The 458073-nt window shown below is 58.9% G+C and carries 399 protein-coding genes, 3 tRNA genes, 26 pseudogenes and 1 riboswitch (2 of these 429 running past the window's edge); of the genes and pseudogenes, 268 read left to right on the forward strand and 160 right to left on the reverse strand.

Features of this window, described 5'->3' with window-relative positions:
- Positions 1-133, forward strand: the 3' end of a protein-coding gene (locus tag AC3IX4_RS09835; RefSeq protein WP_489260352.1) for a L,D-transpeptidase family protein. The gene continues 833 nt to the left of window position 1, outside the view; the window shows 133 of its 966 coding nt (coding positions 834-966); its start codon lies off the left edge, out of view; it ends in the stop codon at positions 131-133.
- Between the two features lie 122 nt (positions 134-255).
- Here the strand turns inward: AC3IX4_RS09835 and oprI are convergent, their stop codons facing one another.
- The gene (gene oprI / locus AC3IX4_RS09840; RefSeq protein WP_003448337.1) at positions 256-507 is read right to left on the reverse strand and encodes an outer membrane lipoprotei OprI; all 252 of its coding nucleotides are present in this window, start codon (positions 505-507) and stop codon (positions 256-258) included.
- 603 nt (positions 508-1110) lie between these two features.
- Here oprI and AC3IX4_RS09845 point away from each other — a divergent pair.
- Positions 1111-1392 (forward strand): GNAT family N-acetyltransferase, encoded by a 282-nt coding sequence (locus tag AC3IX4_RS09845; RefSeq protein ID WP_489260353.1) that lies wholly within the window; start codon positions 1111-1113, stop codon positions 1390-1392.
- Positions 1393-1538: 146 nt separating this feature from the next.
- Here AC3IX4_RS09845 and AC3IX4_RS09850 read toward each other — a convergent pair whose 3' ends face one another.
- Together AC3IX4_RS09850 and AC3IX4_RS09855 are read right to left on the reverse strand one after the other, a co-directional pair.
- On the reverse strand, positions 1539-2615 hold the full coding sequence (locus AC3IX4_RS09850) for a 3-deoxy-7-phosphoheptulonate synthase (protein WP_489260354.1): 1077 nt from the start codon (positions 2613-2615) through the stop codon (positions 1539-1541).
- Between the two features lie 159 nt (positions 2616-2774).
- Positions 2775-3242 (reverse strand): PilZ domain-containing protein, encoded by a 468-nt coding sequence (locus AC3IX4_RS09855; RefSeq protein WP_489260355.1) that lies wholly within the window; start codon positions 3240-3242, stop codon positions 2775-2777.
- Here AC3IX4_RS09855 and AC3IX4_RS09860 point away from each other — a divergent pair.
- The 6 genes from AC3IX4_RS09860 (at position 3241) to AC3IX4_RS09885 (ending at position 7996) form a co-directional block, all read left to right on the forward strand.
- Positions 3241-3627, forward strand: coding sequence for a YbbN family protein (locus AC3IX4_RS09860; protein ID WP_489260356.1), 387 nt, complete (start codon positions 3241-3243; stop codon positions 3625-3627). The two genes, AC3IX4_RS09855 and AC3IX4_RS09860, sit on opposite strands and share 2 nt — an antisense overlap.
- A gap of 41 nt (positions 3628-3668) precedes the next feature.
- Complete coding sequence (locus tag AC3IX4_RS09865; RefSeq protein WP_489260357.1) at positions 3669-4574, forward strand: 5'-nucleotidase; 906 nt, start codon at positions 3669-3671, stop codon at positions 4572-4574.
- Between the two features lie 97 nt (positions 4575-4671).
- Entirely contained in the window at positions 4672-5172 is a 501-nt protein-coding gene (locus AC3IX4_RS09870; protein WP_489260358.1) for a universal stress protein, read from the forward strand.
- 122 nt (positions 5173-5294) lie between these two features.
- Complete coding sequence (gene cysB, locus AC3IX4_RS09875; RefSeq protein WP_489260359.1) at positions 5295-6269, forward strand: HTH-type transcriptional regulator CysB; 975 nt, start codon at positions 5295-5297, stop codon at positions 6267-6269.
- 300 nt (positions 6270-6569) lie between these two features.
- Positions 6570-7196 (forward strand): response regulator, encoded by a 627-nt coding sequence (locus tag AC3IX4_RS09880; protein ID WP_489260360.1) that lies wholly within the window; start codon positions 6570-6572, stop codon positions 7194-7196.
- An 11-nt stretch (positions 7197-7207) separates the two neighbouring features.
- Positions 7208-7996: a response regulator gene (locus AC3IX4_RS09885; protein WP_489260361.1), complete on the forward strand. Its 789-nt coding sequence runs from the start codon at positions 7208-7210 to the stop codon at positions 7994-7996.
- 2 nt (positions 7997-7998) lie between these two features.
- On the opposite strand, the gene AC3IX4_RS09890 is transcribed toward AC3IX4_RS09885, so the two are convergent.
- Positions 7999-8733 carry a phosphoadenylyl-sulfate reductase gene (locus AC3IX4_RS09890; protein WP_489260362.1) on the reverse strand — a complete coding sequence of 245 codons (735 nt, stop codon included), beginning with the start codon at positions 8731-8733 and terminating at the stop codon, positions 7999-8001.
- 143 nt (positions 8734-8876) lie between these two features.
- Here AC3IX4_RS09890 and thrH point away from each other — a divergent pair, with 143 nt between their 5' ends.
- Positions 8877-9494, forward strand: a complete 618-nt coding sequence (thrH, locus tag AC3IX4_RS09895; RefSeq protein ID WP_489260363.1) for a bifunctional phosphoserine phosphatase/homoserine phosphotransferase ThrH — start codon at positions 8877-8879, stop codon at positions 9492-9494.
- 449 nt (positions 9495-9943) lie between these two features.
- Positions 9944-10507: a sensor domain-containing diguanylate cyclase gene (locus tag AC3IX4_RS09900; RefSeq protein WP_489260364.1), complete on the forward strand. Its 564-nt coding sequence runs from the start codon at positions 9944-9946 to the stop codon at positions 10505-10507.
- Here AC3IX4_RS09900 and pbpG read toward each other — a convergent pair whose 3' ends face one another.
- The gene (gene pbpG, locus AC3IX4_RS09905; RefSeq protein ID WP_489260365.1) at positions 10508-11440 is read right to left on the reverse strand and encodes a D-alanyl-D-alanine endopeptidase; all 933 of its coding nucleotides are present in this window, start codon (positions 11438-11440) and stop codon (positions 10508-10510) included.
- 25 nt (positions 11441-11465) lie between these two features.
- Between pbpG and AC3IX4_RS09910 the strand changes: the two genes are divergently transcribed.
- On the forward strand, positions 11466-11651 hold the full coding sequence (locus AC3IX4_RS09910; protein WP_489260366.1) for a hypothetical protein: 186 nt from the start codon (positions 11466-11468) through the stop codon (positions 11649-11651).
- Here AC3IX4_RS09910 and AC3IX4_RS09915 read toward each other — a convergent pair.
- On the reverse strand, positions 11641-11823 hold the full coding sequence (locus AC3IX4_RS09915) for a hypothetical protein (protein WP_489260367.1): 183 nt from the start codon (positions 11821-11823) through the stop codon (positions 11641-11643). The genes AC3IX4_RS09910 and AC3IX4_RS09915 overlap by 11 nt on opposite strands.
- Positions 11824-12082: 259 nt before the next feature.
- Here AC3IX4_RS09915 and AC3IX4_RS09920 point away from each other — a divergent pair, with 259 nt between their 5' ends.
- Positions 12083-12904, forward strand: coding sequence for a shikimate 5-dehydrogenase (locus AC3IX4_RS09920; protein ID WP_489260368.1), 822 nt, complete (start codon positions 12083-12085; stop codon positions 12902-12904).
- 110 nt (positions 12905-13014) lie between these two features.
- Here the strand turns inward: AC3IX4_RS09920 and AC3IX4_RS09925 are convergent, their stop codons facing one another.
- The gene (locus tag AC3IX4_RS09925) at positions 13015-13662 is read right to left on the reverse strand and encodes a YceH family protein (RefSeq protein ID WP_489260369.1); all 648 of its coding nucleotides are present in this window, start codon (positions 13660-13662) and stop codon (positions 13015-13017) included.
- Positions 13663-13760: 98 nt separating this feature from the next.
- Here AC3IX4_RS09925 and AC3IX4_RS09930 point away from each other — a divergent pair, with 98 nt between their 5' ends.
- Entirely contained in the window at positions 13761-14270 is a 510-nt protein-coding gene (locus tag AC3IX4_RS09930) for a DUF1993 domain-containing protein (RefSeq protein ID WP_489260370.1), read from the forward strand.
- Between the two features lie 43 nt (positions 14271-14313).
- On the opposite strand, the gene sstT is transcribed toward AC3IX4_RS09930, so the two are convergent.
- Both sstT and nhaR read right to left on the reverse strand, forming a co-directional pair.
- Complete coding sequence (gene sstT, locus AC3IX4_RS09935) at positions 14314-15543, reverse strand: serine/threonine transporter SstT (protein WP_489260371.1); 1230 nt, start codon at positions 15541-15543, stop codon at positions 14314-14316.
- 136 nt (positions 15544-15679) lie between these two features.
- A complete protein-coding gene (nhaR, locus tag AC3IX4_RS09940; RefSeq protein WP_489260372.1) occupies positions 15680-16585 on the reverse strand; it encodes a transcriptional activator NhaR in 906 nt (301 codons plus the stop codon).
- 133 nt (positions 16586-16718) lie between these two features.
- On the opposite strand from nhaR, the gene AC3IX4_RS09945 reads away from it, so the two are divergent.
- Both AC3IX4_RS09945 and AC3IX4_RS09950 read left to right on the forward strand, forming a co-directional pair.
- Positions 16719-16958 carry a hypothetical protein gene (locus AC3IX4_RS09945; protein WP_489260373.1) on the forward strand — a complete coding sequence of 80 codons (240 nt, stop codon included), beginning with the start codon at positions 16719-16721 and terminating at the stop codon, positions 16956-16958.
- Positions 16959-16977: 19 nt separating this feature from the next.
- Positions 16978-17730: a TerC family protein gene (locus tag AC3IX4_RS09950; protein WP_489260374.1), complete on the forward strand. Its 753-nt coding sequence runs from the start codon at positions 16978-16980 to the stop codon at positions 17728-17730.
- A 75-nt stretch (positions 17731-17805) separates the two neighbouring features.
- On the opposite strand, the gene AC3IX4_RS09955 is transcribed toward AC3IX4_RS09950, so the two are convergent.
- Positions 17806-17979, reverse strand: a complete 174-nt coding sequence (locus AC3IX4_RS09955) for a hypothetical protein (RefSeq protein WP_489260375.1) — start codon at positions 17977-17979, stop codon at positions 17806-17808.
- 211 nt (positions 17980-18190) lie between these two features.
- Between AC3IX4_RS09955 and AC3IX4_RS09960 the strand changes: the two genes are divergently transcribed.
- Entirely contained in the window at positions 18191-18868 is a 678-nt protein-coding gene (locus AC3IX4_RS09960; RefSeq protein ID WP_489260376.1) for a peptidase C39 family protein, read from the forward strand.
- Between the two features lie 5 nt (positions 18869-18873).
- Here the strand turns inward: AC3IX4_RS09960 and AC3IX4_RS09965 are convergent, their stop codons facing one another.
- Complete coding sequence (locus tag AC3IX4_RS09965; RefSeq protein ID WP_489260377.1) at positions 18874-20157, reverse strand: NAD(P)/FAD-dependent oxidoreductase; 1284 nt, start codon at positions 20155-20157, stop codon at positions 18874-18876.
- A 182-nt stretch (positions 20158-20339) separates the two neighbouring features.
- On the opposite strand from AC3IX4_RS09965, the gene AC3IX4_RS09970 reads away from it, so the two are divergent.
- From AC3IX4_RS09970 to AC3IX4_RS09990, 5 genes are all read left to right on the forward strand, one after another.
- Positions 20340-20416, forward strand: a tRNA-Val gene (locus AC3IX4_RS09970).
- Complete coding sequence (locus AC3IX4_RS09975) at positions 20407-20568, forward strand: hypothetical protein (protein ID WP_489260378.1); 162 nt, start codon at positions 20407-20409, stop codon at positions 20566-20568. The genes AC3IX4_RS09970 and AC3IX4_RS09975 overlap by 10 nt, the downstream gene beginning before the upstream one ends.
- Positions 20569-20596: 28 nt before the next feature.
- Positions 20597-20673: transfer RNA gene (locus tag AC3IX4_RS09980), tRNA-Val, on the forward strand.
- Positions 20674-20853: 180 nt separating this feature from the next.
- On the forward strand, positions 20854-21420 hold the full coding sequence (locus AC3IX4_RS09985; protein ID WP_489260379.1) for an SPOR domain-containing protein: 567 nt from the start codon (positions 20854-20856) through the stop codon (positions 21418-21420).
- Between the two features lie 107 nt (positions 21421-21527).
- Positions 21528-21953 carry a GTP pyrophosphokinase gene (locus AC3IX4_RS09990; RefSeq protein ID WP_489260380.1) on the forward strand — a complete coding sequence of 142 codons (426 nt, stop codon included), beginning with the start codon at positions 21528-21530 and terminating at the stop codon, positions 21951-21953.
- Here the strand turns inward: AC3IX4_RS09990 and AC3IX4_RS09995 are convergent.
- The 3 genes from AC3IX4_RS09995 to AC3IX4_RS10005 all read right to left on the reverse strand — a co-directional run bounded on the left by AC3IX4_RS09995 (position 21932) and on the right by AC3IX4_RS10005 (position 24207).
- Positions 21932-22651 (reverse strand): endonuclease, encoded by a 720-nt coding sequence (locus AC3IX4_RS09995; RefSeq protein WP_489260381.1) that lies wholly within the window; start codon positions 22649-22651, stop codon positions 21932-21934. The two genes, AC3IX4_RS09990 and AC3IX4_RS09995, sit on opposite strands and share 22 nt — an antisense overlap.
- Before the next feature lie 4 nt (positions 22652-22655).
- Positions 22656-22904: a DUF1654 domain-containing protein gene (locus AC3IX4_RS10000; RefSeq protein WP_489260382.1), complete on the reverse strand. Its 249-nt coding sequence runs from the start codon at positions 22902-22904 to the stop codon at positions 22656-22658.
- Between the two features lie 214 nt (positions 22905-23118).
- On the reverse strand, positions 23119-24207 hold the full coding sequence (locus AC3IX4_RS10005) for an asparaginase (protein ID WP_489260383.1): 1089 nt from the start codon (positions 24205-24207) through the stop codon (positions 23119-23121).
- A 373-nt stretch (positions 24208-24580) separates the two neighbouring features.
- On the opposite strand from AC3IX4_RS10005, the gene AC3IX4_RS10010 reads away from it, so the two are divergent.
- From AC3IX4_RS10010 to rbsD, 6 genes are read left to right on the forward strand one after another with little or no spacing between them, the layout of a single operon-like run.
- Positions 24581-25543: a sugar ABC transporter substrate-binding protein gene (locus tag AC3IX4_RS10010; RefSeq protein WP_489260384.1), complete on the forward strand. Its 963-nt coding sequence runs from the start codon at positions 24581-24583 to the stop codon at positions 25541-25543.
- Between the two features lie 46 nt (positions 25544-25589).
- Positions 25590-27134 (forward strand): sugar ABC transporter ATP-binding protein, encoded by a 1545-nt coding sequence (locus tag AC3IX4_RS10015; protein ID WP_489260385.1) that lies wholly within the window; start codon positions 25590-25592, stop codon positions 27132-27134.
- Entirely contained in the window at positions 27131-28126 is a 996-nt protein-coding gene (locus AC3IX4_RS10020; RefSeq protein ID WP_489260386.1) for an ABC transporter permease, read from the forward strand. The genes AC3IX4_RS10015 and AC3IX4_RS10020 overlap by 4 nt, the downstream gene beginning before the upstream one ends.
- A gap of 2 nt (positions 28127-28128) precedes the next feature.
- Positions 28129-29151: a LacI family DNA-binding transcriptional regulator gene (locus AC3IX4_RS10025; protein WP_489260387.1), complete on the forward strand. Its 1023-nt coding sequence runs from the start codon at positions 28129-28131 to the stop codon at positions 29149-29151.
- Positions 29152-29176: 25 nt separating this feature from the next.
- On the forward strand, positions 29177-30097 hold the full coding sequence (gene rbsK / locus AC3IX4_RS10030; RefSeq protein WP_489260388.1) for a ribokinase: 921 nt from the start codon (positions 29177-29179) through the stop codon (positions 30095-30097).
- Positions 30094-30498, forward strand: a complete 405-nt coding sequence (gene rbsD, locus AC3IX4_RS10035) for a D-ribose pyranase (RefSeq protein ID WP_489260389.1) — start codon at positions 30094-30096, stop codon at positions 30496-30498. Before rbsK ends, rbsD begins: the two co-directional genes overlap by 4 nt.
- A gap of 9 nt (positions 30499-30507) precedes the next feature.
- Here the strand turns inward: rbsD and AC3IX4_RS10040 are convergent, their stop codons facing one another.
- The gene (locus AC3IX4_RS10040; protein WP_489260390.1) at positions 30508-30705 is read right to left on the reverse strand and encodes a hypothetical protein; all 198 of its coding nucleotides are present in this window, start codon (positions 30703-30705) and stop codon (positions 30508-30510) included.
- A 151-nt stretch (positions 30706-30856) separates the two neighbouring features.
- Here AC3IX4_RS10040 and AC3IX4_RS10045 point away from each other — a divergent pair, with 151 nt between their 5' ends.
- On the forward strand, positions 30857-31159 hold the full coding sequence (locus AC3IX4_RS10045; protein ID WP_489260391.1) for a hypothetical protein: 303 nt from the start codon (positions 30857-30859) through the stop codon (positions 31157-31159).
- 125 nt (positions 31160-31284) lie between these two features.
- The gene (locus tag AC3IX4_RS10050) at positions 31285-31602 is read left to right on the forward strand and encodes an I78 family peptidase inhibitor (RefSeq protein ID WP_489260392.1); all 318 of its coding nucleotides are present in this window, start codon (positions 31285-31287) and stop codon (positions 31600-31602) included.
- Positions 31603-31659: 57 nt separating this feature from the next.
- On the opposite strand, the gene AC3IX4_RS10055 is transcribed toward AC3IX4_RS10050, so the two are convergent.
- Positions 31660-31872 carry a cold-shock protein gene (locus AC3IX4_RS10055; protein WP_003179963.1) on the reverse strand — a complete coding sequence of 71 codons (213 nt, stop codon included), beginning with the start codon at positions 31870-31872 and terminating at the stop codon, positions 31660-31662.
- A gap of 286 nt (positions 31873-32158) precedes the next feature.
- Entirely contained in the window at positions 32159-32398 is a 240-nt protein-coding gene (locus AC3IX4_RS10060; protein ID WP_489260393.1) for a hypothetical protein, read from the reverse strand.
- 412 nt (positions 32399-32810) lie between these two features.
- Here AC3IX4_RS10060 and thrS point away from each other — a divergent pair, with 412 nt between their 5' ends.
- From thrS to AC3IX4_RS10105, 9 genes are all read left to right on the forward strand, one after another.
- Positions 32811-34733 carry a threonine--tRNA ligase gene (thrS, locus tag AC3IX4_RS10065; RefSeq protein ID WP_489260394.1) on the forward strand — a complete coding sequence of 641 codons (1923 nt, stop codon included), beginning with the start codon at positions 32811-32813 and terminating at the stop codon, positions 34731-34733.
- Positions 34733-35284 carry a translation initiation factor IF-3 gene (infC, locus tag AC3IX4_RS10070; protein ID WP_489261263.1) on the forward strand — a complete coding sequence of 184 codons (552 nt, stop codon included), beginning with the start codon at positions 34733-34735 and terminating at the stop codon, positions 35282-35284. The genes thrS and infC overlap by 1 nt, the downstream gene beginning before the upstream one ends.
- Positions 35285-35344: 60 nt before the next feature.
- Positions 35345-35539: a 50S ribosomal protein L35 gene (gene rpmI / locus AC3IX4_RS10075; protein ID WP_130265274.1), complete on the forward strand. Its 195-nt coding sequence runs from the start codon at positions 35345-35347 to the stop codon at positions 35537-35539.
- A 29-nt stretch (positions 35540-35568) separates the two neighbouring features.
- Positions 35569-35925: a 50S ribosomal protein L20 gene (rplT, locus tag AC3IX4_RS10080; protein ID WP_010222414.1), complete on the forward strand. Its 357-nt coding sequence runs from the start codon at positions 35569-35571 to the stop codon at positions 35923-35925.
- Between the two features lie 103 nt (positions 35926-36028).
- Positions 36029-37045 (forward strand): phenylalanine--tRNA ligase subunit alpha, encoded by a 1017-nt coding sequence (gene pheS / locus AC3IX4_RS10085; RefSeq protein WP_489260395.1) that lies wholly within the window; start codon positions 36029-36031, stop codon positions 37043-37045.
- A 35-nt stretch (positions 37046-37080) separates the two neighbouring features.
- Positions 37081-39459: a phenylalanine--tRNA ligase subunit beta gene (pheT, locus tag AC3IX4_RS10090; RefSeq protein ID WP_489260396.1), complete on the forward strand. Its 2379-nt coding sequence runs from the start codon at positions 37081-37083 to the stop codon at positions 39457-39459.
- 3 nt (positions 39460-39462) lie between these two features.
- Entirely contained in the window at positions 39463-39765 is a 303-nt protein-coding gene (gene ihfA, locus AC3IX4_RS10095; protein WP_002553164.1) for an integration host factor subunit alpha, read from the forward strand.
- A complete protein-coding gene (locus tag AC3IX4_RS10100) occupies positions 39746-40102 on the forward strand; it encodes a MerR family transcriptional regulator (protein ID WP_403049376.1) in 357 nt (118 codons plus the stop codon). The genes ihfA and AC3IX4_RS10100 overlap by 20 nt, the downstream gene beginning before the upstream one ends.
- A 103-nt stretch (positions 40103-40205) precedes the next feature.
- Positions 40206-40282 (forward strand) — tRNA-Pro (locus AC3IX4_RS10105).
- Positions 40283-40364: 82 nt separating this feature from the next.
- Here AC3IX4_RS10105 and AC3IX4_RS10110 read toward each other — a convergent pair.
- Positions 40365-40757, reverse strand: a pseudogene (locus AC3IX4_RS10110) (tyrosine-type recombinase/integrase); the annotation flags it as partial.
- Positions 40758-40782: 25 nt separating this feature from the next.
- Positions 40783-41502, reverse strand: a complete 720-nt coding sequence (locus AC3IX4_RS10115) for an HNH endonuclease signature motif containing protein (RefSeq protein WP_489260397.1) — start codon at positions 41500-41502, stop codon at positions 40783-40785.
- Positions 41503-41587: 85 nt separating this feature from the next.
- Between AC3IX4_RS10115 and AC3IX4_RS10120 the strand changes: the two genes are divergently transcribed.
- Positions 41588-41905 carry a hypothetical protein gene (locus tag AC3IX4_RS10120; protein ID WP_489260398.1) on the forward strand — a complete coding sequence of 106 codons (318 nt, stop codon included), beginning with the start codon at positions 41588-41590 and terminating at the stop codon, positions 41903-41905.
- A 368-nt stretch (positions 41906-42273) separates the two neighbouring features.
- Here AC3IX4_RS10120 and yejK read toward each other — a convergent pair.
- A pseudogene (gene yejK, locus AC3IX4_RS10125) lies at positions 42274-43275 on the reverse strand (nucleoid-associated protein YejK); the annotation flags it as partial.
- Positions 43276-43388: 113 nt separating this feature from the next.
- On the opposite strand from yejK, the gene AC3IX4_RS10130 reads away from it, so the two are divergent.
- The gene (locus tag AC3IX4_RS10130) at positions 43389-43640 is read left to right on the forward strand and encodes a hypothetical protein (RefSeq protein WP_489260399.1); all 252 of its coding nucleotides are present in this window, start codon (positions 43389-43391) and stop codon (positions 43638-43640) included.
- Between the two features lie 10 nt (positions 43641-43650).
- Here the strand turns inward: AC3IX4_RS10130 and AC3IX4_RS10135 are convergent, their stop codons facing one another.
- From AC3IX4_RS10135 to AC3IX4_RS10155, 5 genes are read right to left on the reverse strand one after another with little or no spacing between them, the layout of a single operon-like run.
- On the reverse strand, positions 43651-44055 hold the full coding sequence (locus AC3IX4_RS10135) for a hypothetical protein (protein ID WP_489260400.1): 405 nt from the start codon (positions 44053-44055) through the stop codon (positions 43651-43653).
- Positions 44052-44225, reverse strand: a complete 174-nt coding sequence (locus tag AC3IX4_RS10140; RefSeq protein WP_489260401.1) for a hypothetical protein — start codon at positions 44223-44225, stop codon at positions 44052-44054. The genes AC3IX4_RS10135 and AC3IX4_RS10140 overlap by 4 nt, the downstream gene beginning before the upstream one ends.
- Positions 44222-44602: a hypothetical protein gene (locus AC3IX4_RS10145; protein ID WP_489260402.1), complete on the reverse strand. Its 381-nt coding sequence runs from the start codon at positions 44600-44602 to the stop codon at positions 44222-44224. The genes AC3IX4_RS10140 and AC3IX4_RS10145 overlap by 4 nt, the downstream gene beginning before the upstream one ends.
- Entirely contained in the window at positions 44599-45216 is a 618-nt protein-coding gene (locus AC3IX4_RS10150) for a lambda exonuclease family protein (RefSeq protein ID WP_489260403.1), read from the reverse strand. The genes AC3IX4_RS10145 and AC3IX4_RS10150 overlap by 4 nt, the downstream gene beginning before the upstream one ends.
- Before the next feature lie 3 nt (positions 45217-45219).
- Positions 45220-45792 carry an ERF family protein gene (locus tag AC3IX4_RS10155; RefSeq protein ID WP_489260404.1) on the reverse strand — a complete coding sequence of 191 codons (573 nt, stop codon included), beginning with the start codon at positions 45790-45792 and terminating at the stop codon, positions 45220-45222.
- Positions 45793-46471: 679 nt separating this feature from the next.
- Between AC3IX4_RS10155 and AC3IX4_RS10160 the strand changes: the two genes are divergently transcribed.
- The 3 genes and pseudogenes from AC3IX4_RS10160 to AC3IX4_RS10170 form a co-directional block, all read left to right on the forward strand.
- Positions 46472-47092 (forward strand): glycoside hydrolase family 19 protein, encoded by a 621-nt coding sequence (locus tag AC3IX4_RS10160; protein ID WP_489260405.1) that lies wholly within the window; start codon positions 46472-46474, stop codon positions 47090-47092.
- Positions 47089-47646, forward strand: a complete 558-nt coding sequence (locus tag AC3IX4_RS10165; protein WP_489260406.1) for a DUF2514 family protein — start codon at positions 47089-47091, stop codon at positions 47644-47646. Before AC3IX4_RS10160 ends, AC3IX4_RS10165 begins: the two co-directional genes overlap by 4 nt.
- Positions 47647-48190: 544 nt before the next feature.
- Positions 48191-48630 (forward strand): annotated as a pseudogene (locus tag AC3IX4_RS10170) (terminase large subunit domain-containing protein); the annotation flags it as partial.
- A 922-nt stretch (positions 48631-49552) separates the two neighbouring features.
- Here AC3IX4_RS10170 and fdhA read toward each other — a convergent pair.
- Together fdhA and AC3IX4_RS10180 are read right to left on the reverse strand one after the other, a co-directional pair.
- The gene (fdhA, locus tag AC3IX4_RS10175) at positions 49553-50752 is read right to left on the reverse strand and encodes a formaldehyde dehydrogenase, glutathione-independent (protein WP_489260407.1); all 1200 of its coding nucleotides are present in this window, start codon (positions 50750-50752) and stop codon (positions 49553-49555) included.
- 243 nt (positions 50753-50995) lie between these two features.
- Positions 50996-52036 carry a Rieske 2Fe-2S domain-containing protein gene (locus AC3IX4_RS10180; protein ID WP_489260408.1) on the reverse strand — a complete coding sequence of 347 codons (1041 nt, stop codon included), beginning with the start codon at positions 52034-52036 and terminating at the stop codon, positions 50996-50998.
- Between the two features lie 115 nt (positions 52037-52151).
- Here AC3IX4_RS10180 and AC3IX4_RS10185 point away from each other — a divergent pair, with 115 nt between their 5' ends.
- A complete protein-coding gene (locus AC3IX4_RS10185; protein ID WP_489260409.1) occupies positions 52152-53099 on the forward strand; it encodes a helix-turn-helix domain-containing protein in 948 nt (315 codons plus the stop codon).
- A 136-nt stretch (positions 53100-53235) separates the two neighbouring features.
- On the opposite strand, the gene AC3IX4_RS10190 is transcribed toward AC3IX4_RS10185, so the two are convergent.
- The gene (locus tag AC3IX4_RS10190; protein WP_489260410.1) at positions 53236-54057 is read right to left on the reverse strand and encodes an SDR family NAD(P)-dependent oxidoreductase; all 822 of its coding nucleotides are present in this window, start codon (positions 54055-54057) and stop codon (positions 53236-53238) included.
- A gap of 454 nt (positions 54058-54511) precedes the next feature.
- Here AC3IX4_RS10190 and AC3IX4_RS10195 point away from each other — a divergent pair, with 454 nt between their 5' ends.
- The 4 genes from AC3IX4_RS10195 to AC3IX4_RS10210 all read left to right on the forward strand — a co-directional run bounded on the left by AC3IX4_RS10195 (position 54512) and on the right by AC3IX4_RS10210 (position 61126).
- A complete protein-coding gene (locus tag AC3IX4_RS10195; RefSeq protein WP_489260411.1) occupies positions 54512-56125 on the forward strand; it encodes a DUF1302 domain-containing protein in 1614 nt (537 codons plus the stop codon).
- 20 nt (positions 56126-56145) lie between these two features.
- A complete protein-coding gene (locus tag AC3IX4_RS10200) occupies positions 56146-57495 on the forward strand; it encodes a DUF1329 domain-containing protein (protein ID WP_489260412.1) in 1350 nt (449 codons plus the stop codon).
- 71 nt (positions 57496-57566) lie between these two features.
- Positions 57567-58637 carry a WD40/YVTN/BNR-like repeat-containing protein gene (locus AC3IX4_RS10205; protein WP_489260413.1) on the forward strand — a complete coding sequence of 357 codons (1071 nt, stop codon included), beginning with the start codon at positions 57567-57569 and terminating at the stop codon, positions 58635-58637.
- Between the two features lie 11 nt (positions 58638-58648).
- Positions 58649-61126: an efflux RND transporter permease subunit gene (locus AC3IX4_RS10210; protein ID WP_489260414.1), complete on the forward strand. Its 2478-nt coding sequence runs from the start codon at positions 58649-58651 to the stop codon at positions 61124-61126.
- Positions 61127-61291: 165 nt separating this feature from the next.
- Here the strand turns inward: AC3IX4_RS10210 and AC3IX4_RS10215 are convergent, their stop codons facing one another.
- From AC3IX4_RS10215 to AC3IX4_RS10225, 3 genes are all read right to left on the reverse strand, one after another.
- The gene (locus AC3IX4_RS10215) at positions 61292-62101 is read right to left on the reverse strand and encodes an alpha/beta fold hydrolase (RefSeq protein ID WP_489260415.1); all 810 of its coding nucleotides are present in this window, start codon (positions 62099-62101) and stop codon (positions 61292-61294) included.
- Between the two features lie 101 nt (positions 62102-62202).
- Positions 62203-62385 (reverse strand): hypothetical protein, encoded by a 183-nt coding sequence (locus AC3IX4_RS10220; RefSeq protein WP_489260416.1) that lies wholly within the window; start codon positions 62383-62385, stop codon positions 62203-62205.
- A gap of 31 nt (positions 62386-62416) precedes the next feature.
- A complete protein-coding gene (locus AC3IX4_RS10225) occupies positions 62417-63484 on the reverse strand; it encodes an IS630 family transposase (RefSeq protein WP_489256978.1) in 1068 nt (355 codons plus the stop codon).
- A gap of 101 nt (positions 63485-63585) precedes the next feature.
- Between AC3IX4_RS10225 and AC3IX4_RS10230 the strand changes: the two genes are divergently transcribed.
- Positions 63586-63900, forward strand: a complete 315-nt coding sequence (locus AC3IX4_RS10230) for a hypothetical protein (protein WP_489260417.1) — start codon at positions 63586-63588, stop codon at positions 63898-63900.
- Between the two features lie 340 nt (positions 63901-64240).
- On the opposite strand, the gene AC3IX4_RS10235 is transcribed toward AC3IX4_RS10230, so the two are convergent.
- The 3 genes from AC3IX4_RS10235 to AC3IX4_RS10245 are packed head-to-tail and all read right to left on the reverse strand — an operon-like array spanning position 64241 to position 66871.
- Positions 64241-64591: a c-type cytochrome gene (locus AC3IX4_RS10235; RefSeq protein WP_489260418.1), complete on the reverse strand. Its 351-nt coding sequence runs from the start codon at positions 64589-64591 to the stop codon at positions 64241-64243.
- Positions 64588-66246 (reverse strand): FAD-binding oxidoreductase, encoded by a 1659-nt coding sequence (locus tag AC3IX4_RS10240; RefSeq protein ID WP_489260419.1) that lies wholly within the window; start codon positions 66244-66246, stop codon positions 64588-64590. The genes AC3IX4_RS10235 and AC3IX4_RS10240 overlap by 4 nt, the downstream gene beginning before the upstream one ends.
- 31 nt (positions 66247-66277) lie before the next feature.
- Positions 66278-66871 (reverse strand): hypothetical protein, encoded by a 594-nt coding sequence (locus tag AC3IX4_RS10245; protein WP_489260420.1) that lies wholly within the window; start codon positions 66869-66871, stop codon positions 66278-66280.
- Between the two features lie 324 nt (positions 66872-67195).
- On the opposite strand from AC3IX4_RS10245, the gene AC3IX4_RS10250 reads away from it, so the two are divergent.
- From AC3IX4_RS10250 to AC3IX4_RS10260, 3 genes are all read left to right on the forward strand, one after another.
- Complete coding sequence (locus AC3IX4_RS10250) at positions 67196-68566, forward strand: FAD-dependent oxidoreductase (protein ID WP_489260421.1); 1371 nt, start codon at positions 67196-67198, stop codon at positions 68564-68566.
- 205 nt (positions 68567-68771) lie between these two features.
- The gene (locus tag AC3IX4_RS10255; protein ID WP_489260422.1) at positions 68772-69788 is read left to right on the forward strand and encodes an NADP-dependent oxidoreductase; all 1017 of its coding nucleotides are present in this window, start codon (positions 68772-68774) and stop codon (positions 69786-69788) included.
- Positions 69789-69863: 75 nt separating this feature from the next.
- On the forward strand, positions 69864-70931 hold the full coding sequence (locus AC3IX4_RS10260; RefSeq protein WP_489256978.1) for an IS630 family transposase: 1068 nt from the start codon (positions 69864-69866) through the stop codon (positions 70929-70931).
- A gap of 317 nt (positions 70932-71248) precedes the next feature.
- Here the strand turns inward: AC3IX4_RS10260 and AC3IX4_RS10265 are convergent, their stop codons facing one another.
- Both AC3IX4_RS10265 and AC3IX4_RS10270 read right to left on the reverse strand, forming a co-directional pair.
- On the reverse strand, positions 71249-74014 hold the full coding sequence (locus AC3IX4_RS10265) for a winged helix-turn-helix domain-containing protein (protein ID WP_489260423.1): 2766 nt from the start codon (positions 74012-74014) through the stop codon (positions 71249-71251).
- A gap of 124 nt (positions 74015-74138) precedes the next feature.
- Positions 74139-74843: an N-acyl homoserine lactonase family protein gene (locus tag AC3IX4_RS10270; RefSeq protein ID WP_489260424.1), complete on the reverse strand. Its 705-nt coding sequence runs from the start codon at positions 74841-74843 to the stop codon at positions 74139-74141.
- An 83-nt stretch (positions 74844-74926) separates the two neighbouring features.
- Between AC3IX4_RS10270 and AC3IX4_RS10275 the strand changes: the two genes are divergently transcribed.
- Positions 74927-76479, forward strand: a protein-coding gene (locus AC3IX4_RS10275; RefSeq protein WP_489256773.1) for an IS3 family transposase whose coding sequence is annotated in 2 segments (ribosomal slippage) — positions 74927-75389 and positions 75389-76479 — 1554 coding nt in all. Because the reading frame shifts where the segments join, the coding sequence is not laid out codon by codon here.
- 300 nt (positions 76480-76779) lie between these two features.
- Here the strand turns inward: AC3IX4_RS10275 and AC3IX4_RS10280 are convergent.
- The 5 genes from AC3IX4_RS10280 to AC3IX4_RS10300 form a co-directional block, all read right to left on the reverse strand.
- Positions 76780-77166 carry a carboxymuconolactone decarboxylase family protein gene (locus AC3IX4_RS10280; protein WP_150743683.1) on the reverse strand — a complete coding sequence of 129 codons (387 nt, stop codon included), beginning with the start codon at positions 77164-77166 and terminating at the stop codon, positions 76780-76782.
- Positions 77167-77179: 13 nt separating this feature from the next.
- Entirely contained in the window at positions 77180-78079 is a 900-nt protein-coding gene (locus tag AC3IX4_RS10285) for an NAD(P)-dependent oxidoreductase (protein WP_489260425.1), read from the reverse strand.
- 108 nt (positions 78080-78187) lie between these two features.
- Positions 78188-78883 carry an alpha/beta hydrolase gene (locus AC3IX4_RS10290; RefSeq protein ID WP_489260426.1) on the reverse strand — a complete coding sequence of 232 codons (696 nt, stop codon included), beginning with the start codon at positions 78881-78883 and terminating at the stop codon, positions 78188-78190.
- Between the two features lie 14 nt (positions 78884-78897).
- A complete protein-coding gene (locus tag AC3IX4_RS10295) occupies positions 78898-79854 on the reverse strand; it encodes a VOC family protein (protein WP_489260427.1) in 957 nt (318 codons plus the stop codon).
- Positions 79855-79904: 50 nt separating this feature from the next.
- Complete coding sequence (locus tag AC3IX4_RS10300; RefSeq protein WP_489260428.1) at positions 79905-80960, reverse strand: maleylacetate reductase; 1056 nt, start codon at positions 80958-80960, stop codon at positions 79905-79907.
- A gap of 408 nt (positions 80961-81368) precedes the next feature.
- Between AC3IX4_RS10300 and AC3IX4_RS10305 the strand changes: the two genes are divergently transcribed.
- From AC3IX4_RS10305 to AC3IX4_RS10365, 13 genes and pseudogenes are all read left to right on the forward strand, one after another.
- Positions 81369-81986, forward strand: a complete 618-nt coding sequence (locus tag AC3IX4_RS10305) for a TetR/AcrR family transcriptional regulator (protein ID WP_489260429.1) — start codon at positions 81369-81371, stop codon at positions 81984-81986.
- 157 nt (positions 81987-82143) lie between these two features.
- Positions 82144-83181, forward strand: a complete 1038-nt coding sequence (locus AC3IX4_RS10310; protein ID WP_489260430.1) for a Rieske 2Fe-2S domain-containing protein — start codon at positions 82144-82146, stop codon at positions 83179-83181.
- Between the two features lie 75 nt (positions 83182-83256).
- Positions 83257-84204, forward strand: coding sequence for a PDR/VanB family oxidoreductase (locus AC3IX4_RS10315; RefSeq protein ID WP_489260431.1), 948 nt, complete (start codon positions 83257-83259; stop codon positions 84202-84204).
- A 132-nt stretch (positions 84205-84336) separates the two neighbouring features.
- Positions 84337-85143 (forward strand): SDR family NAD(P)-dependent oxidoreductase, encoded by an 807-nt coding sequence (locus AC3IX4_RS10320; protein ID WP_489260432.1) that lies wholly within the window; start codon positions 84337-84339, stop codon positions 85141-85143.
- Positions 85144-85169: 26 nt separating this feature from the next.
- The gene (locus AC3IX4_RS10325) at positions 85170-86336 is read left to right on the forward strand and encodes a serine hydrolase domain-containing protein (protein ID WP_489260433.1); all 1167 of its coding nucleotides are present in this window, start codon (positions 85170-85172) and stop codon (positions 86334-86336) included.
- Positions 86337-86376: 40 nt separating this feature from the next.
- A complete protein-coding gene (locus tag AC3IX4_RS10330) occupies positions 86377-87633 on the forward strand; it encodes a cytochrome P450 (protein ID WP_489260434.1) in 1257 nt (418 codons plus the stop codon).
- A gap of 130 nt (positions 87634-87763) precedes the next feature.
- Positions 87764-88723, forward strand: a complete 960-nt coding sequence (locus tag AC3IX4_RS10335) for a SphA family protein (RefSeq protein WP_489260435.1) — start codon at positions 87764-87766, stop codon at positions 88721-88723.
- Between the two features lie 201 nt (positions 88724-88924).
- Entirely contained in the window at positions 88925-89902 is a 978-nt protein-coding gene (locus AC3IX4_RS10340; RefSeq protein WP_489256167.1) for an IS5 family transposase, read from the forward strand.
- Positions 89903-90117: 215 nt separating this feature from the next.
- The gene (locus AC3IX4_RS10345; protein ID WP_489260436.1) at positions 90118-91005 is read left to right on the forward strand and encodes an ABC transporter permease; all 888 of its coding nucleotides are present in this window, start codon (positions 90118-90120) and stop codon (positions 91003-91005) included.
- A complete protein-coding gene (locus AC3IX4_RS10350) occupies positions 90995-91765 on the forward strand; it encodes an ABC transporter permease (RefSeq protein WP_489260437.1) in 771 nt (256 codons plus the stop codon). Before AC3IX4_RS10345 ends, AC3IX4_RS10350 begins: the two co-directional genes overlap by 11 nt.
- Positions 91766-91774: 9 nt before the next feature.
- A complete protein-coding gene (locus tag AC3IX4_RS10355; RefSeq protein WP_489260438.1) occupies positions 91775-92803 on the forward strand; it encodes an ABC transporter ATP-binding protein in 1029 nt (342 codons plus the stop codon).
- The gene (locus tag AC3IX4_RS10360) at positions 92800-93507 is read left to right on the forward strand and encodes an HAD family hydrolase (RefSeq protein ID WP_489260439.1); all 708 of its coding nucleotides are present in this window, start codon (positions 92800-92802) and stop codon (positions 93505-93507) included. Before AC3IX4_RS10355 ends, AC3IX4_RS10360 begins: the two co-directional genes overlap by 4 nt.
- 36 nt (positions 93508-93543) lie before the next feature.
- Positions 93544-94533: pseudogene (locus tag AC3IX4_RS10365) on the forward strand (sugar phosphate isomerase/epimerase family protein); the annotation flags it as partial.
- A gap of 7 nt (positions 94534-94540) precedes the next feature.
- On the opposite strand, the gene AC3IX4_RS10370 reads toward AC3IX4_RS10365, so the two are convergent.
- Positions 94541-94780 carry a hypothetical protein gene (locus AC3IX4_RS10370; protein WP_489260440.1) on the reverse strand — a complete coding sequence of 80 codons (240 nt, stop codon included), beginning with the start codon at positions 94778-94780 and terminating at the stop codon, positions 94541-94543.
- A 225-nt stretch (positions 94781-95005) separates the two neighbouring features.
- Here AC3IX4_RS10370 and AC3IX4_RS10375 point away from each other — a divergent pair, with 225 nt between their 5' ends.
- Positions 95006-95386, forward strand: a complete 381-nt coding sequence (locus tag AC3IX4_RS10375) for a termination factor Rho (protein ID WP_489260441.1) — start codon at positions 95006-95008, stop codon at positions 95384-95386.
- A 33-nt stretch (positions 95387-95419) separates the two neighbouring features.
- On the forward strand, positions 95420-95590 hold the full coding sequence (locus AC3IX4_RS10380; RefSeq protein WP_489260442.1) for a KGG domain-containing protein: 171 nt from the start codon (positions 95420-95422) through the stop codon (positions 95588-95590).
- A gap of 6 nt (positions 95591-95596) precedes the next feature.
- Here the strand turns inward: AC3IX4_RS10380 and AC3IX4_RS10385 are convergent.
- From AC3IX4_RS10385 to AC3IX4_RS10395, 3 genes and pseudogenes are all read right to left on the reverse strand, one after another.
- Positions 95597-95950 (reverse strand): annotated as a pseudogene (locus AC3IX4_RS10385) (phosphoribosyltransferase); the annotation flags it as partial.
- Positions 95951-96295: 345 nt separating this feature from the next.
- Positions 96296-97921: a GMC family oxidoreductase gene (locus AC3IX4_RS10390; protein WP_489260443.1), complete on the reverse strand. Its 1626-nt coding sequence runs from the start codon at positions 97919-97921 to the stop codon at positions 96296-96298.
- Positions 97922-97931: 10 nt separating this feature from the next.
- Positions 97932-98456, reverse strand: a complete 525-nt coding sequence (locus AC3IX4_RS10395; RefSeq protein WP_489260444.1) for a sugar dehydrogenase complex small subunit — start codon at positions 98454-98456, stop codon at positions 97932-97934.
- 370 nt (positions 98457-98826) lie between these two features.
- Between AC3IX4_RS10395 and AC3IX4_RS10400 the strand changes: the two are divergent.
- The 9 genes and pseudogenes from AC3IX4_RS10400 to AC3IX4_RS10440 form a co-directional block, all read left to right on the forward strand.
- Positions 98827-99065: pseudogene (locus tag AC3IX4_RS10400) on the forward strand (hypothetical protein); the annotation flags it as partial.
- 1 nt (position 99066) lies between these two features.
- A pseudogene (locus tag AC3IX4_RS10405) lies at positions 99067-99189 on the forward strand (IS5/IS1182 family transposase); the annotation flags it as partial.
- Between the two features lie 375 nt (positions 99190-99564).
- Positions 99565-99831: a hypothetical protein gene (locus AC3IX4_RS10410; RefSeq protein WP_489260445.1), complete on the forward strand. Its 267-nt coding sequence runs from the start codon at positions 99565-99567 to the stop codon at positions 99829-99831.
- Between the two features lie 373 nt (positions 99832-100204).
- Positions 100205-101644, forward strand: a complete 1440-nt coding sequence (locus tag AC3IX4_RS10415) for a cytochrome ubiquinol oxidase subunit I (RefSeq protein ID WP_489260446.1) — start codon at positions 100205-100207, stop codon at positions 101642-101644.
- Positions 101645-101647: 3 nt separating this feature from the next.
- The gene (cydB, locus tag AC3IX4_RS10420; protein ID WP_489260447.1) at positions 101648-102655 is read left to right on the forward strand and encodes a cytochrome d ubiquinol oxidase subunit II; all 1008 of its coding nucleotides are present in this window, start codon (positions 101648-101650) and stop codon (positions 102653-102655) included.
- Positions 102656-102769: 114 nt separating this feature from the next.
- On the forward strand, positions 102770-103354 hold the full coding sequence (locus AC3IX4_RS10425) for a sugar dehydrogenase complex small subunit (RefSeq protein WP_489260448.1): 585 nt from the start codon (positions 102770-102772) through the stop codon (positions 103352-103354).
- Positions 103347-104987: a GMC family oxidoreductase gene (locus AC3IX4_RS10430; protein ID WP_489260449.1), complete on the forward strand. Its 1641-nt coding sequence runs from the start codon at positions 103347-103349 to the stop codon at positions 104985-104987. Before AC3IX4_RS10425 ends, AC3IX4_RS10430 begins: the two co-directional genes overlap by 8 nt.
- Before the next feature lie 3 nt (positions 104988-104990).
- Positions 104991-106352, forward strand: a complete 1362-nt coding sequence (locus tag AC3IX4_RS10435) for a c-type cytochrome (RefSeq protein ID WP_489260450.1) — start codon at positions 104991-104993, stop codon at positions 106350-106352.
- A 107-nt stretch (positions 106353-106459) separates the two neighbouring features.
- Positions 106460-107737, forward strand: a complete 1278-nt coding sequence (locus AC3IX4_RS10440; RefSeq protein ID WP_489260451.1) for an OprD family porin — start codon at positions 106460-106462, stop codon at positions 107735-107737.
- Positions 107738-108361: 624 nt separating this feature from the next.
- Here the strand turns inward: AC3IX4_RS10440 and AC3IX4_RS10445 are convergent.
- The 6 genes from AC3IX4_RS10445 to AC3IX4_RS10470 form a co-directional block, all read right to left on the reverse strand.
- Positions 108362-109663, reverse strand: a complete 1302-nt coding sequence (locus AC3IX4_RS10445) for an OprD family porin (protein ID WP_489260452.1) — start codon at positions 109661-109663, stop codon at positions 108362-108364.
- A 119-nt stretch (positions 109664-109782) separates the two neighbouring features.
- Positions 109783-110262, reverse strand: coding sequence for a MarR family winged helix-turn-helix transcriptional regulator (locus AC3IX4_RS10450; protein ID WP_489260453.1), 480 nt, complete (start codon positions 110260-110262; stop codon positions 109783-109785).
- A gap of 73 nt (positions 110263-110335) precedes the next feature.
- On the reverse strand, positions 110336-111475 hold the full coding sequence (gene aliB / locus AC3IX4_RS10455) for a cyclohexanecarboxyl-CoA dehydrogenase (protein ID WP_489260454.1): 1140 nt from the start codon (positions 111473-111475) through the stop codon (positions 110336-110338).
- Between the two features lie 58 nt (positions 111476-111533).
- Entirely contained in the window at positions 111534-112316 is a 783-nt protein-coding gene (locus AC3IX4_RS10460; protein WP_489260455.1) for an enoyl-CoA hydratase-related protein, read from the reverse strand.
- A 31-nt stretch (positions 112317-112347) separates the two neighbouring features.
- Positions 112348-113115 (reverse strand): SDR family NAD(P)-dependent oxidoreductase, encoded by a 768-nt coding sequence (locus tag AC3IX4_RS10465; protein WP_489260456.1) that lies wholly within the window; start codon positions 113113-113115, stop codon positions 112348-112350.
- Positions 113116-113163: 48 nt separating this feature from the next.
- On the reverse strand, positions 113164-114828 hold the full coding sequence (locus tag AC3IX4_RS10470) for an AMP-binding protein (protein ID WP_489260457.1): 1665 nt from the start codon (positions 114826-114828) through the stop codon (positions 113164-113166).
- Positions 114829-114997: 169 nt separating this feature from the next.
- Here AC3IX4_RS10470 and AC3IX4_RS10475 point away from each other — a divergent pair, with 169 nt between their 5' ends.
- The 16 genes and pseudogenes from AC3IX4_RS10475 (at position 114998) to phaR (ending at position 132985) form a co-directional block, all read left to right on the forward strand.
- Positions 114998-115774, forward strand: coding sequence for an enoyl-CoA hydratase (locus AC3IX4_RS10475; protein WP_489260458.1), 777 nt, complete (start codon positions 114998-115000; stop codon positions 115772-115774).
- Between the two features lie 51 nt (positions 115775-115825).
- The gene (locus tag AC3IX4_RS10480; protein ID WP_489260459.1) at positions 115826-116686 is read left to right on the forward strand and encodes an enoyl-CoA hydratase/isomerase family protein; all 861 of its coding nucleotides are present in this window, start codon (positions 115826-115828) and stop codon (positions 116684-116686) included.
- 48 nt (positions 116687-116734) lie between these two features.
- Entirely contained in the window at positions 116735-117931 is a 1197-nt protein-coding gene (locus AC3IX4_RS10485; protein WP_489260460.1) for an acyl-CoA dehydrogenase family protein, read from the forward strand.
- Between the two features lie 11 nt (positions 117932-117942).
- Entirely contained in the window at positions 117943-119085 is a 1143-nt protein-coding gene (locus AC3IX4_RS10490) for an acyl-CoA dehydrogenase family protein (protein ID WP_489260461.1), read from the forward strand.
- 62 nt (positions 119086-119147) lie between these two features.
- On the forward strand, positions 119148-119897 hold the full coding sequence (locus tag AC3IX4_RS10495) for an electron transfer flavoprotein subunit beta/FixA family protein (protein WP_489260462.1): 750 nt from the start codon (positions 119148-119150) through the stop codon (positions 119895-119897).
- The gene (locus tag AC3IX4_RS10500; protein WP_489260463.1) at positions 119897-120841 is read left to right on the forward strand and encodes an electron transfer flavoprotein subunit alpha/FixB family protein; all 945 of its coding nucleotides are present in this window, start codon (positions 119897-119899) and stop codon (positions 120839-120841) included. Before AC3IX4_RS10495 ends, AC3IX4_RS10500 begins: the two co-directional genes overlap by 1 nt.
- Before the next feature lie 10 nt (positions 120842-120851).
- Positions 120852-122366: a 3-hydroxyacyl-CoA dehydrogenase gene (locus tag AC3IX4_RS10505; protein WP_489260464.1), complete on the forward strand. Its 1515-nt coding sequence runs from the start codon at positions 120852-120854 to the stop codon at positions 122364-122366.
- Positions 122367-122368: 2 nt separating this feature from the next.
- Complete coding sequence (locus AC3IX4_RS10510) at positions 122369-123571, forward strand: 3-oxoadipyl-CoA thiolase (protein WP_489260465.1); 1203 nt, start codon at positions 122369-122371, stop codon at positions 123569-123571.
- A 35-nt stretch (positions 123572-123606) separates the two neighbouring features.
- Positions 123607-124788, forward strand: a complete 1182-nt coding sequence (locus AC3IX4_RS10515; protein WP_489260466.1) for an acyl-CoA dehydrogenase — start codon at positions 123607-123609, stop codon at positions 124786-124788.
- Positions 124789-125310: 522 nt separating this feature from the next.
- A complete protein-coding gene (locus AC3IX4_RS10520; RefSeq protein ID WP_489260467.1) occupies positions 125311-126000 on the forward strand; it encodes a nitroreductase in 690 nt (229 codons plus the stop codon).
- A gap of 421 nt (positions 126001-126421) precedes the next feature.
- Positions 126422-127291 (forward strand): annotated as a pseudogene (sfnG, locus tag AC3IX4_RS10525) (dimethylsulfone monooxygenase SfnG).
- Between the two features lie 80 nt (positions 127292-127371).
- A pseudogene (locus AC3IX4_RS10530) lies at positions 127372-127972 on the forward strand (reverse transcriptase domain-containing protein); the annotation flags it as partial.
- Between the two features lie 563 nt (positions 127973-128535).
- Positions 128536-130236, forward strand: a complete 1701-nt coding sequence (gene phaC, locus AC3IX4_RS10535) for a class I poly(R)-hydroxyalkanoic acid synthase (RefSeq protein ID WP_489260468.1) — start codon at positions 128536-128538, stop codon at positions 130234-130236.
- Between the two features lie 268 nt (positions 130237-130504).
- Entirely contained in the window at positions 130505-131062 is a 558-nt protein-coding gene (gene phaP / locus AC3IX4_RS10540) for a TIGR01841 family phasin (protein ID WP_489260469.1), read from the forward strand.
- 154 nt (positions 131063-131216) lie between these two features.
- Positions 131217-131960, forward strand: a complete 744-nt coding sequence (locus tag AC3IX4_RS10545; RefSeq protein WP_489260470.1) for a beta-ketoacyl-ACP reductase — start codon at positions 131217-131219, stop codon at positions 131958-131960.
- A gap of 506 nt (positions 131961-132466) precedes the next feature.
- Positions 132467-132985 (forward strand): polyhydroxyalkanoate synthesis repressor PhaR, encoded by a 519-nt coding sequence (gene phaR / locus AC3IX4_RS10550; RefSeq protein WP_489260471.1) that lies wholly within the window; start codon positions 132467-132469, stop codon positions 132983-132985.
- A gap of 42 nt (positions 132986-133027) precedes the next feature.
- Here the strand turns inward: phaR and AC3IX4_RS10555 are convergent, their stop codons facing one another.
- Entirely contained in the window at positions 133028-133264 is a 237-nt protein-coding gene (locus tag AC3IX4_RS10555) for a TetR family transcriptional regulator C-terminal domain-containing protein (protein ID WP_489260472.1), read from the reverse strand.
- Positions 133265-133500: 236 nt separating this feature from the next.
- Here AC3IX4_RS10555 and AC3IX4_RS10560 point away from each other — a divergent pair, with 236 nt between their 5' ends.
- The 8 genes from AC3IX4_RS10560 (at position 133501) to AC3IX4_RS10595 (ending at position 142800) form a co-directional block, all read left to right on the forward strand.
- Positions 133501-134940, forward strand: a complete 1440-nt coding sequence (locus AC3IX4_RS10560) for an NAD-dependent succinate-semialdehyde dehydrogenase (RefSeq protein ID WP_489260473.1) — start codon at positions 133501-133503, stop codon at positions 134938-134940.
- Positions 134941-134992: 52 nt separating this feature from the next.
- Positions 134993-136396 (forward strand): Rieske 2Fe-2S domain-containing protein, encoded by a 1404-nt coding sequence (locus tag AC3IX4_RS10565; RefSeq protein ID WP_489260474.1) that lies wholly within the window; start codon positions 134993-134995, stop codon positions 136394-136396.
- Positions 136397-136478: 82 nt separating this feature from the next.
- On the forward strand, positions 136479-137429 hold the full coding sequence (locus AC3IX4_RS10570; protein WP_489260475.1) for a PDR/VanB family oxidoreductase: 951 nt from the start codon (positions 136479-136481) through the stop codon (positions 137427-137429).
- 50 nt (positions 137430-137479) lie between these two features.
- Complete coding sequence (locus AC3IX4_RS10575) at positions 137480-138940, forward strand: sulfatase family protein (protein WP_489260476.1); 1461 nt, start codon at positions 137480-137482, stop codon at positions 138938-138940.
- 80 nt (positions 138941-139020) lie between these two features.
- Positions 139021-140679, forward strand: coding sequence for a GMC family oxidoreductase (locus tag AC3IX4_RS10580; RefSeq protein ID WP_489260477.1), 1659 nt, complete (start codon positions 139021-139023; stop codon positions 140677-140679).
- 174 nt (positions 140680-140853) lie between these two features.
- Positions 140854-141267, forward strand: coding sequence for a YidH family protein (locus tag AC3IX4_RS10585; RefSeq protein ID WP_489260478.1), 414 nt, complete (start codon positions 140854-140856; stop codon positions 141265-141267).
- 3 nt (positions 141268-141270) lie between these two features.
- Positions 141271-141615, forward strand: coding sequence for a DUF202 domain-containing protein (locus AC3IX4_RS10590; protein WP_489260479.1), 345 nt, complete (start codon positions 141271-141273; stop codon positions 141613-141615).
- An 81-nt stretch (positions 141616-141696) separates the two neighbouring features.
- Complete coding sequence (locus AC3IX4_RS10595) at positions 141697-142800, forward strand: IS110 family RNA-guided transposase (RefSeq protein ID WP_489261185.1); 1104 nt, start codon at positions 141697-141699, stop codon at positions 142798-142800.
- Between the two features lie 372 nt (positions 142801-143172).
- Here the strand turns inward: AC3IX4_RS10595 and AC3IX4_RS10600 are convergent, their stop codons facing one another.
- Both AC3IX4_RS10600 and AC3IX4_RS10605 read right to left on the reverse strand, forming a co-directional pair.
- The gene (locus tag AC3IX4_RS10600; protein WP_489260480.1) at positions 143173-144417 is read right to left on the reverse strand and encodes an OprD family porin; all 1245 of its coding nucleotides are present in this window, start codon (positions 144415-144417) and stop codon (positions 143173-143175) included.
- 32 nt (positions 144418-144449) lie between these two features.
- Entirely contained in the window at positions 144450-145295 is an 846-nt protein-coding gene (locus tag AC3IX4_RS10605) for a TSUP family transporter (protein ID WP_489260481.1), read from the reverse strand.
- Positions 145296-145479: 184 nt separating this feature from the next.
- Between AC3IX4_RS10605 and AC3IX4_RS10610 the strand changes: the two genes are divergently transcribed.
- From AC3IX4_RS10610 to AC3IX4_RS10630, 5 genes and pseudogenes are all read left to right on the forward strand, one after another.
- Positions 145480-146253: a GntR family transcriptional regulator gene (locus AC3IX4_RS10610; protein ID WP_489260482.1), complete on the forward strand. Its 774-nt coding sequence runs from the start codon at positions 145480-145482 to the stop codon at positions 146251-146253.
- A gap of 454 nt (positions 146254-146707) precedes the next feature.
- Positions 146708-148021: an MFS transporter gene (locus AC3IX4_RS10615; RefSeq protein ID WP_489260483.1), complete on the forward strand. Its 1314-nt coding sequence runs from the start codon at positions 146708-146710 to the stop codon at positions 148019-148021.
- Between the two features lie 105 nt (positions 148022-148126).
- A pseudogene (locus tag AC3IX4_RS10620) lies at positions 148127-150928 on the forward strand (FAD-binding and (Fe-S)-binding domain-containing protein); the annotation flags it as partial.
- Between the two features lie 1301 nt (positions 150929-152229).
- A pseudogene (locus AC3IX4_RS10625) lies at positions 152230-152430 on the forward strand (HAMP domain-containing protein); the annotation flags it as partial.
- A gap of 15 nt (positions 152431-152445) precedes the next feature.
- Positions 152446-153288, forward strand: a complete 843-nt coding sequence (locus AC3IX4_RS10630) for a methyl-accepting chemotaxis protein (protein ID WP_489261264.1) — start codon at positions 152446-152448, stop codon at positions 153286-153288.
- A 505-nt stretch (positions 153289-153793) separates the two neighbouring features.
- On the opposite strand, the pseudogene AC3IX4_RS10635 reads toward AC3IX4_RS10630, so the two are convergent.
- A pseudogene (locus AC3IX4_RS10635) lies at positions 153794-154630 on the reverse strand (amino acid permease); the annotation flags it as partial.
- Between AC3IX4_RS10635 and AC3IX4_RS10640 the strand changes: the two are divergent.
- Positions 154619-154876 (forward strand): annotated as a pseudogene (locus tag AC3IX4_RS10640) (methyl-accepting chemotaxis protein); the annotation flags it as partial. The pseudogenes AC3IX4_RS10635 and AC3IX4_RS10640 overlap by 12 nt on opposite strands.
- 95 nt (positions 154877-154971) lie before the next feature.
- On the opposite strand, the gene AC3IX4_RS10645 reads toward AC3IX4_RS10640, so the two are convergent.
- The 6 genes from AC3IX4_RS10645 to AC3IX4_RS10670 form a co-directional block, all read right to left on the reverse strand.
- Positions 154972-155184 (reverse strand): hypothetical protein, encoded by a 213-nt coding sequence (locus AC3IX4_RS10645; RefSeq protein WP_489260484.1) that lies wholly within the window; start codon positions 155182-155184, stop codon positions 154972-154974.
- A gap of 150 nt (positions 155185-155334) precedes the next feature.
- Entirely contained in the window at positions 155335-155889 is a 555-nt protein-coding gene (locus tag AC3IX4_RS10650; protein WP_489261265.1) for a BCCT family transporter, read from the reverse strand.
- Positions 155890-156072: a hypothetical protein gene (locus tag AC3IX4_RS10655; protein WP_489260485.1), complete on the reverse strand. Its 183-nt coding sequence runs from the start codon at positions 156070-156072 to the stop codon at positions 155890-155892.
- Positions 156073-156490: 418 nt separating this feature from the next.
- Complete coding sequence (locus AC3IX4_RS10660; RefSeq protein WP_489260486.1) at positions 156491-157765, reverse strand: MFS transporter; 1275 nt, start codon at positions 157763-157765, stop codon at positions 156491-156493.
- 215 nt (positions 157766-157980) lie between these two features.
- Positions 157981-159135: an acyl-CoA dehydrogenase family protein gene (locus AC3IX4_RS10665; RefSeq protein ID WP_489260487.1), complete on the reverse strand. Its 1155-nt coding sequence runs from the start codon at positions 159133-159135 to the stop codon at positions 157981-157983.
- 59 nt (positions 159136-159194) lie between these two features.
- Positions 159195-159989, reverse strand: a complete 795-nt coding sequence (locus AC3IX4_RS10670) for an IclR family transcriptional regulator (protein ID WP_489261266.1) — start codon at positions 159987-159989, stop codon at positions 159195-159197.
- A 289-nt stretch (positions 159990-160278) separates the two neighbouring features.
- On the opposite strand from AC3IX4_RS10670, the gene AC3IX4_RS10675 reads away from it, so the two are divergent.
- The 8 genes from AC3IX4_RS10675 (at position 160279) to AC3IX4_RS10710 (ending at position 169578) form a co-directional block, all read left to right on the forward strand.
- Positions 160279-161064, forward strand: a complete 786-nt coding sequence (locus tag AC3IX4_RS10675; protein ID WP_489260488.1) for an enoyl-CoA hydratase — start codon at positions 160279-160281, stop codon at positions 161062-161064.
- A gap of 3 nt (positions 161065-161067) precedes the next feature.
- Positions 161068-162597: a 3-hydroxyacyl-CoA dehydrogenase gene (locus AC3IX4_RS10680; RefSeq protein ID WP_489260489.1), complete on the forward strand. Its 1530-nt coding sequence runs from the start codon at positions 161068-161070 to the stop codon at positions 162595-162597.
- An 18-nt stretch (positions 162598-162615) separates the two neighbouring features.
- Complete coding sequence (locus tag AC3IX4_RS10685) at positions 162616-163854, forward strand: CaiB/BaiF CoA transferase family protein (protein WP_489260490.1); 1239 nt, start codon at positions 162616-162618, stop codon at positions 163852-163854.
- A gap of 63 nt (positions 163855-163917) precedes the next feature.
- Complete coding sequence (locus AC3IX4_RS10690; protein WP_489260491.1) at positions 163918-164667, forward strand: electron transfer flavoprotein subunit beta/FixA family protein; 750 nt, start codon at positions 163918-163920, stop codon at positions 164665-164667.
- 2 nt (positions 164668-164669) lie between these two features.
- Positions 164670-165599 (forward strand): electron transfer flavoprotein subunit alpha/FixB family protein, encoded by a 930-nt coding sequence (locus AC3IX4_RS10695; protein WP_489260492.1) that lies wholly within the window; start codon positions 164670-164672, stop codon positions 165597-165599.
- A 113-nt stretch (positions 165600-165712) separates the two neighbouring features.
- Entirely contained in the window at positions 165713-167899 is a 2187-nt protein-coding gene (gene betT / locus AC3IX4_RS10700) for a choline BCCT transporter BetT (protein ID WP_489260493.1), read from the forward strand.
- A gap of 233 nt (positions 167900-168132) precedes the next feature.
- On the forward strand, positions 168133-168711 hold the full coding sequence (locus AC3IX4_RS10705) for a hypothetical protein (protein ID WP_489260494.1): 579 nt from the start codon (positions 168133-168135) through the stop codon (positions 168709-168711).
- A 318-nt stretch (positions 168712-169029) separates the two neighbouring features.
- On the forward strand, positions 169030-169578 hold the full coding sequence (locus AC3IX4_RS10710) for a hypothetical protein (protein WP_489260495.1): 549 nt from the start codon (positions 169030-169032) through the stop codon (positions 169576-169578).
- A 134-nt stretch (positions 169579-169712) separates the two neighbouring features.
- Here AC3IX4_RS10710 and AC3IX4_RS10715 read toward each other — a convergent pair whose 3' ends face one another.
- The 3 genes from AC3IX4_RS10715 to AC3IX4_RS10725 all read right to left on the reverse strand — a co-directional run bounded on the left by AC3IX4_RS10715 (position 169713) and on the right by AC3IX4_RS10725 (position 173999).
- A complete protein-coding gene (locus AC3IX4_RS10715) occupies positions 169713-171404 on the reverse strand; it encodes an amidohydrolase (protein ID WP_489260496.1) in 1692 nt (563 codons plus the stop codon).
- Positions 171405-171524: 120 nt separating this feature from the next.
- Positions 171525-172916, reverse strand: coding sequence for an MFS transporter (locus tag AC3IX4_RS10720; RefSeq protein ID WP_489260497.1), 1392 nt, complete (start codon positions 172914-172916; stop codon positions 171525-171527).
- A 174-nt stretch (positions 172917-173090) separates the two neighbouring features.
- On the reverse strand, positions 173091-173999 hold the full coding sequence (locus AC3IX4_RS10725; protein ID WP_489260498.1) for a LysR family transcriptional regulator: 909 nt from the start codon (positions 173997-173999) through the stop codon (positions 173091-173093).
- 113 nt (positions 174000-174112) lie between these two features.
- Between AC3IX4_RS10725 and AC3IX4_RS10730 the strand changes: the two genes are divergently transcribed.
- The 6 genes from AC3IX4_RS10730 to AC3IX4_RS10755 all read left to right on the forward strand — a co-directional run bounded on the left by AC3IX4_RS10730 (position 174113) and on the right by AC3IX4_RS10755 (position 182068).
- Positions 174113-175834, forward strand: coding sequence for an acyl-CoA dehydrogenase family protein (locus AC3IX4_RS10730; RefSeq protein ID WP_489260499.1), 1722 nt, complete (start codon positions 174113-174115; stop codon positions 175832-175834).
- Between the two features lie 26 nt (positions 175835-175860).
- Positions 175861-177048, forward strand: a complete 1188-nt coding sequence (locus AC3IX4_RS10735) for a CaiB/BaiF CoA transferase family protein (RefSeq protein ID WP_489260500.1) — start codon at positions 175861-175863, stop codon at positions 177046-177048.
- A gap of 77 nt (positions 177049-177125) precedes the next feature.
- The gene (locus AC3IX4_RS10740) at positions 177126-177905 is read left to right on the forward strand and encodes an enoyl-CoA hydratase (protein ID WP_489260501.1); all 780 of its coding nucleotides are present in this window, start codon (positions 177126-177128) and stop codon (positions 177903-177905) included.
- Complete coding sequence (locus AC3IX4_RS10745; protein WP_489260502.1) at positions 177902-179434, forward strand: 3-hydroxyacyl-CoA dehydrogenase; 1533 nt, start codon at positions 177902-177904, stop codon at positions 179432-179434. The genes AC3IX4_RS10740 and AC3IX4_RS10745 overlap by 4 nt, the downstream gene beginning before the upstream one ends.
- Before the next feature lie 34 nt (positions 179435-179468).
- Positions 179469-180671, forward strand: a complete 1203-nt coding sequence (locus AC3IX4_RS10750; protein WP_489260503.1) for a 3-oxoadipyl-CoA thiolase — start codon at positions 179469-179471, stop codon at positions 180669-180671.
- Positions 180672-180742: 71 nt separating this feature from the next.
- A complete protein-coding gene (locus tag AC3IX4_RS10755; protein WP_489260504.1) occupies positions 180743-182068 on the forward strand; it encodes an OprD family porin in 1326 nt (441 codons plus the stop codon).
- 536 nt (positions 182069-182604) lie between these two features.
- Here the strand turns inward: AC3IX4_RS10755 and AC3IX4_RS10760 are convergent.
- The 4 genes from AC3IX4_RS10760 to AC3IX4_RS10775 form a co-directional block, all read right to left on the reverse strand.
- Positions 182605-183357 carry an amino acid ABC transporter ATP-binding protein gene (locus tag AC3IX4_RS10760; RefSeq protein WP_489261267.1) on the reverse strand — a complete coding sequence of 251 codons (753 nt, stop codon included), beginning with the start codon at positions 183355-183357 and terminating at the stop codon, positions 182605-182607.
- 11 nt (positions 183358-183368) lie between these two features.
- Positions 183369-184091 (reverse strand): amino acid ABC transporter permease, encoded by a 723-nt coding sequence (locus AC3IX4_RS10765; RefSeq protein ID WP_489260505.1) that lies wholly within the window; start codon positions 184089-184091, stop codon positions 183369-183371.
- 27 nt (positions 184092-184118) lie between these two features.
- A complete protein-coding gene (locus AC3IX4_RS10770; protein ID WP_489260506.1) occupies positions 184119-184982 on the reverse strand; it encodes a substrate-binding periplasmic protein in 864 nt (287 codons plus the stop codon).
- 63 nt (positions 184983-185045) lie between these two features.
- Positions 185046-185855: a phytanoyl-CoA dioxygenase family protein gene (locus AC3IX4_RS10775; protein WP_489260507.1), complete on the reverse strand. Its 810-nt coding sequence runs from the start codon at positions 185853-185855 to the stop codon at positions 185046-185048.
- 97 nt (positions 185856-185952) lie between these two features.
- Between AC3IX4_RS10775 and AC3IX4_RS10780 the strand changes: the two genes are divergently transcribed.
- Positions 185953-186861, forward strand: coding sequence for a LysR substrate-binding domain-containing protein (locus AC3IX4_RS10780; protein WP_489260508.1), 909 nt, complete (start codon positions 185953-185955; stop codon positions 186859-186861).
- A 172-nt stretch (positions 186862-187033) separates the two neighbouring features.
- Here the strand turns inward: AC3IX4_RS10780 and AC3IX4_RS10785 are convergent, their stop codons facing one another.
- The 5 genes from AC3IX4_RS10785 to AC3IX4_RS10805 all read right to left on the reverse strand — a co-directional run bounded on the left by AC3IX4_RS10785 (position 187034) and on the right by AC3IX4_RS10805 (position 192953).
- On the reverse strand, positions 187034-188698 hold the full coding sequence (locus AC3IX4_RS10785) for an arylsulfatase (protein ID WP_489261268.1): 1665 nt from the start codon (positions 188696-188698) through the stop codon (positions 187034-187036).
- A 193-nt stretch (positions 188699-188891) separates the two neighbouring features.
- Positions 188892-189269, reverse strand: coding sequence for a helix-turn-helix transcriptional regulator (locus tag AC3IX4_RS10790; RefSeq protein ID WP_489260509.1), 378 nt, complete (start codon positions 189267-189269; stop codon positions 188892-188894).
- 93 nt (positions 189270-189362) lie between these two features.
- Positions 189363-191126 carry an FAD-dependent monooxygenase gene (locus AC3IX4_RS10795; protein ID WP_489260510.1) on the reverse strand — a complete coding sequence of 588 codons (1764 nt, stop codon included), beginning with the start codon at positions 191124-191126 and terminating at the stop codon, positions 189363-189365.
- Positions 191123-192049 carry a VOC family protein gene (locus tag AC3IX4_RS10800; protein ID WP_489260511.1) on the reverse strand — a complete coding sequence of 309 codons (927 nt, stop codon included), beginning with the start codon at positions 192047-192049 and terminating at the stop codon, positions 191123-191125. Before AC3IX4_RS10800 ends, AC3IX4_RS10795 begins: the two co-directional genes overlap by 4 nt.
- Positions 192050-192119: 70 nt before the next feature.
- Positions 192120-192953 (reverse strand): fumarylacetoacetate hydrolase family protein, encoded by an 834-nt coding sequence (locus tag AC3IX4_RS10805; RefSeq protein WP_489260512.1) that lies wholly within the window; start codon positions 192951-192953, stop codon positions 192120-192122.
- A 385-nt stretch (positions 192954-193338) separates the two neighbouring features.
- Here AC3IX4_RS10805 and AC3IX4_RS10810 point away from each other — a divergent pair, with 385 nt between their 5' ends.
- Positions 193339-194055, forward strand: coding sequence for a GntR family transcriptional regulator (locus tag AC3IX4_RS10810; RefSeq protein WP_489260513.1), 717 nt, complete (start codon positions 193339-193341; stop codon positions 194053-194055).
- 126 nt (positions 194056-194181) lie between these two features.
- On the opposite strand, the gene AC3IX4_RS10815 is transcribed toward AC3IX4_RS10810, so the two are convergent.
- From AC3IX4_RS10815 to AC3IX4_RS10825, 3 genes are read right to left on the reverse strand one after another with little or no spacing between them, the layout of a single operon-like run.
- Positions 194182-195696, reverse strand: a complete 1515-nt coding sequence (locus AC3IX4_RS10815) for a DHA2 family efflux MFS transporter permease subunit (protein WP_489260514.1) — start codon at positions 195694-195696, stop codon at positions 194182-194184.
- Entirely contained in the window at positions 195689-196882 is a 1194-nt protein-coding gene (locus tag AC3IX4_RS10820; protein WP_489260515.1) for an HlyD family secretion protein, read from the reverse strand. Before AC3IX4_RS10820 ends, AC3IX4_RS10815 begins: the two co-directional genes overlap by 8 nt.
- On the reverse strand, positions 196875-197336 hold the full coding sequence (locus AC3IX4_RS10825) for a MarR family winged helix-turn-helix transcriptional regulator (RefSeq protein ID WP_489260516.1): 462 nt from the start codon (positions 197334-197336) through the stop codon (positions 196875-196877). The genes AC3IX4_RS10820 and AC3IX4_RS10825 overlap by 8 nt, the downstream gene beginning before the upstream one ends.
- 690 nt (positions 197337-198026) lie before the next feature.
- On the opposite strand from AC3IX4_RS10825, the gene AC3IX4_RS10830 reads away from it, so the two are divergent.
- From AC3IX4_RS10830 to AC3IX4_RS10870, 9 genes are all read left to right on the forward strand, one after another.
- Positions 198027-199337 carry a nucleotide sugar dehydrogenase gene (locus AC3IX4_RS10830; RefSeq protein WP_489260517.1) on the forward strand — a complete coding sequence of 437 codons (1311 nt, stop codon included), beginning with the start codon at positions 198027-198029 and terminating at the stop codon, positions 199335-199337.
- Positions 199338-199402: 65 nt separating this feature from the next.
- A complete protein-coding gene (locus AC3IX4_RS10835) occupies positions 199403-200884 on the forward strand; it encodes a glycosyltransferase family 2 protein (protein ID WP_489260518.1) in 1482 nt (493 codons plus the stop codon).
- 75 nt (positions 200885-200959) lie between these two features.
- Positions 200960-202159 carry a PilZ domain-containing protein gene (locus tag AC3IX4_RS10840; protein ID WP_489260519.1) on the forward strand — a complete coding sequence of 400 codons (1200 nt, stop codon included), beginning with the start codon at positions 200960-200962 and terminating at the stop codon, positions 202157-202159.
- Complete coding sequence (locus AC3IX4_RS10845; protein WP_489260520.1) at positions 202156-203556, forward strand: alginate biosynthesis protein AlgK; 1401 nt, start codon at positions 202156-202158, stop codon at positions 203554-203556. Before AC3IX4_RS10840 ends, AC3IX4_RS10845 begins: the two co-directional genes overlap by 4 nt.
- Before the next feature lie 41 nt (positions 203557-203597).
- Positions 203598-204986: an alginate export family protein gene (locus tag AC3IX4_RS10850; protein ID WP_489261269.1), complete on the forward strand. Its 1389-nt coding sequence runs from the start codon at positions 203598-203600 to the stop codon at positions 204984-204986.
- A 171-nt stretch (positions 204987-205157) separates the two neighbouring features.
- Positions 205158-206675 carry a mannuronan 5-epimerase AlgG gene (algG, locus tag AC3IX4_RS10855; protein WP_489260521.1) on the forward strand — a complete coding sequence of 506 codons (1518 nt, stop codon included), beginning with the start codon at positions 205158-205160 and terminating at the stop codon, positions 206673-206675.
- Between the two features lie 11 nt (positions 206676-206686).
- Positions 206687-208084, forward strand: coding sequence for an alginate O-acetyltransferase AlgX-related protein (locus tag AC3IX4_RS10860; RefSeq protein WP_489260522.1), 1398 nt, complete (start codon positions 206687-206689; stop codon positions 208082-208084).
- Positions 208084-209172: a mannuronate-specific alginate lyase gene (locus AC3IX4_RS10865; protein WP_489260523.1), complete on the forward strand. Its 1089-nt coding sequence runs from the start codon at positions 208084-208086 to the stop codon at positions 209170-209172. The genes AC3IX4_RS10860 and AC3IX4_RS10865 overlap by 1 nt, the downstream gene beginning before the upstream one ends.
- Before the next feature lie 104 nt (positions 209173-209276).
- Complete coding sequence (locus AC3IX4_RS10870; protein WP_489260524.1) at positions 209277-210701, forward strand: mannose-1-phosphate guanylyltransferase/mannose-6-phosphate isomerase; 1425 nt, start codon at positions 209277-209279, stop codon at positions 210699-210701.
- A gap of 108 nt (positions 210702-210809) precedes the next feature.
- On the opposite strand, the gene AC3IX4_RS10875 is transcribed toward AC3IX4_RS10870, so the two are convergent.
- From AC3IX4_RS10875 to AC3IX4_RS10895, 5 genes are all read right to left on the reverse strand, one after another.
- Positions 210810-211097 (reverse strand): hypothetical protein, encoded by a 288-nt coding sequence (locus AC3IX4_RS10875; protein ID WP_489260525.1) that lies wholly within the window; start codon positions 211095-211097, stop codon positions 210810-210812.
- A gap of 43 nt (positions 211098-211140) precedes the next feature.
- Positions 211141-211914: an ABC transporter ATP-binding protein gene (locus AC3IX4_RS10880; RefSeq protein WP_489260526.1), complete on the reverse strand. Its 774-nt coding sequence runs from the start codon at positions 211912-211914 to the stop codon at positions 211141-211143.
- Between the two features lie 131 nt (positions 211915-212045).
- Positions 212046-214394, reverse strand: coding sequence for a tetratricopeptide repeat protein (locus AC3IX4_RS10885; RefSeq protein WP_489260527.1), 2349 nt, complete (start codon positions 214392-214394; stop codon positions 212046-212048).
- A 185-nt stretch (positions 214395-214579) separates the two neighbouring features.
- Positions 214580-214813 carry a DUF6868 family protein gene (locus AC3IX4_RS10890; RefSeq protein WP_489260528.1) on the reverse strand — a complete coding sequence of 78 codons (234 nt, stop codon included), beginning with the start codon at positions 214811-214813 and terminating at the stop codon, positions 214580-214582.
- 77 nt (positions 214814-214890) lie between these two features.
- Positions 214891-216282, reverse strand: coding sequence for a DUF1254 domain-containing protein (locus tag AC3IX4_RS10895; protein ID WP_489260529.1), 1392 nt, complete (start codon positions 216280-216282; stop codon positions 214891-214893).
- A gap of 205 nt (positions 216283-216487) precedes the next feature.
- On the opposite strand from AC3IX4_RS10895, the gene AC3IX4_RS10900 reads away from it, so the two are divergent.
- Positions 216488-216658, forward strand: coding sequence for a metallothionein (locus AC3IX4_RS10900; protein ID WP_489260530.1), 171 nt, complete (start codon positions 216488-216490; stop codon positions 216656-216658).
- 12 nt (positions 216659-216670) lie between these two features.
- On the opposite strand, the gene AC3IX4_RS10905 is transcribed toward AC3IX4_RS10900, so the two are convergent.
- Both AC3IX4_RS10905 and AC3IX4_RS10910 read right to left on the reverse strand, forming a co-directional pair.
- Positions 216671-217600 (reverse strand): DUF72 domain-containing protein, encoded by a 930-nt coding sequence (locus tag AC3IX4_RS10905; protein WP_489260531.1) that lies wholly within the window; start codon positions 217598-217600, stop codon positions 216671-216673.
- Positions 217601-218198: 598 nt separating this feature from the next.
- Positions 218199-219344, reverse strand: coding sequence for a hypothetical protein (locus AC3IX4_RS10910; protein WP_489260532.1), 1146 nt, complete (start codon positions 219342-219344; stop codon positions 218199-218201).
- A gap of 607 nt (positions 219345-219951) precedes the next feature.
- On the opposite strand from AC3IX4_RS10910, the gene AC3IX4_RS10915 reads away from it, so the two are divergent.
- The 33 genes from AC3IX4_RS10915 to AC3IX4_RS11075 all read left to right on the forward strand — a co-directional run bounded on the left by AC3IX4_RS10915 (position 219952) and on the right by AC3IX4_RS11075 (position 259309).
- Positions 219952-220548 carry a DUF3077 domain-containing protein gene (locus AC3IX4_RS10915; protein WP_489260533.1) on the forward strand — a complete coding sequence of 199 codons (597 nt, stop codon included), beginning with the start codon at positions 219952-219954 and terminating at the stop codon, positions 220546-220548.
- Positions 220549-220920: 372 nt separating this feature from the next.
- Entirely contained in the window at positions 220921-221421 is a 501-nt protein-coding gene (gene tssB / locus AC3IX4_RS10920; protein WP_489261270.1) for a type VI secretion system contractile sheath small subunit, read from the forward strand.
- A 32-nt stretch (positions 221422-221453) separates the two neighbouring features.
- Positions 221454-222992 carry a type VI secretion system contractile sheath large subunit gene (gene tssC, locus AC3IX4_RS10925; protein ID WP_489260534.1) on the forward strand — a complete coding sequence of 513 codons (1539 nt, stop codon included), beginning with the start codon at positions 221454-221456 and terminating at the stop codon, positions 222990-222992.
- Between the two features lie 22 nt (positions 222993-223014).
- Positions 223015-224370, forward strand: a complete 1356-nt coding sequence (gene tssK, locus AC3IX4_RS10930; protein ID WP_489260535.1) for a type VI secretion system baseplate subunit TssK — start codon at positions 223015-223017, stop codon at positions 224368-224370.
- Complete coding sequence (gene tssL / locus AC3IX4_RS10935; protein WP_489260536.1) at positions 224367-225044, forward strand: type VI secretion system protein TssL, short form; 678 nt, start codon at positions 224367-224369, stop codon at positions 225042-225044. Before tssK ends, tssL begins: the two co-directional genes overlap by 4 nt.
- Positions 225045-225058: 14 nt before the next feature.
- Positions 225059-226591, forward strand: a complete 1533-nt coding sequence (locus tag AC3IX4_RS10940; RefSeq protein ID WP_489260537.1) for an OmpA family protein — start codon at positions 225059-225061, stop codon at positions 226589-226591.
- A gap of 15 nt (positions 226592-226606) precedes the next feature.
- A complete protein-coding gene (locus AC3IX4_RS10945; protein ID WP_489260538.1) occupies positions 226607-227098 on the forward strand; it encodes an Hcp family type VI secretion system effector in 492 nt (163 codons plus the stop codon).
- Positions 227099-227280: 182 nt separating this feature from the next.
- Entirely contained in the window at positions 227281-229893 is a 2613-nt protein-coding gene (tssH, locus tag AC3IX4_RS10950; protein ID WP_489260539.1) for a type VI secretion system ATPase TssH, read from the forward strand.
- A 2-nt stretch (positions 229894-229895) separates the two neighbouring features.
- Positions 229896-232301, forward strand: a complete 2406-nt coding sequence (locus AC3IX4_RS10955) for a type VI secretion system Vgr family protein (RefSeq protein ID WP_489260540.1) — start codon at positions 229896-229898, stop codon at positions 232299-232301.
- On the forward strand, positions 232298-233068 hold the full coding sequence (gene tla1 / locus AC3IX4_RS10960) for a toxin Tle1 chaperone Tla1 (protein WP_489260541.1): 771 nt from the start codon (positions 232298-232300) through the stop codon (positions 233066-233068). Before AC3IX4_RS10955 ends, tla1 begins: the two co-directional genes overlap by 4 nt.
- Before the next feature lie 77 nt (positions 233069-233145).
- Positions 233146-233616, forward strand: coding sequence for a Tli1a family immunity protein (gene tli1a, locus AC3IX4_RS10965; RefSeq protein ID WP_489261271.1), 471 nt, complete (start codon positions 233146-233148; stop codon positions 233614-233616).
- Positions 233604-235958 (forward strand): T6SS phospholipase effector Tle1-like catalytic domain-containing protein, encoded by a 2355-nt coding sequence (locus tag AC3IX4_RS10970; RefSeq protein WP_489260542.1) that lies wholly within the window; start codon positions 233604-233606, stop codon positions 235956-235958. The genes tli1a (AC3IX4_RS10965) and AC3IX4_RS10970 overlap by 13 nt, the downstream gene beginning before the upstream one ends.
- Before the next feature lie 58 nt (positions 235959-236016).
- Positions 236017-236487, forward strand: coding sequence for a Tli1a family immunity protein (tli1a, locus tag AC3IX4_RS10975; protein WP_489260543.1), 471 nt, complete (start codon positions 236017-236019; stop codon positions 236485-236487).
- 28 nt (positions 236488-236515) lie between these two features.
- Positions 236516-236773: a PAAR domain-containing protein gene (locus AC3IX4_RS10980; protein ID WP_489260544.1), complete on the forward strand. Its 258-nt coding sequence runs from the start codon at positions 236516-236518 to the stop codon at positions 236771-236773.
- Positions 236770-237903 (forward strand): hypothetical protein, encoded by a 1134-nt coding sequence (locus AC3IX4_RS10985; protein ID WP_489260545.1) that lies wholly within the window; start codon positions 236770-236772, stop codon positions 237901-237903. Before AC3IX4_RS10980 ends, AC3IX4_RS10985 begins: the two co-directional genes overlap by 4 nt.
- Positions 237887-238486 (forward strand): hypothetical protein, encoded by a 600-nt coding sequence (locus AC3IX4_RS10990; protein ID WP_489260546.1) that lies wholly within the window; start codon positions 237887-237889, stop codon positions 238484-238486. The genes AC3IX4_RS10985 and AC3IX4_RS10990 overlap by 17 nt, the downstream gene beginning before the upstream one ends.
- A gap of 112 nt (positions 238487-238598) precedes the next feature.
- Positions 238599-242600 carry a type VI secretion system tip protein VgrG gene (gene vgrG / locus AC3IX4_RS10995; RefSeq protein ID WP_489260547.1) on the forward strand — a complete coding sequence of 1334 codons (4002 nt, stop codon included), beginning with the start codon at positions 238599-238601 and terminating at the stop codon, positions 242598-242600.
- On the forward strand, positions 242597-243226 hold the full coding sequence (locus AC3IX4_RS11000) for a DUF2931 family protein (RefSeq protein ID WP_489260548.1): 630 nt from the start codon (positions 242597-242599) through the stop codon (positions 243224-243226). The genes vgrG and AC3IX4_RS11000 overlap by 4 nt, the downstream gene beginning before the upstream one ends.
- Positions 243213-243401 carry a hypothetical protein gene (locus tag AC3IX4_RS11005; protein WP_489260549.1) on the forward strand — a complete coding sequence of 63 codons (189 nt, stop codon included), beginning with the start codon at positions 243213-243215 and terminating at the stop codon, positions 243399-243401. The genes AC3IX4_RS11000 and AC3IX4_RS11005 overlap by 14 nt, the downstream gene beginning before the upstream one ends.
- Positions 243398-244027 carry a DUF2931 family protein gene (locus AC3IX4_RS11010; RefSeq protein ID WP_489260550.1) on the forward strand — a complete coding sequence of 210 codons (630 nt, stop codon included), beginning with the start codon at positions 243398-243400 and terminating at the stop codon, positions 244025-244027. Before AC3IX4_RS11005 ends, AC3IX4_RS11010 begins: the two co-directional genes overlap by 4 nt.
- Before the next feature lie 43 nt (positions 244028-244070).
- The gene (locus tag AC3IX4_RS11015; protein WP_489260551.1) at positions 244071-245048 is read left to right on the forward strand and encodes a hypothetical protein; all 978 of its coding nucleotides are present in this window, start codon (positions 244071-244073) and stop codon (positions 245046-245048) included.
- On the forward strand, positions 245023-245610 hold the full coding sequence (locus tag AC3IX4_RS11020) for a hypothetical protein (RefSeq protein ID WP_489260552.1): 588 nt from the start codon (positions 245023-245025) through the stop codon (positions 245608-245610). The genes AC3IX4_RS11015 and AC3IX4_RS11020 overlap by 26 nt, the downstream gene beginning before the upstream one ends.
- Positions 245611-245643: 33 nt before the next feature.
- Entirely contained in the window at positions 245644-245907 is a 264-nt protein-coding gene (locus AC3IX4_RS11025) for a PAAR domain-containing protein (RefSeq protein WP_489260553.1), read from the forward strand.
- Between the two features lie 2 nt (positions 245908-245909).
- Entirely contained in the window at positions 245910-247115 is a 1206-nt protein-coding gene (locus tag AC3IX4_RS11030; RefSeq protein ID WP_489260554.1) for a hypothetical protein, read from the forward strand.
- Positions 247116-247433: 318 nt separating this feature from the next.
- A complete protein-coding gene (locus AC3IX4_RS11035) occupies positions 247434-250421 on the forward strand; it encodes an ImcF-related family protein (protein WP_489260555.1) in 2988 nt (995 codons plus the stop codon).
- Positions 250422-251996, forward strand: coding sequence for a type VI secretion system protein TssA (gene tssA / locus AC3IX4_RS11040; protein WP_489260556.1), 1575 nt, complete (start codon positions 250422-250424; stop codon positions 251994-251996).
- 24 nt (positions 251997-252020) lie between these two features.
- On the forward strand, positions 252021-253790 hold the full coding sequence (gene tssF / locus AC3IX4_RS11045) for a type VI secretion system baseplate subunit TssF (protein ID WP_489260557.1): 1770 nt from the start codon (positions 252021-252023) through the stop codon (positions 253788-253790).
- Entirely contained in the window at positions 253754-254839 is a 1086-nt protein-coding gene (tssG, locus tag AC3IX4_RS11050) for a type VI secretion system baseplate subunit TssG (RefSeq protein WP_489260558.1), read from the forward strand. The genes tssF and tssG overlap by 37 nt, the downstream gene beginning before the upstream one ends.
- Positions 254820-255356: a type VI secretion system lipoprotein TssJ gene (tssJ, locus tag AC3IX4_RS11055; RefSeq protein ID WP_489260559.1), complete on the forward strand. Its 537-nt coding sequence runs from the start codon at positions 254820-254822 to the stop codon at positions 255354-255356. Before tssG ends, tssJ begins: the two co-directional genes overlap by 20 nt.
- 3 nt (positions 255357-255359) lie before the next feature.
- On the forward strand, positions 255360-255791 hold the full coding sequence (gene tssE / locus AC3IX4_RS11060) for a type VI secretion system baseplate subunit TssE (RefSeq protein ID WP_489260560.1): 432 nt from the start codon (positions 255360-255362) through the stop codon (positions 255789-255791).
- Positions 255784-256860: an OmpA family protein gene (locus AC3IX4_RS11065; RefSeq protein ID WP_489260561.1), complete on the forward strand. Its 1077-nt coding sequence runs from the start codon at positions 255784-255786 to the stop codon at positions 256858-256860. The genes tssE and AC3IX4_RS11065 overlap by 8 nt, the downstream gene beginning before the upstream one ends.
- An 81-nt stretch (positions 256861-256941) precedes the next feature.
- The gene (locus AC3IX4_RS11070) at positions 256942-258045 is read left to right on the forward strand and encodes an IS110 family RNA-guided transposase (protein ID WP_489261185.1); all 1104 of its coding nucleotides are present in this window, start codon (positions 256942-256944) and stop codon (positions 258043-258045) included.
- A gap of 1060 nt (positions 258046-259105) precedes the next feature.
- Positions 259106-259309, forward strand: coding sequence for a hypothetical protein (locus AC3IX4_RS11075; RefSeq protein WP_489260562.1), 204 nt, complete (start codon positions 259106-259108; stop codon positions 259307-259309).
- Here AC3IX4_RS11075 and AC3IX4_RS11080 read toward each other — a convergent pair.
- Genes AC3IX4_RS11080 through AC3IX4_RS11100 form a run of 5 tightly spaced genes read right to left on the reverse strand, consistent with a single transcriptional unit; the run spans position 259299 to position 263789 of the window.
- Entirely contained in the window at positions 259299-259721 is a 423-nt protein-coding gene (locus AC3IX4_RS11080; protein ID WP_489260563.1) for an LIC_13387 family protein, read from the reverse strand. The genes AC3IX4_RS11075 and AC3IX4_RS11080 overlap by 11 nt on opposite strands.
- A 50-nt stretch (positions 259722-259771) precedes the next feature.
- On the reverse strand, positions 259772-260002 hold the full coding sequence (locus tag AC3IX4_RS11085) for a hypothetical protein (protein ID WP_489260564.1): 231 nt from the start codon (positions 260000-260002) through the stop codon (positions 259772-259774).
- 47 nt (positions 260003-260049) lie between these two features.
- The gene (gene dsdC / locus AC3IX4_RS11090) at positions 260050-261012 is read right to left on the reverse strand and encodes a DNA-binding transcriptional regulator DsdC (RefSeq protein ID WP_489260565.1); all 963 of its coding nucleotides are present in this window, start codon (positions 261010-261012) and stop codon (positions 260050-260052) included.
- A 37-nt stretch (positions 261013-261049) separates the two neighbouring features.
- On the reverse strand, positions 261050-262405 hold the full coding sequence (dsdA, locus tag AC3IX4_RS11095) for a D-serine ammonia-lyase (protein ID WP_489260566.1): 1356 nt from the start codon (positions 262403-262405) through the stop codon (positions 261050-261052).
- A 43-nt stretch (positions 262406-262448) separates the two neighbouring features.
- Positions 262449-263789 carry a GntT/GntP/DsdX family permease gene (locus tag AC3IX4_RS11100; RefSeq protein WP_489260567.1) on the reverse strand — a complete coding sequence of 447 codons (1341 nt, stop codon included), beginning with the start codon at positions 263787-263789 and terminating at the stop codon, positions 262449-262451.
- 139 nt (positions 263790-263928) lie between these two features.
- Here AC3IX4_RS11100 and AC3IX4_RS11105 point away from each other — a divergent pair, with 139 nt between their 5' ends.
- Both AC3IX4_RS11105 and AC3IX4_RS11110 read left to right on the forward strand, forming a co-directional pair.
- A complete protein-coding gene (locus AC3IX4_RS11105) occupies positions 263929-264066 on the forward strand; it encodes a hypothetical protein (RefSeq protein WP_489260568.1) in 138 nt (45 codons plus the stop codon).
- Positions 264067-264156: 90 nt separating this feature from the next.
- Complete coding sequence (locus AC3IX4_RS11110; protein WP_489260569.1) at positions 264157-264459, forward strand: DUF1883 domain-containing protein; 303 nt, start codon at positions 264157-264159, stop codon at positions 264457-264459.
- A 42-nt stretch (positions 264460-264501) separates the two neighbouring features.
- Here AC3IX4_RS11110 and AC3IX4_RS11115 read toward each other — a convergent pair whose 3' ends face one another.
- Together AC3IX4_RS11115 and AC3IX4_RS11120 are read right to left on the reverse strand one after the other, a co-directional pair.
- Complete coding sequence (locus AC3IX4_RS11115; RefSeq protein WP_489260570.1) at positions 264502-264807, reverse strand: XRE family transcriptional regulator; 306 nt, start codon at positions 264805-264807, stop codon at positions 264502-264504.
- A 1-nt stretch (position 264808) separates the two neighbouring features.
- Entirely contained in the window at positions 264809-265183 is a 375-nt protein-coding gene (locus tag AC3IX4_RS11120) for a type II toxin-antitoxin system RelE/ParE family toxin (protein WP_489260571.1), read from the reverse strand.
- 308 nt (positions 265184-265491) lie between these two features.
- Between AC3IX4_RS11120 and AC3IX4_RS11125 the strand changes: the two genes are divergently transcribed.
- Positions 265492-265788: a hypothetical protein gene (locus AC3IX4_RS11125; protein WP_489260572.1), complete on the forward strand. Its 297-nt coding sequence runs from the start codon at positions 265492-265494 to the stop codon at positions 265786-265788.
- A gap of 23 nt (positions 265789-265811) precedes the next feature.
- Here AC3IX4_RS11125 and AC3IX4_RS11130 read toward each other — a convergent pair whose 3' ends face one another.
- Positions 265812-266357 (reverse strand): hypothetical protein, encoded by a 546-nt coding sequence (locus AC3IX4_RS11130; protein WP_489260573.1) that lies wholly within the window; start codon positions 266355-266357, stop codon positions 265812-265814.
- A gap of 152 nt (positions 266358-266509) precedes the next feature.
- A pseudogene (locus AC3IX4_RS11135) lies at positions 266510-266632 on the reverse strand (DUF899 family protein); the annotation flags it as partial.
- Between the two features lie 92 nt (positions 266633-266724).
- On the opposite strand from AC3IX4_RS11135, the gene AC3IX4_RS11140 reads away from it, so the two are divergent.
- Positions 266725-267702, forward strand: coding sequence for an IS5 family transposase (locus AC3IX4_RS11140; RefSeq protein ID WP_489256974.1), 978 nt, complete (start codon positions 266725-266727; stop codon positions 267700-267702).
- A gap of 146 nt (positions 267703-267848) precedes the next feature.
- Here the strand turns inward: AC3IX4_RS11140 and AC3IX4_RS11145 are convergent.
- The 7 genes and pseudogenes from AC3IX4_RS11145 to AC3IX4_RS11175 all read right to left on the reverse strand — a co-directional run.
- Positions 267849-268457, reverse strand: a pseudogene (locus AC3IX4_RS11145) (DUF899 domain-containing protein); the annotation flags it as partial.
- Between the two features lie 127 nt (positions 268458-268584).
- Positions 268585-269673, reverse strand: coding sequence for a molybdenum ABC transporter ATP-binding protein (gene modC / locus AC3IX4_RS11150; RefSeq protein ID WP_489260574.1), 1089 nt, complete (start codon positions 269671-269673; stop codon positions 268585-268587).
- Positions 269674-269676: 3 nt separating this feature from the next.
- On the reverse strand, positions 269677-270357 hold the full coding sequence (gene modB, locus AC3IX4_RS11155) for a molybdate ABC transporter permease subunit (protein WP_489260575.1): 681 nt from the start codon (positions 270355-270357) through the stop codon (positions 269677-269679).
- Positions 270357-271124 (reverse strand): molybdate ABC transporter substrate-binding protein, encoded by a 768-nt coding sequence (modA, locus tag AC3IX4_RS11160; protein ID WP_489260576.1) that lies wholly within the window; start codon positions 271122-271124, stop codon positions 270357-270359. The genes modB and modA overlap by 1 nt, the downstream gene beginning before the upstream one ends.
- A 261-nt stretch (positions 271125-271385) precedes the next feature.
- Positions 271386-272042 carry a DNA oxidative demethylase AlkB gene (gene alkB, locus AC3IX4_RS11165; RefSeq protein WP_489260577.1) on the reverse strand — a complete coding sequence of 219 codons (657 nt, stop codon included), beginning with the start codon at positions 272040-272042 and terminating at the stop codon, positions 271386-271388.
- A 9-nt stretch (positions 272043-272051) separates the two neighbouring features.
- Positions 272052-272219: a hypothetical protein gene (locus tag AC3IX4_RS11170; RefSeq protein ID WP_489260578.1), complete on the reverse strand. Its 168-nt coding sequence runs from the start codon at positions 272217-272219 to the stop codon at positions 272052-272054.
- Between the two features lie 33 nt (positions 272220-272252).
- Positions 272253-272555, reverse strand: a complete 303-nt coding sequence (locus tag AC3IX4_RS11175; RefSeq protein ID WP_489260579.1) for a DUF1883 domain-containing protein — start codon at positions 272553-272555, stop codon at positions 272253-272255.
- Between the two features lie 159 nt (positions 272556-272714).
- Here AC3IX4_RS11175 and AC3IX4_RS11180 point away from each other — a divergent pair, with 159 nt between their 5' ends.
- Complete coding sequence (locus tag AC3IX4_RS11180) at positions 272715-273065, forward strand: hypothetical protein (RefSeq protein WP_489260580.1); 351 nt, start codon at positions 272715-272717, stop codon at positions 273063-273065.
- Positions 273066-273132: 67 nt separating this feature from the next.
- Here the strand turns inward: AC3IX4_RS11180 and AC3IX4_RS11185 are convergent, their stop codons facing one another.
- The 4 genes from AC3IX4_RS11185 to metH all read right to left on the reverse strand — a co-directional run bounded on the left by AC3IX4_RS11185 (position 273133) and on the right by metH (position 279835).
- Entirely contained in the window at positions 273133-273627 is a 495-nt protein-coding gene (locus tag AC3IX4_RS11185) for a DUF934 domain-containing protein (protein WP_489260581.1), read from the reverse strand.
- The gene (locus AC3IX4_RS11190) at positions 273611-275269 is read right to left on the reverse strand and encodes a nitrite/sulfite reductase (RefSeq protein WP_489260582.1); all 1659 of its coding nucleotides are present in this window, start codon (positions 275267-275269) and stop codon (positions 273611-273613) included. Before AC3IX4_RS11190 ends, AC3IX4_RS11185 begins: the two co-directional genes overlap by 17 nt.
- 444 nt (positions 275270-275713) lie before the next feature.
- Positions 275714-275932, reverse strand: a complete 219-nt coding sequence (locus tag AC3IX4_RS11195) for a DUF2970 domain-containing protein (RefSeq protein ID WP_489260583.1) — start codon at positions 275930-275932, stop codon at positions 275714-275716.
- Between the two features lie 195 nt (positions 275933-276127).
- On the reverse strand, positions 276128-279835 hold the full coding sequence (gene metH / locus AC3IX4_RS11200) for a methionine synthase (protein ID WP_489260584.1): 3708 nt from the start codon (positions 279833-279835) through the stop codon (positions 276128-276130).
- A gap of 156 nt (positions 279836-279991) precedes the next feature.
- On the opposite strand from metH, the gene AC3IX4_RS11205 reads away from it, so the two are divergent.
- From AC3IX4_RS11205 to nfuA, 3 genes are all read left to right on the forward strand, one after another.
- A complete protein-coding gene (locus AC3IX4_RS11205; protein ID WP_489260585.1) occupies positions 279992-282286 on the forward strand; it encodes a fatty acid cis/trans isomerase in 2295 nt (764 codons plus the stop codon).
- Between the two features lie 113 nt (positions 282287-282399).
- Positions 282400-283446: an acyltransferase family protein gene (locus tag AC3IX4_RS11210; protein ID WP_489260586.1), complete on the forward strand. Its 1047-nt coding sequence runs from the start codon at positions 282400-282402 to the stop codon at positions 283444-283446.
- A gap of 58 nt (positions 283447-283504) precedes the next feature.
- Complete coding sequence (nfuA, locus tag AC3IX4_RS11215) at positions 283505-284089, forward strand: Fe-S biogenesis protein NfuA (RefSeq protein WP_489260587.1); 585 nt, start codon at positions 283505-283507, stop codon at positions 284087-284089.
- A gap of 97 nt (positions 284090-284186) precedes the next feature.
- Here nfuA and cobM read toward each other — a convergent pair whose 3' ends face one another.
- From cobM to AC3IX4_RS11255, 8 genes are all read right to left on the reverse strand, one after another.
- Positions 284187-284933 carry a precorrin-4 C(11)-methyltransferase gene (cobM, locus tag AC3IX4_RS11220; protein ID WP_489260588.1) on the reverse strand — a complete coding sequence of 249 codons (747 nt, stop codon included), beginning with the start codon at positions 284931-284933 and terminating at the stop codon, positions 284187-284189.
- Between the two features lie 76 nt (positions 284934-285009).
- Complete coding sequence (locus tag AC3IX4_RS11225; protein WP_489260589.1) at positions 285010-285420, reverse strand: cobalamin biosynthesis protein; 411 nt, start codon at positions 285418-285420, stop codon at positions 285010-285012.
- A complete protein-coding gene (locus AC3IX4_RS11230; protein ID WP_489260590.1) occupies positions 285420-286112 on the reverse strand; it encodes a CbtA family protein in 693 nt (230 codons plus the stop codon). Before AC3IX4_RS11230 ends, AC3IX4_RS11225 begins: the two co-directional genes overlap by 1 nt.
- 11 nt (positions 286113-286123) lie before the next feature.
- Positions 286124-286309, reverse strand: coding sequence for a CbtB domain-containing protein (locus AC3IX4_RS11235; protein ID WP_489260591.1), 186 nt, complete (start codon positions 286307-286309; stop codon positions 286124-286126).
- Between the two features lie 98 nt (positions 286310-286407).
- Positions 286408-286633: riboswitch (cobalamin riboswitch) on the reverse strand.
- A gap of 669 nt (positions 286634-287302) precedes the next feature.
- Positions 287303-287956 (reverse strand): DUF4225 domain-containing protein, encoded by a 654-nt coding sequence (locus AC3IX4_RS11240; protein ID WP_489260592.1) that lies wholly within the window; start codon positions 287954-287956, stop codon positions 287303-287305.
- Entirely contained in the window at positions 287949-288437 is a 489-nt protein-coding gene (locus tag AC3IX4_RS11245) for an Hcp family type VI secretion system effector (RefSeq protein ID WP_489260593.1), read from the reverse strand. Before AC3IX4_RS11245 ends, AC3IX4_RS11240 begins: the two co-directional genes overlap by 8 nt.
- Positions 288438-289096: 659 nt before the next feature.
- The gene (locus tag AC3IX4_RS11250; protein WP_489260594.1) at positions 289097-290608 is read right to left on the reverse strand and encodes a Fic family protein; all 1512 of its coding nucleotides are present in this window, start codon (positions 290606-290608) and stop codon (positions 289097-289099) included.
- Between the two features lie 190 nt (positions 290609-290798).
- Positions 290799-291662 carry an IclR family transcriptional regulator gene (locus tag AC3IX4_RS11255; RefSeq protein WP_489260595.1) on the reverse strand — a complete coding sequence of 288 codons (864 nt, stop codon included), beginning with the start codon at positions 291660-291662 and terminating at the stop codon, positions 290799-290801.
- Between the two features lie 155 nt (positions 291663-291817).
- On the opposite strand from AC3IX4_RS11255, the gene AC3IX4_RS11260 reads away from it, so the two are divergent.
- The 5 genes from AC3IX4_RS11260 to AC3IX4_RS11280 all read left to right on the forward strand — a co-directional run bounded on the left by AC3IX4_RS11260 (position 291818) and on the right by AC3IX4_RS11280 (position 297282).
- Positions 291818-292972 (forward strand): acyl-CoA dehydrogenase family protein, encoded by a 1155-nt coding sequence (locus AC3IX4_RS11260; RefSeq protein WP_489260596.1) that lies wholly within the window; start codon positions 291818-291820, stop codon positions 292970-292972.
- A gap of 40 nt (positions 292973-293012) precedes the next feature.
- Positions 293013-295172, forward strand: coding sequence for an acetate--CoA ligase family protein (locus AC3IX4_RS11265; protein WP_489260597.1), 2160 nt, complete (start codon positions 293013-293015; stop codon positions 295170-295172).
- Positions 295173-295257: 85 nt separating this feature from the next.
- A complete protein-coding gene (locus tag AC3IX4_RS11270) occupies positions 295258-296601 on the forward strand; it encodes an MFS transporter (protein WP_489260598.1) in 1344 nt (447 codons plus the stop codon).
- A 10-nt stretch (positions 296602-296611) separates the two neighbouring features.
- Positions 296612-296971, forward strand: coding sequence for a YidH family protein (locus tag AC3IX4_RS11275; protein WP_489260599.1), 360 nt, complete (start codon positions 296612-296614; stop codon positions 296969-296971).
- Complete coding sequence (locus AC3IX4_RS11280) at positions 296950-297282, forward strand: DUF202 domain-containing protein (protein WP_489260600.1); 333 nt, start codon at positions 296950-296952, stop codon at positions 297280-297282. The genes AC3IX4_RS11275 and AC3IX4_RS11280 overlap by 22 nt, the downstream gene beginning before the upstream one ends.
- A 134-nt stretch (positions 297283-297416) precedes the next feature.
- On the opposite strand, the gene AC3IX4_RS11285 is transcribed toward AC3IX4_RS11280, so the two are convergent.
- Entirely contained in the window at positions 297417-298829 is a 1413-nt protein-coding gene (locus AC3IX4_RS11285; RefSeq protein WP_489260601.1) for an aminotransferase-like domain-containing protein, read from the reverse strand.
- 387 nt (positions 298830-299216) lie between these two features.
- Between AC3IX4_RS11285 and AC3IX4_RS11290 the strand changes: the two genes are divergently transcribed.
- The gene (locus AC3IX4_RS11290) at positions 299217-300635 is read left to right on the forward strand and encodes an amino acid permease (protein WP_489260602.1); all 1419 of its coding nucleotides are present in this window, start codon (positions 299217-299219) and stop codon (positions 300633-300635) included.
- Positions 300636-301008: 373 nt separating this feature from the next.
- Here the strand turns inward: AC3IX4_RS11290 and AC3IX4_RS11295 are convergent, their stop codons facing one another.
- The 8 genes from AC3IX4_RS11295 to AC3IX4_RS11330 all read right to left on the reverse strand — a co-directional run bounded on the left by AC3IX4_RS11295 (position 301009) and on the right by AC3IX4_RS11330 (position 308003).
- The gene (locus tag AC3IX4_RS11295) at positions 301009-301821 is read right to left on the reverse strand and encodes an HpcH/HpaI aldolase/citrate lyase family protein (RefSeq protein ID WP_489260603.1); all 813 of its coding nucleotides are present in this window, start codon (positions 301819-301821) and stop codon (positions 301009-301011) included.
- Positions 301818-302660 carry an HTD2 family dehydratase gene (locus AC3IX4_RS11300; protein ID WP_489260604.1) on the reverse strand — a complete coding sequence of 281 codons (843 nt, stop codon included), beginning with the start codon at positions 302658-302660 and terminating at the stop codon, positions 301818-301820. The genes AC3IX4_RS11295 and AC3IX4_RS11300 overlap by 4 nt, the downstream gene beginning before the upstream one ends.
- Before the next feature lie 12 nt (positions 302661-302672).
- Positions 302673-303602: an electron transfer flavoprotein subunit alpha/FixB family protein gene (locus AC3IX4_RS11305; RefSeq protein WP_489260605.1), complete on the reverse strand. Its 930-nt coding sequence runs from the start codon at positions 303600-303602 to the stop codon at positions 302673-302675.
- A gap of 2 nt (positions 303603-303604) precedes the next feature.
- Positions 303605-304354, reverse strand: coding sequence for an electron transfer flavoprotein subunit beta/FixA family protein (locus AC3IX4_RS11310; protein ID WP_489260606.1), 750 nt, complete (start codon positions 304352-304354; stop codon positions 303605-303607).
- A gap of 28 nt (positions 304355-304382) precedes the next feature.
- Positions 304383-305585: a CaiB/BaiF CoA transferase family protein gene (locus tag AC3IX4_RS11315; RefSeq protein ID WP_489260607.1), complete on the reverse strand. Its 1203-nt coding sequence runs from the start codon at positions 305583-305585 to the stop codon at positions 304383-304385.
- A gap of 31 nt (positions 305586-305616) precedes the next feature.
- Positions 305617-306768, reverse strand: a complete 1152-nt coding sequence (locus AC3IX4_RS11320; RefSeq protein ID WP_489260608.1) for an acyl-CoA dehydrogenase family protein — start codon at positions 306766-306768, stop codon at positions 305617-305619.
- Positions 306769-306876: 108 nt separating this feature from the next.
- The gene (locus AC3IX4_RS11325; RefSeq protein ID WP_489260609.1) at positions 306877-307473 is read right to left on the reverse strand and encodes a thiamine pyrophosphate-dependent enzyme; all 597 of its coding nucleotides are present in this window, start codon (positions 307471-307473) and stop codon (positions 306877-306879) included.
- Positions 307461-308003: a thiamine pyrophosphate-binding protein gene (locus tag AC3IX4_RS11330; RefSeq protein WP_489260610.1), complete on the reverse strand. Its 543-nt coding sequence runs from the start codon at positions 308001-308003 to the stop codon at positions 307461-307463. The genes AC3IX4_RS11325 and AC3IX4_RS11330 overlap by 13 nt, the downstream gene beginning before the upstream one ends.
- 204 nt (positions 308004-308207) lie before the next feature.
- On the opposite strand from AC3IX4_RS11330, the gene AC3IX4_RS11335 reads away from it, so the two are divergent.
- Positions 308208-309131 (forward strand): LysR family transcriptional regulator, encoded by a 924-nt coding sequence (locus AC3IX4_RS11335; protein ID WP_489260611.1) that lies wholly within the window; start codon positions 308208-308210, stop codon positions 309129-309131.
- 269 nt (positions 309132-309400) lie between these two features.
- Here the strand turns inward: AC3IX4_RS11335 and AC3IX4_RS11340 are convergent, their stop codons facing one another.
- The 5 genes from AC3IX4_RS11340 to AC3IX4_RS11360 form a co-directional block, all read right to left on the reverse strand.
- The gene (locus AC3IX4_RS11340; RefSeq protein WP_489260612.1) at positions 309401-310762 is read right to left on the reverse strand and encodes an MFS family transporter; all 1362 of its coding nucleotides are present in this window, start codon (positions 310760-310762) and stop codon (positions 309401-309403) included.
- A gap of 141 nt (positions 310763-310903) precedes the next feature.
- On the reverse strand, positions 310904-311227 hold the full coding sequence (locus AC3IX4_RS11345; protein WP_489260613.1) for a 2Fe-2S iron-sulfur cluster-binding protein: 324 nt from the start codon (positions 311225-311227) through the stop codon (positions 310904-310906).
- Between the two features lie 18 nt (positions 311228-311245).
- Positions 311246-312472, reverse strand: a complete 1227-nt coding sequence (locus tag AC3IX4_RS11350) for an NAD(P)/FAD-dependent oxidoreductase (RefSeq protein ID WP_489260614.1) — start codon at positions 312470-312472, stop codon at positions 311246-311248.
- A 182-nt stretch (positions 312473-312654) separates the two neighbouring features.
- A complete protein-coding gene (locus tag AC3IX4_RS11355; protein ID WP_489260615.1) occupies positions 312655-313689 on the reverse strand; it encodes a hypothetical protein in 1035 nt (344 codons plus the stop codon).
- Positions 313682-314713 (reverse strand): aromatic ring-hydroxylating dioxygenase subunit alpha, encoded by a 1032-nt coding sequence (locus AC3IX4_RS11360; protein WP_489260616.1) that lies wholly within the window; start codon positions 314711-314713, stop codon positions 313682-313684. Before AC3IX4_RS11360 ends, AC3IX4_RS11355 begins: the two co-directional genes overlap by 8 nt.
- Positions 314714-315222: 509 nt before the next feature.
- On the opposite strand from AC3IX4_RS11360, the gene AC3IX4_RS11365 reads away from it, so the two are divergent.
- Positions 315223-316275: a 2,5-dihydroxypyridine 5,6-dioxygenase gene (locus AC3IX4_RS11365; RefSeq protein ID WP_489260617.1), complete on the forward strand. Its 1053-nt coding sequence runs from the start codon at positions 315223-315225 to the stop codon at positions 316273-316275.
- Between the two features lie 44 nt (positions 316276-316319).
- Here AC3IX4_RS11365 and AC3IX4_RS11370 read toward each other — a convergent pair whose 3' ends face one another.
- Positions 316320-316739, reverse strand: a complete 420-nt coding sequence (locus AC3IX4_RS11370; protein ID WP_489260618.1) for a MarR family winged helix-turn-helix transcriptional regulator — start codon at positions 316737-316739, stop codon at positions 316320-316322.
- A gap of 220 nt (positions 316740-316959) precedes the next feature.
- On the opposite strand from AC3IX4_RS11370, the gene AC3IX4_RS11375 reads away from it, so the two are divergent.
- The 4 genes from AC3IX4_RS11375 to AC3IX4_RS11390 all read left to right on the forward strand — a co-directional run bounded on the left by AC3IX4_RS11375 (position 316960) and on the right by AC3IX4_RS11390 (position 321432).
- Complete coding sequence (locus AC3IX4_RS11375) at positions 316960-317418, forward strand: MarR family winged helix-turn-helix transcriptional regulator (RefSeq protein ID WP_489260619.1); 459 nt, start codon at positions 316960-316962, stop codon at positions 317416-317418.
- Between the two features lie 1028 nt (positions 317419-318446).
- On the forward strand, positions 318447-319265 hold the full coding sequence (locus AC3IX4_RS11380) for a hypothetical protein (RefSeq protein WP_489260620.1): 819 nt from the start codon (positions 318447-318449) through the stop codon (positions 319263-319265).
- A gap of 28 nt (positions 319266-319293) precedes the next feature.
- Complete coding sequence (locus AC3IX4_RS11385) at positions 319294-320727, forward strand: purine-cytosine permease family protein (RefSeq protein ID WP_489260621.1); 1434 nt, start codon at positions 319294-319296, stop codon at positions 320725-320727.
- A gap of 15 nt (positions 320728-320742) precedes the next feature.
- Positions 320743-321432, forward strand: a complete 690-nt coding sequence (locus AC3IX4_RS11390; RefSeq protein ID WP_489260622.1) for a cysteine hydrolase family protein — start codon at positions 320743-320745, stop codon at positions 321430-321432.
- 59 nt (positions 321433-321491) lie between these two features.
- Here the strand turns inward: AC3IX4_RS11390 and AC3IX4_RS11395 are convergent, their stop codons facing one another.
- Positions 321492-322811 carry an NAD(P)/FAD-dependent oxidoreductase gene (locus tag AC3IX4_RS11395; RefSeq protein ID WP_489260623.1) on the reverse strand — a complete coding sequence of 440 codons (1320 nt, stop codon included), beginning with the start codon at positions 322809-322811 and terminating at the stop codon, positions 321492-321494.
- 567 nt (positions 322812-323378) lie between these two features.
- Here AC3IX4_RS11395 and AC3IX4_RS11400 point away from each other — a divergent pair.
- The 15 genes from AC3IX4_RS11400 (at position 323379) to AC3IX4_RS11470 (ending at position 340068) form a co-directional block, all read left to right on the forward strand.
- Entirely contained in the window at positions 323379-324230 is an 852-nt protein-coding gene (locus AC3IX4_RS11400; protein ID WP_489260624.1) for a glycine betaine ABC transporter substrate-binding protein, read from the forward strand.
- Positions 324231-324302: 72 nt separating this feature from the next.
- Entirely contained in the window at positions 324303-325421 is a 1119-nt protein-coding gene (locus AC3IX4_RS11405) for a quaternary amine ABC transporter ATP-binding protein (RefSeq protein ID WP_489260625.1), read from the forward strand.
- Positions 325418-326266, forward strand: a complete 849-nt coding sequence (locus AC3IX4_RS11410; protein ID WP_489260626.1) for an ABC transporter permease — start codon at positions 325418-325420, stop codon at positions 326264-326266. Before AC3IX4_RS11405 ends, AC3IX4_RS11410 begins: the two co-directional genes overlap by 4 nt.
- Positions 326263-327114, forward strand: a complete 852-nt coding sequence (locus tag AC3IX4_RS11415) for an ABC transporter permease (RefSeq protein ID WP_489260627.1) — start codon at positions 326263-326265, stop codon at positions 327112-327114. Before AC3IX4_RS11410 ends, AC3IX4_RS11415 begins: the two co-directional genes overlap by 4 nt.
- A 9-nt stretch (positions 327115-327123) precedes the next feature.
- Positions 327124-328122 (forward strand): 4-hydroxyproline epimerase, encoded by a 999-nt coding sequence (locus tag AC3IX4_RS11420; RefSeq protein WP_489260628.1) that lies wholly within the window; start codon positions 327124-327126, stop codon positions 328120-328122.
- Positions 328123-328132: 10 nt separating this feature from the next.
- Complete coding sequence (locus tag AC3IX4_RS11425; protein WP_489260629.1) at positions 328133-329167, forward strand: GlxA family transcriptional regulator; 1035 nt, start codon at positions 328133-328135, stop codon at positions 329165-329167.
- 210 nt (positions 329168-329377) lie between these two features.
- The gene (locus tag AC3IX4_RS11430) at positions 329378-330103 is read left to right on the forward strand and encodes a GntR family transcriptional regulator (RefSeq protein WP_489261272.1); all 726 of its coding nucleotides are present in this window, start codon (positions 329378-329380) and stop codon (positions 330101-330103) included.
- Between the two features lie 132 nt (positions 330104-330235).
- Positions 330236-331555, forward strand: coding sequence for an NAD(P)/FAD-dependent oxidoreductase (locus tag AC3IX4_RS11435; protein ID WP_489260630.1), 1320 nt, complete (start codon positions 330236-330238; stop codon positions 331553-331555).
- 150 nt (positions 331556-331705) lie between these two features.
- A complete protein-coding gene (locus tag AC3IX4_RS11440; protein ID WP_489260631.1) occupies positions 331706-333037 on the forward strand; it encodes an MFS transporter in 1332 nt (443 codons plus the stop codon).
- A gap of 35 nt (positions 333038-333072) precedes the next feature.
- The gene (locus tag AC3IX4_RS11445; protein ID WP_489260632.1) at positions 333073-333972 is read left to right on the forward strand and encodes a dihydrodipicolinate synthase family protein; all 900 of its coding nucleotides are present in this window, start codon (positions 333073-333075) and stop codon (positions 333970-333972) included.
- Between the two features lie 4 nt (positions 333973-333976).
- Positions 333977-335473 carry an aldehyde dehydrogenase gene (locus AC3IX4_RS11450; protein WP_489260633.1) on the forward strand — a complete coding sequence of 499 codons (1497 nt, stop codon included), beginning with the start codon at positions 333977-333979 and terminating at the stop codon, positions 335471-335473.
- A 232-nt stretch (positions 335474-335705) separates the two neighbouring features.
- Positions 335706-336584: a DMT family transporter gene (locus AC3IX4_RS11455; protein ID WP_489260634.1), complete on the forward strand. Its 879-nt coding sequence runs from the start codon at positions 335706-335708 to the stop codon at positions 336582-336584.
- Positions 336585-336987: 403 nt separating this feature from the next.
- Positions 336988-337137 carry a hypothetical protein gene (locus AC3IX4_RS11460; RefSeq protein ID WP_489260635.1) on the forward strand — a complete coding sequence of 50 codons (150 nt, stop codon included), beginning with the start codon at positions 336988-336990 and terminating at the stop codon, positions 337135-337137.
- Between the two features lie 220 nt (positions 337138-337357).
- Complete coding sequence (gene gabP / locus AC3IX4_RS11465) at positions 337358-338755, forward strand: GABA permease (RefSeq protein ID WP_489260636.1); 1398 nt, start codon at positions 337358-337360, stop codon at positions 338753-338755.
- A 209-nt stretch (positions 338756-338964) separates the two neighbouring features.
- Complete coding sequence (locus AC3IX4_RS11470; RefSeq protein WP_489261215.1) at positions 338965-340068, forward strand: IS110 family RNA-guided transposase; 1104 nt, start codon at positions 338965-338967, stop codon at positions 340066-340068.
- 354 nt (positions 340069-340422) lie between these two features.
- Here the strand turns inward: AC3IX4_RS11470 and AC3IX4_RS11475 are convergent.
- The 8 genes and pseudogenes from AC3IX4_RS11475 to AC3IX4_RS11510 form a co-directional block, all read right to left on the reverse strand.
- Positions 340423-340659: pseudogene (locus AC3IX4_RS11475) on the reverse strand (aldehyde dehydrogenase (NADP(+))); the annotation flags it as partial.
- A gap of 131 nt (positions 340660-340790) precedes the next feature.
- Entirely contained in the window at positions 340791-341393 is a 603-nt protein-coding gene (locus tag AC3IX4_RS11480; RefSeq protein WP_489260637.1) for a hypothetical protein, read from the reverse strand.
- Positions 341394-341742: 349 nt separating this feature from the next.
- Positions 341743-342408 carry a DUF2931 family protein gene (locus AC3IX4_RS11485; protein ID WP_489260638.1) on the reverse strand — a complete coding sequence of 222 codons (666 nt, stop codon included), beginning with the start codon at positions 342406-342408 and terminating at the stop codon, positions 341743-341745.
- Entirely contained in the window at positions 342405-344264 is a 1860-nt protein-coding gene (locus AC3IX4_RS11490; RefSeq protein ID WP_489260639.1) for a PAAR domain-containing protein, read from the reverse strand. The genes AC3IX4_RS11485 and AC3IX4_RS11490 overlap by 4 nt, the downstream gene beginning before the upstream one ends.
- A 718-nt stretch (positions 344265-344982) precedes the next feature.
- Positions 344983-346062 (reverse strand): enolase C-terminal domain-like protein, encoded by a 1080-nt coding sequence (locus AC3IX4_RS11495; protein ID WP_489260640.1) that lies wholly within the window; start codon positions 346060-346062, stop codon positions 344983-344985.
- A gap of 2 nt (positions 346063-346064) precedes the next feature.
- Positions 346065-347258: an alpha-hydroxy-acid oxidizing protein gene (locus AC3IX4_RS11500; protein WP_489260641.1), complete on the reverse strand. Its 1194-nt coding sequence runs from the start codon at positions 347256-347258 to the stop codon at positions 346065-346067.
- A 14-nt stretch (positions 347259-347272) separates the two neighbouring features.
- Positions 347273-348859: a benzoylformate decarboxylase gene (gene mdlC / locus AC3IX4_RS11505; RefSeq protein ID WP_489260642.1), complete on the reverse strand. Its 1587-nt coding sequence runs from the start codon at positions 348857-348859 to the stop codon at positions 347273-347275.
- A gap of 311 nt (positions 348860-349170) precedes the next feature.
- Complete coding sequence (locus tag AC3IX4_RS11510; RefSeq protein ID WP_489260643.1) at positions 349171-350061, reverse strand: LysR family transcriptional regulator; 891 nt, start codon at positions 350059-350061, stop codon at positions 349171-349173.
- 175 nt (positions 350062-350236) lie between these two features.
- Here AC3IX4_RS11510 and AC3IX4_RS11515 point away from each other — a divergent pair, with 175 nt between their 5' ends.
- From AC3IX4_RS11515 to gltS, 7 genes and pseudogenes are all read left to right on the forward strand, one after another.
- Positions 350237-351586 (forward strand): MFS transporter, encoded by a 1350-nt coding sequence (locus AC3IX4_RS11515; protein WP_489260644.1) that lies wholly within the window; start codon positions 350237-350239, stop codon positions 351584-351586.
- A 1-nt stretch (position 351587) separates the two neighbouring features.
- Positions 351588-353084, forward strand: coding sequence for a benzaldehyde dehydrogenase (locus AC3IX4_RS11520; protein ID WP_489260645.1), 1497 nt, complete (start codon positions 351588-351590; stop codon positions 353082-353084).
- A 90-nt stretch (positions 353085-353174) separates the two neighbouring features.
- On the forward strand, positions 353175-354428 hold the full coding sequence (locus AC3IX4_RS11525; protein WP_489260646.1) for an OprD family porin: 1254 nt from the start codon (positions 353175-353177) through the stop codon (positions 354426-354428).
- Between the two features lie 129 nt (positions 354429-354557).
- A pseudogene (locus tag AC3IX4_RS11530) lies at positions 354558-354947 on the forward strand (nitrilase-related carbon-nitrogen hydrolase); the annotation flags it as partial.
- Positions 354948-354978: 31 nt separating this feature from the next.
- Entirely contained in the window at positions 354979-355164 is a 186-nt protein-coding gene (locus AC3IX4_RS11535) for a tetratricopeptide repeat protein (protein WP_489261273.1), read from the forward strand.
- 280 nt (positions 355165-355444) lie between these two features.
- Positions 355445-355639 (forward strand): annotated as a pseudogene (locus AC3IX4_RS11540) (TonB-dependent receptor plug domain-containing protein); the annotation flags it as partial.
- A gap of 676 nt (positions 355640-356315) precedes the next feature.
- Positions 356316-357527 carry a sodium/glutamate symporter gene (gltS, locus tag AC3IX4_RS11545; RefSeq protein WP_489260647.1) on the forward strand — a complete coding sequence of 404 codons (1212 nt, stop codon included), beginning with the start codon at positions 356316-356318 and terminating at the stop codon, positions 357525-357527.
- A gap of 110 nt (positions 357528-357637) precedes the next feature.
- Here gltS and AC3IX4_RS11550 read toward each other — a convergent pair whose 3' ends face one another.
- On the reverse strand, positions 357638-359182 hold the full coding sequence (locus tag AC3IX4_RS11550; protein WP_489260648.1) for a Fic family protein: 1545 nt from the start codon (positions 359180-359182) through the stop codon (positions 357638-357640).
- A gap of 291 nt (positions 359183-359473) precedes the next feature.
- On the opposite strand from AC3IX4_RS11550, the gene AC3IX4_RS11555 reads away from it, so the two are divergent.
- Positions 359474-359791: a helix-turn-helix domain-containing protein gene (locus AC3IX4_RS11555; protein WP_489260649.1), complete on the forward strand. Its 318-nt coding sequence runs from the start codon at positions 359474-359476 to the stop codon at positions 359789-359791.
- Positions 359784-361043 (forward strand): type II toxin-antitoxin system HipA family toxin, encoded by a 1260-nt coding sequence (locus tag AC3IX4_RS11560; RefSeq protein WP_489260650.1) that lies wholly within the window; start codon positions 359784-359786, stop codon positions 361041-361043. The genes AC3IX4_RS11555 and AC3IX4_RS11560 overlap by 8 nt, the downstream gene beginning before the upstream one ends.
- 53 nt (positions 361044-361096) lie before the next feature.
- Here AC3IX4_RS11560 and AC3IX4_RS11565 read toward each other — a convergent pair whose 3' ends face one another.
- Positions 361097-362122, reverse strand: coding sequence for a substrate-binding domain-containing protein (locus AC3IX4_RS11565; RefSeq protein WP_489260651.1), 1026 nt, complete (start codon positions 362120-362122; stop codon positions 361097-361099).
- Positions 362123-362375: 253 nt separating this feature from the next.
- On the opposite strand from AC3IX4_RS11565, the gene AC3IX4_RS11570 reads away from it, so the two are divergent.
- Genes AC3IX4_RS11570 through AC3IX4_RS11585 form a run of 4 tightly spaced genes read left to right on the forward strand, consistent with a single transcriptional unit; the run spans position 362376 to position 367181 of the window.
- Positions 362376-363725: a uracil-xanthine permease family protein gene (locus tag AC3IX4_RS11570; RefSeq protein WP_489260652.1), complete on the forward strand. Its 1350-nt coding sequence runs from the start codon at positions 362376-362378 to the stop codon at positions 363723-363725.
- Positions 363726-363746: 21 nt separating this feature from the next.
- Complete coding sequence (locus tag AC3IX4_RS11575; protein WP_489260653.1) at positions 363747-365144, forward strand: amidohydrolase family protein; 1398 nt, start codon at positions 363747-363749, stop codon at positions 365142-365144.
- 19 nt (positions 365145-365163) lie between these two features.
- Entirely contained in the window at positions 365164-365877 is a 714-nt protein-coding gene (locus AC3IX4_RS11580) for a sulfite exporter TauE/SafE family protein (protein ID WP_489260654.1), read from the forward strand.
- A gap of 47 nt (positions 365878-365924) precedes the next feature.
- Positions 365925-367181: an OprD family porin gene (locus AC3IX4_RS11585; protein ID WP_489260655.1), complete on the forward strand. Its 1257-nt coding sequence runs from the start codon at positions 365925-365927 to the stop codon at positions 367179-367181.
- A gap of 21 nt (positions 367182-367202) precedes the next feature.
- Here AC3IX4_RS11585 and pdxR read toward each other — a convergent pair whose 3' ends face one another.
- A complete protein-coding gene (gene pdxR / locus AC3IX4_RS11590; RefSeq protein WP_489260656.1) occupies positions 367203-368750 on the reverse strand; it encodes a MocR-like pyridoxine biosynthesis transcription factor PdxR in 1548 nt (515 codons plus the stop codon).
- A gap of 75 nt (positions 368751-368825) precedes the next feature.
- Between pdxR and AC3IX4_RS11595 the strand changes: the two genes are divergently transcribed.
- Positions 368826-369461: an FMN-binding negative transcriptional regulator gene (locus AC3IX4_RS11595; RefSeq protein WP_489260657.1), complete on the forward strand. Its 636-nt coding sequence runs from the start codon at positions 368826-368828 to the stop codon at positions 369459-369461.
- 30 nt (positions 369462-369491) lie between these two features.
- On the opposite strand, the gene AC3IX4_RS11600 is transcribed toward AC3IX4_RS11595, so the two are convergent.
- Positions 369492-370493, reverse strand: coding sequence for a LacI family DNA-binding transcriptional regulator (locus tag AC3IX4_RS11600; RefSeq protein WP_489261274.1), 1002 nt, complete (start codon positions 370491-370493; stop codon positions 369492-369494).
- A 450-nt stretch (positions 370494-370943) separates the two neighbouring features.
- On the opposite strand from AC3IX4_RS11600, the gene AC3IX4_RS11605 reads away from it, so the two are divergent.
- Complete coding sequence (locus AC3IX4_RS11605) at positions 370944-371915, forward strand: quinone oxidoreductase family protein (RefSeq protein WP_489260658.1); 972 nt, start codon at positions 370944-370946, stop codon at positions 371913-371915.
- A gap of 176 nt (positions 371916-372091) precedes the next feature.
- Here AC3IX4_RS11605 and AC3IX4_RS11610 read toward each other — a convergent pair whose 3' ends face one another.
- Positions 372092-373093: an AraC family transcriptional regulator gene (locus AC3IX4_RS11610; RefSeq protein WP_489260659.1), complete on the reverse strand. Its 1002-nt coding sequence runs from the start codon at positions 373091-373093 to the stop codon at positions 372092-372094.
- Between the two features lie 166 nt (positions 373094-373259).
- On the opposite strand from AC3IX4_RS11610, the gene AC3IX4_RS11615 reads away from it, so the two are divergent.
- The 5 genes from AC3IX4_RS11615 to AC3IX4_RS11635 all read left to right on the forward strand — a co-directional run bounded on the left by AC3IX4_RS11615 (position 373260) and on the right by AC3IX4_RS11635 (position 378596).
- On the forward strand, positions 373260-373664 hold the full coding sequence (locus tag AC3IX4_RS11615) for a carboxymuconolactone decarboxylase family protein (RefSeq protein WP_489260660.1): 405 nt from the start codon (positions 373260-373262) through the stop codon (positions 373662-373664).
- 137 nt (positions 373665-373801) lie between these two features.
- Positions 373802-374869 carry a beta-keto acid cleavage family enzyme gene (locus tag AC3IX4_RS11620; protein ID WP_489260661.1) on the forward strand — a complete coding sequence of 356 codons (1068 nt, stop codon included), beginning with the start codon at positions 373802-373804 and terminating at the stop codon, positions 374867-374869.
- A gap of 181 nt (positions 374870-375050) precedes the next feature.
- Positions 375051-376382 (forward strand): MFS transporter, encoded by a 1332-nt coding sequence (locus tag AC3IX4_RS11625; protein ID WP_489260662.1) that lies wholly within the window; start codon positions 375051-375053, stop codon positions 376380-376382.
- Positions 376383-376463: 81 nt separating this feature from the next.
- On the forward strand, positions 376464-377399 hold the full coding sequence (kce, locus tag AC3IX4_RS11630; protein WP_489260663.1) for a 3,5-dioxohexanoate:acetyl-CoA acetone transferase: 936 nt from the start codon (positions 376464-376466) through the stop codon (positions 377397-377399).
- Positions 377400-377558: 159 nt separating this feature from the next.
- Complete coding sequence (locus AC3IX4_RS11635; RefSeq protein ID WP_489260664.1) at positions 377559-378596, forward strand: AraC family transcriptional regulator; 1038 nt, start codon at positions 377559-377561, stop codon at positions 378594-378596.
- A 138-nt stretch (positions 378597-378734) separates the two neighbouring features.
- On the opposite strand, the gene AC3IX4_RS11640 is transcribed toward AC3IX4_RS11635, so the two are convergent.
- Together AC3IX4_RS11640 and AC3IX4_RS11645 are read right to left on the reverse strand one after the other, a co-directional pair.
- Positions 378735-379583, reverse strand: coding sequence for a TauD/TfdA dioxygenase family protein (locus tag AC3IX4_RS11640; protein ID WP_489260665.1), 849 nt, complete (start codon positions 379581-379583; stop codon positions 378735-378737).
- A 264-nt stretch (positions 379584-379847) separates the two neighbouring features.
- Positions 379848-380855: a zinc-dependent alcohol dehydrogenase family protein gene (locus AC3IX4_RS11645; protein ID WP_489260666.1), complete on the reverse strand. Its 1008-nt coding sequence runs from the start codon at positions 380853-380855 to the stop codon at positions 379848-379850.
- 410 nt (positions 380856-381265) lie between these two features.
- Between AC3IX4_RS11645 and AC3IX4_RS11650 the strand changes: the two genes are divergently transcribed.
- From AC3IX4_RS11650 to AC3IX4_RS11680, 7 genes and pseudogenes are all read left to right on the forward strand, one after another.
- Positions 381266-382024: an SDR family NAD(P)-dependent oxidoreductase gene (locus tag AC3IX4_RS11650; protein ID WP_489260667.1), complete on the forward strand. Its 759-nt coding sequence runs from the start codon at positions 381266-381268 to the stop codon at positions 382022-382024.
- Positions 382025-382379: 355 nt separating this feature from the next.
- On the forward strand, positions 382380-384251 hold the full coding sequence (locus AC3IX4_RS11655) for a DUF1302 domain-containing protein (RefSeq protein ID WP_489260668.1): 1872 nt from the start codon (positions 382380-382382) through the stop codon (positions 384249-384251).
- Positions 384252-384290: 39 nt separating this feature from the next.
- Complete coding sequence (locus AC3IX4_RS11660; RefSeq protein WP_489260669.1) at positions 384291-385649, forward strand: DUF1329 domain-containing protein; 1359 nt, start codon at positions 384291-384293, stop codon at positions 385647-385649.
- A 156-nt stretch (positions 385650-385805) separates the two neighbouring features.
- Positions 385806-386879, forward strand: a complete 1074-nt coding sequence (locus AC3IX4_RS11665) for a WD40/YVTN/BNR-like repeat-containing protein (protein WP_489260670.1) — start codon at positions 385806-385808, stop codon at positions 386877-386879.
- A gap of 25 nt (positions 386880-386904) precedes the next feature.
- Positions 386905-389481: an efflux RND transporter permease subunit gene (locus tag AC3IX4_RS11670; protein WP_489260671.1), complete on the forward strand. Its 2577-nt coding sequence runs from the start codon at positions 386905-386907 to the stop codon at positions 389479-389481.
- A gap of 170 nt (positions 389482-389651) precedes the next feature.
- Positions 389652-389936 (forward strand): acyl-CoA dehydrogenase C-terminal domain-containing protein, encoded by a 285-nt coding sequence (locus AC3IX4_RS11675; RefSeq protein ID WP_489260672.1) that lies wholly within the window; start codon positions 389652-389654, stop codon positions 389934-389936.
- Positions 389937-389959: 23 nt separating this feature from the next.
- Positions 389960-391157 (forward strand): annotated as a pseudogene (locus AC3IX4_RS11680) (AMP-binding protein).
- A gap of 59 nt (positions 391158-391216) precedes the next feature.
- Here AC3IX4_RS11680 and prpR read toward each other — a convergent pair.
- Entirely contained in the window at positions 391217-393178 is a 1962-nt protein-coding gene (prpR, locus tag AC3IX4_RS11685) for a propionate catabolism operon regulatory protein PrpR (RefSeq protein WP_489260673.1), read from the reverse strand.
- 244 nt (positions 393179-393422) lie between these two features.
- Between prpR and AC3IX4_RS11690 the strand changes: the two genes are divergently transcribed.
- Genes AC3IX4_RS11690 through AC3IX4_RS11715 form a run of 6 tightly spaced genes read left to right on the forward strand, consistent with a single transcriptional unit; the run spans position 393423 to position 398414 of the window.
- A complete protein-coding gene (locus AC3IX4_RS11690; protein WP_489260674.1) occupies positions 393423-394481 on the forward strand; it encodes a phosphotransferase family protein in 1059 nt (352 codons plus the stop codon).
- Entirely contained in the window at positions 394478-394843 is a 366-nt protein-coding gene (locus AC3IX4_RS11695) for a DUF6285 domain-containing protein (RefSeq protein ID WP_489260675.1), read from the forward strand. Before AC3IX4_RS11690 ends, AC3IX4_RS11695 begins: the two co-directional genes overlap by 4 nt.
- Positions 394840-395553 (forward strand): histidine phosphatase family protein, encoded by a 714-nt coding sequence (locus tag AC3IX4_RS11700; RefSeq protein ID WP_489260676.1) that lies wholly within the window; start codon positions 394840-394842, stop codon positions 395551-395553. The genes AC3IX4_RS11695 and AC3IX4_RS11700 overlap by 4 nt, the downstream gene beginning before the upstream one ends.
- Before the next feature lie 21 nt (positions 395554-395574).
- Positions 395575-396747: an acyl-CoA dehydrogenase family protein gene (locus AC3IX4_RS11705; protein WP_489260677.1), complete on the forward strand. Its 1173-nt coding sequence runs from the start codon at positions 395575-395577 to the stop codon at positions 396745-396747.
- A complete protein-coding gene (locus AC3IX4_RS11710) occupies positions 396747-397526 on the forward strand; it encodes an SDR family NAD(P)-dependent oxidoreductase (protein ID WP_489260678.1) in 780 nt (259 codons plus the stop codon). Before AC3IX4_RS11705 ends, AC3IX4_RS11710 begins: the two co-directional genes overlap by 1 nt.
- 57 nt (positions 397527-397583) lie before the next feature.
- Positions 397584-398414, forward strand: a complete 831-nt coding sequence (locus AC3IX4_RS11715; RefSeq protein ID WP_489260679.1) for an SDR family NAD(P)-dependent oxidoreductase — start codon at positions 397584-397586, stop codon at positions 398412-398414.
- A gap of 356 nt (positions 398415-398770) precedes the next feature.
- Here AC3IX4_RS11715 and AC3IX4_RS11720 read toward each other — a convergent pair whose 3' ends face one another.
- From AC3IX4_RS11720 to AC3IX4_RS11745, 6 genes are all read right to left on the reverse strand, one after another.
- Entirely contained in the window at positions 398771-399547 is a 777-nt protein-coding gene (locus AC3IX4_RS11720) for an SDR family NAD(P)-dependent oxidoreductase (protein WP_489260680.1), read from the reverse strand.
- The gene (locus AC3IX4_RS11725; RefSeq protein WP_489260681.1) at positions 399547-400731 is read right to left on the reverse strand and encodes an acetyl-CoA C-acyltransferase; all 1185 of its coding nucleotides are present in this window, start codon (positions 400729-400731) and stop codon (positions 399547-399549) included. Before AC3IX4_RS11725 ends, AC3IX4_RS11720 begins: the two co-directional genes overlap by 1 nt.
- Before the next feature lie 74 nt (positions 400732-400805).
- Positions 400806-402917 carry a 3-hydroxyacyl-CoA dehydrogenase NAD-binding domain-containing protein gene (locus AC3IX4_RS11730; protein ID WP_489260682.1) on the reverse strand — a complete coding sequence of 704 codons (2112 nt, stop codon included), beginning with the start codon at positions 402915-402917 and terminating at the stop codon, positions 400806-400808.
- A gap of 43 nt (positions 402918-402960) precedes the next feature.
- Positions 402961-404772: an acyl-CoA dehydrogenase gene (locus tag AC3IX4_RS11735; RefSeq protein WP_489260683.1), complete on the reverse strand. Its 1812-nt coding sequence runs from the start codon at positions 404770-404772 to the stop codon at positions 402961-402963.
- A gap of 156 nt (positions 404773-404928) precedes the next feature.
- Entirely contained in the window at positions 404929-407604 is a 2676-nt protein-coding gene (locus AC3IX4_RS11740; protein ID WP_489260684.1) for a winged helix-turn-helix domain-containing protein, read from the reverse strand.
- Between the two features lie 240 nt (positions 407605-407844).
- On the reverse strand, positions 407845-408732 hold the full coding sequence (locus AC3IX4_RS11745; RefSeq protein ID WP_489260685.1) for a LysR substrate-binding domain-containing protein: 888 nt from the start codon (positions 408730-408732) through the stop codon (positions 407845-407847).
- A gap of 132 nt (positions 408733-408864) precedes the next feature.
- On the opposite strand from AC3IX4_RS11745, the gene AC3IX4_RS11750 reads away from it, so the two are divergent.
- From AC3IX4_RS11750 to AC3IX4_RS11780, 7 genes and pseudogenes are all read left to right on the forward strand, one after another.
- Positions 408865-410643 (forward strand): acyl-CoA dehydrogenase family protein, encoded by a 1779-nt coding sequence (locus AC3IX4_RS11750; RefSeq protein WP_489260686.1) that lies wholly within the window; start codon positions 408865-408867, stop codon positions 410641-410643.
- Positions 410644-410708: 65 nt separating this feature from the next.
- Positions 410709-411878: a CaiB/BaiF CoA transferase family protein gene (locus AC3IX4_RS11755; RefSeq protein ID WP_489260687.1), complete on the forward strand. Its 1170-nt coding sequence runs from the start codon at positions 410709-410711 to the stop codon at positions 411876-411878.
- A 136-nt stretch (positions 411879-412014) separates the two neighbouring features.
- Entirely contained in the window at positions 412015-413463 is a 1449-nt protein-coding gene (locus AC3IX4_RS11760; RefSeq protein WP_489260688.1) for an MFS transporter, read from the forward strand.
- Between the two features lie 86 nt (positions 413464-413549).
- A pseudogene (locus tag AC3IX4_RS11765) lies at positions 413550-413858 on the forward strand (enoyl-CoA hydratase-related protein); the annotation flags it as partial.
- A gap of 14 nt (positions 413859-413872) precedes the next feature.
- Positions 413873-415405 carry a 3-hydroxyacyl-CoA dehydrogenase gene (locus AC3IX4_RS11770; RefSeq protein WP_489260689.1) on the forward strand — a complete coding sequence of 511 codons (1533 nt, stop codon included), beginning with the start codon at positions 413873-413875 and terminating at the stop codon, positions 415403-415405.
- 34 nt (positions 415406-415439) lie between these two features.
- Positions 415440-416645 (forward strand): 3-oxoadipyl-CoA thiolase, encoded by a 1206-nt coding sequence (locus AC3IX4_RS11775; RefSeq protein ID WP_489260690.1) that lies wholly within the window; start codon positions 415440-415442, stop codon positions 416643-416645.
- A gap of 228 nt (positions 416646-416873) precedes the next feature.
- On the forward strand, positions 416874-418199 hold the full coding sequence (locus AC3IX4_RS11780) for an OprD family porin (RefSeq protein ID WP_489260691.1): 1326 nt from the start codon (positions 416874-416876) through the stop codon (positions 418197-418199).
- A gap of 58 nt (positions 418200-418257) precedes the next feature.
- Here the strand turns inward: AC3IX4_RS11780 and AC3IX4_RS11785 are convergent.
- Positions 418258-418416 (reverse strand): annotated as a pseudogene (locus tag AC3IX4_RS11785) (MFS transporter); the annotation flags it as partial.
- A 325-nt stretch (positions 418417-418741) separates the two neighbouring features.
- Here AC3IX4_RS11785 and AC3IX4_RS11790 point away from each other — a divergent pair.
- From AC3IX4_RS11790 to AC3IX4_RS11805, 4 genes are read left to right on the forward strand one after another with little or no spacing between them, the layout of a single operon-like run.
- Entirely contained in the window at positions 418742-420454 is a 1713-nt protein-coding gene (locus tag AC3IX4_RS11790) for an FAD-dependent monooxygenase (RefSeq protein ID WP_489260692.1), read from the forward strand.
- Positions 420451-420633: a DUF2783 domain-containing protein gene (locus AC3IX4_RS11795; RefSeq protein ID WP_489260693.1), complete on the forward strand. Its 183-nt coding sequence runs from the start codon at positions 420451-420453 to the stop codon at positions 420631-420633. The genes AC3IX4_RS11790 and AC3IX4_RS11795 overlap by 4 nt, the downstream gene beginning before the upstream one ends.
- Positions 420634-420674: 41 nt before the next feature.
- Positions 420675-422000: an MFS transporter gene (locus tag AC3IX4_RS11800; protein ID WP_489260694.1), complete on the forward strand. Its 1326-nt coding sequence runs from the start codon at positions 420675-420677 to the stop codon at positions 421998-422000.
- Positions 421997-422815 (forward strand): helix-turn-helix transcriptional regulator, encoded by an 819-nt coding sequence (locus AC3IX4_RS11805; RefSeq protein WP_489260695.1) that lies wholly within the window; start codon positions 421997-421999, stop codon positions 422813-422815. Before AC3IX4_RS11800 ends, AC3IX4_RS11805 begins: the two co-directional genes overlap by 4 nt.
- 274 nt (positions 422816-423089) lie before the next feature.
- Here the strand turns inward: AC3IX4_RS11805 and AC3IX4_RS11810 are convergent, their stop codons facing one another.
- The 3 genes and pseudogenes from AC3IX4_RS11810 to AC3IX4_RS11820 form a co-directional block, all read right to left on the reverse strand.
- Positions 423090-423566, reverse strand: a complete 477-nt coding sequence (locus tag AC3IX4_RS11810) for an iron chelate uptake ABC transporter family permease subunit (RefSeq protein ID WP_489260696.1) — start codon at positions 423564-423566, stop codon at positions 423090-423092.
- A 75-nt stretch (positions 423567-423641) separates the two neighbouring features.
- Positions 423642-424187: pseudogene (locus AC3IX4_RS11815) on the reverse strand (integrase domain-containing protein); the annotation flags it as partial.
- Between the two features lie 84 nt (positions 424188-424271).
- Positions 424272-424385 (reverse strand): annotated as a pseudogene (locus AC3IX4_RS11820) (sigma 54-interacting transcriptional regulator); the annotation flags it as partial.
- A 159-nt stretch (positions 424386-424544) separates the two neighbouring features.
- Here AC3IX4_RS11820 and AC3IX4_RS11825 point away from each other — a divergent pair.
- Genes AC3IX4_RS11825 through AC3IX4_RS11840 form a run of 4 tightly spaced genes read left to right on the forward strand, consistent with a single transcriptional unit; the run spans position 424545 to position 428495 of the window.
- The gene (locus tag AC3IX4_RS11825; RefSeq protein WP_489260697.1) at positions 424545-425369 is read left to right on the forward strand and encodes an aspartate/glutamate racemase family protein; all 825 of its coding nucleotides are present in this window, start codon (positions 424545-424547) and stop codon (positions 425367-425369) included.
- Positions 425366-426751, forward strand: a complete 1386-nt coding sequence (locus tag AC3IX4_RS11830) for an FAD-dependent oxidoreductase (protein WP_489260698.1) — start codon at positions 425366-425368, stop codon at positions 426749-426751. Before AC3IX4_RS11825 ends, AC3IX4_RS11830 begins: the two co-directional genes overlap by 4 nt.
- Entirely contained in the window at positions 426748-427536 is a 789-nt protein-coding gene (locus AC3IX4_RS11835) for an electron transfer flavoprotein subunit beta/FixA family protein (RefSeq protein WP_489260699.1), read from the forward strand. The genes AC3IX4_RS11830 and AC3IX4_RS11835 overlap by 4 nt, the downstream gene beginning before the upstream one ends.
- On the forward strand, positions 427533-428495 hold the full coding sequence (locus AC3IX4_RS11840) for an electron transfer flavoprotein subunit alpha/FixB family protein (RefSeq protein ID WP_489260700.1): 963 nt from the start codon (positions 427533-427535) through the stop codon (positions 428493-428495). The genes AC3IX4_RS11835 and AC3IX4_RS11840 overlap by 4 nt, the downstream gene beginning before the upstream one ends.
- An 88-nt stretch (positions 428496-428583) precedes the next feature.
- Here the strand turns inward: AC3IX4_RS11840 and AC3IX4_RS11845 are convergent, their stop codons facing one another.
- Positions 428584-429534: a LysR family transcriptional regulator gene (locus tag AC3IX4_RS11845; RefSeq protein WP_489260701.1), complete on the reverse strand. Its 951-nt coding sequence runs from the start codon at positions 429532-429534 to the stop codon at positions 428584-428586.
- A 97-nt stretch (positions 429535-429631) separates the two neighbouring features.
- Here AC3IX4_RS11845 and AC3IX4_RS11850 point away from each other — a divergent pair, with 97 nt between their 5' ends.
- Genes AC3IX4_RS11850 through AC3IX4_RS11860 form a run of 3 tightly spaced genes read left to right on the forward strand, consistent with a single transcriptional unit; the run spans position 429632 to position 432412 of the window.
- Complete coding sequence (locus AC3IX4_RS11850) at positions 429632-431086, forward strand: FAD-dependent oxidoreductase (protein WP_489260702.1); 1455 nt, start codon at positions 429632-429634, stop codon at positions 431084-431086.
- Complete coding sequence (locus tag AC3IX4_RS11855; protein WP_489260703.1) at positions 431083-431814, forward strand: SDR family NAD(P)-dependent oxidoreductase; 732 nt, start codon at positions 431083-431085, stop codon at positions 431812-431814. The genes AC3IX4_RS11850 and AC3IX4_RS11855 overlap by 4 nt, the downstream gene beginning before the upstream one ends.
- Positions 431815-431836: 22 nt before the next feature.
- Positions 431837-432412 (forward strand): cysteine hydrolase family protein, encoded by a 576-nt coding sequence (locus AC3IX4_RS11860; RefSeq protein WP_489260704.1) that lies wholly within the window; start codon positions 431837-431839, stop codon positions 432410-432412.
- Positions 432413-432495: 83 nt separating this feature from the next.
- On the opposite strand, the gene AC3IX4_RS11865 is transcribed toward AC3IX4_RS11860, so the two are convergent.
- Entirely contained in the window at positions 432496-434349 is a 1854-nt protein-coding gene (locus AC3IX4_RS11865; protein ID WP_489260705.1) for a sigma 54-interacting transcriptional regulator, read from the reverse strand.
- 394 nt (positions 434350-434743) lie between these two features.
- Between AC3IX4_RS11865 and AC3IX4_RS11870 the strand changes: the two genes are divergently transcribed.
- The 15 genes from AC3IX4_RS11870 to tcuA all read left to right on the forward strand — a co-directional run bounded on the left by AC3IX4_RS11870 (position 434744) and on the right by tcuA (position 453267).
- Positions 434744-435634, forward strand: coding sequence for a VOC family protein (locus tag AC3IX4_RS11870; protein ID WP_489260706.1), 891 nt, complete (start codon positions 434744-434746; stop codon positions 435632-435634).
- Between the two features lie 82 nt (positions 435635-435716).
- Positions 435717-436253 (forward strand): flavin reductase family protein, encoded by a 537-nt coding sequence (locus AC3IX4_RS11875; protein WP_489260707.1) that lies wholly within the window; start codon positions 435717-435719, stop codon positions 436251-436253.
- A 55-nt stretch (positions 436254-436308) separates the two neighbouring features.
- Positions 436309-437529 (forward strand): acyl-CoA dehydrogenase family protein, encoded by a 1221-nt coding sequence (locus tag AC3IX4_RS11880; protein ID WP_489260708.1) that lies wholly within the window; start codon positions 436309-436311, stop codon positions 437527-437529.
- 108 nt (positions 437530-437637) lie between these two features.
- A complete protein-coding gene (locus AC3IX4_RS11885; protein WP_489260709.1) occupies positions 437638-439314 on the forward strand; it encodes a DUF1302 domain-containing protein in 1677 nt (558 codons plus the stop codon).
- 9 nt (positions 439315-439323) lie between these two features.
- Positions 439324-440694, forward strand: coding sequence for a DUF1329 domain-containing protein (locus AC3IX4_RS11890; protein WP_489260710.1), 1371 nt, complete (start codon positions 439324-439326; stop codon positions 440692-440694).
- Between the two features lie 58 nt (positions 440695-440752).
- Complete coding sequence (locus AC3IX4_RS11895; protein ID WP_489260711.1) at positions 440753-441841, forward strand: WD40/YVTN/BNR-like repeat-containing protein; 1089 nt, start codon at positions 440753-440755, stop codon at positions 441839-441841.
- A gap of 15 nt (positions 441842-441856) precedes the next feature.
- Complete coding sequence (locus tag AC3IX4_RS11900; protein ID WP_489260712.1) at positions 441857-444271, forward strand: efflux RND transporter permease subunit; 2415 nt, start codon at positions 441857-441859, stop codon at positions 444269-444271.
- Positions 444272-444341: 70 nt separating this feature from the next.
- Positions 444342-445130 (forward strand): 2-oxopent-4-enoate hydratase, encoded by a 789-nt coding sequence (gene dmpE, locus AC3IX4_RS11905; RefSeq protein ID WP_489260713.1) that lies wholly within the window; start codon positions 444342-444344, stop codon positions 445128-445130.
- A gap of 17 nt (positions 445131-445147) precedes the next feature.
- The gene (locus tag AC3IX4_RS11910; RefSeq protein WP_489260714.1) at positions 445148-446086 is read left to right on the forward strand and encodes an acetaldehyde dehydrogenase (acetylating); all 939 of its coding nucleotides are present in this window, start codon (positions 445148-445150) and stop codon (positions 446084-446086) included.
- 11 nt (positions 446087-446097) lie between these two features.
- A complete protein-coding gene (dmpG, locus tag AC3IX4_RS11915; protein WP_489260715.1) occupies positions 446098-447135 on the forward strand; it encodes a 4-hydroxy-2-oxovalerate aldolase in 1038 nt (345 codons plus the stop codon).
- Positions 447136-447213: 78 nt separating this feature from the next.
- Positions 447214-448851: an arylsulfatase gene (locus AC3IX4_RS11920; protein ID WP_489260716.1), complete on the forward strand. Its 1638-nt coding sequence runs from the start codon at positions 447214-447216 to the stop codon at positions 448849-448851.
- Positions 448852-448872: 21 nt separating this feature from the next.
- Entirely contained in the window at positions 448873-449328 is a 456-nt protein-coding gene (locus tag AC3IX4_RS11925) for a GlcG/HbpS family heme-binding protein (protein ID WP_489260717.1), read from the forward strand.
- Positions 449329-449612: 284 nt separating this feature from the next.
- The gene (locus AC3IX4_RS11930) at positions 449613-450458 is read left to right on the forward strand and encodes an alpha/beta fold hydrolase (RefSeq protein ID WP_489260718.1); all 846 of its coding nucleotides are present in this window, start codon (positions 449613-449615) and stop codon (positions 450456-450458) included.
- 124 nt (positions 450459-450582) lie between these two features.
- Positions 450583-451656, forward strand: coding sequence for an SMP-30/gluconolactonase/LRE family protein (locus tag AC3IX4_RS11935; protein WP_489260719.1), 1074 nt, complete (start codon positions 450583-450585; stop codon positions 451654-451656).
- Positions 451657-451800: 144 nt separating this feature from the next.
- Positions 451801-453267, forward strand: a complete 1467-nt coding sequence (gene tcuA / locus AC3IX4_RS11940) for an FAD-dependent tricarballylate dehydrogenase TcuA (protein WP_489260720.1) — start codon at positions 451801-451803, stop codon at positions 453265-453267.
- 218 nt (positions 453268-453485) lie between these two features.
- Here the strand turns inward: tcuA and AC3IX4_RS11945 are convergent.
- The 5 genes and pseudogenes from AC3IX4_RS11945 to AC3IX4_RS11965 all read right to left on the reverse strand — a co-directional run.
- A pseudogene (locus tag AC3IX4_RS11945) lies at positions 453486-453755 on the reverse strand (hypothetical protein); the annotation flags it as partial.
- Positions 453667-454815 (reverse strand): annotated as a pseudogene (locus AC3IX4_RS11950) (tyrosine-type recombinase/integrase). The pseudogenes AC3IX4_RS11950 and AC3IX4_RS11945, both read right to left, overlap by 89 nt.
- A gap of 32 nt (positions 454816-454847) precedes the next feature.
- A pseudogene (locus AC3IX4_RS11955) lies at positions 454848-455013 on the reverse strand (IS21 family transposase); the annotation flags it as partial.
- Between the two features lie 355 nt (positions 455014-455368).
- Positions 455369-456364 carry a winged helix-turn-helix transcriptional regulator gene (locus tag AC3IX4_RS11960; RefSeq protein WP_489260721.1) on the reverse strand — a complete coding sequence of 332 codons (996 nt, stop codon included), beginning with the start codon at positions 456362-456364 and terminating at the stop codon, positions 455369-455371.
- 228 nt (positions 456365-456592) lie between these two features.
- On the reverse strand, positions 456593-457492 hold the full coding sequence (locus AC3IX4_RS11965) for a LysR family transcriptional regulator (RefSeq protein WP_489260722.1): 900 nt from the start codon (positions 457490-457492) through the stop codon (positions 456593-456595).
- A 148-nt stretch (positions 457493-457640) separates the two neighbouring features.
- Here AC3IX4_RS11965 and AC3IX4_RS11970 point away from each other — a divergent pair, with 148 nt between their 5' ends.
- Positions 457641-458073, forward strand: the 5' portion of a protein-coding gene (locus AC3IX4_RS11970) for an SDR family NAD(P)-dependent oxidoreductase (protein WP_489260723.1). Its footprint extends 326 nt past the window's final position; 433 of the gene's 759 nt are visible here — the first part of the coding sequence; it begins with the start codon at positions 457641-457643; its stop codon lies beyond the right edge, outside the window.

Raw genomic sequence — 458073 nt, forward strand, 5'->3', positions numbered from 1 at the left:
CCTGGGGCAGAACCTGCAAATGGATTGGGATGTTGTACGTGAGGTGATCGCCGCCGAAGACGGCATGCCAGTCGAGATTGCAGTACCGGGCCAAGTACCGATGGTGTCCAGTGTACCGTTGGAGTTGCAGTAACAACCTTGATACGCTCTCGCCTGATGGGGTGAGAGCCTAAAGACTGAAACCCGCCAAGCGCCCAATAAAAAAGCCGACCCACAAGTGGATCGGCTTTTTTTTGCAATAACCCCGAAGGATTATTACTTGCGGCTAGCTTTTTCCAGCATACGCAGAGCGCGCTCGTTAGCTTCGTCAGCAGTCTGTTGAGCTTTTTGAGCTGCAGCCAGAGCTTCATCAGCTTTGCGATACGCTTCGTCAGCACGAGCTTGTGCACGAGCTGCTGCGTCTTCAGTAGCAGTCAGGCGAGCTTCGGTTTCTTTAGATACGCTGCTGCAACCGGTAGCCAGAACTGCGGCCAGAGCCAGAGCAGAGAATTTCAGAACGTTGTTCATCGTGTTCCCCTTCAAGGACTTTCTATTAATAGCCATCTCTCGTGAATGAGAAAATCGCCGGCGTACATAGTACCCATTACTTGTAGTAAGTAAACTGACCGAGCGCAAGAACTGCGAAAAAATCTGCGCTTTTTGCACTAGTGATTGAACACCCTGATTAAAAAACCAGCAACCGATACTTTCATTGGCACAGGGGCGAAGCCAGCGCTACCACCGTGTAGGCGAACACACCAGGATGGCAATAAGCAATCCGCTGCTATTGTTCGAACGGGCTACCGTGGGGGCTGTTTGTTGTTGTTTTTTGTGAACTTATCGTGACTTTAGTTGCCAGAGTTCGTCTGATTCCAACAACACCCGGCACTTTTGCTCAGGCTTGACGTTCGGGTATTCGGCATGCGCCATCCGGCGAGCCAATAGGCGATTTATGGGGCGATCTCTTGAGCGTTGACAGGATTGGCGCCTACTATTGGTACGTGCTCATTTTGAAGAGAACAACCTGGCGGTTCTCGGTGTCAAATCAGGCACGGGGTGGCGTAGAGGTTCCTTCGCCGGCAAAACATCGGTAAGGTAGGGGTCAGATTACAAGACCCGCGAGGAGCAGTGATGAGCGAGGCGTTGTCCATCCACCATGACCAGGCTGGTCATCAATTCGAGACCAATGTGGACGGTCACCGTGCCTACTTGACCTACATGGATCTGGGCAAGCAGACACTGGATATATACCGTACCTTCGTGCCCAACGCGTTGCGAGGCCGGGGTATTGCCGCGGCATTGACCAAGCAGGCATTGGAATATGCAGAGAGCATGGGCTACACCGTGATCCCGTCGTGCTCTTATGTAGAGCGCTACATGGAACGGCATCAGCGCCATTCAGCGAAAATCTGAATTCTGCACACAAAAACGCCGGGCATTGCCCGGCGTTTTTGTTTGTGCTGTAGCTGTAGGAGCCAGCCTTGGCTGCGATCAAGGCACCGCGGTGTGTCAGGCGCGACGCATCGCGGGTAAACCCGGCTCCTACAGGTACGGGGTGTTCAGCCGCGTTTGCGCTTGGGCAGCACGTCCTTGAGTTTGGCGTGCATGCTGCGCAGGGTATCTTCGGTGGCTTTCCAGTCGATGCAGGCATCGGTGACGGACACGCCGTATTGCAGTTGCTCCAGGTCCTTTGGAATCGATTGGGCGCCCCAGTTCAGGTGGCTTTCGACCATCAGGCCGATGATCGACTGGTTGCCTTCCAGGATCTGGTTGGCGACGTTCTCCATCACCAGCGGCTGCAGGGCCGGGTCCTTGTTGGAGTTGGCGTGGCTGCAGTCGACCATGATGTTCGGGCGGATACTGGCCTTGTTCAGGGCCTGCTCGCACAGGGCAACGCTGACCGAGTCGTAGTTGGGTTTGCCATTGCCGCCACGCAATACCACGTGACCGTAGGCATTACCCTTGGTGGTGACAATGGACACGCCACCTTCCTGGTTGATACCCAGGAAACGGTGCGGGCTGGATACCGATTGCAAGGCATTGATGGCAACGGTCAGGCCGCCGTCGGTGCCGTTCTTGAAGCCGACCGCCGAGGACAGGCCGGAGGCCATTTCCCGGTGGGTCTGGGATTCGGTGGTGCGGGCGCCAATGGCCGACCAGCTGATCAGGTCCTGCAGGTACTGCGGGGAAATCGGATCAAGGGCTTCGGTTGCCGTTGGCAGGCCTTTTTCAGCCAGGTCCAGCAGCAGCTGGCGGCCAATGTGCAAGCCATCCTGGATCTTGAACGAGTCGTCCAGGTACGGGTCGTTGATCAGGCCTTTCCAGCCCACGGTGGTACGTGGCTTCTCGAAATAGACACGCATGACCAGGTAGAGAGTGTCGGACACTTCTTCGGCCAGCGCCTTGAGGCGGTCGGCGTATTCGTGAGCGGCCTTGATGTCGTGAATCGAGCACGGGCCGACCACGACGAACAGGCGATGATCCTTGCCATCGAGAATATTGCGCACGACTTCGCGACCGCGGGTAACGGTCTGCAGCGCAGTGGCGCTCAGGGGAATTTCCTTCTTGAGCTGATCAGGGGTGATCAGAGTCTCGTTGGAGGCAACGTTAAGGTCGTCGATCGGTAAATCAGCCATCGTGTTACTCGTCAGGTCACGGGTGCCGGCCGCCAGCGATCCCCGTGCGGCGGAGCGCAGCAAGATTGAGCGCAGCGGGGACCGGAACCTTAGCGCGTTACACCGGAGCGGACAATGGGCTGAACCCGCTTTCCTGCTTCTATAGGCCAGTTCAGGGCACTAAAGTTGTAGGGGTATAGGGATTTGTACGGCCGTTGGCTCCTGAGTCTGGCTCAAACTGGCGTGGGAAAACTCGGCGGCATGTTGCTCGACCCATTGCTGGGCGAGGGCTGCCAGTGACGCTTCGCTGACATCCCGGGGGGCGTGGGCGTCGCAGTAATGCTTGATCTGGCAAACCTGCTCGCCCATGCGCGCACCGAACAATGTCTGCTCATCGGTAAAGGCGATACCGATCAGGTAGCCTTCATCGAGCTTGTAGCACCAGGCTACGTAGCCTGGATAGCGGGCGTCTTGGCCTAGGCTTGGGATGATCATGTCGATCGCGGTGCCGCGTCGATAGGCGCGGTAATGATTGCAGGCTACGCCTCCCAGGCTGATAGTGTGCAGCCGTTGCCGGGAGAGGGTTGGGCTTTTGCGTGGGCTCAACTCCACGGGTACATCGAATGGGTGGGGTAAAAAACGATTCATGAACACCGACTCCAAGCGTCGACTTTCTGACTGTCCTGACCTGAGTGTAGTAAAGGAAATGGAACTCACTGATTTGAATGTGGATCAGTCTCTGCTGACTTTGCCTGGCAGCTCTTTGCTGATTTTTACCAGCGTTGGCTGCGCCAGTTGCCGCTGGGCGCGCCTGAAGTTGCCATTGATGGAGCTACCGGTAGATCGACTGTGCTGGATCGACGCCGCAGACAATGCCGGGGCAGTGCAGCGCTACGAGGTGTTTCATTTGCCGGCGCTGTTTCTGGTTCGCGAGGGTCAATTTCAGGGTCCAGTGCATGCGCGGTTGGAGCTGGCTGCCCTGACCGATGCCTTGGCCCAGGCGGCCGGTCGTGCAGCGGACGAACTACCATAAGCAAACACGCATCGAGATGATGACCGTAGGAGAGTGGTGCTATGGGTAAGGGGTTGGGGGACAAGCTGGTGGTCGCGATTTCATCGCGAGCGTTGTTCGATTTGGGCGAAAGCCATCGGGTGTACCTGACTGAGGGCGTAGAAGCCTACCGCCAGTACCAGATTGAGCACGAAGATGAGGTGCTTGAACCGGGCGATGCCTACCTGCTGGTTGAAAAGCTGCTGAGTCTCAATGCAAGGCTGGGGCAGGCGCGCGTGGACGTCGTGCTGGTTTCGCGTAACAGTGCCGACACCGGGTTGCGGGTTTTCAACTCCATCCAGCATCACGGGCTGGGCATTTCCCGTGCGGCATTTGTCGGGGGGCGCAGCCCTTATCCGTACTTGTCAGCCTTTGGCAGCCACCTGTTCTTGTCGACCGATGCCGAGGATGTGCGCAGTGCCTTGGACAACGGCTATGCCGCGGCGACCATTCTCTCCGGTGGTGCCCGACGTGCTCACAGCGCCGAGCTGCGAATCGCCTTTGACGGTGATGCGGTGTTGTTTTCCGATGAGTCCGAACGGGTGTATCAGATGGGTGGGCTGGAGGCTTTCCAGGCCAATGAACGAGAGTCGGCGCGCCGGCCGCTGCCAGGCGGTCCTTTCAAACCCTTTCTGGCAGCCCTGAACCTGCTGCAGAAAGAATTCCCCGAGGGCACCTGCCCGATTCGAACGGCACTGGTCACGGCCCGTTCGGCCCCCGCCCATGAGCGAGTCATTCGAACCTTGCGTGAATGGGATATTCGCCTGGACGAATCGCTGTTTCTGGGTGGGCTGGAAAAGGCTGCGTTCCTTGAGGCTTTCGCCGCCGACGTGTTTTTCGACGACCAACCTGGGCACTGCGAACGTGCGTTGGGGGTGGTCGCGACAGGCCATGTGCCTCACGGCATCAGCAACGAGCGAAAAATCTGACGCTGAGTTTCTGACACGCTCCCAGCGGCGCATCCGAGTGGCAACGGCGCTGCTAAGCTGAAGCAAGCCGTGCTGTAACGGCAGTCGAGGAGGTCAAATGATCCGTTCCATGCTGTTTGCAACTGACCTCGGTCTGTACGCTCCTTATGTCATGCAACATGCCTTGGCGCTGGCACGCACCTTCAACGCCGAGCTCTATGTCATCCACGCTGTCGAGCCCATGGGGCTGTTTGCCGAGTCGGTGCTGCAAAGCTATCTGGACGAATCGACCTTGACCAATTTGCAAAATCAAGGCGTCAACACGGTCATGGCCAACATCGAGCAGAAAGTGCTCAGCAGTTTTCGCGAGGAGCTGGGCGAAGGGCAACAGGACCTGGCTTTGATTCGCGCCGTGCGGGTACGCCAAGGCGACCCGTCAGAGGTCATTCTCGACCAGGCCGAACGCCTGGCAGTGGACCTGGTGATCGTTGGCAGCCACAGCCAGGGTGCGGGTAGCGAAATTCCGTTGGGACGGACCGCGGCCAGGGTGCTGCAGTTGTCCAAGGTGCCGGTCTACATGGTGCCATTGTCACAGCATGTGGGGCGCAGGAAGGCGTAAGTTTGCCGACGAAAGAATGTAGGTATTTTGATAAAAAGTTCTAGATTTATTCTTCACGCCGTTAATATAGTTATAAACACGTCGCTGGAGCATGTGGCATCCGGCTGATTTGAGGGATACCTATGAAGCTTCAACAATTGCGCTACATCTGGGAGGTGGCGCACCACGACCTCAACGTTTCCGCTACAGCGCAGAGCCTGTATACCTCCCAGCCTGGGATCAGTAAGCAGATTCGCCTGTTGGAAGACGAGTTGGGGGTGGAGGTTTTCGCTCGCAGCGGCAAGCACCTGACCCGCGTTACACCGGCCGGTGAGCGGATCATCACCACCGCAGGTGAGATCCTGCGCAAGGTTGAAAGCATCAAGCAGATCGCCCAGGAATTCTCCAACGAGAAAAAGGGCACCCTGTCGATCGCCACGACTCACACCCAGGCGCGTTACGCCTTGCCGCCTGTGATCAGCAATTTCATCAAGCAATACCCGGAAGTGGCGCTGCACATGCATCAGGGTTCGCCCATGCAGATCGCTGAAATGGCCGCTGACGGTACGGTCGATTTCGCCATTGCCACCGAGGCGCTGGAACTGTTCGGTGACTTGGTGATGATGCCGTGCTACCGCTGGAACCGTTGCGTGGTCGTGCCTCAGGGGCACCCGCTGACCAAGTTGCCAAAGCTGTCGTTGGAAGTGTTGGCCGAATACCCGATCGTCACCTACGTGTTCGGCTTTACGGGTCGCTCCAAGCTGGATGAAGCCTTCAGCCACCGTGGCTTGACGCCCAAAGTGGTATTCACCGCTGCTGACGCCGACGTCATCAAGACTTACGTCCGCCTGGGCCTGGGCGTGGGTATCGTCGCCAAGATGGCGGTTGATCCCAAGCTTGACAGCGACCTGGTGGTACTGGATGCCAGCGAATTGTTTGAGTCGAGCATTACCAAGATCGGCTTTCGGCGTGGGACATTCCTACGCGGTTTCATGTGCGACTTTATCGAGAAGTTTGCTCCGCACCTGACGCGTGAGGTGATGGCTAAGGCGATTCAATGCCACAACAAGCAGGAACTTGAAGATTTGTTCGACGGTGTAGAGCTGCCCGTTCATTGATTTTCCAGCGCTTTTGAAAAAAAACGCCCCGTCAGGGGCGTTTTTTTTTGAGCTGTTATCGCTGACCGGCCAAGAAAAATGCAGATTCGGCATGGTTTTTGACAAAAGGCCATCGGAAATTTCCCAGAATATTTCGGAAACGTCTCGTAGGCCTAGGGCAAATAGCTCGGGATAATCCTCAGCGCCCTTGGAGGGCAATATCAAGTTGCCTCTACTTGTTGGCCTCATCAGGAGATAAGCGGATGAACGTGAAACGGATTGCACTTTCAAAGTTTGAGCGCAGAGCGAGGACCGTCAGCCATGCCTAAGGCACTGATTGTCGATGATCACCCCTTTATCCGCGCCAGCGTCAACCTGTTACTCCAGAACGAACGGTTCGACGTTGTTGGCCAGACGGATAACGGCATGGAAGCCGTACGCCTGGCGCGTGAGCTGGAGCCGGACTTGATGATTCTTGATATCAGCCTTCCGGGTATTGATGGCCTGGAGGTGATCAGCCGGATCAAGCAGATGGGGTTGTCGGTGAAAATCTTGATACTGACTTCCCAACTGCCTGACTTTTTTTCCATGCGATGCCTGAAGGCCGGGGCCGTTGGCTATGTCTCGAAATCCGATGAGCTGTGCGAGCTGAGCAAGGCTGTGCACGCGGTGATGTCGGGCTACATGTACTTTCCCGAAGTGGCGCTCAGTTCAGTGAGCCGGGCTGTTTTACGAACCTCCGAAGGCGAATGCATTGCCGCCCTGACGGACCGCGAACTGTTGGTGCTGCAGTATTTGTCGCGGGGGCTCAGCAACAAGGCCATCGGCGAAGAGATGCTGCTCAGCAATAAGACAATCAGTACCTACAAGACTCGCCTGATCGAGAAGTTCAGGGTCAACTCGGTGGTGGATCTGGCGGATATCGCCAGGCGTCATCTGCTGGTTTAGGTGGCCGATTCTTGTGCAATCTCGAGCAAGTCCTGTCATCGAATCGCCCGCTCAATGTGCTGGTCGTGGACGACCATCCGGCCAATCGAACGCTGCTGATGCAACAGCTGACTTATCTCGGTCATCGGGTTCGTATTTGTGAGCAGGGCCGGGAAGGGCTGCTGTGCTGGCTCAAGGACACCTTCGATGTGGTCATCACCGATTGCAACATGCCGGTGCTTGATGGCTATCAGCTGGCACGGGCCATCCGTGAGCATGAACGACGCACTGGCAAGGATTGTTGCTTGATCCTGGCGGTGACGGCCAATGTACAAGCGTTTGAGCGCGATCGCTGTCTGGCAGCCGGCATGGATGCCTGCCTGTTCAAGCCGCTCAGCATAAAAGCCTTGGAGGAGGTTTTAAGGGGTAGGGGGAGCGCACCTGCCGAGCTTGCGCCGAGCGAGCTGTCGGCGGCGCTGCCCGAAGTGGATATCAGCAGCTTGATGAAACTGACAGGGGGAGACCCAGCGGCAGTCAGGGCGTTGTTAGGGGATTTGCTGAGTAGCAACCGGCAGGATCTGAGGCAGCTGGACCGATTGCATCACGGCAAGGATCTGCGCGGCCTGGCCGACCTTGTGCACCGACTCAAGGGGGGCGCTCGGATTATTCGGGCGCATGGCCTATTGGGCGCCTGTGCGCAACTCGAACAGGCCTGTTCGAGCTGCGCTCCAGTCCATCGCATCAGGCCGTTGGTAGGCAGGCTGCGCCAGTCGATCCTGGCGCTTGAGCGGGTGCTGGAGCGCTACTGTCAGCGCGAGTAGCCTCAGGCCTTGCTGATCAAGTTGCCGGCGTGCAGGCCACATTCTTTCTGGGTGGCTTCTTCCCACCACCAACGGCCTTCGCGCTCGTGCTGGTTGGGCAGTACCGGGCGGGTGCAGGGCTCGCAGCCGATGCTGATGAAGCCACGCTCATGCAGGCTGTTGTACGGCAGCTCCAGCATGCGGATATAGCCCCAGACTTCTTCGCTGCTCATCTGTGCCAAGGGGTTGAACTTGTACAGTGGGCGCTCGGGCGTCGAGAAGGCGCCGTCGATCTCCAGCGATGCCACCTGGCTGCGGGTGCCAGGGCTCTGGTCCCGGCGTTGGCCGGTGGCCCAGGCCTTGACGGTGGACAGTTTACGGCGCAGAGGCTCGATTTTGCGGATGCCGCAGCATTCGCCGTGGCCGTCCTTATAGAAGCTGAACAGGCCCTTTTCCTTGACCAGGGCTTCAAGCTTGCTGTGCTCGGGCGAGACGACCTCGATGGCGATGTTGTAGTGATCGCGCACCTGTTCAATAAACCGATAGGTTTCCGGGTGCAGGCGACCAGTGTCCAGGCTGAACACTTTGACGTTCTTGTTCAGTTTCCAGGCCATGTCCACCAGCACCACGTCTTCCGCGCCGCTGAAGGAAATCCACAGATCATCACCAAAGTGCTCGAAGGCAAGCTTGAGGATGTCTTGTGGGGACTTGTTGGCGTAGGTCGCAGCCAGGGCGGCGACGTCGAAGGATGGGCTCATCAGGCGGCTTCCGGTCATTGAGTGGCGCTTGGCGCTCGTATGAGGTAGATCTTATCAAAAAATGACAGGGTGCCGGGTCGCTTTGATGGGGCGGCGTTGCTAGAGTGCGGCTTCCTTTTTTCGTGTTGCTCGAGGAGTGTGCTGTGGAAATTGCGTGTCTCGACCTGGAAGGCGTACTGGTCCCTGAAATCTGGATCGCCTTTGCAGAGAAAACCGGAATCGAATCGCTCAGGGCAACGACCCGCGATATTCCAGACTACGACGTATTGATGAAGCAGCGCCTGCGCATACTCGACGAGCATGGGCTCAAGCTTGCTGATATCCAGGAAGTGATTGCCACCCTCAAGCCGCTCGATGGCGCGGTGGAGTTCGTCAACTGGCTGCGTGAGCGGTTCCAGGTGGTGATCCTGTCCGATACCTTCTATGAGTTTTCACAGCCGCTGATGCGTCAGCTGGGCTTCCCCACGCTGCTGTGTCATCGCCTGATCACCGATGAAACCGGTCGGGTGACCGGTTACCAGTTGCGTCAAAAAGACCCCAAGCGCCAGTCGGTGCTGGCCTTCAAGAGCTTGTACTACCGGGTGATCGCGGCGGGCGACTCCTACAATGACACCACCATGCTGGGCGAAGCCGATGCTGGCATCCTGTTCCATGCTCCGGAAAACGTGATTCGTGAGTTCCCGCAATTCCCGGCGGTGCATGACTTCACAGCACTCAAGCAGGAATTCATCAAGGCCTCGAACCGGACCTTGAGCCTGTAAATCAAAACGACCGGCGAAAGGCCATGCCTGATGCTCCGGTCAGGCGGCCATTCTGTAGGAGCCGAGCTTGCTCGCGAGGGGCCATACCTGACACACCGCGTTGGCCCAATCGCCGCATAGGTATCTACACAATTCTGGGGCAGCGCGGCTCTTGTAGCCGCTGCCGAGGTACGAGGCTGCGATCGGCGGCGAAGCCGTCGTAAATTCAGGCCCTTCGGTGTGCCTGATGGATTACGGTCTCAGGTTTTACGGCCGCTTCGCTGCCGATCGCAGCCTCGTACCTCGTCAGCGGCTACATTCGTAGCAGTAGACGAGTTCAGCGAGGCCAGGTCCGGGGACGTAGTCCTCGCAAAGCCTGTACTCGCGGTGTATCTGAATACTGAAGTGCCAGGTTTTACGACTGCTGCGCAGCCGGACGTGGCCTCGTTCTACTCGTCCACTGCTACGAAATGCAGTACACCAAAAGATGTGTAGATACCTATCCAATCGCCGGCAAGCCGTGCTCCTATGCGATCCTCGGCGATCAGGTGCTGATGATCAGCGATGCGGCCAATGACTTGCGCTTTCATGACAACCCTTTGGTGACCGGCGCGCCTCATATCCGTTTTTATGCGGGCTGCCCTTTGCGGGTCAGTAATGGCAGTAAAGTCGGCACCTTATGCCTGATCGATACACGCCCGCGGGTTTTGGATGACGATGAAAAAGCCCTGCTCAAGGACTTGGCCAGCATGGCCGAACAGGAAATCGAGGCGCTGCGTGACATGGACATTATCGGTCGCGTGGGGGGTGATGAATTCGTGCTGCTGCTGATGGCGACCAGTGCAAGTGAAAGCAAGCTGATTTTGCAGCGGCTGCAGACTGCGCTCAAGACTCACGCGCAGCTGGCCGGGCGGGGATATGAAATTCGCTACAGTGTCGGCCAGATCGAATACGACCCGGCCCGGCACGATTCGGTCAAGCGCTTGCTGGCTGACGCGGATGCGCGGATGTATGCCAACAAGCGTCGCGGCTAATTAATCGGCAACCTGAATCAGGTTCTGATTGCCATGCTTGTCCGCCTTGTACCGCATGGCAACCGCCGGCGCTGGGCCGCTCTTGCCGGTTTCCATCCATTTGCGCAGGCGCGATGCATCGGCAAAGTGGGTGTATTTGCCAAAGGCATCCAGAATCACCATGGCCACCGGGCGGTCGGCCATGCTGGTCAATAGCACCAGGCAGTGCCCGGCCTCGTTGGTGAAGCCGGTCTTGGTCAGCTTGATGTCCCAGTTGCTTTTGTTGACCAGGTGGTCGGTGTTACGAAAGCCCAAGGTGTAGTTGGGCTTGGTGAACGCCACGGTTTTCTCGCGGGTGGTGCTCAGCTCACCCAGCAGCGGATAGCTGCGTGAGGCCAGCAGCAATTTGCTCAAGTCACGGGCCGTCGAGACGTTTTGGGTGGAAAGGCCGGTCGGTTCGACATAGCGCGTGCGGTTCATGCCCAGCGCTCGGGCCTTGGCGTTCATGGCCGCAATGAACGCCCCATAGCCGCCCGGATAGTGATGGGCGAGGGTAGTGGCCGCGCGGTTTTCCGAAGACATCAGCGTAATCAGCAGCATCTCGCGGCGGTTTAACTGGCTACCCAGGCGAACGCGCGAAAATACACCTTTCATGTCCGGGTTCTGGGTGATGGTGACCGTCAGAATTTCAGCCATGGATTGCTTGGCATCCAGCACCACCATGGCCGTCATCAGTTTGGTGACCGAGGCAATCGGCAAGACGCGATCAGGGTTGTTGGCATACAGCACTTGATGGGTTTGCAAGTCGATCAGCAACGCACTGCCAGAGGCCAGGTGAAGTTGCGAAGGGTCTCGTTGGACAGCGGGGGGAGGTTGGGCAATAGCGTTCGACGTGACGGCGGCAGTTCCTGTCAATAGCAGGATCAGGCTCAGAATCGAAAGGGAAGTTTTCACGTGTAGCGCTCACTAAAAGTTAGGTATGCCGTTGGTGTTGCGAGCTTTTTCTTCTGAAAAAAAACCGTTACATTTTATGAGTATGGCTGAGCGGCTGTCGATTGCCGAGGCCTACGAAAATATTTTGGCGCGCTCATTAAAAAGCCCCGCAACAGGGCGGGGCAAGGGGTGTGCGGAGCAAACGCACGATGAAGACGATATCAATAGCTGACAGCCGTCGGGGCCAGGCTCTGATGCAAGGCCTGCGCTGCTGGCAGTGAGGTTAGCGGGCCGCTGATAGGCTCGCCATCCTGGACCAGATACCAGCATGCCAACACACCCGTGGCGCGCAGGCGCTCGGGTACGGCACTGCCGATAACCGACATGATTTTTACTGTGGGCATGGGGCTCTCCTTCAGTTCATGCTGGCCAGAATACGGCCTGGCATGAGGCGGGAGAAATCATCGCTCTTGATAGTCAACATCGACGGCAGTGAGACAAACGGATGCATTTGCGGCGCAAGCCCCGATTCAAAAGGATAGAGAACAACAGCCGGTGCTATGACAGCGATTTTGTAAGATTTTGCGTATCCGATGGGTAAAGGTTGTGTAAGGTCCGACCAGCGGATGTCCAAGTCTCGTGCAAAACACAAAGGAGAAAACCATGCCCGTTATTCCCAACAAGGACACAGTCCTGTGCATGTCATTGGCCGGGCGGCCGGGCACCTTTGGTGTGCGCTTTCATAACCACCTGTATGAACAGCTGGGGCTCAATTACTACTACAAGGCCATGACCACCACTGATCTGCCCGCTGCAGTGGGTGGTATTCGCGCATTGGGTATTCGTGGCTGCGGCGTATCCATGCCATTCAAGGAGGCCTGTATTGCACTGGTGGACGAACTGGACCCTTCGGCGGCGGCCATCCAATCGATCAATACGCTGCTCAACACAGACGGACACCTCAAGGCCTATAACACCGATTACCTGGCGATACGCCAACTGATCGAACAGCATCGGCTGGACCCAGGCATGACGTTCGCCTTGCGTGGCAGTGGCGGGATGGCAAAGGCTGTGGCCTCGGCGTTTCGAGATGCCGGTTTCAAGCGGGGGACGATCGTGGCGCGTAATGCCGAGGCCGGCCGCACGCTGGCTTTGGCCTGTGGCTATGAGTGGCAACCGCAGGTCGGTAGCTTGCGCCCGCAGATGCTGGTGAACGTGACCCCGATCGGCATGAGTGGTGGCGCTGAAGCTGATCAACTGTCGTTTGACGTTGAAGTGATCGAAGCGGCGCAGACGATATTCGATGTGGTGGCGATGCCCGCGCAGACGCCATTGGTGCTCAAGGGGCAGGCGCTGGGCAAGCAGGTGATCACCGGCCTTGAGGTGATCGCCCTGCAGGCACTGGAGCAGTTTGTGCTGTATACCGGCGTTCGCCCCTCAACCGATCAAGTCAACAAGGCCGTCGAGTACGCCGTGGCCCGGTAGGAGCAGAGTTTACTCGCGATAGCATCACTGCGGTCTATCCGGCATTCGCGGTGATGCCATCGCGACCAAGGTCTGCTCCTACCGGGCAAAGTGTCAGTGAAGTCGTAATATCAAGAGGCGTCTTCAAGACGCGCCAGGCGCTCCTCCAGCGCTGCAATGCGCGCTTCCAGTTCTTCGATGCGATCCGAGGAGGCGCCAGAAGCGCGTTCCGGCCCTTGTTGGCGCGCCGCGAGGATGGCTTCAATGTCGGCAGGGTCACCCATGGCATGGGTGTAGCGGTCTTCACGCTGGCCGGCCTGGCGCGGCAGATGCAGGGCGAAGCCCCGGGCGATCAAACGTTCCAGCTGGTGTATCACCTGCTCGGTGTCTTCAAATTCATGCATTCTAGTGCTGCGGGTCAGCAGTTCGTTGACGGTTTGCGGCCCGCGTAAAAACATCAGCCCCATCAGGATGACCTGTGCCGGTACCAACTCCAGGGCCTTGTCCAGGCGATGTTCCCAGCGGTCGGCGCGGCTGCCCATCACCAGGCGCGTCATGCCTTGGCCTTCCAGCGCGCGCAGGCTCTGGCCAACCTGGCCGGGTGTCAGGTTAGTGACAGGTTCGCGGCTGGTTTTCTGGTTGCAGGCCAATACCAGTGCATTGAGCGTCAGGGGATAGGTTTCAGGGTTGGTAGCTTGCTTTTCGATCAGCGAACCAAGAACGCGAATTTCGGTGGGGTTGAGCCGTGCATCAGAAGGAGTATCGTGTTCGGCGGACATGGCTCTGTCTCTTTGTAAAGGAAAGCGCCTAGCCTAGGGTCTTTGCTTCACAAAAGACAAGCTGCCCCTTTTATTGCCACCCCCCACAAGGACATTCCATGAGTATTTCTCTGTACGCTGCCTCGGTTCCCGTCTTCAAGCAAATGCTGGGCAGCCTGAGTGATGTATTGGCCAAGGCCGAAGCTCACGCCACAGCGAAGAATATCGACCCTGATGTCTTTTTGCAGGCACGTCTGTACCCAGATATGTTTCCTTTGATTCGCCAGGTGCAGATCGCCGTCGATTTCGCCAAGGGTGTCTCGGCACGCCTGGCGGGTATTGAGTTGCCAGTGTATGAAGACACCGAGCGCACCTTTGCCGAGCTGCAAGCGCTGCTGAGCAAGGTTCAGGCGTTCATTGCCAGTATCGAACCGGCCCAGATCGATGGCCAGGAAGGCCGCGAAATCATCACCCGCCCAGGTACGCCAAAAGAAAAACGCTTCACCGGCCAGAACTACCTGCTGACCTACGGCCTGCCGCAATTCTTCTTCCACGTCACCACCACCTACGCAATTTTGCGTCATAACGGCGTGGAAATCGGCAAGCGCGACTTCATGGGCGCATTCTGATTCAAAGCCCGCCCGGCGTTTAGCGTCGGGCGGGCTTGCGTGGTCAGGCCGCCTGGTTGGCAGAATCCTGGTGGCGCAGGCAGGCGGCTGCGGTAAAGAGCACATCGGTAGAGGAGTTCAGCGCGGTCTCGGCCGAATCCTGCAAAATGCCGATGATGAAACCGACTGCGACCACCTGCATGGCGATTTCACTCGGAATGCCAAACAGGCTGCAGGCCAGCGGAATCAGCAACAGCGAGCCGCCGGCGACACCCGAAGCGCCGCAGGCGCAGATGGCCGCGACCATGCTCAGCAGCACGGCGGTCGGCAGGTCGACAGCAATCCCAAGGGTATTGACGGCCGCCAGGGTCAGCACGGTAATGGTGATCGCCGCACCGGCCATGTTGATGGTCGCGCCCAGCGGAATCGAGACCGAATAAGTCTCTTCATGCAGCCCCAGTTTTTCGCTCAAGGCCAGGTTCACTGGAATGTTGGCGGCGGAGCTGCGGGTGAAAAATGCCGTCACGCCACTTTCGCGCAAGCACATGAACACCAGCGGGTAGGGGTTGCGACGCAATTTGAAGAACACGATCAGCGGGTTCATCACCAGAGCCACGAACACCATGCAACCGATCAGCACCGCCAGCAGGTGCAGGTAACCGAGCAGTGCATCCAGGCCAGACTCGGCCAGCGTCGAGGCGACCAGGCCAAAAATCCCCAGCGGTGCAAAGCGGATCACCGCGCGAACGATCACGGTGATGCCGTTGGACAAGTCGCCCAGCACATTGCGTGTGGTTTCACTGGCGTGGCGGATGGCGATGCCCAGGCCGATGGCCCAGGCCAGCACGCCAATGAAATTGGCATTCATCAAGGCGTTGACCGGGTTGTCCACGGCGCTGAGCAGCAGGCTCTGCAGCACTTCGCTGATGCCGCCGGGGGCTGCGATCGGCACGTCTGCGGTAGACAGCACCAACGAGGAAGGGAACGCCATGCTCGCCACGACGGCAACCACCGCCGCACCAAAGGTGCCCAGTAGGTAAAGCGTCAGAATCGGCCGGATGTGGGTCTCTTGGCCGTGCTTGTGGTTGGCGATCGAAGCCATCACCAGAACGAACACCAGTATCGGCGCAACGGCCTTGAGGGCTGAAACGAACAATTTGCCGACAAGGGCCAGTTGCAGGGCCGCAGCGGGAAACAACACGGCCAGTGCAATACCAGCGATCAGGCCGATCATGATCTGGGTGACCAGGCTGGTGCGGTTGAGCAGGTTCAACATGGGAGAAACGGCAGTCATAACGTTTGCATCTCGGTCTTGTTCAATGTGTCAGGCCGCGGCCTGATTGAGGCATTCAGGTGCTTGGCTCCATCGGGTGGCCAGCAAAAGGGCGCGACTTTAGCACAGCCTCCAGTCGATTCGACGGCCTGCTTCTTTATAAGGGCTCGCCGATAAACAGTTCCCGACGAGCGCCTTCGGTAATGGCCACCACGCCCGGGTGCTTGACCTTGCGCTCCACTGAAATGGCATAGAACGACTCGGTGACGGCATCCGTCTGGCCGATCAAGCGCACGGCGTACTGTTTCTGCACTTCTTCGGCGATCACGCTGGGAGCGATGAATATGCCACTGCCCGATTGTCCGAAGGCTTGCATCAGGGCGCTGTCGTCGAACTCCCCAACGATCCGCGGTTGCAGCTGTTGCTCGGCGAACCAGCGCATCAGCCGGCTGCGCACAACGGTTTCCTGGCCCGGGATCAAAAGCGGCGCCTGATGCAGGCAGCGCGGAAAATCGTTGCCGTACTGTTCGACCAGGCCATCGGTTGCAAAAAAGCTGATGCCGCATTCGCCCAGGCGTTCGCTGTGGCCCTTGATATCCAGGTGGCTGGGCATGGGACTGTCGGAAATCACCACGTCCAGGCGCTGGATGGCCAGGTCTGCCAGCAAGCGCTCGAGCTTGTCTTCCCGGCAACTGATGCGAATCGGCTCGCTAAGCTCCATGGTCGGGGCGATCAGGCGGTAGACAATGGACTTGGGCACCACGTCGGCCACGCCAACTCTGAACAGGATCTGTTGCTCATTGGGTTGCGCGCGTAGCATCGCTTCAAGTTCGCCGCCGATCTGGAACATTTGTTCGGCGTAGGTCAGTGCCTGGCGGCCCGTCTCGGTCAGCTCCAGCTGGCGCCCGACTCGCTGGAACAGATCAATGCCATAGGTGTGTTCGAGCAGGCTAATCTGGCCGCTGATGGTTTGGGGTGTCAGGTTGAGTTGCTCGCAGGCGCGCACAATGCTGCCGGTTTTGGCCACGACCCAGAAGTAATGCAGCTGGCGGTAATTGAGCACGACGCCCCCAATATTCGTAAAAACCGAAGTATAGCTGCTGGAAATACGAATTTTCCTGATGTATTGCGGTCTTTAGAATGCGTCGCTATCAGCAAGCCAGCCTCTGAGTGCTGGCGGTGAACGAGAGGAAGACATGATCGAATTCAAATCCATCGGTACGCCGTTGGTTCTGGTGCTTGGCCTGTTGGCTTTGACTGGATGCGACCAGGCGGAAAAATCGGCTCAACAAATGCTTAACCAAGCGGCTGAGTCAGCAAAGCTTGCCATCGACAAAACCAACGAGGCCGCGCAACAGGCGCTGCACGATGCCACTCACGGTGAGGCCGCTGAAAAGCCAGCCATCAAACGTGACGAATCCGCCCAGGAAATTTAAGCCCGCTCAGGACTGAACCATGGAATACCTTCTGGAACTCGCTTCAAGCCCTACCGCCTGGGTGGCCCTGGCCACGCTGGTGGCGATGGAAATCGTGCTGGGTATCGACAACCTGATCTTTATCTCGATCCTGACCAACAAACTGCCCGTTGAACACCAGACCAAGGCTCGCCGCCTGGGTATCGGTTTGGCGCTGGTCATGCGACTGGGCCTGCTGAGCACCGTGGCGTGGATCGTGCAGTTGACGGAACCTGTGATTGATGTGTTCGGCCAGGTGTTTTCCTGGAAAGACATGATCCTGATCGCCGGTGGACTGTTCCTGTTGTGGAAGGCCACCAAGGAAATCCATCACAGCGTCGACCCGGTAGAGCAGCAAGAGCAGCAAATCTCGTCGCGGGTTGCCGTGGGCCTGGCCGCTGCGATTGGCCAGATCCTGGTACTGGACATTGTCTTCTCGGTTGACAGCATCATTACTGCCGTGGGCATGACCGAGCACTTGCCGATCATGATCATCGCTGTTGTCTGCGCGGTACTGGTGATGTTGTTCGCGGCGGACCCGCTGGCGCGTTTTATCGACAAAAACCCGACCGTGGTCATGCTGGCGCTGGGCTTCTTGATCATGATCGGCATGACGCTGATCGCCGAAGGTTTCGGTGCTCATGTGCCTAAAGGCTACGTGTATGCGGCGATGGCGTTCTCCGCTGTGATCGAAGGGCTGAACATGATGTCGCGCCGTGCCAAGCAGAAGCGGATGGCAACTGAAGCCGTCTAGCTGCAAGGGATAGGCAACGGCCGATCGGGGTAACCCGCTCGGCCGTTTTCATTTCTGCTCGTGAGAGTGGGCAGATCAATGCGCGTTGGCGTGATGAGCCTTTTTGCGCAGTGTTGGCTTGCATGCAGGCGCTTGTGGATACTGGCGAGGGTGATGGCGCCTGGCGATTCTCATGACCCCCCACAGCATGGCCGCAGCGACTGCGAGCCAAGCACCGATTAGCATGACGATGGTCATTGTCGGGCTCATGCTTGCCTCCTTTGGCTTGGCAGGTGCGTACACCTGCTTCAAAAGACAGTCTAGCCGTTACTAGGTTTCAAGCTATTGACCAAAGGTAGGGTGGTTGGGTCGGTTTGCTCTAAGGTCAATGCGCGCAAACGCTATACCTTGGCGGCTCACGGACCTATTATCGGGGGCCAGGCCGGGTGAGCGTATCCCTGGCGCCAGACACCAGTGAGTAATGATGTTGCCGTTATTTTCGCCCTTCTCCAAACGCCTGCTGCTTGCTGGCCTGTTAGTGCTGTCCTTGGGCGGCTGCGCAGGGCAGGTATCCCAGGACGTTCGCCGTTTGCCTGAGCGTGTCGAGCTCAGTGGCGTGCCGTTCTTCCGTGGCTATGCCTACCAAAGCGCGCCGATGGCGCTGGCCAGTATTCTCTCCCAGCAGGGCATTGGCATCACGCCGGGGTTGCTTGAAAAGCCCTTGGGGTTGCCCAATGGGGTGGACAAACTGCAGGGGGGCATTGAGGCTGTAGCGCGTGATTACGGCATGGTGGTGTATCCGCTGGAACCTACCCTTGCCGCCTTGCTGGAGCAGGTAGCGGCTGGAAACCCGGTGCTGGTGCGCTACAGCGACGGCGTCCTGTTCGGGGAGCCCCGTTATGCGTTATTGGTGGGCTATGACCGTTTCAAGCAGCGGGTGCTGTTACGTGCCGGGATGAATCGCCGCATGCCGATGGCTTTTGACAGCTTCGCTTCTGCCTGGAAAAGCGAGGGGAGTTGGGCGGTGCTGGTGCAGCGCCCCGACCAGTTGCCGGCCCGGGTGGATCGCAAACGTTGGTTGAAGGCGGCCAATGACTTGGCCCAGGCAGGTCAGGAGCATGCGGCGGCCCGTGCCACCCAGGCCATTGGCGCTCAATAAGTCGCTTAAAAGCCCAAGCGGTCCCGCAGGCTGTAGTACCAGGCGCCCAAGGCCGTCAATGGAGTACGCAGCAACTGGCCGCCCGGGAACGGGTAGTGCGGTAGCTGGGCGAAGGCGTCGTAGCGTTCGGCCTGGCCGCGCAGTGCCTCGGCCAGGACCTTGCCGGCCAAGTGGGTGTAGGTCACACCGTGACCGCTGCAGCCTTGAGAGTAATAAAGGTTGTCGCCAATCCTGCCGACCTGAGGCAGGCGCGACAATGTCAGCAGGAAATTGCCCGTCCAGGCGTAATCGATCTTCACATCCTTGAGTTGCGGGAAAGCCTTGAGCATTTTCGGCCGGATGATCGCTTCGATATTCGCCGGGTCTCGGGCGCCGTAGACCACGCCACCGCCGAAGATCAGGCGCTTGTCAGCACTAAGGCGGTAGTAGTCCAGCAAGTAGTTGCAGTCTTCGACACAGTAGTCTTGAGGCAGCAGGGTGCGCGCCAGTTCTTCGCCCAGAGGTTCGGTGGTGATGACCTGGGTGCCGCAGGGCATGGATTTGGCGGCCAGCTCCGGCACCAGATTACCGAGGTAGGCATTACCGGCGACAATCACGAACTTTGCCCGCACCTTGCCAGTAGGCGTGTGGATGGCCGGGCTCGCACCACGCTCGATACGGATTGCAGGGGACTGTTCGTAAATTTTACCGCCCAGCGATTCCACGGCCGCCGCTTCCCCCAATGCCAGGTTGAGCGGATGAATATGGCCGCCGCTCATGTCCAACATGCCTCCCAGGTACTGATCGCACGCCACCACTTCACGTATGCGGTGTTTATCCATCAGTTCAAGCTGGGTATTGCCATAGCGCTCCCAAAGGCGTTTTTGTGCCTCCAGGTGGCCCATCTGTTTGCTGGTGATCGCGGCGAATACACCACCCTCCTTCAAGTCGCATTGAATGCCGTAGGTGGCAACGCGCTCGCGGATGATTCGCCCTCCTTCAAAGGCCATCTCCCCCAGCAGTTGGGCCTGGCGTGGGCCCACGCTGCGCTCGATGACATCAATGTCCCGGCTGTAACTGTTGACGATCTGGCCACCATTGCGTCCGGACGCACCAAAGCCAACCCTGGCGGCTTCGAGCACGGTGACCTTGAAGCCATGTTCCAGCAGGAACAGTGCGCTGGACAGCCCCGTGTAGCCGGCGCCAATCACGCACACATCGGTCTGCACTTCATCTTGCAGTGCCGGCCGTTCTGGGGTCGGGTTGGCGGATGCGGCGTAATACGACTGGGGGTAGGGTGTGTTCGCCATCCGGCACCTCTGTTAAATATTCTTTACGGATTGCGTTGATCCTACCTGAGATCAAATCGAGCCACCAGCGAGCGTTAAGAGGGCAGGCTTGGTACTTCGAAAAAAATTCGACTATTCATAGGCTTAGGTGAAAAAAAGAGGTTGACACCCTCGCTGGATTCCGTAGAATGCCGCCACACAGCAGGCACATAGCTCAGTTGGTTAGAGCACCACCTTGACATGGTGGGGGTCGTTGGTTCGAGTCCAATTGTGCCTACCAAACAAAATCCGCTCCTGTTGGGCGGTACTGAAAAAGGCGATCCGAAAGGGTCGCCTTTTTCGTTTGTGCTGGAAAAAGTGGGTGGGGTGGCTCTTTACTGCGAGCGCGATAAATATTTGATTTTTTTACGTTCTAGCTCTTTTCATAGCTGAATTTATTTCGTAGAATGCGCCCCGTAGCAGGCACATAGCTCAGTTGGTTAGAGCACCACCTTGACATGGTGGGGGTCGTTGGTTCGAGTCCAATTGTGCCTACCAAACAAATCCGCTCATAGAGCGGTCACAAAAAGGGCGATCCGGAAGGGTCGCCCTTTTTGTTTGCGCCTGTTAAATGCTCAAGCATCCTGTAACAGTTCATGACGTCAGTAATCGAGGGGCGAGCGGCAGCGGCGGTCACAGGGTGATAAAATCCGCCCCTTATCATCTGGAGGTAAACGCGTGCGCAAATTGGCATGGGTAGTGGCGGCGCTGGCATTGGCTGGCTGCGGTAAGAGCGATGTGGAACTTGCTCACAAGGTTGTCGCCGAACAGCTGGAAAACCCGCTGACAGCCAAATTCACCAATGTGCGGGTGACCGATGACGGTACTGTCTGTGGCAAGATTCGTGGCAAGGATGCGGCAGGCGCCTACACGCCCTATCAACGCTATGTGGTGATGAAGAAAGACAATGGCTTTCTGGCAATCATCGAGCGTAACGGCAATGACCCTCAGGTGAGCGAGCTCTGTGGGGCTGCCGCTGTCGATGAAGAACTGCACGTCGATGCCACCTCGGTGGATGGTTTTGACGTTCAGATTGCTGCCGGCAGCAATATGGGGGCGTTGAGCGACATGACCGCGCGCCTGATCGAAAAGGGTTTCGTGCCCAATGTCGATCGGCGTGATGGCACCACGGTAGTGTTGCTAGGGCCTTTCGCCACCAAAGAGGAGGCCGATGAGAAAAAGGCCCGCCTGATGGCCGAGCAGGGCATCGAGTCGTTCGTGGTCAAGCATCGTCGAGCGCCATGATCGGGCCATCACCGGGCACTGCGATGTTGCGTGACGAGGCTATGCTGGTAATGTCGCTCCTGTAACTTCGATTGAAGTGCCGGGGGCGTTGCCAGGGGGGATTGAGCATGTCTACGCTAGAGCGCGCGATTGTGGTTGCAGTCAGGGCTCATGAGGGCCAGCGGGACAAGGCAGGCGCTGCTTATATTCTTCACCCGCTACGGGTAATGATGCGGGTAGACACCATTGAGGAGCGAATCGTCGCGGTGTTGCACGATGTGCTGGAAGATACGCCGTTGACCTTGGCTGACCTTGCGCGGGAGGGCTTTCCCTTGAAAGTCCTGGCTGCGGTGCAGGCAATGAGCAAGCGCCCTGGCGAAAGCTATGAAGCTTTTGTCGAGCGCTTGGCCGATGATCCGCTGGCGCGGGTGGTAAAGCTTGCAGACCTTGCCGACAACAGTGATCTGTCGAGAATCGCCGAGCCAAGCCCTGAAGACCTGGCGCGGCATGCGCGCTATCGCCAGGCAGCCGATTACCTCCTGGCGCTTTCGTAAGGCCTGCCTTGGCTGCAGGCCTTGAGATTGACCGGGCCAACGAATTCATTGCCGTGCCCCATCACGCAGGCGACGCTCTGATTGCGTTGTCGCTCCCAGGCCTGGACCGGATAGGTCTTGTTCCAGGCTTCATAAAGCTGTCGGTCCTGCTTGGATAGCTTCAGGTTGTACGTCTTGCTCATATAAAAGTATGTGCGCGCGATCATTCCTCGAATGGAGGGTCGCGGCATGACTTTTTTTGCCTTGAAGTCCACTTGGGTCAGGCACGAGCCGTACTGCCCTCGCTGCTCGGGCAGCCAGCCAAAGCTGTAATTGCTGCGGTCACCGTTGACCTCGCCGATGCTGGGCACCAGGTTGTGCAGGTCGGCTTCGGCGCGTTGGTAAACCGCATCGTTCTGGGAGCAGTTCTTGCGCCCGCCATTTTGCCAGCATTGGCGTTGGTGGCCGATGTGCCAGGCCGGGACGATATGCTCCCATTCAATGCGTGCTGCGCGGTTGGCATTTTTTCGGGGGACATACCCGCACGCCTTGAGGTCAATTCGATTGCCGTTATATTTGCAGCCGCAATAAAACTCAGTGGATTGCGGCGCATATAAGCTCCAGGCGACCTTCTTGGCTTCGCTGAACGTGCGGGGCGCATCGGCATGGGCGGCAACGGATAGCAGCAGGCAGGCGCCTGCAATAAAACGAACACTCATTGCCTCAATCTTCCTTCGGCACAACCCAGAACAATTGCACGCCGCCATCGTCTCGGTGGGCGAGGGTGACGTTGTCGTTTTCTGCGATTTCTTCGAGCAGGGTTTCCCAATCGGCGAGCGACTCATGCTCAAGCCGGAAGATCAGCGCCGAGCGGGATTTCTGTGCGGTGGGAGCGTTGATGATCTTTTGGATGCGCATCCCAAGTTGTTCGTAGCTGGGGATGGCTGCTGAGGAGGAAGAGCTGGTTGCCATGAAGCATTCCTTGTTTTCGCTGTATGAACATACAGTATTTCACTGTAGGCCATTTCGCAAGATGTCTCGACTGAAGAATGCGTCTGACAGCGGTTTAGAGCATTTGGTGTATGAGAAGGGAATTTTATTTGCCAGATGATGGCGAAGGGGGGCGGGAGTTCGAAAGCCTGCCCAACGAATCAGGAGCGACGGTCGTCGCTCCTGAAGGGGCTGATCAGTACTCCCAGAAAATCCGCTGCAATTCCTTGCTGTCCTGGGTTTTGGTCATGGCGACCATGGCCAGGATGCGGGCTTTCTGTGGGGTCAGGTCATGGGCGACAACCCAGTCGTTCTTATCGTCCGGCTGTTCAGCATTGCGCAACACGAAGCCGCCGGCGTTGACATGAGAGGAGCGGATGATCTGCACGCCATTTTTGCGAAGCTCCTCCAGGGCAGGGACGACGCGAGAGGATACCGAGCCATTGCCGGTGCCGGCGTGAATGATCGCCTTGGCGCCGCCTTGCGCCAGGGCCTTGTAGGCGGTGTCGCTGACATTACCGTAGCCATAGGCAATGTCCACGGCAGGCAGGCTGCTGATGTTCTTGATATCGAACTCTGAGGTTTGCGTGTGGCGCTTGGCAGGCAGGCGAAACCAGTACGACTTGCCCTCTACGACCATGCCGAGTGGGCCCCATGGGCTTTTGAAGGCTTCGGTCTTGATGTTGACCATTTTGCTGACATCGCGACCGGACTGTATTTCATCATTCATGGTCACCAGCACACCCTTGCCACGAGATTCCTTGTTGCTGGCGACGGCGACGGCGTTATACAGGTTCAGCATTCCATCCGCCGACATGGCGGTGCCCGGCCGCATGGAGCCGACCACCACGATGGGTTTTTCGGTTTTTTCGACCAGGTTCAAGAAATAGGCGGTTTCTTCAAGTGTGTCGGTGCCATGGGTAATGACGATGCCATCAACGTCATTGCTGTCCGCCAGTTCTGCGACGCGTTTGCCCAATTTCAGTAAATCTTCATTGGAGATACTTTCCGAGGCAATTTGCATGACTTGCTCGCCGCGCACATTGGCCAGGCTGGCAAGCTCCGGGACGCCCGCGATGAGGCGGTCAACGCCGACCTTGGCCGCTTGATAGGTTGCGCTGTTGGCGGCACTGGCGCCAGCACCGGCAATGGTGCCGCCGGTGGCAAGGATGACCACATTGGCGAGTTTCTGCTGGGTGTCGGCTTCCTTGGCGCTGACGCCTGTAGGCATCAGGAGAAGTAAAGCCAGGGCGGAGGGGGCGAAGGAGTGGAATGCAGCGTTCATGTTTTTTCTCTTATTAGTTGAATTGGCTGTGTTGCTCACAAGATGTGAGCAGAATTCGTACCAAGGCAGTATTTTTACGTAACTAATTGTTATTAAAGAACTTTTTATGAAATTTATTTCTTTTAAAGCGTAGTTCCTTTCGATAATCCGAACGGACTTTCGGAGCGCGTTCGGCTTTCCGATGATAGATGGATAATATTCCTACATCTTTTCGATGGTGCGGACACTAGAGTGGCGAATCCTTGATGTCGCAATTGACAAAGGAATCGCAGTCTTTTCATAGTCGCTGTTCGCAAACGGTTTTCACGTGCAGTTCTCGGTTCGCCAGCCGCACAGATGTTGCTGACAATAATGATAAAAATGGAGTACTCCAATGAAAGTGCCTGTCGCCGGACGCTTGCTGGCTGCCGCCCTATTGGCAGGCGCCAGCACTGCCATACCGTTCGCCTCTGCGCTCGCCGAGCCTGCAAGCAAGCCAACCGTTGCCTTGGTCATGAAATCTTTGGCCAATGAGTTTTTTCTCACCATGGAAGACGGCGCCAAGGCCTATCAAAAAGAACATTCCACAGACTTTGATCTGATTTCCAATGGCATCAAGGACGAGTCGGATACTGCAAGCCAGATCCGCATCGTCGAGCAAATGATCGTTGCCAAAGTCGACGCGCTGGTCATCGCGCCCGCCGACTCCAGGGCCTTGGTGCCAGTGATCAAGAAAGCCAGCGATGCGGGCATCACGGTTGTCAATATCGATAACCAGCTCGACCCTGCTGTACTCAAGAGCAAGCAGATGAGTGTGCCTTTTGTGGGGCCAGACAATCGCCTGGGCGCGAGCAAAGTCGGTGATTACCTGGCCAGCAAGCTCAAGGCGGGTGATGAGGTGGGAATCATCGAAGGTGTTCCGAGCACTACTAATGCGCAGCAACGCACCCTGGGGTTCAGGGATGCGATGGACAAGGCTCAAATCAAGATCGTTTCAGTGCAGTCGGGGCACTGGGAAATCGATAAGGGCAATGCGGTTGCCGCTGCGATGCTCAATGAGTATCCCGACATCAAGGCATTGTTGGCAGGCAACGACAGCATGGCGCTCGGTGCGGTATCGGCTGTGCGTGCGGCGGGCAAGACAGGCCAGGTACAGGTTGTCGGCTACGACAATATCAAGGCCATTGGGCCGATGCTCAAGGACGGTCGAGTGCTGGCCAGTGCTGATCAGTTTGCGGCGCGTCAGGCGGTGTTTGGTATCGAGACTGCTTTGAGCATCATCAAGGGAGGGCCCGCTACAGGGGATGCCAATTCGATGATCATGACCCCTGTCGAACTGGTCACCGGCGCCCAGTAACCGCGTATCGCGCCTGTCGCTGCGGCGAGTGCGAGGAGAGTCCCGAATGTCAGTGGCGGCAGTGTTCACGCTCAGGGGTATTGGCAAAACCTATACCCACCCCGTGTTGAGTGATATCGACCTTAGCCTCTATCCCGGTGAGGTTTTGGCGTTGATCGGTGAAAATGGTGCTGGTAAAAGCACGCTGTCCAAGATCATTTCAGGGCTCGAGCGCCCGACTGCCGGCCAGATGCAGTTAGAGTCGCGGCTGTACGCGCCGACGAGTCGCCGGGCCGCCGAAGGGCAGGGCGTGCGTATTATCCTGCAGGAATTGAACTTGCTGCCGAGCTTGAGCATCGCAGAGAACTTGTTCATTGATCAGTTGCCGGGCCGTATGGGTTGGATCAATCGCAAGCAGTTGCGTCTCCAGGCACTGGAGGCCATGGCGCGCGTAGGCCTGGAAGCCATAGACCCGGATACGCCAGTGGCCGAGTTGGGGGTGGGGCATCAGCAGATGGTAGAAATTGCCCGCAACCTGATCAGTGATTGTCGACTGCTGATACTGGATGAGCCTACCGCGATGTTGACAGCGCACGAAGTCGATAGGCTTTTCGAGCAAATAGCGCGGCTCAAGCGTCGTGGTGTTGCAATCATTTATATCTCGCATCGGCTCGAAGAATTGGCCAGGGTTGCTGAGCGCATCGCCGTTCTGCGTGATGGCAACCTGGTTTGCGTCGAGTCAATAACCCGATACAGCAGCGAGGATTTGGTCGGCCTGATGGTGGGGCGTGAGCGGGGCGAGCGCATTGATCTGGGCGAACGAAACATTGGCGAGCCCGTGTTGACTATCAGTGGTCTAGGTCGAGCGGGCAAAGTGAGCGATGTGTCGTTCGAGGTTCGCAGGGGTGAAATCTTTGGTATTTCTGGGCTGATCGGGGCGGGTCGAACCGAGCTGCTGCGCCTGATCTACGGTGCGGATCAGGCTGATAGTGGCAGTGTTGCGCTGGGCAATCCGCCCAAACCCATCACCCTGCGTTCGCCAGCTGATGCCGTCCGGCACGGCATCGCGCTGATCACCGAAGACCGTAAAAGTGAAGGTCTGCTCCTTTCCCAATCAATCAGCACCAATATCACGCTGGGTAATCTGGCCGTTGTTTCCCGTGCGGGTGTCGTTGATAGGCACGCTGAGCAAGCGCTCGCCCAGCGCCAGATCGATACGCTTAAAATTCGAAGCACCGGCTGCGCCCAAGTGGTTTCGCAGCTATCTGGCGGCAACCAGCAAAAAGTCGTGATCGGGCGTTGGCTGGTGCGCGACTGCCAGGTATTGCTGTTCGATGAGCCAACGCGCGGTATCGATATCGGCGCCAAATTCGACATTTATGGCCTGTTCGGCGACCTATTACGACAAGGTAAGGCATTGGTGATGGTTTCAAGTGATCTACGCGAATTAATGCTGATCTGTGACCGTATCGCGGTGCTATCGGCGGGGCGTTTGATTGAAACCGTCAGTCGGGACTCATGGAGCCAGGATCAGTTGTTGGCGGCTGCATTTGCCGGGCATCTCAAGCGTGATCCGGTGCTCGACGCGGCAAGAGGCGCAGCTCACTCATGACAATGACGTCACTGCCCACCCCATCACCTTCGCTCATCAAACGCGGCGCGACCTATCTTGGCCTGGGGGCCTACTTCGGGCTGGTGGGTGCCCTTGTGGCAATGATTGTGCTGTTTTCTCTGCTCAGCAATCATTTTCTTTCTTACGCGACTTTCAGCACCCTGGCCAATCAGATTCCCGACTTGATGGTGCTCGCTGTCGGCATGACGTTTGTGTTGATTATCGGCGGCATTGACCTCTCGGTGGGTTCTGTCCTGGCACTGGCGGCATCGGTTGTCAGTGTGGCGATGCTTGGCTGGGGCTGGGGTGTGCTACCGGCGGCAATGCTGGGCATGGCCTGTGCTGCCATCGCCGGTAGCATTACCGGCTCCATTACCGTGGCTTGGCGTATCCCCTCGTTTATCGTTTCGTTGGGCGTATTGGAAATGGCGCGAGGGGCGGCCTATCAATTGACCGACTCGCGCACGGCCTATATCGGCGATTCGTTCGCCTGGCTATCGGAGCCGTTGGCGTTCGGTATTTCGCCTTCCTTCTTGATTGCCTTGTTGGTCATCATCGTTGCCCAAGTGGTGTTGAGTCGCACGGTATTTGGCCGATACCTGATCGCAATTGGCACCAACGAAGAGGCGGTTCGTCTGGCCGGCATCGATCCGCGCCCTTACAAAGTCCTGGTGTTTTCGCTGATGGGCCTGCTCGCCGGGTTGGCAGCGCTGTTCCAGATATCGCGACTTGAAGCGGCCGATCCCAATGCCGGCTCCGGCCTGGAATTGCAAGTCATCGCGGCCGTGGTGATCGGCGGGACCAGCCTGATGGGTGGGCGTGGTTCGGTCATCAGCACGTTCTTCGGGGTATTGATCATCTCGGTGCTGGCTGCGGGTCTTGCACAGATAGGCGCCACTGAACCTACCAAACGCATTATCACGGGCGCGGTCATCGTGATCGCCGTGGTACTGGACACTTATCGCAGCCTGCGCACTCGCCGGCGGACCTGAATATGGCAACTATCAAAGACGTAGCAGCCTTAGCGGGCATTTCCTATACCACCGTTTCTCATGTGCTGAACAAGACTCGTCCTGTCAGCGAGCAAGTTCGTCTCAAGGTCGAGGCGGCCATTGTCGAACTTGATTATGTCCCCAGTGCCGTAGCCCGTTCACTCAAGGCCCGCAGCACTGCCACCATCGGCCTGTTGGTGCCCAACAGCATCAATCCGTACTTTGCGGAACTGGCCCGTGGGATCGAGGACTGCTGTGAACGCAATGGCTATTGCGTGATTTTGTGCAACTCCGACGACGATCCGCTCAAGCAGCGCAGCTATTTGCGGGTACTTTTGGAAAAGCGCATTGATGGGCTGATAGTCGCCTCGGTAGGAGAAGAGACCGACTTGATCAGCAGCCTGGCCTGTGTGCGCACGCCGATGGTGATAGTCGATCGCGACTTGCCGGGAGTGGGCGCTGACCTGGTGCGTATTGATCATGAATTGGGCGCATACCTGGCGACGCGGCACTTGATCGGCCTGGGGCATAGGGCTATTGCCTGCATCAGTGGCCCTGCTCAAACCGGTGTTGCGCAAATGCGCCTCGCGGGCTTTCGGCGGGCGTTGGAGGAAGAGGGGATCGCGGTGCATTCTCGCTGGATAGTCGCCAGTGACTTTACCAGCCCAGGCGGCTACCAGGCCGCTGCAGCGCTGCTTGAGGGTGAGCGCCCCAGTGCGATCTTTGCCGCTAATGACATGATCGGCATCGGTGTGCTGCGCGCCGCCGCCGAGCGCGGCATCACCGTGCCAGGCGATTTGTCGGTAGTGGGCTTTGATGACATTCAAATGAGCCGTTACGTCTACCCCGCATTGACCACTGTGGGCCAGTCGGTGCGTCAGCTGGGTGAAATGGCGGCCGGGTTGTTGCTTGGCCGGATCCGCGAGCCACATGAAGGGGTCGCCGAGCACAAGATCGTGGCACCCAGCCTGGTCGTGCGTGAGTCCACTGCCCGTTGTTCCGATTTGTTTACTGATTACCGCTGAAAGCGGCGTAGAGGGTGCACGACCCATGCAAGCGAGCGTACTGGTTATAGGTAGCCTGAATATGGATCTGGTCACTCGTGCCGAGCGCTTGCCGCGCCCGGGCGAGACGTTGAAAGGCGATAGGTTCGCTACCGTGCCAGGAGGCAAGGGCGCTAACCAGGCGCTGGCGGCAGTGCGCCTGGGGGCGTCGGTGGCGATGGTGGGGTGCATCGGCGACGATGGCTATGGAGAGCGGTTGCGCAATGCGCTGCAAGGCGCTGGCGTCGATTGTTCGGGGGTTACCGCTGCCGACGGAGTGTCAACCGGTGTCGCCCTGATCGTGGTTGATGCGAGCAGCCAGAACGCCATAGTGGTGGTGGCCGGTGCAAACGGTGAGCTCACCTCTCGCCGAGTGGAGTGTTTCGATCACTTGATCCAGCAGGCGCGAGTCGTGATTTGCCAGCTTGAGATCCCCTCGGGCACTGTTGAGTATGCCTTGCAGCGTGCGCGTGCGCTGGGTAAGACCGTCATTCTCAATCCTGCCCCGGCCAGTGGTCCACTGCCGGTGAGTTGGTACTCCAATATCGATTATCTGATTCCCAATGAAAGCGAGGCTGCTGCGCTGACGGGGGTAGCGGTGTGCTCGCTGGAAACGGCCAAGGTTGCTGCTGGCAGGTTGCTGGAGTTGGGGGTGCGTAAAGTGATTATCACGATGGGTGAGCAGGGGGCGTTGTTCGTTGGCTCCCAGTGCTCCGAGCATTTTGCGGCTCGGAAGGTACAGGCTGTGGATACCACGGCCGCGGGTGATACTTTTGTCGGGGCGTTTGCCGCTGCCTTGAGTGTGGGGAAGGGGGAGCGCGAGGCGATTGAATTTGGCCAGATAGCAGCCTCCTTATCGGTTACCCGGGCCGGCGCACAGCCCTCCATTCCTACCTTGGCTGAAGTAGTGGGAGTGAGTGGTCCATGAAGAAATCGCCGTTGCTCAACATCGCGTTGTCCCGATTGATCGCTTCTCTGGGGCACGGCGATAGCCTTGTCATCGGCGATGCCGGCCTGCCGGTGCCTAGGGGCGTCGAGCTGATTGATCTGGCCCTGACGGCTGGAGTCGCGTCATTTGCCGACACGCTTGAGGCAGTGCTCAGTGAGATGCATGTCGAGCGGCATTGGCTTGCGGAGGAAATGCTCCAAGTCGCCCCCTCGGGTCTGGCGAGGGTCAACTGCCTTGCGCAGGAGGGCTTGCTGGGAGTGCGCGAGCTTGTGACCCATGAAGTATTCAAGCAGCAAACTCACCGGGCGCGTGCTGTCGTGCGAACAGGCGAATGCCAGCCCTACAGCAATATTGTCCTGATTGCCGGAGTTACCTTTTGAGCCGATCTATCAGATCGGCGCGATGTGTTCATGGTTGTATTTTTCAAATACCTGTCTGATGAACTGGTGAGCAGCCTCATTGCCAAGTTCCCTCACCAAAAGGTCTACGGCAATCAGGGCTAGCTCTTCTGGATTACCTGGACTGTAGGAACTCTGCCCTTCGTCCCAGCGCACCTTGATGTTAGTCTCAATTTTCAAACTGGTCATGGATGTCTCGATGTCAGGCGGGTAGTTTGGGGTTGCGGTGTTGCGCTCGATACTCGCAGTAAACCATGTTGGCGCGACCGTGGCTCTGCTACTTAGGAATAAGTGGTCCAGCGTGGCAAACTCAAGCGTCATTAATCCTCAGGAAGCCGCTGTGCAAATCGATTTGAATGACTCCGCCCAATTTAACCGCGAGGCGGTTCGGCAGCTGATCTGTTCAGGGAATGCTGCAGAGCACAATCAATTGCGTGTCACGGATGCAGGTATCGCCTATCTTTCAACCGTGGTCGGCGGTCGTCAGCTCGATGGTCTATTGTTTCGCTTGGAAACCTGGGCTGCGGGTGGCGGGTATGTGGGGCCGCAGGCGGCGATGGATGAAGCGTGGGTAACGCAGATTTATGAGGTGTTGAAGCAGAACTGGCCGAAGCCTTCATCGGACTACATTGATATTTACTGAGCACATATTCAGTCACGATTGCAGTGCCTGCCCAGGCATCCACTGAGGCAAACTCGCGGTTTTGCAACGAAAAGCGACGGATGTTGTCGCAAGTACACTGAAAAATAGCATTTCAAGGAGAGTTCATGTTTCGTATGCGTGCATCATTTGCGGCCCTGTTGGCGGTCGCCGTCCTGGCGGGTTGTTCGTCAACCGGCTCTTCAAAGTCTGAATCGCAGCCAGCTAATTCAAACTCGGATGGGCGGTGTGAGGCCAGTGGCGCCAACTTTGCAGTCGGAAAGCAAGCTTCCGCTGACTTGCTCGAGCAGGCGCGCAATCGCTCCGGTGCACAAACGGCAAGGCTTCTGAGGCCGCACGACATGGTGACCCTTGAGTACCGATCCGAGCGTCTCAATCTCAACGCCGATGACAAGGGCGTGATCACCCGCGTCAACTGCGGCTGATTTTCAGGCATAAAAAAACCCGTCACCAGGACGGGTTTTTTTTAGTTCGGGGAGTGATTACTCCGGGCGAACCTGAGCAGCTTGCATGCCCTTCTGACCTTTCTCTGCAACGAAAGAAACGGTCTGGCCTTCTTTCAAGCTTTTGAAACCGTCGGATTCAATAGCTTTGAAGTGAACGAACAGGTCGTCACCGCCACCTTGAGGAGTGATGAAGCCGAAGCCTTTCTCATCGTTGAACCATTTGACGGTGCCGGTTTGGCGATTAGACATGGGTGTATCTCCAGGAAACATATTATTCAGTGGTGCTGTGCTGCTCAGGCCAGCTGGGCACACGCAGCTATCATAGTCGAAATGCCGAGATTAAAAGCCCCCCGATGCGACGAAAGCCACCCTGTGATTAAATTTTTTTTCATCAAAACGCTGTATGACCCCCGGTTTTGCTGGGTTTGAGGGTGTTTTGCGAGGTGGAAAAAAAAGCCGTAAATTTTGCGCTGAAACGCGTAAACGGCTGATTTGGCACCCCTGTTGGCCGGAAGATCGTATCTGGCGAGGTGTTTCACTTGTTGCAGGCCTTCACTTCCTTGAGCAGACGGTCACGCAATTCGACGGTTGGAGGAGGGGTTGTGCTGTTGAGCTCGGCGATCTCCTTCTGGTTGAATTTCTGGGCAACGACGTTGGCCGTGCAGTCGCAGTAGCTCTTGGCTTTGTTCGGATCAATGTTCTGTTTGGCCGAGGCTTCGCAATTTTCGATGAATTTGCCTCGCTCGCCCGCAGGCCATGCAGCATGGGCGCTCAAGGGCAGGGCAAAGGCACCAAGCCAAGGCCAGGCACAGGAAGGGCTGAAAACGCATAGCGGTGACTCCTTGTGTTCAGGTCATTGAAGCGTAGGTGTCGCTATTTATCTGAGCGACGAAAAACCGCGCAAGTTCACCTTGATCTGCTCTGTGCAAACATTTTATGCCTTGCCGGCAGCATGACCGCCTATCGCCCGGCTTATCTGTGCTAGCATGCCCGGCTCGGGTTTGGCCGCAGGCTTGTATTGGCCGCGCCGATTCGAATTCACCCTTTTTGTATTATCCAGTTCTGGTTCGGCCTGGTTGGCCTGACGGCTCCTGCCACTGTGAGGCAGGCATGCCACCGAATCGCGTACTGGCTCATCCCAACCCACGTGACCTTTGGTAGGGGTCACCACTAGGAGAGGAGGCGCCATGCCCACTATTACTCTTCCCGACGGCAGTCAGCGTTCCTTCGACGGTCCCGTATCCGTAGCCCAAGTTGCAGCCTCCATCGGTGCGGGCCTGGCCAAGGCCACCCTGGCCGGCAAGGTCAACGGCAAGCTGGTCGATGCCTGTGACTTGATCGACAGCGACGCCACCCTGCAAATCATTACGCCAAAGGATGAAGAGGGGCTGGAGATCATTCGCCACTCTTGCGCCCACCTTGTTGGCCACGCGGTCAAGCAGTTGTACCCGACGGCCAAAATGGTGATCGGTCCGGTCATCGACGAAGGCTTCTACTACGACATCGCCTTCGAGCGTCCTTTCACGCCAGAAGACATGGCCGCTATCGAGCAGCGCATGCAGCAGCTGATCGATACCGATTATGACGTGGTCAAGAAGGTCACTCCGCGCGCCGAAGTCATCGAGGTGTTCAAAGCCCGTGGCGAGGACTACAAGCTGCGCCTTGTCGAAGACATGCCGGGCGAGCAGGCCATGGGCCTGTATTACCACGAAGAATACGTCGACATGTGCCGTGGCCCGCATGTGCCGAACACCCGTTTCCTCAAGTCGTTCAAGTTGACCAAGCTGTCTGGCGCCTACTGGCGTGGCGATGCGAAGAACGAGCAGCTGCAGCGTGTCTATGGCACTGCCTGGGCTGACAAGAAGCAACTGGCTGCGTACATCCAGCGCATCGAAGAAGCCGAAAAGCGTGATCACCGCAAGTTAGGCAAGCGCCTTGGGCTGTTCCATACCCAGGAAGAAGCGCCAGGCATGGTGTTCTGGCACCCCAATGGCTGGACGTTGTACCAAGTGCTTGAGCAGTACATGCGCAAAGTGCAGAAGGACAACGGCTACCTTGAGATCAAGACCCCACAAGTGGTCGATCGCAGCCTGTGGGAAAAGTCCGGGCACTGGGCCAACTATGCCGAAAACATGTTCACCACCGAATCGGAAAGCCGCGACTACGCGATCAAGCCGATGAACTGCCCATGCCATGTGCAGGTGTTCAACCAAGGCTTGAAAAGCTACCGTGAGCTACCGCTGCGCCTGGCCGAGTTTGGTGCCTGCCACCGTAACGAGCCGTCGGGTGCCTTGCATGGCATCATGCGCGTACGTGCGTTCACTCAGGACGACGCCCATATCTTCTGCACTGAAGAGCAGATGCAATCCGAGGCGGCAGCTTTTATCAAGCTGACCCTGGATGTCTACGCAGACTTCGGTTTCAAAGATATCGAACTGAAACTGTCCACTCGTCCAGAAAAGCGTGTAGGTTCCGACGAGTTGTGGGATCGTGCCGAGTCCGCATTGGCCGCTGCGCTCGACAGCGCGGGTCTTGCTTATGATCTGCAGCCGGGTGAGGGCGCGTTCTACGGTCCCAAGATCGAGTTCTCGCTCAAGGATTGCCTTGGCCGGGTCTGGCAGTGCGGTACGCTTCAGCTGGACTTCAACTTGCCAATCCGCTTGGGCGCCGAATACGTTTCGGAAGACAACGGTCGCAAGCATCCAGTCATGTTGCACCGTGCGATCCTCGGATCGTTCGAACGTTTCGTGGGTATTCTGATCGAGCATTACGAGGGTGCATTCCCTGCGTGGCTCGCGCCGACTCAGGCGGTCATCATGAATATCACTGATAAACAAGCGGATTTTGCCCAGCAGGTTGAAAAAAATCTCGCTGAAAGCGGATTCCGTGCCAAGTCCGACTTGAGAAATGAAAAGATCGGCTTTAAAATCCGCGAGCATACTTTGCTCAAGGTTCCCTATCTTCTGGTTATCGGAGATCGGGAAGTTGAGACGCAAACCGTCGCTGTGCGCACACGTGAAGGCGCTGACCTGGGCTCTATGCCCGTCGCTCAATTCGCTGAATTCCTCGCTCAAGCGGTTTCCCGGCGTGGTCGCCATGAATCGGAGTAATTATTATTAAGCGTGATATGAGACAAGATAAACGAGCTGCACCGAAGGCCCCGATCAACGAGAATATCTCGGCACGCGAGGTTCGGTTAATTGGCGCTGACGGCGAGCAGATTGGCATCGTCTCGATTGATGAAGCGCTTCGTATCGCTGAAGAAGCGAAGCTGGATCTGGTAGAGATTTCTGCCGATGCGCTACCGCCTGTTTGCCGAGTCATGGACTACGGCAAACACATCTTCGAAAAGAAGAAGCAGGTTGCTGCAGCGAAGAAGAACCAGAAGCAGGTCCAGATTAAAGAAATCAAGTTTCGTCCAGGGACGGAGGAAGGGGATTACCAGGTAAAACTACGCAACCTGGTACGTTTCCTTAGTGATGGGGACAGGGCCAAGATTTCCTTGAGATTTCGCGGCCGTGAGATGGCTCACCAGGAGCTGGGTATGGAACTGTTGAAGCGGGTTGAAGCTGACCTGCTCGAATACGGTTCTGTCGAACAGCACCCGAAGATGGAAGGACGCCAACTGATTATGGTCATCGCCCCCAAGAAAAAGAAATAACCACCAGGGCACGGCAGGCCTTGCGGTTATGTTTATCAACTGAATGCGGAGTATCCGAACATGCCAAAAATGAAAACCAAAAGCGGTGCAGCGAAACGTTTCCTGAAAACAGCAAACGGCATCAAGCACAAGCACGCTTTCAAGAGCCACATCCTGACCAAAATGTCGACCAAGCGTAAGCGTCAACTTCGTGGTAGCAGCTTGCTGCACCCGTCGGACGTTGCAAAAGTCGAGCGCATGCTGCGCATTCGTTAATTTCGGTCAAAGATTAGAGGAAGTTACTCATGGCTCGTGTAAAGCGTGGCGTCATCGCTCGTAAGCGTCACAAGAAAATTCTGAAACTGGCTAAAGGTTACTACGGCGCGCGTTCACGCGTATTCCGTGTAGCCAAGCAAGCGGTAATCAAGGCAGGCCAATACGCCTACCGTGACCGTCGTCAGAAAAAACGTCAGTTCCGCGCTCTGTGGATCGCCCGTATCAACGCTGGTGCTCGTATCAACGGTCTGTCCTACAGCCGTTTGATCGCTGGCCTGAAAAAGGCATCGATCGAGATCGACCGTAAGGTACTGGCTGATCTGGCAGTGAACGAAAAAGCGGCGTTTGCTGCGATTGTCGAGAAAGCTAAAGCCTCGCTGGCTTAAGTACCCCCGACAATCACCACAGGTCTTTGGCCTGCGGTGTTAAACGTCATAAATAGGGGAAGAGCCTTCAGCTCTTCCCCTATTTTGTATCTGGAGTCTGTACATGGAAAACCTGGATGCGCTGGTCTCCCAAGCCCTTGAGGCGGTGGAAAGCGCGCAAGACATCAATGCCCTGGAGCAGATCCGGGTTCACTTCCTTGGCAAGAAGGGCGAGCTGACTCAGGTGATGAAGACCCTGGGCAACCTGCCGGCTGATGAGCGACCAAAAGTCGGTGCGCTGATCAACGATGCCAAAGAGCGTGTCACTGCGGTGCTCAATGCGCGCAAGGCGGCTTTTGAGGAGGCGGAACTGAGCGCCAAACTCGCCGCTGAATGCATTGACGTCACCCTGCCGGGCCGTGGCCAGACCTCTGGCGGCCTGCATCCGATCACGCGGACTCTGGAGCGGATCGAACAATTCTTCACTCATATTGGCTACGGCATCGCCGAAGGCCCTGAGGTCGAAGACGATTACCATAACTTCGAAGCGCTCAACATCCCTGGCCACCACCCGGCGCGGGCGATGCATGACACCTTCTATTTCAATGCCAACATGCTGTTGCGTACCCACACCTCGCCGGTGCAGGTGCGGACCATGGAGTCGCAGCAGCCGCCGATCCGCATCGTATGCCCGGGTCGTGTGTACCGTTGCGACTCGGACATCACCCACTCGCCGATGTTTCATCAGGTCGAGGGTTTGCTGATCGATCGCGATATCAACTTCGCCGATCTGAAAGGCACCATCGAAGAGTTCCTGCGGGTGTTCTTCGAAAAAGAACTGTCGGTGCGTTTCCGTCCTTCGTTCTTCCCCTTCACCGAGCCTTCGGCTGAAGTCGATATCCAGTGCGTGATGTGCAGTGGCAAAGGCTGCCGCGTCTGCAAGCAGACCGGTTGGCTGGAAGTCATGGGCTGCGGCATGGTGCACCCGAACGTGCTGCGCATGTCCGGTATCGATCCTGAAGAGTTCCAGGGCTTTGCCTTCGGCATGGGCGCCGAGCGCCTGGCCATGCTGCGTTACGGCGTCAATGACTTGCGCCTGTTCTTCGACAACGACTTGCGGTTCCTTGCGCAATTTCGCTAGGTCGCACGCCCGTAACGTATCTTTAGGAGAGCAGGATGAAATTCAGTGAAAAGTGGCTGCGCGGTTGGGTAAACCCGCAGGTATCCCGCGACGAGCTGGTGGCTCGTCTGTCGATGGCGGGTCTGGAAGTCGATAGCGTGACGCCAGCGGCCGGCCAATTCAGTGGCATCGTGGTGGGCGAAGTGCTGAGCACTGAGCCGCACCCGGACGCCGACAAGTTGCGCGTGTGCCAGGTCAGCAACGGTAGCGAGACTTTCCAGGTCGTTTGCGGAGCGCCGAACGTGCGCCCGGGCCTGAAGATCCCGTTCGCCATGATCGGTGCCGAACTTCCGGGCGACTTCAAGATCAAGAAGGCGAAGCTGCGCGGTGTAGAGTCCAACGGCATGCTGTGTTCTGCCGCTGAGCTTCAGATCAGCGAAGAAAACGACGGCTTGCTGGAACTGGCTGCCGACGCGCCGGTTGGCCAGGACATTCGTGAGTACCTGGACCTTGACGACGCCAGCATCGAAGTCGACCTGACCCCGAACCGTGGTGACTGCCTGTCCCTGGCCGGTCTGGCTCGTGAAGTCGGTGCGCTCTACGCCGCACCCGTCACCCGCCCAGTGGTGCCAGCTGTGCCGGCAGTCAACGACGAAGTCCGTCCGATTGAAGTGCTGGCCCCGGCGGCTTGCCCGCGTTATTTGGGCCGCGTCATCCGTAATGTCGACCTGTCCCGCCCGACCCCTCTTTGGATGGTTGAGCGCCTGCGTCGCGCCGACGTTCGCAGCATTGATGCTGCCGTCGACATCACCAACTACGTGATGATCGAGCTCGGTCAGCCTCTGCACGCGTTTGATCTTGCCGAAATCAACGGCGGGATTCGGGTGCGCATGGCCGAGGAGGGCGAAAAGCTCGTCCTGCTGGACGGCCAGGAAGTGACCCTGCGCAGCGACACGCTGGTGATCGCTGACCACGCTCGCGCCCTCGCCATTGCTGGCGTGATGGGTGGCGAGCACAGCGGTGTCACCAGCAATACTCGTGATATTTTCCTGGAAAGCGCCTTCTTCGAGCCTATTTCGGTCGCGGGTAAAGCGCGTTCCTATGGTCTGCACACCGATGCTTCGCACCGTTACGAGCGTGGTGTCGACTCGCAGCTGGCCCGCGAAGCCATGGAGCGCGCCACTGGCCTGCTGCTGGAAATCACCGGTGGTGAAGCTGGCCCGATCATCGAAACGGTCAACGAACAGCATCTGCCTGTCGTAGCGCCGATCACCTTGCGCGCAGAGCGCGTCAGCCAGATGTTGGGCATGGAAATGGACGGCGCTCAAATCGAGCGGCTGCTCAATGCCCTGGGTCTGCAGACCACCCTGCAGGGTGAAGGGCAGTGGCAGGTCAGCGTACCGAGCCATCGATTCGATATCAGCCTGGAAGTCGACTTGATCGAAGAGTTGGCCCGTTTGCACGGTTACAACCGCCTGCCGGTTCGTTACCCGCAAGCACGTCTGGCTCCGCAGGCCAAGGCCGAAGCGCGCGGTGACCTGCCGGCATTGCGCCGCCTGTTGGTTGCACGTGGGTTCCAGGAAGCGATCAGCTATAGCTTTATCGATCCGAAGATGTTCGAGCTGTTCAACCCGGGTGTCGAACCACTGCTGTTGGCCAACCCGATCTCCAATGACATGGCTGCCATGCGTTCGTCGCTGTGGCCGGGCCTGGTCAAGGCGCTGCAACACAACCTCAATCGCCAGCAGGATCGTGTTCGCCTGTTCGAAAGTGGCTTGCGCTTTGTGGGTCAACTTGAAGGCTTGAAGCAAGAGCCGATGCTGGCGGGCGTTGTCTGCGGTAGCCGCTTGCCTGAAGGCTGGGCGCACGGTCGCGACGTCGTGGACTTCTTCGACCTCAAGGCTGATGTTGAAGCGATCCTTGGTTTCGCAGGTTCGCTGGACGATTTTACCTTCGTCGCCGGCAAGCACCCCGCGTTGCATCCAGGCCAGACGGCTCGCATCGAGCGTGATGGCCGCGAAGTCGGTTACATCGGTGCGCTGCACCCGGAACTGGTGAAAACCCTGGGCCTGGATCGTCCGGTCTTCGTTTTCGAACTGGTACTGGGCGATGTGGTCGCCGGGCGCCTGCCGAAATTCCAGGAGCTGTCGCGCTTCCCAGAAGTGCGTCGTGACCTGGCGTTAGTGGCTGATCGTAATGTGGCTTCTAGCGACGTGTTGGCGGTAATCCGTGAAAATGCAGGCGAGTGGCTGACAGATCTCAGGCTGTTTGACGTCTATCAGGGTAAAGGCATTGATCCTGATAGAAAAAGCCTGGCCGTCGGCTTGACCTGGCAGCATCCATCGCGCACTCTTAACGACGATGAGGTGAATAGCACGACGCAATCTATCCTCACCTCGCTCGAACAAAGGTTGAACACCACGTTAAGGAAGTAGCGTATGGGGGCTCTGACGAAAGCTGAAATGGCGGAACGTCTTTATGAAGAGCTGGGCCTGAATAAACGGGAGGCCAAGGAGTTGGTCGAACTGTTTTTCGAAGAAATCAGGCACGCTCTCGAAGACAACGAACAGGTAAAACTGTCCGGCTTTGGTAATTTTGATCTGCGCGATAAGCGCCAGCGGCCTGGCCGCAACCCGAAAACGGGGGAAGAAATTCCAATCACGGCTCGCCGTGTCGTCACCTTTCGTCCAGGGCAGAAGTTGAAGGCCCGAGTTGAGGCTTATGCTGGAACCAAGTCATAACGACGAGCTTCCGCCGATCCCAGGCAAACGCTACTTCACCATTGGTGAAGTCAGCGAGCTTTGTGCGGTAAAACCGCACGTGCTACGTTACTGGGAACAAGAGTTTCCTCAGCTCAACCCGGTCAAGCGCCGCGGAAACCGCCGGTATTATCAGCGCCAGGATGTGCTGATGATCCGCCAGATCCGCGCCTTGCTCTATGACCAGGGCTTCACCATCGGCGGGGCGCGTTTGCGCTTGTCCGGTGACGAGGCCAAAGACGACACCACCCAGTACAAGCAACTGATCCGGCAGATGATTGTCGAGTTGGAGGATGTACTGGGGGTTCTGAAGAAATAGCCATCGCTGTAAAAATTCTGGAAAATAATTCTTCCAAAATTCAAAAGCTTAAGGTAAATTCTTCATCGTTCTCAGCAACTTGGGAACATGCTTCAAGCCCAGTCGGGGCGTAGCGCAGCCCGGTAGCGCACTTGCATGGGGTGCAAGGGGTCGAGTGTTCGAATCACTCCGTCCCGACCATTATATTCAATGACTTAGCCACCTTCGGGTGGCTTTGTTGTTTCTGGGCTCAGTGACTTTTCGAGTGACTTGGCCTTTTTCCTCATCCGATCCTCCTCTTCAAGATGGTCAGCACCGGCCCGCGTGAATCAGTGGCCGATACCTTGTTTGCTGCCTCAATCAACTGACCGAGTTCCGCCCCAGAGTAGTGACTGGTCACGCTTCCGTTTTTGTGTCCCAATAACGACTTGCGGTCCTCCTCTGATACGCCAGCTGCTTTTAATCGCCTGCCGAATGAATGCTTTAGATCGTGGATGCGTATGGACGCAAACCCCGGGTGTGCCGCCCGAAAATGCTGCTCCTGCCAGAGCTTTGCTGCGCGCCCCCGTGCTTTCTTCCAGGCCGAGTCGTTCATCCGATGCATTGCGGTGCCGTTGTAGGGGAATACCCATTCCCGACTTACCCCGCGCTGGCCATCAATGATTGACTTGGCCAGCGTTGCGAACAAGTGATTCCGCAGATCAGTCATCTTGTTTTTCATTGGTTACCTCCCTGATAGCCTTTTTCAGCTTCCCGAGCTGGCGAATGGTGTCTTTCAATTCCGGCGGGTAGCGGTGGATGGTGTTGCGCCGCATGTTCTCGGCCCGGGTGACGAGCTCGAGGTTGTCGATTTCAATGTGGGCAGTGTTTCGATCGCGGAAGACCACGATGTGGCCGGCGGGGACAGGGCCGTGGGCTTCTTCCCACAAGATCATGTGCACTGACTTCCACCGGCGATGCGCTGGCCCGTCGTCGTGCGTTTTGCGCTGCCTGATGCCATCGGCGGTGACGCGCTCACTGCCAACTGGCACATGGTTATGGGGCATCGCTCCAGGGCTGAACCTGGTCTCGGCCGATCTGCCACCGGATACGAAGTTGGTGCCTTTGTTCCAGGGCTCTTGGCCTTTCTGGAATCGAGAGCCGATCCCGGGATTGTTGTCGCGTCTGAGCCGGCACGCGTGTTCGCTGGCGAGATACTCCTCGCTTCGTTTCAGGCCGAGCGCGTAGGCCTTGTTGTAGATCGCCCAATACGGCCGCTCGAACACCTTGAGCAGCTCAGGCATCGGCGTGTCCGGGTAGAGCTTGTTCAGTCGCTGCTCTTCCTCTGGCGTCCAAAGTTTGCGGTCTTTGGTCTTTCGCGTCGGCACGCTACTGAGGCGCGCCCACACGCTGTCCAGCGCTTGTTGAGCTATTGGGGTCATAGTGGCCTCGCTGGGGTGGCGTGATTCGTCGAAGTGGGCTATTGGTTGATGACTCGGCATGAGTCCTGAAGACAGGGAGCTACTAATGAAAACGCTGATAGTTGATCACTCTTGGAACAAAATCATCGAGCGAGATGAGTTCGCCAAGGTCGCGCTGGCGGCAAAGATTGAGCAGATCGAAGAAATCGAAGCTGCCATTCGAGCGGTTGAAGGTGAAGCGGCAGCCCGCAATGCTCTAAATGATGGCTTGATAAAGCATGCATTAACGCGCTGCCTGGAGAACTTGCAGGGATCTACATCCGTAACAGAGCAGGACTACTGGGTCTGTTACGAGTTTGCGACAACCGCTGCGAAGAATGCAGAGCGAATCATTGACGAAGAGCTTTCGCACGTGGGGTCGTGATCGTATCTGCGGGAGTTCGGCGCAGTAGTCGATAGCGCAACTACAATTGCTCCTGTCCAACATCAATCCTGCGCAGCTCCATCACATCGATGGAGCTTTCGCCATCAGTGATCTTCCAGCAGGGCAGCTCAAGTCTGCGAAACGTGCATGGGTAGTTCCGGTACGCGCCGAGCGCAGCCTTTCGGAACGAGTCGGCAGCGAACTTGCCGATAGCCATCGGGCTACCCCCCAGAAGCTTCAGGTCGTAGGTGGTGAGGCCCGCAATGCGCTTGGCTGCTGCGCGAATTGCACTGGGAGTACATCCGTACTCCTCGGCCACTTCCCTCACATGCTTGAACATCAGGGCTTCGTGGATCTGCCGGTCGCGCGCCGGCGCGCTTGAGCTGGTCGACCAACTGGGTGGGCAGGCCGCGAATGGTCAGCAGGCTGCCGGCTTGGTCGAACTCGACTTTCGAGCCCAGCAGGTGCGACTCGAAGCTGATCGACAGGCCCTCGGCGCGGCCGGTGAAGCGCCGGAATTGGTTGATGGTGCGCTTGTCCGCGGGGATCTCCGGCGAGAGGCCGTAGTCTTTGTTGCGGATGTGCTCGTAGAAGGCGCGAGGGCGGTCTTCGTCGATCAGCTTGCTGAGTTCCTCCAGGCTCACCGGCGCTCCGATCTTGATCTGGCTGGCGGCGTAATCGACCAGGGTAAGCGTCTTCACGCGAGCACTTTCCTCCGGCAGATCCTCGCCCTCAACGAAGTCGCTGAAGGCCTTGAGCAGAGTTCGCGTTTCGCCCGGCCCGTCGATACCCTCCTGGCAGCTGATGAAGTCCCGGAAATACTCAGTCGCCTTGCGGCCATTCTTCGGATTGATGAGCGAGATGTATTGCCGCGACTTCGGGTTGTTCTGCCACTCGGTCAAGTTGATGCGCGCCGCGAAGGCCAGGCTGTCGAGGGCCAGCGCTTTGGTGCGGACGACCTCAAGGTCTGAAGTGACCGACACCGACTCTCGTTGCTGGAGCAGTGCGATCGTCAGGTACTCGGTCAGGCCCTGCTGGTAGTGGGCGAAGAGGGCGTGGCCGCCGACCGACAGGTTCGATTCTTCCAGCAGCATCCGCAGGTGCTCGACGGCCTCCCGGCTGAATGCCGTGAAGTCGGTCGAGCCGGCGAGGTACTTGCTGAGCCAACCGCTCAAGGGGTGGGCGCCGGACTCAGCATGGAAGAAGCCCCAGGCCTTGTTGGCCTTGGCGTTGTAGCTGTCGTTCAGCTCGGACAGCAGCTCTTCATTCGCCTCTGACGGATCCAGCTCTGCGGTGCGGGCAAACAGAACGGCCGGGCTGCCGTCGGGCTTCTTGTCGATCTGGTGCACGATGATGTGGCGGATTGGCATTTGTGAAACTCCATTGCAGGCGCCGCCCTCCATGACTGGATGCGGCATTGTGGCAATTTGGTTTTGAATGGGGTATTACGGGTGAACGGCATGGGGCCGATAGGAGAGTCGTTGTGAGCAATCGACAGCTTGAAGATCAAATGGAGCAACGCTCCAACGCCGACGTGGCGGAGGCCTTAGGGATCTCGATTGAAGATGTCGAGAATTACGTGACAATCGAAACGAACAAAAGTGATGACGGCCTACTGTACGGTTACATTGCCGTCTTTGAGGAATCCACCCCGCTCAACGTTCGGCAAGCGGCAGGGCTTGGTGATGGATTTAGCATTGATCTAGGTCCGAACATCTTCGACAAAGAAGAGTGAATGCTGAAACTCAGGCTGGCGCGATGATCTGATCGTCTTCGTCTTGATCAGGATTGCCCAGGATCGACCTAATGCTCTCGTCGTTGAATCGGCGCGCCACGTTTTCGCTTAGTTCGATTTCGTGGCGCTTTCTAAGCGCTTCCCGTGCGCCTTCACGGCCGAGCGAGTGGACATAGCCTAGGCAGTCGGCCATCACCGATGCCTGCTCGGTGTCCTCGACCCACTCCATCAGCTCCAGCAGCCAGGCCTTCTCGCCCGGGCGTACTCTGTGCCGAAGCTCTTCTTCGCCCCTGGCCTTTCGCTTTCTCGCAGCCTTCGCTGACCGTTCCTGTTGGCTCGCCGCCAAACCGCTAGGCGGCAAGTGAGTTTGTGCCCGGCGCTGGTGGCGCTGCAGGGCCATTCGTTTGAGTTTCATGGGTGGCAGACGTCGATGAGGCCGTACTGCTTGCCACGGTAGGGGTATGCCACCAGCCTGTTTCCAGGCTCGCTGTAGATTGCCCAAGCCTGCTTGCTGCATCGAACCATCATCTCGGCGTACTTGATGACGCCGATGGGGTCGGTTGAAGCCCGAGTGTGCATGCTCATGGTTCAGCCTTGGCGACACACTTTTTCCCAGTCTTCGCCTTCGGGAAGTCGATCTTATAGGCCTGGATCAGCCGCATCAGGCGGTCGCCGCTTATTTGAAGCTGGCGCGCTACCTGGTGGCGATTGAGGCCCAGGGCCTGAAGCGCCTTGATTTGCTCGCACATCTTGGCGTCGTGGCCAGGATCGCTATAGGGCCTCTTGCAGGCTGCGTCCCTGAACTTTTGCGGCGAAGGTACTGGCTCGTGGCGCGATGGCAGCGGCATGTAGGCGGCAGATGCCAGCACCATGATCTCCCTACCAGAATTGAAGAAGGCAGCTTTCGCTGCCTCCAGTTTTGCTTGCCGCTGTGGGTAGGTCTCGACCGGATATTCGCTCATGCTGCGATCCCCAGAACTTTATTCATGCGCTCATCGAGGATTTCGTAGAAGGTTTTGACCCGCTCGGCGAGCTTTCGGATCAAAACCTCGTCGCGGTAAACGCGCTTGATGAACAGCGGCATACCCGGCCAGTAACAAACAAAGTCGATCCAGTCGCGCTCCGACACCCACAAGCCTCCCTGGCACTGTGCGACGTGTTCTTTCGGTACCACGTCGCTGAGGATCACTTCGACCTGCAGCTTCGGCAGCTTGGTTTTGATTTCGGTCAAACCCTTGTCCCCGATAAGTGAGTCAGGCGAATAGCCGATCCCGTGGTTCAGGATGATCCCTACCTGGTTGGCTTGGACGTCTTCACGGTCCTGGTACAGACCGCGCGCTACGCCTTCCAATTCATGCCCGCGCTCGGTGTGGCGGTTACCGGTGAAGGTGTCGGCCAACTCGCCGGTGATGCGCTCGCCGATCAGCGTGTTCATGTAGGTGAATGCGCCAGCGCCGAAGCCGGCCTCGCCCTTGCCGTTGACTAGCAGGCACTCCAGCTCGGAGCAGGTGACGATGCCCAGACGCAAGGCCAGCCATTCCGGCGTGCCTTGCTCGATGTTGGTGATGATCTGCATAGCTTACTCCTGCGGCCTGCTGGCCGATTTCGTGAGGCGGGCGAGTACGGTGTCGAACTCGGACTTGTAGACGTTGGCTGCGCATCCGTACTTGGCGACGAAGTTGTCGATCAGCACCTGGCTGCACTTCTTCAGTAATGCTTCGAGCTGCGCTGTCTGGCCCGGCGTGATGACTGGCTCGACGGGTGCTTCAGGCACTTGGTTCGCTCCTTGGCCATCATCGTCCTCACCGGTGGTAGTGAAGTTGAGCAGGGCGCCAGCGGTATAGCGCTTGCCGTAGCTGACAGAACTGGCCACGGCCTGGACGGCGTTCTTGCTGCCAGTAGCGTCAGCGGGGAGCAGGATGGACGTTGTTTCGCGGTGGCCGTCGCGATGGCTCAGTACGCCTTCGATCTCGACACCGCGATCAGTTCGCGGGATGCGGAACGACAGGGCGAAGCCATGCTTGGCCAGCACCGGCTTCAATTCCTCGTTGATGTCCTCCCACAGCGCGTAGGTGGATTGGACGATCTTGTATTTGTCGCGGATGGCGCCGCGCTCGCGCACCACGGGTAGCTCTTCCTGCATGTTGGCCATGGCCGCATCGAAGGCTTGCTTCGCCTGTTTGGCTTGCCGCGGCAGCTGACCACCTTCATGGAGTTACTATTGTCGCTGCTTCCGATCACTCGCATACCGTTACTGTTTTAGCTGCCGGAGATGAATCGCGACCAAGGAATGTGGCTTTGTTGTACGTTATTAAATATTGATAGCGGATTTAATAGTTTGGCTTTGATTTGACTCACTGTGCCTCGCAGTATCGATCTTTCAGGCGAGGACGTATTTTTAAACCATCAGCGTTCGACCACTCAAATACTGATTCTAGGTCCTCCTTTATGATTTTCGCGCACATTCCCGAAGAAAGAAAAATCCATGTGCCTTTGGCTTTTTGATCATTGGCGAGCCTAGCAGTGGCGGGCCTTCCTGGCGTGGAGCGGGAAATTTCTACGTAGAAGCTCAAGGCTTCCTGAACCATTCTGAACGTGTGTTTTTGATGATTTTAGTTTTCTGGAAATGTCAATGAATAGTTCATTGGTTAGGCTCCGTGTGCTCTGCAGTGTTATTCGGTAAGTGTGTGAGGCGATGGTCATTAATTAAAGTTGATTTAGTCCGTTTGTCTGTAGTCTCGCGTCCTTCTTTTTGTGTAAGACGCTTCCCAGTTATTTGTGAAGTTATTAAACGTCGGCGCATTGACGGCTTGTTGGTGTCTGGAGATAAAATGGTAATTACAGAGCAGCAGTTGCTGCTGATCCTCCCAAACGCCCGCCCAGTTGCGGGCGTTTTTGTTCCTGCGCTCAACCGAGCGATGGCGCGTTTCAAGATCGTCAGTCGTGTTCGTCAGGCAGTCTTCATTGCCCAGGTCGGACACGAGTCAGGCCAGCTGCGCTATCTGGTGGAAAACCTGAACTACAGCGCTGATGCCCTGATGAAGACCTGGCCTGCACGGTTCGATGCCAGTTTGGCCGAGCAGTACGCACACAAGCCGGAACGGATCGCCGCCGTGGTGTATGGCTCGCGACTCGGAAACACCCAGGCCGGCGATGGCTGGCGGTACCGGGGCCGCGGCCTGATCCAGCTGACCGGGCGCAGCAATTACCGCACGGCCGGCGCGGCTTTGGGCCTGCCACTGGAAGAGGAACCGGAGTTGCTCGAGCAGCCGGAGCAGGCCGCGCTATCTGCAGCCTGGTATTGGTCGACCAATAAGCTGAACGACTTGGCCGACGCAGGACGCTTCCAGGACATCGGCAGCCTGGTCAACACCGGAAAATTAGGGCGAATGCCGCACGGTGCCACTGAGCGCAAGGCGCTGTATGACCTTGCGCTGAAGGTGCTGGCGTGAGCTGGGGGCGAACGGCAGGCATTGCTGTCGCCTTGGCTCTGGCATTCGCTGCTTTATATAGCAGCTACCGCCATGGTTTGAGCGTGGCCGATGCCAAATGGCAATCCCGCTGGAGTAAGCGTGATGCCGACGACCGCCAGGTCGAGCAACTGGCTGAGGCTGCTGAACGCAATAAAGAGCAGGCCTACCAGCAATCAATCAACAAGGCGATTCAGGATGGACAGAATCTTATTGATCAGGCGGTTGCTGATGCTGCTCTCGCTCGCTATCGCGCTGACAGCGTGCGCGACGAAGCCGACGCCCTTGCCGCCCGTCTCGCAGCCCAAGCCCGCGGCCATTCCTGCACTGCCACCGCAAGCCAGGCAGCTGCCCGCGCCGTCATGGTGCTTGCCGACGTGTTCAAGCGCGCTGATGAAAGAGCGGGAGACCTGGCGGCAGATGCTGATCAAAGCCGGGGCAGGGGAATGACCTGTGAGCAGGCCTATGACAGCCTCAAAAAATTAGGGGGTGTTCGTTCGGTAGGACGCCGGAAGTGGGCTGGCTATGGCCAGTGACTTTCGAAGTGACTTTGTTCAGGTATGTTGGGCTTCGTTGGGCATCGTTGCAGCGAGCGCCAAGGAGAAAAGCCTTTGTTATCATGCTGCTACGTTGGCTTCGCATGCATGGGGTGCAAGGGGTCGAGTGTTCGAATCACTCCGTCCCGACCATATTTTTCAATGACTTAGCCCAATCTTCACCGGTTGGGCTTTTTCTTTTCTGGCTCAGGGGTAAACAAGGGGGTAAACACATTGTCGCCTTGCTAGCCGCGGCACGCAGATATTGTGAACTCTGCTTTCAGCCCTTTCTAGCGCTGCCTTCGCCCCAATACTGTTCGATGTTTCTCTTCCTTTCGGAAGTTACCAAGCAAAATGTTGTCGAGGCGGTGCGCGTTCAAGATAGATTCGACGAGGCAGTAGGCTGTCCCGCCCAGTGACTTCTTCGCCCGAGGCGCAGCTTGCGACCCATCCGCGCAGCCCGTTCAAGCCGCAAGTTGACTTTCAAGATGCTTCGACCAATGGCTGTGTTGTATTCGATCATCAGAGCATGAGTCGTCGACAAACCGGCCGCTACCAGATTTTCCTTTCAGCCTCTAAAAATAGGACGTACATCTTCAAGGTCTACATTAGGGCTCTACCCCCGAGGTTTGCGGTGTCGAGTTAACCGGCGAACCGATCATCCGGGCTAAGGGCGCCGAGATGCACCTCCTCGGTACCAACTACCGCACGGTACAGGGACGCTCGGGCAATTTGTATTTCGATGAATTATTTTGGATCCACAAGTTTGAGGAGCTGAAAAAGGTCGCCTCGTGCATGGCGCTGCACAAGGACTGGCGCAAGACCTACATTTCGACGCCGTTGAGCATGGCCCATGAAGCCTACAAGCTGTAGACCGGCGAGCGGTTCAACAAGGGCAAACCGACGGCCCAGCATTTCAAACTGAACGTGAGCCACAGCGCGCTGCACCAGGGCCGTTTGGCGATCGACAGGTATGATCGTCGACGGACTGTGCGGTGATTTCTCGCAGGCGTGATCATGGATCAGCGCCTGGGCGTGCGCCAGTTCGTTGCGTTGCTTCGGTGTGAGCTTGATGGTCGTGGGTTTCCTTGCCATCGAAAATGAGCTTGTAGACGTCTGAGAGTAGAGCGGCTTTGCTGTCACCACATAGTCGCATACAGGCAGGGTATCCCTTGAGCCTCACTCACTGAGCAGCGTTTCCAAAGGTCGATCGGGGGCTGAGTCAAGCACCCGGATCGCACTAATTAGCTCGCGTGCTGCTTCACTACCAAATCGGATTTGAAGAGTGCGCCTCTGGTTACCCGAATGCGTGGGAGCGTATGCCACAAGCAGTTCTCGATCTGCGACTTCAAATCGCACCTCGGAAAGTGCTTGTATATGAGCGATAGTGAAAATCATCTATTAGTTTGATGCTCTCAAGCGTGACGTAGCGCAACTCACCTGAGGCATACCTCCCAGTACACTAAATTGTTATTTGAAGAGATTGCGGTCGCCTCCTAGGGGGTCGAGGGCCATCCTCGAAAGCCTGGCGGCAGATTGCACGGTGCATTCGCTATCTGACAGGCGCTGGGCGCTTGGGTGACATGATTGCGGGGGGTAGGTGAGATTAGTAAAACGGCCATTGCAGCGAATAGACAGGCCAACAACGCGATCGATTTTATTTTTGTTTTCATTTCTTCGTCTCTTGGGGGCACAAATTAGTGACAGGTTGCGATGCCTGAAGTCGAAATGGTCCTATCTTTCGGTAGTACGCAGAGTTCGTTGTCGAGCGGTGTTTGCAGGGCCGAGCCACGTAGGCGGAGTCAGCGAACACTAGAAAGGGATGGCGCAATGCAGGCGGGCAAGTTAACCCGTGATGACCAGACGCAGCGGCAATTAGCCGCCACGCTTGGGGGGCATTGGAAAATCAGGCTGCACTGAAGGTCTTATGCGGATCGATGACGAATTTCTTCGGCACACCCGCATCAAATTCACCGTAACCTTCCGGCGCCTGATCCAGGCTGATGACCTGCACACCCACCACTTCGGCGATATTGATGCGGTCCCACATGATCGCCTGCATCAGTTGGCGGTTGTACTTCATCACCGGAGTCTGGCCAGTGTGGAAGCTGTGGGATTTGGCCCAGCCCAGGCCGAAGCGAATGCTTAGGCTGCCTATTTTTGCCGCGGCATCCGCCGCGCCCGGGTCTTCGGTGACATAAAGGCCCGGGATGCCGATTTTGCCTGCCACGCGCACCACGCCCATCAGAGAGTTGAGCACAGTGGCCGGGGCTTCGTGTTTGACGCCGTCATGGCCGTGGCCGCGGGCTTCGAAGCCCACGCAGTCCACTGCGCAATCCACTTCCGGTTCGCCCAGCAATGCGGCGATCTGTTCGTGCAGTGGCGCGTCTTTGGACAGATCGACGATTTCAAAACCTTGGGCCTTTGCGTGGGCTAGGCGGATGGTGTTGACGTCACCGATGATCACGACGGCAGCGCCCAACAGGCGAGCGGACGCGGCAGCGGCCAGGCCGACGGGACCGGCGCCGGCGATGTAAACAGTGCTGCCTGGACCTACGCCGGCAGTCACTGCACCGTGGTAACCGGTGGGCAGGATGTCGGAGAGGCAAGTCAGGTCGAGGATTTTCTCCATGGCCTTGTCGCGGTCCGGAAGCTTCAGCAGGTTGAAGTCGGCGTAGGGCACCAGGACGTATTCAGCCTGGCCGCCGGTCCAGTCGCCCATGTCGACGTAACCGTAAGCGCCACCGGCACGTGCCGGGTTGACGGTCAGGCAGACACCGGTGTGTTGTTCCTTGCAAGAACGGCAGCGTCCGCAAGCCACGTTGAACGGTACGGACACCAGGTCGCCGATTTTCAGGTTCTCGACGTCGCTGCCCTTCTCGATCACTTCACCGGTGATCTCGTGGCCCAGTACCAGGCCGGTCTGAGCGGTGGTACGACCGCGCACCATGTGCTGGTCGGAGCCGCAAATGTTGGTCGATATCACTTTGAGAATGACGCCGTGCTCAATCTTTCGGCCCCGAGGGTCTTGCATCTTCGGATAGTCGATTTTTTGTACTTCAACCTTGCCCGCCCCTAGATAAACCACACCGCGATTACCAGACATATGTTGTTCTCCGTTGTTGTGAATGTACCGAGGTTTAATGCTGCTATCAGTTCGCGCTGAACACCCGCTAATGGTCCGCGCAGCTAAATATCCAACTCCAGGAGCAGCCAACAGCGCGAAGGGGCATTCCTCGATGCCGGTGCGAATACGCGTTAAGTTGCGCATGGCATGACAAATGGCGTTGACGGTGAGGAATGCTTAGTGGCTGCGCCAGGCTTACTATGAGTTTGCGACCAGTTGAACCTAGGCCTGCTCTTCTTTCTTCAACTTATCCAGAACCCACCGCATCAGTGACAGGGCATTGTCGAAAGCGATCGGTACCTGCGTTGGATTCGGTGTGTGTTGGAGGACCCGAGCTTGAGCCTCAATCATGATCCGATCCTCCTCGAAGGCCATTCGGGCAATGGCGATCATGTCATCGGCAAGTTTTTCGCTGCATCCAGCAAGAGCATGGCGATTAGGCGCCCAGGAGAAAAAGTATCTGGAGGTATCGTCATTAGTCGGCGTGATGGCCTGGCATGTCACGTCGTGAGTAATGGGGGCCACATCCTGCGGCTTTTCACCATCGAATTGCTCCAGGGTTCCGCGCGGGAAACTGTACGAGTTCATCACCATCACGCCCGGTGCCAAAAAATCGTAAGCGGTAAAAATATCCACCGTATCGGAATCTACGACCCCTTTGATGTGATTCGGCGTCGGTTGTGCAGGTAACCAACGCTCAACCCGCACTCCGCGGTTAATTCGACTGACTTTCGGTCGAACATGGGCCCAATCTATGCCCATGCCAAAGCTTTCCGGATGGAGAAAATAGAGGTGCGAAAAATCCAACAGGTTGTCGTTAACTAACTGGTAGTTGGCTTGATACTCGATGCTGCCTGATCTAAAAATCCAATCGGGGTGATCATGGCCCACAGCTGGAGGGATAAGCGCGGGATCTGCCTCCTGTGGGTCACCGAGCCATACCCATACCCAACTGTCTTGTTCAATGACGGGGAAGCTACGCACGCATGCCTGCGCAGGGACAATATCTTGGCCGGGTATCTCGGTGCACTTGCCTGAACTGTCAAATTTCAGACCGTGGTACATGCAGCGCACGTAATCTCCTTCTTTTCTCCCTATGGATAAGGGTGCGGAGCGATGGCAGCAGCGGTCTTGCAGTGCTGCGATGGCTCCATTCTCCAGGCGGTAGAGCACGATTGGCTCATTGATGATGGTTCGAGCAACCAGCCCGTCAGTGACCTCATAGTCCCACGCTGCCACATACCAGCAGTTGTGCAAATACATAAACTCCTCCGGCGGCTTGTTGTTGCATTTGTGTCGCAAGCATATGGATGCGAGGATTAGTCTTCCATGCTGTATTTTATCGAATTTCGGCTGAATTCATCACATTGGAGTGGGCGTGGATCTTCTAGGCGAAGTACTTTTATCCCTTAAGGTAGAAGCGAACTCGGGTGGCATCTATGCGCTGGGGGATCCCTGGGGGCTGAGGGTGCCTAGCTTTTCAGCTGCTAGTGCCTTCGCGTTGTGTTGCCTCGACGCCCCGCTCTGGTTGATGGTGTCCGGACAAGCTCCAGTTCTCCTTGAGTCGGGCGACTCGGTTTTGATATTGCAGGGTGCCGCCTATACGGTGGCTTCGAGCCCAGAAGCTGACTGCATCGATTTGATGGATTACTGGCACTCGAGAGGGTTACCGCTGCTGGTCGCTGGGGAACGGCAGGCGGCTCCTATTTCTGGACTGGAATTAGGGCAGGGTGAGAAGGTGGGACGCTTGATGATACTTGCCTTTTTGCTTCAGGCTGCGGACAGCAACCCGCTGCTACGGTCGCTGCCACCAATGATCCACCTTCATGGGAGTGCCAGCGGCATGTTCCCCTGGATGAATTCATTGCTGGAGTTTCTCGTGAGCGAAGATACGGCTAACCGCGCCGGTTATGTGGCGACTGCTGCGCATCTTTCAAACTTGATTTTTACCAGTTTTATCCGCGCTCATGCGCTGTCCGTTCCAGGGGACAGTAGCGGTTGGCTTCAGGGACTGGCGGACCGGCGCATCCGCCAGGCTTTGGTTTCAATGCATGCGCGCCCGGGCGAGCACTGGACCACCGAGTCGCTGGCGAAGGAAGCGGGGATGTCCCGTCATACCTTTGGTCGCCGTTTCACTCGACTGGTAGGTCAGTCGCCCATCGATTATTTGATTGATCTTCGGATGCAGGTGGCCGCGGAACGCCTTCGCGCCGGCGATCCGGTAGCTCGGGTGGCCGAAGCCGCAGGGTATCAATCGGAACGCGCCTTTCGTGAGGTTTTTCGTAGGCGATTTGGGGTACCACCCTTGCGTTACAGCAAGGCATAGTCATTGAGATCGAGCAGGAAGGTCTTGCCCGTACGGAGGCTGAAAGGGCGTGGGTTGAACCATGATTTCTGAATAGGCAGCGCCAACTTCAAGTTAGCGCTGCGAGCAGGCGGGGGAGCTTAGTTCCGTGAATTAGTTAATCTGCCTGGCCTAGTAGGGCGCCACCGTCGATGACGATTTCGCTGCCGGTGATGTAGGAAGACGCCGCAGAGGCGAGGAGTAGCGCAATCCCCTTGATCTCTGCCGGGTCAGCAACGCGATGCTGTGGGTTCCCTGCCTCCAACAACCGGCGCATCTCAGGATCTTTGACATGGCCGTCGGCGATGTTGGTGGCAAAGGCGCCCGGAGCAATAGCATTCACCTGAATGTTGTACTTGGCCAGTTCCAGTGCGGCCTGACGCATCAAATGGGATGCACCGGCCTTCGCTGGGAGATAAGGCGTGCCAACCCAGGCGACGCTGCGAAAACTTGCAATCGAGGTGGTCACCACGATCTTGCCAGAACCCTGTGGCTTCATATGTTTAGCGGATTCTTGCAGGCAGTGCAGCACGCCATTCAAGTTGATGGCTATGACTCGCTCCCAGTTACGGAGATCGAGGTTTTCTAGGGTGCCTTCCAACACCCGCTGCCCCTCACGTCCAAGAAAACCAGGACCCGCATCGATCCCTGCGTTCGCAAATACCACGTCCAGCCTGCCGTAATGATTGACCGTGTTTTGAAATGCAGTTGCGACGGACGCTCGGTTACTGACGTCTACGAATTCGCCACGTACTTCAAGGCCGCGGCTGGCGAGCGAAGAGACAGTGTCGTCGAGGCTCTGGGTGTTGATATCCATCAGAGTGACTTTGGCACCATTTTCTGCGAGCGCTTCTGCGCAGGCCAGTCCGATACCACTCGCTCCACCGGTGACTACACAAACCCGGCCAGATACGTCGAACAAATGTGCGGCTGTACTCATCTCAAATCTCGCTGTTGTTGTATTGGAAGGAGACTTGTTAATACCGAGCGGCTCGTCGTGCGGCACCTATCGGATGGCGGTTGATAGCCCAGACAAACAGCTTTGCTATGGTCCGGGTCTGTACTGCACTCAGCTCGCACTCACGCAACCACGTGCTCTACTGCGGCCAGGGAAGGGATAGCAGGAGAGCGCAAGCGCTCTAACTCGCTGCATTGTCCATATCAGTAAGGGGTCGGCGAAAGTTAAAGGCGATACGGGAGGCCTCGACACAGTTGATGTGAGAGCGGGCTGTTTTCGAGAAAGGCGGATCTATCTTTGGATAGGTGCCCCCGGTTGTGCCATCTCCGTACGTTCAGTTCACAGCAGCCACCTAGCCGCTGGATAGGACTCAAAAGTCAGGCTTCACCTGCCTGCTCAAAATGTGAGCCTTACCGATAATCGGAGAATAATAATAATGGCGATTGATACAAACCGTACCTGTTTCACTGCTGGAAAAAAGGCAGATTTGCCATCGGCGTGTCTGCCCGCTGCGGCGATTTTGAGCATGGCTTTAGCAACGATCAGCCTCAGTTCACCTGTTCGCGCGGCGCAATTTGACGTTGGTGAAGTCGACGTCAACTGGACGAACACCCTCAAGTACTCCTTGGGTTCTCGCCTCGGTGAACCCAATGATAAAAATCTGGCCAACGCAAACGTAGATGATCCTGATCGTAACTTTGATAAAGGGTCATTAATCATGAATCGATTTGACTGGTTGAGCGAATTCAATGCTCGCTGGAAGAACTTCGGGCTGAGTCTGAGTGGTGCTGCGTGGTACGACAATGTCTATAACCGCAGTAACGATAACAACTCGCCGGCGACGTTTAACCCGTATTCGGTAAGCAACGATCATTTTACCGACCAGACTGAAAAATGGGCTGGTAAGAAAATCGAGTTAATGAACGCTTTTGTGTCTGGTCAATTTACGCCAATGGATGTACCGGTCAGCATGCGACTGGGGCAACACACGCTGATATGGGGAGAAAGCCTGTTTTTTACCGACAACGGCGTCGCCGCCGGCATGGCACCTGTGGATGCCTACAAAGCACTGAGCGTTCCCAATATCAAAGCGCAGGAAGTTTTTCTGCCGACCAATCAGCTGTCGATGAGCGTGCTTCTTTCTGATAGTTGGGTGGTTGAGGGGTACTATCAGTTTGAATGGGAGAAAACACGTATTCCTCCTGCAGGTAGTTTTCTTTCGTCGGTCGACCTTTTGGATGAAGGTGGGGAACGAATCATTGCCGGGCCCGGTGCGTATTTTTATCGCGGCGCTGATAAAAATCCGGACGCTGGACAATATGGGGTTTCGGTGCGGTGGCGACCAGTTGACTTGAACCTCGATATGGGCGTGTATGCTCTTCGCTATAATGACAAAACTCCCCGTGTAAATACCATTCCATCTGGCGGATTTGACCCGGTAAATGGTTCGATCGGCGAATATTTCCTCGATTACAAGGAGAAGATAGAACTCTATGGATTAAGCGCCAACATGTCTTACGGTTCGCTGAATCTTGGAGGGGAGATCTCCTATCGCGATGGCGTTCCGCTTCGAGCAAATGGCGGTGTTCTAGTACCTGATGTACTGGGCAATACACTGCACGCACAAGTGTCTGCTATATGGGTTGGAAGTGCGGGTCCCGCGTGGGATGGCGTCAGTATCGCCGCAGAGCTGGCAGGACATAAACTTCTTGAAGTGACGCGAAACAAGGAACAACGCGATACCAGCTTGGATGATTCGGCATACGGGATTCGCGGGGTCACAACTTTACAGTACTTCCAGGTGATGCCAAGCCTGGATGTTGAGATACCGATAGGTCTTGGGTACAACTTTAAAGGTAAGTCTCCGATTTCGGCTGCCTTCAACAATTATGGTGGCAATGAAGGGGGCGATCTCACTGTCGGCGTAGTGGGTACTTACCAACAAGACTGGAAGTTGGGTCTTAGCGCTACGCACTTTTTTGGCAGTGAGACAACGAATTACTACTCAGGGCGTGATTTCCTGATGGCCTCTGTTAGTCGTTCCTTCTAATTACACTTAGGCATTCATTTATGAACAATTACAAGATAAAGTCGTTGCTGTCGGCTGCGTTCATTACAGCGTTATTTAATGCTCCTGCTTGGTCCGCTGTTTCTCCTGCTGAGGCGGCTAAACTGGGTAACGAACTGACGCCAATGGGTGCAGAGCGGGCGGGGAATGCGGCAGGCAGTATTCCTGCGTGGTCGGGTGGTTACAAAGGCATGCCAGCGGGGCACAAGCCCGGTAGTATGAACAGTGATCCGTTCCCGGACGAAAAGCCAACGTTGGTTGTTACCAGCCAGAACGCTGAGCAGTATAAGGATCGGATATCTCAAAGTGTGCAGTTGCTGTTGCAGCAAAACCCTGACTGGCGCCTTGATATTTACCCAACGCACCGCACCGCTTCGGCGCCGGATACTTTTTATAACTACACTAAACAAAATGCTACTACGGCGCAGCTCAGTGGCGACGGCATTGGCGTCACCAATGCGTACGGCGGCGTGCCGTTCCCGTTACCGAAGAATGGCTCAGAGGTTCTTTGGAACCACTTCCTCGCATGGAAAGGAGTCGGAGTGGAAATGGAGGGTGGCATGTATATGGTCGATGGCAAGGGGCGCTCGTCCTTGACTGCTGCGCTAAAAATGGACGGTTTTTATAGATATGCTTTGCCTGGTGGTGAAAAAGATTATGATGGGTTCTTTCAATGGCATCGATCACTAACCACCGCTCCGGGGCGTAGTGCTGGTGAGGCACTGGTGGGGATTTGGCCGCAAGACTTTAAAAGCCACCAACCAGGCTCATGGCAATATATGCCAGGTCAACGCCGCGTCAGAAAACTACCCAATGTACAGTTTGATACGCCAAATTTCCTGATGTCCGGCTTGACTCAATTCGATGAAGCATATGGGTTCTTCGGTTCGCCAGAGCAATATGAATGGAAGTTGGTCGGAAAGAAGGAAATGTACATTCCTTATAATACCAACAAACTATTTTCTATTGCTCCGGAAGAGCTGCTGACTCCAAAAGTTCTTAATCCAAATGTTATTCGCTGGGAGCTACATCGTGTTTGGGAGGTTGAGGGGACTCTAAAGGTTGGAGTTCGGAACGTTGTGCCTAAGCGTCGAGTTTACATGGATGAGGATACTTGGGGGATCGTGATGGCAGACCTTTGGGACGCTCAAGGCAAACTCTATCGTGGTGCGATCAATTACCCGGTCGTCAACTATGACCTGCCTGGCGTGGTCATGCGACCGTTCATGTCAATAGATTTTCAACAGCAGGCTTATACGTTGGGCGAGTTGGACACCAAATACCTGCCAGTCACTCCGAAGTCTCGTTCCTTTTATTCCGCTGAAGCTTTGGTACAAGACGCACTGCGTTAAAACCCTGGTCCGGGCGGCCCATGGTCGCTCGGACAGCACTGAGTGGAGCTCTTGCTCAAGGAGTTATAAAAATGGTTTCCACGTTCGCGCGCGCAGTTCATTGGCTGAGCGCACTGTATCTGGTTGCGGCTGCATATGGTGCGAGTGCCGAAGCAGAGCGTCCTGCGGTGTTGGACCGCCCAGCACGTGAAGTCTCCCAACCAGCCTCAACGTTTCTCCTTGGCGTGACAAAAGCGGGCGCACGCTTGGTAGCTGTTGGCGAGTCGGGCCGTATCGTTCTGTCAGATGACCAGGGTAAGAATTGGCGCCAAGCCAAGGTGCCGACCAGCGTGCTACTTACGGCTGTTGCATTTGCGGACACGAAAGTCGGTTGGGCAATCGGTCATTCAGGTGTCGTAATTCGAACGGAAGACGGCGGTGAGACCTGGAGTCGCCAATTGGATGGGGTTCAAGTCGCTCAGCTTATCTATGACGCCGTCTCCGGGTCAGCTATGCAGAAGTCTGGAATCGCCACGGGTATTAGTGCCAGTCAAGCTGAGCGGTTGATCGAAGACGGCCCGGATAAGCCTTTTCTTGCCCTCCGGGTTGAGGACACGCAAAAAGCGACAATTGTGGGTGCCTTTGGATATGCGTTACAAACCGTAGATGGTGGAAAACACTGGATGTCGTTGGACACCCAACTCAAGAACCCGATAGGCCTGCATTACTACGGGATAGAGAAAACAGTCGAGGGTTTGTTATTCGTTGGCGAGCAAGGCATCGTTCAGCGGCAGATCACGGCCGATGAGTTTATGGTCGAGACTCCTGCCGAAGGAACGCTGTTTGGCGTATTGTCGCTTGGAAACCAAGTCCTTATTGCTTACGGATTACGCGGAAAGGTAGTACGCAGTCAGGATGACGGAAAGACTTGGAATAAGGTGGATAGCGGTGTTGAAGCTTCCATCCAAGCGGGGGTGGTACTTCCAGATGGCGCCGTTCTGTTAGTGGCGGAAAATGGCCAAATGATCTCCAGTCATGACCGTGGAAGTACTTTTAATCTGCTGCCAACTCGGAGCCCGCCCACTGCGGACGTTCTTTCTGTTTCTGCAAATAGTTTGCTCGTGGTGGGTCCTCTCGGGGCCCAAACCATCACTGTGCCGTGAGATTCTAAAACATGAAAATTGATATCACCTCGGCGACCAAGGTTGATGATTTTGATCCTGCAGCCGGCACTATTCTTGAGCGAGCTCTATTTAATAATCGCCTGTTTGTAGTGCTGTTCTGCGCGTTAGTTACGGTCCTCCTCGGGTGGAGTGCTCGTAATCTTGATCTGAATGCAAGCTTCAAGGCGGTCATTCCAAATGATCATCCATATATTCAAAACTATCTTAACAATGAAGCCGACCTCCAAGGACTGGGAAATACACTCAGGGTGGTTGTTTCCACCCAAGGCGATAGCATCCTGGATGCTGATTACTTAGAGACCTTGCGGAAAATAAACGATGAAATCGTTACCATTCCCGGTGTAGAACGGCCCTTTCTGCAGTCCTTATGGACTCGCAGCACCCGGTGGTTGATGGTGACCGAAGTTGGTATCGATGGTGGTCCGGTTATGCCAGACACTTTCGATGGCAGTCCTGCCAGCCTAGAACAGTTGAGGCACAATATTCTTCGGTCGGGTGAGATTGGGAAATTGGTCGCTGCCGACTTTCGATCGAGCGCCATCGTCGTTCCATTGTTGGATTACGACGCTCAGGCCCAGAAGGCTCTTCACTATGGTGAGCTTTCCAAGCGACTGGAAAACATCAGGGCAAAGTACGAAGGTAAAGGCGTCAGTATCCATATCGTTGGATTTGCAAAAGTTGTCGGTGATTTAATTGATGGTTTGAACCAGATATTAATATTTTTTGGAATCGCCGTAGCCATTGCGGCCGCGATGGTTTTTTGGTTTACCCATTGTGTGCGTAGTACCTTGTTGGTTGTGACCTGCTCCCTTATCGCTGTAGTTTGGCAGTTAGGGATTTTGCCGCTTATTGGCTTTCGACTGGACCCATACTCGATTCTGGTTCCGTTCCTCATCTTTGCAATTGGGATGAGTCACGGTGCGCAAAAAATGAATGGTGTGATGCAGGACATTGGCCGAGGCATGCATCGGGTCCATGCTGCGCGAAATACATTTCGGCGCTTGTTCATGGCCGGCTTTACGGCGTTGGTCTGCGATGCGGTCGGCTTTGCTGTGCTGTTCATGGTGAACATTCAGGCAATCCGCGAGTTAGCGATCGCTGCAAGTATCGGCGTGGCCATTCTCATCTTCACCAATCTTATCTTGCTTCCCATCCTACTAACGTACACAGGCGTTAACGATCGTGCGGCTAAACGTGCTCTTGTCCAGGAGCAGAATTCCTTGGAAACGGCTCAAGGAAGTCGTTCCTTGTGGCGATTGTTGACCCTATTTACCCAGCGGCGATGGGCTATCAGCGCCATTGTCTGCGCAGTGATATTAGCGGTAGCAGGGCTAGTCGTTGCTTCGCGATTGCAGGTCGGTGATCTGGATGCCGGGGCCCCGGAGCTGCGCGCCGATTCTCGATACAATCTGGACAATGCCTATTTGACCGGCCATTACGCGACCAGCAGTGATGTCATGGCAATTATGGTCAAAACTCCCCCTGACCAATGTGTTAATTACGAAACGGTAGTCAAGGTTCGCGATCTGCAAATCCTTTTAGGGCAGTTACCCGGCGTTGAAGCAACCAACTCCTTCGCAAATTTGGCCAAGCAGATGACTTCAGCCTACAGCGAGGGCAGCTTTAAATGGGCGGAGATTCTACCCAACCAGGCCGCATTGAACTCGCTAATGGGTCAAGCTCCTCGCGGGTTGTTCAACACCAGCTGCGAGCTCCTCACGGTCTATGCCTACCTGAAGGACCACAAGGCTGAGACGCTCCAGCAAACTGTAGAGGTTGTGGAAGCCTTTGCCAGAGAGAACGATACCGAAAATGTGAAGTTCTTACTCGCCGCGGGGAACGCAGGCATTGAGGCGGCGACAAATCAAGTGGTTAAACACCACAATTACTTGATGCTTGCCGGTGTGTATTTCGTTGTTATTGTCCTGGCACTGGTCGCATTTCGCTCTTGGCAAGCGGTAGTGGTTGCAGTCGTACCGCTGGTATTGACCAGCATTCTTGCAGAAGCGCTGATGGTCTGGGTGGGAGTCGGTCTCAAGGTTGCCACACTTCCCGTTACGGCATTGGGAGTGGGAATTGGGATTGACTACGCGCTGTATATCCTATGTGTGATGCTAGCCTGGTTGCGCATGGGGGCGTCGCTCAGCGAAGCTTACTACCGTTCGCTGCTGTTCGTGGGGCGGGTGGTGATGCTTACCGGCGTGACCTTGGCGGCTGGCGTTGCTACTTGGGTGTTCTCCCCAATCAAGTTCCAAGCCGATATGGGTATGCTGTTGGCATTTATGTTCCTCGTAAACATGTTCGGAGCGCTGATTCTGCTGCCTGCGTTGGCCAGTTTCCTGCTCAAACCTCAGCTCCAGTCTCGCAACAGTCATAGCGCGGCCGTTGATCTAGGTGAGATCGACGAGCTCCAAGAGCCCTTGAGTCGTAAAGGCAACCGTGCGTCGTTGGAGGCGAAAGGCGTTTAAGCAAGCCTCGATTTATCAACGCCGCACTCAGTGCGGCGTTTGTTCTGAATGCTGCGGTTTGCTGGGAGCGTCGTTCCTGGCGTTGTGCTGCTCACTGGTCTGGCGAGCCCGAGAGCCAGTGCGAGAGTGGCTCTAGACATTGCGCCGGTGCTGAGCACCTATTGGTTAATCACGAAGCAGGAATTCACGAACAACATGGCGGGCAGTTTCGGATTCGTCCAGCACCAGATGCCCTGCGTGTTCCACTATGCTCACTTCGCAGTGGGGTAAAGCTTTATGCCAGTGTTCAGCTTGGCTTACCGGAAGAATTTTGTCTTCATTACCCCAGATGACTAGCGTTGGCGTTTGAATGTGCTGCAGGATTGAGGGCATAGCTGGATTTATCATTTTGCCGTTGAGCAGTAACCGGCTGGCTGAATTTCCTTCCTTATTGCGCATGGCATTGAATTCTTCATCAGGCCCTTCAGGAAGATAAGGTATTAGGTTGCTGACATTGTGCATGAGGTAATCTGGAATCTGTTCTGGCGAAACCTTACTCAGGTCCGTTTGCGGATGTTTTTTCACATCAAATCCAGCCGGACATGCGAGTACCAATCGTCTTACGCGCGCGCCATGCTGGGCTGCAAATTCGGCAGCTAAGTATCCCCCAAGCGATGTTCCTACCAGACGTACGCGATCCAGGCCCAGTAGATCAAAAAGCTTGGCGTAATGATCAACGTAACTTTGCATCGAGCCAATTCGAGGATTGACTGCTGACGCACCGAAGCCCGGGTGGTGGGGCAGAAACGTCGTGAAGTGCTCTTCCCATTTTTTGGCAAAACCTATCCCGTGCCAGGTTCCGGCGCCATGGAAGTACACCAAGGGTTCGCCCGTTCCGTTCTGATAGACGATGGTTCGAGTGCCATCGACTTGGAATACTTTTCGGATGTAAGTGCCATGGTCAACTCGGCGATCGCCGACGGGAAAGCTGCTCATGCATTGCGCTCCTGTTGCTAAGTCCGCTTCGCAGACGGGAAGGATGGAGAAAAGGAAGAGCTACTGTCCAAGTGAATCTTGCCCATGCTTTCAAGTTTCGCTCACGTCCAGTCGATGCCTAGGCATCTGATCCAGTATTGAGACGCGACTGCTTGCAGCTCACCTATCTTCTGGCAGGCGTTGTCGAATAATGCTTGAAGGATTCCAGGATTGAGCGGGTGACTGGCTCCTGAAAAATAAAAACAAACCGGATCAGCACGTATCTGCAACAGATAAATAATCATGCTAGTGTGCTGTCTTCGAAATAATTTATCCCTATGGTACGACCTCAAGTGCCTCGCGAGCTCGTTGGATTTTGCTCAAAATCTCCTCGCCTTTCGCGTTCCAAACGTACCGGGTCGGCTGAGCATTTCTTAGTGCCATGAACGTTGTTATCGAGGATTCCAACTCGCGCACCGAGGCAAAGCTACCGTCTCGTAGATACACCGTGATGTCTCGGAAAAATCGTTCGACCATGTTCATCCAAGAGCTGGACGTCGGTGTGAAGTGCATATGGAAACGCGGGTGCTTCGCCAGCCAGGTTTTCACGGCGGCGTGCTTGTGCGTCGCATAGTTATCGACGATCAGGTGAAGCTGGAGATTCTTGGGGGTCTGCTTGTTGATCTTCTTGAGGAAGGACAACCACTCTTGATGACGGTGTTGACGTTCGATGCTGCTGATCAATTTTCCCTGCAGATAATCCAGCGCAGCGAATAATGTAACCGTGCCGTGGCGGGTGTAATCATGTGATTTCGTCTGGATGTGGCCGATGCCCAGAGGCAACCCAGGCTGCGTGCGTTCCAAGGCCTGCACCTGGCTTTTTTCGTCGCAACACAGCACCAATGCCTTGTCCGGCGGGGCCAGGTAAAGGCCGATAACATCCCAGAATTTCTGTTCGAACTGCGGATCGTTTGAGAGCTTGAAGGTGCGAGTCAGATGAGGCTTCAAGTCATTGGCAGCCCATAACTTATGGACCGTACTCGAAGAAATCCCGACCGCTCTCGCCATACTCCTGCAGCTCCATCGCGACTCGCCAATGCGAGGTTTCGTGACCTGCTCCAAGACGCGGCGGACAGTATCGGCAGGCAGCGACGACTTGCGTCCACGACCTGGTTTATCAATCAATCCGTCGAGCCGGAGCAACTGAAAGCGTTGGCACCAGTTGGTGACTGTCGGGAGAGAAAACCCAGTCAGTCGTGCAATCTCTTCCCGCGTTTCGCCCTGTGCTGCAAGCAGCACAATGCGTGCTCTACGACCTTCACGCTGGGGAATGGTGGCGGAGCGAACGCGCCGGTTCAGTTCGGCCTTTTCTTCGGAGCTAAGCGTAATGTCCAGTGCGCTCACCTGAAGCTCTCCAAGGGGGAAATGACACCTGAAGTGTAGGTGAAAAATTAGAAAAGCTATTTCGCAGACAGCACACTAGCGGAACCCTGCAGAGCATCGCTATGGAGGCCGTCGCCCAGAGTCGGGAAAGCCTCACGCTCACCCAGCAAACCGTAGAGCCAGCAGGAAAGGCCAGCACTGCGCTTGGGGAAATCAGTACCGCGGTTTCGCTGATTGAACAAATGAATCAACAAATCGCCGCTGCTGCAGTACAGCAGCATGCGGTGGCAGCGGAAGTCGGACGTAGCGTAACGCGGGTGCGGGATTTGGCTGACAGCACCGCTTCCAATGTGAAAGGCAGCGCTCAATGCGGTGCCACCCTTAAGCAACTGAGTGGCGAACTACAAGATTGGGTCGGCAGCTTTCAATTGAGTTGAAAGGTAAACTTGACCAAGGCGCGGGAATACCGTTTTCGCAATCACGGTGACGGTCCTCCCGAGGGGCGTGCAGGACGCGCGCCATACGGTCTGCATTCTCCGCTGTAGGGTTTTCATGCAGAACCCTTGAACTTATCTGAGCACGGTGGACGTGGGTAAAGCTGTACCGCAATGGCGTGGCCTGATTTTAGCGGCCTCTGGACAGTGCCAGTGAAAAAAATGCTTTTGTGGAAAAAAAAGAGGAGTTTGGTAGGTTGTCAGCCTTGCATCGGTTGACTCTACCGCGCCCCTAAAGTCCTGAAGTGGACGGCTTGATGAACGTCTTTGGGCTCAAATGCCCTTAATTACTAACTTGCTTTTTGTTTGCAGGCTCAGACAGATAACGTGCCACGGCGTCCAGTTCAATATCGTTAATTTCTGTTTTGCGGAAAAACGGCATTACGGAAATGCCATTGCGTACAAAGTACTTAACCAGTTCCGGCGAAAGGTCTAAGCGATCCTCAAGACTTGCTGGAACAGCCCCTTTGTATCGGGCATCAAGGGCAGTAGTCCCGGGATACACTTCCCCTCTGGAGTGGCAAGTAGCGCACCACTTGTCGTAGACCTGCTTACCTTGGATTTCTCCAGCTGATGCAGCTATAGCCCAGCTGATAGACGCGCCTACCAGGAGGACTTGGAGTGAAAGATTCATGCTTTTTTCCCCGGCCGTAGATTCTTCGGCCAAATTCCATAGCGTCCGGGGGAGATAATGCCATTAGGGTCAACGGCATCCTTCAACGTTTCATGAAAGCGCAGCAGAATGTTGTTGTTAAAGGAATAGGTATCCATGACGTCGCCTTGAAAGGCCGTGGCAGTACGGTATTCGCCCCAGCCATTCTCCGCCGCAATTTTGATCAATGTGCGAAATGCTTCCCGAGTCTGTTTATTTTTTGCAGGATCTTTGGAGATCCAAAACGGGATGATGAAGACAAAGCAGCGCTCCCAGCAGGGGACGGGGACATTGAGGGCGAAAGCAAATGGCACCCCGAGCTTCCGTGCGGCTGTTCCGAGTACTTCATTGATCTTGAGAATGGCTTCTCCGTCCCGGGGAATTATGGGTGAGAACCACGCATGACCGTCCGAAGGTGGCGCTGGATTCCAGTGAGAGCGAGCACCGATCGAAAACGCGCGCATGTTGGGGATACCAAACTGGGCGGGATACTGGACCTGCTTTTGCTGCTCTGGCGACAGAGGCAGATCGTAATACTCACTTTCTTCGAACGTTACGTCAGGAATAGCTTTGCGAAAGCGTTCTTGAACATATTCCCATTGAGCGCGAATTATTTTTTCGGGACCATAAAAGGTAAATGCGCCGTTCCAAAATGGAATGCCATTTTTCTTCCCATAACCTTCGTACTCCTCCGGTTTCGCGCCGCGATCCGCTAGCGCTTTGTACTCGGCATCTCGGGCTACCGGTCCGTGAAGCAGGAAGTCGTGCAGGCCCGCCAAGCTCGGGGACCCGAGCAGCGGACTATTGATGTCAGGGAAGCCGGTGAAGATCTTTTGATTCTCCATTTCGGTCATGATGTCCACCAACGGAATGAGGTCCCGATAGCTTGAAAGGTGCACAGTACCTTTTAGAAACGCCTCCGGTTCGGGCATTAACCAAAAGCCCATCTTGGTCACGATGCCAAAGTTAGACTGACTGAAAATGCCGTCTACCCAAGGACCAAACCCGGTCTTATAGAGCTGCCAGGTCTCTGCGCCAGGCATCGCTCCCATGCCAGTCCTCATAACCTCGCCATTGGCCAGTACCACTTCCATCCCGCAATGGGCATCGAAATGGTTGCGAAACTGCGCAGCCGTATAGCCTGCTCCGCGATCAATGGCGTTCCCTAGCATGCTGCCCCAACCTGGATCGGGGACATCCATCCACAGCTTGATCTTTTTTTCCTGTAGATAACGGTACAGGTCAAAGTAGCTGACTCCTGGCTCTACAACGCAATAGGCCTGTTTCTCGTTGACCTCCAAGATCCGGTTCATTCGTTTCAAATCCAGCACCACCGAACCTGAGTAGGTGGGTGCTGAACCGCCATAGCCCAGATTTTTACCCGTGGAGATCGGATACATTGGAATCTTGAACTGGTTGGCGATTCGCATCAGTTGCTGAACTTCTTCAGTGCTTGCTGGAGCCACTGCCGCCGATGCGAGAACTTCTTCGGGCTCTCCCCAGTATGGCGAGTACGCGTCGCGATACAGATGGAGGTCTTCTTGGCTGGTAAAGACCCAATCCTCTCCTACGACTTGGCTGAATTTACGGAGTGCTTGGGCGAAGTCGTCGGCGCTGATGCCGGGCGGGGTTTGCATATCTATACCTCGTAAATCGAACTGTGATGTGTCAGCTGATAAGTGGGGCTATAACCCAGCTAACGAGAGGACTGCCAAGTAAACTGGCGTCGGCAGTCCCTGAAATAATTCGGTGCGAGCGGCACGGGCCAGGAGTACCACCCCACGAGCAGACGCCGGTCAACCTGGCCATACGCTCGCTCCAATCAGCTCCCTCGAGAAGCTGACTTAGCGGCTGAAGCAAATGCTCTGTGGCTTCAACATGATGGCTCACCAAATTGTTTGGCAAAGCTTCATGTGTGATGCGCAGCACAACTCTCATGCCGCGGTCATGAGCAAGGCGCTCCAGGCAAAAGAGGGGTTGGGGGGCTGTCATACCCGCAATAATCGTGGGATGCCTACGCCACTGAGGGTCCAGTGTTTCGAACCAGAGGTCGGTAATATCGCCATCGATCATGTGGGAAGGCAGGCCATGGCGTGCGGCCTCACCACCAAATCGACGGCTAGCCTCGAACCGGTTATCAGCGATCACCAAATCGGGTTGGCGCAGCGCCAGAGCTTCCAGGCTGGCTGCAATCGCTTTGGAGTTGAAACCGGCAACCACGCCGCTGGTGAGCCCAACCTTCAAAAAGTCGCGGCGGTTCATTCGGTTTGCCATTTAACGATAGCTACAGTGCGGATTCGCTTAGGCAGGAATACCTGAGGTCCGTCGCTGTCACTTGCATTGAGTGGGCAGCAAGAAGAATCGGAATTAGTCATGAGGTCCTGCGCTTCTGATTGTTGTTATCGCCCACTGCGTTTCTGCAGCTAGGCAGACGTATGCAGTAGTCCAGAAGCACTGATTTTGATGAAGCTCGCGTGAGCTACACCTATCGAAGGATAGCGAAGTGCGCTTGTCCCGAAACTCGCAATTGCTCTGTGTCCCAAATCTATCTTTGGGTAGGTCATCAAGTAAGCCGTTCGGTAGTAAATGCAGATTGCGTCGCGCGAACAGTCTCGGTTGCGCGGTCTCACTCACAGACTGCTCTGCGCTGCCTACAAGAACAACGAACTGGAGTTACAGATGGCTACGGGTAAACGAGTAATTGTCGTCGGCGCAGGACCGACAGGTTTAATCACGGCGCTGGGACTGGCGCGTCAGGGCGCGCAGGTCACCATTATTGACCGAGAGCAAGAAATCCTACGTTGGCCTCGGGCGATGGTGTATTTGTCATCTACGTTGAAGGTGCTGGATGAGCTTGGTTTGCTGGAGGCGGCACAGAAAGTCGCGGCGTGGGGATACGAATACAATCTGCACTTTGCGATGACGGGCAATGTTGGCCGCCTTAATTTTCGCGATGTCGAAGACCTCACGCCTTACGCCTATAATTTGCATTTTGGGCAGGATTTGCTGGCTGAGATCGTTTTGGAAGAGTTTCTGAAACTGCCTGGCACTGAGCTGTTATGGGATGTGGTCTTCGATACTGTGCAGGAAAATGACGAGCAGGTGTTGGTTTCTGTCCTGACCGCCGAAGGGCCTCGTACGCTTGAAGCAGACTGGTTGATTGGCGCGGATGGAGCCCGTTCGAGTGTCCGGAAAGATCTGGATATTGCGTTTGAGGGATTCACCTATGATGAAGTTTTCATGGCCACAAATGTCATCTATGACTTTGATAAGCATGGCTATGCACCTTCTACCATGCTTGCGAACGGAGATAATTGGGCGGTAATTGCCAAAATCGACAATAACCACCAGTGGCGAATTGCATACGGTGAGGCGGACGATCTGTCCGAGGAGGAGCGTCTTGCTCGGATCCCTGAGCGAATCAAGCAATTCCTCCCAGACCCGGAGCAACCGTACGAACTGTTGATGGCTAATTCGTACCGTGTGCATCAACGCTGCGCCAGTACTTATCGCCAAGGTCGCGTATTGCTTGCGGGTGATGCCGCCCACGCTACCAATCCTATTGGCGGCTTGGGGTTCACCAGTGGAATTCAAGACGCCAATATGCTGATCAAATGCCTTGGCGGGGTCATCAATGGAAAGTATGACGAAGATGCGCTGGATTGGTACGCCTACGAGCGCCGCCGCTGTTTCCTGGAGATCGCCAACCCCTCAGCCATTGAATTCAAGCGTCGGACACAGGAGAAAAATCCGGTCAAACGTCAAGAGGATGAAGACAATTTCTTCGCCTTGATGAATGACCGTGATATGCGCCGTAAAGCGATGACATCGATCTTCAATCTTTCGGGGCGTGACTATCGGATAGATTGGAAAGAGGTTTATCTGAAAGCTGACGAAGCTGGAACGACGCCTACGCTAGGTGCACATGGTGGTGTCGTCCTCCCCAGAGAAGGCTAATGTCCTGATATCAGACGGCTGCATTACGCCAGCATTAGGAAATGCCCTTCGAAACTAGCGAATCATGGCCCTCAGCCATATGACTATCGTTGGATAGGTGATCCCTAGCCAGTCGGTGTTGCTAATGCTTTCATTCACTGAGCAACGCAGTTGAGCAGTACTTTAGTCTTGTCTGAGTTTGAAGCACAAAACAAAAGGAAGAAATATGGAAAACGAAGCTTGGATCATCGATCGACCTTCATTAGGTGAGTACAGCCCAGATTGCTTACGCTTGGAGAGGCGAGCCCTAGCTAGGCCGAATGAAGGCGAAATCTTGGTCAAGACGCTGTTAATTTCCTTAGATCCCACAAGCCGCAATTGGCTAAAGCTAGAGAAAAGTTCCAGCTACCTTCCACTTGCGATAGGGAGTGTAATGATAGGTCAGGCTGTTGGGATCGTTGAGGAATCGCGCTCTCCGCATTTCGCACGGGGTGACATGGTGAAAGGTATGTGGGGCTGGGAGCGTTACTCCATCGCGCAACCGATGCTCATCGAACGATTCGAACAAGACCCGGATATTCCATTGGAGGCGCACCTATCAATTTTTTCGCATGTCGGCCGCGCGGCTGCAATTGGTCTGTTTGAGATCGGCCAGATTGGTCCGAATGATGTGGTAGTGGTATCAGGCGCTGCCGGTGCCACCGGATCACTCGCAGCGCAGTTGGCTAAAGCTCATGGCAATCGGGTCATTGGAATAGCCGGCGGCCCAGAAAAATGCCGACTTTTGATAAACGAGTTCGGTCTGGATGCGGCGATCGATTACAAATCAGAAGATGTAGCAGCCGCGTTAGCGCACCTTTGCCCCGACGGCATCAATGTGTACTTTGATAACGTCGGAGGGTCTATTTTAGACGCCGTGCTTTCGAATATGGCAGTAGGTTGTCGAATTGCAGTATGCGGGGCTATGTCGCAATATGACCTGGCTTCTTCAAATAAAGCGTATGGTTGCGTCAATTTTCCACAGGTATTATTCAGGCGAGCTACCATTCGTGGATTCGTCGTCCCAGATTTTTCATCACGACTGGCGGAGTTTGACGAAATCCTTGCACGCCATTATAAGCAACGGAAAATTCAGCATCGCGCGCACGTAGTGGATGGACTTGAAATGGCGCCAGAGGCTTTAAGACACGTTCTTCGAGGCAGTAATGACGGCAAACTGATGGTAAAGGTCGCATCACTCTAGTGTGCTGTCTGCGAAATAGCTTTTCTAATTTTTCACCTACACTTCAGGTGTCATTTCCCCCTTGGAGAGCTTCAGGTGAGCGCACTGGACATTACGCTTAGCTCCGAAGAAAAGGCCGAACTGAACCGGCGCGTTCGCTCCGCCACCATTCCCCAGCGTGAAGGTCGTAGAGCACGCATTGTGCTGCTTGCAGCACAGGGCGAAACGCGGGAAGAGATTGCACGACTGACTGGGTTTTCTCTCCCGACAGTCACCAACTGGTGCCAACGCTTTCAGTTGCTCCGGCTCGACGGATTGATTGATAAACCAGGTCGTGGACGCAAGTCGTCGCTGCCTGCCGATACTGTCCGCCGCGTCTTGGAGCAGGTCACGAAACCTCGCATTGGCGAGTCGCGATGGAGCTGCAGGAGTATGGCGAGAGCGGTCGGGATTTCTTCGAGTACGGTCCATAAGTTATGGGCTGCCAATGACTTGAAGCCTCATCTGACTCGCACCTTCAAGCTCTCAAACGATCCGCAGTTCGAACAGAAATTCTGGGATGTTATCGGCCTTTACCTGGCCCCGCCGGACAAGGCATTGGTGCTGTGTTGCGACGAAAAAAGCCAGGTGCAGGCCTTGGAACGCACGCAGCCTGGGTTGCCTCTGGGCATCGGCCACATCCAGACGAAATCACATGATTACACCCGCCACGGCACGGTTACATTATTCGCTGCGCTGGATTATCTGCAGGGAAAATTGATCAGCAGCATCGAACGTCAACACCGTCATCAAGAGTGGTTGTCCTTCCTCAAGAAGATCAACAAGCAGACCCCCAAGAATCTCCAGCTTCACCTGATCGTCGATAACTATGCGACGCACAAGCACGCCGCCGTGAAAACCTGGCTGGCGAAGCACCCGCGTTTCCATATGCACTTCACACCGACGTCCAGCTCTTGGATGAACATGGTCGAACGATTTTTCCGAGACATCACGGTGTATCTACGAGACGGTAGCTTTGCCTCGGTGCGCGAGTTGGAATCCTCGATAACAACGTTCATGGCACTAAGAAATGCTCAGCCGACCCGGTACGTTTGGAACGCGAAAGGCGAGGAGATTTTGAGCAAAATCCAACGAGCTCGCGAGGCACTTGAGGTCGTACCATAGGGATAAATTATTTCGAAGACAGCACACTAGAACAATGTAATTAGTCTTGCAGCAGCGCCAAGATATATTAAATCTTCTTAGGCAGAGAGTTAGGTCGCGACATAGGAAGTGTCGCGGACTCTCTGCTCACCCTTTCAGTTGGTTCATCAGTCTATCGCCGGCCGTATCCATCGCCTGGAAGCTCGGCGGCATGACTGTGCTTTACCCTGCGCTCCTGATAGAGGTTTCTCCGATCCGTCGTGGCCTAAAGTATTTATTTTGCATGACGAATGCCTCTATGACCTCGCTCTGTTCGTCGACATCTGTTTACATTGCACTCAACGCAAGATCCCGAGCTGGCGAGCCCGATCCGCTGCCTGCGTACGACGACGGACACCAATCTTGTCGAATATCTGCTGCAGGTACCATTTCACTGAGCCTTCGGTCATCCCCAATTTGACACCGATCTCCCTGTTGAGCAGGCCCATTGCGACCATTTCAAGGATATCGATTTCGCGGCTGTTCAAAGCACCTAGGATGGGAGACGGTTCACTGGTGTCCAGGCTCGGCTTGGCAGCTACACCCTCGGATCCTTGCATACGATTCAGCAAATCGGTCGCGAAAGCGTCGGCAAGCTCTTCACTGAGGACTGCGTTTTTCAATTGTTCCCGCAATAGGCTTTCTAGCCACGGTCCTTCATCAAGGAATACGCGGATGAAGCCGCAAGGGGCCGCTTGCAGCATTGTCCGGCGCAACATGCGCTGAGCTGCCCGATGGTCTCCGGAAAGCACCGATAAATGCGTGATTAACAGACCCCACCGAATCATGTTCCGTACGGCGTCAACATTTTCAAGATATCGGTGCCACAGCTTTGCCAGATTCAATGCCTCTGGCAACCGATCGTCAGCCTGTGCGACTCTGATCCATGCCATAGCGCGTGCTTCATCGCGAGTTTTAGCTCGGCTGGTGGGAGAGACATCATTGACAGGACACCGCAGGCCATTGCGCCGGCCGAGGCGGATCACTTCGTCGGTATTACCCCTGCGGAGTAACCACTTCAGGCGCTCGGCCAAGGCGAACAAACGAAGGCGTTCGAAGTTATGCTCGGTCGCGAAAACATCCGCCTCATCGAGCGTGGAAAATGCGGCTGCTTGATTGCCTTCGATCATTAGAAGGCGAGCTCGGGTCAGCCAGCCAGCGATGGCTTGATCCACAAAGCCGATAAAAGTCGCTTGAGGAAGGTAGCGGTCAAGCAGTTTAACCGACTGCTCCAATTCATCGCGTTCATAATGAACTTTGGCCAGGAGAACGGCCACCATCGCTGCCAGAGGTGAACTCTTGCCTGCGAGGTGTTCTGCCGACTTTAGAGCGCTACTGAGCGCTTGTACGGCGGCATGTGTCCGACCGACCATTAGTCGTGAAGGGCCGACAACCGCGTTGTGGAACACCTGGCCCAAGTCATTGGGCAAGCGCTTGAGATGCTCAGTAGCGAGAGCATTTAAACGCTCAACATCGCTAAGTTTGTAGTGTTCCCGCTGAGCGCTGATCAGCGCTGTGTAAAGGCTAGCCCGTACCACGGGATGTGCATCATTGTAAGTCTCAAGCAAGGCCTGAGCACGTACCTGCACCGTGGACAGGTCGTCACCCATTAGTGCCAGCATCAACTCACGGTGTTGAAGCAAATGCCTGAGAGAATGAAGCTTCTCTTCCGGCAGTAATTTATCGTGCTCTAACTGTTGTATACGCTGACGGGCCTTCTCCATCAGATCGGCGCATGTCTCAAATTGCCAGAGCATTTCAAGCTGCCAAACCTGCGCGAGAAGAATGTACGGAAAACGTCCAATGATCTCTTTTGGAAGTTTCTCCACCATTTGCCAGGCGTATTCTTGAGTCGCGAATATGTCCTGGCAATGTGTGTCCATGATTTCTGCTGCTCGGTGCATCTCTTTTGCCGCGAAGGCCTGATTAAATGCTTCCAGAGGATCACCTTGCTCTGAAAACCAATCGCTGGCACGTGCGTGTAGGGAAAGGAGCAACTCGCCGTCTTGTTCACGCAATTCTTTTCTCAAGAACTCAGCAAACAGCGGGTGATAGCGATACCAGAACTGTTGGTCGTCTATTGGAATCAGAAACAGGCCAAGTCCTTCGCATTCGCGTAGAAGGTCTTGGCAGTGCTCCATGCCTGTCAGCAGGTGGCAGAGTGGTGCGCATAGCCGGTCCACCACGGATGTCCGCAGGAGAAACGTTTGGATGACTTCTGGTTGTCGATTGAATACATCCTGAAGAAAAAAATCGGCAAATTGTCGCCTGTCACCAGAGAAGTGCGTGAGATTTTGAATCAACTCCGGATCGCGGCGGAGCTGGATTGCACTCAAGACGAGCCCGCCGGTCCACCCCTCAAGCCGTCTGCCCAACGTATGGAGTTGGCGCTGATCGATCCCTTGAACGCCATGCATCTCCAGCAGAGCGCTAGTTTCAGTATCTGTTAAGCAGAGATCCCGAACGCCAAGGTCAAATACCTTGCCGTGCATTCGAAGTCGGGCTACTGACAGGCAGGGTTCACCGCGGAAACTTAGAGCAAAATGGAGATTTGCGGGTGCCCTCTCAATCAACATAGAAAGGACCCGGACGGAATCACTGCCAGCCAGGTTATGAACATCATCGAAAATCAGATAGAGCGGTGTATCCAGATGCCCGTCTAGTAGGGCAAGGAGAGCGTTGAGAGAATCCGTCAGTCCCGTGTGGCCGACCCTGGTGAGCTGCCCTAATCGGGCTCGAGGTTGGCCTGCGAGCTCAATCATGGCTTTGAGATACGCGGTGAAAACCGAGAGGTCACTCTCGGAGCTATCGATGGCTAACCAGGCAACACGTTTACCCTGCTCGCGCAAGTTTTCGCAGTACTGCGCGAGTAAGCAAGTCTTGCCATAACCTGGCGGGGATTGCAGCAGGATGAGCGGGGTGTCGATAGCTTCTATCAAGCGGTTCTGGAGGCGCGGACGCGGAATAAGCTGAGCGAAACTGGGAGGATGCAGCTTCGAGCTGAGCAGCGCTACGTTAAAAGTATCCTGGGGTTCCCGAAGGAACTTATGGTTATCACTGCGCATTCGCAGCACGCCTCCAAAAAGTACGGGTCGATGTATTCGACCTCTTGTAAAAATGATCTGAATACGGTGTCCTTGAGACCATGCAGCGCCCCGATCCTAGCAAGCTCACACTGTCCTGCGGCCTTCAGCGCCGCTCGATTTGAGGTACTTCGTGTAATGCAACGATGTCGTTCATTGGGTCGCCCTCGAAGGGGAAGTACGTGCGGACCATCGGGTCGTGCCCCGGGATCACGTGATCCGGTGAGTCTGCCAAGGATAATATCTTTTGATAGCCATCCAGCATGTCGCCTACGTGGAAGACTACAGGGAACGGCGACTCTTCGATCAAATTATCGTAGTAGTGACTTGCGTCCGATGCCAAGACCACCCAACCGCGCGCTGTATGTACCCGCACGGCCTGCAGACCTTGTGTATGACCCCCAATGTGGATCAACTCAACACCGGGAGCCAGCACTGTACTCCCCTGATGGAAGACGACGCGCTGCTGGTAGACGCCGCGAACGATGTTAATCACATCATTCACATTAAAGGGGTGGCGCAGGGGGGTGTAGCGCATGTAGCGGCCGGTCGCATACTGCAGCTCTGATTCTTGGAGATGGAACCGGGCGTTCGGCAGCAGATCCACGTTGCCGGCATGATCGTAATGCATGTGGGTAAGAATGACTTCCCGTATGTCTTCGGGAGATAAACCGAGAACCTGCAACGCTTGGATCGGGCAGCGTAGTAACGTTCGCCCGCGAGCATCTGCAGCAGCTTGATTGAAGCCTGTGTCCACCAGGAAATGTTCGGATTTTCCTCGAATCAACCACACGAAATAATCCATCGGCATCGGACCATCCCCCGGTGTCAGGATAGTTGTCGCCTCTCCGATTTTTCCTAAAAAAGCATATCGGGGGCGGAAAGAGACTGGTCGTGCCGTATTATTCACCTGAACGCAGAGCCGCATTGCTCAAGATGCTGCTTCCCCCACTGAGCCTGTCGATGGCCGAGGTTTCTCGGCGCGAAGGGGTCAGCGAAATGTCTTTGTCCAACTGGCGCAAGCAGCTCAGTTCTGAAGGAAATGCAGTGTCCGAAAACAAGCCGTTGACCGAGAACTGGTCAGCCGAAACCAAGTTTGCTGTCGTCCTTGAAACCGCCAGCTTGTCCGAGATCGACCTGGGCGAGTATTGCCGGCGCAAAGGCCTTTACCCCGAGCAAATCAGCGCGTGGCGACAAGCCTTCATTACCGGCCAGAAGTCGGATAAAGCCCTGCAAAAAGAGGATCGAGAGCAGTCGCGCAAGGATAAGAAGCGTATCCAGGAGCTTGAGCGAGAACTGCGCCGCAAAGATAAGGCGCTCGCTGAAACAGCCGCGTTGTTGGTGCTGCGAAAAAAGCTCAACGACTACTGGGGGACCGACAACGAGGACAACTGACGTCTTTGCCGCAACGGCAGTTGTTCGTTGACTGGCTGAGTGAAGCGGTCATGGCGGGAGCCAGAAAAATCCGGGCCTGCCAGGAGGTCGGTTTATCGCCGCGAACCCTGCAACGCTGGACCGAAACTGAAGTCGTTCAGGCCGATGCTCGAACGACGGTCGTGCGGCCAACGCCCTGTAACGCACTGAGCGAGGGCGAGCGACAGGTGATTGTGACGCTGTGCAACAGCTCTGAGTACGCCCATCTACCGCCGAGTCAGATCGTGCCGCGCCTGGCCGATCAAGGGCGTTATCTGGCGTCGGAGGCGACGTTTTATCGCGTCTTGCGGGCGGCGGGTCAACAGCAACACCGAGGTCGTAGCCAACGCCCCAGGCGGCATGCCGCACCGACGACGCATGCGGCCAAAGGGCCCAATCAGGTGTGGTCGTGGGACATCACCTATTTACCGTCGCCGATACGTGGAAAGTATTACTACCTCTATTTGATCGAAGATATTTACAGCCGCAAAGCCGTGGGCTGGGAGGTCTACGACGCGGAAAGCGGCGAGAAAGCCGCTGCGCTGCTGCAACGCAGCGTGAGCGGCGAGCAGTGTTTGCGCGAGCCTCTGGTGCTGCACTCGGACAACGGAGCGCCGATGAAATCGGTGACGCTGTTGAGCAAGATGTATGACCTGGGCATCACGCCCTCGCGGGGCCGACCGCGGGTCAGCAACGACAATCCCTACTCGGAGTCGTTGTTTAGAACGCTGAAATACTGCCCGCAATGGCCGCCGGATGGCTTTGCCAGCTTGGACGCTGCACGCGCTTGGGTGAGGGATTTCATGCGCTGGTATAACCACGAGCACCGGCATAGCCGTATCCGGTTCGTCACGCCAGCCGAGCGGCATCGAGGAATGGACCATCAGGTCCTGGCCCGACGGCATGAGTTGTATGAGCGAGCCAAGGAGAAAAAGCCGGAGCGGTGGTCAGGCCGGACGCGTAACTGGCAGCCGATCGGTACCGTGTTGTTGAACCCGGATCGAGAGCAACAGGTCGAGAAAAGAGCGGCATAGTTAGACGGTTGAAGCGACAAGTACCTTGAAAAACGCCGCCATCATGAGGGTCGGGGACCATAAAGTTGTCGCGGCGCGAGCGCTCGAGCTGTGCGTAACGTACGGCAAAGACTTCGTATTCAGGCAGTGGAAGCATCATATCGACCTCGACTGCGAACTGGATGTTTTGCTCCGCGTTTCAGCGATGAATGGGTTGCGTTTCGCGGACGCCAGCTCGAGCCGGATAATGGTTATAGTTGTCATCGCGAGCACTGGGTGGAAGTGCTCGCTGAATTCTGCGCACCTTAGGAGCACCAGCTCTCAGGCGTTCTGCGCTTCCCAAGCTGCAATTGCTTCGCTGGCTACGCGGAAACCGGCCAGAGCCAGAGGGACGCCACAATAGATAGCGGTTTGCATCAGCACCGCACGTATTTCTTCCTTGGTTACGCCATTGGTCAAGGCGCCTTTGACGTGCACGGACAGTTCGTGATGCTGGCTCATCGCGGTTAACGCGGCGAGATTCACGATGCTACGGGTTTTGAACGACAACGTATCGTCGCCCCATACCTCACCCCAGCAGTATTTGGTCACCAATTCTTGCATTGGCTTGTTGAAGTCATCGGCGTTAGCCCATGATTTTTCAACGTGAGCTGCACCCAGTACCGCTTTTCGGTTGGCAAAACCTTTTTCAAACATTGCATTACTCATTGTCATATCCTGATTATTGATCTTCAGAAACCAAAGGCACTTCTATTCCAGCCCACTGCTCGAGCACGCAAACCATTCGGGTAAAGTCGGCACTGTCGCCGTATGCGGCCCGAGTCATATTGAGCATTTGGCGAACGGCACTGCCGACTGGCATTGGAATGCCCATCGCTTCGGCTTCGTCCAGGCACAACCGTGTATCTTTAAGCGAAAGGGCAGTACTGAAACCGAAATCGAACGTGCGCGGAAGCACAGCCCGAGGAAGCTTGTCGACGGTGGCGCTATTACGGCCACTGCCGGCATTGAAGACATCCAGCATCACTTTGGGGTCTAATCCCGCCTTCACACCCATCACCAACGCTTCGCAAGAAACGGCCAGTGCAGTGACCGAAACCAGGTTATTAACCAGTTTCATCGTTTGCCCCAACCCCGCACCTTCCCCGCAGTAAATCGCCTTGCCGAGCGTATTGAGCGTCGGTGCTACTTCATCGAATGCGGTGGCTGGGCCCGAAACCATTAATGCCAATGTCCCCTTGGCCGCGCCTGCGGCACCGCCGCTGACGGGACAATCAAGGGCCAATATCTGGTGTTCTGCAAGCTGACTTGCTACCCGCTTGGCTATCTGAGGTCCTGTGGTCGACAAGTCAATATAGACGCGCACTTTGCTGCCGTGGACAACACCATTCGCCCCCAAGGCGACTGCCTGAACGACGTCGGGGGTTGGCAGGCTCACAAACACGATTTCAGTCTTGCTTGCCACATCTGCTGCAGACGTAGCACGGTGTGCTCCGAGTGCGCTCAAACGATCTACAGCGTCGCTGTTCAAATCAAATACAGTCAGTGCAAACCCTGCTTGAACAAGGCGCGTCGCCATGGGCTCTCCCATGGTGCCGAGTCCGATAAATCCTATGTTCATTTTCAATGCTCTTATTACCGGTGTTAAAGCAATCAGCCAGGGAAAGAAGTGCCTACGTTTCTCCTCGCTCCGGATTGCAATAAAGGAATGAAATGCAGGCGCGTGGGGTCATGGCCACGCGATAGTGTCTGGCGCTTGGGTTGGACGGGGCTTTGCAGCTGCTATTTGCATCGCGCGCTGCAGTAATTCTCTACCGGTTGCAATTTCGTCGTCAGAGACTTCATGGTTACGTCCTGGGTACACCTTGAGTTCGGCATGAGCGCCCATGGCTTTGAAAACTTCCTGCGTCTGTCTGGTGCGATCGAGCGGGACCCAAGGGTCTTGATCTCCGTTACTGAGAAAAACCGGCATCCTGTCAAGGCAAAGAGGGGTTTCCCACTGAGTATCTTCAGGTCCGACCAGTCCGCCGGTGAACGCCACCAATGCGGCGAATGGCTGTTGTTTCCTGAAAATGTACTCGCAAGCAAGACATGCTCCTTGCGAGAAGCCCACGATGGCGACATGTTCATTCGAAATACCGCGTTGGTTGAGATTGCTCACTAAGTGGTCAAGTCGCTCAAGCGCGTAGTCTAGGCGCGGTTGGTTATTCTCCACGGGTTCCATGAATTGATTGGGATACCAGGAGTTATCCGCGGCATCTATTGCAATACACGGCATCCCCGCAAGATTCAGGCGGCTGGCGATGGCTTGCATATCGCTTGAGGACTGTGTCCGGCCGTGGATAAGTACCGCGACGAAACGTACATCTTCGATTGCCGGGCCCGAGCGTTTGGCTGGTATTGCCAAGTGTGGATTTGCGCTCATTTCGTCCACCTTGCTCAATACTTCAGGGGTTCGAGGTAAGCGACGATTTCTTGGGCTCTTGCGCCCAATTGCGGTGGAACCTGAATAGAACTGCCGAGCGACTCGTAGGGTTCGTCAACGGTGAATCCGGCAGGCTTCGACACCGTCGCTTCGAACAACGCGCCGCTTGGGGTGCGTACATAAACGGAGTCAAAGTAACCGCGGTCTTTGCGATCAGAGACGTCGGTATAACCGAGTCCTTCTAGATGCAGCTTGACGTTACGTTGCACGTCAAGGTCTGCCACTTCGAACGCGCAATGGTGAACGGTACCTTCGCCGTAGGCCCACGAACCTTGCGGCAGGTTCGACTCCACCTGGTAATCGATGATCGCGCCACTGCCGCCGTTGCCCACTTCGTATCGCGTGAATAGTCCATCGGTATGGGTCTTGGTCCCGTTCCACCCGTAGTGCATGAATTCGGAAGAGTTCTCGAGGTCGCGCACAGATACCGTGATGCCATGTGTTCCACGGATACCGAACCCTGAAGGCACAACACCATTTGAGTAGGGTTTGCGATCATCGTCAGCGATACCCACCAGCTCGTAACAGATTCCACATGGGTGTGCGAAGTGAAGCAGTTTCTCGCCAAAGCGTTCCTGGAACTCTGGTTTGAAACCATGGCTTTCCAAGTGCTTCGCCCAAAATGCTAGCGATGACACTGGAACGGAGAGCGCCAGGGTCTTGATTTGACCACTGCCCGGGCGTCCCATTCGACCCGATTGACGCATCGGAAAACAGGTTACGAGCGTGCTCTCCTCGCCAATATCGTTTCCGTAGTAGAGGTGGTAGATCGGATCGTTACCGTCGTACAGGCCCGTTTTTTTTACACTCTTCAATCCCAATACTTTGGTATGGAAGTCGTAGTCTTCCTGAGCACCACCCACGTTAAGGGTGATGTGGTGATGGCGCAGGATATGGGGATTCAGTTCCATGTCGTCTCCTTTGTCGTTCTTCTCGAGCGAGTTGAGTTAGCGAGTTCTGGTTAGGGCCGATTACCTGCCCAGGCGTTGGCGAGCAATTCAGCAATCGCTTTCGGCTCAATGGCGCGTGGATTCCAATAAGGTGACGCGCATGCAATGTCGGTCGCTTTTGCGAGGTCCGCTTTTTCCAGGCCAATCTCCGCAAGGCTGGTGGGTGCCCCAAGGGTTTTGGCCAGATCGAACAGTCCGCGAGGTGCGTAGTCGACACCAAGCGCTGCCGCAATTCGAACCATGGCCTCGGGTGCGGCATCAAAGTTGTAAGCGGCGGCATGAGGTAACACCGCGGTGTGTGTTTGAGCGTGCGGGAGGCTGAAGCTACCGCCCAGCGTATGGCACAACTTGTGATGGATCGACATACCTACCGCTCCAAGGCATACGCCGCACGCCCAGGCTCCGTACAGAGCATCGGAACGTGCTTCGCGGTCGTCCGGATTTTTGATGATTCGCGGCAGAGCACGCGCAATCGCCGCAATTCCCTGTTCAGCGAGCATTGAAATCAGCGGGTTGGCGTCTTTCGCATAAAGCGCTTCCACGGCGTGGGCGATCGCGTTGAGCCCGCTTGTGACGGACATTTGCGCCGGTAATCCCAAAGTTAAATCAACGTCATACACAATGACTTCTGGCAGGACTTTCAGCGTTTTCTGAGTGGTTTTAATGCCGTTTTCAGTTTGTCCAATAATCGGAGTGGCTTCGGACCCGGCGTAGGTCGTTGGAATGACGATCTGTGGCGCGTCCGTGTGCAGCGCAATGGCTTTGGCAAGACCAATTGTGGAACCGCCACCCAGAGCGACGACACAATCCGCCTTTGTTTGTCGAAAGCTTTGCAGAGCCTGAAGCGTCACATCCGTAGGCGTATGCATCGTGGCATTGGCATAAATGCCTACTGCAAGATCGCCCAATTGCTCGGCTAATTTCTCGACTTCCATTTTTTGCTCAGATGTACTGAGCAGCAATGCGCGACTACATCCCAAGCCCCGGATTTCATCACCAACCTGACTCAAAGTGCCTGATCCAAAAATCACTCGCCCGGGCAGGGCATTGAAAACAAAAGGTTGCATCCAACTCTCCGGAGAAAAGGCTTAGCCTTTTATATCGCGGCTAAGCGTCGATGCTGGTCGTAGCCGGAGGATGGAGATGACAGGGCAATACCCAGTCAAACTGTCTCGAGTTCGAGGCACTGCTCCACAAATGTGAAGCTTGGCCCCCGGTCCGTTTCCAGTATTGCTTTTAACGTGGCTGGAGATTCGTGCAGCAGGAAAATGCAATCACCTATCAAAAGATAGCGAAGCGAGCGTTGAGTCACAGCTGCATGGCAAACCCGGCACCAAGGGCCGATTGCAGGCTATCTGGGGGGAAAGCGTATTAACCTTGGTGTGAAGCCAGGTGATACGCTGGAGATCAATACCCATTTGCCAGAGCAGACGAGAGGCAGGATCTGCGCTGGCTACGACCCCAAGGAGCCCGAGTTGAAAGATCGTAAAGATGCCAAGATTGTTTCTCCTATCCGAGAAGCACAGGCAAAGATGACCAGGGATCGGATAGTGGAGGCAGCCTTCCAGGCGTTCTCAGTTAAAGGCTATCAGGCGACGTCAGCCACGGAGATTGCTTCCGCTGCAGGCGCTAGCAGAGCAACTTTCTACCTGCATTTCGCTACAAAGGCTGAGATCATTCTTGATGTCATCGACCGGAACCAGCCGGAGCTGTTCCAGCGCTACATCTTCCTGGCGGCGCAGTGCTGCGAGACGGAAGAAGACATTTGCAACTGGTTGATCGGAACCATTGAGCGTTGGAAGAGTGAAGAACTTCACTATCAGGCCATGGAGCAAGCCGTCGCTTCTGAGCCGAAAGTTGCCCAACGCTGGATGGATAGCATCACTGAAGCCGCAGCCTTGGTCACTCGTCAGCTGTGCCCCACCTCCAGCGCGGAGTGTTTGAAGGATAACCACCTGGCCGTCCTGGCGCTCATGATCCAATTCGAAAGGGTGATGTTTTTCACCGTTGTCGGCGGTCTGCTCGACGCCAAATCTTTTTGTCGCGTCCTTGCGACACAGTGGTGGGCAGTCCTCTCTCGCATCCGCGGCTGATTTTTCCTGATAAACCCATGAGATCTGCTACCGATTATCGACGAGGGGAAATTTTCCTTAAAATAGACACATGTCTAGTCACTAGTCTGTTGACAATCGAATTGCCTTGGCAGACCATGAATTCAATCCCTAAACAACTCCAACCAGAGGATTGATCATGTTCCAAAGGAACGCGTGGTACGTCGCCTGTACCCCTGATGAGCTGGCAAAAAAACCGCTAGGTAGGCAAATCTGCGGGAAAAAGATGGTGTTCTTCCGTGGCGCTGACAACCTCGTATGCGCTTTGGAAGACTTCTGCCCTCATCGGGGAGCCCCCCTCTCTCTCGGTTATGTCGAGAACGGCAATCTCGTATGCGGTTATCACGGCCTCGCCATGGGTTGCGACGGTCACACCGCTTCCATGCCAGGGCAGCGGGTCGGTGGTTTCCCTTGCATCCAGAAGTTCGCTGCGGTTGAACGATATGGCTTTATCTGGGTTTGGCCGGGCGATCAGTCATTGGCGAATCCCGACGAGATCCATCATCTTGAATGGGCGCAAAATCCTGAATGGGCCTACGGTGGTGGTCTCTATCATATTGCCTGCGACTATCGACTCATGATCGATAACCTCATGGATTTGACCCATGAGACTTACGTTCACGCCTCCAGCATCGGCCAGAAGGAAATCGATGAAGTACCTTGCAAGACGTCCGTGAATGGCGATGAGGTTGTGACCGAGCGCCACATGCAAGGCATCATCGCGCCGCCGTTCTGGAAGATGGCGTTACGGGGTAATGATCTGGATGAAAATTCCATGGTTGATCGTTGGCAGATCTGCCGATTCACTCCGCCAAGTCATGTTCTTATCGAAGTCGGCGTTGCGCTTGAGGGAAAAGGCGGTGTGCTCGCCTTACCTGAACACAAAGCCTCGTCCATCGTTGTTGATTTCATCACTCCGGAAACTGAGACTTCTATCTGGTACTTCTGGGGCATGGCACGTAACTTCAAGCCAGGTGATCAAGAGCTGACAGATATCATCCGTGATGGCCAAGGGAAAATTTTCGCGGAGGATCTCGATATGCTCGAGCAGCAGCAGAAAAATCTTTTGCTTTATCCTGACCGTGCTCTTTTGAAGCTAAATATTGACTCCGGTGGCGTTCAATCACGGCGGGTGATTGACCGGCTTCTCGTCAAAGAAATAGCTCCAAGTAACTAAAGTACTTCGTCAAATCGTATTCGTATTTGTCTACTGCTCTTAGACGAGTACCACAAAATCTTAGGAGATCTGGCCGTGATAAGTGTCAAGGTTGCCGATCGAAAGTGCGAAGCACAAAATATTTATAGTTTTGAACTGGTTTCAGCAACTGGCGATGCGTTGCCGCCTTTTAGCGCAGGCTCGCATATTGATGTTCATCTTCCGAATGGATTGATTCGGCAATATTCCTTATATAATAACGCCCAAGTGGACCATAGCTACAAAATTGCTGTTTTGTTGGCATCTGAGGGGCGCGGTGGTTCCGCAGCGATGCACCAATTGCAGATTGGTCAAGTACTGAATATCAGCCAGCCACGAAACTTGTTCCCTTTGAGTCATGAATCTGAAAAGACTCTGTTGTTCGCGGGTGGTATTGGTATTACCCCCATTCTATGCATGGCCGAGCGACTGGCTCAGACAGGTGCTGAATTCGAATTACACTATTATAGTCGCTCTTGGGAACATGCTGCATTTGCCGAAACACTCAAAGACTGCTCTTTCGCCAATCGTGTCAATATTTATTTCGACTCCGATCCTGGCACTAAGCCAGACCTTGCGTCTCTGTTGACCGACCACAGTTCTGCTGAACACCTTTTCGTTTGCGGGCCCACCGGCTTCATGAACTACGTCCTGGATACCGCACGCAAGGAAGGGTGGGCAGAAAACCAGCTGCATCGCGAATATTTTGCGAATGAGGCCGGTGATGCCGAACTCAATCAGCCTTTTGAAATCACGATTGCCAGCACGCAACAAGTTTTAAATGTACCTGCTGAGCGCAGTATCTTGCAGGTGTTGATGGCAAACGACATCGAGATTCCTTATTCCTGCGAGCAGGGCGTGTGCGGTACTTGTCTGGTGAGAGTGCTGGAAGGCACCCCTGATCATCGTGATCTTTACCTTTCGGCGAGCGAAAGAAGTGCCAATGATCAGATGTTGACTTGCTGTTCCAGAGCCCATGGGAAAAGTCTGGTACTGGATATTTGATCTGTTCAAAGACGCAAAGAACACCATGGGTCGCTTGAAGAGTTAAGGGTTTAAACTATTTGTCCGATGAGTGTCTGTCTGCAAAACAATTGTGGGCGGCTGTGCCTTAATACAATAGCTATAGAGGTTTATATGAAGCTTGAAGGAAAAATCGCCTTTGTTACGGGCGCTGCGTCTGGTATCGGCGCTGCTACCGTCGACCTGTTTGTTGCACAAGGGGCTACGGTCATAGCCGCTGATCTGTCCATCAAGAAATTAACTGACAGATTCCAAAGTCCGCAAATCGAATGTGTAGAGCTGGATGTCAGTGATAGTCAGCGAGTTAATGCTGTGTTTTCAGAAGTAAATGAAAAACATGGGGCATTAGACATTTTGATCAACGCTGCTGGAATTAATGCGCCGACAAAGGAGGCTAATGACAAATTGGTAAATGCCAATATTCGTGCGTTTGAAGCGGCAGGTCGAGGTGAGCGATTTCTTCCCGCGTTTCTTGAAGATACGACTGATGAAGAATTCGCTAAAGTCCTGGCTGTCAACCTTGCCGGTACTTTTTATTGCTTGAGAGCAGCAGCGCCACTCATGAAAAAAGCCGGTGGTGGGGCTGTGGTGAACATTTCGAGCGTGGCAGCCCTGGTCGGCGTTCCCATGCCACTTTATTACCCGGCGTCCAAGGCCGCCGTCCTTGGCATGACGCGCTCAGCTGCCGGCGAGTTGGCTCCCTACAACATTCGAGTCAATGCCGTAGCTCCAGGGGCCGTCGATACCCCTCTGCTAAGCGCACAACCTCCAGAAATCATGGAAAAGATTATCGCGATGCAGCCTATCCCAAGAGCAGCACAACCCTCCGAGATCGCTCAGACGCTGTTGTTTCTCGCCAGTGAAGATGGAGCGTATTACACGGGGCAAACACTCTGCCCGTCCGGCGGTATTTATATGTAATCCAACTTTTCGATAGGAATTTCCATATGTCAAATAATAATAAGTTTTTTGATTCTGCAGCGCTTAAACGTTTGGATGATGCCATCAAAAAAGACATCGACGCCAATCTGTATGACGGCGTTAATATCATCGTGGCACGCCACGGGCAGGTTGGTTATGAAGCCTCAATCGGTTGGGCTGACAAAGAAAACAAGCGACCGGCCTCACCAGATGATATTTATCGGGTTTTTTCGCTTACCAAAGCGTTTACCAATGTCATGGTGCTGCAGGCCATCGATAGAGGAATGTTGTCGCTAACCACTAAAGTCGTTGATCTGATTCCAGAATTTTATGGTCGAGATCGCTTCAGAAGCGGACGCAAAGATAAGATAAGCCTTGGGCATTTGCTGACTCATCGTGCTGGCCTGGTTCCAACACCTTGCCCGCTCCCCTATGACCAACTAGGCGATATGAATGCTGTGGTTGATGCGATTTGTCAACTGGATGTGACCGGTGAACCGGGAGTCACGCTCAATTATTCGCCCACGTTGAACCACGTATTAATGGCCGAAATGGTACGGCGCGCTTATGGCGTTGACAGATTCAAAGATCTTCTTCAGATACACCTCTTCGACGCTTTGGGAATGTCCAGCAGCGCTTTGGGCGCACCTGATGCGTGGAGTGAACGTTACGTTCCGATTAAAGCGAAGTTCCCTGATGGTGGATGGCTTTCAGTAGCAGATATCGAGGTAATGAACGAGATCATCAACAGCCAATCCGAGATGCCCTGGGTTGGAGCGGTATCAACCGCGAAAGATGTATTCCGGTTTGCTGAAATGCTGCGCTGCGCAGCGAAAGGAGTTGAAGGCTCCATCATCAGCTCCGCGATGATGGATGTCGCAACGACCAACCAGACTGGCGACCAGCCTAGCGACCTGTATAAAGCGCTAGCGGAAGGAAGAGGCTGGCAGGTGCCTCCTGCAAACTTCGGCCTTGGTTTTGCGCTCTCGGGGTCAGGTCTTTATCCGTCGTACTTCGGGCCTGCTACCAGTCCCCGCACCTTCGGGAATTATGGGGCTGGCTCGACACTTTTCTGGGTGGATCCTGCACGAGACGTCACGTTCGTCTGCCTTAGCGCAGGGGTTATGGAAGAAAGTGAGAACCTTCTGAGATTTCAGCGGCTTTCAACACTGGCGATCGCCGCAGCCATTTGATCCCTCACACCAGATTTCCTAGCAAGGCAGGAACACCACTATGAGTCGTTGCCCTTTTAATCACTCCGCCCCGGCAGAGTTCGACCTGTTCAGCAATTTCTATCTGAATGATCCTGCAGCAGTGTTCCAGAACACCAGGGAAAATACCCCGGTATTCTGGTATGAGCCCATTGGTGCATGGATCATTACCCGCCGCGCGGATGTTGATGCCGCCCTGATGGATTGGGAGCTGTGGTCATGCAAGTCCAACGGTGCATTCATTGAGATCCCAGCAGACTACTCCTCTATTGTCAGCCCCGAGCTGATGAGCGAGATCATGATCGGCATGGATCCACCTAAGCATACAGGTGCCCGAAAGGTAGCTCAGAAGGGCTTTCTCAAACCCAATATTGCCAAACTTGCGCCTGAAATCGAGGCGCGCGCCAACAGGATTCTCGACAAGCTGGCACCTGCAGGCGCCGCAGAGTTCATGGAAAGCTATTGCCTTGAGTTGACTACTCAAACGCTCATGGCCCTTCTGGCGCTCCCACCAGAAGATGAAGGTTTCATCCGTCAACTGCGGGACGATCATTTCCGCGTTCTGGCTAGTGGTCGCGAACCTATCCCGGAACCGGAATTCTCAACCCTCTGGCATCGGTATGCAGCGGCACAGATTTATCTGCGCAAGCTGGTAAAGGATCGTCGAGAGAGTAAGGAGAGCGACATCATTGCCATAATGGCTAGCGCACGAGAGCCGGATGGATCGTATTCGCTTTCTGAAGAGCGAATCGCGATGCACTTGACCGAGTTTGCTGCTGCGGGCACAGACACAACTGCCCAAGCGATGGCCAACGGCATTGTATTTCTGTCTCAGCATCCTGAACAACTGGAGGACGCATTGAATGATCCAGACCTGTGGCCGAAAGTGTTTGAAGAGACGGTTCGGCGGCGACCTTCAGCTCCGTTTTCTTCACGCGTCGCCACTAGGGACACCGAGGTGGCAGGGGTAGAAATCAAAAAAGGGGACTTCGTTTGGCTCGCGTTGGTCAGCGCCAACACTGACCCCTCCGGCGTGGCCGACCCAATGTCTTTCAATATCCATCGCGAAGTGCTCGATGAGCAGAGCCACTATGCATTCACCAAAGGACGCCATACTTGCCTAGGCGCTCCCCTAGGTCGTCTCCAGGGGACTATTGGCTTGCGTGTCGCCTTCGAGCGACTGAAGTCACTTCGTGTCACCCCAGACCAGGCTCTTGATTTCCTGCCTCTGGCCTTGCTACCCATTCGCCGTTCCATCCAAGTTCAATGGAAACCTTAGTGGTCAAGCTGTAACACTTGAATAGATTGGTCCAGTAGGCGCCGGATTCCAAAACTATGCACATGGAGTCTGACGCCCTGTACCGATTTAAGAATAAGTATACCGACAAAAATAATAGCTGGAGTAACGTATGAAGGGTATCGAGCGTGCATGTAATATTATTGTGGCAGCAGCGTTAATAACTCTTCCATTCAATGCAAATGCTGCGGAATCTATATCCCCTGCAGGACCAATTGGGGGGACTGATATCAGATCGGCATTACTGCCTCCGCCGGGAAACTACGTGGCAGCGGTCGCGGGTGGGATGAACATAGATAAGTGGTACACCTCCAACGGAGACTCAATGTCTGCCGATGGGCATGTGTATTTTGCCGGCACGGGTTTGTTACATGTATACGATCAGCCCTTTCTGTCAGGGACTATAGCCTCAACTCTCTATCTAGGGGCCCTGCGCACCTGTTTCGGTATCTCATCGGTATCTTGTGCATCAGGCATGCAGGACATTTACTCTGACGTCTTTGCCTGGAGCAAGTTTAATCCTTCGAAACAGTTTTCTCCCAATAGCCCTATACCCTTTGGAACAGCATATTGGGTCGGGCTTGGCTTAAATATTCCTACCGGCAATTACAAGAAGGATCGATCGCTAAACGTAGGGTCTAATTTTTACACCATTTCGCCAAACGTGGGCATTACACATACCATGTCTAGCATATTTCCCAAGGGGCTGGGGGAAGCTACTGAGCTGAGCGCAAGGCTGTTCTTCAACTATTATACTGAGAATCGTGATACTGATTACCATTCTGGTTATGTTGTGAGCTTGGACTTTGCAGGCACTCAACGAAGTGGCCCTTGGCAATATGGCATAACCGGCACCACATATAAGCAACTAAATGATGACGCGCTGAATGGCGCCCAAGTTGAAAATGGAGGCAGTCGTGCCGCATTATTCAATGTTGGCCCGTTGTTGGCTTATGACTTCACTGTCGACGGAAAGCCATACAACCTGATGGCCAAATTCCTCGCTTCAACATGGGGAGAAAGTACCACAGGTGTGAGTGGCCTAACTCTGCGTTTGGCAACCAAGTTTTAGGAAGCTATCAATGGGTAAGTCATGTCTAGATTCACACGGTAGATTACAGATCTTTCGACTCGGTTTTTAGTTATCAGTCAAGCAAGGGTGCTCATGGGTTAATGATTAAGGAGACGCTGCATAAATAACCAACCGCCCCCAACCCTTGGCACACTACACACCTTCAGCCAACCATCCTCTTCGTGAGCCTCGTTACCCGACATGCAGAAGACCTTCTCCGAACTCGAATACGCCGGCAAGAAAAAGCGAACGCGCCGTGATCGTTTCCTGACTGATATCGAGCAGTTGGTGCCCTGGGCGCAGTTGGAGGCGCAGGTGGCGCCGTTCTACGGCGACACCACAGGCAGGCGCGGGCGCCCCGCGATTGGGTTGTCGCGCATGCTGCGCATGTATGTCGTGCAGCAGTGTTTCGGTTTCTCCGATGAAGGTACCGAAGATGCTGTCTACGACAGCCAGGCCATTCGTGGCTTTATGGGCATCGATCTGGGCCGAGAGTCGGCACCGGACGCCACTACCTTGCTGCGTTTTCGCCGTTTGCTGGAAACCCATCAGCTGACACGGGTGCTGTTTGAAACGATCAACCAGCATCTGGCCAATCGTGGTCTGTTGCTCAAGGAAGGCACCATTGTCGATGCCACCCTGATCGCCGCACCGCCCTCGGTCAAGAACCGAGAAGGCAAGCGCGACCCTGAGATGCATCAGGCCAAAAAAGGCAATCAGTGGCACTTCGGGATGAAGGCCCACGTTGGCGTCGACGCCACGTCGGGGCTGGTGCACAGCCTGGTGGGGACGGCGGCCAACGTGGCCGATGTCACCCAGGTCGACAAGCTGCTACACGGTGCCGAAACCTATGTCTCGGGAGATGCTGGATACACCGGTGCGGACAAGCGAGCGGAGCATGCTGAACGGGACGTTATCTGGTCGATTGCAGCACGGCCAAGCAGCTACCAGCATCACGGCAAAGACAGCGTGCTGTACAGGGCCAAGCGCAAGATCGAATACGCCAAGGCGCAACTGCGTGCCAAGGTAGAGCATCCGTTCCAAGTGATCAAAGTGCGCTTCAATCATCGCAAGGTGCGTTACCGCGGGCTGGAAAAGAACACCGCGCAGTTGTTTAGTCTGTTCGGGTTGGCCAATCTGATGCTGGCCAAGCGGTATTTCCAGCGCATGGCGGGATAAATCCGTCTGAAAGGCGGGGTTGGCCCGCTAATTAGCAAAATGGGGCCTGAAATCGGCCCCAGAAACGTGGAATAAGACCGGTAGGGCGAAAAAACCGGTTTGAAAATGGGGCTCGGTATGAATCGGTGATTTGTTCAGCGTCTCCCTAAGGTTTTGCTGCGGCCGTGCCTCGCGCTCACTTATCAAAAATCATGTAACACGGAATGGCTAGTTGTATGACTTCTGCATCGAACCCACTGGCAATGTCAGTGACTATCGACACCCGGCGCTCCACACGCTTTCGCCACTGGCGGGCGGCGCTGGTCCTGCTGCCTTTGTTATGTGTATTGGCGCTGTTTTCACTGGCACCGACAGCCTGGCTGCTGATCAACAGCGTGCAGGTTGATGGCGCATGGTCGCTGGCGAATTTCAGTGAAATCCTGCATTCCCCGTTTTACCGACAGGCCTTTGGCAACAGCCTCTGGGTTTCCGTTTGCTCCAGCCTGATTGGATTAGCCATCGCGCTGGTGGCCGCCGCCTCGTTGAAACGGGTGGATTGCGTGCTCCGCGACATGACGGTGGCATTCACCAATATGGCCAGCAATCTAAGTGGGGTGTCATTGGCATTCGCCTTCATTATCGTGATGGGAACCAATGGCGCCGTGACCTTGCTCTTGCGGCGATGGGGTTTGCTGGCTGACTTCAATTTATACACGCAGACTGGACTGACGCTGATTTACAGCTATTTCCAGATACCGCTAGCGGTGCTGTTGCTCTACCCAGCCTTTGATGCACTGCAAGACGATTGGCAAGAGGCTGCCTCTTTGCTGGGTGCCAGTCGTGCCAGTTACTGGCGCCTGGTTGCATTGCCAGTACTGATGCCGGCTGTACTCGGCACGTTCATATTGTTGTTGGCTAATGCCATGGGGGCGTATGCCAGTGCGTATGCACTGATGACCTCCAACTACAACCTGGTCACCATCCGTATTTCCAGCCTGGTCGCTGGGGACATTTCTCTGGAACCGAATCTGGCGGCAGCACTGTCCGTGCTTCTGGTGGCGATGCTGGTGTTCGTGGCGATGGTCAACCAGTTCCTGATGAAGAGAAGCTACCATGCACACTAACCGTTATCACACGTTCGTGCTGTATGGCTTGATGGCCCTACTCAGTGTCCCTGTTCTGGCCACCCTGGTTTATTCATTTTCCCAGCACTGGGGTGCAACCATATTACCCGACGGACTGACGTTCGACTGGTACCTCAAGTTGTGGCAAGAGCCGCGTTTCTTGAGCGCATTTAGCCACTCACTGTTGATTGCACTGGGCACATTGGTCTTCAGCACAGTGGTCATCGTACCGGCTGCATTTGTCGTGTTTTATTATTTTCCGCACTTGGATCGTTGGATGAACATCCTGATCTTGATCCAGTTCGCGGTGCCGCCAGTGGTCTCGTCTGTGGGTTTGTTACAGATTTATGCAGACGGCCCGTTACCACTGATTGGTACGCCGTGGGTATTGATCGGGTGCTATTTCACTATTGTCTTGCCGTTCATGTACCGGGCACTCGCCAGTGGTCTGCAAGGGCTGAACGTGCGTGATCTGATGGATGCGGCGCATCTGCTAGGGGCAAGTACTCCCGCCGCTTTTTTGCGGGTGATCTTGCCGAACATCCGCAAGGGCCTGATGGCGGCGTTGTTTCTCTCGTTCTCTTTCCTGCTGGGCGAGTTTGTGTTCGCCAACATATTGGTGGGCAGCCGTTACGAAACCTTGAACGTCTATCTCTATTCTGTGCGCTCCACCAGTGGCCATTTCATGAGTGCCGTGGTGATGAGTTATTTCATATTTACGCTGGGCGTGACCTGGATGGCCACCCGCTTGAGTCGATAGGACGGTGCAATGAATTATCTTGAAGTCTCCAACGTGTCGAAGTACTTCGGAAAAGGCTCGGGCAAAACCCGCGTGTTTGACGACATTAATTTCAATATCAAAGAAGGTGAACTGGTGACCCTGCTCGGCCCCAGTGGCTGTGGCAAGTCGACCTTGTTGCGCTGCATCGCCGGTTTAACTGAAGTCGATAGTGGCCAGATCCAAGTGGCGGGAAATAACATTACCCACTGTGCTCCGCAAAAACGTGGCATCGGCATGGTATTCCAGAGTTATGCGCTGTTTCCGAATCTGACAGTCATGGGCAATATTGCCTTCGGCCTGAAAATGCAGGGCGTCTCTGTCGATGAAACCTTCCAACGGGTAACCGAAGCGGTGCGCCTGGTTGAATTGCAGGGGCACGAGAACAAATTCGTGAGTCAGCTCTCTGGCGGCCAGCGTCAGCGTGTCGCCCTGGCGCGGGCATTGGTGGTGCGGCCACGTATCCTGTTGCTGGATGAACCGCTGTCGGCACTGGATGCGCGCATCCGCAAGAACCTGCAGGAGGAGATCAGACGGATTCAGTCTCAGCTGAAACTGACGACTATCTTCGTGACCCACGATCAGGAGGAAGCGCTGATGTTGTCCGACCGCATCATTGTCATGGATGGCGGTCGCATCGTGCAGGAAGGGAGTGCCGAGACAATCTACACCCGTCCCGCCAATGGTTTTGTAGCGCGCTTCATGGGCAGTTACAACCTGCTGGATGCCCGTCAGGCGGAACAACTACTTGGCCTGCGCATACAAGGACAACTGGCAATCCGGCCGGAAGCGATCCATGTGGCGCAAGCCGGCCGCAGCTATGGTCCACATCTGGGGGCACCGTGCCGCGCCACGGTCCGTCACCATCAACTGCTCGGCAACGTCATTCGTTACCACGTCGATGCGCAAGGCTGCTCGTTGATGGTCGATATGCTCAATCGCAGTTCAGAATCCTTGCTACCGGCAGGCGCGCAGCTCGATCTGTTGTTCAATCGTGAAGAACTGCAGGAGGTCGCATGACGGTTTTGGCTATTTTTGACATGGATGAGACCCTGATCGATTGCGATAGCTCCAGTCTCTGGCTGCGCTATCTGGTGCAACGCGGTGTGGCAGCAGCCGACATGCTGGTCACCGAGCAGGCGATGATGCAAGCCTATCATCTGGGCGAACTGTCCATGGCGCAGTACATGGACTTTACGCTCCAACCGTTGTCTGGGGTGGCCGTCAGCGAAGTGGAGCGATGGGCTGATGAGTTTGTCTCCAGCATCATTGCCACCCGCCTATATCCAGCCGGGCGTAGGCAAATTGAGTGGCATCGCCAACAGGGCAACAAGCTATTGATCATCTCTGCGACGGCTGACTTTATCGTCCGCCGTGTCGCGGCCATGTTGGGCGTGGACGAGGTGATCGCCATCGAGCTTGAACAGGTAGCAGGCAGTTTTACCGGCGCGACTAAAGGGGTACTCAGTTTTCGGGAAGGCAAGGTAGAGCGTTTGCAGGCGTGGCTGCAGTGCAATGGCAACAACTTGCAAGGCAGCTATGGCTACAGTGACTCGGTGAATGATTTGCCGCTATTGCATGCGGTTCAGCATGCGTGTGTTGTCAACCCCGCGCCAGCGCTGAAACAGGTGTCCGACCAGTATCAATGGCGACAGTATGACTGGCAGTTAGAGCAACCTGAGTACAGCGTTACGGGGCAGACCCAGGGGGCGACATGCCGTTAATCCAGTCGCGCTTCGATGCATTATCGCGCCACAAGGCAGCGGCTCGATAGCCTGCGTTTGTTCGCCCATGCTTACCCCCAGATAATGAAGTTGACCCATGGCACATACCGGCCGATTGACTTGCTGGATTTCGCCTATCGCCATGCGCTCGATGGCATCAGTATTCATCTATTGGATGGCGAAGAGCGCAGTCTCCAGCAGATGAGCGACGATCAGCTGCGCATTGTCAGCAAAAGGGCCGAGGCGCTGGGGTTGGACATCCATCTGGAAATCAGTAGTACCCAAAAGGCGGATGTGGATCGGGTGGTTGAGGTGGCGCAGGTGATGGGGGTGCAGAACATCCGTGTCTACTCACGCTATGGAGGACGGCTTTCCGAGGTTTTGGACACCATCGAATCGGACTTGCACTACCTCGCCAAACAAGCCGAACGGTATGACCTCTACATTGACTTTGAACAGCATGAAGAGCTGAAAAGCAGCGAGATTGTCACGCTGCTCGAGCGCATCAATCATCCGCGTCTGCACGCGCTGTTCGATTTCGGCAATATGATCAATGCTGGCGAACAACCGTTGACGGCTCTGAAAACCTTGGCTGCGCATGTCCGGCAAGTGCACATGAAAGGTGTGCGTGTCGTTCCCGAGGAAAATGGAGTCGGTCACTATGGCGTGTTGCAGGGCAGTGTCGAGGATGACTTGCCCAGTGCCCGTATGCTGTTCGAGCTGTTGATGCTCGGAGAGCATGAACCCCAGGTCATCGCCTTTATCCTGGAGCAGGAAAACCACTATATCGCACCCGCATTCCGTCAAGTGGACGAGTACGAAGACCCCGTTATTCCTTACCGACAGATGAGTCAAACCTCACTGCCTGAAGGTTTGACCTTGGAGCAGATGATGGCCGAGGAGGAACGTTGGGCAATTAACCAGATCGGTTATGTCCGCGGTCTGCTGCAAGAGTTCAGATGGCTGGCAGAGCTTGCACTTCAGCGGGAGGGTCCACCCGGAACACCGGGCCTCCTTTCTTCCTAACACCGACTCACAATTGTCCGCCGCTCTTGCTGCGCGAGATTCTGTCCTCGATGTGATGGCTATAGGCAGAGTCGGCAATTTCACGAAGGTCCATGGCTTGGTCGGCACTGACGATTCCTTCAGCAAGCATTTGATCTGCCATAACCCGTAGCTGCGCATGCCAAGTGTCCAGGTCTTCTCGGATGTCATTGAGCAGGCATTCCCACGATGCCAGGTGTCGTGCTTTTACGTTCTCAGTGTCGGTCATGGCGTTGCGCCTCACATTGGAGCTCAACAGTTTTGACCCCTCCGATCAGCATTGGTTGACGCGGATCAAGGCAAATGTGGATAGGTGTATCTACGCGATCCTGTTGGAAACAAGATAGCGATGTTCTTCAGCGGCTTATCTGGCATGGCGATACCGTTCATCCATTGGAAGGCACTCTGCCCTGGGGTTTGCTTCCAAATTGAAACATTGTCGAGGAGTGCCGCCATGCCTAGAGGCAGCAAAGACAAATACACCGACAAGCAGAAACGCAAGGCCCAGCACATCGAGGAAAGCTACGAAAAAAAAGGTACCTCCAAGGATGAAGCCGAAGCTCGTGCCTGGGCCACCGTCAACAAACAATCGGGCGGTGGAGAAAAGTCTGGCGGCTCAGGCGAGCATACGTCGAAAACCGAAAAACAAACCGCACGATCTGACTCGGCCAAGCGCGCGGCAAAAACCCGTGAAGGCCATTCGCGCACCTCGACAGCCTCTTTGGAAAGCCAGAGCAAGGAAAGCCTGATGAAAGAGGCCCGCAGCAAAGACATTCGCGGGCGTTCGACCATGACCAAGGCGCAGTTGGTCGAAGCCCTGCGCAAGCATCACTGAGTCGCCGCCGGTTCTGTTCAATGAGGTGAAAACATGAGCAAACACACACCACCGCACCACGGCTTTTCGGACGACCCTCAAAAAGTCAGCGAGGCGGGCCGCAAAGGCGACACGAAGGCCAATGTGGCCACCGATAAAGCCGAAAAAGAACGCATCGGCGGACAACATAGCCATGGCAGTAATCGCCGGGATAAAAAAGGGTGAGGGGCTTCAGTTCTTGAATTGCTGACGAGCCCTGGCCAGCAATTCAATCACCTCTTCATCGCTGGTTTGCTCGAAATCCTCATAGTGAATCCCCACGGCGTAAAAAGGTTCAGGGCTATGCAGGCAGACGAGCTCGTCAACCAGGGGGCGTAGGCTGGCGAGTGAGTCTCGCGCTCCCACGGGTGTGGCCAAACACAGGTGGGCCAGGTCAAGTTTTGCCAGCGCCATCAAGGCAACCTTGGCGGTATTGCCGGTTGCGATGCCGTCATCTACCAAGATCACAGTACGCCCGATGAGTTCAGGTGGCGGCCTGTCAGCGCAATACATCGCGCGTCGGCGCTCGATCTCCTGCAACTGACGATCCTTTTGCGTCTCGAACGATACACTGCACCGAAGTACACCACTTGTAGCAGTGCACTTTCACACTGGGCCGCGAGCTCTTCAAGGAGTTCATGAACGGTTGCGACTTGGAGTAGGCAGGCCTTGACGAAAGCCGGCTACTGGCTGCTTCTGCCGGTGATTTCAGCCAATTGAGGAACAGTGTGCTTCCCCAGTACGCAGCCACCAGCTGTCTCACGGGCTGAAGTCGCTGCGGGATAAGGCCAGGATTAAGGTTCTAGTGGCGCTCTGAGCGCCTGCTCACGACCTAAATCGGGAACAGGCACCTGGGCGCCGTTGTGGCACGAATGGTTGCACAAACAGCCCTCACTGCGACGAGCTCGCGATTGTCTTGGGCCGTGGGAGTATGTGCTGGGCCGTGCGCAGAGCCACGGCAACCGCAGTCAGCGTCGAGTTACAGGTGGCTGAGGTCGGCAGGACGCCGGTACCCACCATGAACAGGTTTTCGTGGTCGTGGGAGCGCCCGAACTGATCAACCACCGAGGTTTTAGGATCGCTGCCCATGCTTACTGTGCCGCAGATGTGCTGGTTGTTGGAGAAGGTGTCGTTGAAGCGCAGGTTGGTGCCACCCATGAGTACCGCGATTCGCTCGAAATGTACCCGCGATTCCGCCACACCCGCTTTGGTGTAGTCATCGATCTTGAAATGCACTTCGGGTTGGGGGATGCCCAGGAAGTCTTTCTTGTTGCTCAAGGTGACGCGGTTATCCGGGTGTGGCAACACCTCCGGCACGTTCTTCAGGCTCATTTCGTGGGCAGCGCTTAAACGCAGCCGTTTGTCGAACTCGGCCCCGAAGACCCCCGCCGTGATCAGCGACTGGGTGCTGCCTATTACCCGCGAGATGTTGGTGAAGTCCAGGCGGTAGCCCGCGCGTCGGCTGCGTTCCGGCCCGTCGCGGAAGGTCTGGATCGAGCTGACGCTCTGTGGTCCACGGCCGAGCCAGACTTCCTCGTCGGCGTCGAAGTCCAGCGAGGTGCTGGGGTGATCCATCAGGTTGCGGCCCACCATGTCGGAGCTGTTGGCCAGACCGGTGGGGTACTTGGGGCTGGCCGACAGCAGCAACAGCTTCGGACTTTCGATGCCGTTGGCGGCGAGGATAAAGGTCTTGCCGGTGACCCGGAAAGTCTTCTTGTTCGGATCGAAGTAATGGGCCGCCACGATGCGGCCGGTGTCGTCGTGTTCCAGTTTGTAGACCACAGCGTTGGGGGTCAGCAGGGCACCGGCATCTTCGGCCGCATCGGCGGCCAGCCCGCCGTGGTACTGAGCGTCGATCGGACAGAGGGGCTGGCAATTGTTCCTGCCGCAACAGGCGGGGCGACCGTCGAAGGGGACGCTGTTGCGTGCCTGGGTGTTGCCGACCACCTTGTAGACCGGATCGAGCCGCTCGCGCAGGCGGCGCATGGCAAAGGGTTCGGCCACCGGTTCGAGGGGGAAGGGCTTACTGCGTGGCGATTCGGGGTGCTCTGCCTCGGACGCGGCTACCCCCATGATTTCTTCCGCTTCCTGGTAGAAGGGATCAAGGTCCTGGTAGGTGAACGGCCAGTCGACGCCAACACCATAATTGTGGTGAATTGCCAGATCATTTGGCACCATTCGCCAAGCCATCGCCGACCAGTGCCAGGTAGTGCCGCCGACCACGCGCAGGTATTCGGCCCGGTAGAGATCAGGACCGGCCTGGACCAGATAGCCATTATCCACGGGTTGGAAGTCCGGATGCGGCGCCCAGGGCGAAAAGGGATAGGGCGCCTGGAAGTCTCTCTTGCGCGGTGAGTCGATGAATGCTTTGAAGATATCGTCGCGCTTGATGCGCGGGCCCGCCTCAAGGATCAGCACGGAGGCGCCTTGTTGCGCCAGCCGGCGGGCCAGTAGCGAGCCACAGATACCGGAACCGATCACGACATAATCGGCTGACAACGGTGGTTGTTCGGACATGGATTTCACCTCAAGAGAGTGGTGGCTCGGCCCAGACGCCGGGGTTACCCAGGCAGAAGCCCTGCGGTTTCAAGACATCCTCGACGATTTCCGCATTCAGGGCGTGTTCGTAGGCCACGGTAAGCGCATTGAAGCCGCTGCCGACCACGCCGAGGAACCATCCGCTGGCGATTTGGCGAGGCAGCGGCGCCAGCGCCGTGAACTCGGCGTCCAGGACTGCCTGCAATAGGTCGATATGAAGCCGACGCTCCTCAATCAACGCCAGCAGCGCCACAATCTTTGCAGGAAAATTAGGGTCATCGGCGGTGAGTTTCTCGAAGATGTCACCCTCCAGTCCGCCTCTGAGGGAGCGGCGGCCGGTAATGAGTTCGGAAACCGTTCGGAAGGCACCGCGTGCATCATTTGAGGCCGCTTGCACCACGCCCCAGGGGATCAGGGAGAGAGAGTAGAGGGTCAGTAGGCCGAGCAGCAGATCGCGCCGTTCGGGGTTGTTCGGGCCATGGCCGGCCCTTGCTTCGGTTTCATCTTGAGTCATGTTGATCACCTGCCCAACTTGGTTCTGACCGAAATGAGTCTAGGTACGGCCTGCCTGCGGGCAAGGTCGAACACCACTCGAGCAGATATGTGGTCGTGGTATTTTTTCCTACATTTGGGGAATCCGGTTGGGGAAAAATGAACGACAGCGGCGTGACGGCCTTCGATAACCGTCAGTTTGTCGAGGCGATACTCTGGGGTGCTCGAACTGGCCCTCTCTGGCGGATCTTCCTGCAACCTATGCTCACTCGCATATGTCGCTGATCTGAAGCACCTGATAACGTCACACCGCGATCTGGCTGAGTTCGATTAGTTATATAGGGCTAGTGGTCAGAGTGCGCTAAACGTTAATCACAAGACAGGGATTCGTTATGAGCCTTGCATTCGGTTTGGGTGGGTTTTTCTCAGGAAAAGAAGTGACGGCAACCATTGAGCAGTTAAACCTGCTTCGTTGGTTCTCTCTGATGAGCGTGCTCATTATCACCCTCGTTGCGCTTGGTTAGGCTTCATTGCTACCCGGTTTGTGGTCAATGAAAGCATTCAGCGTGATGCCATGCTGACGGCTCAATTCATCCAGGGCTTCGCATCAACAGAGGTCAGCCGTCACAACCTGGTTAAAAGAGAACCGTCGGATTGTGACGCGCTTCGATAAGCTTGCGAAAAGCTATGCCGCTATGGTCTCGCTGGCTTGTTCCATGCGCTGTCTGCGACATCTTTTTTCGTACAGAGCCTAGGCTCTTAGTTTTGCGTAGGGAACGAGCGGTGCCCACGCGGCCACCGTGAGGCCGGCTATGAAGAAGGCCAGACGGGTGGACTGCTGATGCTGTCGCATCGTACTTGTGCTTAGCATAAAGGAGGCTTCAGGTTCTCCACTTGATGTTGTCGATGGATCACTTCGAACAAGACCTTCGCCTGACGCCACTTGCTTCGAAGTCATCGGGCCGGCGGTTCATCCTCATACCCTCCGATCCATCATGGTTTTCGTTAATAACGTTAGTCTAAACAAGCATTTGTAACTTTAGCTCAGGTCAAACAGCGCGCAATTTGTAGACTGTAGCTAAGCTGATAGCGGATATTGCCTCTTTCTCTACGCCCTACGGAGCAAATAAATGAAAAAGCTGATGCTTTTGATCGCTGCCCTGACGGTAATCGGTCCGGCGTATGCGGCCGACAAGATGGAATTATGCGAAGTCAATTTGCAAAAACTTCATGACCTGAGAGTGTCCACCAGCAACATTAGTGAGTCTTTTCGCAATGAGGTCAAAGGGTTGCGAATTGATGCCCAAGACGCCCGAGACGAAAAAGATGCGGACAAATGCGTCACGCTAACGATGAAAGCGCTGCAAACTCTTCGGACCGCAGGCATAACACAGTAATAGCCCTTAAGGATTGATTCGCCGAGGGGGGATGGCGCGAGAGTTCCGCCATTCGTCCCAATTAGCGATCGAGAATACACGGGGTGGGCACGGTAAATCTTCCCGTCGCCCAAATCATCGATTCGACAACTGGGTCAATTCGGCGTTGGCGTCAATACATAGGTGAACGTTTGCATGGCACTTCGGTGCGTGGGGAGATTGATAGTTCGCTGCAGTTTCGTCGGTCTTACTTTGTTTTTTCAGAGTCATCCGTTTGTGAAATTACCTTCATTTTCACTGTCAATCATGCGGCCGCCAGAATGTGGGCTATCGTCATTGCGGTGAGCGTCTTTGGCGTTGTTGCTACCCAGACAATACTTGCGAAGGAGTATATATGTTTGGTTTAGAGGCATTAGATCTCGCCCGAATCCAATTCGCGTTCACCGTGTCGTTCCACATCCTGTTCCCGGCCATCACCATTGGCCTGGCGAGTTATCTGGCCGTGCTCGAAGGGCTGTGGCTCAGAACCCATCAAGACGTTTACCGTGACCTGTATCACTTCTGGTCGAAGATCTTCGCCGTCAACTTCGGGATGGGCGTGGTCTCGGGCCTGGTGATGGCCTATCAGTTTGGCACCAACTGGAGTCGCTTCTCCGACTTCGCCGGCGCCGTGACCGGGCCGTTGTTGACCTACGAAGTGCTCACCGCCTTCTTCCTCGAGGCCGGCTTTCTCGGCGTCATGCTGTTTGGCTGGAACCGGGTGGGGCGCGGCCTGCACTTTTTTGCCACGGTGATGGTGGCGATCGGGACCTTGGTATCGACCTTCTGGATCCTGGCCTCCAACAGCTGGATGCAAACGCCTCAGGGCTATGAAATCGTCGATGGCCGGGTCATTCCGGTGGACTGGCTGGCGGTGATCTTCAATCCTTCCTTTCCCTATCGGCTGATGCACATGGCCACCGCCGCCTTTGTCGCCACGGCCTTTTTTGTAGGTGCTTCGGCGGCCTGGCACTTGCTGCGCGGCCGCGATAATCCGGCGATCCGCAAGATGCTCTCGATGGCCATGTGGATGGCGCTGATCGTGGCGCCGGTGCAAGCGGTGATCGGTGACTTCCATGGTCTCAATACGCTCAAGCACCAACCGGTGAAAATCGCCGCCATCGAAGGGCACTGGGAGAATGTCGGCGATGAACCGACACCTCTGATTCTGTTCGGCTGGCCGGACATGAAAGCGGAGAAAACCCGCTTTGCCGTCGAGATTCCCTACCTGGGCAGCCTCATCCTCACCCACAGCCTGGACAAGCAAGTGCCGGCGATGAAGGAGTTTCCCCCTGAAGACCGGCCGAACTCGACCATCGTGTTCTGGTCGTTCCGGGTCATGGTCGGCTTGGGCCTGCTGATGATCCTGACCGGCCTGTGGAGCCTGTGGTTGCGCCAGCGCGGCACCCTGTTCGAGAACCGGGCGTTCCTGCGCCTGGCGTTGTGGATGGGGCCGTCGGGGCTGATCGCGATATTGGCCGGCTGGTTCACCACCGAAATCGGGCGCCAGCCGTGGGTCGTCTACGGCCTGATGCGCACCGCCGATGCGTCTTCCAACCACAGTGTCGGGCAGATGAGCCTGACCCTGATCCTGTTCGTGGTGGTGTACTTCTCGCTGTTCGGCGTGGGCCTGGGCTACATGATGCGCCTGGTGCGCAAAGGGCCGAAGATCGATGAGGGCAAGCAGCAGAACCCTGGTGGGCCGGGCCAACCGCGCACACCGGCACGTCCGCTTTCGGCTGCCGATGAGGGCAGCGAAGACGGTTCCAGCGACAGCCTGAGCAAGGGGAACTGAGCCATGGGTATGGATCTTCCACTGATCTGGGCGGTGATCATCATCTTCGGCATCATGATGTACGTGGTCATGGACGGCTTCGATTTGGGGATCGGCATTCTCTTTCCCTTTATCCCGGGCGAGTCGGACCGCGATGTGATGATGAACACCGTGGCCCCGGTCTGGGACGGCAACGAAACCTGGCTGGTGTTGGGCGGCGCGGCGCTGTTCGGGGCCTTTCCCCTGGCCTATGCCGTGGTGCTGTCCGCGCTGTACCTGCCGTTGATTTTCATGCTGATCGGCTTGATCTTTCGCGGCGTGGCCTTCGAGTTCCGCTTCAAGGCCAGGGCCGATAAACGGCACATCTGGGACAAGGCCTTTATCGGCGGCTCGTTGGCCGCCACCTTCTTCCAGGGCGTGGCGCTGGGGGCCTTTATCGACGGCCTGCCGGTGGTCAACCGTGCCTATGCCGGTGGCTCGCTGGACTGGCTGACCCCCTTCAGCCTGTTCTGCGGCCTGGCATTGATCGTGGCGTATGCCTTGCTGGGCTGCACTTGGCTGATCATGAAAACCGAAGGCAAGCTGCAGGCGCAGATGCATCACCTGGCGCGGCCGCTGGCGTTCGTGTTGTTGGCCGTGACCGGCATCGTCAGCCTGTGGACGCCGCTTGCCCATGATGAAATCGCCGCCCGCTGGTTCAGCCTGCCGAACCTGTTCTGGTTCCTGCCGGTGCCGATCCTGGTGCTGGTCACGATGGTCGGCCTGTTGCGGGCCGTGGCGCGCAATGCCCACTACACGCCGTTTTTGCTGACCCTGGTGTTGATCTTTTTGGGCTACAGCGGCCTGGGGATCAGCCTGTGGCCGAACATCGTACCGCCGTCGATCTCGATCTGGGACGCCGCCGCACCGCCGCAGAGCCAGGGCTTCATGCTGGTGGGGACCTTGTTCATCATCCCGTTCATTCTGGGGTACACCTTCTGGAGCTATTACGTGTTCCGCGGCAAGGTGACGCACGAAGATGGTTATCACTAGCCGGGAGGATGAGCGAAATAAAGAGCTGGCACCACCAGATAGATAGCTTGCTATGCAATGGGTGGCGACTGTACTGGGCCTGACGGTCGGTACCGTGTTCAGACTGGCCCCGCGATGCGTGTCAAAGAGGCTTCTCTAAAACGACAACCTGTGACGACAGGACATACCATGAATAGCTTGAATGAAACGAAAAGTCTGATGCTACAACCGACGCGGCGCGCACTGCTAAAAGGTCTATTGATGACCTATTCCGCGTCCCTGGTGCCTTTTGCGCTGGCCGATACGGTTGATAGCCAAGCGCTGGGCACCTTTGTAACGCTCTCGACGATCATCGCCGGCCGACAGAACCTCGACCCACTGCTCGCAAAAATGTTGTATCAGGGCCTTGTCGATGAAGATGCCAACTTTCCCCAAGCGTCAAAAGAGCTGCTGGACCTGATCAACAAGCGTCAACTCAATCCCATGCAAGTGCAGAAAACCCTGGACGATGAAAAATCGGTCCTGGCCCCGATCCCCCGCAAGATCGCGACGGCCTGGTTTATGGGCATAGTGGGCATTGGTAGCAAGGCTCGCTGCCTCGCCTATGAGCATGCGCTCAACGCAGTGATCGTTGCCGATACCCTCAAACCACCGACTTACGCCTACGGTCCTTACGGAAGCTGGGCACGCCAACCCACCGCCGAGGTGAAAAATGTCTGATCAATTGTCTGCTGACATCGTCATCATCGGCTCCGGGGTCTGTGGAGCAATGGCCGCAACCCACCTGCTTAAACAAGGCGCGTCAGTCCTTATTCTGGAGGCGGGTGGGCCGCTGGAACTCGGCCGTATTGTCGGGGCATTTCGCAACTCGACGCGCAAGGGCGACTGGATGTCGCCCTATCCCTGCAGTGACTGGGCGCCTCATCCGATTTTCAAGCCGGTCGATAACGGCTATTTGGTCCAGGACGGCCCATACCCGTATCCGGCTGAATACATCCGCGGCGTGGGTGGTACCTCGTGGCACTGGGCCGCCCAGGCCTGGCGACTGGTACCCGGCGACCTGCGGATCAAGTCCCTGTATGACGTGGGTGTCGATTGGCCTTTGACCTACGATGAACTCGACCCTTTCTATCAGGAAGCGGAAGAAATCTGGGGCGTCTCAGGTGCTGATAACACGGGCTCACCCCGCAAAAAACCGTTCCCGATGGAGCCTGTGACCGAACCCTACGCCATGCGCCGCATTCGCGAGCGGCTGGCACCGACCTATGCCGTGGTCGGCAATACCACCGCACGTAACAGCCGCGCGTATGACGGGCGGCCGGCCTGTTGTGGCAACAACAGCTGTCAGCCGATCTGCCCGATCGACGCGCAGTACCACGGCGGCATTGCCATTCAGACAGCAATAGATGCCGGGGCCAAGCTGCAGATCAATGCCGTGGTCTATCGCATCGAGCATGATGACAAGGGCCATATCGTCGCCGTGCACTACTACGACCCGGACAAACAATCCCATCGCGTCACCGGCAAGACGTTCATCCTGGCCGCCAACGGCATTGAAAGCCCGAAACTCTTGCTGATGTCGGCCAGTGACAAATACCCCAACGGCTTGGCCAACAGCTCGGGCATGGTCGGTCGCAACCTGATGGACCACCCCAGCACCTCCATCACCTTCGATGCCGATGAAGCACTGTGGCTGGGCCGTGGCCCCCAAAGCCCCAGCTCTATCAACACCATGCGCGATGGCCCGTTCCGTTCGAAGCACTCGCCTTACCGCCTGGACTTCACCAACATCTCCCGAGTCAACAGCGCCTCGGAGGCCCTGATTGCAGCCGGTGTGTATGGCGCCGAATTCGAGAAACAGCTCCGTCATCGTGCAGCCTTTGAAATGAGCCTCAAAGACGTGCTGGAGGTGTTACCCAACCCGGACAATCGCATCAGCCTGAGCGATCAAAAAGACTGGCTGGGGCTGCCCAAACCCAAGGTCAACTACGCCATCGACGACTACACCCGCAAGGGGGCGGCGCAGTCGCACAAGGATTTCGCCCGCATTGCCGAACTCATGGGCGGCACAAACCTGCGCTACAGCCCAGAAGGCAACTTTGCCAACAACCAGCACATCACCGGCACGATGAGCATGGGCAACGACCCCAAGACGTCGGTTTGTGACAGTTACGGTCGCACCCATGATCACGACAATTTGTTCATCTGCGGCACCGGCATCATGCCCACGGCCGCCACCATGAATTCGACCCTGACCGCTGCGGCGCTGACCTTGCGCACAGCCCGCCACATCCTCCCGGACCGGGTCATTGCACGGGTTTCGCCATCCGACACTGAACAAGGGCGAGGTTGAGCCATGAACTGGAAAATCACTTCGCTGATTGCCTTGATGCTGGCCAACGCGAATGCCAGCGCAGCAGACGACGTACAGATCCAGCGCGGAAAGTACCTTTCGACAGCCGGTGACTGCGTTGCCTGCCACAGTGTCCCGGGAGGCAAGCCGTTTGCCGGTGGCTTGGCACTGCCTACACCGATTGGCGACATCATTGCGACCAACATCACCCCGTCGAAAACGGCCGGCATTGGCAACTACACCCTGGAGCAGTTCAGTGATGCCGTGCGCAAGGGCGTCCGCGCCGATGGCAAGCAGTTGTATCCGGCCATGCCTTACACCTCCTATGCCAAGGTCAACGATGAAGACGTCCAGGCCATGTATGCCTACTTCATGAATGGCGTCGAGGCTGTAGATACACCGGTTAAACCAACGGCGCTGCCTTTTCCGTTCAATGTTCGCTTTTCCATGGCGGCATGGAACCTGCTGTTTCTCGACGATAAGGTTTTCGTGCCCGATGCATCAAAGGATGCCGAGTGGAACCGAGGGGCTTACCTGGTTCAAGGCTTGACGCACTGCAGCGCCTGTCACTCGCCGCGTAACCTGATGATGGCGGAGGTGTCTTCAAAAGATCTGGCGGGCGGTGATGTAGGGGCTTGGTATGCACCGAATATCACCTCGGACCTTAACAGTGGTATCGGCGGTTGGGATAACGCCGAACTGGTCGCCTACCTGAAAACCGGCGGAGCGCCAGGCAAGGGCCAAGCCGCTGGGCCGATGGCCGAAGCCGTGGATCACAGCTTGCAGCATCTTGATGAAAGTGACCTCAAGGCCATTGCGGTCTACCTGAAGACAGTCCCTGCGCAACGCGACCCAAAGGACGGCAAGCCGGTGTATGCCCTTGGGCAAAAAACCGATGCGCTCGCCAGCATTCGCGGCGTAGCCCTGCCAGCGGATGGCGACAAGATGACCGGCGCTCAACTGTACGACGCTCATTGCTCAACCTGTCACCAGGCCCAGGGGGAGGGCAGTTTCGACGGTGGCTTGCCATCGTTGTCAAACAACACCGCGGTTGGACGCAGCAACACCCATAACCTGGTGATGGTCATCCTGGACGGCGTCAAGCGCGGCGCCGATGCCCAGGACGTCAGGATGCAAGGCTTTGCCAAAAACCTCAGCGACCAGCAAGTGGCGACACTGGCCACTTACCTGACTACCCAGTACGGCAATCCAGACATCCAAGTAAGCGCGGACCAAGTCAAGGAGCTCCGGGCCGGGGGGCCTCAGTCGCACCTGGCGGCGTTGGCCCAGGGGGGGATCGCGGTGGCAGTGCTGGTGTTTATCGGGCTGGTCATCGGGTGGCTGCGCCGTAAGCGTCGGTCATAGCATCGAAGCCTTCTGGGCCGCTTGATATTGCCTGCCGCTTGGACGGACCCGCCTCTTGGAGTTGGGCATTGATTCATCTATCCGCAGATTCACTGTAGGAGGTATCGATGTACAAGTATTTTCGCCAATGCGGGTATTACGCTTCACTCATAATGGCCGCTGGAGCAGCGGGAGTCGTTACGCACGCAAACGCTGAATTGATCGATGACAGCAAAGCCAACCTGCAACTGCGTAACTATTTTTTCAATCGTGATTACACGGGGGATCAAGGCCCGGTCATCAACGGTAAGCGTCAGAGTGAGGCCTCACACTGGAGCCAGAATTTCATACTCGCTGTTCAGTCTGGCTACACGGAGGGCGTCGTGGGTTTTGGCGTCGATATGCTTGGCATGCTTTCGATCAAACTGGACGGCGATCAGTGGTCGAAGAACACCCAGATGACCCCCGTTCATGATGATGGCTATCCACCCGATAGTTGGGGGCGCGTGGCGCTAGCAGGGAAAGCGCGTATATCGAAAGCCGACTTGAAGGTAGGGGAGTGGGCTCCAGCCTTGCCCATCCTGCGTGCCGATGATGGCCGCTCGTTACCGCAGACTTTCCAGGGCGCGCTTATCGACTCCAAGGAAATCGAAAACCTCGAACTCTATGTTGGCCAGTTCCGTCAGAATAGTCCGCGCGACGATGGCAGCCCGGAGGACTTCAGTTTCCTTGGCCGCGGAACCTCAGACCGTTTCAATCTGGCAGGCGCGGAATACACCTTTAACGAGAAGCAGACGATGGTAGGCGCCTGGTATGCCGAACTCGAGGATATCTATGACCAGCGCTACTACCAGTTTCTGCATACCCAGAGGTTAAGCGAAAACTGGGTGGCCAGCGCGAACCTCGGCTACTTCCAGGGCAGCGACAATGGTGACAAGCTCGATGGCGACTTGAGCAATGAAACCTACTCGGGATTGTTTTCATTGAAGCATGGGCCAAACACTTTCTATCTCGGCCTTGTGAAGGTGCGTGGCAACAGCAAATGGATGCGGGTCAATGGCGCCAGCGGAGGTACGCTGGCCAACGATGGTTACTCCTACACGGCCGATAATATCGATGAACGCTCGTGGCAGGTGCGACACGACTTTGACTTTGCAAATCTAGGTGTTCCTGGCCTGACTGTGATGAACCGTTATATCCAGGGACGCGATATCGATGTCTCGCCTGCTGACCTCAATGGCAAGGAATGGATACGCGAATCGGAAGTCGCGTATGCGATACAAACAGGTGCACTGAAAGATTTGGTATTCAAATGGCGCAGCGCCACTGTCCGGCGCGACTATCAAGGTGGACAGGATTTCGATGAGCATCGGCTGATTCTTGTCTACCCACTGACGCTACTTTGAGATCCAAGGAACTACGAACACGAGACAAAGCTTCAAATGTTGCCAATGGACCGCTGTGGGGTGAGTGAGCCAGCTTGGATAATGCACGGGGACAATCGTGGGTGGGGGGCGGTTCGAGGCATGGCTTCAAGGCGGAGCAGTTTAACATTCAATAACAAGAATACCAAAGCACCAGGCAACCCGTAGTGATAGCCGATAGGGCCGCACACTTCTTCAAGGCTGCATCGGACTGAGCACCGAGGGCCATGCGAGGCTCTGACGCTGCCGGTGAGGGTCACTGCGGCGATGCGTGGATCAGCAATGGCCGTGGAGACACCGTCTCCTACGCGGGTGCAGACACACCAGTGCGGGTTACGACCTCTGTCCCGCGCGTACTTATCCTAGCAAAGCCTTTGGCGGCTGCCCCTTCGGGTCAGCCGCCAAAGGCTTTTCGGAATTGAGATTCACCGCAGAACTTGAGCCATACGCCCCCAGTTTGCTGCGCGACAGCGCGGTGCCGGGGGCGGCGGGCGGACTCCTACTCGATTGCGCGCAAAACTGGCGCAAAACTATCCGGCAATTTGTAAGGAGGCGTCGGATTTGGCACCGTGAGTCTAGGTCACTGATCGAAAGCGAATGCCCGGATTACCAGAATTTAAAGGTGTAAGCGACGATCAGGCGATTTTCGTCGACGTCCGTCGTGTCGCTGCCGCGATAGCTGACATTGCGCCAGCGCAAGCTCAGGTTTCGTAAAGGCCCGCTTTGAATCACGTAGGCGATGTCGGTATTACGCTCCCACTCTTTGGCGGCAACGCCTCGAATATCGAAATCATCGCCCCGCATGTGGCGCGTCATCAGTGTCAGCCCGGGAATGCCCAATGCGGCAAAATCATAGTCGTAACGCAGTTGCCAGGAGTCTTCCCTGGCGCGGACGAAGGGTTGGTACGTACCGTTGTTCAAAGCCCAGGGGTCGGCGACCAGCAGAGAGGGCAGGCCTGTGTCTCCACTTTGGTTCTGATAGCCCAGGCCTAGTGAATGGCCGCGGCTGCTCAAGGTAAACATTGCGCCCAGGTAGCGGTTGTCGACGTTGGTCTGACCCTCGTCATCGCTGCCGAAGTAGCGGACGTCGGCCTTCAAACTGATGCTTTCGGTCAACGGCATCTTGTACAAGAGGCTGGCGGCATTCTGGTTGTAGTTGTCCTTAAGTTCCGCGCGGTAAAACGTGGCACTCAGATTGGGCTGGAAGGCGTAAGTCGCGCCGACGTAGTTGAAGCGGTCGGTGGGCGCGCCGCCGGTGGAGCCGTCGGCCGCCATACGCATGTCTTCGAAGTCGGACGAGTCGCGCTGGTGGGCCTGGCGAAACTGTCCGGCGGTGAGGCTCAGGTTCTGGATGTCGGTGGAGACGACCTGTCCACCCTGGTAGGTTTGTGGCAGCAGGCGCGTGTCATTGCGAAACAGCACTGGCATCACCGGTTCGTGGTTGCCGAGGGTGACCAGGGTCTTGGCGACTTTGAGCTTGGCGGTCGGTGCCAGGAAGCTGTACTCATCGACCGGCTCGCCGGTCCGTTGATTGCGCTGCAGGACACCCGTACCGCTGCTACCGCCGCCGGAGTCGAGCTTGACGCCGACCAGCCCCAGGACATCCAGGCCAACGCCAATCTTACCCTCGGTGAACCCCGAGTTACCGCGCAAAATGAAGCCTTGTGCCCAGTCTTCGGCCTTGCTCTGGGGCTTGCCATCGTGGCGCGGGCCGTCGGACAGACCCGCGTCCCGGTAATCGCGATTCATGTAGAAATTTCGCGTTTCCAGGCTCAAGTGACTGTCGGCGACCAGGTCTGCATGGGCCTGTGTAGCGAGCAATAACGCAGACACACAAGGGGCTTTCAGGGAATACCGGGCACAAGTCGACCCGGCCATATGCCCGGTGACGGGATTGGCTGTACGCATGATGAGATGTTCCTGCCTGCTGTGAGTTGTTTTTGTTGTTCAGCCAGCCCCTGGAGGGGGCTGTTTTAGGGTTTTATGAACAATGACTCTTCGGCGAGGGCAGGAAGGTTGGGATCAGCCTATTGCGCCTCGTCGTCTTGCTGCTCGTTGCCGAGCGATATGGCTGCCATGTCGCCTTGTAGCTTGTTGAGAAAATGCAGCAGGCTGATGCCGTCGTCGAAACTGAAGCTTTGCAGGCCCTGCTGGTAAAACGCCTGGATCCGATCCTGCAATGAATCCCAGAACGCCTTGCCGGTGTCAGTCAATTGCACCAGGCGCGCACGTCCGTCATCCGGGTGCGGTACGCGCAGCACATGGTTGTCGCGTTCCATGCGCTTGAGCACGCCGTCCAGGCTCTGGCGGCTGACGACCAGGTACTCGGTCAGTTCAAAGAACGAGATACCGCCTTCATAGCCTTCGCGTGAGAGGGCGCCGAGCACGGCCCACTGCACCGTGCTGATGCCCATCTCTTTCTGGACTTGCCTTTGCAGGACGTTGCCGGTCTGGAACAGCCGGAAAAACAGCCTGTTGGGTACGGATCGGGTGTCGCTATTATTCATTGATGTTCCTTGTCGGCTCCGTCAGGGCGAGCGCGGTTGTATGAGTGCCCGGCCTAGTGGAGCAGGCAGGGCATCAGTGGGGCACGAACTCGCGGGCAATGATGTTTTTCATGATCTGCGCGGTGCCGTCACCGATTTGCAGGCCAAGTACATCGCGCAAGCGCTGGGCGAATGGCAAGTCCTCGCCATAACCGGTGTGCCCATGGGCCAGCAAACACTGCTTGACCACATCGAACGCCAGTTTCGGGCCCCACCACTTGTTCATGGCCGCCTCGGCATTGTGAGGCAGCTTATTATCCTTGAGCCACAAGGCGTAATAGCACTGCAGGCGGGCAGCATGCACGTAGGTTTGCAATTCTGCCAGTGGGTGGGTCAAACCCTGGAAGGATGACAAGGCCTGGCCGAAGGCCTTGCGCTCGGTCAGCCACTGCCAGGTTTCATCCAGTGATTGCTGGGCCAGGGCAAGGCACTGCAGACCAATCAGGGCGCGGCTGTAGTCGAAGCCTTGCATGACCTGTTTAAATCCCTTGTTCTCATCACCCAGGCGATGGTTGACCGGCACCTCGACATTGTCGAAGAAGATCGAGCCGCGGCCAATGGCACGCTCGCCAGCGTCGTCGAAGCGGGTGGTGCTGATGCCCGGCAGGTTCATGGGGACCAGGAAAGCGCTGATGCCGCTGGCGCGTTGCTCCACGGTGCCGGTGCGGGCGAAAACGACGGCGACATCAGCCTGGTCGGCCATGGATATGGACGTTTTCTCGCCGTTGAGCACATAAACGTTGCCCTTGAGTTCAGCCTTCAGACGCAGGCTGGCGGCATCCGATCCACCGCTGGGTTCGGTCAGGGCGATGCAGGCAACCTTGCGCCCGGCAGTCATTTCGCTCAACCATTCCCGGGCCAGCGAGGATTCGGCGTATTGGGCAATGATCTGGCCGTTTAGCGAGGTCAGCAGCGGGATGTACGCCACATTGAAGTCGCCACGGGCCAGTTCTTCGATGATCAGGCCGGCGGTAACGCAGTCCAGGCCGCTGCCGCCGAATGCTTCTGGCAGTTCACCGCCGAGCAGGCCCATTTCGCCCATCTGCGCAATGACTTCGCGCTCGATGCGGCCCTCGCGATCCCGTTGGCGGTAACCGGGGGCGAGGACGTCGGCGCTGAATCGTGCAACGCTTTCGCGGATGGCATTTTGTTGTTCTGTGAAGGCGAAATTCATGATGCTCTCCAGGCCATTGGGGGCTGTGCCGGCAACAGGATGGTTGCCGGCGCAGGGATCATTTGTAGAATTTACGGAACTCAGGCTTACGCTTTTCCTTGAAAGCCGCGACGCCTTCCTTGGACTCTTCGGTGTCGTAGTAGAGGCTCAGGGCCTGCATGCCGAGGCCACCGATACCGCCAATGTTGGCGCTGTCAGCATTGAACGAGCGCTTGGCAATGGACAGTGCGGTCGGGCTTTTCTCGAGAATTTCCTCACACCACCTCTGTACTTCTTCATCGAGCTGTTCGTGAGGTACCACGGCGTTGACCAGACCCCAGTCCAGCGCCTGCTGGGCGCTGTACTTGCGGCACAGGTACCAGATCTCGCGGGCGCGTTTTTCGCCGATCAGGCGTGACAGATAAGCAGTGCCGTAACCCGGGTCGACCGAGCCGACCTTGGGGCCGACCTGGCCGAACACCGCTTTGTCGGAGGCGATGCTCAGGTCGCAGACCACGTGCAGCACATGCCCGCCACCGATGGCAAAGCCATTGACCCGGGCGATCACTGGTTTAGGCACTTCGCGGATCAGGTTCTGTAGCTCTTCGACTGGCAGGCCGATCAGGCCGCGACCGTCGTACTGGCCTTCATGGGCGCCTTGATCGCCACCGGTGCAGAAGGCCTTGTCGCCAGCGCCGGTGAAGACGATGACGCCGATTTCCTTGTTCCAGCCGGCACGGTTGAAAGCGTCAAGCAGCTCCATGCAGGTCTGGCCGCGGAACGCGTTGTAGCGCTCGGGGCGGTTGATGGTAATGGTCGCGACGCCGTTGAGTTCTTGGTACAGGATGTCTTCGTAGTTCATTGCATGCTCTCCCAAAAAATAGTTGTTTGGCTTAGCCAGCCATCGTCAGGCCGCCGGACACACTGATCACTTGACCGGTAATGAAGTTGGCATCGTCGCTGGCGAGCAGGGCGATGATTCCCGGGTAGTCTTCCGGTTGTCCCAGTCGACGCATCGGCACGGCATTCTTGAAAGCTTCCAGGAGCTTTTCCGGGTTGTTGGAGGTGTCGGCCACGCTTTTGAGCAGCGCGGTGTCGGTCGGGCCAGGGCAGACCACGTTGACATTGATGTTCTTGGTCGCCAGCTCCCGCGCCAGGGTTTTGCTCAGTCCCACCAAGCCAGCCTTACAGGCTGCGTAGACCGCCTCACCCGAAGAGCCGACACGGGCGGCATCGGAGGCAATGTTGATGACTTTGCCGCCACCGGCTTCGAGCATTTTGGGCAGCACCACGTGGTGCATGTTCAGGGCGCCGGTCAGGTTGATCGAAATCAACTGCTCCCACTGCTGTGGTTCGGTTTTGAGGAACGGCATGAACCGGTCGAAACCTGCGTTGTTCACCAGTACGGTCGGCACCCCCAAGTCTTTTTCAATAGCCGCGACGGTTTCGGTGATGGCGGCGTAGTCAGTGATGTCGGCGGCATAGGCACCTGCTTTGCCACCGGCTTCGCGGATCAAGTCGACGGTGGTTTGCGCTGCGGCACTGTCGCGATCAAGCACGGCAACCAGGCTACCCTCGGCAGCGAAGCGCTGGCAGACGGCGCGACCGATGCCGCCGCCACCGCCGGTGATGATCACGGTTTTTCCGCTAAGACCTTTCATAGGGGGAATTCTCCAAATCAGTTGAGTGGCGAGTTTCGAGTGGGTGGATCAGCGACGCTTGGCCGGGTCGATGCGAATGCTCGCGGCCCGCTCATGCAGCTTGAATTTCTGAATTTTTCCGGAGGGCGTGCGGGGCAGGGTAGGCAGCACTTCCAGGTACTCGGGCAAGTAGTTGCGCGACAGGTTGTGTTCGAGCAGGAAGATCACAGCGGCTTCGAGGCTCAGGTCCGTAAAACCGTCATGCAAGGTGACATAGGCGCAGACACGTTCACCCAGACGTTCGTCGGGGCAGCCGACCAGTGCAACCGCCGAAATGGCCGGGTGCTTGTAGAGCAGGTTTTCCACCTCCACCACCGGAATATTCTCGCCACCGCGGATGACCACATCCTTGGTTCGCCCGGTGATGCGGATATAGCCCAGGGCGTCCATGCGCGCCAGGTCGCCAGTGGCGAACCAGCCGTGCGCATCGACGCCATACAGCTCGGGGCGCTTGAGGTAGCCGACGAACAAGCTCGCGCCGCGCACCATAAGGTGGCCTTCGGTGCCGCTGGGCACGGGGTGGCCAGCATCGTCGATCACCTGAACCTCCATGTAGGGCAGGGCCAGGCCATCGGTGTGAATGGCCCGCTCGGGCTCGTCCTGCACGCGGGTCATGGTGACGGCGCCAGTCTCGGTCATGCCCCACGCCGAAACGATCTTCGCGTTGATGCGATCGCCAGCCTTTTCCACCAGGCTTTCTGGAATCGGTGCGCCGGCAGAGACAAAAATACGCAAGCTCGACAGTGCTTCGGGCTGATCAACGGCAACCTCGATCAAGTCGGCGAGGAAGGGCGTCGAGGCCATCGTAAAGGTGGGGCGCTCGGTGGCGGCGATCCTGAGTGCGGTGCGCGCATCCCAGACGTCCTGCAACACCGCCGCCGCGCCGAGGTAGATGGGCATCAGCATGCCGTAGAGAAAACCGGTCTGGTGAGCCATGGGCGAGGCCATGAAGATAATGTCTTCGTGGCCAAGCGCCAGGCGTTCAGCATAAGGAATGATGTTGCTCAACAGGGTGCTGGAGGTGTGGAGCACGCCCTTGGGTTCACCGGTGGTGCCGGAGGTGAACAACAGTTGAACGATGTCGTCGGCATGCGGACGGCGCTGGGCGAACAGCGCCTGGGTATCGCAGTTATTTTCCCATTCTTGGATGAGCAGTTGCTGTTCAAAACTGTTGTTGCCGTCGCTACCTATCACCAGTACATGGCGCAGTTCCGGCAGATCGGCTCGCAAGCCCTCGGCCATGCTGGCGTAATCGAAACCGCGAAAATGTTGTGGCACGACCAGTAGATGACTGCGGGCGTGGCCGAGCATGAAGCGCAGTTCGCGTTCCCGAAAAATCGGCATCAACGGGTTGAACACAGCACCGAGTCGGGCACAGGCCAGGAACAGGGCCGTCATCTGCCAGCAGTTGGGCAACTGACACGACACCACGCTGCCTTTTTCCACGTTCAGGGCAGCGAGGCCGGCAGCCATGCGAGTGACCACGGCATCCAGTTGGCCGTAGGTAAAGGAGGTGGGGCTGTCCTCTGCTGCGCAGTAACCGGTCAGCGCGCGGCGATCTGCGCCTTTGACAAGCTGTGAATCCCAGTAGTCTGTAATGATATTGTCATGAGGCGAATCGGTGCTGGGCGCATTTGAACGACGATCGGGTGATGTGCCTGTCCAAGTGTTCATGTGTAGATATCGACTCTTAAGGGTTGGTGTTGTTGTTATCTTACGGTCTGGTGTTGCCCTTTCGATGACCTAAAGATAAGGCTTTCAAAATTAATATGTCAACATGTTGTCTTTATATTTTTCTATGGATATATTCGAAGCCAGTCCAGAACAACAAGAGGTAGGTGACATGGCTTTCCTGAATATCCTTGTCGAGCAGCATGCGGCCGTTGGCCTGGTCCGTCTTAATCGCCCGACTGTCTATAACGCGCTCAATGACGCCTTGATGACTGAGTTAGGCCAGGCGCTGCTGGCCTTTGAAGCGGATGACCAGGTACGGGCGATCGTCATCACCGGCAACGACAAAGCCTTCGCGGCCGGTGCCGACCTCAGCGAATTGCAGTTCAAGGGCTTTTCCGATGTGTACTTGGAGGATTTCGTCACGGCCAATTGGGAAACCGTCACCCGCTGCCGCAAACCGGTGATTGCAGCGGTTGCAGGCCTGGCGCTGGGGGGTGGCTGCGAGCTGGCGATGATGTGCGACATGGTCATCGCCGCCGACAACGCCCGTTTCGGCCAACCGGAAGTCAAGGTCGGCACCTTGCCCGGCGCCGGCGGTACCCAACGCCTGACCCGCGCCATCGGCAAGGCCAAGGCCATGGACCTGTGCCTGACCGGACGCTTCATGGAGGTCGAGGAGGCCGAACGCTGCGGTTTGATCAGCCGCGTTGTGCCCCTGGCCGACCTGCTCGCTGAAGCGTTGGCCGTGGCTGCACAAATCGCCGGCCACCCGGCTCTGGCGGTGAAACTCAATAAGGAAGCGGTCAACCGTGCCTTTGAAACCACCCTGGCCGAGGGGGTGCAGTTCGAGAGGCGCTTGATGCACGCCAGTTTTGCAAGTCTAGACCAGAAGGAGGGCATGCAGGCCTTCGCCCAGAAGCGCACACCGGTGTGGACCCATCGCTGATACGCGCGATCGATTGGCAAGCCGCATAAAAACAAGAAGAGGAACTGTCCGATGACTTCAGTCGTACACATGACCCGCGAGGGAGGCGTGGCCTTGATTCGGGTCGACAACCCACCGGTCAATGCCCTGGGTCATGCCGTGCGTGCCGGGCTGCTGGAAGCTTTTAGCGCGGCGCAACGGGACGAGCAGGTCAAATTGATCATGCTCTATTGCGAGGGCAAGACCTTTATCGCCGGCGCCGATATTCGCGAGTTCGGCCAGCCTGCCCAGGCGCCGATCCTGCAAGAACTGACCCTGGCCATCGAGAACGGCAACAAGCCTTCGCTGGCGGTGTTGCACGGTTCAGTACTGGGCGGCGGACTGGAAATCGCGCTGGGCTGTCACTATCGAATTGCCCACAGTGCCACCCGGCTCGGCTTGCCGGAAACCCGTCTGGGCCTGTTGCCCGGCGGTGGCGGCACCCAGCGCCTGCCGCGTCTGGTGGGTGTGGAAACCGCGCTGGACATGATCATCACGGGCGAGCCGATCGAGGCGACCCAGGCGTTGGGTCTCGGTCTTGTAGGCGCTCTGTTCGACGATGAGCCTCTGGTCGCAGGCCTCCAGTCTGCGCGGCAACTGTTGGCCGAGCACGCCCCCGTGCGCCGCGTCGGCCAGATCGAGATGCCCACGACGTCTGACGAGGCCAGCGCATTGATTGCGGCCCGGCGCAGCGAAATTTCCCGAACCCAACCTGATTCGTTCTCGGCCCCGCGCTGCCTTGCCGCAGTCGAAGCGGCGATCCAGATGCCATTGATCGAAGGCCTGCAGCGCGAGCGCGAGCTGTTTCTTGAATGTATGGCATCGCCCCAGCGCGCGGCGCTGATCGAAGACTTCTTTGCCCGGCGTCAGGCGGCCAAGAACCGCCAAAGCTGAACCCGCGGCCAGCCTGGTGTTGGCCTGACCAACGATCGAGGACTTTGCATGGACATCCACTACACACCTGCCGAGCTTGAGTTCCGTACCGAGGTGCGTGCCTTTCTTCGTGACGCGCTGCCGGCAGACATCGCCACCAAGGTGCGCCTGGGCAAGCGTCTGAGCAAGGACGACCACCAATGCTGGCAGCGGATCCTCGCCCGGCGCGGCTGGTATGCGGCCAATTGGCCGGTGGCCTTTGGTGGCACCGGTTGGGGCGTGGTGCAAAAACACATTTTCGAGGAGGAGTGCGCCGCCTTTGGTGCGCCGCGCCTGATCTCTTTCGGGGTCAACATGGTTGCGCCGGTGATCATGAAATTCGGCAGCCCGGCGCAGCAGGCGCATTACATGCCGCGGATTCTGTCGGGCGAAGACTGGTGGTGCCAGGGCTATTCCGAACCCGGCGCCGGTTCGGACCTGGCCAGCCTCAAGACCCGCGCCGTGCGTGAGGGCGACCACTATGTGGTCAACGGTCAGAAGACCTGGACCACCCTCGGCCAGCACGCCAACATGATTTTCTGCCTGGTGCGAACTGACAGCGAAGCCCAGCAGCAGCGGGGTATTTCCTTCCTGCTGATCGACATGACCACGCCCGGCATCAGCGTTCGCCCGATCATCACGCTCGAAGGCGAGCATGAGGTCAACGAAGTGTTCTTCGACAACGTCCGCGTGCCGGTGAAAAACCTGGTGGGTGAAGAGAACCAGGGCTGGACCTGCGCCAAATACCTGCTGACCCACGAGCGCACCGGGCAGGCCGGCATCGGCCAGTCCAAGGCCGCACTGGCGCACCTCAAGCAGGTCGCCGGGCAGGAACTGCGCAACGGTCGGCCGTTGCTGGACGACCCGCAGTTTCGCTTACAGGTTGCCGAAGTGGAAATTCAGCTGCTGGCCATCGAGATGAGCACCCTGCGCATCCTCGCCGCTGCCCAGGCCGGCGGCGTGCCCGGCGCCGAAAGTTCGATCCTGAAGATCAAGGGTTCGGAAATTCGCCAGGCCATCAGCCACTTGCTGCGTAAAGCGCTGGGCGCCAAGGCGTTGCCTTTCGTCGAAGCGGAACTGCACGACGACTTCACAGGCACCCCGCTGCACAGCGACTACAGTGCCGCCCCCGCCAGCCAGTATTTCAACCTGCGCAAGCTGTCTATCTACGGCGGCTCCAATGAAATTCAAAAGAACATCATCGCCAAGCTGATTCTTGAGCTTTAAGGAGGTACGCAATGGACTTCACACTCAGCTCCGAGCAGCAGATGCTGCAAGACACCGTGGCCCGACTGGCCCGTGATCACTACAGCTTCGAAGCCCGCGAAGGCTACTACCACAGCGAATCCGGCATGAGCCCGGCGTTCTGGAACCAGATGGCCGAACTGGGTCTGTGTTCGGTACCGATTGCCCAGGAACATGGCGGCTTTGGCGGCACTGGTGTGGACAATATGCTGATCATGACCGAGATCGGTCGCAACCTGTGCCTGGAGCCGTTCTTGCAATCGCAGATTCACGCGGCCGGCCTGCTACAGCAGCTGGGCGATGCCAGCCAGCGGGCGGACCTGTTGGTGCAAGTGGCTGAAGGCTCGCTGCAACTGGCGGTGGCTTTGGAAGAACTGCAAAGCCACTACCAGTTGCACGATGTACAGACCCAGGCGCGCCCGGTCGAGGGTGGCTGGTGCCTGTCCGGGCGCAAGATTGCAGTGGTTGGCGCTGCCAGTGCGGGGTTGATCCTGGTATCGGCACGCACCGACGGTGATGCGCGCTGCGAACAAGGCATCAGCCTGTTCCTGGTCGAGGCGCAAGCCCACGGGCTGCAGCGCCGCGATTACCCCTGCATCGATGGCCCGCGTGCCAGCGACCTGATCCTGGACGATGTCTTTGTGGCCCAGGGCGCTTTGCTCGGCAACCTAGGCGAGGCCTTGCCGGCCTTGCGTTACCAGCAGGGCCGCGCCATCGCCGGGCAGTGCGCCGAAGCCATCGGTGGCATGCAGGAAGCCTTTCGCCTGACCCTCGACTATCTCAAGACGCGCAAGCAGTTCGGCGCGCCAATCGGCAAGTTCCAGGTGTTGCAGCACCGCATGGCCGACATGCGCGGCGAGTTGGAAATGGCCACCTCCATGGCGATCCTCGCCGCCTGCGTGGCCGATCAGGCCGACAGCAACGAACGCAGCCGGCAACTGGCGGCGGCCAAATTCGTGGTGGTCCGCGCGGCGCGCCTGATCGCCGAGCAGGCGATCCAGCTGCACGGCGGCATCGGCATGACCTGGGAATACAACCTGGCCCATCACGCCAAGCGCCTGGTGATGCTCAGCCACCAGTTGGGCGATGACGATCACCATTTGCAGGCCTACGCCGAGCTTCTGCACAGCGCCTGATCCATCACTGCATGCGGTGGCCGCCTCGGGTACAGGTCACCGCGCTAATACGGGAACGCACTATGAAAGTACTGGTTGCGGTAAAGCGTGTGGTTGATTTCAACGTCAAGGTTCGCGTCAAGGCGGACAACTCCGGCGTCGACCTCGCAAACGTCAAGATGGCGATGAACCCCTTCTGCGAAATTGCCGTGGAAGAAGCGGTGCGCCTGAAAGAACAAGGCATTGCCACTGAGGTTGTGGTCGTCAGCATCGGCAGCAGCGCCGCTCAGGAGCAATTGCGCACGGCGTTGGCACTGGGGGCCGATCGCGCCATTCTGATTGAAGCCGGCGAAGACCTCGGTTCTCTGGCCGTGGCCAAGCTGCTTAAGGCTGCGGTTGACAAGGAGCAGCCTCAACTGGTGATCCTCGGCAAACAGTCCATCGACAGCGATAACAACCAGACCGGGCAGATGCTCGCTGCGCTGAGCGGCTACGGTCAGGGCACCTTCGCGTCCAAAGTCGCCATCAGCGGCGACAGCGTTGCGGTGACCCGCGAAATCGACGGCGGCGCACAGACGGTTGCCCTGAAACTGCCGGCCATCGTCACCACCGACCTGCGTTTGAACGAGCCGCGCTACGCGTCGCTGCCCAACATCATGAAGGCCAAGAAGAAACCGCTCCAGGTGCTCACTCCGAGCGCCCTGGGCGTCAGCTGCGCTGGCACCGTGCACACCTTGAAAGTCGAGGCACCGGCCGCCCGTAGCGCCGGGATCAAGGTCAAGTCGGTGGCCGAACTGGTCGAGAAACTGAAAAACGAGGCGAAGGTAATCTAATGGCTATCCTGATTATCGCTGAACATACCCATGCAGCACTGGCAGTTGCCACCCTCAATACCGTGACCGCTGCGCAGCAGATCGGTGGCGACATTCATGTGTTGGTCGCAGGCGAGGGCGCTGGCGCCGCGGCTGAAGCGGCGGCAAACGTTGCTGGCGTGACGAAAGTGCTGCTGGCCGACAACGCCGTCTACGCTCACCAGCTACCGGAAAACGTCGCTCCTTTAGTCGTTGCTCTCGTCCAGGAAGCCGGGGCTGACCGGTACAGCCACATCCTGGCTGCCGCCACCAGTCATGGTAAGAACATCCTGCCACGGGTTGCCGCGCAACTGGATGTCGACCAGATCTCCGAGATCATCGCTGTCGAAAGCGCCGATACCTTCAAACGCCCAATCTATGCGGGTAATGCCATCGCGACGGTACAGTCATCTGCCGCCGTGAAAGTGATCACCGTGCGCGGTACCGGGTTCGACGCCGCTGCCGCCGAAGGTGGCAAAGCCGCCATCGAAGCGCTCGCCATGGTCACCGACAGCGGTCAATCGGCTTTCGTCAGTGAAGAGCTGGCCAAGTCCGATCGCCCGGAGCTGACCGCCGCGAAGATTGTCGTGTCGGGTGGCCGTGGCATGCAGAGCGGCGACAACTTCAAACACCTCTATGCGCTGGCCGACAAGCTTGGCGCGGGCGTGGGGGCGTCGCGCGCCGCCGTCGATGCCGGTTTTGTGCCGAACGACATGCAGGTCGGTCAGACCGGAAAAATCGTGGCGCCGCAGTTGTACATCGCCGTGGGCATCTCCGGCGCAATCCAGCATCTTGCTGGCATGAAGGACTCCAAGGTCATCGTGGCGATCAACAAGGACGAAGAGGCGCCGATCTTCCAGGTGGCCGACTACGGTCTGGTGGCGGATCTTTTCGACGCCGTGCCGGAACTGGAACGGGCGATTTGAGGAGGTGCTTGTGAATAGTTTCAAACAAATCGGTGTGATTGGAAGCGGTGCCATGGGCCGGGGGATTGCTCAGTTGTTCGCCACCGCAGGCGTTCCGGTGTTGCTGTATGACAGCCGCAGCGAAGCGACGGAGCAAGCGCTGCAAGCCAACCGGGCGCTGCTTGAGCGCTCGGCAGCCAAGGGCAAGTTGAGCAGTGAAGCACTGGCGAGCGCACTGGCTTGCATGCGAGCGGCCCTAAGCCTTGAGGCCTTGGCCGATTGTGATTTGTTGATCGAGGCGATCGTTGAGAACCTCGAGGCCAAGCAGGGGTTGTTCCGTGCGCTGGAGCAAGTGGTCAGGGCCGATGCGGTGCTGGCGACCAACACCTCATCCTTGTCGGTGAGCCTGATTGCCAGCGCGTGCCGGCATCCCGAGCGGGTGGCCGGGTTTCACTTTTTCAACCCGGTGCCACTGATGAAGATCGTCGAAGTGGTCCGCGGTGAGCTGACCGACCCGCAGGTGGTCGAGCGCCTGGCAGCGTTGGCCGGGCATTCTGGACATTTTGCCGCGACGACGCCTGATTCCCCGGGCTTTCTGGTCAATCATGCCGGGCGGGCCTTCGGTCCGGAGGCATTGCGTATCCTGGGCGAGGGGATTGCCACCCCGGCGCAAATCGATCGCATCCTCAAGGACAGCCTCGGCTTTCGCATGGGGCCCTTCGAGCTGTTCGACCTGGTCGGCCTCGACATCTCCCATGCGGTGATGGAGTCGATTCACACCCAGTTTTACCAGGACCCGCGCTACACCCCATCGGCGCTGGTGCCACCCCGTCTGGCCAGTGGTTTGCTGGGGCGAAAAACAGGGCAGGGCTTCCATCGCTACCAGGACGGTAGCGTGGTCGAGGAAGCGCAGCAGGCGCCGCCGCCGGTGGCCATCACCCAGCCGTTCTGGCTGGACTGCGGCGACTCGGCAATGCGCGAGCGGATAGCGGCGGTGCTGGACGTTGCCGGCGTGGTGCTGGAGCAGGGTGACCAGCCCAGTGCGAACGCCATCTGCCTGCTGACACCGCTGGGCGAGGATGCCAGCAGCGTGATCGCCCGCAAGGGACTGGCGCCGCGACGCAGCCTGGCGCTGGAAACCTTCGCAGGCTTCGACACGCGTCGTGTACTGATGCGCCAACCGGCGGTTGACGCGCAGGTGCTGGCACAAGCAAGCCAAGCCTTGGGCGCTGATGGCGTGCCGGTGGAAGTCATCAATGACTCGCCGGGCTTCATCGCCCAGCGTGTGCTCGCCGGGATCGTCAACCTGGGTTGCGAGATTGCCCAGCGACGTATTGCCGAGCCCGCCACCCTGGACCGTGCGGTGCAATTGGCCCTCGGTTACCCTCATGGTCCGCTGGGTTTTGGTGACCACTACGGTGCGTTGCAGATCCAGCAGATCCTCCACCAACTGTATGACCTGTATCAGGACCCGCGCTATCGGGTCAGCCCCTGGCTGCGTCGCCGAGTCCAGCTCGGCCTGCCCCTGACGACTCCCGAGGAATGAGCATGACTGCCTATATCTACGATGGCTTGCGCTCTCCCTTTGGCCGCCACGGCGGCGCCCTGGCCAGCGTGCGCCCGGATGACCTGCTTGCCAGCGTGGTCCGTGCCTTGGTGGCGCGTAACCCATTTGCCGCGCAGGACTATGAAGACCTGATTGTCGGCTGTACCAGCCAGGCCGGCGAAGATGCGCGCAATCTGGCGCGTCACGTTGTCCTGCTGGCAGGTCTGCCAACGGCCGTTGCTGGTTTGACTGTCAACCGCTTGTGCGGCTCCGGCCTGGCTGCGGTGCTGGATGCGGCCCGCGCGGTGCGGGCCGGTGAAGGCGAGCTGTTTATTGCGGGTGGCGTCGAGAGCATGAGCCGCGCGCCCTTCGTGGTCGCCAAGGCTCAAAGCGCCTATTCACGCGACTTTCGCGTGTACGACAGCAGCATCGGCGCACGTTTTCCCAATCCCAGGGTTGAGTCCGAGTTTGGCGCCGATTCGATGCCGGAGACGGCCGACAACGTTGCCTGTGAACTGGGTATCAGTCGCGAAGACGCCGACGCTTATGCCGCCCGCAGTCAGGCGCTGTTCGACGCGGCGGTGCGGGACGGTTTCCAGGCCGGTGAAATCCTGCCGATCGAGGTGCCTCAGGGGCGTAAGCAAGCGCCGAAGATTATCGAGAGCGACGAGCATCCGCGTCCAGAAAGCAGCTTCGAGGCACTGTCGTACCTGCGCCCACTGTTTGAAGGCGGCGTTGTCACTGCAGGCAATGCGTCGGGCATCAACGATGGCGCGGCCGCGCTGCTGATCGGCTCACGGGGCATGGGTGAGCGATACGGCCTGAAGCCTCGTGCACGAATTCTGGCCGGCGCCGTGGTCGGAGTCGAACCGCGCCTGATGGGTCTTGGGCCGGTGCCTGCCTGCCGCAAGGCCTTGCAACGCGCAGGCCTGAGCCTGGCCGACATGGACCTGATCGAAATCAACGAGGCGTTTGCCGCGCAGGTGCTGGGTTGTGCCAAACAGCTCGGCGTGGCCTTCGATGATCCGCGCCTGAACCCCAACGGTGGCGCCATTGCCGTCGGTCACCCGCTCGGTGCCTCCGGTGCCCGGCTGGCCTACAGCGCGGTGCGCCAACTGGAGCGAAGCAGTGGTCGCTACGCCTTGGTCAGTCTGTGTATTGGCCTGGGCCAGGGCATTGCCTGCGTGATCGAACGCCTCGACTAACAAAACATCACAAGAATGAACTCGGAGAAACACCCATGGCCAACAAGGCAAGCTTCAACTGGATCGATCCACTGCTACTGGATCAACAACTCACCGAAGAAGAGCGCATGGTTCGCGACAGCGCCCAGCAGTTCGCCGCTGACAAGCTGGCGCCCCGGGTACTGGAAGCTTTTCGTCATGAGCAGACCGACCCGGCGATCTTCCGCGAGATGGGCGAGACCGGCCTGCTCGGCGCGACCATTCCCGAAATCTACGGTGGCAGCGGCCTGAACTTTGTGTGCTATGGCCTGATCGCCCGGGAAGTCGAGCGCGTGGACTCTGGCTATCGTTCGATGATGAGCGTGCAGTCCTCCCTGGTGATGCTACCGATCCATGAATTCGGCAACGAAGCCACCAAGCAGAAGTACCTGCCCAAGCTTGCCAGCGGTCATTACATCGGCTGCTTCGGTCTGACCGAACCGAACCATGGCTCCGATCCGGGTTCGATGATTACCCGGGCGAGAAAAGTCGACGGCGGCTACCGCCTGACCGGTAGCAAGATGTGGATCACCAACAGTCCGATTGCTGATGTGTTTGTAGTCTGGGCCAAGGATGACGAAGGCCAGATTCGCGGCTTCGTCCTGGAGAAAGGCTGGCAGGGCCTGAGTGCACCGGTTATCCATGGCAAGGTCGGGCTGCGCGCGTCGATTACCGGCGAAATCGTCATGGATAATGTGTTCTGCCCTGAAGAGAACGCCTTCCCTGACGTGCGTGGCCTGCGCGGCCCGTTCACCTGCCTGAACTCGGCGCGCTACGGCATCGCCTGGGGTGCGCTCGGTGCGGCCGAAGACTGCTGGCACACCGCGCGTCAGTACGTGCTGGATCGCAACCAGTTTGGTCGCCCGTTGGCGGCCAGCCAGTTGATCCAGAAGAAGCTGGCAGATATGCAGACCGAGATCACTCTGGCCCTGCAAGGCTGCCTGCGTTTGGGACGGATGAAAGACGAAGGCACTGCGGCGGTCGAGATCACCTCGATCATGAAGCGCAACAGCTGCGGTAAGTCGCTGGATATCGCGCGTCTGGCGCGCGACATGCTGGGCGGCAATGGTATCAGCGATGAGTTTGGCGTGGCGCGGCATCTGGTCAACCTGGAGGTGGTCAACACCTACGAAGGGACCCACGACGTGCATGCGCTGATCCTGGGGCGTGCGCAGACAGGTATCCAGGCGTTTTTCTGATGTTAGCCTGAAAGGGTTTCCGCCAGGCTCGATGCCCACATGGGTGCATAGGTATCTACACAATTCTGGGGCAGCGCGGCTCTTGTAGCCGCTGCCGAGGTACGAGGCTGCGATCGGCGGCGAAGCCGTCGTAAATTCAGGCCCTTCGGTGTGCCTGATGGATTACGGTCTCAGGTTTTACGGCCGCTTCGCTGCCGATCGCAGCCTCGTACCTCGTCAGCGGCTACATTCGTAGCAGTAGACGAGTTCAGCGAGGCCAGGTCCGGGGACGTAGTCCTCGCAAAGCCTGTACTAGCGGTGTATCTGAATACTGAAGTGCCAGGTTTTACGACTGCTGCGCAGCCGGACGTGGCCTCGTTCTACTCGTCCACTGCTACGAAATGCAGTACACCAAAAGATGTGTAGATACCTATGCACATGGGTGTCAAGCCTGGGCGGAGCCATTGGCACTATTAGCCAATCACAGAAAATCGAAGCAGAACACTCACCCAGGGATACTTGTTCTAATTCCGGAGACAATCCATGCATGTAGATAACGCCATTCGTTCACGCAAGTCAGTCCGCCGCTTCCTGCCCCTGGACATCTCGAAACCGGTGATTGAACATATTCTGCAAGTAGCTTCACGAGCGCCTAGTGGCAACAATTTGCAGCCCTGGCATGTGCATGTGCTGACCGGCGATACCAAGCAGGCGCTGTGTGCCGACATCCTCGAATCCACGGCGGTTGGAGCCGAGGGACATGATCCTGAATATCAGTATTACCCGGACAACTGGTTCGAACCCTACCAGAGCCGTCGCCGCGCCTCCGGTTTTGGCCTGTATGAAGCGCTCGGCATCAACCGCAACGACGTGCAGGCACGCGAGCGCCAGAACCTGCGCAATTTTCACTTCTTCGACGCGCCGGTCGGCCTGCTGATCAGCCTTGATCGCCGACTCAATACCGGCAGCTACATAGACCTGGGCATGTTTATCCAGAACATCATGCTCGCCGCTCGCGGCCAGGGATTGCACACCTGCCCACAGGCGGCATTCGCTTGGTATCACCAGATCGTCCGCCGCCATGTCCCCCTCGCGGACGAGGACATCCTGGTGTGCGGCATTGCACTGGGGCATGAAGACCGTGACGCTCCGGAAAACTATCTGCAGACACATCGCGAACCGGTGGCCGCGTTTACCTCTTTTCATGGTTTCAAAGCGGGGGTGCAAGGGTAAATCGCACTAACCGGTTTGTGAAACCCGGCGCCCTGCACGGGGGCAATTAAGCCACTCGCCGAAATTGGCAGGTACGGTGAGCATTATCAAGACTGGCGAGCAGACGTTGGCGATCCATCCAAGCGGCCCGCTCGAGCACCGCAGGTGTGACTTGATCGTGGGGGGCAGATGCTTCGGCCTTGGCCATAGAATGGTCGCTCGCATCACCACCACGAGTTAGTGGCAAGTGGTGGTAGGCCGCAGCGTTGAGCAGGGCCGCCGGATGACTGTTTGCTGAGCAACAGTTATTCAACAGACTGACCGCCAACGCACAGAGTGAGCTGCGAGTTCTCTGGCTTATCTCATTGAAAATAAACAGAAAAACTATTTTTAACGGTTGCTGCTCTGTCCTTGTACAGGCCTTTTTTGGAGCACACAGAGCATGAGCCAGACCCCGATCAAATTCGCTTATTGGGTACCCAACGCCAGCGGTGGCCTTGTGGTCAGCAAGATCGAGCAACGCACCAGCTGGGACATCGATTACAACCGCAAATTGGCTCAGATCGCCGAGCAGGCAGGCTTTGAATATGCACTGTCACAGATTCGCTTCACCGCAGGTTACGGCGCCGACAACCAGCACGAGTCGGTGACCATCAGCCACGCGCTGTTGGCGGCCACCGAGAAACTCAAGGTGATCGCAATTGGCGACCATCGACCAGTTCACCCATGGCCGGGTGGCGGTCAACATCGTCTCCGGGTGGTTCAGGGGAGAGTTTCGGGCCATCGGTGAGCCGTGGTTGGATCATGATGAGCGCTATCGCCGTTTGGAAGAACTCATCCGTGCCCTCAAGGGCATCTGGACTCAGGGACAACTTCAGTTTCCACGGCGACTTCTACCGCTTCCACGACTACACCCTCAAGCCCAAGCCCGTGCAGCAACCGCACCCAGAAATCTTCCAGGGTGGCAGCTCGCGTGCTGCGCGTGACATGGCCTCACGATTTCACCAACGGCAATACGGTAGAAGGCATCAAGGCCCAGGTGGACGATATTCGTACCAAGGCTGCGCTCAACGGCCACTCGGTGAAAGTCGGGGTCAACGCTTTTATCATCGCTCGCGACACCGAGGCTGAGGCCCGCGCGGTGCTCACTGAAATCATCGCCAAGGCCGACCCTGAAGCCGTCAACGGCTTCGGCAACGAAGCGAAGAATGCGGGCGCTGCAAGCGCGGAATCCGACAGGCATAAGCAGGAAGGTCACGCGAATTACCCTGGGAGATCTGCACGTTTGCCAGTGTGCTACCGAGCGTCGTGAGGCGACGGGATGAACGAGCAGAAGTCAGCCGAGGCCGTAGTAAGTGGCAAATAACCCTGCCACCAAGGGCCGAACAGGTTATGCCGCCAGTAGGCGTCAGAGTCTCGTCGAATGTCGAAAAAGCAGAAATCTCTCAACACGAGGGCTGTAACCCCAAGTCCCGGACGGAATCCGGGGTTTGCGGCTGGCAGTGCGCAGACATCGGCGGCGTCCGTGACGTGGACGAACGCGGAGCCGGACACGTTGATGGCGCGGGTGCTTGCACCGGCCAACCTCAAACGTGCGTATCAGCGCGTAGTCAGCAACAAGGGCGCGCCGGGTGCCGATGGCATGACCGTCGACCAGTTAGCAGGCTACGTGAAACAGTATTGGCCGATCCTCAAGGCTCGGTTGCTAGCCGGTGAGTACCACCCGCAAGGTGTACGCGCCGTTGAAATCCCCAAACCCAAAGGCGGAACTCGCCAACTGGGTATCCCCAGCGTGATGGATCGCCTGATCCAACAGGCACTGCTGCAACAGCTCACACCGACCTTCGACCCACTGTTCTCGGACTACAGTTACGGTTTTCGTCCGGGCAGAAGCGCGCATCAAACCATCGAAACAGCTCGCGGCCATGTGTCTGCGGGTCACCGTTGGTGCGTGGAACTCGATCTTGAGAAGTTCTTGGAACAACCAAACAACTTGCGTTGGCACTCACAGAACAACGCAACGATTGGCCATCCGGTTTTTTCCCCGAATCGGAGCGTTACGATCTTTCAAACCCTTTGTCTCAAGCCTTCGGCAAGCCGATGTCAAGATTTTAAGGTGGTTAGGTATTCTCTCACTGAGCCTACAGACAAGTACTTCTTTACCTTTCCTACCTACCGTCTGGTGACGCCGACGCCTGAGCACGCCGGTCATGCAGACATGTATATGCATGTCTGTTACTGCGTCGACGATGATGAGCTGGATACAGTGCCAAGCAATATGGCAGACAAAGCGTCGACTACCTGTGATCAAAAAAGACAAGCGTCTGGTGGGACTCATTTCATTGGCCACCAGCACCCGATCAGCGGGGCAGTAAACCGGCATTCAGGCGTTTTTCTGACTAGAGTTTGAAACATTTTTCGGGCAGGCTGTGCGCCACAGGCTGGAAATCAAGCCTGAGCGGTAAAACGGGTTCGGTTGTTTCGAGAACAGGCTTTCTGCTGGAGCCTATAACAACAAGACGTTTGGATCGCTCACAATCCAAGGCATGGAGCTTTATGAATAACGCGCACGTGTTCAGTAACTATTGGTCAGGACAAGTCCCTTTTGTCGCCTCTGTCGTGGTGCAACAACTGCGTGTCTGGGTCAGCACAAACCCCTGGTTTTCCGAGTGTGAATACAAGGAATGGTTTGAATTACCGACCGAGGTTGTCGATGGCCTGCAAGCAGATTACAACCAGCAATGGTTTCAGCTCGGTCAACAGCTTTTGACCCAGCAACCCTTCAGTTTTAATGATCGACGTTTCGCCAGTGGCAACTGGAATTCGCCCTTCTTCGGTTCCATGGCCGCCTTCTATCTGCTCAACTCCCGCTTTCTCTTGCAACTGCTCGATGTGCTGCTCATCAAGGAAGAGAGGCCGCGCCAGCGCCTGCGTTATCTATTGGAGCAAGCCATTGCAGCCAGTGCGCCCAGCAACTTCCTGGCGAGTAATCCCGATGCTCTCCATCACCTGGTTGAGACTCAGGGGGCCAGCGTGCTCGCCGGCCTGCTGCACCTGGCCAGCGACCTGGGCGATGGAAAGCTGCGTCAGAGCGATAGTGGCGAGTTCACAGTGGGTGTCGATCTGGCGACCACGCCTGGCGAGGTCGTTTTCGAGAACGACATTTTCCAACTCATCCAGTACTACCCGCAGAGCGAAACCCAATACAAGCAGCCGTTGTTGATCGTGCCGCCCTCGATCAACAAGTATTACATCCTCGATCTGCGTCCTGAAAATTCGATGGTTCGCCACTTGCTGGAGCAGGGGCATCCGGTGTTCATGATGTCCTGGCGCAACTTTGACGAGAAGCATGCCGACAAGACCTGGGATGACCTGATCGAGGACGGTGTGATCACGGCATTGCAAACGACCCGGGCCATCAGCGGCGAACAGCGGCTCAATTGCATGGGCTTCTGCATTGGCGGCACGTTGCTCAGCACCGCGTTGGCAGTTCTCGCGGCGCGCGGCGACCGTGAAATCGGCAGCGTCAGCTTGTTGGCCACCTTTCTCGACTTCCTCGATACTGGGGCAATCGGGATCTTCGTTGACGAACAACTGGTCGCCTATCGCGAGCGCACCATTGGCCGCCGTGGCGATGAGGCGGGACTGTTCCGTGGCGAAGACATGGGCAATGCCTTTTCTCTGCTGCGCCCGAACGAGCTGTGGTGGAACTACAACGTCGACAAGTACCTCAAGGGGCAAAAGCCAGCGCCGCTTGATCTGTTGTTCTGGAATAACGACAGCACCAACATTCCGGGACCGATGTACTGTTTCTACCTGCGCCATACCTATTTGCAGAATGATCTGAAGTCCGGAACGGTTGAATGTTGCGGTGTGAAGGTCGATCTGAGAGCCATCGATGCGCCGGCGTATCTGCTTGCCACTCAGGATGACCATATCGTGCCCTGGAAGAGCGCCTACGCCAGCACCGCACTGCTTTCGGGTCCCAAGCGTTTTGTGCTGGGCGCTTCCGGCCACATTGCTGGCGTCATCAATCCACCGTCCAAGCAGAAACGCCATTACTGGACCAACAACCGGCTCGCAAAAAATCCCGACACCTGGTTCAAGGGTGCTGAGCAGCAAGCGGGGAGCTGGTGGAATGATTGGTCGGCCTGGCTGGTCAAGCATGCAGGCGAGCGTCGGCCCGCCACGGTGGAGCTTGGCAGCGCGCTCTATCCGCTGTTGGAGCCAGCACCGGGTAGTTATGTGAAGCAATAACAGCTGGCGCTTTCAGGTTTTTGCACAGCAAAATAATGATCGAAATCAGGCGGTAAATACCGCCTGATCTGGATTCGTTTGCTTCCATGTTTGCGTGTTTAGCCCGTCTTGCTCAGGTTGGTGGGTGGCGGCAATCTGATTGTGAATAGTTTTTTGCACTGCACAAAAAAGATTGCAAAATAGTTTTGTGCGGTGCAACATTTTGCTCAGTGCGATGCGGTGTCGTGCTAGGTCATTGCCAGCCCCAAACCACCAGGAGGATTCCACGATGAATTTTTTCGACTCGGAAAAACTGCAAAACGCGCAAAAAGCCAACCTCGACGTTCTGCAACAAATCAGCGGTAAAGTTTTCGAAACGTTCGGCAAGTTCAGCCAGCTGCAAATGAAGGCGCTGCAGGCTTCTACCGACGAAGCTTTCGAAGGCTTGCAAAAGCTGCTTTCGGTTCGCGACCCTCAAGGCTTTGCCAAGCTGCAGGTCCAGCCGACGGCACACGCTGAACGTCTGCAGGCGTTCAATCGCGAGGTTTACGAGCTGTTCTCCGGCACTCAGGCGGAGATCGCCAAACTGGCCGAACGTCAGCTTCAAGCGGGCAGCCAGCAGGCGCAGGAATGGGTTGATGTGATCAGCAAAAATGCGCCAGCCGGCAGCGAACCTGTTGTGGATGCATTCAAGTCGGCGATGGGCAATGCCAACAGCGCTTTTGAAAGCGCACAGAAAACCGCCAAACAGACTGCTGAAATCGTCGAGAGTAGTATTGCTGCGGCGACCAACATCGCAGGCCAGGCCACCCGTGAAGCGGGCAAGGCTGCAGGCGGTAACAAGTAAGACCGATTTGTAACGAAATTTTGATGGCGATGGGTCTTTTGTGCATCGCCATTTTTTTGCTTGCCACCAGCGACTGCCTGGCTAGTCGATTTACCGAAGTACCAATCTATCTGGCAGGGATGTCTCTCGTCTCAACTCATCACAGGAAATGATAATGACCAACAAGCGTGTTGCACTGGTTACGGGCGGTATGGGTGGGATCGGCACAGCAATCTGTCGCCGACTGGCTCGTGATGGCTTTATTGTGGTTGCTGGCTGCAGTGCGACGTCTACCCGCAAGGAAGCTTGGCTTGAGCAACAGATGCGTGATGGCTTCGAGTTTCATCATGCAACCGGAGACGTGTCGAACTGGAATGACACCATACAGGCCTTCAACCAGATTCGTGAGGAAGTGGGCCCAATCGACGTATTGGTCAATAACGCAGGTATCACGCGTGATTCAACGTTCAGGAGAATGACCCCCGAGGACTGGACCGCGGTGATCTCTACCAACCTCAACAGCCTGTTCAATACCACCAAGCAGGTCATCGACCCCATGCTCGAACGCGGCTGGGGACGCATCATCAACATCTCATCGGTCAATGGCCAGCGCGGTCAGTTCGGTCAGACCAACTATTCGGCCGCCAAGGCCGGCATCCATGGTTTCACCATGGCACTGGCGCGGGAAGTGGCCAACAAGGGCGTCACCGTCAATACCATCTCCCCTGGCTATATCCAGTCGGACATGACGGCCACCATCCGTGAAGATGTCATGGAAAAGATTGTCGCGGGCATCCCCGCCGCACGCCTTGGTCAGCCGGAAGAAATTGCCTCCATGGTCGCCTGGTTGGCGAAAGACGAAGCCGGCTACGCCACGGGCGCCGACTTCTCGGTCAATGGCGGCTTGAACATGAGCTGATTCGGCAATTGCCGTGAACGGTGCGCCCTCAGGGCATAGGTATCTACACATCTTTTGGTGTACTGCATTTCGTAGCAGTGGACGAGTAGAACGAGGCCACGTCCGGCTGCGCAGCAGTCGTAAAACCTGGCACTTCAGTATTCAGATACACCGCGAGTACAGGCTTTGCGAGGACTACGTCCCCGGACCTGGCCTCGCTGAACTCGTCTACTGCTACGAATGTAGCCGCTGACGAGGTACGAGGCTGCGATCGGCAGCGAAGCGGCCGTAAAACCTGAGACCGTAATCCATCAGGCACACCGAAGGGCCTGAATTTACGACGGCTTCGCCGCCGATCGCAGCCTCGTACCTCGGCAGCGGCTACAAGAGCCGCGCTGCCCCAGAATTGTGTAGATACCTATGCCCTCAGGGCGCACCGTTGCGCCTGCATCTAACGGCACTGTGAAGCTTGCTTGGAGAGTAGGATAAGATAACGCCGATTCCTGCACCTCCTCGAGAAACGCCCCATGCCGCCCGATCGTCAGAACAGTTCGCACCTGATCAAGAAATATCCCAACCGCCGCTTGTACGACACCCACACAAGCAGCCACGTGACCCTGGCCGATATTCGCCAATTGGTCATCGATAAGATTCCCTTCCAAGTGGTCGACGCCAAGAGCGGCGAGGACCTGACGCGCAGCATCTTGCTGCAAGTCATTCAAGACGCTGAAAGCGGCGGTGAGCCGATCTTCTCCAGCGATATGCTGATGGGCATCATCCGTTTCTATGGCCCTCTGCAGGGCGTGTTCGGCAACTATCTGGAAAAAAGCATCGAGACGGTCATGGACATCCAGACTCAGACGGGCGAGCAGTCCTCCCGGGCCTGGGGTGAGTTCATGCAGCAGCAGGCGCCGGTCATGCAGGATTTGATGAGCCAGTACGTCGAGCAATCCAAGGCGCTCTACTTGAACACGCAGAACCTCTTTGGTTTGTTTGGCGGCAAATCCGCAAGCCAGGATGATGCGGACGATAAGCAAAAAAAATGACCACGGATGCTTTACACAGGCAGATACGGTGGTTCATGACGCTTACAGGTTGCAGCTGACCAGGGCGATAAAGGCGTCCCGGGTTTCATCCAGTGCGGCTCGGGATTTTTCCAGCTTGGCGCAGAGCACCGCACCTTCCCGGGTATTCCAGAAAAATTTGGCCATCGCTGTGGTATTGGCATCGTTGGCAATTTCCCCTAGGGCCTTGGCTTCGTCCAGGCAGGCCTGATTCCGTAGTCGCCAGTTCTTCAGCACCTCCCGCAAGCCGAAAATTCTCATCCAGTGCCGCGAGCTCCTGACTCAGGTTGCCCCGGTCTCGCAATTCCCCCTTTTCTCCATCGCGGGCTCCCAAAAGGCGTTCATCGTTTGTCGTGGGCGCCGAAAAAATCCTGTGTGAAGTGTTTGACACCAATAAAGCTATAGCTATATAGTTTTCGAAAGGGTGAAAATAACAATGCGCACCACGCGCTATCCGCCCTGGTTCACCGCTCAGACAACCAGCAGGAGCAAGATCCATGTATGAAGTAGAGCTAGGTCTGTATATCGACGGTCAATGGCGCGCTGGCGAGGGTCGCCGCACCCTCCCGGTAGTCAATCCCGCTACTGAAGAAGTACTGGCCCATCTCCCGCTGGCGAGTGAGCAGGACATCGCGGACGCGCTGGCGTCGTCGCAGGAAGGTTTCGAAATCTGGCGAACTGTCTCGGCCTGGGACCGTCAGGTGGTGATGAACCGTGCCGCCGACTTGATCCAGGTGCGCCGCGAAAACCTGGCTCAGGTGCTCACCCTCGAAAACGGCAAACCCTTGGCTGATGCCCGCGGTGAGATTGACCGGGTAGTGGAGACCATCAAATGGTGTGCAGAGGAGGGCAAGCGTGCCTACGGCCGTCTGCTGCCGCCGCGTCAGCCTGAGCTGGTGCAGACTACCGTGAAGCGCCCGATCGGTCCGGTCGCGGCCTTTGCCCCCTGGAACTTCCCGGCCGTACTGGTGGCGCGCAAGGTGGCTGCAGCCCTGGCTGCCGGCTGCTCGGTGGTGGTCAAGCCCGCCGAAGAAACCCCCGGTGTCTGTGTCGGTGTCATCCGCGCTTTCATTGATGCCGGTTTGCCCAAGGGTGTGATCAACATGCTGTTCGGCGAACCGAGTCAGGTTTCCGAACTGCTGATTGCTTCGCCGATTACTCGCAAGGTTTCGTTCACAGGTTCCGTGCCTGTTGGACGTCTGCTCAGTACCCTGGCAGCGAAGCAGCTCAAGCCCGTCACCATGGAGCTGGGCGGACATTCGCCAGTGGTGGTGTTCGACGATGTGGATGTGCAGGCCGTGGCTCGCGCCTGTGCCAGCTTCAAGTTCCGCAATGCCGGCCAGGTCTGCGTATCGGCCAGCCGCTTCTTCGTGCATGAACGGGTTTATGAGGCGTTCACTCGTCACTTTGTCGAATTCGCCAATGCAGTGAAAGTCGGCAATGGCCTCCAAGCGGGCATCAGCATGGGCCCGCTGGCCAACGCTCGGCGCCTGGAGTCGACGATGGATCTGGTGGCCGATGCCAAATCGCGAGGCGCCACGGTTGCCGCGGGCGGCAATCGAATGTTCGATCGCGGGTATTTCTTCCAGCCAACCGTGCTGACCGATCTGGATCCGCAATCGCGCATTCTGCATGAGGAACCCTTCTGCCCGGTCGCTCCGATTATGCCGTTCAGCGACTTCGACGAAGTCATGCAGCGCGCCAACGGTGTGGATTTCGGTTTGGCAGCCTACGCCTTCACCCACTCAATCAAACGAGCAGCGGCTGTTAGCGAAGGCTTCGATGCCGGCTGGATCGGCATCAACAGCTTTACCCCCGCTTTGGCAGATGCGCCGATCAGTGGCACCAAGCAAAGCGGTATCGGTCACGAAGGTGGCCCTGAAGGACTGGATGCTTACTTGCAGACTCGCTTTGTCAGCCAGGCAAGTTCCGTTTAGTCCGCGAAGTGATGCTTACCCTAACAATAATAGTAATGATGAGGATCGAACCATGAGCCGTGCAGATGGTAAAGCGCAGAACATTCCTTTCGGTGGCTACCACTACAACATCATCCCGACCGAAGATGCCGAGCTGACCCGCGTTGGCCCAGGCACCGAAATGGGCGAGTACATGCGCCGTTTCTGGCACCCGGTTTGCCTGTCCGAGGAGCTGGGCGAGCTGCCAAAGGCCATCCGTATTCTCGGTGAAGACCTGGTGGCGTTCCGTGATCGTAGCGGTCAGATCGGTGTTCTGCATCGCCACTGTGCCCACCGTGGCGCTTCGCTGGAATTCGGCATCATCCAGGAAAATGGCATTCGTTGCTGCTACCACGGCTGGAAGTGGGGCGTAGACGGTACGCTGATGGAAACCCCTTGCGAGCCGGAAGGCAGCAAGCTCAAAGAGAGCATCTGCCAGCCCGCTTACCCGGCGTTCGAGCGCCACGGCCTGGTGTTCGCCTACATGGGCCCACCGGATCAGAAGCCGAAGTTCCCTGAGTACGAATCCTTCACCCAGCCGGCCGGTACGGAGCTTGTGGCCTTCTCCAACGTCTACCCCTGCAACTGGCTGCAGGTGTTCGAGAACATCATGGACCACATGCACACGGCGGTGCTGCATAACAACATGACCGTTGAAGGCGTGGACGCAGCGACCTCCGCCGGTGTCTCCCTGGAAGGCTTCGGTGACATGCCGGTCATGCACTGGGAACCGACCCGAGATGGCAACGGAGTTGCATTCGTCGCCGGGCGTCGCGTAGGCGAAGACAAGGTGTGGACTCGCATCACCGAAATGACGTTCCCGCACCTGTGCCAGATCGGCTCGCTGGTGCCGTCGGCGGCCGAAGAGCGTCACTCCACGGTTGCCATGAGCCGCTGGCACGTGCCGGTGGACGACACCAATACCATCCTGTTCGGCTGGCGCCATTTCAACGATGAAGTGGACCCTCGTCATCTGGGCTGCAAAGAAGATTGTGGCGTAGACAAGATCGACTTCCTCGAAGGACAGACCGGCAGCCGCACCTATGAAGAAGGTCAGCGTGCACCGGGCGACTGGGAAGCACTGGTCAGCCAGCGCCCCATCGCGATTCACGGCATGGAACACCCAGGTCGTTCGGACATCGGTGTCTACCTGTGCCGCAAGCTGTTGCGTGATGCTGCTCGCAAGCTGGCCGAAGGCAAGCCGGTGGGTCGTGCCGACCTGGACAGCGATGACCCGCTGGCCATGTACTCCCAGGATTCGGTGCTGAAAATCGCCCGTGCCCCGGCCCGTGACGATCGCGAACTGCTGATGGAAATCAACCGCAAAGTCATCGGTGTGATGAAGGACGCTGATCGTTTCCCGGCCAGTGAGCGCGACGCTTATGTACGCCAGCGTCTCGATGAGCTCGACGATCAGCAGCTCTTCCAGAAGCGCTGATTGGGTTGTCGGGCTTGGCCGGGCCAGGCCCGACAAACTGACGACTCATCGCCCAGACAACAAAAAAAGATCGAGGCGCAGCATGCAAACAGTCAAAGTACGGTGCATCGAGAACCAGGCGGCTGGTATCAACACCTTCGAGTTCGTCGATCCGGCAGGCAAACCGTTGCCTCCTTTCACCGCGGGTGCGCATATCGACGTGCACCTGCCCGGCGGTTTCATTCGTCAGTACTCCCTGTGCAACAGCCCGCAAGAGCGGGGCCGGTATGTGATCGGCGTATTGAACGTTGCCGATGGCCGCGGCGGTTCGCGCAGCCTGCACAGCAACGTGAAGGCTGGCGATCTCCTGCAAGTTTCCGAACCTCGCAATCATTTCCCCGTCGTCGACAAAGCACAGCGGCATCTGTTGATCGGTGGAGGCATCGGCGTGACGCCGATGATGGCGATGCTCGAGCATTTTGAAGCGAGCGGCGCTGAATACATTCTTTACTACTGTGGCGAGACGCCTGAACGCACCGCGTTCAAGGAGCGCCTGTCGTCGCTGCTCGGCAAACACGTCGTCATCCATTACGACGGGGGGGATCCGGCCCGTCGCCTGGACATCCGCGAACTGCTGATGCATCACGAGCCCGGTACTCATCTGTATTGCTGTGGCCCAGGCGGGCTGATGGCAGGTGTCAAGGCGGCGGCCGAGCATTGGCCAGAAGGCACGGTGCACTTTGAGCACTTTGCGGCACCTGTACAGCCGCAAAGCGCCAGCACCGCCAGTGAGGGTGAATTCCAGATCACCCTGGCTCGTAGTGGCCAAACCCTTGATGTTCCCAGCAGCAAGAGCATCGCAGAGGTCCTGCGTGAAGCCGGCCTCCCGTGCGAAACCTCTTGTGAGGCCGGCATCTGCGGCACCTGCAAGACCCGTTTTATCGACGGCGAGGTCGACCATCGCGATTTCATTCTCAGTGACGACGAAAAACAGGAGCACCTGCTGATCTGCTGCTCCCGTTCCAAGAGCTCGACGCTGGTGCTGGATCTGTAAAAAAATTTCCCTGTAGAAAGCTATGTAGCTGTCTAGCTTTGGAGAACAACATGACTAAAGCCAAAAACCTCATCGTGTTTATGTCCGATGAACATAACCCTAAAGCCCTCGGCTGCTACGGCAATGATTTCGTCAAGACGCCGAACCTGGACGCCATCGCCGCCAGCGGTACTCGGTTCACCTCCGCCTATTGCAACTCGCCGGTATGCATTCCGGCCCGTGCGACCTTTGCCACCGGCCGCTACATCCACCAGATGGGTTTCTGGGACAACGCCGACCCCTACGATGGTTCCGTGACCAGCTGGCACCACCGTGTTCGTGACGAAGGCCAGCACTGCGTATCGATCGGCAAGTTGCACTTTCGCTCCATCGATGACGACAACGGTTTCAGTCAGGAAATCGTGCCGATGCATGTCATCGAAGGCAAAGGCGACCTGATGGGCCTGGTGCGCGAAGACCTGCCGCGTCGCGGTGGCGCCTGGAAAATGGCCGGTCAGGCCGGTCCAGGTGAGTCGTCCTACACCATGTACGACCGCAACATCGCTGCGCTGGCGCAGACCTGGTTGCGTGAAGAAGCGCCGAAACACCAGGACAAGCCATGGGTACTGTTCGTCTCTTTCGTCGCCCCGCACTTCCCGCTGACTGCACCGCCCGAGCATTTCTATCGCTACTACCTGGATGACAACCTGCCTTGGCCAAAGCTGTACGACAAGGCCGAGCGCCCGAACCATCCGTTCATCAAGGATTACGCCTCAAGCTTTGCCTATGACGACTTCTTCGACACCGAAGACAAGGTACGTCGTGCCTTGGCCGGCTATTACGGCCTGGTCAGCTTCCTCGACGAAAACATTGGCAAGGTGATGAGTGCCCTCGAAGGCAGCGGCCTGCGCGATGACACGCGGATCATCTACACCAGCGACCACGGCGACAACCTGGGCAGTCGCGGCCTCTGGGGCAAGTCGACGATGTTTGAAGAAGCCGTGGGTGTGCCGCTGATTATCTCCGGTGACGGCATCCCGGCGGGCATCGAGAAAAAGACCCCAATTACCCATATCGACGTTTACCCGAGCATTCTCGAAGCGGTCGGCATTGCCCCCACCGAAGCCGAAAAAACCCTCTCGGGCGAATCCCTGTTCACGCTGGCCAACCAGCCCGATGGCGATCGTCTGGCCTTCGCCGAATACCACGGCATGGGCTCGGCGACCGGTGCCTTCATGATCCGCGACGACCGTTACAAGTACGTTCACTACGTCGATTACCCGCCGCATCTGTTCGATCTGCTGGAAGACCCGGAAGAACTGCTCAACCTGGCTGAGATTCCGGGCCACGAGGGGCTGGTCGCCGAGTACCGCGCCAAGATGGAAACCGTCTGTATTCCCAAGGATGTGGATGCCCGTGCCAGGAAGCGTCAGGCCGAGCTGTTGGAGCTCAACGGTGGCCGTGAAGCGGTGGTGGCCCGTGGTGACCTGGGGTACTCGCCACCTCCAGGGGTTGCGGTGGATTTCAACTGAGGCATTGCCTCGGCTCCTGAAAACAATAAGGCGGGCGGGCTGTGCAGGGCCCGGCCGGCCAACCAGCAAGGAGAACACCCATGAACGGACCTGAATACGATTACATCGTGGTGGGCGCAGGCTCAGCCGGATGCGCCTTGGCCAACCGTCTCAGTGAAGGCGGAAAAAACACTGTCCTGCTGCTCGAAGCGGGCCCGAACGATAGGCACTTCTGGATTCACCTGCCGATCGGCTATGGCAAGACCATGTTCAACCCGACCTATAACTGGTCCTTCCATACCGAGCCTGTGCCCGCGCTGGATAACCGCCCCATCTACTGGCCACGGGGCAAAACCCTGGGCGGCTGCAGCTCGATCAATGGCCTGGTCTACATCCGTGGCCAGTCGCAGGACTATGACCATTGGGAAGCGCAGGGAAACCAGGGTTGGGGCTGGCGCAACGTGCTGCCTTACTTCAAGAAAATGGAGTGCAACGAGCGAGGCGAAAGCGAGTACCACGGTGGCAGCGGTCCGTTGCATGTATCGGACCTGCGCGAGCCCAACGAATTGGTTGAAGCCTTTATCCGCGGAGCCAACCAGATCGGTGTGCCACGTAATCATGACTTCAATGGCGCGCAGCAGGAAGGCGTTGGCTATTTCCAGCTCACCACGCGCAATGGCTGGCGTTGCTCGGCAGCCAAGGCTTACCTGAAGCCAATCCGCGACCGCAAGAACCTGACCGTCGAAACCGACGCTCAGGCCAGCAAGGTCCTGATGAGTGGCAAGCGTGCGGTCGGGATCGCTTATGAGCGGGCAGGGCAACCGGTAACGGCCAAGGCACGCAAGGAAGTCCTGCTGTGCGCGGGTGCCCTGCAATCGCCGCAACTGTTGCAGCTGTCCGGCATCGGCCCACGGGAGGTGCTGGAAGAACACGGCATCGACCTGGTGCATGAATTGCCGGGTGTCGGTCGCAATCTGCAGGATCACCTGCAGATCCGCATTATGTTCAAGTGCACCAAGCCGATCACCACCAACGACCAACTGCGGACACTTTGGGGCCAGGCGCTGATCGGCATGAAGTGGGCTTTCTTGCGCAAGGGGCCGCTGTCGGTGGGTATCCAGCAGGGCTGCATGTTCGCCAAGAGCCGCCCGCAAGAGAAGACCCCCGATATTCAGTTCCACTTCGGCACGCTGAGTGCGGACATGACGGCTGGCAAACCCCATAAATGGCCCGGGTTCACCATGTCGGTCTGCCAGTTGCGCCCGACCAGTCGTGGTGAATTGCGGATTCGTTCGAAGAACCCAAAGGATACCCCCTGGATCGAACCCAACTACCTGGCCACCGAAGAAGATCGGCAAACCATGGTTCGTGGTTTCAAAATGGCCCGCAAACTTGCAGCGAGCCAGGCCATGGCAGGTTACATCGCCGATGAGTACAACCCAGGTGTGTCGGTGCAGACAGACGAAGACATGCTGAGTTTTGTTCGCCGCAACGGCTCGTCAATTTTTCACCCGGTAGGCACCTGCAAAATGGGTAGCGGCCCAGAAGCGGTGGTTGACGAGCGGCTGCGGGTTCATGGAATTGAAGGGCTGCGGGTGGTCGATGCGTCGATCATGCCGACGTTGATCTCTGGCAACACCAACGCCCCGGCGATGATGATCGCCGAAAAAGCGGCGGACATGATCAAGGAAGATGAGCTTTATCCAAAGGCCCGCACCGTGATCACGACGCCCATGGATAACGCCAGGGTGCAGGCTTAGCCCAACGCCGATGTAGGAGCTGGCTTTAGCCGCGATGAACGCACCACGGTACGTCAGGCAAACCGCGGTGCGTTCATCGCGGCTAAAGCCAGCTCCTACACGACAGTAAAGGCCCTCACGGCAGACTGCCGTCGAGGGCTTTTTTGGTTTTGGCATTCAACAGGCAGACAGATCATGACGGCACAACAGAAAGACTTGAGCACCGCCGGGCGCGGCGACCGCGGCCGGCTAGCCTCACGGCTGCTGGCGAGCGGCAGTGAACCCGATCCACGTTTCACCCTGGCCAACGAGCGAACTTTTTTGGCCTGGATCCGCACCGCCTTGGCACTGCTGGCCGGCGGCATCGCCGTGGAGGCCTTTACCCTGGATGTGTTTACCTCAGCGGTGCGCACGACACTCTCGGTTTCCCTGCTGCTGATGGCGATGCTCATCAGCGGCTCGGCTTGCATGCGCTGGCTGAATGTTGAACGGGCACTGCGCAACAAGGCCCCGCTGCCACTGCCGCTGCTGGTGCCCCTGCTGTCGATGGGGGGTGCGCTGGTGACGCTGGTGTTGATTGGTGTTTTCCTGTTGCGTCAGGTGCATTGAGCCATGGCACGTCGTCGCCCTGTCGTGCGCCCGCTTCAGGCACCGCACGATGACGCCGGGTTGCAGCCGGAACGAACCTCCCTGGCCTGGGGGCGTACCCTGTTGGTGTTGTTGGTTGTCGCCTGTATTTTTCTGCGCTGGATGCAAACCCAGGGGAGGGTGGGTGCAGTGCTGGCGCTACTGAGTGTGTTCGCCGCGATGTACATCTGGATGACCCAGCGACGTCGCTACCGGCGCAGCGCTCGCGCCATCCTAACCGGGCGTTTGCGGGCCGATGTCACGTCGGTGTTGTTGACGAGCGGGGTGGTGGCCTGTCTGGCCGGAGTGTCTCTTTGGGCCGTACTGTAATTACATGGACTCGCCCCAACCGAGGCGTCTATGCGCCACGGTGGCATCTATAAAGAAGCCAACGACAGCGAGGGCGAGCCCATGAAAAAGCATACGACCAACAATCACTCTTTGTCTTCAGCCGACCTAGCAACCTGTTCGACCGTCTCGGTAGATCTTGCCAAGAGGGTCTTCCAGGTGGCCGGGGAAAACGCCCTGGGCCAAGTGGTGTACGAGGACCGAATCAAATCGCGCGAAGCCTTCCAGGCGTTTCTTCGCCAACTGCCCATGAGCGTCATGGTGCTGATGGAAACAGGCCCAGGCGCTCAGGCATGGGCGCGGTTGCTGCAGGCCCAAGGCAACCCGGTGCGGATCCTGCCTGCGCAGCATGTGGCCGATCATCGCAGCGGGCCGAAGAATGATCGCAACGATGCACATGCGATCTTGCGGGCGGGTCGAGATAGTCGGATTGTCTCAGTGCCGGTCAAAAGTGCCGCGGCGCTGGCCATGCAGGCACTGCATCGCGCCCGCCAGGGCTATGTGCGGCGGCGCACGGCCATGGGTAATCAGATGCGTGGCTTGCTGCTCGAGCATGGCGTGGCCTTGGCGCAAGGTGAGGCGGCGATCAGCCGGGTGGTGCCGCGGATACTCGAGGATGCCACCCAGCCGCTGCCGGATCTGCTGCGCGAGCTGATTGCTGAGCTGCTCGGCGAATGGAGCCAGTTGGGCGAGCGCGTCAGCGTGTTGACCGGCCGACTGGAAACGGCCGCACAGCAGGATGAGACGGCGAAAAGGTTGATGACGGTGCGTGGCATCGGTCCGATCATCGCCACCGCGCTGCTGGCCAAGCAGGTCGAGCCTGAGCGCTTCGCCAACGCACGCCAGTTTGCCGCCTACTTTGGTTTGGTGCCCACTCAGCACAGCAGCGGACAGAAAATCCGGCTGGGCAAGATGAGCAAGCAGGGCGACGCCTACCTACGCAGCCTGGCGATCCAGGGCGCGCATGCGGTCTTGAGACAGGTGCGGCCTGATTCGGAACAACCCGATGACCGGCGCTTGCTGCGCTGGCTGTGTCGCTTGGGTCGCAAGGAAACGGCCGTCCGATTGGCCAACCGTACCCTACGCATCGTCTGGGTATTACTGAAAACCGAGCAGACCTATCGTCGCCACATGGGCAATGTCCAGGAGGCGACGATGAGTCACTGATCCACAGAGTTCTGCCACCGGGGCGTTAAAGCGCTCCAACCCTTGCTAAAGAACATTGACCCCAGGTCAGACCGTCGCGGATTGATGCCTGTGCTCCTACTGGCCCTTGAGGCCTTAACGTAATTGGCATACCGCGAGCTTATTGAATGTTGGCCAGAAGCCGATCAGGCTTCCTCGAGTAGGCCTTATACATAGATGCAGCCGGGTAGCAGTGTTCAAAAGCGGGTTGATAGTGGGGGCGAGTCCATACATAGGAGCAGGGTTTACCCGCGATGAACGGTGACGCGATGTTCCTGAAGTCCACGGCAATCAATCATCGGCAAACCATGCTCCTGCGAACCGACGCGGGATTGCCCCGCGCCGGCTTTGTGCTTACCAGACCGCCAATTTATAGCCGACCAGCACGCGGTTCTCGTCCACATCACGGTCCAGTCCGCTACCCGAGCGGAAATTGATATTACGCATCTGGACGTAGACGTTCTTCAGCGGACCGCTCTGCACCGTGTAGGTAAGATCGATGTCGCGCTCGCGCTCGGTACCCTGCTCGCGGCCCTGGACAAGCGCGTGGTCACCGCTGACGTAACGGGTCATGAAGGTCAGGCCGGGCATTCCGAGTGCCGTGAAATCGTAATCGTAGCGCACTTGCCAGGAATCCTCTTCTTCACGGGCAAAGGTGTTGTAGAAAGACAAGTTGACGATATAGGGATCGTTGCCAATGAACGGAAACTCACCCGTACCGGAGATGCGCTGGTAGGCGCCGCTGAACTTGTGGCCACCCAACGTCAGGCTGACCATGCCGTTGAGGTTGTTATTGGCGAAACGACCCATTTTTGCAGTGCCGTCATCGTTACTGCGAAAGTACCGAAGGTCGGTACGCAGGCTCGCACTTTTGCTCAGTGCCACGGTATGGACGAGGCCGACGAAATGCTGTCGATAGATGTCTTCGAGTTCGCCGTAGTAATAGCTGGTGGTCAACTCTGGGGTGAGTTTGTAGCTGCCGCCGGCAAAGTCGAAGTGATCGCTTTCCACGCCGCCGCGGTAATAAGTGATGCGGTCATTGCTGCTGGAGTTGCGCAGGTTTGCCTGGGTGATGCGACCGGCATTGACCGTCAGGCCGTCGATCTCATTCGAGGTCAGCATGCCACCGCTGTAGCTCGAAGGCAGCAGGCGCCCGAAGTTATAGTTCAGCACTGGCAGGGTCGGGTAAAGCGTACCCAGGCGCAGGACACTCTTGGATACCTTGAGTTTTGCGGTGAAGCCCAGTTCGCTGAATTCGCTCGCTGGCGTGCCGTCGGCACTTTGCGCAAGGATGCCATTGTCGCCGCTGCGACCGCGGGCCGAATCCAGTTTCAGGCCGAGCGCGGCATGGGCATCCAGCCCCACGCCAATGGCTGTGTCAGTAAAGCCGGACTCAGCATGCATGACGAATCCCTGCGTCCACTCATCCTGCGTCTCTGGGCTACCCGGTTGCCGATAATCGCGGTTCATGTAGAAGTTGCGAATGTCCAGGTTGGCAGTGCTGTCGGCTATGAAGTCCGCCGAGGCATTGCAGCACATGACGAGGCTGGACAGGCCGAGCAACGGGGTGGGCAGTGCGGTTAACCGTAGATATTTCATTGTTTTTATCTCTAGGGCAGGGATCTACAAGCTCAAGGCATAGGCTTTGAGTACTGCGGTGACACAACGGGAAAAGTTTTGCCTGGGGGCGCCGCCACAACCGATTTCACAGGGGCGGCAAGGGCGCTGGGCAGCACCGCGGTGAGCGAGATGAAACCGCCCATCGCGACAAAGAGGGCGAAGGCACCGCGACGCATACTCAGGTCCGAGAGTTGCGGCGGAAAACGCACATACAGCCAGCTGGCGAGCATCGCGACTGGGATCGACAGGATGCCAAGCGACATGACCTCTGCGTTCAGCTCGCCCTGCAGCCCCTGCATCACCAAACGGACCAGGGACATGGCGCCGGACAGCGCCAGCAGGCTGGTGCGAATGGCCTGAATGGAAACCGGCTGACGATAGTAGTGATAGATCAGCGGCGGCCCCGGTATGCTAAACAGGCCGCCCATCAAGCCGCCGAGCACGCCCATCATGACGAAGCTCATGGGGCTTGAACGGGATGGGTGAGGGCGTGGCTTGATGAACAAGGCAATACCGCCTGCCGCAATCAGCCCGCCCAGCAACAGTTGCAGCAGGGCGGTATGCTCTTCGCCCATTTGGCCCAGTAACCACAGGCCCAGCAGTGTGCCCGGTACCAGGCCAATGAGGGTCTGGAAGAACGAGGCTCGGTCAATATGCCGCCAGTGGCGAGCCAGGGCGATGGCGATGCCGGGCAGGGCGACGATAGTGATGGTAGTGGCAACGGTGGCGATGGGGGCGGCGTGGGTGAGTACGGCAATCGCCAGTACGACAATACCCAGTGCGAACCCGGTGAAAGCTTGCAGGTAACTGCCAACGGCCACAGCGACAAGAATGATGACGAGCGAGTGTTGTTCCATGGATCATCCTGCCAAGAGCACGGCTGCTATTTTTGCCTCACGCCAAGGGCGGTTAGTACCGATGTCGAATCAGGCAGGCACTGCGGCGCATTTTCGAGCGTTACAAGCTATAATATGAAGCTATATAGCTTTAGTCAACGGCTCTCTGGCAAGCATTGTCGGATGGGTCTGAAGGAGAACAAAAATGTCGGAAGTAGAGACGATTGATTTTTACGATCGTTATCAGTCACAGGAAGTGCTCGGCTTGCCCAAATACGCGCAGTTGCGGGAAACCCTGCTGGCGGCGATCAATGATGGCTACTGGGGGCCGGGCTCCCAGTTACCCAATGAATCCACACTGGCGGCCATTACCCCGTTTAGCCTCGGGACGGTGCAGAAAGCGCTGCGTGAACTGGTTCAGGCCAAAGTGATCGTGCGTCGTCATGGGCATGGCACTTTCGTGGCCGAGCGAACCCAGCCGATGATGTCGCCCATGCACTTGCGCTTCGAGGACGGCGACGGGCAGGTCCTGCCGATCTATGCCACGGTGGTCGGCCAGGAAACCGGGCTGGACGGTAAAGAATGGGCAGACAAGCTGGGCTCGAACGTGCGCACTGTGGTCAAGGTTGACCGAGTGTTCGCAGTGGCGGAGCTGTTCCAGTGTTTCAGCCACTTCTATATCGACAGCGACCGCTTCCCGGCGTTTGCCGAGACAGAACTGCTCGACTTTGCCGGGGCAAACTTCAAGGCGCTGTTGTTCAACCGGTACAACATCAGCATCGTCAGCCTCGACCAGAAGCTGCGTTGCGAACGTTTCCCGGACGAGGTGTGCCACCAGTTGGCGCTGGAAGAAGGGTCAGTCGGCGCGGTACTTGAATTTCTCGCCATGGGCAACAATGGACGGCCGCTGTATTTTCAGGAGGCGTTCATTCCGCTCAATAGCTATCGACTGCGCCTGGATGCCAACCTGGAGCCTTGACCGCGTCGGGTTCCCTATAACAGGGGCCATCCCCTGGCTCCAAGTCGGCCCGCTGCAGGTTTAACGCAAACTTGCAGCAAGGCTGCCGACGCTTGGCAAACCCCCTACTTGATATGAACCCCCAGCGGGCGCTATAGCGCTGTGCGTCTTCTGACGGGCGGAGACAAAACCCCTATACCTTCTTAGCTATAGTGCTATATAGTTATTGTGCGATCGCGATAAAAACAACAACAACAATTCGACTGGGGCCAAAGTACCTTCAGTCAGCCTGGAGAACGTCATGTCTGTGAACACATCGTTTCCTGCTATCTTGAGCCAAGTCCTTCGCATTTCAGGAGTCCCCCGTCCTCGAGGCCGGATCCCATCCGGTCCTTTGTTTTCAGAATGTTTTAGTTAAGCCCATTTCGGTTCGCTCACGACGCCCCGATGGTTCAACATAATTCTGAGGTGGGATATGGCTCGCTTTAAAAGTACCAAAACGCATGCTTGGGTCATCACGATCCTGCTTGCCGTGTTCATGGTGATCAACTTCATGGACAAGGCGATTCTCGGCATCGTCGCAGCGCCCCTGATGGCCGACCTGGGACTCTCTCCCGCTGAGTTCGGCATGATCGCCAGTAGCTTTTTCCTTCTATTCTCGTTGTCGGCCATCGGTTTTGGCTTCGTCGCCGAGCGGGTGTCATCCAAGAAACTATTGCTGGTGTGTGCTGGCATCTGGGGTGTGGCGCAGTTTCCGCTGGCCTTTGTTGCCTCGGTACCGCTGCTGTATTTTTCACGCATCCTGCTCGGTGCGGGGGAGGGGCCGGCTTATCCGTTGGCGCTGCATTCCTGCTACAAGTGGTTCCCCAACGACAAGCGCAACTTGCCGTCTGCCGTGATCTTTCAGGGCGTCACCGCGGGCCTTTTGATCTCCGGCCCGCTGCTGACCTTTGTCGTGGTGAAGTGGAGTTGGCATGCGGCGTTTATGGCGCTGGGTGTGGCTAGCCTGGTGTGGATGGCGCTGTGGGCTTACTTCGGTGCTGAAGGCAAGGTCACTGAGCAAGGCTCGGTGCAGGCCGATGCCGATGCTCCCCGCCTGCCATATTGGCAGCTGATTACCGACAGAACCTTCCTGGCCAACATGTTGATGTACTGGACCAGCTATTGGATCTTTTCGGTGATGTTCACGTGGGTACCCTCCTATATGGGCAAGGTGATGCACTACGACCCGACTGACGCTGGCTGGATGTTCATGGTGTTCACCGCGTTCAACATCCCGATCGTCCTCGGCGGTTCCTGGGTGTCCCAGCGGTTGCTCAAATCTGGGCTCGCCTCGAAGTATGCACGGGGTTGGTTGACCTCCTTGCTGGTGCTGATTGGCGGTGCACTGATTCTGTTCGCGGTCTTCTTTGTGCAAAATCCACTGCTCAAAGTCATCCTCTTGGCGATTGGCTGCAACTTGCCACAGATCACCTTCGTGCTGAGTTCGGCGATCGTCGCCGAGATCATGCCAGCCGGGCAGCGCTCCTCGATGATGTCCATCAATAGCGCCCTTGCCACCACCGGCGGCCTGGTCGCTCCCGCACTGATGGGCGCTTTCATCCAGGGCGCCACAACCCCTGCGCTGGGCTATGACAAGGGTTTCGTGGTCGCTGGCGTGCTGTGCGTTATCACCAGTGCCATCGGCTTGCTACTCATCAATCCCGAAGCGAGCAAACGCCGGTTTGCCCGGCTTATCGAGACTCGGGCTGGTTCGTCGACCCGTTCCCGGAGCATTTTGGCCAAGTGATCGGACCGTCAGCGGTCGTGCATAGCACCGCTGATTCGCCGTTTGACCCGCCGCTGTGGCTTGGCACATCCGCCAGGGTGCAGCGGTGATTGATGGAGACAAGCAATGTTACCGGTGACTTTTACCACCGCCGTCGAAAGGCTGATCCCCCGTGATCGGCGTTTCGATGATCCGCTCTCGACCCTCGCGTTTGGCACCGATGCCAGCTTTTACCGGCTGATTCCCAAGCTGGTGCTGCGGGTCGAATCCGAACACGAAGTGGTCGCGCTGCTCAAGCTGGCCGATGCCGAACGCGTGCCGGTGACCTTCCGCGCCGCCGGCACCAGCCTGTCAGGCCAGGCGATTTCCGACTCGGTACTGATCGTCCTGGGCGACCATTGGAACCGCCGGGATATCCGTGGCGAAGGCCTGCAGATTCGTCTGCAACCCGGCGTCATCGGAGCCCAGGCCAATGCTGCACTGGCGCCCTTCAAGCGCAAGATCGGTCCTGATCCCGCGTCGATCGGCGCCGCCAAGATCGGCGGCATCGTCGCCAACAATTCCAGCGGCATGTGCTGCGGCACGGCCCAGAATACCTATCACACCCTTGCGGGCTTGCGTCTGGTCCTGGCTGACGGCACCGTGCTGGACAGTGAAAGCCCGACCAGCGTCGCCGCCTTTCGCGCGAGCCATGGCGAGCTGCTGGAGCAACTCGCCGAACTGGGTCGGCAGACCCGGGCCAATACCCACTTGGCCAGCAAGATTCGCCACAAGTATCGATTGAAAAATACCACCGGCTTCTCGATCAACGCCCTGATCGATTTCGAGGACCCGCTGGATATTCTCAATCACCTGATGGTGGGTTCCGAAGGGACCCTGGGGTTCATCAGTGCGGTGACCTATGACACCGTGCCCGATCACCCACACAAGGCCAGCGCACTGATCGTCTTTCCCGACGTCGGAACCTGCTGCAATGCGGTACCGGTCCTCAAACAACAGCCTGTCGCGGCCGTGGAGCTGCTTGATCGACGCAGCCTGCGTTCAGTGGAGAACATGGCTGGCATGCCCGCGTGGGTACGTGAACTGTCTGCCGGCGCCTGTGCCCTGTTGATCGAGTCACGTGCCGCGAGCGCTGCGCTGCTGCAAGAGCAACTGGCGCAAGTCATGGCCTCCATCGTGCATTTCCCGGTGGAGAAACAAGTCGACTTCAGTGACGATCCGGTGGTCTACAACCAGCTCTGGCGGATCCGCAAGGACACCTTCCCGGCAGTTGGAGCAGTGCGCCAGACGGGAACCACGGTGATCATCGAGGACGTGACCTTTCCGGTCGAAAAACTGGCCGAAGGCGTTAACCGGCTGCTCGAACTATTCGACAAGCATGGTTACGACGAAGCGATCATTTTCGGCCACGCCCTTGAAGGAAACCTGCATTTCGTTTTCACCCAGGGTTTCGATGACCCGCGCCAGGTGGCCCGTTACGAAGCCTTCATGGGCGACGTGACCCAACTGGTCGCCGTGGAATACGGCGGTGCACTCAAGGCCGAGCACGGCACCGGGCGCAATATGGCGCCTTTCGTCGAGCTTGAATGGGGCACTGAAGCCTACCAGCTGATGTGGAAAATCAAGCGCCTGCTCGATCCTCGCGGCATTCTCAACCCCGATGTGGTGTTATCTGAAGATCCGCAAATCCACCTGAAAAACTTCAAGCCGATGCCGGCCGCCGACGACATCGTCGACAAGTGCATCGAGTGTGGTTTCTGCGAACCGGTTTGCCCGTCCAACGGCCTGACGCTGACCCCACGTCAGCGCATCGTCATCTGGCGCGACATCCAGGCGCGCAAGCGTGCCGGCATGGATACCACTGAGCTGGAGCGCGCCTATCAGCGCCACGGGCTTGATACCTGCGCTGCCACTGGGCTGTGCGCCCAGCGCTGTCCGGTGGGCATCAACACCGGGGATCTGATTAGAAAACTGCGCGGTACCCAGTCAGGCAACCCCCGAGCGGCCAACTGGCTGGTCGAGCATTTCGCCTCGGCCGTGCAGGGTGCCCGTTTCACGTTGTATCTGGCCAACACCGCACACCGGATGCTGGGCACGCAGCGGTTCATCAAGACCACGACGGCCCTGACCAAGGTCAGCCAAGGCAGGCTGCCCCAATGGACACCGGCGATGCCGCAGCCCGTACAGCGCCTGCAGCTCCCCACGCCCGCCACCCAGGACGAGCGCCCGCGGGTGGTGTACCTGGCCGCCTGCGTGTCCCGCGTCATGGGCCCGGCGGCCAAGGATCAAGAGCAGCAAACACTGTTCGATAAAACGTGCGGCCTGCTGGAAAAGGCAGGCTACCAGGTGGTGTTCCCGGACAACCTGAACGAGCTTTGCTGCGGCCAGCCTTTTGCCTCCAAAGGCTACGCCGAACAGGCAGAGCATAAACGCCAGGAAGCCCTAGGTGCCTTGCTCAAGGCCAGCCGCGGCGGGCTCGACCCGATTTACTGCGACACCAGCCCCTGTACCCTGCGGCTGATGCAAGATCTGGCGGATGAGCGACTTGAGATCCATGACCCGGTGCGCTTCATTCGCACCTATCTGCTCGACCGTCTGGAGTTCGAGCCTCAGGAGGCACCGATCGCCGTGCATGTCACCTGTAGCACCCAGCACCTCGGAGAAGCGCAAGCGTTGATCGACATCGCCCGGCGTTGTGCCAAGCAGGTGGTCATACCCGAGGGCATCCATTGCTGCGGCTTCGCCGGCGACAAGGGCTTCACCACCCCGCAACTGAACAGCCACGCGCTGCGCAATCTCAAGGACGCCGTGCGATTCTGCGACGAAGGCATCTCCACCAGCCGTACCTGCGAGATTGGCTTGACCCACCATAGTGGCATTGACTACCACGGGCTGGTTTACTTGGTGGATAGAGTCAGCCGCCGCAAACTGCCGTTTCAGACACAGTCATTATCTGTGACGCAAGTGGCTGATCCTGAGAGAGCCTTTGAGCACGTTCAGAATTGAGTGCGAGCACCACTTCCCCTTGTCGCCATGCGCAGCAAGATGGCTTTGAGAAACAGCGTATTATGGTATACCGTGATCCGCTGTTCGCGCGACCACAGGACAAGTGATCCCCCGAGCACTATCGATGGTGACATTTGGGGGGTTCTATGCAATTCAAGTCCATTCAGTTTTCCGTTGTCGCGCTGGCTGGCGCCAGCGTCCTTGCGGTGGTGTCTGCACTGGTGGTTTATGCGCTGTTCTCCGGGGCCCGTACCGAGGCGTTGGTCCAGAAGGTCACCCAGGGCATGCTTGAGCAAGTCATCGAAAAGCGCTTGGTCTCGATTGCACAGGAGCAAGTCAGCCAGATTCAGCGCGAACTGGAAGTACCCCTGATCATCGCCGCCGATCTGGCTCGCACTCATCACCTGCTTGGCGACCACCCGGCGACAGATACCGTGCTTGCCAGTAGTCGCGAGCAGTTATCGCGCTTGGCCCGCGACACGTTGCACACCCACCCCAAACTGCTGACGACCTATATCGGCTGGGAGAAAAACGCATTTGGCAGCATCGATGCAACCTATGCTGGCACCGATACCCAGACGCATGACGCCAGTGGCCGATTTGGCCCTTGGTGGTTTCGCAACGACGACGGCAGCCTGGCGGCGCAACCGCTATCCGACATGGAGAACCAGACGCTGCTACCCAGCGGCCTGCGTGCAGGCGAGTATTATTTGTGCCCGCAAGAGACACGACACAACTGCGTGACTGACCCGGCACCGTTCACGCTGGGGGGCAAGACGGTGATGCTGTCCTCCTTTGTCGTCCCTATTGTGGTCAAGGATAAATTCCAGGGCATCGTCGGCGCTGACTTGTCTGTCGACTTTATCCAGGATCTTCTGGTCAATGCGGGCAAAAATCTCTATGACGGGGCCGGTGAGATAGCGCTGATTGCCAATAATGGTCATTTGGTGGCCTACACCCAGGACGCGAGCAAACTGGGCGAGCCGGCCAATCTGGTATTGGCGCCCCAGGTACTGGCCAGCCTCGAGCGCCTGGGCAATGACGCTGCGCTCTATGAGGTCGACAAGGCTCAAGGGCAGATCAGGCTAGTGCTGTCATTTGCCATCGCTGATACCGGCTCACGCTGGACGCTGATGCTGCAGCTACCCATTGACGTCGTGATGGCCGAATCGCGCCAGCTGCAGCAAGACTTATCGGCGTTTCGGGATAAGGAAATCCTCGGCATGGTGCTGGTCGGTCTGTTGATTGGTGGCATTGGGCTGCTGGTGATCTGGCTGGTGGGCTACGGAATCGCCAACCCGCTCAAGCGAATGGTCGCCATGCTTGAAGATATCGCCCAGGGAGAGGGTGACTTGACCCGCCGGCTGCACAGCGATCGTCGTGATGAACTGGGCACGATCGCTAACGGCTTCAACCTGTTTCTGAACAAGCTGCAAGTCATGATCGGTCAAGTGGTGGGTTCGGTGCAGGAACTCAATGCGGCTTCAAAACACACCGCCAGCATCGCGATTCGCACGGATCAAAACATCCACAAGCAGCTTGCCGAAATCGAACAGGTGGCCACTGCCGTGCATGAGATGGCAGTGACGGCGCAAGAGGTCGCGAGCAATGCCAGCCATGCTGCCCAAGCGGCATGCAACGCCGATCAGGCTGCCCATCGGGGACGCGCTCTGGTCGTCAATACTGCCGACTCGATTACCCGCCTGGCCGGTGATATGGGCAGCGCCGTGGGCGCCGTGCAGAGCCTGGCCCGGGACGGTGAGAATATCAACGCCATCCTGGTGAGCATTCGCGGCATCGCCGAACAAACCAATTTGTTGGCGCTTAACGCAGCGATTGAGGCGGCCAGGGCCGGTGAACAGGGCCGAGGATTTTCCGTGGTCGCGGACGAAGTCCGCAACCTGGCGCAGAAGACTCAGCGAGCCACCGAGGAAGTTCACGGGATTATCCAGCAGCTTCAGCAAGGCACCCGGGAAGTGGTCAAGATCATGGAAAGCAGCCAGGCCAGGACTGAAGAGAGCGTGGTCCAGGCCAATGAAGCTGCCCACGCCCTTGAGTCAATTACGCGAGCAGTATCAGTGATCAATGATATGAATACCCAGATCGCCAGCGCCGCCGAGGAACAGAGCGCCGTCGCTGAAGACATCAACCGCAACGTGAGCACTATCGGGCAAGTGGCCCGAGAGGTCACCGAGGGGGCGCAACAGGCCCGCCAGGCCAGTTCCGAGCTTGCGACACTGGCCGGGCAGCAACGTGAATTGATCAATCAGTTCAAGGTCTGATGTAGGAGCCAGCCTTGGCTGCGATGAGCGCGCCGCGGTGCATCAGGCAAATCGCGGTGCGGCAATCGCAGCCAAGGCTGGCTCCTACAGGGTGATGGCCATAGGTATCTACACAATTCTGGGGCAGCGCGGCTCTTGTAGCCGCTGCCGAGGTACGAGGCTGCGATCGGCGGCGAAGCCGTCGTAAATTCAGGCCCTTCGGTGTGCCTGATGGATTACGGTCTCAGGTTTTACGGCCGCTTCGCTGCCGATCGCAGCCTCGTACCTCGTCAGCGGCTACATTCGTAGCAGTAGACGAGTTCAGCGAGGCCAGGTCCGGGGACGTAGTCCTCGCAAAGCCTGTACTCGCGGTGTATCTGAATACTGAAGTGCCAGGTTTTACGACTGCTGCGCAGCCGGACGTGGCCTCGTTCTACTCGTCCACTGCTACGAAATGCAGTACACCAAAAGATGTGTAGATACCTATGGGGTGATGGCCACACCGCGGTGCGTTTTCATTGCGGTATCAGTTCTGGACTGCGCAGGCTTCGTTGTTATTGGCCAGTCGCTTGCGAAGCAGGAAGTACGAGCCAACGATGACCAGCGTGGTCGCAACGGTGAACCAGAACTGGAACTGCGAACTCGGATTAAACGCTTGAGTCGCCAGCACCGCCACCAGGGCGAACAGTGCAATGAAGTTGGAAACGGGGTAGAACCAAGCCCTGAAAGCCTTTGGATCGACAGGTTCGTGCCGGGTTTTCCAGCGCATCGCCAGGTGGGAGAGGATGATGAAAATCCAGATGATCATGACAAAGGCCCCGCTGCTTTTGGCAAGCATGAGGAACAGATCCCCGCCGCTAACGAAGTGAATTCCCAGGATCGCGACGCAGATCGAAAAGCTTAGCGCCAGTGCATTGACCGGCACGCCCTTGGCGGTGGTGCGAGAGAACATCGCCGGGGCATGCCCACGTTGGCTCAGGGAGAACAGCATCCGAGAGTTCGAGAACATGAACGAGTTCATGACCGACATGAACGAGATGAACAGCACCAGCTTCATCGCGACCGCAGCACCGGTGAACCCGGCCATGCTGAACAGTGAGACGTAGGGCGACGCCAGGTTGGCCTTGTCGGTCCAGGGCATGCACAGGATCAGGATCGATACCGAACCTATGTAGAACAACATCACGCGCAGGATGACGCTCTTGATCGCCTTGATGACGTTCTTGCGTGGGTTTTCCGATTCACCGGCCGCGACAGCAGCAATTTCGCTTCCACCCAGCGAGAAGATCACAACGATGATGCCGGCCAGCACGGGTGAGATACCGTTGGGCATGAACCCGCCATGCTCGGTCAGGTGGCTCAGGCGGCTGGAGAGGCGTTGGAAGTGATCGCCCATTCGATCTCTTCGATCAATGATCGTAACCTGCTGATCGCGTCGGCATCCCAAGAGCAAGCCCAGGTTGCCCATGAAGTAGACCGTAACCTGGTCAATATACGGGACCTGTCCATGCAAACCGCGACAGGCGCCACCCAGACCCGAGCTGCCAGCCAGGATCTTTCGCGCCTGGCGGTAGAGCTCAATGGGATGCTGACCAAGTTCAGGACCTGACCTCAATTCCAGGTAGGAGCCAGCCTTGGCTGCGATGGCCGCGCCGCGGTACATCAGGTAAACCGCGGTGCGTTCATCGCGGGTAAACCCGGCTCCTACAACCTTGGCGTGAGGACTGAGGCGGTATCGGTCTGCGATGAGAAGGTGAGGAAGGCGAGGTGAGTCTCGTATCGTTCCAGCACGTCGTCGATGACCTGCTGTTTTGTCAGCCCCATCAGGTCATAGCCGCCGGACCCTGTCTGCGTAAACACCTCAAGCCGGTAGTACACATCGGTCTCACGTGACATCCGGCCACCGATCGGGGCCATGGATGGCCTGCGTAGCACCCGTCCCTATCGCGCCCGAGTTGGCGCTGGTGAGGTAGAACAGCAGCCCCGAGAGCGTCGCCAGCCCGATCAGGAACATCGACCCTGGGAACATCTCAAGCAGCGCGTACCAACCACAATCACCAACGCGATCTACAGCGTGAGGCCTTGCTCCAGCCCGAAGGTCAGCGAAAACCCGACGCTCAGCAGCACGACGCCGATGCCCATCGAGGTGGCGACACCGAACACGGTACCGACCAGTGCGATGATGCTGATGCCATCGCCCAAGGGGCCGCGTACGCGCTTGCCCAGCAGCGGGTAGAGCGCCGCACGGATCGACAGTGGCATGCCCCAGCGGTACGAGAAGTACCCCATCGCCATGCCCAGTAGCGCGTACATCGCCCAGCCAGCGATGCCATAGTGGAACATGGTCCAGACCACCGCATCTTGCATCGCCGCGGGTGTGCCGCCCTCGGCAGTAGGTGGATGCAGATACTGCACCACGGGGCCTGTGACTGAGTAAAACAGCATGTCGATCCCGACGCCTGCGGCGAATAGCATCGCCACCCAAGTCACCAGCTTGTACTGCGGCCGCGAATGGTCGGGGCCAATGCGCACATCGCCTTCTTTGGAAAACGCGACCCAAAGCACGAAGCCGACCACCAGCGTCATCGTCAGCACGTAGTACCAACCGAGGTTTGTCGCAATTCAGTCGACGACCGTCTTCATGGTCATGCGCGTCTCATCGGACGGAGGTTCATGCCGGCGCTGTGTACCGCCGAATCGGCTGCGGTCAAGCGGCGCGGGCGGTTTTGTTGACTGGGCATTCGTCGCTTGCGTACTCGGCTGAGCGCCTTCGTAGCGTTCGTCGTCGTATGGCTCGATCGCCATGGACTGACTCCTGTATCGGGACGCGCCAACCCCTTTGGGGTTGAAAGCGCGATGATGAAACTGGCGAGCACCTTCCTGCATCAACAGCAGGTTTTGGCAAGGCTCGGCCAGTTACAAGCGGAGGGAGAGAGACTCCATCCTGATAGAAATGCGCTGAAAAAATGCGGGCGGTACCGTCACCTATCGAGGGGGGACGGTTGGTCATGCGCTCGGCTGTAAAGCCTAGGGGGCGGCAAGCTTAACAAAAAATCAAAGCAAGGGCATTCTGGACTGCTGACCACCCTCCCCGGTAGGAGCCGGCTTTAGCCGCGATGGCCTGCACAGCAGGCCCAACGATTGGGGCCGCTACGCGACCCATCGTGGTGGTCCGGCATTCCGGTAAAGCCTGCTCCTACCGTTCATTCCAAGCGCAAATGCATCATTGCTTCTGCGGGTCGAACTGCTTGTCCTTGATAAACAGCGCCGGGATCACGCCGCAGATAAAGTAGGCCGCACCCATGACCAAAAAGCCCACGCCGATCGAGCCGTGGGAGGCAAGGAAACCGATCGCGGCGGGAGCAATCGCAGCCCCCAGGCGGCCGATGTTGTAGGCGCCACCGACGGCGGATCCGCGGAATTTGGCCACGAAGCTTTCCGTCATGTAGGTGGCGTTCACACCATAAGGAATGCCATACAAGAAGCCGAACACCACCAGCATCCAGAGGATGTTTTCCGGGCTATTAAACAGCACGATCACCGGCAGGAATACCGCGGTTCCCAAGGCGCCAAAGGCGAACACGGCACGGCGCCCGAGACGGTCAGCCGCAATGCCCGCGAGAATCTTGCCAAGGATCATGGCGGTATAGGTGCCCACCATGTAGCTGGTCATGGACTTGAGGTTCATGCCCAGTTCGCTTTCCAGGTACGTCGGCATCCAGTTGTTCACGCCGTAGTAGCCGAACTGCAGGAAGCCGGCCGTCAGGGCCCAGGCGATAAACATCCGGCGAGCCTGCGGATCACTGAAGATCAGCTTGTACATGCTCTCGCGCTTTTCGGGGGATGGCGTTTTCAGACCTGCGATTTTATTCCTGGCACGCTCGGCCTGAGCGTTGATCCAGGCTTGCGGCTCCGGCACGAAACGCTGCATCACCACGGCCAGGATCACCGGGATAATGGCAATGTAGAACAGCCAGCGCCAGCCATGGATCGGCAAGATCCAGCCGGCCAGCAGCGTCGCGACGATATAGCCCACCGACCAGCCCGCTTGCAGGGTGCCCAGTACCGTTGTGCGGTAGCGGGTAGGGACGTATTCGGCCATCAGCGTATTGCACGCCACGTACAGTGCGCCAATCCCCAGTGATGCCACGAACCGGGTGATCGCGAACTGCCAATAGCTGTGCGTCAGGCCTAGTACCGCGGTGCCGACGGAAAACAGCACGATGCTCCAGACCACGGTTTTCACCCGGCCGAAACGATCGCAGGCCCAGCCGCCGTAGATGCCACCAATCGCCATGCCGGCCAGGGTGAAACTGCCCAGGCTGCCGGCCTCCACGTTGCTCAGGCCAAACTCGGCCTTCAGGCTGCTGAGGCTGTAGGACAGCAGCATCAGGTCGGCACCGTCGATCAACAATCCAAGAAAGCAGAAGATGAAGACCAGCACCCAAGTGTTGGTCTTGGCGTGCGCAGTCGCACTCGCCTGAGTAGCAGTGTCCATAGCGTTACCTTATTGTATTTATGGGGGAGGGGGCTTAAGCCAATGTCAGTCAAGGTGAAACGCTAATGAATGTGGGAGCGGGCTTGCCCGCGAATCCAGCCGCTGCGGAGTGTCTGAGGCACTGCGTTGCCGTCATTCGCGGGCAAGCCCGCTCCCACATTCATTAGAGTCACCATAACTGACGGGTTTGAGCCCGGGATTGAAAGCCGGCGGCTTCAGCCTTGCGCTTCGCGGATCATGTTCCGGGCGATGACCACCTGCTGGATCTGCGTGGTGCCTTCATAAATGCGGAACAGGCGAACGTCCCGATAGAAGCGTTCGATGGCGTATTCACTCACATAACCGGCGCCACCGTGGATCTGTACGCAACGGTCGGCGACACGTCCGCACATCTCGGTGGAGAACATCTTGGCGCAGGAGGCTTCGGTACTGACGTTGCGGCCTTCGTCGCGCTTGCGAGCGGCATCCAGCACCATGCAGCGTGCGGCGTAGATTTCAGCCTTGCTGTCGGCGAGCATGGCCTGGATAAGCTGGAACTCGGCGATTGGCTTGCCGAATTGCTTGCGCTCCATTGCGTATTGCAGGGAATCGGCCAGCATGCGTTCGGCTGCACCGACACTCAGGGCAGCAATATGCAGGCGACCCTTGTCGAGCACCTTCATGGCGGTCTTGAAGCCCACGCCCTCGACGCCGCCGATCAATTGGCTGGCAGGTACGCGTGCATTGTCGAAAATCACGTCGCAGGTGTGGGCGCCTTTGTGGCCCATCTTGTGGTCACTCTTGCCCAAGGAAACCCCTGGGGTGCCACGTTCGACAATAAAGGCGCTGATGCCCCCGGCGTTTTTGATCTCGGGGTTAGTGCGCGCCATGACGGTGTAGATGCCGGCATGCGGGGCATTGGTGATGAAGCGCTTGGTACCGTTGAGGATATAGCTGTCGCCGTCACGAACGGCCGTGGTTTTCAGCGAGGCGGCGTCCGAGCCCGAGTCGGGTTCGGTCAGGCAAAACGCACTGAGTAGCTCGCCGCTGGCAAGCTTGGGCAGGTACTTGGCTTTTTGCTCCTGGCTGCCATCGATCAGAATGCCGATGGAGCCAATGCCGTTGTTGGTGCCGATGTATGAACGAAAGGCCGGGGAGGTGCGGCCCAGTTCAAAGGCGATGTTGACCTCTTCTTCCATGGTCACGCCCATGCCACCGAACTCTTCCGGGATGGTCAGGCCGAACAGCCCCATCTCTTGCAGTTGCGCAACAATATCGTCCGGGATGTTGTCGGTCTCGGCCACTTCGTTCTCGCGCGGAATCAGCGCTTCGTTGACGAACTGGCGAAGGGAATCCAGCAGAATCTGCAGGGTTTCGGTATCACGGATCATGTGCGCTCCTCAAGGCTCGCAAGCGAGCCGGTGGTGTAGGGCGCCGTCTCTGCGTAAGGTCAGCGAGCAGCGGCGCCAATGTTATTAACCATGTTGATCAGACGAGGTCCGATATCGTCCATGAGCTTTTCGCGTGGCAGCTGGAAGCTCGGCCCACCGCAGTTGAAGGTCAGTAACCCGTACTGCGGGTGCAGCAATGGCACGGCAACGGAATTGACGTCGCGATGCCACTCGCCAATCGACAGGCAGAACCCGTAATCGGCAAAATCCCTGAAAGCACGGTCCAGCCCCTTGCGGATGGCGGGCCACTGCTCCGTTTCGCGCTGGCGAATGTGGTCGAGCAGAAACTCTCGCTCGGTTTCCGGCATCGCCGCCAGGCACGCCCGGCCCACCGAACTCTGTGCCAGCGGCAAGTAGCTGCCTGTTTGCCGGCGCATCGTCATGTTGCCCTGACCCTGGACCACATCCAGGTACACCATCTGCAGGCGATCACGGGCGGCCATGGCGACGGCGGCCTGCGCGTAATTTGCCAACTCCTCCATCAAGGGATGGGCCACGGTGCGAATCGACAGGTTCGAGAGCATGGCGTAGCCGAATCCCAGTACGCCGACATCCAATTGGTATTTGCCCGAGTGCACTTCGCGCTTGAGGCAGCCAAGACGCATCAGCGTATTGGTCAGGCGCGTCACGGTCGGCTTGGGCAGCCCAGTCATCCGGGCCAGGTCCTGGTTACCGAGTACGTTGTCACGCGGTGTGAAACACCTCATTAGCTCGAGCCCACGCGCCAGTGCTGTCACGAACTGGCCACTGTTTTCCTCTTCGTTCATACCGCTTGCCGGATCAAGCATTCCCATTCTCAGCAAGCCAATGTCATCGGCTGAAGGGTCTGTGTTGTTGCGTTTCATGTTAGGGCCTCGATTCTGGAAAATGCAAGAAAATAAAATACAGTTTCGCTAGACGAAATTATATCTGCTATTCAAATAAAATCAAAAGCGCATTACAAATAATATTAACTAATTGATATATAAGGATTTAATAAGATTTTTTGGATTGCTTGTTTACAGGGCTTTGAGACCGTCTCTATGATAAATCATTATATCGGTATCAAGTTTCGTATAGCGAAACACGAATTGAGGAAAAATCATGAGCGTCCCACCCGAGCCAGTCGTGACCTTGGAGATTCGCGATGATGCTGTTGCCGTCGTGCGTATCTCGCGGCCTGAGGCCAAGAACGCACTCAACAGTGCCGTGCGCGAGCAAATGGCCGAGCACTTTCGTGCAGTGGCGACCGATGCTCGGGTGCGCGCTATCGTTCTGACCGGCGGCGAGCAATGTTTCGTGGCCGGTGCCGATATCCGCGAGTTTGCCGACGCCAGCTCAATCGAGATGCACCTTCGACACACCGAATACCTGTGGGAGGCCATCAGCCGATGCCCGAAGCCGGTGATCGCTGCGGTGAACGGCTTTGCCCTGGGGGGTGGCTGCGAGTTGGCGATGCATTGCGACATCATCGTTGCCGGCGAGTCGGCGCGCTTCGGTCAACCGGAGGTCAAGTTGGGCCTGATGCCGGGCGCAGGCGGGACGCAGCGCCTCATCCGTGCGGTCGGCAAGTTCCAGGCCATGCGAATCGCGCTGACGGGCTGTTTGGTCCCGGCCCCTCAAGCACTCGCCATAGGCATGGTCAGCGAAGTAGTGAGCGACGACCAGACGCTGTCGCGCGCGCTATCACTGGCAGGCGAAATCGCCGCCTTGCCGCCACTGGCGGTGGCGCAGATCAAGGAGGTCATGCTGGCGGGCGCCGACATGTCGTTGGACAGCGCTTTGGTGCTGGAGCGCAAGGCGTTCCAATTGTTGTTTGACTCCAAGGATCAGAAAGAGGGCGCTCGCGCCTTTCTGGAAAAACGTAAAGCCAACTTTGTAGGGGAGTGACCCATGACACGTGTGATCAACCAGATGGCCATCGTCGGTGCCGGCGTGATGGGCACCGGCATTGCCCAGATTGCCGCCCAGGCGGGTATCCGGGTCATGCTCTTCGACAATCGCGAAGGCGCTGCCCAAACCGCCCGGGATAACCTGCAACAGACCCTGGACAAACTGGTCAGCAAGGGCAAGATCGACAGCAGCGATGCCCAGCGCACACTGGAGCATCTGCAGGTAGCGACTTCGCTGGCGGAACTGAAAAACGTTGACCTGGTGGTGGAAGCCATCATCGAGCGTCTGGATGCCAAACAGGCATTGCTCGCTCAGCTTGAGGCCGTGGTCGCCGACGATTGCATTTTGGCCACCAATACCTCGTCACTGTCGGTGACCAGCATCGCCCGCGGCTGTCGGCACCCCGAGCGTGTGGCAGGGTTTCACTTCTTCAACCCTGTACCGCTGATGAAAGTGGTGGAAGTGATCGACGGCCTGGCCAGCGATCCGCAGGTCGGTGACTGCCTGCAGGCGTTGGCGGCGCGCATGGGCCACCGGGGTATCCGGGCCAAGGACACGCCGGGATTCATCATCAACCACGCCGGTCGCGCCTATGGCACTGAAGCGTTGCAGATTCTCAAGGAAAGCGTGGCCGAGCCCGCCGAGATCGACCGCATCCTGCGCGAGGGCATGGGCTTTCGCATGGGGCCGCTGGAGTTGTTTGACCTGACCGCGCTGGATGTCTCTCATCCGGTGATCGAATCGATCTATAACCAGTTCTATCAAGAGCCTCGTTATCGCCCGGCGGCGTTGACTCAGCAGATGCTGGAGGCTGGGTATGTCGGGCGTAAAGTCGGGCGCGGGTTCTACCAATACGCCAACGGGCAGATGATCAATCCACCCAAGCCGCAGCCGGTGCCGGTCGTCGAGACGCTGCCGCCCGTGTGGCTCGGTACCGAGAGCGATGAGGATCGGGCCACCCTCAGTGCCTTGCTTGAGGCACTGGGCGCAGAGGTGGAGCAGGGCAGTCAGCCCAGCCGCGAAGCGCTCTGCTTGCTCGCCCCCTACGGCCTGGACGCCACCACGGCCGCTGGCCGCTTCGCCACCGACCCGACGCGCACCGTGTGCATCGACCCGCTGCTGGACAGTCGTCGCTACCGCACGCTGATGCCGACCCCGGCGACGCGAGTCGATATGCGTGATGCCGCCCATGCGTTGCTGGCCCGCGACGGCGTCGGCGTCAGTGTCATTAATGACAGCGTGGGTTTCGTCGCCCAACGGGTGATGGCGATGATCGTCAACCTGGCGGGCGACATCGTCCAGCAACGTATCGCCAGTGTCGACGACCTGGAAGAGGGCGTGCGCCGTGGCCTGGGTTATCCGCAGGGGCCGCTGGCCTGGGGCGACAGTCTCGGCGCCAAACGGTTGCTGACTATTCTTGAGCGCATGACCGAGCTGACTGGCGATCCTCGTTACCGCCCAGGCCCTTGGTTGCGTCGTCGAGCCGCCCTGGGCCTGTCGCTGCTTCACGTCGCGCCGTCGATCAACTGACTTCTGAGGTGAAATGAAATGGGTGCTTTGACGGGATACCGCGTGCTCGACCTGAGCCGCGTGCTGGCCGGCCCTTGGTGTGGCCAGACGCTGGCCGACCTTGGGGCCGAAGTGATCAAGATCGAGCGGCCGGGCGCGGGCGATGATACCCGTGCCTGGGGGCCGCCGTGGATGAGTGATGAGAACGACGAGCCCACTCAGGAGACCTCCTACTACCAGTCCACCAATCGCGGCAAGCTCTCGGTGGCGCTTAATCTGGCGACGCCCGAAGGTCAGGAGATGGTGCGTGCATTGGCCGCCAGCTGTGACGTGCTGATCGAAAACTATAAGGCGGGCTCACTGGCCAAATACGGGCTGGACTACGCCAGCCTCGCGCAGATCAACCCGCGACTGGTCTACTGCTCGGTGACCGGTTTCGGGCAGACCGGCCCGCGTGCGGCGGAGCCGGGCTACGACTTCATCATCCAGGGTATCGGCGGGCTGATGAGTATTACCGGCGAACGTGATGATCTCCCTGGGGGCGGCCCGCAGAAAGTGGGGGTGGCGTTTTCCGACCTGATGACCGGGTTGTACTCCACGGTTGCCATTCAGGCAGCCTTGCTCAGCCGCGAAAAAACCGGCCTGGGCCAGCACGTCGACATGGCCCTGCTGGACGTGCAATTGGCCACTCTGTGTAACCAAAGCCAGAACTATCTGGCCTCCGGGAAGCCGCCGGGGCGTTACGGCAACGCTCACGCGAACATCGTTCCGTACCAGGTGTTCCGTGCCAAGGATCGCGATTTCATCATCGCCTGCGGCAATGACAGCCAGTTCATCTCCTTATGTTGTGCCATTGGCCTGCCTGAGCTGCCCCAGGACCCGCGCTTTGCCCGCAACGCAGATCGGGTGACCCACCGCGAGGCGATCGTCGCCATCCTGTCGCAACATTTTCTCGGCGACAGCGCCGATGCGTGGGTGCAGCGGATTCACCCGCAAGGCGTGCCCGTCGGGGCGATCAACAGCATCGCCCAGGCACTGGACGAGCCGCAGGCAAAAGCCCGAAACATGCTGGTGAACATTCCGCATCCGCTCAAGCCGGATTTCGTCACCGTCGGCAGCCCCATCAAGCTGTCCGGTACACCCGTGGAGTACCTGCGTCCCGCGCCGATGCTGGGTGAGCATACCGATGAGGTGCTCAAGCGCCAGTTGGGGCTCGATGAGGGGCGCCTGGCCCAATTGAAGGCCCAAGGTGTGATCGAGCAGCTTGGCGACCACTGAATATGCATCACCCCCGCGCACCCCCAGGTGCTGTCGGGTCAATCTTTCTCAATGGAGCCTGCCATGAAAGTCCTCGTAGCGATCAAGCGCGTGGTCGATTACAACGTCAAGGTTCGCGTCAAAGCGGACAACTCCGGCGTCGACCTGGCTAACGTCAAGATGTCCATGAACCCCTTCTGCGAAATTGCCGTCGAAGAAGCCGTGCGCCTGAAGGAAAAAGGCGTGGCGAGCGAGATCGTCGTCGTGACCGTCGGCCCGGCCACGGCGCAGGAACAACTGCGTACAGCCCTGGCGCTGGGCGCAGATCGCGCCGTGTTGGTGGAGTCCGCCGAAGAGCTGACTTCCCTGGCTGTGGCCAAGCTGCTCAAGGCTGTGGTCGACAAGGAGCAGCCTCAACTGGTGATCCTTGGCAAACAGGCCATCGACAGCGACAACAACCAGACTGGCCAGATGCTCGCAGCCTTGAGCGGCTACGGTCAGGGCACTTTCGCCTCCAAGGTCGAAGTATCCGGCGACAGCGTGGCGGTGACCCGCGAAATCGACGGCGGCGCACAAACGGTTGCTCTGAAACTGCCGGCTATCGTCACCACCGACCTGCGGTTGAACGAGCCTCGCTACGCGTCCTTGCCCAACATCATGAAGGCCAAGAAAAAGCCGCTGGAAACCGTCACCCCGGATGCACTGGGTGTTTCCACCGCTTCGACCAACACAACCTTGAAAGTTGAAGCGCCGGCGGCTCGCAGCGCAGGCATCAAGGTCAAGTCGGTGGCAGAACTGGTCGAGAAACTGAAGAACGAAGCGAAGGTGATCTAAGCATGACTATTTTGGTAATCGCGGACCACGACAGCAAAGCAGTGGCCCCGGCCACCCTGAATACCGTGGCGGCTGCCGCCAAGATCGGTGGTGACATTCATGTGCTGGTTGCCGGCGCCAACGTCGGTGGTGTGGCCGAAGCGGCTGCGAAAATCGCAGGCGTGGCCAAGGTGCTGGTGGCCGATAATGCCGCCTACGCCCACCAACTGCCGGAAAACGTTGCGCCGCTGATTGCAGAGCTGGGTGCTGGCTATAGCCACATCCTCGCGCCTGCCACTTCCAACGGTAAAAACATCCTGCCGCGCGTGGCCGCCCAGTTGGACGTCGACCAGATCTCCGAGATCATCTCGGTAGAATCGGCGGATACCTTCAAGCGTCCGATCTATGCCGGTAACGCCATTGCCACCGTGCAATCGACGGCGGCCATCAAGGTCATCACCGTGCGTGCGACCGGCTTCGACCCTGTTGCTGCAGAAGGCGGTTCGGCTTCGATTGAAACCGTTGCGGCGGCGCACAACGCCGGTATCTCGGCCTTTGTGGGTGAAGAGCTGGCCAAGTCCGATCGCCCTGAGCTGACCGCTGCCAAGATCGTCGTTTCCGGCGGTCGCGGCATGCAGAACGGCGACAACTTCAAGCACCTGTATGCGCTGGCCGACAAGCTGGGCGCTGGCGTTGGTGCTTCCCGCGCTGCGGTCGACGCAGGTTTTGTACCGAACGACATGCAGGTCGGGCAGACCGGCAAGATCGTTGCCCCACAGCTGTACATCGCCGTCGGTATCTCCGGCGCGATCCAGCACCTGGCGGGGATGAAAGACTCCAAAGTGATCGTTGCGATCAACAAGGACGAAGAAGCGCCGATCTTCCAGGTGGCCGATTACGGCCTGGTGGGCGACCTGTTTGAGATCGTGCCACAGCTCCAGCAAGCCGTCTGAAACATCACGGGGAAAACATCAGACGCTACACTCATTAGCGTCTGATGCAGTGCGCGAGGCCTATCGCGCTTTCAACCCCGAGGGGCAGCGCGTCCCACTGCAGGAGTCAGCCCATGTCGACCGACGACGAACGCTCAGAATCCGCGCAATCAGCGAGTTCCCTTCCTCCGCTTGAGCGCAAACGATTCGGCGGTACGCAGCGCCGGCACGAAAGTTGGGACGACGAAACACCGGTCTCGCGCAGTGACCTCAGCAAAGGGCCCGAGGAGCTTCTGGAGCATCGCGAGGCCTACATCAACTGGAGCGTGCTGATCGTCTCCTCGGTCGTGATCCTCGCCTTTTCCATCTGCGCCATCATCATGCCCGATGAAGCCCGTTCGACGATGAAGACCGTCGTCGACTGGATCGCGACAAACCTCGGTTGGTATTACGTACTCACCATGACGCTGGTGATCGGCTTCGTACTCTGGGTCGCGTTCTCAAAAGAAGGCGACGTGCGAATTGGCCCCGACCACTCGCGGCCGCAGTACAAGCTGCTGACCTGGGTGGCGATGCTGTTCGCCGCAGGGGTCGGGATCGACATGCTCTTCTACTCGGTCACAGGCCCGGTGGTGCAGTATCTGCATCCACCTTCTGGCGACGGCAGCACCGCCGCGGCGATGCAGGATGCGGTGGTCTGGACCATGTTCCACTACGGCATCGCAGGCTGGGCGATGTATGCACTGCTGGGCATGGCGATGGGGTACTTCTCGTATCGGTGGGGCATGCCTCTGTCGATCCGTGCAGCCCTCTACCCGTTGCTGGGCAAGCGCGTGCGCGGCCCGTTGGGCGACGGCATCAGCATTTTTGCGCTGGTGGGCACGGTGTTCGGCGTTGCCACCTCGATGGGCATCGGCGTCGTGCTGCTAAGCGTCGGGTTCTCGCTGCTTTTCGGCCTGGAGGAGGGGCTCACACTGCAAATCATGCTGGTCATCGGCGCGGTGGTCCTGACCATTGCGGCTACTACGTCTGGCGTTGACCGAGGCATCCGCTTGATCGCCGAGCTGAACCTCTGGAGCGCCGTGGCAATGATGCTGTACATCCTCTTCACTGGGCAAACGGCGTTTCTCTTGAACGCCCTGGTTTTAAACATCGGCCAGTTCCTGGTCACGTTCCCCGCACGCACGCTGCAAACCTTCGCCTATGAGCCCGGTGGCGCCGAGTGGATGGCCGGATGGACGCTGTTTTTCTGGGCGTTCTGGCTCGCGTGGGGACCTTTTGTCGGGGTCTTTCTCGCGCGTATTTCGCGCGGGCGCACGCTGCGCGAGTTCGTGATTGCAGCCATTACCGCACCGGTATTGTGCGACTTCATCATCGTCTCGCTGTTCGGCAACTCCGCGCTGTTTCAGGTAATGCAGGGCAACACCGCGTTTGCCGAACTTGCGGTCCAGAGCCCGGAGCGGGGTTGGTACGCACTGTTGCAGATGTTCCCAGGCTCGATGTTCCTGATTGGGCTGGCGACGCTCTCGGGGCTGCTGTTCTACCTCACCAGCGCCAACTCGGGCGCGATGGTGATGTCGAACTTCTCCTCTTCAATTCCGGACCCATCACACGACGGGCCGAGCTGGCTGCGCATCTTCTGGGCTGTGCTCACCGCCGTACTCACCGTGGCGATGCTGATCGCAGGCGGTGTAACGACCATGGAGTACGCGACGCTCATCTTCGCGCTGCCGGTCACGGTCATCGCTTATCTGGTGATGGCGTCTTTCTACAAAGTGCTGCGCATGGAGCGCGCCGAGCGTGAAGGGCGCGTGTTGCGCAGGCCGTCCATGGCCCCGATTGGTGGCCATGTTCCAGAACGGTCGTGGAAGCAGCGCCTTGAGCATATGCGTTCGTTTCCGTCGCTCAAGCAGGTCACCCAATTTCTTGACCGCACGGTGCAGCCAGCGCTCGACGAAGTGGTCGCTGAGTTTCGCAAGCAAGGGTATGACGTGTTGCGCGATACCGTGGTCAACACCCACGGCCTCAACGAGCCATTGCTGCGGGTGTCGATGGATTCGTTCCGCGATTTCCTCTACCACGTCGCCGTGGTGGAGGCGCCCGTACCGATGTTCAGTGGCCGGATGACGCGTGAGATCGACGTCTACTACCGGCTTGAGGTGTTTACACAGACGGGGTCCGGCGGGTATGACCTGATGGGGCTGACCAAGCAGCAAGTCATCGATGACGTGCTGGAGCGATACGAGACTCACCTCGCATTTCTCACGTTCTCGTCGGAGACTGACACCGCATCGGTACTCACGCCGAGGCAGCCGGAATAGCTCGCGATGAATTCGGCGTGGTCTACCAGAACACCGCGGTGCCCTTATCGCGACCAAGGTCGGCTCCTACCGTGTAGGAGCAGGGTTTACCCGCGAGGCGTCGTGCCTGATACACCGCGGCGCCCCTTATCGCGAGCAAGCTGCAAAGCATATCGCTGAGCAAAGACTATGCTTTGCGCGTTCTCTGGTGTTCGATGTTCCGCTCATTCAGCCATTACATGGAAAGCAGGCTTATGAAACCCATCCGCTCCCTTGCTCACGCAGTAGTCTTCGCCTCACTCATGACCACCGCCAGTGTCGCCGTCCAGGCCGCTGAATTGCCGTTGGGGGGTAGTGCGTTGGAGGATCACGTCAGTACGAAGGTGCTGGCTGTGGACCCGGCCAATTATCAGGTCACCATCGAAGGCCCCAATAACACCCAAGTGCCCATCCAGCTCACCGACAAGGCCAAGGCCTTGCCCCATTTGAAAGTCGGCGACAAGGTCGACATCTACGTGACGCGCTCGGTCGCCTATGTGCTCAATACGACGGTGGGTGGCGTGCCAAAAGTCAGCGACGAATCCGGGACAGTTCGCGCCACCAAGGACAATCCCAATCCTGGAGGTGAGGCATTCCGTCAGGTCAAAGTCACTTCGAAGGTCACGGCCATTGATTTGAAAAAACATGAAGTGACGTTGCTGCCACCCGAGGGAAAAGTGAAGGTCGTGAAGGTTGAGGACCCCGAGCTCCAAGCCCGTATGAAGAACCTCAAGGTGGGCCAGACGGTGGACGCCATCTACACCGAAGTACTGAGGGTCAAGACTTCACGCTAAGCACTGCTTGGTGCCTCCCTTCGTGATGGGGCAATCAACTTTTGCCTCATCCCTCATTCATGCTAACCTCTTGCCCGTCGCTGCATATTCAGCGATACGAGCTTGGCGGCTCGTTACGAAGGCGCAACAGCGCCCCCAATCCCATCGCAGGCGCTTTTTTTGTGCCCGCGATTGGGTGCTTTATGGCGGGTTGCGCATGGACTTCTTCGGAAGTGCCGGGTTTCCTTCGTACCGGTCCGCCAACCTTGCGTAGCCCGTCACCTTAATCTGCTTGGCGGCAGACGGTGACGGCTCCATCCACGAAGGAGTTTCACTGTCATGAAGATCGTCCCCGATCCACCACCGTTACGCCCCACCACCATCCTGCAAACGACTCAATACCCCTTCAGTTCCTGCAACAACGCTCACGAATCACTCTTCCACGTGCGCAGTGGTGTCATCGCCGAGGACGCGCTGATCCATATCTTGCGTCATCTTCAAACCGCGTTCGAAACCGCCACCCGTGTCTACAACATCACGCCCTTGCTCGACAACGGATTACCGTGGTCCACGGTGTGGTCGGTGGAGTGTGCGAGGACGTTGGTTGAGGCGCTGTTAAGCGGTGCCGATGACGTGGTGATACCGCCCAAGGATGCAGACGCAAACGGGTTGTTTGTGCCTGGAACGATTCGCAAGACAGCGCAGAAGGCATTCGGGCATTTCGGTGCCTGTGAATTGCCGATGTTCAGTGTGAACAGTGGAGTGTTGGCGGAGGATGCGCTGCTGCATGTTTCGCTGTATTTGCAAGCGGCGTATAGCACGGCGAATGAGGGGCGAGAGGGCTGCATTGGGCGACGTTGCATGCCATTGAAGCGGCTGCGGCGTTGACGGAGGCATTGCTGGACGCGTCGAGCTTGTAGGAGCCGACCTTGGTCGCGATGGCATCACCGCGGTACTGGATAAACCGCGGTGATGCCATCGCGAGCAAGCTTTGCTCCTACACAGGATCAAAAGCAGTTACATCAGTAGGCCGCTTGGTAAACGGTCTTACCCTCCACGATCGTCTCTAGCACTTTGATGTCCTTGATCGCCATCGGGTCTACCTTGGCGATGTTATCCGACAGCACCACCATGTCCGCGTACTTCCCGACCTCGATCGAGCCCCGTTCCTTTTCTTCAAAGTTCTGGTAGGCCGCGTTGATGGTCGTGGCGCGCAGTGCCTGGGCCACTGGAATGCGCTGGGCTTCACCCAGCACTTTACCGCTGGTGGTCACCCGGTTCACGGCAGCCCAGATCAGGCGCATCGGTTCCATCGGTACGATCGGGGTATCGGTGTGGATGGTGTAGATCAGGCCGCGATCTTCAGCCGAACGGGTCGGGCTGATACGTTCGGCGCGGTTCTTGCCGATGAACAGGTCGCGATGGCGGTCACCCCAATAGTAGGTGTGCAGCACAAAGAAGGACGGGATGGCGTTGAGGCGCTTGACCTCGTCAAGCTGGTCTTCGCGCATCATCTGCGAATGGATCACCACTTGCCGCGGGTCTTTGCGCGGGAATACCTCTTGTGCATGGCGATAGGCATACAGCACATCATCGATGGCCGCGTCGCCGTTAGCGTGAATCATGATCTGGCGGCCCGACTTGTGGACCTGCAAGACCCGATCGGCCAACTGTTCACGGGTAAAGCGTGGGAAGCCTCGGTAGTGCTCGTCACCGTGGAACGGCGTGTGGTAGTGCTCACCCAGGAATCCGGTATAGCCTTGGATCGACCCGTCCGAGAACTCCTTGACGCCACCGAGCTTGATCTTGCCGCTGGTGAGCGGGACCTTGTCGTTAGCGTCCATGGAATCGAAGTTGCTCCAGGCTTGTACGCGGATAGGCACATTCCCCGCTTGGGCCGAGTCTTCGAGCATCTTCAGCAGCGCTGGCGTGGTATTGGCGCCATGGTTGGCCGTGGTGACGCCATGCGACGAGTACCACTGGCCCGCCAAACGGATGCCTTCCTTTTGTTGGGCTTCGGTCAATGCAGGTCGCAGCTTGCCGACCAGTGGCAATGCGGTCTCTTCCAGTATGCCATTGGGTTCGCCATTGGCATCCCGGCGGATGGTGCCGCCCGCTGGGTTGGGTGTTTTGGCAGTAATGCCGGCCAATGCCAGTGCGGCGCTGTTGGCGACGGTGAGGTGGCCTGAAACGTGAGTAATGTAGACCGGCTGGGTGGACGATACTTTGTCCAGGTCCTCGCGGGTGGGGTGACGCTTTTCGGCGAGCAGGGTGTCGTCGTAACCCGCACCGCTGATCCACTCCTGAGGGCCAACCTTGGCTTTCTGGGCTTTGAGCAGCTCGACGATGTCGTTGATGTTCTTGACCGTGCCAATGGGCGGGCTGTTCAGGTCAGCGACAAAGGTACCGGTAATGCGCGCGATCGCGAAATGGCTGTGGGCGTCATAGATGCCGGGGATCAGGGTCTTGCCCTTGAGGTCCACTACCTTGGTATCGGCCCCGATGTACTGGGCGACGTTTTTGGACGCCCCCACGGCCAGGATTTTTCCATCGCGTACAGCGACGGCTTCAGCGGTGCTGTTGTCTTTGTCGACCGTCAGCACATTGGCGTTGGTATAGACCACCTGCGCTTGTGTATTGGGTGTGCCCTGAGTGGCATATGCGTTGACCGTAAGGGTCGCCGCCAGCAGGGTAAGCAAAAATTTCGGCTGCATGTAAATCTCCTGTGGCTCAGGGGCAGGGGCGTGCCCCTGAGCGGGAAGTCATTCAGTTTTTGTTATTAGTACAGCGGTGTTGTACTGCGGCTCTGAGCAAAGGCTGCCAGAGCCGAGCGGTCAGGCGGCGCGAGGCTGTTTGCTACCTGTGTTCTTTGCAGCGGATGGGCTGTTGTTAACGCCAGCCAGCTCATCGGCATCGGCTTGCTCGGCGCTGGACAGCTCTGACGCGTTGTGGCCGATGCGCTTGAGCAGCAGGAGCATGCACACCAGCGAAACCAGGGCGTAGGAGCCCGAAGCGATCGCGACACCCACGATGCTACCCGTGGAGTTCAGGATGCCTTGCGCAAGCACTGGCGTCGCACCGCCGACCAGCAAGGAGCACAGCTGGTAGGAAATCGACAAACCGCTGTATCGCACCTTGGTTGGGAAGGCCCGGGCCAGGATGCCGCCGACGGCGCCATAGAACATCGAGTGGGGAATGGTAGCCAGGCACATGCCGAGCGCCGCGATCCAGTAGATCTTGGTTTCTACGGCGAAGAACATCGCCGGCATCAGGATCAGTTCCGGGATCACCATCCAGGCGACCGCCTTGCGCATATCAATCTTCGAGACCAGCACGGCACCGAAAGGCTGGACGATAAACTGAACCACCAGCGACATGATGATCACGCTGAGGAAGGTGCTTTGTGCGTACCCCAGCTCCTTGGTCGCCCAGGACAGGGCGAAGGTGCTCTTGAAGTAGGTCACATGGATGATCGGCAAGACGCCGGCACCGAGCAGTACGATCTTCCAATGGTTGCGCAGCACTTCCAGGATCGGCAGCTTGACGGTCTTCTTCTCTTTCATCAGGCGCTTCATGTCGTCCGACTCTTCAAGCTTGAGGCGGATTACCATGCCGATGATCACCAGCGCAGCAGACAGCAGGAACGGAATGCGCCAGCCCCAGAGCATGAACTCCGAGGTCGGAATCGCGCTGAGTGCAAAGAACACGACGGTGGCCAACAGGTTACCGGCGGGGGAGCCCTGTTGAGCGAAGGCGGCATAGAGGATGCCCTTGCCCTTGGGGGCGTTTTCGCTGGCAATCAGAATCGCGCCACCCCATTCGCCACCCACGGCGATACCCTGGATAACACGCAGGACCACCAGAGAGATCGGCGCCCAGACACCTATTTGCGCGTAAGTAGGCAGCAGGCCGATGAAGGTGGTGGCCACCCCCATCATGACAAGCGTGATCACCAGGGTGGTCTTGCGGCCAATCTTGTCGCCCAAGTGGCCAAAGATGATGCCGCCGATGGGCCGTGCAACAAATCCGGCCCACAGTGTGAGGAAGGAGAGCAAGGTCGCGGTGCCTGGCGCGAGGTCGGAAGGGAAAAACACTTTGCCGAAAACCAGAGCAGCGGCTATGCCATAGGCATAAAAGTCATACCACTCGATGGTCGTTCCGATGAACGAGGCGATGCCCGCTTTGCGAGCTTTCTGATGCGCGGCAGCTTCCTGGGCGGCATTCATATTAAATTCCTGCTCATTATTATTTGAATATCCCTCTCGCCGTAGCGGAGGAAGGCTGGGACTCGGGTTCAACGCGCTATGCGTATGTGTAGGTCCGATAGTGCAGAGCCTATACGGGAAGGATAATAAAAAATAATGATTAAATTTTATTGTTTGATATGCGATTTCATATCGTCAAACCGATTGAAGGTGGGCGAAATTTGCTTTCTGTTGAGATTTAAAGAGTTCCAGAAAGCTCTGCGCCGCCGCTGAGGGTGCGACGGCCTGACGAATGGCATGGATCTCGGACAGCGGGCCTTCGCCGTTGATTTCGCAAAAATGCACGCCTTCTTTCCAGATAGTGGACAAGGTCTGCGGGACCAACGCGATACCCATCTCAAAGGCCACCATCGCCACCACCGTTTGCCATAGGCGGGTCTCATGGCGGATCCGCGGGCTGAAGCCTGCCGCCACGCAGCGCGCAATGATCAGGTCGTGATAGTGCGGGGACACGCTGCGTGGAAACAGGATGAAGTCTTCTTGCGCAAGGTCCGCAAGCTCAACCCGCGGTTCACCCGCCAGCCGATGGGAGGAGGGCAGGCAGCACAGAAAGGGCTCGCTGAGCAGCAACTCGCACACGATACTGTCGGGAAACTTGCTCCAGTGAACGAAGCCGATATCGATCTGGCCGCGCTGCAATGCCTGGGACTGCTCGGCACTGTTCATTTCCATCAGCACGATTTCGGTGTCGGGGTGGTTCGCCTCGAAGGTCTTGACTGCCTGCGGCAGGCCGCGGTTGAGGATCGAGTTGACGAAGCCAACACTCAAGCGCCCGGTAAACCCCTGGGCCGAGCGCAAGGTCAGGCGCCTTGCCTGCTCGGCGCGTAGCAGCAGATAACGCGCCTCTTCCAGCAATACTTGCCCGGCGTTAGTCAGGCTCACCGATTTGTTGTTTCGATTGAGCAACTGGATATCGAGCTGGCTCTCGAGCTTTTTGATGTCGAAGCTCAGCGCGGGTTGGGAGATGAACAGGCGCGCGGCGGCCCGTCCAAAATGAAGCTCTTCGGCCACGGCGACAAAATAACGAAGTTGCTTGAGATCCATGTTGACCTGCTCGGGGCTACGATAATTTTTTCTTATCGTAGATCATTTTATTTGTATTAGATACTTCTCGATGGCCTCCCTACTCTTGGTCCACAAGAACCAGGAGAGTCACCATGAATATCACCCAAGAACACGATCACGACCCCCTCAATATTCCCGACAGCCGGGGCCTGAACCTGTTTGAGTGCGATACCGGGCTGGCCGACTTGCTGAAGGTTTACCTGCCTTCCGAGCTCTACTCCAAGTGGTTGCCAACCTGGCAGCAACTCGGTGCGCGAGCCGGTGGTGAGCTGGATGTGCTGGCGCTTTCGGCCGACAAGAACCCGCCGAAACTGTTGCCGCGCACCCGTCGTGGTGAAGATATTCAAACCGTTCAAAAGCACCCGGATTTCGTCGACCTGGAAAAGGTAGCTTACGCCGAGCTGGGCCTTGCCGCGATGAGCCATCGCGATGACGGCACGCTGCCGCTGGAAAAGTACGCGCTGACCTACCTGTTCGTGCAGGCCGAGTTTGGCCTGTGCTGCCCGGTGAGCATGACCGACTCCCTGACCCGCACCCTGCGCAAGTTCGGCTCGCCTGAGCTGGTGGCGCGCTACTTGCCGTCGCTGGTCTCGCAGGATTTTGACACCTTGTTCCAGGGCGCCATGTTCATGACTGAACAGGCCGCAGGTTCCGATGTTTCCAGCACCCAGACCCGAGCCCGCCTGGTCGATGGCGAGTGGCAGCTGTTTGGTGAAAAGTGGTTCTGCTCCAACCCCGATGCGGACCTTGCGATGGTCCTGGCCCGCCCAGAAGATGCACCGGCGGGCATGAAGGGCGTTAGCCTGTTCCTGTTGCCCAAGCTGCGCCCGGACGGTTCGCGTAACGCCTACCGGATCCAGCGTCTGAAAGACAAACTGGGCACGCGTTCGATGGCCAGTGGCGAAATTACCCTGGAAGGCGCCACCGCTTACCTGATTGGCGAAGTCGGCCGCGGGTTCCAGCAAATGGCTGACATGGTCAACATGTCGCGCCTGTCCAACGGTGTGCGAGCGTCCGGCTTGATGCGTCGTGGCGTCAACGAGGCGATGTACATCGCTCGTCATCGTCGTGCCTTTGGCAAGCGCTTGATCGAAATGCCATTGATGCAGCGCCAGTTGCTGAAAATGATGTTGCCCGCCGAGCAGGCACGCTCGATGTTCATGCAGATTGCGTCCCTGCTGCCTAAGGCCGACAAGGGCGACGAAGCTGCGCGCAAGTGCGTGCGTATCCTTACGCCGCTGATCAAGTTCCGTGCTTGCCGCGATGCACGCAAGGTGACCGGCGACGCCATGGAAGTGCGTGGCGGCATCGGCTACATCGAAGAATGGAGCGATGCTCGCCTGGTGCGTGATGCTCACCTGGGTTCGATCTGGGAAGGCACCAGCAATATCGTCGCGCTGGACATCGGCCGCGCCGAGACCCGCGAACAAGCCCTTGAGCCGCTGCACCAGTATCTTGCCGGTGTCCTGGCTGATGCCAACTTGCCAGCGGCCAGCCACCAGTTGTTCGAAACACTGCTGCAGCGCACGGTAGCGAGATTCTCCGAAGTGGCCCATGAACGCCGCGATGAAGAAGTGCGTCAGGCCGGCAGTGCTCTTTACCACATCGCCACCGCGATTTTCATGGCCTGGGAATCCAGCCGCCAGCCTGATAATGCGCGCCGCCTGGCCTTGGCCCACCTGCTGCTGCAACACAAGTTGCTGCCTCGCGACCCACTGAACCCTGAGCCTTCGATCAACGCCGAGCTGCTGTCGCGCCTGGCCAATGAAAGCCCGTTGTCGCAAGACGAAGCCATGCAGCTGTTGCCGGCCTGAACGGCCCCTAGTTCGAGAGCATATTGATGAGCCAGTCCAAAGGGGCCCTCGAGGGCCTGAAAGTAATCGATCTGAGCCGCGTACTGGGTGGGCCTTACTGCTCCCAGGCGCTGGCCGACCATGGCGCCGACGTGATCAAGCTTGAACCCTTGACCGGCGATGAAACCCGCGGCTGGGGCCCTCCCTTCGAGGGCGCGGACGCCTCCTACTATCGCGGCGTCAACCGCAACAAGCAGGGTATCGCTGTAGACCTGTCGCGCCCTGAAGGCATTGAGCTGTTGATGAGCCTGCTTGAAGGCGCAGACGTGCTGATTGAAAACTTCAAGCCCGGCACATTGAAGCGCTGGGGCATTGATTACACCGAAGTCCTGAGCCAGCGTTTCCCTGGGCTGATCCACTGTGCGATCTCAGGTTTTGGTGGCGACGGTCCGTTGGGTGGCCTGCCAGGCTACGACGCGGTGATCCAGGCCATGGCCGGGCTGATGAGCGTCAACGGCGAGGCCGAGAGCGGCCCGCTGCGCATTGGCCTGCCGATCGTCGACATGGTGACCGGGCTTAACGCCTTGGCGGGCGTTCTGTTGGCACTCAACGAACGTCATCGCAGTGGCCTGGGGCAGTCGCTGGACATCACCCTGTACGACAGCGGTGTGTCGTTGCTGCACCCGCACATCCCGAACTACCTGGCGTCTGGCAAGGTCCCGCAGCTGACGGGCAATGCCCACCCCAACATCGCGCCGTACGACAGTTATCGCACGGGCACCGCGCCGATTTTCCTGGCCGTGGGCAATGATCGCCAGTTCGCCAAGTTGTGCGAGCATTTGGGCGCGAGCGAGCTCACCGAAGACCCTCGCTTCGTCAACAACGGCGCACGTTCGGGCAACCGCGAGGCGCTCAAGCAGGCGCTGGAAATGCACTTGGCCAGCCACGACGGGGCGTTCCTGTCCCAGCAACTGATCCGCGCTGGCGTGCCCTGCGGGTCCATCGCCAGTGTCGACGCTGTGGTCGCCCACCCGCATACCCAACATCGCGGCATGTTGGTGGATATCGGCGACTATCGCGGTATCGGCTCGCCGGTGAAGCTGTCTCGCACTCCGGCCACCTACCGCACTGCACCGCCAACCTTGGGTCAAGACACCCGCGCCGTGCTTGAAGGCCTGGGGCTGGAAGAGCAAGTGATCGAGAAGCTGTATGCCGCGGGCATCGTGCGCGGCTAACGCCACTTTTTGACAGTGCCAGCGGCGTATCGCCCTGGCACTGGATCTCCCCCTTAATACCCCTAGCAGGAGAGCACATGAGCCTTGAGCCCTTGGTTTTGCTGGAGCAACCCGCACCGGGTGTGGCATTGCTCAGGCTTAATCGCCCTAATGCGCGCAATGCCCTGAACATGGCACTGCGTGAGGAACTGGCCGGCCACTTTCGCCGCCTCGATGAGTGCCCCGAGACCCGCGTCATCATTCTGACCGGTAACGATAAGGTGTTCGCAGCCGGCGCGGACCTTGCCGAGATGGTCGATGCCACGGCAATGGAGCTGTATGCACGGCATGCCGAGCGTCATTGGCAGGCCATCTCCTCGTGCAGCAAGCCGGTCATCGCGGCGGTCAACGGCTTCGCCCTGGGCGGTGGCTGTGAATTGGCGATGCATTGCGACCTGATCATCGCCGGCACTTCAGCGCGATTCGCCCAACCGGAAGTCAAGGTTGGGGTGATGCCAGGGGCTGGTGGTACTCAGCGACTGGTGCGTGCCGTGGGCAAGTTCCAGGCGCTGCGCATGCTGTTTACCGGTTGCCTGGTGACGGCAGACGAGGCGCTGCGCATGGGCCTGGTCAGCGAGGTGGTGGAAGACGCCGAAACCGTGTCCCAGGCCTTGGTGCTGGCTGTCGCTATCGCCGATATGCCGTCGATTGCCGTGGCGCAGATCAAGGAAGTGGTGCTCGGGGGCATGGACTTGCCGCTGGAGCAAGCGCTGACCCTGGAACGCAAGGCCTTCCAGTTGCTGTTCGGCTCGCATGATCAGAAAGAAGGCATGCAGGCCTTTCTGCAAAAACGCAAACCGGAGTACATCGGCCAATGAACCTGCACTCACTGCAACGTATCGGTGTGGTCGGCGCTGGCGCCATGGGGCAGGGTATTGCCCAGGTCATGGCCCAGGCGGGGTTGCACGTCTCATTGTTTGATGTTCGCCAAGGGGCTGCGAGCGCTGCGCGCGAGCAACTGGCGGCCACCTTCGCCACGTTGCAAGAAAAGGGGCGGATCACACCGCAAGCCGCCAGCGAGGCGCTTGAGCACGTTCAGGTCGCCGACGACCTGCCTGCACTGGCCGGCTGCCAATTGGTGATCGAGGCCATCGTCGAAAACCTTGAGGCCAAACAGCAGTTGTTCCGCCAGCTGGATGAGCTGTGTGATGAATCGACCGTGCTGGCGAGCAACACCTCGTCGCTGTCGATCACTGCCATCGCTTCGGTGTGCAAGCATCCAGGGCGCGTGGCCGGGCTGCATTTCTTCAACCCGGTGCCGCTGATGCGCCTGGTCGAAGTCATCGGTGGTATTGCCACAGGCGCAGAAGTCATCGAGATGCTGCAGGATTTGGTGCGGCGCATCGGTCATTACCCGGCCCAGTCCACCGACTCGCCGGGCTTTATCGTCAACCACGCAGGCCGTGCCTTTGGCACCGAAGCCTTGCGCATTCTCAGTGAGCAAGTCGCTCCGGCTGCCCTGATTGATGCAGTGCTGCGCGACGGTGCCGGCTTTCGCATGGGGCCGTTCGAATTGCTGGACCTGATCGGGCTGGATGTCAGCCTACCAGTGATGGAATCGGTGTATCACCAGTTCTATGAAGAGCCCCGTTATCGGCCTCATCCGCTGCTGGGCTTGATGAAAGCCGGCGGGCACCTGGGGCGTAAAACGGGTCAAGGTTTCTATCAATACGCAGGCAAGGGCGCGGCACCGCGCGTGGTTCAAACCGTGCCGGCCTGCTCACAGCTGCCTCCTGTGTGGGTGGCCGCCGATGACGACATCGGCAGGGCGCGGTTACTGGCGATGCTTGAGCCGCTAGGCGCTGAGATCGAGACGGGCCTTAGGCCCTCCGCACAAGCCTTGTGCTTGCTGGCAACGCTGGGTGATGACGCCACCGAATCGGCCTTGCGACACGGTACAGACCCTGCGCGCACAGTGGCGGTCGATACCTTGTTCGAGCCTGGCAGCCTGCGCTGCCTGATGGTCAACCCGGCGACGCTTCCTGAGATGCAGAACGCTGCTCACGCGCTGTTCAGCGCCGACGGCGGTACGGTGGTGGTGATCCGCGACAGTTGCGGATTTATCTTGCAGCGCACCCTGGCATCGATCGTCAACCTGGCCTGTGACATCGCACAACAGGGCATCGCCTCGGTGGCTGATATCGACATGGCCGTGCGCTTGGGCCTGGGTTACCCGCAGGGTCCGCTGGCGTGGGGCGATCAATTGGGTGGCGCACGCCTGCTGCAGATTCTGGAGCGCATGCATGCCCAGACCGGCGATCCGCGTTACCGCCCAAGCAACTGGCTGCGCCGTCGGGTCCGGTTGGGGATTTCCCTGTGCCAACCCGAGAACCCGATGCCGGCCTGAGCCGACTCACCTTTAATTTTTCGAGAGCTTCGTCATGCTTGATGCCTACATTTACAGCGGTTTGCGTACTCCCTTCGGTCGCCATGCTGGCAGCTTGTCCGCCGTGCGCCCGGATGACCTGGTCGGGCCTCTTCTGGCCCGCCTGATGGAAACCTCGGGTTTGCCTACTGACGCGCTGGAGGATGTGATCCTGGGTTGCACCAACCAGGCCGGCGAAGACAGCCGCAACGTAGCCCGCAATGCCTTGCTCAGCGCCGGGCTGCCCTTTAGCGTGCCTGGGCAGACGGTCAACCGCTTGTGCGCCAGCGGCCTGTCGGCGGTGATCGATGCGGCGCGGGCCATCACCTGCGGCGAAGGCCAGCTGTACCTGGCCGGCGGTGTCGAGAGCATGTCACGGGCACCCTTTGTACTCGCCAAGGCCCAGAGCGCTTTCAGCCGGACCCAGGAAATGGCCGACAGCACCATCGGTGCCCGCTTCTCCAACCCGAAACTGGTGGAGCGCTACGGCAACGACAGCATGCCGGAAACCGGCGACAACGTGGCCGAGATGTTTTGCATCAGCCGAGAGGATGCCGACCGTTTTGCCGCCGCCTCCCAGGCACGCTACCAGGCTGCCCTTGAGGCCGGCGTGTTGGACGATGAAATCCTGCCTATCGATGTACCGTCCGGGCGCAAGGGCCAGACCGTGTCCGTCAGCCGCGACGAGCACCCACGGCCGCAGTCCGACCTTGAGGCCTTGTCGCGCTTGAAGCCGCTGTTCGAAGGTGGCATCGTCACCGCCGGCAACGCCTCGGGGATCAACGACGGCGCCGCGGCGTTGCTGTTGGGCAACCGCGAGATTGGCCAGAAGCATGGTCTGCAACCCATGGCGCGGATTCTGTCTGCGGCAGTCGTCGGCGTGGAGCCCCGGATCATGGGCATCGGCCCGCACCGAGCCATCGAAGTGGCCTTGCAGCGCGCCGGTATCAAGCTTGCGCAGGTCGATCTGATCGAGATCAACGAGGCGTTCGCGCCACAGGTGCTGTCCTGCCTCAAGGCCTTGGACATCCGCTTCGATGATCCACGGGTCAACCCTAACGGCGGCGCTATCGCCATGGGGCATCCACTGGGCGCATCCGGTGCACGACTGGTACTCAGTGCCTGTCGCACCCTGCAGCGCAATCAGCAACGTTACGCAGTGGTCAGCCTCTGCGTAGGTGTGGGACAGGGCGTGGCGATGGTGATCGAACGCACCTGAGCCAAAACGCAGTCGCAACCCTGTAAACAACAATAAAAAGGGCGCGAAAGCGCCCACGGGAAACCTTCGCCATGAACTCACCTTCACGCTTCACTTGCCTGGCCTTGGCCGTCTCCAGTTGCGCTTACGGCCAGTTCGCGCAGGCAGACTTTATCAAGGACAGCCACGCCACGCTGAGCCTGCGTAACCTATACGTCAACCATGACTACCGTGACCAGCCCGGCACGCTCGGGCAGAGTAAAACCGAAGAATGGGCCCAAGGGTTCGTGCTCAATTACGCATCGGGTTTTACAGCAGGGACACTGGGGCTGGGCGTTGATGCGATAGTGCTGCAGGGCCTGACGCTCGATAGCGGCGCGGGCGTGCATCGCGGCAGCACCATGATCCCCGACGACGGTGCTGGCGCTGCCGCCGCCTGGAGCCGATTTGGCGTGACCGGCAAGGCTCGCCTGGGCAAGAGCGAGGCTCGCTTGGGCACCTTGCAGCCCAAGTTGCCGATCGTGGTGACCAACGACGGTCGTCTGTTGCCACAGACCTATGAGGGCGCGCAATTCACCAGCAATGACTTCGACAACTTGACCCTGACCGCTGGCCGCCTGGACAAAGCGACCGCTCGAGCCTCCACGGACCGAACAGGGCTGGCGGTCGTGGGCGGGACCCGGGAAAGCGATCAGTTCGTGTTTGCCGGTGCCGATTACAAACTCACCAAAGACCTGGTCGTGCAGTATTACGCCGCTAACCTTGAGGACTACTACACACAGCAGTTCTTGGGTTTGCAGCCTAAGTTCATCTTGGGTGAAGGGCAGTCGATCAAGGCTGACCTGCGTTACTTCGACACCCGCTCCAGTGGCGCCAACAGCAGCGCCAGCGGCCGTGCCCAGGGCTATCGTGTGGGCGGATACAGCGATGGCGGGTCCGGTGAAATCGACAACAGCACCTGGAGCGCGATGTTCACCTATACCCTCGGTGGTCATGAGCTCATGGGCGGCTATCAGCAGGTTTCCGACGATAGCAACTTTGTCCAGCTCAACCAGGGAGGCCTACCTGGCAAAGGGGCCACGGGCGCGAGCGTCTACCTGCCCACCGACCGCTTGATCGCAAACTTCACCCGGGCCGGGGAAAGTACCTGGATCGGCCAGTACACCTATGACTTTGCCGCGCTGGGCGTTCCGGGATTGCGTGCGTCGATGATCTATCTCAAGGGTGATGGCATCAAGACCGCCTCCGGCGAGGATCAGAAGGAGTGGGAGCGCGACGTGTCGCTGGACTACGTCATCCAGAACGGGATGTTCAAAGGCGTCGGCCTGAATTGGCGTAATGCCGTGTTTCGCTCGGAGGCGGCTCCTGCTCAAGACCTGAACCGCTTGACCGTCAGCTATACGGTTGCCTTGTTCTGACAGGCACCGCGGTGTGGCCATCGCGGCATAGGTATCTACACAACTCTGGGGCAGCGCGGCTCTTGTAGCCGCTGCCGAGGTACGAGGCTGCGATCGGCGGCGAAGCCGTCGTAAATTCAGGCCCTTCGGTGTGCCTGATGGATTATGGTCTCAGGTTTTACGGCCGCTTCGCTGCCGATCGCAGCCTCGTACCTCGTCAGCGGCTACATTCGTAGCAGTACGCCAAAAGATGTGTAGATACCTATGGCCATCGCGGCATAGGTATCTACACAACTCTGGGGCAGCGCGGCTCTTGTAGCCGCTGCCGAGGTACGAGGCTGCGATCGGCGGCGAAGCCGTCGTAAATTCAGGCCCTTCGGTGTGCCTGATGGATTATGGTCTCAGGTTTTACGGCCGCTTCGCTGCCGATCGCAGCCTCGTACCTCGTCAGCGGCTACATTCGTAGCAGTACGCCAAAAGATGTGTAGATACCTATGGCCATCGCGGGTAAGGCTGGCTCCTACAGGGCTTGGCGTAGGAGCCGGCTTTAGCCGCGATCAGTTCTGTATGGACTGGATAAAACCGGCGATGCGGCTATTGCTGGGGTCGGCGAGGAGTTCTTGCGGGGTGCCGGACTCCAGGATGCCACCGTCGGCGACGAAGCAGATGCGGTCGGCCAGTTTGCGGGCGAAGTTCATTTCATGGGTGACAATGATCATCGTCATGCCCTCCTGGGCCAGTGCGCGGATGGTGTCGAGTACCCCTGAGACCAGCTCCGGGTCGAGCGCCGAGGTCGGTTCATCGAACAGGATCAATTCCGGCTTCATCGCCAAAGCCCGGGCAATCGCGACCCGTTGACGCTGGCCGCCAGACAGCTGATCGGGGTAGTAGTCCAGGCGCGCCGAGAGGCCGACCTTTTCGAGGATGGCCCTGGCATCGGCAATCGCTTCCTGCTTGGGGCGATGTAGCACATGCAGCGGCCCCTCGATGACGTTCTCCAGTACCGTGCGGTTATTGAACAGGTTGAACTGCTGGAACACCATGGGCATTTTGCTGCGAGCCTTGCGCAGTTTGGATTCGTCCAGCTGATGGTAGGTCTGGTTGTCCGAATGGCATAAACGCTCGCCAGTAAAGGTAATCTCGCCGGCACAGGGTGTTTCCAAAAAGTTGATGCAGCGCAGCAGGGTCGATTTGCCCCCTCCGCTTGGACCAATGAGGAAGACCACTTCTCCACGTTTTACCGTCAGGTCAACGCCGCGCAGGATCTTGCTGCTCCCGTAGGCCTTGTGCAGCCCTTTGATCTGCAGGATAGGTTCGGCATTCATGATTTGGCCTCGGTCAGCTTGTTGGATACCTGGCTGCGGGTGGCAAGGGTACCGGTACGCAGGTGAGCGGGGGTCAGGCGTTGTTCGATCCAGTGCACACCCCGTGCAGCAATGAAGCTCAGGACGAAGTAGATGAGGGCGACCATCAGGTAGACCTGCATGCTCAGGAAGGTGTTGGCGATGACGATACTGCCGTGGCGCAGCAATTCATTCACGGCAATGAACGACACTAGCGAGGAGTCCTTGAGCAAGGAGATAAAGTAGCCACCGACCGTTGGGATGGCGATTTTAAGGGCTTGGGGCAGGATCACCCGCAGATAGATTTGATTGCGCGACATGCCAATGGATAAACCCGCCTCCCGCTGGCCCTTGTCCAGCGAGAGGATGGCGGCCCGAAAGACCTCGGAGAGGTAAGCGCCGAGGTTGAGGCTCAGGCCCAATACCCCGGCCCAGAAGCCGGAAAGGGTCAGGCCGATCTGCGGCAAGGTGAAGTAGATCACCAACAACTGCACCACCAGCGGTACCCCGCGCCAGATTTCCACATAGCAACGCATCGGCCAGTCCAGCCACGGCCGGCGCGTCAGTCGGCCAAGCGCGACGGCAAGGCCAATGAGGATGCCAAGGGCCATGCTCAGCACGGACAGTTGCAATGTCACCACCGCGCCCTTGAGCAGGAACGGGAAATACTTGGGAATCAGGACAAACAGGAAATCGTACATAGCGGTATTCCTTTGTTTGTGCGCCGGTCAGTTCTTGGTCAGTTGGGTTTGCTCCAGATCCCATACGCCGTATTTTTCGAGAATTGCCTTGTGAGTGCCGTCGGCGATCATCGAGCTGATGGCGCCGTTGAGGGCTTCGCGCAGATCGTCACATTCGCCCCGCACGGCGATGGCTTGCGTTCCATAGATGTAGGGCGCCTTGGTTTCGGCGGCGGCCCATTCAGGTTTCGGTTGATAAAGGATCGGTTCACCCACGGTGCGCAGGTTTTGCATGGTTTCCTTCTGGCCGATCAAGGTGCCCTGATCGAGCAGCACGGCATCGGCCTGATTGTTCTGCAGGGCCTGGAAAGGTTCACCGAAGCCGTTGAAGTCCATGACTTCACCGACCACACCGGCGTCGGCCAGGCGATGTGCGTTGAGCGAGTCGTCGGTGCCCATCACGGAGGCGATCTTCTTGCCCTTGAGGTCGGCCATCGATTTGATCGGTGAGTCAGTCTTCACGATCACAAAGTTGTAGCTCAGGAAGTAGGGGGTGGTGAACTGGATCCCGGCGTTTTGTATCCGTTCCTGGGTGGCCGACATGGCGGACAGGATGATGTCCCAGCGCTTGGATTTCATGCCAGGAATCAGCGTGGACCACTCGGTCACCACATACTCGGTCTTGGGCACGCCAATGCGCTTGCCGATTTCTTTGAACAGCTCGGCTTCGAAGCCGCCGTAGCTGCCGTCTTCGTTTTGCCAAATGAACGGTTTGGTGCCCATCAGGCCATTGCCGGAGCGCAGTACGCCAGACGCCTTGACGTCCGCCAGGCAACTGCTGCTGGCCTGGGCGATGCCCGCGGTGCCGAGAAGCAGCGCAAGGGCGCTGATGGTGAGGAGTGAACGTTGCATGGGATGTGTCTCCGACTGGGGATTTTATTGTTATTTTTCGAGCGAAGTGCGCGGGGCGTGGTATCAGGCTTCTTTGCGCCAGACCACTGGAAACCAGTCTTCGCGCATGCGGTCGCCGGTATGCAGGTTGATTCCGGGGAAGGGTGGGGAGGTACGGCCCGGGCGGGCAATGTAGCGAACGTCGTCACCGATGAAACGGGTCGAGAACGCCCTTCGCCGGCCAGTGCCCTGGTTGCCTGCGGCACCGTGTACGGTGCGAAAGTCAAACACCACGGCATCGCCTGGTTGCAGCTCCGGGGAGAGGAGGGTGAAGTCGCCGTTTTCAACATCCGGCATGTCCATGAACAGACTTTCCCCGGTCACGGAGTGGGCTTCGCCATAGAAGTCGGCGTTGTTTGCCCAGCTTTTTGGCCGTACCGGTTTGGGCCATCGGTGGGAGCCAAGTACCACGCTCAGGGTGTTGAGCTGGGTCACAGGATCCAGGGGAATCCAGTAGCTGGCCGTCTGCAGGCCGTCCACGCAGTAATAGGGCAGGTCCTGATGCCAAGGCGTCGGTTTGGACGTGCCAGGCTCTTTGACCAGGATATGGTCGTGGAATACCTGCACTTGCCGCGACTGCATGATCTGCCCGGCAATGCCCGCCGCCGGCGAGTTGAGGACAAAGTCGCTAAAGGCCGGAATGCGTTGCCAGTTGCAGTAGTCTTCAAAAAACCGGCCGCTTTCCCCGCTGCCCACATTCTCGATCGCAAATGGGCTAGGGTTGGCCAGGTTCTGTTCGAAACCTTCACGCAGACGCTCGATCCAGTCGGTGAAAACGCCGCGTAAAACAACCGCACCGTCGCGCTGAAATACCTCGACATCGGACATCGTCATCGGACTTGCTCCTTTGTTGTTGTCGGTATGCGAGGAGTATTGCTTTTAGGCATAAATAGGAAAACTATATATTTCTTATTCTTGAGTATAGGTAAACATGATAGGTTTTTCGTTCCGTCAGTTGGAGTACTTCGTGGCGGCGGCCGAGCACGGCAGTATCAGCGCGGCGGCCAGGGCACGGCATGTGTCGCAACCCTCCGTATCGCTGGCGATCTCGCAGCTGGAAGGCACCTTGGGCGAGCGTCTGTTTCGGCGCCAGGTCAGTCGCGGGCTCGAACTGACTCCCGCGGGCCAGCGCCTGTTGGGGCGGGCTCGGGATATCCTCAACCTGGCGGTGGAGATGGCCCAGGTCCATGGGGGCGATCAGGCCCTGCGCGGTCAGCTGACGTTGGCCTGTTTCCAGGACCTGGGGCCGTACTATGCGCCGCGCTTGCTCGCGGGCTTTCGTGCGCAACACCCGGAAGTGACGGTGACCTTGTTCGAAACCGACCTTGCGGGTGTGCATCGGATTCTCAGCGCCGGCAAGGCGGAGCTGGCATTGACTTATGAGTTGGGGCTCGATCCGCTGGCCGAACGCACCGTGCTCGCCCAACTGGCGCCCTATGCCTTGTTGCCGGCCGATCACCCATTGGCGGCTCAGGCCGATGTCTCGCTGCTGGACCTGTCATACGAGTGCCTGATCCTGGAAGACATTCCACAGACGCGGGAGTATTTCCTCTCGTTGTTCTGGTCCCAGGACTTGCACCCCATGGCCCAGCAATACACCCAGACCTTCGAGATGCAGAGGGGGCTGGTGGCCCATGGTTATGGCGTGGCCTTGTCCTGCACCCGGCCTGTGGGTGACCAGAGTTACGACGGCAAGGCCATCGCTTGCCGCCCGGTTCGTGAAGCGCTCAATCCCCAGCGAGTGGTGCTCGCCCAATCCACGGCCATGCGCCCTTCACAAGTCGCGCAGGCGTTCATGAGTTGGGCGGCGAACAACGCTTTGGCTGATGTATTGCGGTGAAGCCATTTGTAGGAGCTGACCTTGGTCGCGATGGCATCGCCGCGGTTTTCAGGAAGACCGCAGCGACGCCATCGCGACCAAGGTCAGCTCCTACGGGGTGAACACCAATCGGGCTGAGTCTTCACGCTGCCAGGCGGTTTCTACAAAACTTTCCCCCTGCTCAAGCCGCGAGTTATTGCTGGCTCACCTCCGCTGTCCGGCTGGCGTTGCTGAAACATTTGCCATACAGGCAGGTCTGGAAGCCGTATTTGATGTTCACCGGGGCGTCCAGCACACCGTTGCGCTGCACGTAAGCGTCCCAGTCCCTGGACAACTCAGCCACTTTTTCAGGGTGTTGCTCGGCCAGGTCATGCTTCTCGACCGGGTCCTGGGCGATGTTGAACAGTTGCCACTGGCCGGTGCCGTAGGGCGACTTGATGACGGTCATTTTCCAATCGCCTTTGCGCACCGCACGACGTCCCAACAGTTCCCAGGCGATCACGCGTTCGCCCTGCACTTGCCCATTCAGAGCAGGCACCATGGACAGGCCTTGCATCGGGTAGACATCGCGGCCATGAAACTGCTTGCCCGGATGCTTCACGCCAGCGGCTTCAAGGAAGGTGGGCATGATGTCCATCACACTGAAGACGCCGTTGTTGATGCTGCCTTTATCCTTGGCCTTCAGGAACGGCGCGCGGATGATCGCAGGAGACTTGATGCCGCCCTCGGTGGTGAAGCCTTTGAAATACAGGTAAGGCGTGCTGCTGACTTGTGCCCACTGGGCGCCGTAGTCGATGAACGAGCCCTTGTGCCCCATGTTCGCCAGGCTGTTATCAAAGGTGCTCTCGATCCACTGGCGGCTGCCTGGCAAGTCGAGTGGGCTGTTGCCGTCGGCGCCGTTGTCGGACATGAACACCACCACCGTGTTATCGAGCTTGCCGGTGGTTTTCAGGAAGTCCAGCAGGCGCCCGATGTGATGGTCCATGTTGTCGACCATCGCGGCATACACTTCCATGCTGCGTGCCTGCTCAAGGCGTTGCTCAGGCGTCAGTTGCTCCCAGGTTGGCAAGGAACCTGTCATCGGCAGGTTCGGTGTGACGCCTTTGCTGACCAGGCCGATTTCCTGCATGCGCGCCAAACGCTGCTGGCGTACTTTCTCGTAGCCTTCGGCATAGCGGCCTTCGTATTTCTTGATCCAGGCTTCAGGTGCCTGCAAAGGCCAATGCGGCGCGGTATAAGCCAGGTAGGCGAAGAACGGTTTGCCGTCTTTTTTGTCCGCCTTGATGTAGTTGATCAACTGATCGGTGTAGAACTCGCTGGAGTAGAAACCCTTGGGGGTATCGACCAACTTGCCATCGTCCCGATACAGGGCCTTAGGGTCGACGTTGCGGTCGGGGATCTGGTCGTCGTAATGGCTGGCGGCGCCTTGCAGCAAAACATAGGAGCGCTCGAAGCCCGCGGCTTTGGGGCTCAGTTCTTCACTGCGGCCCAGGTGCCATTTACCGGCCATGTAGGTGTGATAACCGGCGTCCTGAAGCACCTCAGCCATGTTGGCCACGCGATTGTTCAGGTAGCCCTCGTAGCCAGGCTTGCCCTTTTGCTCAGGCTGCATGAGCTCGGCCATATTGCCAAGGCCCGCCAGGTGGTTGTCGGTGCCCGTCAGCAGCATGGAGCGTGCAGGGGAGCAGGTGGGGGCTGTGTGGAAGTTGCCCAGGCGCACGCCTTCCTGAGCGAGGTGGTCAAGGTTGGGTGTGTCGATTTCGCCACCGAAACTGCCCAGGTCGCTGTAACCCATATCGTCTGCAACAATAACCAACAAGTTGGGTTTCTCTTGCGCTTGCGCGGCAAAGGCAGTCAAGCACAGCGCATACAGCGCCGACTTTAGAAATAGTGATTTCACCGGTAGATCCTCTTTTATTGTTGTTCCGGCATTAAGCTGGCCGGTGGAGCATTGTGGCGTTTTGCACAGGGTGGCGTTACCGATCGGGCGTTGCGGGCTTAAGTTTTTGCGCAATTATTTGAAGTTAAAAGCCAACGCCGGCGGCGGTGTATTAGTGTTTGGCTAATGTGTGTGACGGCAGTTCGTTGAAGACTTGTTTATAAGCGGCGGAGAAATAGCTGGGGTGAGAGAACCCCCATTCAGAAGACAGCTTGCACAGTTGCAACTGACCGGGTTGATGCCTGCTGAGAATGTCCCGAATAGCCTTCAAGCGATGCACCTGGATGTAGCGCATGGGGCTGGTGTCCAGGTAGCGGCGAAACCCCTGTTCCAGGCTTCGACGGCTGGACCTGCCAACCTGCAGCAACTGGTCGATGCTCAAGGGTTGCTCCAGGTTGGCGTGGATGTAGTCCACCGCGCGTTTGATTGAGCCTGGCAGTAACGGGCGGGGGAGTGTGCCTTCGTGCAGCGGGTGCAATTGAGTCCTCATGGAACACCTGTGTATCAATCGGAGTGACCAAATCGTGGACGAAGCAGTCCCCACGCCAATATCTGGCGGGCGTGGGGACTGATGGCAGAGTGTCTAGCGACCCAACAGCTGTTTCAGGACTTCAAGCAGTTGCTGCTCTTGTGCGCTGTCTGAGCCTTGCGAACGCCAGGCGACATGGTTGTCTGGGCGCACCAGTATGCAACCCGACTCGCTGACCTCGCGCTGGCGCGCCCAATCACCATAAGCGTCGACATAGTCCAGCCCTAGGCCGATGCGCTGGACCTGGATGTCAAGTCCCAGCTCCTTGGCCGCCATGGCCGCGGCACGCTTCCAGATTGCGCCGCCGTGACCGGTGAGCAGGGTAAAGCGCCCCTTGCCACAAATATCCAGGGTCGACACCTGGCGCCCTTGCTTATCCAGCAACCAGGCGTGGGGCAGGCGTGCACCGGGCCAGGTGGTGGCCTGGTAGTAGAGTTCACGATCCCGTGGGTACTCGGGCTCCTGGCTGCCGTCGCTGACAATCGCCGAGCTCTGATAGCGTTGCCCCAACTCGACACCGTGACAGTTGAACTGGTAGTTCTGCAGTTCGATGGCCTGCTCCAACTGTTCACGACGTTGTGCGCCGGTTGGGTCATCAGCACAGAGTTCATGCAGGCTCGCCCAACCGTCTTCTTCGCTCTGCCCAGGCTTGAAGCCCAGCGCATTGGCGATCGGCAACATGCCTCGGACGCTTTTCATGGCCCGATCGACAATCTGCCGGCCCACCGGCTGGCGTTCTTGCGAGTAGCTTTCGAGCAGGCTCGGTGCCGCTTCGCCGCGCAGCACCATCGCCAGTTTCCAGGCCAGGTTGTAGGAGTCCTGAACCGAGGTATTGGTGCCCAGGCCGTTGGCCGGCGGGTGACGATGCACCGCATCGCCGACACAGAACACCCGGCCTTCGGAGTATTTCTGTGCGACCACCTGGTTGATCTGCCATTTGCTGGTGGCCAGCACTTCTACGTCGATGTCGGCATCGCCGATCACGTCCCGTGCGCGCTTGATGACCGCCTCAATGCTCAAGTCTGGCTCGCCTTGGGCGGGGTCGTACATGTAGAGCATGACCCACTCGTTCCACGGGCGAACACAAATGAAGGTGCCGCCGCCCACCCAGTAGTCGTTGCCGGGGCGGACCATCCAGTACAGAACGCCAGGACGGTCTTCACAGTAGCGGCGCAAGTCGGCGCGCAACCAGACGTTGACCGCGCAGCCCAGGCCCATCTCGCCGTCCAGCGGGATGCCAAGGGTTTCCATGACTTTGCTGCGCGCACCGTCGGCGCCGATCATGTATTGGGCGCGGACCTTGTATTCACGCTGGGCCACGCTGTCGAAAATACGTGCCGTGACGCCGTCAGCGTCCTGGGTGAAATCAAGCAGCTCATTGCTAAAACGCATGTCGCTACCGGCACGCAGCGCCTCGTTGGCAACGATCGGCTCCAGGATGTGCTGGGGGATGTTGCACATGGCCGTGGGGCTGGCTTTTTCATAGTCAGACTTGCGGTCAATGGCATTGCCCCAGCTGCCCAATCTCGCCAATTCAAGCCCGGAGAAGCTGGTGGCCCAGACGTTGTTGGCCATCAATTCGTGAGGTGAGGCCAGTTGGCGGACCTGTGGCTCGATCCCCGCATCACGGTAGACTTCGACCGTGCGCTGGTTGGTGATATGGGCGCGAGGGCTGTTGGCCGTCCAGCGATATTTATTGACCAGCAGGTTCTTGATGCCATAGCGCGACAGCAACAGCGATGCTGTCAGGCCGGCGGGGCCGCCACCGACGATCAGGACCGGGACTTCAATGGTTTCGCATGTTTGTTGATCGTTCATTTCATGGCTCCGCACGGCTGGGCTTCGGTGTTGAAGATGAAGTAGTCGGGCACGTCAGGCCCCCACAGGTACAGCGAGTTCTCGGGCAAAAAATCACCGGCAGGCCAGTTCACCCCTGCAGCGATGAAATCCATCTCGGCTGAGTACTCGCAGAACGACCCCCAAGGGTCGCGAACATAGTGGAAATAGTTGGAGCCCAGGCTGTGTCGGCCGGTCCCCCAGCCTTCCTTGTAGCCGGCAGTGGCCATCTGAAAGGCACCGATGCCGACCTGGTTGATGTCCTCGACCTCCCAGGCCGAGTGATGCCAGCCCTTGGCGCTGCTCTTGGCAAAGGCCACCAGGTGATGGTCGCAACCGTGGGGGGCGTGCATGAACGCGATGATGTCTTGGGACTTGTCCGAAAGCCTGAGCCCCAGGGCCTCCCGGTAGAAGTCGATCGAGGCAGGCACATCCGAGGAAAAGACCAGGACGTGGGACAGCCGTTGCGGTTTGATACGGGGCAGTTGATCCCGAGTACCCACGCCCCTGAGGCTGGCGCCGGTGTTTTTGGCCGGGGCGATGGCCTTGCTGTCGGGCATGGTTTTTTCGCCCACCTTGACCTGCAACAAGTTGCCATCCGGATCGCGAAACCAGAAGCCAACGCCGTCTCCGGTTTCAAATCGGGCACCTTGTTGCTCGACCTGCTGACGCAGGGCCAGGTAGTCGCGCTCAAAGCAGTTAAGGCTCAAGTAAGCCAATGACTTTTGTGTGCTTGCCAGAATGCGCGCCCAGCGATGGCCGTCGGCGGCACGCAAGTTCAGCTCGTCGTGTGCCACTTCCACATCAAGCCCGAAGCTTTCAAAGAAGTGCTGCGCTTGTGGCAAAGAGGGCACATTTAGCGCGTAGTGATCAATTGAGTGAACACCACAGAGATCGGAGCTCATGATCGCCTCCATTTTATTGTTATCAGGAGCAAGCACCTGGCACCCAGTGCCCGGTGCTTCGCAGGGCGCCTCAGACTTCGTCGATCACCGGATTGACCAGTGTGCCGATGCCTTCGATCGACACCTCGACCACATCACCGGCCTTCAGGTAGACCTTGGGGGCCATGCCGAAGCCAACACCCGCCGGGGTGCCGCTGACGATCACATCGCCCGCTTGCAGTGTTACCGCTTCACTGAGCGTGGAGATAATGGTGGCGACATCGAACAGCATGTCTTCGGTGTTGGCGCTTTGCACCACCTTGCCATTGACGCGCGTCTGCAGCAGCAACCCTTTGCCACCGGCCGGAAGCTCGTCGGCCGTGACCAGGTCAGGGCCAAAGGCACCGGTGTCGTCGAAGTTCTTGCCGACGGTCCACTGCGGTGACTTGAACTGGTAATCGCGCACCGAGCCTTCATTGAACAGCGCGTAACCCGCGACGTGTTGCAGCGCATCCGCTTTGGCGATATGCCGACCACCGCTTTTGAGCACCACGGCCATCTCGCCTTCGTAATCCAGTGTGTCGGAAACGCGAGGGCGCACAAGCGGTTTGTTGTGAGCGGTCAGGCTGGAGTTGAAGCGTGGGAACAGGGTGGGGTAGTCCGGCTGTGCGTAAGGGGATTCTTTGGTGTGGTCGGCATAGTTCAGGCCCACGCAGATGATCTTGCCTGGCTCGCGCATCAGCGGCAGGTAGTCGTGCTCGCCGATTTCCACCCATGGGCCCTGGGCGTTTTCGCCGTAGGTAGCCAGGTCGACGCCACGTTTTAGCAGCGACTCAAGCGGTTCATTGCCCAGTACACGTACCCCTTCGTTGGTGCGCACACCGAGAGTGGGTTGGCCCTGATACTGGAAATAGACATAGCGCATGAATAAAGCCTCTTGTTGTCGTGAGAGAGCTCGTGCTGCTGACGGCCCTGTGGAGCCAAAGGTAAGGCGGTAGATAATATATCGTCAATGGTTTTATATATTATTTTTGATTTGTATACACATCGACTGGAGCGGAAACTGATCAGGAGCAAGCCTCAATGCGCAATGCCACTGGCCTCTGGGGCCGCTACGCAGCCCATCGCGGCCGGGTCCGCTCCTACACAACAGCTCGTGGAGGTGCTGACAAACCCCGGGGCACCCCGCCATCCGCAAATCTGCATTGCAATGCGAAAATTATATAAAGCCAGAAAATTCTATTATTTTAATTTTCTGGCCTTCTGGCGTATCGTAGGCGCCCAGTAGGGATGAATGGACTGTGACCACCGTGACCCAATCACTCGCGCGAGCCCAAGACACCGGCACCGCAGACAAGCGAACCATGGCCTCGCACCTTGAGATGCGGGTGCGTGAAGACATCATCAGCGGCAAGCTGCGCCCTGGCAGTAAGTTGGGGCTCAAGGAGCTTGCCGAGTCCTACGAGGCAGGTGTCATTCCCCTGCGCGAAGCCTTGTCTCGCCTGGCCGCGACGGGCTTTGTGGTGCTGGAGGATCACAAGGGATTTCGCGTCGGGAAAATCTCCGCCAAAGAAATCCGCGACATCACCGATACCCGGCTGCATATCGAATTGAAAGCGCTGGCAGATTCCATCGAGCGCGGCGATGTGGAGTGGGAGAGCCGGATCATTGCCGCGCATCACAGGCTCGATCGGTTGCCGATCATCGAAGGGGCTGAACGCCTGATCACGCCCGAATGGGACAGCGCCCACGAAGCCTTTCACTTCGCACTTATTTCCGCTTGTGGGTCGCCCTGGTTGCTGCGGTTTGCGGCAACGCTGCGAGACCAGACCGCACGCTATCGGTCACTGTCCATGCACTACGCCGACAGCGCCAAGCGTGGCATCTCGCGCGAACATAAAGACATCCTCGAGGCCGCCCTGGCCAAAGACGTGAAGCTTGCTTGCGAGCTGTTGCGTGAGCATTACGAAACCACGATGCAGCGGGTACTCAATCACGAGCTGCTCACAGGTACCGCAGGCCAGTAAGGCGCAGCGGGCTGTAGGAGCAGAGTTTACTCGCGATGGGATCGCCGCGATTTTACCTCACAACAATCCGCGGCGATTTTGCCTCACAAAAATTTGCGGCGACGCCATCGCAGGCAAGCCTTGCTCCTACAGTTTGAGCCCCTGGGATATTCTGGGGGGGCGCAGCAGCAACAGCAGCGGCATCACCGCTATCGCCAGCCACATCAGCAAACTGAAGTCATTGAGGTAGGCCATGCTCGTGGCCTGATAGGTGATCGTCTGGTCCAGCAGCGCTCGCCCCGCGACGCTGTCGGGGCTCAGGTAGGTGCTGGCCGTCCAGCTTTCCAGTGCGCGGTTGAAGGGTGTGATCAGCCCGCCAAGCTCCTCATGCAACACTTGGGTATTGCGGGCCAGCAGCACGGTGACCAATGAGATGCCGACGCTGGAACCGACGTTGCGTGACAGGCTGAACAGCCCGGCGCCATCGGCACGCAGGTTCGGGTCCAGGGTTGAAAAGGCGATGGTGTTCAGCGGCACGAACAACATCCCCAGGCTCGAGCCCTGGACGAACCCCACCACAATCAGCGTCTGCATGGAGATATCCGGCGTCCAGGCCGACATCCAGTACATCGACACCGCCGACAGTAGCAACCCGGTGAATAACAACCAGCGGGTATCGACCTTGCCGACCAGCCGGCCGGCCACGAACATCGTCAGCATGGTACCCAGCCCCCTGGGGCCCAGTGCCAGACCTGCGTCGAGCACCGGGTAGCCCATCAGTTTCTGCAGGTAGGGCGTCATCAGCGCTAGCGAAGCCAGGTAGGTGATACCGATGACGAAGATAAACACCACCCCCAGCGCAAAGTTGCGGTCCTTGAACAGGCGCGGGCTGACAAAGGGTTTGTCGGCCGTGAAGGTGTGTACCAGGAAGATGTAGCTGGCCACCAAGGCCACCACGAATTCGAGCAAAATCTCCCCGGAACTGAACCAGTCCAACTGTTCGCCACGGTCCAGGAACAACTGGAACGCCAGGATCGCCACGCTCAACGAGCCAAACCCCACCCAGTCCAGGCGCGAGTCGCGGTCCACAGGTGTTTCACTGACAAATTTCATCAGGCCGACAAACGCCAGCAGGCCGATGGGCAGGTTGATGAAAAACACCCAGCGCCAGTTCAGGTGCTCGGTCAGCCAGCCCCCCAGCACCGGGCCGAGTACCGGCCCGACCATCACCGAAACGCCGAACAGCGCCATGGCCGAGCCGCGCTCCTTGAGGCTGTAGGTGTCGAGCATGATGCTCTGCGACAGAGGCACCAACGCAGCGCCGGCCATGCCTTGCAGCAGCCGGAACAGAATAATCTGCTCCAGCGATTGGGCCAGGCCGCACAGGATCGAGGTGATGACGAACCCGACAATCGCGGTGAGCAACACTCGCTTGCGGCCAAAACGCCGGGCCAAAAAGGCCGAGGGCTGGGTCATGATTGCCGCGGCAACGATATAGGAGGTCAGCACCCAGTTGATCTGATCGGCGCTGGCCGACACGCTGCCCTGCATATAGGGCAGGGCGACGTTGGCGATGGTGGTGTCCAGCGCCTGCATGATCACGGCCAGGACCACGCAACTGGTCAGCAGTGCGCGATGGCGAGGGGCGGCTCCCTCACTCATGAGCGGTGTCCTGATGTGCAAACAAGCCGCCAGGCAAGCCACGGGACCGGCCAGTATCGATGTCGGCCTCCACGCTCATGCCATGGCGCAACGGTGGCTTGCCGTCCTGGTCATCGATACGGATACGGACCGGAATACGTTGCACCACCTTGACCCAATTGCCCGTGGTGTTCTGTGCTGGCAGCAACGAGAAGCTTGAGCCCGAGGCCGGGCTGATGCTCTCTACCGAGCCATGCCAGACCACGCCGGGGTAGCTGTCGACGCGAATCTTGACCGGCTGGCCAGGGAGCATGTGAGTCAGTTCGGTTTCCTTGGGCTGGGCAGCGACCCATAGCGCGTGGCTGGCAACCAGGCTCATGCCCGATTGGGGCGGCTGCAGATACGCACCGACTTGCAAGGAATCCACATTCGTCACGATGCCGTCAAAAGGCGCGCGCACCACGGAGTTGTCGAGATGGCGGCGGGCTTCATCGACCTGGGCCCTGGCTTGCAACCAGGCGGGTTGTTGTTCAACCGGAACGTCGACGCGCCCGCCCAATTGGGCCAATACCGTCTTGGCCTGGGCCTTGGCGACGTTGATTTTTTTCACCGTGGTGTCCAGCTCATGGCGCGCCTGATCGTAGGTCGTACGAGACACGGCGCTGACAGCCAGCAGTTTTTCCTGGCGTTGGAACGCTGTCTGGAAATACGGCAATTCAGACTGGGCCTGATCGATCTCGGCCAGTGCCTGGCTGTAGCTTGCTTGTTGGTTGAGGATCTGGTTGCGAACCGCGCCCAGGCTGGCAGTGGCACTGGCCAGGGCTATCTCGAAGGGTTCGGCGCGCAGCTTGAACAGCACCTGGCCCTGGGTGACCCGCTGATTGTCTTTCACTTCGATACTGGCAACCAGGCCAGAAACGTCGGTGGAGATCGCCACCTTGTCGGCCTGGATGTAGGCGTTGTCGGTGCTCACGATACGGCCGCCCACGGCATACAGGTAAGCGCCCGCCAACAAAGCCAAAGGCAGCAACAGGAACATTCCCTTGCGGATCCGCTGTTTTTTTACGGAGGTAGCGGCCTGGGCGAATGTTGCCTCACCGGCATGGCGCTTGCCGAAATCTCCGGGCGAATGGCCGCCACTGTCCAGGCGTGGAGCGCTCTGTAGGGGAGGTTTGATGGGGGCGTCGGTGATGGGCGATTCAGACATGATCGGCCTCGGCATCCACGGGTTGATTGCAGGCATGGATCAAGTGCTCGCGCATACGCGTGAGCATCTCGAACAGTTGCTGTTGCTCCTGCGCGGTGAAGTCCACCATGGCCTCGCCGCGAGTCTGGTTGCCCAGGCCACGCATGACTTCGAGCAACGGCAGCGCACCGGGCATCAGGAACAACTGCGTGATGCGACGATCCGTCGGATGCGGGCGACGTTCCACCAGGCCACGCTCCTGCATCTTGTCCAGCAAGCGCACCAGAGTGATGGATTCGATCTCCAGCAAGTCCGCCAGGCCTTTCTGATGGATACCCTCGTGTTTCGAAAGGATCGCCAGCACATGCCATTGCGAGCGGGTGAGGTCCATGTGCCGGGAGCGTTGTTCAAAGCGCTTGCGCATCAGTCGCGCGACATCGTGAAGCACGAAACCGATGGAGAGGGGAGTCGTCATGGGGACACCGATTATTGTTAGCCTGCTTATCATAAGCATGGCTCTGACAAGCGTGCTAGTGGTTTTTTAAGTGCGCGATTGGGCAACCACCCTCAGGGTGTCATCTGGAAGGGGGTTAATACCGAGGAATACCAAAGACGCTAATAAGCGGCGTGTATCATGTTTAATACACGGGGGCTGAAATTTTATACATTTAATGACAGGGCGTCAGAAAAGTGAAGTTTAAAATTTGACGCTGTTTCATCCGCTTAACAGAAAATTTCAATTAAAAATAACGCGTCAAAGATTTGTAAAATTCCTGATGCACCGCTAACGTGCTGTACGTGAGATGAATAAACACAAGTGCCGCAAGAAGTTGCTTCTTTTTGGTGCTTGGAGGGAGCGCTGTTCCTTGGTTGGTTAGGCTTTGCCGGTTTATAACGATTTGATTTAAATCACTATTTTCTTAATATATCAATCGTCGTGAATGCTGGCATTTTTTGTGCTTTTAATAATGTGTCAAAGCCGTTTTTAAATAAGACAATCCCCTGTGAAGCAGGTTGTACAGCGCTCGAGGTGTTGTGAGTGTGGGGGAGAGGAGTCAGTCGTACCTCACTGTCCGTTAGCGTTCGCTAGAGGCGTGGAGTGTCCTGGAGATGCGTCGCAGAACCCAGGGTGCTCTGAATCAAGGTAGACGAGGAGATCTCACCAATGCGCATCAGCATTTTGGGTCTGGGTTATGTAGGGGCCGTGTGTGCAGGCTGTCTCAGCGCACGGGGTTATGACGTGGTTGGGGTGGATGTCTCGCAGGTCAAGGTCGACCTGATCAACCAGGGCAAATCACCGATTGTCGAGCCTGGTCTGGAAGCGCTGCTTGAGCTTGGGGTGAGTTTCAGTCGCTTGCGCGGCGGCTGCGATGTGAAATCCGCGGTGATGGACACAGAGATGTCGTTCATCTGCGTGGGTACCCCCAGCAAGAAAAACGGCGACCTGGACTTGGTCTACATCGAGTCGGTGTGCCGCGAGATCGGTACGGCCCTGCGTGAAAAGGACGCCTGGCACACCGTGGTGGTCCGCAGCACAGTGCTGCCCGGCACCGTGAAAAATGTCGTCATTCCCATCCTTGAAGACTGTTCCGGCAAGCGCGCCGGGATCGACTTCGGGGTGGCCATCAACCCTGAGTTTCTGCGCGAAAGCACGGCGATCAACGACTTCCATCATCCACCGATGACGGTCATCGGTGAACTCGACCAACGCAGCGGCGACATGCTGGTATCGCTCTACCGAGAGCTCGACGCGCCCATCGTGCGCAAGAGCATCGAAGTGGCGGAAATGATCAAGTACACCTGCAACGTCTGGCACGCCACCAAGGTCAGTTTTGCCAACGAAATCGGCAATATCGCCAAGGCGGCCGGCGTGGATGGGCGCGAGGTCATGGACGTGGTGTGCCAGGACACCAAGCTCAACCTGTCACGCTATTACATGCGCCCAGGCTTTGCGTTTGGCGGCTCCTGCCTGCCCAAGGACGTGCGTGCGCTGAACTATCGCGCAGGCCAACTGGATGTCGATCACCCGCTGCTCGGGTCCATCATGCGCAGCAACGCCGCCCAGGTGCAGCGCGCCCTGGACATCATCACCAGCTTTGGCAAGCGGCATATAGCGTTGCTGGGCCTGAGCTTCAAGGCGGGCACCGATGATTTGCGTGAAAGCCCGTTGGTGGAGCTCGCCGAGATGCTGATCGGCAAGGGCTACGATCTGCACATCTTCGACCGCAACGTGGAGTACGCGCGCATCAACGGCGCGAACAAGGAATACATCGAATCAAAAATCCCCCACCTGGCCTCATTGCTGCGCCCCGATCTTGCGCAGGTGATCTTCGATGCGGAGGTGATCATCCTGGGCAATGGCGATGAGTCTTTTCGCGCCATCGCCCAACAGGTGCCCGAAGGCAAACAGGTGGTCGACCTGGTGGGCTTCATGCAGGGCATCAGCAACGATCAACTCGAAGGCATCTGCTGGTAGGCACAACGCGCGCCAGGGCGAAGCCTTGGCGCGCACTCTGCTGAATCGAACCGGGGGCATGGGTGATGGAACAATCCAGGGATTACCTGCGCGAGAGTGCGGGGTGGTTGGTTTACGTCGCGGCATTGATGGGGATAGCCCTGTTGCTGCCACGCACGATTTTCGATCCTGATTCAAAGGACTTCTTGCTGCTGCTGGGGGCCGTGGGTATCTGGCGCTATTCAATGGGGGCGATCCATTACGTGCGCGGCCTGTTGTTTCTGTATGTGGTGTATCCGTCCTATCGGCGCAAGGCCAGGCGCCTGGGCGCCAGCGCCGACCCGTCCCACGTTTTCCTGATGGTAACCAGCTTTCGCATTGATGCCATGACCACGGCGCAGGTGTACCGATCGGTCATCGAAGAGGCCATCGACTGTGGTTATCCGACCACGGTGGTCTGCTCCATCGTGGAGCTCGCCGATGAGTTGCTGATCAAGACACTCTGGGAAAGCTACAACCCACCCAAACAGGTCAAGTTGGATTTCGTGCGCATTCCCGGCACCGGCAAGCGTGATGGCCTGGCCCATGGTTTTCGGGCCATCTCGCGGCACATTCCCGATGCCAATGCGGTGGTGGCGGTGGTGGATGGCGACACCGTGCTGACGCCTGGGCTGATCAGGCGCTGCGTGCCCTGGTTCAAGATGTTCCCCAAGGTCGGCGGGTTGACCACCAACGAGTTCTGCGAAGTGCATGGCAGCTACCTGATGAGCCAATGGCACAAGCTGCGTTTTGCCCAGCGCCATATCAACATGTGTTCGATGGCATTGGGCAAGCGGGTGTTGACCATGACCGGGCGCATGTCAGTGTTTCGCGCCGAGGTGGTGACTAACCCCGGTTTTATCCAGGACGTGGAGAGCGACTACCTGGAGCACTGGCGGCTGGGGCGCTTTCGCTTTCTCACCGGCGACGACAAGTCCAGCTGGTACAGCCTGATGCGCCTGGGCTACGACACCTTCTACGTCCCGGATGCGGTGATCAACACGGTCGAGCATCCTCCGGAGAAGAGCTTCTTCAAGGCCAGCCGCCAACTGATGTTTCGCTGGTACGGCAATAACCTTCGGCAGAACTCGCGCGCCTTGCACCTGGGTGTCCAGCGCCTGGGCTGGTTCACCTCGCTGGTGCTGTTCGATCAGCGCGTGTCTATGTGGGCCAGCTTGCTGGGGCCGTCGGTGGCGATCATTGCAAGCATCAAATACAGCATGGCGTACCTGTTGATCTACGTGCTGTGGATCGGCGTGACCCGGCTGCTGCTCAGCCTGTTGTTGCTGGCCTCGGGGCATCCAGTGGGGCCTATGTATCCCCTGATTCTTTATTACAACCAGATGGTGGGCGCGGTGGTGAAGATCTACGTGTTCTTTCGCCTCGACCGCCAATCCTGGACACGCCAGAAGACACGTTTGGATCGCGGGCTGGATCGTTACCAGCGCTGGTTCAACACCTGGTCATCACGGGCCATGACGTTCTCGGCGGCCAGTGTGTTTGGCGCCCTGTTGATGTGGATTGTGTAGTACGCAAACAAAAAAGGTGAATACCGATTCTGACCTGCCGGGTCGACCTTAATCGTGGATGGGAAGGGACGCATCATGAGTACAGCCAGCATTGCGATGAACACTGATGTAGTGCATGAGTCGGAAGTACAGCGCCAGCACGTGCGCCTGAAACTGCCGGCCAAGATCAAGTTTTTTGGGCCGGATCGCGAAGTCGTCGAGTGTGATCTGTTCGACTTGTCGGCCGGCGGCTTTAGCCTGTATCAGCCAGATATGCCACTGACCTCGGGGCGCCAGCACAAGGGCAAGCTGGTGTTCCAGGTCGATGGCTTGGGGCTTGCCCTGGATGTGGAATTTATCGTGCGCTCGATCAGCAGCGACAGCGAGCACGTCGGCTGCGAATTCCAGAACCTGCGCCCACGGGAGGTGGCAGCCCTGCGCTACATGATCACGGCCTACTTGTCGGGTGTGATGGTCAGTGTTGGGGATGTGCTGGCGACGCTGCAGCGTGAAAACTTCACCAAGCCACGCAAGCACGACAGTGGCAACGGCCTGGGCTTTTTCGGTCGCGTGCGAGCGACCAGCCTGAGCCTGCTGTTCTTCCTGGTGGGGGTGTGCGCCTTTGGCTTTGTGTTGCACCAGTTGTACGGCATTTATTTTGTGACCCATGCCGAGTCGGCGCGAATCAATGTTCCCGGCCAGTTGATTGGCTTACCCCGTGATGGCAGCGTCAATTCGATTGTCAAGGTGGGTGATGTGGTGGCCAAGGGTGCGCCGCTGGCGACCTTTTCTGCCTCGTTGCTGGACGTGATGAAGGGCAACCTGCCGCCAGGCCAGGCGACCCCGGAAAACCTCGAGCGCCTGTTCAGCCGGACCTTGCAAGGCTCATTGACCAGCCCCTGCGATTGCCGGGTGGTAGCGCAACTGGTGCCGGATGGCCAGGTTGTCGGCAAGGGCACCACGGTGTTCGAGCTGATGCCAACCGACGGCGTGGCCACCATCGAAGCGCGCTTCCCCTACAAATACTTCGCCAGGATCCAGCCGGGCAAAGAGGTGACCTTTCAGCTTCCCGGGGAAGCACAGCCTCGCACCGGCAAGATCGCCACGGTGATGCTGGACAACGGCGGGCTGGCGTCGGACCTGCGCGTCACCATCGAGCCTGACACCGGTTTGCAGACTGAATTGGCCGGTCGTCCGGTAGAAGTCAACGTTGAAAACATGCCGATCAGCCATTGGGTGGATCAAGTCTGGGCCAACAACTCTTGGATTAACAAAGTCATGGCGGCGACAAAATGAACGGCCTCGGGCGATTTGGGTTGCCCTTGAGCGGGGTAACCATAGCGATGGCGCTGGTGCAAGGCTGTGCCAGCCTGCCGGATGAGGGGCTGGCGCGTGAAGCCATGGCGCGGGGCGACTTCCAGACCGCGCGACAGAACTACGCGGCGCTGGCCGCGAGCGGCTACGCCAATGCCCAGGCGGGCATGGGCGACCTGACCGCGGCGGCGGGGGACCCGGCGAGCCTGAAGGCGGCAGAAAGTCTTTACCGCCAGGCCGCGCCGGAGTCGGTCAAGGCTCAGTCGCGGCTGGGGCGTTTGCTGTTGCGCCAGGGGCCGACGGAGGTTCGGCAAGTTCGCGAGGCGCGGGAGCTGCTTGAAGGCGCGCTGGCCAAAAACGAGTTCAGTGCGGTGGTGCCGCTGACCCTGTTGTACCTGAGCTACCCGCAACTGGTGCCCGGTGTAGATGCCCAGCAGAAGGTCAATGACTGGCGTGCCCAGGGCATTGTCGAGGCTGATCTGGCGCAGATTCTGATCTACCGAAACCAGGGCACCTATCAGGGGCATCTGGCCCAGATCGAAACCCTTTGCCAGGCGCGGCTGGCGGTGATCGATGCCTGTTACGTCGAGCTGGCCACGATCTATCGCCAACGGGCCGACGTCAAGGCCCAGACCCAGTTGCTGGAGCAATTGCGCCAAGGCTGGCGCGCAGGTCAGGTCGCACCATTGCGGGTCGATTCGGTGGCGCGGGTGTTGTCCTCACCTACCTTGGCGGGCCCGCCCGATCCCCAGGCAGCCCGGCGCTTGCTCGAAGAGTTGGCACCGGCTTATGCCCCCGCGTGGACGAGTTTGGCGCGCCTGATCAACGACTACCCGGCGCAAGGCGATGCAGCGCAGCTGCTCACCGCTTTGCAACGCGGTCGCGATGGAGGAGATCCACGTGCCGAACTTCTGACCGGCAGGCTGTATTACCTGGGCAAATGGTTGCCCCAGGACCCGCGCCAGGCTGAAACCCACCTGCTCAAGGCGGCCACTTCCGGGGAAATGGGCGCGCACTATTACCTGGGCCAGCTGTATCGGCGTGGCTACCTGGGGAAGGTCGAACCGCAAAAGGCCTTGCAGCACTTGCTGCTGGCGGCCCGCAGCGGCTCAGCCAGTGCCGACCTTGCATTGGCGCGAATGTTTTCCGAGTCGCGCGGGATCAAGGTCAATCGGGTCAGTGCCTTTGTCTTTGCGCAAATGGCGCAACGCCAGGGCGTGCCCGAGGCCGGGCCGGTGGTGTCGACCTTGCGATCGGCCTTGACACCGGCAGAACAAAAAATCGCACAGCCCTTGCTTGAGGGTGAAACCCAGGCTCGCCTGACAGGCGCAGCGCTTGCCAAGTTGCAAACTCCGGAAAATGGACAGGACTTACTATGAAACAAGCATTATGGGCAGGATGCGGTCTTGGCATTTCATTAATGTGCAGCAGCCATCTGGTGCTGGCGGTGGACGCTGCGCCGAAAAACTTCGGTGTGGACGTGAAGATCACCGCCGAATCCCTGGACGATCGAGACCTGGGCACGGCATCCGGTGGCACCCTCAATGATATCGGTATCGACGTGCGCCCCTGGGCCTATGGCTTATGGGACACATGGAGTGCCTTCATCATGGGCCAAGGGGTGGCGGCGACCGATACCATCGACACCGACACCGTCAACAACGGCGTCGACAATGGCAACGCCCGTGAGGCTGACGACAGCTACCTGGCCCTGCGCGAATTCTGGGTCGATTACTCCGGGATCACCGCCTACCCCGGCGAGCACCTGCGCCTCGGGCGCCAGCGCTTGCGCGAAGAAACCGGCGAGTGGATGGACAGCAACATCGAAGCGCTGAACTGGAGCTTCGAGACCACCCTGCTGCGCGCACACATTGGCGCCGCCCAGCGCTTTTCCGACTACCGCACCGACTTCGACGACCTGGCGCCGGAGGATGAGGACCGCTCTCACTTCTTTGCCGACCTCTCCACCCAATGGTACCCGAACAATTGGGTGGGATTGCGTGTGCATCATGTCGAGGACAGCGGCGACCTGCCCAACCCGGGCGAGCAAGTCGATGTGCTGGACAAAACCTTTACCGGCAACCTGACCTGGCTGGGCCTGGAAGCCAACGGCGATGGCTACAACTATCGCTCCACCATGCCCGTCAATTACTGGGTCAACGGCACCATGCTGTCCGGCAGCCGCGACAACCTCAGCAGCGTCACTGATGCCAATGGCGACCGCATTGCCGTGGGCCAGAACTCGGGTGACGTCACCTCCTGGGCCGCGGACCTGGGCCTGCGCTGGAACATCAACGACAACTGGCGCCTCGGCGGGGCCGTGGCGCGTGGGGAAGGGGGAGGCATCGACAAGGAAGACCAGTTCGAGCAGACAGGCTTGCACAGCAACCGCTCCAGCTTCACCGGTACTCGCTCACGCGTGCATCGTTTCGGCGAGGCGTTTCGTGGCGAGATGAGCAACCTGCAGGCGGCCACGCTGTTCGGTGCCTGGACGCTGCACGACGACTACGACGCCAGCCTGGTCTATCACCAGTTCTGGCGGGTTGATGACCTGCAGGAAACCGGTGACAGCGGGATCATCAATGCGGCCCTGGTGGACGGTGAAAAAGATCTGGGCCAGGAAGTCGATCTGGTCATGACCAAGTACTTCAAGCAAGGCCTGTTGCCGGCCAGCATGGTCGACTGGGTGGACGAGCCGTCGGCGCTGGTGCGTTTGCGTGTTGGCGTGTTCTTCCCAGGCGACGCCTACGCCGAAGGCACTGACTCGAGCATGCACCGGGCGTTCCTTGATTTTGTCTGGAAAATCTAGTGTGGTCCGGCATTCCGCTTGCCCAATCTCTGTAGCCGCTGCCGATAGGCTGCGATCGACCGCATAGCGGGCGCGAGATCTTGAAAGCTGCGTTAGCGCCCCTGACGGGCCGCATCGCAGCCTTCGGCAGCGGCTACAGGTATCAGGTGTTCATTTTGATGAGTGAGGCTTATGGACAGTGTCGTCAAGATAGGGCTGTTGCTCGCCAGTCTGTTGTGGGCACAAGCCGCTAGCGTTAGCGCGGCGCAAGATATTGCGCTACCCGGCTATACCATCACCGAAGCGCCGGGCAAAAGCCTGCAGCTCAAGGAGCCGAAGCTGCCCGACTTGTCGGGCTATACGGCCCAAGCGGCGATGGCCAAGATCGTCTACAAGCCCGCCGGGCGTGCGTTGATCCAGCCGATGCTCAAGGAGCCGATGCTCGACGAGTTCATCGGTGGCAATGAGCGCATCAAGGAATGGGTGGTGCGCCAAAAGCGCATGCCGGTGGCGATCTTTATCGACGGTGGCTACATGAGCCTTGCGCAACTGGCACGCAGCCTGCCGCCGACGGCACTGCGGGAAACCTCGCCAGGGGTGTTCCTCGCCCGCTTGCCGATCGTGATTCGCCAAGGTGGCACCTTGCATGTCGACAAGACAGTGAAAGAACTGCGCCTGTCCCAGGAGGGCGGCTCGTTCCTGGTCAACGACGGCAAGCTGTTCATCACCGACACCAAGGTCACGGCCTGGAGCGAAAAGGGCAACAGCCCGGCCTGGTACAAGAAGGAGGGTGCCTTCCGGCCCTTCCTGGTTTCCTGGGGCGGCACCCAGACCTACATCGTCAACAGCACCATCGCCAGTTTTGGCTACACCGCCAGTAAGAGCTACGGCGTGAGTATCTCCCAGTACAGCCCCAGCATGGCGCCGAAGATGAAGCGCAAAAGGCCCACTGGCTGGCTGATCAATTCCGAGTTCGTCGACAACTGGTACGGCTTCTATTGCTACGAGGCCGACGACATCGTGATCCTGGGCAATTCCTACCGCGACAATATCGTCTACGGCATTGACCCGCACGACCGCTCGCGGCGTTTGATCATTGCCCACAACGACGCCTTTGGCACCCGCAAGAAGCACGGCATCATCGTTTCACGGGAGGTCAACGACAGCTGGATCATCTACAACCGCACCTACGACAACCACTTGTCCGGCATCGTCCTGGACCGCTCCAGCGTCAACAACCTGGTGGCCTACAACGAGACCTACAAGAACCGCTCCGACGGCATCACCTTGTATGAGAGTGGCAACAACCTGTTGTGGCGCAATCGTGCGGTCAACAATGACCGGCACGGCATCCGTATCCGCAACAGCACGAAAGTGCGGCTGTATGAAAACGAGCTGATGGCCAATGCCCTGACCGGCATCTACGGTCACATCAAAGACCTGCGGGGCACCGATCGCGACCTCCATGAAGACCCCTTCGAGGCCAAGCTGTCGATGACCGTGGTGGGCGGCAAATTGATCGGCAACGGCTCTAGCCCCATCACCGTGTTATCACCCTCGCGCCTGGAGCTCTACGACCTGACCTTCCTGGCGCCACAGAAGCAGGACGGTCTTTCCTTCACCGGCTTGCTGGGGGACGTGCAGAGCGACTTGATGCGTATTCTTCTTAACCGCCGTGAAGCGGCGCTAATCGTGCCGATGACCTTGTGAGGTACTTGCTGATGAAGACCCTTCCGGGATTTGCCGCGTTGTGCCTGTTGTCGGTGCAGGGCGTGGCGTGGGCCGAACCTGAATACAGCGCCGAAGCCTGCTGCCAACTGTGCCCGCAAGCAGCGCAACCAGCGCTTTACGAACAACCGACATTGAAAAACTTTGCCACCCTGATCGAGACCCAGGACCAATGGTTGTTCCGCACGCAAAGCGATTTGCGCACCAGTTTCGGCCTTGATGACAGCGGCTACAAAGCCCTCAAGCGCTTGCGCGATGGGTTGGCCCAGCGCGGCGTCGAGCTGGTGCTGGTGTTGCCCCCCAGTCGTGGCCTGCTGCATGCCGATCGCCTGCCTGCGCAGGCATTGGCGCGCTTCGATCAGGCCACGGCGCGAGACAACTACCTGCAAACCCTGGCGCACCTGCGTAGCTTGCGCATCCTGGTCCCCGACTTCGCCAGCGTGCTGGACTCCCCGGCACCCGCCGACCAGCCGTTCTACTTCAAGGGCGATCATAACTGGACGCCCTACGGCGCCCAACGCAGCGCTCAACTGGTCGCCCAGGCGCTCAAGGGCAGCGATGCACTCAAGGGCGTGCCGCATCTAGCCTATGTCAGCCAACCGGTGGGCTTGCTGGGGCGTACGGGCACCTTGCAGAAAGCGGCGGCACAGGTCTGCGGCAATGGCTATCCGCCGCAGTATGTGACTCGCTTTCAGACCCTGGCCCAGGACGGCGGCAAACCTGAACCGCGAGTGGCCTTGATCGGCACCAGCGCCAGTGGCGAGGCCTTCAACTTTGCCGGCTTCCTGGAGCAGTACCTGCAAACACCGGTGCGCAACCTGACCGTGGCCTCGGGCGGCTACGACGATTCGCTGATCGCCTACCTGCTCAGCGATGCGTTCCAGTCCCGCCCGCCCGCGCTGCTGGTGTGGGAAACCGACAACCTGGATAGCTTGCGCAAACCCAGTTTCTATCGCCAGGCCATGGCGGCGCTGGGCGATGGTTGCCAGGGGCAGGCACCGCTGCTCAGAGGCCAGGTGACGCTGCACGGCGGGCGTGGCCAGGTATTGTTCAACGGCGGTGGCGGCACGGTGCATCCGATCAAGGGCGATCGCTACCAGGTCGACCTGCAGTTTGCCGACCCCACGGTGCACCTGATGAGCGCCACCTTGACCTTCATGAACGGTCGCCAGGAAAACATCAGTATCACCCGCCCGCCGACGGTCGATACCCGAGGGCGCTTCACTTTCGAGCTGCGTGCCGATGCCGACTGGGATGAGCTCACCTTTCTGTCCATGGATGTACAGGCACCCCCAGGGGCTGCAACCACGGAACTCTCGGCGCGCTTGTGCGCCAAGCCGGTTGTGCCGCTGTCACCCACCCTGCGCACGGCGCAGTCGGAGGCTCACTGATGCGACATGAACACTGGGCTGCCTTTGGCGTGGCCATGACCTTGATGACCCCGGCGCTCGCGCTGGCGGCGCCGCTTCACCCACCCCAAGGCTATTACGCCGAGGCGACGGTCAAGGAGGGCGAGGCCGAACGCTGCCCGGCAACCCCCAAACCCTACACGGGCGATCTGATGATCCCCAGCAAATACGAGGGCTCAGGCAAGGCACGCGATCAGTTCAACGCCGACTCTTACAAACGCTACAAACAGCTGTCGGCGGACATCAATGAGCTGGAGAAAGGCGTCAATAAGCAGGTGGCTGCCTATTTGCGCCTGGGCCGTCCCGGGCATGTGGAGTGTGCGCTGACCTGGCTGGGCAGTTGGGCCCAGGCCCAGGCGCTGCTGAGCCCCAACTATACCCATACCGGCAAGTCGATGCGCAAGTGGGCACTGGGCAGTGTGTCGTCGGCGTACCTGCGCTTGAAGTATTCGCGCTCCGACCCCCTGAAAGGCCGCGAGGCGCAAACCCGGCCCATCGAGGCCTGGCTGGGCCAGGTCGCCGATCAGGTCGTGCTGGACTGGCGTGACCAGCCTTTGGACCGGCTCAACAACCACCAGTACTGGGCAGCCTGGGCGGTGATGGCCGCGTCTGTGGTGGTGGATCGGCGTGACCTGTTCGACTGGTCAGTGGCGCAATTTCGCTTCGGTGCCTCACAGGTCAATGCCCAAGGCTACCTGCCGAACGAGCTGAGGCGAGAAACCCGGGCACTGGCTTATCACAACTACTCCATGGGCCCCCTGATGATGATCGCCGCGTTCGCCCAGGCCAACGGCGTCGATGTGCGCGAGGAAAACCAGGGCGCCATGCGCCGTCTGGCGGCGCGAGTGGAGGAGGGCATCAAGTCCCCCGCCACCTTCGAGCGCAAGACCGGTTACAAGCAGGAACTGGAAGACCTCGACGAAGACGGCAAGTTTGCCTGGCTCGAACCCTACTGCGCGCTCTATGCCTGCTCGGCGCAGACAAACCAGTGGCGCGAGTCGGCGGAACCCATGAAAACCTACCGCTTGGGCGGTGACATCACACAGTTGTTTGTGGGCCAAAAGGATTGATCCCCAGTGATTACAAAAGGGCTTGTGTTGGAAAACCGGAGGGAAGTCCTTCGCGGGTCGAGGAGCCTCCATATCGTTCAATGACGGTGCGAGAGGATTAAGCAATGATCCCAGTAATTTTGTCCGGCGGCAGTGGCTCACGCCTGTGGCCCTTGTCGCGCAAATTGTTCCCCAAGCAGTTCCTGAGCCTGGCGGGCGAGGGCTCGCTGTTCCAGCAGACCTTGCAGCGCCTGGCGTTCAACGGCATCGGCAAACCGATTGTGGTGTGCAACCAGGAGCACCGCTTTATTGTCAACGAGCAACTGGCGGCCATTGGCTGCACACCCCAGGCGACCTTGCTAGAACCTTTCGGTCGCAACACCGCGCCCGCCGTGGCACTGGCGGCGCTCAAACTGATCGCTGAGGGGCGCGATGAGCTAATGCTGGTGCTGCCGGCCGATCATGTGATCACGGATGTCGAGGCCCTGCGCGAGTCCATGGCGCAGGCCCGGGAACAAGCGTTGCGCGGCGATATGGTGCTGTTCGGCATCCCGGCCCTGCGTGCCGAAACCGGGTTTGGCTATATCAAGGCCGTAGGGGGTGAAGGTGCGGACAATTTGCTTAAAGTCGAGCAATTTGTCGAAAAGCCAGACCTGGCCACCGCTCGCGGTTTTGTCGAGTCAGGCGACTACTTCTGGAACAGCGGCATGTTTCTGTTCCGCGCCAGCCGCTTTCTGGAAGAGCTGCGCACCCATGAGCCGGATATGTACGACACCTGTGTATTGACCCTGGAGCGCAGTGTCAGCGGCCGTGATGGCGTGGTCAATATCGACCGAGCCACCTTCGAGCTCTGCCCGGACAAATCCATCGACTATGCAGTGATGGAACGCACCCAGCGCGCCTGGGTGGTGCCCTTGAGTGCCGGCTGGAGCGATGTGGGCTGTTGGTCGGCGTTGTGGGACGTGCATGATAAAGACGCCGACGGCAACGTGCTCAAGGGCGACGTGGTCAGCCATAACAGCCGCAACTGTTTCGTGCATGGCAGCAACAAGTTGGTCACCCTGTTGGGGCTGGATGATCTGGTCGTGGTCGAGACCAAGGATGCCGTCATGGTGGCGCATCGCGACGCGGTGCAGGACGTCAAGAAGCTGGTCAATCTGCTCGATGGCCAAGGGCGTTCGGAAACCCAGAGCCACTGCGCCGTGTATCGTCCCTGGGGCGGCTATGACTCGGTGGACAGCGGCACTCGTCATCAGGTCAAGCACATCACGGTCAAGCCCGGCGCCCAACTGTCATTGCAGATGCATCACCACCGGGCCGAGCACTGGATCGTGGTCTCGGGCACCGCCCAGGTGACCTGTGACGATAAGGTCTTTTTACTCACCGAAAACCAGTCCACCTACATCCCCATCGCCTCGGTGCACCGCCTGGCCAACCCCGGCAAGATTCCGCTGGAAATCATTGAAGTGCAGTCGGGTAGCTACCTGGGTGAGGATGATATCGAGCGTCTTGAAGACGTGTACGGCAGGACTCAGCCGGTCAAGATTTGATCGGCCCACTGTAGGAGCAGAGCTTGTCGGGGCGCCGAACCGTCGCGATGCATACACCGCGGTCTTCCTGAATGACCGCGGCGCCTGCATCGCGAGCAAGCTCTGCTCCTACCGGGGCTTGCACTCGGCCAGGACCACTTTGCAGGTCTTGGGCGTGCCCCCGGATCGGCCGGCATAGCGTATGCAATTGTCCAGGGATTTCTGGCGGGCCATGTGCAGCGAGTCGCCCCAGGCGAGGCCGCCTTCGCCGACAGACGGAAGGGCTTTGGCGTAACAGCTAGAGCCCAGGTCTGCGTAGGCCGTGGCGGGTTTGCTGGAACATCCGCCCAGCATCAGGCTGAACGCGAGCAGGGTCGGGATGATCGGGGAACATGAATGTGTAGTGGTGGCGATCATCCCGGTTTCACTCTAAATGAAGTGGGTGCTGTCCTTAATTAGATTAGCCGTGCCAGCAGCGATACCAACCGTTATTTTCTGAGACCACCAACTCGGTCTGGTAGAGGTTCGACAGTTTCTCACTGGTCAGAATCTCGGCCTTGGGACCATCGGCGATCAGTTGCCCTTGGCTGATCAGCACCACACGATCGATCTCGGGGATGATTTCATCGATGTGATGGGTGGTGATGATCATCGCCCGGTCTTCGCTGCAAAAGCTGCGCATCAGTGACAGCAAGCCCAGGCTTGCGCCCATGTCCAGGCCCGCGGTGGGTTCGTCGAGGATCAGCGCCTGGGGATGGTGGACCAGTGCGCGGGCCAACAGCAGGCGGCGTTTCTGCCCGGTGGACAGGCGCTGGAACATGCGCTGCTCGTCGATTTGAATATTCAATTGCGACATCAAGGTGCGCGCTAGCGCGACTTGGTCGTCTGTCGGTTGCAAGTGGGCATGGGCACCCATGGCACCGAAGAAGCCGGAAATGATCACGTCCAGCGCCAAGGTGTAGGGGGTGTAGTCTTCTTGCATGTCCTGGGAGACAAAGCCGATCTTGCTGCGCAGGTCCCAAAGGTTGACGGTTTCATTACCGAACAGCTTGAGGTAACTGCCGGGCCGCTCGACCGGGTAGATCTCACGGTTGATCAGCTTGAGCAGCGTGCTCTTGCCTGCACCGTTGGGGCCGAGGATGGCGACGCGCTCGTTGTAGCCGATGCTTATCGAGACATTGTCGAAGACGCGGGTTTGTTGTTGAAAGGCGGTGACTTGGTTTAACTCGATCATTGTTCTGCCTTGGGTGGGGTGTAGGAGCCAAGCTTGCTTGCGATGGCGTCACCGCGGTTCGTCGTACCACCGCGGTGACGCCATCGCAAGCAAGCTTGGCTCCTACAGCGGGCCGGGCGCAGCGGTTTAATCTATGACCGTGGCTGGAGCAACGGGTCGTATGGATTGATCTGGCGCAGCGACTCGCGCAGCGCATTGACCTTGGCAGGCTGTTGGGCTTGCTGCAGGTAGTGCATCAGCGCCAATCGTACATCACGGTTATAGGGTTGCTGGATCAGGCCTTGCGACAACTGCTTGAGCGCAGCTTCTTGCTGGCCCTGGTCATGCAGGGCGACGGCCAGGATATAGCGATAGCCAACGTTTTCAGGGTCCAGGCGCACGGCTTCGTGCAGTTCCTTGAGCGCCGCGTCGCGTTGGCCCTGGCGAACCAGTGCCAGGCCTTGGGTGTGGTGCAACAGGGCGGCTTCAGGGTGCTGCGCCAGCGCTGTTTCAAGCAGGGCACGGCCTTCGCTCAAGCGGTTCTGGCTGTCCAGCCACTGGGCCAGGGCTACCAGCGCCGGGAAGAAATCCACGTCGCGCTTGAGTGCAGTGCGCAGGTACGGCTCCACGTCTGCGCTACGTCCCGTGGCTTGATAGAGCATCGCCAGGTTGAAGTTGGCTTCGGCGCGTTCGAGCAGGTCCATTTGCACCTGCTCGTATTCGGCCAGGGCCTTGTCGAAGGCAGGCTGGTCGCGCCCAAGGCCTGCGCTTGAGGCGGGCAATAACGCATAGGCAGCGCCAATGCGAACGGCCAGCACCGGGTCGCGCAACAGCGGGCTTAACCATTGCACGCGCTGGGGGCCTGGAAGCAGGGACGCCAGGGCTTCAAGCGCCGCGGTACGAACCATCGGATCCACATGGCCCAGGCTATTGATGGCTGCCTGCAAGGTTTGCTGGCTAGGGTAATTGGGCAACTCAGTCAACAAAGTCGCGCGTCGGATGGCCGGAAGGTCGCGCTTTTGCAGCTGTTCCAGCAAGGCCTGCGAGGCGCCAGGCTTGCCGCTACGCAGCAGGTCGAGGCTTTGCCCATAGGCCAGATGGCTCTGATCGCCCGGCCCGTACCAGTGTTGAAACTGCTCGCTGATCTTTTGCCCTGGCGTGCCCTTGTGGCAGGCCAGGCACGCATCCGTTGTGCCGAGCTCAAGCGCCTTGGCCGGCGCTGGCACGCTGAAACCATGGTCATGGCGCCAGTCATTGACCATGTAGAATTTGCCGGGCATATGGCAATCCACACACTGGGAGCCGGGTTGGCCGGGCGTGTGATGGTGGTGTTCGGAGGATTGGTAGTCCTTGGCTTTCAAGCCCGCACCATCGACCCCGGCGATGGCCGTCTTGCCGGCCGGGTTGTGGCATTGCAGGCAGACGCCATTACCGGGCGCCTTGAGCTGGGTGCTGTGGGGTTCGTGGCAGTTGCTGCAACGTACCCCCTTGGCGAACATCTTGCTTTGGGTGAACGAGCCGTATTCGAACACTTCGTCCTTGATCTTGCCGTCAATCTCGTACAGCTCGGGGGTCAGGCGACTGGGCAGGTATTCATCCATCAACCGACGATCGTTATGAAAGCCATCGCCCAGGGGCGCGCGGCGCGCGTGGCAGCGGCCGCAGGTCTCCACTTCCTTGAGGTTGTCGGTGGTGGCCAGACTTTGTTGGAAGCCCGAGTGCTCAAGCGGGGCAGGCTGTTTTTCCTGAGCCCATTGCAGATGGCCGGAGGCTGGGCCGTGGCAGCTTTGGCAACCGACGCCCAGGCTGTTCCACTGGCTGTCGAAGCTACCGGTGGAGGCATTGAAATTGCGTTTGAAACCGGTGGTGTGGCACTCGACGCACATGAAGTTGGCGTTCTGCTGAGGCTTGCTCCAGTGCAGGGGGTCCTTGAAGTCCACGCCCAGGCCTGGGTAGAGATGGAACCACTGTTTTTTCTGGGTATCCCAGGCCACGCCCAACGCCTGAAGGTGGCCCTCTCCGGTGTCGATCAAGTACTGCTGCAAGGGCTCTATGCCGAAGGCGTATGCCACCGGGAAGTCCTGGGCGCGGCCGTCGGCGCCGGGTGTGTTGACCCAGAAAGCGTCGTCTTTCTTGAAGAAACGGGTGGTCTCCTTGTCGCTTTTGAAACGGACGTCGGCAAAGTCGCCGAGCACGGTTTCAGCCGTGGCAGCCTGCATCGCCAACTGGTGATGGGAGCCCTGCCATTGTCGGGTCTGCTCGCTGTGACAGCCTTGGCACAGGGCTTCATCGACCAGCGTTGCAGGGGCGACAGGTTTGGCAGGGGGCGTTGGGGCACTGGCTTGAGTGCTGACCGGCAAAGGCGCGACAGGCTGGTCCAGCGCGAACCAGAGGCCCGCGGTAGCCAGCAGCATGACCCCGGCCACCAGTGGCCAGAGCAAACCGCCCGTCGTGCGACGGGGTGGAAGGGGAGCAGGCGTAACGGTTTTATTCTTGGACATGCAGACTTCCGTGGTCTGTTCTTGTGGTAACGGCTTTCAAAGGGCAGCAGTCTACCGCATGCTCGGGAGCCAACGGAAATAAGGGGCGTCACTGCGCGGTGTATCAGGAAGACCGCGTCGTCTTCATCGCGGTGGTCCGGCATTCCGGTGAACCCGGCTCCTACCCAAAGCCGTACCGCGGCGTATCAGACAAACTGCAGCGCCAACCACGGGCTGAGGTTGAACAGCAACACGCCGACCTTATAGAGCATCATGCCCGCGTAGTGCAACGTATCGAAACGCTCTTCGCTGAAGTGGAACCAGCGCCGATGCAGGTGAAAGAGCCAGTCGTGGGCGCAGGTGAATACCACGAACCAGACCAGCAGAATGAGGTAGTTGATCACCAGGCTGTAAAGCAACAGGTCCTTGATTTCGGCCATGTTCACAGGGCACCTCGCAATGGACGCATTAAGGTCGTCAGACTCATGCAGGTTTCTTGCGGATTTGATGATCGGGCTCAGAGGCGCGGTTTGAGCAACGGCAGTTTCCACTCGCCACTGGCCACCTGCGGCTGCGGCATATATAAGCGTAGCACCGCGTAGAAGGGCCCCTCGGGGGCTGGAAGCCAATTACTCTCGCGGTCTTTGCCTGGGGATAGGCTCTGCAAGTAGAGGGTCACGCCACCGTCGGCGTCACGCTTGAGCGAGTCGAGCATCTGTGAATTGATCAGGTAGCGATTGAGCGAGTTGTCGACCAAAAGGCCAGTCTTGCCGTCGTACATCGTCAACGACCAGAAGGCCTTGGCCGCAGCCAGTCCGCTCTGGTTGAAATGCAGCGTGTAGTCACGCTTGCTTGCATCCACAGGCTTACCGTTCATGTCTGTGAAGTAGCCCATGTAATGGGTCTCTTCGGCCGAGTTGCCAAAAATACCCAGCTTGGCTCCGGCGTAGCGGTAGAGGTAATCGTTCTTCAGGTGCTCACGGCTGCCGAACAGGTCGCTACTGTTGAGCGTGCGAGTGTCAAGCTGGGCCTTCTTGAAAGCCGCAAATTCTGCCTTGCCATCGTCGATACCGGTTTGCAGCGCCTTGGCCTGCTCGGACGTCAGGCTGGCCTCATTGAGAGGATTGGTGGCGCTGATGCCGATTCTCTCGAAGCGCTGACGCAAGGCCTGTTCGCTGTCCGGTGGGTGAGTGAAGGCGAGCATGAAATTGAGATAACGGAACACTGCCGGGGAGTCGCTCATGTTCGCTTGTGGCTTGAGCCAAGCCACCGCCGGTACTGTCGGTGGCGGCCTTTTCTTGAGGAAACTGCTCAGCGGTTGCACCCGATAACCCTGTTGAATCTGTTTGACGTTGTCCAGGTCCGCCTCGTTGAACAACTGGGTGCGATACAGGGCATAGACGATCTGGCTCTCACTGTTGATGACCTTGTCGATGTCGGCGGGGGTAGGGCCTTGCCAGTCCGGGCCTGCGATCAAAAAATGGCCGCCCTTGTTACCGGTGGTGCGGGTACCCAGGTAGCTGAAGTTGTGGGTATAGAGGTCAATCAATTGAGTGGAGTAGTAGCGGCCTTCTTCTATGGCGGGAAGGGTCAGCACCAGTGGTTCGCGGCGCAGGTCCATCCACACGGACGAGTAGGGTGTGTCGCAATTGGGTGTGAGGAAGGCACTGTCCTTTGGGGTGCACACTTTGGCGCTGTTGGTGATCTGATTGAAAGGCGCCTTGTAGCCTAGGCTGACGGTGTCCACTGCCTGGGTGTACAGGGTCTTGTACATCTCGACCACCGGGAAGCCGTAGAGATAGGCTTCTTTGGCAATGGCCCGGATCTCGTCGGGGTTGGCGTTGGATTCGGCATGCGCGCCGCTGAACAGTAGCAAGGCTGCGTAAATGCCGGTGTAGGGAAGCCTCATTCACAGCCCCCTGGCTGTTACGGCGACTCTCTGACGGTAGCTGGCTTCGGCACGGCTGCAAGCCGCAAATGGTAATGGTTCCCGAACGGTTGAGTTCAAGGAGTGACCGGTCATCGCGGCAACCGACAACGTTAATTGGCTTGAACCATTGCGCGGGTTGGCCGGTCACTTTTCAAGACGACCCAACCACCATGGAGTCATGATCATGAACGAGCAAACCTGTGCCTGCCCGAACTGCAATTGCAAAGTGGGCAGTAACCCTGTCACGCGCGACGGCAAAGCCTATTGCTGCGAGGCTTGCGCCAGCCACCATGCCGCTGGCAAGCCGTGTATCCATAGCGGCTGTGGCTGTGCCAAGAGCAGCACGCAACGTTGAAGCAGCAGGGGCTTACAAATCCTCTGCCGGCTGGCCTGGGATGGTTTGCAAGCCCTTGTCCAATTTCAGCAGTTCCAACAAGCGGCGGGCGTCGTAAGGCGCGCGCACCTTGATGTCGTTGTCGAAGTAGCAATACACCGCTCTTTTGCGGACCTTGGGCGGTGCGCTCTCGGGGTCGATCAGTTTTGCATCCGCAGGCTGCGCTCCGCGTTTCCAGGTTTGAATCCTCTTCTGCCAACGCTTGAGCGCCACCTCAGAATATCCACTGCTGTACAGCGCCTTGTCACCATGTAGACGCAGGTACACGAAATCGCTGGTCAGGTCTTCGACCTGAGGCCATTTACGCGCGGCATCCGCCACGACCAACGCCACCCGGTACTTGCGCAACAGGGCGACAAAGGCTGGGTCGACAAAGCCCTGATGACGGATCTCGACGGCATGACGCAGGCGCTGGCGCGTGTTGCCGTCCAGGTAGCCCGGCCGTTGCAGGCGCTCGGCGCAGTGACGGGCCAGGTCTACGGCTTGCTTGCCGGTGTGCGGTAGACGAGCCAGAAAGTCTTCGAATAAATCGGCGTCGAATTTAAGGCTCGGTGGGAATTGCCACAGGGTCGCTCCCAGTTTTTCCTTTAACGATAAAAAGCCTGAGGCATAGAAGTTGGCAAGAGGTTCCTCGATATCGTGCAGGCGCCTGATGTGAGTGATATAGCGCGGTGCCTTGACGCTGAACACAAACCCTTCAGGAGTGTCCCCGGCCCACTGGGCAAAGCGTTGTGGACGTTGCAGGGCATAGAAAGTGCCGTTGATTTCGATGCTGTTGACGGATCGAGAGGCAAAGCGCAGTTCATCCTTTTGGCGCAGGTTTTCGGGGTAGAAGGTCCCCCGCCAGGGAACGTAGCGCCAGCCGGAGATACCAATGTGCACGTCTGCCTGGCGCTGGGTCATGGCTTCTCCTCTTAGGCAAAAAGGGATTTGCTTATTGGAGTCATGACGACTGATATCGGTTCAGGATTTCCGATAGAACTGTTTTACCGGACTCTGATCAGTTGGGTGGCGACGTTGTTGCCCGCCTGGGAGGTGACTCAGTCGAGGAACCGCACCTGGCAGGGACGACTCCGACCCACTTTCCGCAGATACGCGGGTAAAAGGGGCAGAGTCTCCCTGGAGATATCCTAGTTTATAAGGAAGTAGCCAAGTATCAGCCAGCAAAAACTTATAATGAGCATCATAACTTTAATAGTTAGCAGGCGCTTGAGGTAAGGAGGGAAGTCTCTGATGTCTTCTGGAGTCACGTGACCAGCGCGGATATAAAAGCCTGGTGTCAGTACTATTGCGGCAATTTCTACGACAAAAGTTATTCCGCTCATCAATCCGTCGTTTTTTCGGGCTAATCCCCAGGCATGTACTCGGCTATTTTTTAGAGCCTTCATCATAGCGTCTAGGTGGCGCCGGTATAGATATACCCCATAGGCAAAGGAGATGTAACCCATCAAAATGGGGGCGCCCAAAAAAGCTATGGAGAACCACGGGTTCCAACCGTCCATTACGGCGTGGTCAGCTCATATAGTACTTCTGCAGTCTGTTCTCCCATGTCTCCTCCAGTAATGGTGCCCACCCATGTGCCTGTACCGACAACTCCTGCAATGCAGATCGTCGCGCCTATGGGATGCCTGCCAAAAATTGCACAAATCGGGCCAGCAACCTTAGCTGTCAGCCCCCCAATGTATCCGCCTACGGTAGATCCTATAAATTTTCCGCCTTCAGTAAATTTAATTTTTTTGCATGCTTCGTCTGATGCTCCATTACAAACTTCTTGAATGGCCAGCAGCGAAGAAGCACCGCCGATCCCGATCGCGATATAACCACCCGTCTTCATATACTTCATAGCACGGCTCATTGAGTCCACATGCTGGGTGTACCCCGGTATTTGGCCCGGTCCTCCAGCTTTATCCCAATGGTGAACAAGGCTGCGGCTGGAGATACCGAGCGCCGACTTCAATTTGTGGTGGCCGCCAAAACTCGTTCGGTCTCTCAGGCTTTTGGAGTTGAGCAGATGGGCGTCCAACCGAGTCAGCAGAGTATTGCGTTCCGCGAAAAACTCCGCAGACTTTAAGTGGCCGTGTTGGCGATAGCTGTTCTGATGCAGGCTTTCGATGTCTTGCAGGGTCTTGCGCAAATCGGTCAGGTGCTTTTCCAGTACCACCGCTGTGATGCCCAACCAAGTCGAGGCTTGCCCTGTGAAGGTGACGATTTCAGCGCCATAGCGGTACATGAAGTCGGCTTCTTCCGGGGTCAGCGGCTCCAGGGCTTTCTTGACCTGTTCGGCCGCCTGCATCAGTTTCGCTTCCTGAGCGGTGCAGAACTTGTTGTTTGGGTCGCTGAGCACCAGCAGGGTGCCGGCCTTCACCACGGGGTCGAGGTTCGGGTTGAGCCTGGAAAACATCCACACCCATTTATCCGGGTCTTCTTCGAACAAGTCATCGTAGAAGTCTTTTAAGGGCAAGCTCTGGGGCAGGACGTAGAAGCCGGCTTCAACTGCTGGCTCCGGCGCAGGCTCATAAAATTCACGCTCGGGAAAGGGGCGGGGAACTGCGGGGGTATCCATGTTCGGCCGGGCCGGCGTACACACGCGAGGCATGGGGCTGTACAGGCGCTTGTCGTCTAGCCAGTGGGGTTTTCGATCAGTCATGGGGCCGGTTCCTTTTGGCGGAAACGGCGGAGGCTAGCAAGACCGAGTGGGTAGTAGAGGGGTATGGGGCAAAAAGAGAAATGTCCTACATCTACTCTTGGAGCTGATACCTCGCTTCTTGCGCAACTCCGCGGATGACCGAATTTGTCGGCACCCCCCATGTATCCGTGAGGTTAGGTAAACGCTTGAGAGCGTCCGGTGGATGGAGGGCTGTCAGTGTGCGACCATCCCTACATAGACTGCTGAAATTTCTCTCAATCAACTCCCCGCGCGCTCTGTCTTCTCATACCCCACCAGAATTACCCTACGCGTCCTGTCGCTGCCCATGAACTTGTCCCCTGGAACCCGTGCCCGTAGGCTTTTTCGGTCGCTGAATGATCAGCGTCCGGGTTTAGCAGCCCGATGACTTCCAGACGTACAAGCATCCCTTTCCGTTCGGCCAACGCCTCTTCAGCGTGCGTCGATTCGTGTCATGGCGGCTGTGCGTGGGGCACGTTCGCGTGCGCTGGGTTCCTGGAGTCCCGGTCTGCTAACCCGCGCACAGCTGCCACCTTTTTCGTTTAGCAGCGATCCGTGGCGGCTCCATGACTCCAGGAGCATCAATATTATGAAGGCTGTCCCTGATCCACCTGCACACGTCTGCAGTATTCGCAAAACCACCCAAGCCGCCTTCGGTTCTTGCGGCAATGCTCATGAAGCGCTGTTCAAAGTTCAGCCTGGCATCCCTGCCGAAGAGGCATTGCGGCATCTCTCGAATCATTTGCAATCCGCTGTTGAGGCCGCCCATCACGTACACATCCATACGCCGCTGGCCGACGGGGGTATGCATTGGTCAACGATTTGGGCTCTGGAGGCTGCGAGGGCATTGGTTGAGGGCCTGCGTAGCGGTGCCGAGGATGTCGTGATCAAGCCAACAGCGGAGGGGGATACTTTTATCCCTGGCACGATCTGCAAAACGGCTGAAACACCGTTCGTATTCTTGGACTCCAGCGATAAATCGGTCTTTGTCGTTCGCAGTAATGTTCTGGCTGAGGATGCACTAGTCCATGTCGCGCTTTACCTGCAAGCGGCATACGACACGGCGAATGAAATTTGCATGCGTACACCCAATGCAGACAAGGGGATGCACTGGGCGATATTGCATGGAATTGAAGTGGGGAGGGCACTGACGGAGGCGCTGTTGGAGGCATCTGATGCCGTGTAACAGGTATATGACCCACTCAAAAATGGCCTGTAGGAGCTGACCTTGGTCGCGATGGCGTCGCTGCGGTTTATCGTAGACCGCGGCGACGCCATCGCGACCAAGGGCTAGGCGCCCCCGTCGCTCCTACAGGGCCATCCAATACAGTTACAAGCACAGGCTGTCAGATAATTCTGTAGGAAACTAGAGTAAGTGCAGTGAGAAGGGTCTCGGAGTTGTTTTGGGGCTAGATTAGTCTTGCCGACCGATTCATTGTATTGCCCAAGGGGTGCGCAGTCGCCTCTTGTTCCTGAGTTTTTCGCCAATCTGGAAACACAATTTAATCTTTTGCACCGTTGCGACGGCGTTCGCGGCTGCAAGGTATCGGGAGGAGTTATGGCTTCAAGCAGCTTTCAAAATGAAGTGCCCAAGGCGCGCGTCAATATCAGGCTCGACTTGCATACTGGGGGTGCGCAGAAAAAAGTCGAGTTGCCACTCAAATTAATGGTCATGGGTGACTTCAGCAACGGGCGGGAACAGCGCCCGTTGTCGGCCAGAAGTAAAGTCGATATTAATAAAAATAATATCGATAGCGTATTGGCGGAGTTTTCGCCCGGTCTGAAGTTGGACGTGCCCACCGCAGTGGACGGCGAACAGTCTGAGACTTCGGTGGCCTTGAGTTTTCAAGCGATCAGGGACTTCGAACCCGAACAGGTGGCACGGCAAATACCTCAGTTGAGGGCGTTGCTGGCGATGCGAAACCTGTTGCGCGACCTCAAATCCAACCTGCTGGACAATGCCACCTTTCGGGTTGAACTGGAGCGAATCCTCAAGGATGAGGCGCTCAGCGGTGCATTGCGCACCGAACTTGCGGCCCTCGCACCCCAGGCTGATTAAGACAGCAAAATATCTAAAAGGAAGTTTCCATCATGTCCACGGAACATTCATCCGCCCAAGGCGGTAGCGCTATCGTATTGCCTGAAGAAAGCCAGGGCGTCTATAGCCAGTTGTTCAGCAAGATCAACTTGAGCCCGGTATCGGAGTGGGTCGACATTGACCATTTCCAGAATGCCGAAGCGCTGGCCGAAGCGTCTGCCGATGAACGCGTGACGGCTGCCGTCAGTGTTTTCCTGACGTTGCTCAAGCGCTCTTCCCGCCGCGTCGAGCGCTTGGACAAAGTGCTGTTGGATGAGCACATTGCGTCGTTGGACGCACAAATAAGCCGGCAACTTGATGCGGTGATGCATCACCCGGATTTCCAGCGTGTCGAGTCCACTTGGCGCGGGGTGAAATCACTGATCGACCAGACCGACTTTCGCCAGAATGTTCGAATTGAACTGTTGGATATCAGTAAGGAACATCTGGTCCAGGACTTCGAGGATGCGCCTGAAATCGCGCAGAGCGGCCTGTACCTGCATACCTATACCCAGGAGTACGACACACCCGGTGGCGAGCCCATTGCGGCGGCCATCTCCAACTATGAGTTTGACCGCAGTGCCCAAGACATCGCCTTGTTGCGCAACCTCTCGAAAGTGGCCGCCGCCGCGCACATGCCCTTCATTGGTTCGGTAGGCCCCGCGTTTTTCGGCAAGGCGTCGATGCAGGAAGTGGCCGCCATCAAGGACATCGGTAACTATTTCGACCGCGCCGAATACCTGAAGTGGAAGGCATTTCGCGACAGTGACGATGCTCGCTACATTGGCCTGACCATGCCCAGGGTGCTGGGGCGGCTGCCCTATGGCCCGGACACTGTTCCGGTGCGCAGTTTCAATTACGTCGAAAGCGTCAAGGGTCCGGATCACCAAAAATACCTGTGGACCAATGCCTCGTTTGCCTTTGCGGCGAACATGGTCAAAAGCTTTATCGCCAACGGTTGGTGCGTGCAGATTCGTGGGCCACAGTCCGGCGGTGCGGTCACTGAACTGCCAATCCACCTGTACGACCTGGGTACTGGCAACCAGGTGAAAATTCCTTCGGAAGTGATGATTCCAGAGACGCGCGAGTTCGAGTTTGCCAACCTCGGTTTCATTCCGCTGTCGTATTACAAGAATCGCGATTACGCCTGTTTCTTTTCCGCCAACTCTGCGCAGAAACCGACGCTGTACGACACCGCCGATGCCACGGCCAACAGCCGGATCAATGCGCGCTTGCCCTACATTTTCTTGCTGTCACGCATTGCCCACCATTTGAAGCTGATTCAGCGCGAGAACATCGGCACCACCAAGGACCGTCGCGTGCTGGAACTGGAGCTCAACAAGTGGATAGCGGGGCTTGTGACCGAGATGACCGATCCGAGCGATGACTTGCAGGCCTCACATCCTTTGCGCGATGCGAGGGTGAGTGTCGAGGACATCGAGGACAACCCTGGATTCTTCCGCGTCAAGCTCTACGCCGTGCCGCATTTCCAAGTGGAAGGCATGGACGTCAGCCTCTCGCTGGTTTCGCAGATGCCTAAAGCCAAAACCTGAACCCACCCGTAGGAGCCCTCTTATGAAGATCGACCGCCCCTTGTGGTCAGCGGGTGCGCTGTTGTGCCCGCAGCAATTTCAGCAACAGGCGCGTTGGGAAGCCTGGACCAATGAATGTCTCGCTCATCTGTCGCGGGTCCACCCTTGGGGCGTTCTGGCACTGGCGTTTGACCTCAATACGCTCAGGTTGGGCAAGCTCAAGGCCACTCGGCTGCACCTTCGTATGCCCGATGGAACGTTGATCGACTCAGACCACGCCGATCCGCTGCCCCCCGCGCTGGAATTGGCTTGCGCGCTGGCGGACAACAGCCAACGCGCTACCGTGCTGCTGGCCTTGCCGCTGGAGCAGGCCAACGGCAACAACTGCCTGATGACCAAGGGCCGGGCGGACCGTCCCACGCGTTACCGCGAGACGTGGCGGGATGTGCAGGAGATCTACGAACACGAGATCCAGTCGATGGGCGTGCTGGAGCACGTACTGAGCCTGCGTCTCGATAGTGATGAAAACAATGACTACCTGACGTGCCCGATAGCGCGCTTGGTGCGTGACGGGCAGGGCGCCTGGAACCTGGACCCGGACTACGTCCCGCCACTGCTCAGCCTGGCGGCGCATCCGGGGCTTGTGGCGCAACTGGGCAACCTGTTGACCCAGCTGTCGGCCAAGCGCCAACGGTTGATGGGCATGCGCCGCGAAAGCAACCAGCGCATGGCCGACTTTGCCGTGGCGGATGTGTCGTTGTTCTGGCTGCTCAACGCCCTGAATACTGCTGAGCCGGTCCTCAAGGACCTCAAGGCCAGCCCCGCTCGACACCCTGAGCAGGTCTACCTGGAGTTGGCAAAACTGGCCGGCAGCTTACTGACCTTTTCACTCGAGCACGATACCGACCAGATTCCGGCCTATCAGCACCACAGCCTGGAGATGGTGCTGCCCCCGTTGATGCGGATGATCTCTACCTTGTTGGAGGCCAGCCTGCCGTCGCGGGTCATCGCCCTGCAGCTCGATCAACTGGGCAACAACCGCTGGCAGGCCAGCCTCAATGACGCGCGCCTGGTTGAGCGCGACGGCGCCGACTTTTATCTGTCGGTGCGCAGCAGCTTGCCGGCAGCGCAGCTGCAGAAACAATTCCCGCGCCTGTGCAAGGCCGGCACGCCCGACGAGGTGGATCATCTGATCAATGCGGCGCTCGATGGCGTACCGCTGCACTCGCTCAGTCATGTGCCCGCCGCCATCCCGCTGCGTCTGGAAAACCAGTACTTCGCGCTCGACCTGAGTCATGCCAAGGGTCAGGCGGTGCTGGCTGAAGGGGTCTGCGCATTTTATGTGCCGAGCACCCTGGCGGACCTCAAGCTTGAACTGTTCGCGGTACTGCGCACATGACTCCGACGTTCTCTCACACTCAAACCCATGCCGCCGCGCAAGTCGATGTGCTGTTGCAGGACAGTTACCTGCTGGTGGTTGAAATTCAGCAGAAAGGCTCGGCGCAGAACAGCAAGGTGCTGTGGGAACGCTGCGCGCAGCAGATTGTGCATGTTCGCGAGCGCCTGCAGGAAATGGACCTGAGCCCGCGCAGTATCGAGCACATCGGTCATGCCCAATGCGCGTTGCTGGATGAAACGGTGCTCAGCCACACCCAGGAGGACGCCCATGCCGAATGGGCCAGCAAGCCTCTGCAAGCGCAGTTTTTCGGTCGTCACCAGGCCGGTGAGTTCCTTTACGAAGAGATGCGTGCAGTGCTGCGTGAACCCGCGCCAGAGCTGCACGTACTGACGGTATACCAGCGCGTGCTGATGCTGGGTTTTCGCGGCCGATACCGTGACCTGGAGGATCCCGAGCGCGAACAATTGCTGCAAGCCCTGAGCGTGCAAGTCCCGCCTCTGCAATTGCACGGCGCCCTGGCCACCCGGGCGGATGCCGGGGGCTGGTTGCTGGGCAGGATGCGCTCAGCGCGGGTACACGCCGTGGCGGTCGCGTTATTGCTAATTGGCGCCTGGTGGGGATTGGACCACCTGTTGGACGGCCTGGTTGCCACCTTCCTGCGTGGCCAGGCATGAAGGCCATGACGAGCATGCGAACACATCAAAGCGCGCAGGCCTTGCCGGCGGATGATTATCGTCAGCCGGTCATTCTGGTGTGCGGTGATGGCCTGGCGGGCCTGTTTGGGGATGACAGCATCGAACCCTGGATGACTCGCGTGACCGGTCAGGGTTGCTATGTCCCGGTGCGCGATCTTGAGCAACTGCCACAAGTGGCTGCCGAACTGATTTCCAGGCGGGCGCAATGGCGTGGGTTGCTGAGTGTGATGTGGGTCATCAACCCTGCACAGCACCACGACAGTGCCGCACTGGCTGGCCGTATACGGACCTTCTGCCATCAGGTTTCACTGGTTCGCAAACGCGGTGTGGTGTTGCCGATTGTACTGGTCAGCTATGTCCAGGCAGCGTGCGGCGAAGGGCCTTGGTTCAGCTGGGAAGCGGGGCAATCGACCCCTTGGGTTCGTGAGGCGGGCGCCCGCGTCAGCTTGTGTGCCTGGCAACGGCAGGCCACCGACAACGCCACTCGCAGCGCACGGTTGCAGACCTGTGTCCAGTTGAACAGCTTGCAGGCCTGGCTGGCTGAAAAAGTGCTGCCCCATTGGCATTGTCATAACTCGCGCGCGTCTTTCAATCCGCCTGTGGCCTGTGCCATGACGCTGGTGCCGGTAGTGCCCCAGGCGGTTGCAGGCAATCTGTGGCAGCAATGGCTGCGGGACAGAGTGGCGCTGGTTGATACCCAAGCGACGGTTCCCCAGCAGGACGTGCGGCTACCGTTTCCCGACGCCTTGCTCCCCTCGCTGCCTCGGCGCCGGGTAGCACGCCGCCCGACAATCCTTGCCCTGTGGGTGGCTGCGGCGCTTGGGCTGACCGCCCTTTGCCATTCGGCCTGGCAGAACACCTTGCTGGTACGTCAGGTCAGCGATGACCTGGTGCGATACACAGCACTGGCTCAGACCGAGCAGGGTGGTGAGGCGTTGGCGGCGCTGAGTGACCACGCCCGGCGCCTGGAAACCTACCGCCGAAATGGGCCGCCACTGTCATTGGGCCTGGGGCTGTATCGCGGCGAAACGCTGCGCTTGCCTTTGCTGGCGGCTATCCAGGGGCACCGCTCGCCGCTTACGTCTGCGCCGCCTACTGCAACCCAGCCCCCCGTGCGTCTGGACAGCCTTTCGCTGTTCAGCCCCGGCAGTGCGCTGCTCAAGCCCTCGGCCACCAAGGTTCTGATCAACGCCTTGGCGGGCATCAAGGCCCAGCCGGGCTGGCTGATTGTCATCGTGGGTCACACCGACGCCACAGGCGATGACAGGCAAAACCTGCGGCTGTCTCTGGGCCGCGCCGACGCCGTGCGCGACTGGATGCAGCGCATGGGCGATATCCCTGACAGCTGTTTCGCCGTCCAGGGCTTGGGCGCCGGCCAACCGGTCGCCAGCAATGACACTGAATCCGGGCGCGCTGCCAACCGTCGCGTCGATATCCGCCTGGTGCCGGAAGTGGGGGCCTGTGCGCTTTCCACGGCGGGGCCAGGCAGGCAACCCCAGCCGCCATCGGCGGCATTCAACCTCTGAAACAAGGAGCTTCACATGGCAATTCCGGTTTATGCATGGTTCAAGGATGACGGCGGTGCCGACATCAAGGGCTCGGTGACGGTGAACAGCCGCGAGGGCAGCATCGAAGTAGTCGCCCAGGAGCACAAGCTCTACATCCCGACCGACGACAGCTCCGGCCGACTGACCGGCGCCCGTGTCCACGAGGCGTTCACCTTTACCAAGGCAATCGATGCGGCCACTCCTTACCTCTACAAGGCGGTGAGCAGCGGCCAGACCCTCACGAGCGCCGAGTTCAAGTGGTATCGCATCGACGATTCCGGCGCAGAAGTCGAGTACTTCAACACCCTGTTGGAGAACGTCAAGGTGGTCAAGGTCGCGCCCAGGATGCACGACGTGAAGGACCCCACCAAGCAGAAGCTCAACCACCTGGAAGAGATCGAACTGCGCTACGAAAAAATCACCTGGACTTACAAGGACGGCAACCTTTCCCACTCCGACGCTTGGGATGAGCGCTCCAGCGCTTGACGACAACGGTCGGCAGGCGGGCTCCGCCTGCTGACCGTCCCAATGTAGGAGCCGGCTTTAGCCGCGATAAACGCGCCGCGGTATGCCTGATGCTTTGCGGTGCGTTCATCGCGGCTAAAGCCGGCTCCTACCCATTCCGTTGACCGACAACGCACTGAGAATTCAGAACAAGGACGCTTCGCATGGCACACAGTTCGACCCGCTTGCTCCGTCGCCTCAACCCTTATTGTGCCCAAGCGCTGAGCGCGGCGGCTTCGCTGTGCCAGACACGCGCCCACGGCCAGGTCAGCATCGAGCACTGGCTGATCAAATTGCTGGAGCAGGGTGAGGGAGACTTGCCCCTGATCGCCCGCCGCTATGGCTGGGGCATGGACAGACTCTGGCGTGGCCTGCTTGACCATCTCGACAGCCTGCCGCGCAGCATATCCAGCCAACCGCAGTTGTGCGGCAGGCTGCAGCAACTGATCAAGAACGCCTGGCTGCGTGCCTCGTTGGATGACCACAACGACCAGTTGCGTTCGGCGGACCTGCTCGGCGCCTTACTGGAGACCCCGAGTCTGTTGGCCTGTGATGCCACCTGGCCAATGCTCGGTATTAGCGAAGCCCAGTTGCAACAACTGATGCCCGCGCTCGATCACCATTCTGAGGAGCGTCCGAGCAAGCCGGCGCAGGCCGTGCTGGCAGGTGTGCCAACCGGGCCCCGTAGCCAGGAGGCCTTGCAGACCCTGCTCAACAGCTATACCCAGGACCTCACGGCCAGGGCCAAGGAAGGGCTGATAGACCCAGTGTTCGGGCGAGACGATGAAATTCGCCAGGTCATCGATATTCTGGGCCGTCGGCGCAAGAACAACCCGATCCTGGTGGGTGACCCCGGCGTCGGCAAAACGGCCTTGGTCGAAGGCCTGGCCTTGCGCATTGCCCAGGGTGAGGTGCCGGATAGTCTCAAGCCGGTCAGCGTACGCTCACTGGACCTCGGGCTGTTGCAGGCGGGAGCGGGGGTGAAGGGCGAATTCGAACAGCGCCTGAAGAACATCATCGAAGCCGTGCAGCAGTCGCCCATTCCTGTCCTGTTGTTTATCGACGAAGCCCATACCCTGATCGGGGCCGGCAACCAGGCGGGCGCAGCGGATGCCGCGAACCTGCTCAAACCCGCCCTGGCGAGGGGAGAGTTGCGCACCCTCGCCGCCACCACCTGGAGCGAATACAAACAGTACTTCGAACGCGATGCCGCGCTTGAACGACGCTTTCAACCCGTCAAGGTCGACGAGCCGGACGACGCCAACGCATGCCTGATGCTGCGTGGTCTCAAGGAGCGCTACGCCAGCCACCATGGCGTTCACATCCACGACGCCGCCGTGCAAGCTGCGGTCAGTCTGTCGCGGCGCTACCTGACCGGTCGGCAATTGCCGGACAAGGCCGTCGACCTGCTGGACACCGCCAGTGCGCGGGTCCGAATGAGCCTGGACTGCGAGCCTTTGGCGCAGGTCCGGCTCAAGGCCCGGCAAGTGGCACTGGAGCTGGAACGCCAGGCGCTGGAACACGATGCACAGCTAGGCGCCAGCAACGCCCGCGAACGCCTGGCAGAAATCGCAGGGCATCTGAAGCAAGTGCGCCACCAACAAGGTGAAATGGAGCGTCAGTATCAGCACGAGCTCGACCTGGCCCGGCAACTGCTCCAGGCGCGTCAAGGCGGGCCTGAACAGAGGGACGCCTGCACACAATTGCAGCGGCAGCTGAGTGAGACTCAAGGCAGCCAGCCACTGCTCTCGCTCGATGTCAGCGCTCGCAGCGTGGCCGAGGTCATTGCCGACTGGACGGGAGTCCCCCTGGGCAGCCTGCTCAAGGATGAACAGACGAGCCTGCTCACCCTTGAACAGCAATTGGGCGCACGAGTGATCGGCCAGGAGTCGGCCCTGACTGCCATGGCGAAAAGGCTGCGTGCGGCCAAGACCGGCCTGACCGAAGAGCGGGCTCCGTTGGGCGTTTTCCTGTTGGTGGGCAGCAGCGGTGTCGGCAAGACCGAAACCGCCCATGCATTGGCCGACAGCCTGTTCGGTGGCGAGAAATCGCTGATCACCCTCAACCTGTCCGAATACCAGGAAGCCCACACCGTCAGCCAACTCAAAGGCTCGCCCCCAGGCTATGTCGGCTATGGGCAGGGCGGTGTACTCACTGAGGCGGTGCGTCAACGGCCCTACAGCGTGATCCTGCTCGACGAGGTGGAGAAGGCGCACCGGGACGTGCTCAATCTGTTCTACCAGGTCTTTGACCGCGGCTGCATGCGCGACGGTGAAGGGCGCAAAATCGACTTTCGCAACACGGTCATCCTCATGACCTCGAACCTTGGCAGCGACCTGCTCCAGGACGGCCTTCAGGCACAACCGGACGCCACCGACAGCACCTTGCACGAGTGGCTGCGACCGATACTGCGCGAGCATTTCCAGCCGGCCTTGCTGGCCCGCTTCCAGACTCTGATTTACCGGCCGCTGTCCGCCAGTGCGCTCAAGCTCATCGTCGCATTCAAGCTCGAGCAGGTCGCCCAACGCCTGCAACGTCATTACAACCTAGGGTGCCAATTCGACGAGCGCCTCACCGAGGCCCTGGTAGCGGCCTGCCTGCTGCCCGACACCGGCGCGCGCAACATCGACAGCCTGCTTGATCAGCAAATCCTGCCGGTGCTCAGCCAACAACTGCTGCAACGCCAGGCGGCCGGCCTGACAACCCGTGAAGTGACCCTGGACTTCAGCGATGAAGAGGGCATCTGCCTGCACTTCAGCCAGCAAGAGGGGGCTTGAGTATGACGAATTCTCCTCGCCTGTTCTTCAACCACAGCCGCCACACCCTGAAGATCTACCGCCAGGACGCCACCTTCGACGTGCTCGCCTTCCATGGCGAAGAACGCCTCAGCCAGCCCTTCAGCTACCAGATCGAATTCACCTGCACCGTGCAGGACCTGCTCCTCGAGCAGATCCTCAACAAGCGCGCCACCTTCACCCTGCACGAACGCCCGGTTAAACCCAACCGCTATATTCCCAAGTCCCCAGTCGTGGGGCCGCTGCGTACTTTTCACGGGGTGATTACTGCCTTCAAGCGCCTGTCCGCCTCCAAGGACGAAGCCCGCTACGAAGTGACCCTGCAACCGCGCCTGGCCCGGCTCGAGCGTGGCCAGCAGTACCGCATCTACCAGGACAAGTCGGTGCCGCAGATCGTCGAGCACATCCTGCGCAGCCGCCACGGTTTTCTCGGCCAGGACTTCTACGTCAACCTCACGCGCGAGTACCCGCGGCGCGCGCAGGTCATGCAATACGGCGAAAGCGACCTGGCCTTCATCGACCGGCTGCTGGCCGAAATCGGCATTTGGTACCGCTTCACCAGCGACGATCGGCTGGGCATCGAGGTGGTGGAATTCCACGACAGCCAGGCCCACTACCAGTACGGCATCGAACTGCCCCAAGGCCTGCCTGCCGGCCTGGACAGCCATGCCAAAGTAGCCGCCTGGCAGCTGCAGGCCGAGCACCGGGTGGTGGAAAAATACATCAACATCCGCAGCTACGACCCACGCAACGCCAAGGCCTTCCTGGACGGTGAAATCGACCAGACCCGTGGCGCCAAGACCACCTACGGCGAGGCCTACCACTACGCCGAGCCCTACACCGAACTGGGCGACCGCTACGACTTCGACCATCAGGTGCAATGCGAAAGCGGCTACTTCTACGCGCGGCTGCGTCACCAGCGCTACCTCAACAGCCAGACCGTGCTCAAGGGCCTCAGCAACAGCCCGAGCCTGGCGCCGGGCCAGGTGCTCAAGCTGACCGGCGCCAACGTACCGCAGGCCTTCGCCGAACGCATCGTCATCACCCACCTCAAACCCTGCGCGGCCCGTGACCGCAGCTTTATCAGCCACTTCGAGGCGATCCCGTACTTCCCCGCCAACAACCTCTGCTACCGGCCGCCATTGCTGCCCAAGCCGAGCATCGCCGGCACCGTGCCCGCGCGGGTCACCAACCCGCAAAAAACCGACCCGTACGCCGACATCGACATCCATGGTCGCTACCGGGTGCAGTTTCTCTTCGACCGCGACGAATGGCCCGCCGGCCGGGCCAGCTGCTGGCTGCGTCTGGCCCGGCCCTACGCTGGCGACACCTACGGGCTGCACCTGCCGCTGCTGGCGGGCACCGAAGTGGCGGTGGCCTTCGAGCAGGGCGATCCCGACCGGCCTTATATCGCCCATGCTCTGCACGACAGCAACAACCCCGACCATGTCGCGCTGTACAACTACAAACGCAACGTGCTGCGCACCCCGGCCAACAACAAACTGCGCCTGGACGATACGAGGGGGCAGGAGCACATCAAGCTCAGTACCGAGCAGGGGGGCAAGAGCCAGTTGAACCTCGGGCATCTGGTGGATGGTGAGCGCAAGCCGCGGGGGGTGGGCTTTGAGCTGCGCACTGATAGCCATGGCGCGATACGGGCCGGCAAGGGCTTGTTGATCAGCGCCGATGAACAGGGCAAGGCCTCGGGCTCGACCCTGGCCATGGACCGCGCCAGTGGCCTGATCCAGGACGCCATGGCGCAACTGGCCGACGCCCAGGAGATCGCCTCGGCCCACCACAGTCGCCCGCCCGCCAGCGAAGGCTTGCGCCAATTGCAAACCGACGCCAACGACCTGAACGCCCCGGCCATCCTGCTCAACGCCCCGAAGGGCATCGGCGCGGTGACACCGGCCAGCCTGTTGCTGGCCAGCGGCACCGCACTGCACGTGCAGAGCCAGACCGACCTCAACCTGGCCGCCGCCCAGCACCTGACCGCCCATGCCAGCCACGGCATTTCACTGTTGGCCCAGCAACAGGGCATGCGCCTGGTCGCAGGCCAAGGCCCTCTGGCCATCGAAGCCCATGACGATGTGCTCAACCTGATCGCCCAGCAGGACATCACCGTGCAGTCAGTGCAGGGGCAACTGCACATGACGGCCAAGAACGGCATCACCCTGGGGTGTGGGGGTGGGTACATCCGCATCCAGCCGAACGGGGCGATTGATATTCATAGCCCTGGGGTGGTGAGCGTCAAAGGGCGCCACCGGCTCACCGCGCCGGGAGGGGAGACGTTTGCGCTGCCGGAACTGCCGAGTGCGGTGTGCAAGGAATGTATGAAGACAGCCAGGAAGATCTCTGCTGGCGCATTGCTTAGAGAGGTTCAACTATGAAAAACGCTCAATCTGAAAGCTGGCTCAAATTGCTGGAAGCAGCTTGCAAAAATGTCGATATCCCGTACCTGGACCTCATCATCGATCAGACCGGTTGCCAGAATTCTCTGATCCCCAGTGTTCTCGATGTCCACCCACCCCTGCGCTGGTGTTCATTATTCGACGATCTGCCAGAAGCTGGCCTGAAAGATATTGCCCCTCTACTAGTCCGCGTGGACCTGAACAATCCGCTGCAGCGGCACTGGCTCAGCGGCTTGATCCGTGAGTTTGAAACCCACTCGATTTTACTGGTATTGATCAGCGCTTGGCGCTTCGAGGCATTGGCTGGCCATCTGGGGCAATGCCTGGAAGCGAGCAATGGCGGCAATTTGATGCTGTTTCGTTACTACGACCCACGAGTGTTTCCGCTCCTGTTCAGCGATGTGTTGCAACCCGAGCAGCAGCAACCTTGGTTGCGGCCGGCTGTACTTTGGAGCTGGCTCGATCGTGATGGCGCTGCGCAGCAACTGCCGGGCTCCCCGGATATGCCGGAAAAGCCCGAGTGCTTCAGCCCAGTGGAGCTCAGCGACAGTCAACTGAAAATCCTCAGTTGTGTCAGTGATGCCACGGTGGCGATGGGCAACCTTAAAGCGGCCTTCCCGACTCAGTGGGGCATCGAGCAGCGATTTCAAGCTTGTTACGCCGGCATGCTGGACGCCTCTGAAACTGGGCTGACATCGGTTGCTGAACGTAAGGCCTTTGTCCTCGAAAGGTTGCGCATCGCATGAGCACGCCGACCTTGCACAGAAAGAAAATGAAGCGCGTGACCAGGCCTTCGGGAGTCATTGGCCTCGTCGTTGTGGTGATGGGGCTGGGGGGCACCTTGCTTGCTCAGGCCGGCACCATTGAAGGCATCAACCACACCCACTGGGCTATCGACCGATTCAGTGTCGATGGTCGTTCGGGCATCGACATCATCGGGCCTTATCAAGGGGGAGGGGGTGGGTGCTGCTATAGGGCGCCTGCCAAATGGCATCCGGGGATGACAGTGCGTGTGGATTGGGAAACAGGGGTTGGTAGTTCACTAGGATTTCCAGGAACCCGCGACTGGGCCAAGTACTTGGCTTGGGAAAAATACATCGATGGGCAAAAGCGAAAACTTAGCAAAGTGGCCGAGGTTCCAGACTACAGCGGCCAAAAAGTCTGCGGCATTACCGTGCATTTCCTGCCTTGTGACGACCTTCAAGTCACCACCTCCTGCCATACCTACGGCAGTCCCGAATACCCCATCAAAACCCCTCTGCATTTGCCGGAGCCGCAATCATGTCCGAAATAAACCATGCCACCGTGTGGTACCCACCACAGTTCCCGCTTGAGGGTCGCTTGCCCAGCAGTGACGTCCAGGTTTACCAAAATATTCAAAAACAGCGCCAGCTAGCGGAGGACTATCACGATGGCTTGTGCCTGGCGGCCGGCTCTCGTGTGCTGCACCCCTGTACCAAGACCTTGCACATCAGCCTGTGCTTCGATGGCACCGGCAATAACCTGAACCATGACCTCTACGAGTCCGAAACTCCGCATCCGACCAATATCGCCCGGATGTTTCGCGCCAGCATCGGCGAAGGCCATGCAGGGGGTACGGCGCACAACGGCAGCAAGGCGCGTGGCCTGACTGATGTCGACGGCAATGGTGAGTACTACAAGTACTACCTGCCCGGCGTCGGAACGCCGTTCGCGGAGTTGGACGATCTCGATTACAGCGGCGATGGCCTGGCCTTTGCCCGCGGGGGTGAAAAACGGATCAATTGGGCGCTGTTGATGATCATTGACGCCCTGCGCCGTGCGTTGAAGCAGCCCAGACTGGATGACCGGGCGCTGCGAACCGCTGTCGATGCCATGGGCACCTTGGCGGGGACGGAATGGGCGATGGGGCATAGCAACCGTGCCATCGAAATGCGCAAACAACTGTGGGACTTGCAGAAGCCGTTGAGCATTGCTCTGAACCAGCCATTTCCCGGCCATCCAAAATTGCTGGGGATTCGCCTGTACGTCTACGGATTCTCCCGGGGAGCGGCAGCGGCGCGAGCTTTTGTTAACTGGCTGAATCGGCTGTTGTCTCCCACGGAAGCAACGCCGTGCCTGGTGCTGGGTGATTTGAAACTGCCGATCAGTGTGGAATACCTAGGGCTGTTGGACACGGTGGTGTCGGTGGGGATTGCTGACCTGGCGCCGGGAGCGAACGGCCATATGGGTTGGGGCGACGGTAGTCAGGAACTGCCCAGTGGCAATCTGCTCAAGCGCTGCCTGCATATCGTCGCCAGCCATGAGCAGCGGCTGAGCTTTCCTTCGGAGTCGATACGGCGCGAGAGCGGGGAGTATCCGGCCAACAGTGTCGAGGTGATTTACCCGGGTGTGCATTCGGATCAGGGGGGCGGGTATCCGCCGGGGGATCAGGGTAAAGCTTACAGCCAAGACCCTAGAGTGGGTGACGGCTTGCTGATGTCTCAGATTGCACTGCATGACCTGTATAGCGATGCTTTTGCTCACGGCGCGCCATTGAAGGTATCGAAAGATATCTTGCCAGTAGATTTGCGTTATGAGCTGTGGCGCGCAATGGAAGTTGATCTGGAAAAAGCGTTTGCGATTTCCCCAAGTTTGATCAATCGTTTCAATGCTTGGCGCCAAGTAACTCTAGGTTTACCTCCTGCTGCCGAACCATTGCCTCGCGAACAATCCGAACGCTACCAACCGTTACCCGCCAACGTCCGCCTGGAACAGGCCATGCGCAACCAGATGGACTGGCTCACCGCCTGGCGCATTGAGCGCTATGGCTTCGCCAGCCTGAAAAATACCTCTTTCTACCTGCAAGCCAGCGACACTCACGCGGACCCCAAGGCCCGCCAGCTCGCGGAGGCCGAACACCATAAAAAACAGGCCGCCATCCAGAAACGCCGTGACCTCCAGCGTGCCCTTCAACGCGCCTACCAGCCCGAGTATCCACTGGAACCCAGCCTCCCGGATTTCGAGCCCGACATCGCACAAACCCAACTGCGCGAAGCCGCCGAAGAGTTCGCCGGAATCTACCGCGACCTCGACAGCGATCCCTACCTGACCCTTCTGCGCCGCGTGAGGTGGCTCTACGTCCCAGCCATGATTGCCTATCAGGCCAGCGCCGACACCCGCGCTGAACGCCAGCGCATGAAGGCCGCCGCCCAGCCCAAGGTTACCTTGCTATTCCCGCCGCCGCCGCGCGAGCGCAACCACACCGACCAGACCAACCGCGGCAACGTCGATGAAAGCCGCAATGCCAGCGCACCGGAAGGATTATTGCGAGCCCTGTTCGATGATCAGGTCCATGACTCCCGCGCCTGGTTTCTCCACACCGCCCTCAATGGCACGTACTGGCAGGTCTCGGTTGCGGCAGGGCGGGAACCCTGGGGCAGTTATTTCTGTGAGCGCATGGTGTTCTTCGGCAAGGCCGACCGCAGGACGCTGGCGCTGTTCAGCGATAGCCAGGCCTCGACGCTGATGGCCGGCATGGCCTTGCCAGACACCGATCCCGCCTATGCGGTCCAGCCGCGAGTAATGGATGCCCGGTACTTTGCCGAGTCTCAACAAGCGATCGCCGCGCACTGGGAAGCCTATTACGCCCAGATGAATGAGGTGAGCGATGTTTAAGGGTGAGTCCTCAAATCGCTGCCGATCCAGGCAGACACTGACACTGGCCTGCGGAGTGATGGGTGTGATGCTGGCTCACGAGGTTCAGGCCGGCACTATCGAAGGTATCAACCACACCCACTGGGCCATCAACCGTTTCAGTGTCGATGGCCGTTCAGGCATCGACATCATTGGGCCTTATCAGGGCGGAGGTGGAGGTTGTTGCTATATCGCACCTGCCAAATGGCAGTCGGGAATGACGGTACGTATCGACTGGGAAACCGGTATTGCTTATTCCGATGATTTTCCTGGTTATGCCGACTGGCCGAAGTATTTGTCTTGGGTTGAAAGAGTGGATGCGCAAACGCGGCGGCATAGCAAGGTTGTACCAGTGCCCGACTACACTCACCAAAAAGTCTGCGGCATCACCGTGCACTTCCTGCCATGCGATGACCTCCAGGTCACCACCTCTTGCCACGCCTACGGCAGCCCCGAATACCCCATCAAAACCCCTCTGCATCTGCCGGAGCCCCAATCATGCCCACTCTGAAAAACGCCCCATGGCGGGAGGTATCGTTATGAAAGCCGTCGTTCGTCAAGGCGACACATTGCGCGAGTTCGGTGGGGAAGTGCTGCAAGGGCATTCCCTGTGCCACGGACTGCCCATGGCGACACAGGGCGATGCGGTGCGATGCAATCTGCATGGCCTGAATGAGATCGTCCAAGGCAGCAGCCTGATGCAGATCGAAGGTCGCCCGGTGGCCTTGGATGGGCATCGCTGCCGCTGCGGTTGCACTCTCGTCAGTTCGATGCCGGACACGCAGGTTGAGTCATGAACAGGGCGCCTGAGTTCTTACCCTATCCACGGGTGCCTGCACCGGCTTACTCGTCTTGGCGGGCCAGTGGCGTGGTGCTGTTGGCCGTGACGAGCAGTGCCAGTGTGCTGGTGGGCTCCCAGGTCGACACCCAATGGATCGCTGCCAGCATGGTCGCGGTGCTGCTGCTCTGGACGCTGGCATTGATGCTGCGCGTGTTGTGGTTTCGCCTTAACCGACACAACGCCCAGTGTTACGCCGAGGCTACTCACCAGGTGCAACAAGCCTGGTGGGCACGCCAGCGCCAGAAAGTCGCGCTGCTCGAGTCTGTATTGGTGGGGCCGGCGTGTAGCGAGGCTGCGCATCGACACGCGTTGTTGAGCCCGGATCACCCCAGCCCTCCCAGCCAGATAGAACCAGATGGGCCCGCGATTCGTATGTCGCGGATATCGGCATCACTGCCAATGGATCGGGAGCGGGAGCTGGCAAGGTTGCTGGCCATGCAATGGCAGTTACAACGCAAGGACACTGCCAGCCTGCAGCCGCTGCGTTGTTATTGGCAGGGCTCCCAGCAGGCCTGGCAAGCCTTTGCCGAACACATGGCCGAGCATTGCCCGCATGTGGTTCTGCCCGAACAACCCGAACCCTGGCTAGGCATCAACAGCCTGGATGCGATCATCGATCGACTGCACGCCGCCAAGCAGGACGCTCGCATTCTATGCGCCGGTTGTCAGTCATCCCCCGCCGATCCAGCCCATCACTTGCCGGCCGGTGAAGCGGCCGTGCTCTGGTTGCTGGGCCGTCAAGGTGGCCCGCGGATTTCCCGCTTGCAGGGGTGGGCGGCCGACACCGAGCCGTTCGCCACAGTCGCTGAGCGAGCGCTGCAACAGAGCGAACAGCTGGCTCCCCCTGAGCACTGCGTGTTGTTCTCCCAAGCCACGGCGGCCGACCTTTCGGCGACTGGTTGGAACATTCGCCAGCAGATTCAGGACGCCCACTTTGGCGCACTGGCCAATCTGGAATCCATGGTCGCGCAAACCCTGGCCGCCTGTTGCGTCGAGCATCACGGCGCACCGTGCGCATGGCTGGCGAACGACCCCCATCACACCGTGGCCTTTGGAATCGTAGAACCCGATGACACAAACAACTGATTCTCAGAAAATTTCTGCCCTACAAACGGCACTGTTACTGGCTGCTGTCCTGGCTGTTGTAGTCGGCGCGGTGGGTGGCGTCTGGTGGTGGTTAACCGGCAGACCTGTTGCTGCGCTGGATGCGCTGTTCATGGGGCTGTTGTGCTGGGCCGCGTTGCTGAGCGTAACGTTATTGAGCTGGAGCATTGTGCAGCACGGCATTCGCAAGCTGGTGGGTATAGGCCATGAGCTGCCGACCGTCATTGAAACCGATGACAGTGAGCCAAAGCCCCCAGTCGTGATGGTGGATCATTTGCGTCAGTACTATGGCCTGTTGTGGCGCCGCCACTTCCGCCTACTCCTCATCGTCGGCGAACCCGATCAAATCGAAGCCATCGCCCCCGGCCTCGCCACCCAACACTGGCAGATGGGCGAGGGCACGGTGCTGCTCTTGGGCGGCAGCGTGCGAACCGACATCGACGCAGCTCAGATCGCGCCCAGAACATCGGTTACGCCGAGTATGGCAACACGCCTGGACGCAGTCTGGAATCCGTCCTGCTACTGTCCCTCCCCCAATGCTGCCATCCGCACAATCAAGATGTAGATACCCGCAGAAAATTCCTAGGAAATTTCCAGAAATCTTTCGGAATCGTCCTCTTTATTCGCGATGCCATTCCCATTTCTACTGACGACTCCCGACACAAGGAGCGTTGAAAATGGCCAGCCCACCGCGCCTGTTCTTCAACCACAGCCGCCACACCCTCAAGATCTACCGCCAGGACGCCACCTTCGACGTGCTCGCCTTCCATGGCGAAGAACGCCTCAGCCAGCCCTTCAGCTACCACATCGAATTCACCTGCACCGTGCAGGACCTGCCGCTGGAACAGATCCTCAACAAGCGCGCCACCTTCACCCTGCATGAGCGCCTTGTTAAACCCAGCCGCTATATTCCCAAGTCCCCAGTCGTGGGGCCGCTGCGCACCTTCCACGGCGTAATCACCGCCTTCAAGCGCCTGTCCGCCTCCAAGGACGAAGCCCGCTACGAAGTGACCCTGCAGCCGCGCCTGGCCCGGCTCGAGCGGGGCCAGCAGTACCGTATTTACCAGGACAAGTCGGTGCCGCAGATCGTCGAACACATCCTGCGCAGCCGCCACGGTTTTCTCGGCCAGGACTTCTACGTCAACCTCAAGCGCGAGTACCCGCGGCGTGCCCAGGTCATGCAGTACGGCGAAAGCGACCTGGCCTTTATTGATCGACTATTGGCCGAGGTCGGCCTCTGGTATCGCTTCACCAGCGACGACCGGCTGGGCATCGAGGTGGTCGAGTTCCACGACAGCCAGGCCCACTACCAGTACGGCATCGAGCTGCCCCACGGCCCGCCGACCGGCCTGGACAGCCACGCCAAGGTCGCCGCCTGGCAGCTGCAGGCCGAGCACCGGGTGGTGGAAAAACACATCAACATCCGCAGCTACGACCCGCGCAACGCCAAGGCCTTCCTGGACGGTGAAATCGACCAGACCCGCGGCGCCAAGACCACCTACGGCGAGGCCTACCACTACGCCGAGCCCTACACCGAACTGGGCGACCGCTACGACTTTGACCACAAGGTGCAATGCGAAAGCGGCTACTTTTACGCGCGCCTGCGCCACCAGCGCTACCTCAACAGCCAGACCGTGCTCAAGGGCGTCAGCAACAGCCCGAGCCTGGCGCCGGGCCAGGTACTCAAGCTGACCGGCAACAACGTGCCGCAGGCCTTTGCCGAGCGCGTAGTCATCACCCACCTGAAACCCTGCGCCGCCCGCGACCGCAGCTTTATCAGCCACTTCGAGGCCATCCCGTACTTTCCCGCCAACAACCTCTGCTACCGTCCGCCGCTGCTGCCCAAGCCGAGCATCGCCGGCACCGTGCCCGCGCGGGTCACCAACCCGCAAAAAACCGACCCGTACGCCGACATCGACATCCATGGTCGCTACCGGGTGCAGTTTCTCTTCGACCGCGACGAATGGCCCGCCGGCCGGGCCAGCTGCTGGCTGCGCCTGGCCCGGCCCTACGCCGGTGACACCTACGGCCTGCACCTGCCATTGCTGGCGGGCACCGAAGTGGCGGTGGCTTTCGAGCAGGGCGACCCGGATCGGCCCTATATCGCCCATGCCTTGCATGACAGCAACAACCCCGACCATGTCGCGCTGTACAACTACAAACGCAACGTGCTGCGCACCCCGGCCAACAACAAGCTGCGCCTGGACGATACGCGGGGGCAGGAGCACATCAAGCTCAGTACCGAGCAGGGTGGCAAGAGCCAGTTGAACCTCGGGCATCTGGTGGATGGCGAGCGCAAGCCGCGGGGCGTGGGCTTTGAGCTGCGCACCGACAGTCATGGGGCGATACGGGCTGGCAAAGGCCTGCTGATCAGCGCTGAGGCACAGCCCAAGGCCCAGGGCCAACAGCTGGACATGAGCGCGCCGATCAGCCGCCTGCAACAGGCCTGCGAACAGTTGCAGGAGCTCTCGGTCGATGCCCAGGCTACGGGTGTTGAACCTGCCGACGTAGCCGCGCAGGTCAAATTGCTGCGCCAGGAACTGGAACAACTCAAGGCCTCGGTGCTGCTGCTCAGCGCGCCGAAAGGCATTGCCCTGAGCAGCGGCGAACACCTGCAACTGGCCGCCGAAGACAACCTGATGCTCAACGCCGGTGGCCAGGCCGACTTCAGCATCGCCAAGCGCCTGTTCATGGGCGTTGGCCAGGGCCTGAACCTGTTCGTCCGCAAGCTGGGGATCAAACTGGTCGCCAACCAAGGCCCGGTCAGCGTCCAGGCCCAGAACGACACCCTGGAACTGCTGGCGCGCAAGGGTCTGCACATCACCAGTACTGAAGACGAAATCTTCATCACGGCGAAGAAAAAGATCACCCTCAACGGCGGTGGCAGCTACTTCACCCTCGACCAATGCAAGATCGAAGCGGGCACCCTGGGCGACTACAACATCAAGGCGCCGTACTTCGACTACTTCAGGGTCAAGGCCCCGGATCCGGTCGAACTGCCGACGCTGCCCGCCGCCATCGACCCGCCGCGGGAATTCACCCAGCAGTACCACATCTTCGAAAGCGACGGCGAAACCGTGATGCCCGGGGTGCGCTACCGGATCACCTCCGAGTCGGGCCAGGTCTGGAAGGGCATCACCGACAGCCAGGGCTTTACCGAACGGGTCAGGACGGTCAAGTCAGAAGCGCTGTCGGTGGTGTACGACTACGAGGAGGAGGAAGAGGAAGAAGAACTGCCGGTGGGCATCGTCCTGCGTCTGGGGCTGTTCTTCGATGGCACCGGCAACAACGAGGCCAATGCCGCGCTGACCACCCAGTGCCGGCGCGAGGACCTGGCGTTGTTCGAAGAGAGCGAACTGGAGGCCATCGTCGAACTGTGCGAGGCGCATGGCTTTGGCGAGTTTGATGGCGATGGGTTCATGAGCGGGCCAGATAACAGCTATGGGAATGCGCCGAGTAATGTGGTGCATCTGTATGACCTGTATCCCGATCATGCGACCGATGGGCTGCCGGACAAGGCGGAGGTGGGCTATGTGCCGGTCTACATAGAAGGCATCGGTACCCGTAGCGGTGGTACGGACTCACTTTATGGTCAGGTATGGGGCCAGGGCGAGACAGGGGTGGTGGCACGGGTGAGGCAAGCGCCAGAGCTGATCAAAGCGCAGATGAGCTTCTTTCAGCAAACTAACCCCGGCGTGTACATACGCAAGGTCGAGTTCGACATATTCGGCTTCAGTCGCGGCGCCGCTGCCGCACGCCATTGCGTCAACGAATTGCTCAAGCCAGGGCGCGGGGTATTTGCCGAGCTGTTGCAGCCCGGCCTCTTTACCCTGCTGACCACCTTCGACCCCGCGGTGGACATTAGCCTCAACCTGATCGGCATATTCGACACGGTCGCGGCCATCGCGGCGCCCGTGCAGGGCGATTACTCCGTGGCCGATGAGATCAACCCCGGCGTCAACCTGTACCTGCCGCCCGGCTGTGCGCGTCAGATCCTCCATTTGCAGGCCCGTGATGAGCATCGCCACAACTTTTCCCTCAACAGCGTGCAGAAGGGCCATCGGGAGATTTGCTTGCCCGGCGTACATTCCGACGTCGGTGGCGGCTACCGGCCGCGCAGCCGTGAGCGCCTTTGGCTGAGCAAGCCGCGTCGCTTGACCTTGCCCGTCAATACTCCGCTGGAAAGAGTGTCTGAGTGGCAGCAAGCCAACGGCCACGCCAAGCGGCTGCGGGCCAGCGGTCTGGCCGGTGACGGCAGTATCGAAGTCAAGGTGACGCCGATCGAAGTGGTGTCGAAGGGGGATCGCCCGCCCATTAACGAGATGTTTTGGCTGGAGACCATCCTCGACCGGCCGGTACGCGGCGAGTTGGGGTTGGTTGCCTTGCGGGTGATGCGTGAATTGGCAGTGCGGCACGGTGTGCCGTTTAAAAGCTTGGACGAACGCCCCGATTGGGCGCTACCGGAAGAGCTGCAACCTATTGCCGAACGGATTCTGGAGCAGGTACTGGCGGGCCAAGAGGTCAGCCTGGACCTGGACCAGGAGCTCCTGCTGCTGGGCCGCTATATTCATCGCTCTGCCCACTGGACGCCAAGCAAAGGCCTGATGGTCAACAAGCCAACGCACAACGCCAAGCGCAATGTCTACCCCAACCAACCGCAGCAGGACTACCCGCAATGATGCCCCTGACGGTGCTGCTCGGCTTGCTGTTCAGCTTGACCGCCTGCGCCAGCGGGCCAAGGCCGCCCAAGCTGCCGTACCCCAGTTGGTATGTGGGCTTGGCGGCGCCTCGGCACATGGAAGTCTGGGTCGAGAGTGTTGATGTACTCGACCAGCGCGGCTTGGCGTTCTTTCGAGTGCATGGCGGAGTAGCGGGTTATACCCGCAAGCCGGAGGGTTGGCACAAGGGCGGCGGAAAATCCAAGCCAATAAACAATGTTGACTTGCCGCTACAGCTGTTCGTGCGCTGGCAATCGCTGGCGGAACCGCAGACCTACAAGATCGGCATCAGGATCCCGCAGTGGGTGCGCGACGAGATGATCAAGCCGGTGCGGGTGTTCTGCCCTGGTCCACAGGAGTGGACGGACGACTACCGACGCGCGATCACCTTAGGGCTGGCGCCGGGCGGCATCGTCAAGGTGTGGGTGGGCGGCCCATGTTTGCCATTCAAGGAAGTCGGCCGTTTCCAGGCTGAGATCGAGCCGCTGGGCCCGTACAAGGGCCGGACTGAGGGACGATATGTACCTATCGAGCCCGAGAACAAAGCCTACATCGACGAGCATGGAATTCCTTATGGCACTTGGTAAGCGAGCTCCAGCAAAGCGCAAAGGCCTGACCGGTGACGGCAGTCTCGTGCTGGGGCGCTATATCCATCGCTCCGCCCACTGGACGCCAAGCAAAGGCCTGATGGTCAACAAGCCGACCGACGACGCCAAGCGCAACGTGTACCCCAACCAGCCGCAGAAGGACTATCCACAATGACGCGCCTGACAGTGCTGTTTGCGCTGTTATTCAGCATGACGGCCTGCGCCAGTGGACCAAAGCCGTCCAAGCTGCCGTACCCCAGCTGGTACGTCGGTCTGGCCGCACCACAGCACATGGAAGTCTGGGTCGAGAGCGTTGATGTGCTGGACCAGCGCGGCTTGGCGTTTTTCCATGTGTTTGGTGGTGTGGCCAGCTACACCGGAAAACCGCAGGGTTGGCACAAGGGCGGCGGTAAATCCAAGCCAATAAACAATGTTGACTTGCCACTGCAGCTGTTCGTGCGCTGGCAATCGCTGGCGGAACCGCAGACTTACAAGATCGGTATCAGGATCCCGCAGTGGGTGCGCGATGAGATGGTCAGGCCAGAGCGCGTGTTCTGCTCATTTGATCAGGCAGAAGTAACGCTTTATCGAAACAGAATCACCCTTGGCTTGGCTCCTGGCGGAATCGTCAAGGTGTGGGTGGGGGTCGCCTGCCTAGGTTACCGGGAAGTCGGCCGTTTCCAGGCTGAGATCGAGCCGCTGGGCCCGTACAAGGGCCGGACTAACGGACGATATGTACCCATCGAGCCCGAGAACAAAGCCTACATCGACGAGCATGGGATTCCTTATAGCACTTGGTAGAAACCAGTAATCCCACTGATGCATTTGTAGAGGCAGCACTATCATGCAAAAAACAAAGCAAGCTGGGCATACGAGTCATTCGGAGCAAAGTACAAGCAAGTTGATGTCGGGTGGCAGAAATCATGCCTGGCTTTCACCCGCAGACAACGAGGTATATAAGATCACGCAGGACGCTGAACTGCCGGTCATGGTATTTGAGTTCAAAACCGATGTCGTGGGTGAACATCAATGGTCGTGGAGTATTGAATGGTCGGCTAAAGCCAGTGGTCTGAGTGAGCGTGAGAGAAAAGACGCAGTGTTGCAAACGTTCGAGTCGTCCGGGACGTTTGTCAGCAGCGAAAAGAAGTGGACGGTTGATTTTTTTGGCCAGGTGCTGGGCGGCAAACTTACGGTTGAGGTGGTAGTCGGTCAGCAGACGCTGAAAAGAACCGTATTGATAAAAGGCCAGAATCCGAGCGCCGATAGCGTGGCGACTTATGTCGCCAGCCTGGACGATATGACGGGTTTCGAGAAATTACTGGAGCAAGAAACCCGCTGCCAGCACTTCATTGAACTCGATGGCGAACCGATCGTGGCGTTCGATAAAGGTTATGGCATCACTCAAATGACCAACCCTGCACCCTCTTACGAACAGGCCTGGCACTGGAAGGCCAATATTCTGGCGGGCAGTTCCATTTATAAAGAAAAAGTGCGCGCCGCTAAAAAATACCTGGGGCAAGCGGGCAGGACGTACACCGAGAGCCAGTTGCAGCATGAGGTGTTCAGCCGCTGGAACGGGGGTTCCTACCATGAGTGGGACAGCGCGTCGTCGTCCTGGGTCAGGAAAAAGAACCTGCTTTGCGATTCCAACACCGGCAACATTGGTTGGTCGACGCTCAACGAAAAGAACAAGGATCAGACCGAGTCGCAATTGAGGGAGCGAGATAAGGCTACCTATAAAAAAGGCAGTAAAGGCCAGTCGGATGATCATCCGTGGAGATACACAGGAGTGTGCTATGCAGACCATGTGCTTGGACAATAACTCGAGGCTAATCCTGCTTTTTATGGCGCTGTTATCTGTCGCGGCAAACCATGCGGTTGCCGGGCTTGCAATGCAATGGGCTGAAAGTAAAGCGGGGCGGGTGTCTATAGGAATGGTGGGCGGCAGTGTGTATCGCCTGGCAGTGCCTGACGAAGTGAAGGGTGTCTTTTATGATGCCGATAAACATAAGGTTAAAGGCGGTCTGTATATTTCTGTTTTCCAGGTCTCACCTTCCAACCCCGGAAAGCCAGAAGGCTTTTGTGGGGCAGGCAGTGAGATCTGGCTGCACGTTTATAAAGTGGCAGGGTCCGCGTTGAGTGAGCAGCTCCGAGTACAGGTCAGTAGTTGTTTGCACACCGTATCCATGGCGAGCCAGAACACTGGGGTACACACACAAGATTTCGACTTTTCTTCAGTGCAGTGGAATGCCGAAGGTTTTTCGATTGACTGGTTTGAGAAAGTTGACTTGCTTGATCGTCCACTGAGTTCAACGCGATATAGCTGGCGCGACAACCAATTTTTACCGCTGGATAGTTTGGCTAACCCTGATGCAACCCAATAGACATTCGATGTGATTTTAAACAAGGAGTGAAACATGAACGGCATCATTCGTATTGGCGACTTGACCACCGGTGGCGGCATCGTCCTTTCAGGTTCGTCCACGTTGCAATTCGAGGGTCTCGGTGTCGCCCGCCAAGGGGATGCGGTGAAGTGCCCGCTACCCGGTCATGGTGAGACGGTTATCGCTGAAGGGCACCCAGTGTTCAACGACAACGGCGTGCCGGTCGCTTTTGCCGGGCATCTCTGCGCGTGTGGCTGCGCCTTGATTTCTTCTTTGCCTGACGCAAGGGCGAACTAGCCATGCCGGTCAGACTGGATCAAGTCGCGCCGCCCGCGCCGCGACCTACGCGCCCACGTCCATGGTTTTGGCTAGGTCTGCTGGGGCTTTTGCTGTTGCTGGGAATAGGAAAGGCATGGCTGTTCAGCGAACCGATGATGCCGCCTCAGTCCATGGAATTCTGGAAGGCTGCTTTGGGGCTACCGCTACTGGGTGGGGGCTTGTTGTTTTTCTGCCGTGCGATTTTTTATTTCGCACAGCAAGGCGCGGCAGAGGGTTGGGATGAAGCTCGCGAGGCTGATCGGGTCCGTCGAATGGGCTGGGGGCGTCGTTCTCAACAGGTGTTGAGTGTGAGCCTGCACACCGCTCTGCCGGAGCCGCTGGCGGCTGTGCAACTGGCGGCCCTGAAAAACCAGCCTTCAAGACTGGATGGACTGGTATCGCGTCATAGTCGACTGCCGGATGAGGGCGATGAAGACCCCAAGCAGGTGTTGTTAGGCGCTCTAACCAAGGTGCTCGGCGACTTGGCGCGCACCTTGTCGCAGTTGCCTGAGGATAAGCCGTTGGCGATTTTGCTGGAAACCGATAGCGGCTTGCCAGAGCACCGGTTACGCCGTGTGTGGCAGCACGCCTGGGCGCAGTCTGGAATCCGTCAATCGACGACGCCCGTCGAGTTCAGTGGGTTGGCTGCGGTGGACCACTGGCTGGACCAACGCATTGCGGATCAGGCGTTGTTGTTGGTGGTGGCTGTGCAGTTTGCGCCAGTCGATCACGGAGGCACGGCAGAAGCAGTTGTCGGTTTGCTGTTGGGCAATCGCCTGACCCAAACCGTGCTGTCACCGTTGGCCTATCTCCATCGGCCTGAGCCAGAGCGGGAAGCGACACCGGAGCATCTGCGCGACAGCATACGCCAGGCCCTGGATTGGGTGCCATTGCAGGCACCGTCCATCGAACGCATTTGGCGAGTAGGTATCGATCCCGACCGCGACGCTGCAGTGGTGACTGAGCTACAAGCAGAGCTGTGCGTGCGCAAGGACGCTGAAGGACTGTGCAACTTGGACGCTTTGCTGGGTCATCCAGGCCCCACCTCTCCCTGGCTGGCGTTCGCTGCCGCAACACAATCGATCCAAGTCGGCGCCGGGCCGCAATTCGTTATCAGCGGGGACAGCGCCGCCCAGGCGGGGCTTTGGACCACGGTTTTGACACCTGCTCACCCGCTATCGGAATAGGAATCTGAAATGTCGTTTCGACGTGTTGTAAAGGCAGGAAGGTTGGCCGCCTTGATTTTACTGGCTGGCGGCTTACTCGCAGTGGCGAGGTGGCTTTATCCTGAGTGGATAGAAACGGTTTTAGGGAGGGATCAACAGTTACTCGCGATAGTGATCATCACCTGTTGCATATCGTTTGTCCTCCTGTTGGGTCGCTCACTGATCCGTCAATTCGGACAATCCCTTCACCACTCGATCGAGCCGAACGATAAACGCCAACCCGCACCCGCCGTCCTGCCTGAGCCCGCCGAAGTCCAGGCAGCCCGAAGCATCCCTGCGATGAAAACCTCCCTGCGCGCTCACTACGGTCGCCTCTGGCGCCGCCACTTCCGCCTGCTCGTCATCGTCGGCGAACCCGACCAAATCGAAGCCATCGCCCCCGACCTCGCCACCCAACACTGGCAGATGGGCGAGGGCACGGTGCTGCTCTGGGGCGGCAGCGTGCGGACCGAAATAGACGCAGCACGAATCGCCCAATGGCGCACGCTCACCCGTTGGCGCGGGCTCGACGGCGTGGTCTGGGCGCTGAGCCCGACCCAGAGTGCCGACGCCGGTTCCCTGACTGCTGGCGTGCGGCGCTTGCAGCAGTTGGCCGATGAGCTGCATTGGCAGTTGCCGCTGCACCTGTGGCAGGTCTGCCACAGTCAGTGGTCCCAGGCCGAGCGCACCACTCAAGCGGTGGGCTGCCACCTGCCGCGCAGGCTGACCGCGCAGGGGCTGGAAAGCCGCCTGCACAGCCTGCTGGAACCCTTGCGCCAACAAGGCTGGCAGCAGATCAGCGGGGAGATCACCCATGACTTCCTGCTGCGCCTGTCGCAGGATTTGCGCGTCGAAGGCATCGCCCGCTGGCGGCAGGCCCTGGCGCCCTGGTGGAAGGGCTTTGCCGGAGGGCTGCCGCTGCGCGGGTTGTGGTTCAGCTTGCCGATGGTGCAGCACGACAAGACCGGGCTGGCCAACTTCTGGCTCAAAGACCCCGCCTGGCAAGGCGTGGTCGCGAGCAACGCGGCACGGCCCCGGCGCCTGGGCTGGAGCGCGCCGCGCCTGGGCCATGCGCTGATGCTGGTACTGGCGCTGGCCTGGGGGATGGGCTTGCTGCTGTCGTTTGTCGGCAACCGCGAGCAGATCCTGCAGGTACAGCAGGCCTTGGCGGCGCTGGAGCAGGCGCCGCCCGGCGATGAGCAGCGGCTGGCGTTGTACGAGCTGATCCCAACGCTTGATCGCCTGCAGCACTACGCCGAACAGGGCGTGCCCTGGCGCTTGCGTTTGGGCCTGAGCCAGAACGATGCGCTGCTGGCCGCGATGTGGCCGCCCTATGTCGAGGCTAATCACCGCCTGCTGCGCGACCCGGCTGTCGAGCGGCTGCAGCAGCGTCTCACGGCCTGGGTCAGGCTGCCTGCGGGCAGCCCCGAGCGTGCCCGCCGCGCCGATGAAGCCTATGACCTGCTCAAGGCCTACCTGATGATGGCGCGCCCGGAGAAAACCGACGCCGCCTTTCTGACCCAGGTGCTCAGCGACCTGCGCCCCGAACGCAGCGACTTGTCGTACAGACTCGGGCAGTTCTATGCCGAACAACTGGCCGCGCACCCAACGTGGCGCATCGACGCCGACCCGACCCTGATCGCCCAAGCCCGGCAACGGCTACTCGGCCAATGGGGCCAGCGCAACGCCGAAGCCAGCCTGTACCAGCAGGTGCTCGCCAGCGCCGCCGATCAGCACCCGGCGCTGGGCCTGGCGCAATGGGTGGGCGACAGCCCGGCCCGTTCGCTGTTCTCCGCCACCGTCCAGGTGCCTGGGGTGTTCACCCGCCAGGCCTGGGAAGGCCAGGTGCGCCCGGCCATCGAGGCCATCGCCCAGGCCCGCCGCGAGCAGATCGACTGGGTGCTCAGTGACCAACCGACCGAGCTGACCGCCGAGCTGAGCCCCGAACAGCTGCGCCAGCGCCTGACCGAACGTTACTTCGACGATTACAGCGGTGCCTGGCTCAAGGCCCTGAACAGCCTGCGCTGGCGGCCGGCCGACAGCCTGGGCGAGGTGATCGACCAGTTGACCCTGATGAGCGATGCGCGCCAGTCGCCACTGCTCGCCCTGATCAACACCCTGGCCTATCAGGGTCAGGCGGGCAGCCGCACCCCAGCATTGGCCGATTCACTGCTGCAATCGGCCCAGCAACTGATCGGCCGTGACACTGACATCGCCGAACCGAACAGCCCGCTGGACAACACCTTCGGCCCGCTGCTGGCATTGCTGGCGCCCGCTGCCGAGGGCCAGAACCATGACGAGCGCCTGAACCTGCAAGCCTTTCTCACCCAGGTGACCCGCGTGCGCCTGAACCTGCAGCAGGTGAGCAGCGCCGCCGACCCGCAAGCGATGATCCAGGCCTTGGCCCAGAGCGTCTTCCAAGGCCAGCGCCAGGCGCTGACCGACACCCAGGCCTACGGCCAGTTGATCGCCGCGAGCCTGGGCGGGGAATGGGGCGCGCTGGGCCAGACCCTTTTCGTGCGACCGCTCGAGCAGGCCTGGCAACAAGTGCTGGCGCCCTCGGCGGCGAGCCTCAACCGCCAGTGGCAGCGCGCGATCGTCAGCGACTGGCACAGTGCCTTTGCCAGCCGCTATCCCTTCGCGGCCACCGACAGCGACGCCTCGCTGCCGATGCTGGGGCAAATGATCCGCGCCGACTCCGGGCGCATCGAACAGTTTTTGCAACGCCAGTTGGGCGGCGTACTGCGCAAGGAGGGCAGCCAGTGGGTGGCCGATTCCCGGCAGGGCCAGGGCCTGCGCCTGAACCCCGAGTTTCTGGCGGCGATCAACCAGCTCAGCCAGCTGGCCGACGTGCTCTACACCGACGGTGGCCTGGGCTTGAGCTTCGAGCTGCGCGGCAAGGCGGTGCGCGACGTGGTGGACACCCACTTCACCCTCAATGGCCAGGAACATCACTACTTCAACCAGCGGGAAAGCTGGCAGCGCTTTAGCTGGCCGGGCTACAGCGAACGCCCCGGCACCCACCTGACCTGGACCAGCGTGCACACCGGCGTGCGTCTGTTCGGAGACTACCCCGGCACGTGGGGCCTGATCCGGCTGCTGGAACACGCCCAACTGACGGCCCTGGACGACGGCGACAGCCGCTACCGCATGGTGCTCAAGGCACCCGATGGCCTGGACCTGACCTGGCATCTGCGCACCGAACTGGGCGCAGGGCCGATGACGCTGCTGGCCTTGCGCGGGTTCAAGTTGCCGACGCAAATCTTTCTAGCCGACCAGGAGGCTTGAATGAGCCTGAACAGTTTGATCACCAGTTGCCTGGGCGAACGGGATGCACTGGCGCTGGCTCGCCAGCAACCGCACTGCCCAGAGGCATGGCTGGCGCCCATCAAGGCCGATTCCCCGGTCGGGGAGGACCCTGGCTACGACGATGATTTCCAGCGCATGCGCGAAGAGGTCAACAAGCTCTCCGGGGCGGATGCGGGGCAGGTACTGCAGTTGGCAGAAAAGCTGCTCACCCACACCTGCAAGGATTTGCGCGTGGTCACCTATTACATCTGGGCACGCCTGCACAAGGACGGCGAGGCAGGCTTGGCCGATGGCTTGAACCTGCTCGCGGTGCTAGTGGAGCGCTACGCCGAGCAGATACTGCCCCTGCGCCCCAACAGCCGCAAGGCGGCCCTGGAATGGCTGGCCAGCAGCAAGGTGCTGGACAGCCTGTCGCTGCATCCGCAGGTGGTCAAGGGCGAAGCCGAACGCACGGTGGCGGCGCTGGCCTGGCTTGCCCAAGGCGTTGAAGCCTGGCCGCAGGATCAGCGCCCGCAACTGGGTGCGCTCTACACCGCGCTGTCTGCCCGGTTGACGCAATCGGGTGGCGTGCAGGCGCTGGTCCCACAGAACAGTGCTCGCCAAGGCTCGGCCGCGCCCCCGGTATCGGCGATCCGCTCCGGTCGTGACTTGCTGGACGGCGGCCGGCTCCTGGCCGGCTACCTGCGTGATCAACCCCTGGGCTGGCTGGCGGCGCACCGGCTGATGAAGAGCCTGCGCTGGGACACGCTGCACCAGGTGCCGCCTTATGAAGGGGAGGGCATGACCCGGCTGGCGCCCCCGCGCAGCGAATACCGGGCTCAGCTCAAGCGGCTCTACCTGCAACAGAGTTGGAGCGAACTGCTCGATCAGGTCGAGCGCGCCTATGCCGAAGGCGTGAATCATTTCTGGCTCGACCTGCAGTGGTACCTGTACCAGGCCCTGTGCAAGCACACCGCGCCGCAAAACGCTTGGGCCGATATCGTCAAACGGGACTTGGGCATGTTCCTTGAACGGCTGCCGGGCCTGGAAACCCTGTGCTGGAGCGACGGCACGCCGTTCGCCGACCCCACCACCCGCGAGTGGATCAGCCAGCACGTCAGTGGCAATCAGGCCGAGCCTTGGCTAGTCACTGCAGCGCCGGCACCCGGTAGCGCCGATGACGAGATCCTGGCGCTGGAGGGTGAAGCCCTGGCCCAGGCGGACAGCCACGGCGTGGACCCTGCATTGGCCTGGCTGATGGCCCGCCCCGAAGCCCAGACCGGTCGCCAGCGCTGGCTGCTGCGCCTGTTGATGGCGCGGGTGGCCGAGCAGCACGGCAAGGGCGATCTGGCCGTGCATCTGCTGGGCGAGCTGGAGGCCACGGCGCAGCAGCAAGCGCTGGCGGCCTGGGAGCCGGCGCTGGCCTTCGAGGTCAAGGCGCGCCTGCTCAAGCTGCTGCGTATCAAGTCGCAGCGCAACGACGCCGACAAGCCCGCGCTGGCCAAGCGAATGGAGGCGTTGCTGGCAACGCTGGTGAGCATCGACCCGGTACGCGCCGCAGTGCTCTGCGGCTGAACCTTATTGATCAGGAGTATTGCCTTGAGCATGGACAATCAAACCCTGCGCTACTTTGACGCCGAGATGCGTTATCTGCGCGAAGCGGGCAAGGAATTCGCCCAGGCCTTCCCGGACCGCGCAGCGCAACTGAACCTGGATAAAACGGGCGCCCATGACCCTTATGTCGAGCGGCTGTTCGAAGGTTTCGCCTTCTTGATGGGCAGGCTGCGGGAAAAGCTTGACGACGATCTGCCCGAGCTGACCGAAGGCTTGGTGAGCCTGTTGTGGCCCCATTATCTGCGCACCATTCCTTCGCTCTCGATTGTCGAATGGCTGCCGGACCTGGCACAGATGAAAGCCTGTGAGTCGATCAGCAAGGGCTCCGAAGTCCTGACGCAACCCATCGGCCCACAGCGCACCCGGTGTAGCTACACCACCACCCAGGACCTGACCCTGCGACCGCTGGCCCTGACCTCGTTGCAACTGGCCCATGAACCGGACGGACGCAGTATGTTGCGCCTGCGCTTTAGCCGAGGCGCAGTGCTGGACTGGAGCCAGATCGACCTGAGCCGGTTACCGCTGTACGTGAATGCGGATGCGCCGCTGGCCAGTGCGTTGCACCAGGCGCTGACCTTGAATGCCCAGGCCCTGTACGTGCGTTTTGAGGGAGCATCTGAGCGTATCCCGCTCGAAGGCCATTTCGCGCCCAAGGGCTTTGCCGATGAAGACCGCCTGTGGCCCAAGGGAGACAGCGCCTTCAGCGGCTACCAGCTGTTGCTGGAGTACTTCACCTTCCGCGAGAAGTTCATGTTCGTGACCCTTTGCGGGCTGGAGCAACTGGACATGCCCGCCGCAACGGGCGGGTTCGAGCTTGAAGTGGTGCTGAGCGAACCCTGGTCCCATGCCACCGCCCCCAGCAGCGAACACCTTCGCCTACACGCGGTACCGGTGATCAATCTGTTTGTACTCGAGGCCGACCCACTGACCCTGGACCCCTTGCAAACCGACTACCTGTTGCGGCCCATGCGCCTGCAGGATGGCCACACGGAAATTTACTCGGTGGATGAGGTGAGTACCGCCACCGAAGGTAAACAGCAGCACTATGTGCCCTTCAGCAGTTTTCGCCACCGGGGCGGGATGCTGCGCGAGCAAGCGCCGCAGCGCTACTTTCACACCCGGTTGAAGCGTGGCGCCAATGGACTGCATGACACCTGGTTGATCCTGGGCGGAGAGGAATTTGACCCAGACAGCCTGGGCGAGCACCAAAGCCTGTCGTTGCGACTGACCGGAACCAATGGCCAACTGCCCCGCAAGGCGCTGCAAAGCACCTTGCTCGATACCGCGGCGCAAGCCAGCCAGGCGGGGCTGCGGGTTCGCAACCTGTGTGCCCCGACCTTACCGTGCTACCCACCCCATCGTGATCGCTTTCATTGGCGAGTACTGAGCCATCTGGGCTCCAACTTCCTGCCAATGCTCAACAGTGCCGAAGTTCTGCGCGGCACCCTGGCGCTGTATGACTGGACGGGCAACGAACTGAATCGACGCAGGCTTGAGGCCATCGTTGACGTGCGTCATCACCTGATCCAGCGCTTCGAGAAAGGCTTTTTACTGCGCGGGGTCGACATCGAGGTGACCCTGGATGCCAACGGCTTTTGCGGTGAGGGCGACATCAGCCTGTTTGGTGAAATGCTCAATCGCTTCTTTGCCCTGTATGCCGATATTCATCTGTTCAACCAGCTTACGCTGATCCTGCAACCTACCGGAAAGTGCCTGCGATGGAACGAGAACCACAATCAGCGAATTCCAGGCTGAGAGCCAGCGGCTTGCTTGAGGCGCTGCAGGGCAGGGTGGCCGAAGCCAACCTGTATCGCTTCTGCCAATTGATCGAGCAGGCCTTGCCGGATCATCCGCCCTTGGGCAGCACGGCGTGCCCGGCGGATGATCCGGTGCGTTTCAGGCCCGACCCTGGCATGGGCTTTCCTGCGGGCGAGTTGCAGGCCATCGAGACCGACGAAGAGCGCCCCTTTCTGCCTGCGACGGTGCGGACTCGCCTGTTGGGCCTATACGGTGTGGACTCGCCACTGCCGACCGCTTACCTGGATGACATCACCCAGCGTCGGGAAGGGCATGAAGCGCTGCAAGCCTTTCTCGACCTGTTCAACCACAGGATTTTCACTCAGTTCTATCGCATCTGGCGCAAGTACTCCTACCCCGCCACCTTCCAGGCCGGTGGCACGGATGCCACCTCGCAATGCCTGTTGGGACTGATCGGCCTGGGCATACCCGGCACCGCGGCGCGGATCGGCACACCCGTTTCACGCTTTCTGGCACTGCTGGGCGTGATGCGCCTGCCCACCCGTAATGCCGAAGGCATTGGTGCGCTGGTCAAGCTGTTGGCCCCAGATACCCAAGCGCAGGTGACCGGCCATTGGCCGCAGAAAATTCCCTTGGCGCATCCGGCCAGCCTGTCCCGAAGCCGGCCGGTCACCCTGTGTCAGGGGATGCCGTTGGGCCGTGTCGGCAGCGATGCCAACAGCCAATTGCACCTGGCGCTGTCGACTGAAAACCATGAAGAGGCCCGTGGCTGGTTGCCGCAAGGGCAGTTGCACGCGGATCTACTGGCGTTGCTTGAGGTGTACCTGGGCTGGCGCTGCACGGTGAAGTTGCAACTGTCACTGCCCCTGCGTGACTTGCCATCGCCCGTACTGGGGCGTGCTCGGCTGTTGCTGGGCATGACCGCGGTACTGGGCCTTGGGCACGGGACGCAAGACGGCATCATCACGCTGCACCTGGGCCGTTATCAAGGCCTGCGCAGCAACCCTGAACAACGAGAGGCACAGCATGTCGCGTATTGTATTTAAGGCATTCAAAGGTGCTGCAGTGGGCATGTTGCTCACTGGCTGCGGCTTGACCCAAACCGTGAGCGACTCCGCCACGTCCACCGCCCAGGCGATTTTTTACCCGCCGATCACCACCTTGCACCTGGATGTCAGTGGCCGGGCGGCGCTGAACCTGGATGCGCAGGACACCAGCACATTGTCGGTGCCGACGGTGGTCCGGGTTTACCAACTGCAAAGCAACAAAACGATGGCCACAGCTTCCTACGACCAGGTGCTGAACCATGCCGAACGCCTGCTCGGCACCGATCTGCTCGATGAACGCGCCCTGGTGATCAAACCCGGCGATGGTGCGCAGCTGAGTGTGCCGCTGCACAAGGGCACGCGCTACGTGACGGTGGTCGCGCTCTTGCGTAACCCTGAACATCAGCCGGACGGCTGGCGCCTGACCCTGGTCCGCAAGGATCTGGAGTCGGAGCGGGCGCGGCTGATCACCCTGGGCGACAACCGACTCGCCTTGCAACCACAGGTCAAGGAGTGAAGCGTGTCTGAATCTGATCCTTCGCTTTATGAAACGCTGCTGCAGAATTTTGCAGGCGAACTCGATCTGCATCAGGTCGATGAGCAGGACCAGCTCATCCTGTCAGTCTTGGACAATTTGCAGCGCATCCTCAACAGCCGTGAGGGCACCCTCAGCCATCTTCCCGACTACGGCCTACCCGACATGGGAGGCATCCTGCAGGGGTTGCCCGCCAGCGCCCATGACTTGAAAAACTCCCTGGTCGCGACCTTGCTCAAATATGAACCGCGACTGGCGACGGTGCAGATTGAGTTGCTGGAGCAAGTCCAGCCCGGCCATCTGCAATACGCCCTGGAGGTGCGCTTGAAAGCCGGTAGGCGGGCGACGTTCAGCACCTCCCTGGGGCCTGACGGCAACGTATTGGTGCGCCATTTGAAAAGGCAGGACTATGTTTGAGATTGGCTTGCGAATGGGCGGCGATCCATCCGGTTTCAGTCAGTTCGAGGCGCTGCGCAATGAACTGGCCAAACTGGTCCATCCGGCTTGCCCGGACGTGGATTGGCTCAAGGTCGAGCAACTGTGCCTGGCCTTGTTCGACAAGAATGGCGTAGAGCTGCAATCCATGGCGGCCTTCGTGTTGGCGCGCAGTCACCGTCATGGCCTGGACGGCATGGCGCAGGGTGTGGAATGGATGGCGGCGCTGGATCGCCAGTGGCCACTGCTTTGGCCGGCCTCGGCGTCATTGCGCCTGGATATCCTCAGTGGTTTATTCGCTCAATTGCAGCCGTTGTTGCGTGGCGCTGTGATGAGCGCGATTAGTGTGCCTGCCCTGATTCATCTGGAAGCGCAGCTTGAGCGATTGGGAGAGCTGTCGAGTCAGCCAGGGCAGGCACCGTTGGTGACTCTGCGGGCTTTGCGTGGGCAGATCGACAGCCTCGTCCAACGCCTTGCGCCGCGGATGACGGTTGCCGATGAGCCCGTACAGTACCCGGCCAGGCGAGTTGAGCCGCCATTGTTATTGCCCTATGTGCTGCTGGCCCCGCCGCCCCCTGTGAAAGGCAAAAAACGTCCTATCGCGCTCGCGCTGCTGTGCCTGATGGTTTCAGGGGTTTTGGCGGGCGGCTTCGGGTGGCGAGAGTGGCAGCGGGGCCAGGATGCGGGTGTGCAGAGGCAACTGGACAGCCTGTTGCTGTTTGACGCTGGCAGCGCCGAATTCAAGCCTGGTTCAGACAAAGCCCTGATCACTGCCCTGGCCGGAATCAAGGCGCAGCCGGGCGGGCTGGTGGTGATTACCGGGCATACCGACGCCAGCGGTGATCCTGGGCAAAACCTGCAGCTGTCGCAGTCGCGTGCTTGGGCGGTGCGTGAATGGATGAGAGAAATGAGCGATATCCCGGAACACTGCCTGGTCGCACAAGGCGTGGGTGCCAGCCGCCCAGTTGCCAGCGACGCCAGTGAACAGGGGCGGGCCGCTAACCGGCGCGTCGAACTCCAGCGACTGCCAAACCCGTCGGAGTGCTTGTAATTACATGGACTCGCCCCAACCGAGGCGTCTATGCGCCACGGTGGCATCTATAAAGAAGCCAACGACAGCGAGGGCGAGCCCATGAAAAAGCATACGACCAACAATCACTCTTTGTCTTCAGCCGACCTAGCAACCTGTTCGACCGTCTCGGTAGATCTTGCCAAGAGGGTCTTCCAGGTGGCCGGGGAAAACGCCCTGGGCCAAGTGGTGTACGAGGACCGAATCAAATCGCGCGAAGCCTTCCAGGCGTTTCTTCGCCAACTGCCCATGAGCGTCATGGTGCTGATGGAAACAGGCCCAGGCGCTCAGGCATGGGCGCGGTTGCTGCAGGCCCAAGGCAACCCGGTGCGGATCCTGCCTGCGCAGCATGTGGCCGATCATCGCAGCGGGCCGAAGAATGATCGCAACGATGCACATGCGATCTTGCGGGCGGGTCGAGATAGTCGGATTGTCTCAGTGCCGGTCAAAAGTGCCGCGGCGCTGGCCATGCAGGCACTGCATCGCGCCCGCCAGGGCTATGTGCGGCGGCGCACGGCCATGGGTAATCAGATGCGTGGCTTGCTGCTCGAGCATGGCGTGGCCTTGGCGCAAGGTGAGGCGGCGATCAGCCGGGTGGTGCCGCGGATACTCGAGGATGCCACCCAGCCGCTGCCGGATCTGCTGCGCGAGCTGATTGCTGAGCTGCTCGGCGAATGGAGCCAGTTGGGCGAGCGCGTCAGCGTGTTGACCGGCCGACTGGAAACGGCCGCACAGCAGGATGAGACGGCGAAAAGGTTGATGACGGTGCGTGGCATCGGTCCGATCATCGCCACCGCGCTGCTGGCCAAGCAGGTCGAGCCTGAGCGCTTCGCCAACGCACGCCAGTTTGCCGCCTACTTTGGTTTGGTGCCCACTCAGCACAGCAGCGGACAGAAAATCCGGCTGGGCAAGATGAGCAAGCAGGGCGACGCCTACCTACGCAGCCTGGCGATCCAGGGCGCGCATGCGGTCTTGAGACAGGTGCGGCCTGATTCGGAACAACCCGATGACCGGCGCTTGCTGCGCTGGCTGTGTCGCTTGGGTCGCAAGGAAACGGCCGTCCGATTGGCCAACCGTACCCTACGCATCGTCTGGGTATTACTGAAAACCGAGCAGACCTATCGTCGCCACATGGGCAATGTCCAGGAGGCGACGATGAGTCACTGATCGACAGAGTTCTGCCACCGGGGCGTTAAAGCGCTCCAACCCTTGCTAAAGAACATTGACCCCAGATCAGACCGTCGCGGATTGATGCCTGTGCTCCTACTGGCCCTTGAGGCCTTAACGTAATTGGCATACCGCGAGCTTATTGAATGTTGGCCAGAAGCCGATCAGGCTTCCTCGAGTAGGCCTTATACATAGATGCAGCCGGGTAGCAGTGTTCAAAAGCGGGTTGATAGTGGGGGCGAGTCCATACATAGGAGCAGACCTTGGTCGCGATGGCATCACCGCTGTATGCCAGATAGACCGCGGTGCAGCCATCGCAGCCAAGGCTGGCTCCTACCGGGGATTGGGTAGGAGCTGAGCTTGCTCGCGATAGCATCACCGCCGTATACCAGATGAACCGCGGTGCAGCCATCGCAGCATAGGTATCTACACAATTCTGGGGCAGCGCGGCTCTTGTAGCCGCTGCCGAGGTACGAGGCTGCGATCGGCGGCGAAGCCGTCGTAAATTCAGGCCCTTCGGTGTGCCTGATGGATTACGGTCTCAGGTTTTACGGCCGCTTCGCTGCCGATCGCAGCCTCGTACCTCGTCAGCGGCTACATTCGTAGCAGTAGACGAGTTCAGCGAGGCCAGGTCCGGGGACGTAGTCCTCGCAAAGCCTGTACTCGCGGTGTATCTGAATACTGAAGTGCCAGGTTTTACGACTGCTGCGCAGCCGGACGTGGCCTCGTTCTACTCGTCCACTGCTACGAAATGCAGTACACCAAAAGATGTGTAGATACCTATGGCCATCGCAGCCAAGGCTGGCTCCTACCGGGGATTGGGTAGGAGCTGAGCTTGCTCGCGATAGCATCACCGCTGTATGCCAGATAGACCGCGGTGCAGCCATCGCAGCCAAGGCTGGCTCCTACCGGGGATTGGGTAGGAGCTGAGCTTGCTCGCGATAGCATCACCGCCGTATACCAGATGAACCGCGGTGATGCCATCGCGACCAAGGGCTAGGCGCCCCCGTCGCTCCTACAGTGTTCTATTCTTCAAAGAGAACACCCTTCGGAGATCGTCATGTTCGATATTATTGGCGAGCTGACCTTTCAAGCCATTTTCTATCCCATTGGCTGGCCGGTGGTGAAGCTGCTGACCCTGGGCAAATACCCGTCCCGAGGCAGTTGGTTCAGCGAAACGCCAGAATCGCAATGGACCGCAGGGGCGGGGGTTGCAGTGGTGGTGATCGGCGTGGTGGTGATGCTTGGCCAGTTCAGCCTGTAACCCGCGATGCGCTGAAAATCCCCAGCACATACAGCAGCAGGGAAACGGCAATACCTAACTGGGGAATGTGAAACCAGTAGCGCCGCGCCAAAACCAGCAGGCTGGCCAGGAACAGAATCCCGAGCAGCAGCAGAAAGCGCGACTGCAGCAAGAAGTCCACATGCTCATAGGCCAGATAGGCATAGATGGCGCCGAACAGCATGGCGCCCAGGCTATGGCTGGCGTTGAAGCCGATCCAGGCCCGCCACATTGTGGTTTGCCTGGAAATCACCGGGGCGATGCGCTTCATCTGATCAGCCAGCGCGCTATCGCGCGGCATGAACTTTTGGGTGGCGAAGGTGAAGATCAGGTGCAGCGAGCCGAGCAGCAGCACAATGGCCGCGCTGGCCGCGATCAGAATCTGGGTGAGCACAATGTTTTCCTATGTTTGCCTAATCCGGCCATTGTGCCATCAGGCTCCGTTCAGGCGGACGCTATTTGCTCAACTGCATAGGCATCGGCCTCAAGCAGCCTGATTTTCAGTTTTTCGAATTCATCATTGTCCACCCACTCAATACGCCAGAGCATGTAAAGCATACCTTGTGCCTTATACAAGGCTTCAAGGCGCTCGACATGATTGTCGGTGCGGCGTATGTCATCGGTCGCTTCATCCAGGTCGGCCAAGGCCTGGGCTTTTTTATCGTCATTGTTCATGTTGGGGCTCCCAGTGATACAGGGCGTGCCAAACCCGGCCCCGTCTCTCATGCCTCTTGCTCATCCAGGGGGGATGATCGACGGGCGCATTCTTTCAGCCAGTTCATGAATACCACCAACCGCTTGGGGACAGAACCCAGCGGCGGATGGACCAGATAGTAATCATAGTGACCGGCTCGGCTGAATCCGCCAAGTGGCAGTACCAGTTCCCCGCGATCGACACGTTTTTGCACCAACTGCTGACGACCGATGGCGATGCCAGCGTGGTTCATGGCTGCCGTCACACAGAGGTCAGATCGGTCGAAAGTCAGGGTGCGCTTGGGGAGTGCTTCGAGCAGGTGATGTTGCTCTGCCCAGAGCGTCCATTCGGCATCATAGGCGGCATGATCCCAGGCCAGGGAGTCATGCAGGGTCGTGCAGTGCCGGAGGTTGTCCGGGCTATCGTGCAGACCATGGCGTTGCGCATAGGCAGCGCTGCAGACGGGGGCCAATTGTTCTCGCATGAGTCGATGGCTGGTGAGCCCTGGAAATTCACCATTGGCGTAGTAAAGCGCCAAGTCGATCTTGCGGGTTCGAAAATCGACGTTGTCATTGCCGACCCGCAGGTCCAGGGACACTGCAGGGTAGCGCTCGACAAAATCTGCAAGCCGCGGGACCAGCCAGCACTGGGCCACCGAGGGCCTGACATACAGCGCGATGGAACCGGCCACTTCAGCCTGTGACGATTGGTCGAGGGCTTCGGACAGCTCGCCCATCGCGTTCTGCAGAATCTCAAAGATCCGCTCGCCCTCATCCGTGAGAGTCACCTGACGGGTCAGGCGCTGGAACAGTTTCATGTCCAGCGCGCTTTCCAGCCGGCCGATTCGGTGGCTGACGGCACTGGCGGTCAGGCACAGTTCCTGGGCCGCGCGAGCAAAGCTTAAGTGACGAGCGGCGACCAGGAAGGTGTGAAGGTTGGCGAACTGGCTGCTGTTGAGCCTGGAGCTGATACGAGGAGGAAGGTTAAGCACGTCGGTTTCCCTCAGGCAGGCCAGGCTCAAACAGAATTTAGCGACTATTGGCTAGCAATTCACGGCCCTTGTCCAGATACGCCTGCATCTCCTCGCCGGGTACCATGTTGCCACCGGTGGCCCAGACCAGATGAGTGGCCTGCGCCATGGCCTGGCTGTCCAACCCTGCACGCGCCAGGTAGCCTTGCTGCTCGCCCTGGACGCGGGCAATGCCGGGCACGCCGGCCAACGCCGAAGGCTCCAGGCGCACGCCTTCGCTGTCTTCCATCAGTGCCAACAGGCGGTACATCTCTTCGTCGCTGACGGTGTAGAAACCATCGAGCAGGCGTTGCATGGCTTTGCCGACAAAGCCTGAAGCACGTCCGACGGCCAGCCCGTCAGCAGCGGTCACGTTGTCGATACCAAAGTCTTGTACCGAGACTTCATCGTGCAGGCCGGTGTAGACGCCCAGCAGCATGCACGGCGAATGGGTGGGCTCGGCGAAGATGCAGTGGACGTGGTCACCGAAGGCCAACTTCAGGCCGAAGGCGACACCGCCGGGTGCGCCGCCGACACCGCAGGGCAGGTACACAAACAGCGGGTGCTGTGCGTCCACAGCAATACCGGCCGCGGCCAATTGTGCTTTCAGGCGCTCGGCGGCGACCGAGTAGCCCAGGAACAGGTTGACCGAGTTTTCATCGTCGACGAAATGGCAGGCTGGGTCCGCTTCAGCCTGTTTGCGCCCTTGGGCGACGGCCACGCTGTAGTCGGATGAATACTCGACCACGGTCACGCCGTGGGAGCGCAGTTTGTCTTTCTTCCATTGCCGCGCATCGGCCGACATATGCACAGTGACCTGAAAGCCCAGGGCGGCACCCATGATGCCGATGGACATGCCCAGGTTGCCGGTGGAGCCCACGGCTATCTTGTACTGGCCGAAAAAGGCGCGTGCCTTGTCGCTGTACAGCACGGCGTAGTCGTCATCGAGGGTCAGCAGACCGCCCGCCAACGCCAGGTCTTCGGCATGCTTGAGCACTTCATAAATGCCGCCGCGTGCCTTGATCGAGCCAGAGATGGGCAAGTGGCTGTCACGCTTGAGCCAGAGTGCGCCATTGAGTACCTGTCCATAACGCTCACCCAGCAATTGCTGCAGGTGCGGCACAGGCTGGATGTCGGACTCGATAATGCCGGCACTGCCTTCGGTTTCCGGGAAGGCAAGGCGCAGGAAAGAAGCGAAGCGCGTCAAGCGTGCGCTGGCGTCAGCGACGTCTGCGGCCGTCAGGCCCACATCGCCAATGGCCTGCGCGACCGGCGCCACGCCAGGGTTGAACCAGGTGGTCTCTTGCAGCGCGACCATGTCGCGAATCAGAGGATGGCTGGCGCACCAGCTTTCAAGTGTTTTTCCCAGAATCATGGCGGGCTCCCTTTAAACGATCAGGCGGAAAATTGGGGTGGTATCAAACAAATTGCGAAAGCAGCAGGGTCAGGCCCAGCGCAACCAGTGAGGCCAGTACAGTGGCCGAGGTGAATTTCTTCAAGGCCTCGGTCAGCGAGACCCCCAGGTATTCCTTGACCACCCAGAAGGCGGAGTCTGTCACGTGGGTCCAGCCGATGGCGCCGGCACCGATGGCAATACAGATGATCTCTTTGCTCACGGTCGGGTGGGCGCCCAGCATCGGCAGCACCATGCCTGCGGCACTGATCATAGCCACGGTGGCCGAACCGACGGCGAAGTGCATCAGCCCTGCTACCAGCCACGCCAGGACGATGGGGTTCATGTTCAGTTGGCCCAAGGAGCCGGCCAGCGCGTCACCCACGCCGCTGTCAATCAGGATGCCGTTGAAAGCGCCGCCAGCACCGATAATCAGCAGAATGCTGGCCAGCGGCGGGAAGCTCTTCTGGGTGTGCACGAGCAAGTCAGGCATGCTCAGGCCACGGCGCAAGCCCAGTGCCCAGTAGGCGAACAGGACGGCCACGGACAGTGCAATCAAGGGCGTTCCCAGAAACGTAATCACGCTAAAGGCCAGGGAATCATGGGGCAGGGCGGGTGCGAAGCTTTTGCCCACCATCAGGATCAGTGGCAACAGGATTGCCAGCAGCGTCACGCCAAGGCCTGGCAATTCACGGCTGCTGCGGTCTTCGCAATGCTCTTCCAGAAAGGCTGCCTGGCTGGCGGGTGCTTCGCTCTTGCAGACCAGTTTGATCCACAGCGGGCCGGCAATGATGGCAGTCGGCAGGGCTACGATAAGACCGTACATGATCACCTTGCCCACATCAGCGCCCAGCATGCCGGAAATGGCCATGGCGGCAGGGTGCGGGGGCAACATGCAATGCACGGCCATCAACGACACGGCCAACGGCACGCCCAGGTACAAAAGATTGATGCGGGTCTCTTTGGCGACGACGTAGATCAGCGGAATGAGCAGTACGAATCCCACTTCGAAGAACACCGGGATGCCGGCGATAAACCCGACCAGCATCATGGCCCAGGACGCACGTTCCTTGCCCAGCGCATTCAAGAGCGTCTGTGCAATACGCTCGGCGCCACCGGACTCTTCGAGCATTTTGCCGAGAATACCGCCCAGGCCGATAATCGTTGCCAGGAACCCAAGCGTTCCACCCACACCTTTTTCAAAGGCACTGGCGATCTGCGCCAGCGGCATACCGGACCCCAGGCCCACTACAAAACAGGCGGCGGTCAAGGCTAGGAAAGCGTGGACGCGAACTTTGACGATGAGAAAAACAATCAGAATGATGGCGGCAAACAGCACCATCAATAGAGTGGGACCACTGTGCATGGCATCTCCGGGAGCAGTTTTTATTGTTGAACTTTGTGATCGGGATCACTGACTTCCAGCATTAGAGGCCAGTACACAGGGGCTGACAAAGGATGGATTTTCAGGGTATGGGTGATGTGAGGTCATCTATGAGGGCTGTGTGCAGCCGACAGTCCTATTGCTTGATGAGCGGTTGAGCACCCTGCAATGCTGGGGTGCAGTACTGGTCATGGGCGGTCTTTTGATCAACGTGTTCGGCGAAAGGGTGCTGAGGCGTTGGGTGGCCTCGCAAGCCTGATACCACTGGGCTTGCGGGCGTCGCCAGCAGCGGGCAAATGCACTACCCTTGGCGCCATTGTTTGATTGATCGACGGATTCTGAACTTTCCATGAAATACATCCACCAGCGCGAACACCTTGGCGAAGACGATATCGTGATCATCGAGAGCTCGCAGCGCTGCAATATTCGCTTGATGAACGACGCTAACTTTCGCAGCTTCAAGAATGGTGGCCGCCATACCTACCATGGCGGCGCGTTCGAGAAGTTTCCTGCCAAAATCACCGTACCCAGCACCGGGTACTGGAATATCACGATTGATACCGTTACTGCGCGGCCAATCAGCGTCACCCGCAAACCCACGCTCAAATACAACATCAAGATCGTGCGCAAGACGGTTTCGCCGCTGCGGTGAGTCGCAAATTCGGGGCCTTTTCAGGGCCCCGATGGCGATCACTTAACTTGAAAAGTTCTCGATCTTCACTTGCCCTTCAGGAAAGGTGGCGATGATTTCCAGCTCACCTCCCATCGCTCGAATGTAATCACGCAGCGTACTGATGTACATGTCCGTCCTGCGCTCCATCTTCGAGACGGCGGCCTGATTGATCTGCAGCGTTTTGGCCAGCATTTGCTGGCTGAGTTGTTGCGCCTGGCGCAGCTCATGCAAGGGCATCTCGGCCCGCAGTTGTTGATAGCGAGCGCTAACGCGGGCTCTGGATTCGGGTGAACGATCTGCAACCAGATCGGAAAACTTTTTAGTCATATCATTTCCCTCTTTTCTTCAAGGCCATCAGATGCTCGTCGTAGAGCCGTTCTGCCATTGGCACATGTTCCTCATACCAGCGACCCTGGCCGGTTTTGTCGGCGCCTATCAGCAGCAATGCGCAGCGGCGTGGGTCGAAGGCGTACAACACTCGATAAGGCCGGCCTGCATGCTGCACCCGTAGCTCACGCAACGTGCCGTGCCGGGAGCCTTTAATGTTGCTGCTGTGGGGGTAGCCCAGCTGCGGACCCAAGTCGCTCAGCAGCAACACCGATGCTTCGACCGAGTCTTGCTCGAATTCACTCAGGCTGCGCCACCATCGCTCAAACTCATCGGTGTACTCAATTTCCCACCTTAGGTGAATTATTCCGTCCATGGAATATAACCTCAAAAGAATAAAAGCGTGAATTTTATTTGAAGGCCCAGCCGCACTGCGGCCCTTGGAGTGGACCTTACTGCGTTACGTCGCTGAGCTTAGTCATTGATTTTCTGGAGATATCGAGAAGAAATCCGCGCTTACAGTTTTCAGGCCTCGGAACAGGCGCGAGTGAGTGCCACGTCACTGTGCAAGGCAGTGAGAGGCTGTCGACAGTTTCAGGCATCACCTGCCCAACGGCGATACCCGGGTCAGGAATAGGGCTACAGTTTCAGTAGCCTTTCAGATCCTGTGCCATGGAGAACACCATGCGTTTTCGTAGCTGCGTCGCGGCTGTCGGGTTGGCGTTGATCTGCAATAGCGCGATCACAATCGCTGCGACAGAGGATGATCAAATGGCCGATGCCTGCATCGATGCCGCGGCCAAGCAATACGATGTGGACACCAACGACATCGCCCTGGACCCCACCGCGAACACCGATGACGGGTATGCCATCGATGGCATCGCCGACAAAGGTAGCGAAGGCAAGAAGAGCTTTTCTTGCCGGTTCGATAAGCAGCAACTCTTGGAGGAGGTTCGGGCGCTGACGTCGGACGATGAGTAATGCCCTCGCTTCAGGGTGGCGAATCAGTGAAGGTGAGTTCGGACAACGTGACCGTCGGCGGTGTCCAACAAGGCCACGATATGCAGGGTTATTGAAGTAGGTTCGCCATTGGCGTCCGTGACGTATGAGTGCCAGCGCGAGTCGGTGATGGCTTGTCGGTTGTAGAGGCGTAAGGCGCTGTCATTGCGACTGTGGTTGATCAGGTTCACTTCCAGCGTATGGCCGACCATTTCAGGTGAGGGAACTATCAGCCCATCTGAAACCGGTGACTGCAATTTCCAGTGGTGCCCCACCTGGTAAGCACCGATGTAGCCGTTATCACTCGCCGCCAGAGCAAAGTTAGGTGACTTGATCAGGTAGCACTGTTTGCCAACATAAATAAAGTCAAAGGCCAGGTCTTGGAATTCACACGCGTAATAATTGTTTGACGTGGCATGTAGCCAGCCTTGTGAACTGCTCTTGTGGCTGCCGGCAACATACGGCGTGCTCAAGTGTTCAAATCTCAGTTGGGCCCCGACGCTGGCCAGGCTGACTTGGGCTCTAAACGATGGTGTTTTTTGATTATTCATCGCTGTTTCCGAATGAGTAGAAGAGTTGCTTGAAAATCTCCCGACTGGCCATCGGCGTCAACTGTCAGAAATAGCAGGTCAAGCGGCTGGCCGCGCGTAAGGCGGTCAGCCGCTACCGGCTGCAGCTGTTGTTCAAGGCTCAGTTGTATTCATCAGTGACAGCACTTGTTCGCCTGGGCGCCTTCGTAGCGATCATGGTGGCGCACCCAATCCATGATTTCGCCCTCATCACGACCTTTGGGCATTAAATCGAGAAAGTTGTAAGTGCCCACTAAGGAGACGCTGCATAAATAGCCAACCGCCCCCGACCCTTGGCACACTACACACCTTCAGCCAGCCATCCTCTTCGTGAGCCTCGTTACCCGACATGCAGAAGACCTTCTCCGAACTCGAATACGCCGGCAAGAAAAAGCGAACGCGCCGCGATCGTTTCCTGACTGATATCGAGCAGTTGGTGCCCTGGGCGCAGTTGGAGGCGCAGGTGGCGCCGTTTTACGGCGACACCACAGGCAAGCGCGGGCGCCCCGCGATTGGGTTGTCGCGCATGCTGCGCATGTATGTCGTGCAGCAGTGTTTCGGTTTCTCCGATGAAGGTACCGAAGATGCTGTTTACGACAGCCAGGCCATTCGTGGATTTATGGGCATTGACCTGGGCCGCGAGTCGGCACCGGACGCCACTACCTTGCTGCGTTTTCGCCGCTTGCTGGAAACCCATCAGCTGACACGGGTGCTGTTTGAAACGATCAACCAGCATCTGGCCAATCGTGGTCTGTTGCTCAAGGAAGGCACCATTGTCGATGCCACCCTGATCGCCGCACCGCCCTCGGTCAAGAACCGAGAAGGCAAGCGCGACCCTGAGATGCATCAGGCCAAAAAAGGCAATCAGTGGCACTTTGGGATGAAGGCCCACGTTGGCGTCGACGCCACGTCGGGGCTGGTGCACAGCCTGGTGGGGACGGCGGCCAACGTGGCCGATGTCACCCAGGTCGACAAGCTGCTACACGGTGCCGAAACCTATGTCTCGGGAGATGCTGGATACACCGGTGCGGACAAGCGAGCGGAGCATGCTGAACGGGACGTTATCTGGTCGATTGCAGCACGGCCAAGCAGCTACCAGCATCACGGCAAAGACAGCGTGCTGTACAGGGCCAAGCGCAAGATCGAATACGCCAAGGCGCAACTGCGTGCCAAGGTAGAGCATCCGTTCCAAGTGATCAAAGTGCGCTTCAATCATCGCAAGGTGCGTTACCGCGGGCTGGAAAAGAACACCGCGCAGTTGTTTAGTCTGTTCGGGTTGGCCAATCTGATGCTGGCCAAGCGGTATTTCCAGCGCATGGCGGGATAAATCCGTCTGAAAGGCGGGGTTGGCCCGCTAATTAGCAAAATGGGGCCTGAAATCGGCCCCAGAAACGTGGAATAAGACCGGTAGGGCGAAAAAACCGGTTTGAAAATGGGGCTCGGTATGAATCGGTGATTTGTTCAGCGTCTCCCTAATATGTCCAGGCCGCGAGCGTAAGTTGAATACGTGTGGAAAATCTCACCCTTGTCATCGCGATAGAACACGCTCAAACCCGGCATCTGGTCTTCACTTTTGGTCGGCTCATAGTTGTAGGTGAACGTGCCCTCGGCCCGTTGCGCGGGGCTGGCTGAAACCTGGAAATCCTCGTTGAAGTCGCAGCCATTAGACGAGACCCAGGCAAACTTCCACCCCATGCGTTGCTTGAACGCCTGGAATTCGGCGAAAGGCGCCTGGGAGACGGCCACCAGTGAGACATCGTGGTGGGCCAAGTGCAGGTTGGCGGCATCGAAGTGGTCAGCCACAAAAGAGCAGCCTGTGCAGCCTTCCTCCCAGCCGGGGCCAAACATGAAGTGGTAGACGATCAATTGACTGCGCCCGGCGAATAGATCGGCCAGGCTCAAGCTGCCGTCTGCGCCTTCAAAACGGTAAGCCTTGTCCATCTTCACCCAGGGCAGGGCACGGCGGGCGGCGCTGAGTTCGTCGCGCTGATGAGTAAAAGCCTTTTCGTGCAGCAATAACTGTTTGCGTGCAATCAGCCATTGCTCTCGGGATACCACTTGGGATTGCTTGAGATCACTCATGACAGTTCTCCGGTTGGTCCTGACCTGTGGTCGCTTGGCTGGTCGTGGATTCGACAGTCTTGCAGACCGCTGGTCTGCTCAATGGGGCCTACGAGCTATGGACCACGAACAAGGCACGAGGTGCACATCAGGCGAGCACCGCCACCGCCTTGATCTGTGCCCAGATCGCCTGGCCGGTTTGCAGCTGCAACTGATCGCAGGAATAGCGTGTGACCCGGGCCAGCAGCGGCGTGCCTTGGGCATCGAGACTGACCAGCACATGGGCGCTGTTGTCGGCCAGACGTTGCCCGGTGACCACCACGGGCAGGCGATTGAGAATGCTGCTCTGGCTGTCCGGCTCCAGGCTCAGGCTGATATCCCGAGCCTGGACTTTGAAGCGCAGCCGCGTGCCGACGGGCAAGGCGGTGTGGGCGACGCGAACCTGAGACTCGCTGTTGGGCAACGACAGGCTTAGCAGTTGGTAACTGTGATCAAAGGCACTGACGCGGCCTTCGATGACCACACCAGCATCGTCCCCCAGTGCCAGGGGCAGGTCCAGGCGCGCCAGGGTCTGGCCGATAGGGCCGCTGGCTTGTACTTTGCCCTGGTCGATCAGCACCAGGTGATCGGCCAGCCTTGCCACTTCATCGTGTGCATGGCTGACGTAGACCACCGGGATCTCCAGTTCGTCGTGCAGGCGTTCCAGATAGGGGAGGATTTCGCGTTTGCGCTGGCTGTCGAGCGCGGCGAGGGGTTCATCCATCAGCAGCAGGCGCGGGCTGGTCAACAGTGCCCTGGCAATGCCCACACGCTGGCGCTCGCCACCGGACAGATTGCCCGGGCGGCGTTCGAGCAAATGGCCGATGCCAAGCAATTCGCAGGCCTGCGCCAGCTCGACTTTGCGCGAGCTGGGTGCAATGCGCTTGAAGCCGAACTCCAGGTTGCCACGCACCGAAAGATGCGCGAACAAGCTGGCCTCCTGGAAGACATAGCCGATAGGCCGCAGGTGCGGCGCGATGAAGTGATTGCGCTGGCTGTCTTGCCAGACGTCGCCATTGACCTCGATATAAGCATTGTCGGCTTTCTCAAGCCCGGCCAAGCAACGCAGGCAGGTGGTCTTGCCGGAGCCGGACGGGCCGAACAGGGCGCTGACACCGCGCCCCGGCAACTGCAAATTCACCTCCAGGTCGAAGTCGGGGTAGGCCACCTGCAGGCGCGCCAGAATCTGTGCAGCCATGAGTCAACTCCAGGTGGTTCTGCCTTTGCGGCTGCCATACAGCGCCAATAAGACCAAGAAAGAAAACACTAGCATGGCGCCTGCCAGCCAATGGGCCTGGCTGTACTCCAGGGCTTCGACATGGTCGTAGATCTGTACTGACACCACCCGGGTGCGCTCCGGGATATTGCCGCCGATCATCAGCACCACGCCGAATTCGCCCACCGTATGGGCAAAGCCCAGGATCGAGGCGGTGATGAATCCCGGACGTGCCAGTGGCAAAACGACAGAAAAAAAGGTGTCCCAGCGGTTCGCACGCAAGGTTGCGGCAACCTCAAGCGGGCGATTGCCGATGGTGGTGAAAGCGTTCTGCAACGGTTGGACGACGAAGGGCATGGAGTAGATGACCGATCCAATCACTAGCCCCGTGAAACTGAAGACCACGGTCCCCAGGCCCAGGGCCTGGGTCAACTTGCCGATGAAGCCATTGGGGCCTAGGACCAATAGCAAGTAGAAGCCGATGACCGTCGGCGGCAGCACCAGAGGCAGTGCCACCACGGCCCCGATGGGCCCCCGCAACCAGGAACGGGTGCGCGCCAGCCACCAGGCGATCGGTGTGCCGACGACCAACAGGATCAGGGTCGTCAGCGACGCGAGCTTGAGGGTCAGCCAGATCGCGCCCAGGTCAGCGGAGTCCAGCGGCATCAGATTTCGTAACCGTAGGATTTGATAATGGCAGCGGCTTTCGGCCCTTTGAGGTAGTCCATCAGTGCTTTGGCTGCCGGGTTGTCCTTGCCTTTGGTGAGGATCACGGCGTCCTGCTTGATCGGGTCATGCAGCTCGGCGGGTACGATCCAGGCCGAACCATTGGTGACCTTGCCGTCCTTGTAGATCTGCGACAAGGCGACAAAACCCAACTCGGCATTGCCGGTGGAAACAAACTGGAAAGCCTGGGTGATGTTCTGGCCGGTGACCAGCTTGGCCTGAGTTGCATCGGTCAGCTTGAGCTTGGACAGCATCTGGGTGGCCGCCAAGCCGTATGGAGCGGTCTTGGGGTCGGCGATGGAGAGGTGCTTGTACTCGTTTTTCTTCAGCACTTCACCCTTGGCGTCGACATAACCTTCCTTGGCCGACCACAGGGCCAGGGTGCCGGTGGCGTAGGTGAAGCGCGAGCCGGCAACGGTGTCGCCTTCTTTCTCAAGCTTGGCCGGGGTGCTGTCATCGGCGGCCAGGAACACTTCGAAGGGAGCGCCATTCTTGATCTGGGTATAGAACTGCCCGGTAGCGCCGAAGGCGGCCACCAGCTTGTGCCCGGTGTCTTTTTCGAAATCTTTGGCAATGGCCTGGATCGGCGCGGTGAAGTTGGCGGCGACCGCCACCTGGACATCATCGGCCGATGCCTGGGCACAGGCCATTGCAGCGAACAGGGCAGTGACGCCCAAAGTAGCGAAACGTGGGGCACGCATACTCATCAAGTAGCTCCGCAGAGGCTGTTGGCGAGCGCACAATGCATGCCCGCCAGGAGGGTAAATCGCTATGTAGGTAAATATATAGCGATTGGCCGGCAAACGGAATGGGGCTGTGTGTTGCGCCGGACTCAGCCGGTGATGCACCCTGTAGGAGCACGGCTTGCCGGCGATGGCATCACCGCGGTATATCAGGCAAGCCGTGGTGATGCCATCGCGGCTAAAGCCGGCTCCTACCCCGAAGCGGTGAGTTCAAACATCTGGCGGCTAGTGTGCCTTGCGCATGGTGAGGTTGATTCGCTGGGCGCCCATGACCGGGTGTACGCCTTCCTTGATGGGCAGGATGCCGTGATAGCGCAGGCGGTCGACCCCACCCCACACGGCGACATCGCCGTGCAGCAGGGGGATGCGTTGCGCACGGTCGCTGCGTTCGTCGCCGCCGAACTGGAAGACAGCCGGCAGGCCCAGGGATACGGAAACGATAGGGTGGGCGAAGTCGGCCTCGTTCTTGTCCTGGTGTAGGGACACGCGAGCGCCGGGTACATAGCGGTTGATCAGGCAGGCATCGGGGACGAAAGCGTCAAAACCCGCGGCCGCGGCGGCAGCGCCGGCCAGCTCGCGAACTGCGTCGGGCATCACCGGCCATGGCCGTTCGGTTTTCGGGTCGATGGCGCTGTAGCGATAGCCGCTGCGATCCGAGGTCCAGCCCCAGTCGCCACAGTTGCTCAGGGCCACGGACATGGTGAAGCCGCCCGGTGTGATCATGTAGCGAAACGGAGACTGGCGCAGGACCTGGCGCAGGGCTGGCAGCAAGGTCTCGACCCAGGGCAGGGCGAATCCTCGCAGCAGCCAGGACTGCGGCCCCAAGGCAATCCGCTGGGCGGGTTGCTCGGTGTCGCTGCTGGCGAACAGGTCCAGGGTCATGGAGACGACCTAGAGCGCCTTGCTGATACGAATATCGGTGATGCCATCCAGGCTGCCGTGGATTTTTTCCAGCGCTGCCTTGGCTTCTTCTTGCGAGTTGGACGTCAATTGCGCGAACTCGAAGCGTTGTTCACCGTCGAGTTTGTATTTCACAACGTATTTGGTGGTGCCTGTCACGGTAATACCTGCCTGGGTGAGTGGAGCCGCGGCTCAGGACAGCCGGGATGAGGAGCGGCGAACAATCTTGATCGAATGGGTAAAGCTGCTTTTGCCTGCCGCCGAGGACAGCTTGGTGCCGGCCGTATCGATGGTGATATTCCAGAAACCGGTGCTGGGCGCGGTGATCTTGGCCGGGAACGTGTCAAAAGCGCCGCCATGATAGCTGTGCCGGCCGCCGTTTTTGAAACTGCGGAAGTTGGCATCGCTCATCAGGCGAATATTGCAGCGCTGGGAGCATTGAATGACGACCAGGTCGTCTTCATTGAGGTGCTCGCGCTGGTGTACGAATTTCATTCAGCTCTCCGGGAACGAGGGTGCGGTCAAGGGTGAAAGATACCACGCAGCCGCCTCGAGCGCCGTGGCCAGGTGACGGTTGCAAGATAAATAGGTCCGCGAAGGGAGAAAATCTGCCTTTTTGTGGTCAGAGATCTTTTACCCATGGAGTTGTATTTGATGAGGTGGGCTTTACTGGCGCTGGCTGTGGCGCTGACCGGTTGCGCAAATGTCTCTGACATAGAACAGAGCCATGAAACGATGAGTGTCATTTCCGGCAAGAAGCCAGAGGTTTACGCCAAATGCCTGGTCGATAAACTGGCGACCACGCGCGATCCTTCGGTGATCGAACCGCAGAAGGAGGGTGTGCGGGTGATTGTGCCGCAGAAATTTTCGTCAGGCCCGGCAGCGCTGATCGATATCAGCGAACGCTCGGGTGGCAGCAGCATCAAGGTGCATGAGCGCATGTCTAACATGCCATTGCGGCCGGGGGATGTGCAGACGGCGGCGACGGAGTGTATTTCCGGCTGATGTGGTGTTCTTGAATAATTCGCGGTGGTCCGGCATTCCGGACCACCGCGATTGCTTTAAGGCAGTATCAGCGGCGACGGAACAGCGGCAAAGGCTCGTCGGCCGCAGCTTGATAGGTCACCGAGAAATCCTTCAGGCTTTGCAAGGCTTCCTCAGGACTCTTGTCGGCGCGAATGGCGAACGCATCGAAACCGCAGCGGTTCAGGTAGAACAACTGGTCGCGCAACACATCACCAATCGCTCGCAATTCACCCTTGAAACCATAACGGTCACGCAGCAGGCGCGCGTTGGAGTAGTTGCGCCCGTCGGTGAAGGCCGGGAAGTTCAGGGCGATGACCTGGAAGTTGCCAACGAATTCGCCAATCTCTTCGGCTTCTTCATCACTGTCCAGCCAGATGCCCAGGCCGCCATCGCGGGCCTTGAGCATGTGGGCATGGTCGCGCCACATCTGCAGCGGCACGATGTAGTCGTCGCAGTTGGACAGCTCGTCGATGTTGAAGTCCTTGGGCAGCAGGTGCCAGGTTTCGTCGACCAGCTGGTTGTTCTTAATTATTCGCTGCATAGACGCGCTCCTTGAAAGGGTCGATGCCAATACGTTGATAGGTGTCGATGAAGCGCTCGTCTTCGGTACGTTTTTCGACGTAGACGTCGATCAGCTTCTCGATCACATCCGGCATCGCGTCCTGGGCGAAGGAGGGGCCGAGGATCTTGCCCAGGCTGGCGTCACGGCTGGCGCTGCCACCCAGGGATACCTGGTAGAACTCTTCGCCTTTCTTGTCCACGCCCAGAATGCCGATATGACCGACGTGGTGGTGGCCGCAGGCGTTCATGCAACCGGAAATGTTCAGGTCCAACTCGCCGATGTCGAACAGGTAGTCCAGATCGTCGAAACGACGCTGGATGGATTCGGCAATCGGGATCGACTTGGCGTTGGCCAGCGAGCAGAAATCACCGCCAGGGCAGCAGATGATGTCGGTCAACAGGCCAATGTTCGGCGTAGCGAAGCCGTTTTCACGCAGCTCAAGCCACAGGGCGTGCAACTGGCTCTGCTCGACATCAGCCAGGATCACATTCTGTTCGTGGGAGGTACGCAGCTGGCCGAAGCTGTAGCGATCGGCCAGGTCGGCGATGGCGTCCAGCTGTTTGTCGGTGGCGTCGCCTGGGGCAACGCCAGTCGGCTTGAGCGATAGGGTGACGGCAACGTAGCCTGGCTTCTTGTGGGCCAGCACGTTGCGGGTCCGCCAGCGGGCGAAACCAGGGTGTTGCTCATCCAGTTGAGCGAGTTCGGCGCTGATGTCGTCCAGGACTTTGTATTCTGGGTCGACAAAGTGCTTGGCCACGCGCTGTACTTCGGCGTCGGTCAGCGTAGTGGCGCCACCGCGCAGGTGGGCCATTTCGGCCTCGACCTTCTCGGCGAACACCTGAGGGGTAAGCGCCTTGACCAGGATCTTGATCCGGGCCTTGTACTTGTTGTCGCGACGACCGTAGCGGTTGTAGACGCGCAGGATGGCGTCCAGGTAGCTGAGCAGGTCTTGCCACGGCAGGAATTCATTGATGAAGGCGCCGACCACTGGGGTCCGGCCCAAGCCACCACCCACCAGTACGCGAAAGCCCAGCTCACCGGCTTCGTTGCGCACAGGCTCAAGGCCGATGTCGTGCACTTCGATGGCAGCACGGTCGCTGGACGCGCCATTGATGGCGATCTTGAACTTGCGCGGCAGGTAGGCGAACTCAGGGTGGAAGGTGGTCCACTGACGCACCAGCTCGCACCAGGGGCGCGGGTCGACCAGCTCGTCGGCAGCGACACCGGCAAACTGATCGGTGGTGACGTTGCGCAGGCAGTTGCCGCTGGTCTGGATGGCGTGCATCTGCACGGTGGCCAGCTCTTCCAGGATGTCCGGGATGTCTTCCAGGGCCGGCCAGTTGTACTGGACGTTCTGGCGCGTACTGATGTGGGCATAGCCCTTGTCATAGTCGCGGGCGATTTTCGCCAGCATCCGGGTCTGCCGGGAGGTCAGCTGGCCATATGGCACGGCGACTCGCAGCATCGGCGCGAAGCGCTGGATGTAGAGGCCATTTTGCAGGCGCAGCGGGCGGAACTCTTCTTCACTGAGCTCCCCAGCCAGATAGCGGCGGGTCTGATCACGGAACTGCTTGACGCGGTCCTCGATGATCCGTTGATCGTACTCGTCGTAAACGTACATATAGATCCTGTTCTCAGGCTGGTTACAGCTGTCTGCGCGCACGGCCGCGCACTCCCTGCGGAGCGAGCGAAAGATACCAGTTTGGAGTTATGCGCAAAAGTGAAGTTTTTGAATATGAAAAGAGCGGAATGATCTAAGCGAGCGTTATCTTCTTACTTTTGGTTTCTTTGTCTTCTGGAGCGGCGAATACCCACGCTTGAGTAATGGACAATGCTGAACTTAACTCAGGGCGTGATGTGCATTCTCCGACAAGAAATCACAAGAGGCGGTGCAATGGGCAATTCTACCAAGGCACGAAAGAATGACAGCAGCGTCGATGCTTGGGCGATTCTGTTCCTGATCATTCTGGTCGTGTCGACAGCGGTGTTCTGGGTCAGCCATCAATAGCAAACCGTAAAAAGCAGGGACGGCCTTCAGGAGTGATCCTGAGGGCCGTTATGCGTTTCAGGCCTGGACCAGGTGCAACACCAGGTTAACGACGCCGATCAGGACCAGCACGAAAATCACCGTGAACAATACGCCCACGGCAATAAAGTGACCGGGTTTGCCGTGGGTGAAATCACGGGCGCGATTTTTCGAGCTTTGCACCCCGAAGGCTGCGGCGATGACGCTGTGTAGCACTTGCCAGAAGCTGGGGGGCTTGGGCTGGGCGGGATCTTCCATGAGTGTCTCCGCATGCGGATGGTCCCACAACTCTAGCAGCTTGCCTCGCCCATGTAGGCGCGGCGGTTTGTCTGGCGGGTTGCGGTGTGGCCTTCGCAGTGGTCCGGCATTCCGGCAAGCCTGGCTCCTACAGGGTCGGTAGGAGCAGGCTTTAGCCGCGATGAACACGCCGCGGTTTGGCTGATGGATTGCGAATCAGTTGTCGTAGCCCAGGTTAGGCGACAGCCAGCGTTCGCTGACGTTCAGGGCCTGGCCCTTGCGCTCGGTGTAGCTCTGGACCTGATCCTTGTCGATCTTGCCGACGGCGAAGTACTGGGCCTGAGGGTGGGCAAAGTACCAGCCGCTGACCGCCGCTGCCGGGAACATGGCGAAGTGATCGGTCAGGAACACGCCGCTGGGGCCGGTTTCGCCGATGGCGGTGCCGTCGAGCAGGCGGAACAGGGTGGCTTTCTCGGTGTGGTCGGGGCAAGCAGGGTAGCCAGGTGCCGGGCGAATACCGCGGTATTGCTCCTTGATCAGCGCTTCGTTGTCCAGGTGTTCGTCCTTGTCGTAACCCCAGTAGTCTTTGCGCACTTGCTGGTGCAGCCACTCGGCGCAGGCTTCGGCCAGTCGGTCGGCCAGGGCCTTGACCATGATCGAGTTGTAGTCGTCGCCCGCGTCCTGATAAGCCTTGGCCACTTCCTCGGCGCCAATGCCGGCGGTGGTGATGAAGCCGCCGACATAGTCGGTCACGCCGCTGTCCTTGGGCGCGACGAAGTCGGCGAGGGAGAAGTTCGGCTTGTTGTCCGGCTTGATGGTCTGCTGGCGCAGGTGATGCAGGAGAGCCAGCGGCTGACCGTCGTCGCCGTAGACCTCGATATCGTCATGATTGACCTGGTTGGCCGGCCAAAACCCGAATACCGCACGGGCGCTGATGAGTTTTTCATCGATCAACTTGCGTAGCATCTCCCGGGCATCGGCGTACAGCACAGTGGCTGCTTCCCCCACCACTTCGTCGGTGAGAATGCGCGGGAACTTGCCGGCCAGGTCCCAGGAAATGAAGAACGGGGTCCAGTCGATGTACTCGGCCAACACGTTGAGGTCAATGTCGTCCAGCACCTTGGCGCCCGTAAAGCTTGGCGTCGCAGGCGTGTATTGGCTCCAGTCGAACTTGGCCTTGGCGGCAATCGACTTCTCGTAGCTCAGGCGTTCGGTGCGTGCGCTGCGGTTGGCGGTACGCTCGCGCACTTCGATGTAATCCAGACGCGTGCGCTCGACGAAGCCGGGCTTGAGTTCCTTGGACAACAACTGGGTGGCCACGCCGACGGCTCGGGAGGCGTCGGTGACGTAGATCACTGCATCGTTGCTGTACTTGGGCTCGATTTTCACCGCCGTGTGCGCCTTGGACGTGGTCGCGCCGCCGATCATCAGGGGCAGGTGGAAGTCCTGGCGCTGCATTTCCCGAGCCACGTGGACCATCTCGTCAAGCGATGGGGTGATCAGGCCGGAAAGCCCGATGATGTCGCATTTTTGCTCGCGCGCCACCTGCAGGATCTTCTCGGCCGGCACCATTACGCCCAGGTCGACGATGTCGTAGCCGTTACAGCCCAGCACCACGCCGACAATGTTCTTGCCGATGTCGTGCACGTCGCCCTTGACGGTGGCCATGAGGATCTTGCCCTTGGCCACTGGCTTGTCGCCTTTTTCTGCCTCGATGAACGGGATCAGGTGAGCAACCGCCTGCTTCATTACACGGGCAGACTTCACCACCTGGGGCAGGAACATCTTGCCGGCGCCGAACAGGTCGCCAACGATGTTCATGCCGCTCATCAGCGGGCCTTCGATCACCTCGATCGGGCGCGCCACCTGCTGGCGGCACTCTTCGGTGTCTTCGACGATAAAGGCGGTGATGCCCTTGACCAGCGCATGTTCCAGGCGCTTGACGACCGGCAGCGAACGCCACTCTTCGTTCTCGACTTCCTTGACCGCGCCGCCACCCTTGTAGTCGTCGGCAATTGCCAGCAGGGCGTCGGTGCCTTCAGGGGTGCGGTTGAGTACGACGTCTTCGACCCGCTCGCGCAGCGCCTTGGGGATCTCGTCATAGATCTCCAATTGGCCGGCGTTGACGATACCCATGGTCAGGCCATTCTGGATCGCGTGGTAGAGGAACACCGAGTGAATCGCCTCGCGTACCGGGTTGTTGCCGCGGAACGAGAACGACACGTTGGACACGCCACCCGAAGTCAAAGCATGGGGCAGGTTGTCGCGGATATAGGCACAGGCCTCGATAAAGTCGACGGCATAGTTGTTGTGCTCTTCGATACCGGTGGCCACGGCAAAGATGTTTGGGTCGAAGATGATGTCTTCGGGCGGGAAGCCGACTTCATTGACCAGAATGTCGTAGCTGCGTTGGCAGATTTCACGCTTGCGCGCCGCGGTATCGGCCTGGCCGACTTCGTCGAACGCCATCACCACCACGGCCGCGCCATAGCGCTTGCACAGCTTGGCGTGATGCTTGAACGCCTCGACGCCTTCTTTCATCGAGATCGAGTTGACGATGCCCTTGCCCTGGATGCACTTGAGGCCTGCCTCGATCACTTCCCACTTGGAGGAGTCAATCATGATCGGCACCCGGGAAATGTCCGGTTCGCCTGCGATCAGGTTGAGGAACTTGACCATGGCCGCCTGGGAATCGAGCATCCCTTCGTCCATGTTGATGTCGATGATCTGTGCGCCGGCCTCGACCTGTTGAAGCGCGACTTCCAGCGCTTCGGTGTAGTTTTCTTCGCGGATCAGCCGGGCGAACTTGGCGGAGCCGGTAATGTTGGTGCGTTCACCGACGTTGACGAACAACGAGTTGCGGTCGATGGTGAACGGCTCCAGGCCCGACAGGCGGCAGGCCTTGGGAATATCGGGGATCTCGCGCGGCGGGTACTTGGCGACCGCCTCGGCAATGGCCTGGATGTGCGCGGGCGTGGTACCGCAGCAACCGCCGATGATGTTCAGAAAGCCGCTGGCCGCAAATTCCTCGATGACCGCGGCGGTTTCTGCCGGGGTTTCGTCGTATTCACCAAAGGCGTTCGGCAGGCCCGCGTTGGGGTGTGCCGAGACGTGGGTACCGGCCTTGGTGGCCAGTTCTTCCAGGTAGGGGCGCAAATCCTTGGCGCCCAGGGCGCAGTTCAGGCCGACGGAAATCGGGTTGGCGTGGCGCACCGAGTTCCAGAACGCTTCGGTGGTCTGCCCCGACAGGGTGCGGCCGGAAGCGTCGGTGATGGTGCCGGAGATCATGATCGGCAACTCGACGCCGTCTTCGTCGAACACCTGCTGTACAGCGAAAATCGCCGCCTTGGCATTGAGGGTGTCGAAGATGGTCTCGATCAGGATCAGGTCGGCACCGCCTTCGATCAGGCCACGGGTGGCCTCGGTGTAGTTCTCCACCAGTTCATCGAAGGTGACGTTGCGATAGCCCGGATCGTTCACATCGGGGGAGATCGAGCAGGTGCGGCTGGTTGGGCCGAGCACGCCGGCGACGAAGCGTGGACGGTCCGGGGTTTCCAGGGTCTTGGCATCCGCGACGCGACGGGCCAGGCGGGCGCCTTCGACGTTCAGCTCATACGCCAGCGATTGCATGCCGTAGTCGGCCTGGGACACTTGGGTGGCGTTGAAGGTGTTGGTTTCCAGGATGTCGGCACCGGCATCCAGGTAGGCTTTCTCGATGGAACCGATCACGTCGGGGCGCGAGAGGATCAGCAGGTCGTTGTTGCCTTTGACATCGCTCGGCCAGTCGGCGAAGCGCGTGCCACGATAGTCGTGTTCCTCCAGGCGGTAACTTTGGATCATAGTCCCCATGCCGCCATCTAGAATCAGGATGCGCTCTTTGAGGGCTTGCTGAAGTGCTTTAAGACGAGCGCTGCGATCGGACATAGGGCTACCTGGTAGGGCGAATAACAAAAAAGATGCGAAATCATAACAAACCCGCGCGCTTTTTAAGCCTGTTACGCATTTGCATGAATTCGGCTCATGTTGAGCAGGGCAGCCCCAAGGTAGAATCGACCGTCACTCACATCAGGACACCGGCACATGCATCGTCTGCTTGCCAGTTTGGCCTTGCTGCTTGTGAGCAACCTGGCACTAGGGAGTGCTCCACTTTCCAGTCCCGAGATTTCCTACACGCGGGACATTCAGCCGATCTTCACCGAGAAATGCGTGGCGTGCCACGCCTGCAATGACGCGGCGTGCCAGCTTAATCTGGGCAGTGCCGACGGCGCGGCCCGAGGGGCGTCTAAAGTGCCGGTGTACAAGGGCGATCGCACCGTAGCCGAAGCACCAACACGCTTGTTTTATGACGCTGAAGGCCCTGACGCCTGGCGCCGCAAGGGCTTTTATTCGGTGCTCGACAACCCGTCCAGTCAAGCGTCGTTGATGGCGCGCATGCTCGAGCTTGGCCATCGCACGCCCTTGCAACCCAATGCCAAATTGCCTGGCGACATCGTGCTGGGCCTGAACCGTGAAAACATTTGCCCTTTGCCTCGCGAATTCGACGCCTATGCCGGTGCTCACCCCAAGGAGGGCATGCCGCTGGCGGTGACCGGCTTGACCGATGCCCAGTACCAGACCCTGCAGCGCTGGCTGGCAGCCGGTGCGCCGGTGGAGATAGATCCGATCCGGCCGAGCGCAACGGAAACTGCGCAGATTGCCCAATGGGAAGCGTTGCTCAATCGCCCTGGCTCCACCGAGGACCTGGTAGCACGCTGGCTCTATGAGCATCTGTTTCTGGCGCATATCTACTTCACCGACGGCCAGCCGGGCCACTTCTTCCAGTGGGTGCGATCGCGCACGCCCAGCGGCCAACCGGTGGACCTGATCGCCACGCGCCGGCCCAACGATGACCCCGGCAGCGAGTTCTACTATCGGCTGATCCCCGTGCGGGGCGTGATCGTGCATAAAACCCACATCACCTACCCGATGGGGCCCAACAAGCTTAAGCGCGTCAAGCAGCTGTTCTACAGCGGTGACTGGCATGCCACGGCGCTGCCGGGGTATGGCCCGCGCCGGCGGGCCAACCCGTTCGAGACCTTCGAAGCGATCCCGGCCGTGGCGCGCTACCAGTTCATGCTCGATAACGCTGAGTACTTTGTCCGTACCTTTATTCGAGGCCCGGTTTGTCGCGGGCAGATCGCCACCGATGTGATCCGCGACAACTTCTGGACGCTGTTCCAGCAGCCGGCTCATGATCTCTACATCACCGATGCCAACTATCGCGGTCAGGCCACGCCGTTGCTGGCCATGCCGGGGCAGATCGATGATGTCGGCAGCATTCTGTCGCTGTGGCATGCCTATCGGGACAAGCGCAACGACTATGAATTACTGCGCCGTGAAGCCTATGCCGACCTGCCACCGCCCAGTTGGTCGACGCTGTGGGCGGGTAACGACAACGCGCTGTTGACCATTTTTCGGCATTTCGACAGCGCCTCGGTCAGTAAAGGCCTGGTCGGCGACGTACCCCTGACGATGTGGCTGTTCGATTACCCTCTGTTCGAGCGCACTTATTATCAGTTAGCCGTCAATTTCGACGTGTTCGGCAATGTCTCGCACCAGGCGCAGACCCGACTGTACTTCGACCTGATCCGCAACGGCGCGGAGGTCAACTTCCTGCGGCTAATGCCGGCCGACAAGCGCGCCAAGATCCTCAGCGACTGGTACCAACACAGCGGCAAGATCAAGATGTGGCTCGATTACGAGAAGATCGACACCGACACGCCGACAGGCCTGGTGCTGGACGAGCACCACCCCAAACGCGATTTCGGTCTCAAATTGGTCGAGCGCACCGGTAGCCTGAATGCTCGGCCGGACCCGATCAATCGTTGCCAGGGCGCGTATTGCTCGAGACCAAACATCAGTGAAGAGTTCCGTAACGCCGAACAAGCGCTTAGTCGGCTGGTGTCGCGCCCGGCAGCGGGGCTCAAGGTCATTGGCCAATTGCCCGAGGCGACCCTGCTGCGAATCCAGGGCAGCGACGGCAAGCGTGAGGTCTACAGCCTGTTGCGCAACCGTGCCCACAGCAATGTGGCGTTCATACTGGGCGAGGCCTATCGCTATCAACCGGGTCTGGACACCCTGACGATGTACCCGGGCGTCATGAGCAGCTACCCCAACTTCATGTTCACTATCACCACCGAGGATGTACCCGAGTTCGTCGAGGACATGGAACTGGCCAAGTCGCCCGAGCAATTTGAGCGGATCGTCCAGCGCTGGGGGATCCGTCGCAGCCATCCGCAGTTCTGGCAGTATTTTCATGACCTCAATACGTATATCAAGGAAACCGAGCCGGTGGAGTCCGGGGTGCTGGACATGAATCGCTACGAGAACCTGTAAAGACCGCCCGGCAGCCCGACTGACCTTTTCCTGCCCATCACAGTCAGACCCCCTACGCGACCCGGCCAACCCGCCGGGTCAGGTCAAAATGAACAGGCAGTCAGGGGTTCAGGATGCTGTTTTCGCTTCAGGCTTTAAGGGCACTGGCTGCGTGGGTGGTCGTTTGTCATCACTTCATGCAGATTTTCTTCGATTTTCATGCATCGAGCCCGCTGGGGCAGTTTTTCGTCGATCGCGGAGCTGTTGGCGTTGATGTGTTCTTCGTCATCAGTGGCCTAGTGATTTATCTCTCGACCCAGGACAAAGACATTCCGGCGGGGCGCTTTCTGCTCAATCGGGCCATTCGCATTGTGCCTGCCTATTGGCTTTACACCCTGCTGATGGGGTTGCTGCTGGTCTTTGCCAGCCAGTGGATGCCGCACCAGGCCATCGACTTCCGGCATTTTGTGCTTTCTCTGCTGTTTATTCCGGCCGAGAACCCCGGTGGCTATGGCCTGTACCCGACACTCAATGTCGGCTGGACCCTCAACTACGAGATGTTCTTTTACCTGTTGTTCTCGCTGGTGTTCCTGGTGCCGCAGCGTCACCGGCCGCTGATCATTGCCGCCGCATTGTTCGCGGTGAGTGAAGTGCTGACGCGTTACGGCGTGATCAGCCATTTCTATCGCAACAACATCGTCTACGAGTTCCTGTTTGGCGTGGCGATCGGCGTGGTTTACCGTCGGGGTTGGATTCCCGAGGGGTTCTGGGTGCCACTGCTGGCGATTGCAGGTGCGGTGCTGGCGATCTATCACCTGGACGCTTCCGAGCGCATGCTGCACTGGGGCGTGCCCAGCGCGATCATCGTCATGGCCTGCGTTTCGCTGGAGCCTTACTTCAAGGGCAACCGGATGCTCAAGAGCCTGGGCGACTGCTCCTATTCGGTGTATCTGATTCATGTGCTGGTGCTGTACGGCGGTTGGTTCGCCAGCGAGCATTTCGACCTGAACCCATATGCTGTGTTCGCCGTCTGTGTGCCGTTGATTGCGCTGGCATCGAGGGGTAGCTACGTGCTGATCGAGAAGCGCCTATACCACAGCATCAAGGGGTGGCTGGACAGCCGCTGGGCAGTACCGGCCCCAGTACCGGCCTCAGCACCGGTATCCCGACAAAATTACTAGGACTTTTGCCTTTGACGGTGTTTCGCGTAAACTGCGAGCAAGTCTGTGAGGAACTTCCATGAGCGCCATTACGATAACCGACGCCGCGCACGATTACCTGGCCGATCTGCTGTCCAAGCAGAACACTCCAGGCATTGGCATACGCATTTTCATCACCCAGCCAGGCACCCAGTACGCAGAAACCTGCATTGCCTACTGCAAGCCAGGCGAAGAAAAGCCTGAAGATACCGCGCTGGGGCTGGCCAGCTTCACCGCTTATATCGATGCGGTGAGCGAACCCTTCCTGGACGATGCGCTGGTTGACTACGCGACCGACCGCATGGGTGGCCAACTGACCATCAAGGCGCCCAATGCCAAGGTGCCGACGGTCAATGCCGATAGCCCGATCAACGAGCGCATCAACTATTACCTGCAGACCGAGATCAACCCCGGCCTTGCCAGCCACGGCGGCCAGGTCAGCCTGATCGAAGTGGTCGAAGACGGCATCGCTGTCCTGCAGTTCGGCGGCGGTTGCCAGGGCTGCGGCCAGGCAGACGTAACCTTGAGAGAAGGTATTGAGCGGACCTTGCTCGAGCGCATTCCTGAGCTCAAGGGCGTTCGCGATGTGACCGACCACTCGCAGAAAGAAAACGCCTACTACTAAGGTGTTCGCTGCAGTTGGCGGCAAATGAAAAAACGGCGCCCCGTGAGCGCCGTTTTTTTATGCCTGGCAGCCCGGGTGTGGGCTGCTCAGTGTCTAATCAGGGGCGATACAAATGAGCATGGCCGGCCCGGTACAGGCTCGATTCGCAGAAGCTGTCTGCTGCCAAGACACGCCCGACCAGTATCAACGCCGTGCGCCGAAAACCCTTGGCTTGCACCTTGCCCAGAATGTCGTCCAGAGTGCCGCTCACCCAGTCCTGGTCCGGCCAGGTTGCGCGATGCACCACGGCGATGGGGCAGTCGCCGCCGTAGTGTGGGCGCAACTCGTCCAGGATTTTCTCCAGGTGCTGAACCCCTAGATGTATCGCCATGGTGGCCTTGTGCTGGGCCAGGCTGTGCAGCTCTTCGCCGAGTGGCATCGGTGATTTGTCGGCGTAGCGGGTCAGGATCACGCTTTGGGAAATGTCCGGCAGGGTCAGTTCGATGCCCAGCAGTGCAGCGCTGGCAGCGGTCGCAGTGACACCAGGGATGATCTCGTAGGGGATGTTCAACTGGCGCAGGCAGCGGATTTGCTCGCCGATGGCACCGTACAGGCTCGGGTCGCCGGAGTGGACGCGGGCCACATCCTGGCCCTTGGCGTGGGCTGCCTGGATCGCATCGATGATCTGCTGCAGGTGCAATTCGGCGCTGTTGATGACCTGCTCGGCTTGATGGCCTTCCAGCACGGCGGTCGGGACCAGGGAGCCTGCATAAATGATCACCGGGCAGCTGCGAATCAAGCGTTGACCCTTGACCGTGATCAGTTCCGCATCGCCGGGGCCTGCGCCAATGAAGTAGACGGTCATGCACGTGTCCTGAAAAAAGAAGGTGAATAGCGCGCTGCTTGAAAAAAATTCAAGTAGCGGGGAGGCGTACCGGGGATTATCGGCGGTTTTCGGTGTGGGTGGCCAATGCCACCGTCGCCTGGGGGCAAGCCCGGCGAGGGCCGATAAAGCTGCAAGGCCCACCCAGGTGCTGTTGGGCGAGGGCCAGGGCGGCACTTTCAGCGACGCCATGGCAGCCGGTATGGGCAAAGGCAATCGCTGATCTGTGCCGCAGCTGGGGCTCGAAGGCTTGCAGTTGCTCGGCGTCGAAAAAGGCCAGCGGCAATTGCAGTTGTTCTGCCAATGCAAGCAGGCCTGGCTCTTCGCGCTTATGGGCAATACTGGCCAACCCCGCAAGGTTCACCCAGGTCAGGCCCTCAGCGAGCAAGGCCTGTTCAAGCAGGCTGCCCAGCACCTCGGCGGAGCAGCCTCGTTGGCAGCCCAGACCGGCTACCACTTGCCTTGGCATCAAGCCTGGCCAGGACGACGATACAACCAGGCGCAGATCAGGCCTAGCCCAAGCCAGAACAGCGCGTTGGTGACCAGCGAGGCGACCTTGAATTGAGCCTCCAGTGCCTCGGGTGCCAGCATCTCATGCACTTCGGGCTGTGGCGCGCCCAGCACGTGCGGGGCAACCAGCAGCACTGCGCCGACGATCTTGAGCACCCAGTGCTTGTTGAACACGATCAGTGCCAGCCCCACGGCAGTCGCCCCTGCGGTGCCAATCCACCAGGCCTGGCGCAGGGCCAGGTCGGCAGCGGCGGTGCCGGGCAACTCGGGCGGCAGGCCCAGGGTCGGCGCCAGCACGAACACGGCAAAACCGGCCAGGCCCCAGAGCAGGCCTTCAGCGGTGCGACCAGGGGCGCGCAAGGTGAAGAGGGCGGCCAGCATCAGGGCAAAACCTACCGCTACGACCAGGTTGCCACCGGTGGTGGACAGCACGCGCTGCCAGCCGTCTTCCGGCGACCAGGCTTCGGCGTCATGGCTGTGGGCGGCGGCGCCTTCGGCGTGTGAGTGGGCGACTTCGGCAGCCGGCGCTGCGTTCTCATAGGTTTCGGCTTGAAGAATCAGCGGCGCGACCCAGAAGCTTTGCAGCAGGGTCAGGAACAGGGCGGAGAGCAAGCCGCCAAAACAGGCGGTGCGAGCGATACGCTTGATCATGTCGGTGGTTCTCAGTGGCACGGGAAGGCAGCGCTGTGACGGGTGTCATGCGCGGCGTTGTGAACGGCTTCGATGTGCGAGAACCCGGCGAAATAAACGAGGCAAGCGCCCAGGACGGCAGCGCCGATGGCGACGACAAGGCGTTGGGTCTGGGTAGATGTGACCGCGGCGGTATGGTTGGCGGTAGTAATCGGCATGGCGCTTCCCTCTGGGTGATTATCGAGGTGGCCAAGCGCAAGCGCCCCCCGCAAGGCATGCCTGCAGAGGTTGCAACAGCGCCCGCCCACCGCGGGTTGTGTCAAATCTGGATCGGGCCGGTCTCCGGGCTCGCGAGGGGCCAGTTACCGTGGCCTGCAAGAATCGCCTTCCCATGCCGGACTGCTGGCACAGTGGATCTGATTCTTCTCTCGCTTACCGTTGCGGGGGCAGCGCCGGAATTGTCCGAGCCCCTGTTGAAAGAGGCCTGACGCACCGGTTTCCCGTTTCACCCTGTAAAGGGCACCCGAACGAATGCGCTAGGAGAGCATGCGCAGGTCGGGTGCGTCAAGTTGTAGGAGCCCAGCTTGCTGGCGATGGGCGCACCGTGGTTTGCCTGATGGACCGCGGCGATCCCATCGCGATGGTCCGGCATTCCGGCAAGGTCAGCTCAGAAATCTGAGCACCGCGGTATTGAGGTGGAACCGCGAAGGCCAGCAGGTGAAAACGCCAGGTGGCCTTGGCGATCACTTGGCGTGGTTCGCCGATGACGATGGTCGGCGAGCCGAGGCAGCTGTATGGAAACGTCGTAGGTCTCAGGGAAAGATAACATGCCTCCTAATTTCAATTGGTTACAAATAATGCCGAGACAATCAAACGAATCCAACTTGTAGGGTTGAAGGGGTCATAGTGCATGTACTAACCTTGATCGCTCTATAGAAAAGGTAACTTGCATGAATTTTGAGAATTTGCGTTATTATTTTTCTGTCACCATTCTGGTTTGCTCCTGCGCCATATTTTATACGGGTGTTTTTGTGTGGTTGATGAGGAAGCTAATAGATTTTGAAGGATTGTATTTAGAGATGGCTTACATAGTTGTGTATGTGGTGATTGTGTTTGCAGGTTTGCGATTTTACATACCGAGGCTGAGAGGTAGTGCATAAATTTCGGGAGGGAGGTCTATTGTTTTTCCTGTGCTTCTGAATGTATTGAATTCAAGGTGAGTGTGTCGACCAATCCCTCAAAAAAAGAGCTAGTTTGCTCGACTGTTTGTAAACCCGTTCGTGGTTGATCGGATCATGCCGGAATAGCTGAAAAGTTTCTGGTTTACGTGTCATCCTGGTAAGTCCGAAAACCGATAGACCCAAGTCGGCGGAGTAGTACGCTATGTTGCCTTTTGACTCATCACTGAAAATTCCCTGATAGATGCGCCTGACGGGACCAACAGTATCAGGTGCGTCCGGGCCATTGTAAATATTGCCGAAACCTTCATAGATGTTGTTAGCACCGTGCGCAATCAGTAACGCGCCCAGAGGTGTTCCGATGCCTGCGGTACTGGCGATGGATCTTACGCCCGCTTCAACCTGTACCGTGCCAGCGACTATGCCTATCGCATTTTTTGCATAGAAGCTAACCTTCGACGATAACCCCTCATACTCTGCCTTTATCTGATGCACACCCTCCCAAGCGCTGATAAGTCCCTCATCAACCGCCCTGATGATCTGGTTGACGGATGAAGAAATGAAAGCGCTAAACTTCAGCCGCGTAATGCCATCATTGAAGTGAGTTGCACCCACGGTACACCCATAGGCAACCAGATCTGCGGCAGCCTTGGTCACGTCGTGAATGTCACATTGTTCCTCATTCATTGTGCTGACCCCAGAATGCATAAGCACTGGTTCCCGCCTGCAGGTGGGTCCAGGAGATATCGCTGTAGCTGATGGCGACGAGTTCCTGTGGGTCTGTGTCTGAGAGGTGTATGGCGTGGGGCACATCGAGGCTGATATGGGTGATGCGAGCGCCTCTGAGTTCGATGGAGTAATACTTGCTCTGACCTCCCGACGGAGCCAGGCGGTAGAAGTTGATGATGCATTTGAGCTCTTCGCCTCGATCAAGGGCGCTAGCAAGCAGGGGAGAGGATTTATCGATGTTTTTTGTGATAACCACCGGCCGATGCTGACCTACGCTGGTTGAGTGGCTGGTGTAGAGGTCGTGCGAGTAGGCGAGCACCATGATTTCATCGGTGTGGCCTACTTGGCATTTGTTGCCAATGGAGTCCTGGGTTGAACAGCCCGCCGATATCAGTCCCTGTGCCTTGCCGGTAATGGTCATGTAGCTATGGATAGCCATGTCTTTCGCTCCTTGATGAGCCCGCTGAACGTGGGTTTGAAGGTTTTTCGCAAAAGAAAGGCGAGAGATCAGTCAGGCGTTTCTCGTATTTGGAAGGAAATTTCCCAAGGTAATTATTTACCGCTGAAGTGCCTTCATTTACTGCGCAGCCTTCATCGCAGGCAAGTCGGAGCGCCGAACCCTTGGCTCAGTCGAGAGACGCATAAGGTAGGAGCCCAGCTTGCTGGCGATGGCCTCACCGCGGTCATACAGGAGAACCGCATAGCCTTCTCCGCAAGCCGGGTTTGCCGGATTGCCGGACCACCGCGATGAACGCACCGCGGTTTACCTGATGTACCGCGGTGAGGCCATCGCCAGCAAGCTGGGCTCCTACAGAGGTCTGCGCAGGGTCAGGTCTTTGTCGTCGAGTTTGATCTTGTAGGCGACGAAGGCGTCTGCGACCTCGGCCGAAGGCAGCCAATATTCGGGGCGGAGGGTTCGCTGGTCGGCTGCCATTTTCTATAGGCTTCGGAAATTTCCCAGAACTCTTTGGGGAATGGCTTTCTAATAAGTCTGCGGCATCACCTTGCACTTCCTGCCCTGCGACGACCTTCAGGTCACCACCTCCTGCCATAACTACCCGTAGCTGTCCGCTAACGAATAGCGATAGCTGATGTCAGCTACTCATCGTCGGCCTCGCCTTGTTGTTTTTCCAACGCTTGCTGTCTAAGTAGAGACTGTGTGACCTGCTCAATGTAATCCAGTACCTCAGTCTGAACCGAATATTGGTACTGCTTACGACGGTTCTTGGAAACGGTCCCATTATTTGTCAGGCACATCATCACGAGGTTGGCCAAGTCGCTACCGCGCACGTCATAGGTTTCATTGACCGTCCGCACGACTTTTTCATAGTTCTCAAGGAATATTGTCTCTTCACGAAGCTCAACTTCAAGAGCCCGCTTCGCCATTTCCAAGGTGAACCGGACCCCGGGCGTGGCATCCCAGAAGCGATAGATCGCCGGATCACCGGTAAAGTCAAACGAGTACTGCCCCTGATCGATCCACCGGACATCCCAAAACTCTCGTGCCGGACGCGAGAACTGCAGCAGCGTCTCCAGGTACAGATGTTCCTCGCGCTTCATAGCGACAGAGACTGGTAGGAGCAAACCGTTCTCCAGTGCGCCGGCGCGGCACAACGTTTGGTGGATCAGAAAACGGGAGAGGCGGCCGTTCCCGTCCATGAACGGATGAAGAAAAACGAAGCCGAACGAGATGACTCCCGCAGCTATCAGAGGATCGATGCGCGCTGGCGCGTCATTCCCCAGCGCCATTAATTGCACCATCAGCTCACGGCAGAGGTCTGGCTCAGGCGGGACGTATGTGACCCCCGCGGCTCCTTGCAGGCCACTCGCTAAATGGTTCTGCTCATGGCGAAACGCCGCGGCCATGTCGAAGGGATTCGAGATCGTCGCATTCTGCAGGTGGACCAAGTAGTCCTCACTCAGTGGAATACGCTCGTGAGCCTGGCGAAGCAATTTGATGAATTTGCGCGCTTTGTCCTCGCTTGGCGACTCTTTCTCTATCGCAAACGAATCCTGGGTTTCGTGGAGGTATGCCCAGTTAATGGCGCGATCCATCATTCCCGACGGAAGGCTTTGAATAAAGTCCTGGGCGCGGGCAAGAATATCGTGCTCAAGGAGTTCGACAATTTCGGGGGTGCGTTCAACGGTGGCGCAATATGCGATCGTCCCAATACCGTTGAACTCCACCCGCCAGCGAGAATTACGCTCTCCGGGCATCGTCACGTACAGTTTTGGGTCGAACAGAGGGACGAAAGCACCTCGCACTGGAGAAGGCTGTCGCAGCTCCTCACCGGAGAAGGCTTCGCGTAGAAAGCAGGCTTTTCGGATGTAGATACCGTTGGGGGCTCTTTCTAACTCTGCTTCCAGGCTCGCTGCAGGAACCTGCGGCAGAGCCTGGGCCAGAATGGCAAGATTGATACCCTCATGCTTAAGCGCGAATAGTAGATGACCCAGCAGATCTTCTGGCGCGGGCGCAATATTTGGCGGTACGGCCAAGGTTTCCCCGATCCGCTTGATCCGAGTGACCGGCTGAACCTTTGCCGGTCGGCGCAAAGGGAAAGCTGAAAGCCGCAGTGACTCCTGCAACCAGGCGTATCCAGCTGAGTTCATGGCGCAAATCCTTAATTTCTTGCTCTTGCCACGAAATTTTTCTTCAGTGTGCCAAGAAAATCTTAATTTTATGAAATTAACCTGATTTTTTCTTAACTGGCTAGCGATATTGCTGGTGTCTAGATCGGGCTGCCCCAACCATGTTCGAATTGCGGGCTCAATGCACTTTCCGCCTACATCCGTGAACAACCTAATAAATCCCCATCATCCCTTCAATACTGCGCACCATCGACACCAACCGTGGGCCAATATCCCTGGCCAGTTGCCCCTCATCGAGCATGAATGCCGACACGCCGCAGTTGAACACCAGGATTTCACCGTCCTGCATCGCCCGCATGGGCACGGCGACCGCGTGAATCTCCCGGCGCAAATCGCCATAGGACAAACAGAAACCGCGCTCCTGATATTCCTGGATGCTCTGCTCAATGCGCGGCTGAAACTGCTTCCAGTCCTCGGGGCTGCGCACTTTGATTTCGTTCAGCAGGGCGGTGCGGTCCTCCCGCGAGGATGCCGCGATCAACGCGCGGCCCATGGCCGTGCGGGCAATGGGGTAGCTCAGGCCGACGTCCGGTGGATGGCTCATCGGGGCGTTGCTGCGGCTGCTTTCCAGATACACGACATTGAGCCGATCGCGCATCCCCAGGGAGACGGAGCCGCGAATATGGTCCGCCAACTCTTTCATGAACGGCCGGGCGATCTGGCGAATATTCAGGCTGGCCAGCAAGGGGTAGCCTATGGAGAGTACCGCCGAGCCCATCTGGTACTTGTTGTTCATCCGGTTGATGCGCAGGTAGCCCAGGCGCACCAAGGTGTAGGTAAAGCGCGAGATGGTCGCCTTTGCCATCCCGGTGCGAGCCGCCAGCTCAGCGTTGCCTAACTGGGTGTCACGCGGTGTGAAGCAATGCAGGATCTCCAGGCCGCGGGCCAGGGTCGTGGCGAATTGGCGATCATCGGCGAATTCGTCGGGCAGGCAATGCGTGGCTGGAGAATGCCAATCCTCAGGCGCCAGCTCCTGCTGGGGCGTGGAGCGCTTGTGCTGCTCTTCGTTGTCCACTGTCCACCTCCACTGCGTAGGAATAACAGCAAGACTGCCACCAATGTTCAAACTATTCAAACAGTGTTCCACATAGTCGAACAGTCATTGCGATTATGTTCGCTCTGCTGCCATATGGTTCTTAACAAATATAAAAAACATGGCAGGAGGTAGAAATGATCAGAGACTCCCAAGCATTCGAGTCGTTTCTCAATGACGTGCGCCGATTCGTGCGCGAGCAAGCGATGCCCCTTGAGGCGCAGGTCGAAGAGGCCGACCAAGTGCCTGAGGCGCTGGTGCAGCAGATGCGCGACCAAGGCTATTTTGGCTGGAGCATTCCCCAGGGCTACGGTGGCGCGGGCTTGACCACCGAAGAGCTGGTGCTGGCGGCTTTCGAACTCTCCCAGTGCTCCGTGGCGTTCCGCGCCCGGGTTGGTACTAACACCGGGATTGGCTCCGAAGGCATCGTCGTCGATGGCACCGAGGAGCAGAAGCAACGTTACCTGCCGAACCTGGCCAGTGGCCTGTGGACCGGCTGCCTGGCGGTCACCGAGCCTGAAGCAGGCTCCGAAGCCACCAACGTGCAAACCTCTGCCCGCCGCGAGGGTGACCACTATGTCCTCAACGGCGAGAAGTGCTACATCACCAACGGCCCGATTGCCGATGTGTTCACGGTCACGGCCCGCACGGAGCCTGGCAGCAAGGGCGCCAAAGGTGTCTCGGCGTTTATCGTGGAGCGCAGCATGCCAGGGCTTTCGACCGGCCCTGCGTATCGCAAGATGGGGCAGGCCGGTTCGCCGGTCGGCTCGGTCTACTTCAACGATTGCATTGTGCCTGCGGCCAACCTGATCGGCGGGGTCGAAGGCCAGGGTTTCAGGACGGTCATGAAAACCCTCAACAAGCAGCGCATTCATCTGGCAGCCCTGTCCACCGGCCCTGCCATGCGCATGCTGGCCATGGCCGTCGAGCACGCCAAGGCCCGGGAGCAGTTCGGCCAGCCGGTGGCGAACTTCCAATTGGTCCAGGCAATGATTGCCGACTGTCAGACCGAGATCTTCGCCGCTCGCTCGATGATTCTCGAAACCGCTCGAAAGCGCGACCGAGGCGAGGATGTGGTGCTCGAAGCTTCGATGTGCAAGTACTTCGCCACGGAAATGTGTGGGCGAGTGGCTGACCGCTGCGTGCAGATCTTCGGTGGCGCAGGCTATGTGGCCGACCACTCCTCGATTGAGCGCTGGTACCGCGATATTCGGCTGTTCCGCCTTTATGAAGGCACCAGCCAGATTCATCAACTGAATATCGCCAAGCAGGTACTGGCCGCGACTCGCTAACGCGAGCGCGCCGCCCTTCCTCTCTCGCAGGACCATCGCCATGTCTGACTTCGAGCTGTTTTTCAAACCCCGTTCCATCGCCGTGATCGGTGCCTCCCAGGACCTTGCGTCCATCAGCGGCCAACCCATCGCACACCTGAAAGCCAAGGGCTATTCGGGCCAGATTCTGCCCGTCAACCCACGTTATGACGAAGTGGCCGGGTACACCTGTTACCCGGACATCGGCTCGCTGCCGACCGCCCCGGATGTCGCAGTGATTGCCGTCGGCGCCAAGCGCGTGCCCCAGGCCTTGACTGACCTGGGTAACAAAGGCTGCCGCTTTGCTGTGATCCTCTCCTCGGGCTTTGCCGAAGCCGGGGAAGAGGGCGCCGAGGCGCAGCGCACCATTACCGCCATTGCGCGTTCTTTCCAGATGCAAGTGATCGGGCCCAATTGCCAGGGCTACATGAATATCAGCGAAGGTATCCATGTGGGGTTCGGTGCGCCTTATGGCCTGGACTACCCACGGGGCCATTTGAGCCTCACCTCGCAAAGCGGGGCGTTTGGTAATTCGATCGTGATGCTGGCCAGCCAAGAGGGGGTCGGGTTTCGCCACTACGTCTCCACCGGCAACGAGTCGGTAACGACCTCCCTGGATTTCATGGACGCCATGATCGACGACCCCCAGACCCACGTCATCGCAGGCTACGTGGAAGGCTTCCAGGACGCCCATCGGCTGATTGGCATTGGTCGTCGCGCATTGGCCGCTGGCAAGCCGATGCTGGTCTGGAAAGTGGGCACGTCCGAGGCGGGCGCTCGCGCCGCCGCTTCGCATACTGCCAACCTGGGCGGTGCCATGGCGCTGTATCGGGCCGCGTTCCGCCAGAGTGGCATCATCGAAGTCAATGATGTCGGCGATCTGGCCGACTGCGCCAAGGCCTTGCTGCCAGGCCGGCTGCCCAAGGGCAACCGTCTGGCCATCGTGACGATTTCTGGTGGTGCTGGCATTGCCATGGCTGACGGTGCGGCCGAAGGTGGCCTGGAGTTGCCGGAACTGGCTCCAAGCACCGTCGCCGCGCTCAAGGAGGTACTGCCTTCGTTTGCGGCCGTGGCTAACCCGATGGACGTGACCGCCAGCCTGCTCACCGATGTGAACCTGCTCAGGGCGACGTTGGAGCAACTGGCCAGCGACCCGAACGTAGACATGATCGGGCTGGCCCTGGCAGCGGCGAGTGGCAAGTTGGCGGTAGAACTGGCCAACGAAATTGTGCGTGTTTCTCGCGAGCGCAGCATTCCGATCCTGGTGGCCTGGAACGCCGACCCAGCCTCGACCCAAGCCGCTTATGACATTCTCGACGCGGCCGGTATCCCGCGTTATCAGTCCCCGGTTCGTTGTGCGCGTGGCGCCTCGGCGTTGGCGGCTTTCGCCCAGGCCCGTACCAGCTTGCAGCAATCGGCAGGTGAAGCTGCAACGGTGCTCGATTGCCCTGAGGCGCGGCAGATCATGGCGGGGCGGACCACCGACCTGACCGAGTTCGAAGCGAAAAAGCTGCTGCAGCACTACGGCATCGGCATCACCCGCGAGGCGCTGGCGACCCAGCCTGAGCAGGCCAGCCGAATCGCTTCGGCCATGCAAGGCCCGGTGGTGCTGAAAATCCAGTCGGCGCAGATCCCGCACAAAACCGAAGCCGGTGGTGTTCGAGTAGGAATCGAGGGTGACGAGGCGGTCACCGCCGCGTTTGATCAGATTATCGACAATGCCCGCGCTTATGCACCCGATGCGACACTCGATGGTGTGTTGGTGCAGGAAATGGTCAGCGGCGGGGTCGAGCTGATTCTGGGCATCCAGAACGACCCGTTGTTCGGGCCGGCGGTGATGGTCGGCTTTGGCGGTATCTTTGCCGAAGTGATGAAAGACGTCAGTTTCCGTCTGGCGCCAATTACCCGTTCGGATGCCGAGTCGATGGTCCGCGAGCTGCGGGGGTTTGCAATATTGGACGGTGCTCGTGGGCGGCCCAAGGCTGACGTGGCCGCCTTGATCGAGACGTTGATGCGCTTATCGGCGATGGCCGTCGACTTGCGTGAGTGTGTTCAGGAGTTGGATATCAATCCGCTGTTTGTGATGAAGGCGGGAGAAGGAGCAAAAGCCGGTGATGCCTTGGCCAAGCCTATGGTCGAGCATCACGTGGTGATGGATGAGGTTGCGCCCTGCGAAGGGTGAGACCGCACGTTCCAGGAATCCTGGCGGCCCAAGCCATGGGCCGCCCCTTTGTATCGACTTCACACTTGCAGTCATCGAGGGTCACATGAATATTGCTCAACCACAAGAAACCGTGCTCAACCAGTATCCGTCCGACGAAGTAGAGCGGACGTACCGAAAACTGGCCCTGCGGCTGATGCCGTTCTTGATTATTTGCTACATCGTTTCCTATCTGGACCGGGCGAACATCAGTTTCGCCAAACTGCAATTCATGAGCGACCTGGGCTTTTCCGAGGCCGCTTATGGGTTGGGCGCCGGGTTGTTCTTTATCGGTTATATCCTGTTCGAAGTACCGAGCAATCTCTGGATGCAGCGTATCGGCGCTCGCCGCACGCTGCTGCGGATCATGATTCTGTGGGGCCTGATCTCCAGCGCCATGATGTTCGTGAACACGCCCATGCAGTTCTATGTGATGCGATTTTTCCTGGGGGCCGCCGAGGCCGGTTTCTTCCCAGGGGTCATCTTGTACCTCACCTACTGGTTCCCCGCCGCACGTCGCGGGCGCGTGACCGGTTTCTTCATGCTGGGTGCTGCTTGCGCCGGGATCATTGGCGGGCCGGTATCGACCTGGATCATGGCCCACATGGCAGGCCTGCATGGGCTGCATGGCTGGCAGTGGCTGTTTTTGCTGGAAGGGATGCCGGCTGTGCTGCTGGGTGTCGTCGCGTTCTATTACCTGTGTGACCGCCCAAGCGAAGCCAAGTGGCTGAGCGAGCGGGAGAAGGCCATCGTGATGGCCGATATGGCCGCTGAAGAGCACGGCGAGGTGAAAGGTAAAGGCCATGGCTTGGGCGAAGCGCTGCGCAACCCCAAGGTCTACCTGGGCATCGCTGGCTACTTTTGCGTACTGGTGTCGTTCAATGCCATCGGCTTCTGGGCGCCCACCATCATTCGTGATGCGGGCGTACAGGACTTGGTCAGTGTCGGCCTGTTGTCCAGTGTGGTGTTCCTGGCTGGAGCGATCGGTACCTATATTGTCGGCTACAGTTCGGATCTGCGCATGGAACGGCGCTGGCACCTGGCGGCCTGTGGCGCCGTCGTCGCCCTGTGCTTCGCGCTGTTCCCAGTGTTCGCCCACAGCATCCCGGTTGTCGTCACACTGCTGGCCCTTGCCGCGGCGGCGTCCTATGGCGGTTTTGTGGTGTTCTGGACCATTCCACCGACCTTTCTGACCGGCCATACCAAGGCCAGTGGTATCGCCCTGGTTACCAGCCTTGGGGGCATCGGCGCCTTTGTCAGCCCAACGTTGGTGGGGTGGATGAAGACCACGACTGGCAGTATCTATCCTGGGCTGGCGATTCTGGGCGGCATTACGTTGCTCGGCGCCGTTCTATTGCTCATCGCCTTGCCGGCTGGCAAGCGTCAGGCGACCACCACACAAACACGGTAAGGAGTCAGTGATGCGTGTACCCCAATGGCAGCAGCAAGGTGAAGAGCCGGACTATCGGTTTTCGCTGGCCAACGAACGGACTTTCCTGGCGTGGATCCGTACCGCGCTTGGATTGCTGGCAGGTGGGCTGGTGCTTGATCAGTTCTCTACCAAGCTTGGCCCGTATCATCTGGTGGTGGGCCTGGCAATTGCCTTCGGGGTGCTCGCGGCGGTGCTGTGTACCTTGGCTTATGTGCGCTGGCGGGCCAACGAAATTGCCATGCGTCATAAACGCCGTTTGCCAGCGACGATGGCCATCGCACTGCTTGCAATGGCCATCGTCGGGATCGTGGCCGTGGTGGTGCTGTTATGGCTATTGAAGCTGCTGTGATTCGCGACCCAGGGCTTCAGGCCGAGCGCACGGCGCTGTCCTGGAGCCGCACCGGGTTTTCGGTGTTGGCCAATGCGCTGCTGGCGCTGCGTTCGGGGTGGGTGAATCAGCAATTGCCAGTGACAGTTCTGGCCTGTGTGTTGCTGGTGGCGTCGACGACGGTCGTGCTCTATGGCGCCCGGCGCAAGCGCCAGTTGCTGAGCGGGGCCGGGGTGATGGCGCCGTCCGCGCGTGCAATGACGGCAACATCGCTGGTCGCGCTGGCCGCGTGCATGACTGCATTAGCAGCCATGTACGCAACTTTAATATAAATACCGTCTTGACCGTCTGTAGCCGCTGCCGTCAGGCTGCGATCGACCGCGAAGCGGGCGCAGGGTCGCGTGAACGCACCGGCGCCCCTGACGGGCCGCATCGCAGCCTTCGGCAGCGGCTACAGCGTTTCGCCTTAGCCGATGTGGGAACGGGCGAACAAGGCTTCCAGCTGGCGCCACAGCGCAGGGTCGGTGCTGAAGGCCACGTTGAAGCGCATCCAGCCGGTTGCTTTTGAATCCACCATGAACAATTGGCCCGGGCCGAGCATGATGCCGTTTGCCAGTGCATCGTCGACCAGCGCGGCGCTGTCGGCAATGCGTGGGTGACGAGCCCAGAGATACATGCCTTCGCCAGGCTCGACGAAAATCTTGAAGCCCAGTCGGGTCAACTGCCGGCTGGCCTCTTGCTGGGCTTCGGCCAAGCGCTGGCGCAGGCGCTTGAGGTGCTTGCGCCAGCGACCATCAGTGATCGCGGCATAGACCACGCGCTCCATCACCTGGGAGGTGGTCAGGCCCGAGCGCATCTTCAGTTGCAGCAGTTGTTGCATCAATTGCGGGTTGGCCAGCATGTAGCCGACTCGCACATTGGGCGAGATGCTTTTGGAGTAGCTGCCGACATACACCACCTGCTGCAAATGATCGAGGCTGCTCAGGCAGGGCAGGGGGTCGGCGATCATGTCGGCATACAGGTTGTTTTCCACCAGGCGGAAATTGTGCTGGTTGGCCAATTGCAGCAGTCGGTGCAGCTGCGCCAACGGCGTGCGTGAGCCGGTCGGGCTGTGCAGGTGCGGCTGGGTAAAAAACACCGTGGGCCGATGCTGCATCAGCAGTCGCTCAAGGTGATCCAGGTCATAGCCGGCCGGGGTGCGAGGCACGCCGATCAAGGTGGCGCCCTGAAAACGCAGGATGCTCATCAGGTTCGGGTAGCCAGGGTCGTCCACCAAGACCACATCGCCTGGGCGCACCAGGGTCCGCACGGCCAGGTCCAGGGCCTGGCTGGCGCCATGGGTGAGCATCAATTGCGCGGGGTTGGCGACGATGCGCAGGTCTTGCTGCAGGTTCTGGGCGGTCAGGTTGCGCAGTTCCAGCAAGCCCATCGGATCACCGTAGCCGCTCAGTTCCATCGCGCTGCCGGCCACTTGGCGCATGCCGCGGCGCAGGCCGTCTTCGAACATCCAGTCATTGGGCAGCCAGCCGCAGCCAGGCTTGAACGTCAGTTGGCGGCTTTCGAAGATTTGTTGCAGGTACCACTCGGAATTGAACTCGGGTTTGCCAGGCTCCGCTTCGACTTGGCTGTCCAGACGCTCGGGCACCGCGCGATTGACGAAAAAGCCGGCGTTGCCGCGGCTGACCAGCAGGCCTTGGGCCACCAGCCGATCATAAGCCTCCACCACCGTGAAGGTGCTGACCGAATAGGTGGCGGCAAAGGCCCGGATCGACGGAACCTTGGCGCCGGGCTTGAGGGTCTGGTTATCGATCAGGTCACGCAACCCGTTGATGATTTGGTTGACGAGCGGCTCGGCCGAATCGGGATTTAGTTCAAGCATTAAGACTGTGCCTTCAGGTGTGCGTAACGCCGGGCGCCTGCACGGAGAGGGGTGTATTGCATTAGCGGCCTGTACAGTGCAGTGAAACTTTCGCGGTGCTGTGCATGGCTCTCTTTGACAGACATTTTTACATTAGGGGTCTGTTATCGCCAGTTAAAGCACGTTGACGCTTCATGAACCCTCACAACGCACTTCATCACGCATCGATCAATAGGCCCCAGGAGCTGTCCCTGGCGCGCTGAGCACGATTGACGACCCACCAGGCGAGACCACCTGAGCAGGCCGCAATCCATCCCGTACACAATCAAATATCGATCAGCAGGCAACCACTGGCCCATGCCGGTTATGCGCGTTGATCGGACGACAAGAAAAAGGGGTCATTTACAGATGGACGCAACATCCACATCCACCACCACGACAGTGGAGAACGAGAGCAAGCTCAGTGCTTCGCTCAAGTCTCGCCACTTGACCATGATGTCCATTGCCGGGGTGATCGGCGGGGCATTGTTCGTGGGTTCCGGCAGCGTGATCCATAGCGCGGGCCCGGCGGCTATCCTGGCTTACTTGGCCGGCGGCATCCTGGTCGTGCTGATCATGCGCATGCTCGGCGAGATGGCCACTTCGTCGCCAGACACCGGCTCGTTCTCCACCTATGCCGAGCGCGCCATCGGCCGCTGGGCCGGCTTTACCATCGGTTGGTTGTACTGGTGGTTCTGGGTCATCCTGATGGCTTGGGAAGCCTTTGTCGCCGGCAAGATCCTGCATGGCTGGTTCCCCTCGGTCGACGTCAACGTCTTCACGCTGGCAACCACGCTGGTGCTGATCGGCGTCAACTTCTTCAACGTCAAGCACTACGGCGAGTTCGAGTTCTGGTTTGCCCTCATAAAGGTGGTGGCGATCATCTGTTTCATTGTGGTGTGCGGGATGGCCGTGATGAACTTGTGGCCCACCGGTGAAGCGCACGGCCTGAGCAACCTGACCGCCGTCCAGGGCTTTATGCCCAACGGTTTTGAGTCCGTGGTGGTGGCCATGCTGGGGGTGATGTTTGCCTTTCTGGGCGCGGAAATCGTCACCATTGCGGCCTCCGAATCGAAGAACCCGTCCGAGCAAATCGTCAAGGCGACCAACTCGGTGGTGTGGCGGGTGTGCCTGTTCTACGTCGGCTCCGTGTTCCTGATCGTTGCTCTGGTGCCGTGGAATGATCCGCTGTTGGGCCAATCTGGCTATGGTTCGTACCGTCGCACCCTGGAATTGCTGGGTATTCCGGGTGCCGAGTTGGTGATGAACTTCGTGGTCTTGACCTCGGTCAGCAGCTGCCTGATCTCGGCGCATTACACCGCTTCGCGCATGCTGTTCTCGCTGGCGACCCGTGGTGACGCGCCGAAGTTCTTCAAGTACACCCGCCCCGGCACCGGTGTACCGGTGTTCGCCATCATCGGTTCTTGCTCGGTGGCGGTGTTTGTCGCGCTGATCAACTTCAGCGAGACACTGCGCCCGAAAGACGTGCTGGACGTGCTGATGAACACCACCGGCATGATCGCGATGCTGGTGTACCTGGTGATCGCCTTCTCGCAACTGAAAATGCGCCGCAAGCTGGAAGCTGAAGGCAAGCCGATTCGCCTGAAGATGTGGCTGTTTCCTTGGCTGACCTACCTGGTCATTGCGTTCATCATTGCGTGCCTGGTGACCATGGCCTTTGTGCCGGACTACCAAGTGCTGGTGATTTCCACCGGCGCTGCGGCGGCGGTGGTGGCATTGATGGGTGTGTTTATGCATTGGCGGGCTGCCAAAGCCATCCAACGCTGATTGAGATCTGCGTGCCCCTGTAGGAGCCAGCCTTGGCTGCGATGGCCGCACTGCGGTGTATCTGGCAGACCGAAGCGCCTGCATCGCGGCTAAAGCCGGCTCCTACCGACCTGTGTAGGAAGCCAGCCTTGGCTGCGATGGCCGCACTGCAGTGTATCTGGCAGACCGAAGCGCCTGCATCGCGGCTAAAGCCGGCTCCTACCGACCTGTGTAGGAGCCAGCCTTGGCTGCGATGGCCGCACTGCGGTGTATCTGGCAGACCGAAGCGCCTGCATCGCGGCTAAAGCCGGCTCCTACCGACCTGTGTAGGAGCTGCTTGGCTGCGATGGGTGCGCCGCGGTATATCTGGCAGACCGAAGCGCCTGCATCGCGGCTAAAGCCGGCAAATGATGGAGCGGGCTCGGCCGATGACCGGCGCATCCACCATCTGCCCCTCCAGCAAAAAGACCCCTTCGCCCGATGCGGCGGCTTCCAGAATGCGCCGTGCCCAGCGCAACTCCTCTTCGCTGGGTTGCAGGGCGCCATGGATCACCGCCACTTGCGCGGGATGAATGCACAGCGCACCGCCAAACCCCATGTCGTGGGCGTATTGGACGGTATCGCGCAGTCCTTCGACGTCCTGGATACCTGGAAAAACGCCATCCAGTGCCGGCGCAAGACCTGCTACCCGAGTGCTCAACAGCACCGCATAACGGGCCTGGTCAAGCACCTGCTCGGCGGCGCGGCTGCCGTTTCGCAGGTTCAGATCCAGGCCCAGGTCCAGGCTGCCGAACGCCAGGCGCTCCACCCCCTTGGCAGCGGCAATGCTGTCGAGGGCGGCCAGGCCACGAGCGCTCTCGATGATCGGCCAGACTGCTTTGCCGGTTTGGGCGGCGACCAGCACTTGCGCCGCTGTTTCTGCCTTGGGCAGCAGCACGCCAGTGATGCCTGCATGACGCTTGCACAGCGCCAGGTCCGCCTCGTGGGCCCAATGTTCTGGTGCATTGACGCGTACCAGCAATTGAACATCGGCGTGGTCGAGCACAAAGCGCTCCAGGTTGTCTCGCGCCTGTTCCTTCAGGCTTTCTTCTACCGCGTCTTCCAGGTCGACAATGACGCGATCAGCGCCGCTGGCAAGCGCCTTGGCAATGCGTTCAGGGCGCGTGGCCGGGACGAACAGGGCGCTGCGGATCACCGATGGGCTCATGGCTGGGTTCCTTCTTCGAACTCGATTTCTCCGATCTGTGCGACGCCGTCCTGATTGCCTGCCCACACCTGCGCCTTGCCGGGCTCGATCACGCGCCCGCCCACTTCAAAGGGCTGGGGTGAGATCAATGGGCGTACCCCGCGAAAGCTGAAGTGCTTGAGTGTCGCCCCGGGATGGGCGCGCAAGAAGGCCCGCAGGTTCAGGGTGGCGATCAGCGGACCATGGATCACCAAGCCTGGGTAGCCTTCGGTTTCGGTGACATAGGGGTGGTCATAGTGGATGCGGTGACCGTTGAAGGTGACCGCCGAGTAGCGGAACAGCAGCGTGGCATCGGGCTCCACGGCCTCCTGCCACTGACCTTCGTGCAACGGCTCGGTGCCGCCGAGTTTGGGCGGGGAGGGTTCGCGGTAGACGATGTCTTGCTCATCGAGCAATACACTGTCGCCGTCCTGGAAGAACTCATGGCGCACGGTGACGAACAGCAGCGAGCCGGTGCGACCGTGTTTTTCCTCGACATTGAGAAGGGTCGAGACACGGGTGACTTCTGCACCGACCTGCAACGGCTGCTTGAAGGTCAGCCGGCTGCCGGCCCACATGCGGTTGCGATTGTCGGCAGGCGGCAGAAAACCGCCCCTGGCCGGGTGGCCGTCCTGCCCCAGGCCGCCTGCTGCGACCGGGTCCTGGAAGAATGCCCAATGCCACAGGGGGGGGAGCGCCTGGCCCGGTTGCGGGGCGGCTTCGCTCAGCGTCGCGGCGATGCGCCTGACCAGGTTGTGGCTGATCTGGTCATGGCTTTCTTCGGTTCGGCCGATCCAGCTGGAAAAATCGAGAGTGCTCATGGAGTATCTCCCTTACATCGCTGAAGTCAGTGGCGGCAGCACATCGAACAAATCCGCCACCAAACCATAATCGGCTACCTGAAAGATCGGCGCCTCTTCGTCCTTGTTGATCGCAACGATCACTTTGGAGTCTTTCATACCGGCCAAGTGCTGGATCGCGCCGGAGATACCGACGGCGATGTACAGCTGGGGCGCGACGATCTTGCCGGTCTGACCGACTTGCATGTCGTTCGGTACAAAACCTGCGTCGACCGCGGCGCGGGAAGCGCCGACGCCAGCACCCAGCTTGTCGGCCAGCGCATACAGGTGCTTGAAGTTGTCGCCGTTCTGCATGCCACGACCGCCGGAAACGACGATCTTGGCAGCGGTCAGCTCAGGGCGATCGGACTTGGCCAGCTCTTCACCCACAAAGGACGAGATACCGGCGTTGTGCGCCGCCGCTACGGTTTCAATCGAAGCCGAACCGCCTTCTGCAGCAACAGGGTCGAAGCCAGTCGCACGCACGGTGATGACCTTGATGGCCGCCGTCGATTGCACGGTGGCAATGGCGTTACCGGCGTAGATCGGGCGCTTGAAGGTGTCGGCGGATTCTACCGAGATGATCTCGGAGATCTGGTCGACGTCCAACTGGGCGGCCACGCGCGGCAGGATGTTTTTGCCGTTGGAGGTGGCAGGCGCGAGGATGTGGCTGTAGCCAACACCTAGCTCTGCAATCAGCGGCGCAACGTTTTCCGGCAGTTGGTGGGCGTAGGCAGCGTTGTCAGCTACCAGCACCTTGGCCACGCCTGCGATTTTCGCAGCCGCTTCGGCCACACCACCGACATTGGCGCCAGCAACCAGCACATGAATGTCGCCACCGATCTTGGCGGCAGCCGCCACGGTGTTCAGGGTGGCCGGGGCCACTGCTTTGCTGTCGTGGTCCGCGATTACCAAAATAGTCATGCTTAGATCACCTTCGCTTCGTTCTTCAATTTCTCGACCAGTTCTGCAACCGACTTGACCTTGATGCCTGCGCTGCGAGCAGCCGGCGCTTCAACTTTCAGGGTCGTGTTGGTCGAAGCGGTGGAAACACCCAGTGCGTCCGGAGTGACGGTTTCCAGCGGCTTTTTCTTGGCCTTCATGATGTTGGGCAAGGACGCGTAGCGAGGCTCGTTCAAGCGCAGGTCGGTGGTGACGATGGCCGGCAGTTTCAGAGCAACCGTTTGTGCGCCGCCGTCGATTTCGCGGGTCACCGCCACGCTGTCGCCGGATACTTCGACCTTGGAGGCGAAAGTGCCCTGACCGTAGCCGCTCAAGGCTGCGAGCATCTGGCCAGTCTGGTTGTTATCACTGTCGATGGCCTGTTTGCCAAGGATGACCAGTTGAGGCTGCTCCTTGTCTACAACAGCCTTGAGCAGCTTGGCCACGGCCAGGGAAGTCAGCTCTTCGGCAGACTCCACCAACACCGCGCGATCGACCCCCAATGCCAGCGCTGTGCGCAATTGCTCCTGAGCAGTAGTGGGACCGATGGAGACGACCACAACTTCAGTTGCCACGCCTTGTTCTTTCAGGCGCACGGCTTCTTCCACGGCGATTTCGCAGAAGGGGTTCATGGACATCTTGACGTTAGCCAGGTCGACGCCGGAGTTGTCCGCTTTGACGCGAACCTTGACGTTGTAATCGACCACTCGTTTTACCGCTACAAGGACTTTCATGAACGTCTATTGCTCCAGTCATCGTTATTCAAATGGCACCGTCGGCGCGTAGGCTCGCGATGCATTCCGGGGGCAAGCCAAGTCCCGACAGGATTTGCTCGGTGTGCTCGCCAAGACCTGGCACAGGGTCCATGCGTGGGGCAAAAGCGCTGTTGGAAGCAGGGGGTAGCAGGCTGGGGATTTGGCCTGCGCTGGTGCCCACTTCGCGCCAGCGGTCTCGTGCATTGAGTTGGGGGTGGTCCCACACACCCTGCATGTCGTTGACCCGGGCATTGGCGATCTGCGCCTGGTCCAGGCGTGCGATCACCGCGTCGAAGTCGAGGAGTGCGAACGCCGTGACGATCAACTCGCGCAGCACATCGCGGCTCTCGACGCGCTTGAAGTTGGCGTTGAAGCGTTCATCGCTCGCCAGTTCCGGTTGTTGCAGCACGTGCTCGCAGAACATCTGCCATTCGCGTTCGTTCTGCAGCCCCAACATCACGGTGCTGCCATCGCCTACGGGGAAGGGGCCGTAAGGGTAGATCGTGGCATGAGCGGCCCCGGCCCGTGGCGGCGGTGGTGCCCCTTCATAGGCGTAGTACATCGGGTAGTTCATCCATTCGACCAGGCTTTCGAGCATCGACACATCGAGGTGGCTGCCGACCCCGGTCTTTTCGCGCAGCAGCAAGGCGCTGAGAATGCCGGTGTAGGCATACATGCCGGCCGCGATGTCAGCAATGGAGCATCCGGCCTTGGCCATTTCATGCTCGCCAGGGCCACCGGTAACCGAAAGGAAGCCCGCTTCGCTCTGGATCAGCAGGTCGTAGGCTTTGCGTTTCTCATAGGGGCCACCGACGCCGTAGCCGGAAATGTCGCAGACAATCAGCCGTGGAAACCGCTGGCTCAAGGACTCAAAGCCAAGCCCCAGGCGAGCCGCCGCACCCGGTGCGAGGTTCTGGACCAGCACGTCGGCGGTTTCCAGCAAGCGTTCGAGTATGTCGCTGGCAGCCTCCTGCTTGACATCCAGGGTCAGGCTTTCTTTCGAGCGATTGGCCCAGACGAAATGCGAGGCCAGGCCATCGACACGCTGATCGTAACCACGGGCAAAGTCGCCAGCCCCTGGGCGTTCCACCTTGATGACTCGTGCGCCGAGGTCGGCGAGTTGGCGGGTACAGAAGGGCGCCGCGATGGCATGTTCGAGGCTGACGACGGTGATGCCGTCCAGTGGTCGTGTCCCTTGGATCTGACTCATGCGGTTATCTCCGTTGATGGCACCAGGCGGTTCAAAACGAGCGCGGCAGCTCCAGCAAATGCTCGGCCACATACGACAGGATCAGGTTGGTGGAGATCGGCGCGACCTGATACAGGCGGGTCTCGCGGAACTTGCGCTCTACGTCGTACTCGGTGGCAAAGCCGAACCCACCGTGGGTTTGCAGGCAAGCGTTGGCCGCTTCCCAGGACGCCTTGGCCGCCAGGTACTTGGCCATGTTCGCGGCCGCACCGGCGTTTTGGCCGTTGTCGTATTGCGCGCAGGCCTGCCAGCGCATCAGGTCAGCCGCCTCGATCTCGATGTGCGCCTCGGCGATGGGGAACTGCACGCCCTGGTTTTGCCCGATGGGCCGGCCGAACACCACGCGATCACGGGCATACTGCGCGGACTTTTCGATAAACCAGCGACCGTCACCGATGCACTCAGCGGCGATCAGCGTACGCTCGGCATTCAGGCCATCGAGGATGTAGCGAAAACCCTTGCCTTCCTCGCCGATCAGGCTGTCTGCTGGAATTTCCAGGTTGTCGAAGAACAGCTCGTTGGTCTCGTGGTTGACCATGTTGGCGATCGGCTGCACGGTCAGGCCGTTGCCGATGGCCTCGCGCAGGTCGACCAGGAAAATCGACATGCCCTCGGACTTTTTCTTCACTTCGGCCAGTGGGGTGGTGCGAGCCAGCAGGATCATCAGGTCCGAATGCTGGACCCTCGAGATCCACACCTTCTGGCCGTTGATCACGTACTTGTCGCCCTTGCGCACGGCGGTGGTCTTGATCTTGGTGGTGTCGGTGCCGGTGGTGGGCTCGGTGACGGCCATCGACTGCAGGCGCAGTTCGCCGCTGGCCAGTTTGGGCAGGTAATAGCTTTTTTGCGCCTCGCTGCCGTTACGCAGCAGCGTGAACATGTTGTACATCTGGCCGTGGATGGTCCCGGAGTTGCCGCCGCAGCGGTTCACTTCTTCGAGAATCACCGAAGCTTCGGCCAGGCCCAGGCCCGAGCCGCCGTATTCTTCGGGGATCATTGCCGATAGCCAGCCGGCTTCGGTCATGGCCTTGACGAAGGCTTCAGGAAAGCCTTTTTCTTCGTCGATCTTGCGCCAGTAGGCGGCATCGAATTCGGCGCACAGGGCGCGCACGCCTTCGCGGATGGCATTGAGTGCTTCAGTCATTATTGTTCTCTCCAATTTGCCCCTTGTAGGAGCCGGGTTTACCCGCGATGAACGCACCGCGGTGATACAGACAGACCGCGGCGCGTTCATCGCAGGCAAGCCTGGCTCCTACAGGGCGGGTAGCGACAGGGCGGCGCGGAAGCGATTCTTGATGTAGTGGCCGTCCCGGGGTGGAAGTACGCGGGGCGGGTTTTCGGCCTTGATCTTGAGGGTGGCCAGTTTTACGCCGTCGCGACTGGGGATACGCTCACGCAGATCATGCACGCCTTCCATATCGCGAATTTCGCGGGTCCAGCTGAAGCCACAGGTCTTGGCCACCTGATCAAGCTGGATGCCGAAGCCTGCGTGGCTGACCTGCATGCCGGTTTCACCAAAATGGCCGTTGTCGAGCACAGCGATGGTGAGGTTGGCGGGCTGTTGCAGCGCGACGGTGGCCAGGGCACCAAAGCCCATCAGCAGTTCGCCATCGCCGGTCACCACCACCACCGATTTGTCGGGCTGGGCGTTGGCCAGGCCCAGGCCGACGGTGATCGCACTGCCCATGGCAGCCCACAGGTAGTAGTTCTGGTCGTGATCGCCGGCCGCCATGACGTCGTAGGAGGCAGAGCCCAGGCCGGTGACCACCAGCAAGTCCTTGCGATCAGCCAGCAGCGCCTTGACCACTTCGCGACGGCACAGGGTGTGGTTGGCACTTACTTGATCCATTTCTTTTCTCCAATCAGGCGTTGGCCGAGCAGCAGGGCACAGGATGAATCACCGTTGAACGCCATGGTTGCGGCGCCATGCAGCAGGGGGGCGACATCCTGGGGGACGTCGGCCCGCCAGGTCATGACGTTCATCAGCTTCAGCGACTGCTCGGTGGCCTGGCCCATGGGGTTCTGCCAGGCGTTGAATTCGGCCCAGTCACCGCGCATGGTCACCACCATCAGCAGTGGGAAGCCGGCACAGACCTGCAGGGCGAGGGTGTTAATGCAGTTACCGACGCCGCTGGACTGCATCAGCAGGGCACCGCGTTCGCCACCGAGCCAGGCCCCGGCCAAGTAACCAATGCCTTCTTCTTCAGTGGTCAGCACGACGGCCTTGATATCGGGGTCTTCATAAGCCAGGCGGATGGCCGCGCTGTGGCCGGCATCCGGCACGAAAACCACGTGTTTGACGTCGTGGGCCTTGAGCACGCGGAACACGTCCTCTTGCCAATCCTGCCCGTTGGTGTGTTCAGCTTCTAGCGTTGACATGCCCGTCTCCCAAGCACTGCTGCTTTTTGTGTTTGATCCATTCTGGAGTGAGATCAGTGGCACGACGACTACCGTTTTTCTCTTTGTGATATGCCCATCCGGCATAGCTTGTGGGGAGGTTGGGCACGACCTATTGAAAAAATGTGTATAAACTTTTCGATGGCTGCAGCTGTGCAGCCCGTTGAAAACTTGACTGGTTGGCCTATGGACGTCGTTCAACTCAACACCCTGATTCACGTTGCAGAGCTTGGCAGCCTCAGCAAAGCGTCCGATCGCCTGCACATCGCCCAGCCAGCGCTCAGCCGGCAGATCCGCATGCTGGAAAAGGAATTGGGCACCTACCTGTTCGAGCGCCATGGGCGCGGCATGGTGATCACCGATGCTGGCCGAGAAGTGCTGGCTCACGCCACCCGGATCATGGAAGAACTGGAGTCGATCCGAAGCTCCACCGCCGGTGGGCGCGCATCATTTAGAGGCACGGTGGTGATCGGGACTACGCCGACGGTGGCGCAGATCATCACGGTGCCGTTGGTGACGCGTCTGCGCGAGTCGCAACCGGACCTTTCGATCCGATTCTCCTCGGCCTACAGCGGCTATTTGCTCGATTGGGTGCAGCGCGGCGAACTGGAGCTGGCGATTTCCTATGACCCACAGCCCTTGCACACCCTGCGCATCGTGCCGGTGATGATGGAAAACCTGGTGTTGGTCGGGCCGCCGTCCACAGGGTTGAGCCTGGAGCAGCCCGTACGCTTCGCAAGCCTGGCGGACCACGAACTGGTGATACCCAGCGCCCGCCATGGCCTGCGGGCCATACTGGATGAGTGTGCTCGCCAGGTGGATATCAAGCTGCAAACCCGCGTGGAAGCTGATTCATTCGGGGCGATGATCGACCTGGTGCGCAATGGCTTTGGGTTGACCGTGTTACCGCAGGCGTCGATCTACGCGCAGCTGCAGGACGGAAGCCTGTGTGCTGCGCCGTTGATCGACCCGGTGCCGATGCGCAAGCTGGTGTTGGTGTTTGCCGCCAATCGGCGGGTCAGCCAAGCGGCCAAGTATGTGGGCGATACCTTTGTCGAGATTGCGGCCGACCTGGTGGAGCGCAAGATCTGGGCGGGGCATATGCTCTGAAAAGCGTGCCCGCGGTTTACTTGCCATCACTGTAGGAGCAGACCTTGGTCGCGATGCAGACGCCACGGTGCATCTGGCAGAGCGCGGTGAAGCTATCGTGAGCAAGCTTTACTCCCACGCCGATTTCCGTTCACCCCGATATCGAGCAGTGAGCTTTTGATCTTGTGGGAGCCAAGCTTGCTCGCGATGGCATCACCGCTATGCCAGATGGACCGCGGTGAGGCCATCGCGACCAAGGTCTGCTCCTACAGGACCGAACCGGCGGTGAATCAGACGTGGGCGATGTGGCGTTTTGCGCCGGCTTTGAAGCCTGTGTTCTGCTCGATCTCGCCATCGCCACTGATATAGCCATGACGGCTCAGGTTTGGCATCAACAGGGCGGCTATGAACGTGATGCTGACCACCGCTGCGACGTAGAAGAAAAAGTGAGTCTCCATGCCGGAGGAACGAAACGACAGCGCCACATATTCGGCCGTGCCACCAAAGGCTGCGTTACCCACCGCATACGGGAAGCCCACGCCCAGTGCGCGTACGGCAGGCGGGAACAACTCGGCTTTGACGATGCCGGCGATGGGTGTGTAGAGCGAGGCGATCGCCAGGCCGCCGAACACCAGTAGAAAGGCCATGAACGGACTGCTGACCGACTGCAAGGCCAGCAGCAGGGGGATCACCAACAGCATGGCAGCGCCTGAGAACATCATCATGTGCGCCTTGATCCCGATGCGATCGGCCAGTAGCCCCAGCAGCGGTTGCAGGAGCATGAAGCCGATCAGGGCCGCGGTCATGATGAAACTGACCGTTTCCGGGCTCAAGCCTGCGCTGATCACCAGGAACTTCTGCATGTAGGTGGTGAAGGTATAGAAATACAGGGAGCCACCGATGGTGAAGGCGAGCACCAGCGCCACGGCGCGTTTGTGCTTGAACATGCCGCGCAGGGAGCCGGCATCCTTGCGATGCATCTCTTTCGTGGACGCGGTCTCATGCATCGAGCGGCGCAGATAAACCACCACGATGGCGCTGACGGCACCAATGAAGAACGGGATACGCCAGCCCCATTCACGCAGTGCTTCGTCGCTCAGTGTCTGCTGCAGGATCACCACGGTCATCAAGGCCAACAGCTGGCCGGCAATGATAGTGAAGTATTGGAACGAGCCATAGAAACAACGCTTGCCCGGCGTCGCGATTTCGCTGATGTAGGTGGCCCCGGTGCCATATTCCGCACCGACCGACAGCCCCTGTATCAGGCGCGCAACCACCAGCAGGGCCGGTGCGAACATGCCAATGCTGTCATAGGTCGGCATCACCGCAATCATCAGTGAGCCTGCGCACATCATGAACACCGAGATGATCATCGAGACCTTGCGCCCACGGGTATCGGCCACCCAGCCAAAGATCCAGCCACCGAGCGGGCGCATGAAAAAGCCCACGGCGAAAACCCCGGCAGTGGCCAGCAATTGCGAGGTGGTATCCCCTTTGGGGAAGAAAGAGGCAGCGAAATAGATCGCCGTATAGGCGTAGATGAAGAAGTCATACCATTCCACCAGGTTACCCGAGCAGGCGCCCAGGATGGCCTTGACCCGGTTGGGCGGGGGGCAGGTGTGCTCGGTGTGCTCCGATAGGGATTCAGACATGCGCTTATCCTCGAATCTTATTCTTGTGGTGCGCCGGGCAGGGGCTGCCCGGCATTGGATTCAAGGTAACGCGGTGGGGCCTGCGCTGTAAGACGCGCAGGTGGTCTAACTGATATGCCAGAATTTTATAGGGTGGCGGGTTTATGCGTACTGGGACTCAGGCGTTTTCACCACCAACCCCTCCAGGTGTGGATCTACTGTGATCTGGCAAGACAGGCGAGAGTTGATTTGCACGTCGGATGCGAAATCAAGCATGTCTTTCTCTACAGCGCCCATGGGGGGAAGTTTGTCCACCCATGAGTGATCGACATAGATATGGCAGGTGGCGCAGGCACAGGCGCCACCGCACTCGGCGACAATGCCTTGTATGTTGTGATTGATGGCGGCTTTCATCAGTGTCACGCCATCTTTTACGTCAACGGTCTGCTCGGCCCCATTGAAGGCTACAAAGGTAATATTCGTCATGGTCGGGTCTCACTTGAATCAGGCGCTAAAGGCATCGGCGGTAGGGCGTTGCTCATTACTGAGCATCTCTAGGTCGACGAGTTGACCCGTTAAAATGGCCCGTTTGGAAATAAGGAAGTCTTTGGCACTGTTAATGGTTTCCGCGGCTTCAAGCTGGCCGTCCCTTATATGGAATACCGAAATGCCATACCCCTCTTGGGCTTTTCGAACAACCGTCCTGGATTGGCTCGATCGAATCCCGACCATTTGCAGTTTGAGTTCGTATTGATCGGACCAAAACCAGGGGGCTTCGTCCTTGGGCCTTGGCGATTGGGTGATGGCGGCGGCAACTTTTTTAGCTTGCTCCAGCGCGTTCGGCACACTTTCAAGGCGAGGCATGACATGGCCGTCTGGCCGTTGGGTTCGGGTCACATCACCAATGGCGAACACGGCGGGATCCGAGGTTGACGCGTTCATGTCCACGATGATGCCGTCATCACACTTAAGCCCAGCCTCACGAGCGATGTCGTCATTAGGAACAGCGCCAATCCCGATCAGCAGCAGGTCGCATGGAACGCGGGTTCCATCGTCCAACACCACGGCGCAGATATGTTCGTTGTAGTACTCAAATTGTTTAACGCTGGTTTCAAACAGCAGGCGCACGCCAGCGGTTTGATGCGCGTGGGTGATAACGTCTGATATGGCCTGGGAGGCGACGCGGTTGAGTACCCGCGGCCCGCGCTCGATAACGGTGACCTCTGCGCCAAATTGACGGGCGGTGGCGGCGACTTCAAGGCCAATGAAACCGGCGCCCAAAATGGCGACGCGAGGGCTTTCGCGTTCAAGCAGGGTCTTCAATGAAATGGCATCTTTCAAGGTGCGAAGATAGGCCACCCCGTTGCGATACTCTGTGTTCAGCGTGCGGGCCTTCGCGCCGGTGGCAATGATCAGGAAGTCATATTCAATGGCACGCCCGCTCTCGAGTAAAACCACTTTCTGTTGTCGATCTATTGTGCGTGCGCTGTCTTCAAGATGACAGGTAACCGAGCTCTCTGTGTAATAGGCGTCTGGCCTCAGGGCCAGGTCTTCGGCCTCTACAGTACCTTTCAACCAGGCTTTGGAGAGAGGGGGGCGTTGATAGGGAGTACAACCCTCATCGCCAATCAACGTAATCTGACCCTCATAACCCAGTTGCCTGAGTTGATGGACAGCCGCACCACCCGCGTGCCCGGCACCAATAATGACGGTATGCGAAATTTTATTCATGTTCATAGTCGCCGTTGTTGATTGATCCACTGGAACTTATGTTCCTGTCGTACTTCCTGCTGTGCGGGCCTGTAGGAGCGACGGGGGCGCCTAGCCTTTAGCCGCGATGAATGCGCCGCGGTTTGTCTGATGCACCGCGGTGCGTTCATCGCGGTGGTCCGGCATTCCGGCAAGCCCAGCTCCTACAGTAGCCCGGCATTGTGCAGCGCTTGAGTTTCTTGCCAGGCACGGCGGATAAACTTGGCCGCCTCGACATTTTGTTGAAAAAGATCGTATTTGGCCGCGGCGCCATAGTCAGGGAGGTTGATCATCTCCGTCGTGATGTACTCAAGCGGGCTTTCAGGGTGGGTAATGTGATACTGCAATGCTTTGCGAATCGCCTCTTTCGACGGTTCTGTCAAAAAGGCATTCCAGTCAGAGTGCCACTCGCCAGGCCTGGGGCGGGTGATGGGGTATTGAATGCCGCGGGCAAATTCATCCGTCTCGGTTCGATACCACAGGTTTTTGGGTTGGTTGGGGGCCACGACGCGTAACTGCGTCCATTTCACAATGTTCAGATCAAGCCAGCGTTCGCACAAGCTGCCTTTTTCAAAAGGATCGAGCGTCATTTCAAAATTTTCGACTTCACGCCTGACACCCGATATGTCCAACTCGTGTGGGTTGTTCATTTTGAAAATGACGTGGCTGTAGTCGAGTGTGAAGTTGAAAGGGACGTCTTTTTCCTTGAGCTGCCGGGCGATGGGTTCAATACGTCGAAAGTCTTCCGTCCACATATTGACGTGCAGTTCGAAGCTTGGCTCGACGCCGACGCGATCTCCGAATTCGTAGGCGCGAAGGTAGTGGTCGATGATCTGCTCGTCGGTGAGCGTCAGCCCCTCATTGTCATGAGTGAAGGTCATGATGTTGTGGACCTTCGCGCCCACTTCGCTGCAGATTTTCAAGTTATCGAGCAATCGTGCGTCATCGGCCGCATCGCCCAGCTTATAAAACCAACTGGCGGTCAATACCGGGAATTGAAACTCGTCGATCGACGCCAGGTATTCCTGAAGGTTAGAGCGCAAGGGAAGGCGGTCGAAGTAATCGAATACACCGGCTTGCTTGACCAGTCGAAACTGCTCGCGAATCGACAGTTCTTCCTGCCTGACGGGGTGGTCGATGGACGATTGCTGAACACCGCGCCCGTTGCATCCGAGGAAAAATGCCTTGTCATTATTCATGGGTAACGGCCTCCGCCTGAATCATGCGGTCAACCATGCGGCGCATCCGCTGGGGGGCTGCGTCGATGGCGATTCGCACAGGGCGGCGGCCTGGATAATGCTGTTCGGCATCATCAATGGCTTCAAGAATCGCCTTGTCTTCTGCAAACGCGACGCGGAAGTCATCAGAGAGTTGTTTGTTGACTTCGTCGGTGGCCTGGAAATTTTTAACGTGCAGCCAGTAATCGATTGAGGTGTGTGCATCCACCGGCCGGATGAAGTGACACGCAAAGATTCGAATGCAGCCGTCGAGATTTCCTTCAGGGGCGCCAGTGCCTGTCTCTGCGCTACCAAAGTCGATGACAGCGATGCTCGGCGCGTAATAATGGTAGTAATGCCAGCGGTCGACGTTGCCTTTGAAGTTTCCGTATTTCGCGAATACCGGAATCGCAGGGGCATCGATGATCCAGCGCCAGGTGAGCACCTTGTCCTGCATCTCTTCGTAATGAACCGGGATGTTTTCACCCGAGGCGTTACCCAAGGTGCTCAGGTGTACAAAATTCACGTGAGCCGGGTCGCAAAGATTGTCTGCAAGGTTCAGGTAGTCTGCTTTGATCAGCAACCCATCGCCCTGGACTGCACTCCACTCAGGTGAATGATATTGCTCAAGGTCAAAGACTTTGGACGTGTCTGCCAGGGAAGGATCACCCATCCATACCCACACCATGCCCATGTTTTCGTGGGTGGGGAATGACCTCACCACGGCGCTGGCGGGAATATTGTCCTGGCCTGGAACCCGCACGCATTTGCCAGAACAGTCGAACGTCAAACCGTGGTAGCCACATTCCACATCGTCGCCCCGAAGCTTGCCCGCCGACAGTGGCAACAAGCGGTGAGGGCACGCATCTTCAAGCACGGTAACGCCGCCATCGGTTCTGCGATAGGCGACCAGGCGTTGTTCGATCAGGGTGTATGAAACCAGCGCTCGGCTGACATTACTGGACCACGTCAAGGGGTACCAAGTATTGAGAACGTATTTTGTCATTGTTTTGTCCATTTTCATCAGGCCTCTGCGGGTAGCGATGCATTTACCTAGGCCCTCATCGGCCGCTCTTGGTGATCAGCGATGAGGTGTTACGGATTAAGCCGTATTGTGCGTATACAAGCAATACTGATGCCGACCTTTTGATTTTCAGAAAAACGCCGGATTTATGGGCTTTAGATCCATAAATCGATATTTTCAGGCCTTCTATTTTTTCTGTAATGGGTGTATGCGCACAAAAAAATATGCGCTTTTCTTCCCTGGCTGTGTGGGCGGGTAACAATTGAGTGTGTACAAGTGATTAGATTGGTAACGCGTTGATCAGGCTCCGTGCTGTGGTAGCAGCAGCGTCACCGAAAAATACGTAGCGTGCGTTCTTTTATTGCTTTTTGCTTCTCTTGCACAATGGATAAAAGTGATACATATTTGCAAAATATAGATGTGTACACTGTAATTTTGCGCTTATGCAGCCCGCCAGTGGTGTCGGGTGGCTTGTTCAGAGGAGAGGAAAAATGGCAGTCAGTGATGGTGAGTTGGTGCAGATGTTCGAGCATGTATTGAAGCTGTCGAGGGTTGATGCCACCCAGAGCGTCGCCGTCCTGAAGAGTCACTATTCCAACCCGCGAACCGTGCGGGCCGCTACCGAGGCAGCGCAGCGGCTGGGGGCGAAGGTGTATGCGGTAGAGTTGCCGTCGTTCAATGCGTCGGTGGCGATGGGCAACGACATGACCGCCTACTGCGGCGACACGGCCTTGACCGGTAACCTGGCAGCCCAGCGGGCGCTGGAAGCGGCAGACCTGATTGTTGACACCATGATGCTGCTTCACTCCCCGGAGCAGGAGCAGATCCTTAAAACGGGCACGCGAATTCTGCTGGCCGTTGAGCCACCAGAAGTGCTGGCGCGCATGCTGCCGAGTGAGGCGGATAAGGCGCGGGTGCTGGCGGCTGAAGAAATGCTGAAGGCGGCCAGCGTGATGAGCGTGCGCTCAAAGGCGGGTAGCGATTTCCGGGCGCCCCTGGGTCAATACCCTTCGGTTACCGAGTATGGTTTTGCTGATATGCCTGGGCGATGGGACCATTGGCCGAGTGGCTTTCTGTTTACCTGGCCCAATGAAGACAGCGCGGAGGGGGTGCTGGTGTTGGATGTCGGGGACATCGTGCTGCCCTTCAAAAATTACTGTCGCGAACGCATTACCCTGGAAATCGAGAAGGGTTTCATCACGGGTATCCATGGCGGTTTCGAGGCGCAGTACCTGCGCGAATACATGGCTTACTTCAAAGACCCTGAGGTGTATGGGATTTCCCACATAGGCTGGGGATTGCAGCCGCGCGCCCAGTGGACCGCCATGGGGCTGCATGACAAAAATGATGGTATGTGCATGGATGCTCGAGCGTTCTACGGCAACTTCTTGTTCTCGACCGGCCCCAACACTGAAGTCGGGGGCAAGCGCAAGACGCCTTGCCATCTCGATATTCCGCTACGCCACTGTGATGTCTATCTGGATGACAAGCCTGTTGTAATCCAGGGGGATGTTGTCGCGCCGATAGGCTCGTTGGCTAATTAGCATCGGCGGGGCCGGGCTCAGTATTGAAGTCGAGTCCGGGGGCTTCAGGTTTCAGTGGCGGGTTGTGCGCCATTGAGAATATCCAGCAACGAAATAAACGTGCGTTGTTGTTCGGCGGTCAAAGGTGACATCGTATGCTCGCCCACCAAATAAGCGGCGCCGCTATGAGTGGCATACAACTTTTTGCCTTCCTCGCTTAGGCCAATCAATAGGCGTCGCTTGTCTTCTTTGTCGGGTGTGACCTCGATGAGTTGGCGACTGGACAGTCGATTGACGACGCCTTTGATGGTGGAGGTATCCATCCCTGTTACTCGGCCCAGTTGATTTTGAGAGCAGACGTTCATTTCATGAAGCTTGGCGAGTACCGCCCATTGTGTGGGCGTGATATCAGGAATGGCGGCGGCGAAAATAGCGCAGCTGCGTTGGTAAACCAGGCGTAGTTTGAAGCCGACTTGGTCGTTCAAGTCATAGGGGTGAGGCCTCTTTTGCTTCATGCTGAAACTCACTGCTGTTAACTATTAATGAGAAGGTTGTGGCACTAGCGTCGTGAGCGACCGGCGCAGGGGATAATAGCATAGGGTTGAATAAGCGATAAGGTCTGCGCGAGGGGCGTGTTGCTAATTCAATCCGAGCATTATAGACTTTGATCTTTTATTATGGCATCGACAGGGAGAAACACCGCGTATGCATTCTCCGCGCGTAGGGACGTTAATTCGTAGGCTTCATCAGCGCAACCAGGCGGTGTGGAGTGCGATGTGCATAGACCCCAAAATCACATCCGTACAAACGTCGACACTTTCCATTTTGCTCGAAGAGGGGCCACTCTCATTAAGTGAATTGGGTATCTTGGCATCGATGGACTTGGCCACGACACGCGGCGTCGTGGACAGGCTTAAAACACAAGGGCTCATCACCTTGGTCAAAGATGTCGATGACAAAAGGAAGATGATTGCCGGTCTTACGGACAGCGGAAAAAGCTATATTGAAGCGATGCTGCCGGTCATGGATAAAATTCTGGATAGAACCTTGGAGCCCTTGAATCCGGCAGAGCGTTTGGCGTTTGAGTTTATCATTCGAAAAATACTCGCCGCCGAACTAGGCAACGATTTCGTTGAGAGCAGTGATGACTCGCAGACGGCCTGATGACGCTGGCTGAGCAGTCGACTTGCCCTCGTCTATCGCTCAAGAACGCACTGGCTTTATCTTCTTACCCTTGCGTCTTCCACGGGTGCTGGTGGATGCGAGCGGTCTTTTTACCCGTCGAAAAAATTAAGCCATTGATATAAATAGGTCTTTATCTATTGCTTCGGTAGCAGGCTTGATTGCCTTCAGCTTTTCGCTGACGGAATGTGACGTGTGCATCCTTAATTTTCTTTTCAAGCCCCGCTTGCTTGGCGCGGGCGGGATGATGTGTGGGCGATCCAGGGGGCTTTGCTTGTTCTCGCGCAGCCACGGACTTCTGGGTAGGGCGCACCTTGGAATGAGGTGCGCGATTGGGCGCCAAAACAACCTAGAAGAATAGGTTGGGGTTGTTTCAAATGCCAAGTTTGACGAATTTCTTGTCGTAAACAGGAAGGCTTACGGGTCTTTAAGCGCTTTGCTTGAAGGGGCTGGAACCCCTACAACACCCATGACTCCTGGGGTGGAGAGGGGGCGGTAATCTGCATGTCGGATGAGCGGCATGCTCGATTGCGACAGGTCGTGTGTGTACGCCCAAAACACCGATGACAATAGGATGTACACGCTGTAGTATCGGACTCGTAAGCAGCTGGAAGGCGCGACACGGCTGAAGCCTAAGAGCAGCTCGATGACGGATTCGTCTAGGTATTTAGGGTGCTTTGTATGGTTTTGGTCGTCGGGAATAATGTGTGAAGCAATCGGTTCACTAGGCGCGCAAAGAACGTATGCGCTGTTAACGTACGCGGAAATCGCGATGTGATGCCTGCCCCTGTGTGAGGGGCCGATACACCTCTTTATTTCATCGAGGCGGTCATCTATGAAAACAACAACCCACCCCTCAATGCTGGAAAGGTCAATGCCCTCAGCGTCACCCCCTTGTGTCTGATTTAAAGGATTCAGCAGGGCTCACCGTTCTTTGGGAGCCTGTGTGATGTCGCGGCTGGCCAGCCGCGCAACGTAGCACTGATTTAACCTTAATCGAGATAATAAAAATGAAAACAAAAATAGCGTGGGGCTCGGTTTTTATCGGAGGTGCATTACTGGCCTCATTCAGTGCACACTCTGCTCCCTGGAGTGATAATTCATTAGGTGTCCGGTACGGCACGCACTTTTCCGAGGCGGGCATCGGTCGCGGTATCACCAAAACTATTTATAACTTCACTCATGTGAACGGTGACGACTATGGTGTGAACTTCTTTACGTTGGATACGCTCGTCTCAGACGGTCAAGATCCGGCGGTGAACAGCAACGACGGTGCCCAGGAAATGTATGGCTTCTACCAAAGAACCGTGCCGCTCTCTGTGTTTGGGTTGAGTTCAGCGCCTGACGATGCACTAAGCAGAGTGTCTGCGTTATTGAGGGTGGACTTGGGCACAAAAAATACCGAATTCAGTTCTCGCCCCCGGAAGTTTCGTCTTGGCCTTAATTATTCGATGCCCCTGGAGAAAGGGCTATGGGACATGTACGTAAGTGCGTATAAAGAGACCAATCATAACGGTATCGTGGGGCAGGATGTCAGTTACGATACCACGTGGTCTGCGGGCACCGTTTGGAGTATTCCGATGGGGCCGGGTGAGATTGGCGGGTTTGCTTGCGTTATCGGGCCCAAAGGAGAAGACGGGTTTGGTAATGATACAAAAACCGAAGTATTGGTGCGGGTCAGTTACTTGTTCAATATCGGCGCCACGGGGTTGAAGGCCGGCGTGGCCTATGAGCATTGGCGCAATATGTATGGATCGGATGAATCGATTGACCATACCGGTGGTTCTCGGGGTAATACCCCACTGCTTATCACGGAATATCATTTCTGATTAGCCAGTCTTCTGGTGGAGACCTAACATGTCCAATGCTTCGAAAGTCAGCACTCCTCTTTTGGATCACCTCGATCACGCGACCGATGATGTCGATCAGGCACAGCATGATGATTATGCGCGAACGAGAGTACCCGACCATGCCAAACGCAGTGCCGGCGCTGTTCTGAGTGTGCTGGTGGGTTTTGTCACGGCGTTTTTCTTTGTCTTGGTGGGCGGTCTGTTCCTGAATAAAAGTGGCGCCGCGTCGACCTGGATCGCGCTGGCCATTTCGTTCTGTATGCTGATTGTCCTTACCCTGATCGTCTCGCACACCGCTTCAAAGGAGGGGTTGACCGGGGAACTGCTGACCCGAGGTGCAGGTTTTGGCGCCGCGGGCTCGGTACTCACGACATTAATCTATGCCGGCACCTTTGTTATCTACGCGGGAGCAGAGGGCCAGATACTGGCGCACTCCATTGACCAGATTTGGGACCTGCCTGATCACATTTGGCATGTCCTCGTGGCAGTGATCTTCCTTCCGATGGCTTGGAACGGAATCAGTGCCATGACTAAAATCTTGAGTTGGACGATCGTGCTGTACGTCATTCTCCTTGCGTGGGCGATCATCGTCGCCTGGAACAAAAACGCAGGTATGCCTGACGATATTTTTACGGCGATGCCGCCGGGTGCAGTCGGGGGCGTGGTGGGTGTGGTTGGCGTTCTTGCTGCGTTGGCGGGTACGGTCGGCATCAACCCCTTCGAGGCGGCGGATTATAATCGCTTCATCCGTCCCGCTGAGTTCAAGCGCAAGGCTATCTATAGCGTCGTGCTTCCGTATGCATTGCTGTTCTTCGGGGCCATTCCTCTGGGCATGTATTTCACGCTGATTACCGGCAGTGCTGACCCTTCGATCTACTTTATTGGCTTGCTGGGGCTGGTGCCGGGTGTCGTGTTGGCCTGGGTGTCGCAGATCCGGGTGAACTTGACCAACCTTCACGTGAGCTCCGTGGCGTTTGCATCGGGTTCTGAAATCGTCGGCGCGAGTCAGTTGGGTCGCCGTTTTTGGCTCTTGGGCGTCACCGTGGCGTGCATCGGGTTGATGTGGTTTGACGTGCTAGGCAATCTGTATGTATTCCTGCAGTGGACGGGCATCTTTTTGCTGTCCTGGGTGGCCTGTGTGGTCGCTGACATTACCGTCGTACGGGGCCTGCTTAAAATCGTGACGGGGCCCATTGAATACCGTACCTCGAAAATTCGTCGGTATAACCCGGTGGGCATCACCGCGCTGCTGGTGGGCACCTCTGTCGCCTCCTACCTGTGGTTGACGGTGAGTGACCCCATAGTGAATGGCCTGGCGGCTTATATTGGATTCGTTGTCGCCTTTGTGCTTCATGTTGGGCTCGCCGTGGCGACCAAGGGGAGAACGTATTTCGCTGATTCCACGGACTCGCGTATTGCTAACCGCGAAACCATAAAATAATAAAAGGTAACCTCTATGCACCCTACCCAGATCCAACCTGATATCCGTGCTCGCTATTACAAGATGAAAGGAGGGCAGGAATTTGCTTACCGAGAGGTAGACGCGCGTTGTGCGGCGCATCTGGTTATTGATATGCAAAATGGATTTGTAGAAGAGGGCGCGCTGTTAGAGGTTCCCATGGCTAAACACATTATTGGGAACATCAACTCACTGTCTCATGAGCTGCGCGAGCGGGGAGGCGTGAATGTGTTTTTGCGCTTCACCACGACCACCACTGGCGATTGGGCTGTCTATTTTCAGGGTTTCCAGAGTGATGAATTTGCGAGGACTCAGGTCGCGGTTTTTCAGGATGGCTCCCATGGGCATGCGTTGGTCGCGGGGTTGGAGGTGAGTCAACAGGATCTTGTTTTAAACAAAACACGATTCAGCGCCTTCACCCATGGGCATTCGCACACCCTGGAGGTGCTCAAGGCGCGTGGCGTGGATACGGTGTTCATTTCAGGCACCTTGACCGACTGTTGCTGTGGTGCAACGGCTCGCGACGCACATCAATTGGGCTTTAAGGTCATCTTGGTTGTCGATGCCAATGCCGCGTTGAGTGATGCTGAACACAACGCATCGGTCAATGCCTTGGCGGCCTGGTGTGCCGATATCAGAACGACAGAGCAGGCCATCGCGTTGCTTCGGGGAGAAGCGCACGAGTGACATGTAGGAGCGGCTAAAGGCTAGGCGCCCCCGCCGCTCCTACATTGGCCCATGCCGGGTCAAACCTCAAGGCCGGCGCGCAACTGTCCCCATTTCAAGACGGAGTTGACACCGATCGACAAGAACGGCTCCGGTGGGGTCTTGTTCGGCCCAGGCGAAGCGAGCAGGAAGTCGATCAACTCATTGCGCTCACCGGCGATCCAGTCAGCCAGCAGCTTCCCGGTGGCGGTTCCGCGAGTAATGCCCAGGCCGTTGCAACACAGGGCGCCGTAGACATTCGGGGCGAGCTGCCCGAAGAACCCTTCATGGTTTTCCGACAGGCAGATCGCGCCGCTCCAGGAATATTCAAAATCCACATTGCCGAGCATGGGGAAGCGCCGCTCGAATGATTTGCGGTGAGTCGGGATATGTCGCTGCAGCGCGTTCGCCCTTGGCCGGCCATCCGGGTAGAAATTGAAGCTGTTGCGGATCAGGATGCGGTTGTCGACGGTGCGACGCACGGTGCTGCCGAACGGGTGCGCGGGGATCACGCCCCAGACCGGGCTGCCGCCCAGGCGAGACTGTTCGTCCTCGGTCAACTGGCGTGTCAGGCTGCCATAGAGGAACGTCGACAGCAGGCGGCTCTTTAGAAAGCCGAAGTGCGATGCAAAGGCGTTGTTGGCGAGGATCAGCTTGTCGGTGACGATCGTGCCGCGATCATGCACCAGCGTGATCTTCGTACCCTGCTCGATCGACGTGATGGGGGTGTGTTCATACAGGGTGACATTGGCCGGCAGATGATCAGCCAGCCCCTTCACCAGCGCCGCCGGTTGCAGCAACAAGGTGCCAGGGATGTGCAGCGCTTTCTTGTAGTAGGAGGTACCGATATGCCCCGGCAGGTCCTTCTCTTCAATCATGGTTGAGGACCGACCGATCTTCGCCAGACCGCTGCGGTACGCTTCCAGAATAGCGATGCCCTTGGCGCCCACGGCGGCCTGGTACTTGCCCGAATCCGAGAGCTGGCAGTCGATGCCATTCTGATCGACGATGGCGCGCAGGTAATTCTGCCCGAGGGTGTTCAGCTCAAGGATCAGTTTGGCCGTGGTCACATCGCCAATGTAATCCTTGGCGCCGATGTCGTGCGGCACATCAATGGCAAAGCCTGCATTTCGGCCCGAAGAACCGAAGCCGACTTCCTGCGCCTCCACCAGCACGATCTCGTCATTAGGGAAATTGAGGGCCAATTGCCGCGCAGTCGCAAGCCCCGTGAGGCCAGCCCCGACAATCGTCCAGCGAGCCTCCTTGCGTCCAGAGTGAGCGGGGCGCGGTTGACGCGCTGCGCTGGTGTGGAACCAGCCGGGTTGAGAATCGTCGGCAGGAAGCGATGTGATGTTGTGCATTTTTGTGACTCCAGTTCCCTTTTCGGCATTGTCTATCGCAAGTATACAATTTGTCTACTCTGTAGGAGCAGACCTTGGTCGCGATGGCATCACTGCGATAACGAACGTAGACCGCGGCGATGCCATCGCGAGCAAGCTCTGCTCCTACCGTGCCGCAGACAGCCAATGGTCTGTCGCACCTGATCGCCCTTTTTTTCGGCCCGCGTGAATGCTCATGGGTCCGGCATTCAATTTGCGACAGAAGGCTTATCTATTAGCGACCCATCGGGCAACGTCAAAAATAATTAAGTGATTGTTTTCAAAGGGAAATAAAATTCAATGTGTGTATCCTGGTAGTATTTTAATTGTATACATAAAGAATACAGGTCATTGACGGTGTTTCGGATGCGTGCGAGTCTGATTTCAAGCGCGACCCTGACAAGGCGCTTTTTGAACCACTCGACATCACGTAAGTAATAACGCTTCAAGCGTTCAGGAATAAGCCGTGTGCTTTATTTAGCGCAGAGAGCTCACTCCTGTCCGCGGTTTGGTGACCAACAATAAAAACCAATCGACCGGGGAAAGACGATGAAAAGAATCTGGAAAGCAGTCTGTGCAGTGGCATTGATGGGCATGACGGTATTGCCCGTTCAGGCCGAAGAAAAAAACATCACCATGGGCACCTTGTCGTGGGAAGACTTGACGCCGATCACCGGTATTACCAAAAAAGCCCTCGAAAGCGACGGTTATACCGTCAAGGTCATTGAGTTTTCCGAGTGGGGTATCGCCTATGCCGCGTTGAGCAAGGGTGATATTCAAATGCTGGCCTCGCAGACCGACTACGCCGCACAGGATTACTGGAACAAGAACAAAAACCGGCTGGAGAAGTTGTCGCCGGTGTCGTTCGGCCTTTATCAAGGCATTGCCGTTCCCAGATACGTGGACGTCGACTCGTTGGATCAGCTCAATGACAACGCCGACAAGTTCAATAACAAGATCATCGGCATTGAACCGGGCTCCGGTTTGATGAGCGACGCGACCAAGGCCGTGAGTGAATACGGTATCAAGTTGCAATTGGTCGAAGGCAGTACCGCCGCCATGACCGCCGCCCTGAAGTCCGCTGTCGATCGTAAAGAACCCATTGCCGTGACGATCTGGGAGCCGTCCTGGATGGCGCAGAAGTTCGACTTGAAATTCCTCAAGGACCCGAAAGCGGTGTTCCCACCGGCGCAGGGTTACTACTGGATCGCTCACAAGGATTTCTCCGCTCAATACCCACATGCGCGTGAAATCGTGTCAGGTGTGTATGTACCGCTGGCCGATATCACCGCCATCAACGGCGAAGTCAAGGACGGCAAGACCATGGAGCAGGCCGTCAAGGACTGGACCGATAAGCACCAGGAACTGATGACTCGCTGGGTCAACGTGAAAAAACGCTAACGCCCCATCGTTTTGCCACTGCCGACACGTGATCAATAACAAGGCCCGGTGCACGGGTAGATAGGTTGCAACATGACAACGGCCAATAAAGACGTCAATGAAGTCCTGGTGGATTGCCAGTCAGTCTGGAAAATTTTCGGTCAGAACGCTCCCGCTGCCATGAATGCAGTGATCAAGGAGGGGCTGAGCAAGACCCAGATCCTGCAGAACTATGGCTGTGTGGTCGGGGTATCCGATGTCAGTCTGCAGGTTCGCCGAGGCGAGATCTTTTGCATCATGGGGTTGTCCGGCAGTGGCAAATCCACCCTTATTCGCTTACTCAACAAACTGATCACCCCCAGCGCCGGCAAGGTGCTGGTCAAGGGCAAGGATTTGTCCTCGCTGACGCCGGCCCAGCTTCGCGATGTGCGGGCACGCAATATCGGCATGGTGTTCCAGAGCGTCGCGTTGCTGCCTAACCGCACGGTGCTGGAAAACACCGCATTCGGCCTGGAAGTGCAGGGCGTCGGCAAGGCCGAGCGTTACAAGGTGGCGGAACGTGCGTTGGCCAAGGTCGGCCTGACCGATTGGGCCTCGCGCTATCCGGGTGAGTTGTCCGGCGGCATGCAGCAGCGTGTGGGCCTGGCTCGAGCCATCACCGCCGACCCTGAAGTGATTCTGATGGACGAACCCTTCAGTGCGTTGGACCCTTTGATCCGGCGCCAGCTACAGGATGAATTCCGCCAGTTGACCAAGGAGTTGGGCAAGTCGGCCGTGTTCATCACCCACGACCTGGATGAAGCGATCCGCATCGGTGACCGCATCGCAATCATGAAGGATGGGGTGATCATTCAAGTCGGCACGGCAGAAGACATCGTGCTTAACCCGGCCGACGATTATGTCGCCGAATTCGTCGCGGGTATCTCCCGGCTGCACCTGGTCAGGGCGCATTCGGTGATGACCCCGGTCGAGGTCTACAAGGCTGCCAACCCGGGCAGCGACCTCAACCGCATGAGCAAAACAACACCCGAGGCGGACATCAATGAACTGATCGGGCTGACGATCAAGTCCGACCGTGATGCGCTGGCGGTCGTGGACAACGGCGCGGTGGTCGGGGTGATCACGCTGCGCGATCTGTTGCGTGGCGTGCAGGGCATTCCGAACGAATTCGTGGCTCCGCAGGTGGCCACCGCGGTGGAGGCTTCGACATGAGCATTCCCAATTTTGCCAACCAGTTCGATGCGGTCGTCGATGCAGGCCTTGAGTGGCTGACCGATAACGGCGAGTTCGTTTTTGATGCCGCCAACACGGCGCTGACCGGTCTGTATGAGGGCGTGCAGTGGTGCATTGGCTATCCGCCGCACTACGTCATCGCGCTGCTGTTCGGATTGCTCGGCTGGCGCATGGTCGGTGTGCGCTTCGCCGTGCTGTCGGCGTTGGCCTTGATGTTCTGCGCGCTGATCGGCTTGTGGCCGCAGACCGTCAGTACCTTGGCGTTGGTCATCACGGCCACGGTGCTGGCCCTGGTGGTTGCGATTCCCTTGGGCGTGTTGGCGGGGCTGACGCCAGCGGTCGATCGGGTCACCGACCCGTTGCTCGATCTGGTGCAGACCATGCCGCCCTACATTTATCTGCTGCCGGCCATTGCGCTGCTCGGCTATGGCCCGGCCACCGCGCTGTTGGCCACCTTCATCGTGGCGGTGCCACCGGCGTTGCGCCTGACCTCACTGGGCATCCGCATGACGCCCAAGGAGTTCGTCGAGCTGGGGGATGCCAGTGGCGTGACCGGCTGGCAGATGTTTTTCAAGATCCGCTTGCCGTTCGCCCTGCCCAGCATCATGGCCGGGGTCAACCAAAGCCTGATGATGGCCTTCGGCATGGTGGTGATCGCCGGCATCGTCGGCTCTGGCGGCCTGGGTGAATCCATCTACGGTGCGATTCGCACGCTGGATATCGCCAAGTCCATCAACGCGGCCATCGCTATCGTTATCCTGACCATGATCCTCGACCGCCTGGCCCAGAGTGCCGCCCGTTCGCGGATGGGAGACAGTCAATGAACCTGTCAGAAATTACTTTCTCTCCGGGCCAATACCTGGCCCCGGCGGTGGATTGGCTCAACGCCAATCTGCATGGTGTGTTCGCCTTCATCAGCAAGGTCATCGAGCTGGTGCTGGGCGCGGTTGAAAGCGTCCTGCTGGCGCCGTCTCCTTATGCATCGATCGCCATCGTGGTGGTGCTGGCCTTTATATTTGCCAACCTGCGGGTGGCGATATTCGCCGCATTGATGCTCGCCTTCTGCCTGTTCTCGGGGCTGTGGGTGGCCTCCATGCAAACCATTGCCCTGGTGTCGGTGTCGGTGCTGATTTCGGTGGCCATTGCCTTTCCATTGGGCGTGTTGGCCGCGCGGGTGAAAAAGGTCGACGCCGCGTTCCTGCCGATTCTCAACGTCATGCAGACCGTGCCGCCCTGGGTCTACCTGATTCCGGCCGTGATGCTGTTCAGCCTGGGTCGCGTGCCGGCGATCATCGCCACCATCGTCTATGGCATTCCGCCGATGCTGCGGTTGACCACGCTGGCCTTCAAGCAATTGCCCAAGGACCTGCTGGAACTGGGCCAGGCAATCGGCGCCTCGCCGCGCACCATTTTGCTGAAGATCGAATTACCGACCGCCGCACCCACCCTGCTGGTGGGGTTGAACCAATGCATCCTCCTTTCGCTGGCGATGGTGGTGTTGGCAGGCCTGGTGGGGGCGGGTGGTCTGGGCGCGGAAGTGACTCGCGGGCTGACGCGGATGGAAATGGGCCTGGGCCTGCGCGCGGGCTTGGCAATCGTGGCGGTGGCATTGCTGCTGGACCGGTTGTCACGCGGTGCGTTGCAACGGCATTCCCCTCGTAAAATCGCTTGAGGCTTAGACATGAGACGTAGTTTTTTCTGTGTGGATTCGCATGCCTGCGGTAACCCGGTGCGGGTGCTGGTCGGCGGCGGGCCCTTGTTGCCGAGCGTGTCGATGGCCGAGCGGCGCGAGATTTTCGTCCGCGACCACGACTGGATTCGCACCGCCTTGATGTTCGAGCCCCGTGGCCACGACATCATGTCGGGGGCGATCATTTACCCGTCGGTGCGTGAAGACTGTGATTTCGGCGCGCTGTTCATTGAAGTCAGTGGCTGCCTGCCGATGTGCGGCGCGGGCACCATTGGCTTGTCGACCGTGGCCATCGAGGAGGGGCTGATCACGCCGCGTGAGCCCGGCACGCTGGCCATCGAAACGCCGGCTGGGCGAGTGGACGTGACCTACGTGATGAACGGTGAAACAGTCGAGTCGATTCGCCTGTTCAACGTCAACAGCTACCTGCACCAAGCGGATGTGCAGGTCGAGGTGCCCGGTGTCGGCACCCTGACCGTGGACATTGCCTATGGCGGCAACTACTACGCCGTCGTCGAGCCGCAGGCAGCGTGGGCGGGCCTGGACGGATTGGCCGCGGCGGACATCGTCGGCCTCAGCCAGAAACTGCGCGCGGCGCTGGCGGAAGTCTGCAATCCCGTGCACCCCGAAGACAGCCGTATCAGTGGCGTGCACCACGTGATCTGGTGCGACAAGCCGAGCAGCGCAACCGCTCATGGCCGCTGCGCCGTGTTCTATGGCGACAAGGCCATCGACCGCTCGCCGGGTGGCACCGGTACGTCGGCGCGCATGGCCCAGCTGTATGGCAAAGGCCGCTTGCAGGTCGGCGACACGTTCCGCCATGAAAGCCCGATCGGCACGATTTTCGAAGGCAAGGTGGAGTCGGCGGTCAAGGTCGGGGCCTTTGACGGCATCCGGCCCAGCGTGACCGGCTGGGCCCAAGTGATCGGCCACAACACCATCTTTGTCGATGACAAGGACCCGCTCGCCCATGGCTTCCAGCTGGCGTAGGCGGGCCGTCATGGAGCGACGCGAATTCAGCGGGGCTATGCGAGGGGCTATGCGAGGGTCTCTGAGAGGGGAAAACATCCGTTATCTGGACCCGCACCTGCATCAGCCGACCCTGCACGTACGGGCCGGTTTTATATTGCTGGAACACTTTTCCCTGCCAGCGTTCACGCAAGCGCTGGACACGATCGTCACCGCGAACCTGCTAAGGCCGACCTTGCTTTCATCGATCACCTTCGGCCTGGACGGGGGAGAGGTGGTCAGTGACCTGGGCCTGGTGATTCGCCCTGATGCCGCCCTGAGCAAAGCAGCGATCCAGGACCTGGACCTGTTGGTGGTGTGCGGTGGCTACCGGACCGAACTCAAGTCCAATGATGAGCTGATACAGCTATTAAAGGTGGCGGATGAGGCCGGCATTACTTTGGCGGGGCTGTGGAACGGTGCCTGGTTTCTGGGGCGTGCGCAGTTGCTGGAAGGCTATCGATGCGCCATTCACCCCGAGCACCGGCCTGCACTGGCGGAAATCTCCAAGGGTGCCCAAGTCACCAGCGAGCCCTTCGTGGTAGACCGCAACCGGCTCACGGCCTCAAGCCCGGCCGGTGCGCTGCACATGACGCTGGAATGGCTCAAGGGCTTGAACGACAAGACCTTGTCCGACGGCATCGAAGACATTCTGGCCTTCGAATCGTCTCGCTACCGGCGGGTGAAGCCTACGGCGCACCTGTCGGTCAGCGGCCCGTTGCGGGAGGTGATCGAACTGATGCACGCCAATCTTGAGGAACCCCTGGGCCTGGTGCAGTTGTCTCGTTACGCCGGCCGCTCGCGCCGACAAGTCGAGCGCCTGTTCAAGGAGCAGTTGGGCACGACTCCTCAGCGCCATTACATCGAACTGCGCATTACCGAGGCGCGGCGGCTGCTGCAGCACACGCAATTGTCCATGGTGGAGGTGCTGGTGGCGTGCGGGTTTGTTTCGCCCAGCCACTTCAGCAAGTGCTACAGCGCGTTCTTCGGCTATCGGCCGTCCAAAGAGCTGCGACGGGTGAAATAGAGCCATTGGATGTACCTGCGACCGCCTTCATGGTAGAGGTACGCCGGGAGTTGGCGGTCAGCCGGATTTCAGCGGCGCGCAACCGTTCATCACATCCTCGCCATGGCTTTGTCCTGGCACCCAACGAGACTGTAGACACACTGTATACTGTGATCTATAGTGAGAATACAAACTGTAGACAAGGCAGATTTTTTGCCCATGAAGGTTTCTATGAAGGCAGTATCCGAGATCGATCCGAAAGCGGGCGCCGATCTTCCGACCGATCGCAAGGCATTGCTGGGTGAAGCGCTGCGCCGCCGCATCCTGAGCATGGATCTGGCCCCCGGCGCGACGATCGACGAGTTCGCGTTGTGCGAGGAATTCGGCCTGTCACGCCCACCGGTACGCGAGCTGATGCGCCAGATGGCCGCTGAAGGCTACATCGAGCTTGAAGCCAATCGCGCGGCGCGCGTGTCGTCGATGAGCTATCAATCGCTGAGAAGCTTCTTCCTGGCCGCGCCGCTGATATATATCGCCACCACGCAGTTGGCCGCCAGCAATGCCACCTTGAGCGAGATTGAAGAGCTCAAGCGCATACAAGGTCTATTTCGCAAGGCCATCGAAGAGGTCGATGTCGATAAGCGCGTGCTTTATAACGATGAGTTCCATTTGCACATTGGCAAAATGGCCCGCAATGCTTATCTGATGCCCAGTTTGCAACGATTGCTGATCGACCATGCGCGGTTGGGGAAAATATTTTATCGCCACCCAACGACTGCCGATATGCAGGAAGATTTGGAAATAGCGGCCGACCAACATGAACAGATCATCAGCGCTATTGAAAGTAACGATCCGGTATTGGCGGGCGAAATTACTCGCGCCCACTTGGAGTTGTCCAGACGTCGCATGGCTGAATATGCAGCGCCGGAAGGAATGGAAGTTTCACTGAATTATTAATGCTTCACGCATGTCCCCTTGTAGGAGCCAGCCTCGGCTGCGATGGGATCACCGCGGTTTGCCTGATACATCGCGGTGCGCCCATCGCAGCCAAGGCTGGCTCCTACCCCAATAAGAATTCAGGTTGCAGACATGGCAAAAGTAACGAACACCCCGGCAGATGATTCAACCTGCGGCTGGTTTCATCTCAGTGCACCGAGAATGGCGCGGCCGGCCCATGTGGGCACGCGCAGTGCTCGCTGGGTCGTACTCGGGGCGGGGTTTACCGGGCTGGCGGCGGCTCGCCAGTTGGCGCTCAACTTTCCCGATGACGAGATCGTTCTGATCGAAGCACAGGAAGTGGGTTACGGCTCGTCAGGCCGCAATGCCGGTTTTGCCATTGATCTGCCCCATGATATTGGCGCGGACGATTACATCGGCGATATCGACACCGCCAAAATCAGCCTGCGGCTTAACCTGGCCGGCCAGAATATTCTGAAAGAGTTGGTTGATCAGCATGGCATTGAATGCCAGTGGCGCGCTTGCGGTAAGTACCAGGCCGCTATCGAAGACCGCGGTGTCAATGTGCTCGACGCCTATCGTCGCGGCCTGGACAAACTCGGCCAGGACTATCAGGTCATTGAAGAAAAAGAGCTGCCTGACCATATAGGCACCCACTTCTACAAAAAAGCGCTGTTCACCCCCGGCACCGCGCTGATCCAGCCGGCCGCGCTGGTGAAAGGCCTGGCCGACAGCCTGCCAGCCAACGTGACCCTCTACGAAAACACCCCGATTACCGACGTGGAGTACGGCCCAAAAACCGTGCTGACTCACAAGGCTGGGCGTATCGTCGCCGACAAACTGGTGTTGACCAACAATGCCTTCGCCATGAGCTTCGGCTTCCTGAAAGGCCGCATGCTGCCGATCTTCACTTACGCCAGTTTGACGCCCCCGCTGACCGAGGCCGAGCAGGCCCGTCTGGGTGGCGCGCCTCATTGGGGTGTGATCCCGGCCGATCCGTTTGGTACCACGCTGCGCCGCACGGTCGATAACCGTCTGCTGGTGCGCAATAGTTTCAGTCTCAACACTGACGGTCATGCCAACCCGAAATACCTGCAACGTTTTGTCAGGCGTCACCGGAGTTCTTTCGAACGGCGATTCCCGATGTTGCCAGACGTTCACTTTGAATATACCTGGGGCGGGTCACTGGCCCTGTCTCGCAATCACATGGCGCACTTTGGCCCCTTGGCTGAAAACGTGTATGGCGCCCTGTGCTGCAATGGCCTGGGCGTTACGCGTGGCACCGTTACCGGTACGCTATTGGCCGATTGGCTGGCGGGTAAAAAGAATGAGTTGATCGAGTTTCTGTTATCGGCTCCAGGCCCGAACAGAAACCCACCGGAACCCCTGTTGTCGGCAGGCGTTAATCTTAATTTGATGTGGGGGCAGTGCCGAGCCGGCAAAGAAAGTTGATATAACAAACGCGTACTGATTCGAGACATAAATTTAAGGTTTGGCGGGGAACGATGACAGGTCGTTACTTGCCGGGACGGGTTTAACTCGCTTGACGTTTGGGCGATCAGAAACAGTCGCCCAATAAACGAGACGCAGTAGGAGACAATAATGACAAATCCTCAAGTATCCATAGAAGATGTTCCACTCAATAGCTTTCATCGCTTGTTGACCGCGCGCTCTGGCGGCGGCTCATTTGTCGATGGTTATGTACTCAGTATTATTGGTATTGCCATGTTGCAGATGTCCAATGCCCTGGGCTTATCTGAATTCTGGCAAGGCATGATTGCGGCGGCCGCCTTGATCGGTGTGTTTTTTGGCGGTTTTCTGGGCGGTTGGCTGACCGACCGGCTGGGGCGCAAAAAGGTCTATTTCATCGCCCCGACCTTGTTCATTGTCTGCTCGGTGGCGCAGTTGTGGGTTGAGTCGGTCGAGGGGCTGTTCGCCTTGCGATTCATTATCGGTGTCGCCGTGGGGATCGAATACCCGGTCGCCACCTCGCTGTTGGTGGAGTTTCTGCCCAAGAAACAGCGTGGTCCACGCCTGGCGGCGCTGACCATTCTGTGGTTTGCCGGTGCAGCCTTCGCCTACGTGGTGGGCAACGCCATTCTCAACCTGGGCGGCGATGACACCTGGCGCTATGTGCTGGCCAGCGCCGCGGTCATTGGCCTTGGCCTGCTGTTGCTGCGCGTCGGCACCCCGGAGTCTCCTCGCTGGCTGTTGAGCAAGGGCCGTGATGCCGAGGCTGATCGTGTGATCAAGCGTGTCTACGGCAATGGCTTTTCGCTGCGCAACCTGCCGGAGCAACCGGACGAGCAGAAAATGTCGTTCAAGGACCTGCTGCAGTCCGGGTATGGCAAGCGCCTGTTGTTCGTCTCGGTGTTCTGGACCTGCTCGATCATTCCAGTGTTCGCCGTGTATGCCTTCGCACCCAAGGTGTTGCAGGCACTCAACCTCAAGGGCGAGTGGGCCGAGTACGGCTCGATCGCGATCACCTTGATGTTCGTGATCGGCTGCATCCTGGCCACCAAACTCATCAACCGTATTGGCCGTCGCAGCATGCTGATCAACAGCTTCCTGTGGTCGGGTATCGCGCTGCTGATGCTGGCGCTGTTTTCCGATGGTAATGAAATTCTGGTGCTGGTGCTGTTTGGCGCTTATGCACTGTTCATTGGCGGCGCCCAGGTGCTGCAACTGGTGTACCCCAACGAACTGTTCCCCACTGAAATCCGCACCTTCGCTGTCGGCATTGGCACCTCGTTGTCTCGCATCGGCGCGGCGGTCGGCACTTACCTGGTGCCCATTTCCCTGCAGTCCCTGGGGATCGCCAACACCATGTATATCGCTGCAGTTGTCACCATGGTCGGCCTGATCGCGGCCTGGGCGATGGCGCCTGAAACCCGCTCGCTGAGCTTGCGCGATGCCGCGTCGCTCACCAGCTGAAATAACACACACGACTTTTCAACGGAGAAACCCCTATGAAATTTGAAGGCATTTACACCCCGGCCATCACCCCATTGGCTGCCAATGGTGACATCGACAAAGCCGCTTTCGCCCAGGTGCTCGAATCGCTGATCGAGGCCAAGGTGCACGGCATCATCATTGGTGGTTCGACCGGTGAGTACTACTCCCAGACCGCTCAGGAACGTATCGAACTGGCGGCCCACGCCAAGGATGTGATCGGCGGCCGTCTGCCGCTGATCGTCGGCACTGGCGCAACCCGTACCGAAGATTCGGTCGAGTACGCCAAGGCGGCCGCTGCTATCAAGGCCGATGCCCTGCTGGTGGGTTCGCCGCCCTACGCGCTGCCGACCGAACAGGAAAACGCTATCCATGCCTTGACCGTCGACCGCGCCGCCGGCCTGCCGATCATGCTCTACAACTACCCAGGCCGCATGGGCGTCAGCATGGGCGAGGCGTATTTCTCGGCCGTCTCTGAGTCGAAAAACATCATCGCCATCAAGGAAAGCTCGGGTGACATGAACCAGCTTCATCGCTTGGCACGTAACTTCCCGAACATCGCGCTGTCCTGCGGCTGGGATGACCAGGCGCTGGAGTTCTTCGCCTGGGGCGCGCGCAGCTGGGTGTGTGCCGGTTCCAACTTCATTCCTCGTGAACACGTGGCCCTGTATGAAGCCTGCGTGATCGAAAAGGACTTCGAAAAAGGCCGCAAGATCATGTCGGCGTTCATGCCGCTGATGGACTTCCTGGAAACCGGCAAGTTTGTTCAGTCGATCAAGTACGGCTGTGAATTGAACGGCCTGAAGACCGGCAGCGTGCGCTCGCCGCTGCAGCCACTCGCGGATCACGAAAAGGAAGTCCTCAAGGACGTGATTGCCACCCTCAAGCGCGAAGTCGCGCAGATCACCGGAGCTTGAAGCCATGAGCGATCTCTTGACCACGGCGCAATACGCCGCTATCGCTGAAAAGCTTACGCTGCCAACCCAAGCGTTTATCAACGGCGCCAATTACACCTCGCCGTCGGGCCGCACATTCACCACGACTAACCCGGCCACCGACACGGTGCTGACCGAGATCACCGCCTGTGACGCCAATGACGTCAACGTGGCGGTGGCCAATGCCAACGAGGCCTATGAAGACGGGCGCTGGCACAAGCTGACGCCGGGCGCACGCAAAAAGGTCCTGCTGCGCTTCGCCGACCTGCTCGAGGAGAACCTGGTCGAGCTGTCGGTCATGGAGAGCCTGGACAGCGGCAAGCCGATTCGTGAATGCCAGCTCACCGACATTCCTGAAACCATCCACATGATCCGCTGGCACGCCGAGCTGATCGACAAAATCTACGACAGCACCGCGCCGGTCGGTTCCGACGCCCTGACCCTGGTGGTCCGCGAGCCGATCGGTGTGGTCGGCCTGGTGTTGCCGTGGAACTTCCCGCTGCTGATGCTGGCCTGGAAGATCGGCCCGTCGCTGGCCGCTGGTTGCTCGGTAATCGTCAAGCCGGCCAAGGAAACCACGCTGACCGCCGTTCGCGTCGCTCAACTGGCCTTCGAAGCCGGTATTCCGGCGGGCGTGTTCAACGTCGTCACCGGTGGCGGCAAGGACGTCGGCGAACCGCTGGGCCGTCACATGGACGTGACCATGGTCAGCTTCACCGGCTCCACCGACACCGGTCGCCTGTTCTTGCACTATTCCGCTGAGTCGAACCTCAAGCGCATCGTGCTGGAGTGCGGTGGCAAGAACCCGGCGGTGGTGATGAACGACGTCGAAGACCTCGATCTGGTCGCCTCGCACGTGGTCAATGGCGCGTTCTGGAACATGGGCGAAAACTGCTCGGCGTCTTCGCGCCTGATCGTTCACGCCGACATCAAGGACGCTCTGCTCGAGCGCATCGATGTGCACATGCGCGAGTGGAAAATGGGCAACCCGCTGGACCCGCAAAACCGCATCGGTTCGATGGTCAGCAAGGCACATTTTGAAAAAGTGCGTTCCTACATCGACCAGGCCGGTGTCGAGGAACTGGACGTGGTGTTCGGTGGCAAGACCCAGGACGGCATCTTTGTCGAGCCGACCGTGGTCGACGGCGTTGGCGCTGACAGCCGCCTGTTCAAGGAAGAGATTTTTGGCCCAGTGCTGACCGTCACGACCTTCACCGATATCAACCAAGCCATCACCTTGGCCAACGACTCGGTGTATGGCCTGGCGGCGTCGGTGTACACCGATAACCTGCGCCACGCCATCAAGCTGTCGCGTGAGATTCGCGCGGGCGTGGTCACGGTCAACTGCTTCGGCGAAGGCGATGCCTCGACGCCGTTTGGTGGTTACAAGGAATCCGGTTTCGGCGGGCGCGACAAGTCGATCTGGGCTCACGACCAGTACACTGAATTGAAAACCATCTGGATCGATGTGTCTGAGCGCTAAGCTCCGCGCATAGACGTTGCTGTAAAGCATGCCCCTTTCGGTTGACGGGCCGAAAGGGGCATGCCCTGAACAGATCTGCGCGACACGCTGCAGTGATAACGACCTACAAAAAATCTTTCTGATTTCTGCGACAACAATAAAAGCTGACGGGTTCAGACAGACACTATTGCTCCATGCGCGATGCATGCCCCCATGCACCCACTGGCCCATGTTCATTTCTAGAAAACGACTCATGACTTCCCATCGTACTGCCCTGACTTCTGCCCATGTCACTGCTTTGCTGTTTGGTTTAACCGGTATTTTTGGCGCCTTGATCAACGCTGATGCCAGCGTCATCACCATGGGTCGAGCCGCCTTCGCCATGCTCGCATTGCTGGCCTTTGCGTGTGTGCAACGACGCCCGATCTTCAAGCAACTGGATGCCTTCAAGGCCGGCCTGTTTGTCTTGAGCGGCCTGCTGTTGGCGGCCCATTGGGTCACCTTTTTCATTGCGATCAAAGTGGGCGGTGTGGCGGTTGCCACATTGGGCTTCGCCAGCTTCCCGGCCTTTATCGCGGTGCTGGATATCTTGATCTTCCGCGAACGTATCCACCTCAACGAATCGCTCCTGCTGGGGCTTATCACCCTGGGCCTGGTCTTGGTCACCCCCTCGTTCGATATGGGCAATCAGGGAACGGTCGGCCTGCTCTGGGGCCTGGGCTCGGGTTTGTCGTTCGCCCTGTTGGCTATCACCAATCGGCGCGCCGGCAAAGGCGTCGACGCGGTGCAGGTGGCGTTCTGGCAGAACGTGACCGTGGCGGTGGTGATGCTGCCGTTCGCCTACAGCGGTATCGTTGCGCTGGATGCCAAGGACTGGCTGAACCTGGCGCTGCTGGGCGTGTTCTGCACGGGCCTGTCGCAGTACCTGTTCATCAAGAGCCTTGAGCGATTGAATGCGCGCAGTGCCGGTATGATCATTTCGCTGGAACCGGTGTACGCGATCGCCTGCGCGTGGTGGTTGTTCCATGAAGCGCCGTCTTATCGGATGCTGGGTGGAGCGCTGTTGATCGTGCTGGCGATTGTGTTCTCGGCCAAGGTCAAAGCACCGCGCCAAAACGCGCTGGCAGAATAATGCGGCCTGCCTGACATACCGTGGTGGCCCTATCGCAGCATAGGTATCTACACATCTTTTGGTGTACTGCATTTCGTAGCAGTGGACGAGTAGAACGAGGCCACGTCCGGCTGCGCAGCAGTCGTAAAACCTGGCACTTCAGTATTCAGATACACCGCGAGTACAGGCTTTGCGAGGACTACGTCCCCGGACCTGGCCTCGCTGAACTCGTCTACTGCTACGAATGTAGCCGCTGACGAGGTACGAGGCTGCGATCGGCAGCGAAGCGGCCGTAAAACCTGAGACCGTAATCCATCAGGCACACCGAAGGGCCTGAATTTACGACGGCTTCGCCGCCGATCGCAGCCTCGTACCTCGGCAGCGGCTACAAGAGCCGCGCTGCCCCAGAATTGTGTAGATACCTATGCCTATCGCAGCCAAGGCTTGCTCCTACCTGGGTGTACGCCGCCAATCGGGGGTAGGAGCCGGGTTTACCCGCGATGCAGACGCCATGGTGTTTCAGGCAGACCGCACCGATCCCATGTCGCAGGCAGAGCAGGACATGCCGCTTTGAGTCGATTCGACGACGGACCCTGCGCCGTAGCATCAACCTCGGTCACATGGATACTTGAGGTGCAGGATGCATAACCCCGAACAGCCACACCCCCACATCTTCCGCGTTTTCTTTCCTCTCGCCGTATCTTCACCCTTTCAGACCTGATCGATAACAGCCGCCTTGCGCGGATCACTGGCGTCGATGATTTGCCTTAATTAAAAAAACAAAGGGCTCCCTAATGTCTCTGAAAACAACATCGAGTGATGACAACCTGGCGGCTGGCTTCAAGCAGCGACACGTCACCATGCTCTCCATCGCCGGCATTATCGGCGCCGGGCTGTTTATCGGTTCGGGCCATGCCATCGCCGCGGCCGGGCCCTCTGCAATCGTCGCCTACGCATTGGCTGGGCTGTTGGTGGTGCTGGTGATGCGGATGCTCGGCGAAATGGCCGTCGCCTCGCCAGACACCGGTTCGTTCTCCACCTACGCCGACAAGGCCATCGGGCGTTGGGCCGGGTTTACCATCGGGTGGCTGTACTGGTGGTTCTGGGTGCTGGTGATTCCCCTTGAAGCCATTGCCGCCGGCGCCGTGCTCAACAGCTGGTTCCCCCAGGTGGAAACCTGGATGTTCGCCCTCGGTGTCACTGCACTGTTGACCCTCACCAACCTGTTCAGTGTCGCCAAGTACGGCGAGTTCGAGTTCTGGTTCGCGATGGTCAAGGTGGTGGCGATCGTCTCGTTCATTGCACTCGGCGCCTGTGCCCTGGCGGGCTGGCTGCCGGAGCGTGAGGTGAGCGGTGTGGCGCGGCTGGTGACTGAATACGGCGGCTTTATGCCCAATGGCTGGGAAGCGATCATCGGTGCGCTGCTGACTACCATGTTCAGTTTTGTCGGTACGGAGGCGGTGACCATTGCCGCGGCAGAGTCGAAGGACCCTGCGAAAAATATCGCACGGGCCACCAAATCGGTGATCTGGCGGATCTGCATTTTCTACCTGCTGTCCATCTTTGTGATCATCTCCGTGGTGGCCTGGAATGACCCGCTGCTGCCGGTTCAGGGTTCGTACCAGCGCGCGCTGGAAATCATGAACATCCCGCACGCCAAAACCCTCGTGGACATCGTGGTGCTGTTCGCGGTGGCCAGCTGCCTGAACTCGGCGATCTATATCTCGTCGCGGATGGTGTACTCGCTGAGCAAGCGCCAGGAAGCACCGGCGTTCCTGCAGCGCACCTCATCGGCGGGCGTCCCTCGGGGTGCGGTGATTGCCAGCACAGTGATCGGCCTTGCTACCACGGCGTTGAATTTCTTCGCACCCTCGCAAGTGTTCGCCTTTCTGCTCGCCAGCTCCGGCGCCATCGCCTTGCTGGTCTATCTGGTGATCGCGATCTCGCAATTGCGCATGCGTGCCAAGCTCGACAAGGCCCACGCCCACATCGAGTTCAAGATGTGGCTGTTCCCTTGGCTGACCTGGTTGGTCATCGCATTCATCGTCTTTGCGCTCGGGGTCATGGTTGTCATGCCAGCGCATCGCAGTGAAGTGTTGTCGACCGGTGCGTTGACCATCGTGATCGTTGCGTTGGGGTTGATGAAGACGCGACGTCATGCTCACCCGGTTGATTATTCGCCGGCAGGGTAGGAGCCGACTTTAGTCGCGATGGCATCACCGCCCGTATGTCGGATATACCGCGGTGATGCCATCGCGACGGTTCGGCGCCCTTGATCAGGATTCGGCTGCCGACCTGCGGTGACCGCGGCCAACTGTAATTACATGGACTCGCCCCAACCGAGGCGTCTATGCGCCACGGTGGCATCTATAAAGAAGCCAACGACAGCGAGGGCGAGCCCATGAAAAAGCATACGACCAACAATCACTCTGTGTCTTCAGCCGACCTAGCAACCTGTTCGACCGTCTCGGTAGATCTTGCCAAGAGGGTCTTCCAGGTGGCCGGGGAAAACGCCCTGGGCCAAGTGGTGTACGAGGACCGAATCAAATCGCGCGAAGCCTTCCAGGCGTTTCTTCGCCAACTGCCCATGAGCGTCATGGTGCTGATGGAAACAGGCCCAGGCGCTCAGGCATGGGCGCGGTTGCTGCAGGCCCAAGGCAACCCGGTGCGGATCCTGCCTGCGCAGCATGTGGCCGATCATCGCAGCGGGCCGAAGAATGATCGCAACGATGCACATGCGATCTTGCGGGCGGGTCGAGATAGTCGGATTGTCTCAGTGCCGGTCAAAAGTGCCGCGGCGCTGGCCATGCAGGCACTGCATCGCGCCCGCCAGGGCTATGTGCGGCGGCGCACGGCCATGGGTAATCAGATGCGTGGCTTGCTGCTCGAGCATGGCGTGGCCTTGGCGCAAGGTGAGGCGGCGATCAGCCGGGTGGTGCCGCGGATACTCGAGGATGCCACCCAGCCGCTGCCGGATCTGCTGCGCGAGCTGATTGCTGAGCTGCTCGGCGAATGGAGCCAGTTGGGCGAGCGCGTCAGCGTATTGACCGGCCGGCTGGAAACGGCTGCACAGCAGGATGAGACGGCAAAAAGGTTGATGACGGTGCGTGGCATCGGTCCGATCATCGCCACCGCGCTGCTGGCCAAGCAGGTCGAGCCTGAGCGCTTCGCCAACGCACGCCAGTTTGCCGCCTACTTTGGTTTGGTGCCCACTCAGCACAGCAGCGGACAGAAAATCCGGCTGGGCAAGATGAGCAAGCAGGGCGACGCCTACCTACGCAGCCTGGCGATCCAGGGCGCGCATGCGGTCTTGAGACAGGTGCGGCCTGATTCGGAACAACCCGATGACCGGCGCTTGCTGCGCTGGCTGTGTCGCTTGGGTCGCAAGGAAACGGCCGTCCGATTGGCCAACCGTACCCTACGCATCGTCTGGGTATTACTGAAAACCGAGCAGACCTATCGTCGCCACATGGGCAATGTCCAGGAGGCGACGATGAGTCACTGATCCACAGAGTTCTGCCACCGGGGCGTTAAAGCGCTCCAACCCTTGCTAAAGAACATTGACCCCAGGTCAGACCGTCGCGGATTGATGCCTGTGCTCCTACTGGCCCTTGAGGCCTTAACGTAATTGGCATACCGCGAGCTTATTGAATGTTGGCCAGAAGCCGATCAGGCTTCCTCGAGTAGGCCTTATACATAGATGCAGCCGGGTAGCAGTGTTCAAAAGCGGGTTGATAGTGGGGGCGAGTCCATACATAGGAGCAGAGCTTGCTCGCGATGAACGCACCGCAGTTTGCCTGATGTACCGTGGTGGCCTATCGCAGGCAAGCCTGGCTCCTACAGGGGTTTGGCAATGGGTTCAACCGGCAGCAGCGTCGCTCCACTCGCTATTGATCAGGCGTTTTAGCTTGAGCGGATTGCTGTTTTGCAGTGCTGGCGGCAGAAGCGCATCGGGAGAGTTCTGGTAGCAGACCGGGCGCAGGAAGCGATCTATCGCCAACGTGCCCACGGACGTGCCGCGCGAGTCCGACGTTACCGGGTACGGTCTACCGTGAACCATGGCTTCGCAGACCTCTACGCCAGTAGGGTAGCCATTGAGCCTGACGCCTACCCAAGTCCAAAGCCCACTACTCAATATCGAGATCAGCCCCGGCAAGCTTTGCTCGCCATTCGATCTCAACTCATATCGATATTGAGCAGTGGTCGATCGCAACCTATCGGCAGCGGCTACACGCTCGACGCGTCCAACAATGCCTCCGTTAACGCCGCCGCTGTTTCAATGGCATGCAACGTTGCCCAATGCATCCCTCTCGCCGCCCGAGGCGTGAGCTGACACACCTCATTCGCCGTGCTATACGCCGCTTGCAAATACAGCGAAACATGCACCAGCGCATCCTCCGCCAGCACGCCTCTGTTCACACTGAACATTGGTAAATCACAGGCACCGAAATGCCCAAATGCCTTCTGCGCTGTCTTGCGAATCGTTCCAGGCACAAACAACCCGCTTGCGCTTGCATCCTTGGGCGGCATCACCACGTCATCAGCACCGCTTAACAGCGCCTCGATCAACGTCCTCGCACACTCCACCGACCACACCGTGGACCACGGCAATCCGTTGTCGAGCAAGGGCGTGACATTGTAGATACGGGTGGCTGTTTCGAACGCGGTTTCCAGATGACGGGCGATATGGATCAGCGCGTCTTCGGCGATGACACCGCTGCGCACGTGAAAGAGCGATTCGTGGGCGTTGTTGCAGGAACTGAAGGGGTATTGAGCCGTTTGCAGGATGGTGGTGGGACGTAACGGTGGTGGATCGGGGACGATCTTCATTTCAGTGCAGCTCCTTGATTCAATTGAGCTGCCATCTTCTGCTGTCAAACAGAACGGGTGGCAGCTGTACGCGGGTTGACAGACCGGGAATCAAGGAAACCGGCGCACACGAGTGTGCCCCACGCACAGCTGCCATAACACGAAACGGCAGACACAAAAAAAAGCGTCAGCCATCAGATATGGAGCGCTTGTGCGCCTTGATGTTTGCGGCCTGTCAAAGCCGGTCGCTGAATTTGCAGCGACGGGCAGGAGGTTAGCATGAATGCGCAATGGGGCAAAAGTTGATTGCCCCATCACGAAGGGAGGCTCCAAGCATTGGGCTCGAGGCTCCTGCTACACAGCAGATGCCTCACCAGCTTCCGTAGGGAATTCCGAATTGCTCAATATAACGTTTGGAATTTTCACTGATCTTGTATGCGTAACGACCGTCGTTATGTCCTTGGCTCGGGCCTAAGGGCTCAAGCTCAGCCTGAGCACGAGCTACCTTGACCGGGCGGTGGCACTCATCACGCACCCACACCTGAACAATACCGCCAGGAGCCAAACCTAACTTCATTGTGGCGTCGTAAGCTGATGGGCTATCAGGGCTTTCAGGGCACCGACGCGCCGTTGCGGTACGCATGATCTGGCGCGCACTTTCTGGTATCTCCACCCAGGCTCGGTAGGTCTGTGGCTCGACAATCGACTGCCAGCGCACGAAGACTCTCACTGGAAGGTCGGCCCCAACAACAGATCTTCCACCACCACCAATCGCACGCCAGCCACGAGCAGTTTCAACACCGTCCTTGAATTCACCCACACCAGCAACACCGCCGCTTCCATGGTCGATGACTTGCCCCTGAATATCGACTACAGCGCTCTTTTCGACCCAGACTGTCATGTGTCGGGGTGCGGTAAAGCCAAGCCCCCACCAGGGAGAGTGCGGGTCCTGTGCTGCTGACAAGGGGTCCATGGTCTGGCACCCACTTGCCAACAGAATGCCCAGCAGGCCCCATAACCTTCGCGTCACTGTCATTCCCTGTCGGGTACATGAGGATGCTGCACACGCACGGCATTTGTGGTGGGGGTATTGAGATAAGCCAGCACTCCCGTGCGAGGTTCAAGGCCTTGTATCACTGCGGGTGGATTCCAGTGCGCAGAAGTATGGATGTACCTCAACATGAGTTGCCGCTCTTCTGCAGGCGTGGTGCGGTAGTCTCCCGCCACGAAGCGATCGCAAAGAGGCTGGAGCTCTGCCGGTACTCTAAATTCAGGTAAATCTGGAATATCGCTGAAACGTACTCCCTTGTCCTCGGCCAACTCGTACATAACCCTGAAGTAAATCCGCGCCAGCTCGCCACGCACTTGACGCTTGAGCTGCAAGGCGGCATACACCCGCTTTTGTCGGGGAGCTGAACGATCTTGCGGGTCAGTCTCAAGCAGCTTGGGCTCTGGGGTGACGATTTCCAGCATTTCAGGCAACCAACCCCTGGAGAGCCATTGAGTCCGTACTTGCTGCGCATCGCGATAGATCGAAGTGGCTTCCACTTGGGTGCTGAGAGTGACATCCAGCGCCTGCATCGGGCTGACCAACACACGCTCTTCGGCCACAGTGAAATAGCTACCACCGATATCCGAATGCACGCCCGGTAACGTGAACTCTGAATGGTCAGGTTTAACCCGGTTTAGCGCAAAGTTGCTGCGAATCTCATCACGAGCGACAAGGTGAATAACATTCGGGAACAGTTGGCGTGACAGGTAAAGCTTCAGCCCTGGCGCCACTGAGCTACGCACATTACCCATGTTGGACAAGCCGCCAATGGAGGCTACCGTATCGAACAGGCCGACAAAGCCTACGTGGATATCCTGTTGGTACTCACCGATAAAGCGGCGACTGAAGGAGTTTGACATCGCTCGAAAAACCCCTTTTAGCGGCCCGCGATTGCCTAGGGCCACTTCGTTGGCGAAGTGTCGCGCAGCTGCAGCACCTCGGCTGAAACCAAAGGTGTCGAAGATCAGGCGAGTAATTTCGCAGTTGGGGTTGTCCAGCTGAAAACGTTTAATTTCTGCTTGTATCTTAGTAAACGACTCTTGAACACGTGCCGCCACACCGGTTTCGCCACGTCCAACCCCGGCCCCTATCAGGCTGTCCTTCTTGCCCGCCTCAGTACCAATGCCATCTATGTAGGCCATCCGGAACGCCTTCCGCTGTGGGCCTTCACCTTCGACGCTGTCAGGCGCGTAGTAAAGCTCGCTAAGCTTTTTGACGTTGGTTACATCATTCCCGTAACTGCTTTCCGGGTCGCTCATGTAAGGCTTGCAACTGGCGTCCAGGTCTTCTGGCTTGATCGGATGGTGGGCGCCACACAGAGCCCCCATCGCCGTATTAGCGGCGTTATTCCCAGTGCCATCGAAGAACACGCCTATGCGCAGGGTAACGCCGATGGCGGTTTCTTCCTCCAGCTCATCTTCTTCCTCTTCCTCCTCCAGCTCTGCCGCCAGTAGATCATGGCTGCGGGCCTCCCACGGGACGACTCGCTCTGAGGGTTGTGGCGGCACAGGATTGGCACTCCGGGCTCCCAAGACGGTGCTCGGCCTCTGGCCGAATGAGGCGGGGACAGCGGCGCTACCTATAAGCACCGAACCAGAGCCGCCAATCACAACCCCGCCATGACTGCTTTGTGAGCCCATCACCACCGCAGGTTGGCCATTGACCAACACATTCGGAATAACCTGAGCATTCAGTTCACTGCCACACGCGGTGCAGTCGCCTTGACGGGCGGCAGGCAAGCCACCGATCAACACATTCGGCGAGCCGGTGGTGATTGTGGTCTTGCCACATTTAGGACAGGTGACAGCATCACCTTGGCGAGCAGCGGGTTTGCCGGACATTGCCGATCTCCTTTCAGCGAAAAATAAGGAGGCCGACGGTGGCAATGACAACAAGCAATCACAATCAGATGATTCCTAATTAGATGTACGAATTTTCTCTGGCGTATTGAGGTAAATCGATCGCTGCGAAGTTTGAGCAGGCTGGCCCGAAACCACAAAGACCTAAAGCCGAACCACCAAGGCTAACAACCCCAACCCCACAGGCCACGGCACGTTGCAACAAATGTGGGAGCCGGCCTTAGCCGGCGAATGCGCCGCGCGGGCGGCGCTCGATTTAGGCAACAGCACAAAACCCAAGGCAAGCGCCTGGAAGCCTTGATACGGCCTGCCTCTCTTCATTCGCAGGGTAAACCGCAGAGTGCCTGTCAACAGATCGCATGAGCCACACAAGGTGCCTGCCTTGGTTGTTCCTTTGCTCTTGAGATCGCGCGCCGCCCGCGCGGCGCATCGCGACCAAGGGCTAGGCGCCCCCGTCGCTCCTACATTGGTTGCAACGCGCCATGGCCTGTGAGATTGGAGTTGCCAGCCACGCGCAAGCTGGCCCAGGCACTGGGTGCCACGACCATCAACGCGGCCTGCCATAACTTTGAATGAACGGAAAACGGCGTGGGAGTAAAGCTTGCTCGCGATGAAATCACCGCGGTATAGGGCGGGGTTTGTCAGCAACCAAGAACGCCACTCAATCGAGTGGCGTTTCTGATGGTGCGTGATTCGCCCACTACGCAGCGAATTTTTCGATCTGCGATTCACGCCAGATAATGCCGGCCCCCGGCAGATCCGGGACCACCGCGTGGCCGTCCTTAAAGGTCAGGGTCGGCTCGATGATCGCCCCGGCGATGTCCAGCCGCTCCAGCCAGTCGGCTGTGGGCGAAACCGCCAGTACATGGGCACTGAACTCCTGGAACAGGTGGCTGGACAAGGGCAGGCTGAACTGTTGGGCCAGGGCGCTCGCGCGCAGCCAGCCGGTGACGCCGCCGATTTTCATGAGGTCCGGCATGGCCACGTCGCAGGCGCCAGTAGTCAGCGCCTTGAACATCTCTTCTGGGCCGAACCAGTTTTCGCCTATCTGGATGGGCACCTTCAGTGCATCGCGAATGCGTCGGTGACCCGCGTAGTCGTACTGCAGGGTCGGCTCCTCGATCCAGTGGATGCCCTCATCTTGTAGGGCCAGGCCACGGTGGATGGCTTCGGTCACCGTCAGGCTCTGGTTGTAGTCGACCATGATCGAGAAGCTTTCGCCGACGGCGCGGCGCATGCTGCGGATGACGCGCAGATCTTCGGCCAGCGTGCTGTAGCCGATCTTGGTCTTGACCGCGCGAAAGCCCGCTTCGGCGGCATCGACGGCACGCGAAGTGGCCAAGGCTTCACCGTCCATGCTGTGACTGTCGTAGCTTTTTACGCGACCCAAGCTGCCACCCAGGCACTGGACCAGTGGCAGTCCCTGGGCCTTGGCCAGCGCATCCCAAGCGGCCATGTCGATGCCCGCCGCGGCCATGCGCACCAACCCCGTGAACCCCAGCAGGCAGAAGCGCTTGCTGAGCATCAGTTCCAGATCACTGGGCGCCAAGGGCTGATCAATGATCATGCTGGCCATGTCATCGACCATCTGCTTGAGGGATTTGAGCGCAATCGGCGTGTAGGCGAACAGGTAGGCATGGCCGGTGACCCCGGCGTCGGTGGCAAGGTCGAGCAACACCAGCGGCGCGGTGGCGACAGTGCCGACGGCGGTATGGATCGGGTACGGCAGTGGAACGTTGACGGCCCGTGACGTGAGGCCGGTAATCTTGATGGCAGACATGATCAACCTTTCTTGTTTTCCAATGAGCGAACGACGGCCGACCGCTGTGCGGGAGGGCAGGGCGTTGCGGCGCCGTCGAGGTAGTCGGGTGACAGGCCGGTGACCGCCGGGCAACCGATTTGAGCCAGGGTGCGGTCGATGTCGTCCTTGAGCAGGCGCAGTACATCGTCAACACCGGCTTCGCCGCGGGCGGCCAGGCCGTACAGCGTGGCCCGTCCCAGCAGTACCGCGTCGGCGCCCATGGCCAGGGCCTTGACGATATCGGCACCCCGGCGAAAGCCGCTGTCGATCAGCACCGGGGCGGCACATTTGCGGCGGGTCTGCGCCAGTACTTCCATGGGCGATATCGCGCTGTCGAGCTGACGTGCGCCATGGTTGGACAGGATCACGCCATCGACGCCGAGTTCGATGCAGCGTGCTGCGTCGTCGGCGTTCAGGATGCCCTTGACCAGCAGGGTATGCGGCCACTTGTCACGCAGCCAGCGCAGGGCCTGCCAGTCAAAGCTTGCGTCCATCTGCCGGCTCATCAGCGCGGCCTGGACTTCCAGGTTGGAGGCGTCGCTGCTGACGAAATTGGCCAGTTCCGGCATGCCATGGCGCAGCAGGTCCAGGGACCAGCGCGGGTGCAGGCAGCCGTCCAACAGTACCTTCGGCGTGTAGCTCATGGGCATCTTGAAACGGTTGCGCAGGTCACGCTCCCGATAGCCGTTGACGCCCACATCGGTGGTCAGTACCAGGGTGCTGTATCCGCAGGCCAAGGCTCGTTCGACCATTTGCTCGGCCAGGGTGCGGTGCACGACATAGAGCTGGAACCACAGGTCGCCATCGCACCCTCGGGCCAGTGCCTCGATGGACAGGTTGGAGGCCGTGGACAGGACGAAGGGAATGCCGGCGCGGCTTGCCGACCGGGCCAGGGCAAGGTCACCTTGCGGCCAGAGTGAGCCGTTCAGACCCGTAGGGCCGATCAGCAAGGGCAGCGCCTGGCGTTTGCCAAACAGGCTTGTGGACAGGTCGCGCTGGCTCACGTCCACCAACCGCCGCGGCTTGAACCGCAGGGGTTGGAACACGTCACGGTTGTGCTGCAAGCCGTGTTCGTCTTCGGCGCCGCCTTCCAGGTAATCGAAGACCATTTTGGGCAGGCGCTGGCGAGCCAGTTGCCGATAATCGGCAACGTTCAGCGGTGTGGTTTTCCACATGGGTTTTGACTCCTTCAGCCTTGGGGCGCCAGGGTTTCCACTTCGATCAGTACCGGTTTCTGGAGCGCCAGCGCCTGGCGCAGGGCATCCTCCAGTTGACCCTTGTTGCGGGCGTTGAAGGACTGCATGCCGTAGCCCTTGGCCAAGGCGCAGAAGTCGATGCCCGGCACGTCGAGCCCTGGCACGTCTTCGACCTCAAGCACCCCAGCGAACCAGCGCAGCGCGCCGTAGGTGCCGTTTTTCATGATGATGAAGAGGGTCGGGATGTTGTACTGAACGGCGGTCCACAGGGCGCTGATGCTGTAGTTCGCCGAGCCGTCGCCGATCACCGCGATTACGCGGCGTTGCGGTTCGGCCAGTTGCACGCCCACGGCGGCGGGCATGGCGAAGCCCAGGCCGCCGGCCGCGGCGAAGTAATAGCTGCCGGGGTTCTGCATGGCCAGGCGCTGCCACATCAGGCCGGTGGTGGAGGTCGACTCGTTAAGGTAAATGGCGTCGCTGGGGGCGATGGCGTTCAAGGTGTCGAACACCAGCTCCGGCGACAGCGGGCCATGGCCTTCTCGGGCCGGTGTCGGGACGGGCAGGGGCTCGGGCATGGCCCGCTGAGCTGGGCGTACACGCTCTGCCAGGGCAGCGGCGATCAGGCCCACGTCACCGACGATGGCGTCGCCCATGGGCGCACGCGCTGCTTCCAGCGGGTCGCAGGTGATGGCCAGCAGTTCGGTGCCCGCTGCCAGGTATTGGCCTGGATCGTACTGGTGGTAGCGGAACACCGGTGCCCCCAGCACGACCACCAGGTCATGGCCTTCAAGCAATTTGCCGATGGTGGCGATGCCCGCGGGCAGCAACCCGCGAAAACAAGGGTGGCGGGTCGGGAAGGGGCAGCGTGGCGCGGACGGCGCGACCCAGACCGGCGCTTTCAGGCGTTCGGCCAGGGTGACGCAGTAGGCGTTGGCCTTGGCCGCATCGACGTCTGGCCCCAGTACCAGCACCGGGTTGGTGGCATTCGACAGGCGCTCCACCAGCTGCGCCATAAGGGCCTCGCCCGGCAACCCGGCACTGTGAACCTTGCGGTCGAGCAGGTGGCTTGATTGCGGATTGGCATCCTGCGCCCAGTCGTCATAGGGCACCGACAGATAGACCGGGCCGCGGGGTGCCATGGAGGCCATATGGATGGCCCGGCTCATGGCGTGGGGCACTTCCTGGGCACTGGCCGGCTCGTAGCTCCACTTCACCAGCGGCCGGGGCAGGTTCGCCGCGTCCACGTTGGTCAGCAGTGCTTCGACCCCCACCATCGCGCGGGTTTGTTGCCCGGCGGTGATGATCAGCGGCGAATGGGAGTTCCAGGCGTTGCTCAACGCGCCCATCCCGTTGCCGGTGCCGGCAGCCGAGTGCAGGTTGACGAAGCCTGGCGTGCCACTGGCCTGGGCATAGCCGTCCGCGATGCCCACCACGACGCCCTCGTGCAGGCCAAGGATGTAGGTGAAGTCCTCGGGGAAATCCTTGAGAAAGGGCAGCTCATTGGAACCGGGATTTCCAAAAACGGTGGTAATGCCCTGGCGGCGTAGCAGTTCGTAGGTGGCGGCGTGGACGGATGTCATGGCGGGTTTCTCTCTCCAGTCGATGGCCTGGAAAGTAAAACGTCGTGCTGAATAGATCAAATAGATGGTTTTTTTGTTAAATATAGACAGTGTCTATGTGTGCGGGTGACCAATGACGCGCAATGCCTGGTAATCCACGGTATCTGGGGCCACCTGCGACTCGTAGGAGCGGACCTGGCCGCGATGGGCTGCGAAGCGGCCCTTGCCATCCAGTTTGTATCGCAGATGCTACTGGCCTCTGGGGCCGCTGCGCAGCCCATCGCGGCCGGGTCCGCTCCTACATTGTTATCAGGTTTTGTGAGTCATTACGGCTAAAGCCCGATCAGGGTGTTCTTCAGTAATCCGCAAAACCAGCGCTGGGCCAGGATGTCGCTCGCGTGGTCGTTCCATTGCAGGCTGACTTCGATCCGCGGCACTGAAAACGGCAGCTCGACCACGCGCGTATGACTGCGCAAGGCGAACATGGTGGCGATGCGGGAGGGCAGCGTCACGATCAGGTCGGTGGTGGAAATGACCTCGGGCAGCACGCTGAAATGGGGAACGCGCAAACTGATTTTTCGCTCGAGGCCCGATTGGCGCAGCCTGTCCTCGACCACATGGTGGCCGGTGACGGACGAGACCACCACATGCCGTTCATCGAGAAATTGCTCCAGGGTCATGTCTTCGCGGATGCGGGGATGATCCTCACGCACCAGGCACACGTAGCGCTCCTGGAAGATCAGATCGCAATTGGCATTGAGCGGCGAGTCGCTGCGGTTGCAGATGGCGGCGTCGATCTTGCCGGTGTTCAACCACTCACCGAGCTTTTCGATATCGATCTGGATGACCTCCAGTTCGATGTTGGGCGCTGCCGCCGCCAAGGCCTTGAGGATGTACGGCAGGAAAAATACCTCTCCCAGGTCGGACAGTGCCAGGCGAAAGCAGCGGGTCGAAAACCTGGGCTCGAAGTGGCTGGTCTGGGCGATTGCCCGTTCGATCTCGGCCAGCGAATAGCGAAACTTTGCGTACAGCTGAGTCGCCTGGAAGGTGGGCTGCATACCGTCGCGGCTGCGCTTGAACAAAGGATCGTTGAGCAGCGTGCGTAACCTCGACAAGGCATAGCTGACCGATGGCTGGGTGATATGCAGGCGCTCGGCTGCGCCACTGACGCTGCCCGTTTCGTAAATCGTGACGAAAACGCGCACCAGGTTGAGATCGATCATCGGTTGCCCTTGTATAAGCCGTATCTATAAGTAGTCGAAAATTCTATCTATTTGATCTATTCGACGTCTATCCATATCGTTTCGACACGGCGAGAAAAGCTCGAAACACTCTCCGCCCGGTTGCGCATTACGCCACAGCGTCAGCACGCTCCCTACAACAATAAGAGTAACCCTCATGCGCTCGATAAATGCGTTGGAAGTGGTCAACACCGCCCGTTTGAACCGATTTCACTACCTGTTGGTGTTCTGGTGCTCGTTCATCATGCTGTTCGATGGCTATGACTTGGTCATCTATGGATCGGTCCTGCCGCACCTGATGAGCGAGTGGGGGCTTTCGCCCGGCGAAGCCGGTGTACTGGGCGCAAGCTCCCTGGCTGGGATGATGGCTGGCGCCGTGACCCTCGGCACCCAAGCCGACCGCTTTGGCCGTCGGCGGATCATCCTGTTCTGTGTGGCGCTGTTCAGCCTTGCTGCCCTGGGCAATGCCTTCGCCAGCGGTGCCACCAGCTTTGGCGTGTGCCGCTTCCTGACCGGTGCAGGCCTGGGCGGCGTAGTGCCTAACCTGGTCACCATCCTCAAGGAAATGTCCCCGGGCTCATGCCGCAATCGGCTGATCAACTTTATGCTCAGCTTCTTTGCCATCGGTGGGCTGCTGTCGGGCCTTGCGGGCGTCTACATCATTCCGCAGTTGGGCTGGCATGCATCGTTCTACGTCGCCGGTCTGTCATTGCTGGCGCTGCCGTTACTGTACAAATCCCTGCCCGAGTCAGTGGCCTACCTGGTGCATCGCAATCGCCAGGCAGAAGTCGCTGCGGTGCTGCGGCGGATCAACCCGGACCACAATCCTCAAGGTTCGGTGGTGTACGTGCTGGAATCACAGGAGGACGGCGCTTCTGCAGGCAAGACCTCGCCACTGGCCCTGTTCGGCAACGGCAGGAGCCTGAGCACCCTGATGCTGTGGTTGAGTTTCGGCCTGTGCATGGTGATGGTGTACGGCCTCAATACCTGGCTGCCCAAGCTGATGAGCAGTGGCGGCTACCCGCTGGGCTCCAGCATCGTGTTCCTGGTGGTGATGAATATCGGTGCGGTGATTGGCACGCTGATCAGTGGCTCGCTGGCCGATCGCTGGGGCTGCAAGACCACCCTGGCCGTGTTTTTCGCACTGGCGGCCGCCTCGATTTCACTGCTGGGCATCAAGCCTGGCGAGATGGGCCTGTACACCCTGCTGATCATCGCCGGTGGGTCCACCGTGGGGTGCCTGTCGGTGGTGCACACCTTGGCGGCTGATCTCTACCCCGCCCATGTCCGCTCCACCGGCGTCAGCATGGCTGCGGCCGTGGGGCGTTTCGGTGCCGTCAGCGGCCCACTGCTGGGCGGATGGCTGATGGGCATTGGCCTGCCGTTCGAGCAGAACTTCCTGGTGTTCGCGTTGCCTGGCGTTATCGCCATCATCTCTGTGCTGCTGGTTTCGCAAGCGCCAGCCGTGCGTTCTTTTGATCAAGATCTTCCCCGGGAGGGCGTTTGATATGTCTGGCAACGGCCAAGTAAACCGCACCACTTCAATTGCCCAGTTCATGGATGAGCAACGTTGGCTCGGCAGTTTCTACACCGGCCGCTGGCAGACTTCGGACATTCGGCTACCGGTGATGGACCCTTCGACCGGGCAAGAGCTGGCGAGCGTAGGCATCGCCGATGCGGCCACGGTCGCCCAGGCCGCCGAACGCGCCCGGCACGCCCAGCAGCGCTGGGCAGCGACCCCGTTCGATCAGCGCGCAGCCGTGCTGCGTACAGCTGCGCGGTTACTGCAGCAAGAGGCCGAAAGCTTTATCGAGTGGAATATTCGCGAGTGCGGTGCCGTGCGCTTCAAGGCGCAGTTCGAACTGGGCGCCTGTGTGGAGCAGCTGAACATGGCCGCCGCCATGCCCATGCAGGCCAACGGCGAGGTCTTTCCCTCGTCGCTGCCGGGACGCACCAACATCTGGCGTCGAGTGCCGATGGGCGTGATCGCGGTGATTTCGCCGTGGAACTTCCCGCTGCTGCTGTCACTGCGCTCGATTGCCCCGGCCTTGGCGCTCGGTAACGCGGTGCTGCTCAAGCCTTCGGAATTCAGCAGCGTGACCGGCGGATTGCTGCTGGCCCGTTTGCTGGAGCTGGCGGGTGTGCCCGAAGGGGTGTTCCAGGTACTGCCTGGCCTTGCCGAAACGGGCTCGGCGCTGGTCAGCGACCCGAACGTAAAGATGATCGCCTTCACCGGCTCGACAGCGGTGGGGCGCCGTATCGCGCAGACGTGCGGCACGCTGCTGAAGCGTTGCTCGCTGGAGCTGGGTGGCAACAACGCGCTGATTGTCACGGCGGATGCGGACCTTGATGCGGCGAGTTCGTCGGGTGCCTGGGGATCGTTCCTGCACCAGGGGCAAATCTGCATGCAGGCCGGTCGGCACATTGTTCATCGCAGCGTGGCTGCAGCCTATGCACAGAAGCTGCAGGCGCGGGCCGAAGCCCTGGTGTGCGGCAACCCGTCCACCGAACAGGTGCAGATGGGCCCGATGATCAATGCCCAGCAGCGCGACCGCGTGCATGGCCTGGTGCAGGAGGCCCTCAAGCAAGGGGCGACCCTGGCCACCGGCGGCACCTATGAGCAGCTGTTCTACCGGCCGACGGTATTGACCGGTGTCACCCCGGACATGCCGGTGTTCAAGGAAGAGATCTTCGGCCCCGTGGCACCGATCGTGGTCTATGACGACATCGAAGAAGCCCTGGCCTTGGTCAACGACTCCGAGTACGGCCTGGCCGTCGCCATTCATACCGCTAACGCGATGCGCGGGTACGAATGGGCGGCGCGCATCCACTGCGGCATGGTGCATGTGAACGATCAGACAGTGAACAACGAGTTCCAGGTGCCGTTTGGTGGCATGGGCGTTTCCGGCTACGGCGGACGCTACGGTGGCCCGGCGAACTTCGACGAGTTCACCGAGCGCCAGTGGGTCAGTCTGGTGAACGACCCAATCCAGTACCCGTTTTAATTTGCTTTCAACGCGCTCACGCAAGCTCTGGAAAACGGCCTGGGTGAGCGCTCGCTGCACGCGATGTTTCTGACAAAAATAATAAGAGGAATGTGTGTGATCAAATCGTCCGCTCGTTTCGGTGCTCTGTGTGCCGCTGTGACCTTCGCGTTCGTGCCGCTCGCGAAGGCTGAATTCGCCGATGACAGTCACCTGTCCCTGGGGCTGCGCAATTTCTACTCCAACAAGGACTTCAAGCAGAACAATGCACCCAAGTCGCAGATTGACAGTTGGAGCCAGGGGTTTGATTTGCAGTTCAAGTCTGGCTACACCGACGGGCCGGTACAGTTGGGCCTGGATGCCAGCGGGCAGTTCGCCTACCGGCTCGATGACGGGGAGGGCGTCCCGGACACCATTTTTCCGTTCGATCACAGCAAGGGCGAGCCGGTGCGCGACTATGGCCGTGCCAGGGTGACCGCAAAAATGAAGGTGTCGAAAACCGAATTGCGGGTCGGTGAGCATCGCCCGACGTTGCCGGTGGCCTACACGGACGACTCTCGGCAGTTGATGACCATTTACGAAGGCGCGACCTTGCAGTCTCGCGAGTGGGACAAGCTGACGCTGGACGCCGGACGGTTCTGGAAGATCACCAGCCGCGAGTCCAGCAACCGGGAAGACATCTTCCTGTTCGGCGACAACCCGGACCACCGCAGCAGCGGGCTCAATTTCGGCGGGGGGCGCTACGATTTCACGCCAGCGCTCAACGCGACGTATTTCTATGGCCAGCTGGAAGACATCTATCGCCAGCACTACCTGGGGGTGAGCTACACCCTGAACCTGGGCGACGGCTACAGCCTCAAGAATGATGTGCGCTACTACAACAATCGCGGGGAAGGGCAGCAACTGGCAGGCGACCTGGACAACCGGGCGCTGGGCTTGATGACGGCCCTGAAAAAGGGCGGCAATACCTTCACCCTCGGCTACCAGCGCATGTATGGCGAGGATAACTTCCCGCTGTTCAGCGGCTACGTCCCGCAACCGTACCTGGTGAACTGGTCGACGGTCGCGTTCTACAAGGCGGGCGAGCGTTCCTGGCAAGCGCGTTATGACTACGACTTCGCAGCGCTGGGCGTCCCGGGCCTGAAGGTGATGACCCGCTACCTGCGGGGCACGGGCGCGGAGCGTGGGCCTAACCTTGCAACCGACGTCGAAAGCGAGAGCAACCTGGTCATGAGTTATGTGTTGCAAAGTGGCCCGCTCAAGGGCTTGGGGGTGGAGGCCCGCAACATCAACGTCAAGACCCGCTATGCCGCCGATTACCAGGAGAACCGGTTGATCGCGACCTACACCTGGAATATCTGGTAAATCCCTTGAGGAAGTTGTGATGAGTCAGCAAAGCAATACAAGGTATAAAGTCGCTGCCGTGCAGGCTGCCCCCGCGTTTCTCGACCTCGAGCAAGGTATCACCAAGGCCATTGAGCTGATGGCCGAAGCTGCGCCGAGCATCTTCAGCCGCTGTCCAAGTTCGCCATGTATGCGCAGCATGAACAGGTGCATATCGCCGCCTGGCCCAGCTTCTCCATTTATCGCGGCGCGGCGTTCCAACTCAGCGCCCAGGCCAACAACGCTGCGACCCAGGTCTACGCGTTGGAAGGGCAGTGCTTTGTCATTGCCCCCTTCGCCACAGTCTCCAAAGAGATGCTCGAGGTGCTGATCGACACCCCCGCCAAAGCCGAGTTGCTGCTCGAAGGGGGTGGTTACGCCATGATCTACGGCCCGGACGGTGCCCCCTTGTGCGAGCCGCTTGGGGAAACCGAAGAAGGGCTGGTGTACGCCGATATCGACCTCAGCCAGATATACCGCGCCGCGGAGATTCGCGGGTAAACCCGCTCCCACATAGCCCGCTCGCTTCGAGCTGGCGCCCGTCGCGCTCCAGCAGCACCGCCAGGCTCAGGCGCCAAACGACGCGGTCCTGCTGTATGCCTTGATCGACCTGCACCTCTCGGCCGGCGAGCGGCCGCAGGCCAGGGCCTACCTGCAACGCTTGCAGCAAGCCGCCCCCAACGACCCACGACTGCCCCAGATCAGGGCCCAGCTTTGACCCAACCCGAACGTGGTAGAGCCAGCCTTGGCTTAATGCTTATCCGTTGTGGGAGCGGGCTTGCCCGCGAATCGCGGCGACACGGTTTGTCTGAGACACCGCGGTGAAGATATTCGCTGGCGAGCCAGCTCCCACATATATCCGGCATTCCGTGGTCCGGCCAAAGCCAATGTTCGCGGAGGGTTTCGCTTATTTCTGCCTCAGAGTGTTTCGACGACCTTTGCATACGCTAACTATTCGCATTAGCAAATAATAAACAGCGTTAACTAGGCGGGGGAACGACTATATCTATATCCGCGGTTTTGATCAGTCCAACGATGGCCTGTTCCTCAATGGTCTCAACCTGCTGAACCGCAACTACGGCATGTGGCGCGTCGATCCCTACAGCCTCGAAAGCGTGGAAGTGGTGCGCGGCCCCGGGTCGCTTGACGGTGCAGGTCAAGGATGGATCGACGCAAATCGATCATGTGGATGAAAAAAGCGGGTTCGTCGCGCCAGCGCTGACCTGGAATATCGAACGCTCAGGGTTTCGCGGTGATGCGCCACCTCAATGGCTTGACCGCCACGGGCGCCTTGCTGCCCTGCGATATAGCACCACATTGCTGGTGGTCGAGCGAAGTGGCTGACGTCTCTGTGGCAACGCAGAAGGTCCTGGAGCAGGGGACGCACCCCGGTAAAAGGTGGCCGGTCATTTCCGCTCGATCGTGAGCCTGCTCTATAACGCCATGCGTTCAAGTACGAATTGTCAAATCCTAATGATATCGAAATGTTCTGTTACTTAAATGTCGTCTTGGATTCAATGTCTTGAAAAATGTTACATATTAAACGTTTAGTGTATCTGGAGGATTCGTAGTGAGTCAGGTAAGGTGCTGCGCTTTATTAACCAGCGTCATCTTTAAAAAACAATGTATATGACTAAGCGTTCGATCAAGAAAAGTTCAAGTGCCCCGATGTTTTGTCTTTAAATCGAATTTCAATATGCAGTGTGGTGTCGACTCATGTCGGGGACTGCTCTTGCTCTGATATTCGATTTAAGGCGGGTCCTGGGTACCAAGCTTCGGAAATAAAAATAGGGTTAAGGACACTTAATTCCATCCATAGCGGGGCCAGGGAACGAGTCCGCTTCTTCATGAATACAGAGGGCTGTTCCGATGTTTCAACTCGATTTTTACTCAACGCTAGTTGCCGCCTCATTAGTGCTTTTGCTGGGGCGCGGGCTGGTCGCTCGAATCGGGTTTTTACGCACCTACAATATTCCGGAACCCGTTGCGGGTGGATTATTGGTCGCCGTGTTGCTCCTGGCGTTGCGAGCGTTCGCTGATGTCGAAGTTCGATTCGATTCTTCGCTGCAGGCCCCGTTGATGTTGGCGTTTTTTGCCACGATTGGCTTGAATGCAGACTTCGCCAGCCTTAAGAAAGGCGGGCGAGTACTGGGTATTTTCCTGCTTGTGGTGACGGCGCTTTTGCTGGTCCAGAATGCCATGGGTATCGGGTTGGCCACGGCATTGGGACTTGACCCGCTGATGGGGTTGCTGGCCGGCTCTATTACATTGTCGGGTGGGCACGGTACCGGTGCTGCGTGGGGGGCGGTATTCAGTGAGAAATATGGAGTGGCTTCTGCGTCCGAATTGGCCATTGCTTCCGCGACCTTTGGTTTGGTGTTGGGGGGTTTGATTGGTGGCCCCGTCGCTCGCTTACTTATCAAGCGCGTCCAGACACCGGGTGTCGGGCAAGTGGAGCCGCGTCTGCCAAAGGGTTTTGAGCAGCCGAACCAAGAGCGCATGATTACCTCTTTTTCGTTTATCGAAACCCTGGCGTTGCTCGCCATAAGCCTGCAGGTGGGGACACTCCTGAATGGGTTTATTCAAGGCACGGCATTTGAGTTGCCAACGTTTGTGTGTGTCTTGTTTGTCGGTGTGGTATTGCGTAATGGGTTATCGGCACTTGGCTGGCATCAGGTGTTCGAGCGTGAAGTTTCAGTGCTGGGTAACGTCAGTTTGTCGTTGTTTTTGGCCATGGCCCTGATGTCGCTCAAACTCTGGGATCTGGCCGCACTGGCGTTGCCCATTTTCATCCTCTTGGCTGCGCAAGCGTTGATGATGGCCCTGTTTGCTATCTTCGTGACGTTCCGAGTCATGGGGAGCAACTATGATGCGGCGGTTTTGGCAGCAGGGCACTGCGGTTTCGGGCTCGGAGCTACGCCAACCGCTATTGCCAATATGCAAGCGGTGACGCAGCGCTACGGACCCTCGCAGATTGCATTTTTGGTTGTCCCGATGGTGGGGGCCTTTTTCATTGATATCACTAACGCGATCATCATCAAGTTGTATTTGGCACTCCCTTTCCTGGGTGTTGCGAGCTGAATCGACCTACTGGGGATGATCGTATTCCTGACTGAAGCTGTAATGTTCAGGCATTCAACAGGTTTCTTTCATCCATAGGGCGATAGTGGACAGAGATGTGGGGTCTAAGATCACTCTTCGCCGCTCCCCACTTCTCGTTCTTCGAATGCGGATCGCACGGCTTCCACAACACGTTCCGCGCGGTGGAGGTCGTCCAGCTGCGGATAGGCTTTCTTCAATTTGCCAGAGACCTGCCAGCCGTTTTCCTTGAGAGCGCGAATGATGCGGTTCGCGTCCTGGTCCGGCATTTCCAGCACTTCTTTGAGCCGCTCCTGGGCGCGCTGGAAAATGACCAGCACACGGGCCTCATCGGCCATCTCGATACGGACCGTATGTGCCACGACCTGTGCCGTGTATAGGACATGTTCGGTCAAATCGGGATAGCGCCATGCGAATGGCGCGTCGTCGTAGTCATCGAAGATCAGGTTGCTCCGGGTACCGTCGTCAAAGACGACGAGTTCGCCAAACCGATAGGACGCAGCGTAACGTTGCATGAATGGCCGCGAAAACACCTCCAACGTACGGTCGTAGCGCGCCCGGAAATCGATCGAACTCGTGATGGTGGCCGATACCGGCAGAATCACGCCATCAGGCACCGCCTTATCGCGGATCAGGGTATCGTTGATCAGGAAGCGATGGATCCGACCATTTCCGTCCCGCATGGGGTGGATATACACAAAGGCGAAAGCGAGTGCCGCTGCCCGAGCCAACGGCTCGGCGCCCCGTGTTGCCAGCTCGAATGCTTTCAGGCCTTCGAGCAGTTGAGGTAGCACCTCAAATGGCGGCGCAATGTAGTGCACGATGTCCTCGTGCAGGGTTGCTTGTCCCACGAAAACCGGCGAGCGCCGCAGGCCCAGTCCGACGGCATCATGACCCAAAATACCGGCTTGCAACCTGTGCAGGCTGTCGTCGCTCAATGGATCCTCGATATGGCCACAGTACTTTGCGATCACGTGGGCAAACCGCTGGATCCTGTCGGCCTTATCTGCCTCTTTCTCGATCAGAAAGCTCGCACGCGACTCCTTCAACGTCAGCCAGCTGGCCGTGCGCATCAGGATGTCGGCGCCAAAGGCCTGGTTCAGCTCGCGCAGTGCCGCATCCAAGTCAAATTGCAGCGCTTGCTGTACGGTCTCGGTACGGCGGACCAGGGGGCAGAACTCCGGCACACCGGGCAGATTATCGTTGATGCGCCAGCGTCGTATCCGCAGTGGCTCAACGCGGGTCAGGTAATGCTGCGACGACACGGCATCGACATAGCCGCCATTGGTGACATCTGGCACATCCAGAGGCTGTCCGGTCAGCCACTCGTACAAGAATCCGGTGCGGCGGGCATATTGGCCAAAGGGCGCTTGCCGGCACCAGGCTTCGATGGGCTCTGGGCCAGCCGCCGCAAACAGGCGGGCGAAAAATTCGAGGTGAATTTCTTCGTACTTGAGCCCAAATTCGAAATGCCCCGCGAAGTCGTCCGCCGGCTGGTAGCTGGCGGGATACTTGTTCTCGACATGCTCGTTACTCTCGCGGCTCCTACGAGTCGTACCGATCAACGATTCGATGCGCAGGGGTTGTGCAAGCGCGATACCGTAGCGATCAGCGAGTGCCCTGAAGCCTACTTGCATGGTCGAATCCCTTAACGAGAGCTAAAAAATGATAACCAGAAGGGGTTGGTACGCGAAAACAATAATCCGATGGGCGCGAAAACGCTAACGCTCGCTTAAATTTGATAGCGATTTGGCTGTTTTCACCGAAAACAATAAAGGACTGATGTGCAGGTAATTCCAATATATTGTTGGTAACTCAGGAAACACCAAAATAAAGCACAATATTAGGGAATTACGCGCCTTGAGCTGAATCGTGGCTAATTCTATAATTTTGGGTATTAAACGCTGTTAAGCGACGGAAGACACAGTATGTTGGATTTAAGCTTCAGTAAGCCGAGTGAGATCGTCAAGCGACTCTGCGAGCGCCTGCGCACGGAGCGACTGGCGCTGCAGATGACGCAGGCCGATGTGGCCGGTCGCGCCGGTATCGGGACCAATACCGTGTCCAACCTCGAAGCTGGGCGCAATGTCGGGTTCGAGAGTGTGGTCCGTGTGGCCATGGTCCTTGGACGAACCAAGGAGCTGGAAGAACTGTTCTTGCCAAAGCTTGAGAGCCTTGAAGATATTCGCCGCTACGAGAACAGTGTCAATCGTCAACGAACCAAGAGGAAGCCCGGCAATGCTTGAGCAAGTTGACGTCTACTGCAATGGTTGGGGTGAACGTTGGCTGTGGGGCACGCTTGTCTCCACGACCGCCATCACCGGTCGCCCGCAAATTGTGTTTGAGTACAGCAATGAAGCGAAGAGTAGAGGCTTGGAGCTGTCCTCCTACACACTTCCATTGAAGGGCCCCCAGTTACGCCGAGGCTTCCCAACCCACCAGTTGGGCTTGCCGGGGCCTGTCTATGACGCGTTGCCCGACGGTTGGGGCATGCTGCTGATGGACCGGTTGTTCAGGCGCCGCGGCCTCAACACAGCACGCATAGGCCCCCTGGAGCGGCTGGCCTATATCGGCAACAATGCCATGGGGGCAATGTCGTTCGAGCCCGTGGCGCCCGAAGGGCAGGTGCCGCAGGCGCATATCCCCCTTGAGCTGCTTGCGGTTGAGGTTCAAGACGTTCTCAATGGGGAAGGTGGTGAGTTCCTGCAGACGTTGCTGCTGGTGGGGGGCTCGCCCCAAGGCGCGAGGCCAAAGGCGTTGGTTTATCGCGATCCTCAAACGGGAGCCTTTACCACTGCCGCCAAGCCTGGCTTTGAAGCCTGGCTGATCAAGTTCCCGGCAAAAGACGAACATCCCGAGGTGTGTGCTATCGAAAGCGTCTATGCCGAGTGCTTGCGCATGTGCGGCATCCAGACCCCAGACACCCAGTATTTCAGTTTGCCCAACGGGCTGGCTGCCTTTGCGAGTAAACGCTTTGATCGGTTAGACAGTCAGCGCGTACCCATGCAAAGCCTTGCGGCCTTTACCGGCGCTGACTACACGTCACCGGGATCCTTGGACTACGTCAATTTCTTGCGTGCGACACAGATGTGTACCAACGATGTGCGAGAAAAAGCTATCGCGTTCGAGCGAGCCGTCTTCAATGTCGCGTTCAACAACCGAGACGATCACCCCAAAAACTTTGCCTACATCATGTCGCCGTCCGGTGCATGGCTGCTGGCGCCGGCCTACGACGTGACTTTCTGCGAGGGGCCGGGCGGTTACCACCAGATGGATGTGATGGGCGAGGCCTTGGAGATTGATCGAGATGCACTGTACAGACTGGCAGACGAAGCCGAGGTCTCAATGGAGACGGCTGGCGGCATTATTGACCGAGTTTGCGACGTCGCTAGCCAGTTTGCTGCCATCGCTGAGAACATGCACCCACGCATGATCACCCCAGACACCCTGGATATCATTCAGCGCCGTATCGACGAGAACATCGGCCTACTGCGCTAACGCGACACTCGCTGCGGTCGAAGAGCGGCAAGATCACTTCGCCGATCCCCACTTCACGGTTTCAGGGTCGATTCGCGGGGGATCAGGGTGGCCAGGGGGGCGTCGATGCGCAGGCGTTGTCCGGTATCGTTGATTTGCTCGAAAAGCAGCTCAATGGCCAGTGCCGCCACCTCTTCCAGATGCATGTTCAACGCCGTCAACGGGGGCGTGCTTTCCCGGGCGCGCAAACCGTCGTAGCGGGTCACCACCTTGACGTCCTGAGGGATCTTCAGCCCTCTGTCCAGTAACGCCCGCACGGCGCCTGTGGCAAAGGCGTCCACCGGAACGCACAGGCCGTCGATGCCGGGATGCGCCTGCAACAACTCAAGGCACGCCGCCGCACCGGCTGCTTCACCGCCCCCTTCATCTGCCCGAACGATCGCCGGCATCTGGTTGTTGGCTGCGCAATAAGCCCGGTAGGCCTGCTCCATATCCAGATAGGAGTGGCGCGATTGCACTCCGATTACCAGGCCGATGCGCCGGGCGCCTTGTTCGCGCAGGTGATCCAGCAGCAGGGTGCCGGCCGCCTCGCCGTGCATATCGATGTGGGGCAAATCTACCTGCGCTTCGGGTTGGCGCCCGATGGACACCAGCTTGACGCCGCGTTTGCGCAAGCGCGCTACCTGCGGATCGTTCGCCACCGGTTCGATGATCACGGCGCCGTCGATATCCAGCGTATCGAGTAGCGCCTGCGCCTCACCCATGGGCGGTACCAGCACCAGGGCCACGCCCCGACGCAGCGCCGCTTCTGTCGCGGTGGCGGCAATTTCCATCAAAAACCCCAGGCGCGACGATCCACCGGCCACGGCAAAGGGCATGGAGGAGAGCAGGGCGATGGCGTTGGCGCGGCCGGTACGCAGGCGCTGGGCCCGCAAGTTGGGGCTGTAGCCCAGGCGTTCAGCGACTTCCTTCACCAGTGCCCGGGTCACCGGATCGACTTGCCCGCGGTCGTTCAGCGCGTGGGAAACGGTGGTGCGCGACACGCCAGCGGCATCGGCAACATCGGCAATGGTAAGGCGACGAGAAGGGCTATTGGGCATAGACAGGATGGCTCTTTTAGCGATGGCGGCAGTTATACGCTGCCTGAAGGCTATCAGCTACTCAGGTGCAAAGCTGAGGACGCTCACGTTGACAGTGAATCTGAACAGGAATACATTCTACCCAAATCGATTTGGGTAAGTTAACAAATCGATTTGGTTGGGGAGATATCCGCATTTTCCAGCCATGGCGACATCCAGATCCAAATAACAATAATTCAATGGGCCACCGGTGGTGGTTCTGGTCGAGGTGGATATGTCGGATAACGAAAAGAACCCTGTTGGCCCTGTTGACGAGCGCTTGCCATGGCGCCAGTTACTGATGTTTGGCGCCCAGCATGTGCTGGTGATGGCGGCATCGCCGATTGCGTCGGTTTTTCTGATGGCCACCGCGCTGGGCTTTTCCAGTGAACTGACACTGCAATTGCTCAGCGCCACTTTCCTGGTTTGTGGCCTGGGCACGCTTGTACAGTCGCTGGGCTTGCGAGGCTGCGGCGCACGCCTGCCATTTATCATGCTCCCCGGCGGCGCGCCCATCATGCTGTTCATCCTGATCGCCCAGCAAAACGGGGTGGCAACGGCGTCTGGCGCGGTGATTCTGACGGGGCTGTTCTACTTTCTGGTACTGCCGGTGTTTCGGCGTCTGCTGCGGTTTTTCCCCTCGGTGGTGGTGGGCACCATGTTGCTGCTGGTGGCGGTCAACCTGGTCAAGTTGTCGGGCCAGTTGATTGTCGGCCAACCCGGCAGTGTCCACTTCGCCGCCCCAGAGCATTTGCTGCTGGCCTTTTCCACCATTGCCATCACGGTGCTGTGCGCACGGCTGTTGCGCGGCACGCTGGGCCAGCTGTCGATTTTATTGGGCTTGCTGGGCGGCAGTTTGCTGGCGGTCGCCATTGGCGCATTCGACAGCTCCGGGCTCAGTGTGTACCCCTTGTTGAGCCTGCCCACCTTCATGCCATTTGGCGTGCCGCACTTCGATGTATTCGCCTCGATCCCGCTGATGCTCTTTTGCCTGGTTTCAATGGTGGAGGCCACCGGCCAGACCGTGGCCATCAGTGAGGCGGTAGACAAACCCCTGGATGCAGACCGCGATGTGGTGCGCACCATTCGCGGGGATGCGCTGACTTCGATCCTCGGTGGCTTCATGGGGACGTCGCTGATTATTACCAGCGGCGAAAACATTGGCGTGATCCGCGCCACCCAGGTGCGCTCGCGCTATGTGACTGCCGTGTCCGGGGTGCTGCTACTGCTGTTTGCCCTGCTTGCGCCGCTGGCGCGCCTGATCGAGGGCGTGCCTGAAGCCGTGGTCGGCGGTACCAGCCTGATCGTGTTTGCCATCGTCGGCACCATGGGCATCGACATGCTGCGCAAAGTGGATTTACGCAACCACGGCAACCTGTACGTGGTGTCGATTGCCCTGGCAGTGGGGCTGCTCCCGATTCTAGTTCCTGGCGTTTACAGCCAGTTCCCCAATGGCCTTGCCGGCCTGCTCGGCAATGGCGTGGCCATGGGCGCGCTCACCGCGGCCGTCATGAACTTTCTTTTCCATTGCATTGGCCGCCAACACACACCCGTGGATGCCAAGGCAAAGTTGATCAACTCCTGACTCGCACACTAAGGCTTTCATATGAACTGCACTGTTTCCAACCCTCTGGCGGCTTCGCCTGAACACCTTGTCGCGCCCGATCAACTGTTGGCCCCCGACTGGCTGTTGCTGCCTGAAGGGCCTCGTCGCGACCAGGCTGTGCGGGTTGTCAATGGCCACTTCGCCGATGTCGGCCCGCTGGCCCTGTTGCAAAGCCGTTATCCGGGCCACACGGTTCGCCGCCTTGAAAATCAGTTGCTGATGCCAGGGTTCATCGACACCCATCACCACCTCAGCCAGAGCTTTGGCAAGGGTCTGGTGTTTGGCGAGCCGTCCGAGATTTTCCGCCGCGTGTGGATCCCCCTTGAAGGCTCGCTCGATACTGATCTTCTGTACTTGACCAGCAAGCTGGCCGCACTCGAATCGCTGCGTGGCGGCTTCACCACGGTGTGTGATGCCGGTACGCGCTCCAAGGAAGGCGTCGAGGCGATTGCCCAGGCGGTTCATGAAGTGGGCATACGCTGCGTGCTGGCCAAAACCTGTAACGACCTTGAAGGCCCGCGTGTGCTCGATGCCAGCCACGTACTCATCGTGGCCGAACATCACCTGTCGCAATGGGACAACGACCCGTTGATCACCCCATCGCTGGCCATCCCTATCCCGGAGATCGCCACCGATAAGACGTTGGGCGCCGCGTACCGTTTGTGCCATGAGGCGGGCAGGGTGTTCCAGAGCCACGTCAACGAGCATCTGGTCGCCGTCGAGCGCTCACTGGAGCGTTATGGTGTGCGGCCACTGGAGCACTTGCACCGGGCCGGCGCGCTCGGGCCCGGGGCGCTGCTTGCCCATGCAACGCTGCTCACCTCAAGCGAGATCTGCCTGCTGCGCGACAGTGGCGCCGCCGTGAGTTACAACCCGGTGGCCAGCGCCTGGAAAGGCAATGCCGTTGCCCAGGCGCACTTGATGCATTGCCTCAAGATTCCGGTGGCACTTGGTACCGATGGCACCCGTGGTGACGGGTTCCGCCTGCTCGATTACGCCGAAGCCGCGCAACGCTTTGCCCATGGTCTGCCGGTAGGCGATTCGGTGTGCGGCGGTGGCCAGCTCTGGCTCGACATGGGCACCCAGACCGGTGCCGATGTGCTTGGGCTGGGCAAGGTGACCGGGCGCATCGCACCGGGCAAGGCCGCTGATTTCTTGCTGGTCGACCTGGCGGTGCCGGAACTGTTGCCCTCCTGGAACCTCCCTTGGGACCTGGTGAGGCTCGCCAATCGAGACCAGATCCAGGCTGTGGTGGTGCAGGGCAAGGTGCGGCTGTGGCAAGGATGGCCCACGGACTGGGATGCGCGCTCGCTGATGCGCCAGGTCGATGCGTTGGCCAGGAGCGTCGTCGACCAGGCCCCCATCCATAAAGTGCATCCCTTGCCGACAGTGGCTTAACAGACTGGAACGAGTAACGATGAATCTACCCTTCGACCCCCTGTACATCATTGCTGTCGCCGTCGCGTGCGGTGCGCTCATCCAGGGTACAACGGGTATGGGCTTTGCACTGATCGTGGCGCCGGTCATGGGATTGCTGGCGCCCGAGTCCTTGCCCATCAGCCTGTTGATACTGATGTTGCCGTTGAATGCCGCGGTTGCCTGGCGCGAGCGTGGCGCCATCGATTTCAGAGGCAGCTCCTGGATTACCCTGGGGCGCTTTGCCGGCACTTTTGGCGGCGTCTGGATACTGCTCTGGCTGCCACTCTCGCAACTCAATTTGCTGATCGGGCTGTCAACGATTGCGGCGTGCCTGGCCACCTGGATGGCGCCGTCTTTCGTGCCTGGGCGACGGGCGCTGATCTCCACCGGCGTGATCACCGGCATCACTGAAACCGCTACCGGTGTGGGTGGCCCGCCGCTGGCCCTGGTGTACCAACACTCGCCGGTGGCTACGTTGAGAGGCTCTGTCGCCCTGTGCTTTCTGGTGGGGGAGGTGATCTCGCTGGTGGTGCTGGCCGTGGGCGGGCATTTGCATGCCGAGCAGGTCTCGCCAGTGCTGGCCCTGTGTGTGCCCTTGGCGCTGGGGGTGATCGCCAGTTACTGGGCCCGAAACCTGATCAACGAAACGCGCCTGCGCCGCTTCGTGCTCATCTTCGCCTTCGTCTCAGGCTCCCTGCTGCTGATGCAATAAGCCAAAAACAACCGCATTCCACAACAAGTACAAAAAAGGAATTCGCCATGTTTACCTCGAAAACTCCCACTGTCTGGGCGGCACTGCTGTGCACGTCTGCCTGGTCCGCTGTTGCTGATGCAGGTGTCATTGACGACACCAAGGCCTCGTTACTGCTGCGCAACTATTACTTCGACCGTGACTACCGCGACACCGGTGCGCCTCAGAGCCAGCGTCAGGAATGGGCCCAGGGTTTCATCTTCAAAGCCGCCTCGGGTTATACCCCGGGCTTCATCGGAGCCGGCCTGGATGTGCTGGGCCTGGTGGGTGTCAAGCTGGACAGCAGTCCGGACCGGACCGGCACCGAACTGCTGCCCTTTGACCATGACGACGGCCGGGCGCCGGACAGTTATGGCCGACTGGGCCTGACCGCCAAGGTTCGCCTGTCGCATACCGAGTTGCGCCTGGGTGAGCTGATGCCTGAAGTGCCCATCCTGCGCTTCAATGACGGCCGGCTGCTGCCACAAACCTTTCAAGGCGCCATGTTGACCTCCAAAGAGATCGATCACCTCACCTTGCATGCCGGTCGCATACACTCCTTCAGCCCGCGCAGTGCTGCAGACAGCGAGGACCTTTACCCCTCGATCAGCGGCCGTACCCTCGCCACCGCGACCTCTGACCGTTTCACTTACGCCGGCGGCGAATACAGGCTGGGTCAGGCGTCGGTCGTGGGCGTCTGGACGGCTGAACTGGAAAACGTCTACCGCCAGAACTACTACAGCATCACCCACTACCAGCCGGTTGGCGGCTGGACGCTGGGCGGTGTGCTGGGGGCCTTCGACACCCGCGACGCAGGAAGCTCGGTGGCAGGGCAACTGGATAACCAGGCGGCGTCGTTATTGCTCTCGGCCGCCCACGGCGGCCACCGGTTTTACCTGGGTTTGCAGCGCATGTATGGGGAGGATGGCTGGGTCAGCATTGATCGCTCGCTGGGCAGTACCCTGGCCAACGACATGTTCGCCAACACCTTTGTGAATGCCAACGAGCGGTCCTGGCAATTGCGCTACGACTACGACTTTGCAGCGCAGGGCATACCGGGGTTGACGATGTTGATGCGCTATACCCACGGCGACCATATCAATAACGCCGAAACCTCCGGTGGGCGGGAGTGGGAGCGTGATGTGGGGGTGACCTATACCTTTCAGTTTCGGGAACTTCGGGGGCTCAGTGTTCGCTGGATCAACGCTAAAGTCGGTCGTGATTTTGGCGTGAGTGATTTTACTGAGAATCGATTGATCGTCAGTCTTCCCGTAGAGCTTTTCTAGTATTTGCGGCGGGGTAGGGGTTCAACAAGGAGGCAAGAGAGGAATACATGCCGAGCCGTAAGCCTTTCGAATAATCGAGGCCAATTTTCCTGTAGCGGACTCAATCTCCTGTGATGTGAAGCCTCCCAAGCCAAGAATCAGGCCTGATCTGCCTGTCCCGTCAGCGTACATCGGTGACACTGCGCGAACAGAGACACCTGCCTCGCCTGCTGTTACCGCCACCTGCACGTCATCAATGTTTTCCGCCAACCAAAGCACCAGATGCATCCCTTGATCACTTGGTTCCAACCAGGCGAGTTCCGCAGGAATCAGTCGGTTTACCGCATCGATTATCAGTCGATGAATTTCGCTATACACACCCCGGATTCGTCGAATGTGTTTGTCGAGGTGACCTTCTGTGATAAATGCAGCCAGAACATGCTGATCAGCATTGGCAGGATGACGATCCATCAACACTCGGGCACCCCGAAAGGCGTCTACAAGACAGGGTGGGACAATCGCGTATCCCAGGCGCAAGGAGGGAAAGAGAATCTTGCTGAACGTCCCCAGGTAAATGACCCGTTCTGGGTCAAGACCTTGCAATGAAGGAAACGGATGACCGGCATAGCGAAGTTCGCCGTCATAATCATCTTCGACTACCCACGCATCTGCTGCCCTGGCCCATTTCAGTAGCGCTTCACGTCTCGCCATACTCATCGGCATGCCAATGGGGTATTGGTGAGACGAGGTCACGAATGCGGCTTTGGCTTGCGGACATTGCTTGATCCCGTCCTCGACATTCAGACCCTCTGAATCGACCGGTACTCGAATCATCTGTCGGGTATGGCCGGCGCTTTCCAATATCGCGGTGATCCCACGATACGCCGGGTTTTCAACCCATGCGAAGTCCCCCCAATCAAGTAATACCTGGCAGGCGAGATACAGTCCTTGCTGGGTGCCTGAGGTGATGATCACCTGATTTGCATCGCACCTTACAGATCGCGATCTTCGAACGTAGTCCGCTATCGCTTCGCGCAACTCCACAGCACCTTCAGGATCGCCATATCCGGTAGGCGCACCGGGGCCCCGAGCACGAACGCGGTTACCGATTCGACGCCACATATCGTCAGGAGCTGCCTTGCCGCTGGGTACGGACACTGAGAATGGTATCTGCGCAGCGGCTCTAAATTGGGCTGCGACTTGTGCGAATCGCTCAGCCTTGGCGGATAACTGCGAAACCCTGCGCGGGTTTGAAGACGTGTTGGCAACCTCACTTCTGGGCGAGCTATCGGCAAGCGAGTTTGCGACCCATGTACCCGCTCGACCTTGCGCCTCCAGGAAACCTTCGGCGATCAACTGCTCGAAAGACTGGATGACGGTGCCGCGCGCCAGCCCCAGCGACTTGGCCAGAACACGGCTCGATGGCAGCAGCTCTCCAGGCTTCATATCGCCATTGCGAATGGCCTTGCGTAATGCCTCTGCCAATTGCCGATCAAGTTGCCCGGCGCTGCGGTTTAAGACCCCAAGAGACGGGATTTCAACGGTACTCGCTTTACGTGCCATGAATTCTGGTTCACCAAGAATGCTCAATTTTGGATCTATACTATAGGCCATTGCGGCCACACAATTCGGCCTATCAGAGGTGGAAATGACCAAGGACAAACCATGTACGTACCCGCCCATTTCAATGAGCCTGATATCGAAGCGCTCCATGAATTAATCAACCAGAATCCCCTAGGCATTATTTTTACGCAGGGTGTGGGTGGGATGGACGCTAACCACATTCCATTTGAACTCCAGCCCGCCGAAGGCAAACAGGGCGTATTGCACGCGCATGTCGCGCGGGCGAACCCACTCTGGCAAGAGTCCAAGGACGGAGACGAGGTGCTGGTGGTGTTTCGCGCAGCCGATGCCTACATCTCACCCAACTGGTATCCGACGAAGCACGAGACTCATAAGCAAGTTCCAACCTGGAACTACAGAGTCGTGCACGCACATGGGCGAATCACTATCCGTGATGACGAACGATACGTTCGTGGTCTTGTTGCCAAGCTCACGCGTAAACACGAATCCTCCGAGCCCAAGCCTTGGAAGATGACGGATGGGCCGAAGGAATACATCGCCGCGATGCTGCAAGCGATTGTGGGTATCGAGGTCGAAATCACCCGTATGACTGGCAAGTTCAAGCTGGGGCAGAACAAAGAGACCAGAGACATACGCAGCGCAGGCGAGGCTTTGCTCGCCACTGGCAAGACTGAAATAGGACAGGCGATGATTTCAGTGGCCGATCAAAAAACCTGAAGCCTGTGATTAGTTTTTGGCAGCTGCTCCTCATTCAGTGCGGCGCAACAGCGAGGAGCTCGCTCGCACCTGCAACTGCGGCGCCAGGATGATCGATTCGGCGGTCTCGCCGTTGATGCGCTTGAGCAGCAATTCCACCGCATGCTGGCCCATCTGCACCAGCGGTAGGCGCACGCTGGTCAACGGTACGATCAGTTCGTTGGCCAGCGGGATGTCGTTGTAGCCGACCACGGCAATGTCTTTGCCCGGCTGCAACCCTTTGTCGCGCGCGGCACCCATCAGGCCGATGGCAAGGAAGTCGTTCACCGCAAAAAACGCCGGCGGGCGGGGGGTGAGCCCCAACAGATATTCGCCTTGTTTGTGTCCGGTGTGGCTGTCGAAAGGACCATTGAGGATCCACTCGGGGCGCAAGGTGAGGCCTTGCTCGCGGTAATAACGGATGAACCCGCGGGTACGGTCAGCCCCGTTGGGCGCATGCCGTTCGCCAGCCAGGATCGCCACATCGCGACAGCCCAGCCGATACAAGTGTTCGGCCGCCAACCAGCCGCCCAATTCGTCGTCGCCGGCCGTCGCCAGGTGCCCGGCAATCGGCCGGCTGACCAGCACGTAGGGAATGTGCTTGCGCGCCAGCAGATCGAGTAAGGGCTGGGTTTCACCCAAGTGCGAGTCACCCACGATCAACCCGGCCACCGCGCGCCGCAAGGCGTGCTCGGCACGCGCCATCTGGCGTGGCTGCTGGTCGTCGGTATTGGATACGAAGGTGAGGTAGCCGGCCTGCTCGGCCGCGCTGTCGATGCTGTCGTAAATGGTCGCCATTACCAGGTCGGTGAGACGTGGCATGAGCACGCAGATCTCCTGGCCTTTGCGCAATTTCAGGTTGGATGCCTGCGTGTTCGGCCGATAATCCAGCTCTTTGGCCAACGCCCGGATACGCTCCACCACCTTGGCCGACGCCGCTCGTTCGACCTCCGCCGGGTCGCCGTTGAGTACCCGAGACACCGTGGAAACGTGCACCCCGAGTGCGGTCGCCATAGATTTCAGGGTGGCGGGCACTTGCGTCAGATGATGGGTTTCCAGCAAACGGTGAAAACGCAGCGAGAGGGTGCCCTCGTCGGAGAGGCCGAAGCACTGCTGCGCGACCAGCAAATCGGCGGCTATCCGCAGGTCGGTGTAGGGCAGGTCCGCATGCATCTCTAGCAGCGCCTAGGCACCCACTGTTGACGATCTGCCAGGAGCCGATTCCAACGAGTCAGCTGCTTCATTATCGGTGTATTCCAACTCGGAAAAGGTCGTCTGCGTCGCGTGTTTCAGTGCGTGTAGGACTGAAACAATTAACGGCTCCTTGGCGGTAGGCTGTGTTCAGCGGTTTGTCATGAACAGGACAGCTTGTCCCCAAATGTACAGAACCCACCGACGAACATTCATATAATTTCAGCCCACGGGCTAGCTCCCAACAATAAAAATGCAAACTGGAGAAATGACATGGCTAAAGCTATTCGCTTTTACGAAACCGGAGGGCCCGAGGTGCTTCGCTATGAAGACGTCGAGGTCGGTGAGCCGGGCCCGGGGCAGGCCCGCGTCCGACATAGCTACATTGCCGTCAACTTCATCGACATCTACCACCGCACCGGCTATTACCCTGCGCAACTGCCAGGCGGCCTGGGTTCGGACGCTGTCGGTGTCGTCGAGGCGGTGGGGCCAGGTGTGACTGATATCAGGGTCGGAGACCGGGTCGGTTATCTGATGGGGCCGCAGGGCGCCTATTCCGATGTGCGCGTGATGCCCGCCGAGTTCTTGATTCCGCTGCCTGACGGTATCTCGGATCGCACGGCATCGACGCTCATCATGAAGGGTATGACGGCTCAATATCTTTTCCGCCAGGTGTATCCGTTGAACGGTGGCGAGACGATTCTGTACCACGCCGCTGCCGGTGGGGTAGGCCTGATCGCATGCCAGTGGGCGCGTGCGCTCGGGGTAACGATGATCGGCACCGTCAGCAGTGACGAAAAGGCAGAAATCGCCAAGGCTAACGGTTGCACGCATACGATCGTGACCTCTCGCGAGAACATTGCAGAGCGCGTGCGCGAACTCACCGACGGAAAGGGTGTACCGGTCGTCTATGACTCCGTTGGCAAGGACACCCTGCAGGCGTCGCTGGACAGCCTGCAAGTGCGTGGAACCCTCGTCAGCAACGGTACGAGTTCTGGCCCCGTCAATCTGGATGCGCTGACGCTTGCCGTGAAGGGGTCGATTTGGGTCACGCGTCCGGCGATGGTTCATTACATACAGCCTCGCTCGCACATGCTTTCCATGGCCAAGGAACTGTTCGATCTGGTGCTTGCCAGGAAAATTTCGAGCGAACCGAAACAGACCTTCGCATTGGCAGAAGCCGCCGAAGCGCATCGCATGCTGGAGTCACGAAAGACAATCGGGTCGACCGTGCTGGTTCCGTGACCATGCGCTAGGTATCTGTCGCGCTGGGGATGCGAAGGAGTAGGGTGGGGACGCATTACCCAGCGCGACGCTGTAGGCTCACAAACCGGCTGACTAGCGCTTGTGTTGGCCGCTTTTGCAGGCGGATGCAGCCAAGCCACTACTGTCGATCACGCGCCATCCCCGTAGCGGTGCAGTTACGCCAAGTTGACGTGAGCGTTTCGCCACGCACGTGGGCTGCAACCGAAGCGTTGACTGAACCAGCGGGAAAACGCGCTGAGGCACGAGAACCCCAATAGCTCGGCAATTTCGCTCTGCGGATACTTGGAGTATTTCAGGTGCCTGACGGCCTGCTCTTTGCGAACCTGATCCAGGATCGAGGAAAAACTTTCCTGATGGCGCAATAGCTGGCGATGCACGGTCCGCCGATCGACGCCCAGTTGCCGCGCCACCGGCTCGATCGAACAATGCCCTGTAAGAAGCTGTAGCCATACCAGGCGCCGCACCGTGTCCACCACCGAATCGCTAGGCAGCCCGAGGGCGTCGAGATGCTGCCGGACAACCCGGGCACTCGTCGGGTCGGTGCCGAGCATGGGCGCATCCAGGTCCATGGAACGGCACACGATACCGTCGATCACGCTGTTGAACTGGATATGGGTCCCGAACACGCGAAGGTGGGTTGAGCGATCGCGCGGTGCCGTATGCCTGAAGCACACTGCCTGGGGTTCCCAGTGCTCGCCGAGCAAGGCTTTTAGGGTCCGATAGGTGACGCCGAGTATCAGGTCGATCGACTGACGAGCCGGCGCTTGCCCTTGGGTGATCTGCTCCCCGCGAATCACCGCAATGCCATCGCGCTCTTCGGTAAGGATCACAAAGTCCTCATTGTGCAGATGCAGGTAGCGCTGGAGCGTCTCCAGGGCCTTGCGCGGGGTAGGTTCTTCGCGCATCACTTTCGCTAGCGGCCCCAGGTTGGAAAGCTGGCGCCTTTCGGCCATGCGCAGGCCGAAATCTTCTACGCCCGCATCACGTGCGGAGTTTTCCAGCAGGTGCCACACCGCGCTGATGCTGATTTTACTTTCGCAGTGGTCGAGACAGGTGGGGTCGAGTTTCACCGCCTGCAGTTGGGCCAACGGGTCGAGCCCGCAGGCACGGGCCACGTCGGCGTAGTGGGTCAGGCAAGCGCTAAGAACCATAGTCATGATGGGGTTTCATTCCCGAGCGTTAAATAAAAGTCCCAATAGGTCAAATCTTACTCGCCATCATTCAGCACACTCAAGTCATATTCAATGGAGAGCCCGAGTAGGAACTGCCTAATCGAGTCACTCCGATCACCAGTGCCCACAAGCCCCTTCACCGATGGAAATCATGATGCACGCCACTGCCAATCAAGACGAAATCGCTCTGCCAGACACTCCGCTCATTGACCGGATGCGCGCCACCGGACAGTGGAATCAAGGCTGGGACAGTTTCGCCCAGCTCGACCCAGAATGGACCGAGAAATTTCTTCAGGCCGCGCAGTTGCCCGTGTCTCGCGGTTTGATCGACCCCAAGACCTACGAGTTCCTTGCCATCGCGGTGAATGCTTCATGCACTCACATGTACAGCCCGGGTGTTCGCAGACATATCCGTAAAGCGCTACAGCTTGGTGTCAGCTCAGAGGAAATCATGGCGGTTCTGGAGTCCGTCGCCGTGCTCGGTATTCACTCCTGCAGCCTCGGTGCACCGATTCTGCTGGAAGAAATGGCCAAGCTCGAAGCGCAAGCCAACTGAGTCCTGCTGCCCAGGAACCCACAGCAATATGAACTGATGGATGACTCACTTTGCCACCGCAAGATGGAACGTGCGTGAACCATTACACCCAGTTTTTCAGATGTTCCATCCAACAATAATCATTTTGGAGATGTCCCGTGAACTTCCTTGACGGCCACCTTTTTACCGAAAACCAGCAGCCTCTGATCATCACAGCAGCCCCTTATGCACCGTCGTGGGTGCCCTCCGACTTTCCCGAGGACATTCCGGTGACCATGGCCGAGCAGGTGCAGAAGGCGGTGGATTGCTACAACGCCGGCGCCACCGTGCTGCACTTGCACGTGCGTGAACTGGACGGCAAGGGATCCAAGCGCCTGTCCAAATTCAACGAGCTGATCGCCGGTGTGCGTGAAGCCGTGCCAGAGATGATCATTCAGGTAGGGGGCTCGATCAGCTTTGCACCGGAAACGGAAGGTGCCGCTGCCAAGTGGCTGAGCGACGATACGCGCCATATGCTGGCTGAGCTCGATCCCAAGCCCGACCAGGTTACGGTGACGGTAAACACCTCGCAGATGAACGTCGTCGAGCACTGGGATTACAAAGACATTCAGGGCACCTCGATGGAAGACCCTGTCGTCTACTCCGCCTACAAGGAGATGACGGTGCCCGCGCAGCCGGGTTGGGCGGAAGAGCACATCCGACGCCTGACGGCCGCGGGCATCCAGAGCGCCTTCCAGTGCTACAACCTCAACAGCTTCGAGTCGGTCGAGCGGCTAATGCGCCGCGGCATCTACAAGGGTCCGCTGGTCATGAACTGGGTGGCAATCGGCGGTGGCATGGACGTGCCTAACATCTACAGTCTGGCGAACTTCTTGCGCGCTGTGCCGGACGGCGCGGTGGTCACCGTGGAAAGCTCGATGCGCAACGTGTTGCCGGTCAACATGATGGGCATTGCGATGGGCCTGCACGTGCGCTGCGGCATCGAGGACAACCTCTGGAACCAGGCGCAAACGGAAAAGATGTCCACCGTCGAACAGATCGAGCAACTGGTGCGTATCTCACGCGAATTCGGCCGTCCGATCGCCACCGCCCAGCAGGCGCGCGAGATGAGCAAGATCGGCGTGTTCTACGACACCGTAGAAGAAAGCCTGGAGGCCAACGGCTTTGCGCCTAACCGCAACGGTGGGCACCAGGGTTTCCTGCGCAAGACGGCTGCGGCCGTTTAGGGGCTGTTGACGTTTCGATCCCCGGGCTTTGGTGAAAAAGAGCAAACCCGCTGAACCGAGGTGCCTGCACCGATAGCTCAGCGGGTTTGGGGTGCTCCGATTGATGCTCAGGGACGAGCCTTGGTCGAAGCCTCTGTTCAAGCTTGATCCATAACAATAATAGATAAGATGAGGATATAGCATGGCCGCCTATCACCCCTGCGCCGATGACGGCAATGACACTTCGATCGGTATACCGCGTCGCTATGCCTGGATTGTTTTTGCACTCACCTTCGGTTTGCTTATCTCCGATTACATGTCACGGCAAGTGCTTAACGCTGTGTTTCCCTTGCTCAAGAGTGAGTGGGCGCTTTCGGATGGCCAGCTCGGTTTGCTCAGCGGCATCGTGGCGCTGATGGTCGGTCTGCTGACCTTTCCCTTGTCCCTGCTGGCCGACCGCTTCGGCCGAGTCAAGAGTCTGGTATTGATGGCCTTGCTCTGGGGGCTGGCGACCTTGGGCTGCGCGCTGGCAGAGAACTATCAACAGATGCTCCTTGCGCGTTTTCTGGTGGGTGTCGGCGAAGCTGCCTACGGCAGCGTGGGGGGGGCCGTGGTGATGTCGGTATTCCCGCGAGAAATGCGCTCCACCCTGGCGGGTTCCTTTATGGCCGGCGGTATGTTCGGCTCGGTGCTGGGCATAGCCATTGGCGGGGTCATTGCGCAGCACCTTGGCTGGCGTTGGGCGTTCGCCGCCATGGCGCTGTTCGGTCTGGTACTGACTGTGATGTATCCGATAATCGTCAAGGAAGCTCGCATCGCGCCCCGGCGCCTGGCCGATGCTGCCAGCAAGGCGGCAATCAAGGCCCAGCGCCCACTGCGTACTCTGTATTCCAGCCGCTCGGTGATTAGCGCTTATGTAGGTAGCGGTTTGCAGTTGTTTGTTGCGGGTACCTTGATCGTGTGGATGCCGAGCTACCTGAACCGTTACTACGCCATGGGCACCGACAAGGCCGCCGCGATGGCGGCGAGCATCATGTTGTGCGGCGGAATTGGAGTCATTGTCTGCGGCATGCTGTGTGACCGCTTTGCGCGCAAGCGTGCGGATCGCAAAATCAGCTTGGCAATCGGCTATTGCCTGGGCAGTTGCGTGCTGCTGTCACTGGCGTTCTCCTTGCCGCACGGCACCCTGCAGTTGGTGCTTATCTGCTTGGGCATGATGATCGCGGCCGGAACCAATGGCCCCTCTAGCGCAATGGTCGGCAACCTGACCCATTACTCGGTGCACGGCACTGCCTTGGCAACTCTGACCTTGGCCAACAACCTGCTTGGCTTGGCTACTGGCCCGCTGATCACTGGCAAGGTTGCCGACCATATTGGGCTGGATGCAGCGCTTCAGTGGGTGCCACTGGTCAGTATCGCGGCGGCCGCGGTGTTCATTTACGGAAAGCGTCACTACCACAACGATATGGCTCGCCTCCAGGGTAAGCAAATCAATGAAGTGGTGAGCCCAGCGGTCGCAGGCGTGCATCCGTAAGATCGTTCGTAAAACCATTTTAATAATAATGACGGAACCACGGAAATACTGTTTCCGGTCGCGTTCCATTGTGGAGAATTTATGGCAGCCCATCAAAACAAGGTCATCGTCACTTGCGCGGTGACGGGTTCAATTCATACCCCTTCGATGTCTCCTTACCTTCCAGTTACTGCGTCCGAGATTGAGGAAGCTGCTATTGGCGCTGCAGAGGCGGGTGCGTCCATCGTGCACTTGCATGCACGGGATCCGAACAACGGCCAACCCTCGCAAGATCCGGGGCTCTTCATGGAGTTTCTGCCCAACATCCGCAAGCGTTCAGATGTCGTGATCAACCTCACCACTGGCGGCGCACCCAATATGGCTGTGGAGGAGCGCTTGCAGCCAGCGCTGCAACTCAAGCCAGAGGTCGCGTCGCTGAACATGGGCTCGATCAATTTCGGCCTCTACCCCATGCTCAACCGGTTTCACGATTTCAAGCACGACTGGGAACGGCCGTATCTGGAGGGGTCGCGCGATCGGGTGTTCAAAAACACGTTTAGCGATATTCAGTACATTCTGGAATCTTGTGCGGACAATGGCACGCGCTTTGAAATCGAGTGCTATGACATTGGACACTTGTACACGGCAGCACACTTCCTGGATCGTGGCATCGTCAAAGGGCCGTTGTTGATTCAGTCCGTGTTTGGGCTGCTCGGTGGCATCGGTGCGCATCCCGAGGATGTATTGCAAATGAAACGCACGGCCGACCGGTTGTTTGGCAACGAGTACTACTGGTCAGTGTTGGGTGCAGGAAAAAATCAGATGCCCCTCGCGACCATGTCGGCAACCATGGGCGGCAATGTGCGCGTTGGCCTCGAAGACTCGCTTTGGGATGGCCCTGGTACCTTGTCCAAGAGCAATGCCGACCAAGTCAAGCGTGTGGTGTCGATCTTGCACGCACTGAATTTGGAGGTGGCCACGCCAGCTGAGACACGTCAAATGTTGCAGCTCAAAGGCGCCGATCAAGTCGGTTTCTGATGATGTTCATGCGGTATTTTTCAGGGGAGTGAGCTCCGCCGTCATAGTCGGGAGGGCCAGCGCAACCATCGGCTGGCTCGCCCGGTAATGAGGGCGGCCTTTTTCACCCAATAGTCGCCCCAGCTCATTTCCATAGGAGCCAGTCCAGGAAGCCTTTGCATGACAACGTTCGTTCGCGCTGCTGTGTTGACCAACTACCTGAAGGTGAGCCAGTACCTGGGGCTAAACCCGCTCGACTTGTTGGCCAGCGTCGGCCTGAGCAATGCTCAGCTGCAGAAATCCGAGCACTATATCCCGGTCGAAGCTGCCGTGTGTCTGCTGGAAAGCTCGGCCGCTGTCAGCGGTTGTCAGGTCTTTGGCTTGAGTATGGCGGAGTCACGCAAGCTCTCGGACTTGGGTGTCATCAGTCTGCTACTTTCCCACCAACGAACGCTGCGTGATGCGTTACAGGTGTTGGTGCAATACCGCCAGCTGATGAACAACTCTATTGCCATGCATGTTGAAGAATCGGGCAGAGGGGTGATCATTCGCGAAGAAGTGCTCACCCATTCGCCGATGCCCTGCCGTCAGGCCAATGAGCTGGCCATCGGCGTGTTGTTCCGCCTGTGTGCCTTCCTGCTCGGAGCACACTGGCGCCCCTACAGCGTCCATTTCACCCACCAGGCCCCTGACAACCTGCAATTGCATCGCCGCCTGTTCGGCTGCAAGCTGGTATTTGGCAGCGAATTCAACGGCATTGTCTGCTCCGATGCCAGCCTGGCTATGACGAACCCTCATGCCGACCCGGTGATGGCGCGCTACGCCCAGAGTTACCTCGACTCGCTGCATAGCACTACTGGGCAGTCGATCCTGTTTGAAGTACGCAAGGCCATTTACCTGCGGCTGCCAATGGGCTGCGCCTCCATCGAGCAGATTGCCCAGGTCCAGGGCATAAACGTACGAACCCTGCAGCGTCGCTTGAAAGATGAAGGCTATGTCTTCAACGATCTGGTAAGCGACGTCCGTCGCGAACGGGTGCTGCGCTACCTGGAGAACTCGGATTACTCGCTGGGGCGTATCGCTGACATGCTGGGCTTTTCCGTGACGACTTCCCTTACGCGCTGGTTCATCAGCCAATTTGGAATGTCGCCTAGCGCTTGGCGCAGCGCGAAAAAAAATGCCACTGCTAAAGTGCTCATTGAAACAGCCAAGCTCTGAGCCGTGCTGCCGAGCAATATGCAGCGGGCGGGAAGCTATCGGCCTCCCGCCCAGCCAAATTGCACGATTTACCCCTTTTCTGAGGCTCGTCCGATGGGCTGCGCCTGCGGACGAATAGGAGAGTGCAGGGGAGATAGATCAGTAAGGCGTGTCACCAATGATGCTAGTGCGTTCCAACCTACGATGGCAGGGTTGGTAATCCATGACGGCGTAATGCTGAGTGCAGCGGTTGTCCCAGATGGCGATACTGTTGGGCTTCCAGCGCCAGCGCACCTGATACTCGGGGATATTCGCCTGACTGATCAGGTAGCGCAACAGTTCGCCCGAGCCAGGGCTGAAGTCCAGGCCGAAGCGCACCCGCTCAGGCGTGTGATAGTTGCTGAAGTGGGTCGTGAAACTGTTGACGAACAGCACCTTCTCACCGGTTTCCGGGTGGGTGCGCACCACCGGGTGCTCCGCGTCCGGGTACTGGGCCTTCAGCGCAAGACGTTTTTCGATCGGCATGGCCGCACCGAAGGTCGCTTCGATGCTGTGACGGGCACGAAGACCTTCGATCTTCGCTTTCACGTCGTCCGGCAGACGCTCGTAGGCGACCACCATGTTCGCCCACATGGTGTCACCGCCCACCGGCGGACACTCCAGGCAACGCAGCACTGCACCCATCGGCGGCGCCTCGCGCCAGGTGGCGTCGGTGTGCCAGGAGTTTTCGTAGCGATCGGGCCGGCTGTCCGGAGTCTTGTAGACCTGCCCCAGCCCTGGGTGATCGGGATGACTGCCAACCACCGGGTGATCTTCCAATTCGCCAAAGCGTCGAGCGAATGCCACGTGCTCGGCGCGACTGATATCCTGGTCGCGAAGGAACAGCACGCGATGCTTAAGCAGTTGGGCGCGTATTTCGGCGAACAGGCCATCGTCATGGACGGCGTCGGCGAGGTTGACACCTACGAGTTCAGCACCGATGGTGCAGGTCAATTGTTCGACTTTCATGGTAGTCAGCTCCCTTGAATGACGAAGATCGACGAGCCGGTGGTCTTACGTGACTCCAGATCACGACAAAGAACTTCGGGAGCACCGGTTTCGTAGAAGCGTACGGCTTTGGCCATGCCTGTTTTCTCCAATCTGCAATTTTATTGTATGCGTCTATTCACGCTGGTTGGACTGTACGCCGAGGGCCTAATGCAGCGCCTTTCATCAAACGACAATAACCTTTCACTTTATGACAAGCGTTTCGAGGAGTGGAGTTACTTCATTTCAATAATGCAAACATATCTTGCCAACATGCTTTGCGCCCTTTTGGTGAACAAAGGCCTCGGCAATTTGTTCCAGCGGATAGCTGCTGTCGATAACAGGGCGCCAGCTGAAGTTTTCCAGGGCACGCACCATGTCTTGCTGTTGCTCACGACTGCCGACAATCAGGCCGCGCAGCGTTTGCTGCTTGCGCATCATCTCAACGGTTGGAATGCTGCCGGAAACGCCAGTGAGCACGCCGATCAGCGCAATGTGGCCACCGGGAGTGCAGGCGCGGATGGACTGGGGCAAGGTGCCGGGGCCACCCACTTCCACGACGATGTCGACACCGCGGCGGCCGGTAGCGGCTAGCACCATGTCACCCCATTCAGGCTGGTCTTTGTAGTTGATGACCTGATCGGCTCCGAGTGCGAGCAAGCGCTCCTTCTTGGCGTCGGAGGAGGTCGTCGCAATCACCCGCGCGCCCATGGATTTGGCCATTTGCAGGGCAAAGATGGAGACGCCGCCAGTGCCCAGCACCAGCACGGTGTCACCCGCCTGGATGCGCCCGTCTACTACCAACGCACGCCAGGCAGTCAGGCCTGCCGTGGTCAGCGTGGCGGCCTCTGCGTGGGTGTAGCCCTTGGGCGATAGGGTGAACGCATGGGTGGGCATGTTGACCCATTCACGTGCAAAGCCGTCCACGCCGTCGCCAGGGACAGTCTGGAAGGTGGTGGGCATGTCCCGGCCCGATTGCCAGTGAGGGAAGAAACACGACACCACAAAGTCACCCACGGCAAACTCCGTCACGCCTTCGCCCACGGCGGTGACGACGCCGGCGCCGTCGGCCATGGGGATGCGACCAGCCTCTGCACGGGCGTGACCGGTGACGACGCCAAGGTCGTGGTAGTTGAGCGAACTGGCATGGATGCGCACCTGGATCTCACCCGCTTTAGGAGCGTCGGGGGCAGCCATGTCGACCAAGTGCAGATGGTCCAGGCCAGCGGGATGTTGGAGTTGAATGGCTTTCATGGATGTCCTTGAAATAGTCGTTGATGTGACGATCTGGTCTTTCGCTAGATGAACAGTTTGGAATGAACTGGATTTTAATCTGTAGGGCGGCTTGAATTTTTTACCTCAGGTGACAACTGACCTACCTTTCATGCCACGTATCATTAGGCGCTACCTGATTCATCTCGATCAGTCGCTAGGGCAATGGTTTACGCGGCCTGCTTTTGCGCCAGCATGACTACCTATTGAGCATCGGGAGGCGTCCGTATCAGGATTGCCTTTGATGTCAAAAATACCGTTTGCTTGTCCCTCAATGTCAAGTTTCTCTATGACGCAGTCCCTATATTGAATTCCTGAGTCTGCGTGCTGCCCGGTCCAGACCTCGCGACGGATCGTTTTGACGATTAATCCACTTCACAAACGGACACTCCATGAATAAGCAGTTTGAAAATCAAGTTGTATTGATCACTGGCGCAACTGCTGGCATTGGCTACGCCACGGCTATTGCCTTCGCACGTGAGGGTGCGCGTTTGGTCGTTTCTGGACGCAATGCAGTTGCAGGAGAAAAGCTGGTGTCCGAGTTGCGATCCCGGGACGCGCAGGCCGAATTCGTTCAAGCCGACGTGAGCAACGAAGAACAGGTGGCCAAGCTGGTAGATTTCTGCGTTACCCGCTTCGGTAGTCTGGATGTTGCGGTCAACAGCGCAGGCTTTGAAGGCGTACGGGGTTCGATCATGGAGCAAGCAGTGGAGTCATACACTGCCGCGTTCAATGCCAATGCGCTCGGAACGTTCCTCTGCCTGAAGCATGAAATGCGCGTCATGTCGCAGCAGAAATCTGGAGCCATTGTAAACCTGTCGTCTACCATGGGCAGCCGAGGCAATGCGCAAGCACCGATGTATGTGGCCAGCAAACATGCTATTGAAGGCTTCACCAAGTCTGTAGCGCTTGAAGCCTGCCAATACAATGTGCGAGTCAACGCTGTGGCGCCTGGCCCGATTGCTACCGAAATGCTGGACCGCATCGCGGACGGTTCACATAACCTTCCTATGGTGGCATCCACGATTCCTGCGGGAAGAATTGGCAAGCCAGAGGAAGTGGCTGACGCCATCCTGTTCATGGCATCCCAACACGCAACCTATATCACGGGTCAGATCCTGGCAGTGAATGGCGGAAAAACCGCTATGTAAGTATGTTTTCGAGTTGCTGATGAGCGTGCTCATCCGTGCTCGGCCCTCGTAAAGCTTTTAGTTTCAATAGTTGCTTTTTCAGGTGGTTGTCCAGGCTGTTCCGTTTAAGGTCATTAGTTATTGATGATGCAAAAACGGATTAAAAAACGTACCGCTTCACTCCAACAGAAAAGAGCAAGTCGCACACGACATGTCTCCCTACATCACCACAACTTCCAAGGCGGCGTAGAGCGATTCCGAGCGCTGCGGTCGCTCTTTATTGAATGGAAGATCCACTCCCTTTTCGCAGCATCGCCACCCAGAGCTGATGCGAGCCGTTGTTACAACAAAAAAACAATAAAGCGGAGACAACGCAATGCACAACACCACGAACCAAGGCCCTTTGCGACGCAGCCTGCTCGCCACCGCTATTCTCGGGGTCTCGATGCCATCTGCTTATGCCTTTGATTTCAGCAATGGCAGTGACGACTGGGCAATGCGTTTCGATAACACCCTCAAGACCAGTTATGGTCAACGGGTGGAAGGTCAGAACTCGAAGATCGCCAACACCGCCAACCTCAACGACGGCGACCAGAATTTCAGTGTTGGCAGTGCCGTGAGCCAGCGGGTCGATCTGCTGACCGAACTGGATGTGATCTACAAGAACAAAATGGGTTTTCGCATCAGCGGCGCGAGTTGGTATGACCACGCCTATGCCAATGTAGGCTCCAACTCCAACGCTTTCCCAGGTCAGGCGGACAACGCAGGTAATCTGGTGGCAGCGCGTCAGGCCGGTTTGATTCAGCCGGGCGATTCGCTGAACGGCCACGTTGCACGCAAGCATGGGCTGAGCGGTTATACCGATCGTTATTACAACGGCCCGTCCGGCGAAATCCTCGATGCCTTTGTGTTCTACAACACCGAGATCGGCGACGAATCGATGCTCAGCGTCAAGCTCGGCAAGCATAACGTGTACTGGGGCGAGACCCTGTTCAACGCGGCCAACGGTATCAACTACGGTCAAGCGGGCCTGGACCTTGCCAAGCTGTATAACGTGCCTGGCATCGAAACCAAGGAACTGTTTCTGCCGCGCAACCAGATCTCCATGTCGTTCACGGTCAACCCGGAACTGACCCTGGGCGCGCAGTACTTCCTGCAGTATCAGAACTCGCGTCTGCCTGAAGGTGGGACCTATATGGGTGCCTACGACATGCTGAACGATGGCGGGAAAGTGTTCTGGTTGCCGCTGCCCAATTCCTTGGGTGGTGCCGGTGCCTTTTACGGCGCGCCGCGCGGGCATGATATCAAACCGCACAACTCCGGTGACTTCGGGCTGATGGCCAAGTGGAGCCCGGAGTGGCTGAACGGCACCCTGGGTTTCTACTATCGCAACACCTCGGACCCGATGCCGGCGGTACTGATCAATGCGCCTAACCTGCATCAGCCAGGTTTGGCGGGTCTGCAAGGCATTGAGTACATGACCGCCTATGCCGATGACATCGATATCTACGGCATCAGTCTGTCCAAGAGTGTGGGGCCGGTCAGCGTCGGTCTGGATGTGAACTATCGGGAGAACATGCCGCTGGTGAGCAACTTCAGCACCGTCAACTCGACCCTGGATGCACAAGCGGGCGCGGGCCTGATCAACGGCGCCAATATTATCGGTGCGATGCCAGGCAAGGGCGAAACCGGGTTGGCCCGTGGCAAGACGCTGCATGTCGTACTCAACGGCTTGGTGACGTTTGGCAAAACCCCGTTGTGGGATGCCTCCTCAATGGCCATTGAAGGCGCCATGACCCATCTGGTCAGTGTCGACAAGGGCGAGCAGACCTTCAAGGGCGACTCCAGTTACCGGGGTGTCGACAAGGTCGATACCAATGCCTACACCCTCGCGGCCAACTTCACGCCGACCTGGTTCCAGGTATTCCCGGGTGTCGATATGTCCATGCCGCTGGCCTACAACGTTGGCCTGAAGGGCAACTCGGCGGTGCAACTGGGCGGCAACGAGGACGCCGGCAGCTACTCCATCGGCATCGCGGCGGATGTCTATCAAAAATACAAATTCGACCTGAAATACGTCGATTCCTTTGGCCCGTTCGATACCTGTGAAACCGGGTTTGATAACAACGCCCCAGGGGCCAATGGCCTGTACCAGTGCATTCCCGGCCAGATCACTTCTCAGGCAGGCCTGGCGCCGTTGCTGAAGGATCGCGGGATGGTCACTGCCTCGTTCAAAACCACCTTCTGATTGACACGCAGATTATAAAAACAAGTGGAGAGAATTCAGATGCGATTTCTAAATAGCGTGCTCGCAGCTTCCCTGGCGGCGGTCATTGCCGGTCAGGCCCAGGCGGCCGTGTCGGCGCAGGAAGCGGCCAAGTTGGGCACCAGCCTGACCCTGATAGGGGCCGAAAAGGCCGGTAATGCCGATGGCTCCATTCCGGCCTATAGTGGCGGCCTGACCACCCCCCCGGCCAACTTCAAGGTGGGCGATACGGTGCGCCCGGATCCCTTTGCCAACGAAAAGCCAGTGCTGGTGATCAACGGCAAGAACGTCGATCAGTACAAGGGTTTGCTCACTGCTACCACGGTGGAGCTGGCCAAGCGTTTCCCCAGCTACCAGATCGATGTCTATCCGACCCATCGCACTGCAGCACTGCCTAAGGGAGTACTGGACAACGCCGTGAAAAATGCCACAGGCGCCAAGTCCCTCGAAGGTGGCCTGGCCATCGATAACGTATTGCCCGGCGTGCCGTTCCCGATCCCGGCCTCAGGCAGTGAGGCCATGTGGAACCACCTGTTGCGCTACCAAGGAGTCACCCTCAGTAACAAGTATGACTCCTGGAACGTCGACTCCTCGGGTGTGCCAACCCTGTCCATCACCGGGCAGTCGTTCATTTCCTACCCGGTCTACGAGGACCTGTCGAAGCCTATCAGCAGCACCGATGTGTATTACCAGTTGAGGCTGGCCTACAGTGCTCCTGCGCGCCGGGCTGGTGAGGCGAACATGCTCAAAGACGCGGCCAACCCGCTGGTCCAGCCGCGCCGCGCCTGGCAGTACTTGCCGGGCCAGCGTCGGGTTAAATTGGCGCCGGACCTGGCCTACGATACACCGAACCCGGGTACCGCCGGCACCGGTACTTACGACGATGTATTCGTCTTCAACGGTGCGTTGGATCGCTACGACTGGAAGCTTGTGGGCAAGCAGGAAATGATTATTCCCTACAACACCTACAAGCTGACCTACGCCAAAGACGCTAAATCGCTGCTTGCCCCTAACCACCTCGCACCCGAAATGGTGCGCTGGGAGAAGCACCGTGTCTGGGTCGTGGAGGCTAGCCTCAAGTCTGGCAAACGGCACATCTACAAGACGCGTCGCTTCTACCTGGATGAAGACACCTGGAGCGCTTTGGCCTCTGACGAGTACGACTCGAACGGCCAGCTCTACCGCGGCTCCTTCGCCTTCCTTAGCCAAAGCTATGACAAGTTGGTTCCGGATAGCACGCCTTTCATGATCTACGACCTGGTGGGCGGCAACTACAACATCAACGGTATCGTGGGCCCATACGGTGGCATCAAGTACATCGAGCCACTGTCGAAGGCGCAGTGGGCACCGGATGCGTTGGCGGGTTCGGGTATCCGCTAAGCAGCAGGTGGCCCAAGTCCGGGGCGATCGGTTGTGATCCCCCGGCAGCGTGACTGGACGATGGACGGCTTGTGCGTCGTTCGTCGTGGGTTACCGACTTCGACGCCGGGCTGTACCTCGTGCGCTGTCCGGCGCCGCTTTCCTAGAAGGTGCGGTATGGATTGCTTGAAAAAGTTCGCGCTGGCGCTGCTGTGCTCGATGCTGATGCTGTTGCAAGGTGTCGCTCGGGCGGCCAGTTTTGTTGATGTGCTGGAGCTGCCGGCCATGCCGAGTGCGTTGGCCGTGCATAGCCCCTTGATCGACATCACTCGCGCGGGCGAGCGCCTGGTCACCGTTGGCCAGCGTGGCCATATTCTTTATTCCGACGATGCGGGCAAGCACTGGGTGCAGGCCAGCGTTCCACTCAGCAGTGATCTGACGGCGGTGTATTTTCCCTCCGCCCAGCAGGGCTGGGCAGTGGGCAACGATGGTGTGGTGCTGCACAGCAGCGATGCCGGCGCCACCTGGAACAAGCAACTGGACGGTCGCCAGATCGGCGATTTGTTGGTCAAGCATTACACGGCGTTGGCCAGTGCCGAACCTGCCAACGAGCAGTGGCCACTGCTGGTTGCTGAAGGCCAGCGCCTGATCGAGCAGGGCGCCGACAAGCCGCTGCTCGATGTCTGGTTCGCCAACGACAAGTTGGGCTACGTGGTCGGTGTGTTCAACCTGATCTTGCGGACCGAGGACGGCGGGCAGAGCTGGACACCGTTCGAGGATCGCACCGACAACCCCCAAGGCTTTCACCTCAACGCCATCGCCTCGACGGGCGATGCCCTGTACATCGCCGGCGAACAGGGCCTGTTGCTCAAGTGGGATGCTGCCCGGCAGCATTTCAGCGCCGTGGAGTCGCCCTACAAGGGCAGCTTCTTTGGCGTGATCGGCAAGCCCGGTGAAGTGCTTGCCTATGGCCTGAACGGCAACGTGTTGCGCAGCACCGATGGCGGTGAGCACTGGACCCCGCTGAGCAGCGGCGTGCATGTCAGCATCACGGCGGCCATCGTCAATGCCCAGGGGCAGTACGAGCTGTTCACTCAAGCCGGACACGCGCTGATCAGCCAAGCGGGCAGTACGCGGATGCAGTTGCAGCCGCAGCAGGATCAGCCGCCCGTGGCCGGTGCCACCCTGGCTGTCGACGGTTCGCGGGTGGTGGTGGGTAGCCGTGGCGTACAGGCTTTGTCTGTCAAATAAGAAAAATTAGAGCGAGTACCCAGACATGGGCAATATCAAGCAAGACACCATGCCGGTGATCCGCGAGCTGCGTGACTTCGACCGGTGCTCCGGCAACCGCTTGGAGCGGCTGGTGTTCAACTACCGCCCGCTGTTCATGGTGCTCATGACACTGGCCACCCTGGTGCTGGGCTATATGGCGGTGACCCGTCTGGAGCTGCGCCCCAGCTTCGAGAAGATGATCCCGCAGAGCCAGCCGTACATCCAGAATTACCTGGAGAACCGCCAGTCATTGCGCGGCTTGGGCAACTCGGTGCGGGTGGTGGTCGAGAACACCAGGGGCGATATTTTCGATCCTGGCTACCTGGAAGTGCTCAAGCAGGTCAACGACCAGATGTTTCTCACCGACGGTGTCGACCGCGCCTGGATGAAGTCGCTGTGGAGCCCTGGCGTGCGCTGGACCGAAGTCACCGAGGAGGGCTTCCAGGGTGGCCCGGTGATGCCCGATACCTACAAGGGGTCGCCCGAGGACATCGAGCGTCTGCGCCAGAACATCAGCCGTGCCGGCCTTGTTGGCAGCCTGGTGGCCAGCGACTTCAAATCCACCATGCTGATCGTGCCGCTGCTGGACAAGGCCTCGGCCACCGGCCAGAGCATTAACTACCAGCAGTTCTCGCGAGTGCTCGAAGAGCAGCTGCGTGACAAGATCGAGTTCGCCGGCGACAGCGCCGCGCGCAAGGCCGGGGCAGAGGGCAAGGGCCCGTACAAGATCCGGGTGATCGGTTTCGCCAAACTGATGGGCGACCTGATCGATGGCCTGATCAAGGTGATGATGTTCTTCGGCCTGGCCGTGGTCACGTCGCTGGTCATCATCTATTTCTACACCCGCTGCGTGCGTAGCACCCTGCTGGTGGTCGGCTGCTCGCTGGTCGCGGTGGTTTGGCAACTGGGTATCGTCGCCTGGCTGGGCTATGCCATCGACCCGTACTCGGTGCTGGTGCCGTTCCTGATATTCGCCATCGGCGTGTCCCATGCCGCGCAAAAGATGAACGGCATCATGCAGGACATCGCCCGTGGCACCCACAAGCTGATCGCCGCGCGCTACACCTTCCGCCGTCTGTTCATCGCCGGCGTCACGGCGCTGCTGGCCGATGCGGTGGGCTTTGCCGTGCTGATGCTGATCGATATCCCGGTGATCCAGGACCTGGCCATTACCGCCAGTATCGGTGTGGCCGTGTTGATCTTCACCTCCCTGCTGCTGATGCCGGTGGCGCTGTCTTATATCGGCGTGGGCCGCAAGGCGGCCGAGCGCGCCCTGAAGATCGAAACCCGTGCCGACAAGCACAAGGGCTTCGGCAAGCTCTGGGACCTGCTCGATCGCTTCACTACCCGCAAGTGGGCAACCGGCGCGGTGCTGGTGGCGACGCTGATGGGGATTGGCGGCTTCATGGTCAGCCTGCACCTGAAAATCGGTGACCTGGACAGCGGCGCCCCGGAGCTGCGTGCCGACTCGCGCTACAACCGCGACAACGCCTACATCACCAGCCACTATGCGCTGTCCAGCGACCTGTTCGCGGTGATGATCAAGACCGCGCCAGAAGGTTGCCTGAACTATAAGACACTGGTCCTCGCCGACCGTCTGGCCTGGGAGCTGCAGCAGTCTCCCGGGGTTCAGGCGACGTCTTCGCTGGTGAACGCCGTGCGCCAGATTACCGCGGGCACCTACGAGGGTAATCCCAAGCTCAACAGCATCCAACGCAATCAGGACGTGCTCAACTACGCCGCGCAGCAGGCCTCGGTCAACTCGCCGGAGCTGTTCAATACCGACTGCTCGGTGATGCCGGTGATCGCCTTCCTCAAGGATCACAAGGCCGAGACCCTGGACGAAGTGGTGGCCATTGCCGACCAGTTTGCCAAGCAAAACAGCACCGAGGATCGCCAGTTCCTGCTGGCCGCTGGCACCGCTGGTATCGAGGCGGCAACCAACATCGTGGTGCGTGAAGCCAACCGAACCATGCTGCTGTACGTCTATGCGGCGGTGACGCTGTTCTGCCTGATCACCTTCCGCAGCTGGCGCGCCACGCTGGTGGCACTGCTACCGCTGGTGCTGACCTCGATTCTCTGCGAGGCGTTGATGGTGGTGATGGGCATCGGCGTCAAGGTCGCGACCCTGCCGGTGATCGCCCTGGGGGTGGGCATCGGCGTGGACTACGCGCTTTACCTGCTCAGTGTGCAACTGCATCACCAGCGCCAAGGCCTTCCGCTGGCGGAGGCCTACCGCAACGCGGTGGCCTTCACCGGTCGGGTGGTGGGCCTGGTGGGCATAACCCTGGCCGCCGGCGTGGTGTGCTGGGCCTGGTCGCCGATCAAGTTCCAGGCCGACATGGGCATCCTGCTCACCTTCATGTTCCTGTGGAACATGCTGGGAGCGCTGATCCTGATCCCGGCCCTGTCGTACTTCCTGCTGCGCGGGCCCACGCTGAGCCCTGTAGGAGCAGACCTTGGTCGCGATAGCATCACCGCGGTAGACAGTCAGGACCGCGGTGCGTCCATCGCGGGCAAGCCCAACTCCTACACGCGGGCCCACGCTGAGCCCTGTAGGAGCAGACCTTGGTCGCGATAGCATCACCGCGGTAGACAGTCAGGACCGCGGTGCGTTCATCGCGGGCAAGCCCAACTCCTACATGTTGCCGGAGCCGGTGGTGCATGAGCCGCTGATGAAAATCAGTGAGACCGAAAATTCCAAAAAAACGGGCATGCGTCATGCCCTGACAATGTCTGAGTAAGCCAACCATGTCCGACTATAAAGCCCCCCTGCGCGATATGCGTTTCGTGCTCAATGAAGCTTTCGAGGTGTCCAAACTGTGGGCCCAACTGCCGGGCCTGGTCCTGCGGTTCCATCGAACACAAGATGGGCATCAAGGCGTCGACAAACAGGCTGAGGAAGACTTCTACATCACCAAGCTGGGCACCGCGCGTTTCTACTTCGCCCGCCTGCTGCCGCGCATCCACTCGTTGAGCGCGTCGGCCAAGGCCGGCAGCGAGTCCCTGTACGAGCTGGACGCAGCGCACTTCTGATCGAAAGAACAAGGACCTCAACCATGATGGAAACAAAAATAATTCCGCCCGCACAAGGCGCATACAGCTACCCACTGTTGATCAAGAGCTTGCTGCTGTCGGGGTTCGCTACGAACCCGGACAGGAGATCGTCTATGCCGACAAACTGCGTTACAGCTACCAGACCCTGATCGAGCGGATCCACCGGCTGGCCAATGCGCTGACGGCTGCCGGCGTCAAGGCCGGGGATACCGTGGCCATGCTCGACTGGGACAGCCACCGCTACCTGGAGTGTTTCATTGCCGTGCCGATGATCGGCGCGGTGCTGCATACGATGAATATTCGCCTGTCGCCGGAGCAGGTGCTGTACACCATGAACCACGCCGAGGACGACCTGGTGCTGGTGCATGATGATTTTCTGTCCATGATCGAACAGATCCACGACGGCCTGAGCACTGTCAAAGGCTATATCCGTCTGACGGACGACGCTGCAATCGACACCGGACTGCCGGTGCTGGGCGAGTATGAAAACCTGCTCTCCCAGGCGGCTCCCCATTACGACTTCCCCGACTTTGATGAAAACTCGGTGGCGACACTGTTCTACACCACCGGCACCACCGGAGCGCCGAAAGGGGTGTATTTCACTCATCGTCAGTTGGTGCTGCATACCTTGAATGCCGTGGGCACTTTGGGCGTCTACCAAAGCTTGCCGCTGCTGCGCTCCGACGACGTGTACATGCCGATAACCCCGATGTTCCACGTGCATGCCTCCTGGGCGAGATCGTGGTGCGCGCACCCTGGCTGACTCAAGGCTATGTGAAGGAGTCGGAAAAGGGCGCTGAACTTTGGCAGGGTGGCTGGCTGCACACAGGCGACCTGGCTTCCATCGACCCTCAGGGCGGGGTGGAAATCAAGGATCGCATCAAGGATGTGATCAAGACGGGCGGGGAGTGGATCAGTTCGCTGGAACTGGAGAACCTGATCAGCGAGCACGCGTCGGTCAGTTCTGTGGCCGTTGTCGGGGTTGCGGACGAGCAATGGGGCGAACGGCCCATGGCCATGGTGGTGTGCGCACCCGGCCATTCGGTCGATCAACAGATGCTTGAAACCCACCTGCAACAGTTTGTTCAGAGTGGTCGGATCAACAAATGGGCGATCCCCAAGCAGTTCAAGTTCGTCGAGCAGATCCCTAAGACCAGTGTTGGCAAGATCAACAAGAAGTTAATCCGAGAAACGAGTTGAGCTGAAACGGTAGGCACGATCAAGGAACCCGGCTGTTGCCACAGAGGGAGCGATGCCCTCTATTGGAGTCGCCGCCACAGTGTGGATCGACTGATGCCCAGTCGAGTTGCCGTTTGCGCTAAATTGCCGTCACAGGCTTTGAGCATTTGGTGTACGTATTGCTTTTCCTTTTCCTTGGCGAGGCTTTTCAAGCCAGTGACTGCCGGTACTACCGGTGCTGCCGGGTCTGGAGCGTGGGGCAAGGTCTGGTTTTTCAGCAGTTCGGGGATCACCAAGGCGAGGCTCAGCTCATCAATCGCTGTGCCGTGCAGCAGATCTTGTGCCGAGAGCGTGGCGCGTTCGATGATGTTTTCCAGTTCGCGGATATTGCCGGGCCAGTGATACGTCATGAGGTTGGGCAGCAGTGCGTCCAGCAGTCGTTCTTGCAATTGCGGCGCCCGTTTGTCTCCATTCAAGCGATGCAAAATGGCGCGAGCAATGTCTGCGATGTCTTCACTGCGTTCACGTAACGGCACCGTCTGCAGGCGCAGGATGTTCAGGCGATAGTAGAGGTCGCTACGAAATCCCCCGGCTTCGATGGCTTGAGAGAGATCCTGATGGGTGGCGGCGATGATGCGGATGTCGATGCTGATCGGCTCGGTTGCGCCCAGGCGCAGCACTTCGCGCTCTTGCAACACGCGTAACAGGCGGGTTTGCAGTGAAACCGGCATGTCGCCGATTTCGTCGAGGAACAGTGTGCCCCGGTGGGCGGCTTCGAGTAAGCCGGGCTTGCCGCCTTTGCGCGAGCCGCTGAAGGCGCCTTCCTGGTAGCCGAACAGTTCGCTTTCCAGCAGCGATTCGGGAAAGGCCGCGCAATTGATCGCAACGAACGGGCCACGCTGGCGGCTACTGACATTGTGCATGCCTTGCGCCAGCAACTCCTTGCCGGTGCCACTTTCGCCAGTGATCAGTACGGTCGAGGAGGTTGCGGCGTAGCGTTCTGCCAGCTTCAGTAACTGTCGGGTGGCCTGGCTATTGCCGCTGATTTGCTCAAGGCGGTACTTGGCCGAGAATCCACTAGGACGGTGCGTCGAACGAATGCGCTGGTCGGCGCGTTGTACCGCGGATGTATCTTGGCAAGTCAGCACCAGTCCGGTGCGTTGGCCGTCTTCCAGGATCGGCAGGATATTGCAGACGACCATGTTCTGGCCCAGGCGAATGACCTGGTTCTCTTCGCAGGCGCCGCTACGCAGCACTTCGTCCAACGCCAGTTCCGGGCAGAGCTCCAGCAGGGGGCGGCCTAACATCCGGCTTGCCGGCATGCCCAATAGCGCTTCCAGCGCAGGGTTCAGCGATTGCACGATGCCCAGGTTGTCCACGGCTGCAACGCCTGCCGGGATGTGCTGCAACACACCGTTCAGGTGCCGGCGTTTGGCAATCTCGATGCGCTGGCTGTGCAGGATCCCCAGCGCCTCTTCCAGCGCTTTGCGCACGGTGTCCTGGCTCAATGAAAGCACCCCGTGCAAGCCGGCCCGTTCCGCAAGTTCCACCACAGTGGATGAGCCAATCACTGTCTGGCAACCCAGGCTGCGAGCGCGCTCCACCGCCTGCCGAGCTTCTTCGAGTGTGATGTAACACGCTTGGTGGATCTGCACCGTGAACAGCGCCGCCATCGAGTTGAGGTCGGCGTTGATCCGTGCATAGCTGAGGACCGCGATTTGCGGTGAGCGCAGTCGCGCTTGTTCCAAGGCTCGAAGGAGATCGGCGCCCCCCACCCGCATCGACAGCACCGGGCGAGTCAGGTGTCTACGCAGGTAGGCCGCGGTAGCGCCTGCGCAGACGAAGACGTCAACCTCGTTGTTTTTCTCCAGCTCGCGGGCCAGTGGCAGCGCCTCCTCGACCGTGGTGTCCAGCACGCGGATGTTGGTTTCGGCCAGGTATTCAGGCATCACGCTGTTCACCACCTGAGCCAGGCGGCTGTGTTGCAGGGGACGCTCCAGGTGGCTGATGAGAACGATGATCTGGGGTTGGCGAGGCTGCATGGCAAGCGAGCTCTTATTGGTGTTTCAAGTGGGTCTCATATATGAATGGATTCGTTTCCAAATTGCAACATTGATGGCTCATACGAAGAGCTTATGCCACCGCGCACTCTCGCTGCAGGCCCCGCTACAGCTGGTGTTGAGCGATTGAGGGGGACTATGTGAAAAAGTTGGCCCGGCAATTGCTCAAGCGAAGCTGCCATCTTTAACCCTTACGATAAATCCAACAGGTCAGGTGCGGCGACTCATGAGTGGTCCGAATGTAGCAGCGGCGACAGTGCCGCAGCCCGAAGAACAGCTGAAAAAAAACCGGCTTGAAACTTTCCTTTGCGCTCAGGCTGGCGCGCTACGGGTCACCCTTGAGCATCAGCAGCGCCTGTCTGGCGGCGCTATCCAGGAGAACTGGTTGCTGGACGTTAGCGTGGAGGGCGGCCCGTATGCTGGCCGCCAGCGCTGGGTCCTGCGCAGCGACGCACAATCGGCGGTACAGGAGAGCCTGAGCCGCGCGCAGGAATTCGCGGTGCTGAGTACGGTCCACCGTGCTGGCGTCAAGGTGCCGCAGCCACTCTGGCTGTGCGAAGACGTCTCGGTGCACGGGCGAGCATTTTTCATCATGGAGTGGGTGTCCGGCATCGCCGCCGGTCACAGGCTTACCAGCCAGTTGGGGGCTGAAGGCGATCCACAGTTGGTGGCTGATCTGGGCGCCAATCTGGCGCGAATCCATCGCATCTTGCCTGCTCAGGCCCAACTGGATTTCCTTGGCGACCCGCAACAGGTATCGGTGCAGGCTTCGATTGATTCACACCGCGTGGTGATCGACCGCCTTGAGGTGTTTCAGCCAGTGCTGGAGTGGGGGCTGCGATGGTGTGAATCAAACGCGCCGAAAAGTGCAGCCCTTTGTTTGCTCCATGGTGATTTTCGCACAGGCAACTACCTGGCCGAGTCCAGCACGCTGCAAGCGGTCCTGGACTGGGAGTTCACCGGTTGGGGCGATCCGCGTGAAGACATCGGCTGGTTCACCGCCCGTTGCTGGCGGTTCGCCAGGCCTGATCTGGAGGCCGGCGGCATCGGTACGCTGGAACACTTCATGCGCGGTTACAGCGAGGTTTCCCCGCTCAGTCTCGAGCGCGACGAGTTGGTTTTCTGGCAGGTCATGGCCACGTTGCGTTGGGCGGTCATCGCCCTGCAGCAAGCCCAGCGGCACTTGTCCGGTGAGGAGCCCTCGCTGGAACTGGCGCTGACTGGAAGGCTGATCCCTGAATTGGAGTTGGACATATTGCGTTTGACTGGAGGGCTGCGCCGATGAACATCCGTCCCGATGCGAGTGAACTGCTGGCGATTGCCCGCCAGACCCTGATCAGTGAGTTATTACCGCAGCTGCCGGACAGCTTGCGCTACAAGGCGCTGATGATCGCCAATGCCTTGGCGATTGCCGGGCGCGAGTGCCGTGACGGCGAGTGTGCGGATGCAATCGAGGCTCAGTTGCTGGAGGCGCTGCAGGGTGATACCGGGCAGTCACTGGCTGATGCTCGCCAGGCCCTTTGCCAGGCTATTCGTCAGGGCCGTTTCGATGAGCCCGGGAGTGATCAGGATCGCCTGTTCGTGGCGCTCTCGGCGATCACTCGGGCGCGGCTGTCCATCAGCAATCCGAAGGCGCTCGGCCAATGAGTACCCAGCCTGTCTATCGTCGTCGTTGTTATCTGGTACGCCATGGTCATGTGGATTATTTTTCGCCCGACGGCCAGCCGTTGGATCCGCGCAGCGTGCCGCTCTCTGGCCTGGGAGAAGATCAGGTACGACAGCTGGCGCAGGTACTGGCGTCAGTCAATTTCGACCGTGCGCTGTGCTCCGATTACCCGCGAGCCCGGCAGACCGCTGAATTGTTGCTGGGTGATCACCCGATTGAGCTCCAGGCGTGCGCGCAGCTACGGGAAGTTCGTGCTGGCCGCCTGCGCGAGATTGCGCCTGAACAAGTGCAACAGCAGGTCAGCTACGCCTTTGACAGTTTCGCCGAGCCTGACGGCAGTTTTATGGGCGGGGAGCGCTGGAGCGATTTTGACAGCCGCATCATGGCCCGCTTCGAGGAAGTCTTGGCCGAGCCCACCTGGCAGAGCTTGCTGCTGGTCAGTCATGACGCAGTCAATCGCCTGTTGCTGGGCTGGGCCCTGGGTGGCGCGCGCGGTTGTGCCGCGGGCCTGGAGCAGGACAACGCCTGTCTGAACATCATCGATATCGACATGCAGGCAGGTCGCATCCTGCGCCGCTTTGTCCGTGTGGTGAACCTGACGCCTTACGACCTCCCCAAGGCCGGCCAGCGACAAACCGTGATGGAACGCATCCACGCGCAGATCGCTCCCCTTACCGAACAACGACGCTAGTCGAACGCATCAAGGACCCCCATGAACTTTACGATCCCCCAAGAACTGTTGGACTTGCGCGAAAAAACCCGCGCCTTTATCACCGAGCAGGTGATCCCCATGGAAACCGATGCTCGCTACACCTCTCATGGCCCCAGCGAAGACTTGCGCCAGGAGTTGATCGCAAAAGCGCGCCAAGCCGGTTTGCTTTGCCCCCATGCCAGTCGCGAAATGGGCGGTGCAGGCTTGAGCCATGTCGCCAAGGCGATCGTCTTCGAGGAAGCCGGTTATTCACCGCTGGGCCCCATAGCCCTGAACATCCACGCCCCGGATGAAGGCAACATTCACCTGATGGACGAGGTGGCCACCGACGCCCAGAAAGACCGCTGGCTGCGTCCGCTGGTCAATGGAGAGATTCGCTCCTGCTTTGCCATGACCGAGCCTTCGCCAGGCGCAGGGTCCGACCCTTCGATGATGAAAACCGTGGCCGTGCGCGATGGCGACCACTACGTTATCAATGGCCGCAAATGGCTGATTACCGGCGCCGACGGTGCGGGTTTCGCGATCATTATGGCGCGCATGGAAGACGGTTCGGCGACCATGTTCCTGGCGGACATGAACACCCCCGGGATCATCCACGAACGGCTACTCGATACCCTCGACAGTTGCTTCGCCGGTGGCCACTCCATCCTGCGTTTCGAGAACGTGCGGATTCCGGCCACCGATGTGCTGGGCGAAATCGGCAAGGGCTTTCGTTACGCCCAAGTGCGACTGGCACCGGCTCGCCTGACCCACTGCATGCGCTGGCTCGGTGCTGCCCGCCGTGCACACGATATCGCCTGCGACTATGCGCGTACCCGCGACTCGTTTGGCAAGACGCTGGGCGAACACCAGGGCGTTGGCTTCATGCTGGCCGACAACCAGATGGCCCTGCACAGCACACGCCTGGCCATCTGGCATTGCGCCTGGGTGCTGGACGAAGGCGGGCGGGGCAATGTCGAGTCGAGCATGACCAAGGTGCTCAGTGCTGAAGCTTTGTGGAATGTGGTGGATCGCTGTGTGCAGATTCTGGGTGGGCGCGGAGTGACGGGCGAAACCGTGGTCGAGCGCATTTTCCGCGACATCCGCCCGTTCCGCATTTACGACGGCCCGAGCGAAGTGCATCGCATGAGCCTTTCGAAAAAAATCCTCGACGGCCACAAGGACTTTTCCTGATGACACCTGCTATCGCCAAGCTGTTTGACCTGACTGGCCGACGTGCACTGGTCACCGGTGCCTCCAGCGGCCTTGGCCGTCACTTTGCCCGCACCCTGGCGGCGGCCGACGCCGAAGTAGCCGTGGCGGCGCGGCGCGTCGAGCAATTGCAAACCCTGGTGGCGGAAATTGAAAGCGAAGGCGGGCGTGCCCGTGCTTTCGCCCTCGACGTGACCGACCGGGCCTCGGTTAACGCTTGCCTTGAAGGGGTAGCGCTTGAGCTTGGCCCGCTGGACATCCTGGTCAACAACGCGGGCGTCAGCGACAGCCTGCCTGTGCTGGCGTACACCGATGAAGACTGGGACCGTGTCGTCGACACCAACCTCAAGGGCGCCTGGATCGTGGCGCAAGAAGTGGCGCGGCGCATGGTCCAGGCCCAGCGCGGTGGCAGCTTGATCAACGTGACCTCCATCCTGGCCAGTCGCGTGGCGGGCGCCGTAACCCCCTATGTCGCGGCGAAGGCCGGCTTGAGCCAGCTGACCCGCTCACTCGCCCTGGAACTGGCGCGTCACGAGATCAGGGTCAATGCCATCGCGCCCGGCTATGTGGTGACTGAACTCAATAGCGACTTCCTGAACAGTGAGGTGGGCGACAAATTGCGCAACCGCGTCCCCACTCGACGTTTCTGCACACCAGCCGATCTGGACGGTGCCTTGTTGTTACTCGCCAGTGACGCCAGCCGCGCGATGACAGGCAGCGAGATCGTCGTGGATGCGGGGCATTTGTGCAGCACGTTATAGAGGGACGTCCAATGGGTGCCGCGAGCCTTTATCTGATGGGACAGGACTGGGAGAAATATGAAACCACTGCATAACAAAGTCGCGGTTATTACCGGTGCCGCCAGCGGCTTCGGTCGCGAACTGGCGATTGCCTGCGCCAATGAAGGCATGCGCCTTGCGTTGACCGACATTGATGAGAAGAACCTTCAAGGCACGGTTGAGTTGCTGCCGTCGAACACCCCAGTGTTAACGATGAAATGCGATGTCGCCCAGGCCGAACAGGTCGAGCAACTGGCGGTTGCGACCTACTCGCGCTTCGGTGCCGCGCACCTGCTGTTCAACAATGCCGGGGTTCTGGTTGGCGGCCCGCTGTGGACGACGACTGCGCAGGATTGGGCGTGGATGATCGGTATCAACGTCATGGGCGTCGCGCACGGTATCCGCAGTTTTGTGCCGCGGATGCTGGCGCAAAAGGATCAATGTCACATCGTTAATACCGCGTCGGTCGCCGGCCTGCTGTCGGTGCCAGGTAACGGGATCTACTGTGCAACCAAGCATGCGGTGGTGACGATGTCCGAATGCCTGCAGCTTGAATTGCAGGAGGAAAACGCCTCGATCGGTGTGTCGGTGCTGTGCCCGGCCTTCGTACCGACGGGCATCGCCGATGCTGGGCGAAACCGACCGGCTGAATTGGCTGAGACTAATCCGCTCCAGGAGAAATACCAGGAGCAGGTGCGCAAGGCAACGCAGGCCGGGAGGCTCAGCGCGGCGGACATCGCGCGCATCACGCTTGAGGCGGTGCAGGAAAACCGCTTCTACATTCTGCCGCATCAAAAGATCAAGAGCCTGATCGAGATACGCATGGGGGACATCCTTGAGGAACGCAGTCCGAGCAAAACCTCTCGCTGAGCATTTCAATGCTTGACGTAGCTTTTCAGAATGTTGGAAATGCACGGGAAAAGTCGCGCTGGTCACCGGCTCCGGTCGTGGTATTGGCCTCGAAGTGGCTCTGCAACTAGCCGGTGCCTGAGTGGTGGTCAAGTTGGGCAGGGCCACGCCTGTCCCGTGAATGTGCTCCAATGAGGGGGCCATTCTGGCTTTGAGTAGAGCTCAGCGACATGTGTTGGAAGCGCCTGAATCCCTAGCGTTTGCAAACCGACGCCCCATAGCCGGGGCGTCAGGTGTAACAGCTGGTCCCTGTACAACCGTTCATGACGGCTGTACAGGGACGCGTGATGTAGCGCAATGCCGCGTCAATCAGCCGATCACAGGGGGCTGACCAAATGCCCGCCATCCACGCTCAACACCGCGCCCGTCATGAAGGCACCGGCATTGCTGGCCAGCAGCAGGAATGGCCCTTCCAGTTCCTGCAGTTCACCCAGACGGCGCATGGGTACGCTGTCGCGGATGTAAGCCTGGCCCTTGTCGCTGTCAAAGTAGCCGTCGTTCATTTCGGTCTTGAAGTAGCCCGGTGCGATGGCGTTCACGCGGATCTGATAGCGCGCCAGCTCCAGAGCCAGTGACTTGCTCAGCTGGACCACGCCGGCCTTGGCTGCGCAGTAGTGGCTATAGCCGGTGCCAACACGCAAGCCGAGTATCGAGGCGATGTTGACGATGCTGCCGGGCTTCCCGGCCTTGACCAGGCGTTGCGCAGCGACCTGGGCGACACGCCAGACCCCATCGAGGTTGGTCGAGAGCATCTGCCGCCAGTCTTCCTCGCTGATGTTCAGTACCTGTTGCGCGTTGCCGATGCCGGCGTTGTTGAGCAGCACGTCGACCACGCCGAATGCCGCTTCGGCAGCATCGAAGGCGGCTTCGACGCTGGCCCGATCCGTGACATCGAGTGTCACGGCCAGGGCCTGGCCGCCTTCGCGCTGAATGTCTTCAGCCACGTTGCCCAGACGTTCCAGGCGCCGAGCTGCCAGCACCACTCGGGCGCCAGCCTGCGCCGCCACCCGAGCCAGGTGTGCACCGATGCCACTGGAGGCACCGGTGACCAGCACGGTTTTGCCAGCCAGGGAAAAGCTGTTGAAAATGTCCATCACAGCACCTCGAACAGGCCGGCCGCACCCATGCCGCCACCGACGCACATGGTGACCACCACATATTTCACACCGCGCCGTTTGCCTTCCAGCAGGGCATGGCCGACCATCCGTGCGCCGCTCATACCGTACGGGTGGCCGATGGCAATCGCACCGCCGTTGACGTTCAGTCTGTCCGGATCGATGCCCAGAGTGTCACGGCAGTACAGGACCTGGCAGGCGAAGGCCTCGTTAAGCTCCCACAGACCGATATCGTCAACGCGCAGGCCGTGTTGCTTGAGCAGCTTGGGCACCGCCAACACCGGGCCGATGCCCATTTCTTCCGGGGCCAGGCCGGCCACGGCAATCCCGCGATACAGGCCCAGCGGTGCCAGGTTACGTTGTTCGGCCAGGCGTGCGTCCATCAGCACGCAGGCGCTGGCGCCGTCCGACAGTTGGCTGGCGTTGCCGGCGGTGATGCAGCCGCCGTCGATCACCGGCTTGAGTCTGCTCAGGTCGCCCAGCACGGTCTGTGGGCGATTGCCTTCGTCCTGGTGCAAGGTGACCTGCTCGTAACTGACGGCGCCGGTGGCCTTGTCGACCACTTGTTTGGTGGTGGTGACCGACACAATTTCATTGCTGAACAACCCGGCCTGTTGGGCCGCGGCGGTGCGCAGTTGCGACTGCAGGGCATAGGCATCCTGGGCTTCGCGGCTGATGCCGTAGCGCTGGGCAACCCATTCGGCGGTCTGCAGCATCGGCATATAGGCATGCACGGCGTTGCGGACGACCTGAGCATCTTGCTCGGCCATGGCCCATTCCATATGGTGATTCTGCACCAGGCTGATGTGTTCCTGACCGGCGCCCAGGGTGACCTGCATGCCGTCGACCATGATTTGCTTGGCGGCGGTGGCAATGGCCATCAGGCCCGAGGCGCACTGACGGTCCAGGGTCTGCCCGCTGACCGACAGCGGCAGGCCCGAGGCCAAGGCAGCCATGCGGCCCAGGTTCCAGCCGGCGGTCCCGGCCGGCATGGCGGTGCCCATCACCAGGTCTTCGATTTCGTCGGCTTCGATACCGGCACGCTCGACGGCTGCGCGGATGGCGTAGCTGGCCATGCTCGGCGATTTCAGGTTGTTGAACGCGCCCCGAAAGGCTTTGGCGATCGGCGTGCGGGCGGTGGAAAGGATGACGGCTTCACGCATTTTCAAATGTCCTGTGCAGGGTGGAGGCGGCCATCGGTTGATGGCCGCGCAAAAAGATCAGCGCTGTTCGATTATCAAATTTTCTCGATCCGGGTCTTGCCGGCGGCGACCAGGCGCTCGAGCAGCGGGGCAGGCTGGAGCCACATCTGACCATAAGCCCCCAGGCTCTTTTGGTAGTGCTGGATGCGGCTCAGCAGCACATCCAGGCCGAGTGTCTGGGCATAGTGCAGCGGGCCGCCGCGCCAGGCTGGGAAGCCATAGCCGTTGATCCAGACCAGATCGATATCGCTGCTGCGTTGAGCGATGCCTTCGTCCAATAGCTGGATGCCTTCGTTGATCAGCATGAACAGGCACCGATCATGAATTTCCTGGTCGCTGATAGCGCGTCGTTCAATCCCCAAGTCGCCTGCGATGTCCTCGGCAATCGTGACTATTTCGGGGTCTTCAAGGCGCTCACGGCCCTGGTAAATGTAGAAGCCCCGCGCCGTTTTTTGTCCGTAACGACCGAGGGCATAGAGTGCGTCGGCGACCTTGCAATAGCTGGGGTCTTGCTCGATCACATCACGGCGTGATTCTCGCACCAGGAAGCCAACGTCGATGCCGGCCAGATCGGACATGCTGAACAGGCCCATGGCCAGTCCGAGGTCGGTCAGTACCTTGTCCACTTGTGCCGGGCTGGCGCCTTCGAGCAACAGGCGATGAGCTTCACGGGAGTAGGGTTCAAGCATGCGGTTGCCAATGAAACCAAAGCACACACCGGACACCACCGGGATCTTGCCGATGCGTTTGGCGATATTCAGCGTGGAGGCCAGCGCATCGGCTGCCGTGGCCTGGCCGCGCACCACTTCCAGCAGGCGCATGACATTGGCCGGACTGAAGAAGTGCAGGCCGACGACATCCTCCGGGCGTCGGGTGACAGCAGCAATGGCATCGACATCCAGGGTCGAGGTATTGCTGGCGAGGATTGCTCCAGGCTTGCACACTTCATCCAGGGTACGGAACACCTGCTGCTTGACGGCCAGGCTTTCGAATACGGCCTCGATGACCAGGTCGACATCGGCGATTTCAGCATAGTCGAGGGTGCCGTGAAGTAGCTCCATGCGCTGTTCCAGTTGCTCGGCGGTCAACTTGCCGCGCTTGACACTGCTCTGGTAGTTGTTGCGTATCTGTAGCAAGCCACGGTCCAGCGCTTCAGGCTTGAGTTCAAGCAAGGTGACCGGAATACCCGCGTTGGCAAAGCACATGGCAATGCCGCCGCCCATGGTGCCAGCGCCAATGATCGCGACTTTGTTGATGGGGCGAATCGGCGTCTGGGCATCCACTCCCGGCAGCTTGCCAACTTCACGCTCGGCGAAAAACACATGCCGCAGGGATTCTGACTGGCTGGATGATTCGACTTGCCGGAACAGTTCGGCCTCTTGCGCCAGGCCTTCGGCCAGCGGCAGGGTGCAGGCGGCTTCGAGTGCGGCCAGCACCTGCTGTGGGGCGAGCTGGCCTTTCCAGCGGCGCTCGTTGGCGCTGCGGTATTGAATGAAGAAATCATCCGGCAGGCCGCTGGCCGGATTCGGATAGGCAGGGCAAGGGCGGGCCGGGGCGTGGCAGGCGAGTAGTTCACTGGCCCATGCGCGAGCCTCGTCCAGCAGGCTCTCGGCGCTGCCGGCCAGACGGTCGAGCAAGCCTTGCTCCAATGCTTGCCGAGCATTGATCGGTTGGCCGCTGGCGATCATCTCCAGTGCCTGTGCCGCGCCAATTAGACGGGGCAAGCGCTGGGTACCGCCGGCGCCAGGAATCAGCCCCAGTTTGATTTCCGGCAGGCCCAAACGGGCATTGGGTTCGCCGATGCGGTAGCCGCAGGCAAGGGCCAGTTCCAGGCCACCGCCCAGAGCCAGGCCGGAGATCGCGGCAATCAGCGGCTTGTCCAGTTGCTCCAGGCGCTGGAGTATGTCAGGCAGGTGAGGGCTGGCGAACGCCGTCGAATTGCCAAACTCGTTGATGTCGGCACCGGCGCTAAAGGGCAAGCCGTGACCATGCACGACAATGGCGTGCACGGCCGGGTCGGCAGACGCTTGCTCGAAGGCTTGCAGCAGCTCGGCACGCATTGCCTGACCGAGTGCATTGACCGGCGCGTGAGACAGGCCGATCAGGGCCAATTGATTGTCGACTTGATAGTGGATCAGGGCACTCATGGAGCGTCTCCTTGCAATCGTTGAAATGAGTGTGGGAATGGATTCAGAACCAGCGGTCCTGCATGTCGAGGCAGAGGCGATTGCCGGCGCTCAACAGCCGCGCACAGGCCTCGAGCGGCGCCAGCTCCCAGTCCATGAAGTAGCGGGCAGCCTGTAATTTGCCCTGATAGAAGTGGGCTTCACTGTTGTCGGCGCTCAGCCCTGGGTGGTTCAGTGCGCGACTGGCGAGCAGCGCCTGGCGTAGCCATAGCCAGCCCACCAGCACCCGTCCGAACAGGTCAAGGTAGGCGGTGGCATTGGCAAGGCCGGTCGTGGCATCGGCAGCGACCTGGGCCTGCAGGTCAGTGGTTACCCGTTCAAGGATGCCCAGGGCATCCTGCAGCGCCCCGGCCAGTGGTGCGCAGGCGGCATCGTCGCGGGCTTCGACCAGGCTGTTGCGCACGACGGCGAGAAACAGTTGATAGCCCTCCCCACCCTTTGGACCCAGTTTGCGTCCCAGCAGGTCCAGGCCCTGGATGCCTTCGGTCCCTTCATGAATGGGGTTGAGCCGATTGTCGCGGTAGTACTGCTCCAATGGGTATTCACGGGTGTAGCCCGCGCCCCCCAGGACTTGAATGCCAATGTCGCTGGCAATCACGCCGTAGCGCGACGGCCAGGACTTGACCATGGGGGTGAGCAGATCGAGCAATTCAGCGGCGTCGTGGCGTGCTTGTGGGGTCGCGGCGCTGTGGACATCTTCAACCAGCGAGCTGGCATACAGGCACAGGGCCAGGCTGCCCTCGGCATAGACTTTTTGTTGCAGCAGCATGCGGCGTACATCGGCGTGCTCGATGATCCGCACCTGCGGAGCCAGCGGATTTTTGTTGTCCGGTAAGCGACCTTGCGGGCGTTCGCGGGCGTAATCCAGTGCATGCAGATAGCTTTGAACGGCCAGGCTGGCCGCACCCAGGCCGACACCGATGCGCGCCTCGTTCATCATCTGGAACATATAGCCCAGGCCTTTGTGAGCCTCGCCCAGCAGATAGCCGACGGCACCCTCTTGCTCGCCGAAACTGAGCACCGTGGAGGTGGTGTTGCGGTAGCCCATTTTGTGCAGCAGGCCCGCCAGCGCCACGTCATTGCGTGGGCCGATGCTCTGATCTTCATTGACCAGGAATTTGGGCACCAGGAACAGCGAAATACCCTTGACCCCAGGCGGTGCACCTTCAATACGGGCCAGCACCAGGTGCACGATATTTTCAGTCAGTTCGTGGTCACCCCCGGAGATAAACATCTTCTGGCCGAATACCCGGTAACTGCCATCGGCTGCGGGTCGCGCCACGGTGCTCAGGTCACCCAGTGCCGAGCCTTGACCAGGTTCGGTGAGTGCCATGGTGCCGCTGAAGCGGCCATCGAGCATGGGCGGCAAGAAGCGCTCACGCAGTTCATGACTGGCGAAATTGCTCACCAGGTTGGCCGCGCCAATGGTCAGGAACGAATAGCCGGCAGTCGAGATGTTGGCGGCATTGAAATAGGCCATGCACGCCCGTAACAGCACTTCTGGCAGCTGCAGGCCGCCGTCAGCGAAATCGTGGTGAGCGGCCAGGAAACCAGCCTCGGCGAACGCGTTCCAGGCAACTTTGGTTTCGGGAATCAACTGCACTCGCTGGCCGTCGAAGGTCGGTTCCTGACTGTCGCCCTTGTGGTTGTGCGGGGCGAAATACTGCGCTGCCACTTGGCGTGCGGTGTTCAAGGTGGCGGCAAACACGTTGCGATCATGATCGGCATAGCGAGGGCGCTGCAACAGCGCCTCGGTGTCGAGCAGTTCGTACAGCAGAAAGCTCAGGTCGCGTTCATTGAGTAACAGGTCAGTCATGGCGGCTCTCGTCGAATGCAGGAAAACGCGCCATGAACGAGGGATCCATCAGGCAGCGCATGGATCGACTTTTTAGCAGGCGTCGATTTTCCGCGCGTCCTACCTGAGGTGGATTTTAGGGGTGGAGCCGCTTTGATGAGGGTGGAGGCGCGAACCTCAGTCGATCAATTTCAAGGTGCGTGCCGCTTGCAAGGCACTGTCACGGTCGTTGGCATCCAGCTTGCGGAACAGGTTGTTGATATGGGTCTTGACCGTGCTGAGGCTGATATACAGGCCTTCGGCGATCTGCGGGTTGCCCTGGCCTCGGGCCACTCGGCGCAGCACGTCCTGTTCGCGGCGGGTCAAGGGTTCCAGTAACCCAGGCGTTTCATCGGCCCCGGGGATGGACGGGGGGCGCGGCAGGAAGATCAACTGTTTGCGCGAGGGCAGGGGTTGTTGCAGTTCAAGCTGGCGCCGGGTATTGGGGTTGAGCAATTGCTTGAACAGCTCGCTCAATGGGCGACCTTCGTGCTGCAGCAATTGACCGAAGCCATGGCGGGCCGCCAATTGCATCGCCTGTTCAAGAACGGCGAGGGTGGCGCTGCGTTCGTCGTGATCTTCATGCAGGGTGGCCTGGAGCAGATACAGGTCAATCTGGAGTTGCTGGTTATCCTCCGCCCGCGCTTGTTCCTGCAGGTTGCTGACAATGCTCTGAGCGGCCAGGTGCTGGCCCAGATAACGCTGGACCCAGGCATAAGCCAGCCACTCTTCGGGTTGCAGTTCATGGCCATAGCGCCGCTGGCACCCATGCCAGTCTTTGAGCCATTGGGCGATGAAGGCTTGATCGTCCTCGCGCACTGCAAGCCGGGCGCGACAGGCGCCGGCCTGGCGATACAGGGCATACAGTTTGAACTCGCGAGTGAGTCGCCGGACTTCATTCCAGCGCTCGCGGGCCTGAGGCAGGTTGCCTTGCGCCGCCAAAGTGCACGCTTGGTAGTGCAGTACCCATGGCAAGCCCGCGCTATGAGGAAAATGCAAGGCAATGGCCTCCGCCTGGTTGAGGCATTGGGCTGCCTGTTCCAGGCGATTTTGTTGCAGCAGGACTAACCCCAGCCCCAGATGCCGGTACAGGTCATAAAAGCTGCGGGGCATGTTCGCTGGCAGCGGCTGGTCGAGTGCCAGGAAGCGCTTGTGGGCCAGTTCGGACGTACCCTGGGCCAATTCGATCTGGCCGAGCAGCATCTGCACGCTGTTGGTGTAGCCGCTGAGCGCCAGTGTTTGCAGTTCAGTCAATGCGCGCTGCGCGTCCTGTCGGGCAGCCTGCAATTGTCCCAGGGCAAACAGACAACTGGCGCGATTGAACAGCAGCACCGCGGTAGCCGCGTTGGTTTGCGGATACTGCAGCAGCGCCTTGTCGACAATATCCAGGCCGTGACTGAAGTTACCCCCCAGAAAGGCCAGGCGACTGCGCAGGAACGCCAGGGTCTGATGCACACGCTCCGGGTGCTTTTCAGGGATCACCTGGCGGTGCAATAAACGCTGCAGTTGCGCCATACAGACGCTCGCACGGCCAATGTCGTTGGTGACGATGAGCGTACTGGCTTCGGTGATTGCGAGGGTGAAATGATCGATCCCGATCTCGCCCGGCACATCGGCGAGGCAGTCGACGATGGACTTGACCCGGCCTTCACGCAAAAGGTCGAAACTGTGGTGCTCGATCACCGCGAGCAGGCGGTTGAACTCTCTGGCACGACCTAATTGATAAACCGTTTCGGCATAGCAGCGTTGTTCCTGCAGCCAGTCTGCGGCCATCCGGTGCAGGCGGAAAAGTTGTGGCTGATCTCGGCGGCGCAGGCGCTGATATAGCGTGCGCCGCAGCATTGGGTGATAGCTGTAGGGCAAGCGTTCGCCACTGCGTTGCTGGATAAACACGTCCTGGCGTTGCAATTGTTGAATCAACTGAGGTGCGTTGCTCTGCCCACTCAGTTTGACGGCCAGTTCGCAGTCGAAGGTGTTGACGACCGAAGTGCGCTCGAGAAAAGTCAGGAGTTCATTGGGCAGGTGCCGCAGCACTTCTTCCTGCAGAAACCGGGCGGTGTAGTCGACACTTGCGGGGGCCGTCAAACCTGTTTCCAGGGACTCATGGGTGATCGGGTGCGCATGCTGATCATGGTTGCCAAGGCCGAACAGAATGCCGCTGATCCAGCCCTCGCTGCCGGCTAATAGGTCGTAACCGCTGTCACTGCTCAGCGCCACACCGCGTGCGGTGGCTAGTTGCCGGACCTCCATGCTGTCGAGTACCAGACTCTGCGCGTCCAGTATCTGCAGCCGATCATCCCGCCGCAGATGAGTGAGACGCAGGGCCGGCGTACCTTCGCATGCCGCCATCAGCCGCAGGTGGGGAGGGGCGTGCCGAAGCAATTCGTCCAGGTAGCGGCAAGACCCTTTGGCACGTAACAGATGCAGGTCATCGAAGAACAACGTGAAGCATTCATGACGCTGTTCCAGGTCCGTGAGGATCGCGGCCCAGAGTGACGGCTCATCACTCGTACTCAGCGATCGCTCGGGCAAGGGCAGCTGCAGTAGCCTGCTCAGGTGTGCCAGAAAACTCAGTGGCTGGTTGTCGCTGGCATCACAGCGGTACCAGGCCCAGGGTTCGCCCAGGCTGGCGGCATACTGGGCAAGCAGGGTGCTTTTTCCATAACCGAGGGGGGTTGCGATCAGGGTCAGCAGGCAACCTCGCTCGGCTGATGCCTGCAGGCGTTGCAGCAGCTGCGGTCGCACAATTGCGCGGGAGGGTATGGGCGCCGAGCGCAATTTGCTCGGTTGGATCGAGGGCTTGTTCAGCGCCATTGTGTATTTCCCACACTCTGCTATCGGACGACTTTGTTGTGCTGTGCTTGCAAATAGCATCCCGTCTCCAGCGTTCGATGGCAATCCTTTTACTGGGCGGTTGTCGAGGAAAGGTTCCATGCCTGGAACGCAAAAAACATCCAGCTACCTGTTTTTATAGGGGCTTTATAGAGGTTATTAAACGTCGTTGGGCCCCCCGGTCAGCTACTTTGGTCGGTTGCTGTGGAAAATTGATCGATCCTACGCCAAGTTATCCTCAGCTATTTGATTCAGCAGCCACTCCGTAAAAGCCCGAAGTTCAGGATCGTCGTTCAGGCGAGACTGGTGCTGGAGCACGAACCATCTTTTCGTGGGGCGAGTCTTGGGATGGGCAAAAACCAGCGTACCACGCTGGATTTCTGGGCGTATGAGCGCCTCGATTGCGATAGTAAAACCGAGCCCCTGTATAGCGGCCTCAATGGCGAGATCGGTGCTCTCGAAGCTGCTTCCTCCATCCGCCGAGATTGACCGGAATCCTGCATGATCTAGCCAGCGCCGCCAGTCGTCCGGGCGAGGCCTGGCATGTAATAAGTGCGCTTTTGCGAAATCGGGTGAACCATCGGGCAGAAGTGCTGGAGCGCATACGGGCACAGTGGAGATGGGTATCAGCCGATGGGTGACCAGTCCTGTTTTTGGGGTGCCATCCGAGACCGCGATGACGGCGTCATAGCGGGAAGGTACGAGATCAAGCGGATTACGGCTGGTGTGCAGATCAATTTGGATCTCCGGCAAACACGCTTGTAATGCATTCCAGCGAGGCAAAAGATAGCTCGATGTGAAATAGCCATAGGCGCCCACCGACAGTCGTCTCGGACGACGTAGGCCCACCCCTCGCGTTGCCTCGGCAATCCGGTCAAATATCTCTCCTAGCTCTTCTGCTAGCGTCGCCCCGACCTCTGTGAGCTCGACGCCTTTCGCCCGTCGAAGAAATAAGGGCACCTTCATCTTGTCCTCGAGTTCACGCACTTGGCGGCTGATAGCACCAGGCGTTACGGACAACTCTTCCGCCGCTCGAGTCATGGAGTGGTGGCGCGCCGCAGCTTCAAATGCGCGCAGGGCGTGGAGAGGGGGGAGATTACGTTTGGTCATGTGTTGAGTATTACTCAATTTGGTATGCGTTTAAATCGTTTGTTGTTGCGTTTTTGTAAAGGGTACTTTTGGGGCGCTGGGACCGCTTCAGTAACAGGGACCGGCTAATAAGACACTACCGGAGGAACCCATATGAATGAAGCTGCCCAACATACAGTACGCGTAACCCGCGCGGCGACCGCGTCTCGTTCCAGGGACCTTGCTCCCGATTGCCGTGGTCTGAACTTTTATGACATTGACCACGGAATGCGCAGCCTCCTGCCACTTTATATGGACGCTTCGCTGCTCACTCATCTCGAGCCGCATCTTTCGGAGCTTGGTCAGCTATCCGGAGGTCGTCTCGGGGAGCTGGCGGACACCGCCGACCGCCACGGGCCTGAATTGCACCAACGTGACCGACTGGGGCGCGACGAGGAATGGGTCGAGTTTCACCCGGCCTACCGTGAAATGGAAACGCTGGCGTACAGCCGTTTTGGCATGCATGCCATGACCAATCGCCCGGGCGTTCTGGGCTGGCCCGAGAAGATGCCCGCCATTGCGAAGTACGTTTTTCATTATCTCTTCAGCCAGGCGGAGTTCGGCCTGCTGTGTCCGGTTAACCTCACTGACAGCTCCTCGGACCTTGTGCATCGCTTTGGCACAGAGGAACTGAAATCGCGTTACCTCGACAAGCTCTGGTCGCAGGACATGAGTGAGCTGTTGAAATGCTCCCAGTTCATGACCGAAAAGGCTGGTGGGTCGGACATCGGGCGATCGGACCTTACGGCTGTGCGTGAAGGCAGGCACTGGCGGCTTTGGGGGGAGAAATGGTTCTGCTCCAACGTCGACGCGGATCTTGCTGTGTTGCTGGCACGCCCCGAGGGTGGAGCAGAGGGCAGCCGGGGGCTCGGGCTTTTCCTGATGCCCAAAGTTCTTGAAGACGGAACCCGCAACGGCTATCGCATTCGGCGACTGAAAGACAAGCTGGGCAGTAAATCCATGGCCAGCGGCGAGATCGTCTTTGAAGGCGCTTTGGCCTATTGCCTTGGCGATCTCGACCAAGGCTTGAAACAGATGTTGGTCATGGTGAACTCCTCGCGCATTTCGCATCTGACACGAGCCGCAGGGATGATGCGGCGCTGCCTGAACGAGGCATTGGTCGCTGTGCGGCATCGCAACGCCTTTGGCCGTACCGTGATCGACCATCCTCTGATGCGTAGGCAATTGATGAAGTTGATGGTCCCGACAGAGCAGGCGCTTTCGGCGACGCTCTACGCGGCATCCGTCTCCGGCGACCCTTCTGAGAAAGCAACAAATCTGCTGAGGATTCTGACGCCGATATTCAAGTACCGCGCTTGCCGGGACAACGTGCCAGTGGCAACAGGAGCCATGGAGGCTCGCGGCGGCAACGGCTACATAGAGGATTGGCCGAATGCCCGGTTGGTCCGAGACGCGCACCTGGGATTGATCTGGGAAGGAACCAGCAACATCAATGCGCTGGATGCGATTCAACGCGCAGTAGCCAAGAAACAAGCGCACCGCGCGCTGCGCGAAGATCTAGCGTGCCGTATCGAAGAAGCCTCGTTACCGAGCCAGTTCCGGGAAAAGCTTTCCAGCGCGGTGGAGCAAGCGATCCGCTTTGCCGAGGAGGTGGGTGCTGCGCCTGAACATGAGCGCTTCATACGGGAAGCAGCGAGCCAACTTTATCACGCCACCACTGCAACGTTACTCGCAACAGAGGGGCGGCAACTCGGCGCAGCAGGTGGTGATGCTCGACGACTCCTCTTGTCTCGCTTTGTACTCGAACACCGCATGCAACAGAGACCCACCTCAAACCTATCCGCTGCGGACTGGGAAGAAGAGGCGATCACGCTTCTTCTCTCTGAGTCACCGGTTTCCCTGGAGATAGCAGAGCATTTGGTTCAAGCCTGACGCTAAGCGGGTCGTCCACCTCGACGGCCCTCTCTAGGTAATTTGCGGTGAAGTAGGAGCTTGAAATGCAAAATAATACGAGGCAAACGGTGCAATCACACGGCCCGATGACAGGCGTACGTATTGTCGACATGACTTCGGTAGGCATGGGGCCATATGCCACGCAGATTCTGGGAGACATGGGGGCTGAAGTCATCAAGGTTGAAGCGCCTGAAGGCGACATTTTCCGACATCCAGCACCGATAAAGTCCGAAGGTATGTCGGCTGTGTTTCTCAACCTGAATCGAAACAAGCGCAGTATTACACTTGACGTAAAGCAGGCTGATGACCGCGCTCGGTTGCTTGCGTTGATCGATGGTGCGGATGTGTTCGTGTCCAATATCCGTCCTCAAGCATTAACACGGCTTGGGCTCGACTCCGACAGCCTGCTGAAACGCAACCCGCGCCTCATCTATTGTGCCGCAGTAGGATTTGGGCAAGACGGCCCCTATGCAGGGCGTCCGGCTTTTGACGATATCATTCAAGCCATGTGTGGACTTGCGTCGCTGCAAGGCCGTGACGATGGTACGCCACGCTATGTAAAAACGATCATGGCAGACAAAGTGGCAGGTTTGACACTGGCCTATGCCATCCCAATGGCACTGTATGAGCGTGAACATTCTGGGAAAGGGCAGGCGATCGAAGTACCTATGTTTGAAACGCTTTCCTCCTTTGTATTGGTCGAACACTTGGGCGGCCACACATTTCGCCCGCCTATCGCACCGATGGGGTATCCGCGAGTGCTGGCCCCCGACCGACGCCCCTATCGCACAGCGGACGGTTTCATCGCACTACTGCCGTATACCGATGGCCAATGGCAACGGTTCTTCTCCTGTGCTGGACGAGACGACCTGGCCAGCGATGCTCGGTTTGCGACTGCAATGGCACGGACGAAGCATTACGACGCTCTTTATGCCGAGCTCTCAGCCATTGTGGAAACGCGCAGGACCGCTGACTGGCTTGAAGTACTGGCGGGAGAAGATATACCCCACTCCCGGATTGCGACGCTGGAAGATTTGTTGGAAGACCCCCATCTTGCGGCGACGGGGCTATTTCGCAACGAGCAACACCCCACTGAAGGTGAAATTGTCACTCTTGCGCCAACTGTACGCTTTGGGCGTACCCCAGCGACCTTGCGCCATGCGGCGCCAACACAGAACAGTGACGGTAATTTTGCATGGAATGCTGATCGGTGAAGGGGTGCGGTCGAAGTTCTGGTTACTTTGGTACGCCATGCAATCCCGTGCTCGATTATTCTGATCAGTATCCCAAGGGGTTGTTGTAACGGGTATTGGCAAATCATATACAAATAAAAATAAGCAGGTATTAACTATGAATGCCCAAGAAGTTGCTGCCCATAAAAAAGCCCGTAAAGCGGGAATCGCCTCATTCATTGGTACGACAATAGAGTGGTATGACTTCTATGTTTATGGCATTGCTGCGGCATTGGTTTTTGGCAAAGTATTCTTTCCTGCCGACCTTCCGCCAGGCACCGCTACCATGTTGTCCTTCCTCACACTGTGGGCCGGGTTTGTCGCGCGGCCGATAGGCGGGATCATCTTCGGGCACCTAGGCGACAAAATCGGCCGCAAGACCACCCTCGTTATCACGCTGGTCATGATGGGGGTGGCCACCACCTGCATCGGCCTGCTGCCCACTTACCTGCAGATAGGCATCTGGGCCCCGATTGCCCTGGTGGTCCTGCGCATGATCCAGGGTATCGCCGTCGGTGGTGAATGGGGTGGCGCCGTTCTCATCGCCAGCGAAAACGCGCCCAAGGGCAAGGGCATCATGTATGCCGCCTTCGCCCAGCAAGGCTCTCCCTCCGGTAACCTGCTCGCGACCCTGGTGTTTTTCGGGCTGAGTGCCCTTCCGGTAGCGGACTTCATGCTGTGGGGCTGGCGCATTCCGTTCCTGCTGTCCGCTGCGCTGGTGATCGTCGGTATGGTTATTCGGCTCAAGCTTGAAGAGTCGGATGACATGAAGCGTCTTATGAAGCAGAAGAAAACCGCCAAGCTGCCGATTGTGGAAGTGCTGCGCGACCATTGGAAAATTGTGCTGCTCAGTGCGGGTGTATTGCCGATCATTCATGTCACTTACTTCAAGAATACCTTTGCGTTGTCCTGGGCCACTAAAGAGTTGGGTTACGCACAAAGCACCTTCCTCAGCATGCTTGTTATCGCCTTGGTCGTGCAGTTCATTGTCCAGCCCTTCGGCGCATTGCTGGCCACGAAGATCGACATGCGCAAGGCCGTCGCCATGATGATCATTCCGGAGTTGATCCTCATGCCGGCGATGTTCTTCGCAGTGGAATCCAAGGTCTACTGGATTGCGGTGCTCGGCATGTGCCTGGCCACTATTCCGCACTCAATGTTTCACGGCGCCGTGGGCGGCATCCTGGCACGCGCTTTCCCGACCAAGGTGCGCTATAGCGGCTTATCGATCTCCTACCAGCTCTGTTCGTTGCTGGTCGGCGGCGCGACACCGATATTGGCACAAGGCATTCTCAACTCAACCGGCAGTATCATCGGCGTTGCAATAGCTTCAGCCTCCTATGCGCTGGTGTCTCTAATATGCATGCTCCTGCTGCTCAAGCGTATCGGCCATACGGCCTCGGATCTCTCTACCGCAGAACAGGCGGATGCCGATGAGTTCGCCAGAGAGAACTTAAACCCCTCTCATGCGGATAAGAAAAGAGAGGATCAAAGTTCTTCGGGTCTCTTGGGCACTGGACCGACTGTTCGCACAGATCTTGCGCCGAACACCTCCTCCTCGTTCTGACATTAACGCTCACGATAGGTAAGCGGCTGGCTGAGTCATTTATTTGAACAGCCAGCCAAGAGCAATAAAGCGAAGCAGGAGAGCTCATGAGCTTTAACCCCGTTTGTCCTGAACCCATGGTTTTGCTGGAGCAGCCCGCGCCGGGCGTGGCGCTGCTGCGACTCAATCGTCCCAAGGCGCGCAATGCTCTGAACATGGCGTTGCGCGAGGAACTGGCTGGACATTTTCGCCGACTCGATGAGTGTGTCGATACCCGCGTCATCATTCTCACCGGCAGCGACACGGTATTTGCCGCTGGCGCGGACCTCGGCGAGTTGGTCGACGCCACGGTGATGGACGTGTATGCACGGCACGCCGAGCGCCATTGGCAAGCCATTTCTGCGTGTCGCAAACCGGAGTACATCGGTCAATGAGTCCACCATCATTGCAACGCATCGGTGTAGTCGGGACTGGCGCCATGGGGCAGGGCATCGCCCAGATCATGGCCCAGGCCGGGTTGAACGTCTTACTGTTCGATGCTCGCGAAGGTGCTGCGAGTTCGGCGCGAGAGCAACTGGCGGCGACCTTCGCCAAGTTGCAAGAGAAGGGCCGGATCATCCCGCAAGCAGCCAGCGAGGCGCTGGAGCATTTGCAGGTGGTCAATAGCCTGGAAGCCCTGGTTGACTGCCAATTGGTGGTCGAGGCGATCGTCGAGAACTTCGAGGTCAAGCAGGGTCTGTTCCGGCAACTGGATGAGTTGCTCGATGCAACGACCGTGCTGGCGAGCAATACCTCATCTCTGTCGATCACCGCGATCGCTTCCGTCTGCAAGCACCCTGAGCGTGTCGCCGGGCTACATTTTTTCAACCCGGTACCGCTGATGCGCCTGGTCGAAGTGATCGGCGGTATCGCAACTCGACCTGAAGTCATCGAGCAACTCCAGGCGCTGGTCAAACGCATCGGTCATTACCCGGCCATTTCCAAAGACTCACCGGGGTTCATCGTTAACCACGCAGGTCGAGCCTTCGGCACCGAGGCGTTGCGCATGCTCAGTGAGGGCGTAGCACCGGTGGCGTTGATTGACGCGGTACTGCGCGACGGTGCCGGCTTTCGCATGGGGCCGTTCGAGTTGCTGGACCTGATCGGCCTGGATGTCAGCCTGCCGGTGATGGAGTCGGTGTATCGACAGTTCTATGAAGAGCCCCGTTACCGGCCCCATCCACTGCTGCAACTGATGAAAGCGGGCGGGCACCTGGGGCGCAAGAGCGGCCAGGGGTTTTATCGGTACGAAGAAACGGGCGCCGCGCCGCGCTGGGTTCAGCCTGTGCCGCAGTGTCCACAGCTGCCGCCTGTGTGGGTGGCGGGCGATGATGACATTGGTCGCACGCGCCTGTTGGCCTTGCTTGAGCAACTGGGCGCCGAGATCGAGCGCGGCCCGCGCCCGTCCGTCGAAGCCTTGTGCGTGCTGGCCTCGCTGGGTGACGACACCGCCGAATCGGCCCTGCGTCACGGCACAGACCCCGCGCGCACCGTGGCGATCGATACCTTGCTGGAACTCGATAGCCTGCGGTGCCTGATGGTCAGCCCGGCGACCCGAATGGACATGCAGAATGCTGCCCATGCGCTGTTCAGCGCCGATGGCGGCACGGTGGCGATGATCCGTGACAGTTGCGGTTTCATCGTCCAGCGCACCCTGGCCTCGATCGTCAACCTGGCCTGCGATATCGCTCAGCAGGGCATCGCCTCGGTCGCCGACATCGATATGGCGGTGCGCCTGGGCCTGGGTTATCCGCAGGGGCCGCTGGCATGGGGCGACCAGTTGGGCGCTGCGCGCCTGCTGCACATTTTGGAACGTATGCATGCACTGACCGGTGACCCACGTTACCGCCCTAGCAGCTGGCTGCGCAGACGGGCACGCCTGGGAATGTCCCTGTGCCAGCCAGAAAACCCGATGCCGGCCTGAGTCGATTCAACCCTTACTTATCGAGAGCTTTATCATGTCTGATGCCTATATCTACGATGGTCTGCGTTCCCCCTTCGGTCGCCACGGCGGTGCCTTGGCCAGCGTGCGCCCGGATGACCTGCTGGCCAGCGTGGTCCGTGCCTTGGTGGCGCGTAACCCGTTTGCCGCGCAGGACTATGAAGACCTGATCGCCGGTTGCACCAGCCAGGCCGGCGAGGATGCGCGCAACCTGGCGCGTCACGTCGCCCTGCTGGCAGGCCTGCCAACGGCCGTTGGCGGTTTGACCGTCAACCGCCTGTGCGGCTCCGGCCTGGCCGCTGTGCTGGATGCTGCCCGCGCCGTGCGGGCCGGCGAAGGCGAGCTGTTTATTGCCGGCGGTGCCGAGAGCATGAGTCGTGCACCCTTTGTGGTCGCCAAGGCGGAAAGCGCCTATTCCCGCGACTTCCGGGTCTTCGACAGCAGCATCGGCGCACGCTTCCCCAACCCTAGGGTTGAGTCTGAATTCGGCGCCGACTCGATGCCGGAGACGGCCGACAACGTCGCCCGTGAGCTGGGTATCAGCCGCGAAGACGCCGACACTTATGCTGCCCGCAGCCAGGCACTGTTCGAAGCAGCGGTGCAGGACGGGTTCCATGCCGGTGAAATCTTGCCGATCGAGGTGCCGCAGGGACGTAAGCAGCCACCGAAGATAGTCGAGTGCGACGAGCATCCGCGTCCGGAAAGCAACTTCGAAGCACTGTCGCGCTTGCGCCCGCTGTTTGAAGACGGCGTGGTCACGGCTGGCAACGCCTCAGGGATCAACGATGGCGCAGCCGCACTGCTGATCGGCTCACGCGCCATCGGTGAACAATACGGCCTCAAGCCGCGTGCGCGGATTCTGGCGGGTGCTGTGGCCGGTGTCGAGCCGCGCCTGATGGGTCTTGGCCCGGTGCCTGCCTGCACCAAGGCCCTGCAACGCGCCGGCCTGAGCCTGGCCGACATGGACCTGATCGAAATCAACGAGGCGTTTGCCGCGCAAGTGCTGGGTTGTGCCAAACAGCTCGGCCTGGCCTTCGATGATCCGCGCCTGAACCCCAATGGTGGGGCCATTGCCGTCGGTCACCCGCTCGGTGCCTCCGGTGCTCGCCTGGCCTACAGCGCAGTGCGCCAACTGGAGCGCAGCAACGGGCGCTACGCCTTGGTCAGCTTGTGCATTGGCCTAGGCCAGGGCATTGCCTGCGTCATCGAACGCCTCGACTGACCAAACACCAAACTTACGAATTCGGAGCACTGTCCATGGCACGACGTGCATGCGTTGATCCTGGGTCGTGCACAGACCGGTATCCAGGCGTTTTTCTAATCGTCGCTCAATCCGGCTATTCAGCCAGCGTTTAAAGGTGTGAGCGGGCCTGAGCCCGCCCGCACTGCAACAACACCCTTGAACAAATAATAAAAAAGGGCGTGCAAGCGCCCATGGGGAACCTTTGCCATGAAAAGACCTTCAACTTTGAAATGCCTGGCGCTGGGCGCCTTGGCCAGCTCCATCGGCCAGGCCGCGCATGCCGACTTCATCAAAGACAGTCACGCCAATCTGGCCTTGCGCAACCTGTACTTCAACAGTGACTTTCGCGACCAACCCGGCCCTGCCGGACAGAGCAAAACCGCGGAATGGGCCCAAGGGTTCATGCTCAATTACACCTCAGGCTTCACTGCCGGGATCCTGGGTTTCGGTGTAGATGCCATGGCTCTGCAGGGTGTGAAACTGGACGGTGGCGCTGGTGATCATCGCGGCAGTAGCATGATCCCCGATGACGGCACGGGTGCCGCCGACCAGTGGAGCCGTCTGGGCGTGACCGGCAAGGCCCGCTTGGGCAAGACCGAGGTCCGCCTGGGTACATTGACCCCAAAACTGCCGATCCTGGTGTCCAGTGACAGTCGCCTGCTACCGCAGACATTCGAGGGGGCACAACTCACCAGCAATGCCACCGACAACCTGACGCTGACCGCTGGCCGCCTGGAACATGCCACAGGACGGGCTTCCACTGACCGTACCGGTCTGGCGGTCACAGGCGGGACTCGCGAGAGTAATGAGTTTGTGTTTGCCGGAGCCGATTACAAAGTCACCAAGGACCTGCTCGTTCAGTACTATGCGGCCAACCTTGAGGACTACTACACCCAGCAGTTCTTAGGTTTGCAACATACATTCGCCCTGAGCGAAGGCCAGTCGATCAAGACCGACCTGCGCTACTTCGACACCGGCTCAAGTGGCGCTAACGGCTCTGCCCGTGGCCTCGCCGAGGGTTACCGCGCCAGCGGCTATACCCAGAATAATTCCGGCGAAATCGACAACCGTACCTGGAGTGCGATGTTCACCTATACCCTCGGCGGCCATGCGCTGACGGGCGGCTACCAAAGCGTTTCCGATGGCAGCAACTTCGTTCAGCTCAATCAGGGCTCCTTGCCAGACAAAGGTGCCGCTGGCGGGAGTCTCTACCTGTACACCGACCGCCTGCTCACCAGTTTCAACCGTGCTGGCGAGCGCACCTGGTTCGGTCAGTACGCCTACGACTTCGCCGCGTTGGGCGTTCCAGGCCTGCGTGCCTCAATGATCTATCTCGAGGGCGACAGCATCAAGACCACTTACGGCGTTGAACAGACGGAGTGGGAGCGCGATCTGGCGCTGGACTACGTCATCCAGGAGGGTCTGTTCAAGGGTGTCGGCTTGGGTTGGCGTAATGCCTCACTGCGCTCGCAGATTGCTCCCGCTCAAGACCAGAACCGCCTGATTGTCAGTTACACCCTGGCACTGTTCTGACTGCCCGGCTTGCCACCTCGTGCGTGGCATGGGGTGTGAACCGCCGGGGTCTCGATGGTCAGGTTTCGCGTCGTACCACGACCAACCCCATGATGACGGCGGCCGCCAACATTCCCGCTGTCATGAAGATATACGCAGCTCCCTGATTGCCGGTCAGGCCAATCAGGTAACCGACTATCCACGAATCACTGCCCAGCGCGAGTGGCCCCCATCGGTTGGATTTGAATGGGCTCGCGGGTGGTGGCGCTGTAGTTCAGATCTTTATTGTCCTCGATGTTGAGTACCAGATCTGCAGCGTTGAACGGATGTGAACGTCGCGCTCCCTTTGGGAAAGGCGACGTTTTGCTGTCTCCTGGCGGGAGCCGGTTGCTATAGCACTCGCAGCACCGAGCGCACCTCCGGTTGGCGGTTTTTTCAGTAGTTGAACATTGCACGCTCCAGAAAGATGTCCTCTTCAGGGGACACTCCCCTGAGCGCCTGGGTTTAGAGTGGCTCAAGACAAAACCTGTCCCCGATAACAATAAACCGGGAGCTGCCGGACCATGCATCAGCCTCAAGTCGTACCCCATCAATCCCTGTATTTCCCCTATCAGGTTTATCCTGCTTTCGTGCCGTCTCCAGGCATCCTCAATCGCTCGCCCGTGGTGATTGTGGGCGCCGGCCCCATTGGCCTGACGCTGGCGCTCGAACTGGCGCGCTACGGTGTCCGAAGTACCATTCTGGCGGCTGAGCAGCAAGTCTGTGAAGGCAGCCGCGCGATTGTTTTTACCCGCCGTTCCATGGAGATTTTCCAGCAAGTGGGGGTGTCAGAGGCGGTGACCGAGCAGGGGCTGCCCTGGCGTTTCGGCAATTCCTACTACCGCGGCCAGCGGGTTTTTCGTATGGAAGCACCGGTCGACGAGCACGATCGTTTTGCGCCGATGACCAACTTGCAACAGCAGTACCTCGAGCAACATCTGGTGGATGCCGCCCAGGCACAGCCGTTGATCGAAGTGCGTTGGGGCAATAAAGTCATCGATATCGAGCAAGGCGTCGATCGTGCCGTGTTGCAAGTCGATACCCCGGGCGATACCTATGCCCTGGAGGCCGACTGGGTGGTGGCCGCCGATGGCGCCCGCTCCGGACTGCGCTCGTTGCTGGGGCTCAAGCTTGAAGGAGCGTCCTATGAAGGGCGGTTCGTGATTGCCGACATCCGCATCAAGCTCGACCTGCCGACTGAACGCCTGGCGTTTTTCGATCCCTCCTGGAACCCCGGCAACACCGTGTTGATGCACCGCGAGCCCGGCGATATCTGGCGCATCGATTATCAGTTGCCCGTGGACGAAACGCCCGAGCAGGCGCTGCACCCCGACTCCTTGCGTGAGCGTATTGATGCGCAACTGGCGATGCTCGGCGTCGAGAACCCGGTATGGGAGCTGGATTGGAGTTCGGTGTATTCAGCCCGGGCGCTGACCCTGGCGCAGTACATCAATAACCGTGTGATTTTTGCCGGAGACGCGGCGCATCTGTTACCGATTTTCGGCGTGCGCGGTGCCAATACCGGGTTCCAGGATTGCCACGACTTGGGCTGGAAACTGGCCCTGCACATCAAAGGCCTGGCCGGTGCCGGACTGCTGGCTTCTTACAGTGACGAACGAGTCAAGGCTGCTCGGGAAATCATTGAGGAGGCAGGCAAGAGCACGCGATTCATGGCGCCTCCCAGTCGCGGCTATCGACTATTACGTGATGCGGTGCTGTCGCTGTCATTGACTCGGGAGTTCGTGCGCCCGTTGTATCACTGGCGGACCTCAAGGGCTCACGACTACGCCGATTCGCAACTTAACGCGGTGGACGACGATAACCTGCTGTTCACCGGCGGGCCACGCAATGGTGCGCCGTTGCTCAATGTACGTCTGGCCGAGCAGCGCTATTTGTTCGACGAACTGGCGCCCGCCTATCACTTGATTTGCTTCACTGATGCGGCGGTACTCGATACTGAAGTTGTCGCCCAGGTCCAGGCCCTGCGCCGCCAGGGACTGCCGATACAAGTGATCGCGATCGCCATGAATGGGGTTGCTCAGGTGCAACACGCCGACCTGACCCTGTCCGATACCGACAATCTGTTCAGCACGCGTTATGGCGTGCAGCACGCAGGCGCCGCCTATCTGGCGCGCCCGGACCAGCATGTCTGCGCGCGCTGGCTGCATCTGGATGGTGAGCGTTTACGCCATGGATTAAACCAGGCCCTTGGCCACAACGGGAGTAACCACCCATGAGTCAGTCAATGAACGTGGCAGACCTCGAGCGCGTCTATGATCGGCTCGCGGAGGCGATTGATCGTACGGGTAACGACAGTGAGTTGTTCCTGGTTAAACTGGCGCTGCTGGCGGCCGAGGTACTGAACGATGCCGAGCGTTTCGACGCACTGATCGAGTGCGCCATGCAGGACCTGTAAAACCTTGCGTCAGCCAATAATTACAAAAACAGGATCACACTATGCCATCCCGTCCTGCTGTGGCCCCTGGCGAGGAGGCCGGCGCTCATCCGCCGGTCATTGCCAAAGTCTCCAAACGCCTGCTGTGGTTTCTCTTCATCTGCTTCGTCTTTTCGTTTCTGGACCGTATCAATATCGGCTTTGCCGGTCTGACGATGATGGACGACCTGGGCTTGAGCAGTACCCAGTTCGGCATGGCAACGACGATTTTCTACCTGGCCTACATCGCATGCGGCATCCCCAGCAACATGGTCCTGGCGAAACTCGGCGCCCGTCGCTGGATCGGCAGCCTGATGATTGCCTGGGGTGTGGCCTCGACCGCCACCCTGTTTGCGCATGACGCGGCCAGCCTGTATTGGTTGCGTGCGTTGGTAGGTATCACCGAGGCAGGGTTTCTGCCCGGCGTGCTGTTGTATATGACGTTCTGGTTTCCGGCGGCGTACCGGGCGCGGGCCAATGCGCTGTTCATGATCGCCATGCCGTTTACCGCAGGCTTTGGCTCGGTCTTGTCCGGCGCCATTTTGGGGCTGGATGGCCACTGGGGCCTGGCAGGCTGGCAATGGCTGTTTCTGCTCGAAGGAATGCCCAGCGTCCTACTCGGTCTGGCGGTGTACGGTTATCTGGACGATCAGCCGCGCAAGGCACGCTGGCTGAGCGACGATGAAAAGCTGCAGTTGGCCGAGTTGATGGAGCGGGACCGTCAGGCACCTTCCCCCCACGCTCACTGGGGGCGTGAGTTGCTGTCGCCCGCGGTGATTCTGTTCTGTCTGGTGTACTTTTGCCTGGTCAACACCTTGGCGATGATCGCGGTCTGGACACCGTTGATCGTCAAGAGCTTCAGCGCTGGCCAGAGCAATACGCTGATCGGATTGTTGTCGGCAATTCCGCAAATATGCACCATTATTGGCATGATCCTCTGGGGCCGACACTCGGACCTGACCCAAGAGCGGCGTTGGCACCTGGCGCTGCCGATGCTGCTGGCTGCAGCGGGCTGGTTTTGCACGGCCCTGTCGAGCGAGCCGATCGTGCAACTGGCCGGGGTCTGCATGGCAGCGACGGGTTCCTACACGGCCATGTCGATTTTCTGGACCCTGCCAGATCGCTCATTGAGTTTTCAAGCCAGGGCAGTGGGCATCGCGGTGATCAACGCAGTGGGTAATCTGGGATCGGCTCTTAACCCCTTGGTGGTCGGCTGGCTCAAAGACCTGACCCATACCTATACGGCCGGTTGTCTGTACGCGGCGCTGCTATTACTGGTGGCTGCCATGCTGGTGCGCACACTGCCCCACGAACGCCAACCTTCATCACGCGGGCTGATCCCTGAATGAACCACTGGCCGCTCACCACCGTTTACCACCAGAGCCCATTGACGACGGGGCAAATTGCCCATCTATTGGCTCGGGTTGGCGAGGACTGCCGAACCTGGCTGGCGGCAGAGTTACTGACCCTGGTGAGGGGGGAGATGCCGCTGGCTCAATGTACGATTTTCGCTTATCCGCAAGGCCTGGAGCCGCAGGTGTTGTCGTGTTCCGATCAGGCAAGGCTGGTACAGATATCGCGCATTTCCCGGGATTACGTCGAGCGCTTTCACAGCCTGGACGGCAACCGCCAGGCGATGCTCGGTCATCGGGTGAAACACGGTGGCGCGCGAATCCTGGCTCAGCTTCAGTCAGTCGAAGACATCACCCATCGTGACTATCGGCGGGTCTGCTACGAACAACCGCAAATCTCCCAGCGCATGGCCTTGCTTGATCATCAGGAGGAGGGCGGGGGCTGGCTGTCGATCAACTTCTATCGAGGGCGTGAGCACGGCAACTTCAATCAGCGCGAAATCGAATTTATCGAGTCGGTTGCGCCGTTACTGATTCAAGTCACGCGATTGCACTATCGCGCCTATATCGAAGCCAATCAGATGCCGGCCTTGCTGAGTCAACGCGTCGAGCAGCTCTATCCTGAACTGACTCGTCGGGACCGTGAGCTGCTCAGGCATTTGCTCAGTGGCCTGGGAGCGGAAGACATCGCGCCCCTGATGGGCATCCAGCGCTCAAGCGCCGCTACCTACATCAAGCGGCTTTATCGAAAGGTGGGAATCAGCGGACATCGAGAATTGCTGGGGCTAGTCGTGAGAGGTCGTTGGTCCTGAGCGCCCGTTGAATACTGGACGGGTTGACCAGTACTACACAATGGCACTTCGCCGCCGCTTCATGTTCAGTACTCCGGAAATAACCAAGCGGGTAGGATTGGTCTGACCGTGTTTCAGGCTACCGCAAATCGCTTGGAAGGGCATGTCAGGTAAAAATCGCAGCGCGGCGAGTTGTGCAATAAAGAAAAGCCATCACCCCCTGCGGAGCCCAGTTGGTTTTAACAAAGGATTTACAGCAGTATTCGCCGCCCAGCCGTATGCAGCAGCTCCAGAATCATGGGGATCTCCTAGTCGGTTGGCGAATCAGAGTCCACAAAAGGTAAGGCCCGCCGACCAGTGCGGTGACAACTCCGACCGGGATTTCCAGCGGAGCAAGTATACTGCGCCCGGCCCAGTCGGCGATGATCATCAACAGTGCGCCGTTCAACGCTGCGTTCAATATTGGCACACCACGGGAACCGGCCAGAAATCGGGCCATTTCCGGGGCGGCGAGGGCGATCAGGCCGACGGGGCCTACCACCGCCACGGCCAATGCCGTCAGTACCACGGTCAAGGCCAGCGTCAGTCCTCTAACCCACGCGAGTCGAACGCCCAGCCCACGAGCCACTGCGCTGTTCAGGGCGAGACTGGCCAGCGGACGAGTCAGTGGTACCAGTATAAGCAAGCCCAACAACACGCTCGGCAGGCTCCACAACAGGATTTCGGGGGAGCGACCGGCCACCGCGCCGATCCCCCAGAAGCGGATTGACATTGGTATCGATCTTGCGGGGTATCATAGGTAAATACGGTTCGACCGAAGAACTCTTTTTCATATCGAATGGCTGTCTCATTTCCGACCACCGATGTAGGCCGATACCACGCCGATTCGACCGTGCCCCAGTTCATAGCTGGTTTGGTCTCGGGCCTGCTGATTGAGGTGCTGGTCGATTCGGTAGCAACTGCCACCGTTGATGGGCGCAGGATGATGGGTAATTTGCTCATAGCGTTCGCACGCATAGGCGTCCCGTAATTCGTGAAAGCCTTTCAGATTGTGCGTATGGAGGAGCTCTCGGGCGGGGCGGACGATTCCCCGTTGGAAATCAAGGTGGCTTTCGTCCGGTGCAACAAGGTTGCGGCTACTGTCGGGCGAGACCAGTTCGGCATACCTGAGCGCTTCTCGAATATGATCATCCGCCCAGATCCAACGAGGCGCCGATGAACCTGAGCGGCCACCTTTGGCGCCATCCTGGATGTTGATCTTGCCGAATTGTTCGGCCTCACGTTTTAGGCGTGGAAGGTCGGCCAAAATGGCCTCGCGAAGGCGCATGCCGGTTGCTCGCGCCAACTGCGCAATGGCGGCGGTGTGAGGCTGCCGGTGTTCACAAATCACCTCACAATCCGCTTCACGTTGGAATGCCGTGCGAAATGGCACTCCACTTGACCACTCGTTTGGATTCGAGCTGGCCACCGATTGCATCTCGATTTCGCCAGATTGCAGCGCACGCAGCATGCGGGTCTGGGCACCCATGCTGAGCTCACCGACTTCGTCCAGGAACAATGTCCCGCCGTTGGCCCGCTCGAAGCGCCCACTTAGGCATTGTCGCGGTAATTGAATGTGGTTAATGGCCGATCTTGCAGTTTTGCTGAAAAGCCCGTTCACCGTCAGCGCCTACCAAGGGCTCGGACGCTCTGCTGATAATTCCTCATCGCATATTCGCCAGCGTTGCCTGGCTCTTGAATGAGGACACCTATGAGCATTCGTATCTGGCACCAAAGTTTCACTGTTCTGAGCGACCTGGGTGCTTACGACGAGGCCTTGCGTGCACATTTTCGCAAGGTTGCCCGGCCGGGCACCGAGATCCATATGCACGGCATGCGTCCGGGCACTTACCGCAGTCATTATCCGGGCGATGATATCAAGTATTCGGCACTGCAGTACCTGCATGGCCTGCAGTTCCTGGCGGCGGGCATCAATGCCCAGAGTCAGGGGTTCGACGCCTATGCCATCAGCACGTTGCCAGAGCCGGTGCTCAAGGAAACCCGCAGCCTGCTGGATATTCCGGTGGTGGGGTATGGCGAATCCGCGATGCTGACTGCGTGCATGCTCGGTCGCACTTTCGGGGTCCTGGTGTTTATTGACGAGCTGGCTGAGCAGGTCACTGAAAATGCCGCGCGCCATGGCCTGGCCGGACGATTAACGGGAGTACGTCATGTTGGTTTCCGCTTTGCCGATGTGCTGGCAGGCTTCACCGATCCCGGTGCACTGATCGAGCGCTTTCGCAGCGCTGCCCGCGGCCTGATCGCGCAAGGCGCCGAGGTGATCATTCCCGGCGAAGCCCCGCTTAACGTGCTTCTGGCCAGTCATGGCATTAACGAGGTGGACGGTGTGCCGGTACTCGATTCGCTTGGCGCCTGGGTCAAACAGGCGGAAGCCATGGTCGACTTGCGTCGCGCCAATGGTACGCGCACTTGCAATCGTGGCTATTTCTCGGCTCAACCGGCGCCTGAGCGGGTTCGGGAGATCTTCGAGTTTTATGGCTTAGCCTCGTTTTTGCAGGCCGGAGATCAGGCATGAATCGTTACGAGTGTGACTTGCTGGTGATCGGTGGCGGGTTGGCGGGTTTTTGCGCGGCCCTGAGTGCTGCCCAGGCGGGTTTGCAGGTGGTGGTGCTGGAAAAAACCGCGCAAACCGGTGGCTCGTCGGCCATGAGCGGAGGTTGCCTGGCGTTCGCCGGCACTGACCTGCAGCGAGCGCATGGTATCGAAGACTCCTCGCAGCTGCTGTTTGACGACTTGGTCGATGTGGGTAAGGGCGAATGCGACGAGGCCTTGGTCAAGCTGTACACCGACCACCAGTTGGAGACCTACCAGTGGCTCAAGGATAACGGCGTGGTGTTTGCCGATGTCATCGAGGCCGCCTCAGGGCAGTCGGTGCCACGGGTGCACAATGTGGACCCGGCCGACATGGTGCGCCAACTGCAACAGGCTGCGCTGGCAACAGGTCAGGTCGAGGTCTGGCTGCACAGCCGTGCCCGGCGCCTGTTGCGCGAGGAAGGTGGTCGGGTCGTGGGGGCGAGTGTCGAGCGCAATGGCGAACCGGTCGAAGTCATGGCCCGTAAAGCAGTGCTGTTGGCCAGCGGCGGGTTTGTCCAGGACCGGGCGTTGATTCACCGCTTTGTTCCGCAATACGACAATGCGGTGTTTATCGGTGGCGAAGGCAATGAAGGCGACGGTTTGCGCATGGCCTGGGCCTTGGGCGCGGATGTTCGCGACCTGCCGTACATCAAGGGCACGTTCGGTAAACACCCGATGGACGAGCACAACCACCATGCTTGCCTGGCGGTTTACAAAGGCGCCATCGCAGTCAATCAGGACGGTCGGCGTTTTGTCGACGAGTCGCAGTCCTACAAGCTGCTCGGCGACGCGGTGATGCAACAGAGCTTTGGTGTCGGTTACCAGATCCTGGACCAGGACATCATGCTCAGCGGTGACAACCAGGTGCGTATCCTGGACTTCACCCGGCGTCTGGAGGAGGGGCTGTTCGTCGAGGCGCAGACGCTGGAGCAATTGGCGCGCCTGATCGAAGTGCCCGAGGACGTATTGCTCGCTGAAGTCGCCGCGTACAACGATGCCGTGCGTAAGGGGCAGGCACCTGAGTTCGGGCGCCAGCATCTGGTACATCAACACGGTCAGCTGCGCACCATCGAGCGCCCACCGTTCTATGCCTACCCCTCGACGGCCGCGGTTTTCGGCACGTACTGCGGCGTGATCGTCGATACCCGTCTACGCGTACTCGATGTTTTCGCCGAGCCGATAGAGGGGCTGCTGGCGGCAGGCGAGATGATCGGTGGCTTTCACGGTGCCGCCTACATGACCGGTTCAGCCTTAGGCAAGGCGGCCGTGTTCGGGCGTCTGGCCGGTGCCCACCTGGGCAATACGAGCGAGGGTGGAATATGAAAATTCTGGTCCTGCTGGCGGGAGTGGCGGATATCCGCTTCCCGTTGCATCCCATCAGTTTGAGCAGCGAGGCATTGATCCAGGAGCAAGGGTCGCCCCGACGTCTACTCAGCCCATTCGACGAGGCCGCGTTGGAAGTGGCGCTCAAACTGCGCGATGCGCGCCCTGAAACACAGATCGACGTATTGCTAATGGACGGCGCCAACAGTGAAAACCTGCTACGCAGTGTCGCGGCGTTTCGCCCCGACTCATTGCAGTGTCTGCAGCTGCAACCCTGCCAGCTGTGGGATGCCCGTCAGACAGCAGCGCAGATCGCCGGGCTGATCAAACGTAATTACCACACGCACGAACTGGTTCTGCTGGGACGTGAATTGGGCGATCTGGACGAAGGCAGTATCGCTGTATTGTTGGCGCGTCGGCTCGGCAGGCCGCAGCTGGCCATGGCGCAGATTGGCCAGTGGCAAGGCGAGGAACTGTGGCTCATGCGCGAGCGCGGCACTTGTGAAGAGTGGCTGCAGGTCGATCAGCCGTTGTTGGCCAGTGTGACCAATGACCGGCGCAATAAGCTACGTCATCCCATCATGAAAAACGTCATGCAGGCCAAGCGCATGACCTTCACCCATGTTGCTGCGTCGGCCACCGCGCGTGCGGGGCTGACGTTGTTGCAGCTAGAAACCGCGCCGGTGATACCGCGAGTCGGGCAGTGTCAGCTACTGAGCGGCGACATTGGCCAGCAGGCCAAAGCGTTGGTCGGTTGGTTAAAAGAGCAAGGGGTCAATCCATGAGCAGGATTCTAACGGTAATCCCTCAAGCCTGGGGTGCCCAGGCACTGGAGGCGGCACTGGGCGCGGCGCAGCAGGTCAGTGCCGGGGAGGCTTTTGCGGCGGTGTTGGTCAGCAGCCAGCCGAGTGCCCAGGACGCTGAGCTGGCGGCTCGGGCCGGGGCCCGGCAGGTGTATCAGTGCGTGCATGCGGCCTTGGGCGAATGTGACGAGCCGCAGGTTCTGGTGGCCGCTGTTGGCGAAGCGCTGCGGGCGATTCCCCGGCTGGGCGGTGAGGTGCCGCTGGTGTTGCTGCCACCCGGCCCGCAAGGTGAGGAGCTGGCGGCGCTGTTGGCCGATTACCTAGGGGGGCAGGCGCTGGGCCGTTGTGTAGCACTGCGGCTTGAGGGTGATGCGGTGCTGGCCGAGCGTGCGGCCTGGGGCGGGCGCATGCGCCTTTCCCTGCGGGTCACCAGCGGGCCGGCGTTTGCCTGTCTGCGAGCCGGTCGCCTGCAACTCAAGGCCGAGGCCACGGCCGATGTCTACCACATCGAATTACATGGCAGCTTGCCCAAGGCGCTGACCCTGGACAGGCGCGAAAGCGGCCAGCGCCTGCCGCCTCTAGAGGGCGCCAAGCTGGTGGTGTCCGGTGGGCGCGGGGTGAATGAACAAGGCTTTGCCTTGCTAGAGGAGTTGGCGTTGAGCTTGGGCGGAACCTTGGGCGGCAGTTTGCCGGCGGTGGATGCGGGCATGGTGCCGGTGCTGCGTCAGGTGGGCGTGTCGGGCAAGTTCGTCAGCCCGCAGATCTATCTGGCAGTGGGTATCTCCGGCACCTTGCAGCATTTGGCCGGGGTCAGCCTGGACAGCTGCATCGTGGCCATCAATCAGGACCCCGAGGCGGATATTTTCAAGGTCGCCAGCCTGGGCGTCGTCGCCCCTTGGGAAACCCTGCTGCCTGCGTTGCTTGAAGGCTTGCGCCAGTAAAGTGCTAGGCAACGCAAGGCTCGCTCGCTGAACAAAAAATGCCAGCCATCTTGGTCGGCTGGTATTTTTATTGGCCGCCGAGCGCGCCTCAGACCCGCCCGCGGCGCCCTTGCCGTACCGCGATGCTGGCACCCGAAGCCGGGCGGCGCTGAGCGTCCAGCGTGGCCAGAATGAACTCGATAAAGGCCCGGGTGCGTGGCGCAACAAAGCGTGCCTTGGGGGTCACGGTGTAGAAGTTGCGGCTGCCGGTGCTCCAGCCAGGGAACAGTTCCACCAGTTCGCCGCTGCGGATCAGCCCGTTGACGAACACATCCAGCACGTAGATCACGCCTTGCTCGGCCAGGGCGGCCTGAATCAGCGCGTCGGTGCTGTTGAAGTGCAGGCCGCCACGCGGCGTCAGTTGGTGATGCTCGTCCTCGCAGGCAAACGTCCAGTCCGACACGGTGTAGCGGCCTGCGCCGAAAATGCCCAGGCAGTGTTGCGGCTGCAAGTCCTGCGGCTGTTCGGGAGTGCCGATCCGCTTGAGTAAGCCGGGCGCGGCGCAGGCCACGTAGTGCGCCTGATACAGGGGGCGGGCCACCAGGTCGGCGTCATTGACCGAGTCAATGCGAATGGCCACGTCGGTGCCCGTGGCGATCAGGTCTTCAGCGTGGTCGGTCTGGCGCAAGGCTACGGACAATCCGGGGTGCTGCGCGGTAAAGGCCGGCAGCGCCGGACACAACAAGGCGCGGGCGAACGCCGCCGGCGACTCGATGCACAACTGCCCGCTGATTTCACCTTTCTTCTGACGAACCTGGGCCTCCATATCGGCGATCTGCTGCAGCACCTTGTTGCACTGCTCAAAGTAACCTTCGCCGTCATCGGTCAGGCGCAACGAGCGGGTATTGCGCGACAACAATGTCACCCCCAGGTAGTTCTCCAGGTTGCGCACGCTGGAGGTCACGGTGGCATTGGCGATGTCCAGCGACTCGGCGGCGCGGCTGAAACTGCCGCATTCCACCACGCGCACGAACACCTGCATTGCCCAGAGTCTGTCCATCGGTTTTCACCTTTTCCTAATAGCCCATTAGCCGCGTCACGCTCGAACCCACGGGCAGCGGTTTCTATAGTACCAGCCACCAAGTGAGGAACTACCTATGGCTGAGTTGAACTTCGATCTGATTGTTGTGGGCTGCGGTGTTGCCGGTTTGTCTGCAGCGGTGGCGGGCGCCGAACGTGGCCTACGCGTAGCGGTTCTGGAACGGGCCAGCCGTGAAGAGCGTGGCGGGCAGAGCCGCTTTACCGAGGCCTATCTGCGGATGAAGAGCCATTGCGAGGTGACCGACGATTTCGACACCTTTCTGGCCGAGCACTCCGGGTATTACCAGGACCCTGATTTTGTCGCCGAAACTGTCGCTGATCGCGCTCACTGGTCGGCTCAGACCCGTGCGCTGGGCTCGGTCGATGCCAGTGTGATCGGTACCTTTGCCGAGCAAGTTCCGGGCACCATCGATTGGTTGAAGGGCAACGGCGTGAAGTTTGACTTCCTGCCAACCCAGTTCTTGACCAGCACCCAGCCGCGTCTGTTGCCGGTGGGGGGCGGCGAGGCCATCGTCGAAGCCCTGGCGGCCAAGGCCGAGGCCCTGGGAGCGGAATTTTTCTATGAAACCTCCGGGCGCCAGTTGTTGACCGAAGGTTTTGCCACGGTCTCCGGCATTCGTGCGCTGTCACGCGAGCATGGCGATCTGGACTTTCACGGTGCCGTGGTGTTGGCCAGCGGTGGTTTTGAAGGCAACACCGAAATGCTTAGCCGTTACCTGGGGCCGCGTTCGGTGTACCTGCGTCCGGTGTGCAAGGGCGCCTATTACAACCGTGGCGAAGGCATTCAGATGGCGCTGGATGTGGGGGCCGCGCCCAGCGGCGAGTACGGCAGCTACCACGCCGAACCGGTGGACCCACGGTCGGGCATTTCCGAGCCGTCGATTTTCGTCTTCCCTTACGGCGTCCTGGTCAACAAACAGGGGCTGCGCTTCACCGACGAAGCACCGGGTACGGTCGATGCTTGGTACGAACGAGTGACACGGCAGATTTACCAGCAGGATGAAGGTATTGCCTGGGTCATTCTCGATCAGAAGGTCAAGGACGTGCCCAATTACCGCTTGGCGATCCGTACCGACCAAGCCGCGATCGAAGGCGCGAGCCTGGCCGAGCTGGCCTACAAGCTGGGTATCTGCCCAAGCACCTTGCAAGACACGGTGAGCCGCTATAACACCGCCTGCCGCCCCGGTGACTACAAGCCCTTGCAGCTCGATGGCGTGGCCACCATCGGCCTGCAGCCGCCGAAGAGCAACTGGGCTCTGCCGTTGGATGCTGGCCCGTATTTCGCTTACCCGATCATCTCCGCCAACGTCTTCACCTTCGGTGGCCTCAAGGTCGATGAGCGGGCGCAGGTGATCAACGCCGACGGTCAGCCGATTGGCAATCTCTACGCCGCTGGTGAAACCGTGGGCCTGTACTTCGGCAACTACGCCGGTGGCACTTCAGTGCTCAAGGGGCTGGTGTTCGGCCGCCTGGCCGGCGAGGCAGCGGCGCAGCAGCGGGGTGCGCAATGAAGGTCGCGATGGTGACCGGTGCCGGAGGTGCCATCGGCAGTGCGGTGTGCAAGCTGCTGGCCAGTGAAGGCTATCAGGTGGCGGCACTGGACCTGGTCGAACCGCGTGAGCTGGGCCTGAACATGCGTTTCTATTCCTGCGATGTGGCCTCACGCAATGCCGTGCGCGACGTGGTCGAGGACATTGAGGAGCAGTTGGGCCCGATCACTGCGCTGGTCAACGTCGCCGGGGTCTTGTCCACCGGCAGCGCGCTGGATCTCAAAGTTTCTGAGTTCGAACGGGTGATGCGGGTCAACGTGCAGGGCACGCTGATTCCTTGTCAGTTGGTCGGCCAGTTGATGGCCGAGCGCAAGCAGGGAAGTATCGTCAACATCGGTTCGGTGGTCGGCAAAAACGGTGGCAATGCCCGTCCGTGGCTGGATGCCAACGAACAGACGCGTGCCGGTGGCGTGGCCTATGGCATGTCGAAGTCAGCGGTTCACACCATGACTCTATTCCTGGCCAAGGAGCTGGCGAGTGCCGGGGTTCGGGTCAACGCCGTGGCTCCCGGCCCGATTGCCACCGAAATGACCACCTCCTTTCCAGACAATCTGCGGGCTCTGATTCCATTGGGGCGCATGGGCCGCGCCGAAGAAGTGGCGGCGGCCGTCAGCTTCATGCTGTCGGACAAAGCCGGATTTATCAGCGGGGAAATCCTCGACATCAATGGTGCACTGTGGTGCGACTGATTCAACTCAAGGGAAAAGCACAATGAAAAGTATTTATCTGGTTCTGGACATGCAAAACGACCTGGTTCACCCCGACGGGGCCAGTGGTAAAGGCCCACTGGGAGAGCAGGTGCGCAGTCGCGAAGTGATTGCCCGCACGGCGGCGGCCATTGCCAAGGCGCGTGCCAAAGGCATTGCGGTGGCTTATGTGCGGGTAGCGTTTTCCGACGACCATCGCGAAGCCAACCCCAACTCCCAGGTGTTCGGCCCAATCGCCAAAAACGGCATTCTGAAGAAGGATGCCTGGGGTGGCGCGGTCCATGATGAGCTGGCACCCCTGGCCCATGAGTGGGACATCGTCAAACACCGGGTTTCGCCGTTCTACGCCACTCGTCTTGAAGTGCTGTTGCGGCGTGAAGGCATCGAGCGCATTTACTGCAGCGGCGTGAGTACCCAAGCGGTGGTTCAAGCCACGGTGCGCGATGCTCACGACCGTGACTTTGACGTGGTGGTACTGGAAGACTGCTGCGCCTCGCCGTCGGCGCAGGAGCATGCAAACTCCATGGCCAGCATCGCGCGCTTTTGCAGCAGCGTTGATTCCGCCAACGCTTTCAACTGAGCTTTCGATTGATCACGCCCCGAGCAGGGCGCCTCGTTGAATGAATGGCCAGCACCGGGTGATGTCCCGGTGCTGGCCATTCACTAGGAATCCCTGGACTCGTCCAGCGATATTTTTTTCAGCCGATAGTCGAGCTGCGCACGGCTCAGTCCCAACAAGGTGGCCGCACGGGAGATGTTGTTTTCACTCAGTTGCATGGCCACCTCGATGTACACCTCTTCAATCTCGCTCAAGCGCACCGGGCCACGCTGTAGTGTGCGTTGTGCCACGGCCATCAGTTGATCGTGACTGGCATTGACCTGTTGAGCCGCTGCCACGGTCGGCGGATGGGCGTCAGGCATGCGAATGCCGATGGCCGGCCCGGTATCCCAGCTCACCGTACCGATGCGCTCGAGCTGCCCACCCAGGGCATCGAGCCCCGACAGATGGCGAATATCCAGCAAGTCGCCGTCATCGGCGAGAATGATCGCACGTTCGATAACGTTCTCGAATTCACGAATATTGCCCGGCCAGTGGTAGTCCAGAATCACTTGCAGGGCGCGTGGCGTCACGCCGGCCAGTTGCCGACCATGCAAGGTGCTCAGCCGGCGCATGACGGTGTCGAGTAGCAGCGGCAGGTCGTCCTTGCGCTCGCGCAGCGGGGCGATGGTGATCGGGAATACATTCAGGCGATAGAACAGGTCGCTGCGAAAGCGCCCGGCCTTGACCGCACTAGCCAGGTCTTCGTTGGTGGCCGCGATCACCCGCACATCGACCTTGATGGTTTTGTTACTGCCCAGACGCTCCAGGTGACCGCTTTGCAATACGCGCAGCAGTTTGCCTTGGGCGGTCATGCTCAAGGTGGCGACTTCATCGAGAAAAATCGTGCCGCCGTCGGCAATTTCAAAGCGCCCGGGACGCGGATCGGTCGCCCCCGAATAGGCGCCACGCTGCACACCGAACAGCTCTGACTCGATCAACTGCTCGGGGATCGCCGCGCAGTTGATTTCAACGAACGGGGTGTTGGCGCGCAGGCTGTTGCTGTGCAGTTCGTGGGCGAACATGGTTTTACCCACGCCACTCTCGCCCAGCAACAGTACCGTTGCGTTGGTGCCCGCCACCCGCAGGATCTTGTGCATGGCGATGTGGTAGGCGGCGGAACTGCCCACCGGACGGTCGAGGGCGGTCTCTACTGGCCGGCTATCTTCCAGTCCGAAGGGTGACTGCGCGGGCATGGCGGCGGTTTTCACCGGCTTGATCGGTTGTGCCCGACGATGGTCGGTGATCTGCGGCTGAAAGTACTTGAGGTCGTCCTCGGTGTTGTCCCATTCCTCAACGGGTTTGACGATGACCCGGCAGCGGTTATGCCCACAGCCCTGGCACTCGATTTCCCGGGCCAGTAGGCGACGGCCCATCAGGCGGCTCATGAAGCCTGAGCTGTAGCCTACTTCCATCCAGCAAATAGGGTCGGTGCTGACACCGTTGGCGGCGATATGCACATCACTCTCGACCGAGCGCTTCCAGGTGAATTCGCCGTACTTGAAGCCCTTGGCCTGATCGAACTCGATGCACACGGGCTCGACTTCGACGATGCCCGAAAGGGCGTGTAATTGACCGCCAGCGGCGCAGATATCCAGTTCATTACCAGTACCACGAGCCTGGATCGCAAGGTCAGCATCGCGTTGGCCGGTCAGGTAACCGACCCGCGTCAACAGGCCACGGGTGAATTCCACGCCGTTACTTTCCAACAGCTCCTGACGCAGTGCCCCAAAGGCTTCGACATGCATGAGCATCATGCGTTTGTCACCCAGCCAGATCAGACCTTCCTTGGGGTTGAAATAAAGTCGATCGACCAAGTCCTGCATGTCCGGGAAACGCAGGTCGGTGATGATGTTGATGCCATGTCGGCTGCGCGCATGGCGAGTGCGCTCGGTGTCATCGATTGGGGAAGTAGTCATCTGATGAGCCCATGTTTTTTATTTATTGAAGGCAAACTCGATGCCAGGCGGTCGCCAATGGCCGCCGACGCTGATGCTTGAGGTGAATGCTACGGTATCGCTTACTGGGGTTCTCGCAAGGTTTTTCTTTGCGCAATGGCAAATCACGAAAATCCTTACATGAAATTCATAACATTCTGAATTTTCGTAGCCTTTGGGAGGCTCGCCCGGAGAGCAATCGGCAAGTTTCTAACTCGCAATAGTCTCAATAACACTTTGAATATAAAGAAATATTTATTTTGGTTGAGTGAGTTTCAACAACTGGCACAGCGCTTGCTCTTGTCCTGTCAGCACTGCTCATCAACGGGTACACCCCGCGGAGCAGCTAGACAAAAATAACAAGAGGTACAGGCAAGTGGCAGAAATTCACTCATTGGCCTATGCAGGATTTGGTGTAAGCGACCTCGATAAATGGCAGTGGCTGGCCACAGACATTATCGGCATGCAAGTCGCCAGTCGCGATGAGCAGGGTCTGACCTTGCGAATGGATGAGTACGCCCAGCGGTTCTTCCTGGAGAAGAATCCGATCGACGACATTCTTGTGGCGGGCTGGCAACTGCGCTCCGAGCAGGAGCTGGAAAGCTATGTTGCCGAGCTGCGTGACAAAGGCGTTCAGGTTGAGCAACTGTCCAGGGAGCTGTTGCAGCGCCGTCGGGTCGAAAAAGCCTACAGCTGCCAGGACCCGAACGGTTTTACCCACGAGTTTTTCTTTGGCCATGCCGAAGCAGGCCTGAACGATGTGTTCCATTCGACCGTGCTCAAGGGCGGTTTCGTCACCGGCGAACTGGGCATAGGTCACATCCTGCCGTTTGCCAAGAACGGCCCGCAGACCGTGAAGTTCTACACCGACGTGTTGAAGCTGCGGGTCAGTGACTACATCCGCGAGGAAGTGCAGCCGGGCATGGTGGTCGACGCCACGTTCTTCCACACCGCCACGGGCCGCCACCACTCGATCGCCACCGCTCAGGCGCCAATGCCCAAGGTGCTCAACCATTTCATGGTCCAGGTGCAAAGCATGGACGACGTCGGCATGGCCTACGACCGCTGCGTCAAGGCGGGCATTCCGATCATTCTCGAACTGGGGCATCACCCGAATGACAAAACGTTTTCTTTTTATGCCCAAACCCCTTCGGGTTTCAATTTCGAAATGGGTTGGGGTGGAGTGGTGATCGATGATCAGCGCTGGGAAGTCAAAGCGTTCAACAAAATGAGCGACTGGGGTCACAAGCGCAACATTGTTCTCTGATCACCCGCGGCCGCCCGGCACGACCGGGCAGTGAACACGCATCGAGGGCCACTTGTGCCTGCGAAACAGCGAGGTATTCCAGATGTTAAACGCCATTCAATCGAGCAGTACGCCAGCAGTGACTGCGCCAACAGTCGCTACCGCTGATTTCTGTAAAGGCATGCGCCATCTGGCCGGTGCCTGTGTGGTGATCGCCAGCGGCAGTGACAGCGAAAGAGCCGGGTTGACCGCCACGGCGGTGTGTTCGATCACCGCCGACCCACCACGCTTGCTGATTTGCGTGAACCGCAATGTTCGCGCCCATGAGGTGATTCAGCGGGCAGGGGCTTTCAGCATCAATGTGCTGGCCCATGACCAGGAGTTCATTGCCAAACGCTTTGCCGGAATGGTCGAGGGGGTCAGTGGTGAGGAGCGCTTCGCGCAAGGTTGCTGGGAGTCGGGGGTGACCGGCGTGCCGCTGCTCGAAGACGCATTGGTCAGCTTCGAGTGCCGGCTGGAACAAGTGATACCGGCCAGCACCCACGACATGTTCATCGGCGAGGTGGTCGGCGTCCGGGGCCTGCAAGAACAGGATGGCCCCTTGGTGTACTTCAACAGCAAGTTCGCTGCGCTCAAGTGAAACCCTGACGACGTGCGACGTGCAAACACAAAAATAAATAAGAGATCACAGACCTATGAACAACTTCGTCAAGCCAACCGAGCCTGTGGATGCCCAGGCGATTCCGACCGAAGCGCAATTGTTGGAACGCGCGCGAGGGTTGATCCCGATGCTGATGGACAAAGCCGAGTCGGTGGAAAAGAACCGCATGGTGTCCAGCCAGACCATCGAGGCGTTCGTTGAAGCCGGTTTCTTCAAGATCCTCCAGCCCAAGGAATATGGCGGCTGGGAGATGAATCCCGCGGTGTTCTACAAAGTGCTGATGGAGTTGGGTCGTGGCTGCGGCAGCAGTGCCTGGAACATGATGATCCTGGGCATCCACCAGTGGGAATACGGCTCCTTGCCAGAGCAGGCGTGCCTGGATGCCTGGGGTGAAGACAACACAGTAATCACCGCTTCGTCCTACCCACCGTTCGGCAAGGTCGAAGAGGTCGAGGGCGGTTTCAATATCAGCGGCACCTGGAAAACCTCCAGCGGTTGCGATCACGGTAAATGGGCGTTCCTCGGTGGTTTGCGACGTGATGCCAACGGCACTGTGATTGATCGCATGTCGATGCTGGTGCCCAGCTCTGCGTGGGTGATCGAAGATGACTGGCATGTGTTCGGCCTGGCCGGTACTGGCAGCAAGAGCCTGGTGATCAAGCACGCCTTCGTGCCTTATCACCGCGCCCACAGTCTGATTCAGTACAACTACAGTGATCGTCCGACGCACTACCTGTATCCGTTCAATCAGATCTTTTTTGGCGCTGTATCGGCGCTGATTGTGGGCATGGCCCAGGGCGGGATCGATGAATACATCCGCCAGATGAGCGTGCGCACCAACACCACCGATGGTGGGGGCGCGGCACTGAGCCCGTATGTCAAGGATCGTCTGGGCAACGCGGTGGTCCGCGTGCGCTCGGCCCGTGCGCGTCTGATGCAGATGCTCGCCGAGAGCACCGAATACGTCGAGCGGCGCGAGCTGGTGCCGGCCTTTGACCGAGTGCACTACATGCTCGACATCGCCCGTGTCGGTCGTGATTGCGAAGAGGCGGTGATGCTGCTGTTCAAGGCCACCTCGGCCCGTGGCATTTACCTGAACAACCCGCTGCAACGCATCTTGCGCGATGTGATCGCTGCCTCCAACCATATTACCCAGAACGCTGATGACACTGCGGGCATGCTCGGGGCTTATCTGTTGGGGCAGCAATTGCCTCCGATGCTGTTTGGCCTGGAGCCGGTGTCGATCAACGACTGAATAGCTGGACCGGGAGGACGTCATTCCTCCCGGCAAGACCCGACTACCGCTTATTCGGCGGTCACTTATAAAAACAAAAATACGGCTTACTGTCGCAGAGGTCTTTTAATGTCTAAACATCAGAATCGAGTGCCCGGCTCCCCGCGGGTGGTTGGGCAGCGTCTACGACTTACTCGGCTAACGGCAGCCTTGCTCGGCTGTTCAGTGTTATCAAGCGCGTACGCAGCTGATTTCGATACCGGCAACCCCGACCTGAAGGTCCGCTTCGATACCAACGTTAAGTACTCCAACGCCTGGCGCGTCAAGGACCAGCACGACAAGCTGGTCGCGGACTCGAATCTGGATGATGGCGACCGTAACTTCGACAAAGGCATTATTTCCAACCGCCTGGACCTGTTCTCGGAGTTTGACGTCTCTTACCAGAAGGTCGGTGCGCGTGTCAGCGGCGCGGCCTGGTATGACGATGTGTACAACAAGGGCAACGACAACGACTCACCGGGCACGATCAACGCCTTCAGCGTACGTCACGACCAGTTCACCAAGGATACGCGCGACCTGCACGGGCGTGACGCGGAGTTCCGCGATGCGTTTGTCTACGCCAACTACGATCTGGGCGATGAAATGTGGGGGGTGGCGCGCCTGGGCCAGCATTCGTTGCTATACGGTGAAAGCCTGTTCTACGGCGGCAACGGTATTGCCGCTGGCCAGCAACCGATCGATGCGGTACGTGCGCTGACCGTACCCAACTCGCAGTTCAAAGAGCTTGGGCTACCGGTCAAACAGTTCTCCACCCAACTGCAGATCACCCCGACCGTTTCGGTCGGTGGTTACTACCAGTTCGAGTGGGAACGTACCCGTATTCCTGGGGCGGGCAGTTATTTCAGCCCGGCCGACCTGCTCGACGAAGGCGGTGAAAGGATCGTCGTGGGGCGCCTTGCCGATGGTGCGCCAGCAGCGTCGTTCTATCGCGGCAAAGACATCGAGGCGCGGGACTCCGGTCAGTGGGGTGTGCAGTTGCGTTACCGCTCCGAGGCACTGGACACCGACTTCGGCCTGTACGCCATCAACTACCACGACAAGAACTTCCAGGTGCAAGTGCGTCCCGGGATCAACGCGGGTGCCCGCGCCGACCAGATCGGCGAGTACATGCTGGTGTTCCCCGAAGACATCAAGGCCTATGGCTTTAGCGCCACGCGTGGCATCGGTGACGCCAACGTTGCCTTCGAGGCGTCGATTCGTGACAACGCGCCGTTGGTCAGTCTCACACTGACCGACCTTGCCGGTAACGCCAGCAATGATCACGACCGGCTGTACGCCGTCGGCAGGACCGCCCATGCGCAGATCAACACGATCTACGTCATGCCGACCTCCAGCCTGTGGGATGGCGCCAGCCTGCTCGCCGAGTTGGCGTGGAACCGCACCCTCAGCGTCGATAAGAACCCGCAGAATCTGGACCCCAACGGTACCCGCGACGCTACTGCGATTCGTGCCGCGTTCATCCCGCAGTACTTCCAGGTGTTCGACGGCATCGACCTATCGGTGCCAATGGGTGTGAGCTACGGCATCGACGGTCGCTCATCGGCGGTCGGCGGCTTCAGCCAGGCCAAGGGCGGTGACTACAACATCGGCCTCTCCGCAGACTACCTCAAGCAAGTCACGATCACTCTCGCTTACACCGGCTACTACGGGCCGTCGGCGCCGATCAACATCAACGGTATCAAGACCTTCAAGCAGACGAACGCCGACCGCGACTTTGTCGCCTTCAGTGTCTCCCATACCTTTTGAGTATTTGTCATGCACAAGAATAAGATCACTCAATTGCTCGCCTGCCTTACCCTTTCACTGTCGGCCTCGGTCACCCATGGTGCTGTCAGTGGTGCCGAGGCGCAGGCGCTAAAAAGCTCCTTGACGCCGCTGGGTGCCGAGCGCGCCGGTAACGCTGACGGCAGCATTCCCGCCTGGACCGGGGGCTACACTCAGGTACCGGCCGGCTTCCAGGAAGGGCACCGCGCCTTCGATCCGTTCAAGGATGACAAGCCGCTGTACAGTGTGACAGCCGCCAACATGAGCCAATACGCCGACAAACTCACCGACGGCGTCAAGCAGCTGCTCAAGGACAATCCACAGACCTTCAAGCTCGACGTCTACCCCACTCGCCGTACCGCGGCGGCGCCGCAGTGGGTCTACGACAACACCTTAAAGAATGCCACCCAAGCCACCCTGGAAGCCGATGGGTTGGTGGTCAAGGGCGCCTATGGTGGTGTGCCGTTCCCGATTCCGAAGAGCGGCAACGAGGTGATGTGGAATCACCAGACGCTGTGGCGCGGCGAGGCAACTCACAGCAAGTACAAGGTGTGGACCACCACCACCGATGGCCAGCGCGTGCTGGCCACCGCGGCGATCGACGAAGGCCAGTACCCGTACTATTACAAGGAGCTGACCGCCGAGACGGCGCCAAACCCGAACTACATGCTAGCCATCCAGCTGACCTATGCACCGGCATTTCGCGCGGGTGAAGCGCTGATGGTGCACAACGTCACCGACTACGTAAAAGGCCGTACCCTCTGGCAATACCTGGCCGGCCAGCGCCGCGTGCGCCGCGCGCCGAGCATCAACTTCGACACGCCCAACGCTGTCGCCTCGGGGGTCAATTTTGTTGACGAAACCTTCGGCGGTGCCGGTTCGCCGGAACGTTACGATTGGAAGCTGATCGGCAAGAAGGAAATATTGATCCCCTACAACAACAACGCGCTGCTCACCCATGGTGACGAGGACGTCATGGATAAGCGCCACGTCAAACCTGACTTCATGCGTTGGGAATTGCACCGTGTCTGGGTGGTCGAGGCGACCCTCAAGCCCGGCAAGCGCCATGCTGTGCCCAAGCGCATGTTCTATTACGACGAGGACAACTGGGGCAACGCCAGCATCGACGGCTGGGACGCAGAGGGCACGCTGTGGCGTACTGCACTGACCACCCCGTTTGCCGCCCCGGACATCCCGGCCACCGTCAACTACTGCACCGGCTTCTTCCATGACCACCGCACCAAGGCGTGGATCTATAACTGCGCCTTGGGCGATGCCGGCGACGAGCAGTACCAGATCGTCGAGCGCCGCCGCGACAGCTTCTTCGCACCTGAGTCGCTGACCAAAATGAGCGCACGCTGATCTTCCCTGCGACCTGCCCTGGTACAGGGCAGGTCGCCAGACTTACCGGAGGTTTACGGTGAATAACAAAAAATATGGTCTGGCCTGTGGGCTCGTTCTCAGCGTGCTCGGCTGGTTTGCGCAGCCCGGCTTCGCAATCGATGCCGCGCCCGATAAGGGCGCGCCCGATACGCTGAAACAGAAGGCTGCGTTCAGTGCGCTGGCACCACGCTCGGCGCTCAACGCCATCGCCCAGGCTGGCGAGCGTCTGGTCGTCGCCGGTGTGCGCGGCCACATCCTCTACTCCGACGACCAAGGCCAGCACTGGAAACAGGCCAACGTGCCGGTGTCGGTAAGCCTTACGGGGCTGTGCTTCGCCGATGCCAGTAGCGGTTGGGCGGTCGGTCATCGCGGGGTCATCCTCAAAACCGAAGATGGTGGCCAGAACTGGATCCTGCAGTGGGACGGCTTCCAGGCTGCCCAGGCCATTGAGCAATTGAGTCGCAACGATCCTGAGCGTATCGACGAAGCTCGTCGGCTGGTCGAGGAGGGGGCTGACAAGCCGTTCCTCGCCGCGCAATGCCTGAGCGCACAGCAAGTTGTCGTGGTAGGTGCCTATGGTCTGGCCTTTTCTACCGTTGATGGCGGCAAGCACTGGACGCCGGTGACCGAGTTGCTTGAAGGCAGTGATTCACATCACCTTAATGCCGTGCAACTGCTTGCCGGGCACCTTTATCTGGCCGGCGAGCTCGGCGGCCTGATGTGCATTGACACTCAACTTCGGCATTTCACTCGGCTCGAGCAACCTTACGACGGCAGCTTTTTCGGCCTGCTCGCAACGGCCAATAACAACCTGTTGGCCTTTGGCCTGCGCGGGCACCTGTTTCGTTCCGCTGACCAGGGCGCCAGCTGGCAGGTCGTGGCATTGGCAACCAGCAAGAGCCTGACCGCCGGCACCCGCCTGGCCGATGGCAGCCTGCTGTTGGCCGATGAGTCCGGTACCGGCTGGTTGAGTCGTGACGATGGGCGCACGTTCACGGCAGTCAATGCGCAACAGCGCTTTCCTCTGATCGCATTGCTGGCGACACGCGATGGCGGCAGCCTCGCCGTCGGTACCAACGGCATCACCCGCTTCCCGCCGAGCGCGTTGCGCCAGGCCGGCCTGTAGAGAAGGTTACTGACCATGGCTATCAGTTCATCCGACGGCTTCACCGCCATCGCTTCGCTGGCGGATTTCGACAAGCGTTCAGGCAATCGCCTGGAGAGATTGTTGTTTAATCATCGCATTCTGGTCATTAGCGTGTGCCTGTTGCTGACGCTGCTGCTGAGTTTCAGCGCCAGCCAGGTTCGGCTCAATGCCAGCTACCTGAAGACGATACCTGCGCATCATCCCTTCACCCTCAACTACCTCGAGCACGCCGGTGATCTCAAGGGGGCCGGCAACGCCCTGCGCGTCGCCGTGGCCATGCGCGGCGAGGGCGACATTTTCAGTGCGCAGTACATGGAGACCCTACGCAAGATCAACGACGACCTGTACCTGTTGCCAGGCGTCGACCGCGCCTTCATGCGCTCGCTGTGGACTCCCGCGACACGCTGGCAGGGAGTGACAGAGGAGGGTTTCGATGGCGGTCCGGTGGTGCCCGACGGCTTCGATGGCAGCCGCGAGAGCCTGGAGGCCCTGCACGCCAACGTCGAGCGCTCCGGGGAAATCGGCCAATTGGTCGCGCCTGACCTGCGCTCGACCATCATTTACCTGCCCTTGCTGGACGTAGACCCCAAGACCGGTCAGGCACTGGACTACAAAACCCTTACCGATGGTTTGGAGCAACTGCGCCAGAAGTATCAGGCCGGGAGCGTGGACATCCACATCATCGGTTTCGCAAAAGTCATGGGCGACCTGATCGAAGGGCTCTATGCGGTGCTGGCGTTCTTTGCCGTCGCGGTGCTGATCACTTCGGCGATCCTGTATTTGTTCACACGTTGCGTGCGCAGCACCTTGGTGGTTCAAGGCTGCACGCTGATTGGCGTGACCTGGCTGCTCGGCTTGTTGCCGTTGTTGGGTTACGAGCTCAATCCCTATTCCATTCTGGTGCCTTTTCTGGTCTATGCCATTGGCGTCAGCCATGGTGCGCAGAAGATGAACGGCATCATGCAGGACGTCGGCCGTGGTACGCACAAACTGATCGCTGCGCGTTATACCTTTCGCCGCCTGTTCGCTGCCGGCATGACCGCACTGCTGGCCGATGTGGTCGGCTTCACCGTGCTGACCATCGTTGATGTACCGGTGATCAGGGAGCTGGCAATTATTGCCAGCCTGGGCGTGGCGATTCTGGTGTTCACCAACCTGGCGCTGTTGCCAATCATGCTCTCGTTCACCGGCGTCTCACCGCAGGCCGCGGCCCGTAGCCTGCGCCGTGAAGGAGAGGGGGCCCGGCCACCGCTCCTGGTCAGCACTTTCGAGCGTTTCACCCAGCCGCGCGCAGCGGCGGTCGCCATTGGCTTGGCGCTGCTGATCGCGGCGGCTGCGGTGTTGGTGGGCAAGGAGCTGAAGGTCGGTGACCTCGACCCTGGTGCGCCCGAGCTGCGCGCCGACTCGCGCTACAACCGCGACAACCAGTTCATGATCGAACACTACCAAGCCAGCAGCGATGTTTTCGTGGTCATGGTCAAGACGCCTGCAGGGCAGTGCATCAATTACGACACCTTGCGCAAGGTGGAGGAGCTCGAATGGCGGCTGCGACAACTGCCGGGAGTGGAAACCACCAACGCTATTACAGGGCTGGCGCGCAAGATCAACGTCGGCATGAACGAAGGCAACTTCAAGTGGGATGAGCTTCTACCCAACCAGGCCATGATTAACGCAGCCGCCATACGTGCGCCGCGCGAGCTGTTCAACGGTACCTGCGACTTGTTGTCGATCTACGCCTACCTCAAGGACCACAAGGCCGACACCCTGGCCGCCGTGGTGCAGACCAGCGAACACTTCGCTCAGAGGTTCAATGACGAGCAGGCGAAATTTATCCTGGCGGCCGGTAACGCTGGCATTGAAAGCGCTACCAATATCGTGGTGAAGCAGGCCAACACGCAGATGCTTCTCGGGGTTTACCTGGCCGTGACGCTGCTGTGCTTTCTCGCTTTCCATTCCTGGCGTGCTGTGGTCTGCGCGGTGTTGCCGCTGATCCTGACGTCACTGTTGGCCGAAGCCTTGATGGTCAAGCTGGACATGGGCCTGAAGGTCTCCACCTTGCCGGTCGTAGCGCTGGGAGTTGGCATCGGCGTCGACTATGGGCTCTACATCCTCAGCGTCATGCTGTTTTGGTTGCGCCGTGGCGCCACTCTCGCCGTGGCGTATCGCCAGGCGCTGCAGTTCACCGGCAGGGTAGTGGTGTTCACCGGCCTGACCCTGTCCCTGGGTGTGGTCACCTGGGTGTTCTCGCCGATCAAGTTCCAGGCCGACATGGGCGTGCTGCTGACCTTCATGTTCCTTTGCAACATGTTGGTGGCGTTGATTCTGGTGCCAGCGCTGGCCTGTTTTCTGTTGTCCCCCTCCAAACCTGCCGCCGAACCGGCCGCCGTTGTCAAGGAGTCCTGTGCGTGAACCATGAGCCATTTAATAAAGCCGCTGCTTATGAGCGCATTTTCGCCACAGGTTGGCAGGAGTAATGAACGTGAATGATTTTTCCGTGGATATCGACCGACTGGGCGACCGGCTCTTCACCGCGCTGCGCGAGGCCCAGGCCATTGCGCCGCTGACCGAAAGTCATCCGCAACTGACGCTGGAGCAAGCCTATGGCATCCAGCAACGGCTGATTGCCCGGCGCCTGGACAGTGGCGAACGGCTTATCGGCAAGAAGATTGGTGTTACCAGCCAGGCCGTGATGGACATGCTCGGGGTCAACCAGCCGGATTTCGGCCAACTCACCGATGCCATGGTGGTCGAGCAGGGCGCCTCGGTGCCGATCGCTCGGCTGATTCAACCCAAGGCCGAGGGCGAGATCGCTTTCGTACTCAAGCATGACTTGGTGGGTCCCGGGGTGACGGTAGCGGATGTACTGCGCGCCACCGAGGGGGTCATGGCGTGCTTCGAGATCGTCGATTCACGCATCCGCGACTGGAAGATCAAGATTCAGGACACCGTCGCGGACAACGCTTCATGCGGCGTATTCGTGCTGGGCGACCGCCTGGTTGATCCGCGCCAGCTCGATCTGTTTACCACCGGCATGGTGCTGGAGAAAAACGGCCGCATCGTCGGCACCGGCGCTGGGGCCGCGACCATGGGCTCGCCGGCAATCGCCGTGGCGTGGCTGGCCAATACCTTGGGCCGGCTGGGGATGAACCTCAAGGCCGGGGAGGTGATTCTGTCGGGTGCGCTGTCGGCGATGGTGCCAGTGGTGGCCGGGGACAACTTGCGGGTGAGCATTGCCGGTATCGGCAGTTGTTCCGTGCGCTTTGACTGACATTGCGGAGAATATTCATGAGCAAGAAACTCAAGGTTGCCATCGTCGGCTCCGGCAACATCGGCACCGACCTGATGATCAAAGTAATGCGCAATTCCCGGTACCTGGAAATGGCTGCCATGGTCGGCATCGACCCTGGCTCCGACGGCTTGGCCCGTGCCCAACGCATGGGTGTGACGACCACCCACGAAGGTGTTGAAGGGCTGATTGCACTGCCGGAATTCGATGAAATCGATTTTGTCTTCGATGCCACCAGTGCCGGGGCCCATATCAAGAATGACGCGAGCCTGCGCGCGGCCAAACCTGGCATCCGCCTGATCGACCTGACCCCCGCAGCCATCGGCCCGTACTGCGTGCCGGTGGTCAACCTGGAACAGAACCTCGACCAGCTCAACGTCAACATGGTCACCTGCGGTGGCCAGGCCACCATCCCGATGGTCGCAGCGGTGTCGCGCATCGCCAAGGTGCATTACGCCGAAATCGTCGCCTCGATCGCCAGTAAATCCGCCGGTCCCGGTACCCGCGCCAACATCGATGAATTTACCGAAACCACCTCCAAGGCTATCGAAGTAATCGGCGGCGCAGCCAAGGGCAAGGCAATCATCGTGATGAACCCGGCCGAGCCGCCGCTGATGATGCGCGACACGGTGTTCGTGCTGTCCGAAGCGGCTGACCAGGCTGAAATCGAGGCCTCCATCGTCGAGATGGCGGCCGCCGTGCAGGCCTACGTGCCGGGTTATCGCCTGAAACAGAAAGTGCAGTTCGACGTTATCCCCGAAGACGCGCCGTTGAACATTCCTGGCCTGGGAACATTTTCTGGGCTGAAGACTTCGGTGTTTCTCGAAGTCGAAGGCGCCGCCCATTACCTGCCAGCCTACGCCGGCAACCTCGACATCATGACCTCCGCTGCCTTGGCTACCGCCGAGCGTATGGCGCAGTCGATGCTGAACGCCTGAGGAGCTATCTGATGACTTTCAATCCCGGCAAAAAACTCTACATCTCCGACGTGACCCTGCGTGACGGTAGCCACGCGGTGCGCCACCAATACTCGCTGCAGAACGTGCAGGACATCGCCCGGGCCCTGGACAAGGCCAAGGTCGACTCGATCGAAGTGGCCCACGGCGACGGCCTGCAAGGTTCCAGTTTCAACTACGGCTTCGCCGCCCATACCGATCTTGAGTGGATCGAAGCGGCGGCCGATGTCATCAGTCACGCCAAGATCACCACTCTGTTGTTACCTGGCATTGGCACGGTTCACGATTTGAAGGCCGCCTACAACGCCGGTGCCCGGGTGGTGCGCATCGCCACCCATTGCACCGAAGCGGATGTCTCGAAACAGCACATCGAGTACGCCCGCGAGCTGGGCATGGACACCGTCGGTTTCCTGATGATGAGCCATATGATCCCGGCCGAGCAGTTGGCGCAACAGGCCAAGCTGATGGAGAGCTACGGCGCGACCTGCGTATACATGGCCGACTCCGGCGGGGCGATGAACATGCAGGACGTGCGCGCGCGTTTCCGTGCATTCAAGGCCGTGCTCAAGCCGGAAACCGAGACCGGCATTCACGCTCACCACAACCTGAGCCTGGGGGTGGCCAACTCGATCACCGCGGTCGAGGAAGGTTGCGACCGTATCGACGCCAGCCTGGCCGGCATGGGTGCTGGGGCCGGCAACGCGCCGCTGGAAGTATTTATCGCCGCCGCCGAACGCCTGGGCTGGAACCATGGCACCGACCTCTACAACCTGATGGACGCTGCCGACGACATCGTCCGCCCGCTGCAGGACAGGCCGGTGCGCGTCGACCGTGAAACCCTGGCCCTGGGCTATGCCGGGGTCTATTCGAGCTTTCTGCGCCACGCCGAAATCGCTGCGGCCAAGTACGGCCTGAAGACCCTCGACATCCTGGTCGAACTGGGCAGGCGCCGGATGGTCGGTGGCCAGGAAGACATGATCGTCGACGTCGCGCTGGATTTACTGAAGGGTGGTGACGTGCTGTCGACGTAAGCCGTCGGCCTGGTCTTGCCAACCCGGCAACGACGGGAGCGTTACTGGGTCGGCGTCACAACAATAAGAGAGTTCGCCATGACACCTTTGAAATGCTTGGCCTTGCTGGCTTGGCTGCTGCCGACGAGTACCTTCGCTGCCGGCCAACCCAACATCCTGATGATTCTCGCCGATGACCTCGGCTTCTCCGATATCGCCAGCTTCGGCGGCGAAATTGCTACCCCCAGTCTCGACCAACTTGCCCGGCAGGGCGTACGTTTTAGCAGCTTTTACGCGGCGGCGGCTTGTTCGCCAACGCGTTCGATGCTGATTTCAGGCACCGACAGCCATTTGGTCGGGCTGGGCAGCATGGCCGAAGTGCTGCCATTTTCCCCGCGTGTTCAAGGGCGGCCGGGCTATGAGGGCTATCTCAACCCGCGTGCCCAATCCATCGCGCAGCGGCTCAAGGACGGTGGCTACGTCACCTACATGGCCGGCAAGTGGCATCTCGGCAAGGCAGCGGGGCAGGGCCCGGAGGCCTGGGGCTTCGACCACTCGTTCAGCCTGCTCGACGGCGGTGCCAGCCACTTCAAACCGCTGGCTGGCTCGCAGGTGCGCATCGAGAATGTCAGCTACCGAGAGGACGGCAAACCAGTCGATCTACCGGACACCTTCTTCTCCAGCAACGCCTACACCGACAAGCTGATCGGCTATATCGACGCCGGACGCAGCAGTGGCAAACCGTTTTTCGCCTATGCGGCCTACACCGCGCCGCACTGGCCGTTACAGGCGCCAGACGCCTACCTCGACAAATATCGCGGTCGCTATGCCGGTGGTTATGACGTGATCCGCACCGAGCGCTTGGCGCGGCTCAAGCAGCTCGGTCTGTTCGCGCAGGACTTCCCGCCAGCGGCTCCTGCCGATGTGCCGGGCAAGCGCTGGGCACAGCTGAGCGATGCCGAGCGCGAGGTCGAGGCCCGCAAGATGGAAATCTACGCGGCGATGGTCGAGCACCTGGACATGAACATCGGTCGATTGATCGCTTACCTCAAGCAGATCGGTGAGTATGAGAACACTCTGATCGTGTTTATGTCAGACAACGGCGCCGCAGGCGAGGACCACGCCAAGGGCTATTCACCGAACGATGCGCATACGAATAACGCCTTGCCCAATCTCGGGCGCAAGGGCTCCAATGTGAGCTACGGGTACCGCTGGGCTGAAGTCAGCTCGACGCCGATGAGCCTGGTCAAGGGCACCAGCGCTGAAGGCGGTATTGCGGTGCCGGCGATCATACGTCTGCCGGCCAAACTGGGCGCTGCACAAGGACGCATCCTGCACGGCTATGGGCGGGTTGACGACCTGGCGCCGACGTTCCTGGCCGTGGCTGGTCTACTGACCGGCGACGCACCCGCCGGCAAGTTACCGTTTACCGGTCAGTCGCTGCTGCCAATGCTGACCGGCCAAGCCCCAGGACGTACCCCGCAGGTCGCCGGCGAGTTGTTCGGTCAGCCCTATGTGCGCGATGGCGACTGGAAACTGGTTTCTGCCTATGCCCCGGATGGCACGCCCCCCAAACCCGATCAGCCTTATCGCTGGCGCTTGTTCAACCTCGCCAGCGACCGAGGCGAAACCCATGATCTGGCCGCTGAGCAACCCGATCGGGTGACCACACTGAAGGCCACATGGCGGCGCTATGTCGAGTGGGCCGGCGTGGTCGAGCCACCCGCACAACCCTGACTCTCTTAAGGAAATCTGTGTATGAATCTGGACATTCCCTTGGCCGACACCCAGTTGGCCGACCCGCTGAGCATGGCGGCCGCCCGGTTGGCGCTGGACACGGCCTTGCGGCACGCCGGCAACCATGGCTGGCGGGTCAGCGTCGCGGTACTGGACGGCGGCGGGCATCTGCTGGCCTTCGGTCGAAGTGCAGGAGCACCGCTGCATACCATCGATCTGGCCCAGGACAAGGCGTTGACCGCAGTGTCCTTCGGCCTGCCCACCGCTGATGTCGGCAAGCGTTTGCGTGATGCCCCCGACCACGTCCGCCAGTGTTTGATCCTGCGGCCGAGATTGGTGCCCATGGGGGGCGCCTTGCCGTTGCACCTGGGCGATCGTCTGGTCGGCGCGATCGGCGTGTCCGGCGCCAGTGAAGAGCAGGACTGCGAATGTGCGACGGCGGGTTACGACGCCATCACCCAACACGTGCATCGATAACGTTCGCCAGATGGCAGGAGCCGTTACCTGAACTCTTCAAGGCATCGGTGACGGCGCGCTCAACGGATTCATGTTTTTCATGTCGATTTTCATGAATCTGCAAAAACTTCTGAATCCGCGGGATCGTGAATGCCAGCAGCGAGGGGCGTTCATGGTGACGGTTTTCAATTCTAAGCAGCTGATTATTAACGAATTATCTTTAATTTTTGACCCCGTTCAACTGACTGGCACAGTCGTTGCTCTCTTTCGTTGCGACCAAACAACCATAACAAGGACTAACTTCCATGAGTCGATTTACCCAAGAAAACACCAGCAAGTTCGTGCAAACACCTGAGTGGAAAATGCATTACAACGAGGCCGGCGAAGGTCCGGTGGTGATCATGGTCCATGGCTCCGGTGCCGGTGCCACAGGGTGGGCCAACTTTCACCGCAACGTCGATGCGTTTGTAGACGCCGGCTACCGGGTGATCCTCATGGACTGCCCAGGCTTCGGCAAGTCCGATCCGCTGGTCACCGCCGAGCCGCGTTTTGTGATCAACGCCCGTGCGATCAAGGCGCTGATGGATGCACTGGACATCGACAAGGCGCACCTGGTGGGTAACTCCATGGGCGGCGGCAGCGCGCTGGGCTTTGCCGTGCAATACCCGGAGCGTCTGGACAAAATGATCCTGATGGGCTCGGGCGGGGTGGGCCGCACCAGCCTGTTTACGCCGCTACCAATGGAAGGCATCAAGTTGCTGTTCGGGGTGTACCGTGACCCGAGCATGGAAAACCTGAAGAAGATGCTCGACGTGTTTGTCTACGACTCAAGCGTACTCACCGAAGAGCTGATCAGCCTGCGTCACAAGAGCATCCTGGCGAATCCTCAGCACTTGGAAAATTTCCTCAAGAGCGTTGATCTGAGCAAGTTCCAGATGGGCGATTTCACCGCCAACCTGCCGGATATCAAGCACCCGACCCTGATCACCTGGGGCCGCGACGACCGCTTCGTGCCCATCGACTGGAGCCTGAAGCTGCTCAATGGCCTGCCTGACGCACGCCTGCACGTGTTCAGCCAATGCGGCCACTGGGCACAGTGGGAGCACGCTGACGCGTTCAACCGTCTGGTTATCGATTTCCTGAAGCACTAAGTCGCTGACGTACGCCTCTCGTTGTCATGACGGCGAGAGGCTCGGCGGCTGTACTGCCGCATCGAATTTCCTGATTACCTGCCTCACGCGTGGACCCATAACTCAAACAAAACCGGGGTTTACCATGATTGATTTACGCATTGTCAGCGTGGCCTTGACGCTGGCTGCCAGCACTGCGGCCCATGCTGCTCAAGAGGTGCCCGCATGCACGGCGGGAGCCGGTTACGCGCCGATCTGTGACATGGCGCCCCCCGAGGATCTGGAGCTGTCGCCGGACGCCGGCTTCCTGTTCCTGAGCACCACTCCGGGCTTGGCGGACAGCCATCACAGTCGTTTGCGGGTGATGGAACTGGCCTCGCGCAAGGTCTCCGATATGCTCATCGAACGACAGGCCGAGCCAGGTTGGGGAGAGCGTTCTTGCAAGGCGCCGCAGGGTGCCATGGGTGCCCATGGCATTCACTTGTCCAAACGTGTCGATGGTCGTTCGCAGTTGTTGGTGGTCAACCATAACGGCCGTGAAGCGGTGGAGTTTCTCGAGCCGATAAGCGATGGCAAAAGCTGGAAGGCCATCTGGCGCGGCTGCGTGGAAAGCCGCGATGGCAGCATGCTCAACGATGTTGCGGCCACACCTGACGGTGGTTTCGTGGTGACGGCGATGTTCAGCTTCAGTGCCATGAAGGCTGACCCGCGCCTGGAGCAACTGCTGGATGGCCGTGCTACTGGACACTTGCTGGGCTGGAAACCTGCCCAGGGTCTGAGTCGCCTGCCCGCCAGTGAGGCTCCCGCGCCCAATGGTGTCCAGATCAGCCAGGATGGTCAGTCTGTATGGTTCGCCGCCTGGCCTGGCAGTGGGGTTTGGCAGTACGACCTCAAGCGGCAAAAAGTTGTGCGCAAGATCGCCCTCGACTTTATGCCGGACAACCTCAGCTGGACCGCCGACGGCCACCTGCTCACGGCCGGTGTGCCGGATGTGCAGACCTTCCGCCGGTGTTTCCTGAGCCATAACGAGTTCTGCCCCAGCGCGTCGGTGGTGGCCTTGATCGATCCGCTAAAGGGCACCGGTCGTGAACTGTTGCGCGCCGAAGAGGGGGTGTTGTACGGCGCTTCTACGGCATTGCAGGTCGGTCGTGATGTGTACGTCGGGGCGTTTGCCGGGGATCGCATGTTGCTGTTACCCGACGCGCTGCCTCCTTTGTAAGCCAACCTCTGCTTCTCCCCCGCGCACTCGCTGCAGTGCGCCGCCTTACGGCTTTGTTGAAAAGCCCTTTTGGCCGTGCAGGCTAAATCCACCCGTACGGCTCTGCTGATAATGGATAGTGAAGTTCACAGATCAGGAGCGGATATGCAGTCTTACGACGTCATCGTGCTGGGCAGCGGCAATGCCGGGCTTTGCGCAGCACTTTCAGCCCGCGAGCAAGGGGTGCGAGTGGCCTTGCTCGAACGTGCACCACACGAGCAGCGGGGCGGTAACTCGGCTCACACCGGCGGCGCCTTTCGCGTGGCTTACCAGGGCGTGGACGACTTGCGCCGGCTGATGCCGGACCTTTTGGAGAGTGAAATTCAGAGCAGTGACTTCGGCGCCTACACACAGGACGATTTTTTCTCGGAGTTGGCCTCGATGAGCCAATACCGCTCCGACCCCGAAGTATTGGACACTGTGGTGTCGCAGAGCCTGGATACCTTGCACTGGATGACCGGCAAGGGTGTGCGCTTCATGCCTATCTATGGGCGCCAGGCCTTCAAGGTGGAGGGTAAATATCGTTTTTGGGGTGGCCTGACCATTGAGGTTTCCGGTGGTGGCCTGGGGCTGGTCGATGCCTTGTTTCGCCGTGTCGAAAAAGACGCCGTGGAGATTTTCTACGGCTGTCGGACCCAGCGCATCAGCCGCGATCCTGATGGCCTGTGGCAGCTGCATTGCGCGGACGGCCGGCAGTTTTCCGCTCGAGCCATGGTGCTCGCCACCGGTGGCTTTCACGCCAATCTGGAATGGCGCACCAAGTACCTGGGGCCGGGATGGGACCTGGCCAAGGTCCGTGGGTCGCGCTACAACACCGGCGACGGGATCCGCATGGCCATGGACGTGGGGGCCGTGGCACACGGCAACTGGTCTGGTTGCCATGCGGTGTTCTATGACGTCAACGCCCCGCAAATGGGCGACCTGAACCGCCTCAACCAGCAAAAAAACTACTTCCACCTCGGCGTGGTGGTCAATACGCACGGCAAGCGTTTTGTCGATGAAGGCCAGGACTTTCGCAACTACACCTACTCCAGCATGGGCGCCAGCGTCATGGCGCAACCGGGCGGCGTGGCCTGGCAGATCTTTGATCAGCACAGCCACGACTTGTTGCCCGATGAGTACCGGGTACGTCAGGTGACGCGCATTCAGGCTGACACCCTGCAAGGGTTGGTCGAGCAGATGGAAGGAGTCAACGGCCCTGCGCTGCTGCACACCCTCGACGCCTACAATGTCGCGGTGCAGCGCGATGTGCCGTTCAACCCGGCCATCCGTGACGGGCGCGCGACTCAGGGGTTGGAGTTGCCCAAGTCGAACTGGGCCAACCCGCTGGATCGTCCGCCCTTCGTGGCCTACGCCGTGACCTGCGGCATCACCTTCACGTTCGGTGGCTTGAAGGTCAACAGCCAGGCCCAGGTGCTCGACGAAGAGGATCAACCGATTGACGGGCTCTACGCCGCGGGCGAGTTGGTGGGCAACCTCTACTACGTCAAATACGCCGGTGGGGCGGGGCTGACATCGGGTTCGGTGCTGGGGCGCATTGCGGGTGCCAAGGCTGCCGCTCAGCGCAATTGAGATAACTTTCAAGAGCAATCAGATGGGGGACTAGGGCGCGAGTATTCGAATCACTGCGCCCTGAGTCTATTGTTCAAGGACTTGGCCCAATCGGAACAGGTTGGGCTTTTTCATGCCTGGAAAATGACTCCCACATTTACTCCCACAGATATGTTGGTTCCAGGTAGCTGTGAGTACACGTCGCTTTGGGCTCTTTCTCCCGCTGCCTTTGGCAGGTGCTATTGGTGCTGGCGCGAGAGGGCGGCCGCATGATCCCGCTTCCGCGCCGAGGTTGCTCCATTAAGCCTCCTGAGTGTGAAGTTCACGTCGTTCGACAAGAACGGCTCCGGTGGGGTCTTGTTCGACCCAGGCGAAGCGAGCAGGAAGTCGATCAACTCATTTCGCTCACCGGCGATCCTGTCAGCCAGCAGCTTCCCGGTTGCGGTGCCGCGAGTAATGCCCAGGCCGTTGCAACACAGGGCGCCGTAAACATTCGGGGCGAGTTGGCCGAGGCCGTTGCACGAGCGAGTATTGCCCAAGTGGCGCGCCTGGCATGCGGTGCGACAGCGACAGCTCGAGCACGATGGGATCAATGCCCAGATGCTCATGGGCAATGGTGCGGTAAGTGGCGCGAAAACCGTGGGCGGTAATGTCATACTCCGGCCAGATGCGTTGGAAGGATTTGAGCATGGAGGTGGGGTTGATCGGACGACCGGGATAGACCGGCGATACGAATACCCAGCCATTGCCTTCCTCGTCGACCACGCGTGTCTTGCGCAGATCGCGCAGTAGGATCAGGGCTTGCTCAGGCAACGGTACGATGTGCTTGCTCTTGTCCAGGTGCTTGGTCTTGCTGACCACGTAACGCCAGTCGGCGCCGAGCAGGTCGACGTCTTCCCAGCGCATCTTCACCAGTTCGCCAGGTCGCACCGGCAGCATGACCAGCAAGCGCATCGCGGTGGCCACGCTGCCGAAGCTGCAGTCATCCAGGCGCTGGAGGAACTTGCCCAGATCGGCGGGCCTTTCGATCGCCGGGGTGCTGGACACGACGTGGCGGATATTCAGTTCTTCGATGTTGCTCAGCGCCACGTTGCGCTCCACCCAGCCGCGCCCCTCGGCAAGTCATGGTTGGTCAGCGCTCCTCGAAAACCGGCCACGGATTTGGTCACTAGTTCCGCGGATTTGAAGTTGAGCCACTGCTCAGCGACGTACGCGAAGATGCGCGCTTCGTTGAGCAATTGCGCCTCGATCTTGGCGGTCTTGGCTTTGAGCGGGGCGATGTGGTTGGCCACGTCGCGTCGTGCCGCGCGGGCGATGTCGCGCGCTTCCTTCGAGCCGACGTCGGGATAGCTGCCAATGGCAAACACGTTCTCCTTGCCATGCAGTCGATACTTCAGTCGCCAATATTTGGAGGCAGTCTTACCAGCCTTGAGCGACACCTTCACCTGGCGGAAAAGGCCGGGGTACTTCGCCGTCGGCGTACTTTCCGGGCTCGGCCAGCGAACGGATGAATGCATCGCTGAGTTTTCGCCGGAAAACGGGGGCATTATCAGGGGGTAGCGTTTTCATGAAACCGAAAATGTACCCCAAAAATATACCCCTAGGATCCAGCGCTCGACCACCTGCATGCCAATTTCTACCTTGGCTTTATCCCACGGTTTGCGAGCGATAGCGGGCAACACGGCAACTCCGTAATGCTCGGCCAGAACGCGGTAGCTGGGATTGATTGTCCGGCTCGTAGCGATGCGCTTTGGTGACGCCGGGGCGGCGCAATTCGGCCTCGGTTTCACTCCTACCCAGGATTACTTGTTCTTCACGGTCTATTGCATGTCCATGGTCTTGTCCGGCCGGAGGCTGCGATTCCGTCGCAAGACGTAATCGTTGGCCAGGTTGATGAGCTCCCAGCCCAGTGGCGATATGTATCGCAGTTGCTCATAAAACACCGACTTACCGGCCCATTTAGCATCTGGGTGATGTGTCAACGAGCCGGTTCGGAAGAAATATTGAGGTCGGAGTAAATGAGATGGTTTGTATGTGTGTGTTCAGAGAAGGGCGCTAGAGGGGCGTCGGTGTCGACGCTTGCAAAGTTAGATCAGGATGCGCCGCAGATATAAAGTGTCTTTCACGCATCGCTGGGCATGGAGTAGCTCAGGCTGTAATGCATGTCTGCGGGCTTCAATGGCTGCCCACAAGCACTGCACACCACTTCAGCATGAAAGTCTTGACCGCATACCTGGTGACGCAGCCTAATCGGTGGCAACCCATTGAAAAACCATTGATCCCCCCAATGCATCATGACAAGCATGGCCCCATAGAGATCGCGGCCTTTGGTGCTGAGTCGGTACTCATAGCGAGGCGGATTCTGCTGGTACTCAGTCTTATCGATAAACGCTGCGTCATATAGCCGCCCAAGGCGATCAGACAGGATATTGGGAGCAATCCCCAAGCGATCCTGAAACTCGTCGAAGCGACGTACCCCGAAGAAAAACTCGCGGATGATCAGAAACGCCCACCGATCTCCGATGACTTGCAGAGTTCGAGCAACAGAGCAAAGTCGTCCACGCTCAAGCAATTGAGGGTCAGATGTACGCCGGGTACGCTTGCGCTCGCCCTCCCGGACCTCTGCGCCAGCACCGGGACCATCCCGATAGCGGACCTGAGCTGGGTCGATATCTTCCTGGCATCGAGAGCAAGCTATTCTGGGTTCGCATGGATGGCCACAACACGTATGGAATAACTGCAAAGGCTTGGAGCGTCCCTCCGATAGCCACTTATCGCCAAATCCCATTAACGCCAGCATTGTCGGATAGAGCTCTCGCCCCATGTCAGTCAACCGGTATTCGTAACGGCGCAGCCCCTCACCGATCGGAACGCGTTGAATCACCCCCAGTTCCGATAGTTTTGTGAGGCGGGCAACCAGTGTTTTACGGGGAACCTGCAGGTAACTTTGAAGCTGTTCGAATCGGCGCACGCCGAAGAAACACTCACGCAGAACAAGAAACCCCCACGCATCGGACAGAATTTCGACCGTGCGGGCAACCGACGAATATCGCTCCACCACGGTAAAGCGTCGATCGGCGGGTTGATGGTTTCCCTCAAGTTCGTGACGAATGTTCAAAATCTTGACCCTGGCTGCTCAGCGTTCTTGATGGGTAATCTTACAGTGCCGCGTTGCGGCTTCCTCGCGGCTACGCAATTTATAATATAACGAATGCGCCTCAAACTCGGAAATTTGCCTGATTTTCTCCAGAGCAATTGCGTATCCGACGGTAAAGCGACTGCGGATGGTCATTGGTACCAGATGCTCAGCGTAAGGGCATTACGACGTGTCACGTCTAGGGAATATTCAAATATTTTGGCTTTTGCACAGCGCATCCAGCCAGTCGATAAACACCCGCAGGCGCGGCGTCAGGTGTCGATGGTGGGGATAGAGGATGGTGATTGGTAATTCCGGTGGCCGATGCTGGGGCAATACTTCGATCAAGCTCCCGGCCTCCAGTTGACGAGCGACATGGTAATAGGGGACTTGAATGAGGCCGAAGTCCGCCTCGCAGGCAGCTACGTAAGCTTCGCCATTATTGACCGCCAAGCTGGCTGGCAGGGTGCGGAGCAATACTTGGTGTTGGACGCAGAACTCTAAAGGTTGCAGCTTGCCAGTAGTGGCCGAAAGGTAGTCCACGCAACGCTGCCCTTCAAGTTGTTCGAGCTTGGTGGGCAGACCATAACGCGCCACGTAGTCGGTACTGCCGCAGGTTACCTGGCGCAAGGAAGGCAAAGGGTGCGCGACTAAGGTTGAGTCCGCCAGTTCACCGACTCTGACCACACAGTCGACTCCTTCTTGCACCAGATCGATCATCCGGTCACCGATACCGATCTCCAGCATGATCTCGGGATAGTTCTCGTAAAAGATGGGTAGGGCCGGAATTACCACCAGGCGGCCGAAAGAGGCTGGCAAGTCGACTTTTAAGCGCCCTCGCGGATGCAGGATGGTATGGGAGAACAGGCTTTCGGCTTCCTCGATTCCGGTCAAGATCACTCGACAGTGCTCGTAATAGGAGCGCCCATCCAGGGTGGGGCTGACCTGGCGTGTAGTGCGTTGCAGCAGGCGCGCACCCAAGTGGCTTTCAAGTTGCTTGATCAGCGCCGTGGCTGATGCTCGGGATAGGCCGTTGAGCTCTGCCGCCTTGGTAAAGCTGCCCACTTCCACGATGCGGGTAAAGAGCTGCATTGCTTGCAAGCGATCCATCTCTAACGTCCTTTGTTCTGATTTCCCGAACAGTGTTGCTATTTTTGGCTCATTTATCAATTTAGCTTTCGCCAATAAGCTGACGGACCTCAGCAGAATCTGGCCGTTGTTGTCTGGAAGCGGCTATCAACACTTCCCAGGAGTTTTCATGTCCAATATCGTTTTCATCACCGGTGCTACGTCCGGCTTTGGGCGCGCTTGCGCCATGCGCTTTGCCGAGGCAGGTTGGTCGCTGATTCTGAGTGGGCGCCGCGAGGGGCGTCTGGCTGACTTGAAGGAGCAGTTGGGCGCCAAGGTGCCGGTTCACGCGGTGGCCCTCGATGTGCGTGATCATCAGGTGGTGAAGGCGGTGGTTGAAGGGTTGCCTCCGCAATTCAAAGCGGTGAAGGCACTGATCAACAATGCCGGTCTAGCGCTGGCGCCCAGCGCGGCGCAGGACGTCGATCTCAATGACTGGCACACCATGATCGACACCAACGTCACAGGCCTTGTCAACGTCACTCATGCATTGCTGCCGACCTTGATCCAGCAGGGTACTGGCGCCAGCATCATCAACCTGGGTTCGGTCGCTGCCAGTACGG

This window comes from Pseudomonas sp. KH_021 (assembly GCF_057838865.1).

What these genes read in the sequence shown, in the direction of transcription:
- oprI (WP_003448337.1), bottom strand. Translation starts at nt 507, where the DNA reads ATGAACAACGTTCTGAAATTCTCTGCTCTGGCTCTGGCCGCAGTTCTG.
- AC3IX4_RS09845 (WP_489260353.1), top strand. Translation starts at nt 1,111, where the DNA reads ATGAGCGAGGCGTTGTCCATCCACCATGACCAGGCTGGTCATCAATTC.
- AC3IX4_RS09850 (WP_489260354.1), bottom strand. Translation starts at nt 2,615, where the DNA reads ATGGCTGATTTACCGATCGACGACCTTAACGTTGCCTCCAACGAGACT.
- AC3IX4_RS09860 (WP_489260356.1), top strand. Translation starts at nt 3,241, where the DNA reads ATGAACACCGACTCCAAGCGTCGACTTTCTGACTGTCCTGACCTGAGT.
- AC3IX4_RS09855 (WP_489260355.1), bottom strand. Translation starts at nt 3,242, where the DNA reads ATGAATCGTTTTTTACCCCACCCATTCGATGTACCCGTGGAGTTGAGC.
- AC3IX4_RS09865 (WP_489260357.1), top strand. Translation starts at nt 3,669, where the DNA reads ATGGGTAAGGGGTTGGGGGACAAGCTGGTGGTCGCGATTTCATCGCGA.
- AC3IX4_RS09870 (WP_489260358.1), top strand. Translation starts at nt 4,672, where the DNA reads ATGATCCGTTCCATGCTGTTTGCAACTGACCTCGGTCTGTACGCTCCT.
- cysB (WP_489260359.1), top strand. Translation starts at nt 5,295, where the DNA reads ATGAAGCTTCAACAATTGCGCTACATCTGGGAGGTGGCGCACCACGAC.
- AC3IX4_RS09880 (WP_489260360.1), top strand. Translation starts at nt 6,570, where the DNA reads ATGCCTAAGGCACTGATTGTCGATGATCACCCCTTTATCCGCGCCAGC.
- AC3IX4_RS09890 (WP_489260362.1), bottom strand. Translation starts at nt 8,733, where the DNA reads ATGAGCCCATCCTTCGACGTCGCCGCCCTGGCTGCGACCTACGCCAAC.
- AC3IX4_RS09900 (WP_489260364.1), top strand. Translation starts at nt 9,944, where the DNA reads ATGCAGTACACCAAAAGATGTGTAGATACCTATCCAATCGCCGGCAAG.
- AC3IX4_RS09910 (WP_489260366.1), top strand. Translation starts at nt 11,466, where the DNA reads ATGCCGTTGGTGTTGCGAGCTTTTTCTTCTGAAAAAAAACCGTTACAT.
- AC3IX4_RS09915 (WP_489260367.1), bottom strand. Translation starts at nt 11,823, where the DNA reads ATGCCCACAGTAAAAATCATGTCGGTTATCGGCAGTGCCGTACCCGAG.
- AC3IX4_RS09920 (WP_489260368.1), top strand. Translation starts at nt 12,083, where the DNA reads ATGCCCGTTATTCCCAACAAGGACACAGTCCTGTGCATGTCATTGGCC.
- AC3IX4_RS09925 (WP_489260369.1), bottom strand. Translation starts at nt 13,662, where the DNA reads ATGTCCGCCGAACACGATACTCCTTCTGATGCACGGCTCAACCCCACC.
- AC3IX4_RS09930 (WP_489260370.1), top strand. Translation starts at nt 13,761, where the DNA reads ATGAGTATTTCTCTGTACGCTGCCTCGGTTCCCGTCTTCAAGCAAATG.
- sstT (WP_489260371.1), bottom strand. Translation starts at nt 15,543, where the DNA reads ATGACTGCCGTTTCTCCCATGTTGAACCTGCTCAACCGCACCAGCCTG.
- AC3IX4_RS09945 (WP_489260373.1), top strand. Translation starts at nt 16,719, where the DNA reads ATGATCGAATTCAAATCCATCGGTACGCCGTTGGTTCTGGTGCTTGGC.
- AC3IX4_RS09950 (WP_489260374.1), top strand. Translation starts at nt 16,978, where the DNA reads ATGGAATACCTTCTGGAACTCGCTTCAAGCCCTACCGCCTGGGTGGCC.
- AC3IX4_RS09955 (WP_489260375.1), bottom strand. Translation starts at nt 17,979, where the DNA reads ATGAGCCCGACAATGACCATCGTCATGCTAATCGGTGCTTGGCTCGCA.
- AC3IX4_RS09960 (WP_489260376.1), top strand. Translation starts at nt 18,191, where the DNA reads ATGATGTTGCCGTTATTTTCGCCCTTCTCCAAACGCCTGCTGCTTGCT.
- AC3IX4_RS09965 (WP_489260377.1), bottom strand. Translation starts at nt 20,157, where the DNA reads ATGGCGAACACACCCTACCCCCAGTCGTATTACGCCGCATCCGCCAAC.
- AC3IX4_RS09990 (WP_489260380.1), top strand. Translation starts at nt 21,528, where the DNA reads ATGTCTACGCTAGAGCGCGCGATTGTGGTTGCAGTCAGGGCTCATGAG.
- AC3IX4_RS09995 (WP_489260381.1), bottom strand. Translation starts at nt 22,651, where the DNA reads ATGAGTGTTCGTTTTATTGCAGGCGCCTGCCTGCTGCTATCCGTTGCC.
- AC3IX4_RS10000 (WP_489260382.1), bottom strand. Translation starts at nt 22,904, where the DNA reads ATGGCAACCAGCTCTTCCTCCTCAGCAGCCATCCCCAGCTACGAACAA.
- AC3IX4_RS10005 (WP_489260383.1), bottom strand. Translation starts at nt 24,207, where the DNA reads ATGAACGCTGCATTCCACTCCTTCGCCCCCTCCGCCCTGGCTTTACTT.
- AC3IX4_RS10010 (WP_489260384.1), top strand. Translation starts at nt 24,581, where the DNA reads ATGAAAGTGCCTGTCGCCGGACGCTTGCTGGCTGCCGCCCTATTGGCA.
- AC3IX4_RS10015 (WP_489260385.1), top strand. Translation starts at nt 25,590, where the DNA reads ATGTCAGTGGCGGCAGTGTTCACGCTCAGGGGTATTGGCAAAACCTAT.
- AC3IX4_RS10020 (WP_489260386.1), top strand. Translation starts at nt 27,131, where the DNA reads ATGACAATGACGTCACTGCCCACCCCATCACCTTCGCTCATCAAACGC.
- AC3IX4_RS10025 (WP_489260387.1), top strand. Translation starts at nt 28,129, where the DNA reads ATGGCAACTATCAAAGACGTAGCAGCCTTAGCGGGCATTTCCTATACC.
- rbsK (WP_489260388.1), top strand. Translation starts at nt 29,177, where the DNA reads ATGCAAGCGAGCGTACTGGTTATAGGTAGCCTGAATATGGATCTGGTC.
- rbsD (WP_489260389.1), top strand. Translation starts at nt 30,094, where the DNA reads ATGAAGAAATCGCCGTTGCTCAACATCGCGTTGTCCCGATTGATCGCT.
- AC3IX4_RS10040 (WP_489260390.1), bottom strand. Translation starts at nt 30,705, where the DNA reads ATGACCAGTTTGAAAATTGAGACTAACATCAAGGTGCGCTGGGACGAA.
- AC3IX4_RS10050 (WP_489260392.1), top strand. Translation starts at nt 31,285, where the DNA reads ATGTTTCGTATGCGTGCATCATTTGCGGCCCTGTTGGCGGTCGCCGTC.
- AC3IX4_RS10055 (WP_003179963.1), bottom strand. Translation starts at nt 31,872, where the DNA reads ATGTCTAATCGCCAAACCGGCACCGTCAAATGGTTCAACGATGAGAAA.
- thrS (WP_489260394.1), top strand. Translation starts at nt 32,811, where the DNA reads ATGCCCACTATTACTCTTCCCGACGGCAGTCAGCGTTCCTTCGACGGT.
- rpmI (WP_130265274.1), top strand. Translation starts at nt 35,345, where the DNA reads ATGCCAAAAATGAAAACCAAAAGCGGTGCAGCGAAACGTTTCCTGAAA.
- rplT (WP_010222414.1), top strand. Translation starts at nt 35,569, where the DNA reads ATGGCTCGTGTAAAGCGTGGCGTCATCGCTCGTAAGCGTCACAAGAAA.
- pheS (WP_489260395.1), top strand. Translation starts at nt 36,029, where the DNA reads ATGGAAAACCTGGATGCGCTGGTCTCCCAAGCCCTTGAGGCGGTGGAA.
- pheT (WP_489260396.1), top strand. Translation starts at nt 37,081, where the DNA reads ATGAAATTCAGTGAAAAGTGGCTGCGCGGTTGGGTAAACCCGCAGGTA.
- ihfA (WP_002553164.1), top strand. Translation starts at nt 39,463, where the DNA reads ATGGGGGCTCTGACGAAAGCTGAAATGGCGGAACGTCTTTATGAAGAG.
- AC3IX4_RS10100 (WP_403049376.1), top strand. Translation starts at nt 39,746, where the DNA reads ATGCTGGAACCAAGTCATAACGACGAGCTTCCGCCGATCCCAGGCAAA.
- AC3IX4_RS10115 (WP_489260397.1), bottom strand. Translation starts at nt 41,502, where the DNA reads ATGACCCCAATAGCTCAACAAGCGCTGGACAGCGTGTGGGCGCGCCTC.
- AC3IX4_RS10120 (WP_489260398.1), top strand. Translation starts at nt 41,588, where the DNA reads ATGAAAACGCTGATAGTTGATCACTCTTGGAACAAAATCATCGAGCGA.
- AC3IX4_RS10135 (WP_489260400.1), bottom strand. Translation starts at nt 44,055, where the DNA reads ATGAAACTCAAACGAATGGCCCTGCAGCGCCACCAGCGCCGGGCACAA.
- AC3IX4_RS10140 (WP_489260401.1), bottom strand. Translation starts at nt 44,225, where the DNA reads ATGAGCATGCACACTCGGGCTTCAACCGACCCCATCGGCGTCATCAAG.
- AC3IX4_RS10145 (WP_489260402.1), bottom strand. Translation starts at nt 44,602, where the DNA reads ATGAGCGAATATCCGGTCGAGACCTACCCACAGCGGCAAGCAAAACTG.
- AC3IX4_RS10150 (WP_489260403.1), bottom strand. Translation starts at nt 45,216, where the DNA reads ATGCAGATCATCACCAACATCGAGCAAGGCACGCCGGAATGGCTGGCC.
- AC3IX4_RS10155 (WP_489260404.1), bottom strand. Translation starts at nt 45,792, where the DNA reads ATGGCCAACATGCAGGAAGAGCTACCCGTGGTGCGCGAGCGCGGCGCC.
- AC3IX4_RS10160 (WP_489260405.1), top strand. Translation starts at nt 46,472, where the DNA reads ATGGTAATTACAGAGCAGCAGTTGCTGCTGATCCTCCCAAACGCCCGC.
- fdhA (WP_489260407.1), bottom strand. Translation starts at nt 50,752, where the DNA reads ATGTCTGGTAATCGCGGTGTGGTTTATCTAGGGGCGGGCAAGGTTGAA.
- AC3IX4_RS10180 (WP_489260408.1), bottom strand. Translation starts at nt 52,036, where the DNA reads ATGTATTTGCACAACTGCTGGTATGTGGCAGCGTGGGACTATGAGGTC.
- AC3IX4_RS10190 (WP_489260410.1), bottom strand. Translation starts at nt 54,057, where the DNA reads ATGAGTACAGCCGCACATTTGTTCGACGTATCTGGCCGGGTTTGTGTA.
- AC3IX4_RS10195 (WP_489260411.1), top strand. Translation starts at nt 54,512, where the DNA reads ATGGCGATTGATACAAACCGTACCTGTTTCACTGCTGGAAAAAAGGCA.
- AC3IX4_RS10200 (WP_489260412.1), top strand. Translation starts at nt 56,146, where the DNA reads ATGAACAATTACAAGATAAAGTCGTTGCTGTCGGCTGCGTTCATTACA.
- AC3IX4_RS10205 (WP_489260413.1), top strand. Translation starts at nt 57,567, where the DNA reads ATGGTTTCCACGTTCGCGCGCGCAGTTCATTGGCTGAGCGCACTGTAT.
- AC3IX4_RS10210 (WP_489260414.1), top strand. Translation starts at nt 58,649, where the DNA reads ATGAAAATTGATATCACCTCGGCGACCAAGGTTGATGATTTTGATCCT.
- AC3IX4_RS10215 (WP_489260415.1), bottom strand. Translation starts at nt 62,101, where the DNA reads ATGAGCAGCTTTCCCGTCGGCGATCGCCGAGTTGACCATGGCACTTAC.
- AC3IX4_RS10220 (WP_489260416.1), bottom strand. Translation starts at nt 62,385, where the DNA reads ATGATTATTTATCTGTTGCAGATACGTGCTGATCCGGTTTGTTTTTAT.
- AC3IX4_RS10230 (WP_489260417.1), top strand. Translation starts at nt 63,586, where the DNA reads ATGGAGGCCGTCGCCCAGAGTCGGGAAAGCCTCACGCTCACCCAGCAA.
- AC3IX4_RS10235 (WP_489260418.1), bottom strand. Translation starts at nt 64,591, where the DNA reads ATGAATCTTTCACTCCAAGTCCTCCTGGTAGGCGCGTCTATCAGCTGG.
- AC3IX4_RS10240 (WP_489260419.1), bottom strand. Translation starts at nt 66,246, where the DNA reads ATGCAAACCCCGCCCGGCATCAGCGCCGACGACTTCGCCCAAGCACTC.
- AC3IX4_RS10245 (WP_489260420.1), bottom strand. Translation starts at nt 66,871, where the DNA reads ATGAACCGCCGCGACTTTTTGAAGGTTGGGCTCACCAGCGGCGTGGTT.
- AC3IX4_RS10250 (WP_489260421.1), top strand. Translation starts at nt 67,196, where the DNA reads ATGCAGATTGCGTCGCGCGAACAGTCTCGGTTGCGCGGTCTCACTCAC.
- AC3IX4_RS10255 (WP_489260422.1), top strand. Translation starts at nt 68,772, where the DNA reads ATGGAAAACGAAGCTTGGATCATCGATCGACCTTCATTAGGTGAGTAC.
- AC3IX4_RS10265 (WP_489260423.1), bottom strand. Translation starts at nt 74,014, where the DNA reads ATGCGCAGTGATAACCATAAGTTCCTTCGGGAACCCCAGGATACTTTT.
- AC3IX4_RS10270 (WP_489260424.1), bottom strand. Translation starts at nt 74,843, where the DNA reads ATGCCGATGGATTATTTCGTGTGGTTGATTCGAGGAAAATCCGAACAT.
- AC3IX4_RS10280 (WP_150743683.1), bottom strand. Translation starts at nt 77,166, where the DNA reads ATGAGTAATGCAATGTTTGAAAAAGGTTTTGCCAACCGAAAAGCGGTA.
- AC3IX4_RS10285 (WP_489260425.1), bottom strand. Translation starts at nt 78,079, where the DNA reads ATGAACATAGGATTTATCGGACTCGGCACCATGGGAGAGCCCATGGCG.
- AC3IX4_RS10290 (WP_489260426.1), bottom strand. Translation starts at nt 78,883, where the DNA reads ATGAGCGCAAATCCACACTTGGCAATACCAGCCAAACGCTCGGGCCCG.
- AC3IX4_RS10295 (WP_489260427.1), bottom strand. Translation starts at nt 79,854, where the DNA reads ATGGAACTGAATCCCCATATCCTGCGCCATCACCACATCACCCTTAAC.
- AC3IX4_RS10300 (WP_489260428.1), bottom strand. Translation starts at nt 80,960, where the DNA reads ATGCAACCTTTTGTTTTCAATGCCCTGCCCGGGCGAGTGATTTTTGGA.
- AC3IX4_RS10310 (WP_489260430.1), top strand. Translation starts at nt 82,144, where the DNA reads ATGTTCCAAAGGAACGCGTGGTACGTCGCCTGTACCCCTGATGAGCTG.
- AC3IX4_RS10320 (WP_489260432.1), top strand. Translation starts at nt 84,337, where the DNA reads ATGAAGCTTGAAGGAAAAATCGCCTTTGTTACGGGCGCTGCGTCTGGT.
- AC3IX4_RS10325 (WP_489260433.1), top strand. Translation starts at nt 85,170, where the DNA reads ATGTCAAATAATAATAAGTTTTTTGATTCTGCAGCGCTTAAACGTTTG.
- AC3IX4_RS10330 (WP_489260434.1), top strand. Translation starts at nt 86,377, where the DNA reads ATGAGTCGTTGCCCTTTTAATCACTCCGCCCCGGCAGAGTTCGACCTG.
- AC3IX4_RS10335 (WP_489260435.1), top strand. Translation starts at nt 87,764, where the DNA reads ATGAAGGGTATCGAGCGTGCATGTAATATTATTGTGGCAGCAGCGTTA.
- AC3IX4_RS10340 (WP_489256167.1), top strand. Translation starts at nt 88,925, where the DNA reads ATGCAGAAGACCTTCTCCGAACTCGAATACGCCGGCAAGAAAAAGCGA.
- AC3IX4_RS10345 (WP_489260436.1), top strand. Translation starts at nt 90,118, where the DNA reads ATGACTTCTGCATCGAACCCACTGGCAATGTCAGTGACTATCGACACC.
- AC3IX4_RS10350 (WP_489260437.1), top strand. Translation starts at nt 90,995, where the DNA reads ATGCACACTAACCGTTATCACACGTTCGTGCTGTATGGCTTGATGGCC.
- AC3IX4_RS10355 (WP_489260438.1), top strand. Translation starts at nt 91,775, where the DNA reads ATGAATTATCTTGAAGTCTCCAACGTGTCGAAGTACTTCGGAAAAGGC.
- AC3IX4_RS10360 (WP_489260439.1), top strand. Translation starts at nt 92,800, where the DNA reads ATGACGGTTTTGGCTATTTTTGACATGGATGAGACCCTGATCGATTGC.
- AC3IX4_RS10370 (WP_489260440.1), bottom strand. Translation starts at nt 94,780, where the DNA reads ATGACCGACACTGAGAACGTAAAAGCACGACACCTGGCATCGTGGGAA.
- AC3IX4_RS10375 (WP_489260441.1), top strand. Translation starts at nt 95,006, where the DNA reads ATGCCTAGAGGCAGCAAAGACAAATACACCGACAAGCAGAAACGCAAG.
- AC3IX4_RS10380 (WP_489260442.1), top strand. Translation starts at nt 95,420, where the DNA reads ATGAGCAAACACACACCACCGCACCACGGCTTTTCGGACGACCCTCAA.
- AC3IX4_RS10390 (WP_489260443.1), bottom strand. Translation starts at nt 97,921, where the DNA reads ATGTCCGAACAACCACCGTTGTCAGCCGATTATGTCGTGATCGGTTCC.
- AC3IX4_RS10395 (WP_489260444.1), bottom strand. Translation starts at nt 98,456, where the DNA reads ATGACTCAAGATGAAACCGAAGCAAGGGCCGGCCATGGCCCGAACAAC.
- AC3IX4_RS10410 (WP_489260445.1), top strand. Translation starts at nt 99,565, where the DNA reads ATGAAAAAGCTGATGCTTTTGATCGCTGCCCTGACGGTAATCGGTCCG.
- AC3IX4_RS10415 (WP_489260446.1), top strand. Translation starts at nt 100,205, where the DNA reads ATGTTTGGTTTAGAGGCATTAGATCTCGCCCGAATCCAATTCGCGTTC.
- cydB (WP_489260447.1), top strand. Translation starts at nt 101,648, where the DNA reads ATGGGTATGGATCTTCCACTGATCTGGGCGGTGATCATCATCTTCGGC.
- AC3IX4_RS10425 (WP_489260448.1), top strand. Translation starts at nt 102,770, where the DNA reads ATGCGTGTCAAAGAGGCTTCTCTAAAACGACAACCTGTGACGACAGGA.
- AC3IX4_RS10430 (WP_489260449.1), top strand. Translation starts at nt 103,347, where the DNA reads ATGTCTGATCAATTGTCTGCTGACATCGTCATCATCGGCTCCGGGGTC.
- AC3IX4_RS10435 (WP_489260450.1), top strand. Translation starts at nt 104,991, where the DNA reads ATGAACTGGAAAATCACTTCGCTGATTGCCTTGATGCTGGCCAACGCG.
- AC3IX4_RS10440 (WP_489260451.1), top strand. Translation starts at nt 106,460, where the DNA reads ATGTACAAGTATTTTCGCCAATGCGGGTATTACGCTTCACTCATAATG.
- AC3IX4_RS10445 (WP_489260452.1), bottom strand. Translation starts at nt 109,663, where the DNA reads ATGCGTACAGCCAATCCCGTCACCGGGCATATGGCCGGGTCGACTTGT.
- AC3IX4_RS10450 (WP_489260453.1), bottom strand. Translation starts at nt 110,262, where the DNA reads ATGAATAATAGCGACACCCGATCCGTACCCAACAGGCTGTTTTTCCGG.
- aliB (WP_489260454.1), bottom strand. Translation starts at nt 111,475, where the DNA reads ATGAATTTCGCCTTCACAGAACAACAAAATGCCATCCGCGAAAGCGTT.
- AC3IX4_RS10460 (WP_489260455.1), bottom strand. Translation starts at nt 112,316, where the DNA reads ATGAACTACGAAGACATCCTGTACCAAGAACTCAACGGCGTCGCGACC.
- AC3IX4_RS10465 (WP_489260456.1), bottom strand. Translation starts at nt 113,115, where the DNA reads ATGAAAGGTCTTAGCGGAAAAACCGTGATCATCACCGGCGGTGGCGGC.
- AC3IX4_RS10470 (WP_489260457.1), bottom strand. Translation starts at nt 114,828, where the DNA reads ATGAACACTTGGACAGGCACATCACCCGATCGTCGTTCAAATGCGCCC.
- AC3IX4_RS10475 (WP_489260458.1), top strand. Translation starts at nt 114,998, where the DNA reads ATGGCTTTCCTGAATATCCTTGTCGAGCAGCATGCGGCCGTTGGCCTG.
- AC3IX4_RS10480 (WP_489260459.1), top strand. Translation starts at nt 115,826, where the DNA reads ATGACTTCAGTCGTACACATGACCCGCGAGGGAGGCGTGGCCTTGATT.
- AC3IX4_RS10485 (WP_489260460.1), top strand. Translation starts at nt 116,735, where the DNA reads ATGGACATCCACTACACACCTGCCGAGCTTGAGTTCCGTACCGAGGTG.
- AC3IX4_RS10490 (WP_489260461.1), top strand. Translation starts at nt 117,943, where the DNA reads ATGGACTTCACACTCAGCTCCGAGCAGCAGATGCTGCAAGACACCGTG.
- AC3IX4_RS10495 (WP_489260462.1), top strand. Translation starts at nt 119,148, where the DNA reads ATGAAAGTACTGGTTGCGGTAAAGCGTGTGGTTGATTTCAACGTCAAG.
- AC3IX4_RS10500 (WP_489260463.1), top strand. Translation starts at nt 119,897, where the DNA reads ATGGCTATCCTGATTATCGCTGAACATACCCATGCAGCACTGGCAGTT.
- AC3IX4_RS10510 (WP_489260465.1), top strand. Translation starts at nt 122,369, where the DNA reads ATGACTGCCTATATCTACGATGGCTTGCGCTCTCCCTTTGGCCGCCAC.
- AC3IX4_RS10515 (WP_489260466.1), top strand. Translation starts at nt 123,607, where the DNA reads ATGGCCAACAAGGCAAGCTTCAACTGGATCGATCCACTGCTACTGGAT.
- AC3IX4_RS10520 (WP_489260467.1), top strand. Translation starts at nt 125,311, where the DNA reads ATGCATGTAGATAACGCCATTCGTTCACGCAAGTCAGTCCGCCGCTTC.
- phaC (WP_489260468.1), top strand. Translation starts at nt 128,536, where the DNA reads ATGAATAACGCGCACGTGTTCAGTAACTATTGGTCAGGACAAGTCCCT.
- phaP (WP_489260469.1), top strand. Translation starts at nt 130,505, where the DNA reads ATGAATTTTTTCGACTCGGAAAAACTGCAAAACGCGCAAAAAGCCAAC.
- AC3IX4_RS10545 (WP_489260470.1), top strand. Translation starts at nt 131,217, where the DNA reads ATGACCAACAAGCGTGTTGCACTGGTTACGGGCGGTATGGGTGGGATC.
- phaR (WP_489260471.1), top strand. Translation starts at nt 132,467, where the DNA reads ATGCCGCCCGATCGTCAGAACAGTTCGCACCTGATCAAGAAATATCCC.
- AC3IX4_RS10555 (WP_489260472.1), bottom strand. Translation starts at nt 133,264, where the DNA reads ATGAGAATTTTCGGCTTGCGGGAGGTGCTGAAGAACTGGCGACTACGG.
- AC3IX4_RS10560 (WP_489260473.1), top strand. Translation starts at nt 133,501, where the DNA reads ATGTATGAAGTAGAGCTAGGTCTGTATATCGACGGTCAATGGCGCGCT.
- AC3IX4_RS10565 (WP_489260474.1), top strand. Translation starts at nt 134,993, where the DNA reads ATGAGCCGTGCAGATGGTAAAGCGCAGAACATTCCTTTCGGTGGCTAC.
- AC3IX4_RS10570 (WP_489260475.1), top strand. Translation starts at nt 136,479, where the DNA reads ATGCAAACAGTCAAAGTACGGTGCATCGAGAACCAGGCGGCTGGTATC.
- AC3IX4_RS10575 (WP_489260476.1), top strand. Translation starts at nt 137,480, where the DNA reads ATGACTAAAGCCAAAAACCTCATCGTGTTTATGTCCGATGAACATAAC.
- AC3IX4_RS10580 (WP_489260477.1), top strand. Translation starts at nt 139,021, where the DNA reads ATGAACGGACCTGAATACGATTACATCGTGGTGGGCGCAGGCTCAGCC.
- AC3IX4_RS10585 (WP_489260478.1), top strand. Translation starts at nt 140,854, where the DNA reads ATGACGGCACAACAGAAAGACTTGAGCACCGCCGGGCGCGGCGACCGC.
- AC3IX4_RS10590 (WP_489260479.1), top strand. Translation starts at nt 141,271, where the DNA reads ATGGCACGTCGTCGCCCTGTCGTGCGCCCGCTTCAGGCACCGCACGAT.
- AC3IX4_RS10595 (WP_489261185.1), top strand. Translation starts at nt 141,697, where the DNA reads ATGAAAAAGCATACGACCAACAATCACTCTTTGTCTTCAGCCGACCTA.
- AC3IX4_RS10600 (WP_489260480.1), bottom strand. Translation starts at nt 144,417, where the DNA reads ATGAAATATCTACGGTTAACCGCACTGCCCACCCCGTTGCTCGGCCTG.
- AC3IX4_RS10605 (WP_489260481.1), bottom strand. Translation starts at nt 145,295, where the DNA reads ATGGAACAACACTCGCTCGTCATCATTCTTGTCGCTGTGGCCGTTGGC.
- AC3IX4_RS10610 (WP_489260482.1), top strand. Translation starts at nt 145,480, where the DNA reads ATGTCGGAAGTAGAGACGATTGATTTTTACGATCGTTATCAGTCACAG.
- AC3IX4_RS10615 (WP_489260483.1), top strand. Translation starts at nt 146,708, where the DNA reads ATGGCTCGCTTTAAAAGTACCAAAACGCATGCTTGGGTCATCACGATC.
- AC3IX4_RS10630 (WP_489261264.1), top strand. Translation starts at nt 152,446, where the DNA reads ATGATCGGTCAAGTGGTGGGTTCGGTGCAGGAACTCAATGCGGCTTCA.
- AC3IX4_RS10645 (WP_489260484.1), bottom strand. Translation starts at nt 155,184, where the DNA reads ATGGCCCCGATCGGTGGCCGGATGTCACGTGAGACCGATGTGTACTAC.
- AC3IX4_RS10655 (WP_489260485.1), bottom strand. Translation starts at nt 156,072, where the DNA reads ATGGCGATCGAGCCATACGACGACGAACGCTACGAAGGCGCTCAGCCG.
- AC3IX4_RS10660 (WP_489260486.1), bottom strand. Translation starts at nt 157,765, where the DNA reads ATGGACACTGCTACTCAGGCGAGTGCGACTGCGCACGCCAAGACCAAC.
- AC3IX4_RS10665 (WP_489260487.1), bottom strand. Translation starts at nt 159,135, where the DNA reads ATGATCCGTGATACCGAAACCCTGCAGATTCTGCTGGATTCCCTTCGC.
- AC3IX4_RS10670 (WP_489261266.1), bottom strand. Translation starts at nt 159,989, where the DNA reads ATGGGAATGCTTGATCCGGCAAGCGGTATGAACGAAGAGGAAAACAGT.
- AC3IX4_RS10675 (WP_489260488.1), top strand. Translation starts at nt 160,279, where the DNA reads ATGAGCGTCCCACCCGAGCCAGTCGTGACCTTGGAGATTCGCGATGAT.
- AC3IX4_RS10680 (WP_489260489.1), top strand. Translation starts at nt 161,068, where the DNA reads ATGACACGTGTGATCAACCAGATGGCCATCGTCGGTGCCGGCGTGATG.
- AC3IX4_RS10685 (WP_489260490.1), top strand. Translation starts at nt 162,616, where the DNA reads ATGGGTGCTTTGACGGGATACCGCGTGCTCGACCTGAGCCGCGTGCTG.
- AC3IX4_RS10690 (WP_489260491.1), top strand. Translation starts at nt 163,918, where the DNA reads ATGAAAGTCCTCGTAGCGATCAAGCGCGTGGTCGATTACAACGTCAAG.
- AC3IX4_RS10695 (WP_489260492.1), top strand. Translation starts at nt 164,670, where the DNA reads ATGACTATTTTGGTAATCGCGGACCACGACAGCAAAGCAGTGGCCCCG.
- betT (WP_489260493.1), top strand. Translation starts at nt 165,713, where the DNA reads ATGTCGACCGACGACGAACGCTCAGAATCCGCGCAATCAGCGAGTTCC.
- AC3IX4_RS10705 (WP_489260494.1), top strand. Translation starts at nt 168,133, where the DNA reads ATGAAACCCATCCGCTCCCTTGCTCACGCAGTAGTCTTCGCCTCACTC.
- AC3IX4_RS10710 (WP_489260495.1), top strand. Translation starts at nt 169,030, where the DNA reads ATGAAGATCGTCCCCGATCCACCACCGTTACGCCCCACCACCATCCTG.
- AC3IX4_RS10715 (WP_489260496.1), bottom strand. Translation starts at nt 171,404, where the DNA reads ATGCAGCCGAAATTTTTGCTTACCCTGCTGGCGGCGACCCTTACGGTC.
- AC3IX4_RS10720 (WP_489260497.1), bottom strand. Translation starts at nt 172,916, where the DNA reads ATGAATGCCGCCCAGGAAGCTGCCGCGCATCAGAAAGCTCGCAAAGCG.
- AC3IX4_RS10725 (WP_489260498.1), bottom strand. Translation starts at nt 173,999, where the DNA reads ATGGATCTCAAGCAACTTCGTTATTTTGTCGCCGTGGCCGAAGAGCTT.
- AC3IX4_RS10730 (WP_489260499.1), top strand. Translation starts at nt 174,113, where the DNA reads ATGAATATCACCCAAGAACACGATCACGACCCCCTCAATATTCCCGAC.
- AC3IX4_RS10735 (WP_489260500.1), top strand. Translation starts at nt 175,861, where the DNA reads ATGAGCCAGTCCAAAGGGGCCCTCGAGGGCCTGAAAGTAATCGATCTG.
- AC3IX4_RS10740 (WP_489260501.1), top strand. Translation starts at nt 177,126, where the DNA reads ATGAGCCTTGAGCCCTTGGTTTTGCTGGAGCAACCCGCACCGGGTGTG.
- AC3IX4_RS10745 (WP_489260502.1), top strand. Translation starts at nt 177,902, where the DNA reads ATGAACCTGCACTCACTGCAACGTATCGGTGTGGTCGGCGCTGGCGCC.
- AC3IX4_RS10750 (WP_489260503.1), top strand. Translation starts at nt 179,469, where the DNA reads ATGCTTGATGCCTACATTTACAGCGGTTTGCGTACTCCCTTCGGTCGC.
- AC3IX4_RS10755 (WP_489260504.1), top strand. Translation starts at nt 180,743, where the DNA reads ATGAACTCACCTTCACGCTTCACTTGCCTGGCCTTGGCCGTCTCCAGT.
- AC3IX4_RS10765 (WP_489260505.1), bottom strand. Translation starts at nt 184,091, where the DNA reads ATGTACGATTTCCTGTTTGTCCTGATTCCCAAGTATTTCCCGTTCCTG.
- AC3IX4_RS10770 (WP_489260506.1), bottom strand. Translation starts at nt 184,982, where the DNA reads ATGCAACGTTCACTCCTCACCATCAGCGCCCTTGCGCTGCTTCTCGGC.
- AC3IX4_RS10775 (WP_489260507.1), bottom strand. Translation starts at nt 185,855, where the DNA reads ATGACGATGTCCGATGTCGAGGTATTTCAGCGCGACGGTGCGGTTGTT.
- AC3IX4_RS10780 (WP_489260508.1), top strand. Translation starts at nt 185,953, where the DNA reads ATGATAGGTTTTTCGTTCCGTCAGTTGGAGTACTTCGTGGCGGCGGCC.
- AC3IX4_RS10790 (WP_489260509.1), bottom strand. Translation starts at nt 189,269, where the DNA reads ATGAGGACTCAATTGCACCCGCTGCACGAAGGCACACTCCCCCGCCCG.
- AC3IX4_RS10795 (WP_489260510.1), bottom strand. Translation starts at nt 191,126, where the DNA reads ATGAACGATCAACAAACATGCGAAACCATTGAAGTCCCGGTCCTGATC.
- AC3IX4_RS10800 (WP_489260511.1), bottom strand. Translation starts at nt 192,049, where the DNA reads ATGAGCTCCGATCTCTGTGGTGTTCACTCAATTGATCACTACGCGCTA.
- AC3IX4_RS10805 (WP_489260512.1), bottom strand. Translation starts at nt 192,953, where the DNA reads ATGCGCTATGTCTATTTCCAGTATCAGGGCCAACCCACTCTCGGTGTG.
- AC3IX4_RS10815 (WP_489260514.1), bottom strand. Translation starts at nt 195,696, where the DNA reads ATGAGTGAGGGAGCCGCCCCTCGCCATCGCGCACTGCTGACCAGTTGC.
- AC3IX4_RS10820 (WP_489260515.1), bottom strand. Translation starts at nt 196,882, where the DNA reads ATGTCTGAATCGCCCATCACCGACGCCCCCATCAAACCTCCCCTACAG.
- AC3IX4_RS10825 (WP_489260516.1), bottom strand. Translation starts at nt 197,336, where the DNA reads ATGACGACTCCCCTCTCCATCGGTTTCGTGCTTCACGATGTCGCGCGA.
- AC3IX4_RS10830 (WP_489260517.1), top strand. Translation starts at nt 198,027, where the DNA reads ATGCGCATCAGCATTTTGGGTCTGGGTTATGTAGGGGCCGTGTGTGCA.
- AC3IX4_RS10835 (WP_489260518.1), top strand. Translation starts at nt 199,403, where the DNA reads ATGGAACAATCCAGGGATTACCTGCGCGAGAGTGCGGGGTGGTTGGTT.
- AC3IX4_RS10840 (WP_489260519.1), top strand. Translation starts at nt 200,960, where the DNA reads ATGAGTACAGCCAGCATTGCGATGAACACTGATGTAGTGCATGAGTCG.
- AC3IX4_RS10845 (WP_489260520.1), top strand. Translation starts at nt 202,156, where the DNA reads ATGAACGGCCTCGGGCGATTTGGGTTGCCCTTGAGCGGGGTAACCATA.
- AC3IX4_RS10850 (WP_489261269.1), top strand. Translation starts at nt 203,598, where the DNA reads ATGTGCAGCAGCCATCTGGTGCTGGCGGTGGACGCTGCGCCGAAAAAC.
- algG (WP_489260521.1), top strand. Translation starts at nt 205,158, where the DNA reads ATGGACAGTGTCGTCAAGATAGGGCTGTTGCTCGCCAGTCTGTTGTGG.
- AC3IX4_RS10860 (WP_489260522.1), top strand. Translation starts at nt 206,687, where the DNA reads ATGAAGACCCTTCCGGGATTTGCCGCGTTGTGCCTGTTGTCGGTGCAG.
- AC3IX4_RS10865 (WP_489260523.1), top strand. Translation starts at nt 208,084, where the DNA reads ATGCGACATGAACACTGGGCTGCCTTTGGCGTGGCCATGACCTTGATG.
- AC3IX4_RS10870 (WP_489260524.1), top strand. Translation starts at nt 209,277, where the DNA reads ATGATCCCAGTAATTTTGTCCGGCGGCAGTGGCTCACGCCTGTGGCCC.
- AC3IX4_RS10875 (WP_489260525.1), bottom strand. Translation starts at nt 211,097, where the DNA reads ATGATCGCCACCACTACACATTCATGTTCCCCGATCATCCCGACCCTG.
- AC3IX4_RS10880 (WP_489260526.1), bottom strand. Translation starts at nt 211,914, where the DNA reads ATGATCGAGTTAAACCAAGTCACCGCCTTTCAACAACAAACCCGCGTC.
- AC3IX4_RS10885 (WP_489260527.1), bottom strand. Translation starts at nt 214,394, where the DNA reads ATGTCCAAGAATAAAACCGTTACGCCTGCTCCCCTTCCACCCCGTCGC.
- AC3IX4_RS10890 (WP_489260528.1), bottom strand. Translation starts at nt 214,813, where the DNA reads ATGGCCGAAATCAAGGACCTGTTGCTTTACAGCCTGGTGATCAACTAC.
- AC3IX4_RS10895 (WP_489260529.1), bottom strand. Translation starts at nt 216,282, where the DNA reads ATGAGGCTTCCCTACACCGGCATTTACGCAGCCTTGCTACTGTTCAGC.
- AC3IX4_RS10900 (WP_489260530.1), top strand. Translation starts at nt 216,488, where the DNA reads ATGAACGAGCAAACCTGTGCCTGCCCGAACTGCAATTGCAAAGTGGGC.
- AC3IX4_RS10905 (WP_489260531.1), bottom strand. Translation starts at nt 217,600, where the DNA reads ATGACCCAGCGCCAGGCAGACGTGCACATTGGTATCTCCGGCTGGCGC.
- AC3IX4_RS10910 (WP_489260532.1), bottom strand. Translation starts at nt 219,344, where the DNA reads ATGACTGATCGAAAACCCCACTGGCTAGACGACAAGCGCCTGTACAGC.
- AC3IX4_RS10915 (WP_489260533.1), top strand. Translation starts at nt 219,952, where the DNA reads ATGAAGGCTGTCCCTGATCCACCTGCACACGTCTGCAGTATTCGCAAA.
- tssB (WP_489261270.1), top strand. Translation starts at nt 220,921, where the DNA reads ATGGCTTCAAGCAGCTTTCAAAATGAAGTGCCCAAGGCGCGCGTCAAT.
- tssC (WP_489260534.1), top strand. Translation starts at nt 221,454, where the DNA reads ATGTCCACGGAACATTCATCCGCCCAAGGCGGTAGCGCTATCGTATTG.
- tssK (WP_489260535.1), top strand. Translation starts at nt 223,015, where the DNA reads ATGAAGATCGACCGCCCCTTGTGGTCAGCGGGTGCGCTGTTGTGCCCG.
- tssL (WP_489260536.1), top strand. Translation starts at nt 224,367, where the DNA reads ATGACTCCGACGTTCTCTCACACTCAAACCCATGCCGCCGCGCAAGTC.
- AC3IX4_RS10940 (WP_489260537.1), top strand. Translation starts at nt 225,059, where the DNA reads ATGCGAACACATCAAAGCGCGCAGGCCTTGCCGGCGGATGATTATCGT.
- AC3IX4_RS10945 (WP_489260538.1), top strand. Translation starts at nt 226,607, where the DNA reads ATGGCAATTCCGGTTTATGCATGGTTCAAGGATGACGGCGGTGCCGAC.
- tssH (WP_489260539.1), top strand. Translation starts at nt 227,281, where the DNA reads ATGGCACACAGTTCGACCCGCTTGCTCCGTCGCCTCAACCCTTATTGT.
- AC3IX4_RS10955 (WP_489260540.1), top strand. Translation starts at nt 229,896, where the DNA reads ATGACGAATTCTCCTCGCCTGTTCTTCAACCACAGCCGCCACACCCTG.
- tla1 (WP_489260541.1), top strand. Translation starts at nt 232,298, where the DNA reads ATGAAAAACGCTCAATCTGAAAGCTGGCTCAAATTGCTGGAAGCAGCT.
- tli1a (WP_489261271.1), top strand. Translation starts at nt 233,146, where the DNA reads ATGGGGCTGGGGGGCACCTTGCTTGCTCAGGCCGGCACCATTGAAGGC.
- AC3IX4_RS10970 (WP_489260542.1), top strand. Translation starts at nt 233,604, where the DNA reads ATGTCCGAAATAAACCATGCCACCGTGTGGTACCCACCACAGTTCCCG.
- tli1a (WP_489260543.1), top strand. Translation starts at nt 236,017, where the DNA reads ATGGGTGTGATGCTGGCTCACGAGGTTCAGGCCGGCACTATCGAAGGT.
- AC3IX4_RS10980 (WP_489260544.1), top strand. Translation starts at nt 236,516, where the DNA reads ATGAAAGCCGTCGTTCGTCAAGGCGACACATTGCGCGAGTTCGGTGGG.
- AC3IX4_RS10985 (WP_489260545.1), top strand. Translation starts at nt 236,770, where the DNA reads ATGAACAGGGCGCCTGAGTTCTTACCCTATCCACGGGTGCCTGCACCG.
- AC3IX4_RS10990 (WP_489260546.1), top strand. Translation starts at nt 237,887, where the DNA reads ATGACACAAACAACTGATTCTCAGAAAATTTCTGCCCTACAAACGGCA.
- vgrG (WP_489260547.1), top strand. Translation starts at nt 238,599, where the DNA reads ATGGCCAGCCCACCGCGCCTGTTCTTCAACCACAGCCGCCACACCCTC.
- AC3IX4_RS11000 (WP_489260548.1), top strand. Translation starts at nt 242,597, where the DNA reads ATGATGCCCCTGACGGTGCTGCTCGGCTTGCTGTTCAGCTTGACCGCC.
- AC3IX4_RS11005 (WP_489260549.1), top strand. Translation starts at nt 243,213, where the DNA reads ATGGCACTTGGTAAGCGAGCTCCAGCAAAGCGCAAAGGCCTGACCGGT.
- AC3IX4_RS11010 (WP_489260550.1), top strand. Translation starts at nt 243,398, where the DNA reads ATGACGCGCCTGACAGTGCTGTTTGCGCTGTTATTCAGCATGACGGCC.
- AC3IX4_RS11015 (WP_489260551.1), top strand. Translation starts at nt 244,071, where the DNA reads ATGCAAAAAACAAAGCAAGCTGGGCATACGAGTCATTCGGAGCAAAGT.
- AC3IX4_RS11020 (WP_489260552.1), top strand. Translation starts at nt 245,023, where the DNA reads ATGCAGACCATGTGCTTGGACAATAACTCGAGGCTAATCCTGCTTTTT.
- AC3IX4_RS11025 (WP_489260553.1), top strand. Translation starts at nt 245,644, where the DNA reads ATGAACGGCATCATTCGTATTGGCGACTTGACCACCGGTGGCGGCATC.
- AC3IX4_RS11030 (WP_489260554.1), top strand. Translation starts at nt 245,910, where the DNA reads ATGCCGGTCAGACTGGATCAAGTCGCGCCGCCCGCGCCGCGACCTACG.
- AC3IX4_RS11035 (WP_489260555.1), top strand. Translation starts at nt 247,434, where the DNA reads ATGAAAACCTCCCTGCGCGCTCACTACGGTCGCCTCTGGCGCCGCCAC.
- tssA (WP_489260556.1), top strand. Translation starts at nt 250,422, where the DNA reads ATGAGCCTGAACAGTTTGATCACCAGTTGCCTGGGCGAACGGGATGCA.
- tssG (WP_489260558.1), top strand. Translation starts at nt 253,754, where the DNA reads ATGGAACGAGAACCACAATCAGCGAATTCCAGGCTGAGAGCCAGCGGC.
- tssJ (WP_489260559.1), top strand. Translation starts at nt 254,820, where the DNA reads ATGTCGCGTATTGTATTTAAGGCATTCAAAGGTGCTGCAGTGGGCATG.
- AC3IX4_RS11065 (WP_489260561.1), top strand. Translation starts at nt 255,784, where the DNA reads ATGTTTGAGATTGGCTTGCGAATGGGCGGCGATCCATCCGGTTTCAGT.
- AC3IX4_RS11070 (WP_489261185.1), top strand. Translation starts at nt 256,942, where the DNA reads ATGAAAAAGCATACGACCAACAATCACTCTTTGTCTTCAGCCGACCTA.
- AC3IX4_RS11075 (WP_489260562.1), top strand. Translation starts at nt 259,106, where the DNA reads ATGTTCGATATTATTGGCGAGCTGACCTTTCAAGCCATTTTCTATCCC.
- AC3IX4_RS11085 (WP_489260564.1), bottom strand. Translation starts at nt 260,002, where the DNA reads ATGAACAATGACGATAAAAAAGCCCAGGCCTTGGCCGACCTGGATGAA.
- dsdA (WP_489260566.1), bottom strand. Translation starts at nt 262,405, where the DNA reads ATGATTCTGGGAAAAACACTTGAAAGCTGGTGCGCCAGCCATCCTCTG.
- AC3IX4_RS11100 (WP_489260567.1), bottom strand. Translation starts at nt 263,789, where the DNA reads ATGCACAGTGGTCCCACTCTATTGATGGTGCTGTTTGCCGCCATCATT.
- AC3IX4_RS11110 (WP_489260569.1), top strand. Translation starts at nt 264,157, where the DNA reads ATGAAATACATCCACCAGCGCGAACACCTTGGCGAAGACGATATCGTG.
- AC3IX4_RS11115 (WP_489260570.1), bottom strand. Translation starts at nt 264,807, where the DNA reads ATGACTAAAAAGTTTTCCGATCTGGTTGCAGATCGTTCACCCGAATCC.
- AC3IX4_RS11120 (WP_489260571.1), bottom strand. Translation starts at nt 265,183, where the DNA reads ATGGACGGAATAATTCACCTAAGGTGGGAAATTGAGTACACCGATGAG.
- AC3IX4_RS11125 (WP_489260572.1), top strand. Translation starts at nt 265,492, where the DNA reads ATGCGTTTTCGTAGCTGCGTCGCGGCTGTCGGGTTGGCGTTGATCTGC.
- AC3IX4_RS11130 (WP_489260573.1), bottom strand. Translation starts at nt 266,357, where the DNA reads ATGAATAATCAAAAAACACCATCGTTTAGAGCCCAAGTCAGCCTGGCC.
- AC3IX4_RS11140 (WP_489256974.1), top strand. Translation starts at nt 266,725, where the DNA reads ATGCAGAAGACCTTCTCCGAACTCGAATACGCCGGCAAGAAAAAGCGA.
- modC (WP_489260574.1), bottom strand. Translation starts at nt 269,673, where the DNA reads ATGGCTGCACAGATTCTGGCGCGCCTGCAGGTGGCCTACCCCGACTTC.
- modB (WP_489260575.1), bottom strand. Translation starts at nt 270,357, where the DNA reads ATGCCGCTGGACTCCGCTGACCTGGGCGCGATCTGGCTGACCCTCAAG.
- modA (WP_489260576.1), bottom strand. Translation starts at nt 271,124, where the DNA reads ATGAGTATGCGTGCCCCACGTTTCGCTACTTTGGGCGTCACTGCCCTG.
- alkB (WP_489260577.1), bottom strand. Translation starts at nt 272,042, where the DNA reads ATGACCCTGGACCTGTTCGCCAGCAGCGACACCGAGCAACCCGCCCAG.
- AC3IX4_RS11175 (WP_489260579.1), bottom strand. Translation starts at nt 272,555, where the DNA reads ATGAAATTCGTACACCAGCGCGAGCACCTCAATGAAGACGACCTGGTC.
- AC3IX4_RS11180 (WP_489260580.1), top strand. Translation starts at nt 272,715, where the DNA reads ATGAGGTGGGCTTTACTGGCGCTGGCTGTGGCGCTGACCGGTTGCGCA.
- AC3IX4_RS11185 (WP_489260581.1), bottom strand. Translation starts at nt 273,627, where the DNA reads ATGCAGCGAATAATTAAGAACAACCAGCTGGTCGACGAAACCTGGCAC.
- AC3IX4_RS11190 (WP_489260582.1), bottom strand. Translation starts at nt 275,269, where the DNA reads ATGTACGTTTACGACGAGTACGATCAACGGATCATCGAGGACCGCGTC.
- AC3IX4_RS11195 (WP_489260583.1), bottom strand. Translation starts at nt 275,932, where the DNA reads ATGGAAGATCCCGCCCAGCCCAAGCCCCCCAGCTTCTGGCAAGTGCTA.
- metH (WP_489260584.1), bottom strand. Translation starts at nt 279,835, where the DNA reads ATGTCCGATCGCAGCGCTCGTCTTAAAGCACTTCAGCAAGCCCTCAAA.
- AC3IX4_RS11205 (WP_489260585.1), top strand. Translation starts at nt 279,992, where the DNA reads ATGCATCGTCTGCTTGCCAGTTTGGCCTTGCTGCTTGTGAGCAACCTG.
- AC3IX4_RS11210 (WP_489260586.1), top strand. Translation starts at nt 282,400, where the DNA reads ATGCTGTTTTCGCTTCAGGCTTTAAGGGCACTGGCTGCGTGGGTGGTC.
- nfuA (WP_489260587.1), top strand. Translation starts at nt 283,505, where the DNA reads ATGAGCGCCATTACGATAACCGACGCCGCGCACGATTACCTGGCCGAT.
- cobM (WP_489260588.1), bottom strand. Translation starts at nt 284,933, where the DNA reads ATGACCGTCTACTTCATTGGCGCAGGCCCCGGCGATGCGGAACTGATC.
- AC3IX4_RS11225 (WP_489260589.1), bottom strand. Translation starts at nt 285,420, where the DNA reads ATGCCAAGGCAAGTGGTAGCCGGTCTGGGCTGCCAACGAGGCTGCTCC.
- AC3IX4_RS11230 (WP_489260590.1), bottom strand. Translation starts at nt 286,112, where the DNA reads ATGATCAAGCGTATCGCTCGCACCGCCTGTTTTGGCGGCTTGCTCTCC.
- AC3IX4_RS11235 (WP_489260591.1), bottom strand. Translation starts at nt 286,309, where the DNA reads ATGCCGATTACTACCGCCAACCATACCGCCGCGGTCACATCTACCCAG.
- AC3IX4_RS11240 (WP_489260592.1), bottom strand. Translation starts at nt 287,956, where the DNA reads ATGAATGAGGAACAATGTGACATTCACGACGTGACCAAGGCTGCCGCA.
- AC3IX4_RS11245 (WP_489260593.1), bottom strand. Translation starts at nt 288,437, where the DNA reads ATGGCTATCCATAGCTACATGACCATTACCGGCAAGGCACAGGGACTG.
- AC3IX4_RS11250 (WP_489260594.1), bottom strand. Translation starts at nt 290,608, where the DNA reads ATGAACTCAGCTGGATACGCCTGGTTGCAGGAGTCACTGCGGCTTTCA.
- AC3IX4_RS11260 (WP_489260596.1), top strand. Translation starts at nt 291,818, where the DNA reads ATGATCAGAGACTCCCAAGCATTCGAGTCGTTTCTCAATGACGTGCGC.
- AC3IX4_RS11265 (WP_489260597.1), top strand. Translation starts at nt 293,013, where the DNA reads ATGTCTGACTTCGAGCTGTTTTTCAAACCCCGTTCCATCGCCGTGATC.
- AC3IX4_RS11270 (WP_489260598.1), top strand. Translation starts at nt 295,258, where the DNA reads ATGAATATTGCTCAACCACAAGAAACCGTGCTCAACCAGTATCCGTCC.
- AC3IX4_RS11275 (WP_489260599.1), top strand. Translation starts at nt 296,612, where the DNA reads ATGCGTGTACCCCAATGGCAGCAGCAAGGTGAAGAGCCGGACTATCGG.
- AC3IX4_RS11280 (WP_489260600.1), top strand. Translation starts at nt 296,950, where the DNA reads ATGGCTATTGAAGCTGCTGTGATTCGCGACCCAGGGCTTCAGGCCGAG.
- AC3IX4_RS11285 (WP_489260601.1), bottom strand. Translation starts at nt 298,829, where the DNA reads ATGCTTGAACTAAATCCCGATTCGGCCGAGCCGCTCGTCAACCAAATC.
- AC3IX4_RS11290 (WP_489260602.1), top strand. Translation starts at nt 299,217, where the DNA reads ATGGACGCAACATCCACATCCACCACCACGACAGTGGAGAACGAGAGC.
- AC3IX4_RS11295 (WP_489260603.1), bottom strand. Translation starts at nt 301,821, where the DNA reads ATGAGCCCATCGGTGATCCGCAGCGCCCTGTTCGTCCCGGCCACGCGC.
- AC3IX4_RS11300 (WP_489260604.1), bottom strand. Translation starts at nt 302,660, where the DNA reads ATGAGCACTCTCGATTTTTCCAGCTGGATCGGCCGAACCGAAGAAAGC.
- AC3IX4_RS11305 (WP_489260605.1), bottom strand. Translation starts at nt 303,602, where the DNA reads ATGACTATTTTGGTAATCGCGGACCACGACAGCAAAGCAGTGGCCCCG.
- AC3IX4_RS11310 (WP_489260606.1), bottom strand. Translation starts at nt 304,354, where the DNA reads ATGAAAGTCCTTGTAGCGGTAAAACGAGTGGTCGATTACAACGTCAAG.
- AC3IX4_RS11315 (WP_489260607.1), bottom strand. Translation starts at nt 305,585, where the DNA reads ATGAGTCAGATCCAAGGGACACGACCACTGGACGGCATCACCGTCGTC.
- AC3IX4_RS11320 (WP_489260608.1), bottom strand. Translation starts at nt 306,768, where the DNA reads ATGACTGAAGCACTCAATGCCATCCGCGAAGGCGTGCGCGCCCTGTGC.
- AC3IX4_RS11325 (WP_489260609.1), bottom strand. Translation starts at nt 307,473, where the DNA reads ATGGATCAAGTAAGTGCCAACCACACCCTGTGCCGTCGCGAAGTGGTC.
- AC3IX4_RS11330 (WP_489260610.1), bottom strand. Translation starts at nt 308,003, where the DNA reads ATGTCAACGCTAGAAGCTGAACACACCAACGGGCAGGATTGGCAAGAG.
- AC3IX4_RS11335 (WP_489260611.1), top strand. Translation starts at nt 308,208, where the DNA reads ATGGACGTCGTTCAACTCAACACCCTGATTCACGTTGCAGAGCTTGGC.
- AC3IX4_RS11340 (WP_489260612.1), bottom strand. Translation starts at nt 310,762, where the DNA reads ATGTCTGAATCCCTATCGGAGCACACCGAGCACACCTGCCCCCCGCCC.
- AC3IX4_RS11345 (WP_489260613.1), bottom strand. Translation starts at nt 311,227, where the DNA reads ATGACGAATATTACCTTTGTAGCCTTCAATGGGGCCGAGCAGACCGTT.
- AC3IX4_RS11350 (WP_489260614.1), bottom strand. Translation starts at nt 312,472, where the DNA reads ATGAATAAAATTTCGCATACCGTCATTATTGGTGCCGGGCACGCGGGT.
- AC3IX4_RS11355 (WP_489260615.1), bottom strand. Translation starts at nt 313,689, where the DNA reads ATGAATAATGACAAGGCATTTTTCCTCGGATGCAACGGGCGCGGTGTT.
- AC3IX4_RS11360 (WP_489260616.1), bottom strand. Translation starts at nt 314,713, where the DNA reads ATGACAAAATACGTTCTCAATACTTGGTACCCCTTGACGTGGTCCAGT.
- AC3IX4_RS11365 (WP_489260617.1), top strand. Translation starts at nt 315,223, where the DNA reads ATGGCAGTCAGTGATGGTGAGTTGGTGCAGATGTTCGAGCATGTATTG.
- AC3IX4_RS11375 (WP_489260619.1), top strand. Translation starts at nt 316,960, where the DNA reads ATGCATTCTCCGCGCGTAGGGACGTTAATTCGTAGGCTTCATCAGCGC.
- AC3IX4_RS11380 (WP_489260620.1), top strand. Translation starts at nt 318,447, where the DNA reads ATGAAAACAAAAATAGCGTGGGGCTCGGTTTTTATCGGAGGTGCATTA.
- AC3IX4_RS11385 (WP_489260621.1), top strand. Translation starts at nt 319,294, where the DNA reads ATGTCCAATGCTTCGAAAGTCAGCACTCCTCTTTTGGATCACCTCGAT.
- AC3IX4_RS11390 (WP_489260622.1), top strand. Translation starts at nt 320,743, where the DNA reads ATGCACCCTACCCAGATCCAACCTGATATCCGTGCTCGCTATTACAAG.
- AC3IX4_RS11395 (WP_489260623.1), bottom strand. Translation starts at nt 322,811, where the DNA reads ATGCACAACATCACATCGCTTCCTGCCGACGATTCTCAACCCGGCTGG.
- AC3IX4_RS11400 (WP_489260624.1), top strand. Translation starts at nt 323,379, where the DNA reads ATGAAAAGAATCTGGAAAGCAGTCTGTGCAGTGGCATTGATGGGCATG.
- AC3IX4_RS11405 (WP_489260625.1), top strand. Translation starts at nt 324,303, where the DNA reads ATGACAACGGCCAATAAAGACGTCAATGAAGTCCTGGTGGATTGCCAG.
- AC3IX4_RS11410 (WP_489260626.1), top strand. Translation starts at nt 325,418, where the DNA reads ATGAGCATTCCCAATTTTGCCAACCAGTTCGATGCGGTCGTCGATGCA.
- AC3IX4_RS11415 (WP_489260627.1), top strand. Translation starts at nt 326,263, where the DNA reads ATGAACCTGTCAGAAATTACTTTCTCTCCGGGCCAATACCTGGCCCCG.
- AC3IX4_RS11420 (WP_489260628.1), top strand. Translation starts at nt 327,124, where the DNA reads ATGAGACGTAGTTTTTTCTGTGTGGATTCGCATGCCTGCGGTAACCCG.
- AC3IX4_RS11425 (WP_489260629.1), top strand. Translation starts at nt 328,133, where the DNA reads ATGGAGCGACGCGAATTCAGCGGGGCTATGCGAGGGGCTATGCGAGGG.
- AC3IX4_RS11430 (WP_489261272.1), top strand. Translation starts at nt 329,378, where the DNA reads ATGAAGGCAGTATCCGAGATCGATCCGAAAGCGGGCGCCGATCTTCCG.
- AC3IX4_RS11435 (WP_489260630.1), top strand. Translation starts at nt 330,236, where the DNA reads ATGGCAAAAGTAACGAACACCCCGGCAGATGATTCAACCTGCGGCTGG.
- AC3IX4_RS11440 (WP_489260631.1), top strand. Translation starts at nt 331,706, where the DNA reads ATGACAAATCCTCAAGTATCCATAGAAGATGTTCCACTCAATAGCTTT.
- AC3IX4_RS11445 (WP_489260632.1), top strand. Translation starts at nt 333,073, where the DNA reads ATGAAATTTGAAGGCATTTACACCCCGGCCATCACCCCATTGGCTGCC.
- AC3IX4_RS11450 (WP_489260633.1), top strand. Translation starts at nt 333,977, where the DNA reads ATGAGCGATCTCTTGACCACGGCGCAATACGCCGCTATCGCTGAAAAG.
- AC3IX4_RS11455 (WP_489260634.1), top strand. Translation starts at nt 335,706, where the DNA reads ATGACTTCCCATCGTACTGCCCTGACTTCTGCCCATGTCACTGCTTTG.
- AC3IX4_RS11460 (WP_489260635.1), top strand. Translation starts at nt 336,988, where the DNA reads ATGCCTATCGCAGCCAAGGCTTGCTCCTACCTGGGTGTACGCCGCCAA.
- gabP (WP_489260636.1), top strand. Translation starts at nt 337,358, where the DNA reads ATGTCTCTGAAAACAACATCGAGTGATGACAACCTGGCGGCTGGCTTC.
- AC3IX4_RS11470 (WP_489261215.1), top strand. Translation starts at nt 338,965, where the DNA reads ATGAAAAAGCATACGACCAACAATCACTCTGTGTCTTCAGCCGACCTA.
- AC3IX4_RS11480 (WP_489260637.1), bottom strand. Translation starts at nt 341,393, where the DNA reads ATGAAGATCGTCCCCGATCCACCACCGTTACGTCCCACCACCATCCTG.
- AC3IX4_RS11485 (WP_489260638.1), bottom strand. Translation starts at nt 342,408, where the DNA reads ATGACAGTGACGCGAAGGTTATGGGGCCTGCTGGGCATTCTGTTGGCA.
- AC3IX4_RS11490 (WP_489260639.1), bottom strand. Translation starts at nt 344,264, where the DNA reads ATGTCCGGCAAACCCGCTGCTCGCCAAGGTGATGCTGTCACCTGTCCT.
- AC3IX4_RS11495 (WP_489260640.1), bottom strand. Translation starts at nt 346,062, where the DNA reads ATGTCTGCCATCAAGATTACCGGCCTCACGTCACGGGCCGTCAACGTT.
- AC3IX4_RS11500 (WP_489260641.1), bottom strand. Translation starts at nt 347,258, where the DNA reads ATGTGGAAAACCACACCGCTGAACGTTGCCGATTATCGGCAACTGGCT.
- mdlC (WP_489260642.1), bottom strand. Translation starts at nt 348,859, where the DNA reads ATGACATCCGTCCACGCCGCCACCTACGAACTGCTACGCCGCCAGGGC.
- AC3IX4_RS11510 (WP_489260643.1), bottom strand. Translation starts at nt 350,061, where the DNA reads ATGATCGATCTCAACCTGGTGCGCGTTTTCGTCACGATTTACGAAACG.
- AC3IX4_RS11515 (WP_489260644.1), top strand. Translation starts at nt 350,237, where the DNA reads ATGCGCTCGATAAATGCGTTGGAAGTGGTCAACACCGCCCGTTTGAAC.
- AC3IX4_RS11520 (WP_489260645.1), top strand. Translation starts at nt 351,588, where the DNA reads ATGTCTGGCAACGGCCAAGTAAACCGCACCACTTCAATTGCCCAGTTC.
- AC3IX4_RS11525 (WP_489260646.1), top strand. Translation starts at nt 353,175, where the DNA reads ATGTGTGTGATCAAATCGTCCGCTCGTTTCGGTGCTCTGTGTGCCGCT.
- gltS (WP_489260647.1), top strand. Translation starts at nt 356,316, where the DNA reads ATGTTTCAACTCGATTTTTACTCAACGCTAGTTGCCGCCTCATTAGTG.
- AC3IX4_RS11550 (WP_489260648.1), bottom strand. Translation starts at nt 359,182, where the DNA reads ATGCAAGTAGGCTTCAGGGCACTCGCTGATCGCTACGGTATCGCGCTT.
- AC3IX4_RS11555 (WP_489260649.1), top strand. Translation starts at nt 359,474, where the DNA reads ATGTTGGATTTAAGCTTCAGTAAGCCGAGTGAGATCGTCAAGCGACTC.
- AC3IX4_RS11560 (WP_489260650.1), top strand. Translation starts at nt 359,784, where the DNA reads ATGCTTGAGCAAGTTGACGTCTACTGCAATGGTTGGGGTGAACGTTGG.
- AC3IX4_RS11565 (WP_489260651.1), bottom strand. Translation starts at nt 362,122, where the DNA reads ATGCCCAATAGCCCTTCTCGTCGCCTTACCATTGCCGATGTTGCCGAT.
- AC3IX4_RS11570 (WP_489260652.1), top strand. Translation starts at nt 362,376, where the DNA reads ATGTCGGATAACGAAAAGAACCCTGTTGGCCCTGTTGACGAGCGCTTG.
- AC3IX4_RS11575 (WP_489260653.1), top strand. Translation starts at nt 363,747, where the DNA reads ATGAACTGCACTGTTTCCAACCCTCTGGCGGCTTCGCCTGAACACCTT.
- AC3IX4_RS11580 (WP_489260654.1), top strand. Translation starts at nt 365,164, where the DNA reads ATGAATCTACCCTTCGACCCCCTGTACATCATTGCTGTCGCCGTCGCG.
- AC3IX4_RS11585 (WP_489260655.1), top strand. Translation starts at nt 365,925, where the DNA reads ATGTTTACCTCGAAAACTCCCACTGTCTGGGCGGCACTGCTGTGCACG.
- AC3IX4_RS11595 (WP_489260657.1), top strand. Translation starts at nt 368,826, where the DNA reads ATGTACGTACCCGCCCATTTCAATGAGCCTGATATCGAAGCGCTCCAT.
- AC3IX4_RS11600 (WP_489261274.1), bottom strand. Translation starts at nt 370,493, where the DNA reads ATGGCGACCGCACTCGGGGTGCACGTTTCCACGGTGTCTCGGGTACTC.
- AC3IX4_RS11605 (WP_489260658.1), top strand. Translation starts at nt 370,944, where the DNA reads ATGGCTAAAGCTATTCGCTTTTACGAAACCGGAGGGCCCGAGGTGCTT.
- AC3IX4_RS11610 (WP_489260659.1), bottom strand. Translation starts at nt 373,093, where the DNA reads ATGACTATGGTTCTTAGCGCTTGCCTGACCCACTACGCCGACGTGGCC.
- AC3IX4_RS11615 (WP_489260660.1), top strand. Translation starts at nt 373,260, where the DNA reads ATGATGCACGCCACTGCCAATCAAGACGAAATCGCTCTGCCAGACACT.
- AC3IX4_RS11625 (WP_489260662.1), top strand. Translation starts at nt 375,051, where the DNA reads ATGGCCGCCTATCACCCCTGCGCCGATGACGGCAATGACACTTCGATC.
- kce (WP_489260663.1), top strand. Translation starts at nt 376,464, where the DNA reads ATGGCAGCCCATCAAAACAAGGTCATCGTCACTTGCGCGGTGACGGGT.
- AC3IX4_RS11635 (WP_489260664.1), top strand. Translation starts at nt 377,559, where the DNA reads ATGACAACGTTCGTTCGCGCTGCTGTGTTGACCAACTACCTGAAGGTG.
- AC3IX4_RS11640 (WP_489260665.1), bottom strand. Translation starts at nt 379,583, where the DNA reads ATGAAAGTCGAACAATTGACCTGCACCATCGGTGCTGAACTCGTAGGT.
- AC3IX4_RS11645 (WP_489260666.1), bottom strand. Translation starts at nt 380,855, where the DNA reads ATGAAAGCCATTCAACTCCAACATCCCGCTGGCCTGGACCATCTGCAC.
- AC3IX4_RS11650 (WP_489260667.1), top strand. Translation starts at nt 381,266, where the DNA reads ATGAATAAGCAGTTTGAAAATCAAGTTGTATTGATCACTGGCGCAACT.
- AC3IX4_RS11655 (WP_489260668.1), top strand. Translation starts at nt 382,380, where the DNA reads ATGCACAACACCACGAACCAAGGCCCTTTGCGACGCAGCCTGCTCGCC.
- AC3IX4_RS11660 (WP_489260669.1), top strand. Translation starts at nt 384,291, where the DNA reads ATGCGATTTCTAAATAGCGTGCTCGCAGCTTCCCTGGCGGCGGTCATT.
- AC3IX4_RS11665 (WP_489260670.1), top strand. Translation starts at nt 385,806, where the DNA reads ATGGATTGCTTGAAAAAGTTCGCGCTGGCGCTGCTGTGCTCGATGCTG.
- AC3IX4_RS11670 (WP_489260671.1), top strand. Translation starts at nt 386,905, where the DNA reads ATGGGCAATATCAAGCAAGACACCATGCCGGTGATCCGCGAGCTGCGT.
- AC3IX4_RS11675 (WP_489260672.1), top strand. Translation starts at nt 389,652, where the DNA reads ATGTCCGACTATAAAGCCCCCCTGCGCGATATGCGTTTCGTGCTCAAT.
- prpR (WP_489260673.1), bottom strand. Translation starts at nt 393,178, where the DNA reads ATGCAGCCTCGCCAACCCCAGATCATCGTTCTCATCAGCCACCTGGAG.
- AC3IX4_RS11690 (WP_489260674.1), top strand. Translation starts at nt 393,423, where the DNA reads ATGAGTGGTCCGAATGTAGCAGCGGCGACAGTGCCGCAGCCCGAAGAA.
- AC3IX4_RS11695 (WP_489260675.1), top strand. Translation starts at nt 394,478, where the DNA reads ATGAACATCCGTCCCGATGCGAGTGAACTGCTGGCGATTGCCCGCCAG.
- AC3IX4_RS11700 (WP_489260676.1), top strand. Translation starts at nt 394,840, where the DNA reads ATGAGTACCCAGCCTGTCTATCGTCGTCGTTGTTATCTGGTACGCCAT.
- AC3IX4_RS11705 (WP_489260677.1), top strand. Translation starts at nt 395,575, where the DNA reads ATGAACTTTACGATCCCCCAAGAACTGTTGGACTTGCGCGAAAAAACC.
- AC3IX4_RS11710 (WP_489260678.1), top strand. Translation starts at nt 396,747, where the DNA reads ATGACACCTGCTATCGCCAAGCTGTTTGACCTGACTGGCCGACGTGCA.
- AC3IX4_RS11715 (WP_489260679.1), top strand. Translation starts at nt 397,584, where the DNA reads ATGAAACCACTGCATAACAAAGTCGCGGTTATTACCGGTGCCGCCAGC.
- AC3IX4_RS11720 (WP_489260680.1), bottom strand. Translation starts at nt 399,547, where the DNA reads ATGGACATTTTCAACAGCTTTTCCCTGGCTGGCAAAACCGTGCTGGTC.
- AC3IX4_RS11725 (WP_489260681.1), bottom strand. Translation starts at nt 400,731, where the DNA reads ATGCGTGAAGCCGTCATCCTTTCCACCGCCCGCACGCCGATCGCCAAA.
- AC3IX4_RS11730 (WP_489260682.1), bottom strand. Translation starts at nt 402,917, where the DNA reads ATGAGTGCCCTGATCCACTATCAAGTCGACAATCAATTGGCCCTGATC.
- AC3IX4_RS11735 (WP_489260683.1), bottom strand. Translation starts at nt 404,772, where the DNA reads ATGACTGACCTGTTACTCAATGAACGCGACCTGAGCTTTCTGCTGTAC.
- AC3IX4_RS11740 (WP_489260684.1), bottom strand. Translation starts at nt 407,604, where the DNA reads ATGGCGCTGAACAAGCCCTCGATCCAACCGAGCAAATTGCGCTCGGCG.
- AC3IX4_RS11745 (WP_489260685.1), bottom strand. Translation starts at nt 408,732, where the DNA reads ATGACCAAACGTAATCTCCCCCCTCTCCACGCCCTGCGCGCATTTGAA.
- AC3IX4_RS11750 (WP_489260686.1), top strand. Translation starts at nt 408,865, where the DNA reads ATGAATGAAGCTGCCCAACATACAGTACGCGTAACCCGCGCGGCGACC.
- AC3IX4_RS11755 (WP_489260687.1), top strand. Translation starts at nt 410,709, where the DNA reads ATGCAAAATAATACGAGGCAAACGGTGCAATCACACGGCCCGATGACA.
- AC3IX4_RS11760 (WP_489260688.1), top strand. Translation starts at nt 412,015, where the DNA reads ATGAATGCCCAAGAAGTTGCTGCCCATAAAAAAGCCCGTAAAGCGGGA.
- AC3IX4_RS11770 (WP_489260689.1), top strand. Translation starts at nt 413,873, where the DNA reads ATGAGTCCACCATCATTGCAACGCATCGGTGTAGTCGGGACTGGCGCC.
- AC3IX4_RS11775 (WP_489260690.1), top strand. Translation starts at nt 415,440, where the DNA reads ATGTCTGATGCCTATATCTACGATGGTCTGCGTTCCCCCTTCGGTCGC.
- AC3IX4_RS11780 (WP_489260691.1), top strand. Translation starts at nt 416,874, where the DNA reads ATGAAAAGACCTTCAACTTTGAAATGCCTGGCGCTGGGCGCCTTGGCC.
- AC3IX4_RS11790 (WP_489260692.1), top strand. Translation starts at nt 418,742, where the DNA reads ATGCATCAGCCTCAAGTCGTACCCCATCAATCCCTGTATTTCCCCTAT.
- AC3IX4_RS11795 (WP_489260693.1), top strand. Translation starts at nt 420,451, where the DNA reads ATGAGTCAGTCAATGAACGTGGCAGACCTCGAGCGCGTCTATGATCGG.
- AC3IX4_RS11800 (WP_489260694.1), top strand. Translation starts at nt 420,675, where the DNA reads ATGCCATCCCGTCCTGCTGTGGCCCCTGGCGAGGAGGCCGGCGCTCAT.
- AC3IX4_RS11805 (WP_489260695.1), top strand. Translation starts at nt 421,997, where the DNA reads ATGAACCACTGGCCGCTCACCACCGTTTACCACCAGAGCCCATTGACG.
- AC3IX4_RS11810 (WP_489260696.1), bottom strand. Translation starts at nt 423,566, where the DNA reads ATGTCAATCCGCTTCTGGGGGATCGGCGCGGTGGCCGGTCGCTCCCCC.
- AC3IX4_RS11825 (WP_489260697.1), top strand. Translation starts at nt 424,545, where the DNA reads ATGAGCATTCGTATCTGGCACCAAAGTTTCACTGTTCTGAGCGACCTG.
- AC3IX4_RS11830 (WP_489260698.1), top strand. Translation starts at nt 425,366, where the DNA reads ATGAATCGTTACGAGTGTGACTTGCTGGTGATCGGTGGCGGGTTGGCG.
- AC3IX4_RS11835 (WP_489260699.1), top strand. Translation starts at nt 426,748, where the DNA reads ATGAAAATTCTGGTCCTGCTGGCGGGAGTGGCGGATATCCGCTTCCCG.
- AC3IX4_RS11840 (WP_489260700.1), top strand. Translation starts at nt 427,533, where the DNA reads ATGAGCAGGATTCTAACGGTAATCCCTCAAGCCTGGGGTGCCCAGGCA.
- AC3IX4_RS11845 (WP_489260701.1), bottom strand. Translation starts at nt 429,534, where the DNA reads ATGGACAGACTCTGGGCAATGCAGGTGTTCGTGCGCGTGGTGGAATGC.
- AC3IX4_RS11850 (WP_489260702.1), top strand. Translation starts at nt 429,632, where the DNA reads ATGGCTGAGTTGAACTTCGATCTGATTGTTGTGGGCTGCGGTGTTGCC.
- AC3IX4_RS11855 (WP_489260703.1), top strand. Translation starts at nt 431,083, where the DNA reads ATGAAGGTCGCGATGGTGACCGGTGCCGGAGGTGCCATCGGCAGTGCG.
- AC3IX4_RS11860 (WP_489260704.1), top strand. Translation starts at nt 431,837, where the DNA reads ATGAAAAGTATTTATCTGGTTCTGGACATGCAAAACGACCTGGTTCAC.
- AC3IX4_RS11865 (WP_489260705.1), bottom strand. Translation starts at nt 434,349, where the DNA reads ATGACTACTTCCCCAATCGATGACACCGAGCGCACTCGCCATGCGCGC.
- AC3IX4_RS11875 (WP_489260707.1), top strand. Translation starts at nt 435,717, where the DNA reads ATGTTAAACGCCATTCAATCGAGCAGTACGCCAGCAGTGACTGCGCCA.
- AC3IX4_RS11880 (WP_489260708.1), top strand. Translation starts at nt 436,309, where the DNA reads ATGAACAACTTCGTCAAGCCAACCGAGCCTGTGGATGCCCAGGCGATT.
- AC3IX4_RS11885 (WP_489260709.1), top strand. Translation starts at nt 437,638, where the DNA reads ATGTCTAAACATCAGAATCGAGTGCCCGGCTCCCCGCGGGTGGTTGGG.
- AC3IX4_RS11890 (WP_489260710.1), top strand. Translation starts at nt 439,324, where the DNA reads ATGCACAAGAATAAGATCACTCAATTGCTCGCCTGCCTTACCCTTTCA.
- AC3IX4_RS11900 (WP_489260712.1), top strand. Translation starts at nt 441,857, where the DNA reads ATGGCTATCAGTTCATCCGACGGCTTCACCGCCATCGCTTCGCTGGCG.
- AC3IX4_RS11910 (WP_489260714.1), top strand. Translation starts at nt 445,148, where the DNA reads ATGAGCAAGAAACTCAAGGTTGCCATCGTCGGCTCCGGCAACATCGGC.
- dmpG (WP_489260715.1), top strand. Translation starts at nt 446,098, where the DNA reads ATGACTTTCAATCCCGGCAAAAAACTCTACATCTCCGACGTGACCCTG.
- AC3IX4_RS11920 (WP_489260716.1), top strand. Translation starts at nt 447,214, where the DNA reads ATGACACCTTTGAAATGCTTGGCCTTGCTGGCTTGGCTGCTGCCGACG.
- AC3IX4_RS11925 (WP_489260717.1), top strand. Translation starts at nt 448,873, where the DNA reads ATGAATCTGGACATTCCCTTGGCCGACACCCAGTTGGCCGACCCGCTG.
- AC3IX4_RS11930 (WP_489260718.1), top strand. Translation starts at nt 449,613, where the DNA reads ATGAGTCGATTTACCCAAGAAAACACCAGCAAGTTCGTGCAAACACCT.
- AC3IX4_RS11935 (WP_489260719.1), top strand. Translation starts at nt 450,583, where the DNA reads ATGATTGATTTACGCATTGTCAGCGTGGCCTTGACGCTGGCTGCCAGC.
- tcuA (WP_489260720.1), top strand. Translation starts at nt 451,801, where the DNA reads ATGCAGTCTTACGACGTCATCGTGCTGGGCAGCGGCAATGCCGGGCTT.
- AC3IX4_RS11965 (WP_489260722.1), bottom strand. Translation starts at nt 457,492, where the DNA reads ATGGATCGCTTGCAAGCAATGCAGCTCTTTACCCGCATCGTGGAAGTG.